The 461373-nt window shown below is 58.0% G+C and carries 403 protein-coding genes, 8 tRNA genes, 6 rRNA genes, 8 pseudogenes, 1 riboswitch and 1 other annotated feature (2 of these 427 only partly in view); of the genes and pseudogenes, 264 read left to right on the forward strand and 161 right to left on the reverse strand.

Features of this window, described 5'->3' with window-relative positions; translation table 11 throughout:
• On the reverse strand, positions 1–458 hold the start of the coding sequence (gene cysP / locus CTT34_RS06385; protein ID WP_159341684.1) for a thiosulfate ABC transporter substrate-binding protein CysP. 580 nt of this gene lie to the left of the window's left edge; only the first 458 of its 1038 coding nucleotides appear in the window; it begins with the start codon at positions 456–458; its stop codon lies off the left edge, out of view.
• Positions 459–701: 243 nt separating this feature from the next.
• Between cysP and rpe the strand changes: the two genes are divergently transcribed.
• The gene (rpe, locus tag CTT34_RS06390; RefSeq protein WP_159341685.1) at positions 702–1400 is read left to right on the forward strand and encodes a ribulose-phosphate 3-epimerase; all 699 of its coding nucleotides are present in this window, start codon (positions 702–704) and stop codon (positions 1398–1400) included.
• Positions 1401–1458: 58 nt separating this feature from the next.
• Here rpe and CTT34_RS06395 read toward each other — a convergent pair whose 3' ends face one another.
• Positions 1459–2757 carry an NAD(P)/FAD-dependent oxidoreductase gene (locus CTT34_RS06395; protein WP_159341686.1) on the reverse strand — a complete coding sequence of 433 codons (1299 nt, stop codon included), beginning with the start codon at positions 2755–2757 and terminating at the stop codon, positions 1459–1461.
• A gap of 135 nt (positions 2758–2892) precedes the next feature.
• Here CTT34_RS06395 and CTT34_RS06400 point away from each other — a divergent pair, with 135 nt between their 5' ends.
• A complete protein-coding gene (locus CTT34_RS06400) occupies positions 2893–3561 on the forward strand; it encodes a phosphoglycolate phosphatase (protein ID WP_159341687.1) in 669 nt (222 codons plus the stop codon).
• 3 nt (positions 3562–3564) lie between these two features.
• On the opposite strand, the gene CTT34_RS06405 is transcribed toward CTT34_RS06400, so the two are convergent.
• On the reverse strand, positions 3565–4482 hold the full coding sequence (locus CTT34_RS06405) for a metal ABC transporter solute-binding protein, Zn/Mn family (protein WP_159341688.1): 918 nt from the start codon (positions 4480–4482) through the stop codon (positions 3565–3567).
• A gap of 292 nt (positions 4483–4774) precedes the next feature.
• On the opposite strand from CTT34_RS06405, the gene CTT34_RS06410 reads away from it, so the two are divergent.
• The 5 genes from CTT34_RS06410 (at position 4775) to trpC (ending at position 11887) form a co-directional block, all read left to right on the forward strand.
• Positions 4775–6514 carry an NADH-ubiquinone oxidoreductase-F iron-sulfur binding region domain-containing protein gene (locus CTT34_RS06410; protein ID WP_159341689.1) on the forward strand — a complete coding sequence of 580 codons (1740 nt, stop codon included), beginning with the start codon at positions 4775–4777 and terminating at the stop codon, positions 6512–6514.
• On the forward strand, positions 6511–9327 hold the full coding sequence (fdhF, locus tag CTT34_RS06415; protein WP_159341690.1) for a formate dehydrogenase subunit alpha: 2817 nt from the start codon (positions 6511–6513) through the stop codon (positions 9325–9327). The genes CTT34_RS06410 and fdhF overlap by 4 nt, the downstream gene beginning before the upstream one ends.
• An 86-nt stretch (positions 9328–9413) precedes the next feature.
• Entirely contained in the window at positions 9414–10019 is a 606-nt protein-coding gene (locus CTT34_RS06420; RefSeq protein WP_159341691.1) for an anthranilate synthase component II, read from the forward strand.
• 36 nt (positions 10020–10055) lie between these two features.
• Positions 10056–11075: an anthranilate phosphoribosyltransferase gene (gene trpD / locus CTT34_RS06425; RefSeq protein ID WP_159341692.1), complete on the forward strand. Its 1020-nt coding sequence runs from the start codon at positions 10056–10058 to the stop codon at positions 11073–11075.
• An 8-nt stretch (positions 11076–11083) separates the two neighbouring features.
• Positions 11084–11887, forward strand: coding sequence for an indole-3-glycerol phosphate synthase TrpC (gene trpC / locus CTT34_RS06430; protein WP_159341693.1), 804 nt, complete (start codon positions 11084–11086; stop codon positions 11885–11887).
• Positions 11888–11929: 42 nt separating this feature from the next.
• Here trpC and ydiJ read toward each other — a convergent pair whose 3' ends face one another.
• The 3 genes from ydiJ to CTT34_RS06445 form a co-directional block, all read right to left on the reverse strand.
• Entirely contained in the window at positions 11930–15031 is a 3102-nt protein-coding gene (gene ydiJ / locus CTT34_RS06435; RefSeq protein WP_159341694.1) for a D-2-hydroxyglutarate dehydrogenase YdiJ, read from the reverse strand.
• An 88-nt stretch (positions 15032–15119) separates the two neighbouring features.
• A complete protein-coding gene (locus CTT34_RS06440; protein WP_159341695.1) occupies positions 15120–15710 on the reverse strand; it encodes a DUF4202 domain-containing protein in 591 nt (196 codons plus the stop codon).
• A 111-nt stretch (positions 15711–15821) separates the two neighbouring features.
• Entirely contained in the window at positions 15822–17075 is a 1254-nt protein-coding gene (locus tag CTT34_RS06445; RefSeq protein ID WP_159341696.1) for a dicarboxylate/amino acid:cation symporter, read from the reverse strand.
• Between the two features lie 243 nt (positions 17076–17318).
• On the opposite strand from CTT34_RS06445, the gene serS reads away from it, so the two are divergent.
• On the forward strand, positions 17319–18596 hold the full coding sequence (serS, locus tag CTT34_RS06450) for a serine--tRNA ligase (protein WP_159341697.1): 1278 nt from the start codon (positions 17319–17321) through the stop codon (positions 18594–18596).
• On the opposite strand, the gene CTT34_RS06455 is transcribed toward serS, so the two are convergent.
• Positions 18538–19368, reverse strand: a complete 831-nt coding sequence (locus tag CTT34_RS06455; protein WP_159341698.1) for an SIMPL domain-containing protein — start codon at positions 19366–19368, stop codon at positions 18538–18540. The two genes, serS and CTT34_RS06455, sit on opposite strands and share 59 nt — an antisense overlap.
• A gap of 194 nt (positions 19369–19562) precedes the next feature.
• Here CTT34_RS06455 and CTT34_RS06460 point away from each other — a divergent pair, with 194 nt between their 5' ends.
• Positions 19563–20696 (forward strand): AI-2E family transporter, encoded by a 1134-nt coding sequence (locus CTT34_RS06460; protein WP_159341699.1) that lies wholly within the window; start codon positions 19563–19565, stop codon positions 20694–20696.
• A gap of 88 nt (positions 20697–20784) precedes the next feature.
• Here CTT34_RS06460 and trxA read toward each other — a convergent pair whose 3' ends face one another.
• Positions 20785–21168: a thioredoxin gene (gene trxA, locus CTT34_RS06465; protein WP_159341700.1), complete on the reverse strand. Its 384-nt coding sequence runs from the start codon at positions 21166–21168 to the stop codon at positions 20785–20787.
• Positions 21169–21444: 276 nt separating this feature from the next.
• On the opposite strand from trxA, the gene cysB reads away from it, so the two are divergent.
• On the forward strand, positions 21445–22419 hold the full coding sequence (gene cysB / locus CTT34_RS06470; RefSeq protein ID WP_159341701.1) for an HTH-type transcriptional regulator CysB: 975 nt from the start codon (positions 21445–21447) through the stop codon (positions 22417–22419).
• Between the two features lie 59 nt (positions 22420–22478).
• Here the strand turns inward: cysB and CTT34_RS06475 are convergent, their stop codons facing one another.
• Together CTT34_RS06475 and pabB are read right to left on the reverse strand one after the other, a co-directional pair.
• Entirely contained in the window at positions 22479–23099 is a 621-nt protein-coding gene (locus CTT34_RS06475; protein ID WP_044628120.1) for a phosphoadenosine phosphosulfate reductase domain-containing protein, read from the reverse strand.
• 118 nt (positions 23100–23217) lie between these two features.
• Positions 23218–24576, reverse strand: a complete 1359-nt coding sequence (gene pabB, locus CTT34_RS06480) for an aminodeoxychorismate synthase component I (protein WP_044628119.1) — start codon at positions 24574–24576, stop codon at positions 23218–23220.
• Between the two features lie 250 nt (positions 24577–24826).
• Here pabB and CTT34_RS06485 point away from each other — a divergent pair, with 250 nt between their 5' ends.
• From CTT34_RS06485 to prpF, 5 genes are all read left to right on the forward strand, one after another.
• Positions 24827–25570 (forward strand): GntR family transcriptional regulator, encoded by a 744-nt coding sequence (locus CTT34_RS06485; RefSeq protein ID WP_159341702.1) that lies wholly within the window; start codon positions 24827–24829, stop codon positions 25568–25570.
• A gap of 14 nt (positions 25571–25584) precedes the next feature.
• Positions 25585–26487, forward strand: coding sequence for a methylisocitrate lyase (gene prpB / locus CTT34_RS06490; RefSeq protein WP_159341703.1), 903 nt, complete (start codon positions 25585–25587; stop codon positions 26485–26487).
• A gap of 79 nt (positions 26488–26566) precedes the next feature.
• Positions 26567–27694: a bifunctional 2-methylcitrate synthase/citrate synthase gene (gene prpC / locus CTT34_RS06495; RefSeq protein WP_159341704.1), complete on the forward strand. Its 1128-nt coding sequence runs from the start codon at positions 26567–26569 to the stop codon at positions 27692–27694.
• 31 nt (positions 27695–27725) lie between these two features.
• Positions 27726–30365, forward strand: a complete 2640-nt coding sequence (gene acnD / locus CTT34_RS06500) for a Fe/S-dependent 2-methylisocitrate dehydratase AcnD (protein ID WP_159341705.1) — start codon at positions 27726–27728, stop codon at positions 30363–30365.
• 79 nt (positions 30366–30444) lie between these two features.
• Positions 30445–31623, forward strand: a complete 1179-nt coding sequence (gene prpF / locus CTT34_RS06505) for a 2-methylaconitate cis-trans isomerase PrpF (protein WP_159341706.1) — start codon at positions 30445–30447, stop codon at positions 31621–31623.
• Between the two features lie 66 nt (positions 31624–31689).
• Here the strand turns inward: prpF and CTT34_RS06510 are convergent, their stop codons facing one another.
• Positions 31690–31974 carry a ComEA family DNA-binding protein gene (locus tag CTT34_RS06510; RefSeq protein WP_159341707.1) on the reverse strand — a complete coding sequence of 95 codons (285 nt, stop codon included), beginning with the start codon at positions 31972–31974 and terminating at the stop codon, positions 31690–31692.
• Between the two features lie 273 nt (positions 31975–32247).
• Between CTT34_RS06510 and pyrF the strand changes: the two genes are divergently transcribed.
• Positions 32248–32949, forward strand: a complete 702-nt coding sequence (gene pyrF / locus CTT34_RS06515) for an orotidine-5'-phosphate decarboxylase (RefSeq protein WP_159341708.1) — start codon at positions 32248–32250, stop codon at positions 32947–32949.
• On the opposite strand, the gene lapB is transcribed toward pyrF, so the two are convergent.
• The 3 genes from lapB to CTT34_RS06530 all read right to left on the reverse strand — a co-directional run bounded on the left by lapB (position 32950) and on the right by CTT34_RS06530 (position 34844).
• Positions 32950–34143 carry a lipopolysaccharide assembly protein LapB gene (gene lapB, locus CTT34_RS06520; RefSeq protein ID WP_159341709.1) on the reverse strand — a complete coding sequence of 398 codons (1194 nt, stop codon included), beginning with the start codon at positions 34141–34143 and terminating at the stop codon, positions 32950–32952.
• Positions 34144–34449, reverse strand: a complete 306-nt coding sequence (locus CTT34_RS06525; protein ID WP_159341710.1) for a lipopolysaccharide assembly protein LapA domain-containing protein — start codon at positions 34447–34449, stop codon at positions 34144–34146.
• Between the two features lie 98 nt (positions 34450–34547).
• Positions 34548–34844: an integration host factor subunit beta gene (locus CTT34_RS06530; RefSeq protein ID WP_139525607.1), complete on the reverse strand. Its 297-nt coding sequence runs from the start codon at positions 34842–34844 to the stop codon at positions 34548–34550.
• 222 nt (positions 34845–35066) lie between these two features.
• Here CTT34_RS06530 and CTT34_RS06535 point away from each other — a divergent pair, with 222 nt between their 5' ends.
• Positions 35067–35360 (forward strand): FAD assembly factor SdhE, encoded by a 294-nt coding sequence (locus CTT34_RS06535; protein WP_159341711.1) that lies wholly within the window; start codon positions 35067–35069, stop codon positions 35358–35360.
• On the forward strand, positions 35320–35718 hold the full coding sequence (locus tag CTT34_RS06540; RefSeq protein WP_253017306.1) for a hypothetical protein: 399 nt from the start codon (positions 35320–35322) through the stop codon (positions 35716–35718). The genes CTT34_RS06535 and CTT34_RS06540 overlap by 41 nt, the downstream gene beginning before the upstream one ends.
• A gap of 4 nt (positions 35719–35722) precedes the next feature.
• Here CTT34_RS06540 and nadB read toward each other — a convergent pair whose 3' ends face one another.
• From nadB to uvrY, 7 genes are all read right to left on the reverse strand, one after another.
• Positions 35723–37309: an L-aspartate oxidase gene (gene nadB, locus CTT34_RS06545; protein ID WP_159341712.1), complete on the reverse strand. Its 1587-nt coding sequence runs from the start codon at positions 37307–37309 to the stop codon at positions 35723–35725.
• 192 nt (positions 37310–37501) lie between these two features.
• Positions 37502–37588, reverse strand: a tRNA-Leu gene (locus CTT34_RS06550).
• Positions 37589–37627: 39 nt separating this feature from the next.
• A tRNA-Cys gene (locus tag CTT34_RS06555) sits at positions 37628–37701 on the reverse strand.
• A 26-nt stretch (positions 37702–37727) separates the two neighbouring features.
• Positions 37728–37802 (reverse strand) — tRNA-Gly (locus CTT34_RS06560).
• 99 nt (positions 37803–37901) lie between these two features.
• A complete protein-coding gene (pgsA, locus tag CTT34_RS06565) occupies positions 37902–38450 on the reverse strand; it encodes a CDP-diacylglycerol--glycerol-3-phosphate 3-phosphatidyltransferase (protein ID WP_159341713.1) in 549 nt (182 codons plus the stop codon).
• Positions 38451–38549: 99 nt separating this feature from the next.
• Positions 38550–40364, reverse strand: coding sequence for an excinuclease ABC subunit UvrC (gene uvrC / locus CTT34_RS06570; protein WP_159341714.1), 1815 nt, complete (start codon positions 40362–40364; stop codon positions 38550–38552).
• Between the two features lie 46 nt (positions 40365–40410).
• Complete coding sequence (gene uvrY / locus CTT34_RS06575; RefSeq protein WP_139525612.1) at positions 40411–41061, reverse strand: UvrY/SirA/GacA family response regulator transcription factor; 651 nt, start codon at positions 41059–41061, stop codon at positions 40411–40413.
• 174 nt (positions 41062–41235) lie between these two features.
• Here uvrY and CTT34_RS06580 point away from each other — a divergent pair.
• Positions 41236–41311 (forward strand) — tRNA-Ala (locus tag CTT34_RS06580).
• 93 nt (positions 41312–41404) lie between these two features.
• Here CTT34_RS06580 and argF read toward each other — a convergent pair.
• Positions 41405–42325, reverse strand: coding sequence for an ornithine carbamoyltransferase (argF, locus tag CTT34_RS06585; RefSeq protein ID WP_159341715.1), 921 nt, complete (start codon positions 42323–42325; stop codon positions 41405–41407).
• Between the two features lie 217 nt (positions 42326–42542).
• Here argF and grxD point away from each other — a divergent pair, with 217 nt between their 5' ends.
• The 8 genes from grxD (at position 42543) to CTT34_RS06625 (ending at position 48497) form a co-directional block, all read left to right on the forward strand.
• Positions 42543–42893 carry a Grx4 family monothiol glutaredoxin gene (gene grxD / locus CTT34_RS06590; RefSeq protein ID WP_159341716.1) on the forward strand — a complete coding sequence of 117 codons (351 nt, stop codon included), beginning with the start codon at positions 42543–42545 and terminating at the stop codon, positions 42891–42893.
• 160 nt (positions 42894–43053) lie between these two features.
• Complete coding sequence (dnaX, locus tag CTT34_RS06595; RefSeq protein WP_159341717.1) at positions 43054–44934, forward strand: DNA polymerase III subunit gamma/tau; 1881 nt, start codon at positions 43054–43056, stop codon at positions 44932–44934.
• Positions 44935–44983: 49 nt separating this feature from the next.
• Positions 44984–45310, forward strand: a complete 327-nt coding sequence (locus tag CTT34_RS06600; RefSeq protein WP_044630130.1) for a YbaB/EbfC family nucleoid-associated protein — start codon at positions 44984–44986, stop codon at positions 45308–45310.
• Between the two features lie 3 nt (positions 45311–45313).
• Positions 45314–45919 (forward strand): recombination mediator RecR, encoded by a 606-nt coding sequence (recR, locus tag CTT34_RS06605; RefSeq protein ID WP_159341718.1) that lies wholly within the window; start codon positions 45314–45316, stop codon positions 45917–45919.
• Between the two features lie 53 nt (positions 45920–45972).
• Entirely contained in the window at positions 45973–47106 is a 1134-nt protein-coding gene (gene rnd / locus CTT34_RS06610; protein WP_159341719.1) for a ribonuclease D, read from the forward strand.
• Positions 47103–47396, forward strand: coding sequence for a YcgL domain-containing protein (locus CTT34_RS06615; protein WP_159341720.1), 294 nt, complete (start codon positions 47103–47105; stop codon positions 47394–47396). The genes rnd and CTT34_RS06615 overlap by 4 nt, the downstream gene beginning before the upstream one ends.
• Before the next feature lie 30 nt (positions 47397–47426).
• Positions 47427–47999 (forward strand): acyl carrier protein phosphodiesterase, encoded by a 573-nt coding sequence (locus CTT34_RS06620; protein WP_159341721.1) that lies wholly within the window; start codon positions 47427–47429, stop codon positions 47997–47999.
• A gap of 39 nt (positions 48000–48038) precedes the next feature.
• Positions 48039–48497, forward strand: coding sequence for a YcgN family cysteine cluster protein (locus CTT34_RS06625; RefSeq protein ID WP_159341722.1), 459 nt, complete (start codon positions 48039–48041; stop codon positions 48495–48497).
• A gap of 58 nt (positions 48498–48555) precedes the next feature.
• Here the strand turns inward: CTT34_RS06625 and CTT34_RS18250 are convergent, their stop codons facing one another.
• Together CTT34_RS18250 and CTT34_RS18580 are read right to left on the reverse strand one after the other, a co-directional pair.
• The gene (locus CTT34_RS18250; RefSeq protein ID WP_167520872.1) at positions 48556–48726 is read right to left on the reverse strand and encodes a hypothetical protein; all 171 of its coding nucleotides are present in this window, start codon (positions 48724–48726) and stop codon (positions 48556–48558) included.
• A 173-nt stretch (positions 48727–48899) separates the two neighbouring features.
• The gene (locus CTT34_RS18580; protein WP_159341723.1) at positions 48900–52877 is read right to left on the reverse strand and encodes a putative bifunctional diguanylate cyclase/phosphodiesterase; all 3978 of its coding nucleotides are present in this window, start codon (positions 52875–52877) and stop codon (positions 48900–48902) included.
• A 315-nt stretch (positions 52878–53192) separates the two neighbouring features.
• Between CTT34_RS18580 and CTT34_RS06635 the strand changes: the two genes are divergently transcribed.
• From CTT34_RS06635 to CTT34_RS06650, 4 genes are read left to right on the forward strand one after another with little or no spacing between them, the layout of a single operon-like run.
• A complete protein-coding gene (locus CTT34_RS06635; RefSeq protein WP_159341724.1) occupies positions 53193–57749 on the forward strand; it encodes an EAL domain-containing protein in 4557 nt (1518 codons plus the stop codon).
• Positions 57746–58540 (forward strand): phytochrome family protein, encoded by a 795-nt coding sequence (locus tag CTT34_RS06640; RefSeq protein WP_159341725.1) that lies wholly within the window; start codon positions 57746–57748, stop codon positions 58538–58540. The genes CTT34_RS06635 and CTT34_RS06640 overlap by 4 nt, the downstream gene beginning before the upstream one ends.
• Positions 58537–59235 carry a GAF domain-containing protein gene (locus CTT34_RS06645; protein WP_159341726.1) on the forward strand — a complete coding sequence of 233 codons (699 nt, stop codon included), beginning with the start codon at positions 58537–58539 and terminating at the stop codon, positions 59233–59235. Before CTT34_RS06640 ends, CTT34_RS06645 begins: the two co-directional genes overlap by 4 nt.
• A gap of 10 nt (positions 59236–59245) precedes the next feature.
• Positions 59246–59836 carry a biliverdin-producing heme oxygenase gene (locus CTT34_RS06650; protein ID WP_159341727.1) on the forward strand — a complete coding sequence of 197 codons (591 nt, stop codon included), beginning with the start codon at positions 59246–59248 and terminating at the stop codon, positions 59834–59836.
• Here the strand turns inward: CTT34_RS06650 and CTT34_RS06655 are convergent.
• Positions 59808–61874, reverse strand: coding sequence for a S9 family peptidase (locus CTT34_RS06655; protein WP_159341728.1), 2067 nt, complete (start codon positions 61872–61874; stop codon positions 59808–59810). The two genes, CTT34_RS06650 and CTT34_RS06655, sit on opposite strands and share 29 nt — an antisense overlap.
• Positions 61875–61936: 62 nt before the next feature.
• On the opposite strand from CTT34_RS06655, the gene CTT34_RS06660 reads away from it, so the two are divergent.
• The 8 genes from CTT34_RS06660 to CTT34_RS06695 all read left to right on the forward strand — a co-directional run bounded on the left by CTT34_RS06660 (position 61937) and on the right by CTT34_RS06695 (position 72951).
• Positions 61937–62359, forward strand: a complete 423-nt coding sequence (locus CTT34_RS06660) for a hypothetical protein (protein ID WP_159341729.1) — start codon at positions 61937–61939, stop codon at positions 62357–62359.
• Between the two features lie 27 nt (positions 62360–62386).
• Complete coding sequence (locus CTT34_RS06665) at positions 62387–63181, forward strand: class II glutamine amidotransferase (RefSeq protein WP_159341730.1); 795 nt, start codon at positions 62387–62389, stop codon at positions 63179–63181.
• A gap of 150 nt (positions 63182–63331) precedes the next feature.
• Positions 63332–65005: an AMP-binding protein gene (locus tag CTT34_RS06670; protein ID WP_159341731.1), complete on the forward strand. Its 1674-nt coding sequence runs from the start codon at positions 63332–63334 to the stop codon at positions 65003–65005.
• 203 nt (positions 65006–65208) lie between these two features.
• On the forward strand, positions 65209–69120 hold the full coding sequence (gene hrpA, locus CTT34_RS06675) for an ATP-dependent RNA helicase HrpA (RefSeq protein WP_254436486.1): 3912 nt from the start codon (positions 65209–65211) through the stop codon (positions 69118–69120).
• 115 nt (positions 69121–69235) lie between these two features.
• Positions 69236–70357, forward strand: a complete 1122-nt coding sequence (locus CTT34_RS06680; protein ID WP_159341733.1) for a beta-ketoacyl-ACP synthase III — start codon at positions 69236–69238, stop codon at positions 70355–70357.
• 80 nt (positions 70358–70437) lie between these two features.
• Positions 70438–71241 (forward strand): MlaA family lipoprotein, encoded by an 804-nt coding sequence (locus CTT34_RS06685; protein ID WP_254436464.1) that lies wholly within the window; start codon positions 70438–70440, stop codon positions 71239–71241.
• An 8-nt stretch (positions 71242–71249) separates the two neighbouring features.
• A complete protein-coding gene (locus CTT34_RS06690) occupies positions 71250–72443 on the forward strand; it encodes a PP2C family protein-serine/threonine phosphatase (protein ID WP_159341735.1) in 1194 nt (397 codons plus the stop codon).
• Entirely contained in the window at positions 72433–72951 is a 519-nt protein-coding gene (locus CTT34_RS06695) for an STAS domain-containing protein (RefSeq protein WP_159341736.1), read from the forward strand. The genes CTT34_RS06690 and CTT34_RS06695 overlap by 11 nt, the downstream gene beginning before the upstream one ends.
• Positions 72952–73010: 59 nt before the next feature.
• Here CTT34_RS06695 and tal read toward each other — a convergent pair whose 3' ends face one another.
• The gene (tal, locus tag CTT34_RS06700) at positions 73011–73949 is read right to left on the reverse strand and encodes a transaldolase (protein WP_159341737.1); all 939 of its coding nucleotides are present in this window, start codon (positions 73947–73949) and stop codon (positions 73011–73013) included.
• A 148-nt stretch (positions 73950–74097) separates the two neighbouring features.
• Here tal and CTT34_RS06705 point away from each other — a divergent pair, with 148 nt between their 5' ends.
• From CTT34_RS06705 to arsJ, 8 genes are all read left to right on the forward strand, one after another.
• A complete protein-coding gene (locus CTT34_RS06705) occupies positions 74098–75291 on the forward strand; it encodes a multidrug effflux MFS transporter (RefSeq protein ID WP_159341738.1) in 1194 nt (397 codons plus the stop codon).
• Complete coding sequence (locus CTT34_RS06710; RefSeq protein ID WP_159341739.1) at positions 75291–76022, forward strand: sulfite exporter TauE/SafE family protein; 732 nt, start codon at positions 75291–75293, stop codon at positions 76020–76022. Before CTT34_RS06705 ends, CTT34_RS06710 begins: the two co-directional genes overlap by 1 nt.
• Positions 76023–76139: 117 nt before the next feature.
• Positions 76140–77153 (forward strand): substrate-binding domain-containing protein, encoded by a 1014-nt coding sequence (locus tag CTT34_RS06715; RefSeq protein ID WP_159341740.1) that lies wholly within the window; start codon positions 76140–76142, stop codon positions 77151–77153.
• Between the two features lie 146 nt (positions 77154–77299).
• Positions 77300–78550: a phosphate ABC transporter permease subunit PstC gene (gene pstC / locus CTT34_RS06720; RefSeq protein ID WP_159341741.1), complete on the forward strand. Its 1251-nt coding sequence runs from the start codon at positions 77300–77302 to the stop codon at positions 78548–78550.
• Positions 78551–78568: 18 nt separating this feature from the next.
• Positions 78569–79735 (forward strand): phosphate ABC transporter permease PstA, encoded by a 1167-nt coding sequence (gene pstA, locus CTT34_RS06725; protein WP_159341742.1) that lies wholly within the window; start codon positions 78569–78571, stop codon positions 79733–79735.
• Between the two features lie 23 nt (positions 79736–79758).
• Positions 79759–80598, forward strand: a complete 840-nt coding sequence (gene pstB / locus CTT34_RS06730; protein ID WP_044630110.1) for a phosphate ABC transporter ATP-binding protein PstB — start codon at positions 79759–79761, stop codon at positions 80596–80598.
• Between the two features lie 127 nt (positions 80599–80725).
• The gene (locus CTT34_RS06735) at positions 80726–81757 is read left to right on the forward strand and encodes an ArsJ-associated glyceraldehyde-3-phosphate dehydrogenase (RefSeq protein WP_159341743.1); all 1032 of its coding nucleotides are present in this window, start codon (positions 80726–80728) and stop codon (positions 81755–81757) included.
• Positions 81758–81806: 49 nt separating this feature from the next.
• A complete protein-coding gene (arsJ, locus tag CTT34_RS06740; protein WP_390620280.1) occupies positions 81807–82973 on the forward strand; it encodes an organoarsenical effux MFS transporter ArsJ in 1167 nt (388 codons plus the stop codon).
• A gap of 20 nt (positions 82974–82993) precedes the next feature.
• Here arsJ and CTT34_RS06745 read toward each other — a convergent pair whose 3' ends face one another.
• The 5 genes from CTT34_RS06745 to arsH are packed head-to-tail and all read right to left on the reverse strand — an operon-like array spanning position 82994 to position 86199.
• Positions 82994–83308 (reverse strand): CC/Se motif family (seleno)protein, encoded by a 315-nt coding sequence (locus CTT34_RS06745; protein ID WP_159341745.1) that lies wholly within the window; start codon positions 83306–83308, stop codon positions 82994–82996.
• Between the two features lie 17 nt (positions 83309–83325).
• On the reverse strand, positions 83326–83733 hold the full coding sequence (gene arsC, locus CTT34_RS06750) for an arsenate reductase (glutaredoxin) (RefSeq protein ID WP_159341746.1): 408 nt from the start codon (positions 83731–83733) through the stop codon (positions 83326–83328).
• The gene (locus CTT34_RS06755; protein WP_159341747.1) at positions 83724–84386 is read right to left on the reverse strand and encodes an NADPH-dependent FMN reductase; all 663 of its coding nucleotides are present in this window, start codon (positions 84384–84386) and stop codon (positions 83724–83726) included. Before CTT34_RS06755 ends, arsC begins: the two co-directional genes overlap by 10 nt.
• Positions 84387–84398: 12 nt before the next feature.
• Positions 84399–85466: an ACR3 family arsenite efflux transporter gene (gene arsB / locus CTT34_RS06760; RefSeq protein WP_159341748.1), complete on the reverse strand. Its 1068-nt coding sequence runs from the start codon at positions 85464–85466 to the stop codon at positions 84399–84401.
• Between the two features lie 13 nt (positions 85467–85479).
• Positions 85480–86199: an arsenical resistance protein ArsH gene (gene arsH / locus CTT34_RS06765; RefSeq protein ID WP_159341749.1), complete on the reverse strand. Its 720-nt coding sequence runs from the start codon at positions 86197–86199 to the stop codon at positions 85480–85482.
• Positions 86200–86345: 146 nt separating this feature from the next.
• Between arsH and CTT34_RS06770 the strand changes: the two genes are divergently transcribed.
• The gene (locus CTT34_RS06770) at positions 86346–86756 is read left to right on the forward strand and encodes an arsenate reductase ArsC (RefSeq protein ID WP_159341750.1); all 411 of its coding nucleotides are present in this window, start codon (positions 86346–86348) and stop codon (positions 86754–86756) included.
• A gap of 26 nt (positions 86757–86782) precedes the next feature.
• Positions 86783–88474 carry a methyl-accepting chemotaxis protein gene (locus CTT34_RS06775; protein ID WP_159341751.1) on the forward strand — a complete coding sequence of 564 codons (1692 nt, stop codon included), beginning with the start codon at positions 86783–86785 and terminating at the stop codon, positions 88472–88474.
• Positions 88475–88513: 39 nt separating this feature from the next.
• Here the strand turns inward: CTT34_RS06775 and CTT34_RS06780 are convergent, their stop codons facing one another.
• Positions 88514–89701, reverse strand: a complete 1188-nt coding sequence (locus tag CTT34_RS06780) for an acetyl-CoA C-acyltransferase (RefSeq protein WP_159341752.1) — start codon at positions 89699–89701, stop codon at positions 88514–88516.
• Positions 89702–89828: 127 nt separating this feature from the next.
• Here CTT34_RS06780 and CTT34_RS06785 point away from each other — a divergent pair, with 127 nt between their 5' ends.
• From CTT34_RS06785 to rrf (CTT34_RS06815), 7 genes are all read left to right on the forward strand, one after another.
• Entirely contained in the window at positions 89829–90392 is a 564-nt protein-coding gene (locus tag CTT34_RS06785) for a TetR/AcrR family transcriptional regulator (RefSeq protein ID WP_159341753.1), read from the forward strand.
• A gap of 193 nt (positions 90393–90585) precedes the next feature.
• Positions 90586–92256 carry an AMP-binding protein gene (locus CTT34_RS06790; protein ID WP_159341754.1) on the forward strand — a complete coding sequence of 557 codons (1671 nt, stop codon included), beginning with the start codon at positions 90586–90588 and terminating at the stop codon, positions 92254–92256.
• 17 nt (positions 92257–92273) lie between these two features.
• On the forward strand, positions 92274–93041 hold the full coding sequence (locus CTT34_RS06795; RefSeq protein ID WP_159341755.1) for an SDR family NAD(P)-dependent oxidoreductase: 768 nt from the start codon (positions 92274–92276) through the stop codon (positions 93039–93041).
• A 228-nt stretch (positions 93042–93269) separates the two neighbouring features.
• Positions 93270–95075 carry an acyl-CoA dehydrogenase C-terminal domain-containing protein gene (locus CTT34_RS06800; protein ID WP_159341756.1) on the forward strand — a complete coding sequence of 602 codons (1806 nt, stop codon included), beginning with the start codon at positions 93270–93272 and terminating at the stop codon, positions 95073–95075.
• 527 nt (positions 95076–95602) lie between these two features.
• Positions 95603–97135, forward strand: a 16S ribosomal RNA gene (locus CTT34_RS06805).
• 294 nt (positions 97136–97429) lie between these two features.
• Positions 97430–100320 (forward strand): 23S ribosomal RNA (locus CTT34_RS06810).
• A 142-nt stretch (positions 100321–100462) separates the two neighbouring features.
• Positions 100463–100578, forward strand: a 5S ribosomal RNA gene (gene rrf / locus CTT34_RS06815).
• Together the 16S, 23S and 5S rRNA genes form the textbook arrangement of a ribosomal RNA operon.
• 184 nt (positions 100579–100762) lie before the next feature.
• Here the strand turns inward: rrf (CTT34_RS06815) and rnk are convergent.
• Positions 100763–101176 carry a nucleoside diphosphate kinase regulator gene (gene rnk / locus CTT34_RS06820; RefSeq protein ID WP_159341757.1) on the reverse strand — a complete coding sequence of 138 codons (414 nt, stop codon included), beginning with the start codon at positions 101174–101176 and terminating at the stop codon, positions 100763–100765.
• Between the two features lie 264 nt (positions 101177–101440).
• Between rnk and rlmM the strand changes: the two genes are divergently transcribed.
• Complete coding sequence (gene rlmM / locus CTT34_RS06825; RefSeq protein ID WP_167520873.1) at positions 101441–102490, forward strand: 23S rRNA (cytidine(2498)-2'-O)-methyltransferase RlmM; 1050 nt, start codon at positions 101441–101443, stop codon at positions 102488–102490.
• Positions 102491–102506: 16 nt separating this feature from the next.
• Here rlmM and CTT34_RS06830 read toward each other — a convergent pair whose 3' ends face one another.
• Positions 102507–102794: an antibiotic biosynthesis monooxygenase family protein gene (locus tag CTT34_RS06830; protein WP_159341759.1), complete on the reverse strand. Its 288-nt coding sequence runs from the start codon at positions 102792–102794 to the stop codon at positions 102507–102509.
• Positions 102795–102821: 27 nt separating this feature from the next.
• On the opposite strand from CTT34_RS06830, the gene tusA reads away from it, so the two are divergent.
• On the forward strand, positions 102822–103073 hold the full coding sequence (gene tusA, locus CTT34_RS06835; protein ID WP_159341760.1) for a sulfurtransferase TusA: 252 nt from the start codon (positions 102822–102824) through the stop codon (positions 103071–103073).
• 59 nt (positions 103074–103132) lie between these two features.
• On the opposite strand, the gene CTT34_RS06840 is transcribed toward tusA, so the two are convergent.
• The 3 genes from CTT34_RS06840 to CTT34_RS06850 all read right to left on the reverse strand — a co-directional run bounded on the left by CTT34_RS06840 (position 103133) and on the right by CTT34_RS06850 (position 106364).
• On the reverse strand, positions 103133–103837 hold the full coding sequence (locus tag CTT34_RS06840) for a hypothetical protein (protein WP_159341761.1): 705 nt from the start codon (positions 103835–103837) through the stop codon (positions 103133–103135).
• A 112-nt stretch (positions 103838–103949) separates the two neighbouring features.
• Positions 103950–104942 carry a DUF3080 family protein gene (locus CTT34_RS06845; protein WP_159341762.1) on the reverse strand — a complete coding sequence of 331 codons (993 nt, stop codon included), beginning with the start codon at positions 104940–104942 and terminating at the stop codon, positions 103950–103952.
• Positions 104943–104945: 3 nt separating this feature from the next.
• Positions 104946–106364, reverse strand: coding sequence for an MATE family efflux transporter (locus tag CTT34_RS06850; protein WP_159341763.1), 1419 nt, complete (start codon positions 106362–106364; stop codon positions 104946–104948).
• 136 nt (positions 106365–106500) lie between these two features.
• On the opposite strand from CTT34_RS06850, the gene CTT34_RS06855 reads away from it, so the two are divergent.
• Positions 106501–107079 (forward strand): elongation factor P hydroxylase, encoded by a 579-nt coding sequence (locus CTT34_RS06855; RefSeq protein ID WP_159341764.1) that lies wholly within the window; start codon positions 106501–106503, stop codon positions 107077–107079.
• Here the strand turns inward: CTT34_RS06855 and CTT34_RS06860 are convergent.
• Together CTT34_RS06860 and CTT34_RS06865 are read right to left on the reverse strand one after the other, a co-directional pair.
• The gene (locus CTT34_RS06860) at positions 107076–107555 is read right to left on the reverse strand and encodes a hypothetical protein (RefSeq protein WP_159341765.1); all 480 of its coding nucleotides are present in this window, start codon (positions 107553–107555) and stop codon (positions 107076–107078) included. The genes CTT34_RS06855 and CTT34_RS06860 overlap by 4 nt on opposite strands.
• A 13-nt stretch (positions 107556–107568) precedes the next feature.
• A complete protein-coding gene (locus tag CTT34_RS06865; RefSeq protein WP_254436465.1) occupies positions 107569–108420 on the reverse strand; it encodes a TatD family hydrolase in 852 nt (283 codons plus the stop codon).
• Between the two features lie 159 nt (positions 108421–108579).
• Here CTT34_RS06865 and CTT34_RS06870 point away from each other — a divergent pair, with 159 nt between their 5' ends.
• Positions 108580–110232, forward strand: coding sequence for a fatty acid--CoA ligase (locus CTT34_RS06870; RefSeq protein ID WP_159341767.1), 1653 nt, complete (start codon positions 108580–108582; stop codon positions 110230–110232).
• Positions 110233–110354: 122 nt separating this feature from the next.
• Positions 110355–112274, forward strand: coding sequence for an ATP-binding cassette domain-containing protein (locus CTT34_RS06875; RefSeq protein ID WP_159341768.1), 1920 nt, complete (start codon positions 110355–110357; stop codon positions 112272–112274).
• Between the two features lie 53 nt (positions 112275–112327).
• Here the strand turns inward: CTT34_RS06875 and CTT34_RS06880 are convergent, their stop codons facing one another.
• A complete protein-coding gene (locus tag CTT34_RS06880) occupies positions 112328–112780 on the reverse strand; it encodes a universal stress protein (protein WP_159341769.1) in 453 nt (150 codons plus the stop codon).
• Between the two features lie 145 nt (positions 112781–112925).
• Between CTT34_RS06880 and CTT34_RS06885 the strand changes: the two genes are divergently transcribed.
• Positions 112926–113477: a preprotein translocase subunit YajC gene (locus CTT34_RS06885; RefSeq protein WP_159341770.1), complete on the forward strand. Its 552-nt coding sequence runs from the start codon at positions 112926–112928 to the stop codon at positions 113475–113477.
• 4 nt (positions 113478–113481) lie between these two features.
• Here CTT34_RS06885 and slyA read toward each other — a convergent pair whose 3' ends face one another.
• Both slyA and CTT34_RS06895 read right to left on the reverse strand, forming a co-directional pair.
• The gene (gene slyA, locus CTT34_RS06890; protein WP_159341771.1) at positions 113482–113934 is read right to left on the reverse strand and encodes a transcriptional regulator SlyA; all 453 of its coding nucleotides are present in this window, start codon (positions 113932–113934) and stop codon (positions 113482–113484) included.
• A 72-nt stretch (positions 113935–114006) separates the two neighbouring features.
• On the reverse strand, positions 114007–115164 hold the full coding sequence (locus tag CTT34_RS06895; RefSeq protein WP_159341772.1) for a DUF5924 family protein: 1158 nt from the start codon (positions 115162–115164) through the stop codon (positions 114007–114009).
• A 258-nt stretch (positions 115165–115422) separates the two neighbouring features.
• On the opposite strand from CTT34_RS06895, the gene fadB reads away from it, so the two are divergent.
• Both fadB and fadA read left to right on the forward strand, forming a co-directional pair.
• Positions 115423–117609 carry a fatty acid oxidation complex subunit alpha FadB gene (gene fadB / locus CTT34_RS06900; RefSeq protein WP_159341773.1) on the forward strand — a complete coding sequence of 729 codons (2187 nt, stop codon included), beginning with the start codon at positions 115423–115425 and terminating at the stop codon, positions 117607–117609.
• Between the two features lie 24 nt (positions 117610–117633).
• Positions 117634–118812, forward strand: coding sequence for an acetyl-CoA C-acyltransferase FadA (fadA, locus tag CTT34_RS06905; protein WP_159341774.1), 1179 nt, complete (start codon positions 117634–117636; stop codon positions 118810–118812).
• Between the two features lie 62 nt (positions 118813–118874).
• On the opposite strand, the gene CTT34_RS06910 is transcribed toward fadA, so the two are convergent.
• Positions 118875–119336, reverse strand: coding sequence for a flavodoxin family protein (locus tag CTT34_RS06910; protein ID WP_159341775.1), 462 nt, complete (start codon positions 119334–119336; stop codon positions 118875–118877).
• Between the two features lie 159 nt (positions 119337–119495).
• Here CTT34_RS06910 and CTT34_RS06915 point away from each other — a divergent pair, with 159 nt between their 5' ends.
• From CTT34_RS06915 to CTT34_RS06960, 10 genes are all read left to right on the forward strand, one after another.
• Positions 119496–120062 carry a hypothetical protein gene (locus tag CTT34_RS06915; RefSeq protein WP_159341776.1) on the forward strand — a complete coding sequence of 189 codons (567 nt, stop codon included), beginning with the start codon at positions 119496–119498 and terminating at the stop codon, positions 120060–120062.
• Positions 120063–120114: 52 nt separating this feature from the next.
• Entirely contained in the window at positions 120115–120591 is a 477-nt protein-coding gene (locus tag CTT34_RS06920) for a YbhB/YbcL family Raf kinase inhibitor-like protein (RefSeq protein ID WP_159341777.1), read from the forward strand.
• Positions 120592–120682: 91 nt separating this feature from the next.
• Complete coding sequence (locus CTT34_RS06925; RefSeq protein ID WP_159341778.1) at positions 120683–121024, forward strand: zinc ribbon domain-containing protein YjdM; 342 nt, start codon at positions 120683–120685, stop codon at positions 121022–121024.
• A gap of 245 nt (positions 121025–121269) precedes the next feature.
• Positions 121270–121734, forward strand: a complete 465-nt coding sequence (locus CTT34_RS06930) for an SUF system Fe-S cluster assembly regulator (RefSeq protein ID WP_159341779.1) — start codon at positions 121270–121272, stop codon at positions 121732–121734.
• A 68-nt stretch (positions 121735–121802) separates the two neighbouring features.
• Complete coding sequence (gene sufB, locus CTT34_RS06935) at positions 121803–123245, forward strand: Fe-S cluster assembly protein SufB (RefSeq protein ID WP_159341780.1); 1443 nt, start codon at positions 121803–121805, stop codon at positions 123243–123245.
• 71 nt (positions 123246–123316) lie between these two features.
• Complete coding sequence (sufC, locus tag CTT34_RS06940; protein ID WP_139528441.1) at positions 123317–124066, forward strand: Fe-S cluster assembly ATPase SufC; 750 nt, start codon at positions 123317–123319, stop codon at positions 124064–124066.
• Positions 124063–125403 (forward strand): Fe-S cluster assembly protein SufD, encoded by a 1341-nt coding sequence (gene sufD / locus CTT34_RS06945; RefSeq protein WP_159341781.1) that lies wholly within the window; start codon positions 124063–124065, stop codon positions 125401–125403. The genes sufC and sufD overlap by 4 nt, the downstream gene beginning before the upstream one ends.
• Before the next feature lie 14 nt (positions 125404–125417).
• The gene (locus tag CTT34_RS06950; RefSeq protein WP_159341782.1) at positions 125418–126683 is read left to right on the forward strand and encodes a cysteine desulfurase; all 1266 of its coding nucleotides are present in this window, start codon (positions 125418–125420) and stop codon (positions 126681–126683) included.
• A gap of 8 nt (positions 126684–126691) precedes the next feature.
• On the forward strand, positions 126692–127261 hold the full coding sequence (sufT, locus tag CTT34_RS06955; RefSeq protein ID WP_159341783.1) for a putative Fe-S cluster assembly protein SufT: 570 nt from the start codon (positions 126692–126694) through the stop codon (positions 127259–127261).
• 18 nt (positions 127262–127279) lie between these two features.
• Positions 127280–128038 (forward strand): SanA/YdcF family protein, encoded by a 759-nt coding sequence (locus tag CTT34_RS06960; protein WP_159341784.1) that lies wholly within the window; start codon positions 127280–127282, stop codon positions 128036–128038.
• 52 nt (positions 128039–128090) lie between these two features.
• On the opposite strand, the gene CTT34_RS06965 is transcribed toward CTT34_RS06960, so the two are convergent.
• The 4 genes from CTT34_RS06965 to CTT34_RS06980 form a co-directional block, all read right to left on the reverse strand.
• Complete coding sequence (locus CTT34_RS06965) at positions 128091–128537, reverse strand: hypothetical protein (protein WP_159341785.1); 447 nt, start codon at positions 128535–128537, stop codon at positions 128091–128093.
• An 88-nt stretch (positions 128538–128625) separates the two neighbouring features.
• Positions 128626–129534, reverse strand: a complete 909-nt coding sequence (gene rimK / locus CTT34_RS06970; protein ID WP_044629759.1) for a 30S ribosomal protein S6--L-glutamate ligase — start codon at positions 129532–129534, stop codon at positions 128626–128628.
• Positions 129535–129573: 39 nt separating this feature from the next.
• The gene (locus CTT34_RS06975; RefSeq protein ID WP_153843938.1) at positions 129574–130014 is read right to left on the reverse strand and encodes an ATP-dependent zinc protease family protein; all 441 of its coding nucleotides are present in this window, start codon (positions 130012–130014) and stop codon (positions 129574–129576) included.
• Between the two features lie 52 nt (positions 130015–130066).
• Complete coding sequence (locus CTT34_RS06980) at positions 130067–131110, reverse strand: DUF3549 family protein (protein ID WP_159341786.1); 1044 nt, start codon at positions 131108–131110, stop codon at positions 130067–130069.
• 285 nt (positions 131111–131395) lie between these two features.
• Between CTT34_RS06980 and CTT34_RS06985 the strand changes: the two genes are divergently transcribed.
• Entirely contained in the window at positions 131396–131728 is a 333-nt protein-coding gene (locus CTT34_RS06985) for a YqcC family protein (protein ID WP_159341787.1), read from the forward strand.
• A 71-nt stretch (positions 131729–131799) separates the two neighbouring features.
• Here CTT34_RS06985 and CTT34_RS06990 read toward each other — a convergent pair whose 3' ends face one another.
• From CTT34_RS06990 to CTT34_RS07015, 6 genes are all read right to left on the reverse strand, one after another.
• Complete coding sequence (locus CTT34_RS06990; RefSeq protein WP_159341788.1) at positions 131800–132426, reverse strand: OmpW/AlkL family protein; 627 nt, start codon at positions 132424–132426, stop codon at positions 131800–131802.
• A gap of 202 nt (positions 132427–132628) precedes the next feature.
• A complete protein-coding gene (gene putP, locus CTT34_RS06995; RefSeq protein WP_159341789.1) occupies positions 132629–134128 on the reverse strand; it encodes a sodium/proline symporter PutP in 1500 nt (499 codons plus the stop codon).
• A 345-nt stretch (positions 134129–134473) separates the two neighbouring features.
• Positions 134474–137665: a bifunctional proline dehydrogenase/L-glutamate gamma-semialdehyde dehydrogenase PutA gene (gene putA / locus CTT34_RS07000; RefSeq protein WP_159341790.1), complete on the reverse strand. Its 3192-nt coding sequence runs from the start codon at positions 137663–137665 to the stop codon at positions 134474–134476.
• Between the two features lie 251 nt (positions 137666–137916).
• On the reverse strand, positions 137917–138786 hold the full coding sequence (locus tag CTT34_RS07005) for an AraC family transcriptional regulator (protein WP_159341791.1): 870 nt from the start codon (positions 138784–138786) through the stop codon (positions 137917–137919).
• Between the two features lie 27 nt (positions 138787–138813).
• On the reverse strand, positions 138814–139173 hold the full coding sequence (locus tag CTT34_RS07010; protein ID WP_159341792.1) for a hypothetical protein: 360 nt from the start codon (positions 139171–139173) through the stop codon (positions 138814–138816).
• A 304-nt stretch (positions 139174–139477) separates the two neighbouring features.
• Positions 139478–139885: a CBS domain-containing protein gene (locus CTT34_RS07015; RefSeq protein ID WP_159341793.1), complete on the reverse strand. Its 408-nt coding sequence runs from the start codon at positions 139883–139885 to the stop codon at positions 139478–139480.
• Between the two features lie 142 nt (positions 139886–140027).
• Between CTT34_RS07015 and CTT34_RS07020 the strand changes: the two genes are divergently transcribed.
• The 8 genes from CTT34_RS07020 to CTT34_RS07055 all read left to right on the forward strand — a co-directional run bounded on the left by CTT34_RS07020 (position 140028) and on the right by CTT34_RS07055 (position 146289).
• Positions 140028–140561: a YqaE/Pmp3 family membrane protein gene (locus tag CTT34_RS07020; RefSeq protein WP_159341794.1), complete on the forward strand. Its 534-nt coding sequence runs from the start codon at positions 140028–140030 to the stop codon at positions 140559–140561.
• A gap of 85 nt (positions 140562–140646) precedes the next feature.
• Positions 140647–141522, forward strand: coding sequence for a carboxylate/amino acid/amine transporter (locus CTT34_RS07025; protein ID WP_159341795.1), 876 nt, complete (start codon positions 140647–140649; stop codon positions 141520–141522).
• A gap of 104 nt (positions 141523–141626) precedes the next feature.
• A complete protein-coding gene (locus tag CTT34_RS07030) occupies positions 141627–142559 on the forward strand; it encodes an NAD(+) kinase (RefSeq protein WP_159341796.1) in 933 nt (310 codons plus the stop codon).
• Position 142560: 1 nt separating this feature from the next.
• The gene (locus tag CTT34_RS07035) at positions 142561–143547 is read left to right on the forward strand and encodes a metallophosphoesterase (RefSeq protein WP_159341797.1); all 987 of its coding nucleotides are present in this window, start codon (positions 142561–142563) and stop codon (positions 143545–143547) included.
• Positions 143548–143746: 199 nt separating this feature from the next.
• Positions 143747–144598, forward strand: coding sequence for a rhomboid family intramembrane serine protease (locus CTT34_RS07040; RefSeq protein WP_159341798.1), 852 nt, complete (start codon positions 143747–143749; stop codon positions 144596–144598).
• Positions 144599–144639: 41 nt separating this feature from the next.
• Positions 144640–144924 carry a YeaC family protein gene (locus tag CTT34_RS07045; protein ID WP_159341799.1) on the forward strand — a complete coding sequence of 95 codons (285 nt, stop codon included), beginning with the start codon at positions 144640–144642 and terminating at the stop codon, positions 144922–144924.
• A complete protein-coding gene (locus CTT34_RS07050; protein WP_390620269.1) occupies positions 144908–145771 on the forward strand; it encodes a DUF2797 domain-containing protein in 864 nt (287 codons plus the stop codon). The genes CTT34_RS07045 and CTT34_RS07050 overlap by 17 nt, the downstream gene beginning before the upstream one ends.
• Positions 145772–145863: 92 nt before the next feature.
• Entirely contained in the window at positions 145864–146289 is a 426-nt protein-coding gene (locus tag CTT34_RS07055; protein ID WP_159341800.1) for a CopD family protein, read from the forward strand.
• 46 nt (positions 146290–146335) lie between these two features.
• Here CTT34_RS07055 and CTT34_RS07060 read toward each other — a convergent pair whose 3' ends face one another.
• Complete coding sequence (locus tag CTT34_RS07060) at positions 146336–146797, reverse strand: DUF2231 domain-containing protein (protein ID WP_159341801.1); 462 nt, start codon at positions 146795–146797, stop codon at positions 146336–146338.
• Positions 146798–146865: 68 nt separating this feature from the next.
• Between CTT34_RS07060 and coxB (CTT34_RS07065) the strand changes: the two genes are divergently transcribed.
• Genes coxB (CTT34_RS07065) through CTT34_RS07080 form a run of 4 tightly spaced genes read left to right on the forward strand, consistent with a single transcriptional unit; the run spans position 146866 to position 153095 of the window.
• Positions 146866–147927 (forward strand): cytochrome c oxidase subunit II, encoded by a 1062-nt coding sequence (gene coxB, locus CTT34_RS07065; RefSeq protein ID WP_159341802.1) that lies wholly within the window; start codon positions 146866–146868, stop codon positions 147925–147927.
• Positions 147924–150449 carry a cytochrome c oxidase subunit I gene (ctaD, locus tag CTT34_RS07070; protein WP_159341803.1) on the forward strand — a complete coding sequence of 842 codons (2526 nt, stop codon included), beginning with the start codon at positions 147924–147926 and terminating at the stop codon, positions 150447–150449. Before coxB (CTT34_RS07065) ends, ctaD (CTT34_RS07070) begins: the two co-directional genes overlap by 4 nt.
• 4 nt (positions 150450–150453) lie before the next feature.
• Positions 150454–150798: a hypothetical protein gene (locus tag CTT34_RS07075; protein WP_054641095.1), complete on the forward strand. Its 345-nt coding sequence runs from the start codon at positions 150454–150456 to the stop codon at positions 150796–150798.
• Positions 150789–153095, forward strand: coding sequence for a heavy metal translocating P-type ATPase (locus CTT34_RS07080; protein WP_368027168.1), 2307 nt, complete (start codon positions 150789–150791; stop codon positions 153093–153095). The genes CTT34_RS07075 and CTT34_RS07080 overlap by 10 nt, the downstream gene beginning before the upstream one ends.
• Here the strand turns inward: CTT34_RS07080 and CTT34_RS07085 are convergent.
• Entirely contained in the window at positions 153016–153309 is a 294-nt protein-coding gene (locus CTT34_RS07085; RefSeq protein ID WP_083026029.1) for a winged helix-turn-helix domain-containing protein, read from the reverse strand. The genes CTT34_RS07080 and CTT34_RS07085 overlap by 80 nt on opposite strands.
• Positions 153310–153347: 38 nt before the next feature.
• Positions 153348–154427: a PA0069 family radical SAM protein gene (locus tag CTT34_RS07090; RefSeq protein ID WP_159341804.1), complete on the reverse strand. Its 1080-nt coding sequence runs from the start codon at positions 154425–154427 to the stop codon at positions 153348–153350.
• A 157-nt stretch (positions 154428–154584) separates the two neighbouring features.
• Here CTT34_RS07090 and CTT34_RS07095 point away from each other — a divergent pair, with 157 nt between their 5' ends.
• Entirely contained in the window at positions 154585–155148 is a 564-nt protein-coding gene (locus tag CTT34_RS07095) for a cysteine hydrolase family protein (RefSeq protein WP_159341805.1), read from the forward strand.
• Positions 155149–155154: 6 nt separating this feature from the next.
• Here the strand turns inward: CTT34_RS07095 and CTT34_RS07100 are convergent, their stop codons facing one another.
• The 5 genes from CTT34_RS07100 to ptsP form a co-directional block, all read right to left on the reverse strand.
• Entirely contained in the window at positions 155155–155535 is a 381-nt protein-coding gene (locus tag CTT34_RS07100; RefSeq protein WP_159341806.1) for a gamma-glutamylcyclotransferase family protein, read from the reverse strand.
• Positions 155536–155669: 134 nt separating this feature from the next.
• Entirely contained in the window at positions 155670–157337 is a 1668-nt protein-coding gene (gene pgi / locus CTT34_RS07105; RefSeq protein ID WP_044629392.1) for a glucose-6-phosphate isomerase, read from the reverse strand.
• Positions 157338–157572: 235 nt separating this feature from the next.
• On the reverse strand, positions 157573–159312 hold the full coding sequence (locus CTT34_RS07110; protein WP_159341807.1) for a PTS fructose-like transporter subunit IIB: 1740 nt from the start codon (positions 159310–159312) through the stop codon (positions 157573–157575).
• Positions 159309–160280 (reverse strand): 1-phosphofructokinase, encoded by a 972-nt coding sequence (pfkB, locus tag CTT34_RS07115; RefSeq protein ID WP_159341808.1) that lies wholly within the window; start codon positions 160278–160280, stop codon positions 159309–159311. Before pfkB ends, CTT34_RS07110 begins: the two co-directional genes overlap by 4 nt.
• Positions 160280–163150 carry a phosphoenolpyruvate--protein phosphotransferase gene (ptsP, locus tag CTT34_RS07120; protein ID WP_159341809.1) on the reverse strand — a complete coding sequence of 957 codons (2871 nt, stop codon included), beginning with the start codon at positions 163148–163150 and terminating at the stop codon, positions 160280–160282. The genes pfkB and ptsP overlap by 1 nt, the downstream gene beginning before the upstream one ends.
• A 237-nt stretch (positions 163151–163387) precedes the next feature.
• Here ptsP and cra point away from each other — a divergent pair, with 237 nt between their 5' ends.
• Positions 163388–164362, forward strand: coding sequence for a catabolite repressor/activator (gene cra, locus CTT34_RS07125; RefSeq protein ID WP_159341810.1), 975 nt, complete (start codon positions 163388–163390; stop codon positions 164360–164362).
• 18 nt (positions 164363–164380) lie between these two features.
• On the opposite strand, the gene CTT34_RS07130 is transcribed toward cra, so the two are convergent.
• Both CTT34_RS07130 and pyk read right to left on the reverse strand, forming a co-directional pair.
• On the reverse strand, positions 164381–164857 hold the full coding sequence (locus CTT34_RS07130) for a methylglyoxal synthase (RefSeq protein ID WP_044629387.1): 477 nt from the start codon (positions 164855–164857) through the stop codon (positions 164381–164383).
• A gap of 54 nt (positions 164858–164911) precedes the next feature.
• Entirely contained in the window at positions 164912–166378 is a 1467-nt protein-coding gene (pyk, locus tag CTT34_RS07135; RefSeq protein WP_159341811.1) for a pyruvate kinase, read from the reverse strand.
• Between the two features lie 242 nt (positions 166379–166620).
• On the opposite strand from pyk, the gene gap reads away from it, so the two are divergent.
• Complete coding sequence (gene gap / locus CTT34_RS07140; protein ID WP_159341812.1) at positions 166621–167625, forward strand: type I glyceraldehyde-3-phosphate dehydrogenase; 1005 nt, start codon at positions 166621–166623, stop codon at positions 167623–167625.
• Positions 167626–167649: 24 nt separating this feature from the next.
• Here the strand turns inward: gap and CTT34_RS07145 are convergent, their stop codons facing one another.
• The 7 genes and pseudogenes from CTT34_RS07145 to CTT34_RS07170 all read right to left on the reverse strand — a co-directional run bounded on the left by CTT34_RS07145 (position 167650) and on the right by CTT34_RS07170 (position 174852).
• Positions 167650–168681, reverse strand: coding sequence for a LacI family DNA-binding transcriptional regulator (locus CTT34_RS07145; RefSeq protein WP_159343724.1), 1032 nt, complete (start codon positions 168679–168681; stop codon positions 167650–167652).
• A 196-nt stretch (positions 168682–168877) separates the two neighbouring features.
• Positions 168878–169555 carry an ABC transporter ATP-binding protein gene (locus CTT34_RS18620; RefSeq protein WP_368027263.1) on the reverse strand — a complete coding sequence of 226 codons (678 nt, stop codon included), beginning with the start codon at positions 169553–169555 and terminating at the stop codon, positions 168878–168880.
• 6 nt (positions 169556–169561) lie between these two features.
• A pseudogene (locus CTT34_RS18625) lies at positions 169562–169983 on the reverse strand (ABC transporter ATP-binding protein); the annotation flags it as partial.
• Positions 169984–170048: 65 nt separating this feature from the next.
• The gene (locus CTT34_RS07155; protein WP_159341813.1) at positions 170049–171665 is read right to left on the reverse strand and encodes an alpha-glucosidase family protein; all 1617 of its coding nucleotides are present in this window, start codon (positions 171663–171665) and stop codon (positions 170049–170051) included.
• 66 nt (positions 171666–171731) lie between these two features.
• On the reverse strand, positions 171732–172574 hold the full coding sequence (locus CTT34_RS07160) for a carbohydrate ABC transporter permease (RefSeq protein WP_159341814.1): 843 nt from the start codon (positions 172572–172574) through the stop codon (positions 171732–171734).
• Positions 172574–173566 (reverse strand): carbohydrate ABC transporter permease, encoded by a 993-nt coding sequence (locus tag CTT34_RS07165; protein ID WP_159341815.1) that lies wholly within the window; start codon positions 173564–173566, stop codon positions 172574–172576. The genes CTT34_RS07160 and CTT34_RS07165 overlap by 1 nt, the downstream gene beginning before the upstream one ends.
• Positions 173567–173580: 14 nt before the next feature.
• A complete protein-coding gene (locus tag CTT34_RS07170) occupies positions 173581–174852 on the reverse strand; it encodes an ABC transporter substrate-binding protein (RefSeq protein WP_159341816.1) in 1272 nt (423 codons plus the stop codon).
• Positions 174853–175321: 469 nt separating this feature from the next.
• Here CTT34_RS07170 and CTT34_RS07175 point away from each other — a divergent pair, with 469 nt between their 5' ends.
• The 7 genes from CTT34_RS07175 (at position 175322) to CTT34_RS07205 (ending at position 184778) form a co-directional block, all read left to right on the forward strand.
• Positions 175322–176857, forward strand: a complete 1536-nt coding sequence (locus tag CTT34_RS07175) for a carbohydrate porin (protein WP_159341817.1) — start codon at positions 175322–175324, stop codon at positions 176855–176857.
• A 158-nt stretch (positions 176858–177015) separates the two neighbouring features.
• Positions 177016–179721 carry an HTH-type transcriptional regulator MalT gene (gene malT, locus CTT34_RS07180; RefSeq protein WP_159341818.1) on the forward strand — a complete coding sequence of 902 codons (2706 nt, stop codon included), beginning with the start codon at positions 177016–177018 and terminating at the stop codon, positions 179719–179721.
• 147 nt (positions 179722–179868) lie between these two features.
• Positions 179869–181551 carry an alpha-amylase family glycosyl hydrolase gene (locus tag CTT34_RS07185; protein WP_159341819.1) on the forward strand — a complete coding sequence of 561 codons (1683 nt, stop codon included), beginning with the start codon at positions 179869–179871 and terminating at the stop codon, positions 181549–181551.
• Positions 181539–182654 carry a sn-glycerol-3-phosphate ABC transporter ATP-binding protein UgpC gene (gene ugpC / locus CTT34_RS07190; RefSeq protein ID WP_159341820.1) on the forward strand — a complete coding sequence of 372 codons (1116 nt, stop codon included), beginning with the start codon at positions 181539–181541 and terminating at the stop codon, positions 182652–182654. The genes CTT34_RS07185 and ugpC overlap by 13 nt, the downstream gene beginning before the upstream one ends.
• Positions 182655–182770: 116 nt before the next feature.
• Entirely contained in the window at positions 182771–183295 is a 525-nt protein-coding gene (locus CTT34_RS07195; protein ID WP_159341821.1) for a DUF3455 domain-containing protein, read from the forward strand.
• Between the two features lie 125 nt (positions 183296–183420).
• Positions 183421–184044, forward strand: coding sequence for a sigma-70 family RNA polymerase sigma factor (locus CTT34_RS07200; RefSeq protein WP_254436466.1), 624 nt, complete (start codon positions 183421–183423; stop codon positions 184042–184044).
• The gene (locus tag CTT34_RS07205; protein ID WP_159341822.1) at positions 184041–184778 is read left to right on the forward strand and encodes an anti-sigma factor; all 738 of its coding nucleotides are present in this window, start codon (positions 184041–184043) and stop codon (positions 184776–184778) included. Before CTT34_RS07200 ends, CTT34_RS07205 begins: the two co-directional genes overlap by 4 nt.
• A gap of 40 nt (positions 184779–184818) precedes the next feature.
• Here CTT34_RS07205 and trkA read toward each other — a convergent pair whose 3' ends face one another.
• From trkA to malE, 7 genes are all read right to left on the reverse strand, one after another.
• Entirely contained in the window at positions 184819–186192 is a 1374-nt protein-coding gene (gene trkA, locus CTT34_RS07210; protein WP_159341823.1) for a Trk system potassium transporter TrkA, read from the reverse strand.
• A complete protein-coding gene (locus tag CTT34_RS07215; RefSeq protein WP_159341824.1) occupies positions 186189–186914 on the reverse strand; it encodes a response regulator in 726 nt (241 codons plus the stop codon). Before CTT34_RS07215 ends, trkA begins: the two co-directional genes overlap by 4 nt.
• Positions 186904–187995 (reverse strand): sensor histidine kinase, encoded by a 1092-nt coding sequence (locus CTT34_RS07220; RefSeq protein WP_159341825.1) that lies wholly within the window; start codon positions 187993–187995, stop codon positions 186904–186906. The genes CTT34_RS07215 and CTT34_RS07220 overlap by 11 nt, the downstream gene beginning before the upstream one ends.
• 11 nt (positions 187996–188006) lie before the next feature.
• Entirely contained in the window at positions 188007–189494 is a 1488-nt protein-coding gene (locus CTT34_RS07225; RefSeq protein ID WP_159341826.1) for a TrkH family potassium uptake protein, read from the reverse strand.
• Positions 189495–189677: 183 nt separating this feature from the next.
• Positions 189678–190568, reverse strand: a complete 891-nt coding sequence (gene malG, locus CTT34_RS07230) for a maltose ABC transporter permease MalG (protein ID WP_159341827.1) — start codon at positions 190566–190568, stop codon at positions 189678–189680.
• Between the two features lie 10 nt (positions 190569–190578).
• The gene (gene malF, locus CTT34_RS07235) at positions 190579–192138 is read right to left on the reverse strand and encodes a maltose ABC transporter permease MalF (RefSeq protein ID WP_159341828.1); all 1560 of its coding nucleotides are present in this window, start codon (positions 192136–192138) and stop codon (positions 190579–190581) included.
• A gap of 62 nt (positions 192139–192200) precedes the next feature.
• Positions 192201–193388, reverse strand: coding sequence for a maltose/maltodextrin ABC transporter substrate-binding protein MalE (gene malE, locus CTT34_RS07240; protein ID WP_159341829.1), 1188 nt, complete (start codon positions 193386–193388; stop codon positions 192201–192203).
• A 323-nt stretch (positions 193389–193711) separates the two neighbouring features.
• Between malE and zwf the strand changes: the two genes are divergently transcribed.
• The 4 genes from zwf to CTT34_RS07260 all read left to right on the forward strand — a co-directional run bounded on the left by zwf (position 193712) and on the right by CTT34_RS07260 (position 198422).
• Positions 193712–195205, forward strand: a complete 1494-nt coding sequence (gene zwf / locus CTT34_RS07245) for a glucose-6-phosphate dehydrogenase (RefSeq protein ID WP_159341830.1) — start codon at positions 193712–193714, stop codon at positions 195203–195205.
• A gap of 1 nt (position 195206) precedes the next feature.
• Complete coding sequence (gene pgl, locus CTT34_RS07250; RefSeq protein WP_159341831.1) at positions 195207–195872, forward strand: 6-phosphogluconolactonase; 666 nt, start codon at positions 195207–195209, stop codon at positions 195870–195872.
• Positions 195873–195914: 42 nt separating this feature from the next.
• Positions 195915–196577, forward strand: a complete 663-nt coding sequence (locus tag CTT34_RS07255) for a bifunctional 4-hydroxy-2-oxoglutarate aldolase/2-dehydro-3-deoxy-phosphogluconate aldolase (RefSeq protein ID WP_159341832.1) — start codon at positions 195915–195917, stop codon at positions 196575–196577.
• Positions 196578–196826: 249 nt separating this feature from the next.
• Entirely contained in the window at positions 196827–198422 is a 1596-nt protein-coding gene (locus CTT34_RS07260) for a solute:sodium symporter family transporter (protein WP_159341833.1), read from the forward strand.
• 84 nt (positions 198423–198506) lie between these two features.
• Here the strand turns inward: CTT34_RS07260 and CTT34_RS07265 are convergent, their stop codons facing one another.
• From CTT34_RS07265 to CTT34_RS07290, 6 genes are read right to left on the reverse strand one after another with little or no spacing between them, the layout of a single operon-like run.
• Positions 198507–199403: an SMP-30/gluconolactonase/LRE family protein gene (locus CTT34_RS07265; protein WP_159341834.1), complete on the reverse strand. Its 897-nt coding sequence runs from the start codon at positions 199401–199403 to the stop codon at positions 198507–198509.
• Complete coding sequence (locus CTT34_RS07270; RefSeq protein ID WP_159341835.1) at positions 199403–200008, reverse strand: 2-dehydro-3-deoxy-6-phosphogalactonate aldolase; 606 nt, start codon at positions 200006–200008, stop codon at positions 199403–199405. Before CTT34_RS07270 ends, CTT34_RS07265 begins: the two co-directional genes overlap by 1 nt.
• 42 nt (positions 200009–200050) lie before the next feature.
• Complete coding sequence (locus tag CTT34_RS07275) at positions 200051–201022, reverse strand: 2-dehydro-3-deoxygalactonokinase (RefSeq protein WP_159341836.1); 972 nt, start codon at positions 201020–201022, stop codon at positions 200051–200053.
• Positions 201019–201789, reverse strand: a complete 771-nt coding sequence (locus CTT34_RS07280) for an SDR family NAD(P)-dependent oxidoreductase (protein ID WP_159341837.1) — start codon at positions 201787–201789, stop codon at positions 201019–201021. Before CTT34_RS07280 ends, CTT34_RS07275 begins: the two co-directional genes overlap by 4 nt.
• A gap of 26 nt (positions 201790–201815) precedes the next feature.
• Entirely contained in the window at positions 201816–202964 is a 1149-nt protein-coding gene (gene dgoD, locus CTT34_RS07285) for a galactonate dehydratase (protein WP_159341838.1), read from the reverse strand.
• Positions 202965–202995: 31 nt separating this feature from the next.
• Entirely contained in the window at positions 202996–203733 is a 738-nt protein-coding gene (locus CTT34_RS07290; protein ID WP_159341839.1) for a FadR/GntR family transcriptional regulator, read from the reverse strand.
• Positions 203734–203885: 152 nt separating this feature from the next.
• On the opposite strand from CTT34_RS07290, the gene CTT34_RS07295 reads away from it, so the two are divergent.
• Entirely contained in the window at positions 203886–205367 is a 1482-nt protein-coding gene (locus CTT34_RS07295; protein ID WP_159341840.1) for a glycoside hydrolase family 32 protein, read from the forward strand.
• Between the two features lie 21 nt (positions 205368–205388).
• On the opposite strand, the gene CTT34_RS07300 is transcribed toward CTT34_RS07295, so the two are convergent.
• From CTT34_RS07300 to CTT34_RS07325, 6 genes are all read right to left on the reverse strand, one after another.
• Positions 205389–206354, reverse strand: a complete 966-nt coding sequence (locus CTT34_RS07300) for a carbohydrate kinase family protein (protein WP_159341841.1) — start codon at positions 206352–206354, stop codon at positions 205389–205391.
• A gap of 48 nt (positions 206355–206402) precedes the next feature.
• Positions 206403–207272 (reverse strand): aldo/keto reductase, encoded by an 870-nt coding sequence (locus CTT34_RS07305; protein WP_159341842.1) that lies wholly within the window; start codon positions 207270–207272, stop codon positions 206403–206405.
• A 15-nt stretch (positions 207273–207287) separates the two neighbouring features.
• Entirely contained in the window at positions 207288–208253 is a 966-nt protein-coding gene (gene glk / locus CTT34_RS07310; protein WP_159341843.1) for a glucokinase, read from the reverse strand.
• The gene (edd, locus tag CTT34_RS07315) at positions 208253–210142 is read right to left on the reverse strand and encodes a phosphogluconate dehydratase (protein ID WP_159341844.1); all 1890 of its coding nucleotides are present in this window, start codon (positions 210140–210142) and stop codon (positions 208253–208255) included. Before edd ends, glk begins: the two co-directional genes overlap by 1 nt.
• Before the next feature lie 202 nt (positions 210143–210344).
• Positions 210345–213467 (reverse strand): efflux RND transporter permease subunit, encoded by a 3123-nt coding sequence (locus CTT34_RS07320; protein ID WP_159341845.1) that lies wholly within the window; start codon positions 213465–213467, stop codon positions 210345–210347.
• 8 nt (positions 213468–213475) lie between these two features.
• The gene (locus CTT34_RS07325) at positions 213476–214552 is read right to left on the reverse strand and encodes an efflux RND transporter periplasmic adaptor subunit (protein ID WP_052509936.1); all 1077 of its coding nucleotides are present in this window, start codon (positions 214550–214552) and stop codon (positions 213476–213478) included.
• A gap of 74 nt (positions 214553–214626) precedes the next feature.
• Here CTT34_RS07325 and CTT34_RS07330 point away from each other — a divergent pair, with 74 nt between their 5' ends.
• The 25 genes and pseudogenes from CTT34_RS07330 to rho all read left to right on the forward strand — a co-directional run bounded on the left by CTT34_RS07330 (position 214627) and on the right by rho (position 235905).
• A complete protein-coding gene (locus CTT34_RS07330) occupies positions 214627–215334 on the forward strand; it encodes a TolC family protein (RefSeq protein ID WP_254436467.1) in 708 nt (235 codons plus the stop codon).
• Positions 215335–215443: 109 nt separating this feature from the next.
• Positions 215444–216535, forward strand: a complete 1092-nt coding sequence (cobT, locus tag CTT34_RS07335; protein WP_159341846.1) for a nicotinate-nucleotide--dimethylbenzimidazole phosphoribosyltransferase — start codon at positions 215444–215446, stop codon at positions 216533–216535.
• The gene (gene cbiB / locus CTT34_RS07340; protein WP_159341847.1) at positions 216532–217539 is read left to right on the forward strand and encodes an adenosylcobinamide-phosphate synthase CbiB; all 1008 of its coding nucleotides are present in this window, start codon (positions 216532–216534) and stop codon (positions 217537–217539) included. Before cobT ends, cbiB begins: the two co-directional genes overlap by 4 nt.
• Positions 217539–218651, forward strand: coding sequence for a threonine-phosphate decarboxylase CobD (gene cobD / locus CTT34_RS07345; protein WP_159341848.1), 1113 nt, complete (start codon positions 217539–217541; stop codon positions 218649–218651). Before cbiB ends, cobD begins: the two co-directional genes overlap by 1 nt.
• Positions 218635–219183: a bifunctional adenosylcobinamide kinase/adenosylcobinamide-phosphate guanylyltransferase gene (locus CTT34_RS07350; protein ID WP_054641776.1), complete on the forward strand. Its 549-nt coding sequence runs from the start codon at positions 218635–218637 to the stop codon at positions 219181–219183. Before cobD ends, CTT34_RS07350 begins: the two co-directional genes overlap by 17 nt.
• Positions 219180–219956 carry an adenosylcobinamide-GDP ribazoletransferase gene (gene cobS, locus CTT34_RS07355; RefSeq protein WP_159341849.1) on the forward strand — a complete coding sequence of 259 codons (777 nt, stop codon included), beginning with the start codon at positions 219180–219182 and terminating at the stop codon, positions 219954–219956. The genes CTT34_RS07350 and cobS overlap by 4 nt, the downstream gene beginning before the upstream one ends.
• Positions 219893–220546: a histidine phosphatase family protein gene (locus CTT34_RS07360; protein WP_159341850.1), complete on the forward strand. Its 654-nt coding sequence runs from the start codon at positions 219893–219895 to the stop codon at positions 220544–220546. The genes cobS and CTT34_RS07360 overlap by 64 nt, the downstream gene beginning before the upstream one ends.
• On the forward strand, positions 220498–220941 hold the full coding sequence (locus CTT34_RS07365) for a bifunctional adenosylcobinamide kinase/adenosylcobinamide-phosphate guanylyltransferase (protein WP_159341851.1): 444 nt from the start codon (positions 220498–220500) through the stop codon (positions 220939–220941). The genes CTT34_RS07360 and CTT34_RS07365 overlap by 49 nt, the downstream gene beginning before the upstream one ends.
• A 20-nt stretch (positions 220942–220961) precedes the next feature.
• Positions 220962–221210: riboswitch (cobalamin riboswitch) on the forward strand.
• 143 nt (positions 221211–221353) lie between these two features.
• Positions 221354–223162 (forward strand): TonB-dependent receptor domain-containing protein, encoded by a 1809-nt coding sequence (locus CTT34_RS07370; protein ID WP_159341852.1) that lies wholly within the window; start codon positions 221354–221356, stop codon positions 223160–223162.
• Positions 223143–224075, forward strand: a complete 933-nt coding sequence (locus CTT34_RS07375; RefSeq protein WP_159341853.1) for a cobalamin-binding protein — start codon at positions 223143–223145, stop codon at positions 224073–224075. Before CTT34_RS07370 ends, CTT34_RS07375 begins: the two co-directional genes overlap by 20 nt.
• On the forward strand, positions 224075–225046 hold the full coding sequence (locus CTT34_RS07380) for a FecCD family ABC transporter permease (RefSeq protein WP_159341854.1): 972 nt from the start codon (positions 224075–224077) through the stop codon (positions 225044–225046). Before CTT34_RS07375 ends, CTT34_RS07380 begins: the two co-directional genes overlap by 1 nt.
• Positions 225046–225834, forward strand: a complete 789-nt coding sequence (locus CTT34_RS07385; protein WP_159341855.1) for an ABC transporter ATP-binding protein — start codon at positions 225046–225048, stop codon at positions 225832–225834. The genes CTT34_RS07380 and CTT34_RS07385 overlap by 1 nt, the downstream gene beginning before the upstream one ends.
• 14 nt (positions 225835–225848) lie before the next feature.
• Positions 225849–227159, forward strand: coding sequence for a cobyrinic acid a,c-diamide synthase CobB (locus tag CTT34_RS07390; protein WP_159341856.1), 1311 nt, complete (start codon positions 225849–225851; stop codon positions 227157–227159).
• Between the two features lie 110 nt (positions 227160–227269).
• Entirely contained in the window at positions 227270–227710 is a 441-nt protein-coding gene (locus tag CTT34_RS07395) for a YtoQ family protein (protein WP_159341857.1), read from the forward strand.
• A 40-nt stretch (positions 227711–227750) separates the two neighbouring features.
• Positions 227751–228362 carry a cob(I)yrinic acid a,c-diamide adenosyltransferase gene (gene cobO / locus CTT34_RS07400; RefSeq protein ID WP_159341858.1) on the forward strand — a complete coding sequence of 204 codons (612 nt, stop codon included), beginning with the start codon at positions 227751–227753 and terminating at the stop codon, positions 228360–228362.
• A gap of 257 nt (positions 228363–228619) precedes the next feature.
• Complete coding sequence (locus CTT34_RS07405) at positions 228620–229642, forward strand: IS110 family RNA-guided transposase (protein ID WP_044630514.1); 1023 nt, start codon at positions 228620–228622, stop codon at positions 229640–229642.
• Positions 229643–230351: 709 nt separating this feature from the next.
• Complete coding sequence (locus CTT34_RS07410) at positions 230352–230849, forward strand: GNAT family N-acetyltransferase (RefSeq protein ID WP_159341859.1); 498 nt, start codon at positions 230352–230354, stop codon at positions 230847–230849.
• Between the two features lie 137 nt (positions 230850–230986).
• The gene (locus CTT34_RS07415) at positions 230987–231394 is read left to right on the forward strand and encodes a hypothetical protein (protein ID WP_162527872.1); all 408 of its coding nucleotides are present in this window, start codon (positions 230987–230989) and stop codon (positions 231392–231394) included.
• A gap of 128 nt (positions 231395–231522) precedes the next feature.
• Positions 231523–232032 (forward strand): hypothetical protein, encoded by a 510-nt coding sequence (locus CTT34_RS07420; protein WP_217352984.1) that lies wholly within the window; start codon positions 231523–231525, stop codon positions 232030–232032.
• 98 nt (positions 232033–232130) lie between these two features.
• Positions 232131–232424, forward strand: a complete 294-nt coding sequence (locus CTT34_RS07425; RefSeq protein WP_159341862.1) for a hypothetical protein — start codon at positions 232131–232133, stop codon at positions 232422–232424.
• A 101-nt stretch (positions 232425–232525) separates the two neighbouring features.
• Positions 232526–232786 (forward strand): annotated as a pseudogene (locus tag CTT34_RS07430) (transposase); the annotation flags it as partial.
• Positions 232787–232900: 114 nt separating this feature from the next.
• Positions 232901–233143 carry a type II toxin-antitoxin system Phd/YefM family antitoxin gene (locus tag CTT34_RS07435; RefSeq protein ID WP_159341863.1) on the forward strand — a complete coding sequence of 81 codons (243 nt, stop codon included), beginning with the start codon at positions 232901–232903 and terminating at the stop codon, positions 233141–233143.
• A gap of 80 nt (positions 233144–233223) precedes the next feature.
• A protein-coding gene (locus CTT34_RS07440; protein WP_159340751.1) for an IS3 family transposase occupies positions 233224–234440 on the forward strand; the annotation gives its coding sequence in 2 pieces (ribosomal slippage) (positions 233224–233509 and positions 233509–234440; 1218 coding nt in all).
• Positions 233499–233615, forward strand: a sequence feature (AL1L pseudoknot). It overlaps the preceding gene by 117 nt.
• A gap of 32 nt (positions 234441–234472) precedes the next feature.
• Positions 234473–234712: pseudogene (locus CTT34_RS07445) on the forward strand (Txe/YoeB family addiction module toxin); the annotation flags it as partial.
• 236 nt (positions 234713–234948) lie between these two features.
• The gene (gene rho / locus CTT34_RS07450; RefSeq protein ID WP_159341864.1) at positions 234949–235905 is read left to right on the forward strand and encodes a transcription termination factor Rho; all 957 of its coding nucleotides are present in this window, start codon (positions 234949–234951) and stop codon (positions 235903–235905) included.
• Between the two features lie 49 nt (positions 235906–235954).
• Here the strand turns inward: rho and CTT34_RS07455 are convergent, their stop codons facing one another.
• A complete protein-coding gene (locus tag CTT34_RS07455; protein ID WP_159341865.1) occupies positions 235955–237154 on the reverse strand; it encodes a DEAD/DEAH box helicase in 1200 nt (399 codons plus the stop codon).
• A gap of 213 nt (positions 237155–237367) precedes the next feature.
• Here CTT34_RS07455 and CTT34_RS07460 point away from each other — a divergent pair, with 213 nt between their 5' ends.
• Both CTT34_RS07460 and CTT34_RS07465 read left to right on the forward strand, forming a co-directional pair.
• Entirely contained in the window at positions 237368–237790 is a 423-nt protein-coding gene (locus tag CTT34_RS07460; RefSeq protein WP_159341866.1) for a tetratricopeptide repeat protein, read from the forward strand.
• Positions 237791–237799: 9 nt separating this feature from the next.
• A complete protein-coding gene (locus CTT34_RS07465; protein WP_159341867.1) occupies positions 237800–238270 on the forward strand; it encodes a YehS family protein in 471 nt (156 codons plus the stop codon).
• Here the strand turns inward: CTT34_RS07465 and CTT34_RS07470 are convergent.
• Positions 238267–239022 (reverse strand): class I SAM-dependent DNA methyltransferase, encoded by a 756-nt coding sequence (locus CTT34_RS07470; protein WP_159341868.1) that lies wholly within the window; start codon positions 239020–239022, stop codon positions 238267–238269. The two genes, CTT34_RS07465 and CTT34_RS07470, sit on opposite strands and share 4 nt — an antisense overlap.
• Positions 239023–239112: 90 nt before the next feature.
• On the opposite strand from CTT34_RS07470, the gene CTT34_RS07475 reads away from it, so the two are divergent.
• Both CTT34_RS07475 and CTT34_RS07480 read left to right on the forward strand, forming a co-directional pair.
• The gene (locus CTT34_RS07475; RefSeq protein ID WP_159341869.1) at positions 239113–239574 is read left to right on the forward strand and encodes a GNAT family N-acetyltransferase; all 462 of its coding nucleotides are present in this window, start codon (positions 239113–239115) and stop codon (positions 239572–239574) included.
• 118 nt (positions 239575–239692) lie between these two features.
• Complete coding sequence (locus tag CTT34_RS07480; RefSeq protein WP_159341870.1) at positions 239693–240103, forward strand: DUF4019 domain-containing protein; 411 nt, start codon at positions 239693–239695, stop codon at positions 240101–240103.
• A 54-nt stretch (positions 240104–240157) separates the two neighbouring features.
• Here the strand turns inward: CTT34_RS07480 and CTT34_RS07485 are convergent, their stop codons facing one another.
• Positions 240158–240760 carry a YqaA family protein gene (locus CTT34_RS07485; protein ID WP_159341871.1) on the reverse strand — a complete coding sequence of 201 codons (603 nt, stop codon included), beginning with the start codon at positions 240758–240760 and terminating at the stop codon, positions 240158–240160.
• A 12-nt stretch (positions 240761–240772) separates the two neighbouring features.
• The gene (locus tag CTT34_RS07490; protein ID WP_159341872.1) at positions 240773–241582 is read right to left on the reverse strand and encodes a DUF1206 domain-containing protein; all 810 of its coding nucleotides are present in this window, start codon (positions 241580–241582) and stop codon (positions 240773–240775) included.
• 186 nt (positions 241583–241768) lie between these two features.
• Between CTT34_RS07490 and CTT34_RS07495 the strand changes: the two genes are divergently transcribed.
• The gene (locus tag CTT34_RS07495; RefSeq protein ID WP_217352985.1) at positions 241769–242599 is read left to right on the forward strand and encodes an AraC family transcriptional regulator; all 831 of its coding nucleotides are present in this window, start codon (positions 241769–241771) and stop codon (positions 242597–242599) included.
• Here CTT34_RS07495 and CTT34_RS07500 read toward each other — a convergent pair.
• Positions 242585–243178, reverse strand: a complete 594-nt coding sequence (locus tag CTT34_RS07500) for a LysE family translocator (protein ID WP_159341873.1) — start codon at positions 243176–243178, stop codon at positions 242585–242587. The genes CTT34_RS07495 and CTT34_RS07500 overlap by 15 nt on opposite strands.
• 165 nt (positions 243179–243343) lie before the next feature.
• On the opposite strand from CTT34_RS07500, the gene CTT34_RS07505 reads away from it, so the two are divergent.
• Complete coding sequence (locus CTT34_RS07505) at positions 243344–244198, forward strand: bifunctional transcriptional activator/DNA repair enzyme AdaA (RefSeq protein WP_159341874.1); 855 nt, start codon at positions 243344–243346, stop codon at positions 244196–244198.
• A gap of 9 nt (positions 244199–244207) precedes the next feature.
• Here the strand turns inward: CTT34_RS07505 and CTT34_RS07510 are convergent, their stop codons facing one another.
• The gene (locus CTT34_RS07510; RefSeq protein WP_062374613.1) at positions 244208–245128 is read right to left on the reverse strand and encodes a glutaminase; all 921 of its coding nucleotides are present in this window, start codon (positions 245126–245128) and stop codon (positions 244208–244210) included.
• Positions 245129–245343: 215 nt separating this feature from the next.
• Between CTT34_RS07510 and CTT34_RS07515 the strand changes: the two genes are divergently transcribed.
• The 4 genes from CTT34_RS07515 to CTT34_RS07530 all read left to right on the forward strand — a co-directional run bounded on the left by CTT34_RS07515 (position 245344) and on the right by CTT34_RS07530 (position 251530).
• Positions 245344–246714, forward strand: a complete 1371-nt coding sequence (locus tag CTT34_RS07515) for a cytochrome P450 (protein ID WP_159341875.1) — start codon at positions 245344–245346, stop codon at positions 246712–246714.
• A gap of 15 nt (positions 246715–246729) precedes the next feature.
• A complete protein-coding gene (locus tag CTT34_RS07520) occupies positions 246730–247659 on the forward strand; it encodes an alpha/beta hydrolase (protein WP_159341876.1) in 930 nt (309 codons plus the stop codon).
• Positions 247660–247827: 168 nt separating this feature from the next.
• Positions 247828–250020, forward strand: a complete 2193-nt coding sequence (locus CTT34_RS07525; protein ID WP_159341877.1) for a S8 family serine peptidase — start codon at positions 247828–247830, stop codon at positions 250018–250020.
• A gap of 10 nt (positions 250021–250030) precedes the next feature.
• Positions 250031–251530, forward strand: a complete 1500-nt coding sequence (locus CTT34_RS07530) for a cobyric acid synthase (protein WP_159341878.1) — start codon at positions 250031–250033, stop codon at positions 251528–251530.
• On the opposite strand, the gene CTT34_RS07535 is transcribed toward CTT34_RS07530, so the two are convergent.
• Positions 251487–252392, reverse strand: coding sequence for a LysR family transcriptional regulator (locus tag CTT34_RS07535; RefSeq protein WP_174788517.1), 906 nt, complete (start codon positions 252390–252392; stop codon positions 251487–251489). The two genes, CTT34_RS07530 and CTT34_RS07535, sit on opposite strands and share 44 nt — an antisense overlap.
• A 148-nt stretch (positions 252393–252540) precedes the next feature.
• Here CTT34_RS07535 and CTT34_RS07540 point away from each other — a divergent pair, with 148 nt between their 5' ends.
• The 3 genes from CTT34_RS07540 (at position 252541) to CTT34_RS07550 (ending at position 256849) form a co-directional block, all read left to right on the forward strand.
• On the forward strand, positions 252541–253665 hold the full coding sequence (locus CTT34_RS07540; RefSeq protein ID WP_159341879.1) for a 4-oxalomesaconate tautomerase: 1125 nt from the start codon (positions 252541–252543) through the stop codon (positions 253663–253665).
• 52 nt (positions 253666–253717) lie between these two features.
• Complete coding sequence (locus CTT34_RS07545) at positions 253718–254824, forward strand: type 2 periplasmic-binding domain-containing protein (RefSeq protein WP_159341880.1); 1107 nt, start codon at positions 253718–253720, stop codon at positions 254822–254824.
• Between the two features lie 81 nt (positions 254825–254905).
• Entirely contained in the window at positions 254906–256849 is a 1944-nt protein-coding gene (locus CTT34_RS07550) for a tripartite tricarboxylate transporter permease (RefSeq protein ID WP_159341881.1), read from the forward strand.
• 81 nt (positions 256850–256930) lie between these two features.
• Here the strand turns inward: CTT34_RS07550 and CTT34_RS07555 are convergent, their stop codons facing one another.
• Positions 256931–257320: a RidA family protein gene (locus tag CTT34_RS07555; protein ID WP_159341882.1), complete on the reverse strand. Its 390-nt coding sequence runs from the start codon at positions 257318–257320 to the stop codon at positions 256931–256933.
• 187 nt (positions 257321–257507) lie between these two features.
• On the opposite strand from CTT34_RS07555, the gene CTT34_RS07560 reads away from it, so the two are divergent.
• Together CTT34_RS07560 and CTT34_RS07565 are read left to right on the forward strand one after the other, a co-directional pair.
• Entirely contained in the window at positions 257508–258068 is a 561-nt protein-coding gene (locus CTT34_RS07560) for a hypothetical protein (RefSeq protein WP_159341883.1), read from the forward strand.
• Between the two features lie 113 nt (positions 258069–258181).
• Entirely contained in the window at positions 258182–258709 is a 528-nt protein-coding gene (locus CTT34_RS07565; protein ID WP_159341884.1) for a cytochrome b, read from the forward strand.
• Positions 258710–258800: 91 nt separating this feature from the next.
• On the opposite strand, the gene CTT34_RS07570 is transcribed toward CTT34_RS07565, so the two are convergent.
• The 3 genes from CTT34_RS07570 to CTT34_RS07580 form a co-directional block, all read right to left on the reverse strand.
• Complete coding sequence (locus CTT34_RS07570; RefSeq protein ID WP_159341885.1) at positions 258801–259979, reverse strand: vWA domain-containing protein; 1179 nt, start codon at positions 259977–259979, stop codon at positions 258801–258803.
• A gap of 3 nt (positions 259980–259982) precedes the next feature.
• Positions 259983–260837, reverse strand: coding sequence for an AAA family ATPase (locus CTT34_RS07575; protein ID WP_159341886.1), 855 nt, complete (start codon positions 260835–260837; stop codon positions 259983–259985).
• A gap of 90 nt (positions 260838–260927) precedes the next feature.
• A complete protein-coding gene (locus CTT34_RS07580) occupies positions 260928–262901 on the reverse strand; it encodes a sigma-54-dependent Fis family transcriptional regulator (protein WP_159341887.1) in 1974 nt (657 codons plus the stop codon).
• Between the two features lie 287 nt (positions 262902–263188).
• On the opposite strand from CTT34_RS07580, the pseudogene CTT34_RS07585 reads away from it, so the two are divergent.
• Positions 263189–265010: pseudogene (locus CTT34_RS07585) on the forward strand (NAD(P)-binding domain-containing protein).
• Positions 265011–265041: 31 nt separating this feature from the next.
• Positions 265042–266118 (forward strand): 2,3-butanediol dehydrogenase, encoded by a 1077-nt coding sequence (locus tag CTT34_RS07590; RefSeq protein WP_281997014.1) that lies wholly within the window; start codon positions 265042–265044, stop codon positions 266116–266118.
• Positions 266119–266192: 74 nt separating this feature from the next.
• Here CTT34_RS07590 and CTT34_RS07595 read toward each other — a convergent pair whose 3' ends face one another.
• Positions 266193–266957, reverse strand: coding sequence for an SDR family oxidoreductase (locus CTT34_RS07595; protein ID WP_159341888.1), 765 nt, complete (start codon positions 266955–266957; stop codon positions 266193–266195).
• 177 nt (positions 266958–267134) lie between these two features.
• Between CTT34_RS07595 and CTT34_RS07600 the strand changes: the two genes are divergently transcribed.
• From CTT34_RS07600 to CTT34_RS07625, 6 genes are all read left to right on the forward strand, one after another.
• Positions 267135–268868 carry a sensor histidine kinase gene (locus CTT34_RS07600; protein WP_217352986.1) on the forward strand — a complete coding sequence of 578 codons (1734 nt, stop codon included), beginning with the start codon at positions 267135–267137 and terminating at the stop codon, positions 268866–268868.
• Complete coding sequence (locus CTT34_RS07605) at positions 268855–272037, forward strand: response regulator (RefSeq protein WP_159341889.1); 3183 nt, start codon at positions 268855–268857, stop codon at positions 272035–272037. The genes CTT34_RS07600 and CTT34_RS07605 overlap by 14 nt, the downstream gene beginning before the upstream one ends.
• On the forward strand, positions 272034–272426 hold the full coding sequence (locus CTT34_RS07610) for a response regulator (protein WP_139528150.1): 393 nt from the start codon (positions 272034–272036) through the stop codon (positions 272424–272426). Before CTT34_RS07605 ends, CTT34_RS07610 begins: the two co-directional genes overlap by 4 nt.
• Positions 272413–274077 carry a diguanylate cyclase gene (locus CTT34_RS07615; protein WP_159341890.1) on the forward strand — a complete coding sequence of 555 codons (1665 nt, stop codon included), beginning with the start codon at positions 272413–272415 and terminating at the stop codon, positions 274075–274077. The genes CTT34_RS07610 and CTT34_RS07615 overlap by 14 nt, the downstream gene beginning before the upstream one ends.
• A 23-nt stretch (positions 274078–274100) precedes the next feature.
• Positions 274101–274262 carry a hypothetical protein gene (locus CTT34_RS07620; protein ID WP_159341891.1) on the forward strand — a complete coding sequence of 54 codons (162 nt, stop codon included), beginning with the start codon at positions 274101–274103 and terminating at the stop codon, positions 274260–274262.
• 311 nt (positions 274263–274573) lie between these two features.
• A complete protein-coding gene (locus CTT34_RS07625) occupies positions 274574–275182 on the forward strand; it encodes an OmpW/AlkL family protein (RefSeq protein ID WP_174788518.1) in 609 nt (202 codons plus the stop codon).
• 68 nt (positions 275183–275250) lie between these two features.
• Here the strand turns inward: CTT34_RS07625 and pepQ are convergent, their stop codons facing one another.
• From pepQ to CTT34_RS07660, 7 genes are all read right to left on the reverse strand, one after another.
• Positions 275251–276549, reverse strand: coding sequence for a Xaa-Pro dipeptidase (pepQ, locus tag CTT34_RS07630; RefSeq protein WP_159341892.1), 1299 nt, complete (start codon positions 276547–276549; stop codon positions 275251–275253).
• A 12-nt stretch (positions 276550–276561) separates the two neighbouring features.
• The gene (locus CTT34_RS07635) at positions 276562–277473 is read right to left on the reverse strand and encodes a LysR family transcriptional regulator (protein ID WP_153843829.1); all 912 of its coding nucleotides are present in this window, start codon (positions 277471–277473) and stop codon (positions 276562–276564) included.
• 49 nt (positions 277474–277522) lie between these two features.
• On the reverse strand, positions 277523–278584 hold the full coding sequence (locus tag CTT34_RS07640) for an ABC transporter ATP-binding protein (protein WP_139528145.1): 1062 nt from the start codon (positions 278582–278584) through the stop codon (positions 277523–277525).
• Complete coding sequence (locus tag CTT34_RS07645) at positions 278581–279597, reverse strand: ABC transporter ATP-binding protein (RefSeq protein ID WP_139528144.1); 1017 nt, start codon at positions 279595–279597, stop codon at positions 278581–278583. The genes CTT34_RS07640 and CTT34_RS07645 overlap by 4 nt, the downstream gene beginning before the upstream one ends.
• Positions 279598–279604: 7 nt before the next feature.
• Complete coding sequence (locus CTT34_RS07650) at positions 279605–280549, reverse strand: ABC transporter permease (RefSeq protein WP_159341893.1); 945 nt, start codon at positions 280547–280549, stop codon at positions 279605–279607.
• A complete protein-coding gene (locus tag CTT34_RS07655) occupies positions 280546–281595 on the reverse strand; it encodes an ABC transporter permease (protein ID WP_159341894.1) in 1050 nt (349 codons plus the stop codon). The genes CTT34_RS07650 and CTT34_RS07655 overlap by 4 nt, the downstream gene beginning before the upstream one ends.
• 134 nt (positions 281596–281729) lie before the next feature.
• Positions 281730–283301 carry an ABC transporter substrate-binding protein gene (locus CTT34_RS07660; RefSeq protein ID WP_159341895.1) on the reverse strand — a complete coding sequence of 524 codons (1572 nt, stop codon included), beginning with the start codon at positions 283299–283301 and terminating at the stop codon, positions 281730–281732.
• A gap of 276 nt (positions 283302–283577) precedes the next feature.
• Here CTT34_RS07660 and CTT34_RS07665 point away from each other — a divergent pair, with 276 nt between their 5' ends.
• Positions 283578–284090 (forward strand): hypothetical protein, encoded by a 513-nt coding sequence (locus CTT34_RS07665; protein WP_254436468.1) that lies wholly within the window; start codon positions 283578–283580, stop codon positions 284088–284090.
• 6 nt (positions 284091–284096) lie between these two features.
• On the opposite strand, the gene CTT34_RS07670 is transcribed toward CTT34_RS07665, so the two are convergent.
• Positions 284097–284489 (reverse strand): glutaredoxin family protein, encoded by a 393-nt coding sequence (locus tag CTT34_RS07670; protein ID WP_159341896.1) that lies wholly within the window; start codon positions 284487–284489, stop codon positions 284097–284099.
• A 239-nt stretch (positions 284490–284728) separates the two neighbouring features.
• On the opposite strand from CTT34_RS07670, the gene mpl reads away from it, so the two are divergent.
• From mpl to CTT34_RS07685, 3 genes are read left to right on the forward strand one after another with little or no spacing between them, the layout of a single operon-like run.
• Positions 284729–286114 carry a UDP-N-acetylmuramate:L-alanyl-gamma-D-glutamyl-meso-diaminopimelate ligase gene (gene mpl, locus CTT34_RS07675; protein ID WP_159341897.1) on the forward strand — a complete coding sequence of 462 codons (1386 nt, stop codon included), beginning with the start codon at positions 284729–284731 and terminating at the stop codon, positions 286112–286114.
• A complete protein-coding gene (locus CTT34_RS07680) occupies positions 286111–286779 on the forward strand; it encodes a flavin prenyltransferase UbiX (protein ID WP_159341898.1) in 669 nt (222 codons plus the stop codon). The genes mpl and CTT34_RS07680 overlap by 4 nt, the downstream gene beginning before the upstream one ends.
• The gene (locus CTT34_RS07685) at positions 286776–287399 is read left to right on the forward strand and encodes a LysE family translocator (protein WP_174788519.1); all 624 of its coding nucleotides are present in this window, start codon (positions 286776–286778) and stop codon (positions 287397–287399) included. Before CTT34_RS07680 ends, CTT34_RS07685 begins: the two co-directional genes overlap by 4 nt.
• Before the next feature lie 10 nt (positions 287400–287409).
• Here CTT34_RS07685 and CTT34_RS07690 read toward each other — a convergent pair whose 3' ends face one another.
• From CTT34_RS07690 to CTT34_RS07700, 3 genes are read right to left on the reverse strand one after another with little or no spacing between them, the layout of a single operon-like run.
• Positions 287410–288807, reverse strand: a complete 1398-nt coding sequence (locus tag CTT34_RS07690; RefSeq protein ID WP_159341899.1) for a bifunctional DedA family/phosphatase PAP2 family protein — start codon at positions 288805–288807, stop codon at positions 287410–287412.
• A 28-nt stretch (positions 288808–288835) separates the two neighbouring features.
• Entirely contained in the window at positions 288836–289762 is a 927-nt protein-coding gene (locus CTT34_RS07695) for a diguanylate cyclase domain-containing protein (RefSeq protein ID WP_159341900.1), read from the reverse strand.
• Positions 289759–290511 (reverse strand): hypothetical protein, encoded by a 753-nt coding sequence (locus CTT34_RS07700; RefSeq protein WP_368027185.1) that lies wholly within the window; start codon positions 290509–290511, stop codon positions 289759–289761. Before CTT34_RS07700 ends, CTT34_RS07695 begins: the two co-directional genes overlap by 4 nt.
• Before the next feature lie 254 nt (positions 290512–290765).
• Between CTT34_RS07700 and CTT34_RS07705 the strand changes: the two genes are divergently transcribed.
• The 11 genes from CTT34_RS07705 (at position 290766) to lipB (ending at position 301236) form a co-directional block, all read left to right on the forward strand.
• A complete protein-coding gene (locus CTT34_RS07705; RefSeq protein WP_159341902.1) occupies positions 290766–292073 on the forward strand; it encodes a glutamate-5-semialdehyde dehydrogenase in 1308 nt (435 codons plus the stop codon).
• Positions 292070–292744 carry a nicotinate-nucleotide adenylyltransferase gene (gene nadD, locus CTT34_RS07710; protein ID WP_159341903.1) on the forward strand — a complete coding sequence of 225 codons (675 nt, stop codon included), beginning with the start codon at positions 292070–292072 and terminating at the stop codon, positions 292742–292744. The genes CTT34_RS07705 and nadD overlap by 4 nt, the downstream gene beginning before the upstream one ends.
• Positions 292745–292860: 116 nt before the next feature.
• Complete coding sequence (gene rsfS, locus CTT34_RS07715) at positions 292861–293247, forward strand: ribosome silencing factor (RefSeq protein ID WP_159341904.1); 387 nt, start codon at positions 292861–292863, stop codon at positions 293245–293247.
• Complete coding sequence (gene rlmH / locus CTT34_RS07720) at positions 293244–293711, forward strand: 23S rRNA (pseudouridine(1915)-N(3))-methyltransferase RlmH (protein ID WP_159341905.1); 468 nt, start codon at positions 293244–293246, stop codon at positions 293709–293711. The genes rsfS and rlmH overlap by 4 nt, the downstream gene beginning before the upstream one ends.
• Before the next feature lie 84 nt (positions 293712–293795).
• On the forward strand, positions 293796–295703 hold the full coding sequence (gene mrdA / locus CTT34_RS07725; protein ID WP_159341906.1) for a penicillin-binding protein 2: 1908 nt from the start codon (positions 293796–293798) through the stop codon (positions 295701–295703).
• A gap of 2 nt (positions 295704–295705) precedes the next feature.
• On the forward strand, positions 295706–296866 hold the full coding sequence (gene rodA, locus CTT34_RS07730; protein ID WP_159341907.1) for a rod shape-determining protein RodA: 1161 nt from the start codon (positions 295706–295708) through the stop codon (positions 296864–296866).
• Between the two features lie 44 nt (positions 296867–296910).
• The gene (gene mltB, locus CTT34_RS07735; RefSeq protein ID WP_159341908.1) at positions 296911–297936 is read left to right on the forward strand and encodes a lytic murein transglycosylase B; all 1026 of its coding nucleotides are present in this window, start codon (positions 296911–296913) and stop codon (positions 297934–297936) included.
• Complete coding sequence (locus CTT34_RS07740; RefSeq protein ID WP_159341909.1) at positions 297929–298894, forward strand: septal ring lytic transglycosylase RlpA family protein; 966 nt, start codon at positions 297929–297931, stop codon at positions 298892–298894. The genes mltB and CTT34_RS07740 overlap by 8 nt, the downstream gene beginning before the upstream one ends.
• Positions 298895–298962: 68 nt before the next feature.
• On the forward strand, positions 298963–300162 hold the full coding sequence (locus tag CTT34_RS07745; RefSeq protein WP_159341910.1) for a D-alanyl-D-alanine carboxypeptidase family protein: 1200 nt from the start codon (positions 298963–298965) through the stop codon (positions 300160–300162).
• Positions 300163–300271: 109 nt separating this feature from the next.
• A complete protein-coding gene (locus tag CTT34_RS07750) occupies positions 300272–300583 on the forward strand; it encodes an HP0495 family protein (protein ID WP_159341911.1) in 312 nt (103 codons plus the stop codon).
• A 2-nt stretch (positions 300584–300585) separates the two neighbouring features.
• Positions 300586–301236, forward strand: a complete 651-nt coding sequence (gene lipB / locus CTT34_RS07755; protein WP_159341912.1) for a lipoyl(octanoyl) transferase LipB — start codon at positions 300586–300588, stop codon at positions 301234–301236.
• A gap of 83 nt (positions 301237–301319) precedes the next feature.
• Here lipB and lipA read toward each other — a convergent pair whose 3' ends face one another.
• Both lipA and CTT34_RS07765 read right to left on the reverse strand, forming a co-directional pair.
• Complete coding sequence (gene lipA, locus CTT34_RS07760; protein ID WP_159341913.1) at positions 301320–302372, reverse strand: lipoyl synthase; 1053 nt, start codon at positions 302370–302372, stop codon at positions 301320–301322.
• Positions 302373–302552: 180 nt separating this feature from the next.
• Positions 302553–303551, reverse strand: a complete 999-nt coding sequence (locus CTT34_RS07765) for a LysR family transcriptional regulator (RefSeq protein WP_159341914.1) — start codon at positions 303549–303551, stop codon at positions 302553–302555.
• Between the two features lie 282 nt (positions 303552–303833).
• On the opposite strand from CTT34_RS07765, the gene CTT34_RS07770 reads away from it, so the two are divergent.
• The 6 genes from CTT34_RS07770 to CTT34_RS07795 all read left to right on the forward strand — a co-directional run bounded on the left by CTT34_RS07770 (position 303834) and on the right by CTT34_RS07795 (position 311501).
• Positions 303834–306218: a DUF3141 domain-containing protein gene (locus CTT34_RS07770; RefSeq protein ID WP_159341915.1), complete on the forward strand. Its 2385-nt coding sequence runs from the start codon at positions 303834–303836 to the stop codon at positions 306216–306218.
• Positions 306219–306541: 323 nt separating this feature from the next.
• A complete protein-coding gene (gene topA / locus CTT34_RS07775) occupies positions 306542–309169 on the forward strand; it encodes a type I DNA topoisomerase (protein WP_159341916.1) in 2628 nt (875 codons plus the stop codon).
• Complete coding sequence (locus tag CTT34_RS07780; protein ID WP_159341917.1) at positions 309166–309627, forward strand: DUF6586 family protein; 462 nt, start codon at positions 309166–309168, stop codon at positions 309625–309627. Before topA ends, CTT34_RS07780 begins: the two co-directional genes overlap by 4 nt.
• 113 nt (positions 309628–309740) lie before the next feature.
• A complete protein-coding gene (locus tag CTT34_RS07785; protein WP_159341918.1) occupies positions 309741–310205 on the forward strand; it encodes a 2-hydroxyacyl-CoA dehydratase in 465 nt (154 codons plus the stop codon).
• A 175-nt stretch (positions 310206–310380) separates the two neighbouring features.
• On the forward strand, positions 310381–311013 hold the full coding sequence (locus tag CTT34_RS07790) for a L,D-transpeptidase family protein (RefSeq protein WP_159341919.1): 633 nt from the start codon (positions 310381–310383) through the stop codon (positions 311011–311013).
• A gap of 224 nt (positions 311014–311237) precedes the next feature.
• Positions 311238–311501: an Lpp/OprI family alanine-zipper lipoprotein gene (locus CTT34_RS07795; protein ID WP_016914087.1), complete on the forward strand. Its 264-nt coding sequence runs from the start codon at positions 311238–311240 to the stop codon at positions 311499–311501.
• 99 nt (positions 311502–311600) lie between these two features.
• On the opposite strand, the gene CTT34_RS07800 is transcribed toward CTT34_RS07795, so the two are convergent.
• Both CTT34_RS07800 and mfd read right to left on the reverse strand, forming a co-directional pair.
• Positions 311601–312737: a L,D-transpeptidase family protein gene (locus CTT34_RS07800; protein WP_159341920.1), complete on the reverse strand. Its 1137-nt coding sequence runs from the start codon at positions 312735–312737 to the stop codon at positions 311601–311603.
• Between the two features lie 98 nt (positions 312738–312835).
• Positions 312836–316285 carry a transcription-repair coupling factor gene (gene mfd / locus CTT34_RS07805; RefSeq protein WP_174788520.1) on the reverse strand — a complete coding sequence of 1150 codons (3450 nt, stop codon included), beginning with the start codon at positions 316283–316285 and terminating at the stop codon, positions 312836–312838.
• Positions 316286–316528: 243 nt separating this feature from the next.
• On the opposite strand from mfd, the gene CTT34_RS07810 reads away from it, so the two are divergent.
• The 9 genes from CTT34_RS07810 (at position 316529) to sthA (ending at position 326266) form a co-directional block, all read left to right on the forward strand.
• Positions 316529–317983 (forward strand): glyceraldehyde-3-phosphate dehydrogenase, encoded by a 1455-nt coding sequence (locus tag CTT34_RS07810; protein ID WP_159341922.1) that lies wholly within the window; start codon positions 316529–316531, stop codon positions 317981–317983.
• A 316-nt stretch (positions 317984–318299) separates the two neighbouring features.
• Positions 318300–319649 carry a Na(+)-translocating NADH-quinone reductase subunit A gene (locus CTT34_RS07815; RefSeq protein WP_159341923.1) on the forward strand — a complete coding sequence of 450 codons (1350 nt, stop codon included), beginning with the start codon at positions 318300–318302 and terminating at the stop codon, positions 319647–319649.
• Complete coding sequence (locus tag CTT34_RS07820; RefSeq protein WP_159341924.1) at positions 319649–320875, forward strand: NADH:ubiquinone reductase (Na(+)-transporting) subunit B; 1227 nt, start codon at positions 319649–319651, stop codon at positions 320873–320875. The genes CTT34_RS07815 and CTT34_RS07820 overlap by 1 nt, the downstream gene beginning before the upstream one ends.
• On the forward strand, positions 320875–321696 hold the full coding sequence (locus CTT34_RS07825; RefSeq protein WP_159341925.1) for a Na(+)-translocating NADH-quinone reductase subunit C: 822 nt from the start codon (positions 320875–320877) through the stop codon (positions 321694–321696). The genes CTT34_RS07820 and CTT34_RS07825 overlap by 1 nt, the downstream gene beginning before the upstream one ends.
• 2 nt (positions 321697–321698) lie before the next feature.
• The gene (locus tag CTT34_RS07830; protein WP_120387062.1) at positions 321699–322367 is read left to right on the forward strand and encodes an NADH:ubiquinone reductase (Na(+)-transporting) subunit D; all 669 of its coding nucleotides are present in this window, start codon (positions 321699–321701) and stop codon (positions 322365–322367) included.
• A 1-nt stretch (position 322368) separates the two neighbouring features.
• Positions 322369–322986, forward strand: coding sequence for an NADH:ubiquinone reductase (Na(+)-transporting) subunit E (nqrE, locus tag CTT34_RS07835; protein ID WP_044628064.1), 618 nt, complete (start codon positions 322369–322371; stop codon positions 322984–322986).
• 68 nt (positions 322987–323054) lie between these two features.
• Positions 323055–324287 carry an NADH:ubiquinone reductase (Na(+)-transporting) subunit F gene (gene nqrF, locus CTT34_RS07840; protein ID WP_159341926.1) on the forward strand — a complete coding sequence of 411 codons (1233 nt, stop codon included), beginning with the start codon at positions 323055–323057 and terminating at the stop codon, positions 324285–324287.
• A 211-nt stretch (positions 324288–324498) separates the two neighbouring features.
• Complete coding sequence (gene nqrM, locus CTT34_RS07845) at positions 324499–324753, forward strand: (Na+)-NQR maturation NqrM (protein WP_159341927.1); 255 nt, start codon at positions 324499–324501, stop codon at positions 324751–324753.
• 121 nt (positions 324754–324874) lie between these two features.
• Entirely contained in the window at positions 324875–326266 is a 1392-nt protein-coding gene (sthA, locus tag CTT34_RS07850; RefSeq protein ID WP_159341928.1) for a Si-specific NAD(P)(+) transhydrogenase, read from the forward strand.
• Positions 326267–326336: 70 nt separating this feature from the next.
• Here sthA and CTT34_RS07855 read toward each other — a convergent pair whose 3' ends face one another.
• The 5 genes from CTT34_RS07855 to leuS form a co-directional block, all read right to left on the reverse strand.
• Positions 326337–327308, reverse strand: coding sequence for a PA2778 family cysteine peptidase (locus tag CTT34_RS07855; RefSeq protein ID WP_159341929.1), 972 nt, complete (start codon positions 327306–327308; stop codon positions 326337–326339).
• Positions 327286–327684, reverse strand: a complete 399-nt coding sequence (locus tag CTT34_RS07860) for a PA2779 family protein (protein ID WP_159341930.1) — start codon at positions 327682–327684, stop codon at positions 327286–327288. Before CTT34_RS07860 ends, CTT34_RS07855 begins: the two co-directional genes overlap by 23 nt.
• Positions 327685–327782: 98 nt before the next feature.
• On the reverse strand, positions 327783–328850 hold the full coding sequence (gene holA, locus CTT34_RS07865; RefSeq protein ID WP_159341931.1) for a DNA polymerase III subunit delta: 1068 nt from the start codon (positions 328848–328850) through the stop codon (positions 327783–327785).
• Complete coding sequence (locus CTT34_RS07870; RefSeq protein WP_159341932.1) at positions 328847–329341, reverse strand: LPS-assembly lipoprotein LptE; 495 nt, start codon at positions 329339–329341, stop codon at positions 328847–328849. The genes holA and CTT34_RS07870 overlap by 4 nt, the downstream gene beginning before the upstream one ends.
• A complete protein-coding gene (gene leuS / locus CTT34_RS07875) occupies positions 329338–331923 on the reverse strand; it encodes a leucine--tRNA ligase (protein ID WP_159341933.1) in 2586 nt (861 codons plus the stop codon). Before leuS ends, CTT34_RS07870 begins: the two co-directional genes overlap by 4 nt.
• A 162-nt stretch (positions 331924–332085) precedes the next feature.
• On the opposite strand from leuS, the gene CTT34_RS07880 reads away from it, so the two are divergent.
• On the forward strand, positions 332086–332604 hold the full coding sequence (locus CTT34_RS07880; protein WP_159341934.1) for a zinc ribbon-containing protein: 519 nt from the start codon (positions 332086–332088) through the stop codon (positions 332602–332604).
• A 3-nt stretch (positions 332605–332607) separates the two neighbouring features.
• Here CTT34_RS07880 and CTT34_RS07885 read toward each other — a convergent pair whose 3' ends face one another.
• Positions 332608–333921, reverse strand: a complete 1314-nt coding sequence (locus tag CTT34_RS07885; protein ID WP_159341935.1) for a hypothetical protein — start codon at positions 333919–333921, stop codon at positions 332608–332610.
• 546 nt (positions 333922–334467) lie between these two features.
• Between CTT34_RS07885 and CTT34_RS07890 the strand changes: the two genes are divergently transcribed.
• The 7 genes and pseudogenes from CTT34_RS07890 to CTT34_RS07910 all read left to right on the forward strand — a co-directional run bounded on the left by CTT34_RS07890 (position 334468) and on the right by CTT34_RS07910 (position 339976).
• On the forward strand, positions 334468–335337 hold the full coding sequence (locus CTT34_RS07890; RefSeq protein WP_159341936.1) for a DUF2971 domain-containing protein: 870 nt from the start codon (positions 334468–334470) through the stop codon (positions 335335–335337).
• 159 nt (positions 335338–335496) lie between these two features.
• A complete protein-coding gene (locus tag CTT34_RS18300; protein WP_217352987.1) occupies positions 335497–336099 on the forward strand; it encodes a hypothetical protein in 603 nt (200 codons plus the stop codon).
• Positions 336062–336733, forward strand: a complete 672-nt coding sequence (locus tag CTT34_RS18305; protein ID WP_217352988.1) for a hypothetical protein — start codon at positions 336062–336064, stop codon at positions 336731–336733. The genes CTT34_RS18300 and CTT34_RS18305 overlap by 38 nt, the downstream gene beginning before the upstream one ends.
• Complete coding sequence (locus CTT34_RS07900; RefSeq protein WP_217352989.1) at positions 336726–337247, forward strand: hypothetical protein; 522 nt, start codon at positions 336726–336728, stop codon at positions 337245–337247. Before CTT34_RS18305 ends, CTT34_RS07900 begins: the two co-directional genes overlap by 8 nt.
• 118 nt (positions 337248–337365) lie before the next feature.
• Positions 337366–339237, forward strand: a complete 1872-nt coding sequence (locus CTT34_RS07905) for a coiled-coil domain-containing protein (RefSeq protein ID WP_217352990.1) — start codon at positions 337366–337368, stop codon at positions 339235–339237.
• A gap of 15 nt (positions 339238–339252) precedes the next feature.
• Positions 339253–339333 (forward strand): annotated as a pseudogene (locus tag CTT34_RS18705) (hypothetical protein); the annotation flags it as partial.
• 76 nt (positions 339334–339409) lie between these two features.
• Positions 339410–339976: a histidine phosphatase family protein gene (locus tag CTT34_RS07910; RefSeq protein ID WP_159341937.1), complete on the forward strand. Its 567-nt coding sequence runs from the start codon at positions 339410–339412 to the stop codon at positions 339974–339976.
• Between the two features lie 240 nt (positions 339977–340216).
• On the opposite strand, the gene CTT34_RS07915 is transcribed toward CTT34_RS07910, so the two are convergent.
• The gene (locus tag CTT34_RS07915; RefSeq protein WP_159341938.1) at positions 340217–341128 is read right to left on the reverse strand and encodes a LysR family transcriptional regulator; all 912 of its coding nucleotides are present in this window, start codon (positions 341126–341128) and stop codon (positions 340217–340219) included.
• Positions 341129–341222: 94 nt separating this feature from the next.
• Here CTT34_RS07915 and CTT34_RS07920 point away from each other — a divergent pair, with 94 nt between their 5' ends.
• The 3 genes from CTT34_RS07920 (at position 341223) to CTT34_RS07930 (ending at position 343148) form a co-directional block, all read left to right on the forward strand.
• Positions 341223–341744 carry a DMT family transporter gene (locus CTT34_RS07920; protein ID WP_159341939.1) on the forward strand — a complete coding sequence of 174 codons (522 nt, stop codon included), beginning with the start codon at positions 341223–341225 and terminating at the stop codon, positions 341742–341744.
• A gap of 116 nt (positions 341745–341860) precedes the next feature.
• On the forward strand, positions 341861–342271 hold the full coding sequence (locus CTT34_RS07925; protein ID WP_159341940.1) for a thiol-disulfide oxidoreductase DCC family protein: 411 nt from the start codon (positions 341861–341863) through the stop codon (positions 342269–342271).
• 193 nt (positions 342272–342464) lie between these two features.
• Positions 342465–343148, forward strand: coding sequence for an NAD(P)H-binding protein (locus CTT34_RS07930; RefSeq protein ID WP_159341941.1), 684 nt, complete (start codon positions 342465–342467; stop codon positions 343146–343148).
• 2 nt (positions 343149–343150) lie between these two features.
• Here the strand turns inward: CTT34_RS07930 and CTT34_RS07935 are convergent, their stop codons facing one another.
• Positions 343151–344053 (reverse strand): LysR family transcriptional regulator, encoded by a 903-nt coding sequence (locus tag CTT34_RS07935; protein WP_159341942.1) that lies wholly within the window; start codon positions 344051–344053, stop codon positions 343151–343153.
• A gap of 156 nt (positions 344054–344209) precedes the next feature.
• Between CTT34_RS07935 and leuC the strand changes: the two genes are divergently transcribed.
• The 15 genes from leuC (at position 344210) to CTT34_RS08010 (ending at position 361398) form a co-directional block, all read left to right on the forward strand.
• A complete protein-coding gene (gene leuC / locus CTT34_RS07940) occupies positions 344210–345661 on the forward strand; it encodes a 3-isopropylmalate dehydratase large subunit (protein WP_159341943.1) in 1452 nt (483 codons plus the stop codon).
• Positions 345662–345664: 3 nt separating this feature from the next.
• Complete coding sequence (leuD, locus tag CTT34_RS07945; RefSeq protein WP_159341944.1) at positions 345665–346312, forward strand: 3-isopropylmalate dehydratase small subunit; 648 nt, start codon at positions 345665–345667, stop codon at positions 346310–346312.
• A 59-nt stretch (positions 346313–346371) separates the two neighbouring features.
• Positions 346372–347454, forward strand: a complete 1083-nt coding sequence (leuB, locus tag CTT34_RS07950; RefSeq protein WP_159341945.1) for a 3-isopropylmalate dehydrogenase — start codon at positions 346372–346374, stop codon at positions 347452–347454.
• 137 nt (positions 347455–347591) lie between these two features.
• Positions 347592–348704 carry an aspartate-semialdehyde dehydrogenase gene (gene asd / locus CTT34_RS07955; protein ID WP_159341946.1) on the forward strand — a complete coding sequence of 371 codons (1113 nt, stop codon included), beginning with the start codon at positions 347592–347594 and terminating at the stop codon, positions 348702–348704.
• A gap of 254 nt (positions 348705–348958) precedes the next feature.
• The gene (locus CTT34_RS07960; RefSeq protein ID WP_159341947.1) at positions 348959–351031 is read left to right on the forward strand and encodes a type IV pilus assembly protein FimV; all 2073 of its coding nucleotides are present in this window, start codon (positions 348959–348961) and stop codon (positions 351029–351031) included.
• A gap of 9 nt (positions 351032–351040) precedes the next feature.
• Positions 351041–351979 carry a tRNA pseudouridine(38-40) synthase TruA gene (gene truA, locus CTT34_RS07965; protein WP_159341948.1) on the forward strand — a complete coding sequence of 313 codons (939 nt, stop codon included), beginning with the start codon at positions 351041–351043 and terminating at the stop codon, positions 351977–351979.
• A complete protein-coding gene (locus CTT34_RS07970; RefSeq protein ID WP_159341949.1) occupies positions 351976–352611 on the forward strand; it encodes a phosphoribosylanthranilate isomerase in 636 nt (211 codons plus the stop codon). The genes truA and CTT34_RS07970 overlap by 4 nt, the downstream gene beginning before the upstream one ends.
• Positions 352612–352711: 100 nt before the next feature.
• Positions 352712–353950 carry a tryptophan synthase subunit beta gene (gene trpB / locus CTT34_RS07975; protein ID WP_159341950.1) on the forward strand — a complete coding sequence of 413 codons (1239 nt, stop codon included), beginning with the start codon at positions 352712–352714 and terminating at the stop codon, positions 353948–353950.
• A gap of 8 nt (positions 353951–353958) precedes the next feature.
• Complete coding sequence (gene trpA, locus CTT34_RS07980) at positions 353959–354762, forward strand: tryptophan synthase subunit alpha (protein ID WP_159341951.1); 804 nt, start codon at positions 353959–353961, stop codon at positions 354760–354762.
• A 92-nt stretch (positions 354763–354854) separates the two neighbouring features.
• The gene (gene accD / locus CTT34_RS07985; protein WP_159341952.1) at positions 354855–355865 is read left to right on the forward strand and encodes an acetyl-CoA carboxylase, carboxyltransferase subunit beta; all 1011 of its coding nucleotides are present in this window, start codon (positions 354855–354857) and stop codon (positions 355863–355865) included.
• On the forward strand, positions 355858–357150 hold the full coding sequence (folC, locus tag CTT34_RS07990) for a bifunctional tetrahydrofolate synthase/dihydrofolate synthase (RefSeq protein ID WP_159341953.1): 1293 nt from the start codon (positions 355858–355860) through the stop codon (positions 357148–357150). Before accD ends, folC begins: the two co-directional genes overlap by 8 nt.
• Positions 357151–357167: 17 nt before the next feature.
• Positions 357168–357866: an SPOR domain-containing protein gene (locus tag CTT34_RS07995; RefSeq protein WP_159341954.1), complete on the forward strand. Its 699-nt coding sequence runs from the start codon at positions 357168–357170 to the stop codon at positions 357864–357866.
• A gap of 2 nt (positions 357867–357868) precedes the next feature.
• Complete coding sequence (locus CTT34_RS08000; protein WP_159341955.1) at positions 357869–358459, forward strand: CvpA family protein; 591 nt, start codon at positions 357869–357871, stop codon at positions 358457–358459.
• A gap of 113 nt (positions 358460–358572) precedes the next feature.
• Positions 358573–360093, forward strand: coding sequence for an amidophosphoribosyltransferase (gene purF / locus CTT34_RS08005; RefSeq protein WP_159341956.1), 1521 nt, complete (start codon positions 358573–358575; stop codon positions 360091–360093).
• Positions 360094–360198: 105 nt separating this feature from the next.
• Positions 360199–361398 carry an O-succinylhomoserine sulfhydrylase gene (locus CTT34_RS08010; protein ID WP_159341957.1) on the forward strand — a complete coding sequence of 400 codons (1200 nt, stop codon included), beginning with the start codon at positions 360199–360201 and terminating at the stop codon, positions 361396–361398.
• Between the two features lie 73 nt (positions 361399–361471).
• Here the strand turns inward: CTT34_RS08010 and CTT34_RS08015 are convergent, their stop codons facing one another.
• Entirely contained in the window at positions 361472–361750 is a 279-nt protein-coding gene (locus CTT34_RS08015) for a hypothetical protein (protein ID WP_159341958.1), read from the reverse strand.
• Positions 361751–362084: 334 nt separating this feature from the next.
• On the opposite strand from CTT34_RS08015, the gene CTT34_RS08020 reads away from it, so the two are divergent.
• The 3 genes from CTT34_RS08020 to CTT34_RS08030 all read left to right on the forward strand — a co-directional run bounded on the left by CTT34_RS08020 (position 362085) and on the right by CTT34_RS08030 (position 364749).
• Positions 362085–362642, forward strand: coding sequence for a cytochrome b (locus tag CTT34_RS08020; RefSeq protein WP_159341959.1), 558 nt, complete (start codon positions 362085–362087; stop codon positions 362640–362642).
• Between the two features lie 84 nt (positions 362643–362726).
• Positions 362727–363311 (forward strand): YceI family protein, encoded by a 585-nt coding sequence (locus tag CTT34_RS08025; protein WP_159341960.1) that lies wholly within the window; start codon positions 362727–362729, stop codon positions 363309–363311.
• A 103-nt stretch (positions 363312–363414) separates the two neighbouring features.
• On the forward strand, positions 363415–364749 hold the full coding sequence (locus CTT34_RS08030) for an MATE family efflux transporter (protein ID WP_159343733.1): 1335 nt from the start codon (positions 363415–363417) through the stop codon (positions 364747–364749).
• A gap of 1 nt (position 364750) precedes the next feature.
• On the opposite strand, the gene CTT34_RS08035 is transcribed toward CTT34_RS08030, so the two are convergent.
• The 4 genes from CTT34_RS08035 to CTT34_RS08050 form a co-directional block, all read right to left on the reverse strand.
• Entirely contained in the window at positions 364751–366235 is a 1485-nt protein-coding gene (locus tag CTT34_RS08035; protein ID WP_159341961.1) for an NCS2 family permease, read from the reverse strand.
• A 238-nt stretch (positions 366236–366473) separates the two neighbouring features.
• Positions 366474–367664, reverse strand: a complete 1191-nt coding sequence (locus CTT34_RS08040; RefSeq protein WP_159341962.1) for an amino acid aminotransferase — start codon at positions 367662–367664, stop codon at positions 366474–366476.
• Entirely contained in the window at positions 367665–368003 is a 339-nt protein-coding gene (locus CTT34_RS08045) for a 4a-hydroxytetrahydrobiopterin dehydratase (protein WP_159341963.1), read from the reverse strand.
• Between the two features lie 29 nt (positions 368004–368032).
• Positions 368033–368944 (reverse strand): GGDEF domain-containing protein, encoded by a 912-nt coding sequence (locus CTT34_RS08050; protein ID WP_159341964.1) that lies wholly within the window; start codon positions 368942–368944, stop codon positions 368033–368035.
• 242 nt (positions 368945–369186) lie between these two features.
• Between CTT34_RS08050 and cobA the strand changes: the two genes are divergently transcribed.
• The 4 genes from cobA (at position 369187) to dcd (ending at position 372853) form a co-directional block, all read left to right on the forward strand.
• On the forward strand, positions 369187–370047 hold the full coding sequence (cobA, locus tag CTT34_RS08055) for a uroporphyrinogen-III C-methyltransferase (protein WP_390620271.1): 861 nt from the start codon (positions 369187–369189) through the stop codon (positions 370045–370047).
• Positions 370048–370196: 149 nt separating this feature from the next.
• Positions 370197–371330: a coiled-coil domain-containing protein gene (locus CTT34_RS08060; protein ID WP_159341966.1), complete on the forward strand. Its 1134-nt coding sequence runs from the start codon at positions 370197–370199 to the stop codon at positions 371328–371330.
• Positions 371331–371474: 144 nt separating this feature from the next.
• Complete coding sequence (gene apbC, locus CTT34_RS08065; protein WP_159341967.1) at positions 371475–372275, forward strand: iron-sulfur cluster carrier protein ApbC; 801 nt, start codon at positions 371475–371477, stop codon at positions 372273–372275.
• 11 nt (positions 372276–372286) lie between these two features.
• Positions 372287–372853: a dCTP deaminase gene (gene dcd / locus CTT34_RS08070; protein ID WP_153843890.1), complete on the forward strand. Its 567-nt coding sequence runs from the start codon at positions 372287–372289 to the stop codon at positions 372851–372853.
• Between the two features lie 77 nt (positions 372854–372930).
• Here the strand turns inward: dcd and purN are convergent, their stop codons facing one another.
• Positions 372931–373674, reverse strand: a complete 744-nt coding sequence (gene purN / locus CTT34_RS08075; RefSeq protein ID WP_159341968.1) for a phosphoribosylglycinamide formyltransferase — start codon at positions 373672–373674, stop codon at positions 372931–372933.
• Positions 373671–374750, reverse strand: a complete 1080-nt coding sequence (gene purM / locus CTT34_RS08080) for a phosphoribosylformylglycinamidine cyclo-ligase (protein ID WP_159341969.1) — start codon at positions 374748–374750, stop codon at positions 373671–373673. Before purM ends, purN begins: the two co-directional genes overlap by 4 nt.
• 199 nt (positions 374751–374949) lie before the next feature.
• Between purM and CTT34_RS08085 the strand changes: the two genes are divergently transcribed.
• Complete coding sequence (locus tag CTT34_RS08085) at positions 374950–376062, forward strand: AI-2E family transporter (protein WP_159341970.1); 1113 nt, start codon at positions 374950–374952, stop codon at positions 376060–376062.
• Complete coding sequence (hda, locus tag CTT34_RS08090) at positions 376059–376763, forward strand: DnaA regulatory inactivator Hda (protein WP_159341971.1); 705 nt, start codon at positions 376059–376061, stop codon at positions 376761–376763. Before CTT34_RS08085 ends, hda begins: the two co-directional genes overlap by 4 nt.
• A 67-nt stretch (positions 376764–376830) precedes the next feature.
• Here hda and CTT34_RS08095 read toward each other — a convergent pair whose 3' ends face one another.
• Positions 376831–377205 (reverse strand): phasin family protein, encoded by a 375-nt coding sequence (locus CTT34_RS08095; RefSeq protein ID WP_159343734.1) that lies wholly within the window; start codon positions 377203–377205, stop codon positions 376831–376833.
• 324 nt (positions 377206–377529) lie between these two features.
• Here CTT34_RS08095 and CTT34_RS08100 point away from each other — a divergent pair, with 324 nt between their 5' ends.
• Positions 377530–378906 carry a class II fumarate hydratase gene (locus tag CTT34_RS08100; protein WP_159341972.1) on the forward strand — a complete coding sequence of 459 codons (1377 nt, stop codon included), beginning with the start codon at positions 377530–377532 and terminating at the stop codon, positions 378904–378906.
• Positions 378907–378935: 29 nt separating this feature from the next.
• Here CTT34_RS08100 and CTT34_RS08105 read toward each other — a convergent pair whose 3' ends face one another.
• Positions 378936–380006, reverse strand: coding sequence for an endonuclease/exonuclease/phosphatase family protein (locus CTT34_RS08105; protein WP_159341973.1), 1071 nt, complete (start codon positions 380004–380006; stop codon positions 378936–378938).
• Positions 380007–380185: 179 nt separating this feature from the next.
• Here CTT34_RS08105 and CTT34_RS08110 point away from each other — a divergent pair.
• Together CTT34_RS08110 and CTT34_RS08115 are read left to right on the forward strand one after the other, a co-directional pair.
• Positions 380186–380262, forward strand: a tRNA-Val gene (locus tag CTT34_RS08110).
• 21 nt (positions 380263–380283) lie between these two features.
• A tRNA-Val gene (locus CTT34_RS08115) sits at positions 380284–380360 on the forward strand.
• Between the two features lie 53 nt (positions 380361–380413).
• On the opposite strand, the gene CTT34_RS08120 is transcribed toward CTT34_RS08115, so the two are convergent.
• From CTT34_RS08120 to CTT34_RS08135, 4 genes are all read right to left on the reverse strand, one after another.
• A complete protein-coding gene (locus tag CTT34_RS08120; protein WP_159341974.1) occupies positions 380414–380884 on the reverse strand; it encodes a GAF domain-containing protein in 471 nt (156 codons plus the stop codon).
• Positions 380885–380956: 72 nt separating this feature from the next.
• Complete coding sequence (locus tag CTT34_RS08125) at positions 380957–381751, reverse strand: MetQ/NlpA family ABC transporter substrate-binding protein (RefSeq protein WP_054640841.1); 795 nt, start codon at positions 381749–381751, stop codon at positions 380957–380959.
• Between the two features lie 113 nt (positions 381752–381864).
• Positions 381865–382518, reverse strand: a complete 654-nt coding sequence (locus tag CTT34_RS08130; RefSeq protein ID WP_159341975.1) for a methionine ABC transporter permease — start codon at positions 382516–382518, stop codon at positions 381865–381867.
• On the reverse strand, positions 382499–383542 hold the full coding sequence (locus CTT34_RS08135) for a methionine ABC transporter ATP-binding protein (RefSeq protein WP_159341976.1): 1044 nt from the start codon (positions 383540–383542) through the stop codon (positions 382499–382501). Before CTT34_RS08135 ends, CTT34_RS08130 begins: the two co-directional genes overlap by 20 nt.
• Before the next feature lie 459 nt (positions 383543–384001).
• Here CTT34_RS08135 and CTT34_RS08140 point away from each other — a divergent pair, with 459 nt between their 5' ends.
• From CTT34_RS08140 to moaE, 10 genes are all read left to right on the forward strand, one after another.
• Complete coding sequence (locus CTT34_RS08140) at positions 384002–384631, forward strand: riboflavin synthase subunit alpha (RefSeq protein WP_159341977.1); 630 nt, start codon at positions 384002–384004, stop codon at positions 384629–384631.
• A 204-nt stretch (positions 384632–384835) separates the two neighbouring features.
• Positions 384836–386134 (forward strand): NCS2 family permease, encoded by a 1299-nt coding sequence (locus tag CTT34_RS08145; RefSeq protein ID WP_159341978.1) that lies wholly within the window; start codon positions 384836–384838, stop codon positions 386132–386134.
• A gap of 34 nt (positions 386135–386168) precedes the next feature.
• Positions 386169–386714 carry an adenine phosphoribosyltransferase gene (locus CTT34_RS08150; protein ID WP_139528053.1) on the forward strand — a complete coding sequence of 182 codons (546 nt, stop codon included), beginning with the start codon at positions 386169–386171 and terminating at the stop codon, positions 386712–386714.
• Between the two features lie 6 nt (positions 386715–386720).
• Positions 386721–387200, forward strand: coding sequence for a xanthine phosphoribosyltransferase (gene gpt / locus CTT34_RS08155; protein ID WP_139528052.1), 480 nt, complete (start codon positions 386721–386723; stop codon positions 387198–387200).
• A gap of 1 nt (position 387201) precedes the next feature.
• Positions 387202–387885 carry a uracil-DNA glycosylase gene (gene ung / locus CTT34_RS08160; RefSeq protein WP_159341979.1) on the forward strand — a complete coding sequence of 228 codons (684 nt, stop codon included), beginning with the start codon at positions 387202–387204 and terminating at the stop codon, positions 387883–387885.
• Between the two features lie 98 nt (positions 387886–387983).
• A complete protein-coding gene (gene upp / locus CTT34_RS08165; RefSeq protein ID WP_044628300.1) occupies positions 387984–388613 on the forward strand; it encodes a uracil phosphoribosyltransferase in 630 nt (209 codons plus the stop codon).
• Positions 388614–388700: 87 nt separating this feature from the next.
• Complete coding sequence (locus CTT34_RS08170; RefSeq protein ID WP_174788521.1) at positions 388701–389930, forward strand: uracil-xanthine permease family protein; 1230 nt, start codon at positions 388701–388703, stop codon at positions 389928–389930.
• A gap of 22 nt (positions 389931–389952) precedes the next feature.
• Positions 389953–390501, forward strand: a complete 549-nt coding sequence (mobB, locus tag CTT34_RS08175) for a molybdopterin-guanine dinucleotide biosynthesis protein B (RefSeq protein WP_159341981.1) — start codon at positions 389953–389955, stop codon at positions 390499–390501.
• Positions 390502–390519: 18 nt separating this feature from the next.
• Positions 390520–391314 carry a cyclic pyranopterin monophosphate synthase MoaC gene (moaC, locus tag CTT34_RS08180; RefSeq protein ID WP_159341982.1) on the forward strand — a complete coding sequence of 265 codons (795 nt, stop codon included), beginning with the start codon at positions 390520–390522 and terminating at the stop codon, positions 391312–391314.
• 3 nt (positions 391315–391317) lie between these two features.
• Complete coding sequence (moaE, locus tag CTT34_RS08185) at positions 391318–391794, forward strand: molybdopterin synthase catalytic subunit MoaE (RefSeq protein ID WP_302476124.1); 477 nt, start codon at positions 391318–391320, stop codon at positions 391792–391794.
• A 3-nt stretch (positions 391795–391797) separates the two neighbouring features.
• Here moaE and CTT34_RS08190 read toward each other — a convergent pair whose 3' ends face one another.
• Positions 391798–393399 (reverse strand): ribonuclease J, encoded by a 1602-nt coding sequence (locus tag CTT34_RS08190; RefSeq protein ID WP_159341983.1) that lies wholly within the window; start codon positions 393397–393399, stop codon positions 391798–391800.
• 273 nt (positions 393400–393672) lie between these two features.
• On the opposite strand from CTT34_RS08190, the gene purU reads away from it, so the two are divergent.
• Positions 393673–394527 carry a formyltetrahydrofolate deformylase gene (gene purU / locus CTT34_RS08195; RefSeq protein ID WP_159341984.1) on the forward strand — a complete coding sequence of 285 codons (855 nt, stop codon included), beginning with the start codon at positions 393673–393675 and terminating at the stop codon, positions 394525–394527.
• A gap of 17 nt (positions 394528–394544) precedes the next feature.
• Positions 394545–395216: an energy-coupling factor ABC transporter permease gene (locus tag CTT34_RS08200; RefSeq protein WP_159341985.1), complete on the forward strand. Its 672-nt coding sequence runs from the start codon at positions 394545–394547 to the stop codon at positions 395214–395216.
• 33 nt (positions 395217–395249) lie between these two features.
• Here CTT34_RS08200 and lexA read toward each other — a convergent pair whose 3' ends face one another.
• Complete coding sequence (gene lexA / locus CTT34_RS08205) at positions 395250–395930, reverse strand: transcriptional repressor LexA (protein WP_159341986.1); 681 nt, start codon at positions 395928–395930, stop codon at positions 395250–395252.
• Positions 395931–396156: 226 nt separating this feature from the next.
• Here lexA and CTT34_RS08210 point away from each other — a divergent pair, with 226 nt between their 5' ends.
• The 4 genes from CTT34_RS08210 to CTT34_RS08225 all read left to right on the forward strand — a co-directional run bounded on the left by CTT34_RS08210 (position 396157) and on the right by CTT34_RS08225 (position 399045).
• A complete protein-coding gene (locus CTT34_RS08210) occupies positions 396157–396834 on the forward strand; it encodes a TetR/AcrR family transcriptional regulator (protein ID WP_159341987.1) in 678 nt (225 codons plus the stop codon).
• Complete coding sequence (locus CTT34_RS08215) at positions 396812–397327, forward strand: L,D-transpeptidase (protein WP_159341988.1); 516 nt, start codon at positions 396812–396814, stop codon at positions 397325–397327. Before CTT34_RS08210 ends, CTT34_RS08215 begins: the two co-directional genes overlap by 23 nt.
• 85 nt (positions 397328–397412) lie before the next feature.
• On the forward strand, positions 397413–398423 hold the full coding sequence (gene nagZ / locus CTT34_RS08220; RefSeq protein ID WP_159341989.1) for a beta-N-acetylhexosaminidase: 1011 nt from the start codon (positions 397413–397415) through the stop codon (positions 398421–398423).
• A gap of 43 nt (positions 398424–398466) precedes the next feature.
• Complete coding sequence (locus CTT34_RS08225; RefSeq protein ID WP_159341990.1) at positions 398467–399045, forward strand: hypoxanthine-guanine phosphoribosyltransferase; 579 nt, start codon at positions 398467–398469, stop codon at positions 399043–399045.
• Positions 399046–399058: 13 nt separating this feature from the next.
• Here the strand turns inward: CTT34_RS08225 and ppsR are convergent, their stop codons facing one another.
• Complete coding sequence (gene ppsR / locus CTT34_RS08230) at positions 399059–399892, reverse strand: posphoenolpyruvate synthetase regulatory kinase/phosphorylase PpsR (RefSeq protein WP_159341991.1); 834 nt, start codon at positions 399890–399892, stop codon at positions 399059–399061.
• Positions 399893–400126: 234 nt separating this feature from the next.
• On the opposite strand from ppsR, the gene ppsA reads away from it, so the two are divergent.
• Positions 400127–402511, forward strand: coding sequence for a phosphoenolpyruvate synthase (gene ppsA / locus CTT34_RS08235; RefSeq protein WP_159341992.1), 2385 nt, complete (start codon positions 400127–400129; stop codon positions 402509–402511).
• Positions 402512–402664: 153 nt separating this feature from the next.
• Positions 402665–404451: pseudogene (ggt, locus tag CTT34_RS08240) on the forward strand (gamma-glutamyltransferase).
• Between the two features lie 9 nt (positions 404452–404460).
• Here the strand turns inward: ggt and CTT34_RS08245 are convergent.
• The 3 genes and pseudogenes from CTT34_RS08245 to acnB form a co-directional block, all read right to left on the reverse strand.
• Positions 404461–406347 (reverse strand): glycerophosphodiester phosphodiesterase family protein, encoded by a 1887-nt coding sequence (locus CTT34_RS08245; RefSeq protein WP_254436470.1) that lies wholly within the window; start codon positions 406345–406347, stop codon positions 404461–404463.
• A 63-nt stretch (positions 406348–406410) separates the two neighbouring features.
• Positions 406411–406905, reverse strand: coding sequence for a ribonuclease E activity regulator RraA (gene rraA, locus CTT34_RS08250; RefSeq protein ID WP_159341994.1), 495 nt, complete (start codon positions 406903–406905; stop codon positions 406411–406413).
• Between the two features lie 151 nt (positions 406906–407056).
• Positions 407057–409659: pseudogene (acnB, locus tag CTT34_RS08255) on the reverse strand (bifunctional aconitate hydratase 2/2-methylisocitrate dehydratase).
• A 522-nt stretch (positions 409660–410181) separates the two neighbouring features.
• Here acnB and CTT34_RS08260 point away from each other — a divergent pair.
• Positions 410182–410838 carry a MiaE family protein gene (locus CTT34_RS08260; RefSeq protein ID WP_159341995.1) on the forward strand — a complete coding sequence of 219 codons (657 nt, stop codon included), beginning with the start codon at positions 410182–410184 and terminating at the stop codon, positions 410836–410838.
• 29 nt (positions 410839–410867) lie between these two features.
• Positions 410868–414773 carry an ATP-binding protein gene (locus CTT34_RS08265; RefSeq protein ID WP_159341996.1) on the forward strand — a complete coding sequence of 1302 codons (3906 nt, stop codon included), beginning with the start codon at positions 410868–410870 and terminating at the stop codon, positions 414771–414773.
• Between the two features lie 3 nt (positions 414774–414776).
• On the opposite strand, the gene CTT34_RS08270 is transcribed toward CTT34_RS08265, so the two are convergent.
• From CTT34_RS08270 to queC, 4 genes are read right to left on the reverse strand one after another with little or no spacing between them, the layout of a single operon-like run.
• Positions 414777–415058 (reverse strand): YkgJ family cysteine cluster protein, encoded by a 282-nt coding sequence (locus CTT34_RS08270; protein WP_159341997.1) that lies wholly within the window; start codon positions 415056–415058, stop codon positions 414777–414779.
• Positions 415055–415882 carry a 6-carboxytetrahydropterin synthase gene (locus CTT34_RS08275; protein WP_159341998.1) on the reverse strand — a complete coding sequence of 276 codons (828 nt, stop codon included), beginning with the start codon at positions 415880–415882 and terminating at the stop codon, positions 415055–415057. The genes CTT34_RS08270 and CTT34_RS08275 overlap by 4 nt, the downstream gene beginning before the upstream one ends.
• Positions 415882–416544 (reverse strand): 7-carboxy-7-deazaguanine synthase, encoded by a 663-nt coding sequence (queE, locus tag CTT34_RS08280; protein WP_159341999.1) that lies wholly within the window; start codon positions 416542–416544, stop codon positions 415882–415884. The genes CTT34_RS08275 and queE overlap by 1 nt, the downstream gene beginning before the upstream one ends.
• Positions 416544–417254 carry a 7-cyano-7-deazaguanine synthase QueC gene (gene queC / locus CTT34_RS08285; protein ID WP_159342000.1) on the reverse strand — a complete coding sequence of 237 codons (711 nt, stop codon included), beginning with the start codon at positions 417252–417254 and terminating at the stop codon, positions 416544–416546. Before queC ends, queE begins: the two co-directional genes overlap by 1 nt.
• Positions 417255–417446: 192 nt before the next feature.
• Here queC and CTT34_RS08290 point away from each other — a divergent pair, with 192 nt between their 5' ends.
• On the forward strand, positions 417447–417863 hold the full coding sequence (locus CTT34_RS08290) for an SRPBCC family protein (RefSeq protein WP_159342001.1): 417 nt from the start codon (positions 417447–417449) through the stop codon (positions 417861–417863).
• Between the two features lie 30 nt (positions 417864–417893).
• On the opposite strand, the gene CTT34_RS08295 is transcribed toward CTT34_RS08290, so the two are convergent.
• The 8 genes from CTT34_RS08295 to CTT34_RS08330 form a co-directional block, all read right to left on the reverse strand.
• The gene (locus tag CTT34_RS08295; RefSeq protein WP_159342002.1) at positions 417894–418133 is read right to left on the reverse strand and encodes a DUF2789 domain-containing protein; all 240 of its coding nucleotides are present in this window, start codon (positions 418131–418133) and stop codon (positions 417894–417896) included.
• 99 nt (positions 418134–418232) lie between these two features.
• Positions 418233–419303 (reverse strand): asparaginase, encoded by a 1071-nt coding sequence (locus tag CTT34_RS08300; RefSeq protein ID WP_159342003.1) that lies wholly within the window; start codon positions 419301–419303, stop codon positions 418233–418235.
• Positions 419304–419330: 27 nt separating this feature from the next.
• The gene (locus CTT34_RS08305) at positions 419331–420533 is read right to left on the reverse strand and encodes an MFS transporter (RefSeq protein ID WP_159342004.1); all 1203 of its coding nucleotides are present in this window, start codon (positions 420531–420533) and stop codon (positions 419331–419333) included.
• Between the two features lie 9 nt (positions 420534–420542).
• Positions 420543–421043, reverse strand: a complete 501-nt coding sequence (locus CTT34_RS08310; protein ID WP_159342005.1) for a hypothetical protein — start codon at positions 421041–421043, stop codon at positions 420543–420545.
• A gap of 76 nt (positions 421044–421119) precedes the next feature.
• The gene (locus CTT34_RS08315) at positions 421120–422373 is read right to left on the reverse strand and encodes a DEAD/DEAH box helicase (protein ID WP_159342006.1); all 1254 of its coding nucleotides are present in this window, start codon (positions 422371–422373) and stop codon (positions 421120–421122) included.
• Positions 422374–422644: 271 nt separating this feature from the next.
• On the reverse strand, positions 422645–423232 hold the full coding sequence (locus tag CTT34_RS08320) for a PqiC family protein (RefSeq protein WP_159342007.1): 588 nt from the start codon (positions 423230–423232) through the stop codon (positions 422645–422647).
• Positions 423233–423247: 15 nt separating this feature from the next.
• A complete protein-coding gene (gene pqiB / locus CTT34_RS08325; RefSeq protein WP_159342008.1) occupies positions 423248–424930 on the reverse strand; it encodes an intermembrane transport protein PqiB in 1683 nt (560 codons plus the stop codon).
• Positions 424923–426266: a paraquat-inducible protein A gene (locus CTT34_RS08330; RefSeq protein WP_159343736.1), complete on the reverse strand. Its 1344-nt coding sequence runs from the start codon at positions 426264–426266 to the stop codon at positions 424923–424925. Before CTT34_RS08330 ends, pqiB begins: the two co-directional genes overlap by 8 nt.
• Positions 426267–426451: 185 nt before the next feature.
• Between CTT34_RS08330 and CTT34_RS08335 the strand changes: the two genes are divergently transcribed.
• The 11 genes and pseudogenes from CTT34_RS08335 to rrf (CTT34_RS08385) all read left to right on the forward strand — a co-directional run bounded on the left by CTT34_RS08335 (position 426452) and on the right by rrf (CTT34_RS08385) (position 439978).
• Positions 426452–427426 carry a calcium/sodium antiporter gene (locus CTT34_RS08335; RefSeq protein ID WP_159342009.1) on the forward strand — a complete coding sequence of 325 codons (975 nt, stop codon included), beginning with the start codon at positions 426452–426454 and terminating at the stop codon, positions 427424–427426.
• Positions 427427–427639: 213 nt separating this feature from the next.
• Positions 427640–429055 carry a cytochrome ubiquinol oxidase subunit I gene (locus tag CTT34_RS08340; protein ID WP_159342010.1) on the forward strand — a complete coding sequence of 472 codons (1416 nt, stop codon included), beginning with the start codon at positions 427640–427642 and terminating at the stop codon, positions 429053–429055.
• 2 nt (positions 429056–429057) lie between these two features.
• Positions 429058–430058, forward strand: a pseudogene (cydB, locus tag CTT34_RS08345) (cytochrome d ubiquinol oxidase subunit II).
• 4 nt (positions 430059–430062) lie between these two features.
• Positions 430063–431748, forward strand: coding sequence for a thiol reductant ABC exporter subunit CydD (gene cydD, locus CTT34_RS08350; RefSeq protein ID WP_159342011.1), 1686 nt, complete (start codon positions 430063–430065; stop codon positions 431746–431748).
• Positions 431745–433484, forward strand: coding sequence for a thiol reductant ABC exporter subunit CydC (gene cydC, locus CTT34_RS08355; protein WP_159342012.1), 1740 nt, complete (start codon positions 431745–431747; stop codon positions 433482–433484). The genes cydD and cydC overlap by 4 nt, the downstream gene beginning before the upstream one ends.
• A complete protein-coding gene (locus CTT34_RS08360) occupies positions 433477–434469 on the forward strand; it encodes an adenosine deaminase (RefSeq protein ID WP_159342013.1) in 993 nt (330 codons plus the stop codon). The genes cydC and CTT34_RS08360 overlap by 8 nt, the downstream gene beginning before the upstream one ends.
• A 268-nt stretch (positions 434470–434737) precedes the next feature.
• Positions 434738–436270 (forward strand): 16S ribosomal RNA (locus tag CTT34_RS08365).
• A gap of 86 nt (positions 436271–436356) precedes the next feature.
• A tRNA-Ile gene (locus tag CTT34_RS08370) sits at positions 436357–436433 on the forward strand.
• A 107-nt stretch (positions 436434–436540) separates the two neighbouring features.
• A tRNA-Ala gene (locus CTT34_RS08375) sits at positions 436541–436616 on the forward strand.
• A 213-nt stretch (positions 436617–436829) separates the two neighbouring features.
• Positions 436830–439720 (forward strand): 23S ribosomal RNA (locus tag CTT34_RS08380).
• A gap of 142 nt (positions 439721–439862) precedes the next feature.
• Positions 439863–439978, forward strand: a 5S ribosomal RNA gene (gene rrf, locus CTT34_RS08385).
• A 173-nt stretch (positions 439979–440151) separates the two neighbouring features.
• Here rrf (CTT34_RS08385) and guaD read toward each other — a convergent pair.
• Genes guaD through xdhA form a run of 4 tightly spaced genes read right to left on the reverse strand, consistent with a single transcriptional unit; the run spans position 440152 to position 446188 of the window.
• Positions 440152–441462, reverse strand: coding sequence for a guanine deaminase (guaD, locus tag CTT34_RS08390; protein ID WP_159342014.1), 1311 nt, complete (start codon positions 441460–441462; stop codon positions 440152–440154).
• 1 nt (position 441463) lies between these two features.
• Entirely contained in the window at positions 441464–442333 is an 870-nt protein-coding gene (gene xdhC / locus CTT34_RS08395; protein ID WP_159342015.1) for a xanthine dehydrogenase accessory protein XdhC, read from the reverse strand.
• A complete protein-coding gene (gene xdhB, locus CTT34_RS08400; protein WP_159342016.1) occupies positions 442330–444753 on the reverse strand; it encodes a xanthine dehydrogenase molybdopterin binding subunit in 2424 nt (807 codons plus the stop codon). The genes xdhC and xdhB overlap by 4 nt, the downstream gene beginning before the upstream one ends.
• Positions 444737–446188 (reverse strand): xanthine dehydrogenase small subunit, encoded by a 1452-nt coding sequence (gene xdhA, locus CTT34_RS08405; RefSeq protein WP_159342017.1) that lies wholly within the window; start codon positions 446186–446188, stop codon positions 444737–444739. Before xdhA ends, xdhB begins: the two co-directional genes overlap by 17 nt.
• A gap of 202 nt (positions 446189–446390) precedes the next feature.
• On the opposite strand from xdhA, the gene CTT34_RS08410 reads away from it, so the two are divergent.
• Together CTT34_RS08410 and hrpB are read left to right on the forward strand one after the other, a co-directional pair.
• On the forward strand, positions 446391–447041 hold the full coding sequence (locus tag CTT34_RS08410; RefSeq protein ID WP_159342018.1) for a TetR family transcriptional regulator C-terminal domain-containing protein: 651 nt from the start codon (positions 446391–446393) through the stop codon (positions 447039–447041).
• Between the two features lie 3 nt (positions 447042–447044).
• Positions 447045–449492: an ATP-dependent helicase HrpB gene (gene hrpB / locus CTT34_RS08415; protein ID WP_159342019.1), complete on the forward strand. Its 2448-nt coding sequence runs from the start codon at positions 447045–447047 to the stop codon at positions 449490–449492.
• 13 nt (positions 449493–449505) lie between these two features.
• Here the strand turns inward: hrpB and CTT34_RS08420 are convergent, their stop codons facing one another.
• A complete protein-coding gene (locus CTT34_RS08420) occupies positions 449506–449736 on the reverse strand; it encodes a hypothetical protein (protein WP_159342020.1) in 231 nt (76 codons plus the stop codon).
• A 352-nt stretch (positions 449737–450088) separates the two neighbouring features.
• On the opposite strand from CTT34_RS08420, the gene CTT34_RS08425 reads away from it, so the two are divergent.
• The 5 genes from CTT34_RS08425 to CTT34_RS08445 all read left to right on the forward strand — a co-directional run bounded on the left by CTT34_RS08425 (position 450089) and on the right by CTT34_RS08445 (position 454675).
• Positions 450089–450262, forward strand: coding sequence for a DUF2970 domain-containing protein (locus tag CTT34_RS08425; protein ID WP_159342021.1), 174 nt, complete (start codon positions 450089–450091; stop codon positions 450260–450262).
• Positions 450263–450387: 125 nt separating this feature from the next.
• Positions 450388–451503 (forward strand): cytochrome c oxidase subunit II, encoded by a 1116-nt coding sequence (gene coxB / locus CTT34_RS08430; RefSeq protein ID WP_159342022.1) that lies wholly within the window; start codon positions 450388–450390, stop codon positions 451501–451503.
• Positions 451504–451550: 47 nt separating this feature from the next.
• Positions 451551–453200 (forward strand): cytochrome c oxidase subunit I, encoded by a 1650-nt coding sequence (ctaD, locus tag CTT34_RS08435; protein ID WP_217352991.1) that lies wholly within the window; start codon positions 451551–451553, stop codon positions 453198–453200.
• 33 nt (positions 453201–453233) lie between these two features.
• Positions 453234–453818 carry a cytochrome c oxidase assembly protein gene (locus tag CTT34_RS08440; protein WP_159343738.1) on the forward strand — a complete coding sequence of 195 codons (585 nt, stop codon included), beginning with the start codon at positions 453234–453236 and terminating at the stop codon, positions 453816–453818.
• Positions 453815–454675: a cytochrome c oxidase subunit 3 gene (locus tag CTT34_RS08445; protein WP_159342023.1), complete on the forward strand. Its 861-nt coding sequence runs from the start codon at positions 453815–453817 to the stop codon at positions 454673–454675. Before CTT34_RS08440 ends, CTT34_RS08445 begins: the two co-directional genes overlap by 4 nt.
• A gap of 4 nt (positions 454676–454679) precedes the next feature.
• On the opposite strand, the gene CTT34_RS08450 is transcribed toward CTT34_RS08445, so the two are convergent.
• Entirely contained in the window at positions 454680–454871 is a 192-nt protein-coding gene (locus CTT34_RS08450) for a DUF2909 family protein (RefSeq protein WP_159342024.1), read from the reverse strand.
• Here CTT34_RS08450 and CTT34_RS08455 point away from each other — a divergent pair.
• From CTT34_RS08455 to infC, 7 genes are all read left to right on the forward strand, one after another.
• Positions 454870–455577, forward strand: a complete 708-nt coding sequence (locus CTT34_RS08455; RefSeq protein WP_159342025.1) for an SURF1 family protein — start codon at positions 454870–454872, stop codon at positions 455575–455577. The two genes, CTT34_RS08450 and CTT34_RS08455, sit on opposite strands and share 2 nt — an antisense overlap.
• Before the next feature lies 1 nt (position 455578).
• Positions 455579–456085: a hypothetical protein gene (locus tag CTT34_RS08460; protein WP_159342026.1), complete on the forward strand. Its 507-nt coding sequence runs from the start codon at positions 455579–455581 to the stop codon at positions 456083–456085.
• Between the two features lie 36 nt (positions 456086–456121).
• Positions 456122–457177: a COX15/CtaA family protein gene (locus tag CTT34_RS08465; protein ID WP_390620273.1), complete on the forward strand. Its 1056-nt coding sequence runs from the start codon at positions 456122–456124 to the stop codon at positions 457175–457177.
• 113 nt (positions 457178–457290) lie between these two features.
• A complete protein-coding gene (locus CTT34_RS08470) occupies positions 457291–457758 on the forward strand; it encodes a DUF2489 domain-containing protein (RefSeq protein WP_159342028.1) in 468 nt (155 codons plus the stop codon).
• 247 nt (positions 457759–458005) lie between these two features.
• Complete coding sequence (locus CTT34_RS08475) at positions 458006–458875, forward strand: OmpA family protein (RefSeq protein WP_159342029.1); 870 nt, start codon at positions 458006–458008, stop codon at positions 458873–458875.
• 216 nt (positions 458876–459091) lie between these two features.
• Positions 459092–461014, forward strand: a complete 1923-nt coding sequence (thrS, locus tag CTT34_RS08480) for a threonine--tRNA ligase (RefSeq protein WP_159342030.1) — start codon at positions 459092–459094, stop codon at positions 461012–461014.
• 12 nt (positions 461015–461026) lie between these two features.
• Positions 461027–461373 carry the 5' portion of a translation initiation factor IF-3 gene (infC, locus tag CTT34_RS08485; RefSeq protein WP_159343739.1) on the forward strand. 193 nt of this gene lie beyond the right edge of the window, so 347 of the gene's 540 nt are visible here — the first part of the coding sequence; the start codon lies at positions 461027–461029; the stop codon falls past the right edge of the window.

Genomic DNA, 461373 nt, shown 5'->3' on the forward strand with positions numbered 1-461373 from the left:
TCTTTGACGAGGTCGTCCCAACTCTCGATGCCTTTCGGGTTGCCTTTACGCACCAGGAACGCGGTGGTGGAGTAGTAGGGCGACGCGTTGTTCTCAAACGCATCCTGCCAATCTTCCGCCACCAAGCCAGCATCGGCGAGTACCTGCACGTCGGTAACCTGGTTAAACGTCACTACGTCCGCACGCAGGCCCTGCATGATGGCGCGCGCTTGGGCAGAGGAGCCACCGTGGGACTGGCTGATAGCGATCTCTTCGCCATGCTCTTCTTCCCACCACGCCTGAAACTCAGGGTTGATCGCGGCGAATAGCTCGCGGGCGATGTCGTAAGAGGAGTTCAGCAGCTCGCGCTCTTGAGCGACAGCGGCGCTGGAGAAGGTCATGCCAGAAACGGCGGTGCCCACGGCAGCGGCCAATAGACTGCGGCGAAGGCCGGTACGGAATGCAGAGGATAATGTCATTGCAGACTCCTTAAGGCTGAGGGCGATGTCATCGCGATGCCGATAAGGTTAAACCTAGGATTGGGGAATTACAATCGTGTTTTATATTCTATTTGGAAATATGTCTGGGCATATCGAGACAAGCGATGGGGACTTCTCGGGGAGGCCCTGGGCATAGGGCTTCTGAGTTGGCTCTGGTAAGATGGCCCGCTCGTGATTATCTCCGTTTCTTTCTCCCCGTTCCGCCTACTCGAGGACCCTTTCATGAGCGCTGCACAGGATTTTTTGATTGCCCCGTCGATACTTTCCGCTAATTTTGCGCGGCTGGGCGAGGAGGTCGACAACGTGCTGGCGGCCGGTGCCGATGTGGTGCATTTCGATGTGATGGATAACCACTACGTACCGAATCTGACCATTGGGCCGATGGTATGTAAGGCGCTGCGCGATCATGGCGTGACGGCGCCGATCGATGTGCACCTGATGGTGAAACCGGTGGATCGCATGATCAGCGATTTTATTGATGCCGGGGCCAGCTACATCACCTTCCACCCAGAAGCCTCCGAGCATATCGACCGCTCGCTGCAGCTGATTCGTGACGGTGGTTGTAAGGCGGGGTTGGTGTTCAACCCGGCAACGCCGCTTTCGTATCTTGATTATGTGATGGACAAGGTCGATATGGTGCTGCTGATGAGCGTCAACCCCGGCTTTGGCGGCCAGTCGTTCATTCCCGGTACGCTGGACAAGCTGCGTGAGGCACGGGCACGTATCGACGCTTCGGGCTTGCCCATTCGCTTGGAGATCGATGGGGGCGTCAAAGTCGACAATATCGCGGATATCGCCGCCGCCGGTGCCGATACCTTTGTAGCGGGTTCAGCGATCTTTAACGCCCACCAGGCAAGCGACCCCCACGGCTACGACAGCGTGATTCAGCAGATGCGCGCGGAGCTAGCTAAGGTTCGCTGAGGCGGAAGGCGCGCTAAGACACAAGAGGGGCGGGCTGATCCCCGCCCTTTGCATGTCCTTAGTGAAGTTTCATGCGTGGTTTGAGGTAGCGGTTCAATTTATCCACCAGCCAGGCAAGCCCGGTTTTTGGCGCACCGTGAATAGAGAGTTGATGCATACGGTAGAGCGATGCGTAGGCTTGGCGCGCCAACCAGCCCTCCAAAAACAGCCCCCGCGATGCCGAGCTGCGCATCAAGTTCCCGACCGCATCGTAGCGGGCCAGCGATACCAGCGAGCCGTGGTCGTGGTAGATGAAGTCTTGCAACGGCTTTTTGGTCAGGCATCGCTCAAGGTTCTTCGCCAATAGCTTGGCCTGCTGATGCGCGGCCTGAGCGCGCGGCGGTACCGTGGCCTCATCGCCTTGGGGGCAGCAAGCGCAGTCACCCATCGCAAAAATATGCGGGTCGTCCACGCTTTGCAGCGTCTGCTTGACGTTGATCTGATTGCGTTTGTTGGTGCTCAAGCCCAGCTCGGCCAAAAATGGCGGCGCTTTGATCCCTGCCGCCCATACGTTGAGATCGGTGTCGATCACCTCTCCGTCGCCTGTGACCAGCTGATACTCCTGGGCTTCTTGAATTGCCGTGCCGACATGCACGGTGACGCCCATGCCCTCCAACTCCTGTTGAACGGTCTGGCTGATACGTTCGGATAAACCGGGCATCAGTCGTGGGGCCGCTTCGATCAAGTGTACGCTGATCGTTTGGTGATCGACCGCCGTGACGCCATAGGCATTGAGCAGGCGCGAGGCGTCTAACAATTCCGCCGAAAGCTCCACCCCCGTCGCACCGCCGCCGACAATGCCAATGGTGAGCTGGGTGTGCTGACGCAGGTTGGGGTCGGTATAGCGCAGGAAGGTATTGATCATATCCCGCTGGAAGGCTTTGGCCTGCTGGGGGGAGTCGATGAAGTGGCAGTGCTCTGCGACCCCCTTGGTACCAAAATCATTCGAGATACTGCCAAGTGACAGCACTAAATAGTCATAGGTGAGCTGGCGGGCGGGCAGGACCTCCACGCCATCCTCGTCTTCGATGGGGGCCAGGTGAATGACCTTCTGTTCCCGATCCAAACCGTTGAGAGAACCGCGCTGGTAACGGTAGTAGTGGGCCGAGGAGTGCCCACGATAATCCACTTCATCCATGCTGGAGTTGAGCACCCCGGTGGCCAGTTCGTGCAGCAGCGGTTTCCATACGTGGGTGGCGTTGCGGTCGAGTAGGACGATCTCGGCACGCTTTTTTTTACCTAGCGTATGTCCAAGACGCGTGGCTAGGGCTAGCCCGCCCGCACCGCCGCCCACAATCACAATTCGGGGAATGGCCATTACTCTCTCCTTGGCAAATATAGCCACAGCATAGAACTTTCTGCAGTGTATGACGAAGGTCTAAGCGGGTAAGATGACTGAATTAATCGACATTATCGTGAACCAGTAGCTTAGACGCATCAGTGAGGCCAGCTCGTGCATACCATGTTGCAAGGAAAGCGGTTAATTGCCTTTGACCTAGACGGTACGTTAATCGACTCGGTACCGGATTTGGCCGTTGGCGTACAGCGGGCGCTGCACGACGTGGGGCTGGCTCAACCGAGTGAAGCGCAGGTGCGCGACTGGGTGGGCAATGGGGCGCAGGTGCTGGTGGAGCGAGCGCTGACCTGGGCGCTTAGTGCTCCTCCCGAGGCAGCGCTGCAGCAGAGCGCCTATGACGCGTTCATGCGCCATTACGGGGCTGCCCCCAATGCGTTAACCCAACCCTATCCCGATGCCTTTGAAGCGCTTCATGCACTGCATGAGGCGGGTTTTGTGCTGGCCTTGATTACCAATAAACCCGAGCGGTTCATTGAGCCTATTTTAAGCCACTTTGGTGTGCTGGCGCTGTTCACGTCTACCTTGGGCGGCGACTCGCTGGCCGAGAAAAAACCTAGCCCGCTGCCGCTTTTGCACGTTGCCCAGACGCTGGACATTACCCCTTCGGCGAGCGTGATGGTGGGGGATTCCCGTCACGATATCGCAGCGGGCAAGGCGGCGGGCTTCACCACCGTGGCACTGCCGTATGGCTATAACCACGGCGAACCTATTGAGCAAAGCCACCCGGACCTGCTAGTGGCCTCGCTTCGTGAGCTGGTAAGCTAGCGGCTACTCCCCGGCCCTGGCACCCCCTAGGGCCTCGTGCAGCAGCTCTGCGTTGTAGCGCAGCATGGCAGGGTAGTTATAAGCGGGGCCGTCGGGTTCGCTCAACGTATCCACGTAAAGCGGGCCTGCCAGTGTCAGGCCGGTCTCACGGGCCAGAGCATCCATGTGGATATAGGGCGTCGTGCTCTCATAGAAGAGAGCGGGCGGCCGCTTGTCGGCGAGCCGTTTGCTCATGGCAGCCATGGCATCCGCACTGCCCATCGTTTCGCTATTCATGCCCCAAATGGCAGCGAATTCAAACCCATAAGCGTGGGCGAAATAGCTCAGTGCCGCTTCGCTCGTGGTGAGCAGGCGGTTGGTTTGAGGAATCCCTTCCAAACGCTCGGTGAGTTGCTGGTCGAGCAGCACCAGCGCCTCTTTGGCTTCGGCTGCGCGGGTTTGGAAGGCCGCGGCCTTCTCTGGCGAGTGCACGCTGAGCGTTTGAGTAATGACATCGAGATAGGCCGCCGCGCCTTTAGGGTCCATCCACATATGCGGATCAGGACGCCCCTTATGCTGGCCCTGTTGTAATGCCAGAGTGGGGTAATCGGCGGTTTCGGCCAGGGCCATCAGTGTGAGCGTGTCACTGGCCATCGCTTCGACATGGCGAATCCACGGCTCTAGCCCATGGCCGTTATAGAACACGATATCGGCCTCTTCCACGGCGAGTACGTTAGGCGGGGTAAGCTCCCAGCGGTGTACGTCTTCACCAATCGGTACGATGGTCGTAATGGCGATGTCGTCACCGGCAACGCGTTTGACCAAGTCCTCGATCACTGAAAAAGAGGCAATGATCTTGAGCGACGACGCGGCGAGCGCTGGGGAGGAGGCGAGGAGTGCTGCTAACAAGAGCGTGATGATCCAAGGGGTTCGCTTATCCATGCCACGCTCCTAACTCATTAAAATGACGGCAAATAATAAAGAGAGTCGCGCCCCGTTGCCAGTTTTGCTCTGCTGGGTGAGCTGCTGTGGCAAGTGGCAAGAGACTGAAGGGCGCGATGGTTTCCCCGCTGACGCTTAACCTCTATGCTATGAAAAAGCCGTCAACGCAGGCGTCGCTCGTGGCGGGCTGCCCCATCAAGTCGCTTTCGTAACGTTTGGACGCTTCACTGAGCATAGCGGCTTTGACGGCGGTATTTGTAACGTTCTTTGGCCTAGCTCTGGATGGCGCGTCATGACCTCTCAACCTGTTACGTCTTCTCGCCGCCGTCGCGGCTACCCAAAAGGGCGCGATGTGGCTCCTGTGGCGCTGGCGGCGCTTCGCGATTTGTTAGGCGATGAGCGCCAAACGCCCCGCTTGAAACGTCGCGACCTACTGATAGAGCATCTACACGCCATTCAGGATGCCCACGGCTATTTGTCACTCGTGGAACTGCGTGCCCTAGCAGCCTACATGAACCTGCCTATGGCAGCGGTGTACGAGACGGCGACGTTCTATGCCCATTTCGATGTGGTGCACGACCACCAAGCGCCCCCGACGGATACCACGATTCGCGTCTGTGATTCTCTTTCCTGCCAATTAGCGGGGGCCAGTGCGCTACACAAAGCGTTGGAAGCCCGCGTCGATCCTGACTGTGTACGGGTGATTCGTGCGCCCTGCATGGGCCGCTGCGATACCGCGCCAGTGGCCGAGGTGGGCCATCACCATGTGCTGTATGCCACCGCAGAAGGCGTCGAGGCCGTGGTGGATACCGGCCACTTTCACCCTGAAGCGATTTTGTGGCAGCGCCTTGACGCCTATCAGCAGGCAGGCGGTTACCAGTTACTGGCCCATGTGCGCAGCGGTAAAATCAGCATTGATGAGGTGCTGCAGGTGCTTGAAGTCTCGGGCCTGCGAGGCTTGGGGGGTGCAGGCTTCCCTACCTTTAAAAAGTGGCAGGCCGTGCACCAAGCCGCCGGGCCGCGCTACTGCGTGATTAACGCTGATGAGGGCGAGCCGGGGACGTTTAAAGATCGCTACTATTTAGAGCGCGCGCCGCATCAGTTTCTTGAGGGCGCGCTGGTCAGCGCTTGGGCGATAGAGGCCGAGGCGCTCTATATCTATCTGCGCGATGAGTATCCTGGCCTGCACCGCGTGCTCCATGAGGTGATTGCAGAGCTTGAGCAGTCGGGCATCGTCGCGCCTGGATTCATCATCATGCGCCGGGGCGCGGGCGCTTATATCTGCGGTGAGGAGTCGGCGCTGATTGAATCCTTGGAAGGCAAGCCGGGTAAGCCGCGCCACCGCCCGCCTTACGTAGCCCAGCAGGGGCTTTTTGGCCGCCCCACGCTGGTCAATAACGTCGAAACCGTTTACTGGATTCCCGCCATTTGGCGCAAAGGGGCGGAGTGGTTTGCCGGGCATGGGCGCAACGGTAGGCGCGGTTTACGCAGTTTTTCCGTCTCCGGGCGAGTGAACAAGCCCGGCGTGTACTTGGCGCCAGCAGGCATCACGCTGCGCGAGTTGATAGAGGAGTATGCCGGCGGCATGGCGGAAGGGCATAAGCTTGCCGCTTACCTGCCCGGCGGCGCCTCGGGTGGCATTCTGCCCGCCAGCAAAGCCGATGTGCCGCTGGATTTCGACACGCTGCAGGCGCACGGCAGTTTTATTGGGTCGGCGGCGATTATCGTGCTGTCTGATCAGGATAACCTTCAGGCGGTGGCCACCAATCTGCTGGCTTTTTTTGCCGATGAGTCCTGCGGGCAGTGTACGCCTTGCCGGGTAGGCACCGAGAAAATGCTCAGCTTGCTAGAGCAACCCACCTGGGATGTGCAGGCGCTCACTCGACTGGCACAAGTGATGCAGGACGCCTCGATTTGCGGCCTGGGGCAAGCGGCTCCAAATCCTGTATTGGGGCTACTCAAGAATTTCCGCCATGCGCTCGCCCAGCAGCAGATTATTGTCAGCGATGCCGCTGAAGGGAGTGCACCATGACCGCTTCGTTCACTATTGTCTTGGATGATCAAGAAGTCACTGCCTACCCCGGAGAATCCCTTTGGCAGGTGGCCAAGCGCGCCGGAGAGACTATTCCCCACCTCTGTTTTAAAGATGCCCCCGGCTACCGCGCCGACGGCAACTGCCGGGCCTGTATGGTGGAGGTGAAAGGCGAGCGAGTGCTGGCGGCAAGCTGTATCCGCGAGGCCAAACCCGGCATGGTGGTAAGCAGCGCCCACTCGCCCCGTGCCACACAAGCGCGTGAAACGGTATTGGAACTACTGATGGCCGACCAGCCCAGCCGCGCCCAAAGCCCTAACCGCTCCAGCCACTTCTGGGAAGTAGCCGATCAGTTAGCGGTCGACGAAGCGGCCGTTAAGTCGTGGCTACCGCCACGCCGTAAAGCAGCCGTCAACCATGCAGCGGCTGCGCCAAAGGTGAGCCAGCCAGATACCAGCCACCCGGCGATGCACGTCAACTTGGACGCCTGCATTACCTGCAACCTGTGCGTGCGCGCCTGCCGCGGGGTGCAGAGTAACGATGTCATCGGCATGGCGCAGCGGGGCGCCGCCGCCACCGTGGTATTCGATTTTGCTGACCCGATGGGCCAAAGCACCTGCGTGGGCTGCGGCGAGTGCGTGCAAGCGTGCCCCACCGGGGCGTTAATGCCTGCCACCGTGGTCAATGCCGCAGGTCAGGGCGATTCTCAAAGCCAGCGGCAGGTGGATTCCGTGTGCCCCTACTGCGGGGTGGGCTGCCAGCTGACGTACCATATTAACGACGACGCCCTGGCCTATGTGGAAGGGCGCAACGGCCCCGCTAACCAGAACCGCCTGTGCGTGAAAGGCCGGTTTGGGTTTGATTACGTGAGCCACCCGACACGGCTGACCAAGCCGTTGATACGCTTACCGGGTATTCCCAAGGCGCTCGACCCTACCTTTGACCCCGCCAATCCTTTCAGCCACTTTCGCGAGGCCAACTGGGACGAAGCGCTGGAAATCGCGGCGGGCGGCCTAATGGCGATTAAGCAGGCGCAAGGCCCCAAAGCATTGGCGGGCTTTGGCAGCGCCAAGTGCTCTAACGAAGAGGCGTGGCTGTTCCAGAAGCTGGTGCGTACCGGTTTTGGCAGCAATAACGTGGACCACTGCACGCGGCTTTGCCATGCCAGTTCCGTCGCGGCGCTGATGGAGTGCCTGGGTTCAGGCGCGGTGACCGCTTCGTTTATGCAGGCGCTGGAGGCCGATGTAGTGATTCTCACCGGCTGCAACCCGGCGGTGAATCACCCCGTGGCGGCGACATTCTTTAAACAGGCAGCCAAGCAGGGCACCGAGATCATTATTCTCGACCCTCGCGGGCAGGCGTTGGATGCTTACGCCAGTATGAGCGTGCGCTTTACACCGGGGGCAGACGTGTCGCTGTTCAACGCGCTGCTCAACGTGATCATCGCGGAAGGCCTGTATAACCAAGCCTACATTGACGCCCACACCGAAGGCTTTGAAGCGCTCAAGCAGAGCGTGGCTCACAGCACACCGGACGCCATGAGCGCGCTGTGCGGCGTTGCCCCCGACACTATTCGTGAAGTGGCGCGCCGCTACGCCAACGCCGAGAAAGCGATGATTTTCTGGGGCATGGGTATTTCTCAGCACACCCACGGCACCGACAATGCCCGCTGCCTGATCTCGTTGGCACTGGCCTGCGGCCACACCGGTCGCCCCGGAACAGGCCTGCACCCGCTGCGCGGCCAGAATAACGTGCAGGGTGCCTCAGATGCGGGGCTGATTCCCATGGTGCTGCCGGACTACCAGCCTGTGGGCGATAGCCAGCTGCGCGCCGCGTTTGAAGAGCTATGGAACACGCCGCTGAGCGATGAGCCTGGGCTGACGGTGGTGGAAGTGATGAATGCGATTCACGCAGGTGAGGTGCGCGGTATGTACATTTTGGGTGAAAACCCAGCGATGTCTGACCCGGATCTTACCCACGCCCGCGCCGCGCTGGGTAAGCTTGAGCATTTGGTGGTGCAGGATCTCTTTATCACCGAAACCGCCCAGTTCGCCGACGTGATTCTGCCTGCCTCTGCGTGGCCCGAAAAAGACGGCACCGTGACCAACACTAACCGCCAAGTACAGCTGGGCAGGGCGGCATTACCGCTGCCAGGAGACGCTAAGCCGGATTGGTGGATCATCCAAGAGATCGCTAATCGCTTTGGGCTGGGCTGGCGCTATCAGCACCCGCAAGACGTGTTTGCCGAAATGCAGCAGGGCATGCACTCGTTCAACCACATTAGCTGGGAGCGGCTAGCGCGGGAGAACTCCGTCACATACCCCTGCCCAGCCGAGGATGCCCCCGGCCAGGACGTGGTCTTTAGCGACGCCTTTCCGCGCGCTGGCGGGCTGGCTAAATTCGCTCCTACGCGCCCACTACCGCCGGACGAGCCGGTGGATGATGATTACCCCACGGTACTGACCACCGGCCGCCAGTTGGAGCATTGGCATACGGGCTCCATGACGCGGCGTGCCCGGGTGCTCGACGCCCTAGAGCCAGAAGCGGTCGCCAGCCTCTCACCGGGCGAGCTCAGCCGTCTGGGGGTAGTACCGGGCGAGAAGCTCACCATTACCACGCGGCGAGGCACAATAACGCTGACCGCCAGAGTGGACGATAAAATCCCCGATGGGATGGTCTTCGTGCCGTTTGCCTACGCCGAGGCCGCCGCCAATCTGCTCACCAACCCGGCCCTGGACCCCTACGGCAAAATACCCGAGTTCAAGTACGCCGCTTGCCGCTTGAGCAAGGCAGAGCCAGCCTTAGTTTCCTAAGCGCTGGCAAGCCCTGCAATGAGCCCCTCGGTTGGGGTATCATCCTGGTAATGCGGTTTTATTTATGTGATGGAGTAAGCGGGGCGATGGCGCAAGCGCAGGCAGTGCAACGGGTGTTGATGTTGGATAACTACGACAGCTTCACGTTTAACATCGTCCAGTACCTGGGTGAGCTGGATGCCGAGGTGATGACCTATCGCAACGATGAGATTACCCTGGAGCAGATGCACGCCCTGGCGCCTACCCATCTGGTGATTTCGCCCGGCCCGTGTACGCCCAACGAAGCGGGCATTTCGCTAGCGGCCATCGAGCATTTTGCGGGCAAACTGCCTATTTTGGGCGTTTGCCTGGGGCATCAGGCCATCGGCCAGGTGTACGGCGGCAAGGTGGTGCGGGCACCCCAGGTGATGCACGGCAAAACCTCGGCCGTGGTACACCGTGGGCAGGGAGTGTTCAGCGGGCTGGAAAACCCGCTGGAAGTGACGCGGTATCACTCATTAGTCGTTGAGCATGAGAGCCTGCCCGACTGCCTGGAAGTGACTGCCTGGACCGCCGAGGATGACGTAACGCCCGGGCTGATCATGGGCTTTCGTCATCGTACCCTTGATGTGGAGGGGGTACAGTTTCACCCTGAGTCGATACTCACGCGCCAGGGCCATGCGTTATTGGCCAATTTTTTACAACGCGGCTGATCGCCAAATTCATACGCTTTAGGGGCTTTCCTGCTCATGCAAATGCGAGACGCAATTAACGCGGTGATGCGCCGCGAAGACCTCTCTTTCAATGCGATGCACGCACTGATGCGCCAGATCATGACCGGCGAAGCCTCCGACGCGCAAATTGGCGGCCTGCTGGTGGGGCTGGCCATGAAAGGCGAAAGCGCTGAAGAGATTAGCGCCGCCGCCCAGGTGATGCGCGATTTAATGAAACGCGTTGAGCTACACACCGAGAACGTGGTGGATATCGTCGGCACCGGCGGCGATGGCGCGAACCTGTTTAATGTGTCCACGGCGTCTAGTTTTGTGGCCGCCGCTGGCGGTGCCCATGTGGCTAAACATGGCAATCGCAGCGTCTCCTCTTCTTCTGGCAGCGCCGATTTATTCGATATTGCCGGCATCTATCTCGACCTCAAGCCTGAACAAGTGGCGCGCTGCATTGAGCAGGTAGGCGTTGGCTTTATGTTCGCACCCAACCACCACCCAGCCATGCGCTATGCCATTGGGCCACGGCGGGAAATGGGCGTACGTACGCTGTTCAATATTCTTGGCCCGTTAACCAACCCCGCCAGTGCGCCCAATCAAGTGCTGGGCGTGTATTCCGCGGAGCTAGTGCCTCTGATGGCCGAAGTATTGCGCAAGCTGGGTAGCCGCCATGTCATGGTGGTGCATTCTGAAGATGGACTGGATGAAATCTCCCTGGCAGCGCCCACTCTGGTGGCAGAGCTAAAAGAGGGCGAGATTACCCAGTACACGATTACGCCGGAATCCATGGGCATTGAGCGCCAAAGCCTCGCCACCCTTAAAGCGTCCAGCGCGGAAGATAGCCTGCGTTTGGTGAAAGCCGCACTTAGCGGTGAAGGAGCGGCGGCAGATATGGTGGCGCTCAACGCCGGGGCGGCGCTTTACTGCGCGGGCGTGGCCGATAGCTTGAAAGAGGGCGTGATGGTGGCCCAGGATGCCCAGGCCTCCAAACTACCGCTTGAGAAGCTCCGAGAGCTTTCGCACTTCACTAGCGTCTTTAAAGGGTAAAACTTCCAATGAGTGACCAGGCAACGCCGACTATTTTAACGCGCATTTTGGCCCGTAAAGACCAGGAAGTCGCTGAGCGTCAGCAAGCAGTATCTGAGGCTGATCTGCTAGCGCTAGCGGAGAAGCAGAGTGCGCCCCGTGGCTTTATTGCTGCATTGAATCAGCGTATTGCGGCAGGCGACGCGGCAGTCATCGCCGAGGTGAAAAAAGCCTCGCCCTCTAAAGGCGTGATGCGGGAAGAGTTTCACCCAGCGGATATCGCCAAAAGCTACGCCCAGGGCGGCGCAGCGTGCCTTTCTGTGCTCACCGATGCCGACTTCTTCCAGGGCCATGAGGATTACCTCATTGCCGCTCGCGATGCCTGCGATCTGCCGGTGATCCGTAAAGACTTTATTACCCACGGCTATCAGGTCACTGAAGCGCGCGCCATCGGTGCGGACTGCATCCTATTGATTGTGGCGGCGCTCAATGACGCTCAGCTGCGCGACCTGCACCAGCAGGCCAACGCATTGGGGATGGATGTGCTGGTGGAAGTTCACGATGCAGAGGAGCTAGAGCGCGCCCTTGCGCTGGATCTAAAGCTGGTGGGTATTAACAACCGCAACCTACACACTTTTGATACCAGCCTGAATACCACTCTGGATCTGCTGCCGCGTATCCCTGAAGGCGTGACCGTGATCACCGAGTCAGGCATTCACACGCGTGATGACGTAGAGCTAATGCGTGACCACGAGGTCAATGGCTTTTTGGTCGGTGAAGCGTTTATGCGCGAAGAGGACCCTGGTTTGGCCCTCAAGCGGCTGTTTTTCTAAACGCCCACACGGATATCAGCAAGCCTCAGCAGGCCAGCCGCGTTAGCGGCTGGCCTGTTTGATACTGGTCAGCAGAGCTTGCAGAGGGTGGGGCAGGGTTTGCGCCGAGTAGCGCTTCACCTGGCTGCGGCAGGAGTAGCCGGTGGCCAGTAGCTTACCGCTGTTCTCTTCCGCTTCCACCTGGGGCTGCCACGACTGGGCGTAGATCGTTTTCGAGGTAGCGACGTTACGGGTCTCATGGCCGTAGGTACCGGACATACCGCAGCAGCCCGTGGTGGCCAGCTCTAGCTGCAAACCAAACGCTGCAAATACCTGCTGCCACGCTTTTGGGCTGCCCGGCGCATTGGTTTTTTCGGTGCAGTGGGAAAGCAGCTTAAAGCCAGGGTCTTTGAGCGTTAGCTGGCCGGGGGCGAGGGTGTTGACGCGGGTGGCTAGCCACTCCTGCAGCATCAGTACGTTCGGCACTTGCTCAGGGCCCAGCGCTTTGACGTACTCCTGGCGGTAGGTCAGCGTCATGGCAGGGTCGATGCCTACCATGGGCACCTCGAACTCACTAAGTGCGCGAAGGCGTTTGGCCTGCTTTTCTGCCGTGCGCTCAAAAGCACCTAAAAAGCCCTGTACGTGCAGCGGCTTGCCGTTGGCGGAAAACGGCATGACAAACACGCGAAGGTTTAGCCGCGATAGCAGCTCTACCACATCCATCACCAGCTTGGCTTCAAAGTGGGTGGTGAAGGCGTCTTGCACAATCACGACGCTGTTGGCCCGCTGCTGCTCGGTGAGTAGCGCAAGCGATGTGGGCGTGGCTTCCGCAACGCCCCAGGCGCGCAGCTGTTTTTTCACGCTAGCGCGAGAGAGCGCGGGGGAGTCGCTAATACCGAGCCCCTTCTGCATCAGCTGCTCTACCCAGCGCTGGCCAAGGGCGGCGTTATACAGCGGAGCCATCTTGGTTAACGCAGGCAGCATAAATTCGGTGCCGCCAATCACGTAATCCCGCAGCGGGCGCAGATAGCGGCCGTGATACACCTCTAAAAACTGCGAGCGGAACTGCGGTACGTTGACTTTGATCGGGCACTGGCCCGCGCAGGATTTACACGCCAAGCAGCCCGCCATGGCGTCGTAGACTTCATGGGAGTAGTCGTGGTGCTGCTGGCGGCTAACGGTGTTCATCACCCGCTTGGGGAAGCTTTTAATAAAGCCCCAGGTGCGCTCGGCTTTCTTTTTGCGCGACTCTTCCACCACGTCGATGCCCGCTTGCGACTGCAAGCGCAGCCACTCACGAATCAAGCTGGCGCGGCCTTTAGGGGAGTGGCGGCGGTCGCGGGTGGCCTTCCACGATGGGCACATAGGGTCGTCCACATCGTAGTTGTAGCAAGCGCCGTTGCCGTTGCAGTACACCGCTGTGTCATAGGCCTGCCAGGCTCGCTCATCAATGGTGCGGTCGAGCTGGCCGCGCATGGGCACGCCGTCGACAGTGAGCAGCTCCGGGTCGCTCTCTTTCGCAATCAGCGTGGTACTTTCAGAAGGTGAAGCGATCTTGCCGGGGTTGAGCTGGTTGTGGGGGTCGAACGCCGCTTTTACCTGCTGCAGGCAGGGGTAAAGCTCACCGAAAAACTTCGGCCCGTACTCGGAGCGCACGCCTTTACCGTGTTCGCCCCACAGCAGCCCGCCGTACTTCTGGGTGAGCGCAGCGACTTCATCAGAAATCTCGCGAATCAGCGCTTCCTGGGCGGGGTCTTTCATATCCAGTGCCGGGCGCACATGCAGCACCCCCGCATCCACATGGCCAAACATGCCGTAGGAGAGCTTGCGCGCATCCAGCGCGGCGCGGAACTCGGTAATGAAGTCGGCCAAGTGTTCCGGCGGAACGGCAGTGTCCTCCACGAACGGCAGCGGACGCTTCTCCCCCTGAACGTTACCGAGCAGACCCACCGAGCGTTTGCGCATGGCGTAGACTTTCTGGATCTGCGGGCGGCCTTCCGCCAGGGTGTAGCCTAATCGCTCTACGGTGGCATCCTGGCTCAGGTGCTGGGTAAACGCCGTTACACGCGCTGCGAGCTGTTCGGGGTCATCGTCGTTGAACTCGATCAGGTTGATGCCCTGAATAGGCGTGCTGCCCGCCGGGAAAAATTCTGCCACGCTGTCCCAAACGAAGTCTTCCATCGCCAGTTGCAGCACGGTGTCGTCCACGGTTTCAATGGACGTTGGCTTCGCGCTGCTGGCCATCAACGCTTTGGCATCCCGCAAGGCATCCATAAAGCTTGGGTAGCGTACGTTGACCAGCGTGGAGTGCTTGGGGATCGGCAAGACGTTGAGCACGGCTTCGTTTAAAAAGCCCAGGGAGCCTTCCGAACCGCACAGCAGGCTATTCAGGTTAAGCTGGCCCTCTTCGCGCAGATGCGCTAGGTCGTAGCCGGTCAGGCAGCGGTTGAGCGGCGGGAATGTTGCTTCGATCAGCTCCCGCTGTTGATCGATTATCGTGGCGGCAGTGCGGTGTACATTGCCTAGCACACCCTCTTGCGCCAGCGCCTGCTGCTCCTCTTCCGCGTTGAGTGGGCGGCTGTGTAAATGCTGCCCGCCGAGCAGAATCGTATCCAGCTCTAGCACGTGGTGGCGGGTTTTGCCGTACTGGCAGCTACCCTGGCCACTGGCATCGGTGGAGATCATGCCGCCAATGGTGGCGCGATTCGATGTTGAAAGTTCAGGGGCGAAAAACAGCCCGTGGGGTTTCAGCGCGGCGTTGAGCTGGTCTTTGACCACGCCTGCTTGTACCCGCACCCGGCGGGCTGCCACATCAATCTCAATGATTTGGTTCATATGGCGGGAGACATCCACCACGATGCCATCGGTCAGCGACTGGCCGTTGGTACCGGTGCCGCCACCCCGTGGGGTCAGGACGATATCCCGATGGGGCAGTTCGGAGGCAAGCTTGGCAAGGCGCTCTAAGTCTTCGGCGTGTTTGGGAAAAACCGCCGCCTGGGGAAGGCGCTGATAAATCGAGTTATCCGTTGCCAGCACGGTGCGGTTGGCGTAATCCGGCGCTATTTCACCTTCGAACCCACGCGCGCGGAGGGCTTCGAGAAAACGCACATAGTGGCTGCCAATTCGTTCGAAAGGGGCCGTGCGAGAATCCAGGGATGCAATCATAGAGGGTTGAGCCGTCACTGCTGGAAGCGGATAGGGGATAGCGTTACTTTACCGCAGCTGCTGCGCCGGTGCATCTCGAGGTGGCGTCTCAGTGGCTGCCTAACGCCTCTTTGACGAGCGCTGAACAGGCGTCGTTCATGGGTAGCGCCAGAGCCAGTGTGTGCGCCTGCGGCGACATCTTGCCCCAGGTCTTTTGCACAATGCGCACCATATGGTCGTGCTCTACCTTTCGGGAGAAATCGGCGAAGTAGTTTTCCAAGAACACTAAGCAGGCGCAGTCTTCCAGGGCTTGGACATCGCTATCGCGCCCCAGGCCTTGCTTGCGAATCATGCTGACCACGCGCTTGGCCTCCTCTTGGGAGTAGCCCGCTTCTTCCATGATCGCTGCCGTGGTATCGCCTGCCTGGGCACTTTGGTCTCGCCGCCAAGTTAAGTAGCCAATGCGGCCTTCTGGGTAATCGCTTCGCGGCAGCTGCCAGCGCTGCAGATGCTGGGCGCGCACGGCAATGCGCAACAGCTCGCTTGGCGTCTCCTGCAGTCGCTCTAGCCACCGGCTCATGCGCTGGGCATAAGCCAGCTCTTTGGGCTGGGCGTCACCATTTGGCAGGGTGGTCGTCTGAGGATCTTGGGCGTGCAGCGCATCGATAGCGGCAAGGGTCTTTTCAAAGGTGGACGACATGGCGGCTCGCTTGGGGAGAGTGGAAGAGTCGTATCCTAGCAGCTTGCCAGCCACTATAAAAAAACGCCCGCTGCCAAGGGCAGCGGGCGTGTGAGGTGGCAGAACCTGGCATCAAGAACGGCTGGTGTTGTAAATCTCCTCGTTGAGCTCGCCTTCGCTTTTACCTACCAGCGTGGTGACCATCAAATCACCGGCTACGTTCACACTGGTGCGCGCCATGTCCAGAATACGGTCGATACCCGCCACCACGGCGATGGCTTCCAAGGGCAAGCCAATTTGCGCCATCACGATGGAGAGCATAATCAGCCCTGCACCGGGAACGCCCGCTGTGCCAATCGAAGCCAGCGTACCGGTGGCAACGATCATGCCATAGTCCATCATGCTGAGATCGGTGCCGGTCATCTGTGCAATGAACAGCACCACCACGCCTTGATACAGTGCCGTGCCATCCATATTGATGGTGGCGCCTACGGGCAGTACAAAGCCGGACACCCCTTCGGAGACGCCCAGGTTTTTCTGTGCGCAGCGAATCGAGACGGGCAGGGTGCCTGCCGAGGACGCAGAAGAGAAAGCGACGACAATGGCGTCCAGGCTGCCTTTCAGGTAACGCACGGGATTCAAACGACCCAGCAGGGAGATAAAGCCCGAGTAAATCACCAGAACATGCAGAATGCTGGCCACGTAGACCACGCCGATGAGTTTGGCGAGCGGTAGCAGGATTTCCAATCCGTATTGGCCGGAGACGTGTGCAATCAAACCAAACACCCCGAACGGGGCGAACGCCATCACGAGGCCGGTGAGTTTGTACATGGCCTCTGCGAAGCTATCGAAAACCTTCATGACCGGCTCGCCCTTCTCGCCGATCAGGGTAAGCGAGATTCCCAAACCAATGGCAAAGACGATGATCTGCATGATATTGCCGTTCGCTAGGGCATCCAGCGGGTTTCGCGGCACGAGGTTGACCAAAATAGAGACCAAAGAGGGCGCTTCATTGGCCGAGACCTCGGCATCGAAGCTCAGCCCCACTCCCACCCCAGGCTGTAGCAGAGTGGAAAGGACGAGGCCAATGGTGATGGCAAAGGCAGTGGTCACTAGGTAAAGCGTGATGGTGCGTGCACCGATACGACCCATCTTTTGTGGATCCCGCATGGAGGTGATGCCCACCACCAGGGTGGAAAATACCAGCGGTACGATCAGCATCATGATGGCATTGATGAAAATATCGCCCAGAGGCTTGAACACACTCGCTGTTTCACCCAGCAGCGCACCGGCCAAGACCCCAAGGGCTAAACCCGCCAGGATTTTTTTCCACAGCGCGATACGCCGCCACCAGCCGAATGTTCCTTTCGTTGCGGTTTCCTGCACAACATTCTCCTTTTCTAAAACCCGTTGTTAGTGGTTCTTGCTATGAAGCGGCGGGCACTCTATCACTTTTGGCTAATGATTGGGGATGGGTATGTGATGTGCTCATGGCGCATGCCTGCGCTTCCTCTGCGCGTTGCTAAGGCCATGCACCATAGCCCCCTGTCTCGCTTTTGCCTACAATAGCCCTCTTTGCCACGGCGTCGATGTGCCGTGTTCCACAGTATTCAGGCCAAGGGATAATCCATGCTCGATCCGAAACTGCTGCGCGGTGATCTTGATGCGACTGCGCAACAACTGGCCCGCCGGGGCTTCGAACTCGATACAGCAGCGCTGCAGGCGCTAGAGTCGCGCCGTCGTGAGCTGCAAACTCAGACCGAGCAACTGCAGAACGAGCGTAATATGCGCTCCAAAGCGATTGGTAAGGCCAAGGCCAACGGTGAGGACATTCAACCGCTGTTGGACGAGGTGAGTGATCTAGGCGATCGTTTGGACGCGGCCAAGCGCGAGCTGGCCGAGGTGCAGTCCGAGTGGGACGACGCGATTAGCGGTATTCCCAACCTGCCCCATGAGAGCGTGCCGGAAGGCAAGAGCGAAGACGATAACGTCGAGCTGCACCGCTGGGGGACGCCGCGAGAGTTCGATTTCGACGTGCTGGATCACGTGGACTTGGGCAAGAAGTCTGGTTATCTCGATTTTGAGCTGGCGGCCAAGCTGACCGGCGCGCGCTTTGCAGTGATGCGCGGGCCCGTTGCGCGCCTGCATCGCGCGCTGGCGCAGTTCATGCTGGATACACAGACCCAGCAGCACGGCTATGAGGAGTGCTACGTGCCTTACATGGTGAATCGCGATTCGCTGATGGGTACGGGCCAGCTGCCCAAGTTTGGCGAGGATCTGTTCAAGCTGAACGATGAGCGGGAGTACCACCTGATTCCCACATCGGAAGTACCGCTGACCAACTTCGTGCGTGATGAGATCGTCGAGCTGGCTGCGCTGCCGATGAAGCTCACGGCGCATACTCCATGTTTCCGTTCGGAAGCCGGCTCCCACGGGCGCGATACCCGTGGCATGATTCGTCAACACCAGTTCGATAAAGTCGAAATGGTGCAGATTGTAGAGCCGGAGAAGAGCTACGACGCGTTGGAAGAGATGCGTGGCCATGCAGAAGCCATTCTGCAGGCGCTTGAACTTCCGTATCGCGTAGTGACGCTATGTACGGGCGACATGGGGTTTGGCGCGGCAAAAACCTACGACTTGGAAGTGTGGCTACCGAGTCAGAACACGTATCGGGAAATCTCGTCCGTCTCCAACTGCGAAGATTTCCAGGCGCGTCGGATGCAAGCGCGTTACCGTCATCCGGAAGCCAAAAAGCCGCAGCTCCTGCATACGCTCAATGGTTCTGGCCTTGCTGTTGGCCGCTGCCTGCTGGCGGTGCTCGAAAACCACCAGCAGGCGGATGGGTCGATTACTGTTCCGGCTCCCCTGCAACCCTACCTGGGCGGCCTCGAGCGTCTTGCCCTCTAAGCGCCCACTCGACGTTCACCCCGGCATCGATGCGAATGGTGCCGGGGCGGTAGTCGCTGGCTGAACCGCTGCCCATGGCGTCACTTTCGGCGCGCATGGCCATCATGCGGGGTTGAAAGATGGGCGCCTGGGTCTCTTCGATGCGCTGAACGGGGCCAAGCGTGACATCGAGGGTGCTCGCCATGAGATCGGCTTTATGGCGGGCTTTTTCCAGCGCCTTGGTCAGTGCTTCGTCGGTCGCTGCGTCCCGGTCCTGCAGGTCGAACTGCACGCCATCCAGCGCATTGACGCCAGCGCCAATCAGCGCGTCCAGCACATCGCCTAATTGGTCTATATTAGTTAGCTCTACGCTGAAGGGGCGCTCCAAGCGGGTGCGCATCAGAGTATCTTGCTCGCCCCCTTCATTGCGCGGTCCCGCAACATGCTCAGGATAAACGTTCAGTGAACCGGCATTGATCGCGCGTTGCTCGATGCCCATCTCTTCCATGGCGGCGATGAGTTCGCTGGCCCGCTGCTCGAGACGTTCGCGAGCGCTGCCAAGCGCGGCACTGTCCGTATCTTCTAGGGTAGAGACGGCGGGCGTATTCTCCCATAGGCGTGCTGAGAGCGTGGCTTTATCGGGTTCGACTTCTACCCACGACTGCGCTTGAACGCTCAGGCTAGGGGGTGCAGGGGGAGCGGCATGAGCGCCCGGGGCGGCCAAGAGGGCTAATAGTGCGCCACCTATCACGCCATGGCGGAGTCGTTTCAAAGGGTGCGTTGCTGTTTTCATTGGTCACTTCCTTGCTGAGAGAGCCAGTACGTTGTGTGCGCTGAATAGCGTGTGATGTCGCTGCTTTGAAGGGGGCGTGGCCATAAAGTTCACAGGCTAAGCTTAGACGAAAAACAGTTGCTGAATGTTTGCATGGTTTGTGCAATACCAGCCAAACCACCATCATGTATAGATAACATGCTAAGGAAAGGGCTATGTCGAAGTTGTCGGATGAGGATTATCGAAGTATTCCGCTCAATGCCACGCTGGCGCTCGCTGCGCTGGTGGTGATCATTGCGGGCATGAAAGTAGGGGCTGATTTATTGGTGCCGCTGTTGCTAGCGGTGTTCATTGCCGTGGTATGTACCTCTCCCGTTCAGTGGCTGCATCACTGCGGCCTCAGCCGACGAATGTCGGCGTTGATTACGCTGTTGGTCTTGGTGGGGTTTCTATCGCTGATTGGCTTACTGGTGGTCAACAGCTTTAGTACCTTCGTCGAGGCGCTGCCGGACATCGAGTCCAGGCTCTATGAGCACTATTGGGATCTGCTCAATACGTTGGCTTCCCATGGGTTGGCCATCGATCCCGATCAGCTCAGCTCTATGTTCGCCATGGAAGAGGACGGTTCCTGGGTTGCCACGCTGTTGGGGGAACTTGGTTCGCTGTTCATGCAGGGCAGTATCGTCGCACTGCTGGTGATCTTCATGCTGTTCGAGACGCTGCACTTCCGCGATAAGGTGTCGCGCGCACTCGAGAATCCCGCGCCAAGCCTCAAGCGGTTCAGCGAGTTCAGTTTGACGTTGAAACGCTATTTGGCGGTGAAAACCGTGATTAGTCTGGCGACCGGCGTGCTGGTATGGCTCTCATGCCTGATGGTGGGGGTGGAATTCCCGCTGCTCTGGGGGGTGCTGGCCTTTGCGCTCAATTTCATCCCCAACATCGGTTCGGCACTGGCAGCGATTCCTCCGGTGCTGCTGCTCTTGGTCTCCCAGGATGGCGGTTTGCTACAGGCATTTTTGTTGGCCTCTGCGTATCTCGTCATCAATTTCATTTTGGGTAACTTGATCGAGCCGCGAGTGATGGGCCAAGCGCTGGGGTTATCCACTTTCGTGGCGTTTCTTTCGCTAGTGGTATGGGGGTGGATCTTTGGTGCAGCGGGTATGTTGCTATCGGTGGTGCTCACCATGACGCTGAAAATCGCGCTGGATAGTCATCCACAAACGCGCTGGATTGCCCACTTGCTGGGGCCTGGCAGGCAACGAAACGTGCAGGTAAGACGACCTGGCGATGCGCGCCGACCGCCATGGCGGCGTGGCGTGTGGTCTAAGCGTGAAGAGAGCGACGTTTGATGACTAGGCGCGGCGCTGGTGAAAGAGAGACGTGAGGAAAGGGGGGAGCGGCGTTACCGCTGGCAGTGCCAGCGGTAACGTGAACGGCTTAGGCGTTCTGGTCGATGAACTGCGTCAGCTGAGACTTGGATTGCGCACCGACCAGAGAGGCAACCTTGGTGCCCGACTTGAACAGCATCACGGTCGGTACACCGCGGACGCCCTGTTCGGCGGCGATTTCCGGGGCATCGTCAACGTTCACGCTGACGACTTTCAGATTGTCGCCACGCTCTGCGGCCACTTCATCGACAACAGGTGCCATGACTTTACACGGGCCGCACCAGGGGGCCCAGAATTTCAGCAGGACAGGCTGTTCGGCGTTGAGGACTTCTTGCTCAAAATTGGCGTTGGTGACATCAACATTGGTAGCCATTTGCTTCTCCCGTTTGCGTTGCTCTTGCTGTTTCGTTGCCTCAAATGGAGCAACGGTCATTACGCGATATATTAGCGCACTTTCACCGCGCCAAGTTGCCAGATGTTAGCGGGCGAGAAGGGTGCTGGCAAATTCCTGATGCGATTTGTCCTTAAATAGAAAAAATTAATAGATGTCCATAGTCTCTATTTTTTATACTATAAGGGAATTATAAGCCGGTTTTTTATTCAAAAATGTGCTCATTGAGCCATGGTAACCGGGCGCTTGGCCAAGCACAGAGTTGCAGCGCGAGGATGCGCTTTTACGTGCTTCCTGCATAGATAATAAGGTGAGGATATGAAGCTACAGCAACTTCGCTATATCTGGGAAGTCAATCGACACAACCTGAACGTCTCGGCAACGGCGCAGAGTTTGTTTACCTCTCAACCGGGTATCTCAAAGCAGATTCGTTTGCTGGAGGATGAGCTAGGCGTTGAAATCTTTGCTCGCAGTGGCAAACATTTAACCCGCGTCACCCCTGCTGGGCAGTCGATTATCGAGCTAGCAGGCCAGGTACTTAAGCTGACCGAAAATATCAAGCAGGTGGCGCAAGAGCATAGCGACGAGCGCCGCGGGAGCCTGGCGATTGCCACGACCCATACTCAAGCTCGCTATGCGCTGCCGCCGATTATCAGTGAATTTACTCTGAAATATCCCGAAGTGGCGCTGCATATGCAGCAAGGCACGCCTAAGCAGATTGCCCAGATGGTGAGCGAAGGGCTGGCAGATTTTGCTATTGCGACGGAGTCATTAGAGCTATTTACCGATTTAGTGCTGCTGCCGTGCTACCGCTGGAACCGTTGCGCACTGGTGCCCAAAGAGCACCCACTGGCAGCGCTGGATGGCCCGCTAACGCTTGAGGCCCTGGCCGAGCATCCACTGGTGACTTACGTGTTCGGGTTTACCGGGCGTTCACAGTTAGACGATGCATTCAAAGAGAAGGGCTTAACACCCAATGTGGTACTAACCGCTGCCGATGCCGATGTGATCAAGACTTACGTTCGCCTAGGTATGGGCGTTGGCATTGTCGCTCACATGGCCGTAGATCCGGTGCTAGATAGTGACCTAGTGGCTCTGGATGCCAGCCATTTATTTGCCAGCTCCACCACTAAAATCGGCATTCGGCGTGGCACCTTTATGCGCGGCTATATGTACGACTTCTTGGCTCGCTTTGCGCCTCACTTAACCCGTGACCGGGTGGACGAAGCACTCATGGCCGGGCCGCGCTTTGAACAAGCGCTGTTTGAGGGTGTAGAACTGCCTGAGTATTAACTACTATTTCATTTTAAGCCCAGGCGGTGAGCCTGGGTTTCGTGCTGGGTATTGGTAGCTTAGTGCTGAAGGTGTAGCCCGCATTCGCGTTTCTCTTCTACCTTGGTGGGGTCAAAGTAGTCGAAGTTGTTGGGTAGGTCGTGGGCCTCTAAGTAGTAGTACATATCTTTAGCGGTCCACTGCAGCAGTGGGGCGACTTTTAGTAAGCCGTCGCTATTGCGGCTAACCACCTGCATTTTAGCCCGTTCGGGCGTGTCTTCGGCACGTAGTGCGGTAAACCACACATCGGGTTGCATCTCGCGTAGTGCGCGCTCAAATGGTTCAAGCTTCACTTCTTGAGTAAAGGCATCATGGCGCGGGTCATCAATGCCGGGCATGGGACCTTCCAGCGCTTCGCGGTGGGCGCGAGTGCGCTTTGGTAAAAAGCTGACAATGTTTAAGTTGAGGCGCTGGATCAGCGCATCGGCGAACTGGTAAGTCGCCTCGGTGTTGTAACCGCTATCCATCCAGACAATGGGGATATCAGGGCGTACTTGCGTCACCATATGCAGAATGACCGCTTCGAAGGGGCGGAAGTTGGTGGTGCAGATAGGGCGTTCGCCCTGGCTGAACGCCCACTCAATCAGTTCTTGAGGGTTGTTGGCAAAGTCGCGATTAATCTGTTCAAGCGTTGAGGACATGCGGCCTCCTAAGTGAAAAAGTGTGCAATGCCCCTAGGCTACCAAAGGCGGGGGGCTTCTCCCCAATACCGTTTGGTTAGGCTTTTATATTTCTTTTTGATGTAAGAACGTTGATCGCTTATTCCAAAGCGTCTATTAAGTGGCGGATCTTATCCAGCGTTTCGGTGTACTCTTCATCTGCTTTTGAATCCGCCACCAGCCCGCCGCCACCCCACACGTGGAGAGCGCCATCGTCAGCCACCATTGTGCGTATGGCAATGGAGGTGTCCATGCTGCCGCGAACATCGATATAACCTAGGCTGCCACAGTAAACGCTGCGCTGGCAGGGTTCCAGCTCATCAATAATCTGCATCGCCCGTATTTTTGGCGCGCCGGTAATCGAGCCGCCAGGAAACGCGGCGGTGAGCAGCGAAAGCGGTGAGTGCTGGGCAGCAAGTTGGCCCTGTACCACGCTGACTAAGTGGTGCACGTTGGGATAGCTCTCAAGCTGGCACAGCTGCGGCACGCGAATAGAGCCAGGTGTGCATACGCGCCCTAGGTCATTACGCAGCAAGTCCACAATCATCACGTTCTCCGCGCGATCTTTAGTACTGCTGAGCAGCTCGTCCGACAGGGCACGATCCTCTTCTGGGGTTCTTCCTCGTGGGCGGGTGCCTTTTATCGGGCGGGTTTCCACCAAGCCGTCACGGCACTGGATAAAGCGCTCAGGGGAGAGTGATAAAACAGCTTGGCTACCCCATGCCATAAAGCCTGAAAAGGGCGTAGGCGTCGCTTCACGCAGTTTAAGGTATGCCTGCCACTCGTCTCCTTGATAGCGGGCCGAAAAGCGCTGGGCCAAATTGATTTGGTAGCAGTCCCCCGCAAGGATATAGCGCTGTACCGCCGCAAAACGCTCGGTATATTCTGCCTGGCTAAGTTCGGCTATAAACGGCTGTGTGAGCCGAAAGGCGTGGCTAGGTGTTGCTGGTTCGTTTAACCACTCCATTACCTGCTTGCGCCGCTGTTCGCTGCCTACCAGCCACGCTTGTTCGGTGACGTGGTCAAATGTGATACACCAATCAAACAGCCCTAAACGCGCTAAAGGTAACTGGGTGACGGGCGGGTGCTGGCTGGGTATGTCTGCATGGTTGCGGCCAAGGTCATAGCTCCAGTAACCCATCAGGCCACCTAAAAAGGGGAGCTCGCTCTTGAGGTTGGCTGTGGGTAGCTGCTCTAAAAGCCACTGCTGCTGTGCATGGCTGTTGCCCATCAACGATGGGGGGAGTGTCAGCGTGTCAGACTCAAACGCTGTGTGGCCATCTGGCGATATTTTTAGCGTAGCGAGGGGGTCACTGCTAAGGATGTCGTAACGCCCGGTTGTGGCCTTCGGACGGCCGCTATCGAGCAACACCGCACCGGGGCGTTGCCTGAGTTTGGCAAACAGTGCCAAAGGGTCGGAAGAGTAGGGCAGGGCTGTAATCGTCAACGCCGTTGTCATGAAGCAAACGCCAGGCCAGTGAGGGCGCCATATTTTATAGGTCGTACCACCATCGCACCAGCAGAAGCCATCGACGACTTTCTCACGCTTGAGGTGCGAGCTATTCTAATTTATTTGATTGTTGACAGTTGCTTCCCGGGTCCATACCCGCTTGCAACGAAAGACGTATAAAAACGCCTATTTTGCATGGTTGACGAGGGAAATAGAGAGGGATAAAGTTCCTCTATTCCTTGATTGTCGACAATAAGCCATGACGTTACTTGCTACAACCTCCTCGCCTTCCGATGAAGCCACGTCCGAGCCGGTCTCACCTGAGGTGCGTACGCTCGCAGAGCGCGTGTTTCATCAGCTGCAAAGCGCCATTGTGCGCGGCGAGCTAGCGCCAGGCAGTAAAATTACCGAGCCAGGGCTATCCAAAACCTACGGTATCTCCCGTGGGCCGCTGCGTGAAGCCATGCGACGCCTGGAAGCTCACCGCTTGATTGAACGCGTGCCCCACGTAGGCGCGCGGGTGGTCAAACTCTCCATGAAAGAGCTGCTGGAGCTCTTCGACGTACGCGAAGCCTTAGAGAGCATGGCTGCCCGCTTGGCCGCCGAGCATATGTCACCTGAGGAGATTCAGGGCTTACGCGATGTACTGGCGGTGCATGAAAGCCAGGGCGACTTAAAGCGCGGTGAAGCCTATTACCAGCGTGAAGGCGACCTGGATTTCCATTATTGCATTGTTCAAGGCAGCCACAACAAGATGCTGATGAACCTGCTTTGCGATGACCTTTACTACCTAGTGCGCCTCTATCGTACCCAGTTTAGCGCCAGCGGTACGCGCCCCCAGCGGGCATTTGTAGAGCACCACCGTATTGTGGACGCTATTGAAGCCGGTGACGCTGAGCTTGCCGAGCTATTGATGCGCCGCCATGTCAGCGCTTCTCGTGCCAATGTCGCTGACCGCTATGCCGCCATTCTCGAACAACAATCAACAACATCTGCCGACTAAAGGAGCTAACGCCCATGTCTACGACACCATCATCCAAGCTTACCCCTGGGGCACGGTTTCGTGCCGCGCTTGAAGCCAATCGCCCGCTGCCGATTTTAGGCACCATCAACGCCTATACGGCCATGATGGCTGAGCGTGTAGGTCATCAAGCCATTTATCTTTCGGGTGGTGGTGTGGCGAATGCATCGTTTGGCCTGCCGGATCTAGGTATGACCACCATGAACGACGTAGTGGAAGATGCACACCGCATCTGTGGCGCCACTGAGTTGCCGCTGCTGGTGGATATCGATACAGGGTGGGGCGGTGCGTTTAATATTGCCCGCACTGTGAAAGAGATGCAGCGGGCAGGCGTGGCGGCTGTTCACTTGGAAGACCAAGTAGCGCAAAAGCGCTGCGGCCACCGGCCGAACAAAGCCATTGTCTCGCAGCAGGAAATGGTAGACCGCATCAAAGCCGCCGCCGATGCCAAGCTAGACCCAGATTTTTACCTGATTGCCCGCACCGATGCGTTCCAAAAAGAGGGGCTGGATGCGGCCATCGAGCGGGCGAACGCCTGCGTGGAAGCAGGTGCCGACGCTATCTTTGCCGAAGCGGTACATACGCTGGATGACTATAATGCGTTCTGCCAGCGAGTAAATGCTCCCATTTTGGCCAACATTACCGAGTTCGGCGCGACGCCGTTGTTTAGTCAGCAGGAGCTGGGCGAGGTTGGCTGTCGTATGGTGCTCTACCCGCTCTCGGCGTTCCGGGCCATGAATGCCGCCGCGTTGAAGGTTTACCAAAGCATCCTAGATAACGGTCATCAACGTGAGGTGGTTGACACCATGCAGACCCGCGATGAACTGTACGACTTTTTGAATTACCACGACTTTGAGCAAAAGCTTGACGCGCTGTTTGCCGAGCAAAAAGACGCTTAACGAAAGCGAGCTCTTTAGCTAACAGCGCTAATTTACTAACAACACTTATAAAATTAATAAGTACGTCAGGAGAGATAACATGGCTGATAAACCGCTAGCAGGCGCAGGACTTCGGGGGCAGAGCGCAGGCGTGACAGCTCTATGTACCGTGGGTAAAACCGGTTCCGGTCTGACCTATCGTGGTTTCGATATCAAAGAGCTGGCCGAAAAAGCCAAATTTGAAGAAGTTGCTTACCTGCTGTTGAAAGGCAAGCTGCCCAACCAAGCGGAGCTTGACCACTACATTACTAAGTTAAAAGGCCTGCGTGGCCTGCCTGATGCGCTGAAAACCGTGCTGGAGCAGATTCCCAAAGACGCTCACCCGATGGACGTGATGCGTACGGGGGCCTCCATGCTGGGTAACCTGGAAACTGAAGAGAGCTTTGACGAGCAGCAGGACGTGGCGGATCGCCTGCTAGCGGTGCTGCCCTCTATTATTTGCTACTGGTATCGCTTCAGCCATGACGGCGTGCGTATTGATACCGAAACCGATGATGCCTCGGTAGGTGGCCACTTCCTACATATGCTACGCGGCGAGCCCGCCTCCGAACTGCATGCCCGGGTGATGAACGTCTCGCTGATTCTGTATGCCGAGCACGAGTTCAACGCCTCTACCTTCACTGCCAGAGTGTGCGCGTCGACGCTGTCCGACATGCACTCCTGCGTGACCGGTGCGATTGGCTCACTGCGCGGCCCGCTGCACGGTGGCGCCAACGAAGCGGCCATGGCGATGATCGAGAACTGGGCATCGCCAGAGGAAGCAGAGCGGGAAATGCTCGGTATGCTGGAGCGTAAAGAGAAAATCATGGGCTTTGGCCATGCGATCTATCGGGAGTCGGATCCGCGTAATGCCATTATCAAAGAGTGGTCGAAGAAGCTGGCGGATGATGTTGGCGACACCGTGCTCTATCCGGTGTCCGTTCGCTGTGAGGAGGTGATGTGGCGTGAGAAGAAACTGTTCTGCAACGCCGATTTCTTCCATGCCAGCGCCTACCACTTCATGGATATTCCTACCAAGCTGTTCACGCCGATTTTCGTCATGTCACGGGTGACCGGCTGGGCTGCGCACGTGTTCGAGCAGCGCGCCAATAATCGAATTATTCGCCCCAGTGCTGATTACATCGGCCCTGAGAAGAACGAATGGGTACCCATCGAAGCGCGCGACTGATCGGTTGCGAGGTGACTAAGTGAGAGGCGTTATGAACACGAATTATCGCAAGCCGCTACCGGGCGTTCTGGTAGAGGGCGAGCCGGTAGAGTTCTTCGATGCACGCCAAGCGGTCGAGGATATCCAGCACGGCGCCTATGCCAAACTGCCCTACACTTCGCGTGTATTGGCCGAACAGCTGGTACGTCGCTGTGACCCTGAGCTGCTCACCGATGCTCTAAAACAGCTCATTGAGCGCAAGCAGGATTTAGATTTTCCCTGGTACCCGGCACGGGTGGTATGTCACGACATTCTTGGCCAAACCGCGCTGGTAGATTTAGCTGGTCTGCGTGATGCCATTGCCGACAAAGGCGGTGATCCGGCCAAGGTCAACCCGGTTGTGCCCACTCAGCTTATCGTCGACCACTCGCTGGCCGTCGAACATGCGGGCTTTGAGAAGGATGCCTTCGAGAAAAACCGCCAAGTAGAGGATCGTCGTAACGACGACCGCTTCCACTTTATTAACTGGACCAAGCTGGCATTTGAAAACGTCGATGTGATTCCCCCCGGCAACGGCATCATGCACCAGATCAACCTGGAGAAGATGTCCCCAGTGGTGCAGTGCCGCCCCGATGAGCAGGGTATGCGTATCGCCTACCCGGATACCTGCGTGGGCACCGATAGCCATACGCCGATGGTGGATGCATTAGGGGTAATCTCCGTGGGGGTCGGCGGCTTGGAAGCGGAAAGCGTCATGCTTGGCCGCGCCTCCATGATGCGCCTGCCGGATATTGTCGGGGTCGAGCTTACCGGCAAACTGCAGCCGGGGATTACCGGCACGGATATGGTGCTGGCGATTACTGAGTTTCTGCGTAAAGAGCGGGTCGTGGGCGCTTACTTGGAGTTTTTCGGGGAAGGGGCCGATGCCTTGACCGTGGGCGACCGCGCCACGATTTCCAATATGACGCCGGAGTATGGTGCCACGGCGGCGATGTTCTACATCGATAACCAAACCATTGAGTATCTCAAGCTTACTGGTCGTGAAGATGAACAAGTCGCGCTGGTGGAAGCCTACGCTAAGCATACTGGGCTGTGGGCAGATGATCTCAAGAGTGCCTACTATGAGCGAGTGCTAACGTTTGATCTCTCAAGCGTGGCGCGCACGTTGGCTGGCCCCTCTAATCCCCATGCCCACCTGCCTACGTCCGAGCTGGCAAAGCGGGGTATCGCCATCGACTTGAATAAAGCCCGGGCCGATGAGCAGGCAGGCAAAATGCCGGATGGCGCGGTGATTATTGCCGCCATCACCAGCTGCACCAATACGTCTAACCCGCGCAATATGGTGGCGGCGGGGTTGATTGCTCGCAACGCCAACCGGTTAGGGCTGACCCGCAAACCGTGGGTGAAGTCGTCGCTGGCCCCTGGCTCGAAAACCGTCAAGATGTATTTAGAAGAAGCGCACTTGATGGACGAGTTAGAGAATCTTGGCTTTGGGGTGGTGGCCTACGCCTGTACCACCTGTAACGGGATGTCTGGTGCGCTGGAGCCGCACATTCAGCAAGAAATCATTGACCGCGACCTGTACGCCACGGCGGTGCTTTCCGGTAACCGTAACTTCGATGGGCGTATTCACCCCTACGCCAAGCAGGCGTTTTTGGCCTCACCGCCGCTGGTCGTGGCGTATGCCATTGCGGGTACCATCCGCTTTGATATCGAAAAAGACGTGCTGGGGTATGACACGCAGGGCAATCCGGTCACGCTTAAGGACATCTGGCCCGACGATAGTGAAATCGATGCTATCGTGAAGTCGGCGGTGAAGCCCGAGCAGTTCCGCCAAACCTACATCCCGATGTTCGATCTGGATAAAAGTGCGCGTACGCAGGTAAGCCCGCTGTATGAATGGCGACCCCAGAGTACCTACATTCGCCGCCCGCCCTACTGGGAAGGCAACATGGCGAAAGAGCGTGGGCTGAAGGGCATGCGCCCGCTGGCGATTCTGCCGGACAACATCACCACCGACCACCTCTCGCCTTCCAATGCCATCATGCTCGATAGCGCGGCGGGGGAGTACCTGCACAAAATGGGCCTGCCGGAGGAGGACTTTAACTCCTACGCCACCCACCGCGGGGATCACCTGACCGCTCAGCGGGCCACCCTGGCGAATCCGAAACTGTTCAACGAAATGGTCCACGACGAGCAGGGCAAGGTGCTGCAGGGGTCGCTGGCGCGGATCGAGCCGGAGGGCAAGGTGACCCGCATGTGGGAAGCCATCGAGACCTACATGGCCCGCAAGCAGCCGCTGATCATTATCGCCGGTGCGGATTATGGCCAAGGCTCGTCTCGTGACTGGGCCGCCAAAGGCGTCGCGCTCGCAGGGGTGGAAGCCATTGTCGCCGAAGGCTTCGAGCGCATCCACCGCACGAACTTGATTGGTATGGGCGTCATGCCCTTGCAGTTCGAGGAGGGCACCACGCGGAAAACCCTTGAGCTGGACGGCACGGAGGTCTTCGATGTGGAAGGCACGCCCGATCCGCGCGCCATGCTCACGCTGGTTATCCACCGCACCAGTGGCAGCACCGAGCGCGTGCCGGTGGTTTGCCGATTGGATACGGCTGAAGAAGTGACCATCTATTCAGCCGGTGGCGTACTGCAGCGGTTTGCTCAGGACTTTTTGGAATCCTCCGTTGCCTAGTGGCTACCGCGCGATGGTAAGGGTGTGATGGATAACGAATAGCCTGGCAGTTGCCAGGCTATTGTTTAAGAGGTGCGTCATGGCTCATAAAGCACAAATCCGTATTCCCGCCACCTATATGCGGGGCGGTACTAGTAAGGGCGTTTTTTTTACCCTGAGCGACCTACCCTCCGCCGCTCAGGTGCCGGGTGAGGCGCGGGATAAGCTGCTGCTGCGGGTAATAGGCAGCCCCGACCCTTATGAAAAACAAATTGATGGCATGGGGGGCGCCACGTCCAGCACCAGCAAAACGGTGATTCTCTCGAAGAGTGAATTGCCCGATCACGATGTGGATTACCTATTCGGCCAAGTCTCCATCGATAAGCCCTTCGTGGACTGGAGCGGTAACTGCGGCAATCTATCCGCAGCGGTAGGGCCTTACGCTATCGCCAACGGCTTAGTGGACCCTGCCAAGGTGCCGCAAAACGGCATCGCAGAAGTGCGTATTTGGCAGGTCAATATTCAGAAAACCATTGTTGCCCAAGTGCCTATGACCGATGGTGAGGTACAAGAGACCGGCGATTTTGAGTTGGATGGCGTCACCTTTCCGGCGGCAGAAATCCCCGTCGCGTTTATGGACCCTGCCGACGGCGAGGGCGCGATTTTCCCCACTGGCAACGTGGTCGATGACCTAGAGGTGCCGGGCGTTGGTGTCCTGAAAGCAACGTTGATTAACGCCGGAATCCCAACGGTGTTCGTCAATGCCGAGGCGTTGGGTTATACCGGATGTGAGCTTCAAGAAGCGATCAATGGAGATGCCAAGGCGCTGGCAATGTTTGAGACGATTCGCGCCCATGGGGCCGTCCGCATGGGGCTGATTAACCATGTGGAAGAGGCCGCCAGCCGTCAGCACACCCCTAAAGTGGCGTTTGTAGGCCCCCCGGCCAGTTATACGGCGTCGAGTGGTAAAGCCGTCCATGCGGACGATATTGACCTTGTAGTGCGGGCGCTCTCCATGGGCAAGCTACACCATGCCATGATGGGCACGGCGGCAGTGGCGATTGGCGCAGCAGCGGCGATTCAAGGCACGTTGGTGAATATGGCCGCAGGAAGCGTCGAGCGTGACGCGGTGACGTTTGGGCATCCGTCTGGATCACTGCGGGTTGGGGCGAAAGCCAGTTTGGTCGATGGGCGTTGGCAGATCGATCAGGCGCTGATGAGCCGCAGTGCACGGGTATTGATGGAGGGTGAGGTCCGTATCCCCAGCGATACCATCTGATCGGTGGAGGCATTCTGCCGCCGCTGGCTAGTGCCAAGCGGCGGCAGAGCACGGCGATGGCTCACGTTACTCGTCGAACGTGACCTGATCGCGCATGCGGTCCACCGTGGCAGGCCCAATGCCATTGACGCGAGTCAGATCATCGGCGTCGGTGAAAGCACCGTTGGTTTCGCGCTCTTCAATGATGGCGGCGGCGCGGCTGGGGCCGATACCCGGTAGTTCGGTCAACAGCTCTTCATCGGCGCTATTGACGTTAATGGGGGCAACGGTTTGCGCTAACGTGGCACTGGACAAGCCCAGGCTTAGGCTGATGAGCAGTGCGATAACAAAGCGTTTGACGGTTGTTGGCATGATTCATGTCCCTTTTTTGGTGCTTCGGAGCCAGCCACGTGCTCAACGTGATGGCGAGTAAACGCGGTCACCTTCATGGTCGCCGCCTTAATGAACTTAATCTTTTCAAAACGTAAGCGCTGTAAGCGATCAACGATAGCATTTGTAAGTCTTTTGCTACGGGAAGATGGCGAATCGCTTACACAGCTCCCTTAGTGAGACTGGTACACTTAGCGCGTATCACCCGTCAAAGACGTCGTTGTCCACCAGCGTTCACGAACACGGAGTAAGCGCGTGCCCACCGATTCCCCCCTGATTATTGCCTTGGATTACCCTTCACTCGATGCGGCGCTCTGCATGGCCGACCAGCTCGACCCGGCCCGTTGCCGCGTCAAAGTCGGTAAAGAGCTATTTACCCGGAGTGGCCCAGCCGTGCTGGAAGCGCTTCATGGTCGCGGCTTTGAGGTGTTTCTGGACCTGAAATTTCATGACATTCCAAACACGGTAGCCAGTGCCGTACAAGCGGCGGCGGAGCAGGGCGTGTGGATGGTGAACGTACACGCTTCGGGTGGGCGCAAAATGATGGAAGCGGCCGCCAAGCGGCTTGCCGACCATCGGCTCACCACGCATCTGATTGCGGTCACGGTGTTGACCAGTATGCAGTCGGAGGACTTGGCAGAGGCCGGCGTTACGGCAAGCCTCGCCGAGCAGGTCATGCGACTGGCCACCCTGACGCAGCAGAGTGGCTTGGATGGAGTGGTCTGTTCGGCACAAGAGGCGGCGCACATTCAGGCGCAGTGTGGCAACGCTTTTTTGAAAGTCACCCCTGGCATTCGGCCACGCTTTGCCGCGGCGAACGACCAGCAGCGCATCATGACACCCGCTGACGCGATGCAGGCGGGCAGCACTCACTTGGTAGTAGGGCGTCCGGTGACGCAGGCCGAAGACCCCATGGCCGCGCTGGCAGCCATCGAGTCAGAGCTTGCCGGCGTGTGATTATTCGCCCTCGACGCCAGTGATCGGTTTGATCGTTCCCCAGCGGCGACAGCTCGGGCATTGCCATGCCAGGCTGTCGCTGCTGAAACCGCAGCGTCGGCATCGGTGGCGAGGCCTGCCGGTCAGCAGGGCGTGAGTGTGGTGCTTCAGTAGCAACAGTCGCGTATCCGGTGTGTCTTTACCTGCGAGTCGTTCACTCTCGAGGTAAAGGTCCACTAGGTAATCTAGCCCGCCCAAACTCGGTGCCTCGCCCAGCCATTCACCGGTGCGTTCGATGGCACTGTCCACTCCTTCTCGTTGATGCACTAGGGCTCCCAACGCCACGATGACGCTGGTATAGGGGGCTTCCCCTAGCAGTTTGTACAGATGGGTTTCCAGGCCGGGCAGGTCATCGTTGCGAGTGTAAGCACGCTGCAGCGCGGGCAGCATGGTCGGAATGTGGGCAATGTCCTGCTGTGGAATGTGGTCGAGCCGCTCGATGGCTTTGGCGTAGTGGCCATTATCCATCTCCAGCTCGGCCAGCATCAGGGTGGCACGCACACAGCGTTCATCCAACTGTAGTGCTTTCTTGAGGTGTTTACGCGCAAGTGCGCGGCTGGACTGGTCGATCTCTTGCTGCGCAAGTTCGCACAGCCAGTGAGAAGCGGGGCGACGCATGGCCGGTTGCTGTTTCATCAGTGGCTGGACGACCTCTAACGCGTCCTGCCACTCTTTTTCCCGTTCGAGGAGGTCGATCAACAGCCGTTTGGCCTCTAGGCGCAGCCCTTCATGATGGGTGTGTTCCAGCAGAGTGCGCAGTAATCGTTGCGCTCTGTCATGCACGCCTAGGGCGATAAAATCACGTGCGAGTTCGAGCTGAATGGTTTCGTTGGTCGTAGTCGAGAGGGCGGGGCGGGCGAGCAGGTTCTGATGGATGCTCACGGCTTTGTCCGCTTCACCCCGTGAACGAAACAGTTTACCCAAAGCAATGTGGGTGTCGACGGTATCGCTGTTGACATCCAATGCATGGATGAAGGTCTTGATGGCTTCGTCGGGCTGCTCGTTCAATAAGTAGTTGAGCCCGACGAAATACTCCCGAGAGAGGCCTGGAGGGCGAGCGGGGCGCTGAGGGCGGCGGTGGGCGTAGCGTATCCCCAGGCCAAAGCCGATGGCTATGGCTGCCAAGAGAACGCCTAGCAGCACCGCATCCTGCATTTACGCCAGTTCCTTAAACCCCTGGGTACGTAAACGATCGAGCTCTTTACGCTGCTGTTTGTTGTGACGCTCGCTGCGAGCGAGCTGCGCCTTCAGGCGCACGTAAACGCCCAGCATGGCCAACATGCCCACGATGACGCCGACCGCTAACGTGGCCAGCAACCACACGGACAGCGATACGGCGGGCAGCTCGGCCCAGATCAGGTTCAAGGGAATCGCCTGCTGGTTATTGACGGCAAACAGAATGCCGACCAGCAGCACTACCAATAAAATAACGGCCAGAATCAGCCCTTTGATCCAACGCATGAGAGTTTCCTAGTCAGTGACGTTCACGATGCTGCTATTGTGTCTGAGTCTGGGCGTGGCGTCATCCCGCAGAAGGTCGGATAGCGCTATTCGGACGCTTAATAGCCTAGCGCACGGCTGGCATCGACTTGCTCACGCAGCTCCTTACCCGGTTTGAAGTGCGGCACGTACTTGCCGTCCAGGTCGACCGGATCACCGGTTTTGGGGTTACGCCCCGTGCGTGGCTCGCGATAGTGGAGTGAGAAACTACCAAAACCACGGATCTCCACTCGCCCTCCGTTGGCGAGCGCATCGGTCATATCATCTAAAATAATACGCACCGCCGTTTCGACTTCTTTGGCGGATAGCTCCGGTTGACGCATCGCAATTTGTTCGATTAGTTCAGATTTGGTCATCGGTTGGCTCCCTGCGAACTTTAAAGGCCGTAACGCGCATGCGACCTCGATAACTTCGAAATCAGCATACTGCGCATAACCGCATAAAACAATTCAGATAAAACAAGGTACTAGGTAAGTAAGTACGAAGCTGAATAACAGCATAGGCGATGCTCGGCGCTGGCGCGACCCAACAGCTTCGGTATACTGGCTTTTCATTTCATTTACTCGGAGAGGCTAACGTTGAGTGACGATACTTCCCCTGCTGCCGTTCTGCGAAAGCGGCTTTATTGGCACTCCCGGCGCGGTATGTGGGAGCTGGATCTGCTGTTGATCCCTTTTTTGGAGCAACGCTTCGATACGCTGAGCGAGCAGGAGCAACAGACTTACCAGCGGTTGATCGACGAGGAGGATCAAGATTTGTTCGTGTGGTTGATGCACCGTGAGTGGCCTGAAGATCCGGCGCTGCGCCACCTCGTGCAGATGATCGTTGAACATGCTGAAACCACCGACAACGCTGCATATCGCACGCTCTAAAATGGCTATGGGCGTACAAAGCGCCCTGGTGTCGGGCTTGGTGTTACTCGCCGCGTGGACGTTAGGCGTTTGGCTAGGTGCAATGGTGCTCGCCGCCGGTGTCTGGCTGACCATCAAGGCGTATCGAGCTCAGCCGAGCGGTGAGCTTCGTTTGGTTCAGCGTGGCGGTCAGTGGGAAGGTAGTTGGCTGCAGAGCACAGGAGAGGCAGGGGTGGTGCTGGGTGTCAGCTGCGACTATTTAGGACCCTGGCTGGTGGGTCTGCGCATCGGTTCCCAGCGCCTGTGGGTGTGGCCCGACTCTTCGGCGACTGCCAATCAACGCGCGCTGCGCCGCTGTTTTCATCGGCCGGGTCGCTGAGGCGTCAGTCCAACTGATCCAGTGTTAATTGCGAGGGGCGTGTATCCACGGCACGGTTGGGCCAGTCGGTCGAGTAGTGCAATCCTCGCGATTCGTGGCGCTGTGCGGCAGCCATGACCGTCATTTTGGCCAGCGTCAGTGCCTGCTTGAAACGCACGCTCTCCGGGTGGTTCTTCGTTGAGTTGCTCGTTTCCCACTCCTTCGTTAGTGCGGCCAGTGCTTCATTGGCGGCCGCCAGCCCATGATCGCTTCTGACGATGGAGACGTAGTGGCTCATGATGCCACGCATCGCGCGCCGCCACTCCAGTAGTTGGTGAGTGTTCAGAGGAGCGTCAGGGCGTAGAAGAGTCGCCTTGACGACGTCAGTCGACAGTGTCTTGGGCGGGTGTGATAAAGAAGCGCATAAGTGCTGCGCACAGCTGCGTGCGTATACCAAGCATTCGAGTAGCGAATTGCTAGCCATTCGGTTGGCGCCATGTAAGCCGGTGTAGGCGGTTTCGCCAATCGCATAGAGATTGGCGACCTGCGTGGCCCCCACATGGTTCGTGGCAACGCCGCCGCAGCTATAGTGGGCGGCTGGCACGACGGGGATCGGTTGACGAATGATGTCGATCCCTCGAGTGGCGCAGTGGGCCAAAATCGTTGGGAAGTGATGGCGTATGGCGGCTTCACCCAAGTGGCGAATATCTAGCCAAACGTGCCCGAGTGTGCCCCGTTGAATTTGCGCATCGATGGCTCGGGCCACCACGTCTCTTGGTGCTAACTCGGCGCGGGCATCCAGGTCGGGCATGAAGCGGTGGCCTGCTTCATTGAGCAGGTGTCCCCCTTCGCCGCGCACGGCTTCGCTGATGAGAAAGGCGGGGCCATCGGGGTCGAAGAGGCAGGTTGGGTGGAACTGCTGGAACTCCAGATTGCAGAGCGTTGCACCAAGCTCTGCGGCCATCATCATTCCTTCGCCGCTACTGGGCGAGGGCGTTGTCGTATGACGATAGAGCCCGCTGGCTCCGCCGGTCGCTAGTATCGTCCGGTGGGCGAAAAGCCGTTGTACCCGTTGGGCGCTGTCCACGCCTTGGGCGCCAATGCAGCGGCCGTCAGCATCCTGAAGCAAGTTCACAATGGTGATGTCACTGCGCTGAGTGATGCGAGGGTGCGCCGCGACCTTGCTCACCAGGGTATTGACGACGGCGCGGCCCGTCGCATCGTCGGCGTGAATGATACGACGGGCATTGTGTCCGCCTTCACGGGTGAGGTGATAGGGATAGCGGGCATTCGGATCGGGGTCGGGAGTAAATGGCACGCCGTTGTCGATGAGCCACTGAATCGCATTCGGCCCGTGCGTCACGGTGAAGCGAACGGCGTCTTCGTCACACAGGCCGTCACCGGCAATCAACGTGTCCTTTATATGATCGTCCAAGCGGTCATCTGGTGATAGTACGGCAGCGATGCCCCCTTGTGCCCAGCGACTGGCGCCTTGGTCATCCTGGGCAGGGCGAACCAGGGTAACTGACAAATGATCAGCAACTTCTAACGCTAAGGTCAGTCCAGCGACGCCGCCACCAATAATCACGATGTCAGATGTTAGCGTGCTCATTCGGCCCGCTCCTTCCAATCACGAATAGAGTAAGAAGAGGCATCATAGCGTGACGACATAGCCCAAGCGATGCGTTTGCGCAAAAAAATCAGCGGGTTGGTAGGCAGTGAGGGGAGAATAGACACAAAAAAAGCCGCGTCGATGTAAACATCTCGCAGCGTCATCTATTCATTATTTCGAGTCAGTCATCAATGGTGCCCGGAGCCGGACTTGAACCGGCACGGAGTTACCTCCGAGAGATTTTAAGTCTCTTGCGTCTACCAATTTCGCCATCCGGGCAGTGTATCGGTGCCATGAGAGTCATCGCTACACTGAAAATGGAGGCTGGAGTCGGAATCGAACCGGCGTACACGGAGTTGCAGTCCGCTGCATAACCACTCTGCCATCCAGCCTAACAAGTCATTGGTATCAACCAAATTGGAGCGGGAAAAGAGATTCGAACTCTCGACCCTCGCCTTGGCAAGGCGATGCTCTACCACTGAGCTATTCCCGCTCGACTCGAGGGCGAATTATACGCATCGCCACGCGCTTGTCAAACAATCAATTTATCAATGGGTTCAAAGAGCTACTTTGCGACTCTGAATCAAGCCGCTCACATGGAGCGGCTCAGGTGTGGCCAAGCGGCCTTTAGGTACTGGGCCATGGACCACAGCGTCAGCGCGGCGGCGACGTACAGAACGACAACGCCTAAGAGGGCAACCTGGTGCCCCGGTGGGAAAGCCAAAAGCACCAAAATGGCGATCATCTGTAGCGTGGTTTTCAGTTTACCGATCCAGGAGACCGCAACCATGCCACGTTTGCCCATTTCGGCCATCCACTCGCGCAGCGCCGAAATGACGATTTCACGCCCGATGATGACCAGAGCGGGAAGCGTAAGGACTAGCGTATCGAAGCGCTCGATAAGCAGGGCAAGGGCCACGGCGACCATCAGTTTATCCGCCACGGGATCCAAGAAGGCGCCGAAGGGCGTAGATTGATTCCAGCGACGGGCGAGGTAGCCGTCCAGCCAGTCCGTCACGGAGGCAAGGGCAAACAAGCCCGCAGCCACTGGCATGCTCCAACTAAACGGTAGATAGAAAAGCACGACCAGTAGTGGAATAAAGACGATTCTTGCCAGTGTTAGTATGTTGGGTATATTCATCGCAGGGCGCGATCCTTGCCGGAGAATCATGAAAGTCGGAGTGTAATGTGCGGGTTATTCTATCCCCCTTAGCGCATTGCATCCATGTTAAGAACAAGTTTATCCGTTCAATGCCGTATAAATGGCTTCTGCGAGCGAGGCGTTGATGCCGGGTACCCTGGCCAGTTCATCGCGGCTCGCCTTTTGTACGCCCTGTAGGCCGCCGAAGAAGCGCAAAAGTTCACGCCGTCGTTTGGGGCCGATGCCTGGAATGTCTTGCAAGGTAGAGGTGCGTCTCGCTTTGTCTCGTGCGGCTCGGTGCCCTGCGATGGCAAAGCGATGCGACTCGTCGCGAATGTGCTGAATCAAATGCAGCGCTGGCGACGCTGGGTCCATTGGCAGTGGATTGTCGCTACTCTCGAGAAAAAGCGTTTCCAGCCCTGCTTTGCGGGTAGTGCCTTTGGCAACGCCCAGAAGCACGATATTGGTGACCGCCAAATCGTTCAGCACGCCGCGTGCCATGTTGAGCTGCCCTTTGCCGCCGTCCACGATGAGGATATCGGGCGCCACGGCTTCGCCACTTTTGACCCGTTTCAACCGCCGGGTGAGTGCTTGCTGCATGGCCGCGTAGTCATCACCGGCGGCAACGCCCTCGATGCGAAAATGGCGATAGTCGCTCTTGCGTGGGCCTTGATGGTCGAAGACGACGCACGAAGCCACCGTCGCCTCGCCTTGACTGTGGCTGATATCGAAGCACTCCAGGCGTTCTGGCACGTGTTCGAGGCCGAGGGCGTTTTGCAACGCTTCGAAGCGTTGCGTCAACTGAGTCTTGTTGGCTAACTGCGACGCGAGCTGCTGCTCGGCGTTGGTCATGGCCAAATGCTGCCACTGAGCGCGGTGCCCGCGGACTTGGCTGGCGACTCTGACTTTTTTGCCCGCCTGTTGAGATAGAGCCTCTGCAATCAGCGCGCTATCCTCCAGCGGATGGCTGGTAATGACTTCGCCAGGGACGTTATGGGGTTGCCCGAAATAGTACTGGCTGACCACTTCGGTCAGTAGCATGTCTGGCGGTAGGTCGAGATCGTTTTTCGGCGTATGGTGCCGGGCGCCTAGAAGGCGGCCATCGCGCACGCTCAGAATGGAGATGCCGAGCGCGCCAGGTCGCTGGGCCAAGGCAAACACATCGGCGTCGCCGCTTTCATTATCGACGAACTGGCGCTGCTGAAGCTGGCGCAACTGCTGGATTTGGTCGCGTAGGCGGGCGGCTTCTTCGAAGTCGAGCGCTTGGCTGGCGGTCTCCATCTCTTGGGTCAGTAACTGCGTAACGTGCTCGCTCTTACCCTCAAGGCACATCACGGCATGCTCTACATCCCGCCGGTACTCCTCCTCGGAGATATAGTCGACACAAGGAGCGCTGCAGCGCTGGATTTGGTACTGCAAACAGGGGCGAGAGCGGTGGGCGAAAACGCTGTCCTCGCAGTTACGGATGCGGAAGATTTTCTGCATCAGCGTGAGGCTCTCTTTGACCGCGCCGCTGCTTGGGTAGGGGCCTAGATAGCGGCCATCGTCACGCCGCTGACGTGCGCGCTTGTACTCAAGGGCAGGGTAGGGGTGGCGGTCAGTGACGAACACGAAGGGGTAGGACTTGTCGTCACGCAGCAGAATGTTGTACGGCGGACGAAGCTCTTTGATCAGCGTCTGTTCGAGCAATAGGGCTTCGGTTTCGCTGCGGGTAACGGTGATTTGGATGTCGGCAATACGCGCCACCATGGCCTGAGTTTTAGCGTTGAGCTGGCCACGGAAGTAGCTTGCCAGCCGTGCTTTCAGGCGCTTCGCCTTGCCCACGTAAAGCGTGTTTTGCTCCTCGTCCAGCATGCGATAAACGCCCGGCGAAGAGCTGACGGAGCTTAAAAACTGCTTGGCATCAAAAGTCATGGCTGGGCATCGGCGCTCTCAAACATCAGAAGAGGCGATGGTAGGTCTATCCCAAGATGGCGTCAAAGCCCTCGACCAGTCCATGGCGTAATGCCAAGTGAGTGAGCTCGACGTCCGTCGCGACCTGTAGCTTGTCAAACAGGCGATAGCGGTATGTGTTTACGGTCTTCGGGCTCAAGTGCAAGCGGTCGGAAATGTCTTGAACGCGTTGGCAGTTGACGATCATCAGCGCGATTTGTAACTCGCGATGTGAAAGGTGGCTGAAAGGGTTGTCTTCGTCGGTGAAGTGCGCCAAGGCGAGGCGCTGGGCAATCTCTTGGCTGACATAGCGGCGGCCATGAAAGACTTGACGGATGGCTTCGGTCATCTCGACGGCATCGGCCCCTTTGCTGAGAAAACCTGAGGCGCCGGCCTCGAGCATCCGTCGTAGTACGCTATCTTCCAAATGCGCAGTGAGAATGATGACTTTGACATCGGCCAAGGTGCGGTGAATGCGCCGTGTGGCTTCGAGTCCACCGATTCCTGGCATGCGAATGTCCATGAGTACGATGTCGGGCTTTAACTGGCGGCACTGGGTGACGGCGCTTTCACCGTCATCGACCTCACCGACGATTTTGATATCGCACTCTTCATTGAGCAGGTGAGCAATACTGGTTCTCACCAGGTGGTGATCATCGGCAATTAAAACGTTGATCAAGGGTCTGGCTCCTGCAGGTAATCATCGTTGGCTCGGGCGATACGCACGCTGCGAATCCATAGAGTGCCACAGCTCTTGGCAAAGGAGAATTAGTTGATGCTTGTTTACTTTAAACCTTGACCTCGTACAGATTGTCACTTACTATTCGCCCCGCTGCAGGCTACTGCAGTTCGTGGGGCCTTAGCTCAGCTGGGAGAGCGCAACACTGGCAGTGTTGAGGTCAGCGGTTCGATCCCGCTAGGCTCCACCAAATTCTAAAACGCCGCGTTATACACGACGCGGCGTTTTTTTGTGTTCGTTTTTTATGCGAAGCCCCCACCCTGCATGGCAGGGTGGGGGAGTGCTACGCGTCGACTTTGCCGAGCAGCAAAAACTCGATTAATGCCTTTTGGGCGTGTAAGCGGTTCCCGGCTTCCTGCCAAACCACCGCCCGCGGGTCGTCTAGCAGCGTGTGGCTGATCTCTTCGCCGCGGTGGGCTGGCAGACAGTGCAGGAAGAGAGCGTCGGGTTTGGCAGTATCGAGCATGGCTTCGGTGACTTGGAATCCAGCGAAGTCCGCTTCGCGCTTGGCTTGTTCTGCCTCTTGGCCCATCGATGCCCACACGTCGGTGGTGATGAGGTCAGCGTCTTTGGCAGCGTCTTTGGGGTCGTGGAGTAGCGTGACGCAGTCGCCAGCCGCTTCCATGATGTCAGCGCGTGGCTCGTATCCTTTCGGGCAACATACCCGCAAATGGAAGCCGAACTGGCGAGCGGCGTTGATCCAGGAGTGGCACATGTTGTTGCCATCGCCCACCCATACGGCCGTACGTCCTTTCACGCTGCCACGAAGCTCGGTCCAGGTCATCACGTCTGCCAGCAGTTGGCAGGGGTGATAGTCGTCGCTGAGCGCGTTGATCACTGGCACGCTGCTGGCGCTGGCGTACGTTTCCAAACCTTCATGGGAGAACGTACGAATCATCACGGCGTCGACCATTTCAGACAGCACACGAGCGGTATCTTCGATCGGCTCGCCGCGACCCAGCTGCGTATCGCGAGGAGAGAGAAACAGTGCATGGCCGCCAAACTGCGCCATCCCTGTCTCGAAAGAGACACGGGTGCGCGTGGAGGATTTTTCAAAGATCATTGCCAGCGTGCGATTAGGCAGGGGCGTATAAACGGGGCCGTTGGCTTTCAAGTCCGTTTTGATCTTGATGGCACGCTGGATCAGGTAAGCCAGCTCATCTGGGGATAAATCCAGCAGGGTAAGGAAATGGCGTGTCGCCATGATGACTGCTCTCCGCGCAAAAACACCATCCTAGCGATGCGGCGGGGGATGCGCAACGCGAGTAGCATGCGTAGAATGGCGGCCACGCGTTAAGGCCGAGTAGTTTGCTCAGGTATTGGCGTTGGCCGCCATACCTTGCAATGCTGGCCATGGGGTTAAAGCCAGTGGACGAATTGCGTAGACTGGCTTGGATCACATCACTTGTTAGGAGCACATCATGAGCACCACTGCCGAAAATATTCAGCGTCAAATCAGCGAAAACCCCATTCTGATCTACATGAAAGGCACGCCTCAGCTGCCCCAGTGTGGTTTCTCTGCTCAAACCGTCCAGGCATTGATGAGCTGTGGCGAGCGCTTCGCCTTCGTCAACGTTCTGGACAACCCGGATATCCGCGCAGAACTGCCGAAAATTGCCAACTGGCCGACCTTCCCACAGCTGTGGGTCGAAGGCGAGCTGGTGGGCGGCTGCGATATCGTGATGGAGATGCACCAAAACGGCGAGCTGGAAAAGCTGGTGAAAGAAGCCGCTCAGCGTGCTGCGGCCGCTGAAGGTGGCGAAAACGCCTAAGCGTGACGCCACAAGTCGCCTGAGCATCGCCGGGCGGTTGGCGGGCTGCGGTGCAGCCGCTAGAATGGTGCGCAATCACTAAGCGCTTACTCTTAGCAAACGCGGCTCACGATGGGCCGCGTCGCATCGAACGTCAGCCCGCCAAAGGAAGTTTTGCTCAATGAGCTATCAGGTTCTGGCCCGCAAGTGGCGGCCACGTACATTCCACGAGCTCGTGGGCCAGGCCCATGTTCAACGCGCCCTGGTCAATGCCCTTGATCAGGGCCGTTTGCACCATGCCTATCTCTTTACCGGCACGCGAGGTGTCGGCAAAACCACCTTGGCGCGGATTTTGGCAAAGTGCCTCAACTGCACGGCGAATGGGCGCGGCGACGAAGGCATCACCTCGACCCCCTGTGGTCAGTGTGATAGCTGCCAAGCCATCGACGAGGGGCGCTTCGTCGACCTGATCGAAGTCGATGCTGCCTCGCGTACCAAAGTGGAAGACACCCGCGAGCTGCTCGATAATGTCCAGTACGCGCCTACACAAGGGCGCTATAAAGTGTATCTCATCGACGAGGTACACATGCTGTCCACCAGCAGCTTCAACGCGCTGCTGAAAACGCTGGAAGAACCCCCGCCCCACGTCAAGTTCTTGCTGGCGACGACCGACCCGCAGAAACTCCCTGCAACCGTTCTATCCCGCTGTCTGCAGTTTACGCTCAAGCATATGCCGCCTGAGCGTGTCGTCGAGCATTTGACCTTCGTGCTGGGGCAGGAGGGCGTCGATTACGACGAGAGCGCGCTGTGGCTACTGGGCAAAGCCGCCGAGGGCTCCATGCGCGATGCCATGAGTCTGACCGACCAAGCCATTGCGTTTGGCCAAGGCGCCGTTCGCCATGCCGATGTGGCTGCCATGCTCGGCACGCTAGACCATCGCCATGTGCTCGCGCTCGTCGATGCGCTGGCGGACGTGGATGTGCAGAAGCTGTTGGCGGAAGTGGCTCAGCTGGCCGAGCAGGGGCCGGATTTTGCTGCCGTGCTGGATGAGTTGACGGCCATCCTCCACCGTTTGGCCGTCGCGCAGATGGTGCCCGATGCAGTGGACAACAGCCATGGAGATCGGGCGCAGATTCAGCAGTTGGCCAGCCGGTTTACCGCCGAGGACATCCAGCTCTATTACCAGATTGGTATTCAAGGGCGTGGCGATATGGTGCATGCCCCGGATTTGCGCAGTGCCTTGGAAATGACGCTGTTGCGTATGCTGGCGTTCCGCCCCCAGGGCGTGCCGAAACCGCCGGCGACGCCGCTACCTCTGCGCCGCGAAACCGCCGCAGAGGCAAGCGCGCCAGCCGACGCCGCGACCGACACCGTTTACTCGGTGGATGAGTCAAGCGCAAAAAAGCCTGAGCCTGTACCCGCAGCCGCCGAGGACGAGCCTCCAGCGCCCGCTGAGGTGCAGGCCGCCACGTCACCCAACGATACGCACGTCGAGGTGGCTGAGCAGCATCGACCAGAGCTCAGCAGTGAAGCGCCGCCGCCCTGGTCGCTTGAAGACGTAGAAAGTGCCGCTACCCTCTCGCCAGAGCCAGAGCCAGAGCCTCCAGCTCCCCCTTCGACAGCGATGACGCCCAGTGCCGACCCCGTGTCCGAGCATGGCCGTTGGGACCATGCGGCATGGTTAGCCCATTTTGACGCGCTGGGTTTGGGTGGCCTAACGCGGAATTTGGCCGCGCACTGTCAACTGCAGAGCGATGATGGGCAGACCGTGATACTGCGACTCGATCCCAGCCAATCGGCCATGCAAGCCGATGTGCATAACGGTCGAATCGAGCGAGCGCTCAAGGCCCTGGGCATGGCGAGAAACGTTCAGTTCAGTGTGGCCGAGCTGGATACAGCGCTCGAGACGCCCCGTCAGCAGGAAGAGCGTCAGCAGCAGGAGCGTCACGCACAGGCGGTTGATCTATTGCATCACGACCCCAATATTCAGAAGTTACAGCAGGCGTTTGGGGCTACGCTAATTGAGTCCAGTGTCAAACCCACGCCAGCGTCGCGTTCGTAACGGCTAACGGCGATCCAATATTCGTTTCAATATTTGAGGAGAACACCGCATGTTCAAAGGCGGAATGGGCAACATCATGAAGCAAGCCCAAGAGATGCAGGAAAAGATGCAGCGCGTGCAGGAAGAAGTCGCCAAAGCGGAAGTGCATGGCGAAGCGGGCGCTGGCATGGTGAAGATTACAATGAACGGTCGCCATGACGTCAGCGATGTCACCATCGATCCGAGCGTACTGGAAGAAGATAAAGAGCTACTGGAAGACCTGTTAGCGGCCGCCGTCAACGACGCCGTTCGCAAGGTGGAGGCCAATTCCAAGGCGAAGATGGAAGAAGCAACGGCTGGCCTGAACCTGCCACCCGGCTTTAAGATGCCCTTCTAAATCATGCGATTTTCCCCGCTTGTCGAGCAATTGATGGACGCGTTTCGCGTGCTGCCAGGAGTTGGGCCGAAAACGGCCCAACGCATGGCCATGCATTTGTTAGAGCGCGAGCGCCCAGGCGGCCAGCGCCTGGCAGCGGTGATCCAGCAGGCGATTGAAGAGGTCGGTTATTGCCAACGCTGTCGAACGCTGACCGAGGCAGAGATCTGTGCGCTGTGTGAGAGTCCGCGCCGAGACGACGCTTTGCTCTGCGTCGTCGAATCCCCCGCAGACCAGCTAGCGGTCGAAGAGGCCGGCGGTTTCCAAGGTCGCTATTTCGTGCTGCATGGCCATCTTTCGCCGCTCGACGGTATCGGACCCGAGGCCATCGGCCTCGATGTGCTCGAAGGCATCGTCGCAGAGGGCACCGTCCGTGAAGTGGTATTGGCCACCAATCCCACCGTAGAGGGCGAGGCCACGGCCCACTACATCGCTTCACAGCTCGCGCATTACGGTGTCTCTTTCTCGCGCCTCGCCTACGGTGTCCCCATGGGCGGCGAGCTGGAGTATGTCGATGGCGGCACGCTTAGCCGCGCCTTTAACGGTCGCCAACCCTTTGCTGGCGACTAACACTGATAAGAAACGCAAGCGCTGATGCGGTTGTGCCAACCCGGAAAACTGCTTTGTCCTCTTCAAGCTCTTCTTTATATCAATGGATTGATAATGCCGAGGCATTGGACGCCGCCTGCGAAAAGGTGGCCGGTGCCCGCGTCATTGCCCTCGATACCGAGTTTTTCCGCGAGAATACCTTCTTCCCGGTACCTGCGCTGATCCAGTTCGCCAGCGACGACGTCGCCTATTTGGTCGATCCGCTCGCCACCCCCTGTACGGCATCGTTCAAAGCGCTGTTGCAAAATAGCGCGGTGAAACTACTGCATGCCTGCAGTGAAGATTTGGAGGTGTTCCAGCACTGGGCAGGCGTGCTGCCCACGCCGCTGGTAGACACCCAAGTAGCGCAGGCCTTTTTGGGTGAAAACCCGGGGATGGGCTACCAAAAGCTGGTTGAACATTGGATGGGAGAAACGCTTCCCAAGGAAGAGACGCGCTCCAATTGGTTGGAACGTCCGTTGACGCCCTCTCAATGTGAATACGCCGCCCTCGATGTGATTTACTTGCTCAAAGTGTGGCAGCGTCAAGCGGAACAGCTTGACGCATTGGGGCGTCGTGACTGGCTGGAGAGTGAATGCGCAAGCCTGATCGAACAGGCTGGTCGCAGCGTCGAAAGCGATGGTCAGTGGTATACTCGCCAGCGTCAGCTGTGGCGGCTGTCGCCCCGCCAGCTCGAAGCGTACCGGTTGATGACCATCTGGCGAGAAGGCGAAACGCGCCGCCGCGACCTGCCGCGTAACTGGTTAGTGAGCGATAAGCTGCTGTTTGCCGTGGCGGAAAAGATGCCGAAAAACCGCTATGAGTTGGCCGAGGTCGAGGGTGTCAAACCGCCGCTGGTCAAGAAAGAGGGCGACGCCTTGCTGGCCCTCGTTAAGCAGGCGCAACTCTGCCCTGAGAGTGACTTGCCTGCGCGCTGGCCGGACCCCATGCAGCCTGCGTTCAAGCGCCGCTTCAAGGCCATCAAAGGGGTCGTGACCGAACAGGCGTCCGCGTTGAATATTGCCCCGGAAATGTTGCTGCGACGCCGGGATATCGAAGTGCTCGTGATGCAGCGGCTCGCCGAGCAGCCGCTGACGGAGCTCGGCGGCTGGCGTGGCCACTGCCTCACCCAGGCGATTCACCAAGCGCTCGAGGAGGCCTCTTTATGAGCGACAAGTTACTTTGTGAGATTTTCAAAAGCTCACGCAAAGACGAAATGTACCTGTACGTGGACAAGCGTAAGGGCATAGAGAGCGTGCCGGATGCGCTGATGGACACCTTTGGTGAGCCGGTGCCTGTGCTGACCATGATCCTGACCGAGGACAAGACGCTTGCCCGCGTCAAGGCGGCGGATGTCATGGCGGCCATTGACGAGCAGGGCTTTTACCTGCAAATGCCGCCTGCCAAAGAGCCCTATTTACTCGACATTCATCGGGCGCAGTCCGCAGACCGCTCGTGAACGGACGAAGGCGCCGTCGGGGGCTTTACCATGAATTTTCTGGCCCACGCATGGCTGGCACAGCCAGGAAACGATGGTTTTTTGTACGGTAACTTGATCGCCGATGGGGTGAAGGGCAGTGATCTCTCGGCGTGGTCGCCCAGCGTCGCAAGCGGTATTCGCCATCATCGACGGGTCGATGCCTGGGTAGATCAGCACCCTAGTGTCCTGTTGGCCAAGCGGCGCGCCCCGAAGATGCAACGGCGTTACGCGGGTATTGCACTGGATATCGTTTGGGACCACTTTATTGCCCGCCAGCATGCAGGCACAGAGCAACACGCCTTGGTCGAGCGCTGCTATCGCCTACTGACTGCTTGGCCCGCACCACAGCGCCTGTCGACGATGATGCCGATCCTGATCGAGCAGGACTGGCTACGCCGCTATGCGGATTTCGACTTTACGTGCCGCGCGGTATCGGGGATTGGGCAGCGGCTATCAGGCGCTAATCGCTTGGCCGAGCTCGTCCCTTGGCTGCGCGAAGATTACGCCGCGTTGGAACAAGATTTCAGTCGACTATGGAGCGAATGTCGTGCCGAGCTCACCAGTCAGGGTGACGCACGCTGACACCTTCAACGATGCTATGGTTAACCGAGGTGACGAGAGATGGAAACCGCGCTACGCGAGCGCTTCTGGGAACGCTATCCCCTGGAAGAACTCACCCAGCCCGAATGGGAGGCGCTGTGTGACGGCTGCGGCCAGTGCTGCTTGCTCAAGCTGCACGATGAAGAGACGCAAGAGCTGGCCATTCTGAATGTGGCTTGCAGACTGTTGGATACTCATAGCTGTCAGTGCAGTGATTATGAGAACCGCTTTGACAGCGTGCCGGATTGTACGCAGCTAACCCCCGCGCTGGTCAAGGAGTTTACTTGGCTGCCCCACACCTGCGGTTATCGACGCGTAGCGGAAGGGCGTAAGCTGGCAGGTTGGCACCCCTTGTTGAGTAACGATGCCGAGCGGGTGCACCGTAAAGGGGTCAGCGTACGTGGATTTGCCGTGTCGCAAGATGAGGTGTCAGAAAAATACCTCGAAGAGCACATCATTGCCGTGATTCCGATGACGTGATGGGACGCCCGTGTGGCATTGCCATCCTTGGCCATGAAGCCGCTCGCTGCCCTCTGGGTTAGCTGGCGGCTTTACTTTTGGTGCTGTCCCAAATCGTCAAGAACGCTTCTTTCAGCGTCGAGGGCTGCGGTGTGTTGGAACGTTGCTGAACGTTTTGCTTGGCCTTTTTTTGCGCCGCGTTGGTGGCCGGTGCGTCCCAGATGGTCAGAAACTTCTCTTCATAGCTCATGATGTGCCTCGTCAAAATGGTTAGACGTTGGTATATACAACTTATGGCTAGTATGGCGTAAAAAAGGCACGCTGTGAAGTTTTTATGGAAAATGTTTTCATAAAATATGGTGGGGCCGTGCTCGCCAACAAAAAAGCAGCGCCTAGGCGCTGCTCGTTCACCGGTGTCATCGCTTAATGTTGGCGGGTGCCACGCTCGGTTAGCCAGTGGGTGAGGGCGTCGAACGGCATGGGCTTGGCGAACAAATACCCTTGTAGCACGTCGCACTCCAGCGAAAGGAGCTGCTGCTCCTGTTGGCGGGTTTCTACCCCCTCGGCAACCACGTTGAGTTCCAGATGGTGCGCCAGGGCGATGATGCCTTGCACGACGGCGGCATCTTTGCTGTTGTCTTCGATATTAAGGATAAAGCTGCGATCGATTTTGATTTTGTCGATGGGGAGATGGCGCAGATAGCTAAGGCTTGAGAACCCCGTGCCAAAATCGTCGATCGCAATACTGATGCCCATGCCGCGCAAGGCGTGCAGCGTATCGATGGCGGCGTCGGTGTCGTTCATCAAAATGCCCTCGGTCAGCTCTAGCTCAAGGGCGGTCGGCGGTAATCCCGTGACCTCCAGCGTTTTGCGTAGCGAGCTTAAAAAGCTAGGACGATGAAACTGCATGGGAGAGAGGTTGACCGCCATGCGACAGTCGCTCGATAGCAGCGGCTGCAGCTGTAAGAAATCCTTGGCGGCGCGCTCCATGACCCACTGGCTCAAGCCAATGATCTGTCCTGTCTCTTCGGCAATGGGAATGAACAGCGCAGGCGATATCGGCCCTTTGACGGGGTGGTTCCAGCGCACGAGCGCTTCGAACCCTCGGATATCGCCCGCTCGACCCAGCAGCGGCTGATAGTGGAGTTCGAACTGCTCCTGTGTGATGGCCTCTTGCAGGTCGTTTCTCAGCGTGACGCGCTGCGTCAGCTTTTGATTAATGTCGTGGGTGAAAGTTTGTAGCGTGTTGCGCCCTTGCTGTTTGGCTTTGTACATCGCCATGTCCGCTTGTTGCAGGAGCGCTGCAGGGTTTTCCAGGCCCTCATCGCTCAATGCGATACCAATGCTGGCGGAGAGGTAGAGTTCATGGCGATCAATACGATAGGGCTGGGCCAGCTCCAGGAGCAAGCGCTCGGCCACCTCTTGGGCCTGATGCGGCGCGTCCAAGTCGGGCAGCAGCAGTACGAACTCATCGCCGCCGAAGCGGCAGAGCGTATCCGAGGGGCGAATCACCTCTTCCAAGCGCCGTGCGACGCTGATCAATACTTGGTCGCCCACCGCATGGCCCAGCGTGTCATTGATCGGCTTGAACTCGTCCAGATCGATGAACAGCACCGCTAGCTGCTGACGGTGGCGTTTGGCGAGATCGACGTCATGGCGCAAACGGTCTTCGAATAGCGCTCGGTTGCCAAGCCCGGTGAGCGCGTCGTGCGTTGCATGAAAGGCCAGTTCGTTTTCGTGATCTTTGCGCTCGGAGATGTCGTTGATGATGCCGACGAAATGCGTGGCCTGCCCGTCTTGCGCCCGTACCGGAGAAATAAAGACGTTGTTCCAGAAGGCGCGACCATCCTTGCGGTAGTTGCGAATCGTCAAGCTGATGTCCCGCTGCTGAAGAAGCGCGTCACAAATCTCCTGCACTTGTTTGGGGTCGGTATCCGGCCCCTGTAAAAAGCGGCAGTTTCGGTGCCGCACGTCATCAAAGTCGTAGCCGGTGATCTCTACGAACGCTGGGTTGACGTAAATGATCGGGAAATCGTCGTTTTGCGCCTCACAAATCAAGACGCCGTTACTGCTCGCCTCTAGGCTGCGTTGAAAAATGCGCAGCTGCGCTTCATTGAAGCGCAGTGCGGTCATCTCTTTCACCACCCCATACACGCCGACCACCGTTTCCATGACCACGGTCGGCAGAAACGAGATATCGACGAAATGTAGCTCGCCCGTTTGGCTGGGCAGTTCGATCTCGAAGCGCTGTGATACGCCGGTGAGGGCTTGGCTAAAAACCTCATTGATCGGCTCGCGCTGTTCAGTCGGCAGCAGACTGTACAGGTGTTGGCCGATAATATCGGCTTCGCTCATGGACAGCAGGGTCAGCAGCGACTGGTTCACGCTGAGGAAGTAGCCGTCGACATCCAGCGAAAACACGCCGTCCGGGTTTTGGGTAAACAGTGAACGAAAGCGCTGCTCGCTGTCTTGTAGCGTTTGCTGATGGTTATAGCGCTCGATGGCCAGACGCATTAGCCGCAGCGCGCTAGGTAGCAGCGATGACTCTACCTCGAGTGCGCGGTGGCCTGATAAGGGCTGGTCCTGTTTCGACAGCAAGACTACCGCCCCTAACGGCAGCGCCTCTCCGCTGCTTAGTATATGAACGGTGGCGCTAACGTAGCCGTACTGGGCGGCCATCTGGCTAAACGCCGTCGACGCGCTGGGGGTTATCGGCAAGTTCGCCGCCATCTCTCCTTGCTGATGCAGCTCGGTCGCCAAGGTGATGAGGCTCTCGTTGAAGGGCATGGATTCCTGCAAGGCAAAGGGAAGGCTGCAGGAGAGCAGCTCCACTCGGTAGGCCGCAGCGTTGTCCAGTCGCCATATCGCGGTGTGGCAATGGGGGCTTTGTTGCTCCAACAGTCGGCAAATCTGTAATAGCGTGGCGCTGCACGGCTCGTCGCGGGCAATCATGGCCTGAATGCGGTGCTGGTCCTCCAGTGCCTCTTTGGCTTTGGCAAGTTCCAGCGTGCGCTGTGCCCGTGCGGCAATCAACGCCAGGCTCAGGACTAGCTGGTAGGTGAGCAGCAGGCCCGCCACGCCAATACCGGCGGCAATGAAATTGGCCAGCTCGAACACGGAGGAAGGGGGCGGCCAAAGGCTCAAATGCAGCGCAGCTCCGCCGGGTAACCCCAGGTGCTGCTCACTGAGCGGTGTGCTCTCCTGTAACGCTGCTGGCACTCCAGGCGCGATGCCTGGAGCGAGGATATGCCCATCGGGATGGCTGATCGAAAGCGTGAAGGCTTGATCTGCAATCTGGGTCTCTTTGGCCAGCAGATAAGCGATATCGATGACTGCCACGAGTTGGTAGCGCTGCTCGACGGAAGGCTTCAACGCCAGCAGGGCGATATTGGGACGCTCGGGATCAGGAAAGAGCCACTGGACGGATTGCTGCTGTTGATTGAGCCAGCGTAATACCGGCAGGCTAACGAGCTGATCATCCAGCCATAAAAGATCGCGGCCCTGCTGAGCGCGGCGCCAAACGTCCCGGGCCAAGGGGGTGAAATAGGCCAGCGCCAGGATGCTGGGATAGTCGTTCCAGTAGCGAGCGACTTCCCGTTGGCGGGACGCCTCGTCTTCGAAAACGTCTTGCCAGCGTTCGGCGAGACGCTCGAGTACGATGGTGCGAGAGTTGAACGTTCGTTCGATACTGGTCGTTACGCTGGCGAGCGTATTGTGTGCTTCGGCTCGGGTCGTTTCGTGTTGATTCCAACTGATCAAAAACCACGCGCTCATACTCAGCGCCACCCCCACGATGCCTGCGGCGACAGCGGCTTTGCTCAGGGAGGTCGCCAAATGCGGCACGTGTCGGCTGACCATGATCATGGCCAAACCAAACGAGAAGCACAGTAGCCCCGGTAACAGCGCACTGGCACGGGGGAACCATCTAGGCAGTGGAAGGCCCGCCTGATAGAGCAGCGTCAAGCTGCCAATGCCCCACAGCACGATGCCACCCACTTGCCATACGCGACGCTGCCAAGTGCCCTGGGGGCCTACCCACAAACAGAAGGCCGCCAGCAGTAAGGTCGGCGCGGCTTGAGTGGGAAGTCTGGGCTGGCCGGTGAGCCAGGAGACGCCGGTGTTGCCTGCGATGACGTTATGCACTGCCGTGTAAAACGCCAATATCAATAGGGCAAGGCCTGCGATGCGCCGCCAGCGCGGAGCGTTGGCCATGACGGCACTCAAGCCAAGGCCTGAGAGCAGAATGACCAGCGAGCTGTCGGGCAGGACGGCCAGCGCCTGAGGCTGAGGCAAGCTGGGAACGACGCCGAATACTAGGCTAGCGCCACCGATGATAACGGTGGTGGTTAGCAGCATGAGTAGGCCCGTTTGTAACGCTAGCTCACGGTTGTTTACATCCATTAGGCAGGAATCATCTAAAGCAGGGAGAGAATCAGACTGGCTGTCGCCAAGCCGGGTGGCGTTCGAATAATCTCAGCGAAGTAAGGGGCTGGCAAGGCGCATTAGGTCGTAACCCGCCATATTTTAACGACAGCGTTAAAAAGAGGCAGGCCATGTTAAGGGGTGTAACGACCTTGTCGCCTAGGTCGGCGAAAAGACCTGGCTCATAAATGATAAACAGCGGTCAGGCGGGCAGTTTATCGAGCGAGAACATATAGCTTTGCTATCGAGCTGTGTAGACTGGGGAAAAGACCTATCGATTCGTAAGGGAACCTCATGACGGCTGCAACCTCTGCTCCTCTCTCGCCTATAGTGGTGGGTATTGGTGCCTCGGCGGGCGGGCTCGAAGCCATTTCGAAATTGATCCGCTCGCTTGATCCTGCCTTGCCCATGGCGTTTGTCGTGCTGCAGCATGTCTCCCCTACCCACAAGAGCATGCTGGTGGATATTCTCAGCCGCGAAACGCGCCTAAGGGTGACGCGGCTCGAAAACCTGCAGCGCCCCGAACCGGGGGTGATCTATGTCGTGCCCGCCAATACCAATGCCACGATTAAAGACGGCGTGTTTTACACCACGGCGGCATTGCCCCATGTGGTGCCCAAGCCGTCGGTGAACGATTTCTTCTCCTCGTTGGCCAGTGATGCCCACGAAGCCTCTGTCGGCATCGTGTTGTCAGGCACGGGGTCTGACGGTACCGCCGGGCTGCGGGCGATCTTGGCCGCAGGTGGCATTACCATGGTGCAAACGCCCGGCAGCGCCAAGTATGAGGGAATGCCCCAATCGGCGATCGATGCTGGGGTCATCGATTATATCCTCGACGTCGAAGAGATGGCCCCACGATTGGCAGAGCTGGCGAGGTTGGAGTGCGCGAGTCTTGAAGGCAACCAAGTCGCGGTGCCGCAGCGCTTACTGACGCTATTGAAAGAGCGCCGCCAGCTCGATTTTTCAGGCTATAAACCGGGCACTATCAGCCGTCGGCTTCGCCGCCGTATGGTGGCGACCCAGGTCGCCGACATGCAGCAGTACGTCGCGCTGGTGGAGCAGGACCCCGCTGAGTTGGAGCAGCTTGGGCGCGATATTCTTATCTCCGTCACCGCCTTTTTTCGCGATGCCAGTGCCTTTGACGCGCTCAAGAAAGTCATCCATCCCATGGTGGAGCAAGTCGATAAGGGGCCGCTGCGCATCTGGGTGGCGGGCTGTGCCACTGGCGAGGAGGCTTACTCCATCGCACTGTTGGTGGCCGAGTCGAAACGTGTGCTCGATAGCGAGGCGGTGGTGCAAGTCTTTGCCACGGATATCGACGAGGAAGCGTTGGAAATCGCCCGGCGTGGGCGCTACCTAGGGGCCGCGTTGGAGGCGTTACCCCAACCGCTGTTGGCGCGCTACTTCACGGCCCATGAGCACTTCTATGAAGTGAATAAAACGCTGCGCGACATGATCGTGTTTGCCAAGCACAATTTGGTCGATGACCCGCCGTTTTTGCGCTTGAACCTGATTACTTGTCGTAACGTTTTGATCTATTTCGATAATGAGCTCCAGTCTAAAGTTCTGCAGCGGTTTCATTTCGGTCTCAAAGTCAAGGGCGCGCTGTTTCTGGGGCGCTCTGAGAGCATTGGCCACTCCGAGGCGCTGTTCACGCCTATCGATCGACGTGAACGGCTGTTTGCCAAGCAGGGCGAAAGTCGCGACGTGCTGGATAACGCACCGACCTCTAGGCGGACAAACTCTCCTCTAAAGCGCAGAGACCGCGATATGCAGCAGCTGCTGGATGCACTGGTAGCGCACATGGGCGCTACCGTGGCCTTGTGTGATGCGCAAGGCAACGTGCAGCACACGGCGGGCGACGTGAAGCGGTTCTTGCGTTTTCCCGCCGGGCGCACCCAAGTGGGCATTCAGGATGTCATGATCGATCCTTTTCGCGGCGAGCTGATGTCGCTACTGCACCAGTTCAACAAGCAGCGGGAGCCCCAGGTGGGGCGGCGTCGACGATTTGACGACGAGTGGATGCGGCTCAGCGTGCGCGGGCTCACCGAACAGGAGGACGACCGGCGTATCCTGATCGTGTTGGCACCACTGGCTGAGATCGAAAAGCCTGCCAGCCTGCCGCTCGATCAGTTGATGGAGCCACCTCTGCTCGATGGTGCCGATAGCTTGGAAGATGAATTAGAAGCCACCCGGGAACATCTTCAATCACTCATCGAAGAGTTGGCGACCGCCAATGAGGAGATGCAGTCGCTCAACGAAGAAGCTCAGGCCTCCAACGAGGAGCTTCAGGCTACGAACGAGGAATTAGAGGCCTCTAACGAGGAGCTCCAAGCGACCAACGAAGAGCTGATCAGCCTAAACGAAGAGCTCAACGTCAAAACGGGCGAATTGACCAAGCTCAACGATGAGTATACCTACCTCTACGACGCGCTCGATTTTCCGCTCATGGTGTTCGATAGCGAGCTGTGTCTCAAACGCTATAACGCCCCCGCCGCGCGCTCGTTCAGCGTCCGCCCAACGGCGCTATTGCGCCATGTGTCGGGGCTACGTCTACCCACCGTCTTCAACGACCTGGAAGAGGCGCTGACAAACGTCTCTCGACAGGCCTCGCCGGTGGAGAACGTCGTCGAGCTAGAGGGGCGGTTACTACAGCGACTGATCACCCCCGGCGTGAACCAGCAAGGGGAGGTGGAGCTGCTCGTGGTGACGCTGATGGACGTGACCGACCTCAGTCAGGTGCAAGCGAAGCTCCGGCAGTCCCAGGCGCAAATGCAGGCGTTGATGGAAAACAGCACGGTAATGATTGCGCTGAAAGACCTCAACGGGCGCTATACCTTTGCCAACCCGCAGTTTCTCACTGCCTTTGGTCTCACCCAAGAGCAACTGATCGGGCGCAACGTGTTCGAGGTGTTTCCCGACGTTTACGCGGGCTCGGTATGGGCGAGGGACATGGACGCGGTGCGTTTTCAGCGGATCGTGGAGGCCGAGCACACGCTGCCCAGCGAGCACGGCACTACGCGGATCCTTTCCTGTGTGCATCAGGTGCTGCGCGACGAGCAGGGTCACCCCTACCTCATTTTGACCGAGTCCGAAGACATCACCGCGCGCAAACACGCCGAGCGAGACATGCTGGTCGCCTCCAAAGTGTTCGAACAAGCGGGCGAGGCCATCGTCGTGATCAATGCGCTCGGTGACATTCAATCGGTCAACAACGCCTTTAGCCGTATTACCGGGTACCCCGCCAGCGCCGTCGAGGGACAGCCAGCGCTGCCTTTGCTGTATTGCGAAGACGAAAACCAGGGCGGGGGGCAGACGCCAGACACCTGCTACGTGCTGTGGGAGATCGTCAAACAGCACGGTTACTGGCAAGGCGAGGTGTTCAACAAGCGCCGAGACGGCACACTGTTTTCCCAGTGGCTAACGCTCAACATGATCGCCCCGGACAGCCAAGACGATGGGCTGTGTGTGGCGGTCTTTTCAGATATTACGCATATCAAGGAGTCTCAGCGCCAGGCTGAGTATCTGGCCACTCACGATGCGCTGACCGGTTTGCCCAATCGCACGCTGTTTCAGGACCGGCTTCAAGTGGCGATTGCCCATGCCAAACGCAGCGAGCAGCTCAGCGCGCTGATGTTTTTGGATTTGGATAACTTCAAGAGTATTAACGATACCTTGGGGCATGACGTGGGGGATGAGCTTCTCATCCAAGTGGCCAACCGGCTCAAAGAGTTGGTACGCGATATGGACACCGTTGCCCGACTGGGAGGCGACGAGTTCACGATCATCCTCGTGGATACCTCTATCGAAGGTGCAGAGCAGGTCGCCAAGCGTATTGTCGAGGCGCTTTCCAAGCCCTTCGAAGTACGCCGTCATGCACTGTTCGTGACGTCCAGTATTGGGCTGGCGTTCTGTCCGGACGATGGTGACGACGTGGCAGGGCTCACCAAAGCCGCCGATACGGCAATGTACCGAGCCAAAGAGAACGGCCGTGACCGCTTCGAGCTGTTCAAACCCGAGTTGCAGGCGCGCTTGATGCGCGATGTCGCTATCGAGCATGCGCTGCGTGAGGGCATGGAGCGCGGCCGTTTGCAGCTGGTGTATCAGCCGAAGTTCGTCTGCGTCGACCAGGGCCCGCTATGCGGGGCGGAAGCGCTGCTTCGCTGGACGGATCCCCATTTGGGGCAGGTCAGTCCCGCCGACTTCATCCCGGTGGCCGAGGCGACCGGACTGATTCTGGAGTTGGACCGCTACGTAGCTTTGCAGTTGATCCGCCAACTGGCCAAGTGGCGTGACGAGGGGCTGACGCCGCCGCCGATCGCCATGAACGTGTCGGCGCGCAGCTTTCAGGAAGAGCGCTTCATCACACACCTGTTCAGCTGCTTGAAGCAGTACCGAGTGCCTTACTCACTGGTTCAGGTAGAAATTACCGAAAGCACGCTGGTGGACCGGTCTAGCTCGGCGCTGGGTAACATTGAAAAACTGCGCGAAGCGGGCATCAAGCTGGCGGTGGATGATTTCGGTACCGGCTACTCGTCGCTGGCCTATTTGAAGCGGCTGCCGCTGGCCGAGCTAAAAATCGATAAGAGCTTCGTGGACGGTTTGGGTGGCAACGATGAGGGGGATCAAGCCATTGCGCTGGCTATTTTGGGGATGGCCAAGGCCTTGGGAATTCGCACCGTAGGAGAAGGGATGGAAACGTCGGCACAATTAACGTGGTTGATTGAAAATGGCTGTGACTTTGTTCAAGGTTACCTGCTTTCGATGCCGCTAACGCTGGCCGAATTTACGACATTGATCGGCGCCAGCGCCTCTTCTAACGACGACCCCTCCCAGGATGCCTTGTCATGACCCAACCCCGTGGCTTTATCCATCAGTGTGAGCAGGAGGAGCTGCACCTCTCAGGCGCCATTCAGCCGCATGGCGTACTGCTGATCACCGATGCCCAAGGCGTGGTATCTCACTGCTCGGCCAACGCCGAGACCCTGTTGAGCGACGTCGAGCCTCCTGTCGGACTCGGTCAGCCGCTGCCGGATTGTCTGCACGATGTGACCGCTGCGCTGCCTGAACTCGGCCCAGGCGAGCGCTATATTGGCCAGTGCGATACGCCTAAACAGGAGTTCGATGTGGTGGTCACCAGCCATCACGGTAACGGTTGGATCTACGAGCTGTACCCTGTCGATGCCCATGCTGCGCCGATGGCGGCCAGCAGCCATGTGGCTGCCGTGCCCGAGAGTGGGGAGGAGCTGGCGACCCAGTGTCAGGCGTTGATGGAGAACTTGCTGGCGCTCAGTGGCTTTGATCGGGTGCTGTACTACCGCTTCATGCCGGAGGGCGATGGGGAAGTGCTGGCCGAGGCGCGTCGCGAAGGCGTGACGGGCAGCTATCAGGGACTGCGTTTTCCAGCCAGCGATATTCCCTACATTGCGCGTCAGCTCTATTTGAAAAACCCTTGGCGCACGATTCCTGATGCCACCGCCGCCCCCGTGCCGATTTACGCGGCGCAGGCCGATGCCACACCCGATTTAAGCTTCGTCGATTTGCGCAGCGCTTCGCCGGTGCATTTGGAGTACATGGCCAACATGGGCGTGGGCGGTGCTATTTCGCTACCCATTATTCAAGGGGGGAGCTGGATGCGTTGATCTCCTGCCACGCCGCAGAGCCCAAGCAGCTCACGGTCAGCCAGTTGGATTCCATGCGTGCTCTGAGCGAGGGCTTCAACCTTCGCCTGCGTGACTTCAAGGCGCGGCGGCGCCAGCAGGTGATCGACGGTCTTCAGCGCCATTTTGACCACGCCAAAACGGTACTGATGCGGCACGGCGAGCTGGAAAGCGCTTGGGAAGAGTTGAGTGACTGGCTCATGGAGACCTTCGCTGCGGATGGGGTAATGTTGCAGATGGGCGAGGAGTACTACCAGCACGGTGTGGGCTTGACGCCTCACGTCATGAGCATGGTGGCGCAGCAGGCAGCGGCCGAGGCTACCCATGTCTGGCTTAGCGACTCTTTGCAGCGTGACTGTCCTGGCATGCCGCTCAGTGAGGTGGCTGGCGTCGCTTTGATCAGCGATCTCCCTCTTGATCAGCACCACACTGTCAATCTCTACTTGTGTCGTGTGGAGCATATTTACGACGTCACGTGGGGGGGCAATCCCGATAAGCCAGTGGACTACCGTGATGGCGGGAGCGTGGTCTCGCCGCGTCGCTCCTTCGAAGCATGGGTCGAGCAGCGCTTGGGCCACAGCCGCCCTTGGACGGCCAGTACCCGCCTTTATCTATTGAAGCTGCGTGCGCTTCTTCAGCAGGCCAAAAGCATGCCCTGGCGTCACGATGGCGAGTGAGGCAGCGCCCATGACACTGGCCCGGCGGCTCCGGCAGGCAACGAAAGCCGACCATCACCGCGTCGATCATCACCCGGCGCTGGCGTCGCTGCTGAGCCCCCGGCTGGACATGGCACGCTACGGCGTCGGGCTTGCCGCGCTCTATCCCGCCATTGCCGGGCTAGAGCGGGCGCTGACTCATACGGTGGGTGGTGACCCAGGCCACTACGCATTGACCCTGCGTGAGCCGCTGCTGCGCCATGACATCAGGCGGCTGGGCCAAACAGTGCCTTCAGCGTGGGCGTTCACCGCGCCTGTCAATACGCATGAGCGGGTAGGCATGCTCTACGTGCTGGAAGGCTCGCGGCTGGGCGGCCACTTTATAGGGCGCCATGCTCAGCGCATGCTGGGGGAGCAGGTGCCATGCCGTTTTTTTACCGACATGCCGCTGACTCCCCACGCCTGGGCTGCTTTTTGGCACTATGCAGAGGTTGCGTGTCCTGAGCACGCATGGCCTGACGCCGTGAGAGGCGCTCGGCAGGCCTTCGGAGAGTTCATCCAAGCACTCACAGCGGCGCTGCCCGCCGACCACGTTACACCAACCCCAGCGCCCATAGAATGAACGCATCCTGGCGCGCGGCATCTCGCCAGGCTTTGAACCTTCCCGAAGCGCCGCCATGACCACTGCTCATGTCGGTATGCAGCAGAATGGGCGCGTCTCCTTGCTGTGCTTGCGTGACACGGGCGTAGAACTTGGCAGGCTCCCAGTAGCTCACCCGGGTATCGAACCAGCTGCCTTCGATCCACAGCGCTGGGTAGTGGCGCGGTTGGATGTTGTCGATAGGCGAGTAGCCCGCGATACGCTGGGCGACCTCTGGCGCTTCCGGGTTTCCCCACTCCGTGTACTCGGCGGTGGTGAGCGGCAGCTCTGGGTTTTGCATGGTGCGCAGCACATCCAGAAAAGGGACATCCAGCACGGCGGCACAGAACGCCTCGGGGGCGCGGTTGAGGCACGTGCCCACCAGTAGCCCACCGGCGCTGGCACCATAGGCGACCATTCGCTCAGGCTGACTGATATTGGCGGTGACAAGGGCGTCACGGGCGGCTAAAAAGTCGTGAAAGCTGTTCTCTTTGTGGGCCATTTTGCCTTTCAAGTACCACGGTTCGCCGCGCTCGCCGCCGCCCCGCACATGGGCCACGGCAAACGCGACGCCGCGCTCCAGAAGCTCCAGTCGGGCAATCGAAAACCAGGGGTCCAGCGCTTCTCCGTAGGCGCCGTAGCCGTATAACAGGGTGGGCAGTGGCTGGCCTGCCAAATCTGCTCGCATGACGACCGAGACTGGGACCTGCTCGCCATCATGGCTGGTGGCCCAGACTCGGCGGCTGACTAGCTGCTCTGGGGCGAGGCTGCCATGAACGGGCACCTGTTTTAAGAGCGTGCGTACACCGTTATCTAGGTTTAAGGCATACCAGCTCGGAGGGCGGGTAAACGACTCTTCGCGCAGGTGCAGCGTGCGCGCGTTAAAGTGTGGCGAGTCTTCCAGCAGCTGTGAACAGGGCGTTTCGGGCAGGTCAATGTAGCTATCAAGCAGCGTTTGGTGATGACTATCCAGCTCCAAACGTCGCAGCAGTACCTGCGCATCCTGATGGCTTCGCTCAGCGAGTATCAAGCCCCACTCAAACGCATCGACCCCCTCCAGCGTTGCGTCATCGCGATGCGCAATCAGCGGTAGCCAACTAGCGTTATCGCCTTCGGCGCGCATATCCAGTTGAAAGTGGGGGCCTGCCTGGTTATGTAGGCGGTAAAACGTGTCTGGCCGATGGTCGATGCTCACCTCGACGCCCGGTTGGCGAGCATGCAAGCACATGGGCTGGGCGCTGGGCTGATCGGCAGGGAGGGCGAGCACTTCCGTGGTCTCTTTCGAGCCCGTCTCGATCATTAACCACGCTTTTGAGCGCGTTTTGCCCACGCCGACCCAGAATTCGGCATCGGCTTCGCGATAGATCACTTCAGGGACTGGCTGTTTCTCTTCCTCGTCAAACGCTACCCATAGCCGCCATAAGCTATCCGGGCGCTGAGTGTCATCGAAGCGAGTGAACAGTAGCGTGGCCCCCTCTGCGCGCTGATCTTCCGCCCAACAAACGCTGGGGCCGATATCACTGAGTAGCTGGCGGGGCGTTCCGCTGGGCAAGGCTTTCAACCATAGCGTAAAGCGCTCGTCGCCCTGAGTATCCTCCGTCCAGGCCAACCACTGCTCGTCGGGGGAGAGCGCCATGTCCCCCACGTCAAAGAAGGGCTGGTCAGCGGCGCGCTCGCGGACGTCGAGAAAACAGGTTTTTTGCTCAGGCTGGCCGTTGGGGTGACGCCACCAGCAGGGGTAATCATCTTCCGCGCCGGTCTCGCTCCAGAACGTAAAGTGGTCAAGCGCTGTCTCTAGACTCTTGACCGCTAACTCTCTGCGTGCCAAATGCGAGCGGTAGAGCGTGTCCGCCAGGGGCGAGAGAGGAGCAAACCAGTTGGCATGCTGCTGGTTGGCCGCCGCGATGAAATCGCTGACCTCAGCGCTATCGCGATTTTCTAACCAGTGCCATTCAGGGTCATCGGCGCGATAATAGCGCGCTACGGGCGAGCCTTCGTGCATACCAGGCTGTGCTTTCATAAATTGATAGGTACCATAACGGGAAATCAACGTCGGGTGCTTCCACCCACATGAGGGGTATTATGCTGTTTGCAGACTCAATGTCACTGCTGTGGTTCAGTTATTACGGTCTTTCACTGCTGGTCCTGCTGGCGGTCTATTTTGCGCTGTCCTTTTTGCCGCGCCTACCAAGATTAGTGATGACGTGGTGCGTGGCGGGGGCCATGTGGATGCCGGCCAACTACCGCTTACCGCTGGTCGACGAGGGTGAGTTCTACACCGGCTGGGCACCTTCGGCGATGGTCGCCGCCGTTGGCTTCTTCGAGCACAGCGCCAGCGCCATGCGTAACGGCCTGCTGTGGGCCGTATTGGGCGTGGCGCTCGGCGCCGGCATCGGCATTGCGCTGTGGTGGCGACGCCGTCCGTCTGCCGTCGAGCCCGCGCCGCGTCGCCAAGCGGAGGAGGAGCCTCAGCCCACGCGTCGCCGCGAACCGGTCATCCGCTAATGCGAGGGACTGCCAAGGAGTGGGCCCATGTGTGAACTGTTGGGCATGAGCGCCAATGTGCCAACCGATATCTGCTTCAGTTTCTCTGGCTTCTTGCATCGCGGTGGGGGCACTGGTCCTCACCGCGATGGCTGGGGCATCGCCTTTTATGAAGAGGGCGGCTATCGTGAATTTAGAGACCCTCACCCCTCCGTGGATTCGCCGATTGCCCGCTTGATTTGTGAGTATCCGATCAAATCCAACGTCGTCATCAGCCACATTCGCCAAGCCAACGTGGGCGGCGTGCGACTGGCCAACACGCACCCGTTTACCCGTGAAATGTGGGGGCGGCCCTGGTGTTATGCTCACAATGGTCAACTCAGCGACTGGCAGACGCTACCTTTAGGGGTCTATACCCCCGTTGGCAACACCGATAGTGAGCACGCGTTTTGTTGGATCATGGGCGAACTGCGCAGTGCGTTTCCTACCCCACCGGCTGCACCGGAGGCGCTATGGGAAATGCTTCACGCACTGTGTGAACAGCTGAGAGGCCAGGGAGTGTTTAATTTACTCCTCTCCGACGGCGTCTATCTTTATAGCTACTGCTCCACCAAGTTGGCGCATATTACTCGGCGCGCCCCCTTTGGTGAGGCGGAGCTATCCGATGCAGAGATGACGGTCAACTTCATCGAGCATACGACGCCCAACGATATCGTGTCGGTGATTGCTACCGAGCCGCTGACCCAAAACGAGGCGTGGCAGCGTATGGAGCCGGGGGAACTATTGGTATGGCGAGAAGGAGAAATCAACGCGCGATACTGTCCAACCCCTAAACCCGCATGACAGGGCATAAGCTAAAGTTGAAACGCAAGTTTCAATCGATCGTTTTACAGTATCATAAACGTCGTATATCGTTGGCGTTTAGTCTCTTTATACAACCACACCACAATAACAAGGTCGGTCTCACATCGACACGGATAGCGGAGATAGCCCATGAGCGAACACGCCAACACCCCTATTTTGAGCGGGCCAGCGCTTGAGGGGTTGGAACACTACCACTCTATTACGGACGTTTTTCACTCGGCCGTCTCGCGCTTTAACAGCAAGCCCGCGTTTACCTGCATGGGCAAAACGCTGAGCTTTTCCGACCTTGATCGTCTCTCGGCCCACTTTGCGGCTTGGCTGCAACATGAAACCGACTTGGTGCCGGGCGACAGAATCGCCATTCAGCTGCCGAACGTTTTGCAGTTTCCCGTGGCGGTGTTCGGTGCCTTACGGGCAGGACTGGTGGTGGTCAACACCAATCCGCTGTATACCGAGAGGGAGATGGCGCATCAGTTCAAAGACTCCAACGCCAAAGCCATCGTGATTCTGGCCAACATGGCCGACAAACTGGAAAAAGTGCTTGATAAAACGGACATCAAGCATGTGTTGGTGACACAGCTTGCCGACCTGCACGACGCCCCCAAGCGCTGGCTGATCAATGCGGTAGTGAAGCACGTCAAGAAAATGGTGCCTGCGTACTCGCTGCCGAGTGCCGTCGGTTTCCGAGATGCGCTGAAGAAGGGCGCGTCGCTGAAACACACGCCGGTCGAGCGCAACATGGACGATCTCGCGGCGCTGCAGTACACCGGCGGAACTACGGGTATGCCCAAAGGGGCGATGCTGACCCACCGCAACCTGGTGGCCAACATGCTTCAAGCGCGCTCGGCCATCGGCGAGCACCTGACCGACGGCGAAGAGCTAGTGATCGCACCGCTGCCCGTGTATCACATCTACACCTTTACCGTGAACTGCCTGTTCCTGATGGAAACCGGCAACCACTCGCTGCTGATCACCAATCCTCGCGATCTGCCCAATTTCGTCAAAGAACTCAAAGGGCTGCCGTTCACGGGGTTTATCGGTCTCAACACGCTGTTTAACGCGCTGTGTAATCGGGACGACTTCAAGCAGCTCGACTTCTCTAAATTGAAGCTGACCATTTCAGGCGGTATGGCGCTGACCAAAGCGGCTGCCCAGCGCTGGGAAGAGACGACCGGCTGCCCGATCGCCGAGGGCTACGGCCTGACCGAAACGTCCCCCATCGTCAGCTTCAACCCCAACGATGCCATTCAACTGGGCACCATTGGTAAGCCGGTCGCGGGCACGTCGGTGAAAGTCGTCGATGCTGATGGTAACGATGTACCGTTTGGCGAGCCGGGCGAACTTTGCGTGCAAGGCCCGCAGGTCATGAAAGGGTACTGGCAGCGTGAAGAAGAGACGCGCAACGCCATTGATGAAAACGGCTGGTTCCATACCGGCGATATCGCCGTGCTCCAGAGTGACGGCTACATCAAAATCGTTGATCGTAAAAAAGACATGATTTTGGTGTCGGGCTTCAACGTCTATCCCAATGAAGTGGAAGATGTCGTCGCTGCCCACCCTGACGTCTTGGAAGCGGCGGCCGTCGGCGTGGCCGATGAAAACGCGGGCGAAGCCATCAAGCTGTTTGTGGTCTCCAAAAACAGCCAGCTTGACGCTGACACGCTGCGCGCTTGGTGCAAGAAAGAACTCACGGCCTATAAAGTGCCGAAATACATCGAGTTCCGCGACGAGCTGCCGAAAACCAATGTCGGTAAGGTGCTGCGTCGCCAACTGCGCGACCAGGAAGCGACCCCTGCGCCCTAAGGGTTGAACACTCGGTCAAGCGGGCGTTAGGCGTCTCGTTCGCGAAAGCGTTACAATGGTCGGCCCACTTACGAGTGGGCCGACGTTTATTCTGAGATGGAACCGAGCCTAACGTGACCACCGACACGCACTCATCCCGTATCGATACCCCACAAGACAACGCCCCTTCACTCACAGCGCTCCAGGAGTCGCTGGGTCACGTGATGCTGCGTGATCAGGAGCGGCTCTCGCGTCGGGTGGCGGGCCTGCGGCGTCGGCAGCGAGAGAACAAACCGATCGACCGCGGCTTGAACGAGGTGGAACGGGAGGTCGACAAAGCCAAGCAACTGCTGGCCCAGCGGGAAAGCCTCCGCGTGACGCTGGATTACCCGGCAGAGCTGCCGGTGGTAGAGCGACGTGAGGATATTCTCACTGCGATTCGTGACCACCAGGTGGTGGTGGTGGCGGGGGAAACCGGCTCGGGTAAAACCACGCAGCTGCCCAAAATGTGCCTGGAGCTGGGCCGTGGCCGAAAAGGGCTGATTGGCCATACGCAGCCACGGCGTCTGGCGGCGCGCAGCGTCGCGGGGCGGCTGGCGGAAGAGCTAAGCGTGCCGCTTGGCGAGCAGGTGGGCTATCAGGTGCGCTTTAACGACCAAAGCTCGCCGAGCACCCTCGTTAAGCTGATGACCGACGGCATACTGCTGGCTGAGACGCAGCACGACCCGCTGCTGCTGCGCTACGATACGCTGATCATCGACGAAGCCCACGAACGCAGCCTCAACATCGATTTCTTGCTGGGTTACCTCAAGCGGCTGCTGCCCAAGCGCCCAGATCTGAAAGTCATCATCACCTCCGCCACGATCGACGTAGAGCGCTTTGCGGCCCATTTCGGCTCGCCTAACACGCCTGCGCCGGTGGTCGAGGTATCTGGCCGCACGTTCCCGGTAGATGTCCACTACCGCCCGCTGGTGCGCAGCGAAGAGGACGAGGATGACCGCACGCTGCAGGAGGGGATTTTGCATGCCGTGCGTGAGATCGAAACAATCGAGCGTGAAAAAGGCTGGCTGCATGGCCCCCGCGATGTGCTGGTGTTTCTACCCGGCGAGCGGGAGATCCGCGAAACCGCCGATACGCTGCGCCGCGCGGATTTCAAGGGCACCGAGATTCTGCCGCTGTACGCGCGCCTCTCTAACGAGGAGCAGAACCGGGTGTTTGCTCCCCACCGGGGACGGCGTATCGTGCTGGCGACTAACGTGGCTGAAACCTCACTCACCGTGCCGGGAATTCGCTATGTCATCGACCCTGGCCTTGTACGCATTAGCCGCTACAGCTACCGAGCGAAAATCCAGCGGCTGCCCATCGAGCCGGTCAGTCAGGCCAGTGCCAACCAGCGCAAGGGTCGCTGTGGGCGGATTGCGGAAGGCGTGTGTATCCGCCTTTACGACGAAGAGGATTTTCTGTCACGCCCTGCGTTCACTGACCCGGAGATTCAGCGCACCAACCTTGCGTCGGTCATCCTGTCGATGCTGGCGCTAAAGCTCGGCAGCATCGAAGACTTCCCCTTCGTCGACCCGCCCGACGGTCGTTTCGTCAAAGATGGTTTCCGGCTTTTGTTCGAGCTCGGCGCCGTCAACGAGAAGCAGCAGCTCAGCGGTTTGGGTCGTAAACTAGCGAAGTTGCCCATTGATCCGCGTTTGGCTCGTATGGTGTTGGCCGGTGCAGAGCGAGGCAGCCTGCGGGATGTGCTGATCGTGGTGTCGGCGCTGGCGATTCAAGACCCCCGTGACCGGCCCGCCGATAAGCGTCAGGCCGCCGATCAAGCGCACCAGCGCTGGCACGACCCGGACTCCGACTTCGTGGCACTGCTGAACCTGTGGCACGGCATCGAAAACGCCCGCGAGGCACTGTCGGGCAACCAGCTGCGCCGCTGGTGTCGTGAGCACTACATTAACTATCTGCGCATGCGCGAGTGGCACGATACCTTCCGCCAGTTGCGCCAACTGCTGCGGGATATGGACATCGAAGTACCCGCGCCGTTGCCTCGTGATGAGAACGAGAGCGAAGAGCAGGCCAAACAGGCCAGACGCAAAACGTCGGGCAAGCTGCATCAGGCGCTGCTGTCTGGCCTGCTCTCCAATTTGGGTACGCTGCTTGAGAACCGAGAGTACCTCGGAGCGCGTAACCGCAAGTTCATGATTCACCCCGGCTCTGGTCTGGCGAAGAAAACGCCCAAGTGGGTCATGGCCTTCGAGCTGATTGAAACCACCAAGCTGTTTGCGCGCACCGTTGCCAAGATCGACCCGCAGTGGATCGAGCCACAAGCGCAACACCTAGTGAAAAGCAGCTACAGCGAGCCTCATTGGGAAATGAAGCGTGCTCAGGTGGTCGCCTTCGAGCAAGTCACCCTGTTTGGCCTGCCGATCGTGGCGCGTCGTCGCGTTCATTACGGGCCCATTGCGCCTCAAGAGTCGCGGGAGCTGTTTATTCGTCGAGCGCTGGTGGAAGGCGAGTTCCAAACCAAAGGAGAATTCTTCGCCCATAACCGTGCGCTGATCGAAGAGGTAGAAGCGCTGGAAGATCGCGCCCGTCGGCGAGATATTCTGGTGGATGAAGAGACGCTATTTGCCTTCTACGATGAGCGAATTCCCGCCGATGTCGTCAATGGCAAGGGTTTCGAACACTGGCGTAAGCAGGCCGAGCGCCAAGAGCCTGAGCTGCTCAAGTTCGATATCGACGCTCTCAAAGCCAGGGACGCCCATGACGTCACTCAGGCGCAGTATCCGGATCATTTAACGCTGTCTGGCGTCGCGTATCCGGTCAGCTACCACTTTGACCCGGACGCCGACGATGATGGCGTGACCCTCACCGTCCCTGCGGCCATGCTGCCGCAGCTACCTGTGCACGCGTTGGAGTGGCTGGTGCCGGGGCTGCTGCGTGAAAAGTGCATTGCGCTGCTGAAATCGTTGCCGAAAAGTATTCGCCGCCAAGTGGTACCCATTCCCGACTGGGTCGATGCCGCGCTTGAGACGCTGGTGCCCGATGAGCGGCCGCTCACCGAAGCGCTGGGGGAGTTTATCCGCCGCCGCACTGCTACCCGCGTTCACCCGGATGATTGGCGTCTCGATCTGCTGCCGCCGCACCTCCTTATGAACGTGCGGGTCGTCGATCATGCGGGCAACGCGCTGGGCCAAGGGCGCGACGTGCGTGCGCTGGAGCGGCGTTTCGAAGAGGCGGCGAGTGCAGGCGCCCAGGCGCTGGCCGATCAGGCAAGCCAAGCGCCCACGCTGGACGAGTTACCAGAATCACCGCTGCCAGAGTCGCGGGTGACGACTCAGGCCGGTATCCGCGTGGAGGCCTACCCAGCGCTGGTGGCCGACTCTCATCATTTCAAGGTGGCGCTATTCGACCATCCGGCAAAAGCAACGGCGGCCCACCAACAAGGTGTTGCCCGGTTAGCCATCGCCAAGCTGCCCGAGCAGGTCAAAGCGATCAAGCGCTTACCGGGCGTGGAAAAGTGCGCGTTACTCTTTGCTAAGGTGGGTAGTAAACAGGCCCTCGTGGATGATTTGCTGCTGGCGGTCTTTACGCAAGTGGTCGCCACGGATCCGCTGCCGCGCTCTGCCGGAGAGCTGGCCGAGCGCCTCAAAGTCACCGACGAGGCGCTGGTGCCACACGCGACGTTACTGTTAGAGCGTGTCGAGGCTGCGCTCAAAGGGCACTTGGCCGTGACCAAAGTGCTCAAAGGGAAGCTCAACTTTGCGCTAGCGCTCGTTTATAGCGATGTGAGCGCGCAGATGCAGCGCTTGGTCTATCCTGGCTTCATTCGCGATGCCGGGGAGTGGCTCGATGAGTATCCGCGCTATACCGAGGCAGCGCTGATCCGGCTTGAAAAGGCGGCACGCGAACGCGGCCGTGACCAAATGATGATGCAGGATATCCAAGCGCTCGAAGCACGTTTCGATGCGCGGCGTAACAGCGAGCGACGCGGCGATGCCGAAGACCCGGCGCTGGTGGCCTTCGGCTGGTGGATACAGGAGTTGCGCGTTTCGCTGTTTGCTCAGCAGCTCGGTACGAAGATGCCGGTATCCGTGAAGCGCCTGGAAAAACGTTGGGACGAGATCACTCGTCTTTGACACGCTGGGTGCATCGCACAGCGCGATGCCCCTTAGAGCAGGACGGACACGCCTGCAAGACATTCGTTGATGGATGGTTTCGGCGTGACGCCTTGAGGCCGCCTAAGGAGACAGCATGACCAATGTAGTGATCACCGGTACAGGACTTTATACGCCGGAAAACGCCATCGATAACGCGGCGTTGGTCGCTGCTTTCAATGCCTGGGTCGATCAGCACAACGCCCGGCATGCAGACGCCATCGCGCGTGGAGAGCAAGAGGCACTGGCGTACTCCAGCAGTGAGTTCATCGAGAAAGCGTCGGGGATCAAGAGCCGCTACGTGCTCGATGCCGAGGGCATCCTTGACCCTGAGCGTATGCGACCTAAACTGCCACAGCGGCACAATGACGAACCCTCTATTCAGTGCGACATGGCCACTCAGGCCGCGCGCCAGGCGCTAGAGGCGGCGCAAGTCGAGGCGGCCGATATCGAGCTGGTGATCGTGGCGTGTTCGAATCTGGAGCGCGCCTATCCGGCGGTGGCGGTAGAAGTGCAGCAAGCGCTGGGAACGTCTGGCTACGGTTTCGATATGAATGTGGCCTGTAGTTCTGCCACGTTTGCGCTGGAAACCGCGGCCAATGCGATTGCGTCAGGCAGCGTCAAGCGGGCACTGATCGTCAACCCGGAGATCTGTTCGGCGCATTTGAACTTTAGAGACCGTGACAGCCACTTTATTTTCGGCGATGCTTGTACGGCTATGGTATTGGAAAATAGCGATGTGGCCGTGGCTAAAGAGCGTTATGACATTTTAGGTACACGGCTCGTCACCAAGTTTTCCAATGCGATTCGTAATAATGCGGGTTTTTTGAATCGAGTCACCGACAGCGACCCGCAGGCACTGGATAAGCTATTTGTGCAGGAGGGGCGCCGCGTATTCAAAGAGGTGTGCCCCATGGTGGCCAAGCTTATCACTGACCATCTCGCTTCATTAGAGCTGTCGGGGGCGGATTTAACGCGGATGTGGTTACATCAGGCCAACCGTCACATGAACGATTTGATTGCCCGTAAAGTGCTGGGAGAAGAGCCCAGCGAGGCTCAGGCACCGATCATCCTAGATCGCTACGCCAATACCAGCTCGGCAGGCTCGATCATCGCCTTTCATCTTCACCGCGAGGCGTTATCGGAAGGCGATATCGGCGTGATTTGCTCGTTTGGCGCAGGCTACAGCGCGGGAAGCGTGGTCGTTCGTCGCCAGTAATCGGGTGGGTAGTGGGTGAGTGGATGTCTAGAAAAGCGGTCAATGTTGAAGAAGGACAGTGCATGTTGAAGGGGTGGGCAATGCAAACACAGGCGCGAAGTGCATGGCAAAAACTGCTGCCGTTACTGCTGCTCGCGACGTTGAGCATGGGCGGGTGTGCCAGTACGGGGTCGCCGCAAGAGGGCAACGCGTCTGAGCCACCGGTGGCGGCTGACCCTCAGGACCCCTGGGAAGGATTCAATCGGCGCGTATTTGAGTTCAATGACGTGCTGGATCGCTACGCGCTCAAACCCGTGGCGCAGGGGTATAACGCCGTTACCCCCGAGCCGGTGCAAACCGGGGTCGGTAACTTTTTCTCTAATTTAGGGGAAATACGCACGGCCCTGAACAGCTTGCTGCAGGGCAAACCTGCCAACGCGGGACTGGCAACGTCACGATTTTTGATCAACTCCACGGTGGGTATCGGTGGCTTGCTCGATTACGCAACGCTGATGGAGATCACCGCCGATAAAGAGGATTTTGGTCAAACGCTGGCCGTATGGGGCTGGGATGATTCGCGCTATTTAGTGTTACCGCTTCTGGGTCCGCGCACCTTGCGGGATGCGTCGGGCCTACCGGTGGACTTTGCCGCGCATCCGATCACGTATATCGACGATCACCAACTGCGTGCAGGTTTGACAGCGCTCGATATCATTCATCTTCGCGCCGACTTGCTGGATCAAGAGTCGTTGATTTCCGGAGACCGCTACCGCTTCGTTCGTGATGCTTATTTGCAGCGGCGACAGTTTCAAGTCAATGACGGGGAGTTAGGCGATGACCCGTTTGCCATGGACGATTTTGATTTCGACGATACCGATGTGGGTGACGACGACTTCGCCGATTGAGGCCTGACATGGATCACGCTAAGCAGTTGATCGCGGTAATCGACGAGCCCGGCCCCGAGCGCGATGCGCTGGCCGAGGCGATTACCTGCGACGGCATGTGGGTGTTTGCCGCCGATAACATTGACCATCTTCCTAGCGGCACCGCGCTGATCGTGGCTCACGCCCGAGCCGTGCCGCGCCAGCAGTGGTCACAGTTGACGCATCGGCTGCCTACGTTGGTCGTCAGCGACTCCCGTCAAGACGCTGACTTGATCAAGGCCATCGATGTAGGCCTGGTGGACTACATCGTTCATCCGCTGCGCCACACCGAACTGCTGCGCAGAATGATCCGTAAAGCGATCGAGCTGCATACCTTGGCCCAGGAGCGTGATCGGGATCGAGCGCGGCTGGCAGAGCTCAATGAGAGCCTCGAAACGCATCTGGCCCTGCTGCGGATGGATCAGCAAAGCGGCGGGCACATCCAGCGACGCCTGCTGCCCGCACACCCCAAGGTGATCAGCGGTGTGTATTACGACTACTGGTTCGCGCCATCGCTCTATTTGTCGGGCGACTTTCTCGACTATCAGCGCTACAACGACCGTTTCAGCGCGTTCTACTTCGCCGATGTGTCGGGGCACGGCGCATCGTCTGCCTTCGTCACGGTGTTGCTCAAATATTTGTGCAACCGATGGCTCAACGAGTGGGACGGCCAAGCGCCTGAGCAGCTGCCGCCGAACTGGCTCGCTGCCATGAATCGAGAGCTTCAGGATACCGACATCGGAAAACATGCCACTTTATTTGTCGGTGTTATTGACCACGAGCAACAGACTCTTCACTATTCGCTCGGTGCGCAGTTACCCATGCCGCTACTAGCGGCCGACGGTAAGCTGGAGCGCTTAGCAGGGGAAGGAATGCCGGTAGGCCTTTTCCCTGATGTGGAGTATCCTTCGCTTAGCTGTGCTTTACCGGCCAACTTTCGGTTATGGCTGTGTTCAGACGGTGTATTGGAATGCTTGCCGGGTAAAACGCTCGACACGCGGCTCACGGAACTTGAGCAACTCGTTAGCGAAAGTGTCACGCTTGAGCAGTTGCGCGACCGGCTAGCCAGCACCAATTCGCTTCTCAAAGAGGGCGATGAGGATGACGAGGCGAACCAAGACCGCGATGCTTTGCCCGATGACCTGACAATCATGATGGTGAGCGGATTTGGTCATGCTGATTGAAGAGGGCCGCATCAAAGCGGCGTTCAACTCTGGTGTTTTTGTCTTAAAGCTCTGTGGCGACGTGCGGTTGACGCTATGCGCCACGCTCGATACCCAAGCACAACGTCTCGCGGAAACCCCTGGCCTTCAGGCGGTGATGATCGACCTGCGGGAAGCCAGTAACGTGGACTCCACGGCGCTTGGCTTCTTGGCGAAGGTCGCCATGGCTGTCAAAGGGCGTTTGGAGCAACCTCCGACCATCATTGCTGATAACCCGGATGTCAGGCAGATGCTCGACGTCATGGGCTTTGCGCGCTTTTTCACGCTCATGGAAGCGCCTTTGCAGCCGAGTTCAACGCTGAACTCATCGATGCAGGACTTGCCCGCCGAGCCTGCCGATGAAGAGGGCCTGCGTACGCGTATACTAGAAGCGCATCGCATTTTGATGCACATGAACGAGCATAATCGCGAGCAGTTCCAGCCGCTGGTCGAAATGCTCGAAGCGCAATCTGCGGTGGCGCATAAATAACGCGCCCCCTTGCCTGGCAGACAAGAGGGCGTCGAGCGAGCGCGGACGGTCGCGTCGTCTTAGCCTTGGCGTAGTTGGCTAAGCAGCTCCTCGAGCTTACGCTGGTCGGCCATGAACTTCCGAATACCTTCGGCCAGCTTGTCGGTCGCCATCTCGTCTTCGTTCATTTCCCATCGAAAGTCAGCCTGGGACAGCGCTTGGTCGACAGAGCTGCTGGCTCCCATGGGCGTCAATTGGCGCGTCAGCTCGCCCTGCTGTTCGTCAAGTTCATTGAGTAACGCGGGGGAAATGGTCAAACGGTCACAGCCTGCCAACGCCTGAATTTCACCTACGTTCCGGAAACTGGCACCCATGACGATCGTGGGGTAGCCGTGGCCTTTGTAGTAGTCGTAAATGCGCTTCACTGACTGCACGCCCGGGTCATTGACGCCGCTAAAGTCGGCTTCCGGCGAACGGGCTTTGTGCCAATCGAGGATACGGCCAACGAACGGTGAAATGAGTGTGGCACCGGCGTCGGCACATGCCTGCGCCTGAGCAAAGCCGAATAGCAAGGTCAGGTTGGTGCGAATACCGTCGCGCTCCAACTGGCGTGCGGCCTGAATGCCTTCCCAGGTAGAGGCCATCTTGATCAGAATCCGCTCCGGGCCCACGCCGTGTTGGGCATAGCGTTCGATGAGCGAGTGCGCCTTGGCAATCGTGGCGTCACGGTCAAACGAGAGGCGGGCGCTGACTTCGGTCGATACGTAGCCGGGTACCAGCTCGCTGATTTCGCTGCCAATATCCACTGCCACACGGTCGACAGCCTCGTCGATGTCGGTGCTCTCTTTGGCAATGCTCGCCAGCCGCGCGCGACGCTCTTCTTGCTGAGCGGCCTGTAGAATCAGTGAGGGGTTGGTCGTGGCATCTTGAGGCTGAAAACGGCGAATCGCATCAAGGTCGCCCGTATCAGCCACCACGGTGGTCATCTCTTTTAATTGGCTTAGTAAGCTCGTGGCCATGCAGTGCTCCTTGGTTGTCTTTGGAGTACTTTAGCAAGGGGCGCGCGCAACGAACAGACACCGACAAATGAATTGAAATCGATTATGATTAGCGGCCTATCTTTTTGGCGGTCTCCTCCGCTCTCTCACGCCCATAGTAAGGAGGCTTATGGAACTTAATCCTCGTCGAGTGGCGCTGCTGGTGGCGGCCAACACCGCGTTGGCGCCGTTTGCGATCGACGCCTATCTGCCTGCCATCGGCGTTCTGGCCGAGAGCATCGATGCCAGCATTCACCATACCGAACTCTCGATCAGTATGTTTTTGTTTGGGTTCGCGCTCGGGCAGCTCTGTTTTGGCCCACTCTCCGATCGAGTAGGGCGCAAGCCAGTGCTGCTCAGCGGTTTGGTCGTGTTCATGCTGGCAAGCCTGATGATCACCACTGCCGACAGCCTGGCGTCACTGCTGATTTGGCGCTTTATTCAAGCATTGGGCGGTGGTGCTTGCGTCGTGAATTCGGCGGCCATCGTACGCGACTGTTTTAGCGGGCGGGAGGCGGCCAAGGTCATGTCCACCATGGCCATGATCATGATGCTGGCCCCGCTAGTGGCGCCAGCGGTGGGCAGCTTGCTGCTGCATATCGCGGGGTGGTGGCTGATCTTCGTTTTTCTGGCCGTTTATGCCGGTTTCTTACTCTGGCTGCTAGGAACCCGCTTGCCCGAAACCCGCGATACCAATTTGCCAGCGGCCTCGCCTCGTCAAGTGATTCGCAACTATGCCAGCGTGCTGCGTCATAAAGAGGGCATGGGATACATCTGTGCGGTCGCCGCATCGTTTGCGGGGCTGTTTGCGTTCGTCACCGCATCGCCCTTTCTATATTTGGATTACTTCTCCCTCTCGCCCAGCGTCTACCCTCTGGTGTTTGGGGTGAACGTCGTGGTGATTGCGCTCTCCAACCGCGTCAATATCTATCTGCTGCGAAAACGCACGCCGCAGCAAAATTTGCGCTTGGGATTGGCCGTTCAGTTAGCGGCTGCTCTGGGGTTGGTGCTGGCCGCAGCGCTGAATGTGGCGTCGCTCTATGTGGTGGTGCCGTTGGTCATGATGTTCACCGGTATGATTGGCTTGATCACTCCCAACGCCATCTCATCGCTACTGGATCATTTTGGCCATATCAGTGCCACGGCGACCGCGTTGCTCGGCGGTATCCAGTTTAGCTGTGGGGCGCTGGCGGGCGTCCTGGTGGGCCTGTTCCAAGTAGAGCATGTGTGGCCCATGGTGCTAACCATGTTAGGAGCGGCCTTACTGGGCAACATCGGCGTGAGAGTCCTGACCCAGGCCCCTAAGGCAGACGATGCGTTGTAATGGATAGCCTGCTGCAGTGGTTAGACATGCCATTGACACATTGGCTTGGCAGCGCCGCCGTACTACTACTCGGTGCTTTCGTGCAGCGGGCGACGGGGTTTGGCTTGGCAGTGGTGGGCGCACCGCTGCTACTGATGATCGAACCCCGGCTGGTGCCGGTCATTCTGGTGCTGTTTGGTTTCACGGTCTCGTTGATGATGGTTCGCCGTTATTGGCATGAAGTGAGACTAAAAGAGATGAGCGTTGCCTTGGTGGGGCGCTTACCGGGGAACGGTCTGGGGCTTTGGCTGTTGCTGGCCGCGCCAATGGTAGTGCTGGAAAAGCTGATAGCCGCCATCGTACTGTTTGCGGTACTGGTCACGTTATGCCGTTTCGAGCTGCCGGTGAACCGCATCACTCTCTTTATCGCGGGTGTTCTTTCCGGTGTTTTTGGCACGGTAGCGGCCATTGGCGGGCCGCCCATCGTGCTGCTCATGCACGGTTTCTCGCCGGACCGCATGCGCGGCAACCTAGCCGCCTTTTTTGTTCTCACCTCGCTGTTAACCCTGCTGACACTTGCATTGGCAGGGCAGATCAGCGTTTGGCATTTCAAGCTGGCGCTCACTTTTCTACCTGCCGTCTTGTTGGGTAATGCGCTGGCGGATGCAATCGCACACCGACTGGATAAACCGCTGTTGCAGCGTCTTTCGCTGGGGCTATGCACGCTCGCGGCATTGGGCTTATTGCTGTAGCGCGAGATTTTCTTAAAAAAGTGGAGACGTTTTGGGTGATGTCATAAAGATGTCATCGAAGGGGTGCAAAGTACGTCATGCGAAGGCCAGAACCCTACATCGACAGGAGTATTTCGCATGAACCGTATTCTAAAAACTACCGTCATCGCGGCGGCTGTAATGAGCGTTGCCGGTGTGGCACAAGCACGTGACCAGATTCGCATCGTCGGCTCCAGCACTGTTTATCCGTTCGCCAGCTACGTGACTGAAGAGTTCGGCGCACTGACCAACTACCCGACGCCGGTCATCGAGTCCACAGGTTCTGGCGGTGGTATTCGTTTGTTCTGTAACGGTGTTGGCGAAGGCACGCCGGACATCACCAATGCGTCTCGTCGCATGAAGTCTTCTGAACTCGAGCGTTGCGAAGAGAACGGCGTTACTGATATCACCGAAGCGAAAATCGGTTCTGACGGTATCGTTCTGGGTCTGGCGGCCACCAACGAGCCGATCGATCTGACGCTTGAGCAAATCTTCCTGGCGGTTGCCGCCCAGGTGCCGGTAGACGGCGAACTGGTTGACAACCCCTACACCAACTGGAGCGACATCGACGCTTCTCTGCCGGACCGCGCCATCTCTATCTATGGCCCGCCCAGCACGTCTGGTACCCGTGACGCGTTCGAAGAACTGGTCATGGAAGCCGCTTCTGCCGAGATGGATATCTACGGTGAAGAAGGTTACACCGACATCCGTACCGACGGTGTTTACATCGACGCCGGTGAGAACGACAACCTGATCGTTCAGCGCCTGGCAGAAGACACCGGTGCCTTCGGTATCTTCGGCTACTCCTTCCTGGTTGAGAACCCGGACACCATCATGGGTGCGTCCATCAACGGTGTTGAGCCGGAAGTCGAAGCTATCAGCTCTGGCGAGTACCCGGTAGCTCGTTCACTGTGGTTCTACCTGAAGAACCAGCACGCTGACGAAGTACCGCCGATGTACGAATACGCCAACATGTTCATGGAAGATCAGATGATTGGCGATGACGGTTACCTGGTTGATCTTGGTCTGATTCCGCTGCCGGAAGCCGAGCGTGAGCAAGCTCGTCAGAAAGTGGCTGACCGCACCAAGCTGGTGGCGGCTGACCTGAAATAATCGCTATTCGATAGTGATGACATGGCCGGTAGCGGATGCTACCGGCCATTTGTTTTGGGGTGCGCTGTCTTTGTCATATTGCTGTCATGTTTTTAATCCAAAGTAGCAGCCAACACGATTTCATTAGGTGATGCGAGAGAAATTCGATGCAAACAAACCAGCTACTTTTACTCTTTTGCACAGTGCTCTTGCTGCTTGGGCTAGTGGCCTTTTTTGTAGGCCGAGCGAAGGCTGCGCGGGTACGTGCTTCTGGCACGGCGATGTTCGCACAGCCTGATCAGTATGCCTGGTTTGCTGTTCTCTCAACGGCAGGGCCTGCGGTACTGGTGGGCGCGCTAGGGTCGTTGCTACTGCTGTTGTTAGGTGCGGAGATACCGCCCATGTATTTGCTGGCTGCGAGCTTGGTGGTCGCCGCAGCCGGGTTGGCGGTTGGGGTGGCGCAAGTGAAGCCCCACTTTCACGCTCGCCAAGCCATCGAGCGGGTGATTCGCTGGGTGCTGACCGGCGCGGCGATGATCTCGATCTTTACCACATTCGGTATTCTGTTTTCGATCATCTCGGAAGCGCTGCGTTTCTTCCAAATGCACAGTTTCTGGGACTTCATCACCGGCACAACCTGGAACCCCGGTGCGAGCTTTCTAGCGGCCGCAGGGCGCGGTGACGGCAGCAGCGCTGAGTTCGGTTCGGTGCCACTGTTCGCGGGCACCTTCATGATCACGGCCATTGCGCTGTTGGTCGCGGTGCCTATCGGTCTGTTGTCAGCGATTTACATGTCGGAGTACGCGCCTCAACGGGTGCGCACGATCGCTAAACCGGTGCTCGAAGTGCTGGCAGGTATTCCCACCGTGGTTTACGGTTTCTTCGCCGCCATTACCGTGGCACCGATCATCGTCAATATTGCCGGCTTCTTTGGGCTGGATGCGTCTTACAATAACGCCGTTGCGCCGGGTGTGGTCATGGGCATCATGATCATTCCGTTTATTTCCTCGCTCTCTGACGACGTGATCAACTCGGTGCCCGATAGCATGCGCCAGGGCTCGCTGGCACTGGGAATGACCAAAGGCGAAACCATTCGCGACGTGGTCGTGCCTGCGGCACTGCCCGGTATCATCTCTGCGGCGCTGCTGGGGATGTCCCGAGCGCTGGGTGAAACCATGATCGTGGTCATGGCGGCCGGTATGCGCCCGAACCTGACGGCCAATCCCTTGGAAGACATGACGACAGTGACCGTCCGTATCGTGGCATCGCTGACCGGCGACCAAGAGTTCGAGAGTGCGGAGACGCTGTCAGCCTTTGCACTGGGCCTGGTGCTGTTCGTCGTCACTCTGACGCTCAACCTGGTCTCTGTATTAATGATTCGTCGCTTCCGCGAAAAATACCGCGTGAACAACCTGTAACGCCGAGGAACTGATTCGATGAGCCACTCTTTTGACGAGATCAGCCAGCAGCTTAAGCGGCGTCACCGTAAGTCGGCCCGCCTGAAGTGGGTCTCCATGGGCGCGCTGGGTTTAGCAGGCCTGTTCTTGGTGCTGTTCTTTGCCGACATGCTGAGCAAAGGGTTGCCTGCGTTCCAGCAGGCCTATATCAATACCGAGATCAACTACACCGAAGAGGCGAGCCGCGATGGTCGTCAAGCGTTTGACGAGGAGTTGGTGCCGCTGATTAGCCGCACCGAGGTTCGCGTCATTCCGCTGCAGCTGCGCAATAACCCCGACATGATCGGTACCTCCGAGCAGCGCTGGATGCTGGCCAACAGCGAAGTGGACCAGTATCTGAAAGGACATCGCAACAGCTTGAGCGACGAAGAGAAAGCCGAAATCGACGAGCGGGTTGCTTCAGGTCAGGTGGATTTGCGTTTCAATAAAACGTTCTTCGGCTCAGGGGATTCGAAAATCGCCGAGAACGCCGGTATCTTGTCGGCGGTGGTGGGGACGGTCATGACCATGATCGTGACGCTGCTGATCTCTTTCCCCATTGGCGTGATGACGGCCATCTATCTGGAAGAGTTCGCACCGGATAATCGTTTTACCCAGATCATCGAGATCAACATCAACAACTTGGCAGCGATTCCGTCGATTCTGTTTGGTCTGCTAGGTTTGGCGATCTTCATCAACTTCTTTGGCGTGCCGCGCTCATCTCCGCTGGCAGGCGGTATGACGCTGGCGCTGATGACCCTTCCCGTCATCATCATTGCCACCCGTACGGCACTGCGTAGTGTGCCGGACTCCATTCGCCATGCGGCATTTGGCGTAGGCTGCTCGCGCTGGCAAGTGGTTCGTGATCACGTTCTTCCGCTGGCGATGCCCGGTATCATGACCGGTTCGATCATTGGCCTGGCGCAGGCGATGGGTGAAACTGCACCGCTGATCATTGTAGGGATGGTGGCCTTCATTCCGGATGTCAGCGCTTCCTTTACCCAGGCAGCCACGGTCATGCCCGCGCAGATCTTTACCTGGTCAGGCGAGCCGGAGCAGGCCTTCGTTGAAAAAACCGCTGGTGGCATCTTAGTGCTACTGTCTGTGCTGATTTCGCTCAACGCCTTTGCCGTTGTGCTACGCAAGAAATTCGAGCGCCGCTGGTAAGCCGGCGCCCAAGAGGACACTTTATGAATAGCCAAGCACCCGTTATGAATCAGCAGCATGCACCAGACGTTGGCCAGCCCTACACGCGTAACGAGCAAGCATGTCACGATCTCAGCATTCGTGTTCGCGACCTCAACCTGTGGTACGGCAAGAGCCAAGCGCTGAAAGGGCTGAACATCGACCTGTTCCAGAAGAACGTGACCGCGCTGATTGGCCCTTCGGGGTGCGGTAAATCGACCTTTTTGCGCTGCTTGAACCGTATGAACGACTTGATTCCCAGCGTACATATTGAAGGCCTGGTGGAGATGGACGGCCAGGATGTGAATGCTGGCAAGATGGATGAAGTGGCGCTGCGCCGCCGGGTAGGGATGGTGTTTCAGAAGCCTAACCCGTTCCCGAAATCGATCTACGAAAACATCGCTTACGCGCCGCGTATGCACGACCTGGTGAGCCGTAAAGCCGACCAGGACGAGCTGGTCGAGAAGGCTCTGCGCGATGCTGGCTTGTGGAACGAAGTGAAAGACAAGCTGCAAGAGCCGGGCACTTCGCTCTCTGGTGGTCAGCAGCAGCGTTTGTGCATTGCACGAGCCATTGCCGTTCAGCCGGATGTGATTTTGATGGACGAACCGACGTCCGCTCTGGACCCGATCTCCACGGCCACCATCGAAGACCTAATGGACAAGCTGAAAGAGCAGTTCACCATCGTGACCGTGACGCACAACATGCAGCAGGCGGCGCGCGTGGCGGACTACACGGCGTTCTTCCACCTGGGGGAAATCATCGAGTACAACGACACGAAAGTGATGTTCTCGACGCCCGCACAGAAGAAGACCGAAGACTACATCTCAGGCCGTTACGGTTAAATAGACTGCTATTTGTTGGCCCGCTGTCATGGCGGGCTTTCAAGCAGCGTTTTTTTGACTACCAATATATGTTTTTTCGTATGTAAGCGGTAGGCTGGGCCTTTATTGCATATTTGGAGACTTCCCTATGTCACTTCGCATCGGTATTAATGGATTTGGCCGTATTGGACGCCTAGCGCTGCGCAGCCTTTGGTCGCAGGTGACGACAGGCGAGGTGACCTTGGTGCGTATCAACGACCCTGGTGGTGATGCGGCCACCTTTGCCCATTTATTGGAGTTTGATTCCGTCCACGGCCAATGGACGCCAGGAAAGGGCATGACGTCGCGTCAGGATGCCATCGTCATTGATGGACATGAGGTGGCCTTTAGCACTCATAAAACCATCGCGGAAAGCGATTGGTCCAGCTGCGACGTGGTCATCGAATGCTCCGGTAAAATGAAGAGTACCGACAAGCTGCAGGCTTACCTGAATCAAGGCGTTGGGCGCGTGGTAGTGAGTGCGCCGGTGAAAGAGGAGGGCGTGCTCAACGTGGTGGTGGGCGTTAACGATCATTTGTTCGAGCCAGCCAAGCACCGCATCGTCACGGCCGCTAGCTGTACTACTAACTGCCTAGCGCCGGTCGTTAAAGTGATTCTCGAGCATTTCGGTATCCGTCATGGCTCGATGACCACCGTACACGACATCACCAACACCCAAACCATTCTTGATGCCCCTCATAAAGACCTGCGTCGCGCTCGCGCCTGCGGCATGAGTCTCATCCCTACTACCACGGGCTCGGCGAAAGCCATTACGGCGATTTTTCCTGAGCTAGAAGGCAAGCTCAACGGCCACGCGATCCGTGTGCCGCTGGCCAACGCGTCGCTCACCGATATGGTGTTCGAGCTTGAGCGGGAAGTAACCGTCGAGGAGGTAAATCAAGCGCTCAAGGCCGCCGCCGAAGGGCCGCTGAAAGGCATCCTCGGTTATGAAGAGCGCCCGCTGGTATCGATCGACTACCGCACTGACCCGCGCAGCTCGATCATTGATGCCCTCTCTACCATGGTGGTGAACGGCACTCAGTTAAAGCTCTACGCCTGGTACGACAACGAGTGGGGCTATGCCAATCGTACCGCCGAGCTGGCACGTAAGGTGGGCAAGGAGCCAGTGGGTCGTGGCTGAATCGCTGCTGGATAAAGTCAAGGCGCTACCGTTCGAGGTGCGCCAGTACATGCTGATTACAGGCAACTATTGGGCGTTCACCGTGACCGACGGCGCGCTGCGGATGCTGGTGGTGATGTATTTCCACCAGCTAGGCTACTCGCCGTTGGAAATCGCCATGCTGTTCCTCTTCTACGAAGCGTTTGGCGTGGTGACGAACTTGGTGGGGGGCTGGTTAGGGGCGAGATTGGGCTTGAACCGCACCATGAACGTGGGGTTGGGTCTGCAAATCGTGGCGCTCGCCATGCTCATGGTACCGGCGAGCATGCTGACCGTGGTGTGGGTCATGGCCGCTCAGGCGCTGTCAGGCATTGCCAAAGACCTCAACAAAATGAGCGCTAAAAGCGCCGTGAAGGTGTTGGTGCCGGCCACGAGTGCCAATGCCAACAGCGCCTTATACCGCTGGGTCGCTATGTTGACCGGCTCTAAAAATGCCCTGAAAGGCCTGGGCTTTTTCGTTGGTGGTGTACTGCTCACGCTGATTGGCTTTCGTGGGGCGGTCATTGCCATGGCCATCATGCTGGGTGCTGTGCTGCTACTATCGCTCTGGCGCCTAAAAGCAGATTTAGGCAAGCAAAAAGTCAAACCCAAGTTCACCGAGATCTTTTCTAAATCCCGCGCCATCAACGTGCTCTCGGCCGCGCGGTTTTGCCTGTTTGCCTCGCGCGACGTGTGGTTCGTCGTGGCGCTGCCGGTCTTTCTTTATGATCAGCACGGCTGGAGCCACTGGACCGTAGGTGGCCTATTGGCGGCCTGGATCATCGGCTATGGTGGCGTACAAACCCAAGCACCAAAACTCACAGCCCTGCTAAAAGGCGATGCGAGAACCATCACCGCTGGGTGGGCTGCCGCCCTGGCTGTTCTGGCCATTCTACTGGCGCTACTTCCCTTGGCGCAGGTAGGCTGGCTAGTGGTGGGCCTGTTGGCGTTTGGCGTGCTGTTTGCCGTGAACTCCAGTTGGCATAGCTACTTGATCGTTCACTATGCCCGGGCCGACGGCGTCTCTATGGACGTCGGGTTTTACTATATGGCCAATGCCATGGGGCGCTTGGTCGGCACGCTGCTCTCCGGGTGGCTCTATATGGCATACGGCCTGAGCGCCTGCCTCTGGGTAGCGGCTGCCTTGGTGGCGGCAAGCGCCGTCATGGCCCTCGCGTTGCCCAAGCAGGTGGCGTGAGCAAAGCGCACCACGCCGATTCACGGCGTGGGCGTGTCCTGGTGCCCTGCGCGTAGCGGGGCGCCATCGACGAAGAGTCGCTGGAGTTTCCACCAGCCTTCCACCCGAAGTCGCAAGCCCTGCCGAGCAAGCTCTGGGGCTACCCAGAGCCAGACCCCTTCGAGAAAGTGGCTTTCAAATGCCGAAGTGTCGTTAGGTGCATGTGTCTCAGCGATGGCGATGCGCGACGTGCCTCCGCAGCAGCCGTGACGGGGGGAGCATCTCACGGTGACCACGCCCCCTTGTTGCTTGATAAACGCAGCCGCTGTTTCTTCTATATCAATGATCGGGTCCATTGCTGCGTGAGTGCCTCTTATTGGGGTGGATAGTCAACACGCTCGCCATCCTCTTTCACAAAGTGCGCCACCGGCCGATCCAGCAGCGCTAGCACCTGTTCGGAAGGTCGGCAGAGTTTTGCCCCTTTGGGGGTGATGACGATTGGGCGATTGATGAGAATAGGGTGGGCCATCATGGCATCGATAAGCTGCTCATCGTCTAGCGTTGGGTCATCCAAGGACAGTTCATCGTAAGGCGTGCCTTTGCGGCGCAGCAGCGCTCTCGGCGATAGCGTCATCATCGCCAGCAATTCTACCAAGCGCTCTCGGCTTGGCGGTGTGTCCAGGTAGTGGATCACGTCAGGCGACTCCCCTGACGCCTTGATCATGGCTAACGTATTGCGGGACGTTCCACAGTTAGGGTTGTGGTAAATGGTTACTGACATGAGGGGGCGTCACGTTGGCTAGGGGTATGATGAAACGCGGGCGATAGGCGAGTGGGGTCTTGCTCGGCTTTATGTGCGTTGGCGGCGTCGGCCCACCACATGAGCTGCGCGAGCGTCCGACCAAAATAGCTTTCCCAGCGCTCCTGCTCCGCCTGAAATTGTCCATCGCTATCGATGGCTTCGTGGGCCTTCGGGATATGTATCATCGCTGAAACGGGCAAGCAGCCCAGCTCGGATAGAAACGAGCGCATATTCACCGCCGCGCGGGAGCCGCCCCACTGGCCCATGGAGTAGGTCACGATGGCGCTGGGTTTGAACGCAAATAGCGACGCGCCAAAGTGATTCAATAAATGACTCAGCGCCGGGCTCATCGCGTGATTGTACTCTGGGCTGACCATCACGTAGCCGTCTGCCCGGTCGATTTTCGTTGCCAGGGCATCCAACTCATCCGGTACGGTGGAGGCAGAGTAGGCAAAATGCGGTTTGAACGGACCGCTCAGATCGAGTGCGAGCGGGTCAATGATCTCCGCCGTCGTATCGCGCTGAGCGCTGAGTAAGCGCAAGCACGCCCTGGCTACCCGCTCGCCCAGGCGGGCGGGTGCGGGAGGCGTTGACGTTCTGGTCGAGCCGAGAAAAATCAAATAGTGCGCCATCAAGCAGGCTCCTTAAGCATGAGTAGGGAAGTGCTGGCGCGTGTTATTGGCAATGCGCACCAGGGCCAGCATCAGCGGGACTTCTACCAGTACACCCACCACCGTAGCTAGCGCAGCGCCCGACTGAAGGCCGAACAGCGCGATGGCGGCAGCCACGGCAAGCTCGAAAAAGTTGCTGGCACCAATCATCGCCCCAGGTGCAGCAATAGGGTGCGGTACGCGCCACGCTTTTGCCCAGCCATAGGCAACGAAGAAGATCAAAAACGTCTGCAGAATTAGTGGAACGGCGATCAGTACGATATGCAGCGGATTGACGAGAATGACATCGCCCTGAAACGCGAACAGCAGGACCAGCGTAATGATCAGACCCATCGGCGTGACTGGGCCAATGCGCTTCATAAAGACGTTGTCGTACCACTGGGCACCGCGCTTAGCGATAAGGGTTTTCCGCGTGAGGTAGCCTGCCGCTAGAGGAATGACGATGTAGAGCACTACCGACAGCAGGACCGTATCCCAGGGTACCTGAATATTAGAGATGCCCAGCAGCAAGACCACGATCGGCGCAAAGGCAAACAGCATAATCAGGTCATTGAGCGCCACTTGCACTAGCGTGTAGGCTGCGTCGCCACGGGTCAGATAGCTCCAGACGAAGACCATCGCGGTGCAGGGCGCCGCACCCAGCAAGATGGCTCCCGCGAGGTATTGGCTGGCTAGGTCATCCGATATCCAAGGTTTAAATATCACCATGAAAAACAGCCATGCCAGGGCAAACATGGTGAAGGGTTTGATGAGCCAGTTTACCGTGGTGGTGATGGCCAGCCCCTTCGGCTGACGGCGAACGCCAGCAATGGCGCTAAAGTCAATTTGCGCCATCATCGGAAAAATCATCGCCCAGATCAGTACCGCAATCGGGATCGATACCTGTGCGTACTCAAAACGTGACAATGCCTCGGGAATGGCCGGTGCCCACTGTCCGAGCGCAATCCCCGCCAAAATTGCAGCGGCGACCCAAAGCGACAAGTAGCGCTCGAAAAGCCCCATATCGGCACTGCTGGGGGCTGCTTGCTCCTGATGTGACATGCTCGCTCCTTGATTAGATGGCCCGCTGGTTAACGCGCTTGGAGAGTTCTTCGGCGCTCTCTTTACGCTCTGAGTATCGATCCGTGAGCAGCTCGCTGCGCTCTCGTACTAGTAAGGTGAATTTCACGAGTTCTTCCATGACATCCACGATGCGGTCGTAAAACGACGACGGCTTCATACGGTCGTTCTCATCGAACTCCATGAAGGCTTTGGGCACGGAGGATTGATTGGGGATCGTCACCATGCGCATCCAGCGGCCCAAAATGCGCAGCTGGTTCACCGTGTTAAAAGATTGTGAACCACCGCAGACCTGCATCACGGCCAGGGTTTTGCCTTGGGTAGGGCGTACGCCACCAAGCGCTAGGGGAATCCAGTCGATTTGGGCTTTCATGATGCCCGTCATCGCTCCGTGACGCTCCGGCGAGCACCACACCATCCCGTCTGCCCACTGCGCCAGTGAGCGTAGCTCTTCCACCTTGGGGTGGCTGGCATCCTCGGCATCTGGGAGAGGCAGGCCGCGCGGATTAAAAATGTGTGTTTCAGCGCCCATGGCATTTAGCAGGCGGGCGGCTTCTTCGACCGCTAAGCGGCTAAACGAGCGCTCACGAAGAGAGCCGTATAGCAGTAGCACCCTGGGGGCGGGAAGCGAGGAGGGCGGTAACCCCAATGATTCGAGGCTAGGGGTTTGAAAGCACTCACGGGCGAGATTGGGTAACTCCTCAAACAGGGCCATGGGGGCTCCTTGGTCGACAATCGATAGGTGGCTTTCATGATATATGTTTTTTCGTATATTTCTAGCCGCCTGTCTGGGTTGCAATATCTCCGTCATCATCGGGGCGTATGGTGACGATGTAAAATTAAATAAGAGGTTGTTGAATTATGTCGAAGCGTCGCGTGCTCTTTCTCTGCAATGCCAACTCTGCGCGCTCTCTCATGGGGGAGGTGCTACTTCGCCATATGGCCGGTGATCGCTTCGAATCCTTCAGTGCGGGCTCGGAACCTGATGAGCCCCATGCGTTAACCCTTGAAGCCTTGAAAAAACAGGGTCTTTCGACAGAGGGGCTGCACAGTAAGTCGCTGGATCAATTCGAGAACGACACGTTCGACGTGGTGATCGTACTGTGTGACAAAGCCCAGCAGGCGTGCCGGGAGTGGCAAGGAAAGGCTGACGAGATTTTATTCTGGGACATCCGTGACCCTCGTCTGATGAGTAAGTTGGATGCTTACGAGCAGGCGCTGTTCGAGATCCGCCACCGTTTACAGCTGTGGCTACCGCTACAAAAAAGCTGATCATTCCTATCTCGACGGAGTGCACCATGAAATTCATCAATAACTTAAGCGTCAAAGCAAGCTGGACGCTGGTACTCGTGACCTTTACCTGCTTGGTGCTAGCCATCGGCGGCTTGGGTCTGTTTGCCAACCAATTTGGGCGCGATGCGTTTACATCGATGCAGCAGCGTGACATGGCCCAGGTGCGTGAGCTGAACAGTGCTTACACGCAGCTACTGCGTGCCCGGGTACAGATGAATCGGGCGGCGGAGTTGATTCGCACGCCGTCGTTCGATCGTCCCGAGCCGCTGCTGGAAGAAGCGGAACGACTGCTGGCTTCGGCGTCCACGCACTTTGATGCTTTCGAGGCGAGCTTCCCAGAGGGGGAGTTGCCGGATCTAGTCGGGCAATTGTCTAACGATTTCCAATCCCTGGTGAATAACAACCTCAACCTGCAGATGATGATGCTGGAAGAGCGCGACGTGCGCGGCTTTTTATCTGGCGAGTCGCGGGTCGATGACAGTAGCCAACAGTTCGTCAATACGGCGGAAGCCTTCTACGGCTACTCGGTAGCGCGCGGTGCTGGTCTGTCCGAACGCTTCGAAAACGTCTCATCGTTGCTGTTCATGGGTGTGATCGGAGTCGTCGTCCTGGCACTGCTGGTGGTGGGGGTCGTGGTATGGGGCGTGCGTCGTAACGTACTGCGTCCACTGCGCGTCATCACTCAGCACTTCAAACGTATTGCTAAAGGTGATTTATCCTCTCCGGTGGAAGCGCACGCCAATAATGAAATTGGCCTGCTCTTTACCGAGCTGGCGAATATGCAGCGCTCGCTGACCACGACTGTGAATCAGCTCAATAACAGTAGCCAGCAGGTCTATACCGATAGCCAAGCCATGGCGACACAAAGCCAGCAGCTGGCTGGCCAAACCGACTCTCAGGTGTCGGCACTGCAACAAATGGCCGCCAGCCTCGAACAGCTCACCGCCACGGTCAATCAGAATGCGGAAAGTGCTGCCCACGTCAATCGCTCGACCACTGACGTGTCTCACAAGGCGCAGCAGGGAGATGAGGTCATTTCCCAGTTCATCGCCACCATGCGGTCGATCAACCAGCACTCCGAAGAAATCCAAACCATCATTACCGTGATCGAAAGCATTGCTTTCCAAACCAATATTTTGGCATTGAACGCGTCGGTCGAGGCCGCTCGCGCCGGTGAGCATGGTCGCGGCTTTGCGGTCGTCGCCAGCGAAGTGCGAGCGCTCGCCACGCGCAGTGCCGATGCCGCCCACGATATTCGTGCGCGCATCGAGGCATCCCGCAAGAGCGTCGAAGAGGGGAGTGAACTGTCTCAGCAGGCGGGTGAGCACACGCGGGCCATCATGCAGGCGGCGACCGAAGTCGAGCACTTGATGGCACAAATGGCCAAAGCGTCCGAGGAGCAGCGGCGCGGTATCGAAGAGGTCAACGTGGCGGTCACGCAGATCGATGCGACGACGCAAGACACGATGCGGTTGGTGAATCAAACGGCGCAGAGTGCCGAAGGGCTGACACAGGAAGCGCTGCAGATGCGTGAATATGCAGGGCAGTTCCAAATAGCCGAAGGTATTGACAGTGCTGAGGCCGGCGAGGAGTCGGTGGAAGAGTCGCAGCCTCTAGAGCAGTTGGATTGGCAGGCCATGGCTAGCGCTGAATCGGAGGATCGTGACTATAAGGACGATATGCGCGCCCTGGCATAAAGCAAAGCCAAGGCACGCGATGGGCGAGCTGTTGGGCGTTTAATCCATCAGCTCAACGGCAACGGCGGTGGCTTCTCCACCGCCAATGCAGAGGCTGGCAATACCGCGTTTTCCTCCCTTGGCGCGTAGAGCATGGATCAGCGTAGCGATGATCCGCGATCCCGTGGAGCCCACCGGGTGGCCTTGAGCGCAAGCACCGCCAAAGACGTTCACTTTGTCATGGGGCAAGCCTAGGTCGTCCATGGCCATGAGCGTCACGACGGCAAAGGCTTCATTGATTTCGAACAAGTCGACATCGTTGACGCCCCAGCCCAGCTTTTTCATCAGTTTATCGATGGCACCCACCGGCGCAATGGTGAATTCGCTTGGGTGGCGCGAGTGTGTCGCATGCCCCAGCATTTTTGCCAATGGTTTAACGCCATGGCGCTGCGCGGCTGCATGGCTTGCCAAAATGAGTGCCGACGCGCCATCGGAGATGGAGCTAGCGTTGGCTGCGGTGATGGTGCCATCTTTGGCAAACGCAGGGCGCAGCTGCCGTATCTTGTCTAGCTTGGCTTGAAAGGGTTGCTCATCGTGGGAAACGATCGTCTCACCCTGGCGCGTCGTCACCGTGACTGGCGCCATTTCGGCGTCCAAGTCGCCGTTGTTGGTGGCGGCCATCGCCCGCTCTAAGGACGCAATGGCGAAATCATCCAGCCGCTCGCGCGTATAGCCCCTTTCTGTGGCTACTTCTTGGGCAAAAACGCCCATTAGCTTGCCCGTTTCGGCGTCTTCCAAACCGTCCAAGAACATGTGGTCTTTCAGCTCGCCGTGGCCCAGGCGGTAGCCGCTGCGCGCTTTGGTCAGCACGTGGGGAGCGTTCGACATCGACTCCATGCCGCCTGCCAGCAGAATGTCGCCGGTGCCTGCTTTGATCAAATCATGCGCAAGCATGGCTGCTTTCATCCCCGAGCCACAGAGCTTATTGATGGTCGTGGCACCGTTGGCATCTGGAATGCCTGCCTGGCGCATCGCCTGGCGGGCAGGGCCTTGTTTGACACCAGCAGGCAGCACGCAGCCCATGATGCCCTCTTCGATGGAGGCGGCATCGATACCTGCGCGCTCGATGGCAGCGCGGATCGCCACGGCGGCAAGTTCAGGGGCGCTCATACTGGAAAGGCTGCCCATCATGCCGCCCATCGGGGTGCGAGCGGCGGATAAAAAGACGACGTCGGTAGCGCTACTCATTGTCTATCTCCTGATAGATTTTTTGTGATTATCGGGCTGAGTGTTTAGCGATGCGTTGACCCGTTCGCGGGGCTGTGGTCTTCTCCTACGTAACCAAGCAAGCGCTAGTGTAAATGACATGAATGTAATGAATGCATCTCCTCGCCGCAAGGAATTGACGCGCTTAGCAGCTCAGCTATTCGTCCAAGAGGGCTTTGATCGCACCACGGTGCGCATGCTGGCCCAGGAAATGGGCATCAAATCCGGCAGCCTGTTTCATCACTTCAAAGACAAGCAGGAAATTTTGGCGGCCGTGATCGAGGAGGGCACCCAAAATGCGCTTGGCATTGCAAAAGCCGCGCTGCAGTCTTGCCCTAACAATGCGGAGGCACGGCTTCATGCCATGGCAAGAGCCCACCTGGAAACGCTCTTTACCGATCGCAACGCCCACGTGGTGGCGCTGTTCGAGTGGCGACGGTTAGACCCCGCTGCCAGCGCGCATCTGAGCCATCTGCGTGATGCATACGAGGGGCTATGGGTCGAAGTGATCGATGATGCCCTAGCGGCAGGGCTAATTCATGGTGACCGCTTTCTCGTCTCTCGCTTCATTCTGGGCGCGTTGAACTGGACCGTCCGCTGGTATGACCCTAACGGCCCGCGTACGCCCGATGAACTTGCCGATGAGTTAGTGGCCATGATCCTCTCCCGCTAAGGCGTGATGGCTCCTCTTCTCAATCGACCAACGTCTAACCTTATTGCATCGCTTGTGGCTTGCGCTCTTGAGTAAATGCTTTTAGCGTTGGTCTATCGGCAGGTTTCCGTTAACGTAAACGCACAATAACAGCAATGCGATGAAGAAGCCTGCCTGTCCGAGTGCTCACGACCAACAACACAAGAGAGCCGTCATGACAGCCACCCCCACGTCACTCCCCCCGTATTCGACTTTTCTAGAGAGCTTTTCGGTGGATAGCGTCGTCGCCAAGCTAGACGATCATCAAGATGGGTATTTGAATGCCTTTGAGGCCTGCTGTGGCCGACATGTCCGCCAAGGGCGGGGCGATGTCATCGCACTGGTACATGAAGATACCCAGGGCGTCATCCATTCGCTGACCTACGCCGAGCTGGATCAGCAGAGCGGTCAATTAGCTGGCTGGTTCCAACACCAAGGGCTGGGTGAGGGCGATCGAATTGCCTGCATGTTGCCCCGTTCGGTCAATTTGCTGATTACCGTGCTGGCAACCTGGCGCATTGGGGCCGTCTACCAGCCGCTGTTCACTGCGTTTGGGCCGGACGCCGTGGATTATCGGCTTAGCCGAGCAGACACCAAGCTGGTGATTACCGATCGCGTAAATCGCTATAAATTCGATGGTTTGAGCCAGTGCCCACCAGTATTGGCGGTGGGCGGCGCAACCCGAGAGCACCCCAATGACCACGACTGGCAGGCTGCGTTGACGTATACGTCAATGAGCGACAGGCCGCCTAGATTGTCGCCGGATAAACCGTTTCTACAGATGTTTACTTCGGGCACGGTGGGAAAGCCCAAAGGTGTCGCCGTGCCGCTGTCGGGTATGACCGCATTTGCGCTCTATATGGAGTTGGCGGTCGATCTGCGTGAGGATGACCGGTTCTGGAACATGGCAGATCCAGGCTGGGCCTACGGTCTCTATTACGCTATTGCAGGGCCAATGCTCTTGGGCGTTACCACGCACTTTTGCGAGGCTGGTTTTAGTGCTGAGGGCGCGTTGGCCTTTATGACACGTCATCGCATTACCAACTTCGCGGCGGCACCTACGGCTTACCGATTGATGAAAGCGTCAGGCCTGTTTGACGACGCTCATCAAACGTTGACGCTGCGAGCAGCCAGCTCTGCAGGGGAGCCGCTCAACACCGAGGTCGTCACCTGGGTCGAAAAATCCTTGGGTTGCCCGGTCATGGATCATTATGGCCAAACGGAAACCGGAATGACCTGTAATAACCACCACTCTCTCGAGCACCCTAAGCATGTGGGGGCCATGGGCGTTCCTATGCCGGGCTACCGTCTGGCCATTCTCGATGCGGAATACAATGAGCTGCCACCCGGTGAGCCCGGTGTGCTGGCGGTGGATATCAAGAACTCACCCGCTCACTTTTTCCAAGGCTATACCTGGCAGGAGAAAGACCCCTTCGTTAATGGCTACTACCTGACCGGCGATGTGGTGATTCGTAATGAGGATGGTTCGTTCCAGTTTGCAGGCCGTGACGATGACATCATCACGACTGCAGGGTATCGGGTAGGCCCGACAGACGTTGAAAATAGCGTGATGACACATCCAGCGGTGGCGGAATCTGCGGCGGTGGGGCAGCCAGACGAGATTCGTGGCGAAGTGATCAAATCCTATATCGTACTGCGCGATGGTTACGAGCCGAGTGATGCCCTGGCCGAAGAAATTCGCCAGCAGGTGCGCGAACGGCTCTCTACTCACGCTTTCCCTAGGGTGATTGAGTTTGTCGATGAGCTACCTAAAACACCCAGCGGCAAGATTCAGCGCTTTAAGTTACGTGCTCAAGCGGCAGAGCAAGTACGTCATCACTCATAATTCATAGGACATGTGCCATGCAGGTAAAGGATCGTACGTTTTTGATCACCGGGGCTGCCTCAGGTCTTGGTGCGGCCACGGCAGAACGGCTGGTAAGCGCTGGCGCCAATGTGCTGCTGTGCGATATGAGTGATCGCGTGTCGAATTTAGCAGAACAGCTGGGTGTTCAGGCCAAAGCCTGTGTCGCTGATATTACCTCTGCCACCGATATGCAGCAGGCGATAGATAGGGCGGTGGCGTTGGGTGGCGAAAGCGGGCTTTCTGGCGTGGTTCACTGTGCGGGTGTGGTGAGCGTCGCCAAGCTAGTGGATCGAGAAGGCAACCCCGCCGATCTTGATAGCTATGCGCGCACGGTCCATATCAACTTAGTCGGCACTTTTAATGTGATGCGGCTCGCGGCCGCTGCGATGGCTAAAAACCCGCCGGGTGATAGCGGTGAGCGTGGTGTGATTATCAACACAGCGTCTATTGCGGCGTTCGATGGGCAGGTGGGGCAGTGTGCCTACAGCGCCTCTAAGGCGGGGGTCGTGGGAATGAGCCTGCCAGCGGCGAGAGAACTGTCCCGACATGCCATTCGCGTCATGGCCATTGCGCCTGGGGTATTTGAAACGCCGATGATGAGTGAAATCCCTGACGAGGCTGCACAGGCGTTAGCTGCTGCCGTGCCTTTCCCCAAGCGTTTGGGTAAGCCTGAGGAGTTTGCACGGCTAGCAGAGCAGATCATTACCAACCCCATGCTTAATGGAGAGGTAATTCGTTTGGACGGCGGTATCCGAATGCAATAACAGCTTTCAAGTAAGTCTTTCTGGTTAGCCTGCTCGAGGTTTTGAGCAGGCTTTTTTGTATTTAAGAACAAGGGTTTATATAAGTGGCTACCAAAGTAGTAGCGCCTTTGGAGGTTTAATTCAAACGACTGCTTGACTGTGTCGAGCGTGCGCGCTAATTTTCAAACATGTGTTTGAAAGGCGTTGGTGAAGCCCACCCCTTTCAGCCCCCTGTTTAGGAGAAGTGACATGCCCAGCTATCAAGCCCCTCTGCGCGACATGCGTTTCGTGATGGACGAAATGTTTGATTACCCAAGCCACTACGCGGCGCTTCCCCATGGTGATGAAGCGTCTCCTGATGTCGTAGGGGCGATTTTGGAAGAGGGCGCGCGCTTTGCTCGCGAAGTGTTGCTGCCACTCAATCAGAGTGGGGATGAAGAGGGGTGTTTGCTGGAGGGCGGAGAGGTCAAAGCGCCCAAAGGGTTTAAAGAAGCCTATCAGCAGTATGTTGAAGGCGGCTGGCCGAGCTTGGCGGCAGATCCTGAACAGGGTGGTCAGGGCCTTCCTCATTCGCTGGCGATGATGCTTTCCGAAATGATCTGCGCCACCAACCTAGCGTGGGGAATGTACCCGGGCCTGTCACACGGCGCGGCGGATGCGCTGCGTCATCACGGTACCGACGAGCAGAAGGCGACATACCTCACCAAGCTGGTAGAGGGTGTTTGGACGGGCACTATGTGCTTGACGGAGCCACACTGCGGTACTGACCTTGGTTTAATTAAGACTCGTGCGGTGCCCGCTGAAGGTGATGCTTACCAAATTACGGGCACCAAGATTTTCATCTCAGCCGGTGAGCACAATCTTGCTGAGAACATTGTGCATCTCGTGCTGGCCAAGCTGCCGGATGCCCCTGAAGGCTCTAAAGGTATTTCGCTATTCGTGGTGCCCAAGTTTCTGCCGGACGCTGCGGGTAATCCAGGCGAGCGCAATGGCGTCAGCTGTGGTTCGCTTGAGCACAAAATGGGTATCCATGGTAATGCCACCTGCGTTATGAACTTTGACGGCGCAACGGGTTACCTAGTGGGCGCGCCCAACAAAGGCCTGGCCTGCATGTTCACCATGATGAACGCTGCTCGCCTAGGCGTGGGTATCCAAGGCTTAGGGTTGATGGAGGCTAGCTTCCAAAACTCGCTAAGTTATGCCCGTGACCGCTTACAGATGCGCGGGCTGTCGGGTGTCCAAGCGCCCGACAAAGTTGCTGATCCCATCATCGTGCATCCTGATGTACGCCGTATGTTGCTCACTCAAAAAGCCTTTGCCGAAGGCGGCCGCATGCTGGTGCTGTACACCGCTCAAATGCTGGATATTGTTGAGCACGGTGCGTCGGGGGCAGAGAAAGAGCGAGCGGAGACGCTGCTCGGTCTATTAACACCCATCGTTAAAGCTTTCCTGACGGAAGTGGGCTTCGAGTGTACCAATGAAGGCGTGCAGGTTTTTGGTGGCCACGGCTTTATTAAAGAGTGGGGCATGGAGCAACTGGTGCGCGATGCGCGCATCACACGCCTCTATGAAGGTACGACCGGTATTCAAGCGCTTGATCTGCTGGGGCGCAAAGTGCTGATGAGTCAAGGTGAGTCGCTGAAAGTATTCACCAAAGAGATTCACAAGTTCTGCAAAGCAGAAGCGGATAACTCCGCATTGAAAGAGTTTATTGAGCCGCTGGCTAAGCTGAACGCCGAGTGGGGCGAGCTCACCATGGGTATCGGTATGAAAGCGATGCAGGACCGTGAAGAGGTAGGAGCTGCCAGCGTCGATTACTTGATGTACTCAGGCTACGTGACGGTTGCTTACCTGTTCGCACGTGCGGCCAAGCAGGCCGCCGCCTCCCAAGACGGCGATGATGCTGCTTTCTATCAGGCAAAGCTGAATACCGCGCGGTTCTATTACCAGCGCTTGTTACCGCGCACTAAAGCGCACGCTGCCATGATTCAAGCAGGGGCGGGCAGCTTGATGGCCATCTCAAGCGACGATTTTGGCCTGGGCTTCGAGATTTAAGCCTAGGCGTTTACCAGGCACTCTCTGGTCAGGGTACTGATCGGTGGTTTGCGGCAGACTTGCTTTTGGCATCGTCTGCCGCTTTTTTTACAAAACCCTCTTGCCAACCCGGCTTCGAATCCGTAAAGTACGCATCCGCTGCCGGGGACGCCAAGCGTTACCAGCGGTGGATGAGGTTAAAAACCTCTGGTTTGTCAGGAAGTTAGAGCCGTCTCGTTATTGATTGGATCGCTCGCTTCGCTCGCTGAAAACAGCGGTTGACAAAACACCACGGAATGCGTAGAATACGCCTTCCTCGCTGAGGCAACACGGTTCAGGTCATCGAGCCGGCGCAGCGAAACAGCTCTTTAACAATTTGATCAGGTAATTCATGTGGGCGCTTGCCGATGAGGGTGAATCATCACCTATTATCAAGGCAAGCGACTCGTCAAATAGGCTTCGGCCTAATGAATGAATTCGTTTGACCCTTGAGCCAAGTTTGGTTCGCTTCTGTGGCCTCGGTCACAGGCAAGAACCGCATTGATCTTAAACTGAAGAGTTTGATCATGGCTCAGATTGAACGCTGGCGGCAGGCCTAACACATGCAAGTCGAGCGGTAACAGATCCAGCTTGCTGGATGCTGACGAGCGGCGGACGGGTGAGTAATGCATAGGAATCTGCCCGATAGTGGGGGATAACCTGGGGAAACCCAGGCTAATACCGCATACGTCCTACGGGAGAAAGGGGGCTTCGGCTCCCGCTATCGGATGAGCCTATGTCGGATTAGCTAGTTGGTGAGGTAAAGGCTCACCAAGGCAACGATCCGTAGCTGGTCTGAGAGGATGATCAGCCACATCGGGACTGAGACACGGCCCGAACTCCTACGGGAGGCAGCAGTGGGGAATATTGGACAATGGGGGCAACCCTGATCCAGCCATGCCGCGTGTGTGAAGAAGGCCCTCGGGTTGTAAAGCACTTTCAGCGAGGAAGAACGCCTAGCGGTTAATACCCGCTAGGAAAGACATCACTCGCAGAAGAAGCACCGGCTAACTCCGTGCCAGCAGCCGCGGTAATACGGAGGGTGCAAGCGTTAATCGGAATTACTGGGCGTAAAGCGCGCGTAGGTGGCTTGATAAGCCGGTTGTGAAAGCCCCGGGCTCAACCTGGGAACGGCATCCGGAACTGTCAAGCTAGAGTGCAGGAGAGGAAGGTAGAATTCCCGGTGTAGCGGTGAAATGCGTAGAGATCGGGAGGAATACCAGTGGCGAAGGCGGCCTTCTGGACTGACACTGACACTGAGGTGCGAAAGCGTGGGTAGCAAACAGGATTAGATACCCTGGTAGTCCACGCCGTAAACGATGTCGACCAGCCGTTGGGTGCCTAGCGCACTTTGTGGCGAAGTTAACGCGATAAGTCGACCGCCTGGGGAGTACGGCCGCAAGGTTAAAACTCAAATGAATTGACGGGGGCCCGCACAAGCGGTGGAGCATGTGGTTTAATTCGATGCAACGCGAAGAACCTTACCTACTCTTGACATCCTGCGAATTCGGTAGAGATACCTTAGTGCCTTCGGGAACGCAGAGACAGGTGCTGCATGGCTGTCGTCAGCTCGTGTTGTGAAATGTTGGGTTAAGTCCCGTAACGAGCGCAACCCTTGTCCTTATTTGCCAGCGCGTAATGGCGGGAACTCTAAGGAGACTGCCGGTGACAAACCGGAGGAAGGTGGGGACGACGTCAAGTCATCATGGCCCTTACGAGTAGGGCTACACACGTGCTACAATGGTCGGTACAAAGGGTTGCGAGCTCGCGAGAGTCAGCCAATCCCGAAAAGCCGATCTCAGTCCGGATCGGAGTCTGCAACTCGACTCCGTGAAGTCGGAATCGCTAGTAATCGTAGATCAGAATGCTACGGTGAATACGTTCCCGGGCCTTGTACACACCGCCCGTCACACCATGGGAGTGGACTGCACCAGAAGTGGTTAGCCTAACGCAAGAGGGCGATCACCACGGTGTGGTTCATGACTGGGGTGAAGTCGTAACAAGGTAGCCGTAGGGGAACCTGCGGCTGGATCACCTCCTTAAACGATGTCTTCCCCTCGCGGTAAGCGCTCACAATGAATTACCTGATCAGAATGCTGTTGTTACGCAGTGATAAGCGCTGTTTTTACGTTAAAAAAAAGAAAAGGTCTTTCTTTTCCTTTTAAAGTGAAAAAAGCATCCGCTTATCACTGCGCATAGCAGTCGCTCTTTAACAATGTATATCATGCTGACATGAACGTTTGTTGAAACGTTCATACGTAATTGTTAAGTGATACGTCTCAAGCGTATCCGGCAATCGTTATCATTGCGAGATACCAGACCCCTTCGGGTTATAGGGTCAAGCAATGAAGCGCACACGGTGGATGCCTAGGCAGCCAGAGGCGATGAAAGACGTGGTAGCCTGCGATAAGGTTCGGTGAGGTGGCAAACGACCTGTGACCCGGACATCTCTGAATGGGGAAACCCACTCAGCATAAGCTGAGTATCCTACGCTGAATACATAGGCGTAGGAGGCGAACCAGGGGAACTGAAACATCTAAGTACCCTGAGGAAAAGAAATCAACCGAGATTCCCCTAGTAGCGGCGAGCGAACGGGGACCAGCCCTTAAGCATGTGACTGATTAGGCGAATACGCTGGGAAGCGTGGCCATAGTGGGTGATAGCCCCGTAGCCGAAAATCTGATCATGTGAAATCGAGTAGGTCGGGGCACGAGAAACCTTGACTGAAGACGGGGGGACCATCCTCCAAGGCTAAATACTCCTGGCTGACCGATAGTGAACCAGTACCGTGAGGGAAAGGCGAAAAGAACCCCGGAGAGGGGAGTGAAATAGATCCTGAAACCGTGTGCGTACAAGCAGTAGGAGCGGACTTGTTCCGTGACTGCGTACCTTTTGTATAATGGGTCAGCGACTTATATTCAGTGGCGAGGTTAACCGTATAGGGGAGCCGTAGGGAAACCGAGTCTTAACTGGGCGACACAGTCGCTGGATATAGACCCGAAACCGAGCGATCTATCCATGAGCAGGGTGAAGATTGAGTAACATCAATTGGAGGCCCGAACCAGGATCTGTTGAAAAAGATTTGGATGACTTGTGGATCGGAGTGAAAGGCTAATCAAGCTCGGAGATAGCTGGTTCTCCTCGAAAGCTATTTAGGTAGCGCCTCACGTATCACCGCCGGGGGTAGAGCACTGTTTCGGCTAGGGGGTCATCCCGACTTACCAACCCGAGGCAAACTCCGAATACCGGTGAGTGCCAGCGTGGGAGACACACGGCGGGTGCTAACGTCCGTCGTGAAAAGGGAAACAACCCAGACCGTCAGCTAAGGTCCCCAAATCCTGGTTAAGTGGGAAACGATGTGGGAAGGCTCAGACAGCTAGGAGGTTGGCTTAGAAGCAGCCATCCTTTAAAGAAAGCGTAATAGCTCACTAGTCGAGTCGGCCTGCGCGGAAGATGTAACGGGGCTAAACCAGGTACCGAAGCTACGGGTTCATCCTCTGGATGAGCGGTAGAGGAGCGTCGTGTAAGCCAATGAAGGTGTGTTGAGAAGCATGCTGGAGGTATCACGAGTGCGAATGCTGACATGAGTAACGATAAAGGGAGTGAAAAACTCCCTCGCCGGAAGACCAAGGGTTTCTGTTCGACGCTAATCGGAGCAGAGTGAGTCGGCCCCTAAGGCGAGGCCGAAAGGCGTAGTCGATGGGAAACGGGTCAATATTCCCGTACCGGACATGATTGCGATGGGGGGACGGAGAAGGCTAGGTGAGCCAGGCGTTGGTTGTCCTGGTGAAAGTGAGTAGGCTGGTGTCTTAGGTAAATCCGGGACGCTAAGGCCGAGACACGAAACGAACGGACCACGGTCCGGAAGTCATTGATGCCACGCTTCCAGGAAAAGCCTCTAAGCTTCAGATCATGTGCGACCGTACCCCAAACCGACACAGGTGGTCAGGGTGAGAATCCCAAGGCGCTTGAGAGAACTCGGGTGAAGGAACTAGGCAAAATGGTGCCGTAACTTCGGGAGAAGGCACGCCGGCGTAGGGTAATGGGACTTGCTCCCCGAGCCCGAACCGGTCGAAGATACCAGGTGGCTGCAACTGTTTAGTAAAAACACAGCACTCTGCTAACGCGCAAGCGGACGTATAGGGTGTGACGCCTGCCCGGTGCCGGAAGGTTAAGTGATGGTGTTAGGCCTCGGCCGAAGCTCTTGATCGAAGCCCCGGTAAACGGCGGCCGTAACTATAACGGTCCTAAGGTAGCGAAATTCCTTGTCGGGTAAGTTCCGACCTGCACGAATGGCGTAATGATGGCCACGCTGTCTCCACCCGAGACTCAGTGAAATTGAAATCGCCGTGAAGATGCGGTGTACCCGCGGCTAGACGGAAAGACCCCGTGAACCTTTACTATAGCTTCACACTGGACGCTGATGTTGCCTGTGTAGGATAGCTGGGAGGCTTTGAAACCCGGACGCCAGTTCGGGTGGAGCCAACCTTGAAATACCAGCCTGGCATCATTGGCGTTCTCACTCAGGTCCGTTATCCGGATCGAGGACAGTGTGTGGTGGGTAGTTTGACTGGGGCGGTCTCCTCCCAAAGCGTAACGGAGGAGCACGAAGGTACCCTCAGCACGGTCGGACATCGTGCAATGAGTGCAAGAGCATAAGGGTGCTTGACTGCGAGACAGACACGTCGAGCAGGTGCGAAAGCAGGTTCTAGTGATCCGGTGGTTCTGTATGGAAGGGCCATCGCTCAACGGATAAAAGGTACTCCGGGGATAACAGGCTGATACCGCCCAAGAGTTCACATCGACGGCGGTGTTTGGCACCTCGATGTCGGCTCATCACATCCTGGGGCTGAAGTCGGTCCCAAGGGTATGGCTGTTCGCCATTTAAAGTGGTACGCGAGCTGGGTTTAGAACGTCGTGAGACAGTTCGGTCCCTATCTGCCGTGGGCGTTGGATGTTTGAGAAGAGCTGCTCCTAGTACGAGAGGACCGGAGTGGACGACCCTCTGGTGTTCCGGTTGTCACGCCAGTGGCATTGCCGGGTAGCTATGGTCGGACGGGATAACCGCTGAAAGCATCTAAGCGGGAAGCCCCCTTCAAGATGAGACATCCCTGAGGCCTAGAGCCTCCTAAAGGGCCCAGCGAGACCAGCTGGTTGATAGGCACGGTGTGGAAGCGCTGCAAGGCGTTGAGCTAACGTGTACTAATGGCCCGTGAGGCTTGACCCTATAACACCCAAGGGGTCTGGTCGCAGTGATAACGATCGAGTGTAAACGCACTCAGAAAACCGGATACGCATCCGCCAGCCAAGGCGCTGACGGACAAGAGACGATCACACAACACTCAGCATGATATGCATTACCTGTTACGCCTGACGACCATAGCACGCGTGAACCACCTGATCCCTTGCCGAACTCAGAAGTGAAACCGCTTAGCGCCGATGGTAGTGTGGGGTCTCCCCATGCGAGAGTAGGTCATCGTCAGGCACTTATACCGCAAAGAACCCAGCCAAACGGCTGGGTTCTTTGTTGCGCGCTCGAAAGCGCGCCATGACCAGCCCCGGGCACCCTGTGCTCGGGGCTTTTGGGTTGTGTGGTCTCTGGAAAACGCGGGAGGGAAACGAAAAAGCCGCTTATCAGAACAGAAGCGGCTTAGGAAGCGCGGTACGAATTAGCGGTGGTACTGCTTTTCGCGTTCAGGTTGCCAGAGAATCGCGTCTACTCGTAAATGTGCGTTTTGCTGGTTGGGTAGAGGCCAGTCGATGGTGTCGCCTACTTTAAGCCCTAGCAGGCTGGCACCAATGGGCGCCATGATCGAAATGGCGTCTTTCGTCGTGCCGAGCGAGTGCGGATACACCAGCGTACGCACCATCTGTTGATTGCGAGTGAGGTCAGTGAACTGAATTTGACTGTTCATACTGACGACGTTATCGGGAATTTCTTCAGGATCGACCACTTCTCCGCGACTGAGCTCCTCTTGTAAAAGCTCAGCCACCATTTGATCCTTGTCGGTGGCGTTATCGATCAAGCGCTGCAGACGATCTGCGTCGAGCCGATTGATCAAAAGGGGAGGACGCTGCCCCATGATGCTCTCCTTGGCAAACGCGGCCGGACGAGACGGCGCGCGCTGTTAGTCAAATGGTGCTGTCCGGCATAAAAAAAGCCCCTCCATGAAGGAAGGACTCGAGATACCGTCCGAATAGTGTACGACACTTCTAATGAAAAGACGACGCGCTTAGAGTGACTCGCGCAAAGTGCTATGATGCAGGCCGCCGCGTGAGCAAGTATGTGATATCGCGTTTATGGGTTGCAGATTATGTTGAGGTGAAAGGTGAGTGATACGGTACCCATGTCATGGCTTGTTTACTGCCGGCCCGGGTTTGAAAACGATGCGTTGGCTGAAATGCAGCACCATGCGCAGCAGCTGGGCGTGCCCTGTGAACCGGTGCGGGGTGAAGGCTGGGTAAGTGTCACGCGCCAAGACGGAGAAGCCATTAACGATTTACATCGTCAGGCTGCCTTCAAGCGACTCATATTCGCCAGACAAAGTTTAGCGGCACTGCCTGCGTTGACGCTATCTCGGGATGACCGCCTCACGGCCATTCTCGAACAGATCAAAGCAAGCCGTTGGAGTTTCGAAGAGATCTGGCATGAAACGCCGGATACGAACGAAGGGAAAGCCTTAGCGGGCTTGATCAAGGCGTTGACCAAGCCCCTACAGAGCATGCTGAAGAAAAGAGGCGCACTGCGTGGCAAGGCGGGTGGGCGTCGCTTGCACGTGTTTTGGACGGATGGTGACCGGGTTCAGTTAGGGATGAGTTTTCCCGATAACCGCAGCGAGTTAATCAATGGCATTCGTCGGCTGCGCTTTCCTTCTCGTGCGCCCAGTCGTTCGACATTGAAGTTAGAGGAGGCTTGGCACGAGTTCATCCCTCGCGACGAGTGGGAAGAGCGTTTAGCCGCACACATGCAGGCGGCAGATTTGGGGGCAGCTCCGGGCGGCTGGACATGGCAACTGGTACAGCGCGGTATGTATGTCTATGCCATCGATAATGGCCCAATGGACAAGCAGCTCATGGCCACTGGCCAGATCGATCATCTACGCGAGGACGGCTTTACCTGGGAACCGCCGCAGCGGTTGGATTGGCTGGTGTGTGACATCGTCGATAAGCCGGTGCGCGTTTTGGCCATGGTAGAGCGTTGGTTAACGCGCAAGTGGTGCCGCGAGGCGATCTTCAACCTCAAGCTGCCGATGAAGAAGCGTTGGGACGAGGTGACTCGCTGCCTGGCAACGCTGGAAGAGGCGTTAGCAGCCTCGGGTGTCAGCGCCACGATTCGATGCCGCCACCTCTACCACGACCGCGAAGAGGTGACGGTACACGTCAGGCTAGCTCACTGACGTGGGGGACGACGGGTTAGTACCCCGGCTCATAGAGTCGGATGGTTTCATCTTCAGTGAGTAGCGGTAAAATACGCTGCATCGCCATGGCGCGCTCTTCGCTGGCGTGCCACTCTTTCCAGGCACGCAGGTCGCGCCATTTGGTAATCATCAGACGGCGGTCGGTGTGGCCAAGCTCCACCAAGGTTTCACCACCAACGAAGCCCCGGACGCCCAAGGAGACACGCATCGCCTCGCGTGCTGCGTGTTCATATTCCTCTTCCAAACCGGGCATGATGCGTCGTTCAATGATGATTTTTATCATAGGTCTGTTTCCTAACCGAGAGAGTCGATGACTGATACTACGAATGATCCCGCCGCGTTCGATACTGCATTGGACACTACCGGACTTTACTGCCCGGAACCGATCATGCTGATGCATAACAAAGTGCGTGATATGGCCTCGGGCCAAATTTTGAAAGTCGTGGCGACCGATCCTGCCACGACTCGCGATGTGCCAAAGTTTTGCCAATTTCTCGGCCACGAACTGTTGCATCAAGAAAGTGGGGACGATCAGTACGTCTACTTTATCCGCTTGGCATGACCCTGTAGAGCGAGACAAGGCGTTTACCGACTAAAGGGTGAACGCCTTGCGGAGAAGGGTTATGGACTGTCACTACTGGGCACGACCATCATGGCAAGTGCCTCTAACGTGGCGGGGTCCTCTTCCAGAATACGGTTAGCGATATGGCGCTGGAAGAAGTAGACGGTTTGGTGTTGTGAGTGCGCATCGTAAAGGCATGCATCGCCGAGTAGGATCGGCGTCATGGTGGCTTTTTGCTCGTCTGCCAGCACCGCTTCGATGTTACCGTCGCTATATAAACGCCATCCGTACACGGGTTTCATGTGCCAAGGTGCATTGGGGTGGTTCATGCAGAGGGCGTGAGTCCCTAGAGTATCGGGAAGCTGCTGAATGAGCGTGATATCGCCCGACGACTCATACTCGAAGTAGCTAGCTGCCGCAGTCAGCTCGTCGTATTTGTGATCGGGAGGGAGGTCGAAGATTTCGTCTGTTTCAGGGTCACGATAACCGATAAAAACGCCGCTCTCATGGCTATCCAGCTCATGGCACGCGACGAGCGACTCCATCCATGGGACGAGTCCTACCACGTTGCCATCTTCCCTCAGCCCCCAAGCAAGAATCGGCAGGCCGTAGTAGGTGTCGGGACTCGCAGCGAGCTGGTAGACCATCTCCAATCCATCTAGCTCTGGAGCTAAACGAACTAAACACTTGCGCGCCTGCTGACGCTGACGCACGGTTTCCAGGTCGATGACCTGGGCAGAGCGAGTTGACAGGGGTGCGCCCATGGTGTCCCTCCTTGTACTGCGTGGTCACGACGTTGGCAGACAGCGGTAACCGCCTGCCGCACACTTCACCAATAGCACAGCTTGACCGCGAGGTTAAGCGTAAACGTCATTTTTAATCCGACACGCAGGGGGAAAAGGCGCTTTTTAACGCGGTATGCATGTCCCATGCGGTTTGAAACTGCTGCCACGGAGCTTCCGGGCGGTGTAAAGAGAGCCAATTTTGTTGATACGCGGCAACCGCATCAGGAGGGGTGACGGGATGAGCCTCGATCAGCTGGTTCACGCTGACGAGCCACTGTTGGGCGTGTTCTGCCAACGTCTCGATCCAAACAGGCGTTTCCAACGAAAGGCAGATCTCGTCGTCAGCCGCTGCCGCGAGCATGTGGTTGGCTTCGCTCAGTCGCTGTTCGGCGAGCAGTAGCGAGCGCAGCATCTCGGCGCTCAACGGTCTCTCTTGAAGGGCTTTCAAGTGATTTTCTAGCGTTGAAGAGTCCTGCTCCCATGTCTGACTGAACTGCTGATCGACCATTCGTTGCAGGTAGCTGAGGGCCGCTTGCTGCTCGCTGATATCGAGGCTTGCCTGCGGAGGCAAGGGGCTGCTGGCCCTTGAAAAACTCTTTACCCACTCTTCAGAATCAAAAATCGCGTTCCAACTGACGGCGGGTAGCTGCTCGGTTTTCAGCTCGTTCAACTGCGCCAAGCGCGCTTTGTCGTCGTCGCTCAGGCTATCGGGGATGTCGCTATTCCAACAGGCGTCCAGACGCTGCCAAAGGGCGCGTTCGTACAGCCAGTGTTGGCTAGGAGGTGCTACGCGGCCCAGCTGATTGTTACGGGCAGCAATCAAGGAGGTGATTTGGCACTCGCGCAACGCATAGATGTTGAGCATTCCATCGCGGGTTTCTGATACCTCGATCAAGCGCTGCTGGCGTTCAGGGAAGGCGTCAATGTTGCGCGGTTCGGATGGCGCTGGCGGCGACGTATCCAGCGCAGCGGCCAATTGCTGATGATACTGTCCCCAGGCATGTTCAGCGCTATGGTCGCCACAGCCAGACAGCAGCACTCCAGTGGCAGCGATGAGCCACAAGAGACGGGAAGGTAGGGGCATAGATCACTCCTGTTGACTGATTCTTTTTAATCGCCAAGCCAGTAAACATGCAGCCGTGCTGAGACCCGCAATCAGCCCAATCCAGTAGCCGTGTACACCCATAGGTTCAGACATGCTCCCTAGGCCGTAGGTTCCTAGCCAGTGTCCTCCGCCCAAGCCCACGATCCAATACGAGAGTACGGTAATCACCATGACGATACGCGTGTCTTTGTAGCCTCTGAGCGCACCGGCTAAGTTGACCTGTAAGGAGTCGGAGAGCTGGAAAACCACCGCCAATGCAATGATGGTGAGCGCTAATGCCTGAATGTCCGCATTCGAGGTATAGAGCGATATGACCGGGGCGGCTGAAAACCACAAAAGTGTGCTATTGATGGCCGCGACGATGACACTGATGACGATGCCATTCCAAGCCACTTTGCGCGCCATGACCAAACGCTTTTGCCCCAGCGTGTTTCCCACCCGTACGGTTAGCGCCATGCTTAACGACATCGGTAACATGAATAGGATGGTGGTGTAGCTGAGGGCGATTTGGTGAGCACCAACGGTGACTTCACCGAAGCTGGCAATGAACAGTGCGATCAGTGTAAACAGCGTCACTTCGACAAAGATGGCCACACCAATCGGTACGCCTACAACGACGAGTTCGCGAATGCCCGCCAAATTGGGCGGCGTCAACTGCTGCCACAGCGCGACACTGCGGTACGTCGTGCCGCGGCGAGTATAGAGCGCCATGGCGATGGCCATGGTCCACATGGAGATGGCGGTGGCAATGCCGCAACCCAATGCGCCGAGGGCAGGAAGCTGCTGCCAACTGCTTGGAAGGCCGGAGCCGAATAGGCTCACTAAACCCTCGCCGCCGTAAATGAGTAAATAGTTACAGGGAATATTAACGCTCAAGCCGACCAAGCTGATCCACAGGGCCGGGCGAGTATGGTTCATGCCGTCAGAAAAGGCCCGAAGTGCTTGAAAGAGAGCAATGCCCGGCATGCCAAACGCCACCGCACTAAGATAGGCGGCGGACTCCCGGGCAACGCTAGGCGGCACGTCCATGCGTTCGAAAATCGGCGCTACGGCGACCCACAATAACACCGCCGAGACGCACCCTAAGGCCAACGCCACCCACAGCGCTTGATGTACGGCGGGGCGAATGGCGCCATGGCGTTGTCCACCTAGCAAGTGTGCCACGATCGGGGTCAAGCCCATGAGCGTGCCGGTCATGAAGAGCATCAACGGCATCCATAAGCTCGACCCGACCGACACCGCCGCCAGGTCGGTGGCGTTGTGCCTGCCCGTCATCATGACATCCACCACGCTCATGCCCGCCTGGGCGAGCTGAGCGCCACAAATGGGCAGTGCCAACGCGACCAGGGTGCGGGTTTCAGGCCAGTAGATCGTTTTTATATCGCTAGTAAAGCCGCCCAAGGTATGGCTCCTCTTTAGCAAAGAGACCTAAGAAAGGCCGATAGAGTAGCAGGAGTCGCTGTGGTTTGCCGTCTCCTCTTTAGCCTAGTGGAGGGGCACGGGTATACTGCGCGAAATGAATGACGAAAGTGGCAACATGGTGACACACGAGAAAGAGCGTTGGACCCTGGACGATATCATGGCGCTGTTCGATGGCGTGTTTATGGAACACTTTCACACGCGACTCATCAAGGGCGGTGATGAGCCTCTTTATCGCCCCGCGAATGTCGAGTGTCCCTATCATCAGGTGATTTTTGCTCGTGGCTATTTCGCGAGCGCGCTGCACGAGATCAGCCACTGGTGTATCGCAGGAGACAAGCGGCGGCAGCTTGAAGATTATGGGTATTGGTACCTGCCGGACGGGCGTAATGCCGAGCAGCAGCGAGCGTTCGAGCGAGCAGAAATTGCGCCCCAGGCACTCGAGCAGCTGTTCACCCACGCGTGTGGGCGTACCTTCCATGTCAGTGTCGATAACCTGGGCGGTGACGTCGACGTGGATCGCGATGCCTTCGCCCAGAAGGTCGCTGCGAGAGCCCAGCGTTATATGGACGAAGGGCTGCCAGCGCGTGCCAACGCCTTTCATACAGCACTGACGCACTACTACCAGCAGCAAGGCTCGCGCGATGACGCCATCGCCAAGGGGAAAGCGTGTCTAGCCGCGTGTCGGGTTGCTTAATCCTGCTCGTTTAGCTGGCGGTGTAGCGTCAGCATCACTTCGATTTCGTGCTCTGGACGCATTGGCTCCAAGCCAAGATCGTTGAAGGCATCGCTGCGCAGGCGGTGCCACTCTCCGGGGCCGAGATGATCGTACAGCACCTTGGCGGGGGCCAGTTCGACGAACGGGTCCAAGCCGTAGGTATCGAATAACCGTGCCAGGGCGGCGTCGTCATCGCCGTTATCGCTGGTATAAAGCGTCGCCGAGAAGTGGTCGTTCTCCAGCTCGCGGATCACGTCCAGCGGGCTGACCCCCAAGCTCTCCAGCTCTTCGATGCTGTAAGCGCCCATGACGTTGCTATCTTCATTGATCCAGCTATCGTCCGGCTGAATCAACGTTTGCTTGATACGCCCATCGGGTAACGACCAGGCGATGGAGAGCGGCAGGCCATTATCTTCGCCTGTTTCGATGGCAATGAAGCCAGGATAGTCAGCCACGCAGTTGCTCCTTTTAAGCGTCCGCATTGATGCGGAAAAAACGCTGGGCGGTGCGCGTCGTGGCAGCCCCCAGCTCGGTGTCACTCACATCATGCCAACGGGCGATCTCTTGCACGATCCACGGCAGCAGGGCCGGTTCATGGCGACGGCCCTTCAACTTGGCCGGCAAATTGCGGGGCAGCAAATAAGGGCAGTCGGTTTCGACCATGAGTCGCTCCAGAGGAATGTCCCGCACCAAGTCGCGTAGATGGTGCCCTCGGCGCTCGTCGCAAATCCAGCCGGTGAGGCCGATGTGAAGGTCGAGATCGAGATACCCATGTAGGGTCGCTCGATCCGCCGTGAAGCAGTGTATCACTGCATCGCTAATGTCATCTCGCCAGCTGCGCAGGATATCGCGCATGCGCTCGCCGGCATCCCGCTCATGTAGAAACAGTGGCAGGCCACTGTCGGCGGCCAGCGCCAGCTGGGCTTCGAAAGCGAGCTCTTGCGCTTGCGGCGTGGAGAAGTTGCGATTGAAATCCAGCCCGCACTCGCCAACGGCCACCACCTCAGGAAGGCGGTAGAGCGCCCGCATGTCTTGTGCCACCGTGTCGTTCCAGCTACTGGCGTCATGGGGGTGTACGCCCGCCGTGGCGTAAACGCCCTCGAACCGCTGGGCCATCGCCACTGCCTGCTTGGCATGGGCCACGTCGGTGCCGGTCACGATCAACGTCCGCACCTGTGCGGCTCTGGCTCTGGCGATCACGTCGTCTAGGTCGCGCTGAAAGCTCTCATGGGTCAAGTTCGCGCCAATGTCCACCAAAGGAGTTTCCGGGCGAAACCGTAGTGCCTCGGGCAAAAACGTATCGGCTGTCGTGGTCGTCAAGCGTGTCCCCTTGTCCAGATGGTGAAAGGCGTATTGTAAAGGTCGGTACGCGCCTCGGCTAATACCAAAGGTGTGCCCGTTCGCATTGCGTCGCCCTACGCGGTGGTGAACACTGCTACGGTGAGTCTCTATGAACAATAACGACATCAAGGAGTGACCATGGCAACGATAACCCCCAAGATATTGCCGGCGACCGCTTCCGCCACACAGCCGCCTCTATTGATCAAAGAGCTGCTGGAATCGGGTGTTCGTATGGCGGGTAACAATCACATCGTTTACCGCGATCAATGTCGTCATGACTATCGTCGCTTTCAAGAGCGGGTGCATCAATTGGCTCACGCGCTCACCGCCCAAGGAGTGCAGGCAGGGGATGTGGTCGCCGTGCTCGACTGGGATAGCCATCGTTATCTGGAGTGTTTTTTTGCCATTCCCATGATAGGCGCGGTACTTCACACCGTGAATGTCAGGTTAGCGCCAGAGCAGATTCTCTATACCATGGAGCACGCGGAAGATGTGTTCGTACTGGTGCACGAAGACTTCGTTCCCTTGCTAGAGCCGCTTGCCGCTCGGCTACCGAACATTCGAGGGTACATGCTCTGCCAAGAGAGCGAACAGTCTGTAGAGACTTCGTTGCCACTGGTGGGCGAGTTTGAAGCCTTACTCGCTCGACAGCCGCCCCATTATGACTTTCCCATCTTTGACGAAAACGCGGTAGCCACTCTGTTCTACACCACGGGCACGACAGGCAACCCCAAGGGGGTTTTCTTTACCCATCGTCAGCTCGTGTTGCATACCCTGAGCGAAGCCAGCACCTTCCAGGCGCCAGGGTTCGAGCTGCTCAATCGGGATAAGGTGTACATGCCCATTACGCCCATGTTCCATGTGCATGCGTGGGGCGTGCCTTATACCGCGACCCTGTTGGGGGCCACGCAGGTCTACCCCGGCAAGTACGAACCCGACATGTTGGTCAAACTGTTGGTGAGCGAAAAAGTCGATTTTTCACACTGCGTACCGACGCTACTCAACATGGTGGTGAGTGCTGACGCCATCGCGACGAAGGAGATCGATGTCTCGGGTTGGAAAGTGTTGGTGGGAGGAAGTGCGTTGACCCAAGCGCTGGCCAGTCGTGCTTGGGCGCTGGGCATCGATACGCGCAGCGCTTACGGCATGTCGGAGACCTGTCCGCTATTGACCGCCGATATACTACCCAAAGACGTCGCCGATGCCGATTTCGAGCATCAGCTGCCCTGGCGCTGCAAAGCAGGGTTACCCGTACCATTCGTCAAACTTCAAGTCGTCGATACCGATGGCGAGCCGCTTCCCCATGATGGCCGCAGCATTGGCGAGGTGCGCGTGCAAGCACCCTGGCTGACCCAGGCGTATTATAAAGAGGACGCGCGCAGTGAGGAGTTATGGCGCGATGGCTGGCTACACACCGGGGATGTGGGATCGCTCGATGAGCACGGTTTTTTGTCGATCAGTGACCGCATGAAAGATGTGATTAAAACCGGGGGCGAATGGCTCTCATCGTTGGCCCTCGAAAGCTATATCAGCCAGTGCCCCGGCGTGGCAGAGGTCGCGGTGATTGGCGTGGCGGACGATAAATGGGGCGAAAGGCCCGCCGCGCTCGTAGTGCCCAGCGATCATAAAACGCCGCCTACCGTCGAGGCGATTCAAGGTTTCATGGAGCAGTTCGTGGCGCAGGGAAAACTCAACCGCTGGGGGGTTCCATCCCTGATTCGTATCGTCGATGAGATACCCAAAACCAGCGTTGGCAAGTTGGATAAAAAGCGTATCCGCACCGAGATGTAACCCGCCAACACGCGCCTGCGATGCCCACCGCAGGCGCTCCTGCCATCGAGACGTCATTCGGTTACCCCGTAAGCCCGGTCCATGCGTTACACTGTGCGCCTCACGACGAAGGAGGACACTGCGTGACCTTGTTACGACTCGAACAGCTGCAACTCGCTTACGGCACCCAAGTACTGCTTAACCGCGCCGACCTAACGGTTGAAAGAGGCGAGCGGCTGGCGCTGGTCGGGCGCAACGGCACCGGTAAATCCACCCTGCTCAAGCTCGTGGCGGGCGACATTCAAGCGGATGATGGCACCATTTGGCGTGCGCCCGGTTTGAAAATTGGCGTGCTGGCTCAAGAGCTGCCTGAATCCTCGGGTATGACCATTTTCGATATGGTGGCGCAAGGCCTGCCGGAAGCGGGCGAGCTGCTGTCGGAGTATCAGCACCTGATCAATGACCCGGACCCGGACATGAACCGCATGGCGACGCTACAGACGCGCCTTGAAGCCATCGATGGCTGGTCCTTCCATCAGCGAATCGATGTGGTACTGACCCGGCTCGGTTTGCCCCCAGACGCCGAGATGAGCGCACTATCCGGCGGTTGGCGGCGGCGAGTAGCGCTGGCCCGTGCGCTGGTTTCCGAGCCTGACCTACTGCTGCTCGACGAGCCGACCAACCACCTGGATCTCGACACCATTGCGTGGCTGGAAGAGCAGCTATTGGCCTTCAACGGTGCGGTACTGCTGATCACCCACGATAGGGCATTTTTGTCGAAACTCGCGACGAACATCCTGGAGCTCGACCGTGGGAAGCTCGGGCGTTATCCCGGTGTCTACGCCGAATACCAAGAGCGCAAGCAGCACGAGCTGGAGGTCGAGTCGCGCGAGAATGCGCTGTTCGATAAAAAATTGGCCCAAGAAGAGGTATGGATTCGTCAGGGCGTCAAGGCGCGGCGTACGCGTAATGAAGGCCGTGTGCGCGAGCTTGAAAAAATGCGCGTGGAGCGTAGCCAGCGCCGCGAGCGGCAGGGGACGGCGAATCTTACCGTGGATAGCGGCGAGCGGACCGGTAAGCGCGTGGTCGAGCTAAAAGGGGTCACCCAGCGCTTTGGTGACGACGTGATCTTGCGCAACGTGAACCTGGAAGTCATGCGGGGTGACCGCATTGGCTTCTTGGGGCGCAACGGTGCCGGTAAAACCACGCTGCTGAAGATTTTGCTCGGCGAACTGGCACCCACCGAGGGCAGCGTTCAGTTAGGCACCAACCTCAAAGTGGCCTACTTCGACCAGCTGCGGGCCGGTCTCGAGCTGGAAAAAACGGTGTATGACAACGTAGCGCAAGGCAGTGACCGGGTGAACGTGGGCGGTAAAGACCGCCATGTCATGAGCTATCTGCAAGATTTTCTCTTCACTCCAGACCGGGTTCGCCAGCCGGTAAAAGCGCTGTCAGGAGGCGAATCCAACCGTCTGCTGTTGGCCAAGCTGTTCACCCAGCCCGCCAACGTACTGGTGCTGGATGAGCCGACCAACGACCTAGACATGGAAACCCTGGAGCTGCTCGAAGAGCTACTGCTCGATTTTGACGGCACGCTGCTGCTGGTCTCCCACGACCGAACCTTCATGGATAACGTCGTCACCAGCATGCTGGCGTTCGAAGGGGAAGGGCGCGTGCGCGAGTACGTCGGCGGCTACACGGACTGGATTCGCCAGGGTGGCCAATTGCCGCCAGCGCCCTGGGAGGGTGCGGCACGTCAGCACACCGAACCCACTCGCACCGCAGAGGAAAAGGCGCCACCAGCACCCGCCGCGGAGCCTGCAAAGAAAACCGTCAAACTCTCTTATAAGCTGCAGCGTGAATTGGATGCACTGCCTGCGGAGATCGAGCGGCTAGAGAGTGACATCGAAGCGCTGGAGCAAGAGGTAGGAGACCCGGCCTTTTATCAGCAGGAAGCCACGGTGGTGACCGCCAAACTGCAGGCGCTCGAAAAGGTACAGCAGGCGTTGGACGCTGCCATGGAGCGGTGGATGGAGCTGGAAGCCATGGCAAACGGTGAGTAACGTGTCTATCGATGTTCCAAAGGCCCCGCAAGGGGCCTTTGGCGTTGGGCATCTCACTCGTCGCTCTTTTCGCCTTTCTTGCCAACCCGAACGGCAAGCACGTCGCACTGGGCTCCGTGAAGAACGCCTGTCGACGTAGAGCCTAACAGCAGGGCGAAGCCGTGGCGTCCATGGGAGCCGACCACGATCAAGTCGACGTTGTGCTCATCGGCGAAACGGTGGATCTCCGTGTCGGGCATACCCACGACCACGTGTTGATCTGCGGCTTCGACGTGGGGAGCGGCGATCTCGGCTAGACGCTTCTTGGCGTGGTCATCGAGCTGGTCCTGGATGCTGGTAAGGTCCATCGGAATGTCGCCGCCGTAGGCAAAACCTAAAGGCTCCAGGGTGTGCATGATCGAGATTTTAGCGCCGTTATTGCGCTCGGCAATCGCCACCGCACGCTCAAGAATTTTGTGAGAGTCCTTGGTTAAGTCAACGGCGACCAGGATATGGCGATAGCTCATGGCGTATCTCCTTGGTGATGTGCCACACGTAAAGGCTGTGTTCGATACCTTCACTTTAGGCGTAGAGGTGACTCTTAACAACGACCTAGATCAGGGTTTCGATACATTGCCAAATGAGTTTGACGAAAAGAGGGTAGGTGTTGCAATGGAATGGTTGATCATCGTTTTTATTCTGATGTTTGTGATTGCGCCGGTCATGTGGCTAAAACCCAGCCCCCGCCAGCAGCGTCAAATGGCGCTGCGCTCGAGTGCCGGAAAACAGGGTGTGACGGTAAAAATGGCCAAACCGCCGTTGCATCACTTTCGAGGCACCATGCCCGCCTATCGCTGGCACTACCCGCAGTCAGCACCCGGGCCAGATTTTTTGCTGGTGAGGGACTCCAACGCCAGCGACGCATTAGAACCTTATCACGCCGGCTGGCGCTGGCGCATCGCGCCGCTGCGTCCGTTGCCCGATGTGGCCAGTCAACATTTGCAAACCTTACTCGAACACCTGCCTCAGGACGCGTTGGTCCTAGAGTCTAACGCCCATTCGCTGACGCTATGGTGGTGGGAATCACAAACCGCCGAACGGTTCACCCGCTATTTGGCGGATATCGAACCGCTCAAAGAGGCATTGAGCGGCCTGTCAGACCGCCCACCTGTCAAGCCGCTGGAGACAGGTGGCACGGAAGAAGAAGGAAGCGAGAAGGGGTAGAGCGTTAAGCGGAGGGCCCGTCTTGGTCTCTGGCCTGAATGGCGAGGCCGTTGGATTCGATCAGCGCGAGCCACTTTTCCAACTGTTCCAAGTCGTCTTCGCTCAAGCCTGCCAGCATCTCCTGGCGGGCGGCGAGCACGACACTGTCGATCTGCTCCAACAGCGGCATCGCTGCCGGGGTGAGGTAGATGCGTTTGCTGCGGCGGTCGTTATCGCAGGCGCGACGCTCAACCAAACCTTGCTCCTCCAACTGCCCCAACGTCCGCACCAGGGACGGTGCTTCCACTCCAATCGCGCGAGCCAAATCGCACTGTGGGTTGCCTTCGCCCAACTTCCAAAGATGATACAGCGTCACCCAGCGGGTCTGGGTCAGCCCCAGTGGCGCAAGCCTGCGATCGAGAATCGAGCGCCACAGGTGGGGCAAGCGAGCAATACGAAAACCAATTGTTGATGCCATAGGTAACTAACTGCCAAAAAGTGTAAGTGGGCGAATTGTCATAAGCTGCGCCGCTGAATGCAAGGCGTTCCGTTACTCGGTCGCTTGGGCATCGTCTGGGGAAGCGCCGTTACCCGGAACGAAACGACGCAGATTCAACGCGCTCAGACCGCTTGGTCGAATCGTGCCATCGGCCACGGTGGCGGCGTTGGCATCTTCCGAGACGGTAAACCGAATCAGCCCCAAACGCTGCCCGCCGTCGGTCATGATATCGACGCGCCACTCGCCCGAGGGGTCTTCGGGAAAGTTCTGCTTATGGCTCCAGGCACGATAACCCTGTTCCCGACCGCCGTTGATCGCTAATGCCACGGTGTCCATCGCTTCGCCATTATGATGCCACGCATGGTAAATCGTTTCGCTCAGCCCTCGCGGGGCGCGAATGGCCGTATAGACATACAGGCCATTGTTGCGAATGGCTTCGGGCGTCAGTGTCAGCGAGCCTTGGGGAGTGCGCTGCTGCGTATCAAAAGCGGGGGAGAGCGCCGTGCTGGTCATCCATAGACTGGCGGGCGGCACCCACACACGGCCAAGCCACGCCCCATAGGCCAGCGTCACGGTGAGCGCGAAAAATCCCAACCAGCGAGCTGGCGAGCGTTTTTTGAGTAGATGCCAGAAACTGGGAAGGGCCACCAGGACGGTCAGCACCAAGGCGAGCAGCAGGCTCTGGCCGGTGGTGAGATGCACCATGATAGGCAAGATGACCAGAAGTACCAGGAAGACGCACTGGGCATGAAACATGAAATAGAGACTGCGCCAGCGCCCAGCGAGCTTGTAGTAGAGCGGGTCGATGATCGACCACACGGCCATACCCATCACCAACAGCGCGAATAGTGCTTGGCCGCTGTTCCACACGGTGGTCACCAGAATGAAAGGCAGGGTAAAAAACAGCGTCTCCTGGTGAATCATTTGCGCAATGAAGGCCGTCACGCCTTTTGGCAACGTGGGGTGGCCGCGATGGGAAAGCCAGCGGCCAATCAAGCTTTCGGAGAGCAGTAGCAACCAAGCCAACAGCAGCCCAAGTGCCAGGGCCGCGCCCAGCCACTGCTGACGGTCTACGAGGAAAAAGCTGCCCAGCCCAGCCGCAAATGCCAACGGCGGCCAGAGCCAGCTCCAAGGTTTCAGCCGCTCGACGATCCGTTCGACGCGCCCTTGCAAGGCTTCCATGCGGGCGGGCGTTAAGAGTGTCCCCATAGCGTTAAAAACTCATCAATGAAACGTATATGATCGTTGGGATCGCAGGTAAAGTCGATGCGATGCGTCAGTGTGAGGGAAAAAAGCGCAAGAAATGTGTGCATGAGTCAACGAGCGGCTCCTGCGAGCGGATTAGCCAAAAGTCAGGGCTTGACGTTCCGGTGTAACTCAACCAAGCTAAGGCAATCAAACGACCGTATGAAATGCGTGGCAGGCACGTCCACGGCGTGCCAGCCCGAACTTGTGGAGAGAGCGCGGATGATCTATCAAGGCAATGCCATCACGGTGGAGCGGCGTGACACCCAGGGTGGCAATGACATCGCAATGCTCACTTTCGATTTGAAAGATGAGTCCGTCAATAAGCTATCCAGCGCCGTCGTGGCTGAACTCGGCGACGCCGTCAAAGCCCTCCAAGCCGAAAACGGTTTGAAAGGGTTGATGATTCGCAGTGCCAAAGACGCCTTCATCGTCGGTGCTGACATTACCGAATTCCATAGCCTGTTCGATAAGGGTGAAGAGTACTTGGTAGAGATGAACCTCAAGGTTCACGATATTTTCAACGCCATCGAAGACCTGCCTTTCCCCACCGTGACGGCGATCAATGGCCTGGCGCTTGGCGGTGGCTGCGAAGTTCTGCTGACCACCGATTTCCGCGTGATGAGTGAGAAAGCCAAAATTGGCTTACCGGAAACCAAGCTGGGTATCCTGCCGGGCTGGGGTGGTTGCGTACGTCTGCCGCGTCTGATCGGTGCCGATAATGCCGTCGAGTGGATTGCCGGTGGTACCGAAAATCGCGCTGACGCCGCGCTAAAAGTAGGCGCAGTAGACGCGGCCGTTGCTCATGAGCTGCTGGAAGAAGCGGCGCTGGACATTCTTGACCGCGCCAATGCAGGCGAGTTGGACTATCACGCCCGTCGCGACGAGAAAACATCACCGCTCAAGCTCAATGCCATCGAGCAGATGATGGCGTTCGAAACCGCTAAAGGGTACGTGGCTGGCAAAGCAGGCCCGCACTATCCCGCCCCGGTGGAAGCGATCAAAGTGATCCAAAAAGGCGCCGGTGAAACCCGCGCCCGCGCTCAGGCGATCGAAGCCAAATCGTTCGCCAAGCTGGCGCTAAGCAGCGTTGCCTTTAACTTGGTCGGCCTGTTCCTGAACGACCAGGTCGTTAAGAAGAAGGGCAGCAAGTACGAAAAGCAGGCCCAGCCGGTCAAACAGACCGCCGTGTTGGGTGCCGGCATCATGGGGGGCGGTATCGCCTACCAAAGTGCCAGCAAAGGCACGCCCATCCTAATGAAAGACATCAAGGATGACGCCATCGAGCTCGGCCTCAAAGAGGCACGCAAGCTGTTTGCCAAGCAGGTAGAGCGTAAAAAGCTCACTACCGAGCAGATGGCCGAGAAACTTTCCAACATCCGCCCGACGCTCTCCTACGGCGATTTCGGTAACGTCGATTTGGTCGTGGAAGCCGTGGTCGAGAACCCCAACGTCAAAGATGCCGTGTTGACCGAAGTGGAAGGCGTGGTAGGTGAGAACACGATTCTGACCTCCAATACGTCGACCATTTCGATCAACCGCCTGGCCAAAAACCTGAAGCGCCCGGAAAATTTCTGCGGCATGCACTTCTTCAACCCGGTTCATCGCATGCCGCTGGTCGAGGTCATCCGTGGTGAGAAAACCTCGGACGCCGCCGTGTCAGCGACCGTCGCCTACGCCCGCGCCATGGGTAAAACCCCCATCGTGGTGAATGACTGCCCAGGGTTTCTGGTCAACCGCGTACTGTTCCCTTACTTCGGTGGCTTTAGCTTCCTGGTCGAGCAGGGCGCCGACTTCCAGCGCGTGGATAAAGTCATGGAGAAGTTTGGCTGGCCCATGGGCCCGGCCTATCTGCTGGATGTCGTCGGCATGGATACCGCCGTGCACGCCAACGACGTGATGGCCGAAGGCTTCCCGGATCGTATGGCACGTGAAGGCAAAACGGCGATTCAAGTGATGTACGACAACCAGCGCCTGGGCCAGAAGAACGACAAAGGCTTCTACGCTTACGAAGAAGATAAGAAGGGTAAGCCGAAGAAGGTCAGCGACGAGCAGGCTTACGCGTTAGTAAAAGAAGTGGTGAAAGAGCAGAAAGAGTTTTCGGATGAAGACATCATCGCTCGCATGATGGTGCCGCTGTGCCTGGAGACCGTACGCTGCCTGGAAGATGGCATTGTCGATACGCCAGCAGAAGCCGATATGGCGCTGATTTACGGCATTGGCTTCCCTCCCTTCCGTGGCGGTGCGCTGCGCTACATCGACGCGCTGGGCGTAGCCGAGTTTGTTGCGCTGGCCGACCGTTTGGCCGAAGAGCTGGGGCCGCTGTACGCGCCCACCGAGAAGCTGCGCGCCATGGCCAAGAACAACGAGCAGTTCTACGCTGGCACCACGGCAAACGCTCAGGCCTAAGTCACCACCCACAGGAGAAATAAGATGAGTTTGAATCCGAGAGATATCGTGGTGGTTGACGGTGTTCGTACCGCCATGGCGAAAGCGAAAAACGGCGCCTTCCGCAACGTGCGTGCCGAAAACCTCTCCGCTGCCGTCATGCAGGCGCTGTTTACCCGAAATCCGAACCTGGATCCGTCGGAAGTGGATGATGTGATCTGGGGCTGCGTTAACCAGACGCTGGAACAGTCCATGAACATCGCCCGCAACGCGGCGATCATGACCGGCATTCCGCGCTCGGTACCCGCGCAAACGGTCAACCGCCTATGCGGTTCTTCGATGACCGCGCTGCATATTGCCGCTGCGAACATTAAAGCCGGCATGGGCGACTTCTACGTGATTGGCGGTGTGGAGCACATGGAGCACGTTCCCATGGCCCACGGGGTCGATGTAAATCCGGCCGCCAGCAAGTACGCTGCCAAAGCCGCCATGATGATGGGCCTGACGGCCGAGTTGCTGGGTAAAATGCACGGCATTTCTCGTGAAGATCAGGATAAGTTCGGCGTGCGCTCGCATCAGCGTGCTCAGGCGGCGATGGAGAAAGGCTACTTCGATAACGAGATTATCGGCGTTGAAGGCCACGACCAGCGTGGCTTCAAAGTGCTGGTAAAAAACGACGAAGTGATTCGCGCCGATGCCAGCCTTGAGTCCATGGCGAACCTGAAGCCCGTGTTTGACCCTCGTAACGGTACCGTTACCGCAGGTACCTCTTCGGCGCTGTCGGTGGGTGCATCTGCGATGGCGGTCATGAGCTACGAGCGCGCCCAGGCGCTGGGGCTGGAGCCGATTGCCAAAGTGCTCTCGACCGGTGTGGCGGGCTGCGATGCCTCCATCATGGGCTATGGCCCGGTGCCCGCGTCCAAGAAAGCCTTGAAAGCGGCTGGTTTGTCCGCGGCGGACATTGAAACCGTCGAGCTGAACGAGGCGTTTGCCGCACAGGGGCTGCCAGTGTTGAAGGACCTAGGCTTCCTAGACGCTATGGACGAAAAAGTGAACCTGCACGGCGGTGCCATTGCCTTGGGTCACCCGTTGGGCTGCTCCGGGTCGCGCATTTGTACGACGCTGCTGAACGTCATGCAGCAGCGCGATACCACCTTGGGCCTAGCCACCATGTGTATTGGCATGGGGCAAGGGGTTGCCACGGTGTTCGAGCGTTTGAAGTAATACGCGCTCTTCCCCGTGATGAAAACGGCACCCTGAGCGGTGCCGTTTTTCGTTTCAAGGCGTTAAAACAATCCGTTATCCAACCCGGCAGCGAGAGTCATGCCCAACTCCTCGGCTTGGCGGATAAACGCCTCCTGCCACTCGCCACGAAAAATCAGCGGGTCCTGAACCCAGCGCCAACGTAGCCCTGTGACGATGCTCTCCACCGCCCGACGAGTACCCGTGCCGTCATGTCCTGCGCGGATATAAAGCGCGCAGGGCAGGCCCTGCTTCTCGTCCAGTACCCCGTAGTAGCTGCGGTCGAAAAAATCTTTCAGCGCGCCGCTCATGGTGCCTAGGTTTTCAGTCGTTCCCAGGACGATGCCATCGCAATGGAGGATGTCCGTTGGCCCTGCTTCGAAGGGCGTTTTGACGATGCACGTCACGGATTCGATATCGTCATGTTTTGCCCCTCGCTGCACGGCATCGCACAAGGCACGGGTATTGACGGAAGGGGAGTGGGCGACGATTAATAAGCGTTTCATTCGACGTTCTTCAGGCAATTGGCGGTGAGTTCAAGAGGTGCCACACTGTAAGCACTCCATGGCACAGCCTAGTCGCCTTTGGGTACACCCATCAAACGCTCTTACACGGCATCTTGGATAAGGTATCAAGCGTTGAACGATCAACCAGGGAATTGCGTCATGCGTCAGCAGGCCAAAGCGATAGGGATCGCCACTCTTTGTACATTGACACTCTTACTGGCGGGGTGTGCAGGGCAATCACGCCCGACTGCCGATGACGACCGCCCGACGGCTACCGCTCTTCATCAAACGGCGTCAGCGCCCAGCGCGCAAGAAGGGCCGCCTTCCACCGTGGCGCATGCCGACGATTGGGCGCCGCCGCTACAGGTGAGCCCAGAAGAAGAAGCCGCCTATTACGTCAGCCGATTAGCGGACCGTCGATTCGTCAGCCAGTATGGCGGGCCCGATAACCCAAGGCCTTGGTACATTGCTGCGGAACGTTTGGGCGAGATTGGCATGCCTGCCGTGCCCCTGCTGTTTGCTAGGCTTCATACTGATGACGCGTATGAACTGATGTTGGTGCTGTATGCGCTGCAGTTAGCCACCCAGGACCCACTCGTGACTTTTCAGACAGGGGGGGAGTCCGTTCGACTGCCGACGGTACTCGACCCTAGTGCCAATCAGGAGAATCGGCGCATTGCACGGCAGTGGTGGGAGAGTTACTCCACGCAGTTAGAGTTACGCTAAATTCTTCGCTACATTACGTTTTGCTATCACACCCGTCGCATAGGAGAGCATTATGGCTTTTGCACTATCTTCAATGAGCGTCACCAGCTCGGCGTTTGCACATCACCAAGCGATTCCTGCCAAGCACACCGGCGAGGCCGAAGACGTGTCCCCAGCGCTGTCGTGGGAGGGGGCCCCGGAAGGTACCAAGGGCTATGCGGTGATCTGTCATGATCCGGATGCGCCATTGGTGAAGGAGGGCGGTTACGGTTTCGTTCACTGGGTGCTTTACAACTTGCCTGCTGAGACCACCTCGCTGGAAGAAAATACCGCGTTGGGAACGTCTGGCATGACTGATTTCGGCAAGCCAGGATACGGTGGGCCCATGCCTCCCGAGGGGCATGGCAGCCACCTTTACTATTTCTGGGTGCTGGCGCTGGACGAACAGACGTCACTGCCCGAGGGGCTGACATTGCCTGAGCTACTCACCGCCGTGGAGCCCCATCTGCTGGGAATGAATCGTCTGGTTGGTACCTACCAGCGCGGCTAATACGGCACCAGGCTGGAGCATTGCGCTCAAGCCGTGTAGGCTCCGTCGCTTGCTACTGTTTGCCTGACTGTCTGCTGCGATGGAGCCTTTGATGAGTGACCTGCCTAACTGCCCTGCCTGTGCCTCCGAGTTTACCTACGATGATGGCCTGCAATATGTCTGCCCCGAGTGTGGCCATGAATGGTCGGAAGAGGCGAACGACAGCGATGCGGTCTCGGATGGCGGCATTCGTGATGCAAACGGCAACCTGCTCGCCGATGGTGACTCGGTGACCGTGATCAAAGACCTCAAAGTCAAAGGCAGCTCCTTGGTCGTCAAAGTAGGCACCAAAGTGAAGAACATTCGATTGGTGGACGGCGATCACGACATCGACTGCAAAGTCGAGGGTATCGGCCCAATGAAACTGAAGTCGGTGTTCGTCAAGAAAGCTTAAACGTCACTCCTTCTTTTAAAGCCTGCCGCTTGCGAGCAGGCTTTCTTTTGTCGTGTGCCATAGCTTTCCTAAATGATAATGATTGGCTTTTTTGATGTTATCAGCCGCGAACGTGCTAAGAAGTCGCGCTATTTGATAAGGATTTTGCAGAAGGGCTTCACATCAAATTTATACAGGACTAAAATGGTACCCAATTAACGGGTAGGCCAACGGCTCGGCCCCACGCGATGGCAAACGGAGTGACTATGCTCAAGCTTTCTCGGCTGACAGACTATGCCGCTGTGGTGATGGCGCAAATTGCCCGTCATCCCCAGGCGTCGCATGCGGCGGCTGACTTAGCAGAAGCGGTACAGCTGCCCCATCCCACCGTGAGTAAAACCTTAAAAATGCTGGTGAAGGCTGGACTGTTAGAGTCTCAGCGCGGTGTTCAAGGGGGGTACCGCCTGGCACGCCCCGCGTCGCACATCACGGCGGCCGACATCATTAGCGCCATCGAGGGGCCTGTCGCGATGACCGAGTGCAGCCAAGCGGAAGGCGAGTGCGACTTAGTGGCTACCTGCGGTGTGGCCGACAATTGGCAGCGGGTATCACTGGCCATTCGTACGCTACTCGAAAGCGTGACGCTGGCGCACCTGGCCGACACGACGCCCATCAAACTGCCCGTACAGTTACCGATTCAAAGCATTAGCCTATCGGCGGCATCGGCATAAGCCGTTAGGCCTATCACCCTATTGACGGCGAGCTAACCTCGCCACCCAACTGCCCGGAGGGTATCACCATGGCAAGCGAAGAAATGGAACAGTTGGTTCGTCGCGAGTACAAAGATGGTTTTGTAACCGATATTGAAAGCGACACACTGCCACCTGGCCTGGATGAAAACACCATCGCCTTCATCTCCAAGAAGAAAGGCGAGCCGGAGTGGATGCTGGAGTGGCGCCTGGACGCTTACCGTCAGTGGTTGAAGATGGAAGAGCCGTCCTGGGCACACCTGAACTATCCGCCCATCGATTACCAAGAGATCTCCTATTTCAGTGCGCCCAAGCGCCCTGAGGATCGTCCCCAGAGTCTCGACGAAGTCGACCCCAAACTGTTGGAAACCTACGAAAAGCTGGGTATTCCGCTGCATGAACGTGCAGCCTTGGCAGGTGTGGCCGTCGATGCGGTTTTCGACTCCGTCTCTGTCGCGACGACCTTCAAGAAAGAGCTGGCCGAAGCAGGCGTGATTTTTTGCTCCATCTCCGAAGCGATTCGCGACTACCCGGATCTGATCAAGCAGTACCTCGGCACCGTCGTGCCCGTAGCGGATAACTACTTCGCTGCCCTGAACTCTGCGGTGTTCACCGATGGCTCGTTCGTCTTCGTACCGGAAGGCGTGAAGTGCCCGATGGAACTCTCCACCTACTTCCGTATCAACGCGGCCAACACGGGCCAGTTCGAGCGGACGTTGATCATCTGTGAAGACCGCGCCCAGGTCTCCTACCTGGAAGGCTGCACCGCGCCAATGCGCGACGAGAATCAGCTGCACGCTGCCGTGGTCGAACTGGTCGCCCTGGATGACGCCTACATCAAATACTCCACCGTTCAGAACTGGTATCCCGGTGACGAAGAGGGTAAAGGCGGCATCTACAACTTCGTGACCAAGCGTGGCGATTGCCGTGGCGAGCGTTCACGCATCAGCTGGACGCAGGTAGAAACCGGATCGGCGATTACTTGGAAATACCCCTCTTGCGTGCTGCGCGGTAAAGACAGCATTGGTGAATTCTATTCTGTTGCAGTAACGAACGGCCGCCAGCAGGCGGATACCGGCACCAAGATGATTCACATTGGTGAGGGCACGCGTTCCTACATCGTGGCCAAGGGGATTTCGGCGGGTAAGAGCGACCAGTCCTACCGTGGCCTCGTCAAGATCGGGCCTCGTGCCAAGGGGGCGCGTAACTTTACCCAGTGCGATTCGCTGCTGATCGGTGACAAGTGCGGGGCGCACACCTTCCCGTACCAAGAGATCGGTAACAGCACGGCGACCATCGAGCACGAAGCAACGACTTCCAAGATCGGTGAAGATCAGCTCTTCTACTGCCAGAGCCGCGGTATCTCCGAAGAGGACGCGGTCAGCATGATCGTGAACGGCTTCTGTAAAGACGTTTTCCAAGAGCTACCGATGGAGTTCGCGGTAGAAGCGGAAGCGCTGCTGAACGTTACCCTGGAAGGCGCGGTGGGCTAACCGCTCCGGCACCCAACACCATTTTTAGGGCGTCGCGCTCGCGACCCGCATGTATTCAAAAGGCGATCACTATGTTGCAAGTTAATGATTTACACGTCACCGTCGAAGGCAAAGAGATTCTGAAAGGCCTGACACTCACCATCAACGCCGGTGAAGTGCATGCCATCATGGGCCCCAACGGCGCGGGTAAATCCACGTTGTCAGCGGTTATTGCTGGTAAAGATGGCTACGAAGTGACCCAAGGCAGCATCACGTTCGAAGGTCAGGACGTGCTGGAAATGGAAATCGAAGAGCGCGCCCAAGCGGGCCTGCTGCTGGGTTTCCAATACCCGGTCGAAATTCCGGGCGTGAAAAACATCTACCTGCTGAAGTCCGCGCTTAACGCTCAGCGCGCTGCCCGTGGTGAAGGTGAAATGCCTGCCCCCGAATTCATGAAGCTGGTAAAAGAGAAGCTCGGCTTCATGAAAATGGACGCCAGCTTCCTGCAGCGTGCGGTGAACGAAGGTTTCTCCGGCGGTGAGAAAAAGCGCAACGAAATTCTGCAGATGCTGGTACTGCAGCCGAAGCTGGCCATGCTGGACGAAATCGACTCTGGCCTCGACATCGACGCCATGAAAGTCGTCGCCGATGGCGTGAACAGCCTGCGTGCCGAAGAGCGCGCCATTCTGCTGGTCACCCACTATCAGCGCTTGCTGGACTACATCGTACCGGACAAAGTCCACGTACTGGTCGACGGCCGCATCGTCAAAACCGGCGATGCCGAGCTCGCCAAAGAGCTAGAGGCCAACGGTTACGAAGGCATTGAGGAGTCCGTGGCATGAGCGATACCCAAACCTTTCTGGACACGCTAGCGGCGCGCAGTCAGCAGCGCGCTGGCGAGCCCACCTGGATCGCCGCTCGCCGTCAGGCGGGCGCGGCCCGCTTCGAAGCGATGGGCTTTCCGACCCGCCGTGATGAAGAGTGGAAATACACCGATGTCCGTGCCATCGCCCAGGGCAACTTTGCGTTGGCAGAGAGCGCCGAGTTCTCCCAGGCCCAGGCGGCTGCCATCACGCTGCCCCTGGATGCTTACCGGTTGACGTTCGTGGACGGTGTGTTCTCGGCAGCGCTGTCGGACCTCGATGCGCTTCCCGGCAGCGTTCAGGTCATGCCGCTCTCCAAGGCGCTGACGGATAACCATGAAGCCGTTGGTGGTCCGTTGGGCCGTTTGACCGGCGTCGACTTCTCGCCCTTTGCCGCGCTGAACACGGCGTTCATGGAAGAGGGTGCCGTGGTTCGCATCGCGCCGGGCACCGTCGTCGAAAAGCCTATCTTGCTGCAGTTCCTGTCTCGTGCGGGCACGCCGGTGATGAGCCACCCGCGCATTCTGGTGGAAGCGGCTGGGCGTAGCGAAGCCACGTTGATCGAGCACTACGTAGGCGAGGCGGATGCCGCCAACTTCACCAACGTGGTGGCTGAGTTGATGCTGGATCGTGGGGCGATTTTGAACCACTACAAGCTGCAGGAAGCGCCGCTTGGCGATCTGCACGTGGCGAGCATCCATGTAGAGCAAAATCGTGATAGCCGTTACACCTCGTACAACCTGAATCTGGGCGGCGCGCTGGTACGTAACGACCTGATCAGCGATTTGAACGGGCAGGGCGCTGAAACGAACTTCTATGGGCTGTTCTTTGGCCAGGGGCGTCAGCACGTGGATAACCACACCAAGGTCAACCACAACGCCCCGCTGACGTTCTCGAACGAGAACTACAAAGGCATTCTGGATGACCGCGCTCACGGTGTCTTCAATGGTAAGGTCTACGTGAAGCGTGACAGCCAGAAGATCGAAGGATTCCAGAGCAACCAGAACCTGCTGCTATCGGATCGCGCGCAAATCGACGCAAAACCCGAGCTCGAAATCTACGCCGACGATGTGAAGTGTTCGCACGGCACCACCACCGGTCAGTTGGACGAGGACGCGATCTACGCACTGCGTACCCGCGGTATCGACGAAGCCACCGCCCGTGGCCTGCTGACGCTGGCGTTCGCTGGAGAAGTGCTAGAGCAAGTGGCGTTGGATGCCATTGCCGAGCGCGTCGAGCTAGCGGTGGCGGGCAAGTTGCCGGAGCGTTTCAACTTGGCCGGACTGGTCGAAGCGGCGGCTGCGCTCAACGATTAATCAAGGAGTCATCGATGCCCCATAGCGTGATTGAGAAGCCCATGGCGGGCAGCACTGCGGCGTACGACGTTGAGGCGCTGCGTGGCGACTTTCCGATTTTAAATCGTCAAGTGCACGGTAAGCCGCTGGTCTATTTGGATAATGCGGCCACCAGCCAAACGCCCCAGCAGGTGATCGAGGTATTTAGCGACTACTACTCGCGCTACAACGCCAATATTCACCGTGGGCTGCACACGCTGGCCGATGAAGCAACAGCGGCTTTCGAAGCCACGCGCCATCGTGTCAAAGCGTTTCTCAATGCCGAAGATGCCCGTCAAATCATCTTCACGCGGGGTACTACCGAGGCGATCAACCTCGTCGTTCAAAGCTGGGGGCGCAGTGAGCTCAAGGCGGGCGACGAGGTGTTGATTTCTATGCTGGAACACCACTCCAACATTGTGCCTTGGCAGCTGCTGGCAGCCGAGCGTGGGTTCACCATCAAGGTGATTCCGGTCGATGACCACGGTGCGCTCGATATGCAGGCATACCGTGAACTGTTGAATGAGCGTACCAAGCTGGTGGCCGTCAACCACGTCTCCAATGCGCTGGGCACGATCAACCCCGTGAAAGAGATGGCGGCATTGGCGCATCAGCAGGGCGCACTGATCCTGGTCGATGGCGCGCAAGCCACACCGCATCAGCAGGTCGATGTGCAGGAGATCGATGCCGATTTCTACGCCTTCTCGGGCCATAAAGTATACGGTCCTACGGGTATTGGCGTGCTCTACGGCAAGCAGGCGCTGTTGGAGGCTATGCCGCCATGGCAGGGCGGTGGTGAGATGATCAAAACCGTCTCCTTCGACGTTGGCACTACCTTTGCGGGCATTCCCCACAAGTTCGAAGCGGGCACCCCCGCCATTGCTGAGGTCGTGGCCCTGGGCCGCGCTTTGGAGTGGATGGAAGGCATCGGTGTCGATGCGATTGGCGCCTGGGAGGCCGTGTTGCTGAATCATGCCACTCAGGCCGTCAGTCAAATCGACGGGCTGCGTATTCTGGGAACCGCGCCACACAAAGCGGGCGTGCTCTCCTTTGTGGTCGAGGGGGCACATGCCCAAGACATTGGTCTGCTCATCGATCAGTTGGGCGTCGCGATTCGCACCGGGCACCACTGCGCTCAGCCGCTGCTTCACCATTTTGGTGTCGAGGCCACCTGTCGCGCATCGTTTGCTGCGTATAATACGCTCGATGAAGTGGATACCTTCGTGGCGGCGCTTAACCGCGTAATTGGGATGGTACGTTAAGGACTGCTATGGATATCGAGCAAGTGGCTAGCCTCGAACGAGGCCAACAACTACCGCTGCAGCGTGATGTGGACGCCATTGCCATTCCGTTTGGAAAAACGGAAACGCTGGCGGAAGATAGCGTCGTCAGTGTGATGCAAGCCAAGGGCAGCTCGGTGAGTGTCGGATTTCAAGGGCGTTTGTACTTGATCGAGGGGCGGCACTTGGACGCGCTGGGTCTAGAACCGCTCCCCCGGCCGACGCTTCCTGAGAGTGCCAGCGATGAAGAGATCGAGCAGTTCGTATGGGACCAACTGCGCACCTGCTTTGATCCGGAGATTCCGGTCAATATCGTCGATTTGGGGTTGGTGTACGGCTGCCGTATCGAACGCTTGATTAGCGGTGAACGGATGGTCACTATCCGTATGACGCTGACCGCGCCAGGTTGTGGGATGGGAGACGTGATTGCCGCCGATGCGCGCAATAAAATTTTGGGGGCACCGCAAATTAACAAGGTGCATACCGAAATCGTCTTCAGTCCGCCCTGGAGCCGTGACATGATGAGCGAAGAAGCCAAGCTAGAGCTCGGCATGTTCTAACCCCTGTTGGGGAGCTGGATGCACAGCCTGTTATTACGTTGGATGAAGCGTTTGCTAATGTCGCTAGGAGCCTTGTTGCTGCTGGCGACATTGCTGTTTATAGCGGGTAATTTATGGGTGCTGGCTAGCACTTCCCGCTACATCGACGGCCATTTGGAGCAGTGCCGACCTACCGATGTGGCCATCGTCTTTGGCACGTCCCACTGGACCCGCAGCGGGCTCAGAAATCCGCACTTCCATGCCCGAATGCGCACCTCTGCCCGGCTGGTGGCCGATCAGCGCGTGCAGCACTTGTTGCTATCGGGAGATAACCGCACTCAAGCGTACAACGAGCCGCGCGCCATGTGGCGAGACTTATACCGCCGTGGCGTGGCCGCCGACCAGCTGACGATGGATTTCGCGGGCTTCAGTACCTACGACACCCTGGTGCGCGCGCGGGATGTATTTCAGCTACAAGAGGCACTGCTGGTCACTCAAAGTTGGCACTTGCCGCGCGCGCTGTTCATTGGTCGAGCACTGGGAATGGACGTGACGGGCTGCATAGCGGAAGAGCAACCAGCCGCCGATGAGTGGCGATTGAGGGCGCGGGAGTGGGTGGCGCGTATTGCGACCGTGGGTGATCTCTATCTCTGGGGAAGAGAGCCGTACTTTCTTGGTCCCGCCGAACCCATCGAGCTTCGCCGTAGCAAAGATGCCCGAGAGGCGTCGGAAGTGTTAGAACTAGACGGCGTATGGCTGTTACAAGACCGCTTAGAATCCGGCAGGGAGACGCAGTAGGGCATCACAGGTTTTGAGTATGCCAAGGTCGACACCCTCAAAGAGCCGCCGATCAACGGCGGGTCTTGCGTTTTTGCAGGCTGTAGAGCTCACGGATGAGTTTGCGACACCCTTGCATGCACTCATCCACGACGGGCTCGATGGGGTCGGGCAGAGGGTGCGTGAATAGTGTCGAGAGGGCCTGCATGAGCACACGCTCTTGTTCCAACAGCTCATTGATCAGTACTTGACTATCGTTGCCCACGAAACTCTTCAAACGGCTCCACAGCCATAGAAAGTCATCCCGCTCGACATCGGCATCCCGAGGCAGCATTTTCAAGTGCGCACGGGCGAGTTCCTGCAGCTTGCGCATCTGCTTGAGTCGCTCGGTATAGTGCGGCTTCAGTGCATCGCGCAGGGAGGGGCGCAGGCGTTCGATATTGTCCTGGAAATAATCAATGCTATCGGCCAGCGCTTCCAGAACGCTGTCCATCGCCACTTGGCGATTGTCGAGAAACATGAGCGTCTACCTCCTTCGGTGACGCAGATTGTGGGGGTGGCAGCGTTGATTTGCCACCCCTAATAGGGATTATTTTTGCATTTGCCCGTTAGCCTTTAGGCTTGGGCGGCGCCTTGCGCGCAGGAACGGCGTTCTTTTCGATGTGCTCGATAATCATGCCCGCAATGTCCTTACCGGTTGCACTCTCGATGCCCTGCAGTCCCGGCGATGAGTTGACCTCCATGATCACCGGGCCGTGGTTCGAGCGCAGCAAGTCTACCCCCGCCACGCGAAGCCCCATGGCCTTGGCCGCACGAATGGCGGTAGAGCGCTCTTCCGGCGTAATGCGAATCACACTGGCGGTGCCACCGCGGTGCAGGTTGGAGCGGAATTCGCCGTCCGCTGCCTGACGCTTCATCGAGGCCACGACCTTATCGCCAATCACGAAGCAGCGAATGTCCGCACCGCGAGCTTCTTTGATGTACTCCTGCACCATGATGTTGGCTTTCATGCCCATGAAGGCCTGAATCACGGACTCTGCCGCTTGGTTGGTTTCTGCCAGGACCACGCCGATTCCCTGAGTGCCCTCTAGGAGTTTGATGACCAGCGGGGCGCCTTTCACCATGGTGATCAGGTCGGGAATGTCGTCCGGGGAGTGGGCGAAGCCGGTGATTGGCAGACCCAGCCCCTTGCGAGAGAGCAGTTGGAGCGAACGCAGCTTGTCGCGTGATCGAGTAATCGCCACCGAGTCGTTGATGACGTAGGTGCCCATCATTTCGAACTGGCGCAGCACCGCGCAGCCGTAAAAGGTCACCGATGCGCCGATGCGGGGGATGACCGCATCGAACGGCTCGATTTCTGCGCCTTTGTAATGAATGGAGGGGTGGTGTGAGGCGATGCTCATGTAACAACGCAAGGTATCGACCACGCGAGCGGTATGGCCGCGCTGCTCGGCGGCTTCTACCAGTCGGCGGGTAGAGTAAAGGTTGCGGTTACGGGAAAGTAGGGCAATGTGCATGCAGGGCTCCGGGCCAAAAAAGGGATTGTTGAAATGTGTTTAAGGCTCGCCGTGCAAAAAAGCCGCGCCGGGGGCAACTAGGAGGCGGCGCATGGCCCGTCTGCCTAGCAGCATCGCGTGGCGCATATTGCTACGGTCGGTCAGTGTTAGTTCAACCGGAAAATTCAGTTCGCCCAGTTGCATGGGAGTTCGAATGACATAACGCCACTCGCTATGGCCGTTCGAGCTGGTAACGCGGCGACGGTCGTGCAAATGTAACCGGTAGCGGTGGGCAGGCGTCTCGGGCCCACCGCTGTGAGTCAGAAAGCTTACCCATAGCTGCCCGTCGGCATCTTCATGGGTTTCGATCTCTTCGGCGTGCAGCGCCGATGTTCGCGCGCCGGTATCGGCTTTGCAGCAAAGGTGAAGCCCTAATTCAGGTAACGTCACCATTTCGCGGCGGCCGATGACAGCTTTGGCCTGATAGGGTAATTCCTTCACAGCGCACTCCTGACGATATAAGAGAAACAAGACATAGTGATGACGCTTCCTGCTAGCCTTTTGGGGAAGGCTGCATGGCCGATAAACGCGTTTGAATGGCGGAACCCATGGGCGCGTCACGCAGGGTTAGCATAACGGGTAAGCGTAGCCGAGGAATCAACGCAATGTCCCGTACCGCAGCCGCAAAGTGGCTGCGCTCGTCTTCCGCCAGACGTTGCAGGAAGAGAGGGAGGCGTTCGGCGTCTTCCAGCAGCGGCCACCCGCGCCCGGCCATGGCGGCCATCAAGTCAGGGCCGCACGCGGCCGAGTCGTTTAGCAGTTGGGTGTACCACGTGCCTGCCGTTGCCGCAGACGAGCTGCCTACCGCGCGCACGCAGGCGCACAGCGTCTCTAGGTCACCGTCACTGGCGGCGTGTTCACCTCGCAAACGTAGGGCATCGACCAGGGCGTCCGGTAGGGCGCGGTGCTCTAAGCAGTAGCAGAGGGAGTGGATGACGCTTGTCGGCAGGTCGGGAATGCGACCGGCGAGCGCGTCTGCCGTCGCGGTATCCAAGCGAACGACGTAATCGGCAATGCCTTGTAGCCCCAAGGCTTGCCAATCGATCGACTGTTGACCGCTCAGATACGCCTCTACTGGCTCAAGGTGCTGGCTGGCCGGTAAGCCGCTCGCATGGGTGGCCCGGGCATTGAGCATGGCCTGAAAGGTAATGTCCGGCGTAAACGCCAGTGGATTATCTTTCATCAGGTGATCGACATCGGCGGTGTCGGCTGCGTCCAGGTCGGTCGCGGCGGCGTTGCGTCCTAGGGTTTCCAACAGACGATTGATAAACCCGTCACGCTGGGCAGGCGAGAGCATGCCTTGCTCATCCAGCGGCAGTGCCAAGAACCAAATGGCAGGCTCTTCCATGGCCCCCAAACGGAAGACAATGGCGAGCCGTGCCTGACCCTGCCAAGGCTCGGGCCATGCGTATTCGGCGTTCTCGAAAGCGCGCAATACGTCTCGTGGACACGCCGTGACCCGGCGCCCCATATGGTAAAGCGATACCTCCGCACCGCTGCGCGTAAAAAACTCATCAAGGGTGTGAATTGGCTGCATGACATCCTTCCGCTTTTCAAGCCTGCACTCTACCTTGCTGGTTTGCCACTGTCAGCCGCAACCGTTGATTAATCCGTGCTTTATTGTCTAAGTGGTTAAAAATTGAACAACTTTGCGTAAGCCGCGTGAGAGTAGCGGTGGCGACACCTTTCCATAGTTTATCCACAGCCTCTTGCAGGTTTTCTGTGAATCTGTGAATAACGCCTTAGAGAGAGGCTCGCGAGTGGCAACTTACCCACAGAGTTGGGATAATGGGCGTCAACATTGACCAACCCCAAGGTGTTTATGAGCGTCCATCAACAGCTTCAAACCGCGCTTCTTGAGCTTGAAGCCGCCATGAAGGCCGCGAATTTGTGGCGCACCCCCACGCCCGATGCGTCGGCATTTGCCAGCCAGCAGCCTTTCTGTATCGATACCATGTCGCTGCCTCAGTGGGTGCGCTATGTGTTCATTGCGCGTTTGAACGCGTTAATCGATGCCAAAGCTGCCATGCCTGCCAAGTGCGATGTCGCTCCGGCGGTGGCGGCTTACATGATGCAGGAGAAAGCGCGTGCCAGCGATCAGGTGCTGGTCGTCAAGGCGGTGGAGCGGGTCGACCAAATCGTCACCGAGAACTAAGTGCGACGTACCGTCAACGACAATGCCCAGGGCGAACGCCCTGGGCATTTTTTTGCCGCGACTGCGTGGACTCAGAAGCGGTAGCTCAATCCCGCCATGACCACCATGGGATCGATGGCCACAGTGCCTGCAGCAGCCCCATTGATTTTGGCGTCGGTGTCGATGTCCAGGTACCACGCCGCAGCGTTCAGTGCCCAGTGTTCGTCGATCAGTAGGTCGACCCCCACTTGGGCGGCGGCGCCCCAGGCGTCGTCCAGCTCGAGTTCGCCAATGGCTAGGCGCTCATCGGAAAAACGCGTGTAGTTGATGCCCGCGCCGACGTAGGGTTGCACCGGCGACTCGCTACCGCCCAACGGATAGTATTGCAGGGTCAAGGTGGGCGGCAGGTGTTTGGTGGAGGCGAGATGGTCGCCGTTGAGGGCAATGTTGTGCTCGAAGGGAAGCGCGGCCAGTAACTCGACACCTACCTTATCGTGGAAGCGGTAGCCTAGTGTAAACGCAGGGCCGGTTTTGTCTTGAACATCGACCGCGAAAGCCCCACCGGCCAGCGAGCCGTTGTCGCTCTTGGGCGCCACCTTGGCGACCCCCACGCGGGTGAAAATATCGCCCGCCCCATAGGCGAACGCCTGGGAACTGGCGGCTAAGGTAGCGGCGGCAAGTCCGGCGGTGAATAGAGTGGGCATTGATAAAAGGCGCATAGCGTGGCTCCTGGACGATCGTGTGAGGATGGTGGGTTGCGTTAACCCTGGAGCCAGTGTATCGAGCCAGTGCGAGAGCGTTATTGACCTGGGGCAAAGGGGGAGGGGGTTGGGGAGTTCGTAGGGAGTGCTGGCAGAGAACGCTGCCCTTAAAAAAGCTCAGCGGGTTTCCCCGCTGAGCCTGCTGCATCAAACCGACGTATTACGCGTCTTGACGGTCGATGTGCTTGTATTCGCCAGCATCCGCCGTCACGCTGCTCACCACCAGAATGGCGATGAACGAGGCGATGAAGCCAGGAATGATTTCATAGATGCCCGGTCCTCCCATGAAGGAGCCGTTCCAGCCCAGGGCAATCCACAGCATGACGGTCACGGCACCTACGATCATACCGGCAACGGCGCCCGCACCGTTGGTGCGTGACCACATCAGCGACAGGATGATCAGCGGGCCGAAAGCCGCACCGAAGCCTGCCCAGGCGTTACTCACCAAACCCAGTACCTGAGAGTTTTCGTCCGAAGCAATGATCGCGGCGACGATACCCACCAGCACGACGCAGATACGGCCCACGGCGACGCACTGCTGCTCCGAGGCTTTCTTATGCAGGAACAGGCGGTAGAAGTCTTCGGTCAACGAGGAAGAGGACACCAGCAGCTGACTGGAAATGGTGCTCATGATGGCCGCCAGCAGCGCGGCATAGAGGAAGCCAGTGATCAGCGGGTGGAACAGCAGGTTGGCCAGCACGATGAAGATGGTTTCCGGATCCTGAACGTCCAAGCCGTTGCGAATGGCATAAGCGCGACCAAAGATACCCAGAGACACGGCACCAATCAGCGAGATGAGCATCCACGCCATGCCGATGTTACGGGCCGTCGGTACGTCTTTCTGCGAACGGATCGCCATGAAGCGCACGATGATGTGCGGCTGACCAAAGTAGCCCAAGCCCCAGGTGACCGCTGAGAGCCAACCAATGAACGTGAGACCTTCGGACCAGGACAGCAGCGTGGGATCGACTTCATTGAGCGTCTGAGACGCCTGCGAGAAGCCGCCGCCGCCTTCACCGAACAGTACGACGGCAGGCATGATGATCAGCGCCAGCATCATGATGCAGCCCTGAACGAAGTCCGTCATGCTCACGGCGAGGAAGCCGCCTACGACGGTGTAGATCAGTACCACGCCCAGGGTGATGATCACGCCCATGGCGTAGTTGCTCATGTCACCGAAGTTGTAAACGCCGGTGAAAGCGCTTTCGAACAGTTTGCCACCCGCGACGAGGCCTGACGCGGTGTAGACGGCAAAGAAGATCACGATGACGACGGCCGATACCGTGCGTAGCGACAGCGCGCGGGTCGGGAAGCGGTTGGCCAAAAAGGCCGGGATGGTAATGGCATTGCCGTAGTGAATGGTTTGTTCACGCAGGCGCGGCGCTACCAGCAGCCAGTTGAAGAACGCACCCACCAGAAGGCCGATGCCGATCCAGGCAGAGCCCAGGCCAGAAACGAACATGGCACCGGGTAGCCCCAGCAGCAGCCAGCCGCTCATGTCCGACGCGCCCGCTGAGAGGGCCGCTACCTGTGGACTGAGGGTACGCCCCCCCAGCATGTAGTCTTCAGAGGAAGACGTGGCCTTGCGCATTGCATAAACGCCAATGGCGATCATCAGCGCGAAGTAACCGAATAAGCTAATCCATACACCTGTAGCCATGAAACTTCTCCAATGTGTGAGGACGACGCTACGCTACGTACAAAAGCATCGGCGGGTGCTGACCCTTTTGTACACGGCGAGCATCGACAGGGGCTGCGTTGGCCGAATCGTCACGGCCATGACACAGCCTTGTTGTTGTTAACCCTGAGTCGTGATGTCACTACCAGCCGTCGCGCCTTCGCGAGACGAAGCATGAGAGAGTTGATGGGTACGCGTGTGTGCAAAGTTCCCCGTGCCCGGTGGGCGGCCTAGACAGGCCGCCCGTGCCAGGGCCATTGCTCTATTATTGTCAACCATGAGACGGTTCCTTTTCAGGAGTTCAGGTTAGTTGTATTGATGAGCCGTTTACTCATCCCCTAGCGCCAGAAGCGACGCGTTGCCACCTAGGGCGGCGGTGTTGTTAGTAATCGTTTTCTCGGTCACGAAGCGCTGCAGGTAGTGCGGTCCGCCCGCTTTCGGGCCGGTGCCGGACAGCCCTTGGCCACCGAACGGCTGAACGCCAACAACAGCCCCGATGATATTACGGTTGATATACACATTGCCTACTCGAATTTTCTGCGCTATTTCAGCGGCAAAGGATTCGTTACGGCTATGCACCCCAAACGTCAGGCCATACCCCCGGCCGTTGATGTCATTGATGACCTTATCAAGCTCGCGTGCTTTGAAGCGCACGATATGCAGCACCGGGCCAAACTGCTCGCGCGTCAGGGCGTCGATGCTGTCGATGGTAAAGGCCACTGGCGGTACGAAAGTGCCGTGTTGGGTATGCTCCGCGGTCATCGGCGTTTCAGCGACCAAGCGGTTTTCGCTTTTGAGCTTTTCGATGTGCGCCATCAAGCCGTTGCGCGCGTCTTCATCGATGACGGGGCCGACATCGGTACCCAGGTCGCGGGGGTCGCCAATGCGCAGTTCGCTCATTGCACCCTTTAGGATTTCAATGACGCGGTCAGCAACGTCTTCCTGAAGGTAGAGCACCCGAAGGGCCGAGCAGCGCTGGCCAGCACTCTGGAACGCTGATTGAATGACATCCACGACGACCTGCTCGGGCAGGGCGGTGGAGTCAACGATCATCGCGTTCATGCCGCCGGTTTCAGCGATCAGCGTGGGGAGCGGCGCGTTTTCGCGGGCGGCCAGCGCGCGGTTGATGATTTGCGCCGTGTCGGTACCGCCGGTGAAGACCACGCCGGTAATGCGTGGGTCAGAGGTCAATACGCTGCCTACGGTCGGGCCATCCCCCGGCAGCAGCTGCACCACGTCACGGGGCATACCCGCTTCGTAAAGCAGTTCGATGACGCGGTGAGCGACAATAGACGTCTGCTCAGCGGGTTTCGCTAGCACGGTGTTGCCCGCCACGGCCGCGGCAACGATTTGTCCGCAGAAAATCGCCACCGGGAAATTCCAGGGGCTGATGGCGGCAAAAACGCCTTTACCGCCCATGGTCAACCGGTTGGATTCGCCGGTGGGACCAGGTAGCTCGATGGGCTCGCCAAACGACTCCTCGGCACGCATGGCGTAGTAGCGGCAGAAATCGACCGCTTCCTTGATTTCATCGACGCCATCGGTGAGCAGCTTGCCGCCCTCGCGGGAGCAGAGTGTCATCAGCTCCGCCATGTGCTCTTCCATCAGGTCGCCCAGCCGACGCACAATCGCAGCGCGTTCGGCAACGGGCGTTGCGTCCCAGCGTGGGAAGGCTTCCCAAGCCGCATCGAGGGCTTTGGCCGCCTGCTCTTTGCTGGTCCACTGCACGCTGCCAACGGTTTGGCGGCGATCAAAAGGCGAGGTCACGCTATGCGTGTTAGCGCTGTCGTCTGCCACATCAAAGGCCAGTAGCGGCTTGGTGGGGTACTGCTTGTCCATGAACCCGCTCATTTTTTCCATCAGCGGGTAGTAGTGGCTACGGATGTTGAGGTTGACCCCACGGGAGTTGCGACGCTTCGGCCCATAAATGTCTTTCGGCAGCGGAATACGCTTGTTGTAGAACGTCTTCTGCTGGCGCAGGGTGTCGATGGGGTGCTGGCAGAGCGACTCCACCGGCACGTCCGGGTCGACGATCTGGTGGACGAAAGACGAGTTAGCGCCGTTTTCCAGCAGGCGACGTACCAAGTAGGGCAGCAGGTCTTTGTGGGCGCCAACCGGTGCGTAAATACGGCAATAGGTGCCTTTGGGAGCACGCTCGAGGGCCGCGTCGTAAAGCGCTTCGCCCATACCGTGCAGGCGCTGGAATTCGAACGGGCGGCTGTCGTGGTTCGCCAGCTCCAGAATGGTCGTGACGGTGTGGGCGTTGTGGGTCGCAAACTGAGGGAAGATACGGCCACGGGTATCGTCCGACAGCAGGAACTGTGCGCAGGCTAGGTAGGCCACATCGGTACACGCCTTGCGGGTGTAAACCGGGTACCCGTCAATGCCCAGCTGCTGAGACTCTTTAATCTCGCTGTCCCAGTACGCGCCTTTGACCAACCGCAGCGGAATTTCATCGCCTTGCTCGTCGGCCAAGCGGTTGATGTAGTGCAGCACCGGCAGCGCACGCTTGGAGTATGCTTGAACGACCAGACCAAAGTGGCCCCAACCTTTGACGGCGTCGCTTTGATAAATCGCCCGGAACACTTCCAGTGAAAGCTCCAGACGATCGACCTCCTCGGCGTCGATGGTGACCGCGACATCCAGCTCGCGCGCTTTGCTGACCAGTTGGATGACGGTATCTACCAGCTCGGCCAACACCTGCTCGCGGCGGCCAAACTCATAGCGCGGGTGCAGGGCAGAGAGTTTGATGGAGACCGAAGGGGCGGGCGTTTTGTCGCCAAGGGACTTACACGCTTTACCGACCTGCTCGATGGCGCGTGCGTAATCGTCAAAGTAGCGCTTGGCATCGGCACGGGTGCGTGCGGCTTCGCCTAGCATATCGTAGGAGTAGGTGTAGCCTTTATTGAACAGCGGCTTGGAACGCTTTAGCGCTTCATTGATGTCGCGACCCAGGACGAACTGCTTGCCCATGATTTTCATGGCTTCGGTCATCGCCCGGCGAATGACCGGCTCGCCCATGCGGTTCACCATGCGATTGATGAAGTGGGCGGGCTGGCCCTCTTTCGGGTGATCGAGCTTCAATACCCGTCCGGTCATCAGCAGGCCCCAGGTCGAGGCGTTGACCATCCAGGACTCGCTCTTGCCCACGTGGGACTGCCAATCGGCTGGCCCCAGTTTGTCTTCGATCAGCGCATCGGCGGTGGCTTTGTCCGGAATACGCAGCATCGCCTCGGCAAGACACATCAGCATCAGCCCTTCGTGGGTATCCAGGCTGTACTGCTGAAGCAGCTCGTCGATGGTGTCGACGGCGGTGTCCATGTTGCGAACGTCGCGCACCAGCGCTGCCGTGTTGGCCTCAATGCGCGCGAAATCGTCTTGGTCGGCGTTGAGCAGCTTGATCAGCTCGCCTACATAGGCATCTTCATCGACGATATAGTGTTCGCTGACACGCTGCATCAGCGTATCAAGGTCGGTTTGCCAGGTGGCAGGGTCACGCATTTTTTTAGCATTGAGCATTGAGGCCCCCGTAAGACAGGTCTGAAACGAACAGCATGAACGGATAGCTGTGTCAGCTAATGTTTAAAAGTGGTGGCAGGGCAGGTGCCCAGGCTGACGTTCGAATGTAGAGCTAGCCGCCGTTAGGTGTATGTCGTTTTCGTGGCAAAACGTGTCAATTTCTCGGCAAGCGGTGCCCATTTACGACTTTAGTAGAGTTGGCTGACGCTTGCGAGGGGCCCATCCAACGACGTTTATAGTGTAGCGTCTCGTTAGCTATCGACGAGACGAGAGAACGCCTGACCCCGTTGGGGGCTGGCGGTAGATAACACCGTTGAAGGGCTCGCCGAACGGTGACCGGTATCGAGAGATGGCCCCGTCAATCCTTGGCGTAACTGGCGCGGAGAGGCACCGTAGCTGCGTCGAAACGCGTGGGATAGGGCGCTTTGATTGGCGAACCCGGTTTGAATGGCAATATCGGTGAGCGGCAGGCGGCTCTGCATGATGAGCTGTCGCGCCGCATGAAGGCGCTGCCGACGAACGTACTGCCAGGGCGAAAGGCCGGTTTGGGCGCGAAACCGTTCGGAGAAGTGCGCCTCGCTCAGACAGGCAAGTTTAGCCAGATCTGCCACGCGCAGCTCGTCTGCCAAATGGCGGCGTATGAAGCGGTCAATTTGATCGAGATCGATGCGACGCTGGGTTGCCGTACTCGACGCCCCCAGGCGCGCCTTTAGCGAGCCGAGCAGCGTAGCGGCCAGTCGGTCCTGCTGAAAAGAGGTCGCAGAGTTGTCAAATCCTCGGGCGAGCTCACTCTCAACGAAGGTGAGGTAGTGGCGTAGTGGGCTGTCCAGAGCGAAAAAGCGTGGCGCATCGAAGAGCGCCACCAATTCACGATGCTCGCCTGTCAGGGCGGGCGCATCCTCGGGAAGGTCCAAAATGAGTTGGCGGTTGTGGCCGTTGCCGGAATAGTAGTGCTCATGATTAGCGGGCACGATGCAGCCGGAAAACGCATTCACTCGTCCACCCAGCCCTTCGATTTCGAACTCTGAGGAGCCGCAAAGCGTAATCACGATCTGGTGAAAATCGTGGGAGTGATGCTTCGTCGCCGTTTCCAAGGGAATTTGACGAATGGTGCTCGGCATACGGTTCTCCTCGTCGCTGCAGCGTGGTTAGCGCTGACGAAGCGCTGTATGTGCCGCTAAATGATCGCGCAGTGCTTTTAGCTCTGCGTAACCCTCTTGATTGAGCAGCGGTTTGCCTTGGGCAATTTGCCAGCGCCTGCCATGGGTATCCATCAGGTGGGACGCTCGGCGGCGAATATTGTCGAGATACTCGTCGTGGCGAATGGGGTAGCCAATCAAGGCGTTCCATTCCGTCTCGCTCACGCTGCTCTCCAGGGCTTTGTCAAAAAGGGCGATCAAATCCTTGGGTTCGGTACGATAGCGGGGTGTTCCTGCGTTCATCAGCACTAGCAGTACGGCGCCCATCACGAGTACACACACGCCTAACACCAGTAGATAAAGTGCCATCTTATGCTCCCGCCCGCATCAAGATGGACGCCAAGTTCAGCGCCCGTATCAGAGTCGATGCCCAGTATACGCCTGCGTCCGGCGAGACGAAAATTTTAACCTTTTGCGAACTTTTTCCCTGAGCAGTGTCTGAGAGTGTACAGGCAACATCGCGATGGCAGTCGCTAATAGTGTTGTTCTGGCTATTGTTTTCGATCCCTTGCTTCCGCTGCTTATTCAAGCAGCGGTTTTTTTTGTAGGTATTTTTTTATAGGTTTTTTATAGATATATGGGGCAAAGCCCGAGGGCTTAGGTATTCACGTGCTTAATGACGACGAATCGTGAGTAAAGCCATGAGAATATCCCGACGCGTGACGATGCCCACCAAGCGTTGCTGCTCGACGACCGGGTAAATTTTCGGCTTGGCACCGAGCATTTCCTGCGCGAGATCGGTCACGCTTTTGTTGGGCGAGGTGGTCAGCACGTCTTGACGCATGAGTTCCCGCACCAAGGGAGCCTCGTGGTCATGATAAATGCTATCGAGCACGTGCCCCAAGACATCCTGCTCGGAAATGAAGCCGATCAAACGGTCCGACATATCCACGACCGGCGCCCCCGGCAGCCGATGCAGTGCCAGCCCTTGGGCGAGTGTCGTGATGGATGTCTCTCCTGAGACGCGGTAGCAGTCGCGGGACATGATGTCTCGAACGGTGTCCGGAATGTTTTTGTTCATGAGGGCGCTCCTTATCATCATCGGCAGGCTGCCGCCGATTCTCTTACTGTAGGTGATTTAACTCACCCTGCGCTGCCCCCATACTGTCTCTATTCAACGCTTTGCTTTTTTAAATAAGCCTCAACCGCTGTGAGGAGTCGTGATGGACGCTCGTGAATACCTAAACCGTAAAGGCGTCGGCCTGGATCGAGATCCTGACAAGCCCAATACGCTGGAAGAGAAAGCCTGGGAGCGTGCCCGTGGCTCGGGTCAGCGTCGTCCCAAGGCAGGCACGCCCCACGATTGGGAAGATTGGGAGCGTTACCATGACGACCTGGCCGACGGTGCGGATTCCCTGGAACAAAAAATCGACAAAGAAGCGCACCGTCGAGCGCTCGCTCAAGAAAAGGCGGCCTCCGAACGAGCCAATGCGCCCGTCGAGCACTTTACGCCTGCGCCGGTGGTGAAAGAGGCCACGACCCGCTCGGAGCCCTCTTCCGTCGTGACGGACAGCGCCACCCCCGACGAGCCGGCCTCACTGCAGTGGGCGTACCGCGCGCTGGCCGTGTTACTACCGCCCCTCGCCCTGGGGTTGACCAATGGCGGTGCTCGACGTGTCGTCATCAGCGCACTGCTGACGCTGGCGGGCTGGCTCCCCGGCGTTATCTATGCGTTCGTGTGGTTGAACAAGCGCTAGCTTTCTCTTTTGCCGCTAGCCCATTGGCAGGAGAGGCGAATGACGTATAATTCCCGTCAACTAACTCTTTGTTTGAGGTTTACGAATGGGCTATCTGGTAGGCGTAACGGCGCTATGGGCGTTTTCGTTCTCGTTGATTGGGGTCTACCTCGCTGGTCAGGTGGACAGTTACTTTGCCGTGCTGGTACGGGTCACTCTGGCGATGCTGGTGTTTCTCCCTTTTTTACGTCCCAGCCTGCTGCGCGGTAAACAGCGGTTGGCGTTGATGGCGCTGGGCGCCATTCAACTCGGCGTGATGTACACCTTCTTTTATCACTCCTTTTTGCTGCTCTCTGTGCCGGAAGTGCTGTTATTCACCATTTTCACACCGGTGTATATCGCGCTGTTGGACGACCTGATGTTCAAGCGTTTTACGCCGATCTATTTGGTCACCGCTGTCTTGGCGGTGATCGGTGCGGGCGTCATTCGCTACGATGGAGTAGATAGCGGCTTTTGGTTAGGTTTTCTGGTCGTGCAGGGCGCCAACCTCTGTTTTGCCATTGGGCAAGTCGGCTATCGCCGTTTGGCATCCGACCTGCCGCCCACGCTGGCATGGCACAACGTGTTTGGCTGGTTCTTCATCGGTGCTATGCTGGTGGCGCTGCCTGCTTTCTTGCTGTTCGGCAATAACTCGGCGCTGCCCACCACGTCGCTGCAGTGGGGGGTGCTGGCCTGGCTGGGGCTCGTGGCGTCGGGCGTTGGGTATTTCGCCTGGAACCAGGGCGCCACGAAGGTCGATGCGGGCACGCTCGCCATCATGAACAATGCGTTGGTCCCCGCAGGCTTGGTCGTCAACCTCGTCATCTGGAATCGCGATGCCGAGCTGGACAAGCTGCTGCTGGGGGCGGCCATCATGGGTGCTTCGCTATGGCTGAACCACTGGTGGCTGCAGCGCCGAAAGGTAGCGGCTGCCGCAAGCTAAACCGCTGATTTGCCCGGCGCTAGGAGCACTTCTGCCGCGCCGGGTGATTTGCTCGATACCGCCTTCCTCTCCATAATGTGGGTTGATGCTAGCGAGAGTCACCCATGTCTAACACCCCATCGTCAAGCTCCCATACCGGTAGCCCGCGTCACCCAGCGAAGCCCTTCAAGACGATCGGCTTGATTGGCCGCCTTGGCAGTGACAAAGTCGTCGACTCGCTGCAACGCTTGGTCCGCTATTTGACCGAGCATGACTACAAGGTACTCATCGAGGACCGAACCGCCACGGCGCTGCCGCAGCACGGTTTGCCCGAGGCGAGCCGCCGTATGCTGGGCGAGCTATGCGATCTCGTGATCGTGGTGGGCGGTGACGGCAGTTTGCTAGGGGCCGCCCGTACTCTGTGTCGCAGCGGCACGCTGATTCTGGGCGTTAATCGTGGGCGGCTGGGGTTTCTTACCGATATTTCACCGGATGAGCTAGAGCATCGCGTTGGCGAAGTCTTGGCGGGCGAGTTCGAGGTGGAGGAGCGTTTTCTGCTGGATGCGGTGCTCTATCGCAATGGGGTGGCGGTGGGCAGCGGCGACGCGCTGAACGAAGTCGTCGTGCACCCTGGAAAAGCGGTGCGCATGATCGAGTTCGAGCTGTTCATCGATGGACAATTCGTTTACAGCCAGCGCAGTGATGGACTGATCGTAGCCACACCAACGGGCTCCACAGCCTATGCGCTGTCCGGTGGTGGGCCAATCATGCATCCCAAGCTGGATGTGGTGACGCTAGTGCCCATGTTCCCACACACGCTCTCGAGTCGGCCCATCGTGATCGATGCGGCCAGTGAAATACGCATTCATATCGGCGAAACCAACCAGACGTACCCGCATATCAGTTGCGATGGCCAAACGCGCGCGGTGGCCAAACCTGACGATGTGCTGGTCATCACCCGTAAGCCGGAGCGCGTTCAGTTGGTGCATCCCATTGGGCACAATTTCTACGACGTGCTGCGCAGTAAGCTCGGCTGGAGCCATCGGCTAGGGGATTGATATGGAGGGTTACGACCTCATCGGCGATGTCCATGGCTGCGGCGCGACGTTGGCAGCGCTGCTCGAGAAGCTGGGGTATCACCAGCGGCGTGGTGTCTACCGTCACCCCCGACGCAAAGTGATTTTTTTGGGCGACCTCATCGATCGCGGGCCACGCATTCGACTTGCCGTTACCATTGCCCGGCGCATGGTGGAGGCGGGCGAGGCGCATATCGTCATGGGGAACCACGAATACAATGCGCTGGCCTATACCCACCCTGCGCCACGAGGCAGCGGCAAGCGCTGGCTGCGTGAGCACACGCCGCGCCACAATCGCATCATTCAAGACACGCTCGATCAATACCGCGACCACACCAACGAATGGGAAGATACGCTGGCATGGTTTAAAACCATCCCACTCTTTTTAGAGGTGGACGGCATTCGCGTCGTGCACGCCTGCTGGGACGCGACGCTGATCCATGAACTCAAGCAGCGTGCGCCCTCTGCACGGATGGATAGCCAGTTTTTGGTGGAATCCACCGACCCGACGTCCCAGGCGTATCGCATCCTTGATCGACTCACTCGTGGCCCCCATATACCGTTACCGACCGGGGTAGCGATTCACTCAGGGGATGGTTTCACCCGGCAAAGTTTTCGTGCGCATTTTTGGTCGGCCAACCCGCAGCAGTGGGGCGATGTCGTGTTTCAACCCGACAACTTGCCCGGCGACCTAGAGACGCAGCCGTTGAGCCAGAGCGAACGACAGCGGCTAAGTTATTATGGGCCCGACCAGCCGCCGCTCTTCATTGGGCATTATTGGTGTGAAGGGATTCCTGCGTTGCCAGCTCCCAATATCGCTTGCTTGGATTATAGCGCCGTCAAATTTGGTCGTTTAGTGGCATATCGTTGGAGCGGCGAAACACAGCTTAATGCCGATCATTTCGTTTGGATTCAAGTGCCTAGAGAAGAGCGTGCGTTACCTAAGCCGTGGGAAATCGATTTTGATTAAGCGGGCGACCAAAGCGTTACATATGGTTACATAATTTTTGCAAAACAGCTGAACTAACCCCGTTGCCGGATATCAGAGTAAGTGTTCCCTTGAATGATCCCTTGCTTTTATCCGGCGGCCCCCTCCGCCGGATTTTTTTGTTTATCCGTTGGCCCTCTGGCGCTCAGGCGCACGACCACTTGGATAGTAGGGAGATGCCATGCATCCCGTCATGCTCTTACCCACGGGCGCAGACACACAGGCACTGCGCAAAGCGTTATGGCACTACCGTATTGGCCATCGCATTACGGACGAAGCCGAGGGCCAGCTGCTTTGGGTGGCCGACCCTCGTCAACGTGACGAGCTCCAGGCCGTCGTCGGGCGGTGGGAGCGGGGTGAACCGCTGATTCTCGACGGGGCTCGACCGCGGCGAGCCGCCAACGTCCAGCATCTCACCACGACGCTGCGTCATGTCCCGGTGACGGCTCTCATGATCGGTGTCAGCCTGCTGGTATTCGCCTTGAGCGGCGTGTTTGGCGATTTGCTGGTCGTGGCCCTGACCATCGTGCCGGTGGGTATTTCCGGCGGTCAGCTGGTGTACGGCTCGTTAGCGGACACCGTGATGGGAGGGCAGGTGTGGCGTTTGCTATCCCCCGCGTTTTTGCACTTCGGTTGGATGCACCTGATTTTCAACCTGATGTGGGTATGGTATTTCGGCCGACAGATCGAACAGCGCCAGGGCAGTAAAATGATGCTATTACTGCTTCTCGTCGCCGGTATTGGTGCCAACTTGGCGCAATACGTGACTGGGACGGTGCTGTTTGGTGGCATGTCTGGCGTGGTGTATGCGTTGCTGGCCCATGTGTGGCTTATGTCCCGCCGTGCCCCGCAAAGCGGTTTCTTCGTGCCGCAAATGCTGGTGGTCTTCATGCTCGGCTGGATGGTGTTCACCATGACCGACATCGCCAGTACCGTCGGCTTTGGCAACGTGGCCAATGAAGCTCACTTGGGCGGGCTGCTCGTGGGGCTCGCCTCGGGCTGGTATTATTCCTCCCAACGTAGAAAAGCCTAACGCCGCCAATTTGAACGCAGCCAACACGTGAGGTGCTGACCGTGAGCGATATGACCTTCGATAAAATGATTAACCAAATGACACCTGCGATTTATGAAAGCCTGAAGCAGGCGGTCTCGCTACGTAAATGGCCCGATGGCCGCCGGTTGACGCCTGAGCAAACCGAGCTGTGCTTGGAAGCGGTCATGCGCTATGAAGCCGAAAATAACGTACCGGAAGAAAACCGCGTAGGATACCTAGAACGTCGCACCTGTGGGGCAGGTGCAACGGGCGCCGGTGTGAGTCCCGAAATGGCGGGCCTGGGCCGGGATGCCACGCGTGACTGATTTGTTAATCCCAGAGGTCTCTCCCGTTAAAGGGTGTTTGCAAAAAATGGCGGCGGCGCTGCCTCGCCGCCAAGACGAACAGGTGGTTTACCACCTGCGCGCAGGTGAGCATCGGGTGGCATTGAATGAGCGTATTGGTTCCCCCATGCGCCTTTCATGGAGCGGGGCTATTGCCTGTACCCACTGCGGTCGGGCAACCAAAAAAAGTTTTGCACAAGGCTACTGCTACCCGTGTTTCAAACGGTTGGCACAGTGCGACACCTGCATCATGAAGCCGGAGACCTGCCATTACTACCAAGGTACCTGCCGCGAGCCGGAGTGGGGTGAGACGCACTGCTTTCAGCCCCACATCGTCTATCTGGCTAACTCTTCCGGCTTGAAGGTGGGCATTACCCGCAAAACCCAAATGCCCACCCGCTGGTTGGATCAAGGCGCTATTCAGGCACTGCCGATTCTCGAAGTGAATACCCGCCAGCAGTCCGGGTTCGTCGAGATGCTCTTTAAAGAGCAGGTGGCCGACCGCACTAACTGGCGTGCCATGTTAAAAGGTGAGGTAGAACCACTCGATCTGCGCGCTGAGCGTGACCGATTGTTGAACACACTGGCAGACGGCTTAAGCCAGCTACGCAGTGTTCACGGCGAGGACGCCATCCGCACGCTGGACGAAGCGCCTCTGCAGTTCGACTATCCCGTTGCTGCCTTTCCTCGCAAGGTGGTCTCTCATAATTTCGATAAGCAGCCGCTGGTTGAAGGCATTCTTCAGGGTGTGAAAGGGCAATACCTCATGTTCGATACGGGGGTGATTAATCTACGTAAATTCACGGGTTACGAAATTTCGGTAGCGTGAAAAATAGGCATTTTGCCTAGCCAGAGTGGCATCGGTTGACTAGGGTTATTAGGGTCATCACAGACACTGCCTAGTTACGCAAGGAAGCCTCGATGCCATGGCTAAAACTGCTGCACATCGCCGCGCTGGTCATTTGGTGCGGCGCACTTCTTTATCTTCCAGCACTGTTACTGCAATCGCTGCAGCTACGTAAAGACGCGGGATTTGCCCAAGGCACACCTCCAATGCCGCGTTTTTTTTACAACTCTATCGCCACGCCGGCCGCTCTCGCTGCGATTGCTTCGGGCACGTTGCTGTTTCTTCTGCATGGCCTGTTGGGCGGTTGGTTGATCCTCAAATTAGGCGCCGTGGTGCTGATGGTGGCAGCCCACGGCTGCTTTGGCTGGCTCATATTGCGTCTGGAGATGGGAATTTTTAAAGGGGTGAAGGCAGCCAGCCTGTGTGCGTTGCTGCTGGCGCTGGTCGGCATTGTTGGCGTGCTTGGGTTTGTGCTTTCCAAGCCGCTGGAGTGGAGCTAGCGCCATGGCCAACATTCTGTCATGGGGGGCCATTGTGCCGTCCGGGTCACTGCTCCACTTCAACGCCCACCGCGTGCTCGTACACCAGCTGGCCACCGAGCCACCCGGCCAGCGCAATCAAACCGGCCGTTACCAGCGAGATGGCCAACCCCCACGGCAGCACCGCATCGGGCTCAGTGAAACGCAGCAGCCAGTTCAGCGACGCCAGAGAGAGCATGACGACAGCGACTATCGCGTGACTCCAGCCCGTGATCAAACGGCGGATGCGGGCCACCGATACCAGGTCGATAATCCCGGCCACCGACGCAATCCAGCCGCCAAACGCGCCAACCCCCGCCAGCCAGAGCCCGCCGCGCAGCCAGAACATATCCTGGGTATACCAGTAGGCCAAGTCGCAGGCGACCAACGCCATCAGGGCCGCCACCGGGAAGTGAATCATCACTGGGTGAAGCGGGTGCCCTGCCAGCGATGCGCGGCTTTTGATCGAGCGTTGGGGAGTCTGTGTCATGGTCACTTCCTGTGGTTAGACAAATCAAAACAGTTAGATAGATCAACTGTATGTCAGGGAAAACGCTAATGAGGGAACGCCATAGCGCCACATGCATCCTGTCGTATCGAACAGCGCGCCGAGCCCGTCGACTGGCCTATTGGCTAGGGGGTGGCTTGCTGTTAGGTGTCGCGGGTTGCAGCGGCGACAGCTCTATCTTAGACCCTGCTGGGCCCGCCGCAAGAGACGTGCGGTTAATTTGGTGGGTGATGCTGGGGTTTGCCACCATCGTGCTGATCGGTGTCACCGTGGTTTGGCTCTACGCCTTCAAGCCGCGCAACGTGGAGCGCACGCCTACCCAAGAACGACGTATTGCCCGGCGTTGGATCATTGGCGGTGGCCTCATTTTGCCCATTGCAAGTATTACGGCGCTGCTAATGTTTGGGGTGCCCGCCGGGCAGCGCATGCTACCGCTCCCGCTAGGCGAGCCGCCTGAAGTGATTGAAGTGATCGGCCACCAATGGTGGTGGGAGGTGCGCTACCCAGGCGCCGAAGGCGGCGAAGTCGTCACCGCTAACCAGCTCGTCATGCCCGCCGGGGAGCCGGTGGATTTTCACGTGAGCGGCGCGGATGTCATTCACGCGTTTTGGGTGCCGCGCCTGGGCGGCAAAATCGACATGCTGCCAGGAAGGGTGAATAAAATCCGTTTGGAAGCCGATGAGCCCGCCGTGTTTGGCGCCCAGTGTGCCGAGCTGTGCGGGGTGGGCCATGCCCATATGCATTTGTATGTCGAAGCCGTGCCCCGTGAAGCATTCGATACATGGCTGGCAGCTCGCCAAGACGCAGAACTAAGCGAATTAGCGACGCAAGATACCACTCATGAGGGTGCAAGAGAGGCCTTTGCAACCCACTGCGCGAGCTGCCATCAAGTGGCTGGCGTCAGCCAGGGCGGTGTAGGGCCTAACCTCTCGGATGTCGGTAGCCGCACGATGCTGGGTGCCGGTGTGATGGCCATGGAAGAGGGCGCGGTGAGCCAGTGGTTGCAGCAGCACCAAACGCTGAAGCCGGGCAATAAAATGCCCGCCCACGACGATATTGATACGGACACCTTGGATGCCCTGGGTGCTTGGCTGGAGACCTTGACCCCATGAAGAGCGTGAATCAAGAGGCGGTAGAGCAGGACCCGCAGCAACTACACGAAGACCTACATGACATTTGGGGTAACCCGAAAGGGCTAAAGGCCCTCACCATTGTGAACCATACGACGCTAGGCCTGCGTTTTATGATCACCGGGATGGTGTTTTTCCTGATTGGCGGCATTCTCGCCATGCTGGTGCGTACCCAGCTAGCGATGCCCGACCAGGACTTTATGTCGCCGGAGATCTATAACCAGGTCACCACCATGCACGGCACGGTGATGATGTTTCTGTTCGCCATTCCCATGCTGGAGGGGCTGGCGATTTACCTGATCCCTAAAATGATTGGTGCCCGTGACTTGGTGTGTCCACGGCTAACGTCGTTGGGTTATTTCTGCTACCTGTTTGGCGGGATTATTCTCACCTCCAGCCTAATTATTGAGATGGCGCCTTCAAGCGGTTGGTTTATGTACACGCCGCTGAGCAGTAAAGAGTTTGCCCCAGATTTGGGCTCCGATTTTTGGCTGCTGGGCATCACCTTTGTGGAGATATCAGCGCTCTCGGCGGGGGTGGAGCTGGTGGTGTCTATCTTACGCACCCGCACCCAGGGCATGGCGCTGCATAAGATGCCGCTGTTTGCGTGGTATATCCTCGCCATGGCGCTAATGATCGTGGTGGGCTTTCCACCGCTGATCCTCGGCAGCGTGCTGCTGGAGCTTGAACGGGCGGTAGGCATGCCGTTTTTCCAAATTGCGGGCGGCGGCGACCCGGTGCTCTGGCAGCACCTGTTCTGGCTGTTTGGCCATCCGGAGGTGTACATCATCTTCCTACCTGCCGCTGGTATTGTCTCCACCTTGATTCCGGTGTTTGCCGGGCGGCCCATTGTGGGGTACGGCTGGGTAGTGGCAGCGATTACCATCATGGGCTTTATCAGTTTTGGGCTGTGGGTTCACCACATGTTCACCATTGGCATTCCGCAGCTGGCTCAGGCGTTTTTCTCGGCGGCCAGTATGCTGGTGGCCGTGCCCACGGCGATTCAGGTGTTTGTCTGGATAGCCACGCTCTGGCTTGGCAAGCCTAAAATGAAGCTGCCCATGCTGTGGGTGATGGGCTTTTTAATTATCTTTGTGTGCGGCGGGTTAACCGGCGTCATGCTGGCGCTGGTGCCGTTTAACTGGCAGGTGCACGACACCCACTTTGTGGTGGCGCACATGCACTACGTGCTGGTGGGGGGCATGTTCTTCCCGCTAATCGCCGGGCTTTACTACTGGCTGCCGCTCTTTTCTGGGCGAATGCCCTCCGAAAACCTGGGGCGCTGGGGCTTCTGGCTTACCTTCCTGGGCTTTAACGGCACCTTCTTGATCATGCACTGGACCGGGCTGCTCGGTATGCCCCGGCGGATTTACACCTATGAAGCGGGGTCGGGCTGGGAGATTTTTAACCTGCTCTCATCCATCAGTAGCTTTGTGCTCTCGGCAGGGATTGCCATGGTGCTGTTGGATATCGCGCTGCACTTCCGGTTTGGCAAGCCCGCCAAGCATAACCCTTGGAATGCCGATACGCTGGAGTGGGCCAACACCATGCCGCCCAGCGCCTATAATTTCGTGAGCCTACCCAGTGTGGAAACCCGGCATCCGCTGTGGGATGACCCGAACCTGCCGCATATCATGGCCGAGGGTAAGCACTCGCTGGCGGTGGCCTCCCACGGCAGGCGGGAGATGTGGGGCACCGATCCAATTTCGGGCAAGGTGCGCGAGATTATCCACCTGCCCGGTAACTCCTGGTGGCCGCTGTTTGCCGCTGCCGCGCTTGCGGTGGTGTGCCTGAGCCTGCTAACCAAGGTGTACGCGTTGGCAGGCGTGTTCGTGATAATTGCCGGTATCTTCCTGCTGCGCTGGTCCTGGGAGAACGGGGCGCATCCTAAAGCGGCACCGGATGCGGGCGTAAAACCGGGCGATCCACCGCTCCATTCGCGCACGATGGACGGCCCGGGCCTCTGGGCGATGGGTGTTTTTCTGATCGCCAACGGATCGTTTTATCTCTCTTATCTGTTTGGCTGGTTCTATCTCTGGACCGTTTCACCGGAATGGCGGATGCCGGAGACGCCGCCGCTATCGCTCATATTAATGGGTGCAGCTGGCGTAGCGGTTTTAGCCGGTTGTAGTGTGATGGAAAAGCTGGTGCGTGGGCTGCGCCAGCAGCGTGACGCCGGGCTAGGCGCAGGCTTCTATTTAGCCGCTGCGTTAGGTGCGCTCCAGGTGGGGCTAACGGGCTGGGCGCTGGGGCAAGCCGAGCTTGCCCCTACGCAAACCTCCCACGATGCGGTGATGCTGGTAGGCCTTGTCTACGCCCTGTTCCACGGCGGTTTAGCGGTCATCTTGACCGTGCTTCAAGGCCTGCGTGTGGGCTATGGCTATGTGGGCGCTCATGCTCCCTTCGAGCCGGGCGTAGTAGCCCTGCTTTGGCGCTATAACGTGGTCACCTTTGGGCTGCTCATAGGGGCGCTGGCGGTGCTGCCCCGCGTGTTAGGAGGGTAGGGCGATGGAACGATTGAACTTTACCCACCCTATCCATTTGATAGTGGGGCTAACGCTTTGGAGCGTTTGGTTTGTGGCCGTGTATAGCGGCCTATCGGTGGCCTGTGCGGTAAATCCACCGCCGCCGGAGGCCAGATCACTCACGCTGCTCAACGCAGGCTTGGGCGGTTTTACTCTTCTCTGTGCTGCTGGGCTTGTGCTGTTGGCGTGGGGGTGCTGCCGCACAGCCAAGCAGCACCAGGGGCGTCAGCGCTTTCATGCCGTGGTATCCGGTTGGCTCTACTTGTTTTCTGCTTTCGGCGTGGCGTTTGCGGGGCTACCCATCATTGGCGTGCCGCCTTGTCTGTAACCGTAAACAGTGACTCGCCTGCTTATGACGACGCACCGCTCTATACGCTTCATGGCATGTGGTGTACCAGCTGTGCGCTGGCGGTAGAGGGCGCGCTAGCCCGCGTGCCGGGAGTCGCTGAGGCCAGCGTTCATTACCCTACTGCAACGGTATGGGTGAAAGGCACTCCCGCAGCAACTCAGTTGGCGGCGTTAGCCCCCGTGGTGAAACGGCTGGGCTATCAGCTGAGCGAGCTAGAACCAGTACAAGATGCCCAGCAGCGCTTAGCCCAAGAGAGCCGCTACCTCACGCTGCGCCTGATTGTAGGTGCGGTGTTGGGCATGTGGACCATGTTGGCATCGCTGCTGATCTACGTGGGCGCGCTGCCCAATGCCACCATAGAGCTGGTCGTTGCGTGGGTGGCCGGTGCCTTTTCACTGCCCGTCGTGCTCTATTCCGGCCTTCCGTTTTACCGAGCGGGGTGGCGCACGCTATTGGCCCGACGCCCCGGCATGGATGTATTGGTAAGCCTGGGGGTGATAGGCGCCATAGCGGTATCGGTAGGGCTGCTGCTGCGCGGCTCTTCTGAGGTCTATTTCGATACTGCGGTGATGCTGATTGTGCTGCTTCTGGTGGGCCGGCTGGTCGAAACCCTGTGCAGGCAGCGGGGGCTTAAAGCCTTTGATGCACTAAGGCTGCCGGAAGCTGATGTGGTGGTTTGCCAAGGCGGGCAGCGCGACACGCAGCCCGTTGGGGAAGTCTCCATGAGAGCCGTGATTGAAGTGCCCCCTGGTGAGCAGGTGCCCTTGGATGGACTGCTGGAAACGCCCGGCTGGCTGGATACCGCCACGCTCACTGGGGAAAGCGTGCCCTGTTATCTGCATGCTGGGCAGCGCGTCTATGCGGGCTGCCGCTATGCGGCGGGGCTAAACGCAGCGCCTTTGAAGGTGACTGTGACGGCCACCGTCGGCCAGCGGCGGGTGGATAAACTGTGCGAGCAAATGCGCCGCGCCCAGGCAAAAAAGGGCGAATTGCACAAGCTGGCCGACCGCTTTGCCTCATGGCTAAGCCCCGTAGCGCTGCTGCTGGCTGTGCTGACACTCCCACTCGGGCTGCTATTGGGCCTTGGTCTAGAAGACGCTGCTGTGCGTGCGCTTTCTGTTTTAGTGGTGGCTTGCCCCTGCGCGGTGGGGCTGGCGGTTCCGCTGGCAAGCCTTGCCGGTAGCAGCCAAGCGTTACAGCAGGGCATTGCGCTTCGCGACCCTGCTGCTTTTGAAACCCTGGCGAACGTACGCGGCATTGCCTTCGATAAAACCGGTACGCTCACCCGGGGTCAGCATCAGGTAGTGCACGCCGCACTGCGCCAGGGCGAAGATCTCACGATTTTTCAGACGATGCTGCACAGCGCCGTCAGCCAAAGCGAACACCCGCTAGCCAGCGGTTTGCTGGACTGGGCGAACAAGGCTGAAACAGCAACGCCGCCCAAGGCACTTCATAAAGTACTTCATCTTGAGGAGCATCCCGGCAAAGGCCAGCAAACAACGTTTCAAAACGGAGAGCGATGGTGGTCAGGTAGCGCCGCATGGATAGAGCAGCAGCTGGGCACATCGTTGCCAGATAACGCCCAACACCCTGACTACGCCTTTGCTTCACAGGTGGTAGTAGCCAACAGCCGCGGTTGGCTTGCCACGCTCTACTGTGCCGACCAGCCGGTAAGCGATGCGACAGCGAGCCTTGCCGAACTACAGCGCTCAGGGTACATCGTGGCGCTGATCAGCGGCGACCGCCAGGGGCCGGTGGGCTGGCTTGGCCTGCAGGTGGGGCTAGCAAAAAACGCGTGCTACGCCCAGCGTTCGCCGGAAGCCAAAGCTGCGCTGCTCAAAGCGCTGCCATCGCCCACGCTCTATGTGGGCGACGGGGTGAACGATACCTTGAGCCTTGCCGAAGCCGGGGTAGGCGTCGCCCCCATGCAAGCCAGCGAAGCCGCCCGCAACGGAGCGGCCGCACAGCTGCTTTGGCCTGGGGTGAGCGGTATCGTAAGGCTATTGGCACTGGCTAAGCGCACCCGCCGAGTCATGGTACAAAACCTAGTGTTTTCGGCGCTTTATAACACGCTGGCGCTTGGGCTGGTGATAATGATGGCGGTACCGCCCTTGGCCGCCGTACTGGCGATGGCAGCAAGCTCGCTCAGCGTGACGTTAAATACAGCGCGCCTTGCGTGGGCAGAGCCTGACGAGGCTAGCGATAGCCCAGTACCTGCCCTAAGCGCTCAGCGTTCGATGCCACCCACTGAGGGTCAATCGCGCCCCACTGCTTAATGGTGTAGTGGCCAATGTTGTGGCGCTCGCCGTCGCCTTTTTCAAATACGCACTCAATATCCAATTCCCCCAGGGACGTAATGGTGTCTTGGGCGGTGCGCCTCGGCATGCCGGTGGCTTCCATCAGCGCGGGTACGCTGGCCACGCCTTGCTCAATCAAGTGGGCCACGTAAAGGCGGCGGTAAAAGCTGGATTTTGTTTTGCTGAGCGACATGGAGAGGGCGTCTTCTTAGTGATGGGTATTCCTGCAGTCTAATCAAATAAATCCCCCTGTGCCCGGGGCGGGCGAAAATCACGGGTATTCAGCCCCTGCTCGGTGCGTGGCTGCATGTTCCATTGGCGGCTAGCACGCTGAAACCGCTGGGCGATTAAGTCAGCGAATACTCCCTCACCGCGAAAGCGCTTACCAAAGGCCGCATCGTAGGTTTTACCGCCCCGGCACTGGCGCATCAAACTCATTACCTTAGCGGCGCGCTTGGGGTAGTGGGCTTCTAGCCACGCTTCAAACAGCGGCGCGACCTCGTGGGGTAGCCTCAGCAGCATCCAGGTGGCGGTGCGCGCCCCGGCACGGCTGGCGGCTTCCAGAATGCGCTCAATTTCGTGGTCGGTCAGGCCGGGAATAATCGGCGATACCAGCGTGCCCACCGGTATTCCCGCCGTGTTTAGCTCACGAATCACTTTCAGGCGTGCCTGCGGCGATGCCGCACGGGGTTCCAGCGTGCGTTTTAGGTTAGCGTCTAGGCTGGTCAAGCTCACGAACACCCGCACCAAGCGATGCTCCGCCATTTCTGCTAGTAGATCGATATCCCGCAAAATCAGCGTGCTTTTCGTCACTAGCGTCACCGGGTGGCGGCAAGCCAACAGCAATTCCAGCAAGCGGCGGGTGGTTTGGTAGGTGGCCTCTAGCGGCTGGTAACAGTCGGTATTGCCGGAGAGGTTAATGGGGCGGCAAACATAGTGGGGGTGGCAAAGCTCCTCTTTTAAATGCTCCACCAGCCCGTGGCGGGCGATCAATTTGGTTTCAAAATCCAGCCCCGGTGATAAATCCCAATAGGCGTGAGAGGGACGCGCATAGCAGTAGACACAGCCATGCTCACAACCGCGATACGGGTTAAGCGAACGATCAAAAGGTAAGTCCGGCGAGTTGTTCCAAGAGAGCGCGCTTTTACTGGCTTCCTCGCGCACTTCTGTTGCCAGTGAGGTAGGGGCTTCTTCCTGCCACCAGCCATCATCCTCCGCCACGCTGCGGGTAGGGGCAAAACGATTATGCGGGTCGTAGGTTGCACCGCGCCCTTTATGCACGGTAGCGCGAGAGGGATCCAGTGATGTCATCTGCCACCTCATACGTAGTATCAATATATATGTGTATAAATACAGTATATGGGGTTTGCGCAGCACCGCAACCAAGCGGGCAGTACAGCCACGACAGCGCTAATGGTATTTTGGGAAAAGAGGGACGACTTACTTGGATGATTGCAGGAGGGAAAGCATGTACGCGACGAAGAATCAGCGTGTGGCGCTGATCATTATCGACATGCAGCAGGGCATGGCGACTGAAAAAGCGGGAGAGCGCAATAACCCGCAAGCCGAAGCCAACATTCAGCGACTGCTAGCCACTTGGCAGCAAAGCCAGCAGTCAGTGGTTCATGTGCGTCATCTCTCTCGCTCACCCGAATCGCCTTTTTGGCCCGGGCAGAGCGGCGTGCTATTCCAGCCTGCGTTTGAGCCACTCGCTACCGAACATATCGTCGATAAAAACGTGCCCGATGCGTTCACGCACTCTGGGTTAGAGCGCTGGCTACGCGTACGCGGCATCTATAAGCTGGTCATTGTAGGCGTCAGTACCAGTAATTCGGTCGAAGCCACGGTACGTTCAGCGGGGAATTTAGGCTTCGATACTTATGTGGTGAGCGATGCCACCTTCACATTCGCAAAGCAAGATTACGCTGGTATCTATCGCACTGGCGAAGAGGTGCATGCGATGTCGCTTGCGAATTTAGACGGGGAGTATGCGGAGGTTGTGAGTACGGAAGAGGCATTGGCCTTACTGTAAATCGGTTTACCACTCTCCGCTCTTGATCTGCGACGTTGCCTCAACCGGTGGATTGTAGATATAGCACCAGGCATCGCCATACTGTGTTGCCAACACCCTTCGGTCGTACATCCCCTTGTCGGGAGAGTTATGCAGGTAATCTTCTAGCTCATCCAATCGTGCTAGCTGTTCGGCGTAAATGGCATACACTTCCACCGTAACGCCTGTAGATGGCGTGAGCTTAGCGCCTGGGTAGGGGCCAAGGTCGTAAAGTGTGATTCCCGTTAAACGGTCTTGGCCCAGCATGTCAGCGCCGTTTAGCCAGTGATGATTGCGATGGCCGTACTTTAACGTGCCGTATACCGCTACTCGTGGGCAGTGCTGGATGGCTTGGTGAAGATGCTGCATGGGTTCACCTTTTCACAATGTTCAATAAGCCACGGCTACGCGCCGATTGTCGACGGTTGAGAGCCACTCATTAGGCATTGACCCAAAAGCGCCCTGGCAGTCTGCCAAGGCGCTGTGCTTACTTACTTTTTATCCTAACGCTTCTTCCGCACCGGTTTTTTATCGCTGCTTGCTGGCTCGGCGCTATCGGCTTTGCGTGCGCTGGTGGGAAAGTGCGCTCGTACTAACTCCAAAAGCCCCTGCGTAGAAGCGTCGAAGTCGGCGGCGTTGGCATCGATGCGCTCGCTGATTTCACCGGCGATGCGCTTGCCTAGCTGTACGCCCCACTGGTCGAACGAGTTGATGTTCCAAATCACGCCCTGCACGAACACCTTGTGCTCGTAGAGCGCAATCAGCGCGCCCAGGTTTTTCGGCGTTAGCTCGTCGAGCAGCAGGGTGCTGGAGGGGCGGTTGCCGGGGCAGCTGTAGGGGTCGAGCTGGCTAAGCTCTTTGCTGTCGCCTTGGCTGCCTTCCATAAAGGCGTTGGCTTGGGCCAGCATGTTGGTCAGTAGCGCGAAGTGGTGGTCTTCCACGCCCGGTTCCGGCTTGAGCGAGGCGATAAAATCGATGGGCACATAGCGCGTGCCCTGGTGCAGCAGCTGGAAGAAGGCGTGCTGGCCGTTGGAGCCGGTTTGGCCCCACACAATCGGGCCGGTTTTGTAGTTCACCGGGTGGCCGAAAATATCCACCGACTTGCCGTTAGACTCCATATCCAGCTGCTGCAGGAAAGAGGGTAACTGGTTGAGCGCTTGGTCGTAGGGCACGATGGCCTGGGTTTCCGCGCCGATAAAGTTGATGTACCAGATGCCGATCAGCGCCATCAGTACCGGCATGTTCTGAGCGAAAGGCGCTTCGATAAAGTGCCGGTCCATCTCATGGGCGCCTTCCAGCAGCTCGATAAAGCCTTCAAAGCCAATCGAGAGCGCAATCGGTAAGCCGATGGAAGACCACATGGAGTAGCGGCCGCCCACCCAGGCCCAAAACTCAAACACGTTCTCTTCGCGAATACCGAACTCCATCGCCGCTTTGCGGTTGGTGGAAGCGGCAATGAAGTGCGCGCCCACGTCCGCGTCTTCGCCAGCGTTCTCCAGGAACCAGCGCCGCGCCGTCTTGGCGTTGAGCAGGGTTTCCTGGGTGGAGAAGGTTTTGGTAGAGACGATAAACAGCGTGGTGGCGGGGTCTAGCCGCGACAGCACTTTCTGTATATGGGTGCCGTCCACGTTGGAAACGAAGTGGAAGTGCAGCTCTGGGTGGCGATACTTCAACAGCGCACGCACTGCCATGTTGGGGCCAAGGTCCGAGCCGCCGATGCCGATATTGACCACATCTTTAATACGCTGGCCGTTATAGCCTTTCCACTCGCCGCTACGCACCGCTTCCGAGAACAGCTTGATCTGCTCGCGGGTGCGGGTGATTTCTGGCATCACGTCTTCGCCGTCCACATACACCGGTTCATCACCAAGATGGCGTAGGGCGGTGTGGAGTACCGGGCGGTTCTCGGTCACGTTGATAATGTCGCCAGAAAACATTTGGGCGCGGCGCTGTACCAGGGCGGAATGGTCGGCTAGCTCGATTAGTTTAGCCAGCACTTCATCCGATACCTGATGCTTGGAGTAATCTAGAAAAAGGCCGCCGACGCGGAGGCTCATTTTTTCAAAGCGCTGCGGATCATTCGTAAAGTAGTCACGAATGCGGTCATTGGCGGTTTTATCGCGCAGGCGCTCTAGGGCCTGCCAAGTAACGCTGCGAGTGAGTTGAAACATAACGGGCGGTCCTGTTGTTTTTACATCTGTTTTACATCGTTATCGCTAACGGGGCGTGTCCGACCCTTGGCGTCGCTGTTATTTATGTAAAAATACTACATGTTGCGCGCTTGAGAACAACAGTTAGCGATCAATGGTAAGAAAAATGGTTAATAAAACAGCGGGGTGGTGGTCGTCTTGAATGTCTGACTGAAAAACAAAAGGGCGAGATTGCCTCGCCCTTAGTGTGCCGCTTTTAGCTGGCAACGGCTACTTGGGCAGCGCCACGTTTGATAAACGCGTAGCCCAGGCCGGTGATCAATGAGCCCACCACAATCGCGCCCAGGTAAAGCAGAGCGGGAGTAATGGCGTTAGGAATCAGCAGCACGAAGATACCGCCATGGGGGGCCATCAGTTTGGCACCCACCAGCATGGAGAGCGCACCCGTGACCGCACCACCGGCGATACAGGCGGGAATCACGCGCAGCGGGTCTTTCGCCGCAAAGGGAATCGCGCCTTCACTGATAAAGCACAGGCCCAGCACGAACGAGGCTTTACCCGCTTCTCGCTCGGGGGCAGAGAACTTGTTACGCGCCACGAAGCTGGCAATACCCATACCAATCGCGGGCACCATGCCGGCGGCCATGATCGCGGCCATTGGACCGTAGGTTTCAGAGGCCAACAGGCCGACGCCAAAGGTGTAGGCCGCTTTGTTGACCGGGCCACCCAGGTCGAAGCACATCATGGCCCCGAGCAGAATGCCCAGTAGCACGGCATTGGTCGAGCCCATGGACTCCAGGAAGCCGGTGAGCGCGTTCAGTACGGCAGCCACCGGCTCGCCAATCACGTAGATCATCGTCAGGCCGGTGACCAAGCTGGCAATCAGCGGGATGATCAGAATCGGTTTGAGCGACTCAACGCTGGAGGGCAGTTTTACGTAGCGCGTGACGGCAAGGGCCACGTAGCCCGCCAGGAAACCGGCCAAAATACCGCCGATAAACCCGGAGCCAATCTCGGCGGCCAACATACCGCCAATCATGCCGGGGGCAATACCGGGGCGGTCGGCGATGGAGTAGGCGATGTAACCCGCCAGAACGGGAATCATCAGCGCGAAGGCTGTGCCGCCACCAATCTGCATCAGTGCAGCGGCCAGGGTGCCTTCTTCCTGGAACGCTTCGATACCGAACACGAACGAGAGGGCTATTAACAAGCCACCCGCCACCACCATGGGCAGCATAAAGGAAACACCGGTCAGCAGGTGTTTATAGACGCCTTTCTCTTTGATGCTCTTCTTGGCGGTGGCGCTGCTGCTGGCGGCGCTGGAGCCGTCTTCCACAGCGGCGTCGGTGAAGGCAGCCTCCAGGGTCGGGCGCGGCTTTTTCAGCGCATTGCCGGTAGAGGTGCGATAAACCCGTTTGCCTGCAAAGCGTGAAGGATCCACTTCGATATCGCAGGCCAACACGACCACATCAGCGTCGGCGATTTCCGCTTCCGTGAGTTTGTTTTGCGCGCCCACCGAGCCTTGGGTTTCCACACGAATCTGGTGGCCCATGGCCTTACCCGCTTCGGCCAGCGCTTCGGCGGCCATAAAGGTGTGGGCAACACCGGTGGGGCAGGCGGTGACGGCAACGATTTTTTTGCCATTCCCGCTGTTGGCCGGAGCCGCAGCGGTGGCTGCCGGGGCGCTGTAAATCGGTGCTTCCCGCTTGGCCTGGCTTAAAAAGGCGCTGGGGTCGGGCAGGGCGCTGGCAATTGGAGCCTGGAATAGCCGCTTGCCTTCGAAGCGCTCCGGGGCGGGTACGTGGTCGGCGGCCACGACGATCAAATCGGCGTTAGCAATCTGCTCGGCGCTGGCGGCTTGCAGTGGCGCAATCTCACCGTGCATCTCTACATGAACGTTCCAGCCCAGCCGCGTGGCGGCTTGCTCTAGGCGCTTGGCGGCCAGAAAAGTGGTCGCCATGCCGCTGGGGCAGGCGGTAATCAGGATTAGGTTCATCGCGTGGCTCCCTCGGTGTGGGTGTCGTCAAGACGCCGTACCCGGGTCTGTTGTTGGAGTGAGTCAAAATCATCGGCGTGGGTAGTACCCACACCGACATGGCGTACCGCTTCGGCAGAAAGCGCCGTGGCGAAACGAAGCGTATCGTCGGGCGAGTGCTGGCTCAGCAGCCCGTGGAGCATGCCGGCCACAAAGGTGTCGCCCGCGCAAACGGTATTGGTGGCGGTAACGGTCGGCGGCGTGGATTGCCAAGTGCCGTGCTGGCTCACCCATAAAACGCCTTCTGCACCCGCTGAAATCAGCGCGTGCTCGATTCCACTGGCGTGCAGCCGCTCGGCGGCGGCTTGGCGCTGTTGGTCGCTATCAAGGGCGCTACCGGCCCAGTCGGCCAGCTCGGTTTCGTTGGGCTTGACTGCGGCAGGCCGCGCGGCAATCGCCGTGAGCAGCGCCGGTCCGCTGGTATCCACCCACAGCGGCACCCCGAAACCTTTCAGGAAGGCAAGCAGCTCGCCAAACGCGGGCTGGTCGATGCCGGGAGGCAGGCTGCCTGCGACCACCACGGCTTCAGGCGGCGCGCTACTTTCAAACAGGCCGTTTAGTTTGGTGCGTAAAGCCTCCAGGTGGGCGACTTCGATGGGCATGCCGGGGCCGTTGATGTCGGTTACACGGCCGCTCTGCTCAGCGAGTTTGGCGTTGATGCGCGTGTTGCCCGGGACCCGCACGAAGGCATCTTCGACGCCGTAACGAGGGAAGGCGAGGCTGAAAGGAGCGTCGTTCTCTTCGCCCAAGAAGCCGCTGACCATCACTTCGTGGCCCAGGCTTGCCAATACCCGCGCGACGTTCACCCCTTTACCTGCGGCTTCCAGCTGCGCGCCGGTGGGGCGGTTGACGTGCCCCAGCGTCAGCGCATCCAGATTGAAGGCAAGGTCCAGCGCTGGGTTGAGTGTAATACAGACAACTCGTGCCATTAGCTGGCCTCCAGGGCGTCGCGTACTTCGTCGCTGGTGGCTTTGCTCAGCGCTAACTGGGCGCTGGCCTGGGCTTGGGCAAGATCAAACTCGCGCAGGCGGGCTTTGACCAGCGGGATTTGGCGTGCGCTAACCGAGAGTTCATCGACACCTAAGCCCACCAGAACCGGCACGGCCATGGCATCAGAAGCCAGTTCGCCACACACGCCGACCCATTTGCCTTGTGCATGGGCGGCCTCAACGGTCATTTGAATCAACCGCAGTACCGCAGGGTGCAGGCCATCGGCTTGAGCGGAAAGCTCTGGGTGGCCGCGATCAATCGCGAGAGTGTACTGCGTTAGGTCGTTGGTACCCACTGAGAAGAAGTCGACTTCGGCGGCCAACGTGGGTGCTAACAAGGCGCTGGAGGGCACCTCAATCATCACGCCAAGCTGTACGTCGGTGGCGCGCTGCTGCGGGGAGATCTCTTTGAGCAGGCGGTCGTAAATCGCCTTCGCCGCGCGGAATTCGGCTACGTCTTTAACCATCGGCAGCATGATGCGTAGCGGTTTGCCCACGGCGGCCATCAGCAGCGCGCGAATCTGGGTTTCCAGCACTTCTGGTTGGGTCAGCGCTAAGCGAATACCGCGCAGGCCGAGGAAGGGGTTGTCTTCCTGGGGCACCGGCCAGTAGGGCAGCGGCTTGTCGCCGCCGACGTCCAGGGTCCGGGCGACGAGCGGGCGGCCATTGAGGGCATCGGTGGCTTCACGGTATTCGGCGATTTGCGTAGCGAGATCCGGCGCGCTGGAGTAGGCCATAAACAGGAACTCGGTGCGCAGCAGGCCGACCCCTTCCGCGCCGCGCTCTACCGCATCGGCGGCGTGGGCAGTGTTGCCGAGGTTGGCAGCCACTTCCACCTTATGACCGTCGCGGGTTTGCGCCTGCTCGAAGCGCAGCTCCCAGGCATCCGCCTCACGCTGCTGCTGGTCAAGCAGTTGCTGCTCGGCGCGGCGCAGGCGCTCCTCGGAAGGTTGCGAGGTCACGCGGCCGCGCTCGCCATCCAGAATCATCATGCCGCCGTTGTGTAGCGCCATGACCGCTTCACCGGCACCTACTACCGCAGGAATGCCAAGGGCGCGAGCCAGAATAGCGCTGTGCGCCGTGGCACCGCCGCGAACGGTCAGCAGGCCACGCACGCGGGATGTGTCTAAGCGGGCCACATCGGAGGGGCCGATATCGTCCATCACCAAAATATAGGGGTGGTCGGGTGGCTCGGGCAGGGTAACGTCGCAAAGCACGCCGAGCACGCGGCGGCCTACATCGCGCAGGTCGGCGGCGCGTTCGGCCAGCAGTCGGTCTGCCAGCATCTCTTGGGCGTGGGCGGCGGTGTCGATAGCTTCCCACCAGCCCGCTTCCGCCGAGCGGCCTTCGCGGATGGCGTCAATCGCCGCCTGGTGCAGTTCGGGGTCGTCGAGCATCTCTTCATGCATGGAGAGAATGTCGGCCACTTCGCCGCCAGGGGCGTTGTGTACCAGCGCCTGCAGTTGGGCAGCGCCCTCTTTGAGAGCGGCCTCTAGGCGTGCGATCTCTTGGGTGGGGTCGCTGGCATGCTCCGGGTAATCAAACTGCATCGGGCGAATGACGAACACCGGGGCAATCGCTAACCCTGGGGAGGCTGCCACGCCGGTGTGCGGCTTGTCGGCGGCCAGCGGCTCCACGGCAGGCTTGCTGGCGTTGGCGGCGGGCGTGGCATCGCGGCCCCCATCGAACGGCGTGACTTTTTCACCCAAGCCCTCTTCGACAGCGGCGGCAACCGCATCCAGCGCGGCGCTTGCCTGTTCGCCCTCGGCAGAAAATATCAGCCACTGACCACGGCGCGCACCCAGGCCAATCACTTTGGTCAAGCTGGCAGCAGAGACGGTAGTGGCGCTGCCTTCTTCCAGGCGCACGTTGATGGGCATGGGCTGGGCGCGGGCGATCTGTACCAGCTGTTTAGCCGGGCGAGCGTGCAGGCCGTGGGGGTTCAGAACGCGCACGCGGCGGGTTTGGGTGCTGGCGGTTTCACCGGCCAGCGCCGCCAGCAGCTGGGCGCTATTTTTGCCTACAAAGCTATCGCTTTCGCCGTTTTCCAGTACCGCCATCAGCTGCTCGAGCAGCGGTCGGTGGGCATCGCCGCTGGCGGCCAGGCAGAACAGTGCATGAACCGGATGGCCGCCGTGTTCGATGGTGCCATTGGCGGGCGTTGCCACGCCTAGTGCGGGCTGGTTCACCCCTTGGGCGTGGCTTGAAAGCCATAAGCCTTTACCCAACCACTGGGGCTGGGCGCTCGCCACGGCACTAATAAAGCCGTTATCCACGCAGCCGCTTTGACGCAGCCGCGCTGCCGCCGCCAGGGCTAGTTCCTGAGGGTCGCGGGCGGGAAAGTTAACACATAGCGTATCGGCATCCAGACGCGGCGCTAAGGACGGCTTCGAGAGCAGGCGCGCAACATCGGCGGCGGAGCTGGCGCGGGCCAACTCGGTTGCCACGCCGTCGCGGTCGAGTACGTGGGTAAGCTGGCGCAGAATATCCAGGTGCTCGTCGTTTTGTGCCGCAATGGTGACCAGCACATGTACGGTGTTGCCGTCGTGCCACTGTACCCCTTTAGGAAACTGCAGCACCCGCACGCCGGTACGTTTGACGTGATGGCGGCTTTCCGGAGTGCCGTGGGGAATCGCAATTGCGTTGCCTAGGTACGTTGAGGACTGCGCTTCGCGGGCGTGGAGGCCATCGCGGTACTCGGCCGCAACCAAGCCAGCCTCTGCCAGGGCGTTGGCGGCGCTGTCGAGCGCAGCTTGCCAGTTGTCCGCGTGGCGGTCGAGCAAGATGTCATCGGGGCCGAGTGTCAACATAGGGGTCTCCTGTAAACGCGGTCAGGCAACGGCAACGTCTGCGATTGGCGGCGAAAATGCGCGCATAAAACGTTAGTCGTAGATCGTTGTGGTTAGCTGGATGAATCGTGTCACCTGTGTATAGTTGGCTATGCTGAATCGATTCACTTTTGGACACAAGGGTTGTCTTTTTAGACTTTGGTCTGAAGAGGGTAAAACGGCTGCTAAACTGCCGTCTTCATTTAGGGGGAAACCAGCATGACACTTGCCGATATTGCCCGGCTCGCCGGGGTTTCGCGCACCACGGCAAGCTATGTAATCAACGGCCAGGCCGAGCAGCGGCGCATTAGCCCGGCCACTATCGATAAAGTGATGGCCGTTGTGCGTCAGCACCGCTATCACATTGACCCTCAGGCCGCCGCGCTGCGCCGTGGCGCTAGCCGGTTGATCGGTTTGATCGTGCCGGATTTAGAAAATATCAGCTACGCGCGCCTTGCCAAACGCCTTGAACGCGGTGCTCGAGAGCGTGGCTACCAGCTGCTGGTGGTGAGTTCTGATGACTGCGCGGACAGTGAGCGCACGCTGGCCTTGGCGCTCCGCGCCCAGCGCTGTGAGGTGCTGATTACTGCCAGCTGCCTGCCGGAAAACGACACCTTTTATACGGATATGGCCGACGAAGGGTGGAGCGTTGTTGGGATGGACAGGGGCCTGACGCCCGAGCGCTTTGCCAGCGTGGTGAGCAATGACCAAGAAGCCGCTTATGCGCTGACGCGCTCGGTGATGGGCAGTGCAACTCGGCGAATCGCGTGGTTGGATGCGATGCCTGAACTCTCGGTAAGCCGGGAGCGCCGTGCAGGATTTTTTGCCGCACTGGAAGGGAAGGGCGTTGAAGCCGTTACCTTTAGCGGTGGGCGCTACGAGCGGGATGTGGGCGTTGAACTGGCGCAACAGCTCTTTGCTGCAGGCGAGGTAGATGCGCTGGTCACGGCCTCCTACGCGCTGATGGAAGGTGTGTTTGATGAGTTGCTTGCCCAGGGCGGGCTGCCGGAGACGCTGCGGTTAGCCACTTTTGGTGACCACCGGCTGTTAGATTTTCTGCCTCAGCCGGTTAATTCGGCGTTGCAGGATTATGACCGCATCGCCGAGCTGACGCTTCAGTGCGCGCTGGGCGCGATGAATGGAAGCTACCAATGCGGGCAGCAGGTGGTCGCGCGCCGCCTGCGTACCCGCTGAGCGCAGGGCGCGCCCGGTTTATACCGTGCGTGCCTGTGCCCAGGCGTTCGCGTCTGGAATCGACATATCATAGCGTTCGCTAAGATAGGGCGAGGAGAGCAGAAAGTCGGCGCTAGCCGCATTACACGCCACCGGCACGTTCCACAGCGCGGCAAGGCGCAGCAGTGCTTTCACGTCCGGGTCGTGGGGCTGCGGTGCAAAGGGGTCCCAGAAGAAGATCAGCACGTCGAGCTGCTGCTCGGCGATGCGCGCCCCAATCTGCTGGTCGCCGCCTAGCGGCCCGCTCATTAAGCCTTCCACTTCTAGCCCCAGGGCGGTTTTCAACCGCCCTGCGGTGGTGCCTGTGCCAATCAGCGTGTGCTGGCTTAGTGTGTCTTGCCAGCGCGTCGCCCACTCCAGCATCTCGGTTTTTTTGCCATCGTGGGCAATCAGCGCAATACGCTTGCGCGGTTGCAGCGTGCGCACGGCTTGGCGGGGTGGGCGGGCATCGTTCATGGCATGGCTCTCCTGGTCGTTCGCTTATTATTGATAGTGCGGCGAGGCAGTTAGTTACTCGGCATCAACGGCCAGTACTTTCATGGTGTTGGTGCCACCGTGGGCATTCATATGATCGCCGCGAGTAAGAATGACATGCTCACCTGGGCGTGCCAATCCATGGGCCTTCAGCAGTTTGATGGCTTCATGGTTCACCTCGGTGGCCTCCATGTGCGTCGTATCGAATGGAATCGAGACTACGCCACGGTAGAGCGCCATGCGCCGTTGGGCGATGGGGCTGTGGGCCAAGCCGACAATCGGCAAGCCAGAGCGAATGCGCGAGGCAATCAGCGGCGTGTAGCCGGTGGAGGTCATGCAGGCAATGGCGCGTACACCGGTTAGGTGGTTGGCAGCGTACATAGCAGAAAGCGCGATGGTTTCATCGATCCGCTCGAAGCCTTCATGAATACGGTGGCCGGAGGCTTGGGCAATGCGCTCGCGCTCGGCACCCAGGCAGACGCGGTCCATGGCTTCGATGGTTTCCACCGGGTAGTCGCCTGCCGCCGTTTCCGCCGAAAGCATGACCGCATCGGTGGCGTCGAGCACGGCGTTGGCTACGTCGAAGACTTCCGCACGGGTAGGGAGCGGCGATTCGATCATCGACTCCATCATTTGGGTGGCCGTGATCACCGCGCGATTCAGTGAGCGGGCATGCTTGATAATGCGCTTTTGCGTGCCGATCAGCGCTTCATCGCCAATCTCTACGCCCAGGTCGCCACGGGCGACCATCACCGCTTCTGACGCTTCGATGATGGCGTCTAGGGTTTCGTCGTTGGCAACGGCCTCGGCACGCTCCAGTTTAGCGACCAGCCCGATCTCTTTGCCCTCGTCACCCAGCAGAGCGCGCGCTTCCTGCATGTCGGCGGCGCTGCGTGGGAACGAGACGGCGAGATAGTCTACGCCAATCTCGATGGCGGTTTTGAGATCTTCTTTATCCTTATCGGTCAGCGCCGGGGCAGAAAGACCGCCGCCTTGTTTGTTGATGCCTTTATTGTTGGACAGTTTGCCGCCCACGTGAACTCGGGTGTGAACTTCTTGCCCAACGATAGAAGTGACGTCCAGTACGACGCGGCCATCGTCCAGCAGCAGACGGTCACCGGGGGCGACGTCATCGATTAGCGCTTTGTAGTCACAGCCGACGCGCTCGTTACTGCCGCTATTGGCATCCAGCGCCATGTCCAGCACGAAAGGCTGGCCAACTTCGAGGTGAACGGCACCGTCGGCAAAGCGCGAAATGCGAATTTTGGGGCCTTGTAAGTCGCCTAGTGCAGCCACGCTGCGGCCCAGGCGCTGGGCGATCTCGCGGACAGCGCTTAGCCGACGGCGATGATCTTCGGCAGACCCATGGGAGAAATTCAGTCGCACCACGTCAACGCCCGCTTTTAGCATGGCTTCCAACACCCCAGGGCGGTCACTGGCTGGGCCAAGCGTGGCGACGATTTTGGTACGGCGTAGGGGAGTCGGGGACGTTGCACGTGTCATATGGTACTCCTGATGAGCAGCGTTGGCTGAACGAGGCCCGAAAAAAGGGCGGGTGAATCGTTGATTAAGTATTGGACTACGATAGCCTTTATATAGTAATTTTACTACATATTGGATAGTTATTAGCCTTTAGGGGCGGTTATGGCAGGTTTTAATCGGCCTATAGGTGATTAAATACGTATTTTTAGTAATTTTTTTACTGGATACGCCATCTACGACCACTGCTTGATTGAGGTGCTACCATGACAATAAGAGTTGCCATTAACGGATTTGGACGGATTGGCCGTAACGTACTGCGTGCGCTGTATGAAAACGGCTACCGTGATCGCGTTCAGGTAGTTGCGATCAACGATCTGGGTGACCCTTCCCTAAACTCCCATCTCCTGCGCCATGACACGGTGCACGGTCACTTCCCGTTCAGCGTCGAGCATGATGCCGAGAGCATCAGCGTGGATGGTGATCGCATCGCGATCTCCTCCGAGCGCGACCCGGCCAACCTGCCCTGGGCGTCCATGGATATCGACCTCGTCATGGAGTGTACTGGCTTGTTCACCAAACGCGAGGCGGCCGCTAAGCACATCGCTGCCGGTGCCAAGCGCGTTCTTATTTCAGCCCCAAGCCCGGATGCGGATGCCACCATCGTTTACGGTGTGAATGACGACATTCTGACCGCTGAGCACACGGTGGTATCGAATGCGTCTTGCACCACCAACTGCTTGGCACCAGTCGCTAAAGCGCTGAATGACGCCGTTGGTATCGAAAACGGCCTAATGACCACCGTTCACGCCTACACCAATGACCAGAATCTGTCGGATGTGTATCACTCCGACCCGTACCGTGCCCGTAGCGCCACCCACTCCATGATTCCGACCAAAACCGGCGCTGCGGCAGCCGTGGGTTTGGTACTGCCGGAGCTGGCGGGCAAGTTCGATGGCTTGGCGGTGCGTGTACCGGTGATCAACGTCTCTCTGGTGGACCTGACTTTCACGGCGGGCCGTGAGACCACCAAGGAAGAGATCAACGAAATCGTCGAAAAAGCCGCTGCGAACTCGCCGGTCTTGGCGGTCAACGCCCAGCCGCTGGTTTCCATCGACTTCAACCACGATGCGCACTCGTCTACCTTTGACGCTAACCATACTCGCGTTAATGGTCGTCTGGTGAAGATCATGGCGTGGTACGACAACGAGTGGGGCTTCTCCAACCGTATGTTGGATACCGCCATCGCGATGCAGAAAACCGCGCAATAATCCCGCCGTTTTAGGGGGAGTCCGCTAAGGACAAGTATCGCCCAGCAGCAGCTCAGTTTTGAGCAGCTGCTGGGTTTTTGGTATCCGCCCCAAAATCATTTTGGCGGCGACTCGTCCTTTGCCTGCGCTGTCCTGGCGCACGGTCGTCAAACGAGGGGCACGGTACTGGCCTTCGGCAATGCCATCGAACCCCGTAATGCGTAACGCCTCCGGTACGTGAATGCCCCGCTGCTCGGCCAGCGTCAGCGCGGTGAGCGCAATGCGGTCTGACATGCACAGCAGCAGGTCGGGGCGCTGCTCGTCGGGCAAATCAATAATCTCGGTAATCACCGGTGAGCACACGTCGAACACGTTCTCCTCGATGTTCCATAGCGGAATCTGTTCGGTATCAAAACCATGCTCGCTGAGCGCGGCGTGAAACCCGGCTAGACGTGCCCGGCTGATCGTACTGCTGTCGGGCAGCATCGTATGCGCCTTCGTCACTCGGCCATTGCAGTGCTCTTTGGTCAAGCGCAGGTTGATGATGGCAGGACGGGCAGGGCGCTCTTTGAGGGCATGCATGGCCATGGCGTAGCTGGCATCGCGGTCATCGATGTGCACGGTGGGACAGCCGTCGATATCGAAGTCGACCGATACCAGGGGGCGCTGGGAGGGCAGTTCATTCAGCAGTTTATTGTTGGGCATCAAACCGTACACGATGAAGCCATCGGCGATATTAGCCGAGCCGGGCGGCTGCGATGCGTGGCCTCGGCCCGGTAATAGCAGCATGGTATGGCCGTGGGCATCCAGCACTTCAGCCACACCAGAGAGAAACTCACTGGCGACGGCATCGTTCAAGCTGTAGGTCAGGCTTTCGGCTAGAATCACCGCCACGATGCTGGAGCGTCCGGTGCGAAGGCTGCGCGCTTTGGCATCGGGGCCGCTATACCCTAAGCGCTTGGCTTCTTTGAGAATACGATCGCGCAGCAGCGGAGAGAGCTGATCGGGGCGGTTGAAGGCGTTGGAAATCGTCGCGGTAGAGACGCCGAGTTCGAGCGCAAGGTCCTTTAGGGTCATTCGGCGAGGGGCGGTCACGGTGCTTCCTAAACAGGTGAAGAACGTTGGTGGAGAGAGTGCGTGCCGGACGCATTTATAGCGCAGGCTAATTATTTAATTGTCGCGCACAAGAATAACGGCCTTGATGGTGTGTCGACTACCCTCTTCGAAAGGTGTCTCACCCAGCCAAGGCCGTGATGGGTCTGTCAATCAGTGTTTAAGCTGCCGAGCGCGCGTTGCCAAGTGTCAACGCGGCGCCGCTTTCATCGAATAGGTGTACGTGTTCGGTATCTGGTACCAGCGACACCTGCTGGCCCTCTTGCCACTGGCTGGGTGCTTCGCTGCGATGGATCAGCAGGGTCGACCCCGCTTTCGGCTCCAGATACACGTAGACCTCGTTACCGAGGTACTCGACGTTGACGATATCGAAGCAGTTATCGCCTTGGGGCGCTTCCAAACGAAGGTGCTCGGGGCGCACTCCGAGCGTGAGCGAGGTGCCTTGTGAGTAAGCGTCGCCCGCTTGGGGAAGCGATACGTCGCCGATGCCGGCTGCTTTGACGCGGCAGCCGTCGGCGGTACCGCTGATCAGCTCGGCGGGCATGAAGTTCATGGTGGGCGAGCCAATGAAGCCGGCGACGAATTTGGTGGCCGGACGCTGGTACAGTTCATGGGGACTGCCCACTTGTTCCACATGGCCCCGGTTGAGCACTACGATTTTATCCGCCAGGGTCATGGCTTCGACCTGATCGTGGGTCACGTAGATCATGGTAGAGCCAAGACGGTTATGAAGGCGGGCGATTTCGTTACGCATCTGCACCCGCAGCGAGGCATCCAGGTTGGAGAGTGGCTCATCGAACAGCAGGATGCGCGGCTCCCGCGCCATGGCGCGTCCCATCGCCACGCGCTGGCGCTGGCCGCCAGAGAGGGCTTTGGGTTTGCGGTGCAGAAGCTCTTCCAGCTGCAGGATTTTGGCCGTGCTCATCACTCGTTCGTGAACGGTCTCTTTGGCGGTGTTGGCCAGTTTCAGGCCAAAAGCCATGTTGTCGTAGACGGTCATGTGCGGGTAGAGCGCGTAAGACTGAAACACCATGCCCACGCCGCGCTCGCGGGGGGCAGGTCGTTCACCACGGTGCCGCCAATGTTTAGGTCGCCATCGGTGATCGATTCAAGCCCGGCAATCAGGCGCAGAAGGGTGGATTTACCGCAGCCGGAGGGGCCCACGAACACGACAAACTCACCGTCGCCAATGGAAAGATCAACGTCTTTGATGATGTGATCGCGGCCAAATACCTTATTGACCTTTTCAAGCGTAACACTTGCCATGGTAACTCCTTGCCGACCTCGACCGGAGCGGGTCGGCTATCGTTATTAACTGTTATGGGCGGCGTTTAGGCAACCTGCATAAAGGCGGCTTGGTACGCGGGCAGCGTGAGCGTGCTGCCGTCTCGCGTGGCGGTAAAGTGGACGACCGGCAAGTCGCTTGCGACCTCCACAGGCAGGGTAGTTTGCTGCTCTTGTCCGGTCAGGTTGAACACGCACAGCAGGGTCTCGTCGCCTTTTTGACGGGTAAAGCCGAGCAGGTCGTCACCGACATCGACCAAGGACAAATTGCCATCAAACAGCGCCGGGTGGCTGCGGCGGAACGCCAGCAGGGCCCGTACGGTGTTGAGCGTGGCGTTGGGGTCATCCTGCTGGCGGCTTACTGCCAACTCCAAATGGCGAGCTTCCATGGGCAGCCACGGTTCCACCGAAGAGAAGCCGCCCTGTTCGCCGTCGGTCCAGGGCATGGGCGTGCGGCAGCCGTCGCGGCCTTTAAACTCAGGCCACAACACTTTGCCGTAGGGGTCTTGAATGCGCTCGAAGGGCACGTCCGCTTCCGGCAGGCCCAGCTCTTCGCCTTGGTACAGGCACACGCTGCCACGCAGCGAGAAAAGCATCGCCAGCATCACTTTCGGGTAGGCGTGGGGATCTTCGTCAGCGCCCCAGCGTGTCGCGCTACGCACCACATCGTGGTTGGAAGTTGCCCAGCAGGGCCAGGCGTCACCTGCCAAGCGTTGGAAACGCTCGATCACTTCGCGCAGGTAGCTCGCGGAGTGGGGCATGTTGAGCAGGTCGAAAGTGTACGCCATGTGCAGCTTATCGCCACCGGCGGTGTACTCGGCCATGCGCTCTAGCGGGTTATCGTCGCCAATCTCACCCACGGTGGTAGTGCCGGGGTACTCATCCATCAGCGCGCGTAGGTCTTTGAGGAAGTCCAGGTTTTCCGGGCGGCTGAGGTCGTAGACATGGCGTTGCCAGGTATAGGGGTTCGCTTCCGGTGCACCCAGGGTTTTGGCTTCGCCTTTCGGTACCGGCGGGTTGTCCCGCAGCTCGGCATCGTGGAAGTAGAAGTTGACCGTATCCAAGCGAAAACCGTCGACGCCCAAATCCAGCCAGAAACGCATGTTGTCGAGCTGTGCCTGACGCGCTTCCGGGTTGTGGAAGTTCACGTCCGGCTGGCTGGTCAGGAAGTTGTGCAGATAGTACTGCTGGCGGCGGGAATCGAAGGTCCACGCCGAGCCGCCAAAAATCGACAGCCAGTTGTTGGGCGGTGTGCCGTCGGGTTTCGGGTCGGCCCACACAAACCAGTCGGCTTTAGGATTGGTGCGATCTTGGCGGCTTTCCTGGAACCAGGGGTGCTGATCGGAGGTATGGCTGATCACCTGGTCGATCATCACTTTCAAGCCCAGCGAGTGAGCTTTTTCCAGCAGCGCCTTGAAGTCTTCCAGCGTGCCGAACATCGGATCCACGTCGCGGTAGTCGCTCACGTCATAGCCGAAGTCGAGCATCGGAGAAGTAAAGAAGGGCGATAGCCAGATGCCGTCCACGTTGAGGGAGGCCACGTAATCCAGCTTTTCGGTGATGCCGTTCAGATCGCCTACGCCGTCGCCGCGGCTGTCTAAGAAGCTACGCGGATAGATTTGATAAATAACGCCGCCGCGCCACCACATCATGTTGTCTTGCATTGCTGTGTTCCTTAAAAAAGTGGCTGACGGATAAACATCAGCCCATCAATATATTCGTTGCGTGGGTTAGCCTTTGACGGCACCCGCGGTCAGGCCCGATACGATGCGGCGCTGGAAAATAATGACCAAAATCACCAGCGGTACGGTGACCACGACGGAGGCTGCCATGATCGGCCCCCAGGGCAGTTCGTAGGCACTACCGCCTGACAGAAGGGCAATCGCAACCGGCACCGTGCGCTGCGCATCGGTCAGTGTGAAGGTCAGTGCGAATAGAAACTCGTTCCAGGCGGCGATGAATGCCAGCAGGCCCGTGGTCGCCATGGCCGGCCACATCAGCGGCAAAAACACCTTGGTGATGGTCACCCAGGGCGTCGCCCCATCCATGATGGCCGCCTCTTCCAGCTCCATGGGGAGCTGCTTCATAAAGGTGGTGAGCACCCACACTGTGAAGGGCAGGGTAAAGATGGTGTAGCTGAGGATGAGGCCTGCCGGGTTGTTGTAGAGATTCAGCGCGCGAATCACCTCGAACAGCCCAGAGAGCACTGCCACTTGAGGGAACATCGAAACCCCTAGAATGACCAGCAGTACGGTGGAGCGGCCCCGAAAGCGTACCCGACCCAGCGCATAAGAAGCGGTGATGCCTAGCAGAAGCGCGATGAATACCACGCTGAACGCGACGATGATTGAGTTGAAAATCGCCCGCACGAAGCTCGATTGGCTAAAGATTTGTGCGTAGTTATCCAGGTTCCAGGTCGATGGCCATAGCTCCACGCGGAACAGGTCGCTGGAGGGTTTCACCGAGGTAATCACCGCGTAATAAAACGGGAACACCGCATACACCATGATGACGGCAATCAGTGCCCAGAACCCGACGCGTTTCGCTACTTTGGTTAACTGACGGCTGTTCATCAGTCACCTCCCAATTGAATCTGTTTGCGGCCCAGGTAAAGATAAGCCACGGTGGCCAGCGCGATGATCAAGAACAGCAGCGTTGATGCGGCGCTGCCGTAGCCGACATCCTGAAACTCGACGAGCTGCTGGCGCGCGTAGACCGACATCGACATCGTGCTGGTGGAGTTGGAGGTCAATACATAGATCACGTCGAAGACCCGCAGGGCATCCAGCAGGCGGAAGATGACCGCCACCATCAGCGCCGGAGTGATCAGCGGTAGCGTGACCTTGAAGAACACGCGCACGGGGTGAATACCATCCACCTCGGCGGCTTCGTAACAATCTTTGGGCAGCATCTGCAGCGCGGCCAGGACCAACAGAGCTACGAAGGGAATCGTTTTCCAAACGTCGACCATGATCACCGCCCACATGGAGTAGGTGGCGCTGGCCGTCCAGGCGATCGGATCATCGATGATGCCGATCATCATCAGCAGGTGGTTGATGATGCCGAACTGGTCGTTGAGCATCCACGCCCACATCTGAGCCGACACGATGGTAGGAATGGCCCAGGGAATCAGCACGGCCGCCCGAACGATCACGCGGCCTTTGAATTCTGCGTTCAAAATCAGTGCGACGATGACGCCGAAAACGACTTCGAGCGATACCGACACCACCGAGAAGTAAACCGTGTTCCACACGGACTGCCACCACACCGGGTCCGCCAGCACGCCAAACCAGCGACCGTTGTCGTAGACCAGGTAGTTTTCGAAACCGATCAGATTCGCCGAGCCCAAATCGGAGAGCGACGCATCGGTAAAACTCAGGAAAAACGTACGTAGTAACGGCCAGCCCGCCACCAGCGTGAGGGCAATCAGCATGGGGGCTAAGAACAGCCACGCCGCCTTGACGCGTTGGCGGCGGACCTTGGTACCCCGTTGCCGCCGCGCTGGCGTGGCGGAACGCGCCCCGAGGGGCGCGTTTTGGTGAGAGTGGTGAGAAGAGCTCGACATAGGTGTCTCCGCGTTTACCAGTTGCGACGCTTCAGGCGCAGCAATTCGCCTTCAAGGTCGGCGACGGCTTGAGCGCCATCTTTGGTGCCGGATAGCACGTCATGAGAGGTGCTGAAGAACGCGTTGCTGACACGGCCATAGGCATCGCCCGTGGGGGCAGAGGGGCGGGCCACCGCGTTGGTGAACGTATCGTAAAGCGTGCCGAAGAAGGGCACGGCATCCAGCACTTCCTGGTCTTGGTAGAGCGAATCGATCGTCGGGTTGTAAGAAGCCTGAATGGCGCGGCGCTTCTGCTCTTCTTCACCGGTCAGGTAAGCAACCAGGTCCGCCGCGATGTCAGGATGCTCGCTGTAGCGCGACACGGCCAGGTTCCAGCCGCCCAGGCCCGCGGCGCTCTGGCCCTCTTCACCGCCGGCAGGCAGCTGCACGACGCCTACTTTGCCGCGCACGTCGCTATCGTCACTCTGGGCCAGTGACCACGCGTAGGGCCAGTTGCGCATGAAGACGGCATTGCCGCCCTGGAAAACACCCCGTGCTTCCTCTTCGGTGTAGTTCAGCACGCCTTCAGGGGAGATGTCGCCAATCCAAGAGGCGGCCAGATCCAGCGCTTGGGCAGCGCGCTCGTTGTTGATGGTCACTTCGCCTTCGTTATCGACCACGGTGCCGCCGCCAAAACTGGCAACCCACTCGAGAGCGTTGACGGTCAGGCCTTCGTAGGCGCGGCCTTGGAACACGAAGCCTTGCATACGGTCGTTGCCCGCTTCACGCTCGGCGTTTTGGATATCGCGCGCGATCTCCGTCAGCTCTTGCCACGTGGTGGGCACCTCGTGGCCATGCTTTTCCAGCAGGTCTTCGCGGTAGTAAAGAACACCCGCATCGGTAAACCAGGGCATGGCGACTAGGCGGTCGTCGATGGTGTTATTGGTCACGATGGTGTCGAAGTGACCGGCAGCGGCGTCTTCACCCAGCACTTCGCGTAGATCAAGCAGGTGGTTGGCCAGCAGGCCCGGCCACACCACGTCAATCTGCATCACGTCGATATCGCTGGAGTTAGCGGAGAGAATTTGTTGATAGAGCGACAGGCGCTCAGTAGACGAGTTGGGCGTTGAAACCACATCGACGCTGTGGCCGGTTTTCTCTTCCCAAGCGCGCACGCCTTCTTGGCAAAGGGTCAACTCTGCGCCAACCGCACCACAGGAGATCGTCAGTTCGGCCGCCTGGGCAGACCCGGTGGCACTGGCAAGACTGGCCAAAGCAATAGCTGAAGTGAGTAGTGTCTTTTTCATTACGGCGTTCCTCGGCGTTTATTGTTGTGGGTGATGGGGTATCAATGCGCTCATAGCGCCTACTTAAACGATTAAGTACGCTGCCAGTTAGCCGTCTGTCGTCGTGAAGTTCAATAGCGACTTTTGTCTAATCTATGTCAATTCAATTTCTCTAAGATAAATAACCTTTTAGACATTGGTCGATAATTAGTAAAAGCTTGTTGGTTTACGTGCTCTTAATCGATTAAGTTTCAACTGTCACTCTATCTTCACACAACACGAAAGTTGCTTTGCAACACGTTGGGTCAATCACCTTGTCGCGTTGTTGGGCACAGGCTTCGGCGAGTCGAAGTAATGACACGGGTGGCAGCACTGAAACGCTGGCTTTTTTACACCGGTTTTGGGGCCGGTGATCAAAAAGTAGGGAGCCAAACGGGTTCGGGCGTTCGGGATAAAAAACAATAGGATTTAACACTAGGGTTGAAAAACAATGCATAAAATGACGTTCAAAACACCTTTAGCCATTGCCGTCGCCGCTGCCAGCTTCGGTCTTTGCGGTGCCGCCAATGCTGACATGACCTTGGAAGAGCGCTTTGCCGAGCTGGAAGCACGCATTGCAGCTGCTGAGCAGCGGGCTGAAGCGGCCGAGCGCCGCGCCGAGCTAGCCGAGCAAGGTCGTGGAACCGCGCCTGCATCCAGCGCCCCGGCTGCGGCGACTACCAATGCCGATATCGAAGAGCGCCTGGCCCGCGTCGAACGCCAGGCTAGCGGCGAAGAGGGTTTCTCGTTCAACGTGTATGCTCGCTCTGGCCTACTGATCGGTGAAGATGGCAAAAGCGCACCGGGCGGCCCGTACCTAACGCCCGCCGGTGGTAATGGCGGCGCGGTGGGGCGTTTGGGTAACGAGCCGGACACCTACTCTGAAGCCATCCTGAACTACCGCATGCAGTTCGATAACGGCGCCAAAGCCCGTTACACCACCATGCTGGCCCATGGCACCAATTCCAGCAACGACTGGGTGGGCGATGACACCAACCTGAACGTGCGTCAGGTGTACGCAGAATTCAGCGACCTGCCGAGCTTCACCGGTGCCTTCGAGAACGCCTCGATTTGGGCCGGTAAACGGTTTGATCGTAATAACTTCGACATTCACTGGCTCGACAGCGATGTGGTCTTCCTCGCCGGTACCGGTGGCGGTGTGTACGACGTGCAGCTGGCGGAGAACTGGAAAACCAACTTCTCGCTCTATGGTCGCAGCTTCAGCGACTACCCGGTCATCAACCGTGAAAACCCCGGCTTGGATGGCGAAAACAGCGATACCGACAACCTGGTCCTGACCTCCAATAACTACTTCGGTAACTGGCAGGTGATGGTCAACGGCATGTCCGCTGCCGATAACGACGAGCGCGATATTGGCGTGGGTCAAACCGCTGCCGATACCGGTTGGCACACCATGGTGGCCTACCACGGTGATAGCTTCTTCGGTATGGGCGACGGTAACTTCAAGGCCGCCGTACTGCACGGCCAAGGCCTGGGTGCCGAGGTGAAAGGCTTGGGTAGCAACGGCGACTTGACCGATGATGCTAGCGCAACACGTCTGGCACTCTACGGTACGACCTACCTCGCTCCGCAGTGGCGTATTGCGCCGGCCATTCTGGCAGAAACCAGCGACGACCGTTTTGCTAGCGGCGACAGCTACGACTGGGCCACTCTGAACGTTCGCCTGGCGAATGAGATTAACCAGAACTTCGAAATGCAGTACGAAGCCAGCTACCAGTGGATGGACTTCGAGCCGCAGGGCTACAGCGGTCGCAATGCGGTGGACGGCGACTACATGAAGTTCACCATCGCCCCGACCTTCAAGCCGGAAGTTGGCGGGTTCTGGAAGCGTCCTGAAATTCGTCTGTTCACCACTTACAGCGACTGGGATGAGAGCCTGAACAGCTACGGTGCCAGCTCTCTGGGCAGCGACGGTTTCACAGGTGGTGAGTTTACCTTCGGTGTCCAGACCGAAGTATGGTTCTAAGCGCGAACCGCTCGCTAGCAAGACTGTTTTGAGCTCATGGAGACATGAGCGACGTTTGCCAATGCTGATTGCCCGCGACTCGTCGCGGGCTTTTTATTGTCCAAATGAGTAGCCTAAGTCATGAGACGAGGACGTTGGTAGACACACAGGAGAGGGCCATGCCGCTGCTACAAGAAAAGCTTACCGCACCGACGTTGCCACTGGGCGTCGTGGCAAGGCCACGCCTCAATGATGCCTTTGCATTGAACGAGCGCGTGCGCCTGCTTCTCGTTCAAGCCCCGTCGGGCTATGGAAAGACCACGCTACTGGCAGAACGCCTACCCGCCCTAGAGCAAGACGCCGCCTGGCTGCGCCTGGACCAGCGCGATAATCAGCCCGAACGCTTTTTGCGCTACTGGCAAGCCGCCATCGATACGCTGTTACGGGAGGATGCGCTGCTGTCGCCTTTGTCCGAGGCGGCGGACTGCGTGGAGCAGCTAGAGCGCTGGCTGGGCGAGCTGCCAAAGCAGCGAGCCGCTTGTCGGCTGGTCTTGGATGAGTTCGAACACCTGACGCATCCTGACATTTTGGCCGGACTGGCCCACTGGCTGCGCCATCAACCGCCCTGGCTGACCCTGACTCTGGCAAGTCGCTCTCGGCCTGCGCTGGGCCTTGCCAGTCTGCGGCTGCGCGGCGAACTCGAAGAGATCGATCTAGGCGCCTTGGCCTTCGATAGCGAAGAGGCGCAAACCCTCTGCGCCGAGCAGCTCAGTTTTCCGCCTACTCGGGTGAGCCTGGAGCGGGCGCTGCGCCGAAGCGGCGGCTGGGTGATGGCCCTGAACTGGCTGGTGGAGCGTACGACGACCCGCGCCGGATTCGATGCGCTGGTCGAGCGGCTAAACGGCGGTCATCCCGATTTTGTGGCCTGGTTCGATGAACGGCTGGCCGAGGCGCTGCCCCCTGAAGAGCGTGAACTCCTGCTGCAGCTTGGAGTGCTGGAGCATTTCTCCCCCGAATTGATGGCGCGCCTGCTAGAGGGCGAGCGGCTTACCCAGCGGCTCGATGCCTTCGAGCAAGCGGGTCTGTTCATCGAGCGGCCCGACCCCCACGCCCAGTGGTACCGCTTTCAACGGCTGTTCGGGGAGTACCTGCGCCACCGTCGCCACGAGCTTAGCCTTGCCACCCAGCGCACCCTGCATCAGCGGGCCAGCCAAGCCTGGTTGGCACTCAACGACCCGATCATGGCACTGCGCCAAGCCATTTTGGCGGAATCGCCCGAGGAGGTGGCTAGTCTACTGGTCGCGCAAGGGCCAGCGCTGTTGGCCAGCGGGGCCTACGCGCTGCTGGCTCAAGGGCTTGGGCTGCTGGGGGAGCCGAAAATCTCGACACGCCCAGAGCTGGCGCTGCTCTACGGCTGGGTCTCCCATGCGCAGTTCCAGTTCGATATCACCGCACGAGTCATCCAATGGATCGAAGCGCAGCTGGAGGCCCCAGAGTGGCAGCGGTTGACTGCCGAGTTTGCCACCCTGCGCGCCCAATTAGCGATCAATCAGGGCAACGCCGAGCGCGCTGCGCCGCTCGCTGAACAGGCGCTGGCCGTGCCCGCCCGCTATTTAGCCTCCACCCCGCTGACCGCGACCGCCATCTTGAGCGAGGCGCGTTTCGTGCTGGGCTATCTGGACGAGTCGCTGCAACGGGTGCGCGAGGTGGAGCGTCTGGCACGCCAGCGAGAGGATCACCAGCTACTGCTGTGGTCATTCTGCCATCAGTCGGAAACGCTGGTGGCCCAGGGGCGCTTGCAGGCCGCTTACGATATTCAAGAGCGCGCTTTTGCCCATCTGGAGCGGGCAGAGCTCGAGCACCTGCCCGTGGCGGAGTTTCTCTACCGGATTCGCAGCCAAGTGCTCTGGGAGTGGCATCGCCTGGATGAAGCCGAGCAGGCCGCACTGAAAGGCATTGCCGTGCTGGACAACCAGGGCGAGCGCTGGACGCTGCAGTGCCACATTCAACTGGCCAAAATTGCCCAGAGCCGTGGCGATCAGGCTCAGTGCGCTGACCATATTCGGCGGCTGCGTAAAATCCTGGCCGAAGGCGATTACCATATCGACTGGGTCGCCAATGCCCACGCCACGCTGCTGGCCTGGTGGCACTCCACGCAAGACCTCGACGCTGTGGAGCGCTGGCGTCAGGAAGCGCCCGCGCCCATCACCGAAGGGGCCACCAACCACTTTGCCCAATGCAACGTACGCAATCACGCTCGGGCGCTTACGCTGCTGGGCCGCTTTGATGAGGCCCGCGCGCTGCTGGAAGCACTCGAAGTCCATACTCAAAGACTTGGGCTGGTCACCGATGCCAACCGCAACCAGCTCTGCCTCGCGGCCGCTGCGTGGTCGGCTGGCCAGGAGGAGCAAGCCCGGCACCATATGCATCAAGCGCTCAGTTTGGCGTCTCGCACGGCGTTGATAGGCAGCTTTTTGCGCATGGGCAAACCGCTGGGAGATCTGCTGTCGGGCTTATTGACGGACGGCACGCTATCAGCCTTGGAGCAGGCGAGGGCAGAGCGGCTGCTGGCGCTGGCGGGTCAGCAGAAAGACTTTGGAAGCGCCCGACGCTTGATGTTGGACGAAACGGTGATCGCGGATATCGTCGCAAGACCTGACGTGCCGGAACTGATTCGCACGTCGCCGTTGACCCGCCGCGAATGGCAAATCCTGGGGCTGATCCACGCCGGGCTCTCCAATGAACAGATTGCCGAACAGCTCTCGGTGGCGCCGACTACCATCAAGACCCATATCCGTAGCCTTTACCAAAAGCAGAACATTCGCCGTCGAGACGAAGCCATTGCGCTGGCAGGGCAGCTCTTGGCGCATATTCAGGGGGAGTGAGGTGCCGTGTGACCACTCCTCCCCACGCCTACGCCTGATGCGCCCAGTGGGGGAGGATTCTATCAAGCGGCGTAGCCTGCATCATGCCGACCATGGGTGATGACTCAACGATTTGAGACACCGTCGGCAATAACAAGGATAAGGACCATGATGCAGACACCTTCTACTTCTCACTACGTTGGCAGCCAAGGAGCCGACTGGTGGCGCGGCGCGGTGATTTACCAAATCTACCCGCGCAGCTTTATGGACAGTCACGGCGACGGCATTGGCGATTTGAAAGGGGTGATCGACAAGCTCGACTACATCGCTTCATTAAACGTCGATGCGATTTGGCTGTCGCCGTTTTTTACCTCGCCGATGAAAGATTTCGGCTACGACATCAGCAACTACCGCGATGTCGACCCCATGTTCGGCACGCTGGAAGACTTCGACCGCTTGGTCGAAGCGGCCCACGCGCGGGGGCTGAAAGTGACGATCGATCAGGTGATGTCCCACACCTCCGACCAGCACGCGTGGTTCGAAGAGAGCCGCCAAAGCCGCGACAACCCCAAAGCCGACTGGTACGTATGGGCCGATCCCAAACCCGACGGCGCGCCGCCCACCAATTGGCAGTCGGTATTCGGCGGCAGCGCCTGGCAGTGGGATACCCGCCGCTGCCAGTACTATCTGCATAACTTCTTGGCCAGCCAGCCGGATCTTAACTTCCGCACCCCTGCGGTGGTCGACGCCATGCTGGAAGAGGTGCGCTTCTGGTTGGAGCGCGGCGTGGATGGCTTCCGGCTGGATGCGGTGAACTTCTGCACCCACGGCGAGTTAAAAGACAACCCGCCGCGCCAGGAAGTTACCGAGAGCTTCCTGGGCGTTCGCCCCGACAACCCCTACGGCTATCAGCTCCACCAATACGACAAAACCCAGCCAGAAAATCTGGTGTTTCTGGAGCGGCTGCGGGCGCTGCTGGATGAGTACCCCGGCACCACAAGCGTAGGTGAAGTGGGCGACGACGATGCGCTCGGCGTGATGGCGGAGTACTCCCAGGGCGGCAAGCGCCTGCACATGTGCTACTCGTTCAACCTGCTGACCGATAAAGCCGACCCTGGCTACTTGCACGAAACGCTCACCGAAATGGAAGCGCGCATTGGCGATGGCTGGCCCTGCTGGGCGCTGGGAAACCACGACGTAACGCGGCTGGCAACCCGCTGGCAGGCGGAAGGGCAGCTCGATAAGCTGCGCCTCTATTTGGTGTTCCTGTTCAGCCAGCGGGGCAGCGTATGCCTCTATCAGGGCGAAGAGCTGGGCCTGCCCGAGGCGGAGCTGACCTTCGAGCAGCTCGTCGATCCGGCGGGCATCACCTTCTGGCCTGCTTATAAAGGTCGCGATGGCTGCCGCACCCCGCACCCCTGGCAGGCGGACGCCCGCCATGCGGGCTTTAGCAGCGCTACTCCCTGGCTGCCGGTGCCCGATTCCCACGCAAGTTTGGCGGTGGACCAGCAAGAGCAGGATGCCGATTCGCTGCTCAATGCCTACCGAGCTTTTTTAGCCTTCCGCCGCACGCAGCCTGCGCTGGTTAAAGGCGACGTGCGCTATCACCCGGTACGCGACGAGGTGCTTTGCTTGGAGCGCACCTATCAGCAAACACGCCTGCTGGTGGCCCTGAACTTTAGCGATCAAACCGTGACCCGCCCGGCTCCCGAGGGTGCTGAAGCATTGAAGGATGCGCCTAAGTGGCTAAACGGCGAGTGGCAAGCAGGTACGCTGACGCTGCCGCCGTTTGGGGTGGCGATTGCCCGCTGCCCGCAAGCACAGGAGGAGGATGCGCCATGGGAGGTTTAACCCTCAGCGGCATCGGTAAATCCTTCGATGGTGTCGAAATCTCACGAGATATCGACCTCACCATCGAAGACGGCGAGTTCGTCGTTTTCGTGGGCCCCTCCGGGTGCGGTAAATCCACGCTGCTACGCATGATCGCGGGCTTGGAGGACATCACCACTGGGGATATGCAGCTCGATGGTCAGCGTATCAACGAGATTCCGCCCCAGGAGCGGGACATCGGCATGGTGTTCCAATCCTACGCGCTCTATCCGCACATGAGCGTGGCCGAGAACATGGCGTTTGGCTTGAAGCTGGCGCGCACCGACAAAGCGGAAATTCGCCGCCGCGTGGAGCACGCCGCCGAGATGCTGCACCTCACCGAGCTTTTGGAGCGCAAGCCCAAAGACCTCTCCGGCGGCCAGCGCCAGCGGGTCGCTATTGGCCGCACCCTGGTGAAAGAGCCCGCAGTGTTCCTGTTCGACGAGCCGCTTTCCAACTTGGATGCCGCGCTGCGCGTGGATATGCGGGTACAGATCGCCGCGCTGCATAAGCGCTTAAACGCCACCATGATCTACGTCACCCATGATCAGGTGGAGGCGATGACCTTGGCCGACCGCATCGTGCTGCTCTCGAAAGGGCGTATTGCCCAGGTAGGCGCGCCGCTGTCGCTGTATCACTTTCCCAATACCCTTGAGGTGGCGGAGTTTATCGGTTCGCCGCGTATCAATACGCTGCCGGTGACGGTGGTCGACCCCGGTGAGCGCCAAACGGTGGTGCGCCTGCATAGCGGTGAAACGCTGGCGGTGGCGGTAAACGGTCAGCAGCTTCAGGCCGGTGAGCACGCCACGTTAGGGTTGCGGGCCGAAGACTTCGTGGCGGCTGAGCAAGCGGATGCGACGCTGAGCGCCACGCTGATGGTGGCCGAAAAGCTGGGCTATGAAACTCTGGCCCACTGGCAGGTGGTGGGTATCGATACCCCTTTGACCCAGCGCCTGGATGGCCTGACACGGCTGGAAGAGGGGCAGGTCTCGCGCTTGGGAATTGCTGGTCAGCGCTGCCACCTGTTTGATGCCAACGGCAATGCCTGCCCGCGCCAAGTCATGGTGGATGGGGTGAGCCGATAATTTTTTAAAGAATTAAACTTTTTTTTAAAAAAGAGTGCATCCAATCGGTCTCCTTGTGTGTATCCCCTATACAGCCGCTATTTAAAGCGGTTGATACAAAACCCAAGGAGACTGAAATGACCATCCAACATATGACGCGTGCTACTCTCGCCGCTACCTTGATTGCATCCTTCAGTCACGTCGTGCTGGCTGACATGACGCCCGCCGAAGTCCAAGTACCGGACGGCAACACCGTCGCTCTCGAAACCGTGGGCGTTGGTGCTATTACCTACATGTGTGAAGCCAAAGAAGACGGCACCATGGGCTGGGTATTTAAAGGCCCGCACGCTGCGCTGAACGATAGCGAAGGCACCCAGGTAGGCAGCTACTACGGCCCGCCCGCCACTTGGGAAGCCCTGGATGGTTCTAAAATTACCGGCACCCAGCTAGCCGTGGCGCCGAATGGCGATGGCAACATTCCGCTGCAGCTTGTTGAAGCCAACCCGGCTGAAGGTGAAGGCGCCATGAGCGGCGTGAGCTACATTCAGCGCCTGAACACTCAAGGCGGCGTTGCCCCTGACGTTGCCTGTGACGAGGGCCACGAGGGCGCCACTGCCGTCGTGACGTATCAAGCCGACTACATCTTCTGGACCGCGAACTAAGCGCTCAAACACTGACTAAACTTTATTAAGTTCAGTAAGGCTAGGGACTCGTATCCAGGCTCCCTAGCCGCTATGCTTCTGGCAGTGCGACGACCGATGCCGGCGCGTTACCAGGGAGCGAAGATGTGTCTGAACGTGATATGTCTGAAACAGGTAAGGCTAACACCATTAGCACCGAGAACGGCCACGTAAGGCCCGCTCAAGAATTCGATTACGCTGATGCGCTCGCCCGCTGTGCCCGGGGAGAGCACGCAGCGCTACAACAGCTTTATCAATACGAAGGTGCCAAGCTGCTGGGCGTTGTTTTGCGCATAGTGAAAGACCGAGGCATGGCGGAAGATATCGTTCACGATGCCTGCCTGAACATTTGGCAGCGCGCGGACAGCTTCGACCCGCAAAAAGGCGCGGCCCGTACCTGGATCTTCAGCATTGCCCGCCACTTGGCGCTGAATGCCATCCGTGGCCGTGACCGCGAAGTGAGTGTCGACCTGGATGACCCCCACGAACTCGATGACGACGACACCTTCCAACAGGCGTCGCGGGTGACGGACGCCTTCGATTGGCAAACCGGCCAACGGATGGACGAGTGCCTGCAGCAGTTGGAAACCGAACGCCGTAACTGCGTGCTGCATGCCTATGTGGATGGTTTGTCCCATGCAGAGATTGCGGCGCACACGGGCGCGCCGCTAGGTACGGTCAAAGCCTGGATCAAGCGCAGCCTGCTTCGCTTACGGGAGTGTATGGCATGAGCCCTTCGAACGAACCCGATGACCTTCATGCCCTGGCCGGGGAGTACGTGCTAGGCACGCTGCCCATGGCCGAGCGTGAAGCCTTTGAGGCGCGTTTAGCCAACGACCCTGAATTGCAAAAAGCAGTGACGGCTTGGGAAGAGCGTTTCTTTCCCTATACCGCGATGGTGGACCCGGTCACGCCCTCCGATTATCTCTGGCCGCGTATCGAGCGCAGCCTAAACGCATCGGCCACCCGAGCACCACAGACGGTCTCCCGTCGTGCGCCGCGCGCTCATGTGCCGCGTAGCCGTTGGTGGCACAGCCTGCCGGTTTGGCGCGGAATCGCTGGGGCGGGATTAGCGGCTGCGCTGGCCATGGGGGTGTTGCTGACCAACGTCACGACCACTCCCGCAACGCCAGAGTACATGGTGGTGCTGCTCGCGCCGCAAACTCAGTCGGCGGGGTGGGTGGTACAGGCCGCGAATCGCCAGGAGATTCAGTTGATTCCTTTGGGCACGTTTGAAGTGCCCGAGGGCAAAGCGTTGGAGTTCTGGACCAAAGCCGATGATTGGCAAGCGCCTGTCTCGCTGGGGCTTGTAGAGCCAGGGCAACCGCTGCGCCTGCGGTTGGATCAGCTGCCACCGCTGGAAGATAACCAACTATTCGAGCTGACGCTGGAAGATGATGCTGGCTCGCCCACCGGGCTGCCCACCGGCCCGATTGAGTTTATTGGCCGCGCGGTCGAAATCTAACATCGCCACCCCTGGTGGCGATGCTCATTGTCCGCCGCTGTTAAAAGAAGCTCAACCCGACTTGGAACAGGCGCTCCACGTCACGAATGCGCCGTTTGTCGATCACGAACAGAATCACATGGTCGCCGCTCTCCACCCGCACGTCACCATGGGCAATCAGCACTTCTTTACCGCGTACGATGGCACCAATGGTGGTGCCATCGGGTAGGTCGATCTCGCGGATCGTGCGGCCCACCACTTTCGACGACTGCTTATCGCCGTGGGCGATGGCCTCGATGGCCTCCGCCGCGCCCCGGCGCAGGGAGTGAACATTGACGATATCTCCCCGGCGCACGTGGGTCAGCAAGCTGCCAATGGTGGCCTGCTGGGGGGAAATGGCGATGTCGATATCGCCGCCCTGCACCAAATCCACGTAGGCGGCGTTGTTGATCAGTGTGAGCACCTTCTTTGCCCCCAGCCGCTTGGCCAGCAGTGATGACATGATGTTCACTTCGTCGTCGTTGGTCAGCGCGCAGAAGATATCGCAGTCTTCGATGTTCTCCTCTTCCAACAGCCGCTTGCTGGTGGCGCTGCCGTGGAGCACCACGGTGCGATCCAGCCGCTCGGAGAGCGTGGTGCAGCGCTCCAGGCTATGCTCGATGATCTTGACCTGATGGCTGTGCTCCAAGTGCTCCGCCAGCCGTTCGCCGATATTGCCGCCCCCGGCAATCACCACGCGGCGGAAGTCCCGCTCCACCTTACGCAGCTCGCTCATCACCGCGCGGATATCACGCCGGGCCGCCAGGAAGAACACCTCGTCATCGGCTTCAATCACCGTGTCGCCTCGGGGAATGATTGGCCGGTTGCGGCGGTAAATGGCCGCCACGCGGGTTTCCACGTTGGGCATGTGCTTGCCCAAAAACGCCAGATCCTGGCCCACCAGCGGGCCGCCGTAGAAGGCTTTCACCGCCACCAGCTGCACTAAACCGCCGGCAAACTCTAGCACCTGCAGCGCGCCCGGGTGCTCGATCAAGCGGCGTACGTGGTCGGTGACCACCTGCTCGGGGCTGATCAGCACGTCGATGGGAATCGCTTCATGGGCGAACAGCCCTTTACGAGTGAGGTAGGCGGTGGAGCGCACCCGGGCAATTTTGGTGGGCGTGCGAAACAGCGTGTGGGCCACCTGACAGGCGATCATATTGATCTCGTCGGTGTTGGTCACCGCGATCAGCATGTCGGCGTCTTCGCAGCCCGCTTGGCGCAGCACGATGGGGTAGGAGCCCGCGCCGGTCACCGTGCGGATATCCAGCTTGGTGTGCAGTTCGCGCAGTTTTGCGCCGTCGGTATCGACGACGGTGATGTCGTTCTCCTCGCGGGCGAGGTGCTCCGCAAGGGTCGCGCCCACTTGGCCTGCGCCTAGAATGATGATCTTCATTGGTTGGACTCCTCACGGTCGAACTCGACACAGAAGCGGTAACCGATACCAGGCTCCGTCTGTAATAAGCTAGGGGCCTGCGGATCATCCCCTAGCTTTTGGCGTAACTTGCTGACTACGATGCGTAAATAGTGGGTGTCTTCCTGATGCGTAGGGCCCCAAATGGCTTTCAGCAGGTGGGTTTGCGTCACGATGCGGCCTGCCCGACTGATCAGTAGTGCCAGCACGGCAAACTCTTTGGGCGTCAAATGTATTGTCTCGCCGCTCAAGGTCACCAAGTGGGCGTCGATGTCCAGCGTCAGGGCACCATACTGGTAGCGAGATGGCTCAGTTGCAGTGGGATAGTGGCGCAGCACGGCCCGAATACGGGCCAGTAGCTCCTGAATGCCAAAGGGCTTGGTGACATAGTCATTGGCACCGCTATCCAGCGCGGTGACCTTCTCGGACTCCTGGCCACGAACCGACACGATAATGATCGGTAGCGCGCTTTTCTGGCGCAGAGCACGAAGCACTTGCTGACCATCCATGTCGGGCAAGCCAAGGTCCAGTAGAACGACATCGATCGCTTCGGCGCCTACCGCTTCGTCCACCGTCCGAATCGCCTGTTGCCCGGTGCTGGCCTCACTAATCAGAAATCCTTGTGAGACGAGGCTAATGCGCAAGAACTGACGGATAGCGGGCTCATCGTCGACGATGAGAATGCGAGCAGGCTTAGTCCTCATGGTGAGGCTCCTGCGACGTCGTCGGCAAGGGCAGCGTCATGATGATGCTCGTGCCGTGGCCATCAGGGCCATCGGTGGCCGTTACTGTTCCGCCGTGAGCGCCCAGCATTCCGCGGCAAATGGCGAGACCGAGGCCAGTGCCGTGCAAGCTGCGGTCGCCGTCGTTGCCGGTGAAGAACATCTCAAACACCTGCTCACGTAAGTCGTGTGGGATGCCCGGGCCCCCATCGCTCACGGTGAGCGTCATCCTGGAGGCCGTCTTATCGGTGGCGGCCGAAATGGTGATCTGGCCGCCAGCCGGAGAGAAGCGGGCGGCATTTTCCAAGACATTGACGAGCGCCTGCTCCACCAACGCGGGGTGAACATGTAGCAGTGGCAGCTCGCTGTCCCATACCTGCTGCACGTTGAACGGAGTCAACGACCCTGCTAAGCGTTTACGGGCTGAGGCCACCAAGTCGTCGACGCTGATCCAGTCTCGTTCGATGGCAAGCTCACCGTGCCCCAGCCGCGTCATGTCCAACAGGTTTTGAATGTAGCGATTCAAGCGCTCGCTCTCATTCAAGATACCGTCTAGCAGCTCGAAACGATCCTGTGAGGTCAGTTGAGGATCCAAGGCGCGCAGTGAGCTGGCGGAGCCTATGATCGACGCCAGCGGCGTGCGTAGATCATGAGAAACGGACGCGAGCAGCGCAGAGCGCAGGCGCTCCTGCTCCTCTGCCAGTCGCGATGCGTTGAGAGCCAGCATACGTTCGCGGCTTACCCCAGTAATGTTGCCGACCACCAGCGCCACGATCAAAAAGAACAGCAGCGTGACTAGCTGTTCGCGCTCGGCAACCGCTAAGGAGAAGTAGGGCTCGGTAAAGCCCACGTTGAAAATGACGAAGTTCAACAGCGCGCTGATAAAAGCGGCATAGCTGCCGGCCAAGACGGCGCAGGCCAGCACTGCCGTCAAGAAAATCAGCGATAGGTTGGCTAGCGCGAGCCAGGCGAATAGCCACCAAGCGGCCAGCAGTGCCACGAGGCTGGTGCCCACCACCAGCGCCCACTCTTGTCGGGTAGGCAGGCGTCGTGATGCCGTCATGATCGAGCTCCTCAACGCCGCCAGAACATCGGCGTCATCAATACGACCACGGTCAAAATCTCCAAGCGGCCCATCAACATGCCGATGCACAGCAGCCACTTGGCGGCATCCGGCAGCGGGGCGAAGTTGCCGGCGGGGCCAATGATGTCGCCGAGGCCCGGGCCCACGTTGGCCACTGCCGTGGCGGCCCCTGTGAGCGCCGTGACAAGATCCAGGCCCAACGCGGCGAGCCCTAACGCCAGCACCGCAATGGTGATGAAAAAGAAGAAGGAGAATGCGACCACGCTGCGCGAAATGTCGCTGGTCACCGGCTGTTGATTGAAGCGGTTGGTGAACACGCCGTTGGCGTGAATCAAATAGCGCAGCTGGTTACGCAGCATCAGCATGGCAATCTGGAAGCGAAAGATCTTCATGCCGCCACTGGTGGAGCCGCTACAGCCGCCCACGAACGTCAGGTAAAAGAAGGCGGCAATGGGCAGCGAGCCCCACAGGGTGTAATCATCGGAGGCGTACCCGGTGGTAGTGACCACAGAAATGACGTTGAAGGTCACATGGGTCAGCGAGACGAACCAGTCGTCGCCTTGTACGACTCGCCACGCGCTCAGTATTACGATGGCAGCCAGCAGCAGTTTGAGCAGCCCGCGCACCTGCTGATCTTTCCAAAGCGCGCTCTTCGAAGAGCGAATGAAGCGAATGTACAGCACGAAGGGGAGCGCGCCGCTGAGCATGAAAAAGCTCGCCATCCAGAGTAGCCAGGGCCGCTCGGCATACGCTCCAAACGACGCGTCGGAGTTGGCAAAGCCGCCTGTCGCCAGGGACGTCATGCCGTGAACGATGGCATCCAGCGGGAGCATGCCTCCCAGCCAATAGCTCAGCATGGCCGCGAGCGTCAAAATTACGTAAACGGCGAGGGTGGCTTTAGCAATGCCGCCCGTGCGTGGCATGACCTTATCGGACCAGTCGGACGACTCGGTGTGGAACAGCCGCATCCCGCCCACTTTCAGAAACGGCAAAATGGCGATGCCCATGACGATGATGCCGATCCCGCCCATCCACTGCATCAAGCCGCGCCACAGTTTCAAGCCGTCCGAGAGGTTTTCGATGCCCACCAAGACGGTAGATCCGGTGGTGGTGATCGCCGATACCGATTCGAACACGGCGTTGGTAAAGCTGAGCTGGGGAGCGCCTAGAATCAGCGGCAGGCTGGCAAAGCAGCTAATGCTGGTCCAACTACCGGCGGTCAAAATGAACATCTGCCAGGGTTTGAGCTCTAGCGGCACGCCGCGGGTGAGCGCCCAGGTAAGGAAGGTCGCGCTGAGAATGATCATTAGCGAGACGGCAAACGCCGGGGCGTCGGGATCGTTTTCGATGACCAGTACGATCAGGGGCAGCGTCATGAACATGGCCAGCACGAGCCATAGTACCGACATGATTTTGAAAATGGGAGCCCAGTTTCGGTAAGTCGTTTGGTAGTAACGCGCGCTAGGGAACGTGGCCATAAGTCCGCTCTGTGTGGGTCCGCTCTAGAATGCCCTAAGGCTAATAAGGCTATCTCATCATGACGATAAAAAAATGTCCGTAAAATTTCCCTAAAAATTACCCAGGCAATAAAAGACCGGCGCTGTGGGGCGCCGGTCAAGAGCAACATGCTCAAGCGAGGAAACAGCCTAGTAAGTGCCTGCTTATCCCTTCACGCCTCCGGCGGTTAAACCACCGATGATCCAACGTTGGCAGATCAGAAACGCGACGGTGATGGGCAGGCCGGAGAGCACGGCGGCAGCGGCGAAGTTACCCCAGCGTTGGTTGTGATCGGCGAGGTATTGCTGAGCACCCACGGCGAGTGTCAGCTTGTGCTCGTCCACCAACAGTACCGAGGCCATGGGGTACTCCATAATGCTCATCACAAATGCCAGGATGAATACCACCATCAAGATCGGCACGGAAAGTGGCAGCAAAATATAGCGAAACGCCTGCCAAGTGCTGGCGCCATCGACCATGGCGGCCTCTTCCAGCGAACCGTCGATGGATTCGAAATAGCCTTTGATCGTCCAGATATGTAGCGCTACCGCGCCCAGCGAAGCCACAATCAGCGCGCCGTGGGTATTGATTCCCAGCCAGCCGACGAACTGCCCCAGCCGGTCAAAGAGCGCATAGAGCGCCACCAGCGACAGCACTGCGGGGAACATCTGAAAAATCAGCATGCCTTTTAACAGCGGCTCCTTGCCTTTGAAGCGCATGCGGGCAAACGCGTAGGCGCTGGTGGTGGCGAGCATCAGAATCAACACCGACGACACCACGGCCACCTTGATGGAGTTCCACAGCCACAGCAGCACGGGGAAGGGCGGCTGGACCACGGTGCCGTCGGCGCGCTCCCAGGGAATCCCCAGTGCCAGCGACCAGTGCTCCAGTGAGAAATTCTCTGGAATCAGGCTGCCGGTGGCAAAGTTGCCTTCCCGAAACGAGATCGAGATCACCAGCAGCAGCGGAAAGACAATTAGCGATACAAAGCCGATCAGCGCTAAGTGCGCCCCTAGGCGGCGCACGCCAACGGAGCGGGGTTGAACCATGGCCATGTGTAACCTCCTATACCTTCACTTTGGAAAGGCGCAAATTGAGCAGCGACATGCCCGCCACCAGCAGGAAAATCAGCGTGGCAATGGCCGCTGCAAGGCCAAAGTTCTGCCCGGCATCCTGGAAGGCGATGCGGTAGGTGTAGCTCACCAGCAGGTCGGTGGTGCCCGCCGGGGTGCTGGCTCCCAAAATATCCGGGCTGCCGCCGGTGAGCAGCGCGATCAGCACGAAGTTATTGAAGTTGAAAGCAAAGGCAGCAATCAGCAGCGGCGTGAGCGGCTTGATGATCAGCGGCAGGGTAATTTTGAACAGGTTGGTGAGCGGTCCTCCGCCGTCTACTGCCGAGGCTTCGTATAAATCCTGGGGAATGGCCTGAATCAAACCCATGCAGAGCAGCAGCATGTAGGGGTAGCCTAACCAGGTATTCACAATCAGCAGCATGCTGCGGGCAAGCCATGGGTCGGTAAACCACTCGGGGCGCACGCCAAACAAAGTGTCCAGAATCATGTTCACTTCACCAAAGTGCTGGTTGAACATGCCTTTAAAAATCAGAATCGAAATAAACGCTGGCACCGCATAGGGCAAAATCAGCAGCGTGCGATAAACGGCCTTGCCCTTGAGCTGGTCCCACTGCAGCAGCGAGGCCAGTACGAACCCGACGGCCAGGGTAAACACCACGGTGAGGGCGGCAAACACGAAGGTCCATACAAAGATCTGCATGAACGGGCCGCGAATGTCCGGGTCCGTGAAAATCTGGGTGTAGTTGGCCATGCCGACGTTGACCGGCCAGCCGGGGGTGATTTGCTCGCCGTCGTCAGCCACGAAAAAGCCAATGCTGGGGTCGGGGGTAAGCAGTCGCTCATCGCGGCGATCATACAGCGCGCCATCCTCGCGGGCCTCGTAGCGGTTCACCATCGGCGCAAACTGGCGCAAGCCCGCCATACGCAGTTCGCTGCCATCGGGCGTGACTAGCCGCAAACCTTGCAGAGCATCCCGGGCTTGAATGATGTCGCGCATCCCTAGCGCTGCCTGTGCAGGCGGGGCATCGGTGGCCTGCACGCCAATTTGGCGGTTTTCCTGATTCGCAAAATTGAGCGGTGACGACACGAACCGCTGGCCCTGAGGGCTTTCCAAATAGAGCCGTACCAAATCACCTTCGGGATAAAGCGCCAGATCAAAGGCGTTGCCTTCCGCTTGATAGGTTTGGCTCATGAGCTGGTCGCGTACCCGCTCTTCTGAGAGCAGGTTGGTAGAGCTGTAGTTACTAAAACTGATCCCGATGGTGTACAACAGAGGGAAAATGACGAACACGCCAAGTCCGGCAATCGCAGGAAAGATATAGCGATGGCTCATCAGCGTGCGTTTGGTGAAGACCACGCCCAGCGAGCCGCCAAGTACCAAGAACAGCAGGGCAAACATCCACTGGCCGTTGAGATGAAACGCCAGCACCAGCCACAGTAGCGCGACGACCAGCACGGCAATGACGCCGCGCATGGCCCAGCGGGTATAGCGTTCGGTAAGATGGCGAGAGCGGTGGCGGGGCAGGCCACGAGACGCGTTGGTGGTGTACATGATGGAGTCCTGAAAGCTGCCCGGCAGCAGGTGCTACCGGGCAGTAGAGGCTAAAACGGAGGCTACTGGCGCATACGGCGCGCAGCGGCATCCAGCGCTTCTTGGGGCGATTGGCGACCGCTGCCAATGTTCTGCAGCGCAGGCTCCATGGCGGCCCAGAAGGCACCCATTTCAGGAATGTTGGGCATCGGCATGCCCACTTCGGCGTTCTCAAGTGTGGCGGCAATGTTAGGGTTGCCCGCCAGCTCGGCTTGATAGTCGATATGGGCAACGGCCCCCAGCGAACCGTCGTTGTTGAACGTCCGCATTCCCTCTTCGCTGAGCAGGTAGTTCTCCAGGAACTCCACCGCTAGGAAGTCGTTGGGTGTGGCAGAGTTGATCATCGCGGTCATTACGCCGAACATCGGCTTGGCTCGCTCGTCACCCACTTTGGGCAGCAGGGCGACACCATAATCGATACCGCTGCGCTCCAGGTTAGGCCATGCCCAAGGGCCGCTGATCATGGTGGCTACTTCGCCTTGGTTAAAGCGCGTATCCATCAGGTTGTAGTCCGTGCCACGGGGGAGTACATCGCTTTCGATCAGTTCGACCAGTAGCTCAGCCCCTTGCAAGGCACCCTCGTTATTGACGCCGATGTCGCTGACGTCATAACCGCTGTCGGTCTGTTTGAACGGATAGCCGCCGTTGGCTGCCAGCAGCGTCCAGCCGTAGTAGGGTTCGCTGTAATCGAACAGGATGGCTTTCTTGCCTTCTTGGGAGAGCGTGGCGTCCAGCTCCATGAGCTCGGCAAAGCTCTCGGGCGGCGTTTCCACCAGCGCTTTGTTGTAAATCAGCCCCAGCGATTCCACCGAGATGGGGTAACCGTAGGTCTCGCCATTCCACAGCGCCGCCTCCCAGGTGAAGTCGTAAAACGCGTCGCGGAAGCTGTCGCTGGGAGCGATCGGTTTGAGCAGGCCGCTTTGTGCCCACTCACCCATGCGGTCATGGGCCCAGATGACGATATCCGGCCCTTGGCCGCTGCCTGCCGCCTGCTGGAAACGGTCGGTCAGGTTGTCGGGAAACACGACTTCCACTTCGATGCCGGTATCTTCCAGGAACTGGTCAGCGACAGCGCGGATGCCTTCCTGGCCTTTGTTATCGCCCATCCAGATGGTCAAGCGGTCATCCTCAAAGGCGAAGGCGGGGAGTGTGGCGGTGGCCGCTAGCGTAGCGGCGAGCAGCGGCGTGAAAAATGGACGAACCATTGCCATGATGTGCATACCTCGTTGTGACGTTGTTGTTGTCGTGCGCGTTCTCACATGACGCGCTTTGTTCACGGTCAGCGTCGCTAATTACGCACAAGGCCACCTCCTCCTTGGGGGAGGAGGGGTGGCGTATCCGAGGGGCGTAGAGTAAAGGTAGAAGCTTAGGCGGTCAGGGCGCGACACCGTCGTTGTAAAACGCACCGGAAAGGGCAGCAGGCGACAATATTTTGTAGTAAAATTACACGAATTATTGCGTATAATGCCTCACATCAGATAGATTTTAGGTAATCTAACTACATTAGATGACCTAATTATAAATAGGAGCTGAGATGAGCCAGTCACATGCCCCGCTGGGCGATCCGAATCACGCTATTGATTTAGCGCTTTTTGGGGCGCTTGGCGACCTTGCCATGCGCAAGCTGTTTCCTGCGCTGTATCATCTTGACCGCGAAGGCTTGATGCCCGAAAGCACGCGGATCATGGGGCTGGCGCGTCAGGAGCACGACACTGCCGCGTTCCGTCAGCTAGTCAGCGGCGCGCTGCAAAAGCGCCTGAAAAAAGACGAGCAGGATAAAGAGAGCCTGGAGCGGTTCCTGAACCGCTTAGAGTATCTCAAGCTTGACTTCGCCAACGCCGAGGGCTATGACGCCATTCGCCAGTGGCGCGAGGGCAGCAAGCGCCCGATGGTGGTCTATCTCTCCGTGGCGGCACGCATCTACGGCGACATTTGCCGCAATCTGCAGGCCAGCAACAGTCTCGATGACGATACCCGCGTCGTAGTAGAAAAGCCGATTGGCTATGACCTAGCCTCTTCCGAGGAGATCAACGACGCCATTGGTGCCGTGTTCCCCGAGTCGCGTATCTACCGCATCGACCACTACCTGGGCAAAGAGACGGTTCAAAACCTGATCGCCCTGCGCTTTGCCAACCCGCTGTTCGGTACCCAGTGGAACCAGAACCATATCTCCCACGTCGAGATCACCGTTGCCGAAAAAGTCGGTATCGAAGGGCGCTGGGGCTACTTTGACGATGCGGGGCAGCTGCGGGATATGGTGCAGAACCACCTTCTACAGCTGCTGTGCCTGATCGCCATGGACCCGCCCTCGAACCTGGATGCCGATGCTATCCGCGATGAGAAGGTGAAGGTGCTCAAGGCATTGAAACCGTTTACCGGCGAATCGCTGGGACGCGACGTTGTGCGCGGCCAGTACATTGCGGGCACCAGCGACGGCCAATCCGTGCCGGGCTACCTGGAAGAAGAGGGTGCCAATACCCAGAGCCAGACCGAAACCTTCGTGGCCATGAAAACCGAAGTGGCCAACTGGCGCTGGGCGGGCGTGCCGTTCTACCTGCGCACCGGTAAACGGATGCCGGAGAAACTCTCGCAGATCGTCATTCACTTCCGCCAGCAGCCGCACTACATCTTCGACCCGGACCAGCGTGGCATTGCCTCCAACAAGCTGATTATCCGCCTGCAGCCGGAAGAGGGCATTGCCCTTCAGGTGCTCACCAAGGATAGCGGCCTGGATAAAGGCATGCGCCTGCGCCCTGGCCCGCTGCACCTGGATTTCAACAGTGCCTTCCCGAAATCGCGTATTCCCGATGCCTACGAGCGCCTGCTGCTGGAAGTCATGAAAGGCCAGCAGTACCTGTTCGTTCGCCGTGATGAAGTAGAGCACGCGTGGCGCTGGTGCGACCAGCTCATCAATGGCTGGAAGTCACGCGAAACGCCGCCGCGCCGCTACCCAGCTGGCTCCTGGGGGCCGGTCGCCTCCATTGCCATGATTACCCAGGATGGCCGCAGCTGGTACGAGGATTATTAACATGAGCGAAGCACGTCAAGCGCTAGCCGAGCAGCTAGCGGAAGCCGTCTATCAGGCGCTAGCCGATGATCTTTCCCACCAGAAGCGTGCGCTGCTGGTGGTTTCCGGTGGCTCCACGCCCGTGCCGTTTTTCAAAGCGCTGGCGCAAAAGCCGCTGGAGTGGGCACGGGTAGATATCACCCTGGCCGACGAGCGCTGGGTCGACGAGCAGAGCAGCGACAGCAACGCCAAGCTGGTGCGCGACAACCTGCTGCAAGGCCCAGCGGCGGCGGCTAACTTCGTGCCGCTCACCTCGGACGCTGGCACCCCGGAAGAGGGCGTGGCAGCGGTGGCAGAAGCCACCGCCGGGCTTGCTTGGCCCGCGAGCGTGGTGATTTTAGGCATGGGCGGCGATGGCCATACGGCCTCGCTGTTCCCCGATAGCCAAGAGCTGGACCTAGCGCTTTCTACTGATGAGCCGCTAGTGGCCGTGCGTACTCCCAGCCAGCCGCAGCCGCGCATTACCTTCTCGGCGGACCGCCTGCATCAGGCAAAGCGCCACATTCTACATATTACCGGCGACGATAAGCGTGCCGTATTGGCGAACGCCATGAGTGGTGACGATGTTCGTACATTGCCCATCCGCGCTTTCTTATCTTGCCCGCTGGCGATCTACTGGGCGCCCTAACGCTACACTTTCGCCAATAACAATTTGCTTGGAGACTCACTCATGACCATCGATAAACAGCTACCCTCAACGCGCACCGCCGAGCTGGACAGCATTTGCCTGAAAGCCGAAGTGATCCCGGTGATCACCATCGAACGCCTGGAAGACGCCGTGCCGCTGGGCCGCGCCCTGGTCGAGGGTGGCCTCACCGTGCTGGAAATTACACTGCGTACCGATTGTGCCCTGGAAGCCATCAAGCGCATGAAAGAGGCGCTACCGGGCGCCAGCATTGGGGTCGGCACCGTACTCACGCCTGCCCAGTACCGTCAAGCTGAGCAAGTCGGCGCTGATTTCGTTGTTACGCCAGGTGCCACCGAGGCGCTTTACCGCTACGGCGTAGAGAGCCCCGTACCGATGCTGCCGGGCGTGTCTACCATTTCTGAGCTGATGACCGGCTGGCAGTACGGCTACCGCCGCTTCAAGTTCTTCCCCGCGGAATCCAGCGGCGGTGCCAAAGCGATCAAAGCGTTCGGCGCACCGATCCCCGAAGCGCGTTTCTGCCCCACGGGCGGTATCACCGTTGATAACGCCGAATCTTACCTGTCACTGCCCAACGTGATGTGCGTAGGCGGCTCTTGGCTGACGCCGAAAGCAATGGTCGATGCCGAAGATTGGGACGGCATCCGCGAACTCGCCCGCCAAGCCGCAGAGCGTTTCCACCACTAAGCGTTTCCATCACTAATAGGTAACACCTTACCGAGCACTCTCGTTACTTGCCTCACTGATGTCGGGTCGTGTGAGCAAGACGTTTGCCCGAGCATGTCGCTATGCTCGGGCTTTTTTGTGTTCCTTTAGTACAACTAAAGACGAATAACGTCGATATATTCGCGTCAACTAAGATGAGGTTTCGATATGTCAGACATTTCGCGCGCGTCTCGAAAATGACGCGTTCTTTCTACAAAGAGGAAAGCGAGCATGCATATGTTGACCCTGGCGTCGTTCCTGTTTTTCACAGGGCTTGTCGCTTTCATTACGTGGCGCATCACTCGGCGCGACGACCACTCCAGCACTAGCGGCTATTTCTTAGCAGGGCGGACGCTCACCTTTCCGCTTATCGCGGGTTCACTGTTAATGACCAACCTCTCTACTGAGCAGATGGTGGGGCTTAACGGTGCGGCGTTTGCCGATGGATTAAGCGTCATGGCCTGGGAAGTCGTCGCGGTGATTGCTCTGGTCGCCCTGGCGTTATTTTTCCTTCCGCGCTTTTTGAAAAGTGGTATTGCGACGCTGCCTCAGCTACTCGAAATTCGTTTTGATAAAACGACGCAGCTAATCACCAATATCATTTTTCTAATTGCGTACGCGGTGATTCTACTACCCATCATTCTCTATTCAGGCGCCATCGGCCTGCAGGGTATGCTCGACCTTCAAGGGCTAACAGGCATTGAGTCGACCAACACGCTGCTTTGGCTGACGGTGTGGATTGTTGGCATTATTGGGGCCATCTATGCCCTGTTTGGCGGGCTGCGTACGGTCGCCGTATCCGACACGCTGAATGGCGTGGGGCTATTGATTGGCGGTTTCGTCATCGTCTATTTCGGCCTGCAGGCGGTCAGTGACGGCAGCGGCGTGATGGAAGGTTGGAATATTCTCAAAGAGAGCGACCCAGATAAGCTGAATTCGATTGGTGGCCCTGAACAGCAGGTGCCGTTCTTCACCCTGTTTACCGGCGTCTTCCTGATCAACCTCTTCTATTGGAGCACCAACCAGCAGATCATCCAGCGCACCTTTGCCGCCAAGAACCTGGCCGAAGGGCAGAAGGGCGTGCTGCTGACCGGTCTCTTTAAATTGCTGGGGCCGCTGTATTTGGTGCTGCCGGGTATCATCGCTTATCACTTGTATGCCGATCAGGGCGTACGTGCCGACGAAGCGTATGGTCATCTGGTATTTAACGTATTGCCTCCTTACCTGACCGGCTTCTTTGCCGCCGTAATGGTGGGTGCCATTCTGTCGTCGTTTAACTCGGCACTGAACAGTACCACGACGATTTTCAGTCTGGGGATTTATAAGGGCGTATTAAATAAAGACGCGAGTGAAGCGCAGGTGGTGAAGTCCGGTAAGGTGTTTGGCTGGATCATGGCCGTCATTACCATGATTATCGCGCCGCTGCTGGCGGGTCAGGAGAGCCTGTTCGGCTATCTGCAGAAGATGAACGCAATCTACTTCATCCCCATTCTGGCGGTCGTGCTGGTGGGGCTGTTAACCAAGCGAGTACCGCCCATGGCGGCCAAGATAGCGTTGGTCGGTGGTTGCTTGCTGATTGCGGCAGGCTATTTCGTGCCGCCGTTCACGCTGCTGCCGCAGGTAATGCACGAGTTTCACTTCGTGGCGCTGGTGTTTGTGCTGCTGGTGGCTGTGATGCTGATCATCGGCAAACTGCGCCCCCGCGAGACCGACTGGATTCAGGAGCATAGCGGCGATGTGGATCTAACGCCTTGGAAAGGCGCCGTGCCTGCCGGGGTTGTGTTGGTGGTGCTGGTCATTGTGATGTATATCAGCTTTGCCGGTTAAAATCTGACATTGGCAACGCTGAACGCTAAAGCGAACAGGCCCCGCTTAGGTTAGCGGGGCCTTCTGTTTTAGGCTGTTGGCTTGTTAAGTCAGGCGTAGAGGCAGCTCTGCAAGACCCGCAATACCGGTGTCTACCACGTAAAGCGAGCCAGCGGTGGGCTCTTTGGCCAACTGCTCAGCACTAAATCCTTCTTGCGCGGTGGTGATATAGAGCGTCGTCAGTCCCGAGCCAGCAAAGGCAGGGCACGAGGGTTGGCTCACAGGCAGCTCAACGCGACCAATGATGTCGCCATCAGGGTTTAAGCGCACGACCTGCCCAGCTCCCCACAGCGCTAGCCACAGGCAGCCTTCGCTATCGACGACTGCGCCATCGGGATTGCCCAAGGTAGAGGAGAAGTCTGCCCAAGGCTCTGGGTTGCCCTGGGGCCAGCCTTCACTGTCTAGCCTCCAGCGCATCACGACGCTTGTGGCCGTATCGGTAAACCATGCAAAGTGGCCGTCTGCCGAGAAGCAGAGGGCATTGGGGATGGTGAGCCCGGTGCGTAAGCGTGTGAGTTCGCCGCGATGCAAGCGATACAGTGCCCCGGCCCCCGGTTCGGCAGCCTTACCCATGCTGGAAAGCCACAGACTGCCGTGGCGGTCCACGCGGGCGTCATTGCTGCGAGTAACCGGATTGTCGGTCTCGAAATCTCCCCACCGCGTGAGGGTTCCACCGTGCGGGTCGAAGTGGCTCAAGCGGTCTTCGCCCACCAGCAGCAGGCCGCCGGTGTTGAGCGGAGTAGCCAACGAGATTTTGTGATCGAGCGCATACTGGCCGCTCTTCCCGCTGGCAGGGGCTAGCCAGTGCAGCTGCTGCTCAAGAATGTCGCACCAATAGAGCCGCTCGTTCGCTGCGTCCCACTGTGGGCCTTCACCTAGTGTGCAACGGCAATCAAGGGCCAGCTCCGCTTGCCAGGTTGGGGTATGCTCGTTTGGACTCATCACTGCCTCGCTGCCTGCCAGGCGTCGACCAGCGCCTGTGCCTGCTGTCCCACTTGAGCGGCGCTTTGGCCGGGTTTATACAGCGCGCTGCCAAGGCCCGCTCCGTCCACGCCAGCAGTGCGCCACTCGGCAAAGTTATCTACCCCTACGCCGCCCACGGCGTATAGCAGCGTCCCTTTGGGCAGTACCGCGCGGACTGCTTTCATGCCTTCTAGACCCACCTGGACCGCTGGAAATAGTTTTAACCCGGTAGCGCCGGCGTCCAATGCATCGAACGCTTCAGAGGGGGTGACGATGCCCGGCCAGCTGGCCATGCCAAGCCGATGGGTTTCTTCGATGACAGCAGGGCGGCAGTTGGGCGATACGATCAAACGGCCCCCAGCGGCGTGAACATCCCGCACTTGAGCGGTGGTTAAGACCGTTCCGGCACCAATTACGGCGCGTTCGCCAAAGGCATCCACCAGTAAACGGATGCTGTCTAACGGTTCGGGGGAGTTCAGCGGCACTTCAATCTGAGTAATCCCAGCGGCAAGCACCGCGTCTGCAATCTCAACAACGTCGGTGGGTGTGACCCCACGCAGAATACCGATTAAGGGCAGTGACATAGGCGATTTCTCCATATATCGGTTCGGCCAGCAGGGGCGGCGTTAAGCCGTTTCCTTAAGCGCATGGTGGGCGAGGCTTAGGCCTGCCAGTACGGCGGTGCTGCCGTCCAGATGCTGAGTAGGGCGGCCGATGGTGTCTAATGCCAACGTGTAGCGCTGGCAAAGGGCGTGATTGCCAATCAGCGCAATGGGGGCATCTGACGCGTACTGGCGGGATGCACCGGCGAGTTCTAACCCAATCACCAAGCCCGAGAGCCTTGCCGCTAGGAGATTGTGTCGTGGGGCATCGCTTGGCAGTTTGGGGTCCAGCAAGTCCTGTGCGCGTAGGCCAAACAGGCGGCTGCTAAAGGCGTCTGGTGCCTCATAGCTCTCACGCACTGCTGTCATGAAGGCGTCACGACCCATCTCATCATCCAGGTCGTCGCTGCCGATGGAGTGCCGTAACACCGACTGACGCGCCAGCAACTGGTAAAGCTCCCCTGTTAGGTAGGTACTGAAGCTACCAACCGTTCCCGCTTCTAAGTGTGCCCATTTGGAGTGGGTGCCGGGCAGGCAGGCGAGGCCTGAAAAGTGGGGGTGATCAGCCAGCAAGCCCGCCAGTTGGGTCTCTTCGCCGCGCATGACATCGAAATGGGTAGCGTTGGCGCGGGTTTGGCTCAAGCCGGGGAGTAAATAAACGCGCAGCTGCTGGCTAGCCAGTTGAGGCGTCACCGCTCCCATGCCCAGCTGATGAAGGGGCGTGGGCACTGGTAGGTAGGCGGCTTCCAGCCAGCCTTGGCGTGCCCCCGCCATACCGCACACCACCACATCCACCTGGCGGTTCGCGGGCAGCCAGTCGGCAATCAGGCGCAGTAACTCAGCCTCATACTGAGTTGGGATTAACGCGAGCATTCCCTTATCGCTACTGGCCTGGGCAATGACTTGATCGTGCTGGTCCAGCCCCCAGACGCGAAGATTGCTGGACCCCCAATCTGCGGCAACCCAGGCTAGGCGTTGATCGAGGGCGCTGCTCATACGCGCCCTCCGTCCACGATGAGCTCTTGCCCGGTCATCATGCGCGATGCGTTAGAGGCCAAAAACAGGCAGGGCCCGATCATGTCATCGACGGGAATCGCCTCTTTCAAACACTGCTGATCCAGACACTCTTGAAGGTCGGCATCGTTTACCCAGAGTTCTTTCTGGCGCTCGGTCATCACCCAGCCTGGAATCAGGCAGTTAACCCGGATGCTGTCGGGGCCAAGCTCCCGGGCAAGCGCTTTGGTGAGCCCCATGATGCCCGCTTTGGCAGTCACGTAGGTGGGGTAGCCGCTCAACCCGAGCAAATAGCTGTTAGAGGAGAGGTTGATAATGGCACCGCCGCCTAGCGCGCGCATATCCGGCGCCACCGCCTGGGCGGTGAAAAAGTGCGGGCGCAGATTGGTAGCAATGGATTCGTCCCACTGCGCCACGCTCCACTCATCAAGCCGGTGACGGGTGTCCCGCGCGGCATTGTTGACCAAGACGCTGATGGGGCCATGCGCTTGGCGGGCTTGCTCGATGGCACTGTTAAGCGCCTCGACATCACGAATGTCGCACTTGATGAATAGCGGGCGAACGCCGTAGGTCGCTTCCATGGCAGTGCAAAATTCACTGGCGTCCGTCAGCCCCACAAACGCTACCTTTGCCCCTTGGGCTAGGAAGCCCTCGGTCAGTGCGGCACCGATACCGCTACCGCCGCCGGTAATAAACACGCTTTTGCCAGCTAAGTCTTTAAATAACAAAGTGTTCAACGGGTCGCTCATGCTGCTCTCCATTTGCTAGCGAAGGGTTACCACTCGGCGATTGAGCCGTCTTCATGGGTCCACACGGGGTTGCGCCAGCGGTGTCCGGTTTTGGCCCGCTCTTCAACAAAGGCTTCATCGATTTCCACGCCTAACCCGGGGCCTTGGGGAATGGCACAAAAGCCGTCTTCAATGGCTAACGCCGTTTTATCCACTAGGTAGTCCAGTACATCGTTGCCCTGGTTGTAGTGGATCCCCATGCTTTGTTCCTGGATAAAGGCGTTATGGCTCACCGCATCCAACTGCAGAGAGGCGGCTAAGGTAAGAGGGCCCAGCGGGCAGTGGGGGGCTAGGGCAACGTCGTAAGAAGAGGCGAGCGCCGCAATTTTTAGCCCTTCGCTAATACCGCCGCAGTGGGAAATGTCGGGTTGCACGATATCGATCATGCCGTCTGCCAGCAGGTCGCGGAACTGAAAGCGGGTGTGCAAGCGCTCGCCGGTGGCTAGCGGGTAGCCAAGGCCTCCGGCGATATCTTTTAAGCAGGGCAGATGTTCGGGAGCCACGGGCTCTTCAACAAACATGGGGTGAAACGGCTCCAGTTCGCGTAGCAGCGCTTTCGCCATTGGCCGATGTACGCGGCCATGAAAGTCGATGCCGATTCCCACGTCGGGCCCTACCGCGTCCCGCGCTTCTGCTACTCGGGCGACCGCTTCATCCACTTTGCGGTGGGAGTCGACGATTTGCAGCTCGGGCGTGCCGTTCATTTTGAAAGCGGTGAACCCTTTCTCCACCAGGGCGTTAGCACCCGCGCCCACATCGCTTGGGCGGTCGCCCCCTGTCCAGGCGTACATCCGCATCTTATCGCGCACGGCACCGCCCAAGAGTTGATGGACGGGCACGCCCAGATCGCGACCTTTTAAATCCCATAGCGCTTGGTCGATCCCTGCTATGGCGCTCATTAGAATCGGGCCGCCGCGGTAGAATCCCGCGCGATACATGGTGTTCCATAGGTGCTCGATCCGGTGAGGGTCTTGACCAATCAAGTAGTCGGCCAGCTCGTGCACGGCGGCTTCTACCGTGGCGGCACGCCCTTCAATGACCGGCTCGCCCCAGCCGTAGCACCCTTCATCGGTTTCGATTTTGAGGAAAAGCCAGCGGGGCGGCACTTGCCAGGTTTTTAAACGGGTAATTTTCATCGATCTTCTACCTTTGCTAGCAGATAAGTGATTAATGAGTGAAGGAAGGTTCGTTGACGATGCCTAAATCGATTGCCGTCCGGCGCAGGACTTCTTTGGCCGCCGCCGCCGCGGCTTCCGGGTCGCGATGAACGATGCCGTCTAAAACGGCCTGGTGCCTCGCTAAGCTGTCATCAAGCGTGCTGGTTTGGTGTTGGGAGCCGTGAACCAACGCCATGATCGAGGGGCGTAACAGGTGCCCCATTTGCCGCCATACAAGGTTGTGGCTAGCGCTGTAGGTGGCATCGTGGAACATCACGTCGTATTCCGCGTGCTGATGGCGGTCCGCCGGGTCCGTTGCCGTTCGTTTCATGCCTTCAAAAGCGGCTCGCAAACGATCAAGGTCTTCTTCACTGGCGGCTAGTGCCGCTAAACTGGCCACGACCGGCTCCGCCGAAAAACGAAAGGCGTAAATGGCGCGGATCAGCTCGGGATCAAGGTTGGTGATCCCGGTCATCCATTCGCTCATTAGCGGGTCAAGCAAGTGCCAATCGCTCATTTGTCGAATTTGCGTTCCTCTGCCTGCCGTACGCTCTATAAGCCCGGCGGCCGTTAAGCTGGCTAAGGCGTTGCGGACTTGATTACGGCTGACGCCAAAGTGGTTGCTGATATCCATCTCTTTGGGGAACAGCTCGCCTGGCTGCCATGTACCCGCCAGCAGCGCTCTGGCCAGCAGGCGCGCTAGATGGATGGCGCCGCCGGAGTGAGGCGGTAAAGCATTCAGCGACATGCAGGACTCTCTTTGAATTAAGTTGAAAAAAGTCTATTAAATGTCTGACATTTTAACAAGTCAGCCAATAGTCGCCTGTGCGGCTATTGGATGAAGGCTTAAAAGCAAGCATCGTGATACGCTAACTTAAACGATTAAGTTAAGGTTTAAGCATGACGTTAGCGGATTTTGAGCCCCAGCGCCCGGTGGTGCATTTTGCCCCGCCGATGGGGTGGATGAACGACCCCAATGGGCTGGTGTTTTTCGAGGGCGAGTACCATCTGTTTTATCAGTTCCACCCGTTCAGCACCGTTTGGGGGCCAATGCATTGGGGGCATGCGGTTAGCCGTGACCTTTGCCATTGGCAGCACTTGCCCATCGCGTTGGAACCCAACGAAGAGGGTGCCTGCTTTTCGGGTAGCGCCGTGGTGGATGAGCACGATGACACGGGGCTGTTTGACGGCCAGCCGGGGCTCCTGGCGTTTTACACCTGCCACCGGGTGCTCTCTGATGACCCGGAGGATTACCAGCAGTCCCAGTGCTTGGCGTATAGCCGCGATAAGGGCCGTACCTGGCAGCGTTACGAGGGGAATCCGGTTCTGCCGCCGCCTGGGTTTAAAGATTTCCGCGACCCTAAAGTGGTTTGGCATGGCCCTAGCCAGCGCTGGGTAATGGCGCTGGCCTGTGGGCAGGAGATTCACTTCTATACCTCCCATAACCTGCTGGAGTGGCAGTTTGCTAGCGCCTTTGGCGAAGGCGAGGGCGCGCATACCCAGCACCCCTGGGAGTGTCCGGATCTGTTTGAGCTGCCGGTGGACGGCGCTGGGCCGGATGAGCCCGCCACGCGCTGGGTGCTGGTGGTAGGCATTGGCGCCACGCCGGATAACCCATTTGGCTCGTTCACCCAGTACTTTATCGGCGAGTTTGACGGCCAGCGCTTCACCAATGATAACGCTTCTGACGCCGTGCTGATGATGGACGAAGGGCGGGATTTTTACGCGGTGCAGAGCTGGTCGAATACCCCCGGGCGGCAGCTTGCGCTGGCGTGGTTGAACAACTGGCAGTACGCCAATCATGCCCCCGAAACGGGCTGGCGGGGCACCATGAGCCTGCCGCGAGAACTGACGCTGCGTGCGACTTCTCGTGGGGTGCGGTTACATCAGCATTTTGCTCGCGAAGCAGCTCAAGCGCTCAGCGCCCCTCGCCGCCTATCGCCTCGCTCGCTGCAAACGGCAGGGGAGCACTGCATTGCGTTGCCCGATGGGGAGGCCATTCATGGTCAACTGACGCTGGTGCTCACGGCAGGTACGAAGCTGGCGCTATCACTACAGCAGGGCTATCAGCAGCGGCTCTGGCTGACCGCAGGTGAATCAACAACGTCGCTACACTATGAGCGTCAAGGGAGTAACGGTCAGGCCGCCTTTGATGAGCACTTTGCCTGTGACCACTCGGCGGGCAGCGTCGATGGGTTAACGGTGATGGTGAGGTGGTGGTGTGACCACGGCACGCTGGAAATGCTGGTGGAAGGAGCCACTGAGCAGCGCTACATCACCCAGGTGAGCTTTGTCGATCATCGCCGTCAACCGGTTACGTTGGAAGTCGTCAGGGGGCGGGTGGATGTGGCGGAAGGGGTGACCCAAAGCGTCGCCGAGTAGCGAACTCGACGACGCTGAGCGCTAGCCTGCCGAACTGCGCAGGGCTTCAATATCAGCGTGGGTGGGCAGTGCGGCATACGCGCCGGGGCGGGTGACCGCGTGGGCGCCGCAGCGGCAGGCAATGTCCACCGCGCGGGTGAGAAACGCGCTGTCCTGGTGCCAGCTCTCGCTAATGCCGTAATTGGAAAGCTCTGCCAGCAATCCGCCAATGAAGGCATCGCCACCGGCGGTGGTGTCCACTGCCGTGACGCTGGGCGGGTTCACGGTTTGGTCAATGCCGATGCCTTTGAGCACGACATCGTTGGGGCCATCGGTGACGACCACCACTTTGACCCCTGCGGCCATGCGCTCGGCGAGCCACGCCTCTTTGGGGTGGTCGCCGCGCAGGTAGTCCAGCTCTTCGAGAGATACTTTCACCAGTTCGGCACTGTCGATCAGCTCGGTGACCAGCCAAGTATCCGCAGCGCCCTCTGCCCATAGGTTGTGGCGCAGGTTGGCATCCACGCTCACAAGGCAGCCTGCACGCTTGGCCATGGCGGCAATGGCGAGAGTGGTTTCGGCAATCTCGGGGTCGGTCAGGCTATTGCTACACAGGTGCACAATGGCGGGCTGTTCGAACACGCCGTGGGGCAGATGCTCCAGGCGGTAGAGCAGGTCCGCCGCCGGTGGGCGGTAGAAGTCGAAGGTGCGCTCGCCGCTGCTGTCGCGAGAGACAAACGCCAGCGCCGTGCGGGCCTCTTTGGTGAGCACCACGCCCTGGGTATCTACACCGTGGCTTTTCAGCTCACGAATTAGAAAGTGCCCAAAGGTATCATCACCCACCATCCCCAAAAACTGGCTGAGCACGTTCAGCCGCGCGCAGGCCACCGCCACGTTGGCGGGCGCGCCGCCAGCGTAGGGGGTAAAGGTTTCCGGCCCTGTGTTATCGCCCAAGCGGCTCGAGAGCATATCAATCAAGGCTTCACCGAAAGCAATCACCGGCGTCATAGGTCGTTCCTTGTCATTATTAGCATTCATGTTGAGTGGGTGGCGAGCCTAAGCGACGCAGTGGCCGCGGGCGGCCTCCAGCAGTTCATACCAGGCTTCTCTGGGCAGCGTTTCCGGGCCGTTCAGCATGTCGGCAATACGCTCCGGTTTCACGCTGCCCACCACCGGTGCCGGGCGGCCGGGTAGGGTGCGCAGCCATGCCAGCGCTAGTGCGCCGGGCGTGCTGTTTAGCTCGCCTGCTAAACGGTTCAATACGCGGCTCACTTCACCCTGCATCAGTTGGCCGCCCGCCAGCGGAGACCACGCCATGGGCGCATGGTCATCGGCACCCAGGTCATCAAAGCTGCCGTCAAACAGCGGCGAGCTATGGGTAATAGAGAGTTCGATCTGGTTGGCCTGAAGCGGGTGGTGCATATGGCGTTGCAGCCTGCGCCACTGGCTGGGCAGATGGTTGGAAATACCCGCCGCACCAATTTTGCCCGCCTCGATGGCATCATCCAGCGCGCGACCCGTGGCAGCGGCATCCATCAGCAGGTCCGGGCGGTGAATCAGAAAGTGGTCCAGGCGCTCGACGCCCAAACGGCCCAGCGCATCGTCAATGGCGCGGCCTAAGTACTCCGGACTGGCATTGTAGTGCTTTACCTTGCCGGAACCCGGTGCCGGATTGTCGTTGGCGATGCTGGCTTTGGTCACCACATTCAGCCGCTTAGCCAGTGCCGGGCGGGCGCGCAGCGCTTGGCCAAACAGCGTTTCACATGCTCCGTTGCCGTAAATGTCGGCATGGTCGAACCAGTGCAAACCCTGTTCTAAGCGAGCTTCGATCCAATCGGCCAAGCGGCTCGCTTGGTGCATCTCTTGCGCTTCATGCAGGCGCATCATGCCGAGTACAAACGGCACGTCGAACGTAACAGCAGCCATGGCGTTTCCCATCAATTAAAAGACTTCTTCGTTATGCAGCGCTTCGGCGGCACCCAGCAGGCCGGTCCATGGGTGAGTCACAATCCACACCGGGATGTCGGCGTTGTACGCGCCCATGCGCCCTTTATTAACAAAGCTTGCGCGCAGTTCGCACTTAGGCAGCCAGTCCAGCAGGCGGGGCAGAATCCCGCCGCAGAGGTAGACGCCGCCGCGGGCGCCCATGGTCAGGGTGGCATCGCCGCACACGTCACCGAGTATTTTCAAAAAGCGCAGCAGGGTAGCCGTTGCCAGGGCATCGCCCTGGTTAGCCGCTTGGGTCACGTCAGCGGGGGTCTCGCAGCGCGGCGCTTGGCCTTCCAGGGTGCAGTGGGCTTGGTACAGCTCTAACAGCCCCTGGCCGCAAAGGATGCGCTCCACACTGACCCGCTGGTGGCGCTGTAAGAACACGTCCAGCAGCGCGCGTTCGGTGGTGTCGGTGGGCGCAAAGGTAACGTGGCCGCCCTCAGTCGGCAGCGGAATCCAGGCATGCTGGCCGGGGAACACCCCAGCCACGCCTAGCCCCGTACCGGGGCCGATGACCAAGCGGGTCGAGTGCGACTGGGCTTCCCCAGGCTGCACTTCCACCAGATTATCTTCCCCCACATGAGGAACGCCCAGTGCTTGGGCGGTGAAGTCATTGATGACTTTAAACAGCGACAGATTCAGCGCCTGCTGAACGTCGCTTTTCATAAAGTCCCAATGGTTGTTGGTCATCTTTACCCGCTCGGCGTGCACCGGGCAGGCGAACGCCAAGCAAGCTTCTTTGGGCGCGTTGTCGCCGGTTGCGCCCACCCGTGCGAGATAGTCCTGAATCGCTTCGATCACGCCGGGGTAATCGGCGCAGGGTAGGTTAAGAATGTCGTGGGGCGTGACCTCGCCCGGCGTGACCAACGCCAGGCGAGCATTCGTGCCGCCAATGTCCCCGATTAATGCCGGTCGCATCAGGCGTCCTCTTGAAAAATCTGACCTTCTTGACGAGCGAGATCGTCGGCTTCGAAGCCGCCCAGGGAACCTGCACCCTCTTCGCCGCGCATGGCGAGGTGGCGGAAGCCAGAGAACAGCTCGCGGCCCAGGCCCACATGGTAGTGGTCTAGATTGGCAACGACGAGTTCGCGCTCGGCCCAGGTGGCGGCGTCTACTTTGGCTTCCAACGTGCCGGCGTTGGCATCCAGGCGTACCACGTCACCATCGCGCAGCTTGGCCAGCGGGCCGCCGTCCAGCGCTTCCGGGCTCATGTGGATGGAGGCGGGCACTTTGCCCGATGCGCCAGACATGCGGCCATCGGTGACGAGGGCAACCTTGAAGCCACGGTCCTGAAGCACGCCCAGGAACGGCGTCAGTTTGTGCAGCTCGGGCATGCCGTTGGCTTTGGGGCCTTGGAAGCGAACCACCACAATCACGTCGCGGTCTAGGTCGCCAGACTCGAAGGCCGCTTTCATTTCGTTCTGATCTTCGAAGATCTTCACCGGCGCTTCTACCACGCGGTGCTCTTCGGCTACCGCCGAGACCTTGATCACGCCGCGGCCCAGGTTGCCTTTCATCACGGTCAGGCCGCCGGTGGGGGCGAAGGGTGTAGCGACCGGGCGCAGCACTTCTTCGTCCAGGCTCTTTTCCGGGCCTTCGCGCCATACCACTTTGCCATCTTCCAGGAAGGGCTCTTGGGTGTAAGCGGTCAGGTCGGTGCCAAACACGGTAGGAATATCGCCATGGAGCAGGCCCGCGCCTAGCAGTTCGCGGAACAGGTAGCTCATGCCGCCCGCTGCCTGGAAGTGGTTGATGTCTGCCTGGCCGTTGGGGTACACCTTCATCAGGCTGGGGGTGACCGCTGATAGGTCGGTGAAGTCATCCCAGTTCAGCGTAATGCCCGCCGCTGCCGCCATGGCAATCAGGTGCATGGTGTGGTTGGTGGAACCGCCGGAGGCCAGCAGACCGACCACGGCGTTGACGATGGCACGCTCGTCGATCTGCTTGTAGAACGGACGGTACTCGCCGCCGGGTTCGGTGTTACGAATGGCCTGTTCAGTGGCGTAGCGGGTCAGCGCTTCGCGCATCTCGGTGCCAGGATTGACGAACGAGGTGCCCGGCAGGTGCAGGCCCATCACTTCCATCATTAGCTGGTTGGAGTTAGCGGTGCCGTAGAAGGTGCAGGTGCCGGGGCTGTGGTAAGAGTCGGACTCCGCCTGCAGTAGCTCCTCGCGCCCCACTTTGCCTTCGGCGTAGAGCTGGCGAATGCGCGCTTTTTCTTTGTTCGGCAGGCCGCTGGGCATCGGGCCTGCGGGTACGAACATGGCGGGCAGGTGACCAAAGCGCGCCGCGCCGATGAACAGGCCAGGGACAATTTTATCGCACACGCCGAGGTAAAGCGCGGCATCGAACATGTTGTGCGATAGGCCCACGGCGGTGGCCATGGCAATCACATCGCGGGAGAACAGCGAGAGTTCCATGCCCGGCTGGCCTTGGGTCACGCCATCGCACATGGCGGGTACGCCACCGGCAAACTGCGCGGTAGAACCCATGGCGCGGGCGGCCGCTTTAATGGTTTCCGGGAAGGTTTCAAACGGCTGGTGGGCCGAGAGCATGTCGTTGTACGAAGAAATAATCCCTAGGTTGGCGCTGTTCATCAGCTTCAGGGAGTCTTTCTCCTGGGCGCTACAGGCAGCAAAGCCGTGGGCCAGGTTGCCGCAGGAGAGCTCGGCACGATGCACGCCACGCTTGTGCTGGTCGGCCATGCGGCGCTCGTAGAGAGCGCGGCGCTCGGCAGAGCGTTCACGAATGCGTTGGGTAACCTTAGCAACCGTAGGATTGAGTGTGGCGGGTGTTGAACCAGGCATAGAGACCTCTGCATGTGTAGAGACGGTGAATCCAGATTTGTAGTTATTTTACATCTTATGGCGTCGATATAAGAGACTTTACGGCAATAAAAACGCTATTTATAGCTTAAGTTGTAGTTTTATTACCCGAAAGGATGAGCCGGATGATCCCAGCGTCCAGCCCATGATAGCCAAAAAGCGCTCATGGGCCGAACGCGCCTGCTCAGGAGTCGACCTCGTCGCTGCTGATATGGAACAGCATCGCATACAGGGTGGGCACGGCAATCAGCGTCAGCAGCGAGGCAAACGCCAGGCCGCCCATGATGGTCACCGCCATGCTGTTGAAGAAGGCGTCGGCCAAAAGCGGTAGCATGCCGAGGATGGTGGTACCAGCGGCCAGGAAGACCGGCCGCAAGCGGCTGATGCTGGCGTCCACCAGAGCAGAAAAGCGCGCCTTGCCCTCCTTGATCTGCCCATCGATCTCGTCCACCAGCACGATGGCGTTTTTCATCAGCATGCCCGACAGGCTGAGCATGCCCAGCAGGGCGGTAAACGAGAAGGGCAGGCCGGTCACCAGCAGGCCAATCACCACGCCACACACCGACATGGGCACCACCAGCCAGATGATCAGCGGCTGCTTGAGCTTGCCAAACAGCAAAATCGAGGTCAGCAGCATCACCAGCAGGCTGATGGGCAACTGCTGGGCCAGCGCCTCCTGGGCATCGCCGGAATCCTCGTGTTCACCTCCCCAGCTCAGCTGGTAGCCCGGTGGCAGCGTCATGGCCTCGATCTCTTCGCGAATGCCGCCGAAGGCCTGGGCGGCGGTATAGCCCTCGGCGGGGTCGGCCCCGACGGTCAACGTGCGCACCCGGTTGCGGCGTTGAATCAGCGCTTCCTCGCTATCGGTATCGAAGGAGGAGACCACCTGGCTGATGGGCACGAAGCGCTGCTGCGCGGCGCTCCACACGTTGCGGTTTTCCAGCAGCGCCACATCGTCCCGTTCGGCCGCCGGGGGGCGGGCGACGATGGGCAGCAGGTGCTCGCCTTCACGGTAGGTGCCTGCCCGAATGCCCGACGAGGCAAACTGCAGGGTCTGGGTGATGTCTTCACGACTGACCCCGGCAATGCGTGCGCGCTCCTCGTTGATGCGCGGGCGCACTACCAGCTCCTGCTGGCGCCAGTCGGTGCGCTGGTCGATCAGGTAGGGGCTGTCGGCCATGATGCGCTGGGCCTGGTCGGCCAGCGAGCGCAGCACTTCCGGGGAGGGCCCCTGAAAGCGCGCTTCGATGCCCGCGCCATCGCCCGGGCCAAATTGCAGCCGCTGGGTGCGTACCTGCGCGCTGGGAAACGCTTCGTTCAGCTCTCGGTAGAAGCGCTGGTCCAGCGCGGGAATGGCATCCAGGTCTTCGGTGCGCACGATGAACTGGGCATAGGCGGTGTTGGGCTGCTCCGGGGCGTAGGTGAGCATGAAGCGGGTAGCGCCCTGGCCGATGAAGCTGGCCACCGATACCACGTCCTCCTGCTCCAGGATATACGCCTCGATATCGGCGGCGTAGTCGGCGGTCGAGCGAATGTCGGTGCCCTGGGGTAGCTCCACATTGACGAAGAACAGCGGCGTGTTGGAGTCCGGAAAGAACGACTGGGGAATCAGGCTGAAGGCCCACAGGCACACGGCGGTGATCAGCACCAGCGCGCTGACGGTGATGATGCGCATGCCCAGCGCCAGCAGCAGCACCCGGCGATAGGCGCGATAGAGCAGGCCGCCGTACAGCTCGCGCTTGCTGGGCTCGTCCTCCTCCTCCTCGTTTTCGTGCTGGCGCTCGCCTGCTTTCTGCTCGTCAGCGGGCTGGTCCTCGTCGTCGCCTTTCTGGCGCAGCAGGTAGTAGCCAAACAGCGGGGTGACGGTGATCGCCAGCAGCCAGCTCAGCATCAGGGACACCAGAATGACCATGAACAGCGAGTAGAGAAATTCGCCGGTGACATCGTCCGACAGGCCAATACCGGCAAAGGCCATGATGCCGATCACCGTGGCGCCCAGTAGCGGCAGCTGGGCACGCTTGGCGGCGCTGCCTGCAGCCTCCTTGGCGCGCTGGCCGCGCTTGATGTTGGTGACCATGCCTTCGGCGACCACGATGGCGTTATCCACCAGCATGCCCATGGCGATGATCAGCGCCCCCAGCGAGATACGCTCCATCTCGATGTTTAACAGCCCCATGAACAGCAGGGTGCCCAGCACGGTGAGCAGCAGGGTACTGCCGACCACCACGCCGATGCGCCAGCCCATGGCCAGGCACAGCACCCCGATCACGATGGCCACCGACATGGCCAGGTTGAGCAGGAAGTCGTTGATGGCATCGTTGACCACATGGTGCTGTTCGTAGAGAGGATGTAGCTCTACGCCCAGCGGCAGGCGGCTTTTCAGCTCTTCCATGCGGGCTTCGACGGCTTCGCCCACTTCGATGATGTTGTCGTTGGCGGCGCCCGCAATGCCGAGCGTGAAGGCATCCTCGCCGTTATAGCGAATCAGCTGGTTGGGCTGGTCGCTGGGCTCGCGGTAGACGGTGGCGATATCCATCAGCGACACCTGTTCGGTGGTGCCGGGGCGGCCGATGCGGATGGCTTCGATCAGCGCGGTGCTGTCGATGTCGCTACGCGCCACCAGCCGCACCTGGCGTTCCCCTACCCGCAGGCTGCCCGCGTTTTCCACGGCGTTTTCGGTCTGGATGGTGTTGATGACCTGATTGATGGGAATGCCCAGGGTGGTCAGGCGCTCGTTGGAGATGTCGATGTAGATGGTCTCTTCCCGCTCGCCTGCGGTGGTCACCCTGGCCACGCCGGGTACTGCCAGCAGCTCGCGCTGAAGAAACGTCGAAATGTCGCGGATCTCCCGCGTGGTGAGCCCATCGGCCGTGACCGCATAGAAAAGGCCGTACACTTCACCGAAATCGTCGTTGACCTGGGAGCCCAGCACCCCCTCGGGCAGGTCGCCCTGGGCATCGTTGATCTTGTTGCGCAGCTCATCCCAGATTTGCGGCAGTTCGTGGCTGCTGTAGCTGGAGTGGACTTCCACCTGGATTTCCGAGCGCCCAGGTAGCGACTTCGACTTGATGACGTCGATCTGCTCCATCTCCTGGATGGCGCGCTCCAGACGTTCGGTGACCTCCTCTTCCACTTCCACGGCGGTGGCGCCGGGGTAGGGCGTATTGATGATGGCGTTGGGGATGGTGAAGGCGGGGTCTTCGAGTTTGCCCACCGTATTGAATCCCCAGATACCGCCCAACAGGCAGATCACCACGATCAGCCAGGTATTGAGAGGCCGTTCGATGGACAGCTTGGCGATGTTCATGGCGGCTCCTAGAGGGCGTTATCCAGCGGTTTGACGCGCATGCCGTCGCGCAGCAGGTGTACCCCGGCCGCCGCAATCGACTCGCCAGGCTGAACGCCTGCCACCAGCATCACGGCGTCGTCGCTCAGCTCACCCACGGTGACCTCCCGGGGCGATACCGTGCCCTCGTCGGGGTCGTAGACCCACACGCGAAAATCACCGCTCTCGGTGGTGTCCAGGGCGCTGGCTGGAATCATCATCACCCCGGACACCAGCCGCTCGGCGGGTTCGATGAACACGGTGGCCGTGGTGCCGGGCAGCGCCACCAGGTGCTCGCCTTGGGCGGGCGCGAACTCCACCTGATAGGTCTGGGCGACCTCGTCGGGCTCGGTGATGTGTTCGCGGTACTCCAGCGCAATGCGCTCGCCGGGCAGCGTGGCGATCTCGGCTTCGGCGTTGAAACCGTGTTCGCCATCGAGATGCTGCATCAGCGCTTCGGGCACGTTGATGCGAATGCGCAGCTCCGAGATGTCCTGAATACGGACGACTTCGGCATTGGGCGGCAGCGTGGTGTGGTTTTCCACCAGGCGGCGGGCAATCAGCGCATCAAAGGGCGCGTACAATGAGGTGTAGGCCAGCTCCTGGCGGGCGCTCTCCAGCTGGGTAGCGGCCAGCTCGGCATCAGTGCGGGCCGCTTCCAGCACCGAGGCGGAGACGGCGTTATGGCGATACAGATTTTCCTGCCGCTGCAGATGCTGGCGGGCCTGGGACAATTCCGCCTCTGCGGCGCGCACCTGCAGAGCGTAATCGGTTTGATCGAGCTGGGCGATCAGCTCGCCTTTGGCCAGCGTGGTGCCCTGTACGGCTGGAAAGGTGGTCAGGCGGCCGCCCACCTGAAAGGCCAGATTGACGGTGCTCACGGCATCGACGCGACCCACAAAACGACGGCCCGAAAAGGCCTGCTGCTGGCCAGTCTCAAACAGTTTGACCACCTGAGCCGGAGGCTCGGGGGGCTCTTCGGCGTCTCTGCAACCTGCCAATAACGTCACGCATGCCAGCAACCCGGCCAGAGTGGGTAGCCACTTCCCCTTGCGGATGAACCTCATTCAATGCCTCCCTGCAAGTCAATGGGGGATCACGGTGGTGTGATGTATCCCCTGTTTCGTCGCTCAAGCAGCAGGTGGAAACTCTGCGCGGGGCCCTGGGCACGCTGGTGGGCATGTCCCCCGATGAGCTGCTGACCACCCTGGACACCGGCACGTCGCGGCTGGACGACCTGGCCCAGCCGGTGGGCATACCTGCCGTGATGCCGTCGGCGATGCTCCAGCGCAGGCCCGACATTCGCTCGGCAGAAGCGGCGCTGATCGCGGCCACCGCCCAGATCGGCGTGGCCGAGGCCAACCGCCTGCCGTCGCTCAATCTCAGCTCCTTTTTGGGCACTACGGCCGCCAGCACCAGTGATCTGTTCAGCGATGTGGCCCGCACCTGGGGCGTCGGGGCCTCGGTGATGGGGCCGCTGTTCGACTTCGGCCGTAGCCAGTCCGGGGTGGAAAGCGCCGAAGCGCTGGCCGAACAGGCCGAAGCGCAGTATCGCCTGACCGTGCTGACCGCCTTCAACGAAGTGCGCGATGCGCTCTACAGCTACGACTTCAGCGAGCGACGGCTAGCCGCCGTCGACGAACAGCTGGAGGCCGTTGCCCGCACCCGGGAGCTGGCCGTGCTGATGTACGACCAGGGGCAGGTGAGCCAGCTGGAGCGCCTGGACGCCGAACGCAACCTGCTCTCGGCCCGTTTGGCCCAGGCCGATGCGCGCCGTGAACAGCTGGCGGCCACGGCGACGCTGTTCAAGGCGCTGGGCGGTGGCTGGCAGGAAACCCCCGTTTACTGATTGCCGGTAAGGTAACCACAGCCCGGGCGGCTCCGCTGGCCGCCCGCATCTGTTACCATGCTGCGCTTGCGATCACTTCATCTCTGGTTTTGCTGCCACTGGAGCTGCCATGCCTCCCTGCGCGTCCTCTGCTGCCGCTTCTGACTCCCTTGCCGCTTACCCATGGCTGCCCGACATCGGCCCTGTCGATGCCGTCGCCGCTGAGCGCACTCGTGCCTACCTCGACACTTTGACCAAGCCGCCCGGCAGCCTGGGCAGGCTCGAAGCGCTGGCGATTCAGCTCAGCGCCATCACGGGCAGCGCCCGCCCTCGGGTGGATAGCCCCGCCGTGGTGGTGTTTGCCGCCGACCACGGCGTGGCCGCTGAAGGCGTGTCGGCGTTTCCCCAGGAGGTGACCGCGCAGATGGTCGCCAACTTCGTTCAGCAGGGCGCGGCGATCAACGTGTTTGCCCGCCAGCTGGGCGCGCGGGTGGACGTGGTGGATGTCGGGGTGGCGTCGCCGCGACCGCTGCCGGGAGCCACCGATGCCCGCGTGCGTTCGGGCACAGCCAACATGCTGCACCACGACGCCATGCCGCTGGACGACGCGCGCCAGGCCATGCAGGCCGGCATGGCAGCGGTCGAACGGGCCGTAAAGGCGGGGGCCAATGGGCTCATCGTGGGCGAAATGGGCATCGCCAACACCACCGCCAGCAGCGCCATGCTGGCGGCCTTGCTAGGGGTGCCTGCCGCCCAGGTGGTGGGGGCGGGCACCGGCATCGACAGCACCCAGCAGGCTCACAAGGCGGCGGTCATCGAGCGGGCGCTGGCCAATCGCCAGGCGAATCCTGACGGCCCGCTGGAGGTGTTGTGCAAGCTGGGCGGCCTGGAAATCGCCGCCATGGCGGGCGCGTACCTGGCGGCGGCGGCCCACCGCCTGCCCGCCGTGGTGGATGGCTTCATTGCCACGGTGGCGGCCCTGACCGCCTGCCGCATGGCCCCAGCACTGCGCGACTACCTGGTGTTTGGCCACCGTTCGGCGGAGCCGGGCCACGCCCTGGCGCTGGAAGCCCTGGCGGCGCAGCCGCTGCTGGCCCTGGAAATGCGCCTGGGCGAGGGCAGTGGGGCGGCGCTGGCTTACCCGTTGCTACAGGCTGCTGCCGCCATGCTCAGTGACATGGCCACGTTCTCCCAGGCGGGGGTGAGTGGCAAGGCACCATGAGCCTAGACTTGCTGAGCCTGCCCGCTCTGGCCGGATGGGTCGCGCTGGCCATCGTCATCGATTTGATCGTGGGGGACCCGCGCGCGCTGCCCCACCCGGTGGTGATCATCGGCAAGGCGATTAGCGCCCTGGAGCACCGCTGGAACCACGGCAGCCCCCAGCGGCGGCGGCTGCTGGGCGGGTGCCTTACCCTGGTGGTGGTGCTGGGCACCTTTTCGGTGGCCTGGCTGGGGCTTGCGCTGTTGTCGTGGGTGCACCCCTGGTTGGGGCTGGCCGCCGAGCTGTGGCTACTGGCCACCACGCTGGCCATCAAGGGGCTGGCGGATGCCGGGCGGGCCATTGCCGCCCCGTTGCGGCAGGGCGACTTGCCCAGCGCGCGGCAGGCGCTTTCCAGAGTGGTGGGGCGTGATACCCAGGCCCTGGATGAAGCCGAGATTACCCGAGGCGCGGTGGAAACCGTGGCGGAAAACACCGTCGATGGCATTACCTCGCCGCTGCTGTTTGCGCTGCTGGGGGGCGCGCCGCTGGCGCTGGCCTACAAGGCCGTCAATACGCTGGACTCCATGGTGGGCTACCGGAACGAGCGCTACGGCGACTTCGGCTACGCCTCGGCCAGGCTGGACGACCTGGCCAACTGGCTGCCTGCCCGGCTGACCGCCCTGTGCCTGTGGCTGGCGGGCGTGCTGTATGGGGTGTTTCACCGCTCACCTCTGCGCTGGCGGGGCGCCCTGGCGGCCACCTGGCGCGAAGCACCCCGTCACCCAAGCCCCAACGCGGGCTGGCCCGAGGCAATGGTGGCGAATTTGCTGGGCGTCCAGTTGGGCGGCACCAACGTCTACCAGGGGCAAGTATCACACCGGGCCACGCTGGGCACCGCCCATGATTTACTGAAAGCCAGCCACATCACTACCACGATTTGGCTGATGCACGGGGCTTGGTTGATGTTCTTCCTGCTGCTGTTCTTCCTGCAGCTGTGCCTCGTGATGGCTACGGTGGCCGGGTGATGCGCGACCAGCCCGGCAACCTTCCCCTCGACCATTGGCCAAGCCACGGTGGCCAGGCCGCCGCGCTGCTGCAGCGCTTTGGCCTGCCTGCCGACCACCCGCTGGAAGATATCAGCGCCAACCTGAACCCGCTGGGCCCGCCCGACTGGGTAACCGGCTACCTGGCCCAACGCCTGGCTGGGCTGGGCCGCTACCCCGAACCGGACTACCGCGCCGCCAGACAGGCGATTGCCGAACACGCAGGCGTGGAGCCGGGGCAGGTACTGCTCACCAATGGTGGCGCGGAAGCCATCTTTCTGGCGGCGGCGCACCACGCTGGCCAGCAGGCGCTGATCGTCACCCCCACCTTTGGCGAGTACTCCCGGGCCTGCAACGCCCACGGTGTGCGCATCAGCGAGCTTGGCCTGTTGCCGGGCACCTTCGACCCGCCCGCGGCCGCGTTGCTGCAGGCGGCGGCCAGCGCTGATGTTGTGTTCATCTGTCGCCCCAACAACCCCACCGGCACGCTGCTGCCCGTGGCGCTTATCGAGGCGCTGCTGGGCACCTTGAAACCGGAGGCCTCGCTGGTGGTGGATGAAGCCTTCATCGACCTGGCATTGAAGGCTACACCGCTGACCCCGCTGCTCCAACGCTACCCGGCGTTGATCCTGCTGCGCTCCATGACCAAATTCTTTACCCTGCCGGGCCTGCGGCTGGGCTACGTGCTGGCCGATGAGGGGCGTATCGCTCAGCTTCAGGCGCAGCAACCGCCCTGGAGCGTCAATCATCTGGCTGCCGAACTGGTACCGCCGCTGCTGGCGGATGAGGACTTTGCCCGGCGTACCCACCAGTGGTTGGCCCGTGAGCAGCCGCGCATGGGCGCTGCCCTGGCCGCGCTGGGGCTGGAGGTGGTGCCTAGCCACAGCTGCTTTCATCTGGTGCGGCCTGGGGCCGCCCAGCGGCAGCGGGGCATTTCCAGTATCGTGCTGCTTGAACGCCTGCTTCACCAAGGTATGCTGGCGCGACATACCCATGGTTTTGCTGGCCTGAAGGGTGGTTGGCTAAGGCTGGCACTGCGCGATGGTGTGACCAATGATCGGTTGTCAAAGGTGCTGAATGATTGTCTTTGTTAGTGGAGGGGCTCGGTCGGGCAAGAGCCTGGTGGCGGAGCAGTGTGTTCAGCAGTACGCCGATGGCAAGACGTGTTACTACGTGGCTACCGCCGACATCTACGATAGCGAAATGGCCGAACGGGTAGGCCATCATCAGGCCCGCCGCGCCAACCACTGGGTCACCCTGGAAGCCCCGCTCAACATCGAACAGGCCGTGGCCCAGGTGCCCAACGGCCATGCCGCCCTGTTGGACTGCCTGACCCTCTGGGCCAGCCAGGTGATGTTCAATACTCAGGAGGACGCCGCGCCGGTCAGTGAAACGGAAGCCTTTGCGCTGTTGGTGCGTGCGCTTCACGATGCCCGCCGCCGGGGGGTGACGCTGGTGGTGGTCTCCAACGATCTCAACGAAGCGCCCTTGCCTGCCTCGGCAGAGGTGTGGCGCTACGTGGAATTCCTGCAAGGGTTGCACCGCTGGCTGGCGGCCCAGGCCGACCGGGTGGTGGAGGTAGTGGCCGGGCAGTCCATCGAATGGAAGGCGGCTGGCGCACCATGAAAAATGCCCTGTACGGCATGCTGCTGGCGCTGCAGTTTCTGACGCGCCTGCCGATCCCCCTTGCCTGCCCCTGGACACCGGCCACCCGGCGCTGGGCCATTCGCGCTTACCCGCTGGTGGGCCTGATGGTGGGAGCGCTGCTGGCCTGTGTCGCCCTGCTGTTGGGCCAGTGGCAAACCCCATCGCCCATTACGGCGCTGGTACTGCTTAGCCTGTGGGTGGCCATTTCCGGTGGCCTGCACCTGGATGGCGTGATGGACCTGGCCGATGCGTTGGGCAGCAACCAGCCCGTGGCCCGCCGATGGGAAATCATGAAAGACCCGCAAATCGGCAGCTTCGGTATGCTGGCGCTGCTGTTTTTGCTGGCCTGGAAGGGCGTGCTGCTCTGGGCGCTGCTGCAGTATCACGCGCCGCTGTGGTGGCTCGCGGTAGTACCCGCACTGGGGCGCTGGGCGGGCGTGGCGCTGCTCGTGCTGACCCCATGCGCCCACTCGCGCGGCCTGGCTTGGAGCTGGCAGCTGTCGTTGGGACGCCGCGATGTAGGCGTGGCGCTCCTGCCGCTGATCCCGCTCGCCATGCTCTGGCCGTTAGCCGCGCTGTGGCTGGCAGCGCTGGCATGTTGGGTAGCGCTGGTACGCAGAGCACTGCTGCGCTCGTTTAACGGCATCAACGGCGATATGGTCGGCGCCACCATCGAAGGAGGAGAGCTTTGGCTACTGATCTTAATGTGGAGCTGGTGGCAGTTCGTCACGGTATCACCGCCTGGAATCTAGAGCGCCGTTACCAAGGCCAGCGGGATATTCCGCTGCTGTTTCCTGAGGCGGAGGAGGGGCTGTTAGCGTTGCGCGCGGCCCTGGCCGATGAGCGTTTCGACGCCATTTACGCCAGCGACCTAGGTCGCTGCCAAGAAACCCTGGCCTGGTCCCAGGCGGCCAAGCCGGGGGGTCCCGTCTACGCCGAACCGCGCTTACGGGAACTCGATTTTGGCGAGTACGAAGGCAAGGTTTACGATGAATTAAAAGAACTGCCGCACTATCGCGCCTGGATCGATAGCGCCGGAGAGCTACAAATTCCCGGTGGCGAATCCTCTGGCCAACTGCGCGAACGGCTGGATGCCTGGCTCGACGATGTTGCGGAACATACTCGGCAACACGGCTATCGAAAAGTGTTGGTAGTGACCCACGGCGGCGTGATTCGTGAATTGCGCCGCCGTTTCGAAACCCTCGATTTTTGGCAGGGAATCGTGCATCAAGCCCAGGGACGGCGCTGGCAGCTCGCGTATCAAGCAGGTGAGGACGGAAAAGGAGAATGGCAATGCAACTGTTCATTGGCGGTGCCAGCGCAGGTAAGCGCGACGCAGTAAAACAACGCTTTCCCGGCGCGATGTGGTGGCGTCTAGCCCCTGGCCAGCGTCTTCACGAGGTCTCTCAGGTCATGTTGCCCAACACGCCACTGGTGTTACATGGCTTATTTGAATGGCTGACCGCGGTGCTGGACTCCGACATCAGCAGCGACGAGTGGCGCGCCCAGTGGCGGGAAGATTTACAGCGCCTCGAGCAAGCCGCCGCTGCAGAGAACGTCGCGCTGGTGATCATTGCCAATGAGTTGGGGCGTGGCCTCGTCCCAGTGGCCCGCCACCAGCGCCGCCTGCGGGATTTGAGCGGCTGGTTCACCCAGGACGCCGCCGCTCACGCCGAGCAGGTGTGGTACGTGCGCCACGGCTTGGTACAAGCGCTGAAAGGCGCATCAGCAAATTGACCACCCCCTAACAAGTTGCTAGTTTACGCACACTCTCAGGTGCTGGTGGCGTAACCGCCATTAGTTAAACGGGAAGTTGGTGAACATGGTCATGTCATGGCTGTGTCAATCCAACGCTGCCCCCGCAACGGTGATCGAGACAAGAACGGCTAGAGACGCCACTGTGCCTTGGCATGGGAAGGTGGTCGTTCGGAAAAGGGTCGGCGCTTAGGTAAAGCGCCCCTCTTTCGCTCGTCAGCCCGGAGACCGGCCTAAGAGTGATGGCTTGAAGAAAGCCACGGATTACCGGCATGCGGAGGGCATGTACAGGGTGACGTTACGTGGCGCTCTGCCACGGATTTCCCTTGTGTGCCCCTGCTCGGTCACTAAAAAATACGCTGTGCGGGTGAGCACAGCGAGCAAGGGACCCACCATGTTCAATCGTTTTCATACCCCCGCAACGCTTGCGGCGTTTACCATGGCCGCGCTACCGCTGGCCGTTCAGGCGCAAAGCGCATCGGCCACCGCGACGGCCTCCAACACGCTGAATCCCGTCGTGGTCACGGCCGCACTCGCTCCGCGCACCGCTAATGAAAGCCTCTCTTCGGTCACGGTAATCGACGAGGCCGCGCTGCGCCGCCAAGACCCCGTCAGTATTACCGACCTGCTGCGTGGCCAGCCGGGCGTGGACGTTTCCAGTAACGGTAGCTTTGGCAAGAATAGCAGCGTCTTCATTCGCGGCACGGGCAGCGCTCAGAACGTATTGCTGATCGACGGCATTCGCCTGAATTCAGCCACCAGCGGCGGTGCCGCTTGGCAATCCCTCGAACCGCGCATGTTTGAACGCGCGGAAATCGTGCGTGGCCCTCGGGGCAGCCTGTACGGGGCCGATGCCATAGGCGGCGTGATTCAGTTGTTCACCCCGCAGGGCGAAGAGGAAGGCCCGCAGCCGAGCATCTCGGCGGGGGGCGGCTCGTTCAATACCCAGCGGCTGAGTGCCGGCATCAGTGGGAAAGAGGGCGGCACCCGCTATAGTTTTTCTGGCAGCCATTTCAATACTGACGGTCAGCCAGTGCGCCGTGATGGCGACGACAAAGGCTACGACAACACCTCCGCGCTGGCGCGCGTGTCGCACACGTTCGATAACGGTGCCGAAGCAGGCGTGTTGGCGCTGCGTGCCCGTGGGCATAACGAGTACGACGGTGGCGAAAACGATTTTGTCCAGCAGGTCGCAGGCGTGTACGGCGAGCTGCCGCTGGCCGACAACTGGCGCAGTCGGTTAACGCTCAGCGAAGCTCGGGATGAAAGCGATAATTTCGCAGATTACGGCGATTCCGTGTTCAATACCAAGATACGCACGGCGCGTTGGGAAAATACCGTGACCGTGGGTGCCCACGAAGTCGTCGCCGGGGCCGAGTACAGTGAAGACCGCGTAGATAGCACCACCGCCTACGATGAAACCAGCCGCAGCAACGCTGCCGTTTTCACTCAAGCCCTGTTGGACTTCTCTCCCTTCACACTACAAGGCAGCCTTCGCTTTGACGACAACGAGTCCTACGGCGAAGAAGTGACGGGCAGCGTTGGCGTAGGCTACGACGTGGATGGCCACCATACCCTGCGCGCTAACTATGGCACTGCGTTCAACGCGCCGACTTACAACCAGCTTTACTACCCAGGCTTTGGTAACCCGGACTTGGCGTCTGAAACCTCCGAGTCGATCGAAGTCGGTGTGCGCGGCCAGTATGCCCGCTGGTTCTGGGATGCGGCGCTTTACCAAACCGATATCGACAACCTGATTGCAGGCCAAGGTCTGCAGTTCAACGTGCCGGAAACCCGCATTCGCGGTGCGGAGCTGAGTACCGGCGTCGAAGTGAATGAGTGGACGCTGGCCGCCGCGCTGACCTACACCGACCCTGAAAACCGCCTGACCGGCAAACGCCTGCAGAACCGCGCCTCGCAAAGCCTGCGCCTTGATGTAGACCGCGAGCTGGGGGAGTGGTCCGTGGGTGGCTCTTGGGTCGCGCAAAACCATCGGTATCGTGACGCGGCCAACGAAGATCGCCTGAGCGGGTATGGTTTGGTGAACCTGCGTGCAGGCTGGCAGTTTGCGCCGCTGTGGAGCGCTCGGGTAACGTTAGAGAACGTGCTAGACCAAGACTACGTCACCACGCGCTCGTTTGACGGCGCTGACTACATCAACGCAGGCCGGGCAGGATTCTTGAGTGTTCACTTTGGCCAATAAACAGCAGCAAATCGGCGGCGCCTTGGGCGCCGCTTTACTATGGCTAGGCAGCGGGATTGCCAACCCCTTTCATGCAGACAACCCCAGCCGCTGCGCGGTAGACGACCGTGGCCGGGAAGTGTGCCTGCACGCTTCGGCCAACCGCATTGCCACGCTTTCACCCGGTGCGACGGAACTCACCTACGCTGCAGGCGCAGGAGATCAGGTGGTGGCCGTGGTGAGTTACAGCGACTACCCGCCGGAAGCCCAAGACGTGGCCTCGGTAGGCAGTCATACCCGAATCGATTTGGAAGCCCTGGTCGGGCTTGCCCCGGATTTAGTCATCGGCTGGGTCACCGGTAACCCCGCCGAGCAGATGGAAACCCTCGAAGCGCTGGGCATGCCGGTGTTCTACATCGAGCCGCGCAGCGTGGAAGACGTCGCCCACACCATCGAACGCTTAGCTCGCTTGGCCGGTACCGAACCAGTCGGGCGGCAGGCGGCGAATGCTTTCAGGGAAGGCATGGCGGCACTCACCGCCCGCTATAGCGACCGCGACCCGGTACCTACGTTTTATCAGGTGTGGGACGAGCCGCTGATGGGCGTTAGTGATGAACACCTGATCGGCCAAGTGGTGCAGCTGTGCGGCGGCGAAAACGTGTTTGGCGATCAGCACCGTTTAGTACCGCGCTTGGATGATGAAGCCGTACTGGCGGCCAACCCCGAGGCCATCATTGCCGGTGGCATGGGGGAGGAGAACCGCGACTGGCTCACCCACTGGGAGCAGTACCCCAACCTTGCCGCTGTGGAAGCGGGTAACCTCTATTTCGTGCCGCCTTCTTTAATTCAGCGTCCCACGCCGCGCCTGTTGGAAGGCGCGCAGATTCTGTGTGAAAAGCTCGAACAAACCCGCCAAAAGCGCGGGGCCTCTTGATGGTGGCGCGCCTGTGGCAACCCCTAGGCCTGCTGGCGCTGATTGCCGTGGCCGCCATGCTGTTTTCTCTGGCGGTAGGTAGCGCGCAGCTCTCGGCAGCGCAGCTCTGGGCGGTGGTGCAGGGCCAGGGCGATGCGCTGGCGCGCACCATGGTGATAGAGCTTCGCCTGCCACGGGCGCTTTCCGCCTTTGCGGTGGGCGGGCTGCTGGCGGTGGCCGGAGCTTTAATGCAGGTACTTCTGCGCAACCCGCTGGCGGACCCCTACGTGCTGGGGCTTTCCGGCGGGGCATCCATCGGTGCGCTGGCGGCCATGCTGGCAGGCGTGGGCGGCGTGCTGATGTCCGGCTCGGCATTTTTAGGCGCGCTGCTTTCCACGTTTTTAGTCTTTGGCCTAGCCCACGGCAGCGGCGGTTGGACGCCTTCACGGCTGTTGCTGACTGGCGTGGTGGTAGCAGCGGGGTGGGGCGCGGTGATTACCCTTATGCTCGCGCTAAGCCCCGCTGAGCGGCTGCCGGGAATGCTCTATTGGCTGATGGGGGATTTATCCTACGCCCGCGCGCCATGGCCGCCTTTGCTGCTGTTGATGGCCACCTGCGTGCTGCTGATACCGCTGGGTCGCAGCCTGAACGTGTTGGCCCGTGGCCCGCAGCAAGCGGCTGCCCTCGGCGTAGATGTTCGCCCGCTGGAGTGGGGCATCTACATTGCCGCCAGCCTCTTAACCGCCGCCGCCGTGACCACCGCAGGCAGTATTGGGTTTGTGGGGCTGGTAGTGCCCCACATGCTGCGCCTGCTGTTAGGCAATGACCAGCGGCTGATTCTGCCTGCCTGCGCCCTGGCAGGCGGCACGCTGCTGGTACTGGCCGACACCCTAGCGCGAACGATGATGGCCCCTGAACAGCTCCCCGTGGGCGTGATTACCGCGCTGCTGGGCGTGCCCACCTTCCTCTTTTTGCTCTACCGGAGCCGCTGATGACCCGCTTGGCGACTCAAGACCTGATCATCAACGTGCCGGGGTGCAGCGCAGGCACGGCGCTGAACCTCATCATCGAGCCAGGGCAGGTGTGGGGCGTGCTTGGCCCCAACGGGGCGGGCAAAACCACGCTGCTGCATACGCTGGCGGGGTTAAACGCCCCCCGTTCCGGGCAGGTGTTGATAGGCAACACGCTGCTTAGCCAACTGCGCAGGCGGCAAGTGGCGCAGCAGCTAGGGCTGGTGTTTCAAGAGCGCCTAGACGGCTTTCCCGCCACGGTGCTAGAGACCGCGCTGATTGGCCGCCACCCGTACCTTTCCCTGTGGCAGATGGAAGGTGCCGACGACTACGCCCGCGCTGAAGCCGCCTTGGAAGCGCTGGATGTGGCGCATCTTCGCCACCGCTTGGTCAACACGCTTTCCGGCGGTGAACGCCAGCGGGTAGCCATGGCGACGGTGCTTACCCAAGCGCCCAACATTTGGCTGGCGGACGAACCCACCAACCACCTGGATTTACACCACCAAAGCGCAGTAATGGCGCTAATGGCCGAGCAGGCCGCCCAGGGCAGCGCGGTGATGATGTGCCTGCACGATTTAAATTTAGCCGCCCGCTGGTGCGACCACATTCTGTTGCTCTACCCCAGCGGCGAAGCCTGCTGGGGCCCACGGGACACCATGCTGGTGCCCAGCGCCCTAGAGCGGCTCTACCGCCAGCGGCTTGCCACGGTAGAAGTAGATGGCGCGCCGGTGTTTGTGCCCATCCAGGCGCCCCTTACCGACCATGAGTGATTTAAGGAAGTAACATGTTCCAGGGTAAAGCACACGCGGCACTTATCAGCGCCCCCGGTTCCGGCCAGGGCAAATCCATGGTGACGGCGGCGCTGGCGCGGCTGCACCGTAACGCCGGGCGCACCGTGCGGGTATTCAAACACGGCCCCGACTACCTAGACCCCATGGTGCAGGAAGTCGCTTCCGGCCAGCCGGTGTATCAGCTTCACCCCTGGATGACCGGCGAGCACGAATGCCGCTGGCGCTTAGCCAAAGCCGCCCAAGAAGCCGACGTGATTTTGGTGGAAGGCTCCATGGGGCTATTCGATGGCTCGCCCTCCAGCGCGGACTTAGCCATCCTGGCGGGCATTCCCGCGCTGCCGGTGATCGATGCCTGGGGCATGGCGCAAACCTTTGGCGCGGTGGCCCAAGGCCTGGCCAACTACCACCCCGACCTCGCCATTCATGAAGTGATCGCCAACCGCATCGGCAGCCCCGGCCACGGTAAGCTGTTGAATGAGAGCATGCCGGAAGGCATTGCGCTGCTAGGCGCAATTCCCCGTCATGACGCCATGAAAGTCCCCGACCGCCACTTAGGCCTAGTGCAAGCCAGCGAGCTGAGCGGCCTGGATGCCCAGCTAGATGCCGCCGCCAAGGTGTTAGAAGACGCCGGGCTAGGTCGCCTGCCTAAAGAGGTAACGCTAAGCGCTGACGCCCCCACGCCTGCACCGGACTATTTGCGCGGCGTGCGTATCGCTATCGCCAAAGACGACGCCTTCGCGTTTATCTACCGCGCGAATCTCGATGTATTAGAAGAGATGGGCGCGACGCTGCACTTCTTCTCACCGCTCAACGACGCAGCACTGCCAGAATGCGATGCCCTCTGGCTGCCCGGCGGCTACCCAGAACTGCACGCCGCCCGCTTCAGCGCCAACCAGCCCATGCGCGAGGCGATCAGCGCCCATCACCGCGCAAGCAAACCCATTCTCGCCGAGTGCGGCGGGCTAATGAGCTGCGTTGAGCTGCTGGTCGACGGCGAAGGCACAAGCCACACAATGATGGGGCTGCTGCCCGGCACCGCCAAAATGGCCGGTAAGCTGACAGCACTTGGGCTACAAAGCCTGCACACCCATAGCGGCGAACTGCGCGGCCACACCTACCACCACTCGCTGTTGGAAACCTCCATGCAGCCGCTGGCTCGCACCCGCAAACTGGCCGGTAGCGAAGCCGAGCCGATTTATCGTGATGGTGCGCTGGTAGCTAGCTACTTCCATGGCTACTTCCCCTCAGCACCCAGGCTGGTGGCGGATATCTTCACCGGCCAACCAATTCACCTAGCGGAGTAACGGGCAGGGGAGAGCGCAGCCACAAGCCCAAAATATGGAAGGTTTTTCCATAAAGCAGCAGTGGGCTATCATAGAGCGGCGAGACACTCCCCAACCCTAAAGGAGCTACCATGAGCTTTTACGTATACCTTTCCGGCGAGATTCACACTGACTGGCGTGAAGAGATCCAGCGCGGCGCAGAAGCGGCAGGCCTGGATGTCGTCTTCACCGCCCCGGTGACCGACCACGACGCCTCTGATGCAGCAGGCGACCATCTGGGCAAACCGGACAACGGCTTCTGGCGCGACCACCAGTCGTCCAAAGTGAACGCTATCCGCACCCGCACGATGATTGAACAGGCGGATTTAGTGGTGGTGCGCTTTGGCGACAAGTACAAACAGTGGAATGCCGCCTTTGACGCAGGCTACTGCGCGGCACTGGCCAAGCCCTACATCACCCTGCACAGCGAAGAGATTGTTCACCCGCTGAAAGAAGTCGACGCCCAAGCGCAAGCCTGGTGCACCACCACCGATCAGGTCGTGGAAACCCTGCGCTACGTGCTGAAAGCATAAAACTTAGATCGTAAAAGATAGAACACCCCAAGGAGACCCCATGCGCGAAAATGCCAAAACCCCAGAACGCCATGCCCAGCGCATGGCGGCCAAGCAGAAAATCATGAACGAGCGCATTGCCCGCGCCGATAAAGAGCAGGGCATCTTGCTGGTGCTTACCGGCCCCGGCAAAGGCAAAAGCAGCTCCGGTTTTGGCATGCTCGCCCGCGCCCTTGGCCACGGCATGAAGGTCGGCGTGGTGCAGTTCATCAAGGGCGCGTTCAGCACCGGCGAAGAAGCCTTCTTCCGCAACCTGCCCAACGTGGACTACCACGTGATGGGCGAAGGCTACACCTGGGACACCCAAGACCGCGAACGCGACGTCGCCGCCGCCAACGCCGCCTGGGAACAAGCCAAGCGCATGCTCCAAGACGACAGCTACCACATGGTACTGCTCGACGAACTCAACATCGCCCTACGCTACGAGTACCTCGACCTAGACCAAGTCCTCGACGACCTACAAGCCCGCCCCGCCATGCAGCACGCCATCGTCACCGGCCGCTACGCCCCCCAACCACTCATCGACCTCGCCGACACCGTCACCGAAATGAAAGTGGTCAAACACGCCTTCAAAGACCAAGGCATTAAAGCTCAGAAAGGGATAGAGCTTTAAGGGGGAAGGGCGGTTAGTGAATTGAGAATGGTGAGGGGACGATAACCGAACCCTCATTACCCTGCGCTTTGGCGGCCTGAAGTTGTAGGAGGGAGCTTCAGCTCGCGACGATCAAGCCACAAAGCTTAACATTCCCTCAAAACTAAATGTGGCCACCTGTGGGAAATGGGATGGACCCGTCCCTCTGTGCCAAGATGAAGAAGCACTTCATCTAACGTGTGCAGAGCACTGACGGCATCTTGAAAGAGGATCCATCCATGAACAACATTAGCATTGTGGGTATTGATCTTGCCAAGCATGTTTTCCAACTTCATGCGGTCGATAATCGTGGCCATCAAGTGTTTAGCAAAAAGGTTAAACGTGATCAGTTAAGCACCGTGATCGGGAACCTTCCGCCCTGTCTCGTGGCCATGGAAGCATGTGGCTCCGCTCACTATTGGGCACGTGAAATCCGGCAGCTGGGTCACGAGGCACACCTGCTTCCCCCGCAGGCCGTCAAACCGTTTATTCAAGGCCATAAAAATGATGCGCGTGATGCCGCCGGTATTGCCGAGGCGGCAGCACGTCCAGCGACAAGGCGCGTGGCGGTGAAAACGCAGGAACAGCAGTCACTACAAGCACTCCACCGGGTGCGCAGCCGCCTGGTGCGTGCTCGGACGGCCGTTGGCAACGAGCTGCGCGGGCTGTTAAATGAGTTTGGCATCATTGTGGCCCAAGGCCACCGTGTCATCCGACAAGGCGATATACGTCGATTACTAGACGAGCGTCACACTCAGTTGGGAACCGCCTTGTGTGACGTCATGCATGACCTCCTAGACGAGTGGCAAGCACTCGACACGCGCATCGCCGAGTACGATAAACGGCTCGGCGCGTATGTTCAGGCCACTCCCAGCATGAAGCAATTGATGAGCGTTCCAGGCATTGGCCCTGTCAATGCCACGTTGCTCTTCAGTCATATGGGGGATCCCAAGCGCTTCCCTAATGGACGGCAATTTAGCGCCTCCATTGGCTTGGTCCCAAGACAGTACTCAAGTGGCGGCAAGAACATCTTGAAAAGCATTACCAAACGCGGCAATAGCGAGGTCCGCCGTCAACTGGTTCATGGGGCGAGAGCGGCGTTGAGGCAGTTTCAACGTCAAGAGCACCCCGACCGATTAGCGCAATGGATCATTCGGTTGGCGGCACGGGTAGGCCAACGCAAGGCGATTGTGGCCTTGGCGAACAAAATGGCGCGAATTTGCTGGTCGATACTCGCTCATCAACGCTCTTATCAAGCATAGAAAAGTGAGGCAGCTGCCTCGACGAGGCCCTTAGAAAAAAGTCATATTGTTGTTTGAAGTAAGCACACCCGAGGTTGCGTGAGTAAGGCAATTGATGGCACACAGGTAAGACCGACTCTCTGTCACTCTGTGAAGCTCGGAGGCCCAATGAGAGGCCGCGTGGGAGATTAAGAGCAGAGAGTGCGCATTCCATCAGGGCCAGATAGCAGCGCTATCATCAAAGGCCGGATATAAGCGTGCAGTCCTCATCCGTGTCCATCTCGTGGCTTGCTTGCTCAACGGGACGGGTCCATATAAGGGAGCTTTAGCTCGCGATGATAAAGCCACATAGCCCAATCCCGTAGCGCGGCGTAACGACTGAGCGAGAGCAACGAGCGAAGAAGGCAACTAGCCGCCCATCCACCACGCCATAAGCAAGCACCCACCTCAAGTTCCGCACTCATCAACCACCATTCTTTGACCAATCACAATTTGTCCAGAATCTGCGTGACCTAAGCTAAATTTATGAATAGAGTATGATTGAACCTTAAAAAGCAGCAGGCACGCGAATTTTGGATATGCTGCCATGTTCCAGAAATAGTTCAATTAAAATAATGGATTATGATTATTTGAGTGGCTATATAACACCAATAATCGTGCTGGCGCGTTCAGTTATATTATGTGGAAGGCTGTATAATCACTGTTATGCATTTTTTAGGAAAGAGGAACTATGGGTGTTGAAGTCAGGCGAGCAGAGCCATCAGATGCTAAAGCGATAAAAGGAATTTATGAGTGCCCAAATGCCTACACCAGCACATTACAACTTCCGCTTCCATCCTCGGATATGTGGGAAAAACGTTTCCAGAATATTCCAGAGCATGTTTATGCGTATGTGGCAGTAGTGGACGGTGAAGTAGTAGGTAATTTGGGCTTTGAGCTATGTACCAATCCGCGACGTCGTCACGTTGGTATATTCGGTATGGGCGTCAAAGACGATGTTCAAGGTATAGGTGTTGGTAGTGCTTTACTTAAAACGGTTATCGATTTAGCGGATAACTGGCTGAATTTGAAACGAATCGAATTGACGGTCTATGTGGATAACGAACGAGCGATTAACTTGTACAAGAAATTCGGCTTTGTAATTGAAGGTGAGTCGAAAGCTTATGCATTCAGAAATGGCAGCTACGTTGACGCTTACTATATGGCTCGCGTTGTGGCACATGCATAACAAACGGCTCAAGAGGGACTGTCAACGCGTGGCGTTTCCAGTCCCATTGAGCGAGGTGGTTTCGGTTGTTGTGTTTAAGTTTGGTGGTAATGCGTTGCCAGCCCCTTAGGCGGGCGTTATATGAGGAAGAGATAGCCATGGAAAACAGGTTTGCGGTCTCGCTACATGATGTTGATCGATGGAAGCCTACCGATGAAGAGAGGCAGGCAGAAGTTGTTAAGCAACTGATGCAGGAGTGCGAGTCTCAGGGTGAGCAAAAGCCGAACCTCATGACCTCGGGATTTCGTGCTAATAGCTCTTCCGCTCAGTTCGCAAGTGACTTGATTTCGGGGTTTTCTATACCTGCGGTCATCACTTCTGCCGGGTTCCTCCTAAAACATCTCGCTCCACTGATAAGCGAGTACCTCAAAACCCGCCCTCAGAAAGAGGTCACGGTGGACTATAAAGGACACCGAGTTACTGTCCGAGGTGGTGGTGATGTTGCTAAAGAGCTACAAGATTTGGTCCAAAAAATAGACGAGGCTGACTCCGGTGACGACCGATAGAGCATATAACCAGGTCGTACACCGGATGCCAAAACCTGCGCTTCGCTTCAGTTTTGCCACCGGTGACGGCAGGCGTTATATATCAAGAGGGATTCACAGTGTTTCTTGTGCTTAATGATGGAGGGCAGGTGAAATTTGCGGACGCCGAATTTTTCTATCTCGAAGAGTTGCTGGGTTCCATCGATGTATCTCTGGCTAAAACAAATGCCCAATTAATGAAATCGGATGTTTGGGATAGAGATTGCATGTGTGACAAAGGTGAATATCTTATCGGCGCGGGGTTCTGTGCTATGCAGCGATACCTATTCGATATTCTGCGTGATGTGGAAATTGACCCTGGGCTAGCAAGAGAATTGGGGCCCAAAAGCAGAAATGGGGCCGCAGTAGCAAAATTAGTCCACTCTGCGGCCAACTATTGGAAACATGAACCTGAGTGGCATTACTGGCTTTCAGAGCTTCAGGATAGAGCGCAAAAAACAGTAGACACCATTCTTCATAGCAGGGATTCGGCTGATTACCCACTATCAGATCTGCTTGCTGATTTGTGTGGAGAAAACGAGCTATTGTTGGTTAATTGTCTGCCTTATTTGAGTGAATGGCGATCACCGGTCTGGGAGAAAGTTTCAAAAAATGTATAACAAGTGCTGGCATGGCGACGCCCATTACATTGCGCCTTCGGCTCCATTCCATGGGCTCGCATGCTGCAAGCGTTAGGTAAATCTACTGGAGGTGACTTATGGAAATGATTTCGTACTGGAAAAACGCACAAGAAATTTACGTAGATGGTGGTTTAACATTGATCATCGGCAAATATGATCACAAGAATCAGCACCATGGTGGTGAGAAAGCGCTGGGAATTCATTGGAAGGACTACCCGCAGTCTAGAGGGGTGCTAAGCCCCTGTGTCGTCCCGAAAACTACGCGCAGCGCAATACTCTCCGGCCTTCTACATCAAGCTGTCATCAACGGCAATAAAGAACAAATAACCAAACTTTCCGAAGCAATTGACTTTTTTAGATCAGAAACCTAACGAAGCGCTGCCGTTGACCGCACAAAGCGCTGTCGTGCCTCCGACGTCACCCCCCAGTTTGAGTAGCGCTACACTTTAGAGTCCGACCCCATGCTAAGGAGATGGGGCAGGAGAAACGTTTCAACGAAGAAAAGATCATTGGCTTCTCGAGCGAAGCAGAGACGGGCGTCCCCAGCAATGAGCTATGCCGTCGGAGCGGTTTCTCAGAAGCCAGTTACTATCTGTGGCGCAGCAAGTTTGGTGGCATGAGTGTGCCTGATGCCAAGCGGCTCAAAGAACTCAAAGCCGAAAATGGGCGCTTGAAGAAGCCGCCTGCGGAGTCGCTACGGGAGATGGAGGTCACTCGTGAGGCGCTGAGCAAAAAGTGCGAGCATCCCGGCACGCCGCAAAGCCAGGCGCTATTCAAAGCGTCCGTCTTGACGTACGTACCGAAAGGCGTACATTGAGTGAAAAACGGTACACACAAGAGGTGCGTCATGACAGGAATCACAGCCACTGAGGCGCGCAGCAACTTATATCGGTTGATCGACGAGACCGCCGAGTCCCACCAACCCATCGTCATCATGGGTAAGCGAAACAAAGCCGTCCTGGTTTCCGAGGAAGACTGGTCTGCCATTCAGGAAACACTTTACCTGCTCTCCGTGGCGGGTATGCGGGAGTCTATTCGTGAGGGGATAGATACCCCCTTGGATGAGTGCGATGAGGAGCTGGACTGGTGACATGGAAGTTGGTTTACACCAAGCAAGCCCTGAACCGCCCCGGCTTTACCGGAGACTCCATATCTTGAGAGGATGGAGTTATGAACTCACCAAAACGATATTCCCCAGAAGTCCGGGAGCGAGCTGTTCGATTAGTCCTTGAACAGCAAGGCGAATACCCGTCCAAGTGGGCGGCGATCTGCTCCATTGCCAGCAAGTTCGGCTGTACACCAGAGACTTTGAGAGCCTGGTGCAAACGCACAGAACTCACGCAGGAAAACAGCTCGGTTAACCTGCCTGAAAATGAACGACTCAAGCAGCTAGAGCGTGAAAACGTCGAATTGAAGCGCGCTAATGAAATTCTCCGTAAGGCGGCTGCTTTTTTCGCCCAGGCGGAGCTCGACCGCAAACCCAATTGATGGTGTCATTTATCGACGAGCATCGTGCTCAGTTCGGGGTCGAGTCGATTTGTAGTCAACTGCCAATCGCCCCATCGACGTATTACCACCACAAGGCACTTGAAGCTGATCCTGAACGGCGGGCAGACCGGTATCGACAGGATGCGTTTCTTACCGCTGAGATTCAGCGCGTGTGGGAAGAAAACTTCTGCGTCTACGGTGCCCGTAAGGTCTGGCGGCAACTCCGCCGTGAAGGCGTTAATGTTGCTCGTTGCACTGTAGAACGGCTCATGCGCCGCCTAGGAATTCGCGGCGTGGTGCGAGGCCAACGCCCCTTCACGACCCTCAGTGATCCCGGCCAGAAACGGGCACCTGATTTAGTGAAACGTGACTTTACGGCTATGCGTCCTAATCAGCTTTGGGTAGCCGATTTTACCTATGTCGCTACCTGGTCTGGCTTCGTTTACGTTGCGTTCGTTATCGATGTTTATGCACGCTGTATCGTGGGTTGGCGTGTAGCGACGTCGATGAGAACGGCACTGGTGCTGGACGCTCTGGAGCAAGCTCTGTGGGCACGAAAACACAGACAAGGGTTGATCCATCATAGTGATAGGGGAAGCCAATATCTCTCGATCCGCTACACCGAGCGTATGGCTGACGAGGGTATCAATGCCTCAGTCGGCACCACCGGCGACTCCTACGACAATGCGCTGGCTGAAACCATCATCGGCTTGTTCAAAACGGAGGTGATCCATCATCGTGGCCCATGGAGGGGACTGGATGCCGTTGAGTATGCCACGCTGGAGTGGGTTGACTGGTTCAACAACCGCCGACTGCTGGAACCCATCGGAAACGTTCCACCAGCAGAACGAGAAAGGACGTATTATCGTCAACTGGAAGAGTCGGGTGAAGCTGCTTGACTCAAACAAACCGGTCTCCGGAATAACCGGGGCGGTTCACCCAGAAAGATGCAAAGAAACTGGCCTCCAGTGGCCTCAAACCAAAAGCCCAGGAATTGTTGGCGCTGATCACAGAAGACCCTTACCGCAAGCCGCCTCCTTTCGAGAAACTCATTGGGGATCTTGCGGGGGCCTATTCACGGCGCATCAATATTCAGCATCGTCTGGTTTACCAAGTACTGGAAGAGGAACGGGTGGTGAAAGTTCTGAGGCTCTGGAGCCACTACGAATAATGCATAACCAACAACAGTGCATCAGTGTGTCTACCGCTGTGCCCTTTCAGCCGGCAGTTCAGGCGCGCCCATGCCATTCGTATCGCCCTAGCATCGGTAGATATTCAGCAGCCCGAAAAGACGCTACGTACTGTCATAGAGGTCGATGAATACCATGCCTAGTTTTACATCCGCCGTCAGGTAACCGCGAACACGGCCAACCACGAATCCCAACTTTGACAAGACGGCCCCAACCTATGACCCGCAAAACTCTAAGCCTCAAAACGAAAAGACCACCACAGCCCAAACCCACCAACGAAGTCGAAGACCCAACCCACAACGACCCCATAACACGCTTTCTAAACGGCACCGCTATTCATCCTTCCCCACGCCTGTATTTAGCGCCCAGTGATCAGCCCCGCACCGTGCGGGCGATGGATTTGATTACGCCCATCGGGATGGGGCAGCGGGGGTTGATTGTGGCACCGCCCGGTTCTGGCAAAACGACGCTGTTAAAGCATATCTGCCAAGCCGTGGCGGAGGCTTACCCGGAGATAAAGCTGTACGCATTGCTGATTGATGAGCGCCCGGAAGAAGTCACCGATTTTAAGCGCAGCGTGTCGGCTGACGTGCATGCCTCATCGTCCGATGAAAGCTACGCGCACCATGTGCGGATGGCTGATCAGCTGCTGGATAAAGCGCGACAGCAGGCAGGCGATGGGCACGATGTGATGATCGTGATCGATTCACTCACCAGGCTTTCGCGGGTTCACAATGCCGAGCAGCGGGGCAATGGGCGCACAATGTCGGGTGGGCTGGATTCCCGGGCGATGGAAATCCCCCGCAAGCTGTTTGGCGCGGCGCGAAAAATCGAAAACGGCGGTTCGCTCACCATTCTGGCCACCGTGCTGGTGGATACGGGAAGCCGTATGGATCAGGTGATTTTTGAGGAGTTTAAAGGGACGGGCAATATGGAGCTGGTGCTATCACGGGACGTGGCGAATCAACGAATTTTTCCGGCGATTGATATTGCCAAAAGCAGTACCCGCCGAGAAGAGCTGTTGATTGATGCTAAAGATATTGAAAAAGTACGCACCCTGCGCAGAGCGTTAACACCGCTTAAGCCCATAGAGGGCGCGCAGAAGCTGCTTGCGCTGTTGGAGAAATACCCCACGAATGCCGAGCTGTTGGAGGCTTTTTCGCCCGCTGAGTAGAGGTGAAGCTCACCCTTGTAGTCTTAAAAGTGAGCTTCTTTGTGAACGCTTAACGGCTGCTTTTTTTAACGTGGTTCAGGTTAGACGCGGGCACGGCTTTTTTGACCGGGAAGCCTTCCACTTCTTTGCGCTCAATCGTGTTTTTCAAGCGCCTTTCAATCGCACACAGGTTTTTAAAGTCGCTGATATCGACCAGCGAGATGGCTTCACCGGAGGCACCCGCTCGGCCGGTGCGGCCAATGCGGTGGATGTACTCTTCCGGCTGGAAGGGTAAATCGTAATTCACCACGCGGCTGAGTTCCCCAATATCCAACCCCCGCGCGGCGACGCCCGTAGCTACCAGGTACTTCAGTTCGCCCGATTTGAACTGATCCAACACCTTTTCACGCATGGCTTGGCTTCTGCCGCCATGGATGGAATCCGCTTGAATGCCGCGCTTTTCCAACTGAGCCACCAGCTTGGCCGCGTTGTGCTTTTTCTCGACGAAGATCAGCGCCTGATCCCACGCTTGCTCGGTGATTAGATGGCTCAACAGGGCGGACTTGGTGTCTTTGTCGACCGTGATCAGCCACTGTGTGATGGTGGCGGCGGCGCGCACGTTGGGCGCAATGGAGATGTTCGCCGCCATGTCGGTCATTTTGCTGTCTGAAAACGCGTGGGCGATGGCGCGCACGTCGTTGGTCATGGTGGCCGTGAACAGCAGGTTCTGACGGTTCTCCGGCAGGCGCACGATGATTTTGTGGATATCATCGACAAAGCCCATATCCACCATTCTGTCCGCTTCGTCCAGCACCATGACTTGCAGTTCATCGAAGTGCAGCGCGCGCTGATGCGCCAAATCCAGTAGCCTGCCCGGTGTGGCGACCAGAATATCCACCCCTTCAATCAAGCGCTCTTTTTGCGGAGCGGTATCTACGCCGCCATACGCGGCCATTGAGGTGAGCGGGGTATGCTTGGCGTATTGCGCCACGCTGGCTTCCACCTGAACCGCCAGCTCACGGGTGGGCACAAGGATCAGCGCACGGATGCGTTTACCGCGCAGCGGCTCTGCGGCTTTGCTGAACTGTTCCAGCAGCGGCAGCACAAAGGCCGCGGTTTTGCCCGTGCCGGTTTGTGCGGTGGCGATTAAGTCTTTACCCGACAGAATGGCAGGAATCGCTTGTTCTTGGATGGGCGTTGGCGTTTTGTAACCGAGTTCGGTAATCGCCTGAACGAGAGGGCTGGATAAGCCTAGTTTTGCAAAGGGCATGAGAAGCTCTGACAGAGTGTCGTAAGGGGTGTCGAAAATAAAAAGTGGTGCAGCATAGCGTAAAATCAGTCGTCCGACGCTCGAATACGCGTTTATTTCCATCCAACCTTTCCCCGTGTGCCCATCCCCACAAGGTATAATCCTGCCATGACGCTAAACGCACACGCATGTAGGGCGTTTTGTCTCCATTCCGAATGAACAGGGTAGTGGTCCATGATTAACACCAAAATTTACAAGGCGGTGTACGAACTCGCCGAAAAGCTGATGAAGGCCGCTGCCAAAGATGACCGCGCCACCTTTGAAGCGCTGTATGCCGAGCTGCAGGCGATCTGCACCGAGCACGAGAACACCGAGAAAGACCACCCGGAGCAGTGGGAAACCCTGGCCGACTTCACCGAAGAACTAGAGGACGCGCTGCCCATCTACCAAAAATCGCTGGATAAAGCGGTGGCGAAGCAGTCGAATGACCACATTGCTTCGATTGGGTTTTCCATGGGGTCGCTGCACGTGGAGCTGAGCGACACCCAGGCGGCCATTGAACGCTTGCAGCAGGCCCAGGCCAGTGCCCAAACGATCGAAGATAACGAGCTGAAAGCAGAAATCGATGAACTGCTGGCCACGCTAACCCACGCCTAGGACCCCATTTTGACCAATAACGATATTTTTCGCCGTATTCGCTACACCTTCGATTTGAAAGACAACACCATCGTCAAGATCTTCGCCCTGGCGGATGTGAGCGTGACCCAGGAGCAGGTGACGGCGTGGCTGAAAAAAGACGAAGACGACGCCTTCGTGACCATGAAGAACAAAGAGCTGGCGTCGTTTTTGAACGGTTTCATCAGCTTTAAGCGCGGCAAGCGCGAAGGCCCGCAGCCTGCCCCGGAAGCGCAGTTGAACAACAATATGGTGTTCCAGAAACTGCGCATCGCGCTGAACATGAAGGCAGAGGATATTTTAGAAGTGTTCGATCAGGTGGGCCTGCCGCTCAGCCCTCACGAACTCAGTGCGTTTTTCCGCAAGCCGAGTCACAAGAATTATCGCGAGTGCAAAGACCAAATGCTGCGTAATTTCTTGATGGGCGTACAGCGGCAGCTTCGCCCCAACGATAACGGTTAAGCGAGGCGCTCGCGTTTCACACACACGAAGATCGCATTGCCCGAGACGTTATCCCAGGGCGTGATGGTCTGGTAATCGTGCTCGAACACGTGCACCTCGAAGGTAGGCTCCAACAGGGCGATGAGTTCGCTAAAACTGACGGCCACCATGGGGTGCTCGTCGTGCCACACCTGCGTTGTCTCCGCCGTGGTCTTTTCGATGCTCAGTCGCAGCGACTGCCGCTCCCCTTGGCCGCTGTAGTGCCATCCCGAGCGGAAAGTGAAAGACTCCTCCGCCTGCTGGGCCGTGTGCTTTACGAACAGCTCGTTATCGATCCGCTGTTTATCCACCACGTTGAAGCAGAACACGCCGCCCTCGTTCAAGGCGCGGTGAGCGCTGGCGATGCAGTCGCCGAGCTTCTCGAGGCCATCGTTGTAGTGGATGGAGTAAAGAAAGCAGGTGATGAGATCCAGCGGTTCGTCGACCTCGAAGCGGCTCATGTCTTGTAGTGAGAAGCTTGCCTCTGGGCAGCGTTGGGCGGCGATATCCAGCATCGGCTGGTTGATGTCCAAGCCGCTGCTGGTGAAGCCAGCATCCAGAAAATGACGTACGTGGGGGCCGGTGCCGCAGGCGACATCCAGATGGCGTTTGCCTTCGTTGCCAAAAATCTGATGCAGGCGACGAATGGCGTTGCTCTGGGCCTGGTAGTCGATGTCGACGCACATCAAATCGTAGTAGCCAGAAAGGTCGGTGTAGAGTGCGTTGACGGACATAGTGGCCTAATGGTGAGGGCTGAAATACATTGGGTGGCGCATAGTAAACGAGCGATTGGGGTTTGAGAAGCGAAGGCAGGGGAGCCACGTATGCAAATACGCGTTGAGACATTGGAAGAGCAAGACGTAATAACGCTGCTTGAAGAGCATATGGCCGATATGCACGCCACATCGCCACCTGAAAGTATTCATGCCCTTGATGTGACGGCGCTCAAAGCGCCAGAGATTACCTTCTACTGCGCTCGGCGGGACGGCGTGCTGTTAGGGTGTGCGGCGCTGAAGTCGCTGGGCAACGGCCAAGCGGAGCTGAAATCCATGCGCACCGCGCCAGCCTCCCGCCAGCAGGGCGTCGCCGCTCAGCTCTTGGCGCATTTATTGGAGCAAGCGCGCTCCCGGGGGTATTACACGCTGAGCTTGGAAACGGGGTCGATGGCCTTTTTCGAGCCTGCCCGGCGGTTATACGCCAAGTTCGGGTTCGAGTACTGCGGGCCGTTTGGCGATTATCAGCAAGATCCGAATAGCTGTTTTATGACGCGGCGGCTGAGTGAGTGATTTTGCACTCTTTCACAGTTTGGTTATCGCTTTAGGGGTAATGTGATTAAAGAAATGGTGTGATGTTCCGATAACTACTTAAGTCGCACGAATTGTTGGATTGCCATAAGAGGCTGCTATGCCAAAACCCCTTGCTCTATTTCTCTCCGCTCTGTTGCTGGCGTTGACTACTTATGCGCAGGCGTCCAGCGTCGAGGCGGCGGAAGCGGCCGCGCTGGCGTGGTTGGAAGCGATCGATCAAGGTGAGTACGAACAGGCGTGGGAAAAGTCGTCGCCGCTGCTGAAAACGCCGCTGTCGCCTACTATGCTGCAACGGGTAGTGACGCTGGCACGTAGCGAGCTAGGCAGCGTGGAGTCTCGGCGGCGCATCCGCATGTCGCAGTACACCTCGATGCCGGGTGCCCCCCGCAACGACTACAAAGAGTTCGCTTTTCAAACCCAGTTCACGAACAACCAGCGCGTGGTTGAAGTCGTTACGCCACATCTGGAAGAGGGCACGTGGCGGGTGAGTGGGTATTACGTGCAGTAACGTGCTTTGAGCGCCCATCAATAGCCGCCAACGTTGGCGGCTATGGTGTTTTTTCTACACGATCAATCCTGCCAGCGCCTGCATCCCCAGCACTACCAGCAGCACCACGCTACCCAGTACCAAGCTGGTTGTCAGCGCGTGGTGTCTCCACATGCTTTCCACTCGGTGACCAAAGCGGTGCACGAGCCACGCTAGTCCATAGTAGCGCAGCCCGCGGGCAATCAGGGCGGCCAAGGCGAACAGCACGATCGGGTAGCCGGAAAGCCCAGCGGTGATCATCGCCACCTGAAACGGGATGGGTAGAATGCCAATCGCTAAAATGGCGGCGAAGCCGTACTGGTCGAAGAAGCTTTGAAACGCCTGATAGCTTTGCTCCATTCCCATGAAGTCGATGAACCAGGTGCCCACCGACTGATACAGCACCATGCCCACGCCATAGCCCACGATGGAGGCCGCCAAACAGCCCAGCGTGGTGGCGGTGGCAATCGCCCAAATACGCTGCCGGTTCACCGCCATGAGCGGGATCAGCACAAGCTCGATGGGAATCGGTAGGATGATGGTTTCCAGAAAGGAGAGCGTGGCGAGCAGCCACAGCATATTTTTCGAGCCGTTGATACGCTCGAACCACTGTTTGGTTCGCGTGGAGGTGAAGGCCATGGATCGACGTCGCTATAGGGAAGGGTTGATGCGGCGGTAGAAGGCGGTGAGTAGGCTGTACACACCAAATGCGAATAATCCAATGGCGACGAACGCAAGCAGCCACTGGCCGAAGGCTTGGTGTCTCAGCGTGCTCAATGCTTCCGCCGTGCCGCCTGCTTGGCTAGGGTTGAACTGATAAGCCGCTATGATAAACAGGCTGCCCACGATCGCAAAGACCAAGCCACGCACCGCCAATCCAAAACGACAGACGGGGTAAGCCCAGCGCTGTACATGGACGGGCATGGAGAAGTGGCGATCGAATTTGGCCTTCCAACCTTTGATGGCGTGGGCAACCCCCGCCCCAATCAGAGCAGCCCCCACGGCCGCGACCAACCAGCGCCCCAGCGGCTGCTGCATCAGCCAGCTAACGGCATCCTGAGAGCCGCTGCCAGAGCCACCGGACGCGCCTAAACGAACGATCAACTTGGCCGCAAAATATGCCAGGAGCGTGTGAGTGACGGCACTGACCAGCAACCCGCCGCGAATCGCGAGGCCTTTGGGGCCATTGCCATGGTGGTCGGTGTCTTGAAGAGCTTGTAAGGTGCGCCACACGGCATAGCCGATTAATCCAAGGGCAATGATGCCGAGCATTATTTTGCCGAAGGGGGCGGTCAATACGCTTTCAAGGGCGCCGCGACTGCCTTCGGTTTGGCCGCCTTGGCCTAGCGCGGCCAGCGCGGCCAGCCCGCCCACCAGTAAATAAACCACGCCCCGCGAAGCGTAGCCCATGCGGGCGAACAGTTTCACCGCGTCCCGATGTGTCGGGGTATGATTGGCCATGGTGTCCTCCTGACGTGAATGGCGCTGTCGATCCTTCCGGCGGCCCATACTGTGCGTGTGACGGGGTATTGTCCAGCGTAGACTATGCGGCCGCTCGCAGGGTATGTTTACTCCCACCAGCGCCAAAGGCGATGGCGCTTGTCTTGCGCCTACTATCTTGAGCCTACTAGGGAACTCGATAATTCGATGAAGGATGCACGGCCTATTTTCTGGCGCGATGCGCGTATGCCCCATGTCGAGCTGCGCGAAATAAAGGATGCGCGACAGGTGTGCTACGCCCCGCACAGTCATGCGCACTGGTCGGTGGGGGCGGTGACCGCCGGTGTCAGTACCTTTATGTATCGCGATGCATCGCATCCGATCAGCGCCGGTGACGTGGTCATAATGAACCCACACTGGGTGCATGCTTGTAATCCCGTGGCCAACCAACCTTGGGCGTATCGAATGCTCTACGTGGATACCCGCTGGATGAGCGCGCTGCGTTATCGGCTTGGCTTGTTGCCCTCCCCACACTGGCAAGACATCGCGACGGCGGTCATCCGCCAGCCGAGTCTCTACCACCCGTTTTGTGAAATGGCCGACTGTTTGTTGGATGAACGCGTCCCGATCGATCAGAAGCGGCAGGTGCTCACCGCGTATCTGACCACGCTGATGACCGAGCTGGCGAAGGAGCCACCCCTGGCACCATCGCCGACGCCTGAGCTGCTGGCCCGAGTGGCCGAGTATTTGCGCACGCATTGTGCCCACGCTATTTCGCTGGAGGCGTTATCCCAGCAAACGGGGTACAGCGCAGGGCACTTGATTCGAGCGTTCAAGCAGCATTACGGCTTAACGCCCCATGCCTATTTGATTAATCAGCGTATTCAATTAGGGCAGGCGGCGTTAAGGCAGGGCCAGCCGATTGTCGAGGCGGCGCTAACGGCGGGGTTTAACGATCAGCCTCATTTTCAGCGGACCTTCAAACGGCTGGTCGCGGCCACGCCGAATCAATATCGCACACCGTTATTCAAAAAGTAGATATATCGCACTGCCTGCCAAGCCTATTGCCAAACAGCGGTTGATCGTCAGTAGCACAATGGGGCGTTGCATGTAGCGCTTGAGGAACGCTCCTGCGTAGACCCAGCTTGCTAGCGAGAGCCAGCAAATAGGCAGATAGAGAGCCGCAAACAGACCGATGAGATAAGGATCGTTGCCGTTGGTGTACGCGCCAATGCCCGCCGCCGAGGCCAGCCACGCTTTTGGGTTTAGCCACTGCATCGCAGCCCCTGTGAAAAAGCCAGGGGCTTTATGTGGGTTGTATTCCCCCAGGCGGCCATCGTGTTGTATCAGGCGAACGCTGAGATAGAGTAAGAACACGATTCCGACCCATCGTAGCGCCTCTTCTAGCCATGGCATCACATGGAGCAGCGAGTAGAGGCCCGCGCCAATGCCGAGAAACAGTACGATAAAGCCTAAGGTTGCCCCTGTAACAAACGTGAGCCCTTTGTGCACGGGATAGTGGGTGCCGCTGCTCAGACAAACGATATTCACCGGCCCAGGTGAAATAGACGCAGCAACGGCAAAGGCAGACATAGGTAACAGTAACGATGTGCTCATGATGATCCTCCTGAAGGGAGGTGGCAGTGTGGGAGCAGGACACCCTCGGCGTATTGCACAAAATTGATGTGTGACGTGCGCAAGATTCGGGTGGGGTTTGGCGGGTTAGCTGGTTAAGCTTGTTAACGATGAGTATTCCGCAACACTGCCCGTGAGATGGAAGCAATGAACGACTACGCCCGCATCGAAAAAGCCATGGCCTTTATGGTGGCGAATGCAGCCCAGCAGCCCAGTTTGGACACGATCGCGGCGCAGGTGCATTTGAGCGCGTTCCATTTTCAGCGGCTGTTTTGCCGTTATGCGGGCGTCAGCCCCAAGCGCTTTTTGCAGGCACTGACTCTGGCGCGAGGGAAGCAGCTGATCGCCTCTGCCCAGAGCCTTACCGATACCGCTCATGCGCTGGGGTTGAGCGGCGGCTCGCGGCTTTACGATCATTTTGTCACGCTGGAAGCGGTGACCCCTGGGGAGTTCAAGCGCCAAGGGGAGGGCGTGGAGATTGCTTACGGCATTCACCCCACGCCGTTTGGCGAGGTGCTGGTCGCCACCACTCACAGGGGTATTTGCCGGATGGGCTTTCTTGCCGCTACACCTGAGGCGGATATTCTCGCCCTGCTGGCCGCCGAGTGGCCGCGCAGCACGTTGCACCACCAGCCAGAGGCCACTCGTTATGCGGTGGAGGCACTGTTCGAGCCAAAGAACAACGCTTCACCTGGGGCGCTGTCGCTGCATGTGCGTGGCACTAATTTTCAACTGAACGTGTGGCGCGCGCTGCTGATGATTCCTGATGGCCAGCTAGCTAGCTACTCGCATATTGCCCAGCTACTGGGGGCACCGAAATCGTCGCGGGCGGTGGGGAACGCGGTAGGTGCGAACCCGGTGGCGCTGTGGATTCCTTGCCACCGGGTGATTCAGCAAAGCGGCGCGCTAGGCGGCTACCGCTGGGGGCTAGAGGTGAAACGCCAAGTGCAGGCCTGGGAAGCCGCCCAGCACCTTGAATCACAAGAGAGCGCTCGGAGCTAGTGCCCAAGCCTAGTGACCAAACACAGACCAGCCGGTGCGTTGCACGAACATCTCCAGCGCCCGCGCACCGAGCAAGCTGTTGCCATAACGGTCCAGCCCTGGCGACCACACCGCCAGCGAGCCGCGCCCCGGCGCGATGGCTAAAATACCACCACCCACGCCGCTTTTACCTGGCAAGCCCACGCGAAAGGCGAACTCCCCCGAGGCATCGTAGTGGCCGCACATCATCATCAGCGAGTTGATCCGCCGTGCCCGCTGGGGTGATACCACCCGTAGGTTGCTAGGACGGTTGACACCATCGGAAGCCAGAAACAGCCCCGCGTGGGCGAGCTGGTCGCTGCTCATGGCGATGGCACACTGGTGAAAGTAGGTGCCGAGCACTTTATCGACATCGTGGCGCAGCCGCCCGAAAGCTTTCATGAAGTGGGCCAGCGATGCATTGCGGTGTTTGTGCTCCATTTCCGAGGCGGCGACCTGATGATCAAAGCAGATGCTGTTGTCGTCAGCGATGTAGCGCACAAAGCTCAAAATTTCCGCCAGGGTCTCTTTGGGTTCGTGGCCCATCATGATGGCATCCACCACCGCAATGGCCCCGGCATTGATGAACGGGTTACGCGGTTTGCCGCCCTCATGCTCTAGCTGAACGATGGAGTTGAACGGGTCGCCGGAAGGCTCGCGACCTACTTTCGACCACAGCCCATCGCCCCATTTGCCTAGCGCAATGGTCAAAGTAAATACCTTGGAAATACTCTGAATCGAGAAGGGCGTGGTCGCGCAGCCCGCTGAAAAGCGCTCGCCCTCGACCGTGGCCAAGCTAATGGCGAACTGGCTGGGGTCTACGTGGGCTAGCTGCGGAATGTAGTCGGCCACGTTGCCGCGCTCGGTCTCTTGCGCAAGCTCGGCGACTATCTCGTTCAGTATCTCTTGCATATCGGGCGTAATCGGTTGGTGGCGGGAGCCGCTACCCTAGCGGAAAATACCCAAGCTGTCTGCTGGCATTGCCTTGATGGCATGGCCCATAACGCTAACTAAGTTAACGCCTAGCTTGATTTAAGTGTTTGTTGCAAAAGGTCTCGGTGATTTCCTTGCGTCTGCTGGGGTGGGCTCTAGACTGTCACGATAGCCGTATCATTCAAGGAGCAGGAATGGATAGGACATCCACCCCTGAGGCGTTGCCGACCGCAACGCTCAGGGAGACCATTGCCATTATCAGCCAAGTCATGGCCCCCAACGTGGCAAAAGGGGTCATTCGCCGCCGACCGAACGTCGTCGGGGTGGTGGAGCGCTTCGGGCTGGATGCCAAAGGCATTCGGCAGCTTCAAGCGCTCAGTAAAAAGTATGGCCGTGGCCCGCTCATGCTGAACGTGCCTACAAAGAGGATGGCGGTGATCCTCGACCCCGCCGATGCCAACCATGTGTTGGCGCACACGCCGGAACCGTTCGCGACGGATGAAGCGCTTAAGCGCAGCGCGCTCGGTCATTTCGAGCCCAAGATGTCGCTTGTGTCCCACGGTGAAGCACGCCAAACGCGTCGCCACTTAAACGAGCGAGTGTTGCAGAGCGACTGCCCGCATCACCTGTTTGCCGATGCGTTCGCCCAGGTGGTCGAAGAAGAAGCCGAGGCGCTCGTGGCTCGCACTCAAACACGGTTCGATGAGCTGGATTGGCCGACCTTTCAACACGCTTGGGAGCGTATCGTGCGGCGTGTGGTGCTGGGCGATAGCGCACGGGATGACCAGACGGTCACCCGCGAATTAGCACGGCTGCGCAAGGCCGCCAACTGGGGCTTTATGCGCCCTAAGCGCAAGCGCTTGCAGCAGCGGTTCGAGCAACACTTGGCGTTTTACTACCAGCAGGCCGAGCCACATAGTCTGATGGCAATGCTCGCTCATCATACGAACCAAGAGGCGGATAGCGCCCCGGCGCCGCTGCAGCAAGTGTCGCAGTGGCTGTTTGCGTTTGATCCCGCCGGTATGGCGACGTTTCGAGCGCTGGCGCTCTTGTGCGCGCATCCTGAGTATGCGGCCAGCGCGCTCGACGAGGTAAATGATGCTTCGCCGCCTTCCATGGATCGGCTCAAGGCGAGCGTGCTAGAGGCGCTGCGGTTATGGCCCACCACGCCACTGATTTTAAGGCAGACCACCCAGGCGACTCAGTGGAAGCAGGGAGAAATGCCGGCCAACACGTCGCTGTTGATTCACACGCCCTATTTTCATCGCGACGAGCGCTACCTGCACGCTGCCCATCGGTTCCTGCCAGAGATGTGGTTGCGCCCGGACGGTGCAGGGCGTTGGCCCTTGGTGCCGTTCAGCGCCGGGCCGGGGGTGTGCCCTGGCAGGCACATCGTGCTGCTCGTCACTAGCCGATTGCTCGCTGCGCTTCTTCGGCGTGCGCGCTGGGCGCTGCATCCCCCCGACAAGCTGTCCGGCGAAGCGCCGATGCCGGGGTTACTTAGCCCGTTCCATGTGCGCTTTCGGCTGGAGCGTCATTCCGTTGAAAGTGATGCCACGGCGTAAGAAGGAGACCACGCGATGCCACACGCTCAGCCTACGACCGGTTTACGTTTCGATGTGCTGGTGAATATTCTGCCGGCGGAGGCCGATATTCCGCCACTGCAATGCTATACGGCACGAGATGGCGGTACGTTGAACTATCGGTACTATTCCGCCCGCCGCGCCTCTGCCAACGAGCAGGCTGCGCCGCCCTCATTGTTGGTGCTGCTGCACGGCTCCTCGGCCAGCAGCCACTATTTGGCTCCCATGGCAGAGTACCTAGCGACATCGGCTGGCTTCGATGTCCTTACCCCCGATTTACGCGGCCACGGGCACGATCCTATGCGGCGGGGTGACGTAGATTACATCGGCCAGTTAGAGGACGACCTGGCCGATCTGATCGAGCACGCGAAGCATGAAAACGCGCCCCATGAACGTGTGGTGATTGGCGGGCACTCTTCCGGCGGCGGGTTGGCGCTGCGCTTTGCGGCGGGCAAGCAGGCGGGCAACTTAGCGGGTGTGGTGCTGTTGGCGCCGTTTTTAGCTTATAACGCCGCCACGGTGCGTAAAAAAGCGGGCTGGGCCAAGCCGAACCTATGGCGCATCGTACCGCTGGCGCTGCTGAATCAGCTGCGCGTTACTCGCTTCAATCACTGGCCGGTGCTGCAGTTCAACCTGCCGCTAGCCTACCGCACCGGGTCGGAAACGCTGCGCTACACCTACCGCATGATGGAGAGCTTTGGGACGGCAGACTACAAAGCGGACCTTGCCAATATCCGCGCGCCCATTCTGGTGCTGGTGGGGGATAGAGACGAGGCGTTTTACGCCAAGCAGTTCGAGCCTACCATTCACCCTCATGCGCCTCAGTCAGAGTTTGCATTCATCGCTGGCGTGTCGCATCTGGATATCGTGGTGAATACTACCGCTGCTCAGCGTATCGCCCTCTGGGCAGAGACCCACGGCCTATGACATGAGCTTTATACGACTTGCGAGGGGGCTTTCCTCAGTATTTAATGCCGTTGCCTTTCCTAGTTTTTAACTGAGCTTTCTAACTGAATTTCTACATCAGTTTTCCAACGCCGTTAGTGCAAGCGAGTCACTCTATGCAACGCTACACCGATACGCAGGGCTGCCGCCATGTTTGAACGGCGCCCTCTCTTCCTGGCGGTAGGGATAGCGCTGGGCACTCTGACAATATCAGGATGTGGTTCCAGTGGCGGCGGCGGGGGTGATAGCAGCCAGGGCGTGCATACCCCTAGCGGCGCTCCCCGGGGTGTCGGGGCCAGCCAAACCCCCACACCGCTTGAGCCGGGTTTGGTGAGAGTGGCGGTGGCGGATAGCGCGTTCGATGTCGCAACTATCACCAATAGTGAGCGGGTGATTGACCGCTTGGACGTGTACACCGGCTCCGCCGACGTTAGTGGGGTGGATGAGTGGCACGGCAACGCCGTCACTTCTACCATCACGGGCGGCACATTGGGCAATGCTCGCCTGGATCTCTTGAAAATAGAAGATAGCCAGGGGGCGACGTTAAATAACGCTCTGGATTACGCCATTGGTGAAGCCGCTAACCGCGGGGCACGGGTTATCAACGCCAGTTTTTCCCGCCGTTTGGAAGCCAGCGACCCTCGGCTCACGTTCAATGGGGAGACTTCGGCGACGTCGTATCAACGCGTGGTGGATGCCAACGGCGGTAAGGGTGCAATTTACGTAGTAAGTGCTGGCAATACGGGCAGCGCTATCGATACTCAAGGCAAGCCAATCTATGCCAGCCAGCCTGGGCTGTACGAAATGATGCTAATCGCCGTTGGCACGACGACCAATGGCGATATTCATCCATCGAGCAGTTATCCCGGTGACGATGCGCAGCTGCAGGCGCGCTCGATTGGCACTGACTTCGCGAACCGCGACGTGGGCGCGCAGGGTACGTCGATTTCCGCCGTACGCATTTCAGAGTATGCCGCGGGGATTGTAGGGCAGTGGCCGCACCTCACGGCACAGCAGGCGAGCCAGCGGCTATTAGATACAGCAAGCCAAGAGAGCGCTCTGTTCCAGCAAAGTAACTGCGGCGCGAGCGGCACGTTGAACTGTGGCGCGTTCTACTTGGGCCAAGGCATTGCCGATATTGACGCGGCCCTGGCCCCGGAAGGCGATCTGATCGTTAGCCAAAGCCAGCGAGTAGCCGACGGTGGCGCGCTGGCGGATGTCTCTTACCTGCAGCTTTCTGATGCCTATGGCGATGCGGTCGCAGCGTCTGGCGTGTTAGAGAGCGTGGTGGCCTTTGACGCGCTGGGCCGAGATTACGCCATTGATTTAGGGCGCAATACGCAGCCCCGCACCGCGCGGGCCACGCAGCTTCGCGATCAGATGCAGCAGATGGCAAGCGCCTCCCCATCCCACGCCACTACTCAGACGGCTGTCGAGGGCAACTATCGTTTCTCTACCAGCAGCACGGCCTACGGTGAGCTGCTGGCCAGCCGCTTTGACGGCACCTTTGGCAACGCCCAGCTCAGCGCCTTTCGTTTTTCGGGCGACCAGCCCAGCCCCATGGGTAGCTACGCCGAGCTAGGCGTGATGCCGATGATCTCGTTTCAAACAGGGTCGGCGCTCACCCATGCCTTCGAGCGTGTTGATGGCGTAGAAACCCGCTATGCGCTAGGTGAACGACTCAGCATGACGGCCTCCCATTGGGCTGGTGATGTGGCTGACGATGCGGCCAGCGACTATCAAGCGCAGCGCTCGGACGTAGGTTTGGCATGGCAAATCGCCCCAGGGCTGAGTATCGATAGCTACGTCGGCCAGCTTACCGAGCAGCAGGGCCTATTGGGCGCTAACGGCAACGGCGCGCTAGGTTTGGGCGAAGATAACCAGATGCGTTTTACGGGCGTTAGCTTGCAGGCACAGATGGATGGCTTTCGCGGTTTTGCTGAATTTGAGCAGGGGCAGGGCAGCGCGTCGGGCAGCGGCCTGCTGACCAGCGTGAACGGCATGCGCGCCCAGCAAATGGCCCTGGGGTTGCAGTGGCAAGGAGAAGGCGAGCGCGCCGAGCGCTGGGCGCTCACCCTGCGCCAGCCGCTGCGCATAGACAGCGCCACGGCAAGCTTCGATGTGCCCGCAGGGCGCCGCTTGGATGGCAGCGTGGTGCGTGAAACGCGAAGCGCGTCTCTGGAGCCGTCTGGTCGTCAGCTTGATATCGAATTGGGCTATGGGTTCGCGGCCAGTGAGCGCAGCCAGTGGCAGTTCAACCTGCTGCATACCCGAGAGCCGGGCCACGATGCTGACGCACTGAGCGATTCAGCGGCCATGGTGAACTACACCTACGCTTGGTAATTGATTTGCGATGACCACACTGATGATTCAAGGCACCACCTCGGATGCGGGCAAAAGCACCGTGGTGGCGGGGCTTTGCCGCGTTCTCAAGCGCCGGGGTATCTCGGTGGCCCCGTTCAAGCCGCAAAACATGGCGCTAAACAGTGCGGTGACCAGCGATGGCGGCGAGATTGGCCGCTCCACCGCGCTACAGGCCCAGGCGGCGGGCGTTACTCCCCATAGCGATATGAACCCGGTACTTCTAAAGCCGGAAACAGACCGGGGTGCCCAGGTGATTCTGCGCGGCAAGGTATATGGCCATATGGACGCGCTGGACTACCACGCCTTCAAACGCACCGCCCAAGAGAGTGTGATGGCAGCGTGGCAAGCGTTAGAGCAGCGGTTCGATGTGATTATTGCCGAAGGCGCAGGCAGCCCGGCGGAAATCAACCTGCGCAAAGGCGATATTGCCAATATGGGGTTTGCCGAAGCCGCGGACTGCCCGGTGCTGCTGGTGGGCGATATTGACCGCGGTGGCGTGTTTGCTCAGCTGGTCGGAACGCTGGCGCTACTGAGTGACAGTGAACAGGCTCGCACCAAAGGTTTTATCATCAACCGTTTTCGGGGCGATATTGCGCTGTTGGAACCAGGGCTTGAGTGGTTGGAAGCGCGCACCCAAAAGCCGGTGCTGGGCACGCTGCCGTATCTTCAAGGTCTGCTGCTGGATGCCGAAGATAGCATCGGCACCGTGCAGGCTGAAAAAGCGAGCCAAACGCTCAAGGTCATCGTGCCCGCACTGCCGCGCATCAGTAACCACACCGATTTCGACCCGCTGCGCCTGCATCCACAGGTATCGCTTAGCTTTATCGGCCCCGACCAGCCCATTCCCCCTGCTGATGTGATTGTACTTCCCGGCAGTAAAAGCACCGCGAGCGATTTGGACTGGCTAAAGCGCCAGGGCTGGGACGCGACGATTACTCGCCACCTACGCTACGGCGGCAAAGTGCTGGGCATTTGCGGCGGCTTTCAAATGCTGGGGGAGTGGGTGGATGACCCGGACGGGCTGGAGGGCGCGCCCGGAAAGACCGCCGGATTGGGGCTGTTACCGCTGACCACGCGCATGGTGCCCGGCAAGCAGCTTCGCAACGTGAGCGGCGTGCTAATGGGGGAAGAAGCAAAGGTAGAGGGGTACGAGATTCATAACGGCGTTAGCGACGGCCCTGCCCTGAGAAGGCCACTCTTCGACGTAGGCACCCACTTGGATGGGGCCATCAGCGAGGACGGCCAAGTGATGGGCACTTACCTACACGGCCTATTCGATCACCCAGAAGCCTGCCAAGCGTTACTCACCAAGCTTGGGCTAGCCAAGGCAGGCAGCGTCGATTACAACGCCCACCGCGAACAAGCCTTGGAGCGCTTGGCCGATACGCTCGAAGAACATCTGGATATTGACGCGATCCTGGCGCTCATTGCGTCTTCAAGCGCTGCTAAACAGCCTCTTTGCCCCAGTGCTCTAACAGAAGATCGATAAACAGCTGCGCCGTACTGGATAAGCTATGCGAGTTGCTGCGTACCAAGCCAATCGAGCGCTGAATGCGTGGCTCGGGTAAATCGCGAGAGCAGAGCGTGTCGTGGTCCGGGCCGGGCATGGTCATGCGCGGCAAAATAGCCACGCCAAGGCCCGACTCCACCAGTCCCAACGAAGTAGAGAGGTGCTGCACCTCGTAAAAGCTGTTGAGGTGGATGCCCTCTGCTGAAAGCGCGTTATCCAGTAGCGTGCGGTTGCCACTATCGCGGCTCACGGTGATGAGCCGCACATCCTCTAAATCGCTCCACTCAATCTGCTTTTTGCTGGCCAGCGGGTGGTCCGAGCGTAGTGCCAGTACAAACGGATCTCGCAGCAGCGGCGTAAAGCGCACCTCCGAGCTTTGTGCGCTGATCATGTTGATGCCGAAATCCGCCTCGCCATTAATGACTTTTTCCAGCCCCTCGTTAGCGCTGACATCCAAAATTCTGATGCGGATGCCCGGCCACGCCTCGCTAAACACGCGAATGACACTAGGCAAAAAGTAGAAGGCCGCCGTGGGCAGGCAGGCAATCGTCACCGTGCCTTTTTGGTGGGTGACGAGCTCCCGAATCCCTAAGATGGAGGACTCGTACTCCTCTAGCATGCGCCTGGCGCGGGGCAGAAAATCGGCCCCAACCGGCGTTAGCCGAGTACGCCGTGTGGTTCGCTCAAGTAGTTCAACTTCAAGGAGTTCTTCGAGTTTTTGGATGCGCCGAGTGAGCGCTGGCTGCGACAAATGCAGGCGTTGGGCCGCCTCATGAAAGGTGCCCAATTCAGCGACCAAAATGAAGGCCTGGAGGTCAAGAAATTCGAGTCTATGCAGCATAGGATTGTTGCGCTAAAAAGTTGGATTCATAACCAAAACACATTAATGCACAAAGCGGATTTATAGCAATCCATATTTGCATTTGAGACATTAAACATTGGCTGACATTCTCCGTTCATACAGTCATCGCGAACTATGGCGGAGCGATATGAACAGCATTCCTTGTGTCATTATGCGGGGCGGCACCTCTCGAGGCCCCTTTATTCGCATGAAAGATCTGCCCAGTAATCAGGCTCAGCAGGCTGATATTCTGCTTAGCCTGATGGGCTCCGGGCATGCGCTACAGATCGATGGTATTGGGGGCGGAGACCCGCTCACCAGCAAAGTGGCCATTGTGGAGCGCTCGTCACACCCGGATGCCGACGTTGACTACCTGTTTGCTCAGGTGGACGTAGTGAACAAGCGCGTCGACTTTAACCCGAACTGCGGCAACATGCTCTCTGCCGTTGGGCCCTACGCTATCGAAACAGGGTTGGTGGAACCGCAGGACGGGACGACCGTGGTGAAGGTGCATAACCTGAACACCCAGCGGCTGATTGAGTGTCATGTACCCACGCCGAGTAAGCAGGTGCAGTACGAAGGCAGCGTCACCATTAGCGGCGTTCCTGGCAGTGCGGCGGGTATTCAGCTTAGCTTTTTAGACATCATGGGCAGTAAAACGGGCCAGCTGTTACCCACGGGAAACGCCTGCGATGAGATCGAAGGTGTCGAAGTGAGCTGTATTGATGCCGCCACCCCCATTATGCTGCTGCGCGCGGAGTCGGTGGGGTTAACTGGCGATGAGTCACCTGCGGAGTTGGATAATAACGCGGCCTTGTTAACCCGCTTAGAAACCCTACGCCGTGAAGCAGGGCGACGGATGGGAATGGGCGATGTGAGCCAGAGCGTGCTGCCCAAGGTGGTGCTGATTTCAGAGGCTGAAGCGGCATCTCACACGCTGAATGTGCGTTATTTTGTGCCCCATCGCTGCCATAAAGCGATTGCCGTCACCGGGGCGATGGCTGTGGCGGCAGCGATTAACGTGCCCGGTTCGGTGGCCAATCACATGGCCGTAAGCACCCAGAAGCTTTCTGCCGGGCAACTGTTATCACAGATTACATTAGAGCATCCTTCTGGTTCTATTGAGCTAACGGCGGAATATCGCCAGCAGAATGCTTTTGACCTAGCGCGCGTGTCGCTCATTCGAACGGCCCGCAAAATTATGAGCGGGCAAATTTTTTACGCGACCCCGCCAAAGGAAGTGGGGCATCACGCCATCGAAACCGTTGATTAAATAACGCTACCACAATAACCAACCGACAATAATCAATAACAGGAGTATCGCCATGACCACCCTGAAGAACACTCCGTTTACAACGTTCAAGAAAGCGCTACTGGTCGTTGCTTGTTCCACGCTAGGCGCTATCAGCGTGAATGCTCACGCTGAGGATGTGAACGTGCCTGACACCATTCGCTGGACCATTCCCTTTGGTGTGGGCGGTGGAACCGACGTATGGGCGCGCTTCTTCACCACCTGGATGAGCGAGAATATTCAAGGCAACCCGACGCTGGTGATTGATAACGTGCCCGGCGGCGGCTCTATCAATGGCAGCAATTTGTTTGCTATGCGAGCGGACTCGGATGGCAGCCAGTGGATCGGCACCTCTGCCTCCACTCAATACCCTGCCATGCTGCAAGACCGCCGGGTTCGTTATAGCTACGATGATTGGACGCCGATTCTAGCCACGCCCACCGGCGGCGTGGTTTATGCCCAGCCTGGCCTAGGCGATAGCGCAGAGGAGGTGCTGAACACGGTAACTAACCAGCGCGTTAAGTTTGCCGTGCAGAGCCATACCGGGCTAGAGCTACCAGTACTGATTGCGCTTGATTTGCTGGGGGCCGATGTGCAGGCCGTGTCGGGCATGCGTAGCCGTGGAGAAGGGCGGTTAGCCTTTGAGCGTGGCGAGGCTGATATCGACTTCCAAACCACTTCTGCCTATTTCAGCAGCGTAGAACCACTGGTTGAGAGCGGACGAGCGGTGCCGCTGTTTTCGCTAGGCGTGCTGAACGATAGCGGCGAGATCGTGCGTGACCCTGCCTTCCCTGATTTGCCGACCTTCAACGAAGTGTATGAAAGCCTGCATGGTGAAGCGCCCAGCGGCCCAGGTGCCGAGGCGTATCGTAAGTTTTTTGCTTCCGGGTTTACGCTGCAAAAATTGATTTTACTGCCAAACGATGCGCCAGAAGCGCTGATTCAGGAGTATCGCGACGCGGCGCGCCGTTTTGTGGATACGGAAGCGTTCAAAGAAGCCGCCATGGCCCAGCTTGGCCCCTACACGCCGGTGGTCGGTGAGGTCGTCGAGCAACATCTGCAGGATGCCATGTCGCTGGATGATGCCACACGCCAGTGGCTGGTGGAGTGGCTGCTAGAGCAGCACGGCGCCCGTATTTAACACGCCAGTTAACACTAAAAAGGCACGGCTGAGGCAGTGCCTTTGGGCTCCCTTAGATTAAACAACATAAGAGCCAAGACAATGACAGATGTCTTATTTTCCAGTTTGGGGCAGTTGTTTACTGTTCCCCATATGCTGTACATGGTGATTGGTGTCCTCATCGGTCTAATTGTGGGCATCATTCCTGGGCTTGGTGGCATTGCGGGTATGTCGCTGCTGTTGCCCTTTCTCTATGGAATGGAGCCGTCTGTAGCGCTGGGCATGCTCATGGGTCTAGTGGCGGTGATCCCCACGGGCGATACGTTTGCCTCGGTACTGCTTGGTATCCCGGGCTCTAGCGCTTCCCAGGCCACCGTTGTGGACGGCTTTGCGCTGGCGAAAAAAGGGCAGGCGGCACGAGCGCTGTCTAGCGCGTTTTTGTCGTCAATGATCGGTGGGCTTATCGGTGCTCTAGTGCTGACCGCCTTTATCCTGATTGCACGGCCGGTCGTGCTTTCGTTCTCTTCCTCAGAGCTGTTTATGTTGACGCTGCTGGGGCTCTCCATGGTGGCGGTGCTGTCTGGTAAGGATGTTTTCAAAGGCATTGCTGCCTGCGGCGTTGGCTTACTGGTGGGTACCATTGGTATGGCACCCGCCACAGGGGAGTTCCGGCTGCCGTTTGAAATTGACTACCTCTACGATGGATTGCCGTTAGTGGTGGTGGGGTTAGGTATTTTTGCACTGCCAGAAATCATTGATTTATTAGTGAAACGCGGCGCAATTGCCGAGCAGCCCTGCCAATTGGGCAAAGGCTGGAAAGAGGGCGTTAAGGATGTGGCCAAGCGGCCTGGACTGGTAGCTCGCTGCGCGGGGATTGGCAGCTTGATGGGCACGGTTCCTGGCTTGGCGGGCTCCGTGGTGGATTGGCTCACCTACGGCCATGCGGTGCAGAGCGCTAAGGATAAATCACAATTCGGTAAAGGCGATATTCGCGGTGTGATTGCGCCGGAGTCGGCTAACAACGCCTGTGCCTGCGGCGCGATGGTGCCCACGCTACTGTTTGGTATTCCTGGGTCTGGTACAGCGGCGGTGTTTTTAGGTGGTTTGCTACTGCTGGGCCTTCAGCCTGGGGTGAGTATGCTGGAGACGAACCTTGACCTGACGTACACCATTATTTGGTCGTTAGCCCTGGCGAATATCTTAGGCGCTGCGCTCTGTTTAGGTTTAGCGCGCCCGGTGGCGAGCTTAACGCGGGTGCCGTTCGTGATTTTAGCGCCGCTGATTACCATCTTGATTCTCTTTGCGGCCTACCAAGCAACGCGCTCGCTGGGGGATCTTTTTGCACTCGGTATCATTGGCGCGATTGGTGTGCTGTTCAAGCAGGCGAATTGGTCTCGTCCTGCCTTCTTGATTGGTTTTGTGCTCGCGCCTGGTGCCGAAGCGTACTTCTATCAAGCTGCCCAGTTTCAGGGGGCTGAGGCCTTTATGCGGCCTGGCGTGCTGATCATTGGTGCTCTGATTGCGGCATCACTGCTACTCCCGCCTCTACGCAGCTACTTGAAAAAGCGCCGTCAAGCAAATGAACCCATGACCCATGAGCTTCAGGAGGAAGTGGCTCCGCTGGCACTGGGCGTGATCGATGTCGCGTTGCTGGGTAGCCTGTTAGCAGTGGCGGGGTACATGTGGTGGGCATTTGCGGACCTTTCCATGCTGGGCGGCATTATGCCTAGGCTGGCGATTGCCATTATTGTCGCGGCGTGCGTGCTGGAAATTATCAGAACGGTCATCAAGCCGATGAAGTGGCAAACGCAGACATTGAGTCAGCAGTTGACTTGGGTCGCCGGTTTCTTCGCATTAATAGGCAGTGTGATGGTGCTGGGCTTCCTATTTGCCGCTGCGGTATTTTGCCTAGGGTTCTTGCTGGTGGTGGCACGGATGAAACCAGTTGCTGCCGTGGGGCTGGCGGCGGGCGTCACGCTATTTCTGATGGGGATGGCCAACCTGCTAACGCTGACCTATCCGACAGGAATGTTGGCGGGGCTGTAAAACGGCGTGAGCTAAAGACGAACACACAAAAAGCCACTTAAGTGGCTTTTTGTGTTTAAGTGATAAACAAAACAGGAAGCGTTATTGCTTGGCGCGCTGCGCCATCAGCGTGATCTCCACGGTACTGCCACCGCAAATGTGGGGTGATTCAGTACAAGTTCGCGCTGGGTAGCGCCCTGGCTCAAAAAATTCGGCGTAGATGCTGTCTAGCGCATTGATCTGTTTTAGGTCAGTGAGGTGAACATCCACGCGAACCACGTCCGCAAGGCTGCCACCTTCTTGCTCTAGCATGCGCGCGAGTTCGCGCATCACTAGGCGGGTCTCCTCTTTAACATCGCCCCGCGCCGCTTCCCCGTTGGAAAGATCGGCCACCGTCAGGCCAGAAATAAAGATATAGTGATCGTCAACCACCATATGACTACCCGGAAAGCTGGGTTTTGGCAGGGTAGGGTCGTTGATGAACTGTGTCATGTGCGCTCCTTGGCAATAAAAAAATGCCTTGCCTTTACTGCGACTGCCTCAGGGCATTAGGGTTCAATGAATCACCAGACTGGTGTCATCACGCGCTTTGCTCTACGCTGGCGGGCTTTTATAGCTCGCCAGCGCTTGTTGTAACGTAGGGAAGTGGCGGGGTGAACGAACGTAACGAGAGAGCGTCATGAAGGTAGTCCATGTAAGTCAGAGTGAGCCGCGCGATGCGTGTTTGGCCAAGCTATGCGCAGAGGTGTATGGCCAGCAGGCAGGCTTGACGCCGTTGGTGATCTTTACCGGCACCAAAAATGTACTGTTTGCCCAAGAAGGCGCGAGGTTGTTGGCAGGGGTTGATGGCGAAGGACACCCTTTAGCGCTGGCGCTATTGGTGCTGGATGAAGCGGGCGAGGGCATGACCGTGACTCACGCCTGCGAGTTTGCAAAAGGTGCAAAAGCTCGTTTGCTGAGCGAGCTCAGTCTGAAGGCTCCGCTGCGCATCGATACGCAGGATGAAAAAGCTAAAACGTTCTTTCAACAGTGCGGCTTCAAACGCTGGTTAGAAGCGGAAAATGGCCAGCACATCGGGCTGTCGACTCGCCACCCTGCTAACAGCATTGAGACGCTATCGCCTACGTTAGCCCTGGATGAGGCGCTGATTTTGCGCCGCTTCAAACACGATCCCGTGGCGTTCGCCCAAGCCAAAGAGGCCTTTTTAGCTGGGTTGAATCGCGTTCCCGTGTCGCTCTAGGGCAACGACGTGTTCCTTTTTTTGCAACAAATTTCCATGCTGTTGTCATGATCTGGTGAGCTGTGCTGGGTAAGATAGTGCCATGGTTCAACGTTTGTGAAGAGGAACAATAGATGGCGCTAACAGTGATGGACAGCTCTACGCGTTATGGGTTGGTGAGTCGGGCATTGCATTGGGGAATGGCACTGCTGTTTGTGTGGCAATTTTGTAGCGCTGCCGCCAGGGTGTTTTTAGAAGATACGGCGATTGAAGGCTTCCTCTGGGGTACCCATAGCCAAGTGGGTGTTGTGTTAATGGCGCTCGTTGTGATTCGCGCTGTCTGGGCGGTAATGAATGCTTCAAGGCGTCCGCCAGCGGTGAGCGTGATGGCGAAGCTTGGCCACTTAGCGCTTTACGGGTTGATGATCGCCGTGCCTGTGATTGCACTGATTCGCCAGTACGGCTCGGGCCGTGCGCTGGATGTGTTGGGCATTAATCTGATGGCGGGCGGTGGCGAGCGCATCGAGTGGATGACTAACTTGGGCGGCTTGTTACACGGCGAGCTGGGTTGGGCGCTATTAGCCCTGGTGGTAGGCCATATCGCGATGGCGGTATTGCACCGCAGGCTGACCAACCACAGCATCATGACGCGTATGGCTTAGCCATTTAGGCGTTGCAATATGCGCAACGGCGCACCCACTGGGTGCGCCGTTTTTGTTGCTGCTGTTGCTACTGTTGCTGTCTAGGCCAACGCTACTTCGCCAATTCGCGCATAGCGGTTTCCAGCCCTTCCAGCGTCATCGGGTACATACGGTCGTCGATGAGTTCGCGGATCAACTGGGTGGAGTAGGTATACTCCCAAGCCCTGGGAGGCATCGGGTTTAGCCAGGCTAAACGGGGGAATTTCTCGGCCAAGCGTTTTAGCCACACACCGCCGGCTTCGTCGTTAAAGTGCTCGACGCTGCCGCCGCGATGCGTGACCTCGTAAGGCGACATGGCGGCGTCGCCTACGATCACCACTTGGTAATCGGCGCCGTAGGTGTGCAGCACATCCATGGTAGGGATGCGTTCGTTGCCACGGCGCTGGTTGTTTCTCCACACGCCTTCATACAAGCAGTTATGGAAATAGAAATGCTCTAGGTGCTTGAACTCCGAGCGGGCCGCCGAGAATAGCTCTTCGCAGACGCGAATGTGGTCATCCATGGAGCCGCCGACGTCCAGAAACAGCAGCACCTTCACCGCGTTGTGGCGCTCTGGGCGCATCTGCACGTTGAGTAGCCCGGCATCCTTGGCGGTTTCTCGGATGGTGCTATCCACGTCGAACTCTTCTAACGCCCCTTGGCGGGCGAATTTGCGCAGTCGCCGCAGGGCCATTTTGATATTGCGGGTGCCCAGCTCCAGCGAGTCGTCGTAATCCCGAAAGCGCCGCTCATCCCACACCTTGGTAGCGCGGCGGTGGCGGGAGCCATCCTGCCCGATGCGAATGCCTTCTGGGTTGTAGCCGTAAGCGCCAAACGGGCTGGTGCCGCCGGTACCAATCCACTTATTGCCGCCCGCGTGGCGCTCTTTCTGCTCCTCCAGGCGTTTCTTAAAGGTCTCGATGAGTTCCTCTAAGCCACCGAGAGACTCGATCTTGGCCTTCTCTTCATCGGTGAGCTGTTTTTCGAACTCGCGGCGCAGCCACTCATCGGGAATCAGCGCTTCGATGGCGGCGTCCATGTCCTCAAGGCCCTTAAACCAAGCGGCAAAGGCGCGATCGAAGCGGTCAAAGTGGCGCTCATCTTTGACCATGACCGTGCGCGCTACCTGGTAAAACGTTTCCATATCGGCAAATACCACGCCGCGTTCTACCACGGCGTGAAGGTCCAACAGCTCCCGCAGTGAAACGGGGACACCCGCGCGCTTGAGGGTTTCAAATAAGCCGATAAACATGGCTTAGCGCCCGCTGTTCTTCTGGCGACGCATCATAAAGGCCAGGCGTTCAAGCAGGTGGGTATCCTGCTCGTTTTTGACCAGCGCACCAGCCATGGGCGGTAGTGCCTTGGCGGGGTCACGATGGTAGAGCGCTTCCTGGGCTAGCTCGTCGGCCATCAGCAGTTTGAGCCAATCGACCAGCTCTGAGGTGGAGGGCTTCTTCTTGAGGCCAGGTGCGCTGCGCAGGTCAAAGAAGACTTCCAGCGCCTCGCTGACCAGTTTCGGGGCAATGTCGGGAAAGTGAACATCGACGATGGCCTGCATGGTTTCGCGATCGGGGAACTCGATGTAGTGAAAAAAGCAGCGGCGCAAAAAGGCATCCGGCAGCTCTTTTTCATTGTTAGAGGTGATGACGATAATAGGGCGCTTTTCGGCGCGGATGGTTTCGCCGGTTTCGTAAACGTGAAACTCCATGCGATCCAGCTCTTGGAGCAGGTCGTTGGGGAATTCTATGTCTGCTTTGTCGATCTCATCGATCAGAAGCACCACCCGCTCATCGGCGCTAAAAGCTTCCCACAATTTGCCGGGCTTGATGTAGTTAGCGACGTTCTCGACGCCCTCTACGCCCAATTGGGAATCGCGCAGGCGGCTCACTGCATCGTACTCGTAAAGCCCCTGAGCGGCTTTGGTGCTGGATTTGATGTGCCAAGTGATCAGCCGAGTGCCAAGGGCGTCTGCCAGCTCTTCGGCCAGGAGCGTCTTGCCGGTGCCGGGTTCGCCTTTGATGAGTAGCGGACGCTCGAGCATCACGGCAGCATTCACCGCCTGCTTGAGCGCATGGGTTGCGATATACGAAGAGGTGGAGTCAAACGCCATAGTGGGCCTCGGCTTGTCGTAAGCGTGGTGAACATCAGATTCAAACAAGTGTACGTGAGGCTGGCCGCCCAGGCCAAGCGCCGTCCGCTGTCAGGCCTTGTTCGGCGGCACGATGCCCTGGCGCTGCATTTGCCGATATATCGTTGGCCGTGATACCCCCTGCTCGCGGGCCACGGCGCTAATGTTCCATTGGTGTTGCTGCAGCTGAATGAGGAGTTGGCTATCGGCGGCCTCGTTTTCAGGCGCGGTGATGGCTGGCGAGTGGGTAATGCGCTGGCTAAGGCACTGTTCAGGCAGGTCGTAAACGGTGATTTCATCGCTCTCGGCGGTGGCGAGTGCAAACGCCAGCGCGTTTTTAAGCTGACGAATATTGCCGGGCCAGGCGTAGGCGAGTAGGGCGCTGATGGCGTCGGCCCGCAGCCGAGGGGCGGAGCTTCCGCCGCGTTCGCCCACCACATCGCTAAAGACTTGGCGAATCACGTAGAGCTTGTCGGCGCGTTCGCGCAGCGGTGGTAAGCGCAGTTGGGCACCGTTCAAGCGGTAGTAGAGATCTTCCCGAAACTCCCCCCGCGCGATCATGGTATCGATATGGCGGTGGGTGGCGGTAATCACCCGGATGTCGATTTTTTCCGGTTTATTGGCGCCTAGTGGCATGACCTCACGCTCGGCGAGTACGCGCAGCAGGCGGGTTTGTAGCGCCAGTGGCATATCGCCGATCTCGTCTAAAAACAGCGTTCCGCCATGGGCCTGAGGGATCAGCCCGCGCATACCTTTTGCTCGCCCGCCGGTAAACGCGCCGGGCTCGTAGCCGAATAACTCGCTCTCGATCAGCGCTTCGGGAATCGCCGCACAGTTCACCGCGATGAATGGGCCTTTGGCGCGGTTGCCGCTATCGTGCAGTGCGCGGGCAACCACCTCTTTGCCGGTGCCGGTTTCGCCGCTGATCAACACGTTGACACTGGCCTCGTTGCGCAGCCGTTCAGCCAATTTTTGTAGCTTACGTATCGCAGGGTCGTCGGCGCCCAGTCGTTCTAGCGGCGTTGGCAGGGACGATGCGGGCTTGTCGCGGGATACGCTCCGCGGCCTACGCGGCTCTAGCAGGCTAATAAAGTAGATGGCATTGCTGGCGCGGGCGCGAAATGCCCGCAACTGGTCGTTGGTCGCGCTGTTGATGCTGAGCACATCGGCAATCTCGCACTCGAAGAGCTCGCTAAGCATGGGGGCGTGTTGTGCAGACCACGGCGGCCAACGGCGTTGGTGTTCCTCCATCAGTTCACGGCCTACGGCGTTGGCGGCAATCACTTGGCCGTTCTCTTCTATCGCGATCAGCCCCCGCCCATTCACGTGTACGAACTCTCGCGAGGTATCCAGGCGCACCATCAAGCAGTCGCGGTAGCGCTGCAGGAAATAGGCGTCTTCGATCATGCGGGCGTAGAGCGTGACCAGCGAGAGGCTGAAGTTCTGGCTCTCATGCTGGGCAGGCGACTGCAGCGCGGAGATATCCAGCACGGCCATGACGTTGCCGTGGGGGTCGGCGATAGGGGCAGCCGTGCAGGTCAGCGAAATATGCGTGGCGTCGAAGTGCTCCTGACGGTGGCAAATGATCGCTTGGCGGTCGTGTAGGCAAGTGCCGACCGCGCAGGTGCCCGCAAAGCGCTCGTCCCAATCCGCCCCTAAATAGAGGCCCGCTTTGCGCAGCTGCTGGTCTTGATGGGGGTTGCCGCGAAACTCCACGGTAATGCCGCGGTGGTCGGTAAGCAGCAGCACGTAGCCGAGCTGGGCGATTTGCCCGTATAGCTGCTCGACCCCGGCGCGGGCGACGTGCAGCAGCTCATCGACGGATTCCCGGTGCTCGATCAAGGTTTGCTGGGGCACCACCCGGGCAGGGCGTGGTTGCGTAGGGTCGAGCCGGTATTCGTTCAGACAGCGCAGCCAAGAGCGGCGGATGGTGGCCTGCGCCGGTAGCTGCGGTGCGTCCACGCCTTCACCGAGCTGGAAGATGTGCTCGATATGCTGGCGCTGCACGGAGGCCAAGCGTGTCGGTGGTAGTGATGGCGTCGGCATGGCGAATCCATACAGAATTATTGTTGTACCTCCAGACTATGCGCTTTGTCGTGCGTGTCAACGAGGCGGTGTTACGCCGTTAGTCGTGCGTTACACCTGTAACGTTAGCCGTACACGAGGTGTGACAAGTGTACAGGTGGTGCGTTGGTGGATAGCAAGCCGAAAATCTTTTTTGTTTAAATTTTTCAATTGCTTATTGATTATTTTGCACATTTGGCACGGCGGGTGCTTAGGGTTGAGTGTCTTATCGACAGTTCAACAATAACAACGACCTTGGAGTACCCGCGATGACTCACACAGAGGTAAGAACCCCATCCAGCGCTACCAGCACCGTCAACGCATGGCTGCATGAGTTTGATGAAGCGCTGCAGGCACGGGATAGTCAGCGCGTGCTGACGCTATTCAACGACGAGTGCTACTGGCGCGATTTTCTGGCGTTTACCTGGAATCTAAAAACGTGCGAAGGCAAGGAGGAAATCCAGGCCATGCTCGATGCCACGCTGGCCCGCACGCGGCCTTCTCAGTGGCAGCTCGATGGGGAGGCCAGCGAAAACGGCGATACCATCGAGGCGTGGTTCACGTTCAAAACGGCCATTGCCAGCGGCAAAGGCTACCTGCGTTTGAAGAACGGCAAGTGTTGGACACTGCTCACTACTCACTACCATGCAGGCGTTGAACGACTTCCCCGAACCGCGCAATCACCATCGCCCCAAAGGGGCCGAACATGGTGCCAACAAACAGCGTGAAACCTGGCTGGAAGCCCGTGAACGTGAGGAAGCCGAGCTTGGTTACACGCGCCAGCCCTACTGCGTGATCATTGGTGGTGGCCAGGGCGGTATTGGCTTGGGGGCGCGGCTGAAACAGATGGGCGTGCCCACGATCATCATCGAGCGCAACGAGCGCGCGGGGGACTCTTGGCGCAAGCGCTATAAATCTCTCTGCTTGCACGACCCGGTATGGTACGACCACCTGCCTTACATCCCCTTCCCAGAAAACTGGCCGGTGTTTGCCCCGAAAGACAAAGTGGGCGATTGGCTGGAAATGTACACGAAAGTGATGGAGCTCAATTATTGGAGTTCCACTGAGTGTCAGAATGCACGCTTCGATGACGCCGCAGGTGAGTGGATCGTGAACGTGAAGCGCAATGGCGAAGAGATCACGCTACGTCCGAAACAGCTGGTGATGGCTACCGGGATGTCGGGGATGCCCAACGTGCCCAAGTTTGCAGGCGCGGAGAGCTTCGAGGGCGAGCAGCAGCACTCCAGCCAGCACCCAGGGCCGGATGCCTACGCCGGTAAAAAATGCGTGATCGTGGGCTCGAATAACTCGGCTCACGATATTGCTGCCGCGCTCTGGGAGCATGATGCCGATGTCACCATGCTTCAGCGCTCCTCGACCCATATCGTCAAGTCGGACTCATTGATGGAAGAAGTGCTGGGGCCGCTTTACTCGGAGGAGGCCGTCGCGGGCGGGTTGACCCACGAAAAAGCAGACCTACTGTTTGCCTCGATTCCTTACAAGGTGTTGCCCGATTTTCAACGTCCGGCGTTCGATGCCATCAAACGGCGGGATGCTGAATTTAACCAAAAGCTCGAAGACGCGGGCTTCATGCTCGACTTCGGTGACGATGAGTCTGGCCTGTTTTTGAAGTACCTGCGCCGTGGCTCGGGCTATTACATCGATGTGGGGGCCTGCGATCTGGTCGCCAATGGCGATATCAAGCTGCGCAGCGGTGTGGGTATCGAGCGGATCAATCCGCGCTCGATCACGCTCACCGACGGCAGCGAATTGGACGCTGATCTGATCGTCTACGCCACCGGCTATGGCTCGATGAATGGGTGGGCGGCTCGACTGATTTCTCAAGAGGTAGCGGACAAGGTGGGCAAATGTTGGGGATTAGGCTCTGACACCACCAAAGACCCCGGCCCGTGGGAAGGGGAGCTGCGCAATATGTGGAAGCCCACCCAACAAGAGGCGCTGTGGTTCCACGGTGGCAACCTGCACCAGTCCCGGCACTACTCTCACTATTTGGCGCTGCAGTTGAAGGCGCGTATGGAAGGACTAGATACCCCCGTCTATGGGCTGCAGCCGGTTCACCATGTGTCTTAAAAGCCATGTGTCTTAACAGAAAGGGCAACCTATGAGCCAGTCAACGGATCAATCACAGATGCAGGCCGCGGTGTGGTATGCGGCGAAAGATTTGCGCGTCGAACAGGTGCCGGTGCCGACCATCGATGACCCCCATGCGGTGAAAGTGAAAGTCGCCGCCTGCGGTATTTGCGGCAGCGATTTACACGAGTATGCCGCCGGGCCGATTTTTATTCCGGTAGGCAAACCGCACCCCATTAGCGGCGGCCAGGCACCGATCATTATGGGCCATGAGTTCGCAGGCGAAGTGGTCGAGGTTGGTGAGAAAGTGACTCGGGTGAAGGTAGGCGACCGCGTGGCCATTGAGCCGATCCTCTCGCCTAATAAAGATGGCGCTTATCAGATGGAGCGCTACAACCTGACGCCGCTACTCGGCTTTCACGGCCTTTCCGGCGGTGGCGGCGGATTCTCTGAGTTCACCGTGATGGGTGAGCACATGGTGCACAAACTGCCGGATGACCTTAGCTTCGAGCAGGGGGCGCTGGTCGAGCCTGCGGCGGTCGCGCTGCATGCAGTACGCCAGAGCAGCCTCAAAGCCGGGGATAGTGCCGTGGTGTTTGGTGCTGGGCCGATTGGCTTGATGACCATCGAAGCGCTCAAAGCCGCCGGGGCTGCACAGATTTATGCGGTCGAAGTCGCGCCTTCTCGTAAAGCCAAAGCCGAAGTGCTGGGCGCCATCGTCGTCGACCCACAGCAAGAAAACGCGGTGGAAAAACTGCACGCTTTGAGCGGCGGCGGGGTGGACGTGGCCTTCGAAGTGACCGGCATTCCCGCCGTGCTAAATCAAGCGCTGCACAGCACCCACGAGGGCGGCGAAGTGGTGGTGGTGAGTATTTGGGAGTCAGAGGCCAGTTTTCAGCCTAATGACTTGGTGATCAAAGAGCGCACCATGAAAGGCATTATTGCCTATCGCCATGTGTACCCAGCGGTGATGGCATTGATGCAGCGGGGCTACTTCCGCGCCGAGGATATGGTCACTCAACGCATTCCGCTGGCGGATATCGTGGAGGAGGGCTTCGAGGCGCTGTTGAACGATAAGGCGCAAGTCAAAATCATCGTTACGCCTTAATCCAACGTGGAGTTGCCATGTAAAGGCCATCCTTCGATGGCCTTTTTTGATGCGGCACCTTTGCGCGCAGGCCGCTATTCGGCATAGATCATTTTGCGTGTCATGCCGCCGTCGACGACGAAATTCTGGCCGGTAATAAAACCAGACTCTTTAGAGAGCAGAAAGTGAGTGAGTGAAGCGATGTCTTCGGGGGTACCCACGCGGCCAGCCGGGTGTTGTTCGCGATCGATATCCCGGTGCTCCACCGACTGCTGTCGGCTGGGTTTTTGCCAGTCGCCCACTTCGATCCAGCCGGGGCTGATAGCGTTGACGCGAACATCAGGCCCCAGGCTGACCGCCAGCGCATGCGTCAAGGCGACGATGCCGCCTTTGCTGGCGGCGTAGGCTTCAGTGTCCGGCTCGGATTGGATGGCGCGTGACGAAGCCATCAACACCATGCTGCCGCCGTGAGGACGTAAGTAGGCAGCGCCATGTTTGGCACACAAAAAGGCACCGGTGAGATTGGTGTCCAAGTAGGCCTGCCATGTCTCTAGCGAAAGCTGCTCCACCGGGCCATGAAAAGGGTCGGCAATGCCGGCGTTATGCACGATACCGTTTAGCTGCCCAAAGTGGTTGACACTTTTTTCGAGGCTGGCCATCACCTGGGCTTCATCGCTGACATCCGCTGTGAGAGTCAGCAGTTGCGACGGATGAGGCAGCCTTTGCGCAGCGGCGTCGAGGGCTTCGCCATCAATATCGGTAATGACGACACGGTGTCCCTTGGCCAAAAGGGTATGGGCAATGCCCAGACCGATGCCTTGGGCGCCACCGGTAACGTAGTAGGTGCAGGGTGAGGTCATGAGTGCGTTTCCAAAGTGGTTGAGTCGTAACCGGCTGCGAGTAGTGCAAATGTAAAATATCGATACAGCCAGCGACAGCACCCACATTAAGGCATACATTGACAGTAACTAAACGATCTTAGCGGCGCTATGCCCGATGGATAATATTGGCGGTTAGACACCTTTGAGGTTTCTGTCATGGTGGAGAGTGAACGAGCGCGGCTGCTGGCGTTACATAGTTTAGCCATTTTGGATACTCCGCCAGAGGAGCGCTTCGATCGGATCACCCGATTGGCTACTTCCATTTTTGACGTGGACATTGCGTTAGTGTCATTGGTCGATGAGGAGCGCCAGTGGTTCAAGTCACGTCAGGGCATTTCGCTGACGCAGACCTGCAGAAAGGAGTCTTTTTGCGCGCACGCCATTCAAGGAGAGAGCATCTTCGAGATAGAAGATGCCAGCCAAGATTCCCGCTTTGCTGACAATGTGCTGGTCACCGCCCGTCGCGGCATTCGCTTCTATGCAGGCGTGCCGCTGACCACTGCCAACGGCTTTCGAGTAGGCACCTTGTGTATCATCCACCCCGAGCCGCGCCGTTTGAGCCCTTCCCAGCGTCAGGTGTTGACCGACTTGGCGGCGTGCGTAGAAGATGAAATCAATCGAATTGGGCTGGAAAATGAGCTTACCAGGGTCAACGACGTTAAACGACAGTTGGCTGACGATGAATCTCGCCAGCGTTCACTGGTGGACGCATTGGCCGCACTTAACGATATCAGCACCTCTAATCATTTAGGTATCGATAGGCAATTTCAGGAAGCGTTGGCGTTGGGCTGTCGCTATCTCAATCTTCAAATTGGCATCATTAGCCGTATCCATAGAGGGGTATTCGAAGTCGTCGCCGTCACGGCGCCGAAGGATGTCACGCTGGCGGCCGGCCAGTGCTTGCCCTTGGCCAATACCTACTGTGACATGACGCTAAAAACCAGCGGTCTATTGGCCGTTCACGATACGACCGAGAGCGATCTTAGGCATCATCCGTGTTACGACACCTTCGGCCTCAAAGCGTATATGGGATCGTCGATTCAACTGGGTGATCAGCTCTTTGGAACGGTGAGCTTCTCTTCCGCCGATCCTCGCCAGCACCGTTTTGCTGAAACCGACACACTCTTCATCAAGCTATTGAGCCGTTGGATTGGCTCGGCGTTAGATCGGCAGCGAGTCGATGCACTGAAGAGCGAGTTCGTTTCCACGGTGAGCCATGAACTTCGTACCCCACTCACGGCCATGGCCGGCGGGTTGAAGCTAGTGCTGGGCGGTGCTACTGGAGAGCTACCCGAGAGCACCCACAAGATGCTCTCCATGGCATTGAAAAACGGCGAGCGGCTGTCTCTGTTGATCAATGATCTTTTGGATATCGAAAAACTCTTGGCGGGGCAGCTCAATGTTATTTGCCAGCCAAGAGAACTAGGAGAACTGCTCAAGGCTGCGCTACTTGAAAACCAGCCTTATGCCGATCAGCATGGCGTTGCTTTACGGTTGGAAACGCTATCGAAAGACCGTTTTATTAACGTCGATGTATTGCGCTTTCAGCAGGTCATGGCCAACTTACTCTCTAATGCTGCAAAGTTCTCTCGGCTTAACAGTGACGTCGTTATATATTGTGACGAGTTTGATAAAGAGATACGCATCAACGTAAAGGATAGCGGGTGCGGAATACCTGAGGCGTTTAGGGGACGGATTTTCCAAAAATTTTCGCAAGCAGATGCGAGTGATCGACGCGTTAAAGGAGGAACGGGTTTGGGGCTTTCAATTAGTAAGGCGATGACCGAACAAATGGGGGGCACTATCGGTTTTCAATCCACAGAGGGAGAAGGTAGTACGTTTTACATAACTTTCCCTTATGCGGAGGTGCCTACGCGTGTTCGGCACTGAACGAATCGGACGCTTCAATGGGGCTCCTTGGTATCTAGGTATTCTGTTTGCGTGTCTGCTCGTCGCTGGCGTGGCGGGCAATATGCTACAGCTTTCGGTACTGTTTAACGTTTTTTTCGTATTTGGCTCGGTGGCTGTCATGCTAGCCGTTGCTTGGCTGGGGACATGGCCAGCGGTACTGATTGGGGTCGCCTCAGGCGTTTATACTTATGTCTTTTGGGAAAATCCCGTCACCGTCATGGTGTTCATCCTAGAGGCGCTCGTGGTCTCTTGGCTTTACCACCATAAAGTCAAAAACTTGATCATTGCTGCACTGATCTTTTGGACGGCGATCGCCGCCCCGATCGACTTTCTATTATTGCCTTTGTGGTTAGGATGGAGCCAAGAGCTAACGCTGCTGGTGTATTTAAAACAAGCCATTAACGGTGTTTTCAACGCGGTCATCGCTAGCGCGATCATTATTGTTTGTGGGCTATCTCAACGGTCTTGGCTGCCGACGGCAGGGGCTTTATTAAGGCTCAAACATCTGCTGTTTTGTGCCCTATTGTCGGTCACATTGATGACGGGTATTCCGCTGATTCTGTACGAAGGCCATGCCATGCGTCAGGGGCAAGAAAACTTTGTCAACCAAACGCTCAATGCCATGGGCAACGAGCTGGTGGGGCGTTTGTCGGAACCCGGAGCCGATCAGCGTTTCGTTTACCATATTGGTCGAGTAAGGGCAGATAGCAACGTCAATATTGGACTACTCGATGCAGAGGGTGAGCTGCTGGCACAGGTAGGTCATCTCAACTCACTAACGCTGGCATCTGGAGATGAACTCATCGATCTAGACGAGCGCATGCGTATGTGGCTTCCAGGCAATTTGGATAACCCGGCCGTTCGCTTTTCTCAGGGGTTTTATACACTACAGTTACCTGCCCGCGGCGTAGGAGGTGTCGATCACGTATTGTTAGAGACGCCGGCACTGCCTACCGTGCGTGCCATGGAAGCTTATCGGACCGTTTTGTTTGCCATGTTAGCGGCAGTATTGATCTTTGGCATCGTGGCGGCTGAACTCTTGAGCCGTATGATTACTCAGCCGCTAACCCGTCTCGGCAAAAAAGGGCGGACGCTGAGCGATTCGATTGCCAAAGGCAAAACGCCCAAACTTCCCGACAGTCGCATCGTCGAGTTCCAACAGCTATCTAATTTATTGGGTGCAATGAGCGCGGAACTCAGCGATGCGTTCAAACGCCTTCGCCATACGCAGAGCAATTTAGAGCGCGAGGTCGATCAACGCACCAGAGCACTCGCCAGTAGCAATGATTTGCTGAGCTCGGTGCTCGATGCTGCCGTGGATTTTGCCATTATCGCCATGGATACCCAGGGAGTGATCAAGCTGTTCAACAAAGGTGCTGAAGACCTTTTGGGATATCAGGCGAGCGAGGTCATCGGAGTGCAAACTCCTATGCTGTTTCACGATGCCGATGAAGTCGAACAGCGGCTCCTCGAACTGAGCCAGAGTGCAGGCCATACCTTGATGCCCTTGGAGGTGTTTACCCACCGGGCTGCCCTGGAAAAGCGCGATGTCAACGAGTGGACCTATCTGACCCGCGCGGGCGATCGTGTGCCCATCAAGCTGGTGGTGACCGCTATTAAAGATCAGCAAGGCACGATTACCGGTTACTTGGGCATCGCCGAAGATATTTCTGAATCGAAGCGCGTCGAGCAAATGAAAAACGAGTTTGTCTCGACCGTGAGTCATGAGCTGCGTACGCCGCTTACGTCCATTTCGGGAGCGCTGGGTATGGTCGCTGCCGGGGCGCTTGGCAGCGTGCCGGATACCGTCATGCGTATGGTCAACATCGCGCATAAAAATAGTCAGCGGCTCACCCACTTGATCAACGATCTGCTCGATATCGAAAAAATAGCCGCCGGTAAACTGGCGTTCGATATGCAGTGGCAGTCGCTACAGCGTTTACTGGAGAGTGCCATCGAGGAGAATCGCCACTATCGCCATGAGCGGCAGGTGACGTTGACGCTGGATAATCCTCATTCGGATACACAGGTGCGTGTCGATGGTCAGCGGCTTCGTCAGGTCATGGCGAACTTGCTCTCCAATGCCGTGAAGTTTTCGCCGGAGGGAGGGGAAGTCCAAATCAGTGTCGATAAGCAAGACCATAAGATTACGGTGACCGTCAAAGACGATGGGCCAGGAATTCCTGACCACTTCAAAGGCCATATTTTTAGTAAGTTCGCACAAGTCGATGCCTCCGACTCGCGAGCGAAAGGGGGAACGGGGCTGGGTTTGGCGATTACGCGCGAGCTAATCGAGCACATGGAAGGTGAGATGGGCTTCGATTCAGAAGAGGGCAAGGGTAGCTGTTTCTGGTTCTCCCTGCCTCTTCATCCTTCGGATACCCTTAGTGATTCGCGGGGCGCTGACGCGGGCCGAGTGCTGGTGATCGAGGATGATCCTTCCGTCGTGCGTGTTCTGTTTGAAACATTGGCTCAAGCCGGTTTCGAAGTGGACTCTGCCTTGAACGGTGCCATGGCGCTGGAGAAACTGGCCAACCAACGCTATGACGCCATCACCGTCGATATTGGGCTACCCGACATGAGCGGTTTCGATGTGATTCATGCGCTGCGACAGCAGCGGGCGTCGAAGCATACTCCCGTTATGGTGGTGACGGGGAGCATGGAGCGAGGAAGTGTCGCTTTGGAAGGTCATTTAGAGGACATCGCCTGGTTGGCAAAACCCATTCAGACTGAACAACTGCTAGCACTACTCAGCGAGCAGTTGCAGACTCATCAAGAGCGCTTGAGGCTGCTGCATATCGAGGATGACCCCGACCTCCATGCGGTCATACGCGCCATGCTGGATGCGCATGAAGAGTGTGATCACGCGGTGAGCGTGGCCATGGCACGTCGCCACTTAGCCTATCGACGCTACGATGCCATTATTTTGGATATTGGTCTGCCTGACGGCGAAGGTTGGGATTTACTAGAGCAGATTCGTGAAGAGCAGCCCCACGCGCGAATCATTATCCTATCTGGGCAGTCCATCAGTGAAGCAGATCAACATCGTGTCGAGACGGTGTTCTTGAAATCGCGCATTAGTCCGACAGAGTTGCTCGAGGCAATTCAACAACGAACCCAACTGGTCCAGATGGTGGATAACGAATGAGCAGCTTAGAGCGTATTTTGTATGTAGAAGATGATCCTGATATCCAAACGGTAGCGACACTTGCTCTCGAAGTCGTCGGTGGTTTTAACGTCAAAGTCTGTGCTTCAGGGGAGCAGGCATTGGAAGAAGCCGAAGCGTTCGCCCCAGACATGATTCTACTCGATGTCATGATGCCTGGTATGGATGGGCCATCGACTCTAGCGGCGTTGCGTCAACGCTCGAGTCTCGAGAAAGTGCCCATCGCGTTCATGACCGCCAAAGTACAACCCCACGAGGTGGATCAACTCATCGCACTCGGTGCCGAAAGCGTGATTGCCAAACCGTTCGATCCCATGACCCTGGCTAATCAAGTTCGCACTCTTTGGGAGCAGGCGTGTGGCAAATCATGATCAACAGTCGCTAGAGCACAAACTGGCACTGCTCAAACAAACCTATCAGCATAATCTGCAAGCCGAATTGGCATCGTTGTGCAGTGTGCTCACGCGTTTGCAGCAAACGTTACGTGCTCAGCTAATGGTCACCACCGAAGCCCCGTCCAGTGGCGACCCACAAGCCCCTCGGGATACGTTGACCGATGTCTACCATCGACTACACAAACTGGCAGGGTCGGCAGGGACGTTTGGTTTCGATACGATCGGCAGCCAAGCACGGCTGTTGGAAAATGGCCTTAAGCGCTGGCTGGAGGAGAGCGATCAAGCCATCGATCTTCAGCTCGTCAACGTGGTGAGTAGCCAATTACAGTCGATGCAAATCGAGCTCGTGCCTAGTTTGCAGCAGACGCCTAGCGTTGATGGGCCTCAAGAAATCAACGGCACATCCGCTAAGATTTGGCTGATCGAAGAAGATGACGAGCTCGGTAAGCATATCCGTGAACAGTTGATGAACTTCAGTTATGACGTCCGTCTTTTCGACTCTGTGCCAGAGGCGTGCCAAGCGATCGCCAAACAGTCTCCCGATATTTTGATCGTAGACGCCATGGCAGGCGTGGGACACCTTGCACCGTTGCAAGCGCTCTCTTGCCCACTACTTTTCATCAGCGACTGTGACTCCTTCGATGCACGTATGCGAGCGGCACAGTTAAATGCGCATGGCTATTTTTTGAAGCCACTGAACATACCGCAATTGGTGAACCGTCTGGAGCAGCTTCTTCAAGAGCGTCAATCGCCACCCGCTCGTATTCTCGTTGTGGACGACGACCAACAGCTGGCGGCTTATTACCAGCTCGTGCTAGAAGCCGCGGGGATGGAAGTGCGCATCCTCGACAATCCCCGCCATATCATCGATCAACTCGCCTCGTTTAGACCCGAGCTCTTACTGATGGATGTGCACATGCCGGATTACGATGGCCCTGATTTAGCGTCAGTGGTTCGGCAGTATGACGAGTGGAGTAGTCTGCCCATCGTCTTCTTATCGGCAGAGATGGACTTAGGTAAGCAGGTAGATGCGCTCAGCCACGGAGCCGATGACTTCCTCACCAAGCCCATTCTCGCTGCGCAGCTGGTAGCCTCGATTCGTGTGCGCGTGGCCCGCTCACGCACACTGTCGGCGCTGCTCAATAAAGACAGTCTGACCGGGCTGCTCAAGCATGCCAGCATTAAAAGTGCCGCGATCAACGAGATATGTCGTGGCTTCCGACAGCACTATTCGGTGGTGGTCGCCATGGTGGACATCGACCATTTCAAATCGGTGAACGATACCTATGGCCATGCCACAGGGGACGTCGTTATTGCGTCGGTTGCGACGCTGCTGCGTCAGCGCCTACGCCAAACCGATATGATTGGCCGGTATGGGGGCGAGGAGTTTTTAGTGGTGCTGCCACACTGCAGCGCAGAGGACGGTCGGAAGCGCTTGGAAGACATTCGCCAATACTTTTCTCGCCTGCGCTTTAACCAAGGGGAGCAGGAGTTTGCGTGCACGCTCTCGGCGGGTATGGTCTGTAGTACCGACGTATCAGAGGACAACAGAGACCGACTCTTGGTCTTAGCAGATGAAGCGCTTTACCGAGCCAAGCGCGGCGGCCGCAATCAAGTTAGCCAGTAACGCTAGTTGCTGGTGGCGGTTGAGTGATTCGTTATGAAGCAATGCAGCAAAAAATGCGCGCCGTTGGTGCGCTTTTTCATGGAGTAAAAAGAGAAAGGGCGCTTTTGGCACTCATTTATTTAGCAAGATTATGTTTTTTAAAGGAAATTATTTTATTGGCACACAGCTCGCAATATAAAAGGTAACTCGCAAATGAATAGAGTCATTAAGGTCTCGATGCAACCGGCACTCAATGCTCTCCCTTCTTTGCAACGTTGCCGCGGCGCTGCCCGGCAATACACCGAGTGAGCTGGCGTGCTCCACCTGGGTCCCCTTCGGGGGACTTTTTTTATGCTCGTTTGTCAAGCGCGATAGTTAACAAAAGCTATCAGAGCCAGAAAACCTATAATAAAATTTCACATGAAATTTGGAAACGGTGTTCTTATACTATATATTGTATAGGTTAGCTGGCGTTGACCAGCATCAATCCCAAGCAAGATGCAAGAGGATGACCCTGATGAGCAAAATGAAATTGATCACCGCCGCTATCGTGTCTGCCAGTGCCGTCATGGCGAGCCAAGCCGTCATGGCCTACGAAGCAGGCGATGTGTTTGTTCGCGGCGGTGTTGCCCAAACGGATACGGGCTCAGGTAACGGCAATGTTGGCGGTGCGGACCTCAACGTACAAAGCGCACGTGGGTTTACTTATGGTGCGGGCTACCTGTTCAGCGACAAATTTGGCGTCGAACTCAACAGCTCTGAAAAATTCGAGCATGACCTGAACACGACACCGGGCGGCAGCGCAGGTAGCGTCGACCGTCTGCCGGTGAACCTGCTGGTCAACTACTACCCGATGGGTGGTTTGGACTCGAAAGTTCAGCCTTACGTAGGTCTTGGTTTGAACTACACGAGTTTTTCCAGCGAGCCATCCGGCTTGAGCATCGACGAGAGCTACGGCGCCATCGGCCAAGCGGGTGTGGATTTGGCAGTGACGGATAACGTCATGCTGAACGGCTATGTTAGCTACGCGGACGTAAGCGCCGACATCAATGCGGCTGGCGCCACCGTTGGCGAAGTCGATATCGAGCCAGTGACGATCGGCGGCGGTATTACTTACCGTTTCTAACCCAACCCGATACATATACGCCCGGCTTACACGCGTAAGCCGGGCGTTTTTATTGGGCAAGAGAATGACTATAACGTCAAGTTCTCAGATCCGCCTTCTGTCACTAGGATATTATCCTCGATGCGTATGCCTCCGCACACGGCGAGCCGGTCGACCAGCGTCCAGTCGATGGGGTGGGGCTTTTTACGCAGTGGTGCCAGCAACATGGGAATGAAATAGAGGCCTGGCTCGATGGTGATGACCATACCGGCTTGCAGCGTACGGGTGAGACGCAGGGCTGGATGGGTGTCAGGTGCTGGCGATGGGCTCCCGTCTGGCTGCCTCAATCCGGCCACATCGTGTACCTGAATCCCTAATGAGTGGCCCAGTCCATGCGGGCAAAAGGCGCGGGTAACACCGGTTTCCACGGCGCTCTCTGCGCTGCCCTGATACAGTCCGTGCGAGATCAATATGTCGGCTAGGCCTCGGTGCATCTGCTCATGTAGCGTTAGAAACTCGATGCCAGGAACGATGTGGGTGATGAGTTCATCTTTCAGACCGTGCATGGCGCTGATTAACTCGCCAAATTCGCTGGGTGCATCCGGGCCTGCATAGGTACGGGTAATGTCCGCACAGTAGCCGCGAAAACGACGGCCCGCATCGACTAGCAGGCTATAACGCCGTTTGGGGGCTGACAGGTCATAGCGCTGATAGTGTAAGACCCCGGCATGCTCATTTAGACCGATAATGTTTTGATAGGGAACGTCCGACTCTCGCTGTCGGCTGGCCCCTAAATAGGCGAGCTGCACATCCAGTTCGGCCGACGCACCGATAAAAGCAGCATTAGCCGCTTGGTGGCCCGCAATTGCTAGTCGATTGGCTTCGCGCAGGCAAGCCACTTCGTAGGCGGACTTGACCATGCGCAACTCATCGAGTTCGCGTACCAAGCCTTCGGGATGAAGTGCGGCGACATTGGCGAGGGGTGTCGTGCTCGCGAGCTCCTTCAGATCGCCGATCACGGCAGCGTGTCCGGTGAGCGGCGGGGTGATTTTATCGCTACATAAATGTACGTCGAACTCCGCCACCCAGGGTTCTTCAGGCAGCTGAGTCGGTAAGTGCCAAAAATCGGCAGGCGCGTACAGATAAAGCTGGGGGCGCTGATGGGGCTGAATCACCAGCCAGCTGTGCTGAACATCGGCCATCCCCACCCAATGAATGAAATGGCCATAGGACTGAAAGCTGGTGGCATGGTCATCAGCGAAGTGGTTGTTCGCATGGCCGCTGTATATCGCCAAACTATCCAGATTATGCGCCGCCATGCGCGCTTGATAAGCATGATTCAGTGCTTGGATGTGGTCGCGCTGCAGTTGATAGAGGGTTGCTGACATATAAACGTCCTTTCAAAGTCGGGGCGGTGAGAGCTGGCCCCACAAACTATCGAGTTCGGCATGGTGCTGGCTTTGGTGACGATACAACCGCAGCTCCATGGGTACGTCCCAGCGGCTGTCGCCCGCCCTGACCAAGGTGCCGTCAGCTAGCTCTGCGGCCACATTGCGCTCGGGTAGCCAGCTCATGCCATACCCCAGCAGCACCAGTTCTTTGATACCCGCTGCATAGAGGTTTTCGCTCTGTGCCGTTAAGTACGTGCTTTGCGGCAACCGTGCCAAATGTGCTTTGACAGCCGAGCCGAGTAGCCCACGTTTGGGGTAGGCCAGCCAGGGCACTGGCTGCTGGCGAGCGCCAGGCAGTAGTGCACACGGCGACCCGTCGTTTTTACGCCCGGTCACGGGAATTAGCCGTTCATGCCCAATGACTCGATAGGTGCAGGCGCTAGTGTCGATATCCAGATCGCAGCGTCCAACGGGCCAATAGCAAATCGCTAGATCGCACTCTGCCCGAGCCAGCGCCTGAAAGTAGTCGCTGGCCACCCAGCCCGTCGCGCGAAGGTAGGGCTGAATGCGCTCCTGCCAGCCGCTGCTGGCTAACCATTCCGGTAGAAAATGCGCCAGCAGACTTTGCGGTGCGGCTACCATGATTCGCCGCTGCTGACCGGCGCTAATTTCACGAACGCGGTCGCGTGTCAAACGCACCCGGTCGGTGACCTGTTCGCAGAGCGTCAAGAACTCTTCACCCGCAGGCGTCAACGACAGCGGTAACGTTTGTCGGTTGATCAACGTGACGCCCATTTCCTCTTCGAGCAGTTTGATCCGCCTTGAAAAGGTAGGCTGCGTGACGTGTTGTTCGTCGGCGGCGCGGGAGAAGTGTCGCGTTCTGGCCAGGGCAATGAAGTCTTCTAGCCAGCGAATTTCCATGCCTTACCTCGCAAAACGACCAAGCGTATGGCGCTTGAAGGGGCCGCGCTCATAGGCGGCCTTCCTCAACAGCGTGACACGCTACGCGGGTGCCGTCATCCTGGGTTATCAAAGCAGGTATTTCTTGCTTGCAGCGGGCGTTAGCATGGGGACAACGACCATGGAAAACGCAGCCGCTGGGTAAGTTGACCGGTGTCGGCACTTCACCCGACAGGCGAATATGCTGAGGGCGGTCGTCCTCCAAGCGGGGAATGGCCGACAGCAATGCCTGGGTATAGGGGTGGCGAGGCTTGGCAAACAGCGTGGCGGTCGTGGCGACTTCACATACGGTGCCCAGATACATCACGGCCACCCGTGTCCCAAAGTGCTCGACCACCGCCAGATCGTGGGTAATGAACAGATAGGTCAGGTTGCGATCCCGCTGGGCATCCATCAGCAGGTTGAGCACCTGTGCTTGGATAGAGACGTCCAGCGCTGAAATGGGCTCATCGGCGACGATGAATTCGGGATCGACGGCCAGCGCACGTGCAATGGCAATTCGCTGACGCTGACCGCCAGAAAACTCGTGGCCAAAGCGCTTGCCCCAATCGGGGTCGATACCCACCGAACGCATCACCTCCTCGACTTTATCGAGGATCTGCTGGCGGTTCCAGTCGGGATGGTGAAGCCGCAGTGGCTCTTCCAGCGTCTGCTGAATGGTCATGCGTGGGTTCAGCGACGCGTAAGGGTTCTGGAAGATCATCTGCATGCGCTTGCGGTAGGGCAGGAGCTGCTTCGAGCTGAGATCGTCGATGCGCTGGCCGTCGTAGCGAATTTCACCCTCTGACGGAGAAATCAGCCCCATGACCGTGCGCGCCACGGTGGACTTACCGCAGCCAGATTCACCCACCACGCAGAGCGCTTCGCCGCGCTTGATGTCCAGATTGACGCCGTTAATGGCGTGGACATACTCCTGATGGCGAATCAGCTTGCCGCCTTTGAAGCGTAGCTGCTCCAGAAAATCACCGGAGAGTGAGAAACGCTTTTTAAGACCGCGAATTTGCAGTAGCGAGTCGTTGCTCGCTTCGTTTTGGGTCGGCATGGTCGCGATCGTTTCCGCCTGGGCGTTCATAAGCTCTCCTCCTTCAAGCGGCGATCTTCCAACATTTCCGCCACCATGTGGCAGGCCACGCGACAGTTGCCAGACTCGACGAAATCGGGGACTTGCTGGGTGCAGGCCGGCCGGGGGAGCCCGTCGGCGCGGTTGATAAAGTCACAGCGGGGATGGAACGCACAGCCGCTGGGCAAATTAGAGAGTGACGGCATACTGCCACGAATCTGGTTGAGTTTTTCACCCGGCGTCGCCATTTGCGGAAGTGCATTGATCAAGCCTTGGGTGTAAGGATGTTGCGGGTCGTTGATGATTTCCCGCGTAGGGCCCTGCTCGATGACGCGGCCAGCGTACATCACCAGCATACGCTGGGTCACTTGGCTTACCACGCCCAGATCGTGAGTGATCAAAATCAAGCCCACGTTGTGCTGTTCGCATAGCTCCAGCAGCAGCGCCATGATTTCGGCTTGAATCGTCACGTCCAGTGCCGTGGTGGGTTCGTCGGCAATGATGATGTCCGGGTCGAGTAGCAGGGCAATGGCGATGATGATGCGCTGGCGCATCCCGCCGGAAAGCTCGTGGGGATACTGATCCAAGCGCTTTTCGGGAGAGGGGATCTGCACCTGGCGTAGTTTGTCCAGGGCGATGGCCCGGGCTTCTTTGGTGGAGATGCGGCGGTGGGCCTTCAAGCACTCCACCATCTGTTCGCCGATGGAGAGCACTGGATTCAGTGTCATCATCGGGTCTTGGAAGATCATCGAAATGCGGTTGCCGCGCACTTTGCGCAGGCCTCGCTCCGACATGCTGTTGAGCTCTTTGCCTTCGAACGTGATGCTTCCGCCCGCAATGAAACCGGGTTTGGCGATCAAATTCAGCAACGAGAAGGCGGCGACGGATTTACCCGCGCCCGATTCGCCGACGATACCCAGGCGCTCGCCGCGCTCGAGAGTGAAGTTGACGTCGCGCAGGGCGCGTACTTCGCCCTGGCGCAGGGCAAAGCGGACGTCGAGTTGAGAGACTTCAAGAAGTGCCATGGTGTCCTCAGCCTTTGTAGAGTCGTGGGTTCATGACATCGCGCAGCCAGTCGCCCAGAAGATTGATCGACAGCACCAGCACGACCAGCACCGCACCGGGGATCAGCGTGATCCACCAAGAGCCTGACTGAATGTAGTCAAAGCCTGCTTTGATCAGCGACCCAAGTGAAGGGTGAGTTTCCGGCATGCCCAGCCCTAAAAACGACAGCGCTGCTTCAGAAATGATGGCGTTAGCAATTTGCACCGTCGAAATGACGAAGATCGGTGACAGCGTATTGGGCAGCACGTGACGGAACATGATGCGCTTGCTGCGCAGGCCCATGACGCGGGCGGCGTCGACGTACTCTTTGTTTTTCTCGGCGAGTACCGAGGCGCGCACCGTGCGCGCGTACTGGGGCCACTCGGCCAAGCCGATGATCAAAATCAGCATCAGCACGGCGTACTGGCTGTAGAAAGCACTGCCCAAGGTGGCTTTCACCACGGCCCCCACGACGATGGCTACCATCAGTGTCGAGAACGAGAGCTGGATATCCGCCAGACGCATCAGGAAGGCGTCGACGCGGCCGCCCAAATAGCCTGCCATCAGCCCGAAGGTCACCCCCAACAGCGCTTGCAGCGCCACGGCGCCAAAGCCGATCAGCAGCGATACCCGCGTGCCGTAAAGGATGATCGAAAGCAGGTCCCGGCCCTGAGCATCGGTGCCCAGGGTGTACATCGGGTCGGCGCCATCGATCCAGAAGGGAGGTAGCTCGGAGGCAAGAATGTCTATCTGTGACAAGTCATAAGGGTCGGTAGGTGCCAGTAACGGTGCCGAAAACGCCGTCACGACCAAGCAAACGAACACGGCAAGGCAGAGCTGTGCCGTGCGGTCGCGCTTGAAGCTGTACCACAAAAAGGAGTCGCGCAGGCGCTCCCAGCGGCTTGGTGCGGGGGTAGAAGTGGACGTTGTCATGCGGGCTTACCAGTCAGTTTTACGGTGGGGTTCACGAAGCCGTAGATCAGGTCCACGATGGTGTTCGTAACCACGAAAATGACGCCGACAATCATCAGGTAGGTCACGATGAGCGGAATGTCGGCACGGTTGATGGCGTCGAGGAACATCAGCCCCATGCCCGGCCATTGGAAAACGGTTTCGGTCAAAATGGTGTAGGCCACCATGGTACCGATTTGCACGCCGCCCACGGTAATCACCGGCAGCATGGTGTTTTTCAGCGCGTGCACGAAATAGACCCGACGCATGGAGATTCCTTTGGCTCGGGCATACTTCACGTACTCGGACTGCAGCACTTCCATCATTTCTGCGCGAATCAAACGTATGAACAGCGGCAGCATGATCGACGCCAGCGACACGGCGGGCAGCACCAAGTGCTTCAATCCGTCCCAGGTCACTAGGTTGGTATCCCAGTGGCCCACGACGTGCACCAAATCATAGCCACGGCCAAACGACGGCATATTGCCCTCGGTCGATAATACACCGTTGAGCCAAGCGCCCCAGGCCGTGCTTTCGGGGAACAGCGAGACGGTGATGCCAATCGAAAAAATTTGAATCAACACGATGGCGGTCAAGAAGACCGGGATCGAAATGCCGATGATCGATGCGCCCATGAAAAATCGGGAGATGGGCGAGCGCGGTTTGATCGCGCTATACACGCCAATGGGCACCGACAGCAGCACGATGATTAGCGTGGCGGCAAAGACCAGCTCAAGGGTAGCGGGCAGGTGCCGAGCAATCACTTCCAGCGCCGGTTCGCGGTAGAAATAGGAGTCGCCAAAATCCCCTTGAACGGCATTTTTGGCAAAGCGCACGTATTGAACTAGGAAGGGGTCGTTGAGCCCCAACCGTTCACGAATGGCTTCGCGCTCACTTTCGGGGACCGACTGTCCGACCATCTGCTGTACAGGGTCACCCAGGTTATCCTGGATGGCGAAGGCCAGTACACTGATGACAAACATCACCAATATTGCGTGCATCAGCCGCTTGATTAAAAAAGCAATCATGGCGTACGCCACCTATGTAGGTTAATCAGAGACGCGCCGCATGCGGGCCGTGGCGGCCCAACGAAAACGCTTCGCCCTCCAGCATGACTGGAGAGCGAAGCATCCTTGCGCGGGTGTTCGGTTCAGCGTGGGGCTTAGCGTTCGATCACCAAGTCACCCAGGTAGGGGAAGTCCAGTGCGCTAACGACCGGCTCAACGTCGACGCCTTCCGCTGCCGCGTAGGCCAAGTTTTGCCAGTGCAGCATGACGAAACCAACGTCTTCATACAGCATGGCTTCGGCTTCACGCAGCATGTCGTTGCGTTTCTCGAGATCGGTTTCGCCGTCGGCTTCCGTCACCAGCGCGTCGATCTCTTCATTGCAGTAGCTGCCATAGTTGTACTGGCCAGCACCGCTCTCTTCATCGATACAGAACGAGAGATACTGGAAGAAGTTAGCAGTATCTTCGGTATCGGCGTGCCAACCGATCATGGCGATGTCGGACTGGCGGGTGTCGTACTCGGGCCAGTACTGGGCCAGCGGCATGGTACGCAGGTTCACCGTAATGTTGATACGCGCCAACATGTTGGCCACCGCCTGAGCGATTTGCGCATCGTTCACGTAGCGGTTGTTGGGCGCGATCATATCGACGCTGAAACCCTCTTCGTAGCCCGCTTCGGCCATCAACGCTTGGGCGCGTTCTAGATCGTAGCGCGGAACGAGATCCGGATTGTGGCCCGAGTAACCTTCAGGAGAGAACTGGCCAGCCGGTGTGGCGAATCCGCGCATCAGGCGGTCGGCGATACCTTCCTGATTGATGGCGAGGTCGACGGCTTGGCGAACACGAGCATCCTGAAAGGCCTCGACACGCTCTTCGTTGAGCTGGAAGCCAATGATACGGGTGCCGGGCACTTCGACCAATTCGACACCGTCGGCTTCACGCACACGATCCAAGTCGTTGGGCGGAACGGCATCGATGAAGTCCACGCCACCGGAGAGGAGGGCCGCTACGCGGGAGGCGTTTTCAGCGATCGGCGTCAAAATGATTTCAGAAACGTTGCCTTCGCTTTCGGTATCCCAGTAATCCTCAAAACGTTTGAAGTCGACGCGGACACCCTGGCGGCGGTCGGTGACGATGAACGGGCCGGTGCCTGATACGTTACGTGAAGCGAAGGAGTTCCCCGCTTTGACGATCTCGGCTTTGTCGTTACCCTCTTCGGTTTCGCCCGTGTAGAACTCGCTATCCATCGGGAAAATGTAGGTAGCAAGGTTCAACAGCAGCGGATAGGGCTCAGACGTGGTGATTTCGACGGTATAGTCGTCGATGGCTTCTGCGCTAGCCACCGGATCAAAAATGGCGCGGTAATCCGGGCTCTCTTTCAGACGCTCAATGGTCCATACGACGTCTTTCGCTGTGAAAGGGTTACCGGAATGGAAAGTAACGCCTTCGCGCAGGGTCATGCGCATGGTGGTGTCGTCTACCTGCTCCCATTCGGTGGCCAGGCGCGGCTCGAATTGGAAGTCTTTGGTCCAGCGTACCAGCGGGTCGAAAGCGAGGTGCGAAAAACGCAATACGCCTCCGGAGAGCTGCTCGTGCAGGTCCAAGGTTTCAGGGTCAGCAGAGTAACCAATACGCAGGGTTTCTGCGCTTGCCGTCATCGGCAACATGGCGGTTGCTGCTACGGTTGCACCAATCACAGAGGCCAGTAGTGTCTTCTTGAGCGTCATCTTTGTTCCCATGTATGTTGTTTATTGTTCGCTTTGCTGGACATGTCGCAGACGCATCAATGACCAGCAAAACAGACACGGTCAGCTCGTAAGCTATGCTGACAACATAGAGAGAGGTCATAGCGTCATACAATCGAAATAATGACTGGCCTCATTCATCTGATAAATGATGAGGCTAACGACGCACGTTGTAGACCAGGGTGTTAGACAAAAGTCGATGCGTGCCAGTGCTTTGGCTGGCTAGCCTCGAACAGACCACAGAAGGTGTCGTAGGCGATGTTCAAACAAGGGGTTGGCTGGCTACTCGCCAGTGCATTAACGGGCGGTGCGCTGTTAGCAGGCGCTGACGAGTCGGCGAATATAGTCGGGACATTGGACGGTGACAAGCGTGCTTGGTTCGTATTACGACAAAGTGACGATTCCAATGCGACGTTCATGGATGTCGGCGACCAGCGACAAGTCGAGGTCACCGGTTTCGTCGACCCGCTGGAGTGGGATGCCCAAGAGGCGCTGGTTCTGAGTTTCGTACTGGAGGGGGATGAACTCGTCTCGGCCAAGGTCATGCAGCTCATTGGACCCACGGCCATACCACCCCTTTACACCTCGGAAGGAGGCAATATTCATGTGTCATTGAACCACGTGGAGCAGCAAGGGCGCGAGTTACACCTGCAAGGCAAGATTCACGGCGTTTTAGCGCTTCAACACGACGCTGAGACACCTCCCAGCATATCGGAGGGCATCGATATTCGCGTTAACTTCGAGCTGGTCGCACAAAGGGTGGAGTTCTAAAAGTCGTTAGTGACTCGCAAAGCGCTGATGTAGCCAGCGGTTGATCTCATCCGATTCATAGAGCCACGTCGCTTGCCCGTCATCGTGATCGATTTTAAGGCAGGGGACTTTGACTTTGCCGCCGCCTACCAGCAGCGCCTGTTTGTGGTCGGGGTCCAGCTGGGCATCCCGCAGCTCGATGTTGAGCCCCAGGCGCGCCATCTCTTTACGCACTTTGATACAAAATGGGCACGTTCGAAACTGATAGAGCGCGAGTTTCTGGCATTCGGCATCGACGCGTGCTTGCTCTTCTGGAGAGCGCTCCACGGCGGAAGGGGTCGATAGCTTCTCTGAGATCAGCATGACCGGCGCCAGCAAGATGCGAACACCTCTAAAAAAGTAGCGAATCAATACACGCATGATGGACTCCTGTTCTGCCCTATGGGTCACGGTGCAGGGCTGTCAATGTAAATGGCGAACAATAGGTGGGCGCATCCTGCAATAAATCGTCTCCATTGTCACTTTCTCGGCCGTTTGCCCCCTCTCTTCTTGCGAACAAGGTGAGCATCATCGCGTGGCGTGCTAATCTCAGCGCTCGCTGATTGGTAGGTTCGGTAAGTTCAATCGTTTGAAATGGTTAGGAAGGGAGCGCTTGGCCCATGCGTCTGCACATTATCGGTATCTGTGGCACCTTTATGGGGAGCCTTGCACTACTCGCGCGGGAATTGGGCCATGAGGTGAGCGGCTCCGATGCCAATGTGTATCCACCGATGAGCACGCAGCTCGCGGAGGCGGGCATTACCCTGATGGAAGGCTATCGTGAGGAGAATCTGTCGGATGCCATCGACATGGTGGTGGTGGGTAATGCGCTTTCGCGAGGGAACCCCGAGGTCGAGGCGCTGCTCGATAGTGGCTTGCGCTACACCTCCGGTGCGCAGTGGTTGGCCGAGCATGTGCTTCCAGGACGACAAGTGATTGCCGTGGCGGGCACTCACGGTAAGACGACCACCGCAAGCTTATTGGCGTGGCTACTGGAAAGCGGAGGCCTATCGCCCGGCTTTCTGATTGGTGGCGTGCCGCGCAACTTTGGTGTTTCCGCTCGTTTGGGCGCGCCTGAGGCTCCCTTCGTGGTGGAGGCCGACGAATACGATACGGCCTTTTTCGACAAGCGCTCCAAATTCGTGCACTACCGCCCGCATATCGCAGTGATGAACAATCTCGAGTTCGATCACGCCGACATTTTTCCAGACTTAGCCGCCATCGAGCGACAGTTTCATCATTTAGTCCGCATCGTACCTCGCAAAGGGCAGTTGCTGGTCGCCGATCAACAGCCTGCGTTGGAACGGGTGCTCTCTATGGGCACTTGGTCGCCGGTGTTCCGTTTTGGCACCGACGCCAGCAGCCAATGGCAGCTTCGCTTGGAGCGTCCCGATGCCAGCCGTTTCCAGGTGCTGCATGTCAGCGACCAGGGCGAGGAGGATGGTGTCGTCGAGTGGACGCTCACTGGTGAATACAACGCGCGTAACGCCTTGGCGGCGCTGGCCGCTGCGCGCCTGTGCGGGGTGCAGTTAGCGCGCGCCTGTGCCGCGTTGGCACGTTTTCAAACGCCCCGTCGCCGCCAGGAGCTCCGAGGAGAGGTCAACGGTATTCAGGTCATCGATGATTTTGCTCACCATCCCACGGCGATTGCTGCCACGCTGGAGGGCTTGCGCGCCGCCACGACCAAGGGCCGCCTACTGGCGGTGATCGAGCCGCGTTCCAACACCATGCGCTTAGGCGCGCTGCGTGAGCGATTGATTGATAGCGTTGCCGAGGCGGATGCGGTGTTTTGGTTTCAGCCCAGCAACGTGGCTTGGTCAATGGAGTCGCTCGTCGAGGCTCAGGGGGAGCGCGCCGCACTGTTTGATGACATCGAGGCGCTGGTGGAGGCCGTGGTCACACAAGCGTCACCGCTAGATCGTATCGTGGTGATGTCCAACGGTGGCTTTGAAGGGGTACATGAGCGTTTATTGAACGCATTGACCAAGCGGGAGCTAGAAAAGTGACGACGACGTTCAAGCCACCGGTCACCGTTGCCCTTACCGGGGCGTCAGGTGCTCAATACGGTCTGAGATTGATCGATGTGTTGGTGAAGGCTGGGCACGAAGTATGGGTCATGATTTCCAAAGCAGCCCATATGGTGATCGCCACGGAAACCGATGTGTCCCTTCCGGCTCAGCCGCAGCGTTTGGTCGAGGCGCTGACTGAACGCAGCGGTGCGCAGCCTGGGCAGATCCGTTGTTTCGGTCGCGAGGATTGGATGGCACCGGTGGCGTCTGGGTCGGGCGCACCGTCGGCCATGGTCGTTTGCCCCTGCTCAACAGGCACATTGTCGGCAGTGGCCACCGGCGCGAGTAACAACTTGATCGAGCGGGCGGCGGACGTCGCCATCAAAGAGCGTCGCACGCTGGTCATGGTGCCGCGCGAAAGCCCTTTTTCGCCGATTCACTTAGAGCACATGTTGGCGCTGAGTCGCCTGGGGGTAGTAATTCTGCCCGCCGCGCCGGGGTTCTATCATCGTCCCCAGCGCCTGGAAGATTTGATCGACTTCATCGTGGCGCGCATTCTCAATCAGTTGGGGATCGCGCATACGCTGATGCCGCGCTGGGGCGAAGAGCAACACGTTGCGGCCACCTCACGCGATGCGCAAAACAAGGACGGTTCGTCATGATGTCATGGGCGACGCTCTCGGTCTTCGTACCGACGTTTCTCTTCGTCTCGTTAACACCAGGCATGTGCATGACACTGGCCATGGTGTTGGGCATGACGCAAGGCGTCAAGCGCACTCTGTGGATGATGATCGGGGAGCTTATCGGCGTCGGTTTCGTAGCGGCGGCGGCGGGGGCGGGCGTCGCTGCGTTGATGCTGCGCCAGCCCGAATTATTCATCGCCTTCAAGTGGGTGGGCGGTGCCTATTTGGCTTATTTGGGCATCATGATGTGGCGCTCACGTGGGCGGATGGCCATTCCTAGCGAGCTGGATACGGGGCCCGCGGCGGGGCGTCTTCAGTTAGCGACTCAGGGGCTGGTCACCGCGGTGGCCAATCCCAAGGGGTGGGCATTTTTCATGGTGCTGTTGCCCCCCTTTTTGGACGGCAGCAGGCCTTTGGCTCCGCAGTTGAGCCTGTTGATCGCGGTAATTCTGACCATCGAATTTGCCAGCATGCTGGTGTATGCCACTGGTGGGAAAACGCTACGTAAGGTGCTAGGCAAAAGTGGTAATGTCAGGCTATTAAACCGTATTGCGGGTACGTTGATGATCGGTGTAGGTCTTTGGCTAGCGCTTGGTTGAGCGTAACGCCTCAGACGGGCGGAAAGAACGCTACGCGTACGCTCAATAGCACGAGTGGCCCCAGCAACAGCGCTGCCCAGGGCAGCGCTGGCAGCGGTGGCCGATAGCGGCGCTGCCAGTTGATTTGAACCACGGCGCACACGACCAATCCCAGCAATGCACCGCCGATGAGATCACTCAGCCAGTGAACGCCCAGCACCAAGCGTGACAGCGCCATCGGCAGCGCCGTTACCATGGCTAGCCAATAAACCCACATGCGCCTTTGTCGAGGCAGTCGCGATGCAGCGAAAGCGGCGAATAGGCCAACGACGACGACCCAGGTCGATGTATGCGCGCTGGGGTAGGAGAACGACCCGGTCAGATACTCCGGTGTGTCGGGCCTGGGTCTTGCAAAAACGGCCTTACCCAAGGTATTGAGCGCGCCGATGCCTCCCAATGCCAGCGCTCCATGGGTCAGTAAATCCCACCGTTTGATCCAGACGAGCCAGCCGAACCAAGGGAGCGTCAGCGCGACGATTCCAGCCTTGTCACCTATTTTGGCGAGCACCAGGCTGGTCGCCGTCAGCCAGTCGGTGTCGAGCCAAGCGAAGAGCCGCTGTGCCTGAAGGTCGATCATCAGTGGCTCGGGGTGCTTCAGCACCAGCAGTGTCCACGCGCATGCCAAGGTGAGCGCGAGGAGCGATAAGAACAGCGACGCCAAGGGCACCTCGCCACTACGGCTCATGGCTAGCCAGGGGCGCCGTATGGCGGGTACGCGCCGAGCCAGCCGAGCGATGAAGAAATACACACGGCCATCACGTCCCACCTGAGCCCGCCCCCATGAGAACACGATAGCGAGCCCCACGATGCTGGCGGCCATGACAAAAAGGGCCATCTCCACGTTAGCAGGAAGGTCGAGCCGTTGCTGCCAGGTGTGGCCCAGCAAGTAGCCTGGCAGCAGATAGGCCGGAGCCCAGAGTGCAGCCGACGTGATGTTGGCCAGTAGAAAAGTTCGCGTTGGCATGTGCATCATGCCAGCAACAAGCGGAATGATAGGGCGCACCGGGCCGACGAAACGGCCAATGAACACCGAGTAAACGCCGTAATGCTCGAAGAAGCGCGCTCCTCGGCCCAGCCACTCTGGATGTTGCGATAGCGGCCAGCGTGTCAGCACACGCTCGCTGTAACGCGCGCCCAGTAAGTAGCTCAAGCCGTCGCCAAGTACGGCCCCGATGAAAGCCGCGCCGATTAGCCAAGGGAGGGCAATCATCTGATGCCCTGCCATCGACGCGGCCGCCGTGATCAGTACGACGCCTGGCACGAGTAATCCCACCAGCGCGAGAGATTCAATCAGCGCAATGCCCAGTACCAGAAGTAATAGCGCCGTCGGCGAAAGCGAAAGAGAAAGTAGCGTGTCAGCAGTCGGCAAGAGTGAATCCATCCACAAAACAAGAAAACTAGACGTTGGCCATCGCGTCGGCGCGTGCTTCCAGTCGCTGTATGTAGCGCTCGAAGCTCTCTTTGCGTAGCGGCAGGCAGGTGGCGATGCGGACTTCCAGCTGTCCGGTCTCGACCAGTACGCAGTGTGACAGCGACCGCTGCAGCCGTTCACGCACGAGCAGCGCGCCGCTCTCACTGGTATCTGGCAGCACCAGCCAAAACGTAGCGCTGCCTGCGCGGCCCAGTATGTCGTGGTCTCGGCAGCGACTGTTGACCTCCTGACACAGCGCGGCTAACAGTGCCGTTTGGGCCCGCTGGCCAAACTGCTCTCCGGCCATGTCCAATTGCGGGAGGTGGAGCACCAAGACGGCCAAGCGTTTGTTCAACATGGCAGCACGCTGGAATTCGTTGTTCAAGCGCTCTTTTAACGTGTCGACATGGTAGGCGTTGCAGTCACTGTCATTGGGGTCCGTGGCGCGAAGCAATGCGCGACGTCGGGCGTGTTCCCAAGGAGGCAGCGCAAGCAGCAGGGCCAAGACGACAACACCTAGCGAAAGTGGTATGACGCCGACCGGCGCCAGCCACCACCAGGCGATCAAGCTCGCCGTGTTGACCGCCAGCGCACTCCATAAAGGAAGCAGCAAAAACGTCGCAGCCATCGGTAATCCCCACCACAGTGAGGACGTTTCCACGTTGGCATTCACCGCGCTCAGCACGACGACGTAGGTGCTGATCAGCAGTACCAAGCGAGGCAGCGCCGGCTGAGTGCCCTGGCCCACGTGCATTAACAGGCACGCTAATAGCAAGAGAGACACGAACAGAGGCACCAGCAACTCGCGGTAGCTACCCATGGCATAGAGCCATAGCGTATAGGCGACCATCGCGATAATGCTAGTACCGTAAGCCAAGGTCATGAGACGTTTTGGGGAAAAGATGGTATTCATGCCACCTCACGTAGGTGGGATGCTGGAAAGTGGCTCAACTCGTCGAGCGTCAACGAGGCAAGCTCGATGTCCATCAGGGGGGTGTGTTGCGTGAGCACGTTATCAGGCAGGGCGGCTACTAATAGCGTCCGGCGGCTGGCAGCTTCTCCTGGGGTTTTGGAGAGCATCAAGGTAGCCAGCGTCGTGCTGTTGAGACGGTAGACGTTCTCGAAATCGTAGGTAAGTTCGCATAGTTTTTGTGCCACCGGCCAAAGCTGGCGTCTTCTTACCCGAACGATGAGTACGTCGGCATGAATGGCTTCACGCTCGGAGCGGGTCTGTTCGCGTATCAAGTCTCGCAACAACTGCTCGCCAGCCCACAGATTCAAACCGGGTATGAGGCGTAACCGCTGACGAATGACGCCATTGATCGTCAGCAGTTGGTGGGTGCGCGACATGGCCAGCAGCAGTAGGATGCTCAAGGAGAGTGTCATCAACAGCCATTCGGGGAGCGGGATATGAGGCATCAGCACGAGGCAACTGACCAGCGCAGCGCCACCGTTGAAAATGGCCGCCCAACGATCCTGGGGTAGCATGAACACGGCCCCCCAAGCCCAAATGAGTAGCGCATGTCGGTCTGGTGCGGAGGCGATGAGTCCCAGCAGAAGCGTGCCTGCGAGCATTTGCCAGGGCAAACCTCGGGAGCGGCGATGGCTAAAATCCAAGATCAAGGCGGTGATCAAGAGCCAGCCGATGGAGAGCCACATCATGACTGCCGCTGCAGGTTCCGCGCTGGGTATCCAGAGCGATAAAGCGACGGCCGCGGCAAGTAGATTAGCCCTCAATAGGCTGATTTTGTATTTGCTTTGCATGGTGGCTTACTATTTACCTGATGGCGAATGGCCCAGTGGCCCGTAGCATAACGCATTGCTTGGCCTCGTCCTTGGAATCACTCAGTATAATGTTCATTGGCAATACGACACGCCTCACTTCATTGGCAACGCTCACGACATAGGGAGATCGCATGCGCGGTTCAGATACATTCCAACAAGACGCCCAACACCATCTGGCAGCCGGGGATGTACCCGCGTACATGCAACAGCTAGGACAAAGCGCCCGAGCCGCCGCCAGCGCCCTGCGTCGCGCTGATACGCACGTCAAGAATCAAGCATTGGCCGCCATGGCCAAACGTGTCGATGCGGCGCGCAGCGATATTTTACAGGCCAATGCTCAAGACATGCAGCGTGGACGGGAGAATGGACTGGATAACGCGCTGCTGGATCGTTTGGCGCTCAATGACCAGCGCATCGACGCGATGATCGAGGGCCTGCGTCAAGTGGCGGCCTTACCAGACCCGGTCGGCGAGATAGATGGGATGAGCTATCGGCCCAGCGGTATTCAGGTGGGGAAAATGCGGGTGCCGTTGGGGGTGATCGGTATCATTTACGAGTCGCGCCCTAACGTGACCATCGAAGCGGCCAGCCTCTGCCTGAAATCGGGCAATGCCTGTGTGCTGCGTGGCGGCTCCGAGGCAAGCGCTTCCAACGCAGCGCTGAGCCGCTGCCTACAAGCAGGGTTGGCCGATGCAGGGCTACCCGCAGGCAGCGTGCAAGTCGTGGCGACCACGGACCGTGCGGCCGTCGGCGAGATGATCAGCATGCCGGCCTATATCGACGTGATCATTCCCCGTGGCGGCAAGTCGCTGATCGAACGTATTTCCCGCGATGCCAAGGTGCCGGTCATCAAGCATTTGGACGGCGTGTGTCATGTCTACATCGATACGACGGCGGACCCCGCCAAGGCACTGGCGATTGCGGTCAATGCCAAAACCCATCGCTACGGCACGTGCAACACCATGGAGACGCTGTTGGTGGACGCGCCGGTGGCGGATATCCTGCTACCTGAACTCGCCCGCGCGTATGCCGAACACGAGGTCGAACTGCGTGGCTGTGAGCGCACCCGTGCGCTGCTGCCCCAGGCGCTCGAAGCCACCGACGCGGATTGGCAGGCAGAGTACCTGGCCCCCATCTTGGCGATCAAGGTGGTGGACGGCATCGAGGAAGCCATCGAACATATCGAGCGCTACGGCTCGCACCATACCGACGCTATCGTGACGCAGGACTATTCCCTGGCAAGACGCTTCATGGCAGAAGTGGATTCGAGCTCGGTGATCGTGAATGCCTCTACTCGCTTTGCCGATGGCTTCGAATACGGTCTGGGTGCCGAAATCGGTATTTCTACCGACAAGCTTCATGCCCGGGGGCCGGTAGGGCTGGAAGGACTGACGACACAGAAATACATCGTGTTGGGCGATGGTCAGGTTAGGCAATGAGTGAGACGCCACACCACCCGCAGCCTCCGCGGGTGGGCATGATGGGGGGAACGTTCGACCCGGTTCATCATGGCCACCTGCGCAGCGCGCTGGAAGTGCGAGAGGCGCTAGGCCTGGATACGCTGCACATGGTGCCTGCACCGCAACCGCCCCTGCGCGATACCCCTCAAGTGTCGCCAGCCCAACGTTTGGCGCTCTTGCAAGCGGGCATCGGCGACGCCCCAGGGATCGTGGCGGATGATCGTGAGCTTCACCGAGATGGCCCCTCCTACAGTGTCGATACCCTGGCCGAGCTTCGCCAACAGTATGGCGATGCGGTGCCGCTGGTCATGGTGATTGGCTACGACGCCTTTTTACGCCTGGCGCACTGGGATCGCCCAGAGCAGGTATTTTCATTGGCGCATTTGGTGGTCATTGCGCGTCCAGGCTATCAATCGCCATGGCCGTCGGCGCTGACGGAACTGGTCGGCGATCGTGAAGTCAGTAGTGTCAGCGAATTGATGGCGCGCACGCGGGGCGGCGTTTTACGGTTAGAACTGCCGTCGCTGATGGCGATTTCGGCCACTTACATACGCCAACGGTTGAAAGAGGGAAAAAGCGTGCGTTATCTGGTGCCTGAGGCGGTGGAGCAGGCGATTTTTCACGAGCGTCTTTATCAATCCGATGAATAGCGCTGGCAGTCGTGAAAGAAGCCGTTACAATGGCCCGCTTGCAGGCTGATGCCACGTAAAAGTCCAACGTTAGTCACGATACTCTCTATCACCACAAGGGGTTGCCTTTAGGAGTCATGCACATCGATACACTGAAAAATCTAGCGATTGACGCGCTAGAAGAGCTGAAAGCACGCGATATCACGCAACTCGACGTTGCGAAACTCACCGAAGTGACCGACCTGATGCTCATCGCCAGCGGCACTTCTACCCGTCACGTGGCTGCCCTGGCGCAGAACGTGGTCGAAAAAGCCAAAGCGTCCGGTCTTCATCCTCGCGGCGTAGAAGGCGGTGACAATGCCGATTGGGTCTTGGTCGATTTGGACGACATCGTCGTACATATCATGCTGCCTGAAGCCCGTGCGCTGTATGATCTCGAGCGTCTTTGGGCCGACTTGCCCAGCGATGCTGGCGCCATCGGCGAATCGCTCAAACAGTTCGAAGAGCGAGCCACGATGTCATGAGGATTCGGCTGTTAGCGGTGGGTACCAAAATGCCAGCGTGGGTAGAGCAGGGCGTTGAGACCTACCGCAAGCGGCTTCCTCGGGATTTCACCTTAGAGGTCGAAGAGATCCCATTGGGTCAGCGCGGCAAAAATGCCGATATCGCCAAAGCGCGTGCGCAAGAGGCGCAGCGTATCCGCGAAAAGCTGCGGGGGGATGAAATCGTCGTTGCACTGGAAGTCAAAGGGAAGCCTTGGACCACCGAGCAGCTCGCTCAAGAGTCAGATGCTTGGCGCATGGAAGGGCGAGATGTCGTACTGCTCGTCGGTGGCCCCGACGGTTTGGAACCTTCGCTGTCTGCCATGGCGGACAAAGCGTGGTCCCTCTCGCCCCTGACGCTGCCTCATCCGCTCGTTCGAATCATGCTGGCAGAGCAGCTTTATCGTGCCTGGACACTCTTGGTGGGACATCCCTATCACCGATAGGCGCTACGCGCCGCTGGAACCTAGGTTGCGTTTACTCCCCACTGGGGCCGCCGCTTTTATTGTTTGTGAGAGTCATCTGTTGCCATGCCCCAGCGCCGTGACACGCTAAAAAATCCCGAGCAAGAGCTGCGTATTTTCCGTGTCCGGGCGCTGCTTGCCGTGTTGGTGGTGGTAGTGCTCACCAGCCTGTTGGTCAGTCGGCTAGGCTATCTGCAAATCGTGCAGCACGACCTCTACAGCACCCGCTCTGAAAAGAACCGCGTGCGAGTCGAGCCTTTGCCACCCAATCGCGGGCTCATTTATGACCGTAACGGCGTGCTGCTGGCGGAAAATCGCCCCACCTACAATCTGACCCTAGTGCGTGAGCGGGTCGACGACCTAGACGACACTCTCGCTCTGCTGGTGGATCTTCTCGAACTGCCCGACGAAGAGATCGAGGCATTCCAGGTGCGTTCCCGCCAGCGCCAGCGCCCCTTCCAGCCTGCGCTACTGATGAGCGACCTGAGCGAAGAGCAGATCGCTCGGCTGGCCGTCAATCGCCACCGTCTTCCCGGTGTCGAAGTAGAAGCGCAGCTGCTGCGCTATTACCCCGATTCAGAAGTCATGGCTCATGCGTTGGGATACGTTGGGCGTATCAATGCTGACGAGCTGCAGGAGCTCGATCCAGGCCGCTATGCCGGCACCCACTTCATTGGTAAAACCGGCGTCGAGCGTTTCTACGAGACCGAGCTACACGGCGAAGCGGGGCTGCGCAAGGTCGAAACCAACGCGCGTGGGCGCGTGCTGCGCGAGCTTGGCCGTACCGATCCAGTGCCTGGCGCCAACCTGACACTGACCCTCGATCGCTCCTTACAAATGCTCGCCTACGAGCTGTTGGACGGTCGGCGTGGTTCCATCGTGGCCATCGTGCCCGATACCGGTGAGATTTTGGCCATGGTGTCGACCCCCGGGTTCGACAGCAACCAGTTCGTTACCGGCATCGATGTGGCCTCTTATCTGGCGCTGCAGGAAGACATCGACCTGCCGCTGTTCAACCGGGCCATTCGCGGCCACTATCCGCCGGGGTCGACCATCAAGCCGTTCTTGGCATTGGCGGGGTTAGTGGAGGGCGTGATCACCCCCGACAGCACCATCAACGACCCTGGTTACTATCAACTGCCCAACGACTCGCGCCGTTACCGCAACTGGCTACGCTGGGGGCACGGTCGGGTGGATATGGAGCGCTCCATTGCGGTCTCCAACAACACCTACTACTACACGCTGGCGCACGACCTGGGCATCGATAAGCTTCACGAGCAGATGACCAACTTTGGTTTTGGTCAGCGCGTGGCTCACGACGTGCAAGGGGAGAGCACGGGACTGATGCCCTCGCGGGACTGGAAAAGAGCACGCTTCAACCAGCCGTGGTACCCCGGCGAAACGCTGTCGGTGGGTATCGGTCAGGGGTATTGGCAGGTCACACCGCTTCAATTGGCCAGCGCCACTGCGGCGCTGGCCAACCGCGGGCACTGGGTGAAGCCGCGCCTGGCACTGCGCATTGGCGATGAGCCCATGCCCGAGGAGCTTCCCGATACGCTGCCCGATATCGAGCTTGCCAACGATAACTGGTGGGATCGGGTGTATAGCGGTATGGAGAAAGTGCTCAGCGGTAGCGAAGGCACCGCACGCCGAACCGGCGTGGGTTTGGAGTACCGTATGGGGGGCAAGTCGGGAACGGCCCAGGTGTTTTCCCTGGGGCAGGACCAGCGCTATAACGCCGAAGAGCTGGAAGAGCGACTGCGCGATCACGCCCTGTTCATGGCCTTCGCCCCCATCGACGATCCGCAGATTGCGGTGTCGGTCATCGTCGAGAACGCAGGGGGCGGGAGTACCCATGCCGCGCATTTGGCGCGGGCGATGACCGATGCGTGGCTACTCGAAGAGGATGCCCCCGAGGTCGATGACGTCAAAGAGGTGCTCGAAGAAGATACTGCCAATGTGGAGGGTAACTAGCGATGCCTTGGCAACTGATTACCCGTTCCCTGCGGCGCTATCCGACGCGTCCGCCCGATAGCGGTATCGCTCGGCGTAAAAGTATCTGGGAACGCATCCATCTCGACCCATGGTTGCTCGGCATGCTGCTGGTGCTCATGGGGGGCGGCCTTCTGGTGCTCTACAGCGCTTCGGGGCAGCGACTCGATACCGTCATCGCTCAGGCCATGCGCTTTGGTGTCGCCCTTGCGGGTATGGTCATCATTGCGCAGTTCTCCCCGTCGACGTTTTTACGCTGGGCACCGCTGGCGTACGGCGTGGGGCTCGCCATGCTATTGGCCGTGGAAATTGCCGGTGATGTTGGCATGGGGGCCAAGCGCTGGCTGGAAATTCCAGGCGTCATCCGTTTTCAGCCCTCTGAAATGATGAAGTTGGGCGTGCCGCTGATGGTGGCGGCCTACTTGAACCGCTGCCAGTTGCCTCCTCGGCTTCGCGATATCGTCGTGTGTGCGGTGATCATCGGCGTGCCGGTCGTGCTCACGGCGATTCAGCCTGACCTTGGCACGTCGCTGTTGGTGGCCAGTGCGGCGTTGATCGTGGTGCTGCTTGCCGGGCTGTCCTGGAAATTGATTGGGTTAGTGGCTGCGCTGGGCGCGGCGGGCCTGCCGGTACTGTGGATGAACATGCACAACTATCAGCGGCAGCGGGTGCTCACGTTTTTGGACCCCGATAGCGACCCGCTCGGTTCCGGGTGGAACATCATTCAGTCCACCACGGCCATCGGCAGTGGCGGGTTGTGGGGGAAGGGGTGGTTGGAAGGTACCCAATCCCAGCTCGAGTTTTTGCCGGAGCGGCATACCGATTTCATCATTGCCGTGCTGGGCGAAGAGTTTGGTCTAGTCGGCATGCTGGTACTGCTGGCACTGTACGTGATGATCGTGGGGCGCGGGCTGTGGCTGGCGGCATCGTCTCAGGACACGTTTGGGCGTCTGTTTGCAGGTAGTATTATTCTGACGTTTTTTATCTATGTCTTTGTCAATGTGGGCATGGTGAGCGGTATTCTGCCCGTGGTGGGCGTGCCGCTGCCGCTGGTCAGTTATGGCGGCACCTCCAGCGTGACCTTGTTAGCGGGGTTCGGTATTCTCATGTCCATACACGCCCATCGGCGGTTACTGCCACGTTAACGACATCAACCGTGGCGGTACGAATTCACAGGAGTGGTGAGTCAATGAACAGGGCGCGAAGTCAAGCGGGTGGCTATGCCATTGCCATGCTAGTAGCGTGTTCGGTCCCTGCGGCATTTGCAGAGGAAGCAGTCAGTTTCGACCCTCGGCAACACCCGCAGACCCAGCCGTTGGTCGAGGAACTGACCGAGCAGGGAGTGCCAAAGGAGTGGCTCGAGCAAGCGCTGACTCAGGCAAGCTATCGCCAAGAGGTGCTGGACGCCATGGCGGGGGCGGCAGAGCGTCGGCTGCGCTGGTTCGAGTATCGCGATATCTTTCTGACCGAGCAGCGTATCGTCGAAGGGGCCGCGTTCATGCAGACGCATGCCGACGCATTGGCGCGTGCCGAGGCCGACTACGGCGTGCCGCCGGAGGTCATTACCGCCATCATCGGCGTGGAGACCTACTATGGTCGCCATAAAGGGCGCCATAAGGTGCTGGATTCCCTCGCCACGCTGGCCTTCCATCACCCGGCGAGGGGGGATTTCTTTCGTGGCGAACTCGCCGCATTCTTGACGATTGCCTACCAGCAAGAGGTAGAGCCAAGCTCGCTCTACGGCTCCTACGCCGGTGCCATGGGCTATCCCCAGTTCATTCCTACCAGCTATCAGGCGTATGCCGTCGATTTCGACGGTGACGACAAACGCGATTTGTGGAATAACCCCGTGGATGCGATTGGCAGTGTCGCCAACTACTTTGCTGAGCACGGTTGGCAACGGGGAGGGGCGATTTATCATGAGGCCAAAGGGCCTGAGACGCGCCCCGACGCACTCCGCTTTAACCAAACGGTGCGCCCGGATACCACGGTTGCCGAAGCCGCCGAGCAAGGCGTCGTGACGGAGGCGTCCCTATCGCCCGACACGCCGGTGATCCCATTGGTGCTAGAGTATGCCGATGGGCAGGAGCGCTATCGACTAGGCGAGACCAACTTCTACGTCATTACTCGCTATAACCACAGCCACCTCTACGCCATGGCGGTAGCCGAGTTGGCAGAGGCCATCAAGCAGCAAGCCGAGGCTGAGCATGATTAAACTGCGAATCGATGTGCGACTTTTGAGCGGCTCGCTGCTGGTGGCGGCCTTGGTCAGCGGCTGCGCCAGTTCCTCCTCTCCGCAGCGGGTGGCGGGGGAAGCTGGGGGCGCAAGCCCGGCGCCCGCTACTCCCGCTCCCGCCAGCGGTGAGCGCTACGCCATGACCGGCGACGCTTACCCGGTAGCCCCGCCAGACGTGAGTACCGTGCCCGATGCCGAACCGCGTATCGAAGCCCCTTCTCGGGCGGGCAACCGGTCGACCTACGAAGTGTGGGGCGAAACCTATCACGTGCTCCCCGATTCGCGCGGCTACGCGCGCCAGGGAACGGCCTCCTGGTACGGTGAAAAATTCCACGGCTACGCCACGTCCAACGGTGAGATCTACGACATGTACAAAATGTCGGCAGCGCACCGTTCGCTGCCGCTGCCGACCTTTGCCAGAGTAACGAGTTTGAACAACGGTCGTTCCGTGATCGTTCGCGTCAATGATCGTGGTCCGTTCCATAGCGACCGTGAAATCGATCTCTCCTATGCGGCGGCGGCTCGTCTGGGTATTCTCGATAACGGGACGGGGCCTGTCCGCGTCGAAGCGATCGACCCCGCCCAGTGGCTGGCGGAGCGTGGTCGTGGTGGTAGCGCTACGCCCTCTCAAACGGCACCGGCGGCGCCTGCCGTTGCCGCGCGGACGCCTGCGCCATCGGCTCGTCCCGCTGCAGCGACAGCACCCGAGCCAAGCAGTGGCGATGCCATCTATTTACAGATTGCCGCGTTAGGCAGTGCCGAAGGGGCACAACAGCTTCAACAGCGGCTCTCGGGTGAGCTTCCCCATGGCGTTCGCGTGAAAAGCGATGCCGATGTTCACCGCGTACAGGTGGGGCCAGTGAGCCCCCAGCAAGAGACACAGGCCCGCGAAGAACTCCGTCGTGCAGGCTTTCCTCAAGTATTTGTCGTGAGATAATAGCTCTCAACATGTGCCCAAGTGGCGTGCTATGCGCCGCCATATTCTTTGTCAGTGAGAAGTGTGTGATGAATGTATTGATGTCAATCCGCCGTACCGCCAAGCTCTGCCTCTTCGCGGCCATGACGGCTGTCATATCCCCTGCAATGGCGCAGGTGATTCCTCAGCCGCAAACGATCATTCCCGCGCCGCCGCAGCTTGCCGCGAGTTCGTGGATTTTGATGGATGCCAACAGCGGGCGTATTTTGGCAGAGCATAACTCTGATGAGCGTCTACCGCCGGCGAGCTTGACCAAACTGATGACGGCCTATCTGGTTGAGCGCGAGCTGGACCGTGGCACCATCAATCTGACCGACATGGTCAACATCAGTGAAAATGCCTGGCGCACCGGCGGCTCCAAGATGTTCATCGAAGTGGGTGACCGCGTATCGGTGGATAACCTGCTACACGGCATCATCATCGTCTCGGGTAACGATGCCAGCGTGGCCATGGCAGAGCACCTGGCGGGCGGTGAAGCGCCGTTTGCCGACCTGATGAATCAGCACGCCACCCGGCTTGGCATGAATGACACTAATTTCATGAATGCCACCGGCTTGCCCCATGAGAACCACTACTCGACTGCCCATGACATGGCACGCCTGTCTCGCCATATCATCAACGACTATCCCGAACATTACGCGATTTACTCTCAGCGCAATTTCTCGTTCGGGGGAATCGATCAGCCGAACCGCAACCGCCTGCTGTGGCGCGACCCGTCCGTGGACGGCTTGAAAACCGGCTGGACCACCGAGGCAGGCTACTGTCTGGTCTCTTCGGCACAGCGGGATGGCATGCGCCTGATCTCTGTCGTGATGGGCACCAATTCCGATGAAGCGCGAGCCCAGGAGTCGCAAAAGCTGCTGAGCTACGGCTTTCGCTTCTACGAAACCATGAAACTGTATGAGCGTGGTGCCGTGCTGGCAACGCCACGCGTATGGGGCGGTGACATCAACGAACTGCGTGTGGGCGTGGATGAAGAAGTCTTCATGACGCTGCCCCGGAATCGTAACGAGGAGCTGCGCGCTCGCCTGAACCTGGATGCGGACATTCACGCACCCGTGGCCGTGGGTGATGACGTCGGCACCCTGGAAGTTTACCTGGGCGAAGAGATGGTGGGTGAGCGCCAGCTGGTCGCGCTGGAAAATATCGAAGAGGGCGGGTTGTTCAAGCGTCTGTTCGATCAAGTGCAGCGCTTCTTCAGTAACTTGATCAGCAATTTCACCAGCTAAATTGCCGGTGGCGGGCCCAGCCTCGACGCAATACACCTTGTATTGTGAGGGGCTGGGCCTTATTTATTGGGATTAGCTCAACGATTCACTTATTTCCAAAAGGCCAGTTATGAAAAAAGGTGCCAAGCAAGGGCTCCGTGATTTACGCCAGCCCGCGGCCACAGAGCCACCGAAAATCACGTTTCCCTGTGATTACCCGTTAAAGGTCGTCGGCGATGCCGCCGACGATTTCCCAGCCGCCGTTTGTCAGGTCATCGTGCGTCACGCCCCGGACTTCGATGAAACCACGCTGGAAGTCGTGGACAGTCGTAATGGACGTTTCCAGTCCGTGCGGGTGACGATCGTGGCGACGGGTGAGCAGCAGTTAAGTCAACTGTTCGACGACCTGAAAGCCACTGGCCGCGTGCACATGGTGGTGTAATCATGAACCACGACGCCCCGATCGCGCTGCATCGCCTCGGCCATCGCTCGTATCTGCCGGTATGGGAAGCCATGCGGAAACTCACCGATACCCGCGACGAACACACGGTGGATCAATTTTGGCTGGTCGAGCATGATCCCGTGTTTACCCAGGGGCAAGCTGGCAAGCCGGAACACCTGTTGATGCCAGGCGATATCCCGGTGGTGAAGACCGACCGTGGCGGGCAAGTGACCTATCACGGCCCGGGCCAAGTAGTGCTCTATCCGCTGCTGGATGTACGGCGGGGCAAGATCGGCGTGCGCGATTTGGTCACGGCGCTCGAGAATGCCGTGATCGATGTACTAGAAGCGCACGGTGTACGCGGTTGGGCCAAGCCCGATGCACCGGGGGTCTATGTGGACACGGCGCTGGGGGAGGCCAAAATTGCCTCGCTCGGCCTGCGTATTCGTCGTGGGGCCAGCTATCACGGCGTCGCGCTGAACGTCGACGGCGATCTGTCGCCGTTTGCGCGTATCAATCCCTGTGGTTATGCGGGGATGCAGGTGACCCGCCTTGCCGATGTAGCCGAGCTTTCGTCCGACAAAGACGTTGGCGAGCAGTTAGCCTACGCCCTGGCAGCGCGACTGAAGCGCACCTTGGTGAGCCCGTCGTAGTACGCAGGGGCGGTGTTTTTCGGTAGGAGTGTCTTGCGAAAGAGAGACGCCTGCATGGAGGCCCATGCAGGCGTTTTAGCAGGCTAGCCGACGTTGAAGGCAGGAATGCGATTGCTGTCGGGCTCTTGGCCCGGTACGGCTGCTGGCGCGGCAAGGCCAAGGTTGTTCTTTTCGAACACGCGGTCTGCTCGGTAGCTAGAGCGTACCAGCGGACCAGACGGCACTTCCATAAAGCCTTTTTCCAGGCCCAGTACCCGGTAGCGTTCAAACTCTTCCGGGCTGACCCAGCGCTCGACCGCTAAGTGGTTTTTGGTGGGGCGAAGGTATTGGCCTAATGTCACGATGTCCACGCCAATGTCGCGCAAATCATCAAAGGTCTGCAGGATCTCTTCGTCCGTTTCACCCAGCCCCAGCATCAAGCTGGTTTTGGTGATGATGTCGGGGCGGTACTGTTTGGCGTGGGCCAATACGTCCAGCGTTTTGCGGTAGCCAGCGCGCGGGTCGCGCACTTTGCTGGTCAGCCGCTCTACAGTCTCGACGTTTTGCGCAAATACTTCGAGGCCAGAATCCACCACGCGCTCGATGGCGGCTTTGTCGCCGTCGAAATCCGGCGTGAGGGCTTCCACGACTACCTCGGGCGTACGTGCCTTGATGGCGCGGATGCAGTTGGCGTAGTGAGTGGCACCGCCGTCATCGAGATCATCACGGTCGACGGACGTCAGCACGATGTAACGCAGGCCCATCAGTTCCACGGATTTTGCGGTGTTTTCCGGCTCTTCGTGGTCCAGCCAGCCTTTTGGGTTGCCGGTGTCCACCGCGCAGAAGCGGCAGGCTCGCGTACACACGGACCCCATCAGCATGATGGTGGCGGTGCCATTGCTCCAGCACTCGCCCATGTTGGGGCAGTGGGACTCGGCGCACACGGTGCTCAATCGGTGGGTGGCCACGTTCTTCTTAACGGCTTCGAAACGCTCGCCGCCGGGGATTTGCGCGCGCAGCCACTTGGGCTTGCGCTCGAGTGAGGGGGCTTCGGCCTGCGCTTTGCGCTGCTTCATGCCATCTTTAATCACCGTCATGCCGTGTTCGTTACGGAATTTTTCGCCGCTGGGCACGCGCTGGGAAGGGGTGTTGCTCATAGGAGAGAGCCTCTCTACTGTGCGGCTGGCAAAGGGAACCATCACGCGACGTACGCTGCAAACGAGGTTTGTCTAACGGGGTCGCTCGGCAACTGCTTGCCATGCCCTGAGTAACGCTAACTGATACGTAGGTTGTAGATAATGTAACATATCTGGCAATCAACAAGACACCGCCAACCACTACTCATCATGCGCCAGCGAGAGGGCGGGCAGACAAGAAACGCCATGGCTGGGGAGCGGACTGCCGGGGGCCTGAAAGTGGCGCTGGAACTCGCTCAAATGCTCACGGACGAAGCGCAGAAAAAGCTCGGCCACCGGGGTGGGAAAGTAATCCCGGCGATAGACCGTGCACCAGGCGCGACGGATTGGAAAGTGCGGCAGTGACAGCGTCGCCAGCAAGCCTTGCTCCAGTTCGCGCTGCACGGCCAAACGGGGTAGCACAGCGACGCCCAAGTGCGCCATGACGCCTTGTTTGATCGCCTCGTTAGTGCCCAGCTCGATACGGTGTGCCAGCCCCACTTCTTGATCCACGGCTAGCTGCTCAAAGGCACTGCGCACCCCCGACCCCGGCTCTCGCATTAGTACGAAGTGGCGCGCGAAATCCGCCAGCGTTGGCTGTGTCATGCGCAGCAGCGGGTGCTCGGGCCATACTACCGCTACCAATTCGTTTTCGAGAATCGGCATGACCACCAGATTGTCGTCTTCCGGCACCATGGCCATGATGACGACATCGTCCTGCTGCTCGGCCAGCCGCTCGAGGGCTTGGCTACGATTGCAGACCTTAAGACGCAGCTGCACGTCCGGGTAGCGGGCACGAAATTTTGCCAGCAGGTAGGGCACGACGTATTGCGCGGAGGAGACCGCTGCGATGTTCAACTTGCCGCTGATTTTGCCGTTAATATCCGACAGACTCATCTGCAGTCGAGAGAGCTGGCCAAAGATTTCCCGCGTCGAGAGAGCGAGCGTATCCGCGGCAGGGAGCGCGTGAAGCGTTTTGCCTGCGTACTTGAACAGCGGCTGGCCCAGGGCTTGCTCGAGCTGGCGGATCTGCGCACTCACGGCGGGTTGGGTCAACCCTAACTGCTCGGCTGCTCGGGAGTAAGAGCGCTGACGATAAACCGCTTGGAACACCTGTAGCTGGCGGAACGTTAAGCGGTTGAGCAGCGTAGGGGATGACATAACCACCTCGGGTAAACTTTCTCGATCATGCGATGCGCGATCGCTGGCAGTGCCGATGCGGCTGCAAGCGTGGCTTCATTGGCGAAATGCTATCACTGATTCAACGCTACCGCCTTGAAAGCTTGGCGGTATATAAATACGGCAGTGGCGGCATTCATGAGAGGCCCATCGTAAAAGCGGCTGGTAATCATCGACGTTAGGCAAGGAGTGGCCTAAACTATATTGCATTGCAGCATCATGGCTTCGGGCTTGGTGCCAGGCACCAACCCAACGGGAGACTCTATGAACTTTCTCGCAAACCCTCTACTGACGTCGACATCGAGCGGTGACGCCCTTGCAAGCATGATGGACCCCTTCGGGTTCGGGCGTGCCGCCATGAATTACTGGCGCGACAGTGTCGAGCGTAACATCCTTTACTGGGATGTCATGCGTGAACGCGGTAATCAATACCTAGCGCACATGGAGCAAACCAAACCCAATGTGCTGGGGTTTGAGACAGAAGTGTTGATGGATGGGCGTACGCTGCCCAACCCGACGAACTATGAGCTGCTACGCGTTCTGCCGCCCAATGATACCCACATCGAACCGGGTAAACGGCCCTTCGTCGTCGTCGATCCTCGCGCTGGCCATGGGCCGGGCATCGGTGGGTTCAAGCCCGATAGCGAGCTGGGTGTCGCTCTCAGAGCGGGGCACCCCTGCTACTTCATCGGCTTTTTGCCGTTTCCCGAGCCCGGCCAAACCGTCGAGGACGTGGTCGAGGCGGAAGTGGCGTTTTTACGCCATGTGATCGAACTGCATCCAGAAACCACCGAGAAGCCCATGGTGGTTGGTAACTGTCAGGCGGGTTGGCAGATCATGATGGCCGCCGCGCTAGAACCGGATGTGTTCGGTCCGATTCTGATTGCCGGTGCGCCGCTCTCTTACTGGGCTGGCGAGCATGGTAAAGCGCCTATGCGCTACACCGGTGGTATGACAGGCGGTAGCTGGGTCACGGCGCTGACCAGTGATATCGGCAACGGCCTGTTCGATGGTGCCTGGCTGGTACAGAACTTCGAGCGTCTTAACCCCGCCAATACCTATTGGAAAAAGCAGTACCATCTGTATGCCAACGTGGATACCGAAACCAAGCGCTACCTGGAGTTCGAGCGCTGGTGGGGCGGCCATGTGGTATTGGGCGGCGAAGAGATTCAGTACATTGTCGATAACCTGTTTGTCGGCAACCGCCTCTCGACGGCGCAGCTGGTCACCCGGGATGGCCGTCGCATCGATCTGCGCAACGTGCGCTCGCCAGTAGTGGTGTTCTGCTCCCGTGGTGACGACATTACCCCGCCCCCTCAGGCCCTGGGCTGGATCCGTGATCTCTACGAAGGCGAGGAGGATATCGTCGCCAACGAGCAGACAATCATCTACTGCCTGCACGATACCACCGGCCACCTGGGTATTTTCGTCTCTGGCAGCGTATCGCGCAAAGAGCACTCCGAGTTCACGGCGAATATGGATTACATCGACGTGATGCCACCGGGGCTGTACGAAACGACCATCTCCCATGCCAGCGAGCGCACGGATGCCGAGCTGATTGAGCGGGACTACCTGTTGGAGTTCTCACCGCGCAATTTCGCAGAGTTGGACCAGGAGGTTATGCACAAGCCGGAGGACGATCGCCGCTTTGCCACGGTGGCTCGGATCTCTGAAATCAACCTGGGCCTCTACCGTCTGTATCTGCAGCCCTGGTTGCAAGCCGTGATGACCCCTGAGGCCGCCCGCTGGATTCGGCGTATGCACCCCATCCGCCTGGGCTACAAGCTGCTGTCCGATCGCAACCCGCTCACGGTGCCGCTGCCCGTCATGGCAGATTACGTTCGCCGCCACCGTCAGCCGGTCGAACAGCACAATATGTTCAAGGCGCTGGAGACCATGGCGTCGGATCAGATCGTCGCGAGCCTGGACGCGTGGCGGGACCTACGCGACAGTACGACAGAACGCCTGTTCATGGATATTTACGGCCAGCCGCTGTTGCAAGCCGCTGTCGGCTTGTATGGCGATGCCCATGTGCATCGCCGCCGCCCGGGCGCAGAGCCAGAGCATCGCCGTTTTATCGAAAATCGACAAAACGAGCTGCGTCACAAGATTGCTCAAGGTGGCCCGGCTGAAGCGGTTATGCGCTCCGTCATATATGTCTTAGGTGGCGCTCCGGCCACTGACGAGCGTAACTTCAAGCGGCTACGCGCGTCTCGTGCGGAGCTTGAACCGAGCACGTCTCTCAGTGAATTCAAGCGTCTTGTGCGCGAGCAGTTCTTCATTTTGAAACTGGACCGTGAACAGGCGCTGGCCTCGCTGCCGACGCTGCTGAAAGGCCAAAGCAGTGAGCGTATCGACGGCTATCTGAAGCACCTCGAGCACGTGTTTGCTGCCAGTGGCGAGCTATCGGAGCATGCCGCCGAGCGGTTCGCACAGGTAACGTCGTTATTCGACAAGGCGCGCCCCAAAGCCGTGGCTGCCCCCGCAGCCAAGGCACCCGCTAAGGCGGAGAACGCTTCGGCGGGCAGCGCCGACATCAGCGATGCGACGCCCGCAGCCGCTGCGCCGAACCAGGCCAGCGACACGGCCGCTAAAACGCCCGCCCGTCGCGCGGCAGGCCAGCGCCGAGGCACCCCGCGCAAGCGATAAAGGGTTTGCCTGAAAGAACCACGCCCCCACCACCGAGTGGGGGTGTTTTTTTATAGGAGGCGGCTATTTGGGTTGCCGAGTGGCAAGCGGCAGTCTAGTGTCTAGCTACCCCTTGGTAAAAACAGGCACCCCACCTGGCGAGTGTCATTCACTGACGTCGCGCAGCATAAGCCATGCTTCTCTTGATCAGGTTGCTACTGGCGCTTCATCAAGGGCTGGGGTAGGGTAGGCGCATTTTTCTCATGGTCGCCACGTCACCGTGGTGGCAGTAACGTATTCAAAGCATGGGCGATAGCGCCTGGGCAATAGGAAAGTGGAGCACTATGGGCAAGTCACTGGTCATCGTCGAATCGCCTGCGAAAGCGAAGACGATCAATAAGTATCTCGGCAACGATTTCATCGTCAAGTCGAGCGTAGGTCACATCCGTGACCTGCCGACCAGCGGCTCAGGTAAGGCAGCCTCCGACCCTAAGGAGCGCGCTCGCCAAGCCGCGGCAACGCGTAAGATGTCGGCGGAAGAGAAGGCAGAGTATAAAAAGCGCAAGGCCCACGACCAGTTGATTCGGCGCATGGGTATCGACCCCGATAATGGCTGGGAAGCCCACTACGAGGTGCTGCCCGGTAAAGAGAAAGTCGTCGCCGAGCTCAAAAAGCTCGCCGAAAAAGCCGATGCCGTCTACCTTGCGACGGATTTGGACCGCGAAGGGGAAGCCATTGCGTGGCACCTTCGCGAGACCATTGGGGGCGACGACAGCCGCTACAAGCGCGTGGTGTTCAATGAGATCACCAAAAATGCCATTCAGGACGCCTTCAAAGCCCCAGGTGCGCTGAACCTGCCCCGCGTAGAGGCCCAGCAAGCACGCCGCTTTCTCGACCGCGTCGTGGGCTTCATGCTCTCCCCCTTATTGTGGGCAAAAATCGCTCGTGGGCTGTCCGCCGGGCGCGTACAGTCGGTGGCAGTTCGCCTGATCGTCGAGCGCGAGCGCGAGATTCGTGCGTTCATTCCCGAGGAGTTCTGGGATGTCCACGCGGATCTCGTCTCTCCTGACGGTGAGCTAGTGCGGTTTGCTCTGGCAAGGCAGGATGGCAAGCCGTTCCGCCCGACCTCCGAAAAAGAGACCATGGAGCGCATCGCGCAGCTGCGCAAAGCCAAGCTGTCGATCACCTCGCGAGAGGACAAACCGACCAGTTCCAAGCCCACCGCGCCGTTCATCACCTCGACGCTTCAGCAGGCGGCCAGTGGTCGGTTAGGGTTTTCGGTGAAGAAAACCATGACCATGGCCCAGCGTCTCTACGAAGCGGGCTACATCACCTATATGCGTACCGACTCCACCAACCTCTCGAAAGATGCGGTGGAGAGCGTTCGTTCGTTTATTGGTGATGAGTATGGGGCGCGCTATCTGCCCGAGTCGCCCAACCGTTACAGCAGCAAAGAGAGTGCCCAGGAGGCCCACGAGGCCATCCGCCCCTCAAGCGTCGAACGCAAAGCGTCTGACCTCTCTGGGATGGAGCGCGACGCAGAACGCCTTTACGAGCTTATTTGGCGACAATTCGTTGCGTGTCAGATGACGCCTGCCGAATACCTGTCCAGCACGCTCAGCGTGGAAGTGGATGGCTACGAGCTGCGCGCCAAAGGCCGCGTGCTGAAATTCGACGGTTATACACGGGTGATGAAGCCCACCGGCAAAAACGAAGATCAGAGCCTGCCCGATCTGCCAACCGGCACGAGCATGCGTCTTGAAGCCCTCGACCCACAGCAGCACTTCACCAAGCCGCCGGCGCGGTATACCGAAGCCAGCCTGGTCAAAGAGCTAGAGAAGCAGGGCATTGGGCGTCCTTCCACGTACGCGTCGATCATCTCGACCATTCAAGACCGTGGCTATGTAAAGCTGGAGAGCCGCCGCTTCTACGCCGAGAAACTCGGTGACATCGTTACCGAGCGGCTGAAAGAGTCTTTCCCTGACCTGATGGATTACTCCTTTACCGCGCGGATGGAAGACAGCCTCGATGAAGTGGCCGAAGGCGAACGCAACTGGCAGGCGCTGCTCGATGCGTTCTACGACGAGTTCCGCATGGAGTTGATGAAGGCCGAGAGCGAGGAGGGCATGCGCCCCAACCAGCCGGTGCCTACGGATATCGACTGCCCGAGCTGTGGGCGAAAAATGCAGATCCGTACCGCCTCGACCGGCGTCTTCCTAGGGTGCAGCGGCTACAATTTGCCGCCCAAAGAGCGCTGCAAGACCACTATCGACCTGATTCCTGGTGAGGAAGCCGTCGCGGAAGACGCGGGCGAAGAGGCCGAAACCGATGCGCTACGCGCTAAGCGTCGCTGCCCGAAATGCGGCACGGCCATGGATAACTACCTGATCGATGAAACCCGTAAGCTGCACATCTGTGGTAACAGCCCAGATTGCGATGGCTATGAGATCGAAAGCGGTAAGTTCAAGATCAAAGGCTACGACGGTCCGCTCATCGAGTGTGATAAGTGCGGCGCCGACATGCAGCTTAAATCGGGTCGCTTCGGCAAGTACTTTGGCTGTACCAACAGCGAGTGTAAAAATACCCGCAAACTGTTGCGCAGTGGTGAGGTCGCGCCGCCGAAGATGGACCCGATCCCGATGCCTGAACTGGCCTGCCAAAAGGTGGAAGATCACTACGTGCTGCGCGATGGGGCAAGCGGTCTGTTTCTAGCGGCGAGCAAGTTCCCCAAAAATCGTGAGACGCGTCCGCCGTTGGTCAAGGAGCTCAAGGCACATGCCGATGAGCTACCAGAGAAGTATCACTTTATTCTTAAAGCGCCGAGCGAAGATCCGGATGGTCGTCCAGCGCAAATTCGCTATTCGCGTAAAAACAAAGAGCAGTACGTGATGACCGATGAAGAGGGTAAAGCAACCGGCTGGAAAGCGACCTTCGAAGGTGGCAAATGGCACGTGGAGGATAAGCGTAAGTGACCCCTCGTTCCCGTACTAATCAATTACTGTATCAGGCCGAACTGCTGGTCGGCCTGCCGGTGGGCGATGACGAGCATAGTCCCGCTCGGCAGATGGCCATCGAGGAGAGCGCGCTGTCTCTGTTCGAACTAGCCCTGGGTTCACTGCTCAAAGAGGTGACCGAGCACGCCCGGTTGACGAACCATGACTGGCGAGCGTTGCTCGCCAGTGATGGCCCTGACGTGGCCGAGCTTCAGCGTCTTCGGGATGCGATGCACCAGCCCGAAAGCTGGCTTCATTGGCTGGTGGGGCAGCTAGACAAGCTGCACAGCAACGAAGGTGCTGCACGCCGTAGCGTGCAAAACCCCGCCATGATTGCCGTAGGCAGCCAGCGTTCGTTGGCGGAGCAGCTGATGGATAACCTGGCCGCCGCCAAGCGAGAGATCGCCTCTCTGCGTGAGACGAGCGAGGAGTGGTAGTCAGACGGTAGCCGTCGCGGGTGGACGTGCGCCGCGTCGTGGATAGTCATGCCAGACGTTGAAATGTGCCGATTCGCCACCACGTTGTTAAGACAACGACAGAGGAGACACGGATGCGCTACAACCAAGTGAAGGATCTCATCGAGTGGGCCGCAGGCTATCACGCCCGCATGGCCCGTCAGTACAGCGATGCCGCCAGTCAAGCGGAACACGAGCGGCTAGCGATGGCGCTGAACTATCTTGCGGATAGCGAGCTGAAAATGAAAACGGGGCTAGAAGCGCTGTTTCATGACGGCACCGACCACCGGGAAGTGTTGGATACCTGGTTCGATGATTCCGGCGACTTTCCCCAGCCCCCCGAGCTGGATGCGCTTGCCGAGCAGAGCGTGGCGGGTTCCATCGATGAGCTGACCGAAACGGCAGTGGAGGCTCACCGTAAGCTGCAGAGCCTTTATGAACATCGAGCGTCGCGGGCCAAAATCGAGCCCGAGGAGACGTTTTTCAACGCGCTAGCGCAGGGCCATAACGCCGAAGCCCGCAAGCTCGTCGCCAGTATGCAAGAGTTCGACGATCTTTAGGCGGCATAGAGGCGTGCGAGCCAGTCTCTTCGTTAGACTTTCGTGAAGAGATAGCGGCGGTTCTCAACGCAGATTGCTCACTAAGACGCTGACAATGGCGGCGTCTATGGGGTATAACAGCCGTCATTAACGCATTGTCGGTCAGCACCGCTGGCCCGTTTTTTTGAGAGCCATAATGATGCCTGTGAACCGCCGCCGATTTTTAGCGATGGCCCTGGGCTGGCCTGTTGCGGCCAGCGCCGCGACCACCAGCGCTGTGAACGATTACGCGCCACCCGACTTGGTGGCCACGTTGCTCGCACGGGCGCCGGTGCCACGCCACAGCAACGAGCTGTGGGTGCTGATCGACGACAAAGAGGCAACGCTGAGCATCTTCCGAGGCAATGCTCTCGTCGAGCGATTTGCCCCCATTTCACTCGGGCGTGGCGGTGCCAAAACCCAGCGCGTACGGGGAGATAACGTCACGCCGCTGGGAGAATTCAGGATTAACCGATTTAATTACGAAAGCCAGTGGCATATCTTCATCGGTATCGATTATCCTACGCCACCTCACGCGCGTATGGCGCTTGAAGCCGGTATCTACTCCCAAGCGGACTATGAGGCCTACTTCGATCACTATCGGCGTTATGGCTCGCCCCCGCAAAATACGGCGCTGGGCGGGGCCATTGGCATTCACGGGATCGGCGGCGGTGATCCGGAGATTCATGGCAACTTCCACTGGACCCAAGGGTGCGTGGCAGTGACCAATGAAGAGATCGAGCGAGTGGCCGAGCTAGTTGATGTTGGCACTCGCGTGGTGATCCGCTAGGCTTGTGTTGTTGAAGGAAGTTCTAGGTTTTGAACACGTGGCTATAGACAACCGCTGTGGTCTATTATAAAACAGCGTTTGACTTGCGTGCCCTGGTACGTAACCCTGGTACAAGTCGCTGTAACGAACCTGCACCGCAGGTAGACAAATTTAAGCTAACCTTTTAGCCTTATTTTTTGTCATACCCTTAACGTAGTACCCAAGGAAGACTCAAGGAGAACACTATGACTCTGAAGACTGCTCTGAAGATGACTGCCGCTGCCGCTTCTCTGGCAATCCTGGCTGGCTGTGCTTCTACCAGCGCTCTGGAAGAAGTTCGCATGACTGCTGAATCTGCACAAGCTGACGCTGCAGAAGCTCGCAGCATGGCTTCACAGGCTCTGAACACTGCAAACCAAGCTCAGCGCGACGCGCAAGCTGCTCTGCAGATGTCTGAGCAGAACCGTGAAGAAATGAACCGCATGTTCCAGCGTTCCATGCAGAAGTAATTCTGCTTGGACCACCGGACATGATGTATGTTCGGTGGTTGCTGTAGATGTGAAAAACCCCGCCTCGGCGGGGTTTTTTGTTGGCTAGCATTTGCCTTGTCAGGCATCGCCTTCCACGCGGACGGTAGTGGAAAGCTCAACGCCCTTCAAAATGCCTTCCAGCTGTTGCGTGGGTTGCGGTTCGGGTTCCGGCTCGGGAGCAGGCGCCTGGGGGCCGTACAGCGCCACGAAACGACCATCCGGCGCTTCTACCGCACGCTTGACCTGCTCGTAGTCGATCTCTGCTTGTTCGTCGGCAAGCTCGCTAACGCGCTCGATGGCATTGAGCAATGGCTCGAAATCACCGACGTTCTCTTCGAGTTGCGGATACGACTGCACGAACAGTGTGCCGTCAGCCGCCCAGCCCGCTTTGAACGGCGCATCCATCAGGTTGACCTGAGTGCCGCTAGGCAGGCGCTCGTAGAGTGATTCGATATCTTCAGGATACATACGAATGCAGCCGCGGCTGACGCGCATACCCACGCCATCAGGACGGTTGGTGCCGTGAATCAAGTAGCTCGGCATGGCCAGCAGGATGGCATGGCGGCCAAGCGGGTTGTCGGGCCCCGGTGGAACGATAGAGGGGGCGGGCTCGCCGCGCTCGGCAGCTTCACGACGCATCGAGGCGGGCGGTGCCCAGGCGGGATCTTTGACCTTGACCGTGGTCCGCGTGATGCCCACGGGCGTGGCGAACTCTTCCCGTCCAACGCTCACCGGATAGGTTTCGACGATGCCGGGTTTATCGGCCGGGTAGTAGTAAAGACGCAGCTCGGAGAGATTGACCACCACGCCCTCGCGGGGGGCGGGGGGCAGAATGTAGCGCGCAGGAATCACCACCTCGGTGCCTTCACCCGGTACCCACAGGCTGACGTCTGGATTCGCCATGCGAATCTCTTCGTAGCCGATGTTATGGCGACGGGCAATGTCGATCAGCGTGTCTTCTGGATTCTCGACAGTGACAGTGTAGTACTCGCCGATAATGTCGCCCTGTTCGGGTAGACGGAAGTGGCCGCGGGGCAGCTGTTCCTGGGCATTGGCAACCTGCTCGGCACTAGCGGCGGCATCATCGGTGATCGCCACCGCAGTCTCGGCCTGTTCGGCCGATGGCTGTGCATAGACGGGGCCCACAAGGCTCGCTGCTAGCAATACTGCCAGGCTAGTGGGGCCCCAACGGGTAATGTTGTTACGAATGTTCATGGTCGATCCTAATCAATGTATGCACTGCTGGTACGCATGGTAATGGGCAGCGATGCGTTGCCGATGTGTGCTGCTTAGGTATAAGTTTGCCCCAAGGTTCACGCCGCCGCTACTTTTTGATTGAGGGTCGTCAACAGCGCTTCGATCTTTTCGAAACGCTGTTCGACCGATTCCATTGGAAATTCAAATCGTAAGGTGTCGGAACCATCCAAGCGGTAGTGCTGGGGGGATTTCTGGATCAGAGTGACCAGCGTCAGCGGGTCTACTTGGGTACTGCTATTGAAGATCACTCGGCCACGCTGCTCGCCCGCCTCGATACGAGCGACGCCAAGCTGTTCAGCCCGGTGGCGTAGCTTGGTTTGACGTATCAAGTTCTTCAACGGCTGAGGCAGCAAGCCGAAGCGGTCGATCAGCTCCACCTGAAGCTCTTTCAGCTCGGCATCGGACTGGGTGTTGGCAATGCGCTTGTACATGACCAGGCGCTGCTGCACGTCGTGCAAGTAATCATCGGGGATCAGGGCGGGCAAATTCAGGCTAATCTCGACGCCGGTATTGAAGGGGGCGTCGATGTTGGGCGTTTTGCCTGCGCGTATCGCTTTCACCGCGCGGTCCAGCATCTCCATATAAAGGGTGTAGCCGATGGTTTCCATCTGGCCACTCTGCTCATCGCCCAACAGCTCCCCTGCGCCGCGAATCTCCATGTCGTGGCTCGCCAGGGTGAAGCCTGCGCCGAGATCGTCGGAGGCGCTGATGGCTTCCAGGCGTTTGACCGCGTCCCGGGTCATGGCTTTAGGCGGCGGAGTCAGCAAGTAAGCGTAAGCCTGATGGTGGCTGCGCCCCACACGGCCGCGCAGCTGGTGTAGCTGCGCCAAACCAAATTTATCCGCCCGTTCGATCAAAATGGTATTGGCGCTGGGAACGTCGATGCCCGTTTCGATGATGGTCGAGCACACCAGCACGTTGAAGCGGCGGTGGTAAAAATCGGACATCACGCGCTCCAGGCTGCGCTCCGGTAGCTGGCCGTGGGCGACGGCGACACGGGCTTCCGGCACCAGCTCGCGAATCTGTTCGGCGGCGTTTTCGATGGTTTTGACTTCGTTGTGCAAAAAGTACACCTGACCGCCACGCAGAATTTCCCGCAGCAGTGCCTCTTTGATGACGCTGCTGTCCCGCTGCTGTACGAAGGTTTTGACCGATAGGCGCCGAGCCGGTGGGGTGGCGATGATGGAAAGATCGCGGATGCCGCTCATGGCCATGTTGAGCGTGCGCGGAATCGGCGTGGCCGTCAGCGTGAGAATGTCGATTTCCGCGCGCAGAGTTTTGAGCTTCTCTTTCTGGGCAACGCCGAAACGGTGCTCTTCGTCGATAATCAGCAGGCCCATTTTGGGCAGCTCGACGCTTTTCGACAGCAGCTTGTGGGTGCCGATGACGATGTCGGTCTGGCCGCTTTTGATGCCGTCTAGAGTCTGCGTCATCTCCTTGCCGCCGGTGAAGCGCGAGATCAGGCTAATATTGACGGCGGTATCGGCGAAGCGATCACGGAAGTTCTCGAAGTGTTGCCGCGCCAACAGGGTCGTCGGTACGAGCACCACGACCTGCCGACCCGATTGAACGGCGAGGAAGGCCGCGCGCATGGCCACTTCGGTTTTGCCAAACCCCACATCGCCGCACACGACGCGATCCATCGGCTGAGGCGACACCATGTCGCCGATCACCGCTTCGATGGCGGCTTGCTGGTCGGGGGTTTCCTCGAAAGGGAAGCTGGCGGCAAAGCGCACGTACTCTTCCCCGGGCGTTTCGTAGACCACGCCCTGTTGGGCCTCGCGGCGCGCATAGATGTCGAGCAGCTCGGCGGCGGTATCGCGAATCTTTTCGGCGGCCTTGCGACGGGCTTTCTCCCACTGATCGGAGCCCAGTTTGTGCAGCGGAGCGAGTTCGTCGTCGGCGCCGCTGTAGCGTGAGATGAGATGCAGGCTGTCCACCGGGACGTACAGCTTGGCGCCATCGGCGTAGGAGAGCGCGAGAAACTCATTCGCTTGGCCGCCTGCCTCCAGAGTTTCCAGCCCCAGGTAGCGGCCCACACCGTGGGCTTGGTGAACCACCGGGGCGCCTTCGCGCAGCTCGGATAAGTGACGAACCGCCAGTTCGTTGTCGTCGGTTGCTTTTTCGCGCCGGCGGCTTTGTCGCACCACGTCACCAAACAGTTCGGTTTCACTGATCACCGCGACATCGGGATCGGTGAGCCACAGGCCGCTGCCAACCAGACTTTCGGTGATCGCCATGCGCTCGGTGCCCGCCAGAAATGCCTGGAAACTCTCGCTGTGGGGCAGCGAGAGTCTTAGCGGGGAGAGCACGTCTTCCAGTGCTTCCCGACGCCCACGAGACTCCGCCACGAACAGTACCCGAGTGCGGGGATGTTGCTCCAGGAAGTTCGCCAGCTCGCTCAACGGCTGCTTGGCCCGCGCATTGATCGAGAGAGTAGGCAGCGCTTGCGCCAGTGGGGTCAGCGCGTGGCGCTGGGCCTCGTCCTCGGTGAGCTCCAGGCGCGGTCGCGCTTTGATGGCCGAGAACACCTCGTTGACCGGGAAAAAGGCACGATGGGGCGGCAGAAGAGGGCGTGTTGGATCAACACCGAGGTTGACGTAGCGCGACTCGATGGCCTGCCAATGCTGTTCGGCCGCGTGAAATACCCCGGGTAGCAGGGCAATGCGGGTGTCATCGGTCAGGTGCTCGAACAGAGAGGCCGTCTCATCGAAGAACAGCGGTAGGTACTGCTCTAGCCCGGGCGAGGGGATCGCTTTCAGCGCATCGTTATAGAGCGGACACTGGCGCGGGTCGACGTCGAAGAGCGTTTCGAACTGCTCGCGGAAGCAGGCAATGGCAACGCGACTCAGCGAATATTCGTGGGCGGGCAGCAGCTCGATGGTATCCACTTTGTCCGTGGAGCGCTGGCTGCCCGGATCGAAGTGGCGCAACGTATCGATCTCGTCATCGAAGAGGTCAATGCGGATGGGTTCGTCCATGCCCATGGCAAACAGATCGATGATGGCACCGCGCATGGCGTACTCACCCGGCTCGTAAACGGTCTCGACCGCACGATAGCCTGCTCGGGAGAGCGATTCGCGGAACGTTTCGCGGTTGAGTGTGGCCCCTGCCTTTAGTGTCATCACGCGGCCCGCGATGTAGGAAACCGGGGGCAGGCGCTGCATTAGCGTGTTGATCGGTACGAGCACGATCCCTCGGACGCCATCCTGCAGTAAGCGCAGCGTTCTCAGCCGGGCGGAAATGATGTCCTGGTGCGGCGAGAAACTGTCGTAGGGCAGTGTTTCCCAATCGGGGAAGGGGAGAACGGGCACGCTGCTATAAAACGCCAGATCCTGCTCCAAGCGCTGTGCGCTCGCAGTATTGGGGGTGATCACGAGCAGCGGGGCGCTGGACGCTACCTGAGCCAGCGCTAGGGCCGTCGCACTGCCCGGCGGCGCTTGCATATAGAGCGTGTCGCGAATCCCTTGCGGCTGGGGCGGTTCGAGCAGAGAGAAAGAAGGCATAGTCAAGGTATCGTTTTGCGCAGAAACGGAACTTGAATCATACACGATCAGCCCTGTCAGGCAGAGACCTTCGGGGAAGGCGGAGGTTAAGCGCCATGAGGCACTGCATTATTACCGTTTGTAGTCAATGCCCATTTTCTGTAATACCCCTACATGTTGTGCGACTATCCATTCATTGCGGCCCTCTAATAAGCCCCGGATAATGCCCCGGACATCCCCGTTCATAACTCAATGAGGCCGCACGTGAGTCAGCAAGCGCTCGAAAACGTTTTTCAGGAATGGCAAAACAATGAAGCTCTGGCCGAGCAGATGATCCCGCTGGTGGGTCAGCTTTATCGCCAGAACAATGTTGTGGCCACGATGTTCGGACGCTCTCTGATCAAGCGGTCGGTCATTCGTATTCTCAAAGATCATCGTTTTGTGCGCAAAATCGAGGGCACCGAGCTGTCGGTGGAAGATACCTTCCCCATCGTCAAAGCGATGAGTGAGATGAACTTGGGCCCGGCGCACGTGGACGTAGGCAAGCTAGCGGTCAGCTTCAAGCGTCAGGGCGGCGGCGATCTGAACGCCTTTTTGCGTAAAGAGCTGAGCGAAATCATCGACGGCTATCAGCCGGAAGGCAGCAAAGGCGAGCCGCAAGACGTCGTGCTGTACGGTTTTGGTCGCATTGGCCGCCTGCTGGCGCGGGTCATGGTCGAGAAGGCCGGTGGTGGTAACCTGCTGCGCTTGCGTGCCATCGTAGTGCGTGGCCGCGGCGACGTGTCGAAAGATCTGGAAAAACGGGCGAGCCTGCTACGCCGCGATTCCGTACACGGCCCGTTCGACGGCACCATTTCCGTCGATGCCGATGCACGCACGTTGACCATCAACGGCAACGTGGTGCAGGTGATCTACGCGGACTCCCCCAGTGAGATTGATTACACCGCCTACGATATCCACAATGCGGTCATCGTGGACAATACCGGTATCTGGCGCGATGAAGCGGGCTTGGGGCAGCACTTGGAGTGCAAAGGCGCTGCGAAAGCGCTACTGACCGCGCCGGGCAAAGGCGACATCAAGAATATCGTGTTCGGCATCAACCACGAGACGATTGGTGACAGTGACCGAATCGTCTCGGCGGCCTCGTGCACCACCAATGCCATCGTGCCGGTGCTCAAGGTGTTGAACGATGAGTATGGCGTGGTGACGGGCCATGTGGAGACCGTCCATGCTTATACCAACGACCAAAACCTCATCGACAACTACCACAAAGGCGACCGCCGTGGCCGCAGTGCGGCACTGAACATGGTACTGACCGAAACCGGTGCCGCCAAAGCCGTTGCCAAGGCGCTGCCGGAGCTCGAGGGCAAGCTGACCGGTAACGCGATTCGCGTGCCAACGCCGAACGTCTCCATGGCGATTTTGAATCTGACGTTGGACAAAGGCACCGACGCCGAGGCCCTCAACGACTACCTGCGTCGTATGTCCATCGACTCCGCTTACCAAAAGCAGATCGATTTCGTCGACTCGGCCGAAGTGGTCTCGTCTGATTTCGTCGGAAACCGTCATGCGGGCATCGTCGATGCTAAAGCGACCATCGCCAACGGCAATCACGCCGTGGTGTATGTCTGGTACGACAACGAGTTTGGCTATAGCTGCCAGGTCATTCGTATCCTGCAGCACATGTCCAACGTGCAATTCTTGAAACTTCCGCACTAAGTCTTTGCGGGCATATGCCCTGGACGCACTCATGTAGGGCAGTTGCGCCATTGGCTTGACAAACGCCACCTTCGGGTGGCGTTTTTTGTATCAGAAACAAATGACCTAGAACGGCATATAGCACTTTTGGAGGCCATCAGGGATGTGGTCATTGGCCGCGCTTATCTTTATAATGCGATAGATTTTTCGGGGTGGTTCAAGCGTGCTTGAGCCTGACTGGTAACGATCTGAACAGCAAAACAAGAATTCACTGAACAGAAAATAAGCATTCGAACCCCTTACCTTCGTATATCCGATCCATCAACTGGGCGAGACTATGATCGAAGTCAAAAAAGGCCTGGATCTCCCCATCACGGGAGCGCCCGAGCAGCGTATTGAAGATGCGCAGCCTGTGCGTCACGTGGCAATCCTGGGCACTGACTATGTTGGCATGAAGCCAACCATGGAAGTTCAGGAAGGGGATAAGGTCAAATTAGGCCAGCTTCTCTTCACCGACAAGAAAATCGACGGCGTACGTTTTACGGCGCCTGCCGGTGGTGAAGTAGTCGCTATTAACCGTGGCGAAAAACGACGTTTATTGTCTGTGGTCATTAAAGTCGATGAAAATGAAGAAGCGATGACATTTGCTTCTCATGATCGTGGCGCTTTAGCACAGCTTGATCGTCAAACCGTTGTCGACCAGCTCGTTGAGTCAGGATTGTGGACTGCGCTGCGCACCCGCCCTTTCTCACGTACGCCAGCCATCGATAGCGTTCCTGCCGATATTTTCGTCACCGCCGTGGATACCCATCCGCTGAGCGCTGACCCTGCCTTTATCATCAATGAAAATGCTCAAGCATTCGAAGACGGCCTCAAGGTGCTAACCCGCCTGACCGAGGGCAACGTTTTTCTGTGCACGGGGGCTAACGCTTCCGTACCGGGCAGTGATATCAGCGGCGTCAAGACGGAAAGTTTCGCTGGGCCGCACCCGGCAGGCTTGGTAGGCACGCACATTCACTACCTCTCGCCCGTCGCGCTACATAAAAAAGTGTGGCACATCGGTTATCAGGACGTCATTGCATTCGGTAAGCTGTTTGCCGAAGGTAAGCTGGACATGAGCCGCATCATTGCGGTGGGTGGCCCGCGTGCCCAGAAACCTCGCCTGCTGCGTACCCGTATCGGGGCGAGCACCGAGGAACTCTTGGCAGGTGAAATCATCCAACCGGAAGACACTCGCGTGATTTCTGGCTCGGTCTTCTCTGGCGCTGCCGCAGAAGGCAAGGTGACTTACTTGGGGCGTTTCCACAACCAAGTCAGCTTGCTGGAAGAGGGTAACAAGCGCACCTTTATGGGATGGCTCTCTCCCGGTGCCAACCGCCATTCGGTGATGGGCATCTACCTCTCCAAAATTAAAGGCCTGAGCAACTACGCGCCGACCACCTCTACAAATGGTTCCGAGCGTGCCATGGTGCCGGTGGGTAACTACGAACGCGTCATGCCGTTGGATGTCATGCCAACGCAACTGCTGCGTTCGCTGATTGTGGGCGACATTGAGGTTGCCATGCAGCTTGGGTGTCTTGAGCTGGACGAAGAGGATCTGGCGCTGTGTACCTACGTTTGCCCCGGCAAATACGAGTACGGCCCAATCCTGCGTGACAATCTCACCATGATCGAGAAAGAGGCCTGATGATGGGTATTCGACAAACACTCGATAATCTCGAGCCGCACTTCCATAAAGGTGGTAAGTACGAAAAGTTCTATCCGCTGTACGAAGCGGTAGACACCATTTTCTACTCGCCGCCCAGCGTTGCTAAAACGACCGCGCACGTGCGTGATGGCGTCGACCTGAAACGCATCATGATCACCGTGTGGATGTGTACCTTCCCAGCCATGTTCTTCGGTATGTGGAACGCAGGCTGGCAGGCGAACACCGCTATCGAAGCGGGCTATGCCTCCATGAACGGCTGGCGCGAAGCCATCATGATGACCCTCGCGGGCGGTCATGATCCGAGCAGCCTGTGGGCGAACTTCGTTCTCGGCGCGACTTACTTCCTGCCCATCTACTTGGTGACCTTCGCCGTGGGTGGTTTCTGGGAAGTGATGTTCGCCATCAAGCGCGGCCACGAAGTCAACGAAGGCTTCTTCGTGACCTCTGTGCTGTTTGCGCTGATTCTGCCGGCCACGATTCCGCTTTGGCAGGTTGCCTTGGGCATTACCTTTGGTGTCGTGATCGGTAAAGAGATCTTCGGCGGCACGGGTAAGAACTTCTTGAACCCTGCGCTGACCGGCCGTGCCTTCCTCTACTTCGCGTATCCGGCGCAAATCTCCGGTGACGCGGTATGGGTAGCAGCCGACGGTTACACGGGTGCGACAGCGCTCTCCATGGCGTTCCAAGATGGCATGTCCGCACTGACCGATACCTACAGCTGGTGGGATGCCTTCCTGGGCTTCATTCCCGGTTCCGTGGGTGAAGTCTCGACGCTGGCGATCCTGATCGGTGCTGCAGTCCTGCTGTGGACCAAGATTGCCAACTGGCGCATCATGCTGGGCGTTTTCCTAGGCATGGTGATCACCAGCACGCTGTTCAACCTGATCGGTTCTGATACCAACCCGATGTTCGCGATGCCCTGGTACTGGCACCTCGTCATCGGTGGCTTTGCCTTCGGTATGGTGTTCATGGCGACCGACCCCGTGTCGGCTGCGATGACCAACCAAGGTCGCCTGGTGTTCGGTGCACTGATCGGTGTCATGACCGTGCTGATCCGCGTGGTGAACCCGGCGTTCCCGGAAGGCATCATGCTGGCCATCCTGTTCGCCAACCTGTTTGCGCCGCTGATTGACCACTTCTTCGTCCAGGCCAATGTGAAGCGCCGTCTCAAGCGTACTGGCGTACCGGCCGAGGAGACTGCCTAATGGCACAAGGTAACAACTCCATCAAGAAAGTCCTGATCGTAGCGTTCTCGCTGTGCATCGTGTGCTCGGTCATCGTTTCGACGGCGGCCGTAGCACTGCGCCCAGCGCAGCAGCTCAATCAGGAGCTGGACCGTAAAACCAACATCCTCAACGTGGCGCGTCTTTACGAGCCGGGTATGGATGTTGAAGAAGCGTTCAGCAACCAGATCACTGCGCGCGTCGTCGAACTCGAGACCGGTGACTACACCGATCAGTTCGATCCCGAGACCTTCGATGGTTTCGAAGCTGCGCGTGACCCGGCCACTGGCCGCACGCTGTCTGGCGACCGTGACATCGCGGGCCTGACGCAGGTGGAAAACTTCGCGACCGTGTATCTGGTCGGCGATGCTGAAAACCCCGATCAGATCGTTCTGCCCATTCGTGGTCAGGGCCTCTGGGGTCGTATGATGGGCTTCCTCTCCGTTGAAGGTGACGGTAACACCATCGTCAGTATTACGTACTACGACCACGCGGAAACGCCGGGTCTGGGTGCCGAAGTGAACAACCCGCGCTGGCAAGCCCAATGGGAAGGTAAAGAGATTTACAGCGAAGAGGGCGACCTCTCTCCTGAAATCCACCTGACCAAAGGCGGTGCGAGTAACGAGCACGAAGTCGATGCGCTCTCCGGGGCCACGCTGACCAGTAACGGCGTGACCAACATGCTGCAGTTCTGGCTGAGTGAAGAGGGCTTTGCGCCTTACCTGGCTAAATTCCGCAGCGGAACCGAGCCATCAGACGCCGAAGACACCGAGACTGACTTCGACGACGTTGAGGGGGCCTGATCATGGCGGATGTAAATGCAAAAGGCGTTTTGACGGCGCCGATTTTCAAGAACAACCCCATTGCGCTTCAGATTCTGGGGATCTGTTCTGCTCTGGCGGTCACCACCAGCATGAGCGTGTCGCTGGTCATGGCGCTGGCGGTTATCTTCGTAACATCTTTCTCGAACTTGTTCGTATCGCTGATTCGGAACCACATTCCGTCCTCGATCCGTATCATCGTTCAGATGACCATCATTGCCTCGCTCGTTATCGTGGTCGACCAGATCCTCAAAGCCTATGCTTACGAAATGTCTAAGCAGCTGTCGGTGTTCGTCGGTCTGATCATCACAAACTGCATCGTAATGGGCCGCGCGGAAGGTTTCGCGATGTCCAATACGCCGGGCATGTCGTTCCTGGACGGTATCGGTAACGGCTTGGGCTACGGTTTCGTTCTGATGGTCGTTGGTTTCGTTCGTGAGCTGCTGGGTGCGGGTAGCATCTTCGGCTTCACGGTCCTGCCGACCATCCAGAACGGTGGCTGGTACGTGCCGAACGGTCTGCTGCTGCTGCCGCCTTCTGCCTTCTTCATCATCGGTCTGTTGATCTGGGTACTGCGCTCCGTCAACCCCGAGCAGGTAGAAGAGAACGAGTTCAAGATGAAGCACAACACCAAGCCGAAGGAGGCCGTGTAACATGGAACACTATCTGAGCCTTTTCGTTGCTTCGGTATTCGTCGAGAACATGGCACTTGCCTTCTTCCTGGGCATGTGTACGTTCCTAGCGGTATCCAAGAAGGTGTCTTCTGCCATTGGCCTCGGCATCGCCGTTATCGTCGTACTGACGATCACGGTACCGGTCAATAACCTGGTATTCACGTACCTGCTGCAAGAAGGCGCGCTGACCTGGACCGGCATTAGCGGTGCTGAAAACATCGACCTGTCATTCCTGGGTCTGCTCTCGTACATCGGTGTCATCGCGGCGCTGGTACAGATCATGGAAATGTTCCTTGATAAGTACGTGCCGTCGCTCTACAACGCACTGGGTGTCTTCCTGCCGCTGATTACCGTTAACTGCGCCATCCTCGGTGGCGTACTGTTCATGGTGGAGCGTAGCTACAACTTTGGCGAAGCCGTGGTTTATGGCTTCGGTGCGGGTACCGGTTGGGCGCTAGCGATTGCGGCCCTGGCGGGTATTCGTGAAAAGCTGAAGTACAGCGACGTGCCGGGCGGTCTGCAGGGTCTTGGCATTACGTTTATCACCGTTGGCTTGATGTCACTGGGCTTCATGTCCTTCTCTGGCATTCAGCTTTAATCGGAGCCGGTTTTCTCGGCAGCCCAGGCTGCCGAGGTACAGAAAACCTTCAGCAATAGGAAACCGACATGGTTGATACATCTGTCATCTTGCTCGGTGTTGTCATGTTCACGGTCATCGTCATTAGTTTGACGGCGATCATTCTGGCAGCGCGCAGCAAGCTAGTGAGTAGCGGGGACGTGACGATCGAAGTCAACGGCGACCCCGAGCACACCCTGAAGACCCAAGCCGGCGGCAAGCTACTGAACACCCTGGCGGCCAACGGTATCTTCCTCTCTTCTGCCTGTGGCGGCGGCGGTTCCTGCGCCCAGTGTAAGTGCCGGGTCGAAGAGGGCGGCGGTTCTATCCTGCCGACCGAAGAGTCGCACTTCACCATGCGTGAGAAGAAAGAAGGCTGGCGCCTCTCTTGTCAGGTTCCTGTAAAGCAGGACATGAAAGTAGAAGTGCCGGAAGAAGTCTTCGGCGTGAAGAAGTGGGAAACCGAAGTAACGGCCAACCCGAACGTCGCAACCTTCATCAAGGAGCTCAACCTGAAGCTGCCTGAAGGCGAAGAAGTAGCTTTCCGCGCCGGTGGTTACGTTCAGCTCGTTGCACCGCCCTACGACATCAAGTTCTCAGACTTCGATATCGAAGAAGAGTACCGTGGCGACTGGGAAAAGTTTGGCCTGTTCGACATTTCCCATAAGAACAACGAGGAAATCATCCGCGCCTACTCCATGGCGAACTACCCGGAAGAGAAAGGTCTCCTCAAGTTCAACATTCGTATCGCGACGCCGCCTCCTGGCACCAGCCATCCGCCGGGCCTGATGTCGACTTACGTCTTCAGCCTGAAGCCGGGTGACAAAGTGACCGTCATGGGGCCGTTTGGTGAGTTCTTTGCCAAAGACACCGATGCCGAGATGGTCTTCATCGGGGGTGGTGCGGGCATGGCACCGATGCGTAGCCACATCTTCGACCAGCTCAAGCGTTTGAAGTCGGATCGTAAGATCTCGTTCTGGTACGGTGCGCGCTCCTGGCGTGAGACCTTCTACAACGAAGAGTACGATCAGCTGGCAGAAGAGTTCCCGAACTTCGAGTGGCATCTGGCGCTGTCCGATCCGCAGCCGGAAGACAACTGGGAAGGCCCGACGGGCTTCATCCACAACGTGCTGTACGAAAACTATCTGAAGGACCACCCGGCGCCTGAAGATTGTGAGTACTACATGTGTGGGCCGCCCATGATGAACGCTTCCGTTATCAAGCTGCTGCTGGATATGGGGGTCGAGCCGGAAAACATCCTGTTGGATGACTTCGGCGGCTAATGTCGCGTCAGCGTGCGTTAGAAACGGGGCTAGCCTTAGGGCTAGCCCCGTTTGTTTTTGAGGTGATGGGAACGCACATCGTGTGGAAATTGCCTCGAATGCCTGATCATTTTGCATCGGCTAGGGTACAATAGGCGGTAACTTTTAAGGCACTTATCGGCGCAATGACTGTCGGCAGGTAAGGCACTTAACGCAATGCTGGGAGGACCACATGGCAATTTGGCTACTGGTATTTGGTTTTATGGCGCTGATCATGGGTGCCATGGCCGTCGGTGTACTGATGGGGCGTAAACCCATCGCAGGTTCCTGCGGCGGGTTGAACCAAATTGGTATGAAGGATGGCTGCGATATCTGCGGTGGCAAAGACGATGTTTGCGAAGAAGAGAACCGCAAACGCGGTAGTCTGCGCCGTCGTAGCGATGAAAGTCGCGGGGCAGACCTGGGCTACGATGTCACACGCCGTTAAGCCCCATCGTGCCGTTATTCACTCATGATGTACGCGCACACATACGTCGAACGCTCGCTTAACCGCGGGCGTTTACGTATGCGCTGACGAAAATGTAAGGGAACAAGGAGATCCAATCCGTATGGCGGTTCACAATTACGATGTCGTGGTTATCGGTACCGGCCCCGCCGGAGAAAGCGCTGCCATCAATGCTGCCAAACACGGTATGCGGGTGGCGATCATTGAGAAACAGGCCCAAGTAGGCGGTAACTGCACTCACTGGGGCACTATCCCATCCAAAGCGCTGCGCCATCAGGTCAAGCAGATCATGGCGTTCAACACCAACCGCATGTTCCGCGATATCGGTGAGCCGCGCTGGTTCTCTTTCCCTAAAGTCATGGAGCGCTCGCGTGGCACGATCGACAAACAGGTCGAAATGCGCACCACCTTTTATGCGCGCAACCGCATCGATCTCTTTCACGGTGTGGCGCGCTTCAAAGACGAGCACACCGTCGTGGTTCGCGACCGCCAAGAGGGCATGGAAGAGCTAGTGGCCAAAAAAATCGTCATCGCCACCGGCTCACGCCCTTATCGCCCGGCGGATATCAACTTCCGTCACCCGCGCATCTATTGCTCCGATACCATCCTAAGCCTTTCCCATACTCCGCGTACGCTGGTGATCTTTGGCGCTGGTGTCATCGGCTGTGAGTACGCCTCCATTTTCTCGGGCCTGGGCGTCAAAGTCGATCTGATCAACAACCGCGATAGCCTGCTGTCGTTCTTGGACGACGAGATCAGCGATGCGCTCTCGTACCATCTACGCAAGCACGGTGTATTGATTCGTCACAACGAAGAGTACGAGAGCGTCGAGGGCGACGAGGCCGGGGTCGTGGTACGCCTCAAATCCGGCAAGAAAATTCGCGCCGATGCGTTCCTCTGGGCCAATGGCCGGACCGGTAATACTGACAGTTTAGGGCTTGAGAACATCGGACTAGAAGCCAACGGCCGAGGCCAGCTCAGCGTCGATGAACACTACCGGACGTCGATTCCGCATATTTATGCGGCAGGGGATGTGATTGGTTGGCCAAGCCTTGCCAGCGCCGCCTACGACCAGGGTTTGAACTCGTGTAACGAGCTGCTGGAAAAAGAGTACCGCTTCGTTAGCGATGTGCCGACCGGTATCTATACCATTCCCGAGATCAGCTCCTTTGGCCCCAACGAGCGCGAGTTGACCGAAGCCAAAGTGCCCTACGAAGTGGGCAAGGCGTTCTTCAAAGATACCGCCCGCGCGCAGATTACCGGCGATACCGTGGGCATGCTCAAGATCTTGTTCCACCAAGACACGCTAGAGATTTTGGGTATCCACTGCTTTGGTGACCAAGCCTCGGAGATTCTGCATATCGGCCAAGCGATCATGCAGCAAGAGGGCGAAGCGAATACGCTCAAGTACTTCGTGAATACGACCTTCAACTACCCAACCATGGCCGAAGCCTACCGGGTGGCGGCGCAAAATGGCTTAAACCGCGTCTTTTGATCGGCCACACGAAGGGGGCGTTATGCCCCCTTCGTGTTTTTTCAAGCATCGCTTTCCGAAACCATAACCTCTATAGCGATTCCAGCAGCTGCTGGGCGCGAGGCTGCCATTCGCCTTCTAATGAAGCGGCCTGGCTAAGTGATTCCCTGGCGGCGGCGGTGTCCTCTTGCTGAAGCTGCAAGATGGCGAGGTTCAACCACGCGGCACCCATGTTCGGGTCAATCTGTGTGGCGTTTTCAAACGCAGCTAACGCTGCCTCGGGTTCCTGTGTTGCGTAAAGCGCGTTGCCCAGAGCGAACTGGCCCATCGGGTTCTGCGGGAAGCGCTCGGCGAATGCCTGCCAGCTACTCAGCGTTGTGTCGGGGCCGTGCTGCTCTTCAAAGGCGCTAATCGCTTCCAAGGCATTGCGCGCGGTCACGCCCTCCGGCAGGCTGCCCGGCTCGCTGACCACAAAGCCCCAGCGCTCAGTGCGCGCCCAGGTAGCATCAAAACGGCTAAACGACAGGGTATGCCGCTCGATCTCACCGCTGCGCAGTATCAGCGCCTCGTTGGGCAAATCAAAGCCAATGGCCACCGCATAGTGCCACATGGGAAAGGCGGGCAGGGCGAGGTTCTGCATCACGACGACCGGGTTGCCTGCTTCCAGGTGCGCGAGCAGAGCATCCATGGTACCTCGGATGGGAATTGCCAGCCGTTCGTAGCGGCGTACCGTGGCCAACATTTCCGGCTGCACGCTGCCATCACGCCCAGGCAAGAATACCTGAGGAATTAGCTCGTCTAAGCTAACCTCGACGCCCTCGTAATTGAGTACCATGGCCAGGGTCGCCGGGCCGCACTGGTACTCGGTTTGGGCGAAAAACGGCACATCGGTAAGCTCGGTTTGCGGGGCCAGGCTCGATCTAGTGCTCTCTAACAGTACCGGGCTGCGGGCGCAGCCGGTGAGCATTACGATCAGCAGGCTTAACAGTAAAACGCCCGCAGAGCGGGCGTTGACGGAGCGATTCATCACTGCAGACGACTTAGCGAGTGAACGGGTAAACATCGGTCAGACCAAGAATATCCGTTACCAGCAGAATCACGAACACCGCGAACAGCGCTCCTACCACACCGGCACCGGCAGGCAGTTGTTCGAGCTGTTGTGCCATTTGCTGAGCTTCGGCATCGCTAAGGGCCGCCACACGGGCTTCGACGTCGGCAGGATTGACACCCTGCTTTAGCAGCTGATCCTGCACATCGGCACGGGCGAGGATTTCATTGATACGCTCGCGATCAGCGCCGGCACGGTCGCCTGCTAAAACAGACTGCGTCGATACCAAGTCCATGCCTTGCGGGGCGGTCGGGGCTGCCACGACGGGCAGGCTGGCGAACACTAACGCAATCATCAAAAGGGTCGAGAGGTAAGCACGCACTGTTTTCATCGTCTTCATCCTTAGACTTATCAGGGAGCAGGCCATGAATGACCTAGCAAGTAGTATAGAAACAAACAGATGCGGTTTTAAGGCAAAAATGCAAAGTGCTAATTATTTGCACTAATGCGATAGGTCCAAGGGGTTTCGGCCAGAATGCCTTTAGCACCCGCCATAGTCATGGCCAGATCGTGAAGCCCCGGCCAAAGCGGCACGGCAGAGGCGCCTTTTACCGCTAAATCCAAGCGCTGGGCCATCAGCAATAGTTTGTGCAGCCGCTTCATGGAAAGGCGGCCAATGGCTTTTTGATATGCCGGACGGCGCTTATCGAAAATCATCGGCTTTTGGGTTTTGCAGGCGTGCTCGAAACTCTGCCCCTGATCCAGATGCTGATGTAGCGATAGTAGGGTGCGCAGCTCACGCGTCAGTGCCCATAGGACGATCGGCGCTTCCACGCCTTCGCTTTTCAGGCCGTTGACGATCCTAGAGGCACGGCTGGGCTCGCCCTTCAAGCAGGCATCCGCCAGATTGAAGACGTCAAAGCGGGTGCTGTCCTCCACGCCCTGGGCAATGTGTTCGACGTTGAGTCGAGTGTTGGCCGGGTAGATCAGCGCTAGCTTCTGTAGCTCTTGATCCGCCGCCAACAGGTTGCCTTCGGTACGCTCACCCAGCAGCCGGGCCGCTTCGAGATCGATCTGCAGGCCGTGATGCGAGGCTCTATCCCGCAGCCAGTAGCCAAGGCGCGAGGCATCGACCGGCCACACGGGTACGAACAAGCCGTGCTTGTCCAACGCTTTGAACCAGGCGCTCTTCTGCTGCTTGGCATCCACCTTACCCATGCTGACCAGCAGCAGGTCATCGCTGCCGTCCATCATGTCTGCGTACTGCGCCAGCGCTTTGGTGCCTTCCTGCCCCAGTTTTTGATTGCCCAAACGCAGTTCTAACAGCTTGTTGGAGGCAAACAGCGAGAGGTTGCTGGCGGTTTCCAAGAGCCGTCCCCAGGCAAAGTTGGGCTCCACGTCCAGCACTTCCCGCTCTTCGATGCCCGCCTGGCGAGCGGCGGCACGCACTGCATCGCAGGCATCGCGATGCTGTAGCGGCTCGTCACCCGCCACGATCACCGCTTTCGGCAGCTTCTTGGCCAGGGCGGCAGGCAGTTGATCGGCAAATACCTTCACCGCAACGCCTCGAGATTGGCCAACCGCTCTACGATGCGCTGGGCGAGCTGGCGGGTCAGTGTCTGCTCCGCTTCCTGGAAAAGGGTTTCCCGATTCAGCAGATCGTCATCGCTGACGCGAATGCGCGTGCTGGTCGCCACCGTGGCATTGTTCAATGCGTAAGCGCTGGTGTCCCACTGCTGCACCGACAGCGACGTGCTTAGCGTTAGTTCATGCTCACGGCTTGCGCGGCCATCGGTGCCAATGCGCCGCTCCTGCAGTGACGGTGTGCCCAGCGTTACGCGCCACGGCGCGCTGCTCTCAACGTCCGTGCCTAACTGCTGTAAGCGCGTGCGAAGCTGCTGAGCGAGAGCGCTGTTGTCATCGCCCTCTAGCGAAAGCGCGGGCAGGCGTGGCATGGATTCCGAGCCGCGCAGGCGGAACCCACAGCCACTGAGCAGCACCGCCGCTGAAGCGGCGATGCTGAGGGTCAAAAAGCGACGGCGATTCATCCACTCACCACAATGTTAACCAGCTTGCCGGGCACCACGATCACCTTACGAACCGTTTTGCCTTCCAAATGGCGCTGGACGTTTTCGTTTTCCATCGCCAGTTGCTCAATGGCGGCTTTGTCGGCGCTGGCCGGGGCTTCCAGGCGGGCGCGCAGTTTACCGTTCACCTGTACCACCAGCTCGATGCTGTCGCGGGTCAGGGCGGCTTCGTCTACTTTCGGCCACTGGGCTTCAATGGCGGGCTGCTCATGGCCCAACTGCTGCCACAGGGTGTGGCACAGGTGCGGGGTAATCGGAGCCAGCAGCAGCACGCAGGCTTCCAGCGCTTCACGGCTAACCGCGAGGCCCAGTTCAGAGGTATCGTCGAATTTAGCGACCGCGTTAGAAAGCTCCATCACAGCCGCAATGGCGGTGTTGAACGTGGTGCGGCGGCCAATATCGTCGCTGGCTTTCTTGATGGTTTCGTGGGTTTTGCGACGCAACGCTTTTTGATCGTCGTTGAGTGCATCGACGTTCAGCGTGCCCGGCGTGCCCGCTTCCAGGTGCTCGCTCACCTGACGCCAGATGCGCTTCAGGAAGCGGTGTGCGCCTTCGACGCCAGAATCCGACCACTCCAGCGACTGCTCAGGCGGGGCGGCAAACATCATGAACAGGCGCACGGTGTCGGCACCGAACTTGTCGATCATCGACTGCGGATCCACGCCGTTGTTCTTCGACTTGGACATCTTCTCGATGCCGCCCATTTCAACGGGCTGGCCGTCGCTCATCAAAATGGCGCTCAGCGGGCGGCCTTTCTCATCGCGCTTCACTTCCACATCGGCGGGGTTGAACCACTCTTTACCGCCGTTATCTTTAATGCGGTAGAAGGTTTCCGCGATCACCATGCCTTGGGTGAGCAGCTGCTGGAACGGCTCGTCGGAATCGACCATGCCGAAATCGCGCAGCAGCTTGTGGAAGAAGCGGGCGTAGAGCAGGTGCAGAATGGCGTGTTCGATACCGCCAATGTAGAGATCCACCGGCAGCCAGTAGTTGGCGCGCTCGTCCAGCATGGCTTCGTGGTTATCCGCACAGCAGAAGCGGGCGAAGTACCAGGAGGACTCCATGAAGGTATCGAAGGTGTCGGTTTCACGCACCCAGCCATCGCCCAGCTCGGAGAACTCCGGCATCTTCTTCAGCGGCGAGCCAGAGGCATCCACGGTGACTTCCATGGGCAGCGCGACGGGCAGCTCGTCATCGGAGAGCGGCACGGTTTGACCTTCCGGGCCGTACTTCACCGGAATCGGCGCGCCCCAGTAACGCTGGCGGGCAATACCCCAATCACGCAGGCGATAGTTGGTTTTCACTTCGCCACGGCCAAGCTCGGCCAGTTTGGCGGCAATGGCATTGAACGCGGCTTGGAATTCCAGGCCATCGAACTCGCCGGAATTAATCAGCGTACCGTGCTCGGTGTAAGCGCCTTCAGAGATATCCGGCGTATTGCCGTGCTCGTCGGCCACTACCGGCTTCAGCTCAACGCCGTACTTGGTGGCAAATTCCCAGTCGCGCTGGTCGTGGGCGGGTACGGCCATGACCGCGCCGGTGCCGAACTCCATCAGCACGAAGTTAGCCACGAATACCGGCACTTCTTCACCGCTTAACGGGTGAATGGCCTTATGGCCCGTGGCCATGCCCAGCTTCTCTTTGGTGGCCATTTCCGCTTCAGAGGTGCCGCCTTTGGCACACTCTTCACAGAACGCCGCCAACTCGCTGCTCTGCTCGGCGGCCTGTTTCGCCAGCGGGTGACCAGCGGCCACGGCCACGTAGGTCACGCCCATCAGCGTATCCGGGCGGGTGGTGTACACCGCCAGCGGCTCGCAGGCGCTGCCATCGGCGGCTTTAATATCAAAGCTCAGCTCGACGCCACGGGATTTACCAATCCAGTTGCGCTGCATGGTTTTGACCTGCTCGGGCCACTCGACGTTATCTAAATCCGCCAGCAGCTCATCGGCGTAGTCGGTAATCTTCAAGAACCACAGCGGGATCTCTTTACGCTCCACCGGCGCGCCGGAACGCCAGCCGCAGCCGTCGATGACCTGTTCGTTGGCGAGGACGGTTTGATCGACAGGGTCCCAGTTCACCGTGGACATCTTCTTGTACACCAAGCCTTTTTCCACCAGCTTGGTGAAGAACCACTGCTCCCAGCGGTAGTAGCTGGTATCGCAGGTGGCGAATTCGCGGCTCCAGTCGTAGGCAAAGCCCAATGCCTTCAACTGGTTGCGCATGTAATCGATGTTTTGATAGGTCCACTTGGCGGGTGGCACCTGGTTTTGAATCGCGGCATTCTCCGCCGGCATCCCGAACGCATCCCAGCCCATGGGCTGCATGACATTTTTACCCTGCATGCGCTGGAAACGTGAGACAACGTCGCCGATAGTGTAATTACGCACGTGGCCCATGTGCAGCTTGCCGCTGGGGTAGGGGAACATGGATAGGCAGTAGAACTTTTCGCGGTTGGCGTCTTCTACGGCTTTAAAGCACTGGTGTTTGTCCCAGTACTGCTGAGCATCACGTTCGATATCACGGGGGCTGTAATGTGCGTCCATCGGTGTTTTCAATGCCTTGGGGTCATTCGCCCAAAAAGGGCGCAAAGTGAATAGTAGATGACGACTGTCAGATAAGTAGCGTCGATTGTATCCTATGCAGGTGTATCCTTGAACGGCTAGCCGATGATAGGCAGCACCTGTGGCGACAAAAGGAGAGGACCCATGGAAAAACATAACGATCACCGCCTTCGCGAAGGCTACGAGCGCCTGTTGGAGCGCATGCAAGACGGCGCCAACGAGCTCACCTGGGACAACCTGCAAAAGGATTTGGACGACGCCGTTGCCTTCGAGGCAGAGCTTGAAGAGTACACCAAAGACGAGCTGGCCCTACTGCGCGCCTGGGTAGAGCGCGACTTAAAAGATATGCGCTACTACATGGCGGATACCGGCAAGCAGGTGGCCAGCTGGCTAGGCATCGATATTGATCAGCTCTCCCGTCGAGTGGCGGAATCGCTGCTCTCGATTGCCGACCGCAGCATCGTCGAGCGCGAACGCTTCGAGGACGACTTGGAAGCTGCCCGTGCCGACTACTGCGAAGGCGAAATGGCCGCCCCCGGGTTAATGGCATGCACCCACTGCGATGCCCAAGTGATGCTCAACGAAGTCGCTCGGCTGGAACCCTGCCACCAGTGCGGCCACCGCTACTTCTACCGCTTCCCCAATAAAATCATCGAAACCTGATTGTTAACCCAGCCAAGCGCCCAAGCCTGCGATCGCGCCCAGCGAGAGCAGGCTCATCATCGCCGCATAGGGCAGGTTATCTTTCATCATGCGATAACCGCTCACCCCATAGCGCCCCTGCAAGGAAAGGTTAATACCGGAAAGCGGCCCCACGCTAGTGCCCACCGCCCAGGCGCTTAACGCCACAAAGGCAAACAGCGTTTGCTCGCCGCCGCTCAAATCCAAAATAGACGCCAGCACCGAAACGCCAATAATCGGGTGTAGCCCCGCCAGCGCGCTCAGCGTAATGGCGGCAAAGCTGGCCATGGCCTGCCAGGTACCAAAGCGGGCAAACAGCGTCCACTCATCGCCCGCAGCGGCAGCCACCAGCGTCGAAAGCCCTAATGTTAATAACCCCGCTGCCAAAAACAGCGAAATTTCCCCACGCATGGCGGGCAGCCGGGTAACGGTGTGCTGGCGAATGCGCCGCAGGGTAAAACGCAGGCCTTCCCGCAGGTTGCTTAACAGCGCCACCCCCGGTAATAAAAAGGTAATAATGCTGACGATAGTGAGCGACGGCGTGATCCAGAAGTGAAACAGCATCACCAGCGCCGCCATGCCCGCCGGCATCAGCAGGCTACGCGGCGATAGCGAAAAACCATCCACCTCGGCCAAATCGAACCGCCGCCGCAGCTCTAATGTGGTCAATAGCCCCGAGAGCATGGCCATCGGAAAACCCACTACGGCAATCTGGGCGTACTGCACCGATGGCACCAGAGCAATCACCACCGCCATGGAGGCAAAGAAGGGCGACCAAAGGGCTGCGCTAGAAAGCCCCCGGTTCAGCGCCAGTAGCTGCGGTGTGGTCAACGGCGCGCGCCGAGCCAAGCGGTCGCCCACCATGAATACCGTCGATAGATTCAAAATCGTGCCAAGAAAATGTACCCCCAGCCAGGTACGCAGCACGCCGTCCGCCCCCGTTACCCGCTTACCCGGCGCACGCTTGTTGCCCTGGGTGCCGATCAGCGAGATAAAACTCACGCCCACCAGCATGGAAGCCACGAACACATTCCCCTGCAGCATGGCAGGCCAGTTAACCGCCGCGCCATACACCGTTTGCGCCACCACCAGCATCACCACACCCAGGGCAATCAACACCCCCGCCTGAATGCGCGAACGCTTGGGAATATCCCGCCACAGCAGCGCCACCGCCGCCCACAGCAAATAGCTCACCACCTGCGCGGTCGGCACCGCCCCGGTAAACCCCACTATCTGCGCCAAAAGCCCCAGCAGCACCAACACCCCCGCTAAGCGCTGCCGCGTCGTCGTCTCTTGCATCTCAATCCCTTACTGGTTGAGTTAGCAGGCTAATCGGGTTTGCAAGAGAAGGCTAGTAGCAACAAGTGACGGGGTAAGTGAGATGACATGTGTGATAGATGGCAGATGTGGGAGGTGACAGAGTTAAAAAATGGAAGGTGTGGGAGATGACAGATGTGAGAGATGGAAGGAGTGGGAGGGCGCTTCAGCGCGCGATGATCCAGCCACCATTCCAACAATAACGCCACCGATCCCGTAACGCGGCGTAACGAACGAAGTGAGGCACCCGCGAAGCACCGCAACGCGGTGCCGATTGTGCCACCTAAGGCACGCAAAAATTTTCGCAAGATAGGTGACCTAAGCAAATTTTATGAATAGAGTATGATTAAACAGGCAAAACGAGCGGGCACGATAATAGAGGATATGTAGCCTGAGCCAAGGGGATGTAATCTAAAATCAATGGGTTAGGTGGTTTTTTGGAGCTGTATAACATTAATAACTGTGATCGCTCAGTTATTGGGGTTATGTAGCGGGCTATATAACCTCTGTTAACTTCAAAAGGTTCAGATGCTATATCACTATACAAATTTACAGGGTCTATTAGGCATTTTGAGTGGCAAAAGTATCTGGGCTAGCCACTGCGAATATTTAAATGATTCGAGTGAATATCGCCAAGCTATCCGATTTGCTAAGGCATTTTCCGGAAATATTTTTATGGAAGATGATTATTTGGCTGCTTTTGGCTGGACAGTTAGAGATGCTCTAGAAAAGATGCAAGTGCATGATGTTTATGTGTCTAGTTTTAGTGAGAAAAAAGATTTGTTGAGTCAGTGGCGAGGCTATTGTCCTCAAGGCGGTGGCATTTGTATTGGGTTTGACAAAATTGCCATACAGAAGTTTTGCGATAGTAAAGGCTACCACCTTTCAAAATGCCTTTACTCTCATAGTGAGCAAGAAAAAATCATATCTCAGTTGCTTGATGAGTGCTTTTCTAATTTCCCTAAGCCGCTAATATCCAGAAGTGAATATGAAGCACGAGATACAAAAGGGCAAGTTGATCATGAGTTGGGTTATAGAGCTCTTGTTACTTTAGGTGATGGTAAGGAACTAGCTGATACGGCAGTAAATAAATTTACAAATGAAATTAATGATCTTGCTCCAAGGGTAAAGAATTTTGGCTTTCATGAGGAAGCTGAATGGCGCATTGTGGCTCCGAACCCTGAAAGTAAAATAGAATTCCGTACAGGGAGCTCTCATTTAATTCCGTATATTCAGCTCCCAGTCTTTGATGGTGAGAAATCTCCCATTATAGAGATTATCGTCGGACCCAACCCAAACCCTCAACGATGCATCAGTTCAATAGAAAAGCTTATTAAATCATTTAACCTTGGGAAGGTAGAAATAAATGAATCCCAAATTCCATTCAGCAGTTGGTAAAGTTAACAAGTTCAGCTTGCTGGACTTGGGTAAACTATCACCTTTTTCGCGCTGCGCAGCAAAAATGCCGCCAGTTCACCCAAGCCGCAACTGAAGGCGTTAACTTTTAAAGAGCGATCTAGTACATTGACCAATGTTTAATCAAGGCGACATTTTCGTATGGCAGCAGTGACAATCGATAGAGAAGCTGGGGACTCTGGCAAAGGCTTTAGATTACAGCTCATAAGGGCGATAAAGCTCATGCTTAAGACGATTAAGCAAGATGCAAACACTGTATTTTTCACTGCGGTTGAAAACCTTGAAGATGTTTCTCATCAGACTATCGTCGATGGTGAAGTTAGCAGTTATTTCGAAGAAGACAAAAACTATGATCTGAATGGTAACTTCACAATTTTTAGTCCTCCTGTAACTAATACACTGGTCAGCTTTTTTGATATCTATATAGACCAATTTCGCACCAGTAACAATGTCTATTTGGGTTTTTATACAACGAGAAATATTGGAAAGGAAAGAAAGTCCAAGCTCGAAAGTGGTGAAAAAATAGATTTGCCGGATGAGCCGATTTTAAAAATTCTTCAGTCGCTAGATGATGCTTCAGATGATACGATTTGCTTAGTGAAAGACATTATTTCTGAAGAGTACGCTTCGCAGTATAAAGAAAAATCAACGTCAGGAAACCTGGAAACACTTCAAGGTCTAACTGTTGATAGGTTCAAGGATTTTTTTGAGAATAATCTTGTGGCATTTCGGTCAGGAAAATGAGGATGAACTCAAGCAGGCTGTTTTAAAAGATATTGAGAACTCGCCTATTCACAACAATGCGCATATAGGTAAAGAAAACATAATATTTTGTTTGTTAATGGATAAGTTGAGTGAAAGGCAGAATAGTAAAAACTTAGTTGACAAGCTGGTTCATAGTTCAGATGTGAAATTAATTTTTAAAGAAGCAGAGTCGCAAATTCCTGATGAAAGTATAGATCCTACATGGCGTTACATTGCTGAGTTGGAAAAAGAGGTGACCGACAAGCGAAACTTGAAAGAAAAGGTGCTTTCAGTAATAGATGATATTTCAGAGCGTCGAATTAAACAATTGGCAAGAAAGGCAAGTAGTTCTAAGTATGAAGAGTGTGAAGCGGACAAATCTTTTTTGTCTTTGAAGTATCGTGTTTTTGAAGCCTGTGAGGAATATTTTTCTGGGGGTTGCTATGTCGCTCCTAGAAGTGGTGGCGATATGGATGCTGTTCTTAAAACACTTGTATCGAGAGCGGTAGAGGATATTTCTAAGTTAAAGAGCGATTACAAATATACAATTTCCAATGATAAAACGATAGAAGGAATTATTTGGAATTTATTTGATGAGTGTTTTTTAGCTTTTGATGAGTATAGTGATGAATGACGTAAGTGCAAAAAAAAGACTAATGTACCTAAGCGGTGAAGATTTTTATCTTTATTGCTATTCCATTTTTGTCATTTTGGATTCTTTAGGCTGTCGTAATGGTAAATATTTTAGAGATTATAGAAAGTTGGCGTTTCTAACCGATATTATCGGTGATGATAAAATAGTCTATGTGCTTTCTCATTCTTCAGGAGAAAAGCTGAATCCTAAAGATTACGAGTGTTTGCTTGATAGCTATTCGAACGGATTAACTCTAAGAAGTGAAATTCTTAAGCTGTTGTTTGTTCTTGAGAAGAAAGGTTATGTGAGTTTAAATCAAGGCAAGGCGCAAGAGATTAATGTGACTTTGACTAAAAATAATCTTCCTGGTGGCTTTTTAAATAGCAATGTTTTTGCGTCTGAATTTAAGAATATAAAACGTGTATCAAAGAAAGTTGGACGGTTAGCGTCATTAACTCTGGATACCATGTTAAATAAAATTTATGTTGAAAACGGAGTTCGAACATGGGCCTGATGCGGGTTAATAAGCTTGTTTATGAGGGAAGTAAGTATTACTTCGAATCAAAAGAATTCGATAAAAATATCATCCTGATTGAGGGTGACAATGGAACAGGGAAAAGCACTTTTGTAATTTGATTTATTTTGCATTTGGGGGTGAAGTTCCAATATTCCGAAGAGATAATGATAAGCGTCACGATGAAATTACATCCGATAGCGACAACTATGTTGATCTTTATATATCGATTAATAATGAAAGCTATTTGCTTAGGCGCTACTTTGGAGATAATGAAATAACAGTAATTCCCTATGAGCGAGTTGTTGAAAAAGTATACTCAGAAGACAAAAAGACTTTGCTTGAAGAGAAGGTGGGGTTTGTTCTATTGGAGGATAAGGTTGAAATATATTCCGTCAATAGAAGCAAAGATGCATATGTTTTTTCTGACTGGATTCTTGGGAAGCTGAAAATATCTGTAGTCGAGCTTTTTCACGGTTACAATACATTTAAAATTAATATATCCGATTTGATGCGGTTGATTTATCACGACCAGCAGCCGAACCCGGAGGGGATTTATAAAAAGCCAGATACTAATTCTACATATGTATCTGATTCAGAGTTGGTTAGAAAGGCTATTTTCGAACTCTTAGTTGGTGAAGCTTATTCTAATTATTACGACTCCATTTCCGAAGAAAAGAAACTATCGAGAGAAAAAAGCTTGGCTAAAGCGGTTGTAAGTGAGTACTCGTTATTAGCTGATAAGATGCGAAAAAATGGCGAAGCTAAAAATGTTAGTTTTTTGCAAAAAGAAATTTTGGACAATGAAAAGCAAATTGACAAGCTACATGATGCAAGACTGGCATTTAAGCGTAACCGGTCTGGTTCGAATACAGTCAATCAAGATATTGAGTCGTGCAAGTCGGAATTAATTGATTGCGAATTAAAGTTAAGTCGATTGAAAGAAAGTCTCATTTCTATTCTCGATGAAAGGTACAAGTTAAACATAGTTAGAAACGAGTCTGTTTCAGAAATTAGGCGCATTGAAAAAGTTATTTTTTCCCACGATCAGCTAAACCTTTTTACTTCCGATACTTGCCCATATTGCTTAAGTAATGTGGATCGTGTTGAAGGGCATTGTGTTTGTGGTGCTTCGATTGAAGAAGAGCAGTATGAAAGGTTTTTCTACACGTCAAAAGAATATAAGGATATTCTAAATTCCAAGCTTAAGGCTTTATCAACAATTAAAACTGCTTACGATGATTGTGACTCCGAAGTTCAAGAGACCAAAAATGAGATCGAGATGGTAGAGAAACAATCAGTGGCGTTACGTGAAAAGCTAAAGGAAATGCTTGGGCGGGTCGATGAAGTTATTGATATTGAAAGCCTAAATGATATTGACGATAAAATATTGCAACTCAGGGAGGATGTCGCGAATCTAAATCGATTGTTAGAAGTTGAATCAAAACTAGAGGGTTTTCAAAAAGACTTTGACTTGGTTAGCTCAAAAGCAAAAGATGCCGAACTTAAAAGAAAAGGACTTGAAATTAAAGCTCAACAAGATGTTACCTCAAAAGTAAATGAATTTAGTGAAATCTATAATGAGCTGATGAAAAATACCTTGCCTGATTGCAGATCAGCCAAGATTAGACTTGATAACTATTTGCCTTCGATCAACGATGGACTCTATCGGGAGACCAGTGCACTTGTTTCGATCCGGTTAATGTACTTTATTGCTCTAATGCATTTATCATTGTCCGATAAATCGGTGACATTCCCACGCTTTCTACTGATTGATACCCCTGAGACTGCCGGAATTGAATTAGACTATCTACAAAACTGTATTAGGCAGCTTGAAGGCTTACAAGAATATGGGGTTGACTTTCAGGTCATTATTTCAACAGGTTTAAATAAATATCCAGATTCCTTAAAAGACAATCGTGTACTCTTTATGCCAGATAGGAAACAGAAGGAGCACATGCTTTTGAAAGAGAAGAAATTCACTTATTGACTATTTTTTTACAATCACACTTACTGCAACGAATTAGTCTGCTTAGCTTATTATACTGTTTGCTATACATGCCGGCAGACCAGATCTGAAAGTTAACAAGTTGCTGCACACGGATAAATTATTCACTGCGCTCATAATTTACCGGTGAGCAAAGCGTTAAAAGTAATAAAGTATGGATGTATTCCTTTTAAGACACGCAGAAACAGAAACGAACCGTGATGGTGCGTTAGCAACAGGAAGCGGTGACGCGCTCACACAGCATGGCCACTATCAGGCACAGAGCATCATAGGACGTCTCTTGGAATTGGAGATCGAGTGCATTCTGTGCTCTCCGTATCCGAGAGCCCTGCAAACCATTCAACCTTTTGTTGAGGTTGCCAGAATAGAGATTGAGATTCACCCTTGTTTAGCTGAGGGGCAGTTAGTGTTGACTGAGACTCCCGCTCGAGAGGAGCCCAAGTATTTCCGTCACGTATCGGGCCATGACTACCCCCATGAAAATGAGTCACCAGGTGCATTCATGGAGCGTGTGGTACAGGCAAAAAAGCTAATCGACACCCAGCCTCATTCCAGGATATTGGTGGTAACGCATGGGCACATGCTTCGCGAATTATTAAACAGCATGCTGGCTTTGCCCCATAAAACAAGGTTCCCGCACGATAATTGTGGGCTGAGTCATGTATCGGTAGGTGCCGTAAATATGGTCAGCTATATCAACCGACCAATTTCTTCTAGCTAACGACTTGTGGCGACCGACTTTCCAGCCCTGAGCGCCCACAAGTTTTGTGGTTCGCTGGGTTGCTAAGCGTTCAACAGTAGTTACTAGTGCTCTTGACCACGTCGTACTGAACCATCTTTAGCATGGATAATGTTTTGGTGGCGCGGCCTCGCGGGTGCCTCGCTGATCGCTCGTTACCACGCGCTACAAGGGTATTGACCTGGGTGGTGGGTATCACCGTCGAGAGCTGATGCCGCAAAATCACGCGCTTTCTCCCAACATCTCAACGATCATTTGTCTTAGCCAGTTGTGCCCGGCATCGCTTTCCCGCCGTGAGTGCCAAACCATCTCGTAGGCAAACGGGTCGATGGCAAAGGGAGGGGCGAAAAGCTGTAGCGGTGAGTCCTCCAGAAATAGATCGAAGCTGCGCCGTGCAGCGGTCAATATCAAGTCCGTGTTGGCCACTAAACTGCTAGCGATGCCCCAGTGGGGCAGGGTCATCGCTATCCTGCGGGTGACGCCTTCTCGCTGCAGGGCGTGTTCTATCTCACCGGCTTCGTTGCTTTGCAGAGCGACCAGTACATGTGGCCGCGAGAGCCATTCGTCTTTATCCAGGCTACCGGACCTGGGCAGGGTGTGTTTATCCGCCGCACTCACGAAGTGCTCGATGAAGAGCGTTCGGGTGCGTAACTCATCGGCAAGCGGCGATGGGAACACCCCAAACGCCAAGTCGATCTCTCCATCATGTACACCTGCCAGCATCGAGGCGCGGCTGCCTTGCGTGACTTGAAGATCGATCCCCGGCGCGCAGGAACGCAAGCGCTTTACCAGCCCCGGCAGGATGACCCGAGAGCCATAGTCCGACATGGCGAGCCTAAATAGTCGCTTTGTCCGAGCGGGGTCGAAGGCGGGCTGGTCGAGCAGCGTGCCTACCTGATGCAGTGCTTCCGTCAATGCCGGTAGTAGCTCGCTGGCGCGGGAAGTGAGTTCCAGTTTGCCTGCTCGTCGCACCAGCAACGGGTCGTCAAAAATAGTGCGCAAATGAGCGAGTGCATGGCTGACGGCGGGCTGGCTTTTATGTAAGCGCCGTGCCGCTCGCGAGACGTGCTTTTCGGTCAGTAGTGCGTGCAGAGCGACCAGCAGATTGAGATCGATACGTCTTAAATTATTCATAGTTTGAATAATGAAAAATAAAAAATGGAATTTCAATTAATGAAATGAATTGTACAAGATAAAAGACCCTTTCAGACGCATCAGGAGTCTTGTCATGAATTCATCTCTCACCGTGGTAGGGTTGGCGGCAGTAGCGGTCGTCGCAGGCGCTTTGGTGCCATTTCAAGCCGGTAGTAACGCGGAATTAGGCCGAGCGCTAGGCCATCCTCTTTGGGCAACGCTGGTCTCTCTGGTGGTCAGTATTCTTGTCGTCATCCCCATTGCACTGGCGATGCAGGCAGCGCCTCCCGTTTTCGGGGCTGCTAGGCACTTGCCCGCCTGGGGATGGCTGGGCGGCGTCGCAGGCGCTATCTACGTATCGTCGGCGCTAATATTGGTGCCGCGGGTGGGGGCCACGAGCTTTATGGTGTGTGTGATTGCAGGGCAGCTGATCGCATCGCTGCTGCTGGATTACCACGGCTGGATGAACTTGCCTGTTAGAGAGGTCAGCGTGGGGCGTGTGTTGGGCGTGGTGATGGTAATAGTGGGCATGGTGACGGTGCTGTGGTTCTCATCCACGACCAAACCAGCTCAACACGATGCTGATCAGGTCGTATCACGCACCGCCCATTCATGAAGGCACAAGGTTTTTCGATGAATCTGCACGGTTCAACGTCGCTCGAACGGTAAGTGGACGTAGTGTAAGTTTGGTTATGCTCTTCAAGCGAACCATCATCTTTCTTTCAGGAGCCTATGGATAATCGATATATCGTCATATTCGATGGTGTTTGCAACTTCTGTAATGGAGCAGTGAATTTCATCATCAAGCGAGACCCAGAGGGAATCTTTGCATTCACCCCGATGCAGAGCGAGTTGGCGCAGGAACTCACGCAGCGCTTCAACATGCCCGATGTGGGCATGGACACCTTGGTGCTTATCAAGGCTGGTAAGTGTTACGTGCTTTCAGAGGCGGCCCTTGAGATCGCCAAAGAGCTAAAAGGGCCGTGGCGGCTCTGTTATGCATTCAAGGTTGTGCCCAGGCCGATTAGAGACGCGGCTTATAAATTATTCGCTCGGAATCGTTATACGCTTTTTGGTAAGAAAGAGGCTTGTATGGTGCCGACAGTAGAGGTGAAGTCGCGGTTTGTGGGTATCGACACTTAGCCTTTGTGCGGGTATTTGTTTCAACCAGACGTTGGTGGGGGGTAAGCGCGTGCATGTTATTTATTGGGGTGGCGCGGCCTCGCGGGTGCCTCGCTGATCGCTCGTTACCACGCGCTACAATTTCATTCTTTGCCTACTCGCGTCAGTAGGGTTCTGTGTCTATGGCACTAACACCATAAGGAAAGGTTAATCCATGCCCACCGCCATCGTTCTTGGTGCTACTGGCGCTATTGGTCAGCAGCTTGTTACTCAGCTTACCCAGCGGGGTGAGGTGGAAAGCGTCATCGTGATTACCCGCCGTGAGCTGGATATTACCCGTGAATTTCCCAACGCTATCGTTTCCAAAATCCAGCCTGCGCTGCTCGATTTCGACCAGTTAGAAGCCCAGGCCGCCGAGTGTATGCCCGCCGGTGCCGTGGCCTTTGTGGCGCTGGGCACCACGAAGAAGCAGGCGGGGAGTAAAGCGGCGTTTCGCCGTGTGGATCATGGGTTGGTGCTGGCGTTTGCGCGGGCGTGTAAAACGGCAGGGGTGAGTGGGTTAGGCGTGGTGACGGCGCACGGGGCGAATGCGCGCTCTTCGGTGTTTTATAACCGTGTGAAAGGCGAGGTGGAGCGGGATGTTCAGTCGCTGGGGTTGCCCTGCGTGTTCTTTGCTCGGCCTTCGCTGTTATTAGGACGGCCAGAGGATGGGCGGTTGGCAGAGTCGTGGGCGAGTGCGCTTTTAGCACCAGCGTCACGTTGGTTGCCGCGCTCGGTACGGCCGATCGAGGTGCGCGTCGTGGCGGCGGCAATGGTCGACGCGGCGTTGGGCGCCGCCGACGGGCGCGTGTCGTTCGTGCTCTCGAATGCGGCCATGCACCAGAGTGAAAGCCCCTAGCGTTAATGCGTGTGGCCGGGTTGGCGGCTGTGCTCCAGCTCTTCGATCATCTTGCGCGCAGCGTTGGAGAGCGTTCGGTTGGTGTGCACCAGATAGCCGAGCGGGCGATGAATGGGCGCGGTGTCCACGGGTAGCTCTACCAGCTCGCTGTCGATCATCCTTTCCGGCAGCAGGCTCCAGCCGAGCCCTACGCCGCACATCATTTTGAGTGTTTCTAAGTAGTTGGTCGACATGCTCACGGGCAGGGTGAGGCCTGCTTCCTCAAAGCGTTGGCCAATCAGCGTGCGAGTGAAGGTTTTGGCCCCCGGCAATATGCAGTTTACCTCACACAGTTCTGCCAAGCTGAGAGGCCTGCCGTTGTTGCGACTGCGGTCGGCGAGTGGATGGTCGCTGGCGCAGACGAAGCATAGTCGGTCACGCCATAGCTCCACGACCTGAAGCTGTTCAACGGGGTGGGGAGCCAGGGTGACGATGGCCATTTCCAGCGTGCCATCCATCACGCCCTGGTAAGCCAGTTCGGAATCCAGGAAATGCAGATCCAGCGCCACTTCGGGATGGCGCTGGGTGTACTGCTTCAGTAGCGGCGGCAGGCGGTGCAGGCCAATGTGGTGGCTGGTGGCGAGCGTCAGTTTGCCGCCCACTTGACCAGAGAGATTGGCCAGCGCGCGGCGGCTATCTTCAACGGTAAACAGAATGCGCTGGGCGTTGGGCAGCAGCACGTTGCCTGCTTCGGTCAGTGCGATGCGCCGCCCAATGCGGTCGAAAAGTCGCGTGCCCAGCAGGTCTTCCAGCGTGGCAATGCGCTTGCTGACCGCAGGCTGTGTGAGATGGAGCTGTTCGGCAGCGCGGGAGAAGCTTTGGGTTTCCGCCACGGCGAGAAAGGCTTGCAGGCTTTGGGTATCCACGGGCGGCTCCCTGGTTGCTATTCCTGTTTGGAATCTAAAGTATGAATAACATGAATTGCTTTTATGCGCGAGTCGCGTAACACTCCTTGCATGCCATAGAAGCAGCACGCAGAGGCTGCCATAACGAACTAGCAGGGCACCGCCCAGGAGAGCCACATGTCAGGTCAAACGCTTTACGACAAACTCTGGAACCAGCATTTGGTGAAGCAGCGCGACGACGGTACGGCGCTGATCTACATCGACCGCCAGTTGCTCCACGAAGTGACCTCGCCTCAGGCGTTCGAAGGCCTGCGTTTGGCGAACCGTAAGCCCTGGCGTTTGGATGCCAACCTGGCCACGCCGGATCACAACGTGCCCACCACGGTGAAAGAGCGCGCCGAGGGTAACAGCGGTATCAAAGATCCGGTCTCGCTCATTCAGGTGCAAACCCTGGACGACAACTGCGTCGAGTACGGCATCGAAGAGTTCAAGATCAACGACCCGCGCCAGGGCATCGTGCACGTGGTGGGCCCTGAGCAGGGCGCCACACTGCCGGGTATGACCGTGGTATGCGGTGACTCCCACACGGCCACCCACGGCGCGTTTGGCGCGTTGGCCCACGGTATCGGCACCTCGGAAGTCGAGCACGTCTTGGCCACCCAGTGCCTGCTGGCGCAGAAAATGAAGAACATGCAGGTGCGCGTCGAAGGCGAGCTGGGCCTGGGCGTGACCGCAAAAGACGTCGTGTTGGCGATCATCGGTAAGATCGGCACCGCTGGTGGCACAGGCTACGCTATCGAGTTTGCGGGCAGCGCCATCGAGTCGCTCTCCATGGAAGGCCGCATGACGGTGTGCAACATGGCGATTGAAGCGGGTGCTCGCGTGGGCCTGATTGCCGTGGATGACACCACCATCGACTACCTCGCTAAACGCCCCTTTGCGCCCACCGCAGAGCAGTGGGAAGCCGCTGTGGCCGATTGGCGCAACCTGGTATCGGATGCGGATGCCCACTTCGATAAAGTGGTGACGCTCAAAGCCGAAGAGATTGAGCCGCAGGTGAGCTGGGGCACCAGCCCGGAAATGGTCACCGGTATTTCAGGCCAAGTGCCCGACCCCAAAGCCGCCCTGGATGAAACCGTGCAGCGCAGCCATGCCCGCGCGTTGGAGTACATGGGACTGCAGGCGAACCAGAAGATCACCGATATCAAACTGGATAAAGTCTTTATCGGCTCCTGCACCAACTCGCGCATCGAAGACCTGCGCGAAGCTGCCAAAGTGGCGAAGGGCAACAAAGTGGCAGACTCCATCAAGCTGGCCATGGTCGTACCGGGCTCTGGCTTGGTGAAGCGCCAAGCGGAAGCGGAAGGCCTGGACAAAATCTTCATTGAAGCGGGCTTTGAGTGGCGCGAGCCGGGCTGCTCCATGTGCTTGGCCATGAACGCGGATAAGCTGGGCGCGGGCGAGCACTGTGCGTCTACCTCCAACCGTAACTTCGAAGGGCGCCAGGGCTATGGCGGTCGCACTCACTTGGTGAGTCCTGCCATGGCAGCGGCCGCCGCCATTGCCGGTCACTTCGTCGACGTACGCACCTTACCCGCTAACGACGCCACCCACGCGCAGGAGGCCTAAGCCATGAAAAAGTTCGAACGTTTTGAAGGCGTGGTCGCGCCGCTGGATCGCGCTAATGTCGATACCGACTTGATCATTCCCAAGCAGTTTTTGAAGTCCATCAAGCGCACGGGCTTTGGCGTCAACCTGTTTGACGAGCTGCGCTACCTGGATGAAGGCCAGCCGGGGCAAGACTGCTCGAAGCGCCCGCTGAATCCGGATTTCGTCTTGAACCAGCCGCGTTACCAGGGCGCTGAGGTACTGCTGGCGCGCCGTAACTTCGGTTGTGGTAGTTCTCGCGAGCACGCGCCTTGGGCGTTGGAAGATTTCGGCTTCAAGGTAGTGATTGCCCCCAGCTTTGCCGATATCTTCTACAACAACGCGTTCAAGAACGGCATTTTGCTGATCACTCTGGCGGAAGAAGAAGTAGATCGCCTGTTTGCTGAAGTAGAAGCTAACGAAGGCTACCAGCTCGACGTGGATCTTGAGCACCAGCGGGTGATTACGCCCAGTGGCGAGATTCTTGAGTTCGACGTGGACGCATTCCGCAAGCACTGTCTGCTCAACGGCTTGGACGATATTGGCATCACTCTGCAAGACGAAGACGCCATTCGCAGCTTCGAAGAGCAGCATCGCCAGCAGCGCCCGTGGCTGTTCCGCCAGCCTGCGTAGCGTTGGCTCACTGAGTAGTGGGCTATAAGTGCCTAAATTATAAGTGCTAAGGATTAAGCATGACTCATAAAGTGTTACTGCTGCCCGGTGATGGTATCGGCCCCGAAATCGCGGCCCAGGCAGCGCGTTTGTTGAAAGCCTGCCAAGAAGCGGGCTTGGATATTGAAGTCGAAGAGGGCTTGGTGGGCGGCTCCGCCTATGATGTTCACGGCGAGCCGCTGCCCGCTGAAACCCTGGAAAAAGCCAAAGCCGCCAGCGCCATTCTGCTCGGCGCAGTGGGTGGCCCCAAGTGGGATAAACTCGAAGACCTTTCCAAGCGCCCGGAAAAAGGCCTGCTGGGGCTGCGTAAGAACCTTGGCCTGTTCGGCAACCTTCGCCCGGCCATGCTCTACCCGCAGCTGGCCAGCGCTTCCAGCCTGAAACCCGAGCTGGTAGCGGGGCTGGATATCATGATCGTGCGTGAACTCACCGGCGGCATCTACTTCGGCCAGCCGCGCGGTATCGAAGTGCGTAACGGGGAGCGTGTTGGCTTCAACACCTATGTCTACTCCGAAAGCGAAATCGAGCGCATTGGCCGCGTCGCGTTCGAGATGGCTCAAAAGCGGGGCAAAAAGCTCTGCTCGGTGGATAAAGCCAACGTACTGGAAGTCACCATTCTGTGGCGTGAAGTGATGGAGCGCTTAGCGCCGGAGTATCCGGACGTCGAGCTTTCTCACATGTACGTGGATAACGCCGCCATGCAGCTGGTGCGCGCACCGAAGCAGTTCGATGTAGTGGTGACCGGTAATATGTTTGGCGACATTCTCTCTGACGCTGCCGCCATGCTCACCGGCTCCATCGGGATGCTGCCGTCTGCCTCGCTCAACGAGAGCGGGCAGGGCATGTACGAACCCTGCCACGGCAGCGCGCCGGATATTGCGGGCCAGAACATCGCGAACCCGCTGGCGATGATGCTCTCCGTGGCGATGATGCTGCGCTACTCGCTCAACGAAACGGCGATGGCCGAGCGTATCGAAGCTGCCGTAGGCAGCGTGCTGGATGACGGCCTGCGCACCGCCGATATCGCCTCTGAAGGCACGCGCCGTGTCTCCACGGTGGAGATGGGCGATGCGGTACTCGCCGCCTTTGCACGCGGTGAGTGACAAAGAAAGCTTGCTAACTACTTGATTCGCTTCAATGCTTGTTGAAACGGCATACGTCGGCTGCCCTGAGGGGTGGCCGACGTCGTGTCTGATATGTGTGTATAATATAGGTCTCATTCTTAGTTGGAGGACTTCACATGTTGAAAGTCGGTTTCGTGGGATGGCGTGGCATGGTTGGCTCGGTGCTGATGCAGCGCATGCAGGAAGAGGGTGATTTTAACGGCATTGAGCCGATCTTTTTCACCACTTCTCAAGTCGGCCAGCCGGGCCCCGACATCGGCGTGGACGTGCCTCCGCTGAAAGATGCGTTTGCACTAGACGACTTGAAAGCCCTGGACGTCATCGTGACCTGCCAAGGCGGCGACTACACCAAGAAAGTCTACGGCGACCTGCGTAACGACGGCTGGAAAGGCTACTGGATCGATGCCGCCAGCACCCTGCGCATGGAAGATGAGGCCACCATCGTCCTCGATCCGGTGAACCGTAAGGTGATCGACGCGCAGCTTGCCAAAGGCGCGAAAACATTTGTGGGCGGCAACTGCACCGTTAGCCTGATGCTGATGGGCTTGGGCGGCCTGTTCGAAGCCGATATGGTCGAGTGGATGACCTCCATGACGTATCAGGCGGCGTCGGGCTCCGGTGCCAAGCACATGCGCGAGCTGCTCAACCAAATGGGCCAACTGCGTGACAGCGTGTCCAGCGAGCTGGCCGACCCGGCGAGCGCGATTCTGGACATCGACCGCAAAGTGACGGCGGCCATGCGCGGTGGCGACTTCCCCACCGATAACTTCGCCGCGCCACTGGCTGGCAGCCTGCTTCCGTGGATCGACACCAAACTGGATAACGGCCAAAGCCGCGAAGAGTGGAAAGGTAGCGTCGAAACCAACAAGATTCTGGGTCTCGAAAACAACCCGATCCCCATCGATGGCCTTTGCGTGCGTATTGGTGCCATGCGCTCGCACAGCCAGGCGTTCACCATCAAGCTGAAACAAGACGTGCCGCTGGATGAGATCGAAGAGCGTATTGCCAAGCATAACGAGTGGGTCAAGCTCATCCCCAACGAGAAAGACGCCACCATTGCGGGTCTAACGCCTGCAGCCGCCACGGGCACGCTGCAAGTGCCGGTAGGCCGCCTGCGCAAGCTGAAAATGGGCGGTGAATACCTTTCAGCGTTCAGCGTGGGTGACCAGCTGCTGTGGGGTGCCGCTGAGCCGCTCAAGCGCATGCTGAAAATTTTGCGCGAGCAGTAAACGCGCAAGAACGTCGCGCGTTCATCAGCGCTAAGTGCTAAATAAGCTAAGTGCTAAATAAAAAGGGGAAGCTGTTCGCAGCTTCCCCTTTTTTTGCGCTGATGCAAGTGGCTAAGCCGCGTACTCATTCAAAGGGATGCGTTGAAGATGGCGTCATGGTAAATACGTTATGATAAGAACGAACTAACATATCTCATGGCAGAAAAGAGTGATCTTGCCATGGGGCAAGGGAATCGCAGGCAGTAGGGGCCGACATGAATAAAAAGCTGGCATGGTTGTTGTGGCTGCCGCTGAGCGCCGTGAGTCCGCTGGCGCTGGCCGTAGGGCTGGGGCAAGCCACCGTGAACTCACCGTTGCAAGCGCCGTTAGATGCCAGTGTGCCGCTCGTGGAGGCTGCCGATGTGTCGCTGGACGACGTACGTGTAACCATTGCTGACCCCTCCGCCTTCAGCGCGTTGGGATTGGAGTGGACCCCTCTCGCCGCGAGCGTGCGCACCGAGCTTCAACGCCTGCCCTCAGGCGCGCGACTAGTACTCCGTTCCGATCAAGCCGTCAACGAGCCGTGGTTGGACCTGTTGATCACCATCACGACGCCAGACGGGCGGCGCACGGAAGCGCTGACGCTTCTATTCGACCCACCCAACTATGCCGCCAGCCCGTCGCCTGCGGCGGTGTCCTCATCGTCGGTTTCCTCGGCCTCTTCGTCTACGCCGTCAGCGGCGGCGGCCCGGCCCGCCAGCGCCGCCCGTGACATCGCCTATGTGGCCAGCGGTGACACGCTTTGGGGCGTGGCAGCCCGTATCAAACCTGCGGACGTCAGCGTTCAGCAGATGATGGTGGCGCTGGTCGAGGCGAATCCGTCGGCGTTCCCCACCGGCAACGTCGACGACATGCGTGCAGGCCAGACACTCGCCGTGCCCAGCCGAGAGCAGTTGATGGCGCGCTCGCCAGCCCAAGCCGCCCAAGCGATTCAGTCGATGCGCTCGTCATCTAGCGCGCCCTCTGCAGCAGAGCCCTCGACCAATGCCTCGGCACCTGAGCCGGCACCAGAGACGGCCAGCGACGTGTCGGCTTCTACATCTACGCCGCCTGACGCTGCCTCTTCCGACGGCGCGCCTGTGGCGACCGTGCAAGAGGGCGAGCTTGCTGGGTTGACCCTCAACGATCTAGCCGAGCAGCTGTTGGAAAGTCAGGCCATGCTGCAAACCGTGCTCGACGAGCGCGAGGCGATGCGCGCCGAGATGGCAGCGCTACGCCAGGAAGTCGCCTCATTGACCGAGGCGCTCAATGCGTCTCAGCAGGAGACCCGACGAGCGCTGGCGGCGGCAGAAGCCCGCACGGTAGACCCCAGCTCGACCGACATCGACACCCAAACGGCCTCGGCGCCTGCCGCCTTGGAGACGCCCTCTAACGCCGCCAGCACTGGCGTGATCGAACGTTTGGAGCAGTATCAGTGGCCGCTTGCCAGCGTGGCCCTGGCCCTGCTGCTTGGTGCCTTGGTGTGGTCGCGTAAGCGCCGTGAGCGCCAGTGGGAGGATGCGCCCACGCCCGCAGGCATGGGCGCCGCCGAGATGACGCCCCCCAAGCGCACCGAGCCGAGCGCGTCTTCGTCTGCCGCCTCCCCGGCGCAGCCGGTGGCGCCCGAGGCGTCGCTGTATACGCCGCCGCTCACTGAGAGCGCTGTGCCGCCGAGTCACGAAGAAACGTCTTCCTCTGAAGAAACAAGCGCGCCTGAGCGCCGCGAGCCACCCGCATCCGACGACTCGAGTGACGACGTCGACAGTGAGGAACTCGCCAGCGCCGTGCGTGATGACTCGCAACGAGAAGCGCAGCGTGAAGACGCCAGCGATGAGTATGACGCAGGTGATCACGAGACGGGCGACCGGGAACTAGGGTACGCCGATGAGAATGACGACTTCTACTATGCCGTCAAGCATGGCGAGGACGACGAGGGTGACGACTCCGCCGTCTCGGAAGAGGACGAAGCCGCACTGGAAGCCGCGTTTCTAGAAACGCCCGAGCCGGTAGAGGAAGCGTCGCCTAGCACGCCGATGCAGGAGCGCGATGAGGCACCGCTACCAGCGTCTCCCCAGGTGCCGCCACAGGATGACGATCGTGCGCACTACATCGACTATCATCCGCCGTCGCTGACTAGTGAGGCGTCAGCCGACGAGGAGGTAGCGGAGAGCCACGCGGGAGCGAGCCGGACACAGGAGGGCAGTATGGCGCGCTCAGGTCGCGTACCCGAAGAGGAGTGGGAGATTGAAGAGGTGGCATTCGAGCCGCGACGTCGGGATAATAGCGAACCTTCAAAACTCTCCAAATGACGTGGCTCGATGACGCTGTTCTACCACTTTGATGAGACACAACCGCTGGCGGGCCGTTTGGCGATGGGCGTGGAGTACGATGGCTCTCGCTTCTGCGGCTTCCAGCGATTAAAGCATGCGGCCTCGGTTCAGCAGGCCATCGAGGATGCCCTGGCCAAAGTGGCCGGCGCACCGGTGCGTATTCACGCCAGCGGACGCACCGACTCCGGTGTCCACGCCACCCGCCAGGTGATTCACTTCGACCCGCCGGTGCAGCGCACTGAGAAAGCGTGGATTTTTGGTGCCAACACCAATCTGCCCAGAGACGTGGCGGTACGCTGGGTAAAGCCGGTATCCGACGACTTTCACTCGCGCCTGGGCGCACTGGCGCGTCGCTATCGCTATATTTTCTTGAACCAAATCAGTCGTCCGGTCTTGGAACGCGCCAATGTGACCTGGTGCCGTGACCCGCTAGACGCCGACGCCATGCACCGCGCAGCGCAAGCGTTGGTGGGCGAGCATGACTTCAGCAGCTTTCGGGCGGCCGGGTGTCAATCGAAGACCCCATGGCGGCAGATGCACTTCGTGGAAGTGAAACGTTACGGCCCGCTGGTGGTCATCGATATTCAAGGCAACGCCTTTTTGCACCATATGATTCGCAACATCGCTGGTGCCCTGGCCAGTGTGGGCCGTGGTGTGCAGGATGAAGGCCACATCGCGCGCCTGCTGGCGCTGAAAAATCGCCGTAAAGGGGATGTCACCGCGCCCGCTTGCGGTCTGCATTTCGTCGACTCTCTTTACGACGAGCGTTTCGAGCTGCCCAAAGAGCCGCTAGGCCCGAACTTGCTGGCCTTTACCGGCGAGTGGACCGGCGAGCGCGTGCTGCCCGACAGCCCTCGAGTGACCGCACGTCGGCAGCTCACCTTCTCTAAACAAGCCAACCCCCAGCAGCAGGAGACGTCTTCATGACGCCTAACGTGACGCGCACACGCATCAAGTTTTGCGGGCTAACGCGACAAGGGGATGTGGCTCAAGCCGTCGCGCTGGGGGTCGATGCGCTGGGCTTCGTCATGTGGCCCAACAGCCGCCGCAGCGTCACGCCGGACACCCTGGCAGCGCTGGCCGCCCAGGTGCCTGCCTTCGTGACGCGAGTCGGGCTCTTCGTCGACCAACCCGTCGAGTTCATCGAGCAGTGCCTGCCGCACTTGGATCTGATCCAGTTTCATGGCGATGAGTCGCCGGCATTCTGCGAGCAGTTTGGACGGCCCTGGATCAAAGCACTGCGAATGCGCGACGGGCTTGATTTACACGACGCCGCCACGATCTATGACGGTGCACAAGCGCTGCTATTGGATGCCTATCGACCTGGCGTGCCGGGCGGAACTGGCGAGACCTTTGATTGGTCTAGAATCCCCGCAACCCTGGCAAAACCTGTTATTCTCGCGGGTGGGCTGACCGCCGACAACATCGCGGCTGCAGTGACCCAAGTTGCACCGTATGCGGTTGATGTGTCAGGTGGTATCGAGGCATCCCCCGGTGTGAAAGCGGCCGAGTCGATGGCCGCTTTTGTTCGCAACGTGACGCAGGCCTCCATCCGTTAGACGCGCCTGCGTGCACGCCCTGTTCGATGCGCCGCCCACCTTGGCGTGGGCGGGCCGACACTTATTCATTCATTTGCCTTTTCTGGCGATCTTGTGAGGTATGCCTGTGACCGTCTCAGCAACTGAAACCAAGTTCAGCGACCTGACCCGAATGCCGGATGCCCGTGGTCATTTTGGGCCCTACGGCGGCCGGTTCGTGTCAGAAACCCTTAGCTTTGCCCTGGAAGAGCTGGAGCAGATTTACCTCAGCTTGCGCGACGATCCGGATTTCCAAGCCGAGTTCGACCGTGACCTGGCTTATTACGTGGGTCGACCGTCGCCGCTGTATCACGCCAAACGCTGGTCAGCGTCGCTGGGTGGCGCGCAAATTTGGCTGAAGCGCGAAGACCTCAACCACACCGGCGCTCACAAGGTAAACAACACCATTGGTCAGGCGCTGTTGGCGAAAAAAACCGGTAAGCCTCGCGTCATCGCAGAGACCGGTGCAGGTCAGCACGGCGTGGCTACCGCCACCGTCGCCGCGCGCCTCGGCCTGGAGTGTGACGTGTACATGGGGGCGGAAGACGTGCAGCGTCAGAAGCTCAACGTTTACCGTATGCGCCTGCTGGGTGCACGGGTCATTCCGGTGGAGTCGGGGACGCGGACGCTCAAAGACGCGATGAACGAAGCCCTGCGTGACTGGGTGACGAACGTCGACAACACCTTTTACATCATTGGCACCGTGGCGGGGCCGCACCCGTATCCGCAGCTGGTGCGCGATTTCAACGCCGTGGTGGGCCGCGAAGCGCGCCGTCAGTCGCTGGAACAAATCGGCCGCTTACCCGATGCGCTGATCGCCTGTGTTGGCGGTGGTTCCAATGCGCTGGGGCTGTTCTACCCGTTCGTCGAGGATGACGCCGTGGCGATGTACGGCGTGGAAGCCGGTGGCGATGGGGTCGAGACGGGCCGTCACGCCGCGCCGCTGTCATCGAACGCGCCGCGCGGCGTGCTGCACGGCAATCGGACGTATTTGATGTCCGACGAAGCCGGGCAGGTCTCGGACACTCACTCCATTTCGGCGGGCCTGGATTATCCCGGCGTTGGCCCCGAGCACTCGCTGTGGAAAGACGTGGGCCGGGTGCACTACGTTGCCGCCAACGATAAAGAAGTGCTGGAAGCGTTCCGGGAATTGACCCACATGGAGGGCATCATGCCCGCGCTGGAGTCGGCCCATGCGTTGGCCCATGCCAAGGTGCTGGCCCCCACCATGCGTCCGGATCAGCATATCGTGGTGAACCTCTCGGGTCGTGGTGATAAAGACATCATGACCGTTGCGAAAATCGACGGCATCGAGTTTTAAGGGCGAGCATGAATCGTATTGACCAGCGTTTTTCAGAATTGAAGCAGCAGGGCCGCAAAGCCCTGATTCCTTATATCACCGCAGGCGATCCAGCACCGCAGTACACAGTGGGCTTCATGCATGCCCTGGTCGAGGCGGGTGCCGACGTGATCGAGCTAGGCGTGCCGTTCTCCGACCCCATGGCCGATGGCCCGGTGATTCAGAAAGCCTGCGAGCGGGCGCTGAAACAGGGCACCCGATTAGTCGATCTGCTGGACATGGTGGCCGAATTCCGCCAGACCGACACCACGACGCCCATCGTCTTGATGGGCTATCTCAACCCCATCGAGCGCATCGGTTACGAAGTGTTTGCCGACAAGGCCGCAAGCGTTGGGGTGGATGGCGTGCTGGTGGTGGATATGCCGCCTGAAGAGGCCGAAGAGTTCGGTCCGCTGTTGAAAGCCCGGGACTTGGCTGCGATTTTCCTGGTTGCGCCTACCACTTCCCATGCCCGTGCCGCTACAATATGCGCCCACGGTGAGGGCTACCTTTACTATGTTTCGCTGAAAGGCGTCACCGGTGCGGCCACGTTGAACGCTGAAGACGTGGCCGAGCACCTTGCGCCGCTGCGGGATATGACCGATTTACCGCTTTGCGTTGGGTTTGGTATTCGCGACGGTGTGACGGCTGCCGAGGTGGCGAAAGTCGCCGACGGCGTGATCGTAGGCAGCGCATTGGTGAACCGTATTGCCGATAGCGTCGACGCCCCTGAAACGATTGCCGGGCAGTTAAAAAGCGTGCTGGCAGAAATGCGCACCGCGATGGACGCCTAAGCGCGTTCCCTCATCGTCTACACTGATTTGATTGACGACACTCATCAGGCTTGGCGTGGCCAAGCCTTGACGTACACGGAAGCCTTTTTGATATGAGCTGGTTAGACAAGATCGTGCCCTCCATGGGGCGTATCCAGCGTAAAGACCGTCGTGCCAGCGTGCCCGACGGTCTCTGGCGTAAATGTCCCAAGTGTGAAGCCGTTCTCTACCTGCCTGAATTAGAGAAGCATCACAGCGTATGCCCCAAATGTGAGCACCACTTACGCCTGACGGCGCGCAAACGCTTGGACTGGTTCCTGGATAAACAGGGGCGCGAAGAGATCGCGGCAGAGATCGAGCCGAACGATCGCCTCAAGTTCCGCGACTCCAAGAAGTACAAGGATCGTCTGACGGCGGCGCAAAAAGAGACCGGCGAAAAAGACGCGCTGGTAGCAATGCGTGGCGAGCTGGATGGGTTGCCGGTCGTTGCCGTGGCGTTCGAGTTCACCTTCATGGGCGGCTCCATGGGCGCCGTCGTGGGCGAGAAATTCGTTCGCGCGGCGACCATCGCATTGGAAGAGGGCATTCCGCTGGTCTGCTTTGCAGCGTCAGGCGGCGCGCGCATGCAAGAAGCGCTGTTCTCGCTGATGCAGATGGCAAAAACGTCGGCGGCGCTCGAGAAGCTCAAGCAGGCAGGCGTTCCTTATATTTCAGTCTTGACCGATCCTGTATTTGGCGGCGTATCGGCCTCTTTGGCGATGCTGGGCGACTTGAACATTGCTGAGCCCAATGCGCTGATTGGTTTCGCGGGCCCCCGAGTCATCGAGCAGACCGTCCGTGAAACTCTGCCAGAAGGTTTCCAGCGCAGCGAGTTCTTGCTGGAGCATGGCACGGTCGACATGATCGTTCATCGTCATGACATGCGTGAGCGAGTAGGCGGTGTGCTGCGTAAATTGACGCACCACAGCGCTAACCCCTCGAAAGGCGAGCAGCCGGACGCCGAGGTTATCGAGCCGGTCGTCAACGAAGAACCGTTGGCAGACGCGTTCGAGTCACCGGCTAGCGGTGGGGCCAAAGCGGACGTACGCGCTGCACCGAGCGATGACGCGTCTCGCAATGCCTAACACGTTAGCGGAATGGCTTCATCACCTGGAAACCCTGCATCCCGTAGGGATCGATATGGGGTTGGAACGCGTCTCTTTAGTGGCCAAACGCATGGGGCTGCTGGATCGCCCCATTGCCAAACGGGTCATCACGGTGGCGGGTACCAATGGCAAGGGTTCGACCCTTGCCATGATCGATTCGCTGGCGCGTGCACACGGCTGGCGTACGGGCACCTACACCTCTCCTCATCTGTTGCGCTACAACGAGCGCGTCACGCTCGAAGGTCGTGAAGCCAGCGATAAACGCTTGGTAGAGGGCTTTCAGCAGGTAGAAAACGCCCGTCTGCAAGCGCCTGTCGTCAGCTTGACTTACTTCGAAGCCGGCACGCTCTGTGCGTTGTGGTGCTTGGCTCAGGCCGAGTTGGACCTGGCCGTGCTGGAAGTGGGGTTGGGCGGTCGTCTGGACGCGGTGAATATCATCGATGCAGACGTGGCGATCGTCACGACCATTGCATTGGATCATGCCAACTTTCTCGGTACTGATATCGAGCAGATTGGCCGTGAGAAAGCGGGGATTTTTCGCCCGCTCAAACCGGCAGTGCTCGGAAGTCAGGCGCTACCTGCCAGCGTGTTGGATTCCGCGATTGGTATCGCAGCTCAAACCTTTGCACTGGGAGCCGCGTTTAGCCACAGCGCTGGCGACGTGGCAGGGGCGACTTGGTGTTGGCATGGCTTGGCGGCAGATGGCGCTACGCTCTCGTTGGATGGCCTGCCAGACCCAGGTTTGCCGATCGATAATGCCGCCACGGCGCTGCAAGCGCTGTCGCTGGCCGGTGTCGTTCTCAAGGTCGATACCGTGCGCAAGTCGCTTCGGACGGTCACGCTATCCGGGCGCATGCAGTGGGTGGGCCAGTGGTGTCTGGACGTGGGCCATAACCCTCATGCCGCGCAGTACGTCGCTAGGCGCTTACCGGCACCGCCCAAGGGCGGTCGGCAGTGGGCGCTCATCGGCATGTTGAATGACAAGGATGCCGACGGTGTCATTCAAGCCCTATTGCCCAGAGTGACCGACTGGGTGTGCGTGAGCCTTGACGGGGAGCGTGGCCGCACCGCAGCGGAGTTAGCCGAACGTATTACGTCGCTTGGCGGACACGTGTATGATTGCGCCGACTCCCCCGCGGCGGGAGCTGCCAAGCTGGCCAAGCAGCTCACCCCCGAGGACCGCGTGCTGGCCACTGGCTCGTTCTTTACGGTCGCTGAGTTGCTGGCGATGCCGCTGCCGCAAGCCACATTGCGAGCGCGCTAAGCTTGATGGAGAGGGATATGAAATACGGTAAAACGGAACGCATTAGTGGCATCGTGATACTGCTGGCGCTGCTGGCCATTGTCGTTCCATGGCTAATGAGTGATCCTGCGCCGCGTGAAGAGCGCCCTCAGCCGACCTTTGTCATCGAGCAACCCGTGGATGTCGTCCGTCAGGACGTGCCCGCGCCGGAAATGCCCGAATCCATCTCGACGCCCGCTCCCTCCGACCCCGTCGAGACAGACGAATTGCTCGAAGAGCCGATTGACGAGATGCCTCGTGCACCGCAAACCGATCAGGTCGTGCGCGCCGAAGCGTCGTCGACTCAAGAGGCTCCTTCCGAATCGATGTCCTCGTCACCAGCGCCGGAACCTGCCTCTCCACCGCAAGATGACCCCATCGCTGCGCTGGTGGCCGCCAATGAGAGTCGTAATAGCAGCAGCGGCAATAGCAGCAGTAGTGCTTCTTCCGGTCCGGCCGCTCAGCAGCAAGGGGAGTGGGCCGTTCAGGTAGGCAGCTTTGGCGATACCGCCAATGCCCAACGCATCAGCGACCAGCTCAGCGGCGAAGGATTCAGTGTCTTTCAGCGGGCCAGAGACAACAACCTGACTACCGTACTCGTTGGCCCTTATGCCACCTCCGAAGATGGCGAGGCAGCCATGGCCCTGATCAAGCAGCGGATCAATGTCCAGGGCCTACTTGTGCGAGTTAGAGATTGACCATGGCCTTGACCTGGATTGATGCACTGTTTCTAGCGGTTCTGGGGCTGTCCATGCTGGCCGGGTTCGTGCGTGGTTTCGTACGCGAATCGTTGGGGCTGGCCGCTTGGGTGGTGGCGCTGATGGTAGCTCGCGTGCTGGCTGAGCCCGTCGCCGAGCTAATGAGTGGCTTTATCGATAGCTTCGATGCCCGCTTGGTGTTGGCGTTCGTCCTGGTGATTTTTGCCGTCATCTTGTTATGTGGCATCGTCATTCGCGTGGTGCATGCGGCCGTCGAGTGGGTCGGCATGGGGTTGTTGAACCGGTTTGCGGGCGCTGCGTTTGGTATCGCACGAGGGGCGGTCATTCTTCTGGTAGCGACGGTCCTGATTACCTTGACGCCCCTGGCGGAACTCCAGGCGTGGCAACAGGCCTCGCTGAGGCCTACCTTCGTCGAGCTACGCGACTGGGCGGTTAGTCAGCTCGACCAGTGGGAGCGTGAATTACCAACGCCCCCAGAGTCACTGCGCGATATTTCGCTGCCCGAGCTGCGCCGTGCGCAGCCAACGCTACCCACCAGTGGCGCTCCGGAGGTGGAGACGGACGCGCAGTAGGGCGTTGCTTGAAAATTCTTCGCTGGCGCCGGGTCACGGCGCCAGTGTTTGTCAGTTAGATGAACGTACGGGCTTGCGTCCGTAAGCCATGGTATCAAAGCGAGGTAACTGGAATGTGCGGTATAGTAGGCCTTCTGGCCAAGCAGGCGGTAAATCAGGGAATCTACGATGCCCTGACCGTACTTCAGCATCGGGGCCAGGACGCTGCCGGCATGATGACTTGGAGCGAGGGACGCTTCCTACTGCGCAAGAGTAACGGCTTGGTCCGTGACGTCTTCCACACTCGCCACATGGCACGCCTCAAGGGCAATTTAGGGATTGGGCACGTTCGTTATCCCACGGCTGGTTCCTCCAGTGAGGCGGAGTCGCAGCCTTTCTACGTCAACTCGCCTTACGGCATCGCGCTGGCTCACAACGGCAACCTGACCAACTCCGAGCAGTTGAAGCAGGAGCTGTTCTCCACCGACCTTCGTCATATCAATACCAGCTCTGATTCCGAGGTGCTGCTGAACGTGTTTGCCCACGAACTGGGCAAGCAGGGGCTGCACCTGGAAGCAGAAGATATCTTCGATGCGGTTCGTAGAGTGCACCGGCGCTGCAAAGGCGGCTACGCGGCGGTCGCGATCATCAATGGCTTTGGCATGGTAGCGTTCCGTGATCCCCACGGTATCCGTCCGGTGGTCTTCGGTACCCGTCAAGACGCCGATGGCCAAGAGGTCATGATTGCTTCTGAATCCGTGGCGTTGGATGTCGGTGGCTTCGAACTCGAACGCGATCTGGCTCCCGGCGAGGCGATTTTCGTCGATATGCAGGGGCAAGTGCACACCCAGGTGTGTGCGGATCGCCCGCAGCTGCGCTCGTGCATTTTCGAGCACGTGTATCTCGCCCGTCCCGACTCCATTCTGGACGGTGCCTACGTGTACGGCACCCGCATGCAGATGGGGCGCAAGCTGGGTGACCGTATTTTGAACGAGTGGCCGGACCACGATATCGATGTGGTCATTCCCATCCCCGATACCTCGCGAACCTCGGCACTGGAGATGGCGCAACATCTCGGCGTGACCTACCGCGAAGGCTTTATGAAGAACCGCTACATTGGCCGTACCTTCATCATGCCGGGCCAGACCCAGCGTAAAAAATCGGTGCGCCAAAAGCTGAACGCCATCGATGTAGAGTTCAAGGGCAAGAACGTTCTGCTAGTGGACGACTCCATCGTGCGCGGCACCACCTGCAAGCAGATCATTCAGATGGCGCGGGATGCCGGTGCGCGTAAGGTCTACTTTGCTTCCGCTGCGCCGCCCGTGCGCTATCCCAACGTGTATGGGATCGACATGCCAGCAGCTTCCGAGCTGATTGCCCATGGTCGTACCGAGGACGAAGTGGGGCAGTTGATTGGTGCAGACCGCATTTTCTATCAAGATCTAGAAGACTTGAAAGACGCCTGTCGGGAGGTCAACCCAGACATGGAGGCCTTCGACTGCTCGGTGTTCGATGGTAACTACGTGACGGGCGACATCGACGACGCGTATCTCGCCGTTCTAGAGGCGAGCCGTAACGATGCGGCAAAAGATCAGAGCGCGGGTGACCACGCCTTGGTCGATATGCATAATCAAGACGATGATCTGGACGATTGAGCGTCGACGCCTGCGGTGCGGTTCGCCCGCAGGCGTTATGCCTAAGTTTTTTGCACATTGAATGTGCAGCTTTTTGATATCGCGGTTGGAATAAGGGGCTCTGCCATGCACGACGATAGCCATCAGGATGAGTGGTCGCTGGAAACGCTCGCCATTCGGGCGGGGCATCACCGCACGTTCGAGCAAGAACACGCGGAGCCGATTTTCCCCACGTCGAGCTTTGTGTACGAAAGTGCTGCCGAGGCGGCGCGCAAGTTTGGCGGAAAAGAGCCAGGCAACGTGTATTCACGCTTCACCAACCCGACCGTTCACACCTTTGAGCGTCGTTTAGCAGCACTGGAGGGCGGCGAGCGTTGTGTGGCCACCAGCTCCGGTATGTCGGCGATTCTTTCGACGGCGCTGGCGTTGCTATCGGCGGGAGATGAAATCGTAGCTTCCCGCTCTCTCTTTGGCTCTACGGTCAGCCTGTTCGATAAGTATTTGGGTAAGTTCGGAATCACCACACGCTATGTGGAACTATCCAATCTGGCTGCTTGGGAGGAGGCAATCAGCCCCAAGACCAAGCTGATGTTTGCCGAAACCCCCTCTAACCCGCTTTCTGAAGTGGCAGATATCCCGGCCCTAGCAGCGCTTGCCAAACGCAGTGGTGCGCTGCTTGCCATTGATAACTGCTTTTTGACCCCCGCTCTGCAGCAGCCAATCGCGCTGGGTGCCGATTTGGTCATTCACTCTGCGACTAAGTACCTGGACGGACAGGGGCGCGCCGTGGGTGGCGCGGTCGTCGGTAAGCACGATGTGTTAGAGGAAGTCTTCGGGGTGGTGCGTACCTGCGGGCCCTGCATGAGTCCGTTCAACGCGTGGATTTTCACCAAAGGGTTGGAAACGTTGTCGCTGCGTATGAAAGCGCACTGTGACAATGCACTGACGCTTGCGCGCTGGCTCGATCAACATCCGGCGGTGAACCGCGTCTATTACAGCGGGTTGGAAGCCCATCCTCAGCATGCGCTGGCGAAACAGCAGCAGCAGGGCTTTGGCGCGGTGTTGGGGTTCGAAGTCACAGGAGGGCAAGAGGGTGCGTGGCAGGTCATTGATGCCACCCGTATGCTTTCCATCACGGGTAACCTGGGTGATGTCAAAACCACCATCACCCATCCGGCGACGACCACCCATGGCCGTCTTTCAGACGCTCAGAAAGAGGCAGCAGGCATTGCGCCGGGTCTCATTCGCGTAGCGGTAGGACTAGAGAGTCAAGAGGACATCCAACGGGACTTGGCTCGTGGCTTGGATGCGCTAGCGGCGCGCTGAGTTTGCAAGGCGCGTCTCAATAAAAAAACCCACCTGCCGGTGGGTTTTTTTTACCTAATTACCTAAGCGATGCTTAGGAAGCATTGCGATGCGGCAGGTCAGACTGTGCGATTTGACTGTCGCCACGATTGGCAGACGTCGCTTCGGAGTGAGGCTCGGAGACACGGTTTTTGGCAGCGTCGCCGTTTACCAGTGTCAGGTCTGCAGGCGTCATCTTCAGGCTGTCAGCGCTGTGATGGACCGAGGAGCTAGCATGAACGATCTCATTGAGTTCCGCAGAGCCTTGCTCAGCGAGCGCGGCAGTGGAGGTCAACGTCATGGCAATGGCAGAAATAAGGGTCAATTTTTTCATGTGTCATACTCTCTATAGATAATGGAAGGTGTTCTTTGACGTGGTGACGTGTCGTGTCAGAACGTGCGCTAATAATAAGCGCGCTAAACAAATTGTAAAATTGATTAAAATTGCTGCTTTTGTTCGATTTTTTAAACTTTCGTCTAAGGTGCAAAATGTTGGCGTATCGATGCGCTTTCGTGAGGAAGGGGGCAAGCCGTTAGCGACGTAACCAATGGTTTTTACGAACGATGTATTCTGCTTTTTTCAGCAGAGTTTTGGCCGGTGAGACGGTATGCTCTTAACGAAACGAGCGGGCAGCCACTTGCGAGCAGTTTTACACGGGGAATCAAGGATGTTGCGGAACACGCGCAGCGGTTGGGGTGTCATTAGTATTCTTTTTCACTGGCTCAGCGCCTTGACGATCATTGGATTGTTCATACTGGGCTGGTGGATGACCGGGTTGGGTTACTACGACCCGTGGTACAACCAAGGGCCATGGGTTCACCGCTCGATCGGTATTTTGTTACTACTGGCGACCATAGGCCGATTGGCGTGGCGTTTCTCGCAACCCACGCCTGCGGCAGAGGGTCGTCGTTTTGAACGGCTGGCCGCCCATCTGGGGCATATTGCGCTCTACGTTTTATTACTGCTGGTTTTGACCAGCGGCTATTTGATTTCCACCGCCAACGGGCGCGGCATCAGCGTATTCGACTGGTTTGAAGTACCTGCAGTGCTATACGACTTGCCCAACCAATCCAGTTTGGCCGGTGAGGTTCATTGGTACAGCGCACTTGCGCTCATGGTGCTGGCGGGTGGTCATGCGGTGATCGCATTGGTGCATCACTACCGTTATCGCCATGCCACGTTACGCAGGATGATGAATCCGCGTTATAGCAAGACAGGTCATTGAGATATTCGACACTTTTTGAACGCTGTTACGGCATGAAGTGACTTTGCTGGCAGTGCCCATAAGGAAAGAAAGGAGATGGACGTTATGATGAAGAAAAGCGTAATGGCAGCAGCGGTCGCGGCAGCTGCGCTGGTTCCCCTGAGCCAAGCACAGGCCGCTGATTATCAAATTGATACGGAAGGCCAGCACGCCTTCGTTCAATTCAAAATTAACCACCTAGGCTTTTCCTACATTCTAGGTAGCTTCGAAGAGTTCGACGGCCAGTTCTCCTACGACGCTGACGACCTAGCCGCATCTTCCGTTGAGATGGAAGTACAGGTAGATAGCCTGAACAGCAACCATGCAGAGCGTGATCGTCACATCCTGAGCGGTGATTTCCTGAACGCCAGCGAATATCCCACGGCGACCTTCACGTCGACCGGTTTCGAACCAACGGGCGACAACGAAGGCGTCGTCACGGGTGAGTTGACGCTGCATGGCCAAACGCAAGAGATCGAGATGCCGGTCACGCTAATGGGCGAAGGTGAAGACCCCTGGGGCAATTACCGCGCAGGCTTCGAGGGCAGCACGATGCTGACCTTGGGCGATTTCGGTATCGACATGAGCGATTTTCCGGAAGCCATGCATGAAGTCGAGCTCTACGTGACGTTCGAAGGTATTCGCCAGTAAGCGATACCGGTCCAGAACGCCGCCACCTTCACGGGTGGTGGCGTTTTTTGCGTTTAGTCTTTCTAGTTTTGTGACGCTAAGGAGTCCGTTTTTGGCAGCTGTCATGCAACAACGCGAGTTGGCGATAACCCTATGGCGGCAAACGTGGCCAATGGCCATTGGTGTGCTGGCGCTATTGGGTTTTCAGCTTGTGGACAGTGCGTTCATCGCACGTTTGGGCACTGCGCCGTTGGCGGCTCAGTCGTTTACGTTTCCGCTATCGTTTTTGATTATCGGCATCCAGGTGGGAATGGGGATCGCCATTGCCGCGCTGATCTCTAGAGCGCTGGGCGCAGAGGAGCACGCCAGAGCCAAACGGCTCTCCTGCCTGGTGCTCATGGCCGGTGGGGCGGTCATTGCGTGTTTGGGTCTCGTGTTATGGTGGTTACAGGTGCCGCTGTTTCAATTGCTAGGCGCGGACGACACGTCGTTGGCCTACATTCGCGCTTACTGGGGGCCACAGCTTTTGGCTGCGTGGCTAGGTGCCGTGCTCTATTTCATGTACAGCGTCTTCCGTGCTCATGGGGATACCCGTATGCCGGGGAAGATGATGGTCGTCAGTAGCCTCGTCAACTTGGCACTGGATCCGCTGTTCATTTTTGGTGTAGGTAGTTGGGACGGCTGGGGCCTGCCAGGCGCGGCTTGGGCGACTGCAGTGGCATTTTCTGTGGGGTTGCTGCTGACGGGGCGAAAGCTGCATCGACGTCAGTGGGCCACCACCGACGGCATTGGCCGGGAAGCGAAACGCTCGTGGCGACCGTTCATGGGTATTGCGGCGCCGGCCATGGTCAGCCAATTGATGCCACCTTTGGCCGCCATGCTGGCGATTGCCGCCGTAGCGGGCTTAGGGGATACCCAAGTAGCGGCATGGGGGTTGGCGAGTCGTCTTGAGACGCTGTCACTGATGGTGATTCTTGCCATGACCATGTCGCTGCCACCCTGGTTGGGGCGCTGCTACGGCGCGGGCGACTGGGGGCAAATTCAACGGCTGCTTCGTTTGGCGCTGAAAGTGGCCGTGATTTGGCAGTTGAGCCTGGGAGTCCTGCTTGCATTGGCATCGCCTTGGGTGGCGATGGCGCTGGCGGGTAATCCCGAGGTGCAGAGTGAGCTAGCGCTGCTGATCCGTTTCCTGCTGCCCAGCTACGCAGCACTGGGAGTGTGCATGCTGGTGGTGTCGGCAGGTAATGCGCTGGGCTGGCCGCTGCGGGCCATGCTGCTGTCGAGCGCACGGCTGTTCATCTGCTACTTGCCCTGCCTATGGTTGGGCGCGCAGCTATTTGGCTGGACAGGCCTGGCCGCAGGAGCTGCCATAGGTAATTTGCTGGCTGGATTGACGGCGTGGTTCGTGTTGAAGCGCATTCTCTCCCGCCCGCATCGGCAGGCGGGAGTTTCGCATTGAATCAGCGCTTATGAGGGGCTTCTTGAAACGAGAAGTAGACGAACAGTAACGCCATCGCCAAATAGCCCATGACGAACTCCGGCGCGGCGTTGAAGGCCAGTTTGGGGGCATGCATCAAACCGACGAACGAGAAGCCTGCGGCAATTACGGCGAAGGCCGCTGCTCGGCGAAATTGATGGTCGATCACCGAAACGGTCATGGCACCCAGGAAGATGGCCATGAACATGGCGCCTTGGCCCATTACGACGATGGCACTGGAAATGTCGCTCACCACTTCGCCCGCTCCTCGGTTGAAACGGGTCATGACGTAGTTGGCGAAGTAGGGCAGCATGGCCAGCGCAATGGCTGGGTAGTAGCGTGTGTCGTTGGCTTGGAACGCCGTTGCAATCATCGACATGCCGACGAATACCAAAATCGGAGCGACGACGGAGACGGGGATGATGGCGGCCAGCGCAGCAATGAGCCCGAACATGGTCGCTAGTGCGTAAACCGCCCCGTTGAGCAGGCTGTAGCCGCGCCCTGCGCCCATCCATTTCGCGCCCACCGTGGCGATATATACCGTCGTCGGAAACACGCCGCCAAACAACGCGCCGATCATGGTGCCTGCACCATCCACTGCCTGGCACTCGCGCACGTCGTACTTGTCGCCCGCGGCCTCCATGGCCTCGACGTTGTTCATCGTCTCGATGGCGTTATAGAGCGTGATGGGCAGTACCACGGTCAACACGGCCAGCATGCCGGTGAACAGCAGGCCTAGCCCTTCGAACCAAGCAAGGTTGGGGAGTAGCGGATAAAAGCCGAGATGCGTGAACGCATCGCTGAAGCGTTCACTGCCAGCGTCGCCGATCAGATAGGCCATGGCCGTTCCCACCACGATGGCGAACAGTGATGTCGGTAGTTTGAAGGGCATGCTGACGCGGGCCACCAAGCCAACGATGATGATCCCTAGCACCAGCAGGCCAATGACCGGCATTTCCAACGTTTTGAACAGCATTTCACCGGCAATGAAGGTCAAGGCTACGCCTGCGACGGCGCCCAGCATGGCGGCACGGGGTAGGTGATACTGTACCCAGCGGCCGATGACGCTAATCACCGCTTCGATGGCGCCGCTGATGAAGCAGGCCGCTACGGCGACTTTCCATGCGAGTTCCGCATCGCCGGTGAGCTGTTTGGCAGGCAGGAGAACGCCAAACAGAAACACAAACATGACGGGGGTCGAAATGCCGTAGGAGAGGGCGGTGACGTCGCTACGGTTCTCTTTGCGTGCGAGCCTGGCGGCGCTCCAGGCGTAGTAGAAGTTACCGACCATGACCGCGACGGCGGCGCCGGGCAGCACCTGGCCATAGACGATCGACGTGGGAAAACCCATCCCTAACATCGTAATCGCGATGATGACGAAGTTAGCGATATTGTTTTGAAAGAGCGCAAAGAATGCGTCGGTATCTTCCTTTTTGTACCACGGATAGTGAGTGCCGGCAGCCGCCATGATATGCCTCTTGGTTATGGTGTGTTGTATACAAGGCTACGCTGAGTGTGCCGAAAGTTTGACTGATCGGTCAAGCGCTGCGTTGTATCGGACGCCGCACGGGCGCCCCAGGCTCTGGCGGCGAAGGCGCAATTGTACACAACCTTGGCCAAAGGGTTGATAACCTTATGGCTTTTCTTGTGGGTGACCAAAAAAACGCCCAGGCGATGGCCTGGGCGCTGTGACGGCATGCGATGTATTAGTCGTTAACTGCCGCAATTGCTTTGGCGAGGTAGGGAAGGTTCTCGTGGGAGAAGCCCGCCACGTTGGCACGACCAGAGCGAACCATGTAGATGCCGAACTCGTCACGCAGACGGTCGACCTGTTCCGGCGTCAAGCCGGTGTAGGAGAACATGCCGCGCTGTTCGGCCACGCAAGCGTACTTTTCATCCAAGCCGTAGGGCTTCAAGGCTTCGACGAAGTCGCGGCGCAGCGTGTTGATGCGGTCGCGCATTTCGGTCAGCTCTTCACGCCACAGGGCGGAAAGCTCGGCATCGTGCAGAATCTCGCTGACGATCGCACCGCCGTGAGCGGGCGGGTTGGAGTAGTTTTCACGCGCTACGATAGCCACCTGAGAGCGCACGTTCTCCATCTGCTCAGTGTTTTTGGCGACCAGGATCAAGCAGCCTGTGCGCTCGCAGTAAATACCGAAGTTTTTGGAGCAAGAACTGGTGATGATCACCTCATCCAGATTCTCGGCCAGTAGGCGAACGCCGTATGCGTCTTCGTCCAGACCTTCTCCGAAACCTTGGTAAGCAAAGTCGATCAACGGCAGCAGCTGACGCTCTTTCAGCACGGCCATGACCTCTTGCCACTGCGAATGAGAAAGATCGAAGCCGGTGGGGTTGTGGCAGCAGGCGTGCAGCACCACGACATCGCCTTCAGGGATCTTTTTCAGCGCGGCCAGCATGCCTTCGAAGTCCAGACGGTTGTCCGCATCGACGTAGGGATACTTATGCAGCTCGATACCCGCTGACGTGAAAATGCCGTGGTGGTTCGGCCAAGTGGGGTCGCTCACCCAGATGCCTTTGCCCGGCAGCTGGCTGGCCACGAAGTCGGCCGCCAGGCGCAGGGCGCCGGTGCCGCCCGGTGATTGAGTGGCGCTGGCTCGCTTGGCGTCGAGCACCGGAGAGTTTGCCCCCAGTAACATGGGCAGCACGGCGTCGCCATAGGCGGGAGCGCCGTGGGAGCCGATGTAAGTCTTGGTGGTTTCATTCTTGAGCAGGCGAGCTTCTGCTTCCTTGACGGCACGCATGACCGGCGTGTTGCCAGCAGCGTCTCGATAAACACCGACACCCAGGTCGACTTTCTGCGGGTTGGTATCTTTTTTGAAAGCTTCGATCAGCCCGAGAATGGCGTCTCCAGGGACTCGCTCAATTTGCTCAAACATTTATTCGGCTACCTCGTCGGTTCTGGCGGCAAGAATGAAGTCGTTAAGATGCAGGCCGTTGATTTCATGGGACCACCAAGTGACGGTGGTTTTGCCCCATTCGGTGACCAATACAGGATGATGACCCGCCTGCTCTGCGACATCGCCCACCCGCTGGCTAAACGCTAGCGCGTCGGCAAAGTTACGAAACGTGAATTGTCTCGACAGCTTCATGATGCCATCGTGTTCGATAATCTGCCACTCTGGAAGTGCTTTGAGGTGCGCTTGGCATGCGTCATGAGTGAGCGGCATGGCGTTGCCGCTGCAAGGTTCGCACTGTGATTGCGCTAGCGATGTCATGGGAGTACCTCCGCGTTGAAGTCCTCTCTTCAGGGTAGAAGGCATACGCAGTCGCGACCAACCTCTTTGGCGCTGTAGAGCGCGCGATCGGCCCGCTCGATGAGACTCACCAGCGGTTCACCCAAGCGGTACTCCGCCACGCCGATACTCAGCGTGACCCTGCCCTGGCCGATACCGAAATCGTGCTCGGCGATGGTCTGACGTAAGCGGTCGGCAAGCTTATGGCATTGCTGTAGCGAAGTGAGCGGCAGCACTACCATAAACTCTTCGCCTCCTAGCCGGGCAATCATGTCTTCGCAGCGCAGCAGCGACTGCGCCAGGGTGGCCAGCTGCTTGAGTACGCTATCCCCTTGTAAATGTCCCCAGCGGTCGTTGAGCTGTTTGAAATGGTCGATATCGATCATCATGATCGACAGCGGCGTGCCGTGGCGAGTGCTCATCGAACTCAGATGGTTGAGCTGACCCATCAGCTTGCGCCGGTTCGGCAGGTTGGTGAGCGGGTCGGTGTCGCACAGTTTGCGAAGCCGCTGCTCCTCGATGACCTGATCGGTAATGTCCATCATCAGCCCATTCCAACGTACCCCGGATTCGATGGGTTCCGGGTTGGCGCTCACCGCAATCCAGTGTGGCTTCTCTTTAGGAAAGGGCAGCCGAAAGCGCGTGTTTAGCGGCAGCATCCAGCGCGCGGAGCGCTCGATGGCCGACATCACCTTAGGGTGGTCGTGACCGGTGAGTTGTTCCAGCAGTAGGCTGGCATCTTCGGCGAGCTGCTGCCTATCGACGTACGCTAACGCCATGCCGCCACCCTCAAGATAGGGAAAGTTCATATGGCCGCTATGGGAGCGGTAGAACTGAAAAATGACCCCAGGAATACGGGGTACGAGACTATCGGCACTGGCGGGTATGCCGATAGAAGGTGCGGGTAGGTCATTCACGGGCATGCGTGAATCTCCGGTTTTTATGCCTGTTGTAAGTTAGCCGTGAAGATTAGCGGTAAAAGCGTAAACAATATGTAAGCTTTTGCTGACAATTTTGCGGTTTTTAATACTTTTTGGTCATTAAAAATCTGTTGTATATTCCATTTTCTCAGATGTACCGCGAAAATGGTCGATTGTGTAAAGAGTGGCCGTTTTCATTCTTTTCTGAACTATCATTAGACTTGAATTTCCCATGGGTGGTGGCTTTGGATACGCAACGATCACACACGGTTCATGCCGACTCGGGCGTGCCAGAGGAGCCTCAAGCGCCGCTTGGGCGTGTCAGCTTGATTGGCGCAGGCCCTGGCGACCCCGATCTGTTGACGCTGAAGGCCTACAAGCGACTCATCAACGCCGAAGTGGTGCTGTACGACCGCCTGGTGAGCGATGAAATTTTGGCACTGTTACCGGCCAAGACTGAGCGCTATTACGTGGGCAAGGCACGCTCTTCCCATAGCCTACCGCAGGAGGAGATCAACCAATCGCTGGTGACTTGGGCTCAGCAGGGCAAGCAGGTCATTCGCCTCAAAGGAGGTGACCCGTTCATCTTCGGACGTGGGGGGGAGGAGCTCGAAACACTGGTGGCGGCGGGTGTGCCTGTCGAAGTGATTCCCGGCATTACGGCGGCGTCTGGCTGTGCTGCTTATGCGGGCATTCCGCTGACCCACCGAGATCATGCGCAGTCGGTACGCTTCGTGACGGGGCATTTACAAGACGGGGAATTTTCGCTGGATTGGGCGACGCTGGCGCAGCCGGGGCAAACGTTGGTGTTTTACATGGGGTTGAGCAATTTGGCCTCCATTTGCGATGCTTTGATGGCCCATGGCATGACGCCCTCGACGCCGCTGGCGCTAATCGAGCAAGGCACGACACAGCAGCAACAAACCCACGTAGGAACCCTGCACTCACTGCCCGATAGCGCTCATCGCGGCGATATCAAGCCACCTGCGCTGTTGATCATCGGTAGCGTGGTCTCTCTTCATCAGACGCTATCGTGGTTCGAGTGCGACCGTGGCACATCGGCAGGGTTCTCGCCGGGAAAACATGCTTGGTTGACGCGGGACTAGGCGAGGGGAGCGCTTTGTCGGGTGGCGTTATGACCTGCGCTGTGTATGCTAGTAACGAACAGATTCATAAAGCGACGACCTGATCACCATCGTGCTACTTGTCACTAACGCTGCTGATGTCAGCAGCCCAGCGAAAAGAGGGACGCAGCATGTCAGAAGCTAACCACTCCGATTCGAACACGCCTGCCCACAAGCCGGACATGAAAACGCTCTTTCAGGATAACCGCGTGAAGGGTATCGCCGGGATCGCGGCGATTGCCGTGATATGGGCCATCATGGCGCAATCCAACTCAGGCACGCATCAAGAACGCGTCGAGACCTTGGAAGGCCAGCTGGCCAGTGTCGAGCAAGAGAACGCTGAATTGAGCCAGCGGCTTTCGGAAGTTGAGCAGGCGGAAGCTGACTTGACGGCGATGCGCGATGAAATGGCCTCTTTAGAGCAGCAGCAAGCGGACGCCACGGCTAGCCTCGAGTCGGCGCAGGAAGATGTCAGCAGTGTCGAAGCGCAGCTGGAAGAGCTAACGAGCCAGCGTGACAGTTTGCAGCAAGACATCACGGCGCTAGAAGAGCAGCTGGCAAGCGCCGAGAGTGACCTGCAGACGCTACGCGAAGAGCGTGATCAGGTCGTCAGTGAGCGTGACGAGGCCCAAGCTTCTCTGCAGCAAGTAGAAGAAGCGCGTCAAAGCGCAGAAGAGGCACGCCAGCAGGCCGAGTCCGCGCGTCAGGAAGCAGAAGAGCAGCGCCAACAAGCCGTGGAAGCGCTAGGTACCGCAGAGACCGAGCTCGGTGAGATCGAGCGCCAGGTCAGCGAGGCCAACGAGCGATTGGCCTCACTCGAGGAGGAGATCTCTGCTCAGGAGAGCGAGCTGCAATCCCTCCAGGAAGAGCGCGACAGCGTGATGAGCGAGCGTGATTCGCTGCAGTCCGAGGTGGATTCGCTGACGCAGCTACGTGAAGAGGAGCAGCAGAGCCTAGAGCAGGTGCGCACCGAAATGGACGACCTGATGGTGGCCCTGGACATTGGCCGCGATGAAGTGGCGAAAGTCGAAAACGACATCGAAGCACGGCAAGAGCAGCTCGCCCGGTTGGAAACGCAGCTAAGCGAGTGGCGCGACGAGCTGTCGACGCTCGATGAGCGCCTGCATGTCGAGAATCCTGCTTCGGGTGACGTGCCTGACCTCACGGGGGAGCAGCAGAATCAGCAAGAAAATGCGGATACTGACAGTGGCGAAGAAGGTGAAGACGCCCAAGCGGACGAGACGAGCCAGCAGAGCAGCAACTAATCGGAGACCAGCCGCCTTTGCGTGCTGAGCTCGAGCGGATGTGGTGTTCCCACATCCGCTTTTTCTTTGCTGGTTTAGAAATAGGGCGCTGAGGAGTATCATTCACGCCATGTTCACAATCGATAACCCACGGGAGTGCCATTGATGGATGGTGTAAAGCATATTGTGGCAGTGGCATCCGGCAAGGGTGGCGTTGGTAAATCCACCGTAACCGTTAATTTGGCGCTGGCGCTGTCTTCACAGGGCTATCGTGTAGGCGTGTTGGATGCCGATATTTATGGCCCGAGCCAGGCACAAATGCTGGGTGTGGAAGAAGGCGTCCGTCCTCAGGCGGCGGCAGACAATAAGTTTCTACCGCTGGAGGCCCACGGCATTCAAGCCATGTCGATGGCGTTCATGGTCAACACCCGCGACGCGATGGTGTGGCGTGGACCGATGGTGGTGGGAGCGTTCCAGCAGATGCTGACTCAAACCCAGTGGGATGACCTGGACTTTCTGCTGATCGATATGCCGCCGGGCACGGGGGACATCCAGCTGACGTTGGCTCAGAAGGTGCCGGTATCCGGTGCGGTGATCGTCACGACGCCGCAGGACATCGCGCTACTGGATGCCCGCAAAGGTATCGAGATGTTCCGCAAAGTCAACGTGCCGGTGCTGGGCGTGGTAGAGAACATGAGCCTTTACCACTGTGAGAAGTGCGGCCATGAAGCCGCGATTTTCGGGACGGGCGGCGGTGATCGTATTGCACAAGAGTATGACACCCAGGTGCTGGGCCGTCTGCCGCTGACGCTGTCGATTCGCGAGCTGGCCGATTCTGGACGCCCCAGTGTCGTGTCCGAGCCAGAGAGTGCGGTCAGCCGCACCTTCGCCGAGATTGCCAGCCAGGTCGCGCAGTCCGTCAGCGCTAGCCACGGTGGCGGCCCTACGATTTCTTTTAGCGAGTGATGAAGTAACCGATGAGCATTAAATCAGACAAATGGATTCGCCGGATGGCGCAGAGCGATGCCATGATCGAGCCTTTCGAGGCAGAACAGGTGCGCTATGTGAACGATCAACGGGTCATCTCCTACGGCACGTCCAGCTACGGCTACGACGTGCGCTGTGCCGACGAGTTCAAGGTATTTACCAATATCCACTCGGCCATCGTGGACCCTAAAGCGTTCGACGATAAAAGTTTCGTGGATGTGAAAGGCGATGTTTGTATCATCCCGCCGAACTCGTTTGCGCTGGCGCGGACGGTGGAGTATTTCCGCATCCCGCGTAACGTACTGACCATTTGTCTGGGTAAATCCACCTACGCACGCTGCGGTATCATCGTCAACGTGACGCCGTTGGAGCCTGAGTGGGAAGGGCACGTGACGCTGGAGTTCTCCAACACCACCAACTTGCCTGCGAAAATCTATGCCCATGAAGGCGTCGCTCAGATGCTTTTCCTGGAATCCGACGAGGTGTGCGAGATCTCCTATAAAGATCGTGGGGGCAAGTACATGGGGCAACGTGGCGTAACGCTGCCGCGCACCTGAGACGTTGCTTCGCTCGTGCTACAAAAAAGCCTTGCCGCATCACTGCGGCAAGGCTTTTTAACGCCGGTATTGGCAAGTTAGGCGTCGTCGATCTCTTCATCCAGCTCTTCGGCGGCATCCGCGTGAGAAAGGCGCATGCCGTATGGTGGAAGCGGGTGGCCGTCCATCGTGGCGCCCTCGGCCGCGTACTGCAGGCGTCCTTCTAGAAACCACTGTACTGCAATCGGGAAGATCAGATGCTCACGGGCGTGAACCTTCTCTTTTAGTGTCTCCACCGTGTCATCTGCACTCACCTGAAGCTCCGCTTGCAGCACCACGGGGCCACCATCCAGCTCTTCGGTGACGAAGTGCACGCTGCAGCCGTGATGCGAAGCACCGTCGGCAAGCGCACGGGCATGAGTGTTCAAGCCTTGGTAGGCGGGCAGTAGCGAAGGGTGGATGTTGAGCATCCGCCCCAGGAAGCGCTGCACGAAGCGCGGGGTGAGAATTCGCATGAAGCCTGCGAGTACGATCACATCCGGCTCGTGTCGCTCGATGACTTTGATCAGCGCGCCGTCGTAGGCGTCGCGGCTATCGTACTCGCGGTGAGGGAGAACCACCGCTTCGATGCCGGCTTCATGAGCCCGCTTCAAACCATAGGCGTCGGGCTCGTTGGAGATGACCGCGACAATCTCGCCGCCCAGACGGTCATGCTGCTGGGCGTCGATGAGCGCTTGGAGGTTGCTGCCACTGCCCGAGATCAGTACCACCACGCGGCGGGCGCCCATGGGTTCAGGCGTCATGCCGTTGAGGGTATCGCTGCTGTATTCGGTATTGCTCATGCTTGTGAGCTCGCTTCGCCGTGGTCGAGGACGACGGCCTCTTCCTGGCGTTGAACGATCTGGCCGATCTGGTAAACGGTCTCGCCTTGGGCTTCTAGATGTGCTTTGGCGTTCGCGGCCTGAGTGGCGGGCACGACCACGACCATACCAATGCCGCAGTTCAGCACGCGATGCATCTCGGTCTCGTTGACGTTACCTTTCGCCTGCAGCCAGTTGAACACTTCCGGGCGCTGCCAACTGGTCAAGTCGATACGGGCTGCCAGCGTGTCTGGCAGTACGCGGGGAATGTTTTCCAGCAAGCCGCCGCCAGTAATGTGGGAAAGCGCATGAACCGGGATATCGGTGCCGCGCATCATCGATAGCAGTGACTTCACGTAAATACGCGTGGGAGCCATCAGTGCGTCACCCAACGGCTGGCCATCGACGCTCTCCTCCAAGGACGCATTGCTGACTTCCAGAATTTTGCGGATCAGTGAATAGCCGTTGGAGTGCGGACCAGAAGACGCCAGGCCTAACAGCACGTCGCCTTCGGCGACCTTGCTGCCGTCGAGAATCTCGGACTTCTCCACAACGCCCACGCAGAAGCCAGCCAAATCATAGTCGCTGCCTTCGTACATGCCGGGCATTTCAGCGGTTTCGCCACCGACCAGCGCACAGCCCGCCAGCTCGCAGCCTGCGCCGATACCGGTCACGACGTCGGCGGCAATGTCGACATCCAGCTTGCCCGTGGCGTAGTAATCGAGAAAGAGCAGCGGCTCGGCACCGGCCACGATCAGGTCATTCACGCACATGGCTACCAGGTCGATGCCGATAGTGTCATGCTTGCCAAGGTCCATGGCCAGACGCAGCTTGGTGCCGACACCGTCGGTACCTGAGACGAGAACCGGCTGTTTGTAGCCTGCGGGCAGCTCGCACAGCGCGCCGAAACCGCCAAGGCCACCCATCACTTCAGGGCGTGACGTGCGCTTGGCAACGTGCTTGATACGATCGACAAGAGCGTTGCCGGCATCGATATCGACACCTGCGTCTTTATAGCTGAGAGAGGGCGTAGCCTGGGAGGGAGAAGTCTCGGTCATGACAGGTCCTGTGAAGCCTATGCAATGCTGCAATGCGATTGTGCTGGCAAGTAGCCAGTGCCGGAGCAATAACGGGGTGCGATTGTATCACCCAGCGACGTAAGTCGCATCGATGTGACGCGTTATCAGGTGCGTGGCGGCCAACTTTTGTTACTATTCAAGCACTACCGCTGACCGTATATCCAGGAAGGAGCAGGGAATGAGACATTCATGGTGGGGAATCGCGCTGGTCGTTGCGCTGGTGGGAACGGTGTATTTTCTTGATGCCGTGCTAATGCCCTTCATTGCAGGGTTGATTTTGGCCTACCTCGCGGACCCGCTAACCGACTATTTTCAGCGTCTGGGCATGCGGCGCACCTGGGCGGTCAGCAGCGTGTTCTTGGTGTTGATGTTCGTGCTGGCGCTGAGCCTGCTGATTCTCATTCCCCTCGTGGTACAGCAGATCAAGCAACTGGGAGAGGCCCTGCCGGGCGTGCTCAACTGGGTAGAAAGTGTACTGGCTCCCCAGGTTCAGGAGTGGACCGGTTATGACCTTGCCACAGAGCTTGGCAACGTTCGCGAAACCTTGATCGAAAACTGGCGGGACGCGGGTAGTTACGTAGCGCAGGCTCTGGGCCAGATTGGTCGCTCGGGCATGGCGTTCGTCTCTTGGGTGACGTATGTCGCGCTCATTCCCGTAGTGACGTTCTATTTGCTGCTGGACTGGGATCGTATGCTCGACAACCTGGGAAACTTGGTGCCGCGCCAATGGGCAGACGATACGTTTCGCCTAGCGCGCCGCTGCGATGAAGTGTTGGCGTCGTTTTTACGCGGCCAGCTGCTCGTCATGCTGTGCTTGGGCATCATTTATGCCGCAGGGTTGACACTGCTAGGCCTCAATTTTGGCCTGCTGATCGGCGCGCTCTCGGGGCTGGTCAGCATCGTGCCGTTTTTAGGCTTCATTGTCGGGCTAGTGATCGCGTTGGTGGTGGCACTGTTCCAGTTTGATACGTGGTGGGCGCTGTTAGGCGTCGTGGCTGTTTTTGGTTTGGGACAGGTGGCGGAGAGCGTCGTACTGCAACCCAAGCTATTAGGCGATAAGATTGGCTTGCACCCGGTAGCGGTCATCTTTGCGGTGCTCGCGGGCGGGCATCTTTTTGGCCTCACGGGCGTGCTATTGGCGCTACCGGCCGCAGCGGTGATCATGGTGCTGCTACGTGAAGTGAAAGACCGATATAAAAATAGTGCGCTCTACGACGCACACTTAGAAACCCCAGAAGCGCATACTCCGGATGATGCAAGGGGTCGCGACGACAAAAGGGAGTCATCATGAGCCGATTACCGGCACAGCTGCCGCTTGGGGTGGGGCTGCGCGACGATGCCACGTTCGATAACTACTATGCGTCCCGTGCGAATGCGTCGTTGGTCGATCACCTCAGTCATCAGCTTACGCCTGGCTCAGAGCCGTTTCTTTACGTATGGGGCGCCCCGGGTAGTGGGCGCAGCCATTTATTGCAAGCGGCCTGCCATGCGGCTTCAGACCAAGATAAGCGTGCCCTCTATTTGCCGCTTGCAGACCTTGGTCACTTTCCGCCACTCATGTTGGAAGATATCGAGCGGCTCGATCTGGTGGCCATCGATGACCTGGAGTACGTCATTGGACGCAAGCGCTGGGAAGAGGCGCTATTTCATGCCTTCAACCGTTTGCGAGATGAGGGCAAAGCGCTACTGATTGCGGCCAACAAACCGCCGCGCCATTTGCAGGTGGTACTGCCGGACTTGGCGTCACGGTTGGCCTGGGGCGTGACGTTCCATCTTCACCCGATGGACGATAATGACCGATTGGCTGCACTGAAGCTGCGTGCCAATGTGCGTGGCATGCAGCTGCCGGATGACGTGGGGCGCTATATCATGCACCGCGGGCCGCGGGAGCTGGGTGAACTTTGCCGCGCCTTGGAAACGTTGGATCAAGCGTCGCTATCAGCAAAGCGAAAACTAACGATTCCCTTCGTCAAGTCGGCGCTCAATTGGTAAAACGCCCCTGCCAGTCAACTGGCAAGGGCGTTGGAAGACGGCTCTATTGCGCGATCTATCAGGTGCGTTAGGCGGTCTTGCTCATCTTGGTGGCAGCGGCTTGTGCCTGCTTCACGTTTTCTTCAGTCAGCTTTTGACTCTTCTGCAGGAAGTCCTGCTGTAACGACACGACTTTGTCTGCATCGCCTTTGACACGCTCTGCCAACTCTTTCGCCACTTTTTGCTGGCCTTCCATGTAGCTGCGGAGGCCGTCGGCATCTTTGACGCTCATCAGCTGGCGCATTTGCGCAATGCCAGTATCGACATAGGCTTTGTTAGCGTCTAACTGAGCGTTCATCAGTTTTTCGGAGTAATCGATGCTCAAGCTCATGTAGGCGCGGGCCGGTGCCATGAACAGATTATCGAACTGCTGGGTCATTTCGTTGGTGTTAAACGTACGCATCATCAACACTCCTGTGCCATTTGCTAAGGTCGTGGGCTGCTAAGCTGCGCCCAGGACGGTTCGTTAATCAGCGTCGGCGAGTCAAGGAATGCACCGTCACTGATGAGATATCTTGCATCGCAGCATAGCAAGCGCTTTTGTGCAGTGCAACATTGCTGGCCAATAAACCTGGTCTAGCGTTTGTGTCAATGGTGCAACGCACGGGGTTGGCAAAGCACGGGTTTACCAAAGAGAGTGGGGCCGCTAGGCTGAATTATAGAGAGAATCGTTATCAAGCAGCGGAGAGGGAGTGCCCTCCCGCCGATGACTCACCAGGAGGGTAGTATGGAAACGCGTATTGAGCGGGATAGCATGGGGGAGTTGGAGGTGCCTGCCACGGCGCTCTACGGCGCACAGACCCAGCGTGCCATCAACAACTTTCCCGTATCGGGCACGCCTATGCCGGTGGCGTTCGTTCATGCGGTTGCTCGTATCAAGCTGGCAGCGGCGCGCAGTAATCATCAGTTAGGGATATTGGATGCCGAGCGTGCCCAGGCGATCGAAAAAGCCGCACAAGCGGTGATCAATGGCCAGCACGACGAGCACTTTCCTATCGATGTTTTTCAGACGGGGTCGGGCACGTCCACCAATATGAACGTGAACGAGGTGTTGGCGACGCTGGCCAGCCGTGAGGGCGTTGACGTCACACCCAACGATCACATCAATATGGGGCAATCCAGTAACGATGTAATCCCCACGGCGATCCACCTCTCCGCCGCCATTGCCGTGCATGAGTCGCTACGCCCGGCGCTAATCGAGCTCAAGGCAACGATTGATCGCCGTGCCAGTGAGCTTAGCCATATCGTCAAAACCGGCCGTACCCACTTGATGGACGCCATGCCGCTCCGTATGGACCAAGAGCTAGGCGCGTGGTCCAGTCAGGTGGGGCAAGCCATCGAACGATTCGACAGTGCCATGACGCGGCTATGCCGCCTCGCCCAAGGCGGTACCGCCGTGGGCACAGGCATCAATGCGCCGCCAGGGTTTGCCGACTTGATGGCCAACGACCTAAGCCAGCAAACGGGCCTCTCCTTTGCGCCTAACGACAGCTTCTTTGCTAGCTTGGCGTCGCAGGATGCCGCGGTAGAACTATCTGGTCAGTTGAAGGGGTTGGCATGTGTCGTCATGAAGATTGCCAACGACCTGCGCTGGATGAACTCGGGCCCGCTGGCGGGGTTGGGGGAAATCGAACTGGAGGCGCTGCAGCCGGGCAGCTCGATCATGCCGGGTAAGGTCAATCCCGTCATCCCCGAGTCGGCGGCGCAAGCGGCCGCTCAAGTGATTGGCTTGGATGCTGCCATCACGGTGGCCGGGCAAAGCGGCAATTTCCAGCTCAATGTCATGTTGCCCCTCGTGGCCTCGAACCTGCTCACCTCAATCACTTTGATGAGCAGTACCGCCAAGCTGCTGGGCGAGCGTGCCATCGCCACCTTCAAAGTCCGTGAAGACAATCTGCAAGGCCCGCTAGCGCGCAATCCTATTCTCGTCACCGCACTCAATAGCGTGATTGGCTACAACGCCGCCGCAGCGATTGCCAAAAAGGCCTACCAAGCAGGCCGACCAATCATCGATGTGGCGGAAGAAGAGACCGAGTTGGACCGAGCGACCTTGGAGCGGCTGCTCGATCCCACGGTATTGACGAAGGGCGGCGTCCCAGAGTAACGGGGCGCCCCGATGCACGGGCAAAATGGCTACGTTTCTTGACGTTCCGTTTTGCCTTTTTGAATGGTTTCGCTGGCTTCTTGGCGCTCCTCTTGGCTCGCCTCTGGGTTGTCGTGCTCATCTTGACGGGAGGGGCGATAGCAGAGCGTCGCGAGGATCGGGAAGTGGTCGGAGCCGAAGGCGTCCAGGCGTTGCATGCTGTCCAGCGTAAAGTGTTCGCTCACGAATACGTGATCCAGTGGCCAGCGCAGAAACGGATAATTTGCATGAAACGTACTAAACATACCGCGCCCGCGTCGAGGGTCGAGCATGCCGCTGATACGGCAAAATCGACGCGTGGTGCGTGACCAGGCGACATCGTTGAGGTCACCTGCGACGAGCGTGGCCGATGGGTTTTGATGTATCTCTTTACCCACCAAGAGCAGTTCGGCGTCTCGCCATAGCGATTTTTCGCTTTCACTGGGAGCCGGGGGGCGAGGGTGCAGCGCGTGCAGCCGAATATTGTCGCCGCTTGCCAGAGTGACATAGGTGTGGATGGAGGGAATGTCATCCTGGATCAACCATTTTACTTCCGTCTCACTGAGCGTAAGTCGAGAGTACAGATGCATGCCGTAGAGGTTATCGAGTGGGATTTTTACATTGTGCGGCCAGCGGTCCGCAAGGGCCTGATCGAGCTGATCTTGCCACCACTGGTCGGACTCTAACGTGATCACGATGTCGGGCTGGTGCTGCTCTATCATGGCCAGCAGCGTGTCTGCCTTGCGATTGGGGGTAAGTACGTTGGCAATCAGCAGCGTGATTTTTTGGTCGTCTGGCGCGTCGTGAGACGATTGCACTTGTACGGGCCACAGCCGTGTCCAGGGAAGAACGTAGCGCAGCTGAAGTATGCAGGTGAGTAGCGCAAGCCCTATCGTCGCTGTTTGCCATCCGCTGGGTTCCAAAAGCAGTATGCCAACGGCGGCGCAGAGCCCTGCAAGTACCGCAATTTGCAGGCGGGGAAACTCAAAACTGCGTACCCACCACCAGCGGAGTCTTACCCGCGCGATGAGCGTTGATAGTAATAACAAACCGGCGACGCATCCCAGCAAAGGCCCTAGCAAAACTTACCTCCTTATCCGCAAGCGATTATGATTAATCTATGTGCAGCTTAGCCGTTAGCTTTGATAAGTGTCGATGTAATTTGCGGTAGCGGGCAGTGGAAGGCGCTAATGTAGGGGAAGACGCAAAAATGACTTGCAATTCAGCCATGAAGCCGTAGAATACGCATCCGTTGCACAGCAGGACCATAGCTCAGTTGGTTAGAGCGCCACGTTGACATCGTGGAGGTCGGCGGTTCAAATCCGCCTGGTCCTACCAAGTTTGTTGGTGCACATGTTTAGGACCATAGCTCAGTTGGTTAGAGCGCCACGTTGACATCGTGGAGGTCGGCGGTTCAAATCCGCCTGGTCCTACCAGATTCTAAAAAGCCCCGCTCATTGAGCGGGGCTTTTTGTTGTTTAATGCGCCATCAAACGAAGCGGGGAAGGTCTGTTTGCCGCACGAAAGTGGCCACCAGCGCCTCGATGCCAGCCTGGTCTTCTTGGCTAAAGCGCGCGTGCTGGGGGCTGTCGATATCCAGAACGCCCCATACGAAACCGTCGTGTACGATGGGGACGACCAGCTCGGAACGTGAATCGGCGTCGCAAGCGATGTGGTCAGCCACCGCGTGAACGTCATCGACCCGTTGCGTTGCCTGTTCACGGGCCGCAGCCCCACAAACGCCTTTGCTAAAAGGGATGGGGTGGCAGGCGGGTTTGCCCTGGAAAGGCCCGAGGCACAGTAGCTGCGGTTCGCGCTGCAAATAAAAGCCAACCCAGTTCAGCGCCTCTAGCGCTTGCTGAATGAAGGCGCAGGTTTGGGCGCTGTTGGTCAGCCAGTCGCGTGTGTCTAGCAAGGCCTCTAGCTGGCGGTTGAGCAGGGTGTAATCGGTGGTCGACATACCATCTCCTTGGTGAAACGCATCAGGCCAGCCTTTCGGCTGGCCTGATAATGATTGACGAGCGGATGAGAGTTACTCGTCGGTCCAGCCCGGTACCGCCGCGCCTTTGAACAGCTCGTCGGCTTTCTCGATCACTTCGTCACGCTGATAAGCGTCGACCAACTGGCGAATCTCTTCGCGATCTTCATCGCCGCCGCGAACTGCGATCAGGTTGACGTAGGGAGACTCAGGGCCTTCCTTGATCAGCGCATCGTCCAGGCTCAGGCCAGCCGGTTGGGCGAAAGTGTTGTTGATGAAGGCCATGTCTACGTCAGGCAGTACACGGGGCAGCTGCGCCGCTTCGATTTCACGAAAGCGGAAGCCGCGCGGGTTTTCTGCGATATCGATCGGCGTGGCTTCCAGGAACGTCGGATCGTTGAGCGTGATCAGGCCTTCGTTGTGCATCAGAATCAGCGCACGCCCTTCGTTGGAAGGGTCGTTGGGCAGGGCGATTTGTGCGCCGTCCGGCAGCTCATCGATGCTATCGTACTTCTCAGAATACGCGCCGATGGGGTAAACGAAGGTGTAGCCAGCAATGGCGAAGTCGTAGCCACGGTCATTGACCATCGCCTGCATATAGGGCTCGTGCTGGTAGGCGTTGGCATCCAGGCTGCCATCGGCCAGCGCTGCGTTCGGTGTGACGTAGTCGGTGAACTCAATGATTTCGACGTTCAGGTCGTACTCTTCTTTGGCAATGCGCGCGGCCACTTCCATGACTTCGGTTTCGGGGCCGGCGACGGTGCCCATTTTGATGGTACGGGTTTCCGCATTGGCCACGTTGATGGCCAGAGCCAGTGCGGTCAGGCTGCCGATAATGACTTTTTGCATGGCGTTACTCCAGTGTCGTTGTGCATCGTGTTGCAATAATGCGGGAATAAGAAACGCAAGTCTAATGCGTTTTTGTTATATTTAGCTATGCCCATAACAAAGGCTGGCTATGACTATTTGCGGTCGCTTTTGCGCACCAAGTAGTCGCCCAGGCTTTGAAACCCCTGTACCAGTACGACCAGGATTACCACGGTGATCAGCATGATCGTGGGGTTGAAGCGGTTGTAGCCGTAGCGAATACCCAGGTCGCCCAGTCCGCCACCGCCTACGGCGCCCGCCATGGCCGAATAGCTCACTAGGGTGACGAGCGTAATGGTGAGGCCCGTAATGATGCCGCCGCGCGCTTCAGGAATCAGCACCTTGGTAATGATTTGCCAGGGTGTCGCCCCCATGGATTGTGCAGATTCGATCAGCCCTGGCGAGATCTCGTTCAGCGCGCCCTCGATAAGGCGTGCCACGAATGGAATCGCAGCAATCGTCAGCGGGACCGACGCAGCGTTGATGCCGATGGAGGTCCCGACCAGCATGCGGGTGAAGGGGATAATGGCGACCATCAAAATGATGAACGGAATCGAACGCCCGATATTGGTGATGATGCCCAGTGCCTGGTTGAGGACGGGCATCGCCATGATTTGCCGCGGGCGGGTCACGTAAAGCATCACGCCCAGGGGGAGTCCCAGTAGGGTGGCGATCACGCCCGACACGGCCACCATATAAAGGGTATCCAGCGTGGCCTGTAAAATGAGATCAAACATTGCGCTGGACATGACCAAGTACCTCCACCTGTAGTTGATGCGCTTCTAGATAGGACATGGCTTGCTGGGTTTGCTCGTGGCTGCCCAGCAGCTCGGCAATCATCAGGCCCAGCGTGCGGTCTTGAATGGACTCGACTTTGGCTTGCAGGATGCTGACATCCACGCTGCACTCTCGCGCTAGACGAGAGATGAGCGGCGTGGAGACGGCGTCGCCCGAAAACGTCAGGCGCACCACCGGGTGCGTATGTTCACTGGGGCTCTCTTGCAGACGCTCCAGTAGCTCTTTCGGGGGGCTGAGCTGTAAGAAGTCGTTCAAAAAGTCGCGGCCAAGCTGCGTTGCGGGCGCGGTAAAGAAGTCGCCCACTTCCGCGTCTTCCACCAGCTTACCGTCAGAAATCAAGCTGACCCGATGGCAGATCGATTTCACCACTTCCATTTCGTGGGTAATGAGCAAAATGGTAATGCCCAATTGGTGGTTGATGTCCCGCAGCAGCTCAAGGATTGAGCTGGTCGTCTGTGGGTCCAGTGCCGAGGTCGCTTCGTCGCATAGCAGCACGTTGGGTTTGCTGGCAAGGGCGCGGGCAATGGCGACACGCTGTTTCTGGCCGCCGGAGAGCTGAGCGGGATACTGCTTCGCTTTATCGGCGAGGCCGACCATCTCTAGCAGTGGCAGTACGCGGTTTTTGATTGCGCTGCGCTTTTCACCCATGAGTTCCAGGGGGAGGGCGACATTGTCAAAAACAGTCCGCGTGGTAAGCAGGTTGAAGTGTTGAAAAATCATACCGATACGGTGACGAGCTTGGTTGAGCTCGTTGCGGCCAAGCTCGGTCATTTCCTGCCCGTCCACAACGACGCTGCCGCTCGTAGGGCGCTCGAGCAGATTGACGCAACGGATGAGGGTGGATTTCCCCGCGCCTGAGAGGCCGATGACCCCGTGGATGGTGCCTTTGGGGATCGTTAAATTGACATTTTGAAGGGCGTGAACGGCACTGTCGCCGTTGCCATAGGTTTTACTAACGTTGCTAAGTTCAATCATAGCGTCTGCCTTAATGGTAGGCCGAAGACGGAGTGCGAGGGGGCAAGCGTAGGGCGGGGAACAAAAAAAGGCCACCCTTGCGGGTGGCCATCAACGCTGGACACACCCTTTTAGCTGCACTTCACCCCGCCAAAGGCCAGGTGGACGCCCGCAATCTGGGTACAAATCGGCGTCATTACATTTGCGGCGAAAGTCTAAAGAGCGGCCGGGGTGTTGTCAACGAAAACCGTTCTATTTCATGTTTTTAAGTTGTTAAACAGGGTGATTTACTTTTTAAGTGTTTTTATTTGGTGGTTATTGCTGTTGGCGGCGGGTTTGGCTGGGTGTTGGCAGCAAAAAACCATGATCGCTCACGCGGGGTTGCCGACTGGCTGCACAAGGTTGGGTCATTAGTAGTAAGCTTGCGCAAGTTTTTATGGCCTACGCCACCCTGTTCACCTGTTTTGAAAGGAAGGGCTCATGTTTACGGGTATCGTTCAAGGTACTGCTGAGGTTGTCGAAGTGCGCGAGCTAGAGGAGTTCCGCACGCATGTGGTGGCCTTGCCAGAGAGTCTGCGTAGCGGACTGGAGATAGGCGCGTCCGTCGCGCATAACGGTGTGTGCTTGACGGTGACGGCCATCGAGGGCGAGCGTGTCAGTTTCGACCTGATGCGAGAAACGCTCCGGCTGACCAATCTTGGTGCAATTACGCCAGGGCAATGCGTCAACATAGAGCGTGCGGCCCGCTTCGGGGACGAGATCGGTGGGCACTCCATGTCCGGTCACATCATTTGTATGGCGCAGGTAGTCGCCATCGAGGAGGCGCCCAATAATCGCCGTCTCTGGTTCGCGCTACCCGAAAAAGCCGCCAAGTTCGTATTTGAAAAAGGCTACATTGGCGTTGATGGGATTAGTCTCACCGTGGGTGACGTGCGTCCTTCGGCGGATGGGGCAGGGGCCGAGTTCAGTGTTAACCTGATTCCCGAGACGCTGTCCCGTACGGTATTGGGTAGTCGCTTAATGGGCGACTGGGTCAATATCGAGATCGATCCGCAAACACAGGTCATCGTGGAGACGGTAGAGCGGGTGTTGGCGAGCCGGTCCATGTAGCCATGTGACGGTATCGTTTTGGGTTTTTGTTGACCGATCGGTTAGCTGGTGGCCTAAAGTTTGCTAAACAGTAGGTGAGGGGACGTGCCCTCGATCAACGGCTGCACGTGAGGCACTCGCATCACGCGGTGCCTTTCGGTAGTATGTGCGGCTTTTCTCGCACCAAGGGACGCATTCGGCGTAAGCGCGAAGGATAAAAACTACATGAAATTTCTGGACAACTACTTCAAGCTCACAGAGCAGAAGACCAACGTCAAGACGGAAGTGATCGCTGGGGTCACGACGTTCTTAACCATGGCCTACATCATCTTCGTCAATCCGAGCATCCTCTCGGAAGCGGGAATGGATTACGGCGCTGTCTTTGTTGCCACCTGCGTGGCTGCGGCCATTGGCTGTTTCGTCATGGGGCTATGGGCGAACTACCCTATTGCACAAGCACCCGGCATGGGGCTGAACGCCTTCTTTACCTATGGCGTCGTGCTGGGCATGGGCTATACCTGGGAAGCGGCGCTAGGGGCCGTCTTCTTCTCCGGTTTGACGTTTTTCTTGCTGAGTATTTTCAAAATCCGCGAATGGATCATCAACTCCATTCCGCTTTCGCTACGTTTGGGTATTGCTGCGGGGATCGGCCTGTTTCTGGCGATGATTGCTTTGAAAAACGCAGGCATCGTGGTCGCTAACCCGGCAACGTTCGTCTCTCTTGGAGACTTGTCCGAGCCAGCTCCTCTTTATGCACTGCTGGGCTTCTTCGTGATCACGGCCTTGGCCTACCTGCGCGTGACTGGCGCAGTCATGATCGGCATTATCGGGGTGACCGTCTTGGCCATGGTGCTGGGGCATAACCAGTACGGTGGCATCATGTCCATGCCGCCCTCCATTGCGCCAACTTTTATGGCCATGGATCTGATGGGCGCGCTGGACGTGGCCATGCTCAGCGTTATCTTTGCCTTCCTGTTCGTCGACCTGTTCGATACGTCCGGCACGCTGGTAGGGGTGGCCCACCGAGGCAAGCTGCTGGACGAAGATGGCAAGCTGCCGCGCATCGGTCGCGCCATGATGGCCGATAGTACGGCGTCGATGGCCGGTGCCGCGCTGGGTACCTCCACCACCACCAGCTATATTGAATCCACGGCGGGCATCGTTTCCGGTGGGCGCACGGGGCTGACGGCAGTCGTGGTTGGTGTGCTGTTCTTGATCAGCCTGTTTTTCGCGCCGCTGGCAGGCTCTATCCCTGCCTATGCGACCGCCGGTGCACTTCTCTATGTCGCTGTATTGATGGCGGGAAGTTTGGCGCATGCGAATTGGGAAGATCCCACCGACGCTGCCCCGGTCCTCATTGCGGCGATCGCCATGCCGCTGACTTTCTCCATTGCGGAAGGTATCGCCCTGGGCTTCATCAGCTACGTTGCGATCAAAACGCTGTCGGGCCGCTTTGCGGACCTCAACCCGGCGGTAGTGGTGTTAGCGCTGCTATTTGCAGCAAAGTTTCTATTCATGGGTTAACCACCCAATCTTCGACTAATCAATGAGAGACGCGATGAGCATCTACGGCGATTACATTAAGTCCGTTATTCGCACGGTTCCTGACTGGCCAGAGCAGGGGGTGAATTTCCGTGACATTACTCCCTTGCTGCAAAACAGCGCTGCCTTTCGTAAGCTGATCGACAGTTTCGTGCACCGCTACCAGGAAATGAATCTGGATGCCATCGCGGCCATCGATGCCCGTGGCTTTATCATCGGCGCACCGTTGGCGTACGAGCTGGGCTGCAGCTTCGTTCCCGTGCGTAAGAAGGGCAAGCTGCCGTTCAAAACCATCAGCGAAACCTACACGCTGGAGTACGGTCATTCGGAAGTCGAGCTTCATGCCGATGCGTTCCAGGAAGGTGATCGGATTTTGCTCATGGATGATCTGATCGCCACGGGCGGCACGATGCTGGCAGCGGCCAACCTGATTCAGCGCTGCGGTGGTCACGTCGTCGAGACAGCAACGATCATCGATCTGCCCGAACTGGGTGGTTCTCAGAAAATTCGCGATGCGGGTTACAGCGTATTCGCGGTCTGTTCCTTCAACGAAGACGAGTAACGTCCCATGAGCAGCGAACGCTATCATCAACACTTCACCGTTTCTTGGGACCAAATTCATCGCGACGTGCGCCAGCTGTGCCACCTGCTCATCGAGCGGGATTTCAAAGGCATTGTGGCGATTACCCGTGGCGGCCTGATTCCGGCGGCCCTGATTGCCCGCGAGCTGAACATTCGCCTGATCGACACCGTGTGCATCAAAAGCTATGACCACATGGAGCAGGGCGGCTTGGACATCATGAAAGGCGTCGACCACGATGGTGATGGCTGGCTGTTGGTCGACGATCTCGTCGATACCGGCAAAACGGCCCGTGCCGTGCGTGAAATGCTGCCTAAAGCACATTTTGTCACGATCTACGCCAAACCAGAGGGGCGTCCTTTGGTGGATCAATACCTGACCGAAGTGGCTCAGCAGTGCTGGATCCAGTTCCCTTGGGATATGGGCATAGCTTACGTCGAGCCACTCGCCGATCAAATGAAGAAGTAATATGGCTAACCCGCTACCCGATGATTGGAGCCAGTGGCTAGGGCAAGAGTTTCAGGCGGAGTACATGTCCGCCCTGAAGGCGTTTTTGGCCGATGAAAAAGCGGCCAAGAAAGTTATCTACCCGCACTCGTCGAACTGGTTTCGTGCTTTCGAGCTTACGCCTCTCGCTTCGGTGAAAGTGGTGATTCTGGGGCAAGACCCCTATCACGGGCCTAACCAAGCGCACGGGCTCTGCTTTTCGGTACAGCCGGGGGTGCCGGTGCCCCCGTCGCTCGTCAACATTTATAAGGAGTTGGCGAGCGACGTGGGTTTTACGCCGGTGCGTCACGGCTTTTTGGAGTCGTGGGCCAAGCAAGGGGTGCTGCTATTGAACACGGCGCTGACGGTAGAGCAGGGCAATGCCGCGTCGCATCGTGGTAAAGGGTGGGAGCATTTCACCGATCGGACCATTGAGACCGTAAGCCGACACGCCGAACCTAGTGTGTTTCTTCTGTGGGGTAGCCATGCGCGTCAAAAGAAGTCGCTGATCGATACTTCTCGTCATTTGATGTTGGAGTCGCCACACCCCTCGCCGCTATCGGCTCACCGCGGCTTTTTTGGCAATCGTCACTTTTCCAAGGCGAATCAGTTCTTGGAAGCACAGGGGCGTGCACCAATTGCGTGGCAATTACCGGAAACCCCTTAACCTGATGGTCAGTTGCGGGTAGAATGGCGCGCAATTTTGTAAGCATGTCGATGGCGACCTATGTCGCCATCCTGAATCCCCTGCAGTGAGGAAGTCCCATGAGTGTCTACGCCATTAACCATCCGCTTGTTCAACATAAGCTGGGACTGATGCGCGAAGCTGATTTGAGCACCAAGAGCTTTCGTGAACTGGCAGGTGAAGTGGCTAAGCTTCTGACCTACGAAGCCACCAAAGGTCTGGAGCTTGAGGATCATGAGATTCAAGGCTGGAACGGCGAGCCCATTGCGACGCGTCGTCTGAAAGGTAAGAAGGTCACCATCGTCCCGATTCTGCGTGCAGGCTTGGGCATGCTCGAAGGCGTGACGGATTTGATTCCCAGCGCACGCGTGAGCGTCGTCGGCTTGTACCGCGATGAAGAGACACTGCAGCCGGTGCCGTATTTTGCGAAGTTCGCCAACGACATCGAAGAGCGGATGGCGATCGTGATCGACCCGATGCTGGCGACCGGCGGTTCCATGGTGGCCACGTTGGACATGCTGCGTGAGCGCGGCTGTGAGCATATGAAAGTCATCGTTTTGGTGGCTGCCCCTGAAGGGATTAAACGGGTGCAAGATGCTTATCCTGATGTAGAAATCTACACCGCGTCGGTGGATGACCGACTCGATGAGAACGGCTACATCGTCCCCGGTTTGGGAGATGCCGGCGATAAGATTTTCGGAACGCGTTAAGCGCTCCGCCTCTAAAGGCCCCTTACGCATCGCGTTGGGGGCATTTTTTTGCCTCCGTGATGAATAACAGACCCCAGGAGTGGTGTGATGACAACGAGTGCGAGACAAGAGTCTTGGCCAAAAATGCTGCTGACCGGCGCGCAGATGCTATTCGTCGCCTTCGGTGCGCTGGTGCTGGTGCCTCTATTGACCGGGCTAGATCCCAGCGTGGCGCTCTTTACCGCCGGGCTAGGTACGCTGGTGTTCCATGGTGTGACCAAGCAGAGCGTGCCGGTCTTTTTGGCCTCATCGTTTGCCTTCATTGCCCCGATACAGGGGTCCATTGCCAGCTTTGGCGTGTCGGCCACCTTGGGTGGATTGATGGCAGCAGGCCTGGTGTATGTGGCGATTTCCCAGGCGGTGCGGTTGAAAGGCACCGCTTGGCTGCATCGCTTGCTGCCTGCCGTGGTGGTTGGCCCCGTTATCATGGTGATCGGCTTAGCCCTCGCGCCGGTCGCCGTCAGCATGGCCACCGGGGAAACCAGTGACCAGATTGGCTACGGTCAGGCGATTTTTCTTTCCATGGCGAGCCTGCTGGTCACTCTAGTGCTAGCAGTGTTTGGGCGCGGCATTCTGCGCCTGGTGCCTATCATGGGGGGCATCGCGACAGGCTATGCCCTGGCACTCATCATGGGAGTGATCGACTTTACGCCGGTGCGGGAGGCTGCCTGGCTCTCGTTACCCAATTTTACGGCCCCTAGTTTTCATTGGGCGGCCATTCTCTTCATGATTCCTGTAGCGATTGCACCCGCCGTCGAGCACATTGGGGACATGGTGGCCATTGGTTCGGTCACGCGCACCAACTACATGGAAAAGCCCGGCTTGCACCGAACGCTGCTGGGCGACGGTTTGGCCACCACGGCTGCGGCGCTATTTGGCGGGCCGCCCAACACGACTTACTCTGAAGTAACCGGCGCCGTGACGCTGACCAAAGCGTTCAATCCCGCCTACATGATGGTAGCGGCGGTCATCGCGATCGTGCTGGCGTTCGTGGGTAAGCTAGGGGCGCTGCTGCAAACCATTCCTGGCCCGGTCATGGGGGGCATCATGACGCTGCTGTTTGGTTCGATTGCCGTGGTGGGAATGAACACCCTGGTGCGCGCGGGGCAGTCGTTGACGGCGGCGCGTAACTTGGTGGTGGTGTCGCTGATCTTGGTGTTCGGGATTGGCGGCATGCAGTTTGGCGGTGGGCAGTTCACGCTCCAGGGTGTCAGCTTGGCGGCGCTGGTGGGCATTGCGTTAAACTGGCTGTTGCCTGCTGAAAAAGAGGGTGAATGACCCGTGGCGCTAATGGTGAATTATGAGTGATACCCTACACTGCCCGTTTCCCGTATTGGGGGTGGCAGCCTGGAGCGGAACCGGCAAAACCACGCTGCTAGAGAAGCTTTTGCCTAAGCTGCGTGAACAGGGCCTTTCGGTGGCGGTGATCAAACACGCCCATCACCAGTTCGATGTGGATCAGCCCGGGAAAGATAGCTACAAATTGCGCAGTGCTGGCGCAGCGCCCATGCTGATTGCATCGCGCCAGCGTTTTGCGCTCATGCAGGAAACGCCCGGGCAAGAGGAGCCCGATCTTGCCTACCTGTTGACGTTGATGACCCCCCACGCGCCTGATTTGGTGATAGTGGAAGGGTTCAAGGCTTGGCCCATTCCCAAACTGGTGCTCTACCGCGACGGTATCGGTGATCCGGCGATTTTGTCCGATCCGTGGGCCCAGGCCGTCGCGCTGAGCGGTGAGCCGCCCGTGGCGCTGGCGCCCTCCGTTACGCGCTTGAATTTGAATCAACATGAAGAGATTGCTCGCTGGGTAAGCGAGTGGGTCGACCAACAACGCCGCTCTTTGGCTTGATGATGAAAAGGTGACACCATGCAGTTAACCCACCTGAATGCGCACGGCGAAGCAAATATGGTTGACGTCGGCGATAAGCAAGAAACCCGTCGAGAGGCGGTCGCCTCCGGGCGTATCGTTATGCAGCCCGCCACCTTGAAGTTGCTAAGTGATGGGGCGCTGCCTAAAGGCGATGTGCTGGCCACGGCCCGCATCGCCGGTATCCAAGCGGCCAAGCGAACCCATGAGCTCATTCCGCTTTGCCACTCACTGGCGCTATCCAAAGTGGCGGTAGCGTTCGATATCGACCATGACCAAGGGTGTGTGAACGTGTCGGCCATGTGCCGCTTGAACGGCCGCACCGGCGTCGAAATGGAAGCGCTGACCGCGGTGTCGGTCGCATGTTTGACGCTGTATGACATGTGTAAAGCGGTCGACAAAGAGATGCGTATCGAGGCAATACAGCTGGATAGCAAGCAGGGCGGTCAGCGCGGCGATTACCGCCGGGAAATGACCGCGCCCATCGTCACCGGTGAAGGGGCTGCGGGCGAGGTGAGTCTCGGCGAGCGCTGCGCCTCCCCCTGTGTGCGGGTCAAGTTTCTGGCCGAACTGCGTGAGCGTATCGGTGAGAGCGATCTGGCCATTGGCTTGGACAAGCTGCCAAGTCGCGATGTCGCTGGCTTGAAAGCGGCGCTCAGCGCTCAAGACACGCGTTTTGCCGTACTTGCCGATCAGCGGACGCTATGTGCCATCAACCAGGTAATGGCTAATGACAGCGCACGCATTACCGATGAAGACGAAGTGGCCTTTTTTCCGCCGGTCACCGGAGGCTAAGCCGTGTCCGTTCACGAACCGACAGCGCCAGACATTGCGGTAGCGGTACAGCCCGCGCCATTTTCCATGGATTATGGCTATGAAAGTGCGTTGCGCCAGCGTACTGACATTGGCGCGATCGTTACCTTTACCGGGTTAGTGCGAGATTTCAACGAAACGCCTGACGTCACCGGCTTGACCCTGGAACACTACCCAGGCATGACCGAGCGCATCTTGACACAGATTGCCGAGCAAGCTTGGCAGCGCTGGTCACTGCAAGCGGTGCGGGTCATTCACCGGGTGGGTGATTTGTCCCCTGGGGATCCCATCGTGCGGGTACTGGTCGCCAGCGCGCACCGCCGTGATGCGTTCGAGGCGTGTGATTTCATCATGGATTATTTGAAAACGCAGGCACCCTTTTGGAAGAAAGAGCACTCTAAACAGGGAGCTTACTGGGTGAAAGAGCGCGACACCGACCAGCAGGATGCTGCTCGGTGGTAGTACTCAAGGCTCGTCGTTCAGCTCTTCGATGGTCGGCATTTCGGCGGCCATGATCTGCAGGTGCACGTCCGGCATATGCTGTAAGTGGTTCGCTAGCCAGTGCACCAGCCTTGGCTGAAGCGCATGACGCAAATCGGCCAACGTATCTGCCGGGATCTCGTCGAGCTGGTCATCCAGCCACTCGCTGAAGCTATCTTCGTCCATGGGGCTGGCGCCGCTGGCATCTAGCATCAAGCGCCCGATTCGGCACCAGCCGGTCTCTGTGGCAGCGACCGGCAGAGCCAGAAAGAGGCTGCCTCGGCGGGAAGAGGGCTGGCCAATATCCAAGCCGGGGTGGGGCACCACGCTATTTTGGTTGACGATGCAAGGGGGCTGCGGATAGCGCGTCTCGCAGCGCAATCCCTGGTGGTCGAGCACGAGCATGTCACCATTTACGGGTGCCAGCGGTGCTTGAATACCTAGCTCTTCGGCCAGCGCCTGATGCGCCGCTTGGTGGCGAGCCTCGCCGTGCACCGGCAGTAGCATTTTGGGTCTGACCCACTGATAGAGCTTTTTGAGCTCTTCCTGAGCGGGGTGGCCGGTGGCGTGAAGCTCGGGATGATTCGTTTCATCGAAGAGCGTGACATCGAGTTGCAACAAACGTTTTTTAAGCTGCTCAATGGGGCGCTCATTGCCCGGAATGGCTTTGGCAGAAAAAATGACGCTATCGCCTGGCTCCAAGTCGACGAACGGATGGCGTCGCTGGGCCAAACGCTGTAAAGCGGCGCGCGGTTCGCCCTGGCTGCCGGTGGCAATAATCACGACCTCTTCGGGGGGGAGGTAACCAAGGTCGTGGGCGGGCACTAGGGGCGGAAAGTCGTCCAAGTAGCCAAGGCCTCGGGCCACACTGACCATGCGCTCCATCGAGCGGCCCATCAGGCTAACCCGGCGGCCACATGCCTGGGCCGCTAAGCCGATGGCCAACACCCGCGCCAAATTACTGGCAAAGCAGGACACCACTACGCGGCCTTTGCAGGCTTTCAGCGTGGTGGCCAGTGCCTTGGCGACGTCTCCTTCGCTCGCCGACTGTCCCGGCATGGGGGCATTGGTAGAGTCACCCACCACCAGATCTACCGGCGCCAAGGCTCGAAACTGTGCCGCACTGACCGGCGCACCGATGAGCGGCGTTGGATCGAGTTTCCAGTCTCCCGTGTGCAGGATGCGGTAATCTCCCGCTTGCATCATGATGGCGCAGCTTTCGGGGATGGAGTGGGTAACGCTGAGATAGCGAAGGGTGAATGGACCGCTCTCCACCGCATCCCCTGGTTCGATGATCTGAATCGCTGCGCTACTGAGCTGGTGTTCGGCAAACTTGTAGCGAAGTAGTCCCGCCGCCAGTGGCGTGGCAAAGATCGGGCAGCCCCATTTAGGCCACAACCACGCTACGGCACCGATATGGTCTTCATGGCCGTGCGTAATGAACAGCGCCTTAGGTACGATCTTGAGCGCTTCCAAGGTATCCGTGTTGGGTACTTGAAGCGGGGAGTTCGGCAGGTCTTGGCGAATCATCATGCCGCAATCGACGGCGATCCACTGATCGTCGTATCCATACAGCGTAAGGTTCATTCCAATTTCGCCACAGCCACCTAGCGGCAGTAGGCGCAGAGGCGGGCGGCGACGGGGACGAAGTTGAACGCGTGATGGATGCATCAGTTATGAAAAGCCTAGAAAGTAATCCCTTAACTATACGGGATGCGGGGGGCGGGTAACAATCATCGCGGCACCTGACCACGGTGCTTCATCATCCGGCTTACGTTACACTAAGGTCGCTACAGAGTTTACCTGCCGCCCGGCAGGTGCTTGGCGAGCGTGCCGTTAAATACGTTAAGAGTGTTTGTGATGTCTCATTATTACCGGTTAGTTGTTTCCTGCCCAGACCAAGTGGGCATTGTGGCGCGTGTCTCAAGCTTTATTGCTCAGCAGGGTGGTTCCATTACCGAGGCAAGCCAGCACTCGGATTTAGAGACTGGCCGCTTTTTCATGCGCTATGAAATTCTGGCGGACTCACTCGGCATGTCGGCAGAGGCGCTGCGTTCCGCGTTCGAACCCGTCGCGGCGGAGTTCGATATGCAGTGGTCGCTGGTGGATACCGAGAAACGCCGCCGCGTGGTGTTGATGGTATCCCGAGAGTCTCACTGTTTGGTCGACTTGCTCTACCGCTGGCAGGCAGGGGAGTTGGATTGCGATATCGTCAGCGTGATTTCCAACCATGACGATATGCGTTCGCTCACCGAGTGGTACGGTATTCCCTACCATCATGTGCCGGTCGATCCTGCCAACAAACAGCCGGCGTTCGACCAGGTGCAAGAGCGGATCGACGCGGCCCGTGCAGACTGTGTCGTGCTGGCCCGCTATATGCAAATACTGCCGCCCTCGTTGTGCGAGCGCTATGCAGGTCGAGTCATCAACATCCACCACAGCTTCCTGCCGTCGTTTGCCGGTGCCAAGCCCTACCATCAAGCCTATGAGCGGGGCGTGAAGCTGATCGGTGCGACATGCCACTACGTGACCGAAGAGCTGGACGCCGGGCCGATCATCGAGCAAGACATTCATCGGGTCAGCCACTGTCATACGCCTACCGACCTCGTTCGGTTTGGTCGCGACGTGGAGAAAGCGGTGCTGGCTCGCGGCTTGCGTTGGCACTTGGAAGATCGCGTACTCATCCACGGCAATAAGACGGTCGTCTTTAGTTAATCGATTCTGGGGGCGCTATGTCCTTTGCACAAAGCGTATTGGCACCGTGGGCGCTCGTGATGAGTGGGTTGTTGTCACTGGGTGTGATGGGCTGGTGCGTTTGGCTGCGCCCCTGGCAACCTCTTCTGGATGATCCGGCGCTTCAGCACCGCTGGCTGGCCGCAACCCTGATCGTCATGCTGTTTTGGCAGCTACGTGCGCAAGCGGTGGATTGGCTGACGCTGCATTTGGTCTTTACGGTACTAATGACGCTGGTATTCAAAATGCCGTTAGCGCTCATCAGCAACCTGATGATCAACGTTGCCATGGTGGCGATTGGACGAAACGACTGGGCCCTGCTGGGGGCAAACGTGCTGGTCACCGGCATCGTACCTGCCATGGTGACAGGCGTGGTGTGGCGGCTGGTTGATCGCCGGCTGCCGGATAATTTGATGGTCTTTCTATTTGCCTGTGGCTTTTTTGGTGCGGCGCTGTCGACATTGGTGGGTGGACTGTCGGCGGTGGCGCTCATCCTCATGGCGGGCACTGACCCTGAAGCCGTGTATCTGGCTCAAGAGTATGCCCGCTTTTTACCACTGCTGATGCCTTCCGAGGCCTTCATTACGGGGATGCTGCTCAGCATCCTGCTGGTCTACCATCCGAACTGGGTGGCCACGTTCAATGACCACCGTTATATCGACTCCCAGTAACGCAGGCGAGTGTATGCAGAGCGTCGGTGAGGATCAGCCCAGTGCCTGACCGTTGCCTCCACGAATTACCCCAACGCCGACGCCTTCGATATCCAGTTGCTGCGTGCGCAGATCGATCTCGATGGGGGCAAAGTCGGCGTTCTCGGCAATCAACGTCACTTGATGCCCCTGGCGTTTAAAACGCTTGACCGTGACTTCGTCTTCTAGTCGTGCTACCACGATCTGACCATCCCGCACGCGGTCGGTACGGTGAACGGCCAGTAAGTCGCCTTCCAAAATGCCGACATCTTTCATGGAGAGGCCGCGTACCCGCAATAAATAATCGGCCTTGGGCGTGAAGTACTCGGCAGGCAACGGGCAGTAACGGTCAATGTGCTCGGCGGCCAGAATCGGGCTGCCAGCGGCCACTTCACCAATCACGGGCAATCCGTTGGGGAGAGGGTCAGCGGCGACCGATGCTGTGGCAGGGGCTGGCGTATCGGCAGGTTCCAGCGGCTCTTGATTAGGCAGACGGATCCCACGGGACGTATTACGAATAATGCGAATGGCCCCCTTGCGCTCTAACGCGCGCAGGTGCTCTTCCGCTGCATTGGGAGAGCGGAAGCCAAGCGCTTTGGCGATTTCGGCGCGCGTTGGCGGATAACCCAGCTCACCCATGGTCTTAACGATGAAATCAAATACGTGCTGCTGACGTGCTGTGAGTGGACGCGACATACCAAACTCCAAAACAGTGAAAAGACAGTAGCTACATGTCGGCTTAATCAGTATGTGGTTAAGTATACAGTATGTTGCTCTGTCCAGTACATGGCGAGGACCACGAAAGCTAGACAAACATGAAACCCGTCAATGACTAGGCACGAATTGGATAAGAGATTGAGCCAGCAAAGCGAATGGCATAGTATTCAGCGTTGTTTAAAACACCTGTTTTTTGGAGGGCGTTATGGCCCAGTCGGATACGGTAACGCGTATTTTGGATACGGCAGAGGTGCTATTTGCAGAGCGAGGCTTTGCCGAGACGTCGCTGCGCAATATCACTAGCAAGGCGCGGGTCAATTTGGCCGCCGTGAATTACCACTTTGGTTCCAAAAAGGCGCTGATTCAAGCGGTGTTCGCCCGCTATCTCGATCCGTTCTCGGCGCGCTTTCATACCGCACTGGATGAACTAGAGGCGCGCTACCAGGGCCAGCCGATTCCCCTAGAAGTGTTGCTGGAAACCATGGCGACCACGGTGCTCGCCGTTCCCGCCGAGCGCAATAGCTTAAAAGTGTTCATGCGACTGCTAGGGTTGGCCTACAGCCAAGCGCAGGGACATTTGAGGCGTTACATCCAGCAGCAGTATGGTGATGTGTTCACCCGTTTTACGGAGCTGGTGCGCAAAGCGACGCCGGATCTGCCGGACGCCGAGCGCTTCTGGCGGCTACACTTTATGTTAGGAACGGTAATATTCACGCTGTCAGGGCTGGATGCACTGCGCGATATTGCTGCCAAGGATTATCAAGAGCAGGTCACGGTGCGTGATTTGGTGCGACGGCTGCGTCCTGTCGTAGTGGCGGCCATGAATGCACCGTTACCCGCTGTGGTTGAAGAGGGTCACCATGGTAACGCCCAAGCTAGCTGAGCTGCCGCCAACACGCGGGGGTTGGATAGAGATCGATACCCAGCGCCAGAGGCTGTGCTGGTGGCAAGGGAACGACATTCAGCATGAGTGTGCGATTTCGACGGGGCTGGCAGGCGTGGGGCAGGAAGAGGGTAGCGGTCAAACACCGCTTGGCTGGCACTATGTGCGAGCGTCGATTGGCCGCGGTTGTCCGGATAATGCCGTGTTTCGTGGTCGCCGCTGGACAGGCGAAGTCTTTTCGCCAGAGCTTGCGGCCGCGCACCCCTCGCGCGACTGGATTTTGACGCGCATTCTATGGCTGTGCGGGTTGGAGCGGGGTGTGAACCGCGGAGGGAGCGTGGATTCCCAGCGGCGCTATATTTATCTGCACGGTACCCCCGAGGACCAGCCCATGGGCGAGGCCGCTTCTCACGGTTGCATACGCCTGCGCAATGACGATTTACACTTCTTATTCGACCATGCCCAGCCCGGTACGCCGGTTTGGCTTCATTAAGCCCATTGATGCGGCGTCCTGCCAGAATTTTGACACGCTAAGCGGTTAGTCTAGAATGGCGCCCTTTTTTGTTGGATTCACCACCATGACGCAACCCATCGGCCCGGTCATGCTTGACCTAGAAGGGCCACAGTTATCCAACGCGGAAAAGCGCCTGCTAAAAGATCCCGCCGTGGGCGGTGTGATTCTGTTTGCCCGTAACGTCGAAGACGCATATCAAGTTCGCAAGCTGTGCGAGAGCATTCGTCGTGTGAGAGGCGATTTGCTGCTGGGGATCGATCAAGAGGGGGGGCGTGTCCAGCGAATCAAGCAGGGCGTTACCCGGTTACCCGCCATGGCGCGTCTTGGTGAGCTGTTCGCCACCGACCCAGTAGCAGGTTTGAGCCTCGCCAAAGATACCGGCTGGCTGTTAGGCATGGAGATGGCCGCCTGCGGGCTGGATATTAGCTTCGCTCCCGTATTGGACGTGGAAAGTGGCGTGTCCAGCGTGATTGGTGAGCGCAGCTTCAGCAGTGACCCGCTTCACGTGGCCAAACTTGGCCATGCGTTTGTCGAAGGCTTGCATGATGCCGGCATGGCCGCCGTGGGTAAGCACTTTCCCGGCCATGGGGGCGTGGCGGCAGACTCCCACGTGGCGCTACCCGTCGATGACCGGACGCTGGCGGAATTGAAAGCCCGCGACCTCGTGCCGTTTCGCGAGTTGGCGAGCGTCTTGAACGGCATCATGCCGGCCCATGTGATCTATTCGGCTTTTGACAAACGTCCCGCCGGATTTTCGCCAACATGGCTGGGCATGCTGCGTGAATCGCTCGGGTTCAAAGGGTGTATTTTCTCGGATGATTTGAGCATGGCCGGTGCGCACGAAGCCGGTGGCCCCGCGGAGCGCGCCAAGGCAGCTCTGGCGGCTGGCTGTGACATGCTGCTGATATGTAATGATCGTGCGGCGGCTCTTGAAGTCGTTCACGCCTGTGACGGGGTGTTGAACAAACGTCCTGCCAAATTACGTTACGGTCGCGCAAGGCCAGAGCTCGATGCTTTGGCTGCGCTTGGTCGCTGGCGGCGCACCCATGCCAAACTCGACGCGTTGGCACACTGATTTTTATACCGTTATCTTTTTGAAGGCTTTGTGGAGAAGTAGCATGTCCAAGTTGGATACAGAAGCGCTTGAATCGCTGGATTCCATGCGTGAGTTGATGGATAACGCCGACTGCCTGATTTCGCAAGAACAGGTAGAGCGGGCGCTGGATCGCATGGCAGAGGAGATCACGCGTGACTTGGGCGACAAGCTGCCGGTGTTTTATTGCGTCATGAACGGTGGGCTCATCACGACGGGGCACTTGTTGACACGTCTGGGGTTCCCGCTAGAGGTGGATTACCTGCACGCCACGCGGTATCGGAACGAACTGCGCGGTGGTGAGCTTTTCTGGCGCGTCTCGCCTGAAGTGCCCATGGCGGGACGTCATGTGGTCATCGTCGATGACATTCTGGACGAAGGGGCGACGCTGGCCGCCATCCTCGAATACTGCAAAGAGGCGCAGGCCGCCAGTGTCACGACCGCCGTACTGGTCGACAAGCAGCACGACCGTAAAGCAGTGCCGGGTCTGAAGGCCGACTACTGCAGTCTGGAAGTGGCCGACCGTTACGTTTTCGGTTTTGGTATGGATTACAAAGGCTATTGGCGTAACGCCCCAGGGATTTTTGCGCCTAAGGGCATGTAATACAAAGCGTTGCCTAGCGGGGAGAGAAGCGCCTCGCTAGGCCCGTCTCCGCGATCATGCGGGTCGAAATCTCCTCCACGGAAAACCGCGTCGTATCGATGTAAGGAATGTGCATCGTTCGATACAGCGATTCCGCCTGCTCTACCTCCTGCAAGCATTGATCCATCGAGCTATAGCGGCTGTTGGGTCTGCGCTCATTGCGAATGGCCGATAGCCGACGGGCATCGATGGTCAAACCAAACAGCTTGTGTCGATGGGCTGCCAATGCCTTGGGCAGCTTAAGGTGGCCGTCTTCGTCCAGATCGTCCTCGGTCAGCGGGTAGTTGGCTGCACGAATACCGAATTGCAGCGCGAGATACAACGACGTGGGGGTTTTTCCGCAGCGAGAAACGCCTACCAGAATGATGTCGGCTTTGTCGTATTGGTGCGTGCGCGCACCATCGTCGTTATCCAGTGCAAAGTGGACCGAATGGATGCGATCCATGTAGACATCGTCACTCCCGATGGAGTGAGTGCGACCGACGCTGTAGGAGGAGTGGGTTTCCAGCTCCTGTTCGAGCGGCTCCAGGAACGTCGAAAAAATATCCACTTTGAATCCTGATGCCTGACGAATGACGTTCCGGATGTTTTGATCCACTATGGTATCGATGATGATGGGGCGGTGACCGTCGCGGATAGCGGTGGACTCGATGATCTCGGCCAGCGCTTGGGCTTTCTCCACCGTATCGATATAGGGTTTGGTCAGCATGTTGATCTCGACATCGCTGAATTGGGCCAGCAGGCTGCGTCCCAAACTCTCTGCAGTGATGCCGGTACCATCGGAAATGAAAAAGGCCGTTCGCTTCATAGACTGTTCCGCCAGCTAAGGGTGCATGATGCGTCTATTGTGGGCTGCGTCTGCCGTCAGCACAACGCTTCACCGTCACTACATAAAACGGCTATATCAGTGAGTTGTTGTAAAAATCCTCCACTCCCTTCGCTGTTAGACCAATGGCGAATAGGAACGCGTGGTGCTAGGGTGACAACGTCTAACAGTGTCGCCCTATGGGGTTGCAACAAAGTCTGAAAGCGAGGGGGTTGCGTGGAAGAGTACATTCTGTGGTTCGATCAGCTAGGTATGGCAGACGTCGAACGCGTGGGTGGTAAAAACGCCTCGCTGGGCGAGATGATTTCCAATCTGTCGGGGGTTGGCGTGACGGTGCCCGGCGGCTTCGCGACCACTGCCCACGCGTATCGCGAGTTTCTCTCCCATGAGGGGCTGAACGACCGCATTAATGACACGCTCGCTCGCTTGGACGTTGACGATGTCAAAGCCCTGGCCGAAGCCGGTAAGACGATTCGTCAGTGGATCATCGATACGCCACTGCCTCCCGCTTTCGAGGCCGCGCTGCGCGATGCTTACGAAAAGCTCCAGGCTCAGCACCCCAGTCTGAAAGTCGCCGTTCGCAGCTCTGCCACTGCAGAAGATCTGCCGGACGCCTCTTTTGCAGGGCAGCAAGAGACCTTCTTGAACATCGAAGGGTTTGCCAATATCAAACACGCCGTGCATGAAGTGTTTGCTTCGCTGTTCAACGATCGCGCCATTTCCTACCGCGTTCACCGTGGCTACGCTCATGAAAACGTGGCGCTATCAGCAGGCGTCCAGAAGATGGTGCGCTCTGAAACCGGTGCTTCCGGCGTAATGTTTACCCTCGATACGGAGTCAGGCTACCGCGATGCCGTCTTCGTCACGGCCTCATGGGGGTTGGGTGAAACCGTGGTACAGGGGGCTGTCAATCCCGACGAGTTTTATGTGCACAAGCCCACTTTGGCCGCAGGTCGCCCGGCGGTGCTGCGCCGCACGCTGGGGTCCAAGCTGATCAAGATGGTTTATGGGCAAGATGCTAGCGCCGGTAAGTCCGTCGACACCGTCGATGTACCTTTCAAAGATCGCGGTCGCTTCTGTATCAACGATGAGCAGGTGATGGACCTCGCCCGTCAGGCGGTGACCATCGAGCAACACTACCAGCGCCCGATGGACATCGAGTGGGCGCTGGATGGCGACGATGGAAAGCTCTACATCGTACAGGCGCGTCCGGAAACCGTGGTGTCTCAGCAGGAGGGCGGGAAGCTCGAACGCTTCCAGCTACGCGAAAAGGGCCGCACCCTGATTACCGGTCGCGCCATCGGTCAGCGTATTGGACGTGGGGCGGTCAAGATCGTCTTGAGTCCCGATGAGATGGACAACATTCAGGAAGGCGACATCCTGGTCACCGATATGACGGACCCCGACTGGGAGCCGATCATGAAGCGCGCTTCGGCCATCGTGACGAACCGTGGTGGCCGCACCTGCCACGCGGCCATCATTGCCCGTGAGCTGGGTATTCCGGCGGTGGTGGGCTGTGGCGATGCCACAACGCAGCTTCAGGAAGGTACCGACGTAACGGTGTCCTGTGCAGAAGGCGACACTGGTCACGTGTATGAAGGGCTATTGGCCTTTGACTGCAACGTGTCCAGCGTCGATTCGATGCCGGAAATCCCCTTTAAAATCATGATGAACGTGGGTAACCCAGATCGTGCGTTCGGCTTTGCAAGCTTACCCCATGCTGGGGTTGGCCTCGCGCGACTGGAGTTCATCATCAACCGCATGATCGGTGTGCACCCGAAAGCGCTGCTGGAATACGATACGCTGCCTGCCGATCTTCAACAGGTGATCGACCTGCGTACCGCTGGCTATGCCGACCCGGTGAGCTTCTACGTCGATAAGCTGGTCGAAGGGATCTCCACGCTGGCAGCAGCATTCTACCCGCAACGAGTGATCGTCCGCCTGTCGGATTTCAAATCCAACGAGTATGAAAACCTGATTGGCGGCAAACTCTATGAGCCGGGCGAAGAGAACCCGATGCTGGGCTTCCGTGGTGCTTCCCGCTATATTTCGGACGCATTTCGTCCCTGCTTCGAGCTCGAGTGTCGCGCGTTGAAGCGCGTGCGTGACGAGATGGGCTTCACGAACGTCGAAATCATGGTGCCATTCGTTCGCACCACCGACGAGGCACGCGAAGTAGTGGACCTGCTGGCCGCTAACGGCTTACCGCGTGGCGGGGACGAACATCCAGACGGTTTGAAAGTCATCATGATGTGCGAGCTGCCAGCCAATGCGCTGCTGGCGGATGAGTTCCTCGAGTACTTCGACGGTTTCTCGATCGGGTCGAACGATCTTACCCAGCTAACCCTGGGCTTAGATCGGGATTCCGGCATAGTGGCGCATCTGTTCGATGAACGTAATCCCGCAGTGAAAAAGCTGCTCGCCATGGCGATCAAAGCCTGTAAAGAGAAGGGTAAGTACGTGGGCATTTGCGGCCAGGGGCCGTCCGACCACCCGGATCTTGCTAAGTGGTTGATGGAGCAGGGTATCGATTCGGTGTCGCTCAACCCTGATGCGGTCCTGGAAACTTGGTTCATGCTGGCAGGTGAAACCATCGCCTAACGCATTGTTCATACGCTTAGCGTGCTTGCTATTTTGCGCCCGACCATTGTGTCGGGCGCAGTCGTTTTATAGGCTACGCTGTTGTTTGAACGACGACCGGGCGATTCCGCCTAGGATGTTAACGTCAGCGCGAAGGTTTCAAGGAGAAAAGCGATGCGGCCAACAAGGGCACTCTCACTGACTGGTTTACTGCTGGTGCCAATGGTGAGCTGGGGGTTTAGTTACGAGACACCCTCCATTACACCGGAAGTGGGATCAGGTTTCGAAGAGAAGCCCGGTTGGGCGGCTGACACCTTTGCCGTGGCGGCAGCGAACCCGCTAGCCACCGATGCAGGCTACCAAGTGCTCAAAGCGGGTGGCAATGCCATCGATGCGGCAGTAGCCGTACAAATGGTATTGACGCTGGTCGAACCGCAGTCCAGCGGTATCGGCGGTGGCGCTTTTTTAATGCACTTCGACGGAGCGAAGGTGCAAGCCTACGATGGCCGCGAAACGGCGCCTGCCGCAGCCACTGGGGAGCTGTTCATGGAAAACGGTGAGCCGCTGCCCTTTATGGATGCCGTGGCCAGCGGTCTCTCAGTGGGTGTGCCCGGTACGGTACGCATGTTGGAGCAAGCCCACGCCGAGCACGGACAGCTCCCTTGGGAAGCGCTCTTCGAGCCTGCGATCACGTTGGCAGAGGAGGGGTTTGCCGTCAGTCAGCGACTGCATACCAGCCTTGCCAACGACGAGGCCTTGCGTCAGAACGAGCGTGCCCGGGCATTTTACTACACAGCCGATGGCGAACCTCTTGAGGTGGGTTCCTCCCTAAAAAATCCTGCGTTGGCTGCCATTTTGCGCCTTATCGCGGAGGAAGGCAGCGCCGCATTTTATGAAGGAGCGGTCGCGGAGGATTTGGTCGAGCAAGTGCAATCACACCCCGTCCGGCCAGGTACCATCACGCTGGAGGATATCAGCGGTTATCAGTCGTTAGAGCGTGAGCCGCTGTGTACTCCCTGGCAGCAGTGGGAGGTGTGTGGTTTTCCTCCCCCCTCGTCGGGTCATCTTACCGTCATGCAGATTCTAGGCATGATGGACCAGCAGCCGCTGCTCGAAGCGCCGCTGGAGGATGGCGTGACCAGTAGCGGTTGGTTGCATCAGTTCTTGGAAGCCTCTCGACTGGCCTTTGCTGACCGTGGTCGCTACATCGCCGATCCTGACTTCGTCGATGCACCCGGCGGCGACTGGTCGCTGATGCTGGCGCCCGATTACCTGGACAAGCGTAGCCAGCTCATCGGCGACGAGAGCATGGGAGAAAGCGCCGAGCCTGGTAACCCAGGCGAACTCACCGTTAGCTTTGCCAGCCAGCCGGAGCAGCCCGAGTATGGCACGAGCCACATCAGCATCGTCGATGCCGACGGCAATGCCATCGCTATGACCACGACGATCGAACAGGCCTTTGGATCACGACTACTGGCGGATGGCGGGACCGACCTGCCCGGCGGTTACTTGCTCAACAATGAGCTAACGGATTTCTCGTTTACCCCAGAGATCGATGGCCAGCCAGTGGCCAACCGCGTCGAGCCGGGTAAGCGACCCCGCTCTAGCATGAGCCCGACTCTGGTGTTCGACCAGGAAAGCGGTGACCTGGTGGCGAGCCTAGGCTCCCCGGGGGGAGCGGCCATCATTCACTACACGGCGCGCACGCTGGCGGCCATGCGCGATTGGGGGTTGAACGCTCAAGAGGCGTTGAATCTCCCCCACGCGATTACCCTAGGGGGGATGTTTACCTGGAAGAGGGGCGTTTTCCCGAATCGACGATCGAATCTCTGCGTGAGCGTGGCCATACCGTCAGTGAGCGTGAGTTAACGAGCGGCTTGCAAGCCATCCAGCGTTTGGAAGATGGCACCCTGTACGGTGGAGCCGACCCTCGTCGTGAAGGCGTCGTCATGGGCGAGTAAGACTCGCTGTCACTGGCGTAGCCAGTTACGTAGCTTGACCAACATGAGGCCGCCGTCGCTGAGAGCACGGCGGTCTTCTATGAGAGCACGCAGCCGATCTGGGTAGTCGGTGATGATGGCATCGACCCCTAAGTCAATCAGCGCCGACATGCGTGCTCGGTCATTGACCGTCCAGGCATGAATTTCGTACCCAAAACGAGCCGCCAAACGAACTTCCTGTCCGCTAATACGGTTATGACGCAGCCCCAGCGCGTCAAACTGGCGACGATCCAGCGTGCCCGGCAGTATTAGCTGCGCCAGCAGTGTCACCCGTAGTTCGGGCGCCTGCGCTTTGATGAAGCGTACCAAGTCAGGTGACATGGTCGCCATGCGCATCTCCATCAGCGCATTGGGAAAACCGCAAGCGGCCATGCCGGTCAGTGCGCTCTGCTGCGTTGCCCAGCAGCGATAGCGAATGTCACTCTCCTGATTCAGCGTCTCGATGACCGCGTGTGCGAGCGCTTGCTCTTGGCCCGGTAGCGCTTTCATATCGATCATCAGTGACGCTCGACCGCGAACGGTGCGCAAGGCGTCATCCAGCCCAGCGATGCGCTCGTTCTGGAACGCGTCGCCAAACCAGCTGCCTACATCGATGTCGTTCAACTCTCGACGCGTCAGGTCACCAAATTCCCGTGGATCGCCGGTGAGCCGAGCAAGCGTGCGGTCGTGATACAGCATGACCTGTTGATCGGCGCTCAAACGAACATCCAGCTCAACGGCGTGGGCTCCATCCTCCAGTGCCTGCGTGACGGCCGCCAGCGTATTCTCCGGTGCCACCATGGAGCTGCCGCGATGGGCAATGATGGTTACGCTGTCGCGGATCTCGAAGCTGTTGAGAATCCACCATGCTTGCAGACCTGCCAAAAGCAGGACACTGAGCTCCAGTGCCCATGCCATGCGTCCAGAGTGTGCATCGGCCGACGGTGGCGCTGGGCGGGGTTCTTGATGGGCCAGTTGTACGTATAGACAAGCCGACAGCAGAGCGTTAGTGGCAATACCCAGAAAGGTTAGGGTCAGGGTGATTAATACGTAGCCAGTCAAGTAGGCCAGCATCGCCGGTATCAACAAGGCGTTATGCTCGGGGAGCCACCACAGTAGCGGCGTGACTATGCTGTCGAACAGCCATGTAATGACGATGGGTAGGCTGATGATGATCACTAACAGAGTAAGTACCGCGCCGCCAATCGAACGATGCCAGCCGCGGGTCAAGCGAACGCTTCGTTTTAGCGCTTGTAAAGGCGAGCAGGTTTCCAAGGCCACGAGCGGCAGTGCCAACAGCCAGCGTAAGTACAGCCATGCGGCTAGCAGCAGCCACAGCGTGACGAGCGGAAGCACGCACGCCAGAAAATACCACAGCACCGGTGGGCGGACGCGCTGAAGATAGTAAGGATCGATGCCGCTCAGCCACAGCTCATACAGCCACGTCAGCGCCAACATAAAGGGGGCCATGAGCAGCAGGTGGCTGCCCACTTGCAGGATGACCAGCAGCGCCAGCGCCGGAAGTCGGCGAGTGCTTAGCCACAACGCCTCGAATGCCAGTCGGTAGTGGTGGTCTTTCGGCCTCACCGCAACGTGCAACATACCCGCCTGCTGCCAGTAGATCAGTAAAAACGTCAGGCCAAGGCCGACCAGCATGACCAGTAACCCTGTAGGGCTGAAAAGCAGCGCCAAGAGCGCGTCCGTCGTAACCACCGTGCGATTGAGCTGCGCCAGCAAGCGCTGGGACAGCCAAGCAACGGCTGGAACCAATAAGGCAGAGGCCAGCAGGGTAAACAGCAGGTGATAAGCAATCAGTGGACGGAGATGGTCTCGCAGGGTGCGAAGGAGGGCATGGCCTAATGAGGTGAGCGGCTGCATGGTCACAAAAGTGTCAGAGTGAAGCCTCAGGGTGGCACTCTCTGCCACCCCTGGCAAGTGGGTTCAAGAGAGCTTTAACGGCTGCTCGGCTATGAGAATGCCGTTGTTGTCGGCATAGAGCCATTGACCAACGCGCAGCGTGACACCCGCAAACGTAACCGCAACGTCTCGCTGGCCCTCGCCGCGTTTATCACTCTTACGTGGGTGGCTGCCCAGTGCCTGGACACCTAGTGGAAGGGTGGCCAGGATATCGACATCTCGGACACAGCCATACATGACGACCCCGGCCCAGCCGTTTTGTGCGGCCTGCTCCGCTAGCATGTCGCCGAGCATGGCGCAGCGATGCGACCCACCAGCATCCACTACCAGCACGGCGCCTTCACCGGGCTCCGCCACGGCCTGCTTCACTAGGGAGTTGTCCTCGAAGCACTTTACCGTACGAATGGGACCATAAAAGCTGTCGACACCGCCGAAGTTTGCAAAGAGAGGCTCGAGCACCTCGACATCGGGGTAAGCGTCGCACAGATCGGGGGTAACCACTTGAGTTGTCGTTGTCATCGTTGACTCCTGTGTTGACGGCACTATGTTCATAGCGGCATAAAAAACGCCCCGTCCTTGAAAGGAAGGGGCGTTCTGTCATCGGCTCAGCGAGGCATTACCCTGGCTGCGATGTTGCGAGCATCGGCGATGGGTCGGTGCCACGAAGCATTTACGCTTCTTGAGCAACCGGAATCACGTTCGAGGCGATTTTTTGATACTCCTCGATTTCGTGGAAGTTCATGTAACGATAGATCTCGCCTGCCATGGCGTCAAACTCGCCCATGTAACGCTGATACTCATCAACGGTGGGCAGGCGACCTTCTACAGCGGCAACCGCTGCCAGCTCTGCTGAGGCGAGGTAGACATTGGCACCATCGCCCAGGCGGTTCGGGAAGTTACGTGTAGACGTGGACACCACGGTGCTCTTCGCGGCAACGCGTGCCTGGTTACCCATACACAGTGAACATCCCGGCATTTCCATGCGAGCGCCTGCACGGCCGTAGATGCCGTAGTAACCCTCTTCGGTCAGCTGGTGCTGATCCATTTTGGTCGGCGGCGCGAGCCACAGACGGGTTTTCAGACTGCCCGCAGGCTGTTTCTCGAGCAATTTACCTGCCGCGCGGAAGTGACCGATGTTGGTCATGCACGAACCGATAAACACTTCGTCGATTTTTTCACCGGCAACGTCAGACAGTAAGCGGGCGTCGTCCGGGTCGTTCGGGGCGCAAAGAACCGGCTCTTTGATGTCAGAGAGATCGATCTCGATGACTTCGGCGTATTCGGCGTCTTTGTCGGCACGCATCAGACTCGGGTTCGCCAGCCATGCTTCCATGCCTTCGATACGGCGGCTAATAGTACGCTCATCACCGTAACCGTTGGCAATCATCCACTTCAGCAGTGTGATGTTGGATTTCAGGTACTCGGTCACGCTCTCTTCGGACAGCGTGATGGTACAGCCAGCGGCGCTGCGCTCAGCGGAGGCGTCGGAAAGCTCGAATGCCTGCTCGACGGTGAGGTCTTCCAGGCCTTCGATCTCCAGCACGCGACCGGAGAAGGCGTTTTTCTTGCCGGATTTCTCGACGGTCAGCAGGCCCTGCTTGATGGCGTACAGCGGAATGGCATGAACCAGGTCGCGCAGCGTGACGCCCGGCTGGCGCTTGCCTTTGAAGCGCACCAGCACGGACTCTGGCATGTCCAGCGGCATGACGCCGGTCGCGGCGGCGAAGGCCACCAGGCCAGAACCGGCAGGGAACGAAATGCCCAGGGGGAAGCGGGTGTGGGAGTCACCGCCGGTGCCCACGGTGTCGGGCAGCAGCATGCGGTTCAGCCAGCTGTGGATGATGCCGTCGCCGGGGCGCAGCGAGACGCCACCACGGTTCATGATGAAGTCCGGCAGGGTGTGGTGAGTGTCCACGTCCACCGGCTTCGGATATGCCGCCGTGTGGCAGAACGACTGCATGACCAGATCGGCTTGGAAACCAAGACATGCCAGGTCTTTCAGCTCGTCACGGGTCATCGGCCCCGTGGTATCCTGAGAGCCTACGGTGGTCATCTTCGGTTCGCAGTACATGCCGGGACGAACGCCGTCCATGCCGCAAGCCTTACCCACCATCTTCTGCGCTAGCGTAAAGCCTTTGCCGGTATCGGCCGGCTGATCTGGCAGGCGGAAGACATCAGAGGGCGCTAAGCCCAACGACTCACGCGCTTTGCCGGTCAGGCCTCGGCCAATGATCAACGGAATGCGGCCGCCAGCACGCACCTCATCAAGAATGAGCTGAGTTTTCAGTTCGAAGGTGGTCAGCACGTCATCAGTGCCGTGTTTGCACACTTTGCCTTCATAGGGGTAAACGTCGATGACGTCGCCCATTTCCAGTTTGGAAACGTCCATTTCTACGGGCAGTGCACCGGAGTCTTCCATGGTGTTGAAAAAGATCGGTGCGATTTTGCCGCCAAAGCAGAAACCGCCAGCACGCTTGTTCGGGACATAAGGAATGTCGTCACCGAAGAACCACAGTACGGAGTTGGTGGCGGATTTACGCGAAGAGCCGGTGCCGACGACGTCGCCGACATAGGCCACTGGAAAGCCTTTGGCTTTGACGTCTTCGATCTGCTTGAGCGGGCCCGTGGTACCCGGTACTTCAGGCTCGATGCCTTCGCGCTCGTTTTTGAGCATGGCGTTGGCATGCAGCGGGATATCGGGGCGTGACCAAGCGTCCGGGGCGGGGGAGAGATCGTCGGTGTTGGTTTCACCGGGTACCTTGAACACGGTGAGGGTGATTTTCTCTTCCAGCGCCGGCTTGGAGAGGAACCACTCGGCATCGGCCCATGATTGGATCACATCTTTGGCGACGGCATTGCCTTGTTTGGCGCGCTCTTCCACATCGTGGAAAGCATCGAACATCAGCAGAGTGTGCTTGAGCTGTTCACCGGCTTCGCGGGCCAGTTCTTCGTTATCCAGCAGCTCCACCATAGAGACGATGTTGTAACCGCCCTGCATGGTGCCGAGCAGCTTGACGGCATGAATTTTGTCGATCAGAGGAGAGGTTGCTTCCCCTTTGGCAATCGCGGTCAAAAAGCCGGCTTTGACGTAAGCCGCTTCGTCGACACCGGGGGCACGCGGTTGGTGATCAAGTCGAGGATGAACTCCTCTTCACCGGCCGGGGGCGCTTTGAGCAATTCGATCAAGGCCGCGACTTGCTCGGCAGTCAGGGGCTTGGGTGGGACGCCCTCTGCGGCGCGTTCCTCGACATGTTGGCGGTAAGCTTCAAGCACGTTGGGGCCCTCTCATCTTCTTGGTAGTGATGACTCAGTGGTGCCGAACGACTGCTAGCACGGTGGGTGAGGCGTTCGGACACGTGACATACGCTTGACAAACAGCGTCTGGTGGATGAGCGAGATTCTACGGGAAACTGTCGACAATGTTAAGAAGCCAAGCTAAGTGCTTGCTTGTACTTTATGTTGAGGCGCTGATATTCGGCTCCTTCCAAGCCGTTTTTTTCGTTAATGTGCCTTATATCTGAAAGTTTTTTACCAATCGGGGTGTTTTACGGTAAGGGCGGGTGTGATTATTGTGATGCCGCGTTACCATAGCCACTGATTTATAACGATGGATCGCGCGTCATTACGCGGTTTATGGGGTGTGTGGAGCACCAAATAAATCGGGCTTATATATTAGCGATATGCTATATGAGAATTGAGCCGTCATTTAATAAGCGGCCTTCGGTTATTAGGGAACAAACGCCAACGGCGTTTATATATTGTACAATAGTGTGATAAACGCTCGGTAGCGGTATTATGTCTATACAATTAGTCGAACTCAAAACGGCAGAGCACTCCCTTCAAGCGGACGATCTGCTGCCTGAAAGTCTTCATCAATTTCTTGCCTGCCCCACGCCGGATACCTGGCTTCAATGGGCGCTTGCCAATCCTGAAACACTGCTGATCGATCATGCCCAGTGCGAGAAAAAAGCGGCTTCCACGGCCATGAGCTTGTTATATCGCTACGTGGATCAGCCGCTGTTGCTCAGTAAAATGTCACAGCTTGCTCGTGAAGAGCTGCTCCACTTCGAGCAGGTCGTCGGCCTCATGGAGAAGCGCGGGGTGGCGTACCATCACCTGACGGCATCGCGCTATGCCGAAGGACTGCGCCAACACTTACGCAGCAATGACCCCGAGCGTTTGATCGATGTGCTGATCATCGGTGCTTTAATCGAAGCGCGAAGCTGTGAGCGCTTTGCTCGGCTCATTCCTTACCTAGACGAAGAGTTGGCAAAGTTTTACCGCACGCTGGTGAAGTCAGAGGGACGCCATTTCGAAGATTATCTGCTGTTGGCCCGCCAACAGACCGATGAGCCGATCGACGATCGCATTGCCTTCTTCGTTGCACGTGAAGCGGAGTTGATCACGACTCCCGATACGGCGTTTCGTTTTCATAGCGGCGTGCCCGCCTAAGCCGCCGCTAGCCAGGCAGGATGTATTCCATGCGCGATGCTCAACAGACAGATCAACTGACCTTGTTTGGTCACTTCTCCTTAACGCAGGGGGAGGACGTACTCACTCATTTCAGTTACGACAAAGTGAAAGCCCTGTTGGTGTATCTGCTGTTGCATCGCCAGCCGGTCAATCGGGCAGCGCTGGCGGAGTTGCTTTGGCCAGACCAGGGGCTATCGTCGGGGCGCACCAACTTGCGCCACGCCTTGCACTGCCTGCGCCAGTCCATGGGTGACAACGCCGACCAAGTGCTGAATGTCTCTCGTCAGACGATTGCGTTTCACCTACCGGCCCACTGGCAGGTCGATCTACATGATCTGCAGCAGCTACTGGAAGGCCCCAAGGATCTAGACACTCTCGAAGACGTCATGGCCTGCTACCAAGGCGATCTCATCGAAGAGCTTCAACTCGCCAGCTGCAGTGAATTCCAACGCTGGCTCGTTCAGGTGCGCAACGAGTGGCGCCAGCGGGTGATCCGCTTTGCTGAGCAGGTGCTGGAGACCCATGATGAAACGCCGGACGGCATGCTGGAAGGGCTGGTCAGTCGCTTTTCAGGGTACGGGCCTTTCCATGAGCGGCTGGTGCGTCAACTGGCAGAAAAGAACCAAATGGCCGCCGCTCACGAACAGTACAACAGCTATTTACAGCTGTTGGCGCTGTCGGGTCAGCAGCCGGAACCCAGCTTTTTGCAGCTGGCGAGCTACTGGTCAGACGGCCACCACGACCCGCGCGCCATGTCACCCCAAGGGGCCTTTTCTCGCGCGTTGGCCGCCGATAGCAAGCCGCTGCGTGAAGATGAAATCGAGCTGCGCCAGCTATCGGTCATGGCGATTCGTTTGCGTTTGAATGGGGATTGGCAAGATCGCGCCGCTACCCGCAACTGTCTTGTGCTTCAACTAGAGCTGATGCGCTGGCTGGAACAGCAATGCCACCATTTGGGCGGTTTCTGGCTTCCAGGGGCGACCGGCGGCTTGGGCTTGGCATGCTTTGGTACGCATGGCCCAGCACACCAGCTCGCCGAACTGGTCGCGCTTTACGAACATTGTCGCCAAGCGCTCCCCCAGGAAACCCAGCGCCACTGGAGCGGCGACGGCGAGGCTCCCTCCTTTGAACTGGCGGCGGGGCTCAACAGTGGCCGCGTAGTTTATCTGCCCGAGCGCCAGTTGGCAGACCCGCTGGGCCAAGTCACCCAGGTATCGCTTGAATTGATGAGCGCTGCCGAAGGCAGTGAACTGGTGATTTCGCAAGAAGCCAGCCAGCACATGCCCCCCGCTCTGGATCTGCAGCCGCGCTTGGTCTCGCGGCTAGTGGCCAGCGACGGTCGCGTTCGCTTGCGCGCACTGGTGTTGGGTCAGAACGAGGGTGGCCGTGACGCGCTGCCGCCGAGTCTGGTCGGCCGCGAAACGTCGCTGCGTACCCTGCGGGATGCCCTGGCAAGGGCCGGCATTGGTTTACGCCAAAGTGTTTTGGTACGCGGGGCGTCTGGGATGGGGAAATCGGCGTTGATGGTGGGGTTTCGTCAGCTCGAACTGAGTCGCGATGCCGCCATCTGCTGGCAGCCCACCACACGCCTATCGGTGTTAGAGCCGTATGGCGTCGCGCGCACGCTCTTGGCTTGGCATCTCGATACGACGCCGACGCTGGCAGCGCTGCATCAGTTGCAGTCATCGCTGGGCGAGACGCCATTGGACGATGCGCGACAGCAGCTGTTAGAAGAGGCGCTGGGCGTTAGAGACGTTCAGGAAATTACCCAGCTCACACAAAACGGAGAAGCGGTAGAGCTGGTCGTGAAACTGCTGCACCGTCTGATCGACCAGCGCGCAGGCACCCAAACCCTCGTCTTGATGGTCGATGATTTGCAGTGGCTTGACGAGCCCTCCTTCAAAGTCCTTGCCGGGTTACAAGCGCGTCTGCCCATCAATACTGCATTCATGCTGGTCGCGAGCCATCATGGTCGTGAATCGCTGCCGGTGAAGCTGCATTGGGATCAGCAAATTACCTTGGGTAAACTCGATGCGCTGCAGTCGTCGCGACTGCTGTCGCAACTCTCCCGCCGGTATCGAATGCATTTGAGCCCCCGTTTGCGCAACCAAATCATCGAGCGATGCGACGGTGTGCCGCTCTATATGCAGGAGATTTGTCGCCGTCTAGACATGGATCGCCGCGAAGGGCGCAGCGTGCAGTTCGATGAGTTGCCGAAAGGGTTGCTGGGTCTACTGGCCAGCCGTATCGATCAGTTGGAAGGAGATCGCGAGATCGCCCATATCGCTGCCGTGCTGGGCAAGCGCTTCCGTCTGGATTTCTTGGCCGAGTGTAGCGGATGGGACAAGACGCGGCTCTCCCAGGCGGTGGAGCATATGCGCCTTTTGGAGATCATCGAGCCAGTGGACAAAGAGAGTGGTGAGCATGAGTACCAGTTCAGCCATCAGCTTCTGCAAGAAGCGGCGTACCTCTCCTGTCCACGAGACGTGCGGGTGAAGTTGCACCAGCAGGTCGTCACCTTGATCGAAGAGCGTTTCCCGGTGTGGATCAGCCGCCATCCTGGCGATTTCGCGACGCACCTACGCCGCAGCGGTCATTACGCCCGGGGGGCGCGCTATTTCGAGCTGTCTGCCCGTGAGGCTCTGAAAGTGAGTGCCAATCGTACAGCGCTGCGAATGGCCGACTTCGGTTTGGCGAGCCTGCGCCATGTCGAACATGAGGTAGAGCGCGAAGTCAGCTTGCTGACTGTGCGAGGCCAAGCGGCTTTTGCGCTGGAAGGCCACGGTTCGCCCACCGCTCACGAGAGCTTCGTGCGCGCGCGGGAGCTTTTGCGTCAGTCCGGAGGTGACACCCTGGACGACCCGGAAGATTTGGAGCAAATTTTCCTCGTGAAGTGGGGGCTATGGGTCGGCCGGAGCCAGCGGTGCGCCCACGCGGATGCTTTTGCCCTCGCGTCCACGCTGGCGGACATCGCCGAGCGCCTGGAAGACCCTCGCTATCGTCGCTTGGCTGACTACGCGCGAGCGCACTGTGAGTACTGGGCCGGGCGCATTCAGCAGGCTCACGATCATCTGGATGAGATCGATCCGCTCAATGCACAAATGATGATCGAATGGCTGCCGTTCTCGGATCATCCGCAGGTCACGGCGGCCTGTTTCCAGGGCTGGGCGCTCTGTTTGCGTGGCGACTACCAGCGCGCCGAGCGACACGTATCGTCGGCCATTAGGCTGGCCGAGAAAATCGGTCATCCGGGCACGCTGGCCATGGCGCTGATGTTTGCCGCTGCCCTGTATCGTCAGTTGGGGCACGTGCATCTCGCGGCGCGTCACGCCGAGCGTGCTGCCGCCATGACCGGCACCCCGGATCTACAGCTTTGGCAAATTTCTGCCCAGGGCGTGCTGGGTTGGCAGAAGGCCATGGCAGGGGATCACGCAGGGCTGGTGCAGTTGAGAGACAGCCTGGATCAAATGGCCGAGTTAAACGGGCGAGACCGCTTCCAGCGCCCTGTACTATGGTACTCGGACGCCTGTATCGAACTGGGCGAACTAAAGGCTGCCGAGGAGTATCTGGATCAGTGTCTGGTCATAGCCCGCGAGCGCACCACGCTCTTTTTACCCGAGCTGGCGACTCAATTGGCGAGAGTACGTGATTTGTTAGGGCATCCCGCCAGTGAAGTGAGGGCGTTGGCCGAGATGGCGATCGTCCAGTCACGGGAACATGGTAATCGCCATCAGGAGCTGGCGGCTCTGGAGCTTTGGCTAACCCGTATTGCGCCTAACGATCAGGCGGCCAAAGAGGCCTTCCGTCGGCTGTTGAGCGAGGTGAGCCACAGTGATGCGCCGGTCTTGGTCCGCTGGGTGAGCCTGCTGGACCGCCGTTTACCTCACTCATTGAGTGTCGAAAGCGAGGTTTGAGCGTTAGCGCGTGCTCTCTTCTAGCCACGTCAGCGTGGCGAGCGCCTCATCGCGGTGCTCGCCACACACCAACGGGTCGTAATCGAACTGCCCGCACACCCGGGGGCGCTGCGGGCTGCCAAACAGTTTGCACAAGTTGTTGGCATCGAGCTGGACACAGCGCACGCCTGCAGGTTTGCCGTTAGGCATACCTGGAATAGGGGAGCTGATGGACGGCGCGATGCAGCAAGCGCCGCAGCCTGCTCGGCAGCCCCCTGACGTGTCGCTGGTGATCAAGTCGCTCATGCGTGTGCCGTGGCACCTTTGTCGATGCCTTCGAACGCGTGGACGGTGGTTGCTGTGGCCGTTTGCTGGGCAATTTGGTCAGCTAGCCACTGGGCGATGTTTTCAACCGTGGTCGGTTTGGGGAGCACGCTGCAGCGCTCGGCGGGCAGGGTGATCGAGAAGCGTCCTTGGGCCGCCTCATATCGGCAGGTCAACCGCGTGTCATTCAGCTCGGCAATATCCGCCTCTTCCAGCAGATACCGATTGTCTAGCCACGCGCTCCATGTCTGCTCAAGCTGCGGCTGTCTCTGCTGCTCCTGGAAAATATGTAAGCGGGAGCGGTGCCCATGTGCAATTCGCTGGCAGTTCCCAGCATGGCGCTTCAGCCCATGGCTGTAGCCGTAGGCCGCACCATCAATGTGTTCATCGCTGAGTAGCAGCGTGACGCGCTCCACATTGACTGGCCGCTGCTCGGTGAGTTGATCGCTGAGATGAAGGGTCACGCGCTGTAGCGTGATCGATTCCCAGGGGAGGAGCGTAAAGGCTTCTTTTGGCCCGCGAACCTCCATGGCATAAGGCGTGGTGGTACGAAGGCAGAGGCCCTCTTCGCACTCACTGACCTCCACCCCTGGCGCCTGAGTGGGCACCAGCAGCGTGTGATCCAGACCGCCGTCCAAAGTACGTTTGATCCACGGCTTCACTTCACCGAAATCAAATAGCATACCATCTTCACCCAATTCCCCCTCGAGCTGGGCATCTACCTGCCAGCTACAGCCAACCAGACCCTTCGTGGGGCACCAGAGGGAAACGTCGATGTGGGTCAGATGGTTAACGAATAGTGCCATTACTCGAATCCTGCGATTTTGTGCGTTTGTAGTGACAATCGCCACTGAGGGTGGGCCATGCAATAGGCCGTCGTGGCGTTCACCGTCTCTGCGCCATCGGTGGCAATGTGCTTTATCGCCACGGCACTGAGATCCATCGGCTGTAAGAAAAAGTGGCGAAAGGCGAGGTGAGCGAATCGTTCCGGTGGTGCATCGGATTGGGGGTAGACCAGTTTCAGCTCATCGCCCTGGGTGATCGCAAGCGGGTTGTTGCCCTTAGGACTCACGCAGAGCCAATCGATACCTTCAAGGGCGGGCACCGTGCCATTGGTTTCGACTGCCACTTCAAAGCCTTTGCTGTGTAGCGCGGCAATCAGATCGCTATCGAGCTGTAACAGCGGTTCGCCACCGGTAAATACCACATACGGCACGGCATGGCTGGCTCCTTGTGGCCACAGCGCTGCGATGTGGTCGGCCAGCGCTTGAGCGGTATCGAACCGACCGCCGTTGATGCCGTTCGTGCCGATGAAGTCGGTATCGCAAAAGGTGCATTTGGCGCTTTCGCGATCCGCCTCTCGTCCTGACCACAGGTTGCAGCCCGCAAAGCGACAGAAGACGCTGGCGCGTCCTGCCTGGGCGCCTTCCCCTTGCAGAGTGTAGAAAGCCTCTTTGACGTGATACATCAGCGGCCACCTTGTGCCGTGTCGATGGCATAGTCGAGAGGGTCGACACTCTGGTTGGCTGCGAAGGCGGCTAACCGCTCACGGCAGCTGCCGCACTGGCCGCAGGCAAGCTCGCGGCCTTCATAGCAGGTCCATGTCTGGCGATAGTCCAAGCCCATGGCTAAACCATCACGCAGGATGTCCTCTTTCCGAGCGTGCAAGTATGGGGCATGCAGTGCCACCGGCTCAAAGTTGGCAATGCCTGCGACGTGGTTCATGGCATCGACGAACTCGGGGCGACAGTCTGGGTAAAGGATGTGGTCGCCACCGTGCGCGCCGTAATCCACGCGTTCGGCGCCAATGTTGACCGCTTTGGCGATGGCCAATGACAGCAAAATCATATTGCGATTAGGCACCACCGTCGCGCTCAGATTGTTCGCGTCATAGTCGCCGGTAGGCATGTCGATGGCGCTGTTGGTCAGCGCCGAATTATCGATCAACCCATGGATTGCGCGAATATCGACGACTTGGTGAGGGATACCTAGAGAGCCGCATACTTGGCGAGCGGTGTCGAGTTCTCGGCGGTGGCGCTGACCATAATCGAAGGAGAGTGCGTGGACCGTCAGCCCTTCACGAATGGCGCGGTGCAAGACCGTGAAGGAGTCCATACCGCCGGAGTAAATCACGACGGTGGCTGACGCGTTAGCGTCAGATGAAGCGGTAGGGGACATACGAAATGCTCATTGTCGGAGAATTTATGCGTCCTTGCCAGGTTGGCAAGACAGTGTTCCGGGGTCCGGTCCGGAAGGGCGGCAGTTTACGCAATAGCAAGGAATCTGACCAGCACCGGCTGACGTTTCATTCGGTGTGTGGGAGCGGTTTGCCATGTTAAGCTAATCGTCCAAGCCGTTAGGAAGACACGTATGGCCACGATAGAACATAGTGAAATCGTTAAAGCCTCCCCGGAGCGAGTGTTCGATCTTCTGCGCCGAGTCGAAGATTTTGCCGATTACTCGGATCTCATCCGCTCCATCGATAGTCTAGGGGAGAATCGCTACCGCTGGCACGTTCGCGCGGTGGGAATGGATTGGGCGTTCGAAGTTGCGGTCACCGAGATTCAGCCGCCCCACGTGCTGGCTTGGGAGTCGTTGGAAGGCGTCAAAAATCAAGGGCGTTACCAGCTTCGCGCCGTGCCCGAAGGCACGGAGGTGGCCTTGACGTTGCATTACGACATTCGTAATCGTCTGATGGAAAAAGCCGTCAATAAAGCCGCAAAACCCTTGGTGGGCAAAGTAAGCCGACAAATTCTCGAACGGGTCGAGGCGCGCCTGAATGGCTAAGTGCCGCTCTTCAGAGCGGCGCTTCTTCGGTCAAGTCGTTTTGTGCATGGAGGCATCGAGGTGGTCGACCACTTCCGCCCAATCGGCGTCTTCCTGTACGGCCTCTCTGAGAAAATCCGCTTGACCCTCGTTCCAGCAGGGAGCGTCTGCCAGCGGCATCTCTTTGGGGAGCGGAGAATGGCGCTGAATGAAGCGCTCGATGGAATCCGCATCCGAACGTAAGCCAAGCTGCTCGAACAGTTCACTAAAGTGATGTACCGGCTGATCCATAGATGGCGTCCTATCCCGTCGGTGGTCAATACATGTTAAATGTGTTGTTTAACCATAGCGGTTATCAGCCAGTACGCCAGTCCAGGAGCGGGTGCTGCGTTATCGCTCGCCCACAAGTGGCATCAAAAAGCGCCGCCGCCGGTCCTCGAGAGAAATGGGTTGAGCGATGAGGTGGACCAGCTTGGTGTAGGCGGCCTCGGGCGTCATGTCATCGCCTGAGAGCACTCCTGCGTCGGTTAGGCCGTCTCCCGCCGCGTAAGCACCCATGTGCACCCGCCCCTGTGAGCATTGGCTGATGGCAGCGATCAGCTTGCCTTCACCGCTCGCTTTGGCAATGACGGCAAGCAGGGCGGGGTCGTCAGGCAGATTGCCCGCTCCCCAGAGCTGTAACAGGGCTCCTTTGATGCTTGGGTGGCTAAGCCATGCGTCCAACTGCCAAGCGGCCATTCCTGGCCAAAGAGTAATGCGGACCACCTCGCCCTGGGCCACGGGCCGATAATCCACTCGTTCGAAACGCGGCGCACCGCGCTGCTGATACGCTAATCCACGGCTTGGAAACAGAATGAAATCGTCTCCAATGCGCTCTCCCAAGTAGGGATAGTTCGGTGAGGTGAAGGCATCTGCGGCTTCACTGTGCTGCTTGATGGCACGCGTGCCCCGCAATAACCGGTTGGCAAAATAAATGGCCACTTCCTGTAGCGCTGGATGGGCGGCAAACCGCAACGCGCCATAGAGGTTGTCCAAGGCGTCGCTGTTGGGTGCTTCGAGCGGCGCCATCGCTCCCGTCAAGACGACGGGACGATCCAAGCCCTGTAGTTGATACGCCAGGCTGGCGGCAGTCCAGCTCAACGTGTCGGTTCCATGGATCACGACGAAACCGCGATATTGATCGAAGCGCTCGGCGATGTCGGTGGCCAGCTGCTGCCATGTTAGGGGCGTTGCTGCGCTGGAGTCGATCAGCGGTGCATAGCTGATGATGTCGTACGCTGGGAGCAGCGGCTGATCCCGCAACGGAAGCTGGCTTAACGCCTTGGCCAAGCGTTCAGCAAAATCCCCGGCCGGTGCTAAGCCGTTGGCCTGGGGCTGCATGCCTATCGTGCCGCCGGTGTAAATGATCAGCAGCCGCTCATGGCTATGGGGCGTGTCGGCAAGGAGAGGAGCTTGGCTCATCGCTGTATCCTGTGAGAGCTAAAAGGGTTATCGGTGGTGGACCTGCAGTTGGCCACTGTGGTCGTCGAGTTGCCGCTGGCGTCCGGCCAAGAGCGCAAAGCCACAGCAAATGCCAATCAGGCCGAGCAGCAGCCAAGCGATATGCTGCGTGCTGGCGCCAGCTTGCAGCAGCAAACCGACGCCGAAGGGGCCCAGGGCGGCCAGCGTATAACCACCTCCTTGCACCAGACCGGAGAGTTGGCCTGCCAAACGCTCGTTGGCGGTACGCAGCACCAACAAGCTTAACGCAAGGCTAAAGCTTCCACCTTGCCCGAGCCCAAGCAGGACAGCGCCAGGCCAACGCCAGCCCAAGGGGGCCGCCAGCAGGAAGACAAGCCCCAGTGCAGTGCATAGCAAGACCAGTAAGAGCGCCGGTCGCTGATCTCGGTATAAGCGTGCGAACCAGGGGGCGCTCAACGCGGAGATCAGTTGGCACATGATGGAAACGGCCATCGTCCAGCCTGCGGTGGCCTCAGTGTAACCCCGCGCGATGAGCAGCGTCGGTAGCCAGCCAAAAACGATATAGGCCATGGAAGATTGGATGCCCATGAAGAGCATCACCTGCCACGTTAGTGGCTGCTTAAGTAATGCACTAAGAGGCTGCACAGCGGGCCGTTGAAGAACGCTTGCGTTGTTTGGGGCAGGCGCATAGCGCATCCACACGATGAGCGTGGTGAGCGCCAAGAGTGCCCAGCTCACGAGACTGGCTTGCCAGTCCCCCAGCCACTGCATGAAAGGGACGCTGAGCCCAGCACCTAGAGCACCACCCAAGCAGAGCGCCATGGTATATAGGCCCGTCAGCAGGTCGGCACTGGCGGGAAGCTCGCGCTTGACCAGGGCGGGCAACAGCGTGCCAGCCAGCCCGATGGCACTGCCAGCCATGGCGGTACCGACGTAGAGCAATCCTGGAAACGGTAACACTCGCACCCATAAGCCGGTGGCCAGCAGCAGCAGGGCAGCACTTAGCGCACGTTCGCTTCCAATGCGGCGCCCGATCATGGGAGCCAGTGGGGCCGTCAAGCCCAAAAACAGCACGGGAAGGGTGGTCAATACTCCAGCCGCAGAAGCAGACAGCCCCGCGTTCTCTTGCAGCCGATTGAGTAGCGGGGCTACCGATGACATGGCAGGGCGTAAATTGAGCCCTACCATGAACATCAGCACAATGAAGCGACAAGCGTGGCGTGAGACCATGACGCGAGCTTATTTCAGGTGAGGGCGAAGGTCGCCGCGGACCGCGTCGAGCAAGGTAATGAAGTGGAAGTCTTGAGGGGTGTCCAGGCAGTCGACACGTACTTGAGTTCGCATGCCCTTGTTGATATCGAGCTTGTCGTAAATCTCGAGCGTCAATTTGCTAGCGGGCTTATCCCCTGGGGCAATGATGCCCTCTTCCAGGGTAAAGGTTTCCAGCAGAGTGACGCGTACACGGGTGCTGTTGCCTTCGCTCAAGACGCGGCGCACGAACAGCCAGCCTTCACAGGGCAAAGACGCATTGTCGCGCTCACGAAGAAAGAGCGTACGGTAGCAGGCCCCTTCGGTGGACGCTTTTTCGGCCATGCTGCGATATGCCTGGACGACTTGATTGGCCGAGGCGCGGGCGTCCTCTAGGCGTTGCGCAATGCCCTGATGCTCGCGGCTGAGTTGCTCCTGACGCTGAAAGGTCAGCCATTGGCGGTAATCGGCCATGAGTTGTGAAGACGCCATAGTCACTCCATGAATTAATTCAGCAAAAACGCCGGAATAGACGAGGCGCTACCTTCGCATATTCCGGGCATTCGGGCTAGCGGCGGCTACGACGACGGCGCTCGCCACCGGCGTTGGCTGCCTGTCCTTCCGGCTTGCGCTGGCGCGGGGAACGCTGGCCGCGGCGGCCATTTTCGATGGGCTCTGGTTTGGCATTCGGGTCAGGTTCGAAGCCAGGTTCGATGTGCTTGGGCAGCGTCTGATTGATCAGTCGCTCGATGTTTTTGAGCAAGCCATGCTCATCGACGCATACCAACGAGACGGCTTCACCATTGCTGCCCGCGCGACCCGTACGGCCAATGCGGTGAACGTAATCTTCAGCCACATTGGGTAGGTCGAAATTCACCACGTGGGGCAGTTCGTTGATGTCCAGGCCACGCGCGGCAATATCGGTGGCCACTAGCACCTGCAGGTCGCCGCTCTTGAACGCGCCCAGCGCTCGGGTGCGTGCGCCTTGGCTTTTGTTGCCATGGATCGCCATGGCCGGTATGTCCTGTTTCGAGAGCTGCTCGGCTAGCCGGTTAGCGCCATGCTTGGTGCGTGTGAATACCAGTACTTGGAACCAGTTGTGCCGCAGAATCAGATGCGCCAACAAGTCGCGTTTCTTATCACGGTCCACACGGTAGATAGCCTGTTCGATCTTTTCTGCTGTGGTGTTACGCGGGGCGACTTCAATCAGCGCAGGGTCGTTGAGCAGTTGTTTGGCCAGGGTCTGGATCTCGTTGGAGAACGTGGCCGAAAACAGCAGGTTCTGCCGCTGCTTGGGCACTAGACGCAGCAGTCGCTTGATATCGTGAATGAACCCCATGTCGAGCATGCGGTCGGCTTCATCCAAAACCAGAATCTCAACGGCGGCCAGGTCGACATGCCCTTGCTGGTGCAGGTCGAGCAGCCGGCCAGGGGTCGCTACCAGGACATCCAGGCCATGCCGCAGGGCATCGACTTGGGGCTGTTGGCCGACGCCGCCAAAAATAATGTGAGAGCGCAGCGATAGGTGTTGTCCGTAAGCGGCAACGCTCTCACCCACTTGAGCCGCCAGCTCACGGGTGGGGGTAAGAACGAGTGCACGCACCTGGCGTTTACCCGGGCGTTTGCCGTTTGCCAGGCGCTGTAGCATCGGCAGCGTGAAGCCTGCCGTTTTGCCCGTACCGGTTTGCGCGCTGGCAAGAAGATCGCGTCCTTCTAGAACGACGGGAATGGCCTTTTGTTGAATAGGCGTCGGCTGTGTGTAGCCCTGCGCATTCACCGCGCGCAGTAAATCGTCGTGCAGACCAAGATCAGAAAAGCTCATGCGTTCTCCGCAGTCGCATAGCAGTCGGCGCCACCAACTGGGCGGCGCTGCTAGGCGTCATGTTCAAAAAAGCGAGGATAGTACACCGTCGCGGCAGCGAAGTTTGACAGATAGCACGCTGTGCCGCGACGGGCGTTAAAACGACTTGTGATACCTTAGGGTGTCACAAGAGGGAGACAGGGTGGCGCTGACAGTGACGTCGTTAGTGGCCGTGAGTGTAACACGAAAGTCTCACGTCAACGCGCTACCCGTAGCGATCATGCTTAGAGGATTACAAGTGGCCGCCTTGGCGCAGCTGGTCGGCAATTTGCTCGGCCACTGCCTGCCAGCTCTCTCCCAAAGAGCGCACCAAGGCAGGGTAGCCATCCTGGTCGAGGGTCGTTTCAGCGGTAAAGCTCTTGAGGGCGAGCATCTCGCCGTCGCTATCGCGCAGTTGCCACTGGCCGCTGGCCACGGCGACGCCATCGTAGCGACCCTGGAATTGATCCACTTCCATGGAGAGCGTCAGGGTACCGGGACGGCTTCCCTCTGCCCGCACGACTTGCACGCTGGGGAGCTGGTCAGCTAATTCAGCACGTAATGCACGCTCTAGCTGGCGGCCGATGCTCTCTGCCCACTGATGTTCGCGGGCTTCATTCAAGGTGATGTCGTCTAACTGCATCACGATGCCATCCACGTCTAAATAGTGGGCGAGGCGGGGCGCGCTGACTTGAAGCGTCGCCTCGGCGCTGCTGGATGCGCTGACTGCCGGGCTTGCAGGCAACATGTAGCGCGTGGGCGGAGAGACGCTGCTGGCACAGGCGGACAAGAGCAGGCTCATGGCAGCTGCCAGCCATAACAAGGGTAATCGACGTAGCATAACGGTCATCCTTAATTAGCGAGGAGCGCGAGGAATCGGGTCCTGGGTATCCAAATTGTCGAACAGCAGCGCCCGAGGGTTCTCGTTGAGCGTTCGGGTGAGCGGCTGAAGGTCACGCATCAGCCTGTCCAAGCGCTCGATAGCGCCGGTCAGTTCCTGATACGCCGGCGAAGAGGGCGATACGCCTTCCAGCGTGCTGCGCAGCTCTTCCAATGTGCCGTTCAGGTTGCCGCCGATCGCTTGGGTGTCGGGATCGTTCAGCAGCTGATTGATGGATGCGCTGACCTCGCGCACTTCGTTGAGCACGCTTTCAGAGGCTTGCAGGTTACGATCCAATCCCGCCAGCAGTGGCTCCACTTCGAGGTCGTTGAGTTTTTCCAATAGGCTCGTTACCTGCGCCTGTATCTGTGCAAACCCACCGGCCACCGTTGGGAAAACGGTTCGATCGGCAAACCTCTCTGCCACGTATTCGTCGGCCAAATCGCGCTGGAAGTTAAGATCGACGAACAGTGCTCCTGTCAGCAGGCTGCCGTTTTTGAGCGACGCGCGCAGGCCCAGGCCGAACATGCGCTTGAAGCGGTTATCCCACTCCTCCAAATCGATATCGGTATTTTCGATGCCCAGGCGCTGAGGCTCGATGCGAATCAGGACTGGAATCGCGAAACGCGCGCGTGAATCCGGCTGCGGCGCCGTGAAGTTCCAGGGGACGGCGGCCACGGTGCCGATTCTTACGCCGCGAAACTCCACCGGTGCGCCCCGAGACAAGCCACGCACCGTGTCATCCACCAGCAGGACATACTCCAGGTAGCGATTGAAGGTGCCTTCTCGGGCGGTGTCTTCGTCGGCATAGAGGTTAAAGCGCGTATTGGCTTCAACCGGCTTGCCCATGGGGAGGTCTTCCGGTACGCCAAAGGTGACGCCGCCGCCAAGCAGCGCTTCGAGAGACTCTACGTTCACACGCACGCCATCGGCATCCAGGCGGAAGTCGATGCCGCTGGCCGTCCAAAACCGGGTACTGTCGGTGACGAGCTGGGCGTAGGGCTCTTCGATGAAGACTTGATGGTGCATGGTGCGGGTTTCTGGCTCGAAGCGCGTGTCTTCGACGCGACCTACCGTGTAGCCCTGATAAGAGACCGGATCGCCAATGCGCAGCGAATTACCCAGCTGGCTTACCAGGTTGATTTGCAGGCCTGCTTGACCGGCGGGCGCAACGGGAGGGACATCGCTGACTTCAAATTCGCGTTTCGGTTCGTCGGATTGGCCGGGTTCCAGTTGAATGTACGCCCCCGACAGTACCGTGCCCAAGCCGCTGATGCCTTCACGGCCAATACGCGGTTTGACGACCCAAAAGCGACTATCTTCCCTCAACATGGCTTCCGCTTCGGGCTGAATGCGCGCCACCATGACCGCATGCGAAAGGTCGTCGGAGAGACGGACGCTTTGCACGCGACCGATTTCCACGTTTCGACTGCGGATGAGGGTGCTGCCCGCTTCGATTCCTTCGGCACTTTCCATGGTAAGTGTGACCAGCGTGCCGCGACTCGAGTAATTATCGTACACCAGCCATAGGCCGATGATGACGGCGACCAGCGGCACGATCCAAATGGGGGATAGGCGCGTTTGTGGCGAGGATTTCGCTTTGTGTAATTCGCCATTGTCGGTGTCAGGTGTGTTCTGAGGCGTTGAATCGTTAGCCATCAACAGGTTCCTTGGTGGCCGTTTTACGGCGAAGAGGGCGTGGAGTATGAGTGTCCCATATCAAACGGGGGTCGAACGTCATGGCCGCCAGCATCGTGAGCACGACGACTGCACCAAACGCAAGGGCAGCAGGCCCTGGCGTAATCGACATCAACGACCCGGCACGAATGAGGGCAACCAAAATGGCTACGACAAATACGTCAACCATAGACCAGCGTCCAATGAATTCCGTCAATCGGTAAAGACGGGTGCGGCTCTGGGCATTGAGGTCATTGCTGCGTTTCAGCATCAGGCAGAGCCAAGCCAGGGCCACCAGTTTGCCCACTGGAACGATGACGCTGGCCACGAATATGACAGCGGCCACCGGCCATGACCCCATTTGGATGAGTTGTACCACCCCGCCGATGATCGTGGACGGCGTGGCGTTACCCAAGCTCGTGGTGGTCATGATGGGGTACAGGTTAGCCGGCAGATACATGACCGTGGCAGCGAACAGCAGTGCCCACGTGCGCTGCAAGCTGTGAGGCAACCGCGTATGCAGTTTTTCATGGCAGCGCAAACAGCGCTTCTTGCCGTGTTCGGTGCGATTGATCAAACCACAGGTGGGGCAGCCAGTGACGCCTTGGCTGGCAGCGGTCGTACCAGTTAGCGTTCCCTCGGGGGCGAGTGGCTCACCTTCGAGGGAGAACCACATCCAATCGCCATCGATGGACTGCACCGTCATCAACAGCAAAATTCCAAACAGACAGAACGCCCAAAACGAAATGCCCAGCTCGATTTGCGCCATTCCCGCTACTTTGATCAGACTGACCAATGCGCCAATGATGAAAACATCCGCCATCATCCACGGGTTCAGGTGAGCCAATGAGCGGGCGATGTCGCGGCTAAACGGCATGGGGCGTGCCCGCAAAAGGCCAAACTGTAACCATGCCACCCCCACCAGATAGACGGCGGGCAAGACGATGATCGTCATCATCACCGCGATGGCGACGATGGGTTGGTGAAATTCGATGAGCGTCGTGGCGGTTTGCGACAGTTCGATTCGATTGCCTACTCCGCTGACACTGAAGCTGACGAATGGAAACGAGATCGCCACCATCAGTGCGATCAATGAGGCCAACGCCAGCGCCATGCTGCGCTGGGCGGGATAGCGGTGACGCTTGACCAATACATGCGAGCAGCGCGGGCAAGTGGCTTTCTCACTCGAATTGAGCGGCGGCAGGGCAGACACCCAGTCACACTCATGACAAGCGCGCAGACGTCGTCGCTGAGTGCGGGTCTCAGGCGGGAAACAATCTACCTCGGGCGTCTTAACCGGCAGCGATGGCCGTTTCATAAAGGAGTAATGGGGCAACAGCAAACTCTCTGTGCATAATGCGGTTAGAACCAATACGATGGGGCGTTGCTTATGTCAACCTAGGAAACGGGAAGGGTGCATGCAAACAGCGCTTGACCGAAGAGGCTAGTTAGACAAGGATGCAGCCGCGATAGTGCCTAACATTATGACATTAAGGAACTGAAATGTTACTCGCCTTTCTTGCTGTGGTCGCGGGCTTGGTCCTGCTGATATGGAGTGCAGAGAAATTCATCGATGGCGCTGCGGCGACGTCTCGCTGGTTGGGGTTATCGCCTCTGCTGATAGGCATGCTAGTGATCGGCTTTGGTACGTCGGCACCGGAAATGATGGTGTCGGTGTTGGCGGCCATGCAAGGCAACCCGGGCTTGGCGGTGGGTAATGCTTACGGTTCCAACATTGCCAATATGGGGCTGGTGCTCGGTTTCGTCGCGCTGATGGCACCTTTGGCCGTTCATTCGAGCGTGATTCGCAAAGAGATGCCGCTACTCGTCATCGTCATGCTGGTAACGGGTTACATGCTGCTGGATGGCTGGATATCGCGCATCGAAGCGGCCTTGCTGCTGGTGGGGTTGGGCGTCTTCATCACGGCCAGCATCATCAGCTCGCGCGGTCAGCAGGATGACCCGCTGATGGCAGAAGTGACCGAAAGCCTGGATAGCAAACCGATGTCTCGTGGTAAATCCATCATGTGGACGCTGATTGGTTTGGTGCTGTTGATTGCCAGCTCTCGCCTGCTGGTGTGGGGCGCCGTCGAAATCGCGGTAGGGTTTGGGGTCAGTGATTTGATCATCGGTTTGACCGTCGTCGCGGTGGGTACATCGCTACCGGAGCTGGCCTCGTCAATCAGTGCGCTGCGCCGTAACGAACACGATATGGTGTTGGGTAACGTAGTGGGCTCGAACCTGTTCAACAGTATGGCTGTGGTCGGCTTGGCAGGTGTCATCGTACCGATCGAAGCGGGGCGGGAAGTGCTGGTGCGTGATTGGGGCGTGATGACGTTCATGACGCTCATCATGGTGCTGTTTGCGTTCTCTTGGCGTGGTCGCCCGCGGCGCATCAATCGTGTTGAGGGCGGTGTGCTGTTTTCCATGTTCATTGCCTACACCGCCTATATGGTCAGCGTCGTAGTCATGTCTTAAGTGTCGAATAACGGAAGTTGCCTGGAGAGTGTGCGTCAATGCGACACAGCTTTTCAGGCAAACTATCGCTGTATAACGATGGTCGAAGCGGTAAACTACAACTCATGTAAAGAATAAGCTTAGTGCTTATAACTAAAATGCAGCGCCATTAAGGCTCAACTAAGCTTGTGACACCCATTGACGGGATACCAACTCAGGTCTTAGGAGAGTGTGATGGAACTCGACCCCTTAGTACTATCGCGAATACAGTTCGCCTTCGTTGTATCGTTTCATGCGATCTTTCCAGTCTTTACTATTGGCCTAGCGTCTTACATTGCGCTGCTCCACGGGCTGTACTTCAAGACCGGCAATCCTGCGTGGGACCGCCTATCGCTGTTTTGGACCAAGGTGTTTGCCGTGGTCTTCGGTATGGGCGTCGTCTCGGGCATCGTGATGTCCTTCCAGTTCGGCACCAATTGGAGCAATTTCTCTCAGGCCGCCTCCAACTTCTTGGGGCCAGTGCTGAGCTATGAAGTCGTGACCGCGTTCTTCTTGGAAGCGGCCTTCCTTGGTGTGCTTCTCTTCGGTCGCGGTAAGGTCCCGCAAGGAGTGCACTTGTTTGCGGCTATCATGGTGGCTGTTGGCACGTTTATCTCTTCCTTCTGGATTTTGTCCGCTAACAGCTGGATGCATACCCCGGCAGGCGTGGAGCTGATCGATAATCGCTTCCACGTGCTCTCTTGGTCTGAGGCCATCTTCAACCCTTCTTTCCCGTACCGCTTTGCTCACATGGCCATGGCGTCGTTCTTGACCGGTGGTTTCGTGGTGGCCGGGGTCAGCGCTTGGTTCCTGCTGCGTGGACGCGACCCGGAAGCCAACCGTCGCGCGCTCTCCATGTGTTTGTGGCTGTTGCTGTTCCTGGCGCCTGCTCAAGCCGTGGTGGGGGACTTCCATGGTCTCAACACGCTGGAGCATCAGCCCACTAAGGTGGCAGCAATGGAAGGGCATTGGGAAACGTCTGGCAACGTCCCGTTGCTGCTGTTTGCCATTCCCGACCAAGAGGCACAAATCAACCATTTTGAGATTGGTATCCCGAATCTGGCGAGCATGATCCTGACTCACTCCACCGATGGTGTGATTCCAGGTGTCAGCGAAGCAGCGCCCGACGAGCAGCCGCCGGTGATCATCGTTTTCTGGGCTTTCCGTGTGATGGTGGGGATCGGCTTATTGATGATTGCCACGGCCTTCGTCGGTTTATTGATGCGGCGCAAAGGCAAGGTGTATGAACATAATGGTTACTTGAAAGCACTGGTGTGCATGATTCCGATGCCGTTTGCCGCCGTGTTGGCAGGTTGGATCGTTACTGAATCTGGCCGTGCGCCGTGGTTGGTTTACGGCATGATGACTCACGCCGAAGGCCTGACGCCTTCGCTAACCGGGCCGATGGCACTGTTCACTCTGATTGGTTACGTGGCGGTATACGCGGTCGTGTTCTACGCCGGTATCTACTACCTCACGCGTGTGGTGCGCAACGGCATGCTGCCTGAAGAGGAACAAGACACTACCAGCGAGAACTTCAAGCGTCCCATGCGTCCGTTCTCTGCTGCGCATACGCCTTTTGACGATGATGTCGATCCGGTAAGGAGCTAAACATGGAAATGTTTGATTTAACGCTAATTTGGGCGGGCATCATTGGCTTCGGCATCATGATGTACGTGTTGATGGATGGTTTCGATCTGGGCTTGGGGATACTGTTCCCATTCGCCCCGGATGAAGATTCTCGTGATGTCATGATGAACTCGGTGGCCCCCGTATGGGACGGCAACGAAACGTGGCTAGTACTGGGGGGCGCTGGCCTGCTCGGCGCCTTCCCGCTGGTGTATTCGGTCTTTTTGCCAGCGCTCTATATCGGTGTTTTCTTGATGCTGGCCGGGCTGATTTTCCGCGGCGTCGCATTTGAGTTTCGCTTCAAGTCGCGTCGTAACCGCCGCTGGTGGAACCGTGCCTTCAGCTGGGGTCTGGCGTGGCGGCGTTTGCCCAAGGGGCCGTCGTAGGGGCGTACATTCAAGGCTTCCGCGTCGAAAACTTTGCCTTCGTGGGTGGTGCTTTCGACTGGTTGACGCCGTTCTCAGTGCTCACGGGACTGGGTTTGATGGCGGGCTATGCGCTGCTTGGTGCGACCTGGTTGATCCTTAAGTCGGAAGGGCACATTCAAGATTGGGCCTATAAGATCACTCCTATGCTGCTGGCGCTGGTGCTGGGTGTGTTCGCGATCATTAGCATTTGGACGCCGTTTGTGAATCCGGTGGTGTGGGAGCGTTGGTTTGGCAACCTTCAACTGATCTGGATTTTCCCGGCGCTTGCGCTCTTTTCGGCCTTTATGGTGTATCGGTCCGTCAAACGCCGTGATGAGGGCATTCCTTTCGTCGCGACGATCGGTATCTACGTGTTTACCTACTTGGGGCTGATCGTCAGTAAGTGGCCGGTCATCGTGCCGCCCAATTACACGCTTTGGGATGCTGCGTCAGCGCCAGAATCACAGCTATTTTTGCTAATTGGCGTGCTGTTCGTCATTCCGATCATCCTGGCCTACACCGCATGGACCTATTGGGTGTTCCGCGGCAAGGTGCGTGTTGGCGAGGGGTACCACTAACGCTATGACAGACCATCCTCCCGAAGTAGAAACGGTGGAGGTCATGACGCCGCGCCATTGGCTCAATCAGCTTGCCAAGCGCGAGCGGAATCAACTGACGTGGGCGGCAATGTGGGGAGTGTTGGCAGGCGTACAAACGGTCCTGCTGGTGGTGGGGCTTGCTTGGCTTATCGATCAATTGGTCATTGCAGGCCGCTCCCCTTGGTCACTGATCACCCCATTGGCAGGCCTCGTGGCCGTTGTCTTACTTCGCTCTTTGTTCCAGGCGCTGCAGGAAATGTGCAGCGCCAAAGCAAGCCTTCGCATTCGCCAGTACGCCAGGCAAACCCTTCTCGATAAAATCTCGGCGCTTGGTCCGGTGTGGCTGACGCGTCAGCAAAGCGGTGCGTTGGCTACTCAGTCGGTTGAGCATATCGAGGCCTTGGATGGCTACTTCGCCCGTTTCTACCCGCAGCTAAGAATCGTGGTGGTTTTGCCACTGATTATCCTAGGGGTCGTCGTTGGGCTGGATTACTTGGTCGCCGTTTTCTTATTGCTATCTGCACCGCTGATCCCGCTGTTCATGGCGTTGGTCGGTATGGGGGCCGAGCGTATGAATCGCGATCAATTCATGGCCGTTTCTCGTCTATCGGCGCACTTCATCGACCGTGTGCGTGGTATGACCACGCTTCAGCTGTTCGGGCATACCAAGGCGGCCCAGCAAGACGTATGGTACGCCACCGATCACTACCGAAGGCTCAGCATGCGGACGCTGCGTTTGGCGTTCTTGTCATCGGCCGTTCTGGAGTTTTTTGCTTCCGTGGCCATTGCCGTCGTGGCCATGTACGTCGGCTTCGGTCTGCTGGGGTATATCGATTACGGGCCGTCGCCCCAGTTGACACTCTTCAGCGGGTTGGCGGTGCTTCTTCTAGCGCCAGAGTTTTTTCAGCCCTTGAGAACGCTTTCACAGCATTATCACGATCGTGCTGCTGCCCTCGGTTCAGCCGAAAGTTTGGTGGCCATCCTAAACGAACCTAGTCGAGTCGCGTCACCGTCGAAGCCGCCTACAGAGGTGGGGGTGATTGTGGCGCTCGAGGGTGTCGATATTCGTTATGTAGAACGTTCGGCGGTTTTAAGCCGTGTCAGCATGACGCTGCGGGCTGGCGACGTGGCGGTATTGACCGGTGAGTCGGGGAGCGGTAAGTCCTCGTTGCTGGCGCTCATGGCGGGGTTCATGGCACCAGATCGTGGGGAGTGCCGTATCGACACTTCGATACCCATTGCTTGGCTGGACCAATCACCCTGCATTTTGCAAGGTTCCCTGGCGGATAATCTACGCATTGCCTCGCCTGATGCAGACGATGCTCGACTCATCGAGGCGCTAGAGCGGGCCGGGCTTGGTGATCTCTTGGCTAGTTTGTCCCATGGCCTGGCTACCACGGTGGGTGAGCGCGGCGTTGGCCTTTCCGGTGGTCAAGCGCAACGGCTTGCGCTGGCGCGTGTTTATCTTAGCCATGCCCAGCTCATCTTGCTTGATGAGCCGACAGCGAGTTTGGATGCAGAAACGGAAGGCGCAGTCATTCGGGCACTGCTGGAGTGGGCAAAAGAGGGGCGTACACTGGTCATGGCGACGCATCATCCCGCAGTGGTGTCAGTGGCCAATCGTCATTTTGTGTGCCGCTCTGGTCAGCTAGTGGAGGTGACGCCATGAAGCAACTGTATCGTGACGTTGCGCCCTGGCTCAGCCTGCTGCTTCGCCGTCGTCAGGCGTTTTGGCTGGGGGCGCTGCTGGTATGGATTACCTTGCTCGCGGGGTTGTCGCTGCTAGGGCTTTCCGGGTGGTTCATCGTTTCCTGTGCCCTCGCGGGCATCGCTTTGGCAGCGGGCCTGCCCTCGTCGTTGGATGTCTACGTCCCTGGTGGGGGTATTCGTTTTTTTGCGTTGCTGAGAACCGTGGCGCGCTACATCGAGCGGCTTCATAACCATAACACCGTGCTTACGCTGCTGGCTGATTTGCGCTATCGCGTGTTTGGCGACTTGACGGGGTTGGATGATGCAACCCTCAAGCGTCGCCGAGTCAGCGAGTGGTTGAGTCGCCTCACGGCTGATATCGATCAGCTCGACAATTTCTACCTACGGTGCTTGATTCCACCGGTAGCCGCGCTGCTCACGATCTTGATGGTCTCGGGATTCATTGCGATATGGCTGCCCGCTGTCGGCATCGCGATAGCGTTCGTATTGACGCTTCTTTGGGGGGTGGTGACTTTTGGCTTTGGTTGGCTCGGCTTCGCCAATAGTTACCAGCAAGTCAGTGATCAGGAAGAGCTGCGCCGGCTGGTGCTGGACCAGATACAAGCATCTGCGGAGCTGCTGAGTTATCAGACGGTCGCTTGGCACCGTCAGAAAGTGCACTCGCATGAAGTGGAGGCCATGACGAATCAGCGCCGTCTCGTCTTGAAATCAGCCCTGGGTAATGCGTTTGTTGCCGTGGTCACTGGTCTTTTACTCATAGCGACGCTGTGGCTGGGCAGCTTAGCACTCTCAGCAGAAGCGGTCGTTGGGCCTATTGTCGTGATGGCAGTCATTGCCGTACTAGGCATTAACGAAGTGTTTGCACTGCTCCCTTCTGCGTTCTTGAAGCTCGGCGCGAGTTATGCTGCTGTTCAGCGTTTAAATGCGCTCAAAAAGGAGGCGCCTGGGCAGGGCGTGCAGCGTTTGCCATCAAATGCTGGCGAGTACGCCATCCAGCTCGACTCAGTGCATTACGTTTACCCTGGCGCGGCCTATCCCGCGCTGTCGGCCGTCCATGCCACACTTCGCCCGCAATCGCGTGTGGTGATTACCGGCGTCTCGGGGTCCGGTAAGTCGACGTTAGCTAGCATGTTGATGGGACGTATAGCCCCGACGCAAGGTGCGGTCAGTATGGCCGGTATCTCCCCTCATCGTGTTTCCGTAGAGAGCAGGGCAGAGCATTTCGTTCTTTTAACCCAGCAAACGGATCTATTCGATGGCACGTTAGAAGCGAATTTGCGTATGGCGAAACCCAGCGCAACCGATGATGAGTTGTGGCATGTGCTGGCTATGGTGGCCCTGGAGGACTGGGTGAGGCAGCAGCCCAAAGAATTGTTGACCCACGTAGGAGAGAAAGGTCAGCAGCTTTCTGGCGGTCAAGCGCGAAGAGTGGCGTTAGCCAGGTTACTGCTACGTGACCCGTCGGTTGTGCTATTGGATGAACCGTTTGCGGGCGTGGATGCGCGCACGGCCAGGCATTTGGCGACGGCGTTAGATCACTGGCTCGTAGGTCGGACGGTGATTTTCTTTGTCCATCAAGTAGATGACGCCGCGCTTTTACCAGGGGTGGAAGCGTGCTGGCACCTTGATGGAGGGCGGCTATTTATCGATACTACCTCGTCAACCTATCCGCAAGCAGGAGCGCAGTATGAATGAGTTTTTACGCCAACTTCCCAAAGTCGAGCTCCACTTGCATATCGAAGGTTCCCTTGAGCCTGAGCTCATGTTTACCTTGGCGGCTCGTAACGGTATCGAGCTCCCTTATGCCTCTGTTGAGGAAGCAAAAGCTGCTTACGACTTTCAAGATCTTCAGGGGTTTTTAGATCTGTACTATCAAGGCATGAACGTGCTGCGTAACGAACAGGACTTTTATGACCTTGCTATGGATTATTTCAAGCGCGCCCGTAGCGAAGGTGTCATGCATATCGACATGCATTTCGACCCACAGGCGCACCTACAGCGTGGCGTCCCGCTAGAAGTCGTCATGGCTGGCCTGCTTCGTGCGAAAGAGGATGCCGAAGCTACGCTGGACTTGACGGTTGGAATGATCATGGCATTTTTGCGTGACCGTCCCGCCGAAGAAGCGTTGCATGTACTCGAGCAGGCCTCTCCTTACTGGAAGTTCCTTGACGCCATTGGGCTGGATAGCGCGGAGCGCGATCATCCTCCTGCTAAATTCCAGGCTCTGTTCGCCCGTGCCAAAGAGTTGGGGCTAGTGCGCGTTGCTCATGCCGGTGAAGAGGGCCCCGCCGAATACATCGCAGACGCTCTCGACCTGCTGGACGTGCAGCGTATCGATCACGGCGTTCGCTGCTTGGAAAGTAACGATGTAGTCAAGCGCCTGCGTGATCAGCAAACGGTCTTGACGGTGTGCCCGTTGTCCAACGTCAGCTTGAAAGTCGTTGATCAATTAAGTGACCATCCGTTACCCCGGCTATTGGCAGAAGGGCTGAAAGTCACCATTAGCTCCGACGATCCTGCTTACTTTGGCGGTGGTCTGTTGGAAAACCACATGGCATGTGCTCAGGCGTTTGGTTGGAAAGAAGACACGTTTCGTATGCTCAATCGTAATGCGATTGAAGAAGCTTTTGTCAGCGAACAGCGTCGTGAAGAGCTTCTCAAGCGATTAGCGGCTGCGTAACGGATGCTTTGAAAAAAAGGTGTTGACGCGCGACGTTATATGCGTAAAATACGCACCACATCGAACGGCAACGCCATTCGAAAGCTCTTTAACAATTTGATCAGGTAATTCATGTGGGCGCTTGCCGATGAGGGTGAATCATCACCTATTATCAAGGCAAGCGACTCGTCAAACAGGCTTCGGCCTAATGAATGAATTCGTTTGACCCTTGAGCCAAGTTTGGTTCGCTTCTGTGGCCTCGGTCACAGGCAAGAACCGCATTGATCTTAAACTGAAGAGTTTGATCATGGCTCAGATTGAACGCTGGCGGCAGGCCTAACACATGCAAGTCGAGCGGTAACAGATCCAGCTTGCTGGATGCTGACGAGCGGCGGACGGGTGAGTAATGCATAGGAATCTGCCCGATAGTGGGGGATAACCTGGGGAAACCCAGGCTAATACCGCATACGTCCTACGGGAGAAAGGGGGCTTCGGCTCCCGCTATCGGATGAGCCTATGTCGGATTAGCTAGTTGGTGAGGTAAAGGCTCACCAAGGCAACGATCCGTAGCTGGTCTGAGAGGATGATCAGCCACATCGGGACTGAGACACGGCCCGAACTCCTACGGGAGGCAGCAGTGGGGAATATTGGACAATGGGGGCAACCCTGATCCAGCCATGCCGCGTGTGTGAAGAAGGCCCTCGGGTTGTAAAGCACTTTCAGCGAGGAAGAACGCCTAGCGGTTAATACCCGCTAGGAAAGACATCACTCGCAGAAGAAGCACCGGCTAACTCCGTGCCAGCAGCCGCGGTAATACGGAGGGTGCAAGCGTTAATCGGAATTACTGGGCGTAAAGCGCGCGTAGGTGGCTTGATAAGCCGGTTGTGAAAGCCCCGGGCTCAACCTGGGAACGGCATCCGGAACTGTCAAGCTAGAGTGCAGGAGAGGAAGGTAGAATTCCCGGTGTAGCGGTGAAATGCGTAGAGATCGGGAGGAATACCAGTGGCGAAGGCGGCCTTCTGGACTGACACTGACACTGAGGTGCGAAAGCGTGGGTAGCAAACAGGATTAGATACCCTGGTAGTCCACGCCGTAAACGATGTCGACCAGCCGTTGGGTGCCTAGCGCACTTTGTGGCGAAGTTAACGCGATAAGTCGACCGCCTGGGGAGTACGGCCGCAAGGTTAAAACTCAAATGAATTGACGGGGGCCCGCACAAGCGGTGGAGCATGTGGTTTAATTCGATGCAACGCGAAGAACCTTACCTACTCTTGACATCCTGCGAATTCGGTAGAGATACCTTAGTGCCTTCGGGAACGCAGAGACAGGTGCTGCATGGCTGTCGTCAGCTCGTGTTGTGAAATGTTGGGTTAAGTCCCGTAACGAGCGCAACCCTTGTCCTTATTTGCCAGCGCGTAATGGCGGGAACTCTAAGGAGACTGCCGGTGACAAACCGGAGGAAGGTGGGGACGACGTCAAGTCATCATGGCCCTTACGAGTAGGGCTACACACGTGCTACAATGGTCGGTACAAAGGGTTGCGAGCTCGCGAGAGTCAGCCAATCCCGAAAAGCCGATCTCAGTCCGGATCGGAGTCTGCAACTCGACTCCGTGAAGTCGGAATCGCTAGTAATCGTAGATCAGAATGCTACGGTGAATACGTTCCCGGGCCTTGTACACACCGCCCGTCACACCATGGGAGTGGACTGCACCAGAAGTGGTTAGCCTAACGCAAGAGGGCGATCACCACGGTGTGGTTCATGACTGGGGTGAAGTCGTAACAAGGTAGCCGTAGGGGAACCTGCGGCTGGATCACCTCCTTAAACGATGTCTTCCCCTCGCGGTAAGCGCTCACAATGAATTACCTGATCAGATAGTAGAGCAAACGGTTTACGCACGATCCCCTCTTGGGTCTGTAGCTCAGTTGGTTAGAGCGCACCCCTGATAAGGGTGAGGTCGGCAGTTCAAGTCTGCCCAGACCCACCAAATTTTATCGAACACATCATGCTCTTGTGCTTTGTATAGTCAGACTATGCGGTGCCATGGCATGCCTTGTGAGACATAAAATTACCGAGAGGTCAGTGTGGTCAGATGGGGCCATAGCTCAGCTGGGAGAGCGCCTGCCTTGCACGCAGGAGGTCAGCGGTTCGATCCCGCTTGGCTCCACCATTCTCGACACCGTTTGTTGTTTCGTGACCATTGATAAGTCAGACGCATCAGCGTTGCCTTATCACTGTTCACTGAACAGTCGCTCTTTAACAATGTATATCATGCTGACATGAACGTTTGTTGAAACGTTCATACGTAATTGTTAAGTGATACGTCTCAAGCGTATCCGGCAATCGTTATCATTGCGAGATACCAGACCCCTTCGGGTTATAGGGTCAAGCAATGAAGCGCACACGGTGGATGCCTAGGCAGCCAGAGGCGATGAAAGACGTGGTAGCCTGCGATAAGGTTCGGTGAGGTGGCAAACGACCTGTGACCCGGACATCTCTGAATGGGGAAACCCACTCAGCATAAGCTGAGTATCCTACGCTGAATACATAGGCGTAGGAGGCGAACCAGGGGAACTGAAACATCTAAGTACCCTGAGGAAAAGAAATCAACCGAGATTCCCCTAGTAGCGGCGAGCGAACGGGGACCAGCCCTTAAGCATGTGACTGATTAGGCGAATACGCTGGGAAGCGTGGCCATAGTGGGTGATAGCCCCGTAGCCGAAAATCTGATCATGTGAAATCGAGTAGGTCGGGGCACGAGAAACCTTGACTGAAGACGGGGGGACCATCCTCCAAGGCTAAATACTCCTGGCTGACCGATAGTGAACCAGTACCGTGAGGGAAAGGCGAAAAGAACCCCGGAGAGGGGAGTGAAATAGATCCTGAAACCGTGTGCGTACAAGCAGTAGGAGCGGACTTGTTCCGTGACTGCGTACCTTTTGTATAATGGGTCAGCGACTTATATTCAGTGGCGAGGTTAACCGTATAGGGGAGCCGTAGGGAAACCGAGTCTTAACTGGGCGACACAGTCGCTGGATATAGACCCGAAACCGAGCGATCTATCCATGAGCAGGGTGAAGATTGAGTAACATCAATTGGAGGCCCGAACCAGGATCTGTTGAAAAAGATTTGGATGACTTGTGGATCGGAGTGAAAGGCTAATCAAGCTCGGAGATAGCTGGTTCTCCTCGAAAGCTATTTAGGTAGCGCCTCACGTATCACCGCCGGGGGTAGAGCACTGTTTCGGCTAGGGGGTCATCCCGACTTACCAACCCGAGGCAAACTCCGAATACCGGTGAGTGCGAGCGTGGGAGACACACGGCGGGTGCTAACGTCCGTCGTGAAAAGGGAAACAACCCAGACCGTCAGCTAAGGTCCCCAAATCCTGGTTAAGTGGGAAACGATGTGGGAAGGCTCAGACAGCTAGGAGGTTGGCTTAGAAGCAGCCATCCTTTAAAGAAAGCGTAATAGCTCACTAGTCGAGTCGGCCTGCGCGGAAGATGTAACGGGGCTAAACCAGGTACCGAAGCTACGGGTTCATCCTCTGGATGAGCGGTAGAGGAGCGTCGTGTAAGCCAATGAAGGTGTGTTGAGAAGCATGCTGGAGGTATCACGAGTGCGAATGCTGACATGAGTAACGATAAAGGGAGTGAAAAACTCCCTCGCCGGAAGACCAAGGGTTTCTGTTCGACGCTAATCGGAGCAGAGTGAGTCGGCCCCTAAGGCGAGGCCGAAAGGCGTAGTCGATGGGAAACGGGTCAATATTCCCGTACCGGACATGATTGCGATGGGGGGACGGAGAAGGCTAGGTGAGCCAGGCGTTGGTTGTCCTGGTGAAAGTGAGTAGGCTGGTGTCTTAGGTAAATCCGGGACGCTAAGGCCGAGACACGAAACGAACGGACCACGGTCCGGAAGTCATTGATGCCACGCTTCCAGGAAAAGCCTCTAAGCTTCAGATCATGTGCGACCGTACCCCAAACCGACACAGGTGGTCAGGGTGAGAATCCCAAGGCGCTTGAGAGAACTCGGGTGAAGGAACTAGGCAAAATGGTGCCGTAACTTCGGGAGAAGGCACGCCGGCGTAGGGTAATGGGACTTGCTCCCCGAGCCCGAACCGGTCGAAGATACCAGGTGGCTGCAACTGTTTAGTAAAAACACAGCACTCTGCTAACGCGCAAGCGGACGTATAGGGTGTGACGCCTGCCCGGTGCCGGAAGGTTAAGTGATGGTGTTAGGCCTCGGCCGAAGCTCTTGATCGAAGCCCCGGTAAACGGCGGCCGTAACTATAACGGTCCTAAGGTAGCGAAATTCCTTGTCGGGTAAGTTCCGACCTGCACGAATGGCGTAATGATGGCCACGCTGTCTCCACCCGAGACTCAGTGAAATTGAAATCGCCGTGAAGATGCGGTGTACCCGCGGCTAGACGGAAAGACCCCGTGAACCTTTACTATAGCTTCACACTGGACGCTGATGTTGCCTGTGTAGGATAGCTGGGAGGCTTTGAAACCCGGACGCCAGTTCGGGTGGAGCCAACCTTGAAATACCAGCCTGGCATCATTGGCGTTCTCACTCAGGTCCGTTATCCGGATCGAGGACAGTGTGTGGTGGGTAGTTTGACTGGGGCGGTCTCCTCCCAAAGCGTAACGGAGGAGCACGAAGGTACCCTCAGCACGGTCGGACATCGTGCAATGAGTGCAAGAGCATAAGGGTGCTTGACTGCGAGACAGACACGTCGAGCAGGTGCGAAAGCAGGTTCTAGTGATCCGGTGGTTCTGTATGGAAGGGCCATCGCTCAACGGATAAAAGGTACTCCGGGGATAACAGGCTGATACCGCCCAAGAGTTCACATCGACGGCGGTGTTTGGCACCTCGATGTCGGCTCATCACATCCTGGGGCTGAAGTCGGTCCCAAGGGTATGGCTGTTCGCCATTTAAAGTGGTACGCGAGCTGGGTTTAGAACGTCGTGAGACAGTTCGGTCCCTATCTGCCGTGGGCGTTGGATGTTTGAGAAGAGCTGCTCCTAGTACGAGAGGACCGGAGTGGACGACCCTCTGGTGTTCCGGTTGTCACGCCAGTGGCATTGCCGGGTAGCTATGGTCGGACGGGATAACCGCTGAAAGCATCTAAGCGGGAAGCCCCCTTCAAGATGAGACATCCCTGAGGCCTAGAGCCTCCTAAAGGGCCCAGCGAGACCAGCTGGTTGATAGGCACGGTGTGGAAGCGCTGCAAGGCGTTGAGCTAACGTGTACTAATGGCCCGTGAGGCTTGACCCTATAACACCCAAGGGGTCTGGTCGCGATGATAACGATCGAGTGGATCGCCACTCAGAGAACCGGATACGCATCCGCCAGCCAAGGCGCTAGCGGACAAGAGACGATCACACAACACTCAGCATGATATGCATTACCTGTTACGCCTGACGACCATAGCACGCGTGAACCACCTGATCCCTTGCCGAACTCAGAAGTGAAACCGCTTAGCGCCGATGGTAGTGTGGGGTCTCCCCATGCGAGAGTAGGTCATCGTCAGGCACTTATACCGCAAAGAACCCAGCCAAACGGCTGGGTTTTTTGTTGCGCGCTCGAAAGCGCGCCATGACCAGCCCCGGGCATCCTGTGCTCGGGGCTTTTTGGTTGTGTGGTCTCTGGAAAACGCGGGAGGGAAACAAAAAAGCCGCTTATCAAACGCGGCTTTTAGATCGGGATCAATCCCGCTGATGTTGGCGAATACCGCCTGCCCAGGTTTCATAGATGGCGCGGTCATCGGCCAGCATCATGAGGGCGAAGAGGCGCTCGCCCAACGTGGTGCAGTGTTGGATACGGCGCTCAAGCAGCGATGTGGCATGGGGATCGATCACGACAAAATCGGCTTCGTAAGACGGGGCGAGCTGCCCAATGTGATGATCCAGCGAGAGCGCTTTAGCGTTACCGTGGGTCAAGCCGTAAAACCCCTGCCAAGCCGTCAGCGGCTGCCCCCGCAATTGGCCAACTTGATAGGCGCTTTTCAGCGTCGCGAATCCCGAAAGATCGGTACCGGCGCCAATATCACTGGCGTAGGTGAAGGACATTCCTATCTCTTTCGCTGCTTCTCGATCAAAGAGTCCGCTGCCTAGGAAAAGGTTGGAGCTTGGGCAGAATGCAATATTGGCGCCTCGCTCGGCCAGCCGTTGGCGCATACCGTTATCCAGGTGAATTCCATGGGCAAAGGTGCTGCGAGGTCCGACGAGTCCAGCGTCTTCATACACGGAGAGGTAGTCTCGGCTGCCCGGGAAAAGCTCGGCTACCCAGTCGAGTTCTCCGCTATTCTCAGCAAGATGCGTTTGTAGCCATAGAGAAGCGTCATTGCGCAGAAGCGCGCCTGCCGCATCCATTTGGGTCTTTGTCGATGTCGGCGCAAATCGAGGTGTTACGCTGTAGCCTAAGCGTTGTTTGCCGTGCCAGTCTTCGATCAAACGCTCGGTATCGGTAATACCCGTTGCACCATCCATCAATGCGTCGGGGGCATTACGATCCATCAGTACTTTGCCGACAAGCATGCGTAATTGGCGTTTCTGGCAAGCGGTAAAGAATGCATCGACCGACCCTGGGTGGCTAGAGCCGAACACTTGCGCGGTCGTGGTGCCAGCTCTCAGCATTTCGTCTAAAAACGCGTTGGAGAGAGCTTCTGCATGGGCATGATTGGCAAAGCGACACTCTTCAGGGAACGTATAGTCGTTGAGCCAGTCGAGTAGCTGGCGACCATAGGAGGCCATGATATCGAGCTGGACATAGTGCACGTGGGTATCGATAAAGCCAGGCATGATGAGTTTGCCACGATAATCGAGCACCTGACTGTTTGAGGGTAACTGTTCGATGATATCCACGTAGTGGCCAACTGCGTGGATATGACCCTCTTTTAGCCACAGAAGACCATCGCCGTAATGCTCGAGGCTGCCAGGTGTCGGAAAATCGTCGTCCCCTGGATCACGGGCAAAGCTCACCAGCTCCGCGCGGATAAACGTATCAGTAGAAGTCATATTAGCTCGAATGTGTCGCTGTATCGTTGAATAGAGAGCGTAAAGCTACGGGGTCGAGTCCGCGGGTTTGCCGATCGATGGGTTGATCGGTTAACCATAACAGTTCGGTCACGACGGTCATGGCAATCGCATAGGGCGTTTTATTGCTGAGTTTGGTGCCGTGAACGGCGCCAATGGGGCAGCGGACTCGCTGAATCTCATCCGGTGAAAAGCCATCACGCATCAAGCGACCTTGAAAGCTCGCCCATTTACTGTCCGAACCGATCAGTCCAATCGTGGCGAGGTCCGGGCGTTTCAGCAGTGCTGAAATGAGCGCGTAGTCTTCGTCATGGCTGTGGGTCATGACGAGGGTATGGCCACCGGTAGGGAGGGCGTCCATGACGGAGGTCACACTCGCCAACGTGTAACAGTTAAGACGTGGCTGTTGGGCATCTTGCTTGGTAAAACGGTCGGGGCGACTGTCATACCAATCGATTTGCCAGGGAAGTGGCGCGCTCAATTTGACGATTTCTCGACCTACATGGCCCGCACCAAATAGCGCAATCCGCTGGGGGGCGCCTGGAAAGACCTCAAGCAGCACATTGACAAAGCCACCGCAGCACTGACCGCTGCGTCCGCCTAGTGAAAATGCCTCAAGATGAATGCCGGCTTCCCCTTGCTGTAATAAGGTCCGAGCGGCGCTAATGGTTTGCCACTCGAACGTACCGCCTCCCAGCGTGTCGATAATGGCGTCATCGGTAATGACCATGCGAGCCCCCGGCTCGCGTGGCGTCGAACCTGCGCTGGTCACTTGTGTTGCAAGGACATGTGGCGTACCGCTTTGCTGTAAACGGTGCAGAGCAGCGTGCCACGTTTCATGCGTTGGCGTCATAGTGTTTTTTTCCTGATGGCATTGGCTGCCATCATGACTCTTTCTGGTGTGGCGGGCGTATCCAAGTGGGGGGAAAGGCGATAATCCGTCAGGCTCGACAGCGCGTCTCTTAACGCCGACCACACACAAATACCTAGCATGAAGGGGGGTTCGCCCACGGCTTTCGAACGGTATAGGCTTGCCATGGAATTGGGGTGTCCCTCTAAGAGGGAAACGTTGAATACACGAGGTAAGTCACCGTAGGTGGGGATTTTATAGGTAGCCGGTCCATCGCTAATCAGCACGCCTTTATCGTTCCATTTGAGCTCTTCACTGGTCAACCAGCCCATCCCCTGAATGAAGCCCCCCTCGACTTGACCGATATCGATCGCTGGATTGAGCGAATTGCCTACGTCATGCAAGACATCGACTCGGTCGACCAAGTACTCTCCACTGAGTGTGTCCACGCTGACTTCGGCCACCGCGGCGCCGAATGCATAATAGTAGAAGGGGCGGCCTTGGCCCGTCGCTCGGTTATAGTGAATCAACGGCGTCGCATAGAACCCTTTTTCCGAAAGTGATACGCGGTTTAAGTATGCCGTTTGGATGAGTTCGCCCCACGGTATGCGACGCTCGCTCTCTCCGATGCCTGCGACCAGCATGCCGTTTTCCAGTCGCATGCCTTCACGATCCATTCCACCTTCGAAATGCTGGGCAGCAAAGTCGAACAGCCGCTCTCGCAGCTTGCTGGCAGCATCTCGGGCAGCCATACCGTTGAGGTCCGCGCCGCTGGAGGCCGCCGTAGGAGAGGTGTTGGGGACTTTATCGGTACGTGTTGCGCTGATTCGCACGCTGTCCAAGTCGAGGCCCAATTCTCGGGCCACCACTTGGCAAATTTTGGTATGCAGCCCCTGGCCCATTTCAGTGCCGCCATGATTGATCATGATGCTGCCGTCGGTGTAAACGTGCAGCAGCGCCCCTGCTTGGTTGAGATGCTGAGCGGTGAATGAAATGCCAAATTTTACGGGGGTGAGCGCAAGTCCTTTTTTGATGATGGGGCTCGATGCATTGAAGTCGCGTAACTGTTGGCGCCGAGTCCAGTAATCGCTGCTGGTTTCCAGTGTGTTCACGAGGGTATGCAGCAGCTGTTTTTGATCGACTTGCTGCCCGTAATGCGTCGTATCACGACCATCGCGATAGAAATTGCGTTTACGAATGGTCAGCGGGTCTTCGCCTACTTGGCGGGCAATGTCATCCATCGCCGCCTCAATGATCATCATACCCTGAGGGCCGCCAAAACCACGGAAGGCGGTATTGGACGCCGTGTGGGTTTTGGCACGGTGGCCGGTAACCCGGGCCTCGCCCAGCGAGTAGGCGTTGTCGGCGTGGAACATGGCGCGATCCACGATGGCATCCGAGAGGTCGGGTGAATAGCCACAGTCGCCAATCACCGTAATATCGCCTCCCTGAATGACGCCACGTGCATCGATCGCCAGCTGATAACGATTATGAAATGGGTGGCGTTTGCCCGTGATGCGCATGTCGTCACTTCGCGTTAGACGAAGCCGTGTCGCCCTACCAGTGCGGCGCGCAATGATGGCAGCGATACATGCCCAGGGCGAGGCTTGGGTCTCTTTTCCCCCAAAACCGCCGCCCATACGGCGCACTTCCACTGTTACAGCATGAAACGGAACACCAAGCACCTCCGCGACCAGTTTTTGCGTCTCGCTTGGGTGCTGATTGGAGGTGTAGACCATGACGCCGTCATCTTCCGTGGGCACCACGACGCACGCCTGGCCCTCGAGATAGAAGTGCTCCTGTCCTCCGATGAACAGTTCGCCTTCAATCAACTGCTCGGCATTTTGCAGGGTGGCTGCCCAGTCTCCACGGGCTTGCACATGGGTAGGGCGGACTACGTCTTGACGCTCGGCGGCGGCCACGGGATCCAAGCTGGCAGGCTGCTCATCGATTTGCAAAGAGGCCAACTTGACCGCTTGACGAGCGGCCTGAAGGGACGTGGCTGCCACGGCAAAGAGGCACTGTCCGGCGTAGCTGATCTCATGGTCAACGAAAATCGGATCACCGGGAAACACGGGGCCGATGTCAGTATGGCCAGGCACATCATGGAAGGTAATGACATCGACCACACCTGGCGCGCTGCGCACCGCGTCCAACCCCATCGACGTTAGCGTCCCATGGGCAACGGGCGATAGCCCTAGCGCTGCGTGTAGTGCATCCTGGGGCGTTTTGAGATCATCAATGTAGGTCGCTTTACCAGTAACGTGTTTCTCGGCGCTTTCGTGGAAGCTGGAAGTGCCGGCTTGGCGCTGCCCATGGCTGTCAACCGTATGGCGAGCCAGTGGCCCGGCCCCTTGAATGTGATCGTTCAATTCGCGGCGAGCGCGGCGGCTATCGCCATCAAGCTTAGTGAGCGTACGCATGGAGCATGACCTCCTGTGTCGGTGCTGAAAGCGAAAGGTAGAGACGTTCCATGAGGTTGGCAGCGGCCTGCTGGCGATAGCGCTGGCTGCCACGGACATCGTTCATTGGTTGGAAGTCGCTCCCCAGCGCCTGCTGCGCAGCTTGAAAACTTTCCTGCGATAGCGCTCTGTTCGTCAACGCCGCTTCTGCATGCAGGGCACGTTGAGGAACCGCGGCCATGCCACCAAAGGCGATCCGCACGTCGCTCAAAACGCCACCCTGTAAGCGATAATGGAAAGCACCTAGCACGGCGGAAATATCGTCCTCACGTCGTTTGGAGAGTTTCCACACTTTTAGCTCGGCATCCTCTGCTAGCCGCGGGATGAAAATACGGCTGATGACCTCATCGGCGGCGAGCGCTGTCTTTTTATACGCTAAGAAGAACTCACTAAGAGGCAGCACGCGGCAGCCATCTCGATGCGTCAGCTCCAACGACGCGCCCAGGGCCAACAGCACTGGCGGCGTATCTCCAATGGGCGAAGCGTTGGCGATGTTACCGCCTAAGGTGCCTCGATTGCGCACTTGCTGCGAGCCCAGCCGGTGAAGCAGGTGGGCAAACGCTGGATAGTGCGCTTCAAACAGCGGCTCTAGCTGGGAGTAAGTGACGCCTGCGCCGATCCACCAGCCGGACTTACCATTCAGAGCGGCCTCTTCGATATGGCGCAGCGATTCGACGTGGGTGACGTCGATCAATTGATTCAATGTGGCCAGCCGCTGAGTGTTTTCAAGCCACAGGTCGGTAGCGCCAGCCACCAAGCGGGCCGATGGGTAGCGGCGGCGAAGCGCCGTGAGCTCTTCCAACGTGGCGGGTTGGGCAAAAAGCGCGACGTCGTCGTCTGGTGTATTAGACGGACTCAGCGCCACGGTCGCTGGTTGGCTGGCGTCGAACCACTGCGGCGTTTGCCATGGATGAGACGACATGCTCAGGGCGGCATCCCGAATGGGGCGGTATCCGGTACAGCGGCAGAGGTTGCCACCCAGCGCTGCCTCCAGCCGTTCCGGCGTCAAGGGCGCCGGGCGTTTCTGCTGTTGGGTATGTAGTGTAAATAGCGACATGACGATACCCGGCGTACAGAAACCGCATTGGCTTCCGTGGCACTCGACCATTGCCCGCTGCGCAGGATGAAGCTCTCCGTTCGCTGATAGACCCTCTACGGTGAGTAGATGCTGGCCATGCAATTGATGGGCAGGGGTAATGCAGGCGTTAAGGCTCAGAAAATCCGAGTCGGCCGGGCTTTTAATCGCGACGGTGCACGCGCCGCAATCCCCCGAAGCACAGCCCTCTTTCGTGCCGGTCATGCCCAAATGATCGCGTAACAGCGTTAGAATACTGGTATCCGGGGACACCTGACACTGGGTCGGGGTGCCATTGAGCAGAAACTCAATTGTTGCCATGCCAAACTCCGTTATGATTGTTCTGACCGATCGGTCAATAATGTTGAGCTTGGGACAAAACGGCGCCTCTTGCAAGAGTTTGTTAAATGAATGTGTCATGCACTTTTAGTGTGCATTTCGCTACAAAACGCACTGTGATGCGGCACGTTAACGAGACAACGATGACAAGTTCGCCTGAGAGCGATCACAAGGAGCTTACTGAATGACGGTGGATACCGCGAACCCAGAAAACGCCAGCAGAGAACGCATCGAACAGACCATATTGAGCGCTGCAGAGCAGGTGTTTTCACAGCACGGTTATCGGGGGGCCAGTCTTCAAGCCATTGCCGATCAAGCCCAGTTGCCCAAGGCCAACATTCTCTACTACATGGGTAGCAAGCAGGCGCTTTACGTCCGTCTACTGAACCGAATGATGAAGCGCTGGAACGCGGTACTCGAAGATATTCATGAAGAGAGTGATCCCGCTCAAGTACTGAGCGATTTCATTCGCACCAAAATGGAGCTTGGGCAGCGCTATCCGGAAGGGTCCAAGCTCTTTGCTGCGGAAATTTTAGCGGGCGCTCCCTTTTTAAAAGAGTATCTATCAGGAGAGCTCAAAGCATGGGTGGCGTCTCGTGCGGCGATCATACGTGAGTGGTCGCGACAGGGAAAAATGGACGATGTGGACCCACGGTGGTTGATATTTCTGATCTGGTCAGCTACCCAGCACTACACGGAATATAGCGCCCAGGTGTCCGGCATCCTCGGGAAAGCGTCGCTAAGCGAAGCGGATTTGGCGTCCGTTTGCCAGTTTCTGGAACACGTCATTCTCAAAGGCTGCGGTATTGCAACCTCCGGCCATCTCACGCGCTGATTTATGAGTACATCGCTTCCTATCGATCAGCATTTAACGGCACTCGAGTGCGCATTGGCGGATCAGACGCGCTTGATTCTCGTGGCGCAGCCAGGGGCTGGTAAAACCACCCGCGTACCGCTAAGGCTTCTTGAGAGTGACTGGGCCAAGGGGCAGAGGCTGCTGTTACTCGAGCCGCGGCGAGTCGCCGCCAAGCTTGCTGCCACTTTCATGGCCGACCAGCTCAATGAGCGCGTAGGCGAAACCGTTGGGTATCGAATGCGGGGCGATAGTCAGATCGGACCCCATACGCGGCTGGAAGTGGTCACGCAGGGGGTGCTGACACGCATGCTGCAAGAGGATCCGCTGTTAGAAGGCGTGGCAGGCATCATTTTTGACGAATTCCATGAGCGCAGCATCGAGGCAGATCTAGGATTGGCATTGGCACTCGATGTGCAAGAGAGCGTGCGCGATGATTTTCGACTGCTGGTTATGTCTGCCACGTTGGACGTGACAGCGCTGACGCGGGTATTGGGAAGTGAAACGCCCGTCATTGAAAGTCAGGGACGAGCATTTTCCGTCGAGACTCACTACCGCCCACTGGCAACGAGCGAGTCGCTCACTGCCGCCGCGTTGAGAGTGATTCACGAAGCTCTGTCACGTCCCGTTAGCCAAGACATACTGGTCATATTGCCTGGCGTGGCGGAGATCTCTCAGCTAGTTGCTGCCGTGGACGGGAGCGCTTTGGATGTTGAGGCTCTACCGCTGCATGGCAGGTTGCCCTTGGATGCGCAGCAGGCTGCTATGCGACCTCATGGTGCGCGCCAGCGAGTGATCGTTTCAACGGCCATTGCCGAGTCCAGTGTCACCATCGATGGCGTGAACTGTGTCATCGATGCAGGGTTAGAACGCGTGCCGCTTTTCAATTCCCGGACGGGATTGACCAAGCTGACGACACGGCGTGTGAACAAAGCGAGCGCCGATCAACGTCGTGGACGCGCCGGTCGGCAACAGCCGGGGACGTGTTACAGGCTCTGGGCGGCTGAGCAGCCTCTGGTGGGGTACGCTGAGCCTGAAATACTGCAAGCCGACCTATCCAAATTGGCGTTAGAGCTGGCGCTGTGGGGCGTACGTGAGCCAGACGAGCTATCCTGGGTCACGTCACCTCCTGAAGGCGCATGGCGAACGGCTCAAGATCTCTTAAAACGGCTCTGCTTACGAGTGCCCAACGGTGGATTGACGCCGCTTGGTAAACAGAGTGCTGCACTTGCCCTGACACCGCGTTTAGCCGCCATGCTGCTGGGGGCGCGAACGCTGCAGGCAACGCCCTTGGCGTGTGCGTTGGCCGCGTTATTAGAGGGGAGGGAGCGGATTCAAGGTTCACTGCGTGATGCGCTGGTTCAGCGGCTTCGTCAGCCCTCGGCCTTTCCACAGTGGCATCGGGAGGCGACCCGTTTGTCTCGGCTCATGGAAACTAAACTCCCATTGGAGATCGATCTGGAGCCGCTTGGCGCGTTACTTTGTCTGGCATACCCTGATCGCATCGCGCAATGTATGTCGCCTGGTCGTTTCAAGCTGGCGAACGGCAAAACGGCCACGCTGCCCGAAAATCATTCACTTGCACAGCAGGCTTGGCTCGTGGCGGTGGCGCTAGAGAGTGCGACCAGTGACGCCAGAATGTATTTGGCAGAGCCCATTACGCTTGCCACGCTAGAGAGCCTTTACCCTGATACGCAGCAGTGGGAAGAGCGAATACGCTGGTCGGAAGAGCAGGGCAAGCTGGTGGGAGATGCCGTTCAGCGGCATGGCGAACTCATCTTGGCCTCCCGGCCGTTACAGCAGTTGTCAGCTGAGGCGATGGAGCAGGCGCTTTTGACCGCGCTGAGACAGCGTCCTCACCTAGTGATGACCGACAACGTTCGCCAATGTCAGGGGCGTATGGCACTGCTCTCACGGATATGGCCCGAGCAGTGGCCCGATTGGTCCGAGACTGTCTTGCTGGGCACATTAGACATCTGGCTAGCGCCCTATGTCGTTGGGCTGACGCGCCTGGCTCAGGTCGAAAAGTTGCCATTTCATACCTGTTTATTGAACACGCTGGCGTGGGAGCAACAGCAGCAGATGGAGCGCTTGGTGCCGACGGCGCTAACCGCGCCAAGCGGCAATACCGTCGACCTCGATTACGCGCCGTGTCGTATAGAGGAGCAGTCGCCGATACTCGCGTTGAAGCTTCAGGAGGCTTTTGGTTGGCAGCACACGCCCACCGTCGTCGATGGGCGTGTGCCGATCACGCTTCACTTGTTGTCCCCGGCGAGGCGCCCGCTCCAAGTGACCCAAGATTTGCAGAGCTTTTGGGTCAATGGCTACCCCGAAGTACGCAAAGAGATGCGAGGGCGGTATCCAAAGCACCCTTGGCCCGAAGATCCCTTATCCGCTCAAGCCACGGCACTTACCAAGCGACGCAAAGGATAAGCCGTTACTAGCATCAGTCGTTATCTTCATCGTTTCGCGGTGTGTCAGGGAGCTCACCCGGTTTACGATAGCGAACGCCGTCAGCATGAGGCTCTTCGTACTGGCGGTTCTCATCCTCGGCCACAACACCCAAGACGGTTTCTTGAGAACCATCCGGCCACGTATAGGTAGTGCAGCCAGCGAGCGATAGAAGAGGAAATAGGGCAACACATAGGGGCAACGCGATTCCACGATGCTTGGGCATAAACGACTCCATTGACAACCCATTGCAGAATTAGCAAATGTCGGCTTAGTGTGAATTGGCCGACGATAGGCCGCAAGCTTAATTACGCTGCGGGCGTACTGATAAAAGATGGCGTAGGGTGTTAATAAAAAGCAGTCTACAGTGTTGTTTTTCCATCGTGGTCCTGTACAGCATTTTTCGCTCGCGTACTCAGGCGGGTTGCCTGCGTCAATGGCCTTATATGCCTATGTCTCCCTCGGCACTGCTTTTCTCACAGCATGATTCATGAAATTGCCTATCCTCAATGAGAGCCAGGTGCTCTACGACGGTTGCCCAATCGAGCATTAACCCACTCAACCGTGAGGAAAGCGCTATGTGGTCAGTGATCAAGTCAGTACTGGCAGCGCTCATAGGCGTCCAGAATGATCGTCAGCGGCAGCAGGATTTTTCTAGTGGCAAGCCTGCAATCTTCATCATAACGGCGGTCGCCGTCACGATTGTGTTCGTGCTAATGCTGCTTGGTGTGGCGATCTTTGCAGCACGTTGAACCGTTGAGAAACATCACGCTTGTCGAGCGTGACGAATGCCATATGTTTTCTATACTCAAATGACATCACTTAATCCTGACCTAATAAAAGGGTTGGCGAGAACAACAATAACAAGGAGGCGGCTATGCACCTACCGTGGCGATGGCTTCTCACCATGTCCAGTGTCGCAAGTATCTCCCAAGTGCAAGCCAGTAGCTGGAATATGCCGGTCGGCGTAACGGATGTCAGCCGCGATATTTTTGGCCTTCACATGACCATTTTCTGGGTATGTGTGGTGATTGGCGTCGTCGTCTTCGGTGTCATGTTTTACTCCTTGTTCCGCTATCGTCACTCCAAGGGAGCCAAGGCTGCCCGCTTTCATGAACACACCTCCGTGGAGGTGCTCTGGACGGCCATTCCGATCCTGATACTGGTCGGCATGGCGGTGCCCGCAACGGCCACGCTCAAAAACATGTATGACGCTTCTGAAGCTGACCTGGATATCATGATTACCGGTCAGCAGTGGCGCTGGCGCTACGAATACCTGGGTGAGGATGTTGCGTTCACTTCCAACCTAAGTACCAGCCGCGAACAGATCCGTGGCGAAGAAGAGAGAAGCGAGCATTATCTACTCGATGTGGATGAGCCTCTCGTGTTGCCCATCAATCGCAAAGTGCGCTTTTTGATGACGTCCGATGACGTCATCCACTCTTGGTGGGTGCCCGAGCTGGCCGTCAAACAAGACACGATCCCTGGGTTCATTAACGAAAACTGGGTTCAGATCAACGAGCCCGGCATATATCGCGGGCAGTGTGCCGAACTATGCGGGGTCAATCATGGCTTCATGCCCATCGTGGTGCATGCCATGGAGGAAGCGGAGTTTGAGACGTGGCTTGAGGAGCGTAAAGCTGCTGCCGAGCAGGAAGCGATGGGGGTCGATCGTGAATGGGCGATGGAAGAACTCATGGCTCGTGGCGAAACCGTCTATCAATCCATCTGCTCCTCTTGCCATCAAAGTGAAGGGCAGGGGGCTCCCCCCGCGTTCCCTGCGCTTGCAGGCAACGAACAGTTGATCAATGACTTGGATTGGCATTTAGGCCGTGTCATCAACGGCGTGTCGGGCGCGGCCATGCCAGCCTTCCGTAGTACGCTGAATCCGGTAGAGATAGCTGCGGTGGTGACATACACGAGAAATGCCTGGGGAAATGATACGGGGGATATCGTTCAGCCAGCGGCAGTGGCCGAACGTATCGCGCAATAAGCGTTAAACAACGTCTTCTAATAATACGATAAAGTGCGGAGAGACTTATGGCGCCCAAACTACCTCCACAACACCCGCTGCAGCACAGTTCGACGGCCGTTGCGGGCAGCCAGTCTCAGGAGGGGCACGCTCACCACGCCCCACCCAAAGGCATCTTGCGATGGTTGCTGACCACCAATCATAAAGAGATTGGGTCCCTGTATTTGATTTTCTCACTGACGATGTTTTTTGTCGGTGGGATCTTTGCGCTGGTGGTGAGAGCGGAGCTATTCCAACCCGGTTTACAGCTGGTCGAGCCTGAGTTCTTTAATCAAATGACCACGATGCACGGCTTAATTATGGTCTTTGCAGCCGTGATGCCCGCTTTTACGGGGCTCGCCAACTGGATGATTCCCCTACAAATTGGCGCGCCAGACATGGCGTTACCGCGACTCAACAACTTCAGTTTTTGGCTTTTACCCGTTGCCTTTGCTCTGCTGCTTTCTACCTTACTGATGCCGGGCGGCGGCCCTAATTTCGGCTGGACCTTCTACGCGCCTTTATCGACGACCTATGCGCCGGCTTCCACGACGTTTTTTATCCTGGCGCTGCATATCGCGGGGATTAGTTCGATTTTAGGTGCCATCAACATCATCGCGACCATTCTCAACATGCGAGCCCCTGGTATGCGGATGATGGACATGCCGCTGTTCGTCTGGACATGGCTCATCACGGCCTTTCTGTTGATCGCCGTCATGCCGGTATTGGCGGGGGTCATCACCATGATGTTGATGGATATCAACTTCGGTACCAGCTTCTTCGATGCTGCGGGTGGGGGAGATCCCGTGCTGTTCCAGCATCTGTTCTGGTTCTTTGGGCACCCGGAAGTTTACATCATGATACTGCCAGCGTTTGGGATCGTGTCAGCCATCATTCCAACGTTTGCGCGTAAACCGCTGTTTGGCTACGCCTCGATGGTATATGCCACTGCGGCCATCGCACTACTTTCGTTTTTGGTTTGGGCCCACCATATGTTCATCGTCGGTCTACCGCTGACCGCCGAGCTGTTCTTCATGTACTCCACCATGCTGATCGCCGTGCCCACGGGGGTCAAGGTGTTCAACTGGGTGACCACGCTGTTTCGGGGTTCGATCAGTTTTGAGCCACCCATGCTGTTTGCGCTGGCGTTCGTCGTGCTATTCACCATAGGCGGCTTTTCAGGGCTGATGCTGGCGATTGCCCCTGCCGATTTCCAGTACCACGACACCTATTTCGTAGTGGCACATTTCCACTACGTACTCGTGCCTGGCGCTATTTTCGCCATCATGGCAGGCGTGTACTACTGGTTACCCAAGTGGACGGGGCACTACCCCAACGAACGTCTGGCGCAGTGCCATTTCTGGTGCTCCATCATTGGCGTCAACCTGACTTTTTTCCCGATGCACTTCGCCGGGTTGGCAGGTATGCCAAGGCGTATTCCCGATTATGCGCTGCAGTTTGCCGACTTCAATCTGCTATCCAGCATTGGGGCGTTTTTCTTTGGTGCCTCACAGCTCCTCTTTGTACTTGTGGTCGTGCTCTGCGTGCGAGGCGGGCAGAAAGCCCCTGCGAAAGCTTGGGAAGGCGCCGTAGATTTAGAGTGGAGCGTGCCCAGCCCGGCGCCGTTGCATACGTTTGACACGCCTCCCGTCTTTCATCGTGCCCAAACTCATGACTAAGCAGTGAGTGTCGGCCTAGGTGGAGGTATGAGCATGGCTATCGAGGGGTATCAAGAAGCGGGAGTGAGAAAAACGGTCGTGCGAAGCGTGGCGGCCCTGGTAGGGATGTTTGCCTTTGCATTCGCCTTGGTGCCCCTCTATGACGTGTTTTGCAAGGTGACCGGATTGAACGGCAAAGTCGATACTACTGCCCAGGCCATCGTACATGAGGAGGTCGATCAGTCGCGCTTCGTCACGGTGCAGTTCATTACTCGTGGCAGTGCCGGTTTACCCTGGCAAATGAGCGTCGAAACGCGGCAAATGCGCGTTCATCCAGGGCAAACGGCAGAGGTGGATTTTACGTTCACCAACAACAGTGCCGTCAAGAGTTGGGGGCGAGCCGTGCCCAGCGTGTCTCCCTCCAGTGCCACGACATATTTACGCAAGGTAAGCTGTTTTTGTTTTCAAGAGCAGCAACTGCAGGGAGGCGAACGGCTCACCATTCCGCTCGTTTTTCAGTTGGCCAGAGACCTGCCTGAAGAGATCAACACCATCACCTTGGTATACACCCTATACCCAGTACAGCGCATAGCGCTCCAGACGGTCCAAAACAATAACTCGGCGGGGGATAACATATGAGCAGCGGCAGCTACTACGTTCCTGCTACCAGTCGGTGGCCCATTTTAGGCTCACTGGCGCTTGGCGCCATGATGCTGGGTATCGGTATTCAGTTGGTGCACGATACCGGAGCGCCACTGATGGTCATCGGTGTCCTGGGGGTAGTGAGTGTGATGGGTCTGTGGTTTCGCGATGTCATTCATGAATCCATGGGTGGCCTCTATGATGCTCAGATGGACCGGTCATTTCGCTGGGGGATGGGCTGGTTCATTTTTTCCGAGGTGATGTTTTTCGCCGCCTTTTTTGGTGCCTTGTTCTATATCAGAACCTTCACGTTGCCATGGCTCGGTGGTGAGGGGGCCAAAGGTGTATCAGCGCTGCTTTGGCCAGATTTCGTGCCGCAGTGGCCGCTGCTCAATCCGCCCGATGCGTCGGTATCAGGGCCGACCAGCGTGCTTAGCCCTTGGCAACTGCCTCTGGTCAATACGCTCATACTCGTGACGTCCAGTATCACGCTGACCGTCGCACACGAGGCTCTTAAACTAGGCTACCGGCAAACCTGTCGCAACTGGCTGGCGGGTACGGTGCTGTTGGGTATCTGCTTTATCGTCATCCAAGGTGTCGAGTATTACGAGGCTTATCACCACTATGGCATCACCCTGGAGGCGGGGATTTTCGGCGCTACCTTTTTCATACTCACGGGTTTCCATGGCCTTCATGTGATCATTGGCACTCTGATCTTGGCAAGCATGCTCGTGAGGATCGTCAAAGGCCACTTTGCTAACGATCACCATTTTGGCTTTGAGGCGGCCTGTTGGTACTGGCACTTCGTGGACGTGGTCTGGGTGGGGCTCTTTATTTTCGTCTATGTGTTCTAGGAGGCTATCCAAGCTCGCCTGATAAAAAGCCAATGAGAAGCAGTGCCACCAGCAGGCAAGCGAGAGCAATACGCCATTTCAGTGATATGAGCAGGCGCCTGGAAGTGCTGTCATCACGAAGCAAAAAGCCTGCGCCTGCGGCAAGGCTGGCCACCATTCCGATAAATACCACGGCGATGAGTAGTTTTAACCACATGATCAAGCCCTCTCGTTATCCAGTCAGACTTTATGTCTGGTATTTGTTCTGGGGTGTGGTGGTCACGCTCGGTCTCGTCTTAGGACTATGGCAGTGGGAGCGGGCGGATGACAAGCGCGAATTATTGGCCAGCAGAGCGGCTGCTCCTGTGATGATCGAGCCCACCGATACACCCGTCGAAGGCGCACAGGTACATTTACGTGGCAGATATCTGTCGGAGCATACGCTCTATTTAGACAATCGAATGACGGGAGGTCGGTTGGGCGTTGCGGTGCTTACACCGCTCAGAGATAGGTACGGGCAGCTATGGTTGGTTCAGCGAGGGTTTTTAGAAACGGGGCCCAGCCGAGAGGCACCCTCTACATCGACGCCTGTCGGCATGATCGACGTCTCTGGGGAGTGGCAGAATGCACAAGTACAAGGCCCCCTTTATGGCGCTAATCGAGAGGGTGTCAGGCTTCAACAGCTTAGCCTTATGCCATGGGAGTCGACGCTAGGCGCATTCAGTCATCAAGGGTGGCTGCATGCAGAGGAGGGAGCCGGTACGCTGACACCTTGGTGGGAGCCAAGTGTGATGCCGCCCAGCCGTCATCTTGGCTATGCCGTGCAGTGGTGGGCGTTGGCCTTAACGGCTTTCATGATCATGCTGTTTGGTGGACACCGTTTGGTCGCCGACAATCGCGAACGCTATCTAGGAGGACGCTAATATGCCACCCCATCGTCCCGTACGCTATCCAAGAACCAAGCTGCTGCTACTGTTCGTGATTTTTGCTGCTCCCATTGTCACCGCTTGGGGGATGGTGACTTGGCATGTGGGCATTCCTCAAGCGCACACCGCCCATGGCCAAGTCACGCTAGACGTTCCTTCTTTACATGAATGGCCATTGACGTTGCCGGCGCCTGCCTCTGAGCGGTGGACGCTGGTATTCGATTGCGGCGCGCACTGTGAACAAAAGCAGGACGAGCTTTGGCGTTTACACCGCGCCTTGGGGCGGGAGGCACCACGCCTGCAGCGATTGAGAATCGGTGGGGAAGCCGCTGCATTGCCGGGCGAAACGGTCACCAGTTGGAAACGTTCCCCTGCGTGGGGTGACGCCAGCAGCGTGTGGTTGTTCGACCCGATGGGTAGGCCCGCCCTTGCTTTTGACGACGCAACGGCTGCCGCCGACATCCTCGATGACATACGTCATTTGTTTAAAGTCAATCCACTATAGCCCGTGCCCGGCTACTCTTAGCCGTAAGGAACTATGATGCATAGCGACCCACAGCGCCGTCTTCGCTGGCTTGTATGGTTGACGTTGTCAGGTACGTTACTCACTGCCTGCGTGATATTGGTAGGTGCGTGGACGAGGTTGGTAGATGCCGGGTTAGGCTGTCCGGACTGGCCAGGTTGCTATGGAAAGCTCATCGTCCCCGATAGTGAACATGCGGCGCTCCAGCATCCTGATGCCCCGTTAGAACCTTTCAAAGCGTGGGTAGAAATGGCGCACCGCTACGTGGCGAGCTTTCTAGGCGTCATCGTGCTCAGCGTGGTGGCCTTGGGTTGGCCACTGCGAACGCGTAAGGGGTATCCGTGGCGTCTCAGCCTGTCACTATTGCTCGTCATTCTCGTGCAAGGCGCGTTTGGCGCCTTTACCGTTACCCTCAAGCTGTGGCCTCAGGTGGTCACGCTTCACTTGCTGGGCGGACTCAGCGTTTTAATGGTGTTTTTCTGGTTGCATCTTCGGTTGCGCAGCATTCGGCAAGGAAGCGTTTCCTCGGGCGCTGCAGGCAACGTGCTCTGGTACGCTGCTGGCGGGGTACTAGTGCTTCAACTCGCGCTAGGCGGCTGGGTGACCAGTAACTACGCCGGTATTGCTTGCCAAGGATTTCCAACTTGTAACACGCACTGGTGGCCCAGTATGGATCTCAGTGAAGGGTTCCACCTAACACAAACCGTTGGTCCCAATTATCTTCATGGTCAATTGCATGCCGATGCCCGCACGGCGATTCACATGGTACATCGGCTGGGGGCGCTTTTGTTGGGTATGACGCTACTGCTGCTCTGGTGGCGTTACCGGCACATCAAACAAGTTGCGAATGCACTGGTGGGTGTGCTGTGTGCCTATACGCTCCAAGTGGGGCTAGGTGTCGCTAACGTGCTGTTGTGGCTGCCGCTTTGGCTAGCGTTACTCCATACCGCTGGCGCTGTAGCACTCGTGTTGAGTCTTGGATGGGCTTGGTGGTGTTGGTGCTATCGTGTCAGTGTGCGGGAGATGGCGTACTCTATGCCACAGAGAGACGAGTTGGCTTCTCGTTACAGCTAAGCGTGGGTTTGGAGGCTTTAGAGGGGAGTGACAGTGAATGGTGTTGGTCTAACTCCGCTAATTAGGTGTACAATTCTCGTTAAGCTATTTATTTCCCAGTCAGTAGGGGCTTTATGAGTTCAACGGTTGCACTTTTACTGCTCGTCGTCGCCGTTTTGATCATTATCGGTTTGGGAGGCTATGCCTACAAGCTTCGTAATGAGGTGAAGCGCCGCGAGGCATTTCGTTTGGACGAAGAGCGTCGTGCCCAACAGAATAGCCTGGAAAATCTCGATTACGTCGTCAGTGCCCTCGTCCAAGAGCAGGTCGATATCACCGAGGGTTCTTGGCGCTGTAAAGTGTTACTCGAGATCATCGACCCAAGCCTTGCTGAGCGTCCTGAATTCCAAGCGTTTGCGGACGTCTATCATCGTACGCGTCACTTGAAGACTCACTCAGCACGTAAGCAGTTGACCCCTAGGGAAAGAATGAAAGAAGACAAGGAGCGGCTCGCCGTCGAAGACGAGATGCGCCCTGCGGTGCTTGCGGCTGCGGCGGCAGTGATTAAATGGCGCGCTAAAGGCCCCTCCGCTCTGCATTGAAATTTTTTTAATGCCAACGATGTCAGCTTTGCTATGCTGGTAGGGTCGGTATTGGCAAGAAGTTGATATCTCGGCATTGTTGCCTTCTAGCGCTGAAACGTTAATGATAGGCACCTTGTTCGTTTCATGGGGTAGGGTTCCTAGACCTGAAACAGAACAGCGAAAAATGGATGCTCTCGCCATAAGAAGCATTGGATAGATTTGGTCTTTTAGACCATGTCAGCATTGGATCAAGAAGGAGTCTTGCATGAAAAAATCAACGACTGGCTTGCTCATCGGTTCTGCATTAGTCGTCGGCCTATCAGGCTGCGCTAGCTCGGCCTCTCAGTCTTCCAGCCAAGACGGCGCCAACAGCGGTCAAAGCTGGTATCAGCACCCGGCCGTTTGTGGCCTGGCGGGCAGCATCATTGGCGGCAGCATCGGCTACGCCACCAGCAGCAGCTCTGATGAAGACGCGGGCGCTGCGACGGGTGCCGCAGCGGGTGCTGCGATCGGCGGCCTGCTGTGTGCAGACCGTACGCCTGAGCCGGTAGCACCTCAGTGCCCGAGCTATGGCGAAGTGCCTGCTGGTGTTGCTGTCGATGCCGAAGGCTGCCCGCTGGACTCCGACGGTGACGGCGTGCCGGACTACCGCGACCAGTGCCCGGGTACCCCGGCTGGCGTCGAAGTCAATGCCAACGGTTGCCCGCTGGATTCCGATAACGACGGCGTTCCGGACTATCGCGACCAGTGCCCGGACACTCCGGCTGGTGTAGAAGTTAACGCCCTGGGCTGCCCGGCGAGCGTTGTGCTGCGTGAAGTCAACTTCGAGTTTGATTCTGCTCAGCTGACTGCCAACGCGCAAAACGTTCTGAACGGCGTTGCTGAGCGTCTGGTGAACAACCCTGACGTACGTGTCAGCATTGAAGGCCACACCGATGCTCGTGGTTCTGACCAGTACAACAAGGATCTGTCACAGCGTCGTGCAGAGTCTGTGGCTGCTTACCTGAATCAGCGCGGCGTAGAGGCTGACCGCATGCGTGCGATTGGTTACGGTGAAGAGCGTCCGGTAGCGACTAACGACACTGAAGAAGGTCGTTTCCAGAACCGTCGCGTAGAACTGGATGAGTGGAACTAATTCACTCGACTGTACCCTCAATGGGTAGTGTCGTCGGCGTCAGCGTCGACGACACCCTTTGATACAGAACGGGAGGCTCATGCCTCCCGTTTTATTTTACGATGTCATAAAGTCTGATAGGCTTGGCAGCCTTTAATACGTGCTGAATACCCCCGACCATTGATAGCGAAATGTGATCCTTGGTATGGATCACCACTGCGCTCAAGGAATACTTGAATGCCCATAGTGACACTGCCGGATGGCAGCCAAAGAACGTTCGAAGCACCCCTCTCTATTATGCAGCTAGCAGAGTCCATTGGCCCTGGTTTGGCCAAGGCCTGCGTGGCGGGCAAAATAGACGGTGTGCTGGTGGATGCCGCTGACATCATCGAGCAGGATGCCGACGTTTCCATCATTACTGCCCGTGATGAAGAGGGTTTAGAGATTATTCGTCACTCGTGTGCCCATTTGATTGGTCACGCAGTGAAGCAGCTTTACCCAGAGGCCAAAATGGCCATTGGGCCTGTGATCGATGATGGCTTCTATTACGACATCGATTTTGGTAAATCGGTAACGCCTGAAGACATGGACGCCATCGAAAAACGCATGCAAGCGCTGATCGATCATGAGTACGATGTCATTCGAGAGTACGTTGATCGCGATCAGGCGATGGCTACCTTCGAAAAGCGGGGTGAAACCTACAAGCAGGAAATCATCCGCGGCATTCCGGAAGGCGCAACTATCCGTTTGTACCATCATGAGGAGTACACGGATATGTGCCGTGGCCCTCACGTTCCCAATACGCGTCATTTGAAGGCCTTCAAATTGACGAAGTTGGCCGGTGCTTACTGGCGTGGCGATGCTTCCAACCCAATGCTGACCCGTATCTATGGAACGGCGTGGGGCGATAAAAAGCAGTTAAAGGCCTACTTGAAGCGCCTGGAAGAAGCGGAAAAGCGCGATCACCGCAAGTTGGCGCGGAAGATGGACTTGTTCCACCTTCAAGAAGAAGCGCCGGGTATGGTCTTTTGGCACCCTAATGGCTGGACCATGTACCAGGCGTTAGAAGAGTACATGCGCAACATTCAGCGTGAGCACGGCTATCAAGAGATCAAAACGCCCCAGGTGGTGGATCTGTCGCTGTGGAAGAAATCGGGTCACTGGGGGCATTACAGTGAGCTGATGTTCACCACTGAGTCTGAAAAGCGTGAATACGCGGTCAAGCCGATGAACTGCCCGTGTCACGTTCAGGTGTTCAATCAAGGCCTCAAAAGCTACCGTGACCTTCCGCTGCGCTTGGCAGAATTTGGTAGCTGTCATCGCAATGAACCTTCGGGTTCCCTGCATGGTCTGATGCGAGTGCGCGGCTTTACTCAAGACGATGCCCATATTTTCTGCACGGAAAGTCAGATTCAGGCCGAGGCCGAGGCCTTCATTGCGCTAACGCTGCAAGTTTATAAAACGCTGGGTTTTGTAGACGTCGAGCTCAAGCTATCTACGCGTCCCGAAGACTTTCTGGGTGAAGCCGAGATGTGGGATCGGGCCGAGCAGGGGCTTGAGGCAGCGCTCAATGCGACTGGTTTGGCGTGGGAGCTGCAGCCGGGCGAAGGGGCTTTCTATGGTCCTAAAATTGAATTTGCGTTAAGAGATTGTCTGAATCGTGTTTGGCAGTGTGGTACTCTTCAGCTAGATTTTAACTTGCCAGGGCGTTTAGGGGCGCAATACGTCGACGAAGACGGTACGCGTAAAACCCCTGTGATGCTGCATCGTGCTATTCTGGGATCCTTTGAGCGATTCCTGGGTATACTGATCGAGCATTATGCAGGCGCAATGCCGTTATGGTTGGCACCGCAGCAAGCGGTTCTCATGACCATTACCGATGCGCAGCGTGACTATGCGCTCGATTTAGAGCAGCGCCTGCAAAAAAGTGGCTTACGGATCAAGGCGGACTTGAGGAACGAGAAGATCGGCTTTAAAATCCGTGAGCATACGTTACAGAAAGTTCCCTATCTCCTTGTGGTAGGAGATAAGGAAGTCGAAGCTGACTCAGTGGCCGTGCGAACTCGCAGCGGCGAAAACCTCGGTACCATGACCGTCGATGAATTCATCGAACGTTTTAGTGCAGAGCGAGCAGCCCTGGCGACATCGTCAATTGCCTAAGGAGACGGAGCGATCAAGCGAAGCAATCAGCGCGGGCGTCCACAAGACAAGCGCCCACCAATGAACGAGCGTATTACCGAAGAAGAAGTGCGTTTAATCGATGCCGACGGTGAGCAGTTGGGCGTAGTGCCCACCACTGAGGCTCTTGAACGTGCGGAAGCAGCCGGTTTAGATCTCGTGCAAATTTCGAATGCCGATCCGATCGTTTGTAAGATCATGGATTATGGCAAATTCGTTTTTGAGACCAAAAAGCAAAAAGCGGCTCAAAAGAAGAAGCAAAAGCAAATCCAGGTCAAGGAAGTCAAATTCCGTCCTGGCACCGACGAAGGCGATTATCAGGTGAAACTCAAAAACCTGAC

Source organism: Halomonas meridiana, from assembly GCF_009846525.1.
Classification (GTDB): Bacteria; Pseudomonadota; Gammaproteobacteria; order Pseudomonadales; family Halomonadaceae; genus Vreelandella.

Coding starts and splice junctions, on each gene's coding strand:
- rpe (WP_159341685.1), top strand. CDS start 702: ATGAGCGCTGCACAGGATTTTTTGATTGCCCCGTCGATACTTTCCGCT.
- CTT34_RS06395 (WP_159341686.1), bottom strand. CDS start 2,757: ATGGCCATTCCCCGAATTGTGATTGTGGGCGGCGGTGCGGGCGGGCTA.
- CTT34_RS06405 (WP_159341688.1), bottom strand. CDS start 4,482: ATGGATAAGCGAACCCCTTGGATCATCACGCTCTTGTTAGCAGCACTC.
- CTT34_RS06410 (WP_159341689.1), top strand. CDS start 4,775: ATGACCTCTCAACCTGTTACGTCTTCTCGCCGCCGTCGCGGCTACCCA.
- fdhF (WP_159341690.1), top strand. CDS start 6,511: ATGACCGCTTCGTTCACTATTGTCTTGGATGATCAAGAAGTCACTGCC.
- CTT34_RS06420 (WP_159341691.1), top strand. CDS start 9,414: ATGGCGCAAGCGCAGGCAGTGCAACGGGTGTTGATGTTGGATAACTAC.
- trpD (WP_159341692.1), top strand. CDS start 10,056: ATGCAAATGCGAGACGCAATTAACGCGGTGATGCGCCGCGAAGACCTC.
- trpC (WP_159341693.1), top strand. CDS start 11,084: ATGAGTGACCAGGCAACGCCGACTATTTTAACGCGCATTTTGGCCCGT.
- ydiJ (WP_159341694.1), bottom strand. CDS start 15,031: ATGATTGCATCCCTGGATTCTCGCACGGCCCCTTTCGAACGAATTGGC.
- CTT34_RS06440 (WP_159341695.1), bottom strand. CDS start 15,710: ATGTCGTCCACCTTTGAAAAGACCCTTGCCGCTATCGATGCGCTGCAC.
- serS (WP_159341697.1), top strand. CDS start 17,319: ATGCTCGATCCGAAACTGCTGCGCGGTGATCTTGATGCGACTGCGCAA.
- CTT34_RS06455 (WP_159341698.1), bottom strand. CDS start 19,368: ATGAAAACAGCAACGCACCCTTTGAAACGACTCCGCCATGGCGTGATA.
- CTT34_RS06460 (WP_159341699.1), top strand. CDS start 19,563: ATGTCGAAGTTGTCGGATGAGGATTATCGAAGTATTCCGCTCAATGCC.
- trxA (WP_159341700.1), bottom strand. CDS start 21,168: ATGACCGTTGCTCCATTTGAGGCAACGAAACAGCAAGAGCAACGCAAA.
- cysB (WP_159341701.1), top strand. CDS start 21,445: ATGAAGCTACAGCAACTTCGCTATATCTGGGAAGTCAATCGACACAAC.
- CTT34_RS06475 (WP_044628120.1), bottom strand. CDS start 23,099: ATGTCCTCAACGCTTGAACAGATTAATCGCGACTTTGCCAACAACCCT.
- pabB (WP_044628119.1), bottom strand. CDS start 24,576: ATGACAACGGCGTTGACGATTACAGCCCTGCCCTACTCTTCCGACCCT.
- CTT34_RS06485 (WP_159341702.1), top strand. CDS start 24,827: ATGACGTTACTTGCTACAACCTCCTCGCCTTCCGATGAAGCCACGTCC.
- prpB (WP_159341703.1), top strand. CDS start 25,585: ATGTCTACGACACCATCATCCAAGCTTACCCCTGGGGCACGGTTTCGT.
- prpC (WP_159341704.1), top strand. CDS start 26,567: ATGGCTGATAAACCGCTAGCAGGCGCAGGACTTCGGGGGCAGAGCGCA.
- acnD (WP_159341705.1), top strand. CDS start 27,726: ATGAACACGAATTATCGCAAGCCGCTACCGGGCGTTCTGGTAGAGGGC.
- prpF (WP_159341706.1), top strand. CDS start 30,445: ATGGCTCATAAAGCACAAATCCGTATTCCCGCCACCTATATGCGGGGC.
- CTT34_RS06510 (WP_159341707.1), bottom strand. CDS start 31,974: ATGCCAACAACCGTCAAACGCTTTGTTATCGCACTGCTCATCAGCCTA.
- lapB (WP_159341709.1), bottom strand. CDS start 34,143: ATGCAGGATGCGGTGCTGCTAGGCGTTCTCTTGGCAGCCATAGCCATC.
- CTT34_RS06525 (WP_159341710.1), bottom strand. CDS start 34,449: ATGCGTTGGATCAAAGGGCTGATTCTGGCCGTTATTTTATTGGTAGTG.
- CTT34_RS06530 (WP_139525607.1), bottom strand. CDS start 34,844: ATGACCAAATCTGAACTAATCGAACAAATTGCGATGCGTCAACCGGAG.
- CTT34_RS06540 (WP_253017306.1), top strand. CDS start 35,320: ATGCTGAAACCACCGACAACGCTGCATATCGCACGCTCTAAAATGGCT.
- nadB (WP_159341712.1), bottom strand. CDS start 37,309: ATGAGCACGCTAACATCTGACATCGTGATTATTGGTGGCGGCGTCGCT.
- pgsA (WP_159341713.1), bottom strand. CDS start 38,450: ATGAATATACCCAACATACTAACACTGGCAAGAATCGTCTTTATTCCA.
- uvrC (WP_159341714.1), bottom strand. CDS start 40,364: ATGACTTTTGATGCCAAGCAGTTTTTAAGCTCCGTCAGCTCTTCGCCG.
- argF (WP_159341715.1), bottom strand. CDS start 42,325: ATGGCGACACGCCATTTCCTTACCCTGCTGGATTTATCCCCAGATGAG.
- grxD (WP_159341716.1), top strand. CDS start 42,543: ATGAGCACCACTGCCGAAAATATTCAGCGTCAAATCAGCGAAAACCCC.
- dnaX (WP_159341717.1), top strand. CDS start 43,054: ATGAGCTATCAGGTTCTGGCCCGCAAGTGGCGGCCACGTACATTCCAC.
- CTT34_RS06600 (WP_044630130.1), top strand. CDS start 44,984: ATGTTCAAAGGCGGAATGGGCAACATCATGAAGCAAGCCCAAGAGATG.
- recR (WP_159341718.1), top strand. CDS start 45,314: ATGCGATTTTCCCCGCTTGTCGAGCAATTGATGGACGCGTTTCGCGTG.
- CTT34_RS06615 (WP_159341720.1), top strand. CDS start 47,103: ATGAGCGACAAGTTACTTTGTGAGATTTTCAAAAGCTCACGCAAAGAC.
- CTT34_RS06620 (WP_159341721.1), top strand. CDS start 47,427: ATGAATTTTCTGGCCCACGCATGGCTGGCACAGCCAGGAAACGATGGT.
- CTT34_RS06625 (WP_159341722.1), top strand. CDS start 48,039: ATGGAAACCGCGCTACGCGAGCGCTTCTGGGAACGCTATCCCCTGGAA.
- CTT34_RS18250 (WP_167520872.1), bottom strand. CDS start 48,726: ATGAGCTATGAAGAGAAGTTTCTGACCATCTGGGACGCACCGGCCACC.
- CTT34_RS18580 (WP_159341723.1), bottom strand. CDS start 52,877: ATGGATGTAAACAACCGTGAGCTAGCGTTACAAACGGGCCTACTCATG.
- CTT34_RS06635 (WP_159341724.1), top strand. CDS start 53,193: ATGACGGCTGCAACCTCTGCTCCTCTCTCGCCTATAGTGGTGGGTATT.
- CTT34_RS06640 (WP_159341725.1), top strand. CDS start 57,746: ATGACCCAACCCCGTGGCTTTATCCATCAGTGTGAGCAGGAGGAGCTG.
- CTT34_RS06650 (WP_159341727.1), top strand. CDS start 59,246: ATGACACTGGCCCGGCGGCTCCGGCAGGCAACGAAAGCCGACCATCAC.
- CTT34_RS06655 (WP_159341728.1), bottom strand. CDS start 61,874: ATGAAAGCACAGCCTGGTATGCACGAAGGCTCGCCCGTAGCGCGCTAT.
- CTT34_RS06660 (WP_159341729.1), top strand. CDS start 61,937: ATGCTGTTTGCAGACTCAATGTCACTGCTGTGGTTCAGTTATTACGGT.
- CTT34_RS06665 (WP_159341730.1), top strand. CDS start 62,387: ATGTGTGAACTGTTGGGCATGAGCGCCAATGTGCCAACCGATATCTGC.
- CTT34_RS06670 (WP_159341731.1), top strand. CDS start 63,332: ATGAGCGAACACGCCAACACCCCTATTTTGAGCGGGCCAGCGCTTGAG.
- hrpA (WP_254436486.1), top strand. CDS start 65,209: ATGCTGCGTGATCAGGAGCGGCTCTCGCGTCGGGTGGCGGGCCTGCGG.
- CTT34_RS06680 (WP_159341733.1), top strand. CDS start 69,236: ATGACCAATGTAGTGATCACCGGTACAGGACTTTATACGCCGGAAAAC.
- CTT34_RS06685 (WP_254436464.1), top strand. CDS start 70,438: ATGCAAACACAGGCGCGAAGTGCATGGCAAAAACTGCTGCCGTTACTG.
- CTT34_RS06690 (WP_159341735.1), top strand. CDS start 71,250: ATGGATCACGCTAAGCAGTTGATCGCGGTAATCGACGAGCCCGGCCCC.
- CTT34_RS06695 (WP_159341736.1), top strand. CDS start 72,433: ATGCTGATTGAAGAGGGCCGCATCAAAGCGGCGTTCAACTCTGGTGTT.
- tal (WP_159341737.1), bottom strand. CDS start 73,949: ATGGCCACGAGCTTACTAAGCCAATTAAAAGAGATGACCACCGTGGTG.
- CTT34_RS06705 (WP_159341738.1), top strand. CDS start 74,098: ATGGAACTTAATCCTCGTCGAGTGGCGCTGCTGGTGGCGGCCAACACC.
- CTT34_RS06710 (WP_159341739.1), top strand. CDS start 75,291: ATGGATAGCCTGCTGCAGTGGTTAGACATGCCATTGACACATTGGCTT.
- CTT34_RS06715 (WP_159341740.1), top strand. CDS start 76,140: ATGAACCGTATTCTAAAAACTACCGTCATCGCGGCGGCTGTAATGAGC.
- pstC (WP_159341741.1), top strand. CDS start 77,300: ATGCAAACAAACCAGCTACTTTTACTCTTTTGCACAGTGCTCTTGCTG.
- pstA (WP_159341742.1), top strand. CDS start 78,569: ATGAGCCACTCTTTTGACGAGATCAGCCAGCAGCTTAAGCGGCGTCAC.
- pstB (WP_044630110.1), top strand. CDS start 79,759: ATGAATAGCCAAGCACCCGTTATGAATCAGCAGCATGCACCAGACGTT.
- CTT34_RS06735 (WP_159341743.1), top strand. CDS start 80,726: ATGTCACTTCGCATCGGTATTAATGGATTTGGCCGTATTGGACGCCTA.
- arsJ (WP_390620280.1), top strand. CDS start 81,807: ATGCTGATTACAGGCAACTATTGGGCGTTCACCGTGACCGACGGCGCG.
- CTT34_RS06745 (WP_159341745.1), bottom strand. CDS start 83,308: ATGGACCCGATCATTGATATAGAAGAAACAGCGGCTGCGTTTATCAAG.
- arsC (WP_159341746.1), bottom strand. CDS start 83,733: ATGTCAGTAACCATTTACCACAACCCTAACTGTGGAACGTCCCGCAAT.
- CTT34_RS06755 (WP_159341747.1), bottom strand. CDS start 84,386: ATGGCGCACTATTTGATTTTTCTCGGCTCGACCAGAACGTCAACGCCT.
- arsB (WP_159341748.1), bottom strand. CDS start 85,466: ATGTCACATCAGGAGCAAGCAGCCCCCAGCAGTGCCGATATGGGGCTT.
- arsH (WP_159341749.1), bottom strand. CDS start 86,199: ATGGCCCTGTTTGAGGAGTTACCCAATCTCGCCCGTGAGTGCTTTCAA.
- CTT34_RS06770 (WP_159341750.1), top strand. CDS start 86,346: ATGTCGAAGCGTCGCGTGCTCTTTCTCTGCAATGCCAACTCTGCGCGC.
- CTT34_RS06775 (WP_159341751.1), top strand. CDS start 86,783: ATGAAATTCATCAATAACTTAAGCGTCAAAGCAAGCTGGACGCTGGTA.
- CTT34_RS06780 (WP_159341752.1), bottom strand. CDS start 89,701: ATGAGTAGCGCTACCGACGTCGTCTTTTTATCCGCCGCTCGCACCCCG.
- CTT34_RS06785 (WP_159341753.1), top strand. CDS start 89,829: ATGAATGCATCTCCTCGCCGCAAGGAATTGACGCGCTTAGCAGCTCAG.
- CTT34_RS06790 (WP_159341754.1), top strand. CDS start 90,586: ATGACAGCCACCCCCACGTCACTCCCCCCGTATTCGACTTTTCTAGAG.
- CTT34_RS06795 (WP_159341755.1), top strand. CDS start 92,274: ATGCAGGTAAAGGATCGTACGTTTTTGATCACCGGGGCTGCCTCAGGT.
- CTT34_RS06800 (WP_159341756.1), top strand. CDS start 93,270: ATGCCCAGCTATCAAGCCCCTCTGCGCGACATGCGTTTCGTGATGGAC.
- rnk (WP_159341757.1), bottom strand. CDS start 101,176: ATGGGGCAGCGTCCTCCCCTTTTGATCAATCGGCTCGACGCAGATCGT.
- rlmM (WP_167520873.1), top strand. CDS start 101,441: ATGTCATGGCTTGTTTACTGCCGGCCCGGGTTTGAAAACGATGCGTTG.
- CTT34_RS06830 (WP_159341759.1), bottom strand. CDS start 102,794: ATGATAAAAATCATCATTGAACGACGCATCATGCCCGGTTTGGAAGAG.
- tusA (WP_159341760.1), top strand. CDS start 102,822: ATGACTGATACTACGAATGATCCCGCCGCGTTCGATACTGCATTGGAC.
- CTT34_RS06840 (WP_159341761.1), bottom strand. CDS start 103,837: ATGGGCGCACCCCTGTCAACTCGCTCTGCCCAGGTCATCGACCTGGAA.
- CTT34_RS06845 (WP_159341762.1), bottom strand. CDS start 104,942: ATGCCCCTACCTTCCCGTCTCTTGTGGCTCATCGCTGCCACTGGAGTG.
- CTT34_RS06855 (WP_159341764.1), top strand. CDS start 106,501: ATGGTGACACACGAGAAAGAGCGTTGGACCCTGGACGATATCATGGCG.
- CTT34_RS06870 (WP_159341767.1), top strand. CDS start 108,580: ATGGCAACGATAACCCCCAAGATATTGCCGGCGACCGCTTCCGCCACA.
- CTT34_RS06880 (WP_159341769.1), bottom strand. CDS start 112,780: ATGAGCTATCGCCATATCCTGGTCGCCGTTGACTTAACCAAGGACTCT.
- CTT34_RS06885 (WP_159341770.1), top strand. CDS start 112,926: ATGGAATGGTTGATCATCGTTTTTATTCTGATGTTTGTGATTGCGCCG.
- slyA (WP_159341771.1), bottom strand. CDS start 113,934: ATGGCATCAACAATTGGTTTTCGTATTGCTCGCTTGCCCCACCTGTGG.
- CTT34_RS06895 (WP_159341772.1), bottom strand. CDS start 115,164: ATGGGGACACTCTTAACGCCCGCCCGCATGGAAGCCTTGCAAGGGCGC.
- fadB (WP_159341773.1), top strand. CDS start 115,423: ATGATCTATCAAGGCAATGCCATCACGGTGGAGCGGCGTGACACCCAG.
- fadA (WP_159341774.1), top strand. CDS start 117,634: ATGAGTTTGAATCCGAGAGATATCGTGGTGGTTGACGGTGTTCGTACC.
- CTT34_RS06910 (WP_159341775.1), bottom strand. CDS start 119,336: ATGAAACGCTTATTAATCGTCGCCCACTCCCCTTCCGTCAATACCCGT.
- CTT34_RS06915 (WP_159341776.1), top strand. CDS start 119,496: ATGCGTCAGCAGGCCAAAGCGATAGGGATCGCCACTCTTTGTACATTG.
- CTT34_RS06920 (WP_159341777.1), top strand. CDS start 120,115: ATGGCTTTTGCACTATCTTCAATGAGCGTCACCAGCTCGGCGTTTGCA.
- CTT34_RS06925 (WP_159341778.1), top strand. CDS start 120,683: ATGAGTGACCTGCCTAACTGCCCTGCCTGTGCCTCCGAGTTTACCTAC.
- CTT34_RS06930 (WP_159341779.1), top strand. CDS start 121,270: ATGCTCAAGCTTTCTCGGCTGACAGACTATGCCGCTGTGGTGATGGCG.
- sufB (WP_159341780.1), top strand. CDS start 121,803: ATGGCAAGCGAAGAAATGGAACAGTTGGTTCGTCGCGAGTACAAAGAT.
- sufC (WP_139528441.1), top strand. CDS start 123,317: ATGTTGCAAGTTAATGATTTACACGTCACCGTCGAAGGCAAAGAGATT.
- sufD (WP_159341781.1), top strand. CDS start 124,063: ATGAGCGATACCCAAACCTTTCTGGACACGCTAGCGGCGCGCAGTCAG.
- CTT34_RS06950 (WP_159341782.1), top strand. CDS start 125,418: ATGCCCCATAGCGTGATTGAGAAGCCCATGGCGGGCAGCACTGCGGCG.
- sufT (WP_159341783.1), top strand. CDS start 126,692: ATGGATATCGAGCAAGTGGCTAGCCTCGAACGAGGCCAACAACTACCG.
- CTT34_RS06960 (WP_159341784.1), top strand. CDS start 127,280: ATGCACAGCCTGTTATTACGTTGGATGAAGCGTTTGCTAATGTCGCTA.
- CTT34_RS06965 (WP_159341785.1), bottom strand. CDS start 128,537: ATGTTTCTCGACAATCGCCAAGTGGCGATGGACAGCGTTCTGGAAGCG.
- rimK (WP_044629759.1), bottom strand. CDS start 129,534: ATGCACATTGCCCTACTTTCCCGTAACCGCAACCTTTACTCTACCCGC.
- CTT34_RS06980 (WP_159341786.1), bottom strand. CDS start 131,110: ATGCAGCCAATTCACACCCTTGATGAGTTTTTTACGCGCAGCGGTGCG.
- CTT34_RS06985 (WP_159341787.1), top strand. CDS start 131,396: ATGAGCGTCCATCAACAGCTTCAAACCGCGCTTCTTGAGCTTGAAGCC.
- CTT34_RS06990 (WP_159341788.1), bottom strand. CDS start 132,426: ATGCGCCTTTTATCAATGCCCACTCTATTCACCGCCGGACTTGCCGCC.
- putP (WP_159341789.1), bottom strand. CDS start 134,128: ATGGCTACAGGTGTATGGATTAGCTTATTCGGTTACTTCGCGCTGATG.
- putA (WP_159341790.1), bottom strand. CDS start 137,665: ATGCTCAATGCTAAAAAAATGCGTGACCCTGCCACCTGGCAAACCGAC.
- CTT34_RS07005 (WP_159341791.1), bottom strand. CDS start 138,786: ATGCCGAGCACCATTCGTCAAATTCCCTTGGAAACGGCGACGAAGCAT.
- CTT34_RS07010 (WP_159341792.1), bottom strand. CDS start 139,173: ATGGCACTTTATCTACTGGTGTTAGGCGTGTGTGTACTCGTGATGGGC.
- CTT34_RS07015 (WP_159341793.1), bottom strand. CDS start 139,885: ATGAACAAAAACATTCCGGACACCGTTCGAGACATCATGTCCCGCGAC.
- CTT34_RS07020 (WP_159341794.1), top strand. CDS start 140,028: ATGGACGCTCGTGAATACCTAAACCGTAAAGGCGTCGGCCTGGATCGA.
- CTT34_RS07025 (WP_159341795.1), top strand. CDS start 140,647: ATGGGCTATCTGGTAGGCGTAACGGCGCTATGGGCGTTTTCGTTCTCG.
- CTT34_RS07030 (WP_159341796.1), top strand. CDS start 141,627: ATGTCTAACACCCCATCGTCAAGCTCCCATACCGGTAGCCCGCGTCAC.
- CTT34_RS07035 (WP_159341797.1), top strand. CDS start 142,561: ATGGAGGGTTACGACCTCATCGGCGATGTCCATGGCTGCGGCGCGACG.
- CTT34_RS07040 (WP_159341798.1), top strand. CDS start 143,747: ATGCATCCCGTCATGCTCTTACCCACGGGCGCAGACACACAGGCACTG.
- CTT34_RS07050 (WP_390620269.1), top strand. CDS start 144,908: ATGCCACGCGTGACTGATTTGTTAATCCCAGAGGTCTCTCCCGTTAAA.
- CTT34_RS07055 (WP_159341800.1), top strand. CDS start 145,864: ATGCCATGGCTAAAACTGCTGCACATCGCCGCGCTGGTCATTTGGTGC.
- CTT34_RS07060 (WP_159341801.1), bottom strand. CDS start 146,797: ATGACACAGACTCCCCAACGCTCGATCAAAAGCCGCGCATCGCTGGCA.
- coxB (WP_159341802.1), top strand. CDS start 146,866: ATGAGGGAACGCCATAGCGCCACATGCATCCTGTCGTATCGAACAGCG.
- ctaD (WP_159341803.1), top strand. CDS start 147,924: ATGAAGAGCGTGAATCAAGAGGCGGTAGAGCAGGACCCGCAGCAACTA.
- CTT34_RS07075 (WP_054641095.1), top strand. CDS start 150,454: ATGGAACGATTGAACTTTACCCACCCTATCCATTTGATAGTGGGGCTA.
- CTT34_RS07085 (WP_083026029.1), bottom strand. CDS start 153,309: ATGTCGCTCAGCAAAACAAAATCCAGCTTTTACCGCCGCCTTTACGTG.
- CTT34_RS07090 (WP_159341804.1), bottom strand. CDS start 154,427: ATGACATCACTGGATCCCTCTCGCGCTACCGTGCATAAAGGGCGCGGT.
- CTT34_RS07095 (WP_159341805.1), top strand. CDS start 154,585: ATGTACGCGACGAAGAATCAGCGTGTGGCGCTGATCATTATCGACATG.
- CTT34_RS07100 (WP_159341806.1), bottom strand. CDS start 155,535: ATGCAGCATCTTCACCAAGCCATCCAGCACTGCCCACGAGTAGCGGTA.
- pgi (WP_044629392.1), bottom strand. CDS start 157,337: ATGTTTCAACTCACTCGCAGCGTTACTTGGCAGGCCCTAGAGCGCCTG.
- CTT34_RS07110 (WP_159341807.1), bottom strand. CDS start 159,312: ATGAACCTAATCCTGATTACCGCCTGCCCCAGCGGCATGGCGACCACT.
- pfkB (WP_159341808.1), bottom strand. CDS start 160,280: ATGGCACGAGTTGTCTGTATTACACTCAACCCAGCGCTGGACCTTGCC.
- ptsP (WP_159341809.1), bottom strand. CDS start 163,150: ATGTTGACACTCGGCCCCGATGACATCTTGCTCGACCGCCACGCGGAC.
- cra (WP_159341810.1), top strand. CDS start 163,388: ATGACACTTGCCGATATTGCCCGGCTCGCCGGGGTTTCGCGCACCACG.
- CTT34_RS07130 (WP_044629387.1), bottom strand. CDS start 164,857: ATGAACGATGCCCGCCCACCCCGCCAAGCCGTGCGCACGCTGCAACCG.
- pyk (WP_159341811.1), bottom strand. CDS start 166,378: ATGACACGTGCAACGTCCCCGACTCCCCTACGCCGTACCAAAATCGTC.
- gap (WP_159341812.1), top strand. CDS start 166,621: ATGACAATAAGAGTTGCCATTAACGGATTTGGACGGATTGGCCGTAAC.
- CTT34_RS07145 (WP_159343724.1), bottom strand. CDS start 168,681: ATGACCCTAAAGGACCTTGCGCTCGAACTCGGCGTCTCTACCGCGACG.
- CTT34_RS18620 (WP_368027263.1), bottom strand. CDS start 169,555: ATGGGACGCGCCATGGCGCGGGAGCCGCGCATCCTGCTGTTCGATGAG.
- CTT34_RS07155 (WP_159341813.1), bottom strand. CDS start 171,665: ATGCAAGACAACATGATGTGGTGGCGCGGCGGCGTTATTTATCAAATC.
- CTT34_RS07160 (WP_159341814.1), bottom strand. CDS start 172,574: ATGAACAGCCGTCAGTTAACCAAAGTAGCGAAACGCGTCGGGTTCTGG.
- CTT34_RS07165 (WP_159341815.1), bottom strand. CDS start 173,566: ATGTCGAGCTCTTCTCACCACTCTCACCAAAACGCGCCCCTCGGGGCG.
- CTT34_RS07170 (WP_159341816.1), bottom strand. CDS start 174,852: ATGAAAAAGACACTACTCACTTCAGCTATTGCTTTGGCCAGTCTTGCC.
- CTT34_RS07175 (WP_159341817.1), top strand. CDS start 175,322: ATGCATAAAATGACGTTCAAAACACCTTTAGCCATTGCCGTCGCCGCT.
- malT (WP_159341818.1), top strand. CDS start 177,016: ATGCCGCTGCTACAAGAAAAGCTTACCGCACCGACGTTGCCACTGGGC.
- CTT34_RS07185 (WP_159341819.1), top strand. CDS start 179,869: ATGATGCAGACACCTTCTACTTCTCACTACGTTGGCAGCCAAGGAGCC.
- ugpC (WP_159341820.1), top strand. CDS start 181,539: ATGGGAGGTTTAACCCTCAGCGGCATCGGTAAATCCTTCGATGGTGTC.
- CTT34_RS07195 (WP_159341821.1), top strand. CDS start 182,771: ATGACCATCCAACATATGACGCGTGCTACTCTCGCCGCTACCTTGATT.
- CTT34_RS07205 (WP_159341822.1), top strand. CDS start 184,041: ATGAGCCCTTCGAACGAACCCGATGACCTTCATGCCCTGGCCGGGGAG.
- trkA (WP_159341823.1), bottom strand. CDS start 186,192: ATGAAGATCATCATTCTAGGCGCAGGCCAAGTGGGCGCGACCCTTGCG.
- CTT34_RS07215 (WP_159341824.1), bottom strand. CDS start 186,914: ATGAGGACTAAGCCTGCTCGCATTCTCATCGTCGACGATGAGCCCGCT.
- CTT34_RS07220 (WP_159341825.1), bottom strand. CDS start 187,995: ATGACGGCATCACGACGCCTGCCTACCCGACAAGAGTGGGCGCTGGTG.
- CTT34_RS07225 (WP_159341826.1), bottom strand. CDS start 189,494: ATGGCCACGTTCCCTAGCGCGCGTTACTACCAAACGACTTACCGAAAC.
- malG (WP_159341827.1), bottom strand. CDS start 190,568: ATGGCCATGGTTCAACCCCGCTCCGTTGGCGTGCGCCGCCTAGGGGCG.
- malF (WP_159341828.1), bottom strand. CDS start 192,138: ATGTACACCACCAACGCGTCTCGTGGCCTGCCCCGCCACCGCTCTCGC.
- malE (WP_159341829.1), bottom strand. CDS start 193,388: ATGGCAATGGTTCGTCCATTTTTCACGCCGCTGCTCGCCGCTACGCTA.
- zwf (WP_159341830.1), top strand. CDS start 193,712: ATGAGCCAGTCACATGCCCCGCTGGGCGATCCGAATCACGCTATTGAT.
- pgl (WP_159341831.1), top strand. CDS start 195,207: ATGAGCGAAGCACGTCAAGCGCTAGCCGAGCAGCTAGCGGAAGCCGTC.
- CTT34_RS07255 (WP_159341832.1), top strand. CDS start 195,915: ATGACCATCGATAAACAGCTACCCTCAACGCGCACCGCCGAGCTGGAC.
- CTT34_RS07260 (WP_159341833.1), top strand. CDS start 196,827: ATGCATATGTTGACCCTGGCGTCGTTCCTGTTTTTCACAGGGCTTGTC.
- CTT34_RS07265 (WP_159341834.1), bottom strand. CDS start 199,403: ATGAGTCCAAACGAGCATACCCCAACCTGGCAAGCGGAGCTGGCCCTT.
- CTT34_RS07270 (WP_159341835.1), bottom strand. CDS start 200,008: ATGTCACTGCCCTTAATCGGTATTCTGCGTGGGGTCACACCCACCGAC.
- CTT34_RS07275 (WP_159341836.1), bottom strand. CDS start 201,022: ATGAGCAGCGCCCTCGATCAACGCCTAGCCTGGGTTGCCGCAGATTGG.
- CTT34_RS07280 (WP_159341837.1), bottom strand. CDS start 201,789: ATGAGCGACCCGTTGAACACTTTGTTATTTAAAGACTTAGCTGGCAAA.
- dgoD (WP_159341838.1), bottom strand. CDS start 202,964: ATGAAAATTACCCGTTTAAAAACCTGGCAAGTGCCGCCCCGCTGGCTT.
- CTT34_RS07290 (WP_159341839.1), bottom strand. CDS start 203,733: ATGTCGCTGAATGCTTTACCGCCTCACTCCGGCGGCGCCATCCATCTA.
- CTT34_RS07295 (WP_159341840.1), top strand. CDS start 203,886: ATGACGTTAGCGGATTTTGAGCCCCAGCGCCCGGTGGTGCATTTTGCC.
- CTT34_RS07300 (WP_159341841.1), bottom strand. CDS start 206,354: ATGACGCCGGTGATTGCTTTCGGTGAAGCCTTGATTGATATGCTCTCG.
- CTT34_RS07305 (WP_159341842.1), bottom strand. CDS start 207,272: ATGGCTGCTGTTACGTTCGACGTGCCGTTTGTACTCGGCATGATGCGC.
- glk (WP_159341843.1), bottom strand. CDS start 208,253: ATGCGACCGGCATTAATCGGGGACATTGGCGGCACGAATGCTCGCCTG.
- edd (WP_159341844.1), bottom strand. CDS start 210,142: ATGCCTGGTTCAACACCCGCCACACTCAATCCTACGGTTGCTAAGGTT.
- CTT34_RS07320 (WP_159341845.1), bottom strand. CDS start 213,467: ATGAACATCGCCAAGCTGTCCATCGAACGGCCTCTCAATACCTGGCTG.
- CTT34_RS07325 (WP_052509936.1), bottom strand. CDS start 214,552: ATGAGGTTCATCCGCAAGGGGAAGTGGCTACCCACTCTGGCCGGGTTG.
- cobT (WP_159341846.1), top strand. CDS start 215,444: ATGCCTCCCTGCGCGTCCTCTGCTGCCGCTTCTGACTCCCTTGCCGCT.
- cbiB (WP_159341847.1), top strand. CDS start 216,532: ATGAGCCTAGACTTGCTGAGCCTGCCCGCTCTGGCCGGATGGGTCGCG.
- cobD (WP_159341848.1), top strand. CDS start 217,539: ATGCGCGACCAGCCCGGCAACCTTCCCCTCGACCATTGGCCAAGCCAC.
- CTT34_RS07350 (WP_054641776.1), top strand. CDS start 218,635: ATGATTGTCTTTGTTAGTGGAGGGGCTCGGTCGGGCAAGAGCCTGGTG.
- cobS (WP_159341849.1), top strand. CDS start 219,180: ATGAAAAATGCCCTGTACGGCATGCTGCTGGCGCTGCAGTTTCTGACG.
- CTT34_RS07365 (WP_159341851.1), top strand. CDS start 220,498: ATGCAACTGTTCATTGGCGGTGCCAGCGCAGGTAAGCGCGACGCAGTA.
- CTT34_RS07370 (WP_159341852.1), top strand. CDS start 221,354: ATGTTCAATCGTTTTCATACCCCCGCAACGCTTGCGGCGTTTACCATG.
- CTT34_RS07380 (WP_159341854.1), top strand. CDS start 224,075: ATGGTGGCGCGCCTGTGGCAACCCCTAGGCCTGCTGGCGCTGATTGCC.
- CTT34_RS07385 (WP_159341855.1), top strand. CDS start 225,046: ATGACCCGCTTGGCGACTCAAGACCTGATCATCAACGTGCCGGGGTGC.
- CTT34_RS07390 (WP_159341856.1), top strand. CDS start 225,849: ATGTTCCAGGGTAAAGCACACGCGGCACTTATCAGCGCCCCCGGTTCC.
- CTT34_RS07395 (WP_159341857.1), top strand. CDS start 227,270: ATGAGCTTTTACGTATACCTTTCCGGCGAGATTCACACTGACTGGCGT.
- cobO (WP_159341858.1), top strand. CDS start 227,751: ATGCGCGAAAATGCCAAAACCCCAGAACGCCATGCCCAGCGCATGGCG.
- CTT34_RS07405 (WP_044630514.1), top strand. CDS start 228,620: ATGAACAACATTAGCATTGTGGGTATTGATCTTGCCAAGCATGTTTTC.
- CTT34_RS07410 (WP_159341859.1), top strand. CDS start 230,352: ATGGGTGTTGAAGTCAGGCGAGCAGAGCCATCAGATGCTAAAGCGATA.
- CTT34_RS07415 (WP_162527872.1), top strand. CDS start 230,987: ATGGAAAACAGGTTTGCGGTCTCGCTACATGATGTTGATCGATGGAAG.
- CTT34_RS07425 (WP_159341862.1), top strand. CDS start 232,131: ATGGAAATGATTTCGTACTGGAAAAACGCACAAGAAATTTACGTAGAT.
- CTT34_RS07435 (WP_159341863.1), top strand. CDS start 232,901: ATGACAGGAATCACAGCCACTGAGGCGCGCAGCAACTTATATCGGTTG.
- rho (WP_159341864.1), top strand. CDS start 234,949: ATGACCCGCAAAACTCTAAGCCTCAAAACGAAAAGACCACCACAGCCC.
- CTT34_RS07455 (WP_159341865.1), bottom strand. CDS start 237,154: ATGCCCTTTGCAAAACTAGGCTTATCCAGCCCTCTCGTTCAGGCGATT.
- CTT34_RS07460 (WP_159341866.1), top strand. CDS start 237,368: ATGATTAACACCAAAATTTACAAGGCGGTGTACGAACTCGCCGAAAAG.
- CTT34_RS07470 (WP_159341868.1), bottom strand. CDS start 239,022: ATGTCCGTCAACGCACTCTACACCGACCTTTCTGGCTACTACGATTTG.
- CTT34_RS07475 (WP_159341869.1), top strand. CDS start 239,113: ATGCAAATACGCGTTGAGACATTGGAAGAGCAAGACGTAATAACGCTG.
- CTT34_RS07480 (WP_159341870.1), top strand. CDS start 239,693: ATGCCAAAACCCCTTGCTCTATTTCTCTCCGCTCTGTTGCTGGCGTTG.
- CTT34_RS07485 (WP_159341871.1), bottom strand. CDS start 240,760: ATGGCCTTCACCTCCACGCGAACCAAACAGTGGTTCGAGCGTATCAAC.
- CTT34_RS07490 (WP_159341872.1), bottom strand. CDS start 241,582: ATGGCCAATCATACCCCGACACATCGGGACGCGGTGAAACTGTTCGCC.
- CTT34_RS07495 (WP_217352985.1), top strand. CDS start 241,769: ATGAAGGATGCACGGCCTATTTTCTGGCGCGATGCGCGTATGCCCCAT.
- CTT34_RS07500 (WP_159341873.1), bottom strand. CDS start 243,178: ATGAGCACATCGTTACTGTTACCTATGTCTGCCTTTGCCGTTGCTGCG.
- CTT34_RS07505 (WP_159341874.1), top strand. CDS start 243,344: ATGAACGACTACGCCCGCATCGAAAAAGCCATGGCCTTTATGGTGGCG.
- CTT34_RS07510 (WP_062374613.1), bottom strand. CDS start 245,128: ATGCAAGAGATACTGAACGAGATAGTCGCCGAGCTTGCGCAAGAGACC.
- CTT34_RS07515 (WP_159341875.1), top strand. CDS start 245,344: ATGGATAGGACATCCACCCCTGAGGCGTTGCCGACCGCAACGCTCAGG.
- CTT34_RS07520 (WP_159341876.1), top strand. CDS start 246,730: ATGCCACACGCTCAGCCTACGACCGGTTTACGTTTCGATGTGCTGGTG.
- CTT34_RS07525 (WP_159341877.1), top strand. CDS start 247,828: ATGTTTGAACGGCGCCCTCTCTTCCTGGCGGTAGGGATAGCGCTGGGC.
- CTT34_RS07530 (WP_159341878.1), top strand. CDS start 250,031: ATGACCACACTGATGATTCAAGGCACCACCTCGGATGCGGGCAAAAGC.
- CTT34_RS07535 (WP_174788517.1), bottom strand. CDS start 252,392: ATGCTGCATAGACTCGAATTTCTTGACCTCCAGGCCTTCATTTTGGTC.
- CTT34_RS07540 (WP_159341879.1), top strand. CDS start 252,541: ATGAACAGCATTCCTTGTGTCATTATGCGGGGCGGCACCTCTCGAGGC.
- CTT34_RS07545 (WP_159341880.1), top strand. CDS start 253,718: ATGACCACCCTGAAGAACACTCCGTTTACAACGTTCAAGAAAGCGCTA.
- CTT34_RS07550 (WP_159341881.1), top strand. CDS start 254,906: ATGACAGATGTCTTATTTTCCAGTTTGGGGCAGTTGTTTACTGTTCCC.
- CTT34_RS07555 (WP_159341882.1), bottom strand. CDS start 257,320: ATGACACAGTTCATCAACGACCCTACCCTGCCAAAACCCAGCTTTCCG.
- CTT34_RS07560 (WP_159341883.1), top strand. CDS start 257,508: ATGAAGGTAGTCCATGTAAGTCAGAGTGAGCCGCGCGATGCGTGTTTG.
- CTT34_RS07565 (WP_159341884.1), top strand. CDS start 258,182: ATGGCGCTAACAGTGATGGACAGCTCTACGCGTTATGGGTTGGTGAGT.
- CTT34_RS07570 (WP_159341885.1), bottom strand. CDS start 259,979: ATGTTTATCGGCTTATTTGAAACCCTCAAGCGCGCGGGTGTCCCCGTT.
- CTT34_RS07575 (WP_159341886.1), bottom strand. CDS start 260,837: ATGGCGTTTGACTCCACCTCTTCGTATATCGCAACCCATGCGCTCAAG.
- CTT34_RS07580 (WP_159341887.1), bottom strand. CDS start 262,901: ATGCCGACGCCATCACTACCACCGACACGCTTGGCCTCCGTGCAGCGC.
- CTT34_RS07590 (WP_281997014.1), top strand. CDS start 265,042: ATGAGCCAGTCAACGGATCAATCACAGATGCAGGCCGCGGTGTGGTAT.
- CTT34_RS07595 (WP_159341888.1), bottom strand. CDS start 266,957: ATGACCTCACCCTGCACCTACTACGTTACCGGTGGCGCCCAAGGCATC.
- CTT34_RS07600 (WP_217352986.1), top strand. CDS start 267,135: ATGGTGGAGAGTGAACGAGCGCGGCTGCTGGCGTTACATAGTTTAGCC.
- CTT34_RS07610 (WP_139528150.1), top strand. CDS start 272,034: ATGAGCAGCTTAGAGCGTATTTTGTATGTAGAAGATGATCCTGATATC.
- CTT34_RS07625 (WP_174788518.1), top strand. CDS start 274,574: ATGAGCAAAATGAAATTGATCACCGCCGCTATCGTGTCTGCCAGTGCC.
- pepQ (WP_159341892.1), bottom strand. CDS start 276,549: ATGTCAGCAACCCTCTATCAACTGCAGCGCGACCACATCCAAGCACTG.
- CTT34_RS07635 (WP_153843829.1), bottom strand. CDS start 277,473: ATGGAAATTCGCTGGCTAGAAGACTTCATTGCCCTGGCCAGAACGCGA.
- CTT34_RS07640 (WP_139528145.1), bottom strand. CDS start 278,584: ATGAACGCCCAGGCGGAAACGATCGCGACCATGCCGACCCAAAACGAA.
- CTT34_RS07645 (WP_139528144.1), bottom strand. CDS start 279,597: ATGGCACTTCTTGAAGTCTCTCAACTCGACGTCCGCTTTGCCCTGCGC.
- CTT34_RS07650 (WP_159341893.1), bottom strand. CDS start 280,549: ATGACAACGTCCACTTCTACCCCCGCACCAAGCCGCTGGGAGCGCCTG.
- CTT34_RS07655 (WP_159341894.1), bottom strand. CDS start 281,595: ATGATTGCTTTTTTAATCAAGCGGCTGATGCACGCAATATTGGTGATG.
- CTT34_RS07660 (WP_159341895.1), bottom strand. CDS start 283,301: ATGACGCTCAAGAAGACACTACTGGCCTCTGTGATTGGTGCAACCGTA.
- CTT34_RS07665 (WP_254436468.1), top strand. CDS start 283,578: ATGTTCAAACAAGGGGTTGGCTGGCTACTCGCCAGTGCATTAACGGGC.
- CTT34_RS07670 (WP_159341896.1), bottom strand. CDS start 284,489: ATGCGTGTATTGATTCGCTACTTTTTTAGAGGTGTTCGCATCTTGCTG.
- mpl (WP_159341897.1), top strand. CDS start 284,729: ATGCGTCTGCACATTATCGGTATCTGTGGCACCTTTATGGGGAGCCTT.
- CTT34_RS07685 (WP_174788519.1), top strand. CDS start 286,776: ATGATGTCATGGGCGACGCTCTCGGTCTTCGTACCGACGTTTCTCTTC.
- CTT34_RS07695 (WP_159341900.1), bottom strand. CDS start 289,762: ATGAATACCATCTTTTCCCCAAAACGTCTCATGACCTTGGCTTACGGT.
- CTT34_RS07700 (WP_368027185.1), bottom strand. CDS start 290,511: ATGATGTGGCTCTCCATCGGCTGGCTCTTGATCACCGCCTTGATCTTG.
- CTT34_RS07705 (WP_159341902.1), top strand. CDS start 290,766: ATGCGCGGTTCAGATACATTCCAACAAGACGCCCAACACCATCTGGCA.
- nadD (WP_159341903.1), top strand. CDS start 292,070: ATGAGTGAGACGCCACACCACCCGCAGCCTCCGCGGGTGGGCATGATG.
- rsfS (WP_159341904.1), top strand. CDS start 292,861: ATGCACATCGATACACTGAAAAATCTAGCGATTGACGCGCTAGAAGAG.
- rlmH (WP_159341905.1), top strand. CDS start 293,244: ATGAGGATTCGGCTGTTAGCGGTGGGTACCAAAATGCCAGCGTGGGTA.
- mrdA (WP_159341906.1), top strand. CDS start 293,796: ATGCCCCAGCGCCGTGACACGCTAAAAAATCCCGAGCAAGAGCTGCGT.
- rodA (WP_159341907.1), top strand. CDS start 295,706: ATGCCTTGGCAACTGATTACCCGTTCCCTGCGGCGCTATCCGACGCGT.
- mltB (WP_159341908.1), top strand. CDS start 296,911: ATGAACAGGGCGCGAAGTCAAGCGGGTGGCTATGCCATTGCCATGCTA.
- CTT34_RS07740 (WP_159341909.1), top strand. CDS start 297,929: ATGATTAAACTGCGAATCGATGTGCGACTTTTGAGCGGCTCGCTGCTG.
- CTT34_RS07745 (WP_159341910.1), top strand. CDS start 298,963: ATGAATGTATTGATGTCAATCCGCCGTACCGCCAAGCTCTGCCTCTTC.
- CTT34_RS07750 (WP_159341911.1), top strand. CDS start 300,272: ATGAAAAAAGGTGCCAAGCAAGGGCTCCGTGATTTACGCCAGCCCGCG.
- lipB (WP_159341912.1), top strand. CDS start 300,586: ATGAACCACGACGCCCCGATCGCGCTGCATCGCCTCGGCCATCGCTCG.
- lipA (WP_159341913.1), bottom strand. CDS start 302,372: ATGAGCAACACCCCTTCCCAGCGCGTGCCCAGCGGCGAAAAATTCCGT.
- CTT34_RS07765 (WP_159341914.1), bottom strand. CDS start 303,551: ATGTCATCCCCTACGCTGCTCAACCGCTTAACGTTCCGCCAGCTACAG.
- CTT34_RS07770 (WP_159341915.1), top strand. CDS start 303,834: ATGAACTTTCTCGCAAACCCTCTACTGACGTCGACATCGAGCGGTGAC.
- topA (WP_159341916.1), top strand. CDS start 306,542: ATGGGCAAGTCACTGGTCATCGTCGAATCGCCTGCGAAAGCGAAGACG.
- CTT34_RS07785 (WP_159341918.1), top strand. CDS start 309,741: ATGCGCTACAACCAAGTGAAGGATCTCATCGAGTGGGCCGCAGGCTAT.
- CTT34_RS07790 (WP_159341919.1), top strand. CDS start 310,381: ATGATGCCTGTGAACCGCCGCCGATTTTTAGCGATGGCCCTGGGCTGG.
- CTT34_RS07795 (WP_016914087.1), top strand. CDS start 311,238: ATGACTCTGAAGACTGCTCTGAAGATGACTGCCGCTGCCGCTTCTCTG.
- CTT34_RS07800 (WP_159341920.1), bottom strand. CDS start 312,737: ATGAACATTCGTAACAACATTACCCGTTGGGGCCCCACTAGCCTGGCA.
- mfd (WP_174788520.1), bottom strand. CDS start 316,285: ATGCCTTCTTTCTCTCTGCTCGAACCGCCCCAGCCGCAAGGGATTCGC.
- CTT34_RS07815 (WP_159341923.1), top strand. CDS start 318,300: ATGATCGAAGTCAAAAAAGGCCTGGATCTCCCCATCACGGGAGCGCCC.
- CTT34_RS07820 (WP_159341924.1), top strand. CDS start 319,649: ATGATGGGTATTCGACAAACACTCGATAATCTCGAGCCGCACTTCCAT.
- CTT34_RS07825 (WP_159341925.1), top strand. CDS start 320,875: ATGGCACAAGGTAACAACTCCATCAAGAAAGTCCTGATCGTAGCGTTC.
- CTT34_RS07830 (WP_120387062.1), top strand. CDS start 321,699: ATGGCGGATGTAAATGCAAAAGGCGTTTTGACGGCGCCGATTTTCAAG.
- nqrE (WP_044628064.1), top strand. CDS start 322,369: ATGGAACACTATCTGAGCCTTTTCGTTGCTTCGGTATTCGTCGAGAAC.
- nqrF (WP_159341926.1), top strand. CDS start 323,055: ATGGTTGATACATCTGTCATCTTGCTCGGTGTTGTCATGTTCACGGTC.
- nqrM (WP_159341927.1), top strand. CDS start 324,499: ATGGCAATTTGGCTACTGGTATTTGGTTTTATGGCGCTGATCATGGGT.
- sthA (WP_159341928.1), top strand. CDS start 324,875: ATGGCGGTTCACAATTACGATGTCGTGGTTATCGGTACCGGCCCCGCC.
- CTT34_RS07855 (WP_159341929.1), bottom strand. CDS start 327,308: ATGTTTACCCGTTCACTCGCTAAGTCGTCTGCAGTGATGAATCGCTCC.
- CTT34_RS07860 (WP_159341930.1), bottom strand. CDS start 327,684: ATGAAAACAGTGCGTGCTTACCTCTCGACCCTTTTGATGATTGCGTTA.
- CTT34_RS07870 (WP_159341932.1), bottom strand. CDS start 329,341: ATGAATCGCCGTCGCTTTTTGACCCTCAGCATCGCCGCTTCAGCGGCG.
- leuS (WP_159341933.1), bottom strand. CDS start 331,923: ATGGACGCACATTACAGCCCCCGTGATATCGAACGTGATGCTCAGCAG.
- CTT34_RS07880 (WP_159341934.1), top strand. CDS start 332,086: ATGGAAAAACATAACGATCACCGCCTTCGCGAAGGCTACGAGCGCCTG.
- CTT34_RS07885 (WP_159341935.1), bottom strand. CDS start 333,921: ATGCAAGAGACGACGACGCGGCAGCGCTTAGCGGGGGTGTTGGTGCTG.
- CTT34_RS07890 (WP_159341936.1), top strand. CDS start 334,468: ATGCTATATCACTATACAAATTTACAGGGTCTATTAGGCATTTTGAGT.
- CTT34_RS18300 (WP_217352987.1), top strand. CDS start 335,497: ATGGCAGCAGTGACAATCGATAGAGAAGCTGGGGACTCTGGCAAAGGC.
- CTT34_RS07900 (WP_217352989.1), top strand. CDS start 336,726: ATGAATGACGTAAGTGCAAAAAAAAGACTAATGTACCTAAGCGGTGAA.
- CTT34_RS07910 (WP_159341937.1), top strand. CDS start 339,410: ATGGATGTATTCCTTTTAAGACACGCAGAAACAGAAACGAACCGTGAT.
- CTT34_RS07915 (WP_159341938.1), bottom strand. CDS start 341,128: ATGAATAATTTAAGACGTATCGATCTCAATCTGCTGGTCGCTCTGCAC.
- CTT34_RS07920 (WP_159341939.1), top strand. CDS start 341,223: ATGAATTCATCTCTCACCGTGGTAGGGTTGGCGGCAGTAGCGGTCGTC.
- CTT34_RS07925 (WP_159341940.1), top strand. CDS start 341,861: ATGGATAATCGATATATCGTCATATTCGATGGTGTTTGCAACTTCTGT.
- CTT34_RS07930 (WP_159341941.1), top strand. CDS start 342,465: ATGCCCACCGCCATCGTTCTTGGTGCTACTGGCGCTATTGGTCAGCAG.
- leuC (WP_159341943.1), top strand. CDS start 344,210: ATGTCAGGTCAAACGCTTTACGACAAACTCTGGAACCAGCATTTGGTG.
- leuD (WP_159341944.1), top strand. CDS start 345,665: ATGAAAAAGTTCGAACGTTTTGAAGGCGTGGTCGCGCCGCTGGATCGC.
- leuB (WP_159341945.1), top strand. CDS start 346,372: ATGACTCATAAAGTGTTACTGCTGCCCGGTGATGGTATCGGCCCCGAA.
- asd (WP_159341946.1), top strand. CDS start 347,592: ATGTTGAAAGTCGGTTTCGTGGGATGGCGTGGCATGGTTGGCTCGGTG.
- CTT34_RS07960 (WP_159341947.1), top strand. CDS start 348,959: ATGAATAAAAAGCTGGCATGGTTGTTGTGGCTGCCGCTGAGCGCCGTG.
- truA (WP_159341948.1), top strand. CDS start 351,041: ATGACGCTGTTCTACCACTTTGATGAGACACAACCGCTGGCGGGCCGT.
- CTT34_RS07970 (WP_159341949.1), top strand. CDS start 351,976: ATGACGCCTAACGTGACGCGCACACGCATCAAGTTTTGCGGGCTAACG.
- trpB (WP_159341950.1), top strand. CDS start 352,712: ATGCCTGTGACCGTCTCAGCAACTGAAACCAAGTTCAGCGACCTGACC.
- trpA (WP_159341951.1), top strand. CDS start 353,959: ATGAATCGTATTGACCAGCGTTTTTCAGAATTGAAGCAGCAGGGCCGC.
- accD (WP_159341952.1), top strand. CDS start 354,855: ATGAGCTGGTTAGACAAGATCGTGCCCTCCATGGGGCGTATCCAGCGT.
- folC (WP_159341953.1), top strand. CDS start 355,858: ATGCCTAACACGTTAGCGGAATGGCTTCATCACCTGGAAACCCTGCAT.
- CTT34_RS07995 (WP_159341954.1), top strand. CDS start 357,168: ATGAAATACGGTAAAACGGAACGCATTAGTGGCATCGTGATACTGCTG.
- CTT34_RS08000 (WP_159341955.1), top strand. CDS start 357,869: ATGGCCTTGACCTGGATTGATGCACTGTTTCTAGCGGTTCTGGGGCTG.
- purF (WP_159341956.1), top strand. CDS start 358,573: ATGTGCGGTATAGTAGGCCTTCTGGCCAAGCAGGCGGTAAATCAGGGA.
- CTT34_RS08010 (WP_159341957.1), top strand. CDS start 360,199: ATGCACGACGATAGCCATCAGGATGAGTGGTCGCTGGAAACGCTCGCC.
- CTT34_RS08015 (WP_159341958.1), bottom strand. CDS start 361,750: ATGAAAAAATTGACCCTTATTTCTGCCATTGCCATGACGTTGACCTCC.
- CTT34_RS08020 (WP_159341959.1), top strand. CDS start 362,085: ATGTTGCGGAACACGCGCAGCGGTTGGGGTGTCATTAGTATTCTTTTT.
- CTT34_RS08025 (WP_159341960.1), top strand. CDS start 362,727: ATGATGAAGAAAAGCGTAATGGCAGCAGCGGTCGCGGCAGCTGCGCTG.
- CTT34_RS08030 (WP_159343733.1), top strand. CDS start 363,415: ATGCAACAACGCGAGTTGGCGATAACCCTATGGCGGCAAACGTGGCCA.
- CTT34_RS08035 (WP_159341961.1), bottom strand. CDS start 366,235: ATGGCGGCTGCCGGCACTCACTATCCGTGGTACAAAAAGGAAGATACC.
- CTT34_RS08040 (WP_159341962.1), bottom strand. CDS start 367,664: ATGTTTGAGCAAATTGAGCGAGTCCCTGGAGACGCCATTCTCGGGCTG.
- CTT34_RS08045 (WP_159341963.1), bottom strand. CDS start 368,003: ATGACATCGCTAGCGCAATCACAGTGCGAACCTTGCAGCGGCAACGCC.
- CTT34_RS08050 (WP_159341964.1), bottom strand. CDS start 368,944: ATGCCCGTGAATGACCTACCCGCACCTTCTATCGGCATACCCGCCAGT.
- CTT34_RS08060 (WP_159341966.1), top strand. CDS start 370,197: ATGTCAGAAGCTAACCACTCCGATTCGAACACGCCTGCCCACAAGCCG.
- apbC (WP_159341967.1), top strand. CDS start 371,475: ATGGATGGTGTAAAGCATATTGTGGCAGTGGCATCCGGCAAGGGTGGC.
- dcd (WP_153843890.1), top strand. CDS start 372,287: ATGAGCATTAAATCAGACAAATGGATTCGCCGGATGGCGCAGAGCGAT.
- purN (WP_159341968.1), bottom strand. CDS start 373,674: ATGAGCAATACCGAATACAGCAGCGATACCCTCAACGGCATGACGCCT.
- purM (WP_159341969.1), bottom strand. CDS start 374,750: ATGACCGAGACTTCTCCCTCCCAGGCTACGCCCTCTCTCAGCTATAAA.
- CTT34_RS08085 (WP_159341970.1), top strand. CDS start 374,950: ATGAGACATTCATGGTGGGGAATCGCGCTGGTCGTTGCGCTGGTGGGA.
- hda (WP_159341971.1), top strand. CDS start 376,059: ATGAGCCGATTACCGGCACAGCTGCCGCTTGGGGTGGGGCTGCGCGAC.
- CTT34_RS08095 (WP_159343734.1), bottom strand. CDS start 377,205: ATGCGTACGTTTAACACCAACGAAATGACCCAGCAGTTCGATAATCTG.
- CTT34_RS08100 (WP_159341972.1), top strand. CDS start 377,530: ATGGAAACGCGTATTGAGCGGGATAGCATGGGGGAGTTGGAGGTGCCT.
- CTT34_RS08120 (WP_159341974.1), bottom strand. CDS start 380,884: ATGTCGACCACCGATTACACCCTGCTCAACCGCCAGCTAGAGGCCTTG.
- CTT34_RS08125 (WP_054640841.1), bottom strand. CDS start 381,751: ATGCAAAAAGTCATTATCGGCAGCCTGACCGCACTGGCTCTGGCCATC.
- CTT34_RS08130 (WP_159341975.1), bottom strand. CDS start 382,518: ATGTCCAGCGCAATGTTTGATCTCATTTTACAGGCCACGCTGGATACC.
- CTT34_RS08135 (WP_159341976.1), bottom strand. CDS start 383,542: ATGATTGAACTTAGCAACGTTAGTAAAACCTATGGCAACGGCGACAGT.
- CTT34_RS08140 (WP_159341977.1), top strand. CDS start 384,002: ATGTTTACGGGTATCGTTCAAGGTACTGCTGAGGTTGTCGAAGTGCGC.
- CTT34_RS08145 (WP_159341978.1), top strand. CDS start 384,836: ATGAAATTTCTGGACAACTACTTCAAGCTCACAGAGCAGAAGACCAAC.
- CTT34_RS08150 (WP_139528053.1), top strand. CDS start 386,169: ATGAGCATCTACGGCGATTACATTAAGTCCGTTATTCGCACGGTTCCT.
- gpt (WP_139528052.1), top strand. CDS start 386,721: ATGAGCAGCGAACGCTATCATCAACACTTCACCGTTTCTTGGGACCAA.
- ung (WP_159341979.1), top strand. CDS start 387,202: ATGGCTAACCCGCTACCCGATGATTGGAGCCAGTGGCTAGGGCAAGAG.
- upp (WP_044628300.1), top strand. CDS start 387,984: ATGAGTGTCTACGCCATTAACCATCCGCTTGTTCAACATAAGCTGGGA.
- CTT34_RS08170 (WP_174788521.1), top strand. CDS start 388,701: ATGACAACGAGTGCGAGACAAGAGTCTTGGCCAAAAATGCTGCTGACC.
- mobB (WP_159341981.1), top strand. CDS start 389,953: ATGAGTGATACCCTACACTGCCCGTTTCCCGTATTGGGGGTGGCAGCC.
- moaC (WP_159341982.1), top strand. CDS start 390,520: ATGCAGTTAACCCACCTGAATGCGCACGGCGAAGCAAATATGGTTGAC.
- CTT34_RS08190 (WP_159341983.1), bottom strand. CDS start 393,399: ATGAACCTTACGCTGTATGGATACGACGATCAGTGGATCGCCGTCGAT.
- purU (WP_159341984.1), top strand. CDS start 393,673: ATGTCTCATTATTACCGGTTAGTTGTTTCCTGCCCAGACCAAGTGGGC.
- CTT34_RS08200 (WP_159341985.1), top strand. CDS start 394,545: ATGTCCTTTGCACAAAGCGTATTGGCACCGTGGGCGCTCGTGATGAGT.
- lexA (WP_159341986.1), bottom strand. CDS start 395,930: ATGTCGCGTCCACTCACAGCACGTCAGCAGCACGTATTTGATTTCATC.
- CTT34_RS08210 (WP_159341987.1), top strand. CDS start 396,157: ATGGCCCAGTCGGATACGGTAACGCGTATTTTGGATACGGCAGAGGTG.
- CTT34_RS08215 (WP_159341988.1), top strand. CDS start 396,812: ATGGTAACGCCCAAGCTAGCTGAGCTGCCGCCAACACGCGGGGGTTGG.
- nagZ (WP_159341989.1), top strand. CDS start 397,413: ATGACGCAACCCATCGGCCCGGTCATGCTTGACCTAGAAGGGCCACAG.
- CTT34_RS08225 (WP_159341990.1), top strand. CDS start 398,467: ATGTCCAAGTTGGATACAGAAGCGCTTGAATCGCTGGATTCCATGCGT.
- ppsR (WP_159341991.1), bottom strand. CDS start 399,892: ATGAAGCGAACGGCCTTTTTCATTTCCGATGGTACCGGCATCACTGCA.
- CTT34_RS08245 (WP_254436470.1), bottom strand. CDS start 406,347: ATGCAGCCGCTCACCTCATTAGGCCATGCCCTCCTTCGCACCCTGCGA.
- rraA (WP_159341994.1), bottom strand. CDS start 406,905: ATGACAACGACAACTCAAGTGGTTACCCCCGATCTGTGCGACGCTTAC.
- CTT34_RS08260 (WP_159341995.1), top strand. CDS start 410,182: ATGTCTATACAATTAGTCGAACTCAAAACGGCAGAGCACTCCCTTCAA.
- CTT34_RS08265 (WP_159341996.1), top strand. CDS start 410,868: ATGCGCGATGCTCAACAGACAGATCAACTGACCTTGTTTGGTCACTTC.
- CTT34_RS08270 (WP_159341997.1), bottom strand. CDS start 415,058: ATGAGCGACTTGATCACCAGCGACACGTCAGGGGGCTGCCGAGCAGGC.
- CTT34_RS08275 (WP_159341998.1), bottom strand. CDS start 415,882: ATGGCACTATTCGTTAACCATCTGACCCACATCGACGTTTCCCTCTGG.
- queE (WP_159341999.1), bottom strand. CDS start 416,544: ATGTATCACGTCAAAGAGGCTTTCTACACTCTGCAAGGGGAAGGCGCC.
- queC (WP_159342000.1), bottom strand. CDS start 417,254: ATGTCCCCTACCGCTTCATCTGACGCTAACGCGTCAGCCACCGTCGTG.
- CTT34_RS08290 (WP_159342001.1), top strand. CDS start 417,447: ATGGCCACGATAGAACATAGTGAAATCGTTAAAGCCTCCCCGGAGCGA.
- CTT34_RS08295 (WP_159342002.1), bottom strand. CDS start 418,133: ATGGATCAGCCGGTACATCACTTTAGTGAACTGTTCGAGCAGCTTGGC.
- CTT34_RS08300 (WP_159342003.1), bottom strand. CDS start 419,303: ATGAGCCAAGCTCCTCTCCTTGCCGACACGCCCCATAGCCATGAGCGG.
- CTT34_RS08305 (WP_159342004.1), bottom strand. CDS start 420,533: ATGGTCTCACGCCACGCTTGTCGCTTCATTGTGCTGATGTTCATGGTA.
- CTT34_RS08310 (WP_159342005.1), bottom strand. CDS start 421,043: ATGGCGTCTTCACAACTCATGGCCGATTACCGCCAATGGCTGACCTTT.
- CTT34_RS08315 (WP_159342006.1), bottom strand. CDS start 422,373: ATGAGCTTTTCTGATCTTGGTCTGCACGACGATTTACTGCGCGCGGTG.
- CTT34_RS08320 (WP_159342007.1), bottom strand. CDS start 423,232: ATGCTACGTCGATTACCCTTGTTATGGCTGGCAGCTGCCATGAGCCTG.
- pqiB (WP_159342008.1), bottom strand. CDS start 424,930: ATGGCTAACGATTCAACGCCTCAGAACACACCTGACACCGACAATGGC.
- CTT34_RS08330 (WP_159343736.1), bottom strand. CDS start 426,266: ATGAAACGGCCATCGCTGCCGGTTAAGACGCCCGAGGTAGATTGTTTC.
- CTT34_RS08335 (WP_159342009.1), top strand. CDS start 426,452: ATGTTACTCGCCTTTCTTGCTGTGGTCGCGGGCTTGGTCCTGCTGATA.
- CTT34_RS08340 (WP_159342010.1), top strand. CDS start 427,640: ATGGAACTCGACCCCTTAGTACTATCGCGAATACAGTTCGCCTTCGTT.
- cydD (WP_159342011.1), top strand. CDS start 430,063: ATGACAGACCATCCTCCCGAAGTAGAAACGGTGGAGGTCATGACGCCG.
- cydC (WP_159342012.1), top strand. CDS start 431,745: ATGAAGCAACTGTATCGTGACGTTGCGCCCTGGCTCAGCCTGCTGCTT.
- CTT34_RS08360 (WP_159342013.1), top strand. CDS start 433,477: ATGAATGAGTTTTTACGCCAACTTCCCAAAGTCGAGCTCCACTTGCAT.
- guaD (WP_159342014.1), bottom strand. CDS start 441,462: ATGACTTCTACTGATACGTTTATCCGCGCGGAGCTGGTGAGCTTTGCC.
- xdhC (WP_159342015.1), bottom strand. CDS start 442,333: ATGACGCCAACGCATGAAACGTGGCACGCTGCTCTGCACCGTTTACAG.
- xdhB (WP_159342016.1), bottom strand. CDS start 444,753: ATGCGTACGCTCACTAAGCTTGATGGCGATAGCCGCCGCGCTCGCCGC.
- xdhA (WP_159342017.1), bottom strand. CDS start 446,188: ATGGCAACAATTGAGTTTCTGCTCAATGGCACCCCGACCCAGTGTCAG.
- CTT34_RS08410 (WP_159342018.1), top strand. CDS start 446,391: ATGACGGTGGATACCGCGAACCCAGAAAACGCCAGCAGAGAACGCATC.
- hrpB (WP_159342019.1), top strand. CDS start 447,045: ATGAGTACATCGCTTCCTATCGATCAGCATTTAACGGCACTCGAGTGC.
- CTT34_RS08420 (WP_159342020.1), bottom strand. CDS start 449,736: ATGCCCAAGCATCGTGGAATCGCGTTGCCCCTATGTGTTGCCCTATTT.
- CTT34_RS08425 (WP_159342021.1), top strand. CDS start 450,089: ATGTGGTCAGTGATCAAGTCAGTACTGGCAGCGCTCATAGGCGTCCAG.
- coxB (WP_159342022.1), top strand. CDS start 450,388: ATGCACCTACCGTGGCGATGGCTTCTCACCATGTCCAGTGTCGCAAGT.
- ctaD (WP_217352991.1), top strand. CDS start 451,551: ATGGCGCCCAAACTACCTCCACAACACCCGCTGCAGCACAGTTCGACG.
- CTT34_RS08440 (WP_159343738.1), top strand. CDS start 453,234: ATGGCTATCGAGGGGTATCAAGAAGCGGGAGTGAGAAAAACGGTCGTG.
- CTT34_RS08445 (WP_159342023.1), top strand. CDS start 453,815: ATGAGCAGCGGCAGCTACTACGTTCCTGCTACCAGTCGGTGGCCCATT.
- CTT34_RS08455 (WP_159342025.1), top strand. CDS start 454,870: ATGATCAAGCCCTCTCGTTATCCAGTCAGACTTTATGTCTGGTATTTG.
- CTT34_RS08450 (WP_159342024.1), bottom strand. CDS start 454,871: ATGTGGTTAAAACTACTCATCGCCGTGGTATTTATCGGAATGGTGGCC.
- CTT34_RS08460 (WP_159342026.1), top strand. CDS start 455,579: ATGCCACCCCATCGTCCCGTACGCTATCCAAGAACCAAGCTGCTGCTA.
- CTT34_RS08465 (WP_390620273.1), top strand. CDS start 456,122: ATGCATAGCGACCCACAGCGCCGTCTTCGCTGGCTTGTATGGTTGACG.
- CTT34_RS08470 (WP_159342028.1), top strand. CDS start 457,291: ATGAGTTCAACGGTTGCACTTTTACTGCTCGTCGTCGCCGTTTTGATC.
- CTT34_RS08475 (WP_159342029.1), top strand. CDS start 458,006: ATGAAAAAATCAACGACTGGCTTGCTCATCGGTTCTGCATTAGTCGTC.
- thrS (WP_159342030.1), top strand. CDS start 459,092: ATGCCCATAGTGACACTGCCGGATGGCAGCCAAAGAACGTTCGAAGCA.